Origin of the sequence: Methylobacterium organophilum (assembly GCF_022533465.1) — a bacterium.
In the GTDB taxonomy this organism is placed as follows: domain Bacteria; phylum Pseudomonadota; class Alphaproteobacteria; order Rhizobiales; family Beijerinckiaceae; genus Methylobacterium; species Methylobacterium organophilum.
This window is the reverse complement of the sequence record NZ_CP092848.1, coordinates 2,700,001-3,141,567: the sequence shown is the minus strand read 5'-3', so window position 1 is coordinate 3,141,567 and position 441,567 is coordinate 2,700,001. Positions and strand designations below refer to the sequence as shown.

Genomic DNA, 441,567 nt, shown 5'->3' with positions numbered 1-441,567 from the left:
GCGGTCCGCCGGTTCCGGCCGCGCGAAGCCGTTCGGCGCGAGCCCGCGCTCCCGGAGAACCTGCGCCAGGCGCCCGTATTTGCGCATGGGAAAGCGATGGCCCTCGGGCAGGGTGGCCCCGTAGGCCTCGTGGAAGACGATCGGCGGGGGCAAGGCTCGGCTCGAAGGGCAGAAACGGCTGCCGGACAGCGTGTCACACGCCTGAAATGCTGCGTCGGCTAGGCGGTGCCGGACATCGGCACGGAGGCGCACGGGATATGGCGGAGACGTTCGGGGACGGCACCGTCATCGCCCTCACGCTGTGCGCGCTCCTCGTCCTCGTCAACCTCGCGAGCGTCGCGGTGGCGGCGTGCCGCATCGGGCGGCAGCGCCGCGTCTCCGCCTTTCCGGCGGGCGCCCCGGTCAGCCTCGTCAGGCCGGTGCGGGGGATCGAGGCCTTCAGCGAGGAGATGCTGAGCCGCGGCTTCACCCTCGACTATCCCGATTACGAGATCATCTTCTGCGTGGCCGATGGGAGCGACCCGATCGTTCCGCTGCTGCACCGCCTCATGCAGGCGCATCCGCATGTCGCGTCCCGCTTGATCGTCGGCGACGAACGCCTCGGCGACAATCCGAAGCTCAACAATTGCGTGCGGGGCTGGGATGCGGCCCGGCACGACTGGGTGGTGCTGGCCGATTCCAACGTGATGATGCCGCCCGACTACCTGCAGCGCCTCCAGGCGGCCTGGCGGCCGGATACGGGCCTCGTCTGCTCGACGCCGGTCGGCTCGCGGCCGGACGGCTTTCCCGCCGAGATCGAGTGCGCCTTCCTCAATACGCTCCAGGCCCGCTGGCAATATGCCGGGGAGGCGCTGGGCCTCGGCTTCGCCCAGGGCAAGAGCATGCTCTGGCACAAGCCGTTCCTGGAGGCCCGGGGCGGCATCCGGGCGCTCAACGCCGAGATCGCGGAGGATGCGGCCGCGACCAAGCTGGTGCGGGCCGCGGGCAAGCGGGTCCACCTCGTCGCCGCGCCCTTCGAGCAGCCGCTCGGCCGGCGCAGCCTCGCCGAGGTCTGGGGGCGGCAGGTGCGCTGGGCGCGCCTGCGCCGGGTCACCTTCCCGCTCTTCTTCGCCCCCGAGATCGGCATCGGCGCGGCTTTGCCGCTCACCCTCGGGGCGGCCCTGGCCGGCACGTTCGAGGCGGCCGCCGGCTGCTTCGCCCTCGGCGCCCTCTGGTACGGGGCGGAATACGCGCTCGCCCGCCGCGCCGGCTGGCACCGCTCGCCCCGCCTGATCGCCGCCTTCCTCGTGCGCGACCTGATGTTGCCGGGCATCTGGGCGAGCGCTTGGCTCCAGAGCGCCGTGGTCTGGCGCGGCAATGCCATGGAGATCCGCCCGAAGGACGCCGCGCCCCGCCTGCGCCCGACGGGCTGAGGATGATTTTTCGGGGCAGCGCGTGTTCGGCTGTCCCAAATCGGCAAAGCTCTTGCCTGAGGGGAGCGCGCGTGCCTTCCTGCACGCGGGCCGCGGAGCATCTGGCATGGGCAGTCCGGAAACGAAGCTCGACAAGAGCCTCAACGCCTTCCACCTTTGGGGCATCGCCGTCGGCCTCGTCATTTCCGGCGAGTATTTCGGCTGGAGCTACGGCTGGGCGCAGGCCGGCACCCTCGGCTTCCTCATCACCACCGCCGTCGTCGCGGCGATGTACGTGGCCTTCATCTTCAGCTTCACCGAGCTCACCACCGCGATCCCGCAGGCGGGCGGCCCCTTCGCCTACGCCCTGAAGGCCTTCGGCCCGGTCGGCGGCTGCATCGCGGGTTTCGCGACGCTGATCGAATTCGTGTTCGCCCCGCCCGCCATTGCGCTCGCCATCGGCGCCTATCTGAACGTGCAGTTCCCGGCCCTGGACCCGAAGCATGCGGCGCTCGGCGCCTATCTCGTCTTCATGGGGCTCAACATCGTCGGCGTGCAGATCGCGGCGACCTTCGAGTTGTTCGTCACCCTCCTGGCGGTCGGTGAATTGCTGGTCTTCATGGGGGTCGTCGCCCCCGCCTTCAGCCTGCAGAACTTCGCCGCCGGGGGCTGGGCCGGGTCCGACACCTTCGGCTGGCCGGCGGTGGGCGGCATCTTCGCGGCGATCCCCTTCGCCATCTGGTTCTTCCTCGCCATCGAGGGGGTGGCGATGGCGGCGGAGGAGGCCAAGGATCCCAAGCGCACGATCCCCATCGCCTACATCTCCGGCGTGCTCACGCTGACGGCGCTCGCCTTCGGGGTGATGCTGTTCGCGGGCAGCGCCGGCGACTGGAAGAGCCTGTCCGACCTGAACGACCCGCTGCCCCAGGCCATGAAGCGGGTGGTAGGCGAATCGAGCGGCTGGCTGCACATGCTGGTCTGGCTCGGCCTGTTCGGCCTCGTCGCCTCCTTCCACGGCATCATCATGGGCTACGGGCGCCAGATCTTCGCCCTGGCCCGGGCCGGTTTCCTGCCCGCCCTCTTCGCCCGGCTGCATCCGCGCTTTCAGACGCCGCATTGGGCGACGCTCGCGGGCGGGGTCGTCGGCATCGCCGCGATCTACAACGACAACCTCGTCAGCATCGCCGGGCAGTCGCTCACCGCCAGCATCGTCACGATGTCGGTGTTCGGGGCACTGACGATGTACATCGTCAGCATGGCGTCCCTGTTCAAGCTGCGCAGGAGCGCGCCCGATCTGCCGCGGCCCTACCGCGCGCCGCTCTTTCCCCTGGCGCCGGGCCTCGCGCTGGGGCTCGCCTGCCTCTGCTTCGTGGCGCTCGTGATCTACAACCTGCTCATCTTCGCGCTCTTCGCGGGCGTCATGATCTTGGCGCTGATCGGCCATCGCCTGCTCGCACGGCCGGCCACCCCGGGGGCGCTTTCACAGTTCGACCCCGCTCTCTAGATCCCGGCGCGGAGCCTCCTGCTCCCGTCGCGCCGAGATCCACCCATGAAGATCGCCATCCTGGAGACGGGCCATCCGCCCAAGCGCCTTGCCGGCCGTTTCCCGAGCTACGGCCGCATGACCGCGGATCTCGTGGGCGGCGGGCACGATTACCGCCTGATCGATGTGCAGGCGGAAGGGCTGCCGGAGGATCCCGCCGCCTTCGACGGCTACATGATCACCGGCTCGCCGGCGGGGGTCTACGATCCCGATCCCTGGATCGTCGACCTGCTCGGCTTCCTGCGCGGTCTCGATCCGCGCCAGAAGCTCGTCGGCATCTGCTTCGGGCATCAGGCGCTGGCCCAGGCCTTCGGCGGCCATGTCGAGAAGAGCGACCGGGGCTGGGGCCTCGGGCTGCACAGCTACACGGTCGCCGAGCGCCTGCCCTTCATGGACGAGGCCGAGCGGATCGCCGTGCCGGTGAGCCATCAGGATCAGGTGGTGCGCCTGCCGCCGGCCGCCCGGGTGATCGCCGGCTCGGCCTTCACCCCCTACGGCGCCCTCGCCTATTCCGACCGCGCCGCTCTCTCCTTCCAGTGTCATCCGGAATTCGCGCCGGACTACGCCCGGGCGCTGACGGACGGCCACCCGGCTGCCGAACAGGACCCGGATTTCGTCCGCCGTGCCCTCACCTCCCTCGAGGCGCCGCACGATTCGCAGCGCGTCGGCGGCTGGATCCGCCAGTTCCTGGCCGAGGATTGAGCGCGAAGACGGCCCCGCACGTCGGGACCGTGACAAGGAAACGCCCGCGGGCGACAATCCCCGCGGGCGTTTCCATGACGATCAGTCGATGTCCTCGACCGCCTCGCCGCCGCCATAGACGCGTTGCGCCAGGGAGGCTTCCATGAAGGGATCGAGGTCGCCGTCGAGCACCTCGTCCGGGTCGGTCGATTGCGTGCCGGTGCGCAGGTCCTTCACCAGCTGATAGGGCTGCAGCACGTAGCTTCGGATCTGGTGGCCCCAGCCGATATCCGTCTTGGCGGCGGCCTCGGCATTGGCTTTCTCCTCGCGCTTCTTCAGCTCCAGCTCGTAGAGGCGGGCGCGCAGCATGTTCCAGGCGGTGGCCCGGTTCTTGTGCTGCGAGCGCTCCTGCTGACAGGCCACCACGATGCCGGTCGGGTTGTGCGTGATGCGCACCGCCGAGTCGGTCGTGTTGACGTGCTGGCCGCCCGCGCCCGACGACCGGTAGGTGTCGATGCGGCAGTCGGATTCCTTGATCTCGATCTCGATCCGGTCGTCGATGACGGGATAGACCCAGACGCTGGCGAAGCTGGTGTGGCGGCGCGCGTTGGAATCGTAGGGCGAGATGCGCACGAGGCGGTGCACGCCCGATTCGGTCTTGAGCCAGCCATAGGCGTTGTGGCCCTTGATCAGGAGCGTGGCGCCCTTGATCCCGGCCTCTTCGCCGTCGGTCATCTCGACGATCTCGACCTTGAACTTCCGCCGCTCAGCCCAGCGGGCATACATGCGCTGGAGCATGTTGGCCCAGTCCTGGCTCTCCGTGCCGCCGGCGCCGGCATGGACCTCGAGATAGGTGTCGAAGCCGTCGGCCTCGCCCGAGAGCAGGGTCTCGACCTGGCGGCTCGCGGCCTCCTTCTCGACGGCCCGGATGGCGGCCTCGCCCTCCGCGATGGAGGCCGCGTCGCCCTCCATCTCGCCGAGCTCGATCAGGGTGGCGGCATCCTCGAGGTCCCGCTCCAGCTTCCGGATCGCGGAGACGGATTCGTCGAGCTGCTGGCGCTCGCGCATCACCTTCTGCGCGGCCTCCGGATCGTTCCAGAGGTCGGGGTCCTCGGAGCGGGCGTTCAGCTCCGCGAGGCGTTTATCGACGGTATCCCAGTCAAAGATGCCTCCTCAGCAGCCCTATAGACTGCTTGGCGGCATCCGAGCTCTGCTCGATCTCGGCGCGCATCTGGTGTGAAACTCGATCTGTCGGTGTGGGCGGGGGTGATACCGGGCGGGGGGCGGGCTGTAAATGGCGCGCCCTTGCCCCGGGGCATCCGGCTTGCCAGAAGCGGGGCGATCTTTCCTGCCCGGAGCCGCGCATGACCCCCGAAGCCGTCCTCGAAGAATTCCGCTCCGCCGGCGCGCTGCTGCAGGGCCACTTCATCCTCAGCTCGGGCCGGCGCTCGCCGACCTTCCTGCAGAAGATGACGATCTTCTCCGATCCCGCCCGCACGGAGCGCCTGTGCAAGGCTCTCGCCGCTACGATCACGGCGCGGTTCGGCAAGATCGACATCGTGGTCTCCCCGGCCATCGGCGGCATCGTCCCGGGCTACGAGACCGCGCGCCATCTCGGGGCGAAGGCGATCTTCGTCGAGCGCGATCCCGGCGGCCCGTTCGAGTTGCGCCGGGGCTTCTCGATCCCGCAGGGCACCCGGGCGGTGATCGTCGAGGACATCGTCACCACCGGCCTCTCCGCGCGGGAATGCTTGGCCTCCCTCAAGGGACAGGGCGGTGAGATCGTGGGGGCCGCCTGCCTGATCGACCGCTCCGGCGGGCGCGGGGAGATCGGCCTGCCGCTCCTTTCCCTCGTCACCCTCGACATCCCGGACTACGCTCCCGACGCGATCCCGCCCGAACTCGCCGCGATCCCGCCCGTGAAGCCGGGAAGCCGGGCGATCCCCACCAAGTAAGGGGCCGGGCGACCCTCCCCGATCACGACTTCGAAATGCGGGAGGGGCGCCCTTGACAGGGGAGGTATCTCTCATCATGCAAATTTAAATTGATCGAGCGCGTTCGCACGTCCTCGCGCCCTCGATCGCGCTGGAGAACACCATCAAACGCATTCGGAAAAGATTTCGGTCAATGTAACTCCGATTTTCAACGAAGCAAAAACTTTCCCAGCAACGCCCGCGAGCCATACCCACCGGCGCCGACTCGGCGCCAGACAGGCGCGGTTCCTTCATTCCAGAATGGACTATTTGATGAGCGACAAGCAGCGTACTGCGATCTTTATCGACGGCGCCAATCTCTATGCCACCACCAAGGCGCTCGGCTTCGACATCGATTACAAGCGATTACTCAAGGATTTTCAGAGCCGGTACAATCTGATCCGGGCCTTCTATTATACCGCCATGATCGAGGACCAGGAATATTCCTCGATCCGCCCGCTGATCGACTGGCTCGACTACAACGGCTACCGCGTGGTCACCAAGCCGGTGAAGGAGTTCAGCGACTCCACCGGCCGGCGCAAGAAGGGCAATATGGAGATCGAGCTCGCGATCGACGCTCTGGAGTTGGCGCCGCATCTCGACGAGATCTACCTGTTCTCCGGCGACGGCGATTTCCGGTCCCTGGTGGAGGCGGTCCAGCGCAAGGGCGTGCGCGTCACCGTCGTCTCGACCATCCAGACTCAGCCCGCGATGATCGCGGACGACCTGCGGCGGCAGGCGGACGAGTTCCTGGACCTGTCCCAGCTGATCGGCCGCATCGGCCGCGACCCCGGCGAGCGCCCGGTGCGGGCCGCCTCCGACACTCCCCGTCGCGACCAGCCGCCCCGCAGCAATCCGGGCCTGGAGAGCCGCTACGGCATCCGTCCCGCCAGCGACGGCGACAGCGAAGGCTGACGGCGATCCCGCCTCGCCGGCGCGAGGCGACACTCGGACAATCCCGGCGCCGCGAGCCTTCGGAAGGCCGCGCCGCCGGGATTTTTTATGGGTGCTCGAAGAGGAGCGACGCCGGCTCAGCCTTTGTCGCGCATGAGCCTCGCCTTGTCGCGCTGCCAGTCGCGCTGCTTCACGCTCTCGCGCTTGTCGTGGAGCTGCTTGCCCTTGCCGAGGCCCAGCTCGACCTTCGCCCGGCCCTTGTCGTTGAAGTAGATCTTCAGCGGGATGACCGTGTAGCCCTGGCGCTGCGTGGCGCCGATCAGCTTGTTGATCTGGCGGCGGTGCAGCAGCAGCCGGCGCGGCCGCTTGGTGTCGTGGTTGAAGCGGTTCGCCTCCAGGTATTCCGGGATGAAGGCGTTGAACAGCATCAGGTCGTTGCCCGAGGGCCCGGCATAGGATTCGCCGATCGTCGCCTTGCCGCCGCGCAGGGACTTCACCTCGGTCCCGGTCAGGGCGATGCCCGCCTCGAAGGTGTCCTCGATGGCGTAGTGGAAGCGTGCGGAGCGATTGTCGGCGACGACGCGCCGACCGGGTTCGTTCTTCGGGGCCATGCTTTCAGTTTTCGCGTAGGGCGTTCGGCGCGGATCGCCTGATATGGGGGCTGGGAGGCCCCGGGGCGAGCTGCGCCGCTTGTTTCGGTCAGCCCTCGATAAGTCCGGCGCGCCGGAGTGCGGCGTCGACGGCGGCCTTGCAGCCTTCGGTCGGCGGCACCAGCGGCAGGCGCACCTCGGCCGACATCCGGCCGATGCGCGACAGGGCATACTTCACCGGGACCGGGTTGGACTCGTAGAACATTGCCGTGTGCAGCGGCATCAGCCGGTCCTGCACCTTTAGGGCCGTGGCGAAGTCGCCGCGCAGAGTGGCTTCCTGCAGATCGGCGCAGAGCCGGGGCGCCACGTTCGAGACTACGGAGATGCAGCCGACGCCGCCCTGGGCGTTGAAGCCGAGCGCCGTCGCATCTTCGCCCGAAAGCTGGATAAAATCTTCTCCCATGGCCTGCCGCTGGAGGCTGACCCGGTCGATCTTGGCCGTGGCGTCCTTCACCCCGGCGATGTTCTTGAGTTCGAACAGGCGCGCCATCGTCTCGACGCTCATGTCGACGATGGAACGTCCGGGAATGTTGTAGATGATGATCGGGATGCCGACGGCGTCGTTCACCGCCTTGAAGTGGGCATACAGCCCCTCCTGGGTCGGCTTGTTGTAGTAGGGCGTCACGATGAGCACGGCGTCCGCGCCGACGGCCTCCGCATGACGCGCCCGCTGCACCGCCTCGGCGGTCGAGTTCGAGCCGGCGCCGGCGATCACGGGCACGCGGCCCGCGGCCTGCTTCACGCAGGTCTCGACCACCCGGTCGTGCTCCGCATGGCTGAGGGTCGGGCTCTCGCCGGTGGTGCCGGTCGGCACGAGGGCGTGGGTGCCCTCTGCGATCTGCCAATCCACGAAGGCGCGGAAGGCCTCCTCGTCGAATTCGCCGTCGCGAAACGGCGTCGCGAGCGCCGTCATCGAGCCCCTGAGGCGCGCGTGGATGTCGGTCATGTCGGCGTTCCCGGCCTTCCTTGTTCTCATGTGCCGGGAGCCGGGCTTCGCCGCCGGCCGTTCGGCCGCGCATCCATACGGCCTCGCCCGGCCCGGCGCAAACGCTTCGCGCGGGCGGTTAATGCCTTCTTAACGCAGCCGCGGCCAAGTTAAGGCTTGGCTGCCCTCCACGGGGTGTACCGGACCATGGCGCTGCCCGCCCGCTCGCTTGCTCTGCTGCTCACCGTCGCGCTCGGTGCGAGCGCCGCTGCGGCCGATCCGGCCGAGGGCCTGCGCGGGGTTCAGCCCGCCGGCGCCCCCGCCGTCCCGGCCTCGGATGCCGCCGCTCCCTCGGCACTGGTCAAGGACGGCCAGCCTCCCGCCGATCCCGTCGCGGCCGATGCGCTGAAGGTGGAGACGACCAAGGGCGAGGCAGCCTCCGACGCTCCGCTTCCCGCCGCGGCCTCGTCCTACGCGTCGACCGACGGCGACGCGCCGGTCGCCTTCCCCCTGCCCGATGCCGCGGTCTCCCCTGCCGCACCCGTCCCCGAGCTGCCGGACCCGGCCCGCGCCGTAATGGCCGGCGACACCGATCTCGCCCAGCTGCGCCAGGCGATCGATCTCTACCGCAAGGGCAAGGTCGCCGAGGGCGACCGCATGCGGGACGGCTTCAAGGACGAGGCGGCGCGCACCCTGCTCGAATGGGTCGCGATCCGCGCGGGCGCCGGCATCGGCTTCGAGCGCGTGACCGGCTTCCTGAAGGCGCATCCGGACTGGCCGGCCGGCCCCCTGCTGCGGCGCCGGGCCGAGGAGACTCTGCTCAGCGAGAAGAAGAGCCCGGCCGTGGTGCGGGCCTATTTCGCCAGCGCCCGGCCCGTGAGCGCGCCCGGCAAGTTCGCCCTCGCCCTCGCCTTCAAGGCGGACGGGCTCGACGCGGATGCCGCCGAACTCGTGCGCGCCCTCTGGCGCGAGGACACGTTCGGCCGCGTCCTCGAGGGGAAGGTGATGGACGCCTTCCCGAACGTGCTCGGCAAGGTCGACCATCGCTACCGGATGGAACGCGCCCTTCTGAAGGAGGATTTCGCCACCGCCGGCCGCGCCGCGGATTATGCCGGCGGCTCCTATGCGAGCCTCGTGCGGGCGCGCCGCGCCGTCGAGGCCAAGAGCTCCGCCGCCCCGGCCGCACTCAACGCCGTGCCCCCTTCCCTGCGCGGCGATTCCTCGTTCCTGCTGTCGCGGGCGCAATATTACCGCCGCGCCGACAAGGCGGCGGAAGCCGCCAAGATCCTGATCTCCGCGCCTTCCAACGGCGAGGTCCTGGTCGACGGGGACGAATGGTGGGTCGAGCGCCGCATCGTGGCCCGCAAGCTCGTCGACGAGGGCGATCCGAAGACGGCGCTCGCCGTCGCCGCCGGTCACAGCGCCCGCTCGGTGGAGAAGACGATCGAGGCCGAGTTCACCGCCGGCTGGATCGCCCTGCGCTTCGCGGGCGATGCCGAGACGGCGCAGCGCCACTTCGCCAAGGCCGCCGCCGTGGCGGAGACGCCGATCTCGGTGGCGCGCACCACCTACTGGCAGGGACGGGCCGCGGAGGCCCTCGGCCAGAGCGAGACGGCCAAGGGCTTCTACGAGAAGGCCGCGCTGCTGCCGATCGCCTATTACGGTCAGCTCGCCCGGGCCCGGCTCGGCCAGAACAGCCTGCCCCTGCGGCAGGCCGCCCAGCTCGAAGGCGCGGCCCGGACCGCCTTCGAGGATCGGCCGTTCGTGCGCGCCCTGAAGCTGCTCGCCGCCGCCTCCATGCGCGAATTGGCGCTTCCCCTCTACATCGACGCCGCGACCAGGATCTCCGACGAGGCGACCCTGAACGCGCTGGGCGACGTCGCCGTGCAAGTGCGCGATGCCCGGGCCCTGGTGGCGGTCGGCAAGCTCGCCACCCAGAAGGGCCTCCCCCTCGACACCCATGCCTATCCGACGATCGGCATTCCCGATTACGAGGCCTTCGGTGCGGTGACCCCGGTGGAGCGGGCCATGGTCTTCGCCATCGCCCGCCAGGAGAGCCAGTTCGACCCGAAGGCGCAGTCCGGCGTCGGGGCGCGGGGGCTGATGCAGATGATGCCGGCCACCGCCCAGCGCACGGCCCGGCGGGTCAGCGCCGCCTACGACACGGACCGCCTGACCAGCGACCCGGCCTACAATGCCCGGCTCGGCCAGGCCCATCTCGGCGAGCTGATGGAGGATTGGCGCGGCTCCTACATCCTCGCCTTCGCCTCCTACAATGCCGGCGGCGGCAACGTGAAGAAGTGGATCGACGCCTATGGCGATCCGCGCAAGCCCGATGTCGATCCGGTCGACTGGGTCGAGCGGATCCCCTTCACCGAGACGCGCAACTACGTGCAGCGGGTGATGGAGAACCTGCAGGTCTATCGCAACCGCCTCGACGGCCGCAGCGCCCTGTTGATCGAGCGCGACATGAACCGCGGCGCGCGCAGCGCGGTGAGCGCCGAGGCCGCGCCGACGAAGCCCTGATTAGATTCTCAGCCGCGCCGGGCCAACGCGCCGGCCAGGGCGCCGACGAGGCAGCCTGCGAGATAGAAGCCGAGCAGCAGGGTGCAGCTCTCGACCACGAATTGCTCGTGGCCGGGGAGCCGGCTCGAAAGTGCGGCGAGGGCGAGCACGGCTCCGCCGGCGGCCAGGGCCGCGCCGGCGATCCGGGCGAGCCGGGTTCTCGGCCAGCCGGTCCAGGCGCCGACCACGGCGCCGAGCGCCAGCGCCGCGAGAAGTCCGGGCCAGAGCGCGGACGCGAGAACGGTCAGGGCCATGTCGGTGTTCGTTACGAGCGCAGGCCGAGGCTGACGCTCTGGCGCCCGTCCGGTGCGGCGCCGGAGGCCGCGACGAGCCGGTCGGCCGGGACCCCGGCCTTCTGCAGATAATCGAGGATGGCGAGGGCGCGCTGGCGCGGCAGATCCACCGGCGGTTCGGCCGGCTCGGGCTTCTTCTCCGCCGCCTTCTTGTTGTCCTTGACGCCCTTGGCGGCCTTGCTCCCCGGCGTCGTCTTGCCGGCTTCCGCCTTCTTGGGATCGGGCTTCGTCTCCGCCGCCTTGGCTTCCGGAAGCGGCTGCGGGCTGGGCGGCGGCGTGCCGGGGGCGTCGGGGTGACCTGCGACCTCGACGCGCTCCTCCGGGCAGGCCTTGGCGAGCTCCGCCAGGGCATCAAGGACCGGATAGAAATCCCGCTCCAGCGCGACGCTGCCGGCGGCAAAGCGCAGGGCATGGCCGGAGACGCGCTCCGTGAACAGGCGCGCGCAGGTGGCGGCATCGTAGCGCCGAGGCGCATCGGCGACGTCCACGGCGACGCTCGCCGTCCAGCCAGCGGGCAGGGCCTGCGGCAGCGTCTCGGCGATGCGTCGGGCGCTCTGCGCGTAGAGGCTGCGGCCGGACAGGCGCAGGGCGGTGTCGGAGAGGGCGAGCTCGCCCTCGGCCAGGGTCGAGAGGGGGTCGATGGCGCTCTTCAGGGTGCGCAGCAGATTCGGCGGCGCCCCCTCGGCGATGCGGCTGCGATCCACGATCGCTTCCCGGAAGAAACGGGCGCCGAGCGCATCGAGCAGCGCGGTCCGGGTCTGACCGTCCGGGAAATGTCCGCTGACGAGGACGCGCTCGGCCTCCCGGCGGATCCGGATCCGGTAGGGCGAGACCGGCTGGGCCGAGAGCCGCACGCTGCCCGCCTGCAGGCCGGCAGGGAGCCCCTCGGCTAGCCACTTTTGCACATCGCCGATAGCCTGACCGTCGATCGCGACACCTTCGACCGAGAGGCGTCCCTGGGCGAAGCTGGCTTCGCCCTGTCGCAGGAGGGTGGCGAGGTCGAACAGGGTCCGGGCCAGCGCCGTGAAATCGACGCCCTCCGGCAATCCGCGGGCGGCGCGGGTCTCGTCCGTGACCGGAGCGCCCTCCGCGACCTGGGCGGCGGTTGCCAGGAGCTCTGCGCGCGCCGCCTCCGAGACGACGTTGCCGGAGAGGCGCAGGCTTCCCTCGGCCCCGCGGGAGACCGCGAGCCGGAAATCGTCGGTGCGCGGCGGCTGGATCGCGAGCGGGCCCAGGCCGAAGCCGTTCGGCGGCGTGAGCGCGGTCGCGCGCAGGGTCTCGTAGGCCGCGCCGTCGACGGCGGCGCCCTCGATGGACAGGGTCGTGTCGCCCAGGCGGACGCGACCGCCGGGCTCCAGCTTGACGATCTGCCGGGCGGCGAACAGGGCCGCCTCGACGAAGTCGGGCGGGGCGCCCCGGGCGGCATGGGCCGCATCCTGCAGCACGGTGCCCCTGGGCAGTTCGGCGATCACCCGGTCGGCCAGCAGATGCCCGCCGATCTCGGCCGGCCGGCTGCCGCTCGCCGCGATGCGCCCATCGGCCTCGCGGGTGAGCGACCAGACGAAGGGCGAGGCTTCCTCGATCAGCCCGGTCCTATCGATCAGGCGCCGCAATCCCGGAAGGACCGCGAGCCGCGCGAGGACCGAGGCGCGCAGGGCCGCGTCGGGGGCTTCTCCGAGGGCGACAAGATCCCGCCCCTGCGGCTCCACCCGGAGCCAGGGCTCCGGTACCCCCTCCCCCGTCTCGCGCACGAGGCCGGCGGCGGCCTCGCGCAGTTCGGCGGCCACGCGCGCCTGTCCAAATCCCACGCTCGCCGCGGCGATCAGGGCGAGACCGGGCAGCCCGACGAGCCAGCCGGCCCGGCGGATTTTCTCGGTGAGGGCGGAGTCTGCGGGCACCGGCGGGACCTCGGAACTCCGGCGCGACGGGCGCACGCGGGGAGGCGAAGGAAACACGCCCATTCCGGCATCTTGAAGGCTCGGGACGCCGGAGGGATTTCACGAATAAAAAAACCCGGCCGATGGCCGGGCTTGGAGGTTTTCGAGGGGCCGCGTGCAGAACACGCGGCCCGAACCGTTCCGGGCCCTCCCAGCACGCTGGGAGGATCCTTTTCTTAGAAGTCGCGCTGAACGCGGAAGCGGGCCTGGTACACGTCCTCGCTGCTCTTCGGGTAGACCGGGAGGCCGCCGACGGTGAGGCTCTTGTCCGCGTTGGTGGTGCGACCGGCATTGACGGCCGTACGGATGTACTGGCCCTCGACGCCGATATCGAGGTCCTTCACCGGCGACCAGATCAGGCTCGCGCCCGTCACGATCTGGTTGGTGTCACGCAGCGAGGGGCTGAGCGCGTAGCCGGTGGCGTTGGTGGCGAAGGAGGGCGGAGCGTTGGCGCTGCTGGCACCGATCAGGCTCGAAGCCAGGCTCACAGCCTGGCGGGCGCCCTGCGGGAACCAGATCTCGCCGTAGCTGCCGTAGAAGGCCGAACGCCACTCCGGAGCCCAGTAGTGGAGGTAGGAGGCCACCACCGTGAAGCTGGAGGAGAGCTCGATCTTGCCGGTCAGCGGGTTGACGATCGCGTCCGACAGGTACTGGTTGAAGGGGTTGCCGGTGTAGACGGCAGCGTTGCTCAGGTAGCCCGCGGTGAAGCGGTTGATGCCGGTGTAGAACGAGGCACCCTCGCCGTAGGCACCCTGCAGGTAGAGGCCGTCGCCCGGAGCGATGAAGGGCAGGTTGAACTTCAGACCGCCCTGGACCGCCCAGCCGTACTCGGTCTGCGCGCCGGTGGAGGAGATGCCGCGAGCGGCGAGCAGCGTGGCGACCGCAGGCTGGCTGAGGACGGCGTTCGTGCCCGTGCCGGGGGTGGCGTTGAAGATACCGGAGCCGCTGATGAAGCCGCCGACGTTCACGTCCTTGACCGCACCCGAGATCTGGGCCGAACCCCACGGGGCGTCGTAGCGCAGCGAACCGACGAAGTCGGGCATGCGCGAGCGCTGCACGGCGTCGAGGAAGGCCACGGCCGTCGCGTTGCCGGCGGCGTTGGTGCCCAGGATGATCGGGGTCGGGGCCGTCGTGAAGACGTTGTTCAGGCCCGCCTGACCCGGGACGAGGGCGGTCGCGCCGACCGCGTCGGAGTAGAGCGGGTTCTTGCGGTAGTTCGGGTCTTCCATCGACAGCGTCGCGGAGAAGCCCTCACCGATCTTCTGGGTGTAGGCGAGGAGGTTCGTCGAGGGCATGTCGGAGCCGAGCGACGAGCCGATGATCTCGTAGTCGTGGGCGTAGAAGTCGAAGAAGGACGAGGCGCGACCGGCGGTGAGGCCGGCGAACTGCACGAAGGCCTTGTCGACGTTCAGGAAGTTCTGGACACGGCCGAGCTGGTCCTGGCCGGTGCCGGAGAAGGCATAGGCGCCGCGCAGGTTCGTGCCGGAGGAGAGCTTGGTGTGGCCGGTCCGGCTCGCCGCGTCGAGACGCAGGAAGGCGCGGAGCGTGCCGTAGCCGGTCTGGGTGCGGGCATCGAGGTTGAAGCGCGCGAGGCCGGTGAAGCCCGAGAGGTCGCCGCCGCCGGAAACGTTGCGGCTGTCGCTGCCGATGTAGCCGTATTCGGCGCGGGCACGGCCCGAGACGCGCAGGCAGGTGTCGGTGCCCGGGATGTAGAAGAAGCCGGCACCGTAGGCGGTGCAGACGCGGACGTACTCGATCGGCACTGCCTTCTTGACGGGAAGGTCGGCGGCCTGCGCCGCGGCAACGACGGTCAGCCCCGCCGCCGATCCCAGAAGAAGGCTCTTGACGAGCTTCATTGTTGAAACCTCCAGAAGTTTCGAGACCCATGGGATCGAACGTTGTTTTCAACCGGTGGGCGCCCCCAGCGGGCCGTCCCGGTTTTCGTTCGTGTTCCCTTGGAGGTTTGGCCCTCCCCGCACGGGCATTGGCCGAACCGCGTCGGAGCTTGGCGCTCCGTCCGCGCAGTCACCATGGGCGACCAGTTACGCTCAGGCAACAAACATCGGCGTCTTCGAAGTGTCACGAACCGGCTTCCGGACACGCTGTTGCAGCCAGGCCACGATCTTCAGACGCCCAAAGAAGACCGCACTCCGAATCCTAGAACCGGCAAAGTATTTTTCGCCGGGTGGAAGCTTGTTGGCCCGCGGCAAGCCTGCTTCCTGGCGGCGCGATGTCCATGCGCCAGCGGCCGGATGGAAGAATCGCGGGCCGAGGACGTATCCACCCGGCGTCGCTGGCGGCGTCCTTCAGCCCCCGAGCGATTCCTTCAGCAGTTCGAGGGTGAGCCAGCGCTCCTCGGCGGCCGCGAGTTCGGCTTCTGCCGCCGCGAGCAATCCGGAAGCCTTCTCGAATCTCGCCGGGTCGCGGGCATAGAGACCCGGATCGGCCAGAATCGCGCGCAGCTTCTCCGCCGTTCCTTCCAATTCGACCATGCGGCCGGGCAGCGTCTTGAGTTCGTGCTGCTCCTTGAAGCCGAGCTTGCGCGGCGCGGCGGAGGGGGCCTCCGCGGCCTTCTCCGTGCGGGCGCGGGGCTCGGACTTCTCCGGAACCGAGGTGGCGCGGGCCTCGACGCCCCGGCCGCGCTGGGCGACCATGTCGCTGTAGCCGCCGGCATACTCGACCCAGCGCCCCTCCCCTTCGCTCACCAGCACGCTGCCGACCACGCGGTCGAGGAAGTCGCGGTCGTGGCTCACCAGGATCAGCGTGCCGGCATAGTCGCCGAGCATTTCCTGCAGCAGATCCAGGGTCTCGAGGTCGAGGTCGTTGGTCGGCTCGTCGAGGACGAGCAGGTTCGAGGCCTGGGCCAGCGCCCGGGCGATCAGCAGGCGGTTGCGCTCGCCGCCGGAAAGCACGCTCACCGGCGTGCGGGCCTGCTCGGGGGCGAAGAGGAAGTCCTTGAGATAGCCGATCACGTGACGGCTGCGGCCGCCGACGATCACCGAATCGCCGCGGCCCCCGGTGAGCACGTCGGAGACGGTCATGTCGGGCGAGAGGCTGGCCCGGGCCTGGTCGAGATGGACCATGCTGAGATTCGTGCCGAGGCGGATCTCGCCCGAATCGGGCGGGAGCGCCCCGGTCAGCAGCTTGATGAGGGTGGTCTTGCCGGCGCCGTTCGGTCCGACGATGCCGAGACGGTCCCCGCGGAGCACCCGCAGGGACAGGCCGTCGACGATCCGCCGATCCCCGTAAGCCTTGGTGACGTTGCGGGCCTCCGCCACCAGCGTCCCCGAAGCCTCGCCCTCGGTCGCGGCCATGGTCACGGTGCCGACCGGGCGGCGATCCTCCTTCCGCTCCTTGCGCAGGGCGTGGAGATTGCCGAGGCGGCGCACGTTGCGCTTGCGCCGGGCGGTGACCCCGTAGCGCAGCCAATCCTCCTCCGCGGCGATCTTGCGGTCGAGCTTGTGCCGCTCCCGCTCTTCCTCCTCGAAGAAGGCGTCGCGCCAGGCTTCGAAGCTCTCGAAGCCCTGCTCGATCCGCCGGGTGACGCCGCGGTCGAGCCAGATCGTGGCCCGCGACAGCGCGGACAGGAAACGCCGGTCGTGGCTGATCAGGACGAGGGCCGAGCGAGTCCGCTTCAGCTCGGCTTCGAGCCATTCGATCGCCGGCAGGTCGAGGTGGTTGGTGGGCTCGTCGAGGAGCAGGATGTCGGGCTCCGGCGCCAGCGCCTGGGCGAGCGCCGCGCGGCGCGCCTCGCCGCCGGACAGGCGCGCCGGATCCTCGGTTCCCGACAGGCCGAGGCTCTCCAGCAGGTAGCGGGCGCGATACGGGTCGTCGCCGGGGGCGAGGCCGGCCTCCACGAAGGCGAGGCTCGAGGCGAAGCCGGAAAAGTCGGGCTCCTGGGCCAGATAGCGGACCGTGGTGCCCGGCTGCAGGAAGCGGACGCCGCGATCGGGCTCGACCAGCCCCGCGGCGATCCGCATGAGGGTGGATTTGCCCGAGCCGTTGCGCCCGACGAGGCAGGCCCGCTCCCCAGGGGCGATGCTGAGGGAGGCCTGCTCGATCAGCGGGGTGCCGCCGAAGGTGAGGGCGATGTCCTGGAGGGTGAGAAGCGGAGGGGCTGCCATGGCGGGGCTTATGGCAGCACCGGCCTCCGCGAACAAACGCTCTCCGACGCCTCAGGCCGTCGGGTTCGCGGGCCCGGTCGGCGTCGGTGGGGCCGGGGGCGACTCGGTCGGGATCTCGGGCGGCGCTTGGCCCGGGACATCGGCCGGCGCGTTCCCGGGGATCTCGGGCGCCTCCGATGGCGGCGGAACCTGCGGCGGCTCGTAGGGCGTGTCGGGGACGGGTTGCGCCGGAACGGGCTGTTCGGGGATGGGGCCCGGATTCGCCATGAGCAGGAACTCCAAACGCGTCTCGATACGTCAGCGTCGAAGTTGAACAGCCGGCGGCGGAGGCGGTTCCGGCCGGGACGCGCTTCGCCGAAGCGGCGTCCCCGCAGCGGGGGAGCTACTTCTTGGTCAGGAGCTTGGTGCCTTCCTTGCCCACGAAATCCTGGACCTTCTCGGCGAAGAGCGCGAGCAGCATCGGCAGGCGGGCCTCCAGGCGCACCCGGTCGTCCTGTACGTCGACGGAGCCGTCGACGCTCTGGCCCAGTGTCGAGACCGAATAGTCGAGCCGGTCCCCGACCCATTCCAGGGTCTTGATGGTGATGCCGCTCTTGGTGAGGAAGGCGCGGGCCTTCTCCATGCCGCCCTCGATCCGGCGGCGGGCCTCGGCACGCCCGAGCTCGTGCGGGATTTCGACCACCAGCGGCTTCGCCATCGTCACGCCTCTCCACGCGCCGCGCCACGCGGCCTGGGCGAGAGACTAGGGCATGCCGGCCGGAAGTGCATACCGCCGGAAGCGCAGGGCGGGCCGGCGGGCGATCCCGCCGGCCCCTGCCGCATCAATGCATCACGTTGAGGGAGACGTAGCTGGTCCCGCTCATTCCGATGGCCCGGGCCGAGCCGCGGGCGAGATCGATCACCCGGCCGCGCACGAACGGCCCGCGATCGTTGATCGTCACCACGACGGAGCGCCCGTTGGCGCGGTTGGTGACCCGCACCCGCGTGCCGAACGGCAGCGTCCTGTGTGCGGCGGTGAGGCCATTCGGATTGAAACGCTCCCCGCTCGCGGTGCGGTGACCGCTCGCGTACCAGGAGGCGTTGCCACCGCGAGCCTGCGCGGTCGACGTCATCGCGCCGACGGCGAACGAGGTTCCGAGGAGGGCGGCAACGGTCCAGCTGACAACCTTCATTTACGATTGCATTCCCTTGTTGTTTTGGCGGGCGGTGCAATCGAGGCTGAAGGCGGCCAAAATGCGACAGGGATTTTCGGTCGGGTTCCCTGCGCGTGGGTGGGTAATATTGTCAGGCCCGTGGTCGGTCCCGTGTCGATGTATTGATTATTTGCGAAATGCGCCGCCCGAGCTGCGCCTGAAAGTCTCAAACCTTGCGGGCAAGTATTCTGGGGTGTCGGTTCGTAGCCGGCTTTCCCTGTGGAATGACTGCTTGCCCTGCCCGGAGCGGGAACCTGCCCTGCATCGGATGCCGAGCTTGGCCGTATCGGCTCAGGGGGCGGTTCGACCTGTGGTCGATGCCCCGCCCGGCCTACGCGCGAGGAAGTGGTACCCGGCCATGCCGACGGCCATGGCCAGGGTGAAGACCGCCGGCGGCAGGGCGGCGCTCGCCAGGGCGGCGACCGCGGGGCCGGGGCAGAAGCCGGACAGCCCCCAGCCGATGCCGAACACGGCGGAGCCCGCGATCAGCCGGACGTCGATGCGCCGGTTGGTCGGAATCTGGAAGCTTTCGTCGAAGGCCGGGCGCGTCAGAAGGCGCGACAGGCGGTAGCCGAGCGTCGCGACGATGACCGCGCCGGCCAGCACGAAGATCAGGGTCGGGTCCCAGTCCCCGGTCACGTCGAGGAAGCCGCGGACCCGGGTGGGATCGAGCATGCCCGACAGAGACAGGCCGAGGCCGAAGACGAGGCCGGCGGCAAGCGCCGAGGCGAGGCGCAGGGCCGCGTTCATGGAGAGAGGATCCGAAGCAGCGCGACCGTCAGCATGCCGCTCGCGAGGAAGGTGAGGACCGCGGCGAAGGAGCGGGGCGAAAGGCGGGCGAGCCCGGCGACGCCGTGGCCGCTGGTGCAGCCCGAGCCGAGGCGGGTGCCGAAGCCGACGAGCAGGCCGGCGAGTGCCAGCACCGGGAGCGAGGCGACGAAGCGCATCTGCGGCCAGGCGCCGGTCAGGAGAGCGAAGACCGGCGGCCCTGCCACGAGGCCGGCCACGAAGGCGATGTCGGTGAGCCGGCGCTCCCCGCGATCTTCGCCGAGTCCCGCCACGATTCCGCTGATGCCGGCGATCCGACCGTTGAGAAGAAGCAGCATCGTCACCGCGAGGCCGATCAGGGCGCCGCCGGCGAGGGCGGGGAGATAGGCGCTCATCGGGGGCCGCCCACCGCGTCGTTCGCCTCCAGCCAGCGCAGGGCGCCGGAAAGGTCGTAGCCGTGCCGCGCGGCATAGGCCGGGATGTCCTCGCGGCGCAGCTTGCCGGCCAGCACTTCGCCCAGCACCCAGAGGGTGAGCGAGCGGGTGCCCCCGGCGCAATGGGCGAAGACCGGGCCGGGGGCGCCGGTCACCGCCGCGTGGAAGCGCTCGATCGCCGCGCGGGTGATCGTCTCGCGGGTCACCGGCAGATCGAGATAGGCGAGCCCCGCCCCTTCCGCGGCCGCCCGTTCCGCCGCGCCGCCGGGCTGGCCCGGCGTCTCCCCGTCCGGCCGGTTGTTGATGAGGAGCGTGACGCCCTCCCCGCCCAGAGCCGCAATCTCCGCGAGGCTCGGCTGGCCTCCCACGGAGAGTTTCTCGTCGATGATCCTGCGCGTCATGGCGTCCGTCCCGTCCGTCGGCGCGGGGTGTCCGGTCCAGCGGTGTCCCAGCGGGGTAGCGCGCCGAGCCCGGCGAAACAAGGCTTGCAAAGCGCCGTGTCCTCCATAAATATGCAGCTATAACAATGACTTAGCGAAAATTTTGCTAGGGTAGGGACACGGCACGATGGAAGTCTTCCCTCACGAAGAACGGACTTGGAAAAGACTTCCTTCCTCCTCCGGCACCCCAGGCAGGGCATCGGAGATCGGCGAGAATCATCGGGAGAACACGGTGACGGGACACGGCATGAAACCCGGCGACGCGGTGGTGTTCGCGCGGCTCGACCTGGCGGAGACCCTTGGGATCTGGCGCAACGCCAAGGGGCGGGTGGTCGGCATCCGGACGGGTTATGGCCGCGCGCCAACCGTCGACGTGAAGTTCGACGGGCACGAGACGCTGCAGGAATACCTGCCGACCGTCTTCCGCCGCGTGAATTGAGGGCGGACGAACCCATGGCCGCCGCCAAGCCCGCCGCCACAGGTTTCGAGGGCGGAGCCGGGATCCTGCCCCGGCCCCTCCGGGCGACGCATCACAGCACGGCGGAGGCCGATGTCTGGCAGGAATTGCGGTCGGAGGCCGAGGCGGCCCTGATCGAGGAGCCGCTCTATGCGGGTCTCGTCCAGGCGACGGTGCTCGACCAGCGCAGCCTCTCCGGCGCCCTCGCCTATCGTTTGGCCCACCGCCTCGGAGATGGCGACCTCTCCCGCCTCTCGATGCGCGACCTCTGCCTCTCGGCCTTCGAGGCGGATCCGCAAGCCTCCGCCCGGGCCGTCCGCGACCTGGTGGCGATCCGCGAGCGGGATCCGACCTGCCGGCGCTATCTCGATCCCTTCCTGTTCTACAAGGGCTTCGCCGCCCTCGAAGCCTACCGCGTGGCCCACTGGCTCTGGCACCAGGGCCGGGCGACCCTCGCCCTGCACGTTCAGAGCCGCATCTCCGAAGTGTTCGGCTGCGACATCCATCCGGCGGCGCGGATCGGATCGGGCGTGTTCATCGACCACGCCACCGGCGTCGTGATCGGTGAGACCACGGTGGTGGCCGACGATGTCTCGATTCTGCAATCGGTCACGCTGGGGGGCAACGGCAAGGAGAGCGGCGACCGCCATCCCAAGATCGAGCGCGGCGTGCTCCTGAGCGTCGGGGCCAAGGTGCTCGGCAACATCCGGGTCGGCGAGGGGGCGAAGGTGGCTGCCGCCGCGGTGGTCCTCCACGAGGTCCCCGCCCACACCACTGTGGCGGGCGTACCGGCGCGCGTGGTCTCGCGCCTGTCGAAGGACGAGGAACCGGCCCAGACCATGGACCAGTCCTTCGTCGGTTACGGCGAGGGCATCTGAGCTGTCCCGTATGAACCGGGCTACCGGCGGCGTCGTGGCGCTTTGGGCCGCGATCGTTCCGGAAAGGGCACGCCGCCGTTCGGCGACCACCGGCGGCAGGCTTGCTGCGCGCTTCCGCGCGCCGGAATGAGAATTCCATACCAAGTTCTCTGCGCGAACTGCGTAATTTAGAATGTAATTCTACTTCGATAATAATTATTAGAATCAAATACCTCCATTGGCCGGCAACGCAGGAGGATTTTTTACAAATCCGCTGCAATAAGAAAAAAGTTCCTATTGACCCATGTTGAGGGGCGGGCCTAGCTTCCCATCACCTCGCGAAGCCGACACAAGTCGCGGCCTCGGAGAAAAAGCATTCACAAGTTCAGGCCGGACGCGTTCGCAATAGAGCGCGGCTCCGATACGGGCATGTCGCCGTGTCGAGGGTTTCCGCATGCGTGCCGGCCATGATGACGAATCGAGATCTAAAGGGAGACGACGACAGATGAGTGGACCCGGCCTGAGCGTGAGCGCCTCCGCCGCGCGCAATCTAGCGACTGCGACCGTTACGTCGGTCCAGAACGCGGCCAATACGCCGCGCTGGCTCCTGCGGCTCCTGCCCTTCGTGGATGTCGCTGGCGGTGTGTACCGCGTCAACCGTCGGGCCGTGGTGCTGGCCAAGCCCGGCCGCGTCGATCTCGCCACCGAGGACAAGGGCCGCGCCATCCGTCCCGGCTCGCTCCGCGCCGTGCCGCTGTTCAGCCGCCTGGGCGATGCCGATCTCGCTGCGCTGGCCGGCAAGTTCACCGAGAGCAAGCACAAGGCCGGCGAGACCATCGCCGAGGAGGGCTCCACGGGCCGCAGCCTCGTGGTGGTGGCCGACGGCACCGTCGAGCTGACCCTGTCGGGCCCCTACAAGGGTCGCCTGCGCCAGGGGCTCGCCACCCGCGGCGACTATTTCGGCGACGCCGATCTCCTCGGCGAGACCGGCCCGGCCCCGGCCGTGAAGGCGCTCTCGGCGGTGACGCTGCTCACCCTCGACCGCGCCGCGATCGAGGAGGAGGGCATCCGTTCGCGCATCGGCCAGTATCGCGAGGAGCGTGATCGCCTGAAGGGGCACACCAACTCCCACGGCGAACAGGGCATCGAGCTTCTGGCGGTCCATGCCGGCGAGCCGCGCCTGCCGACCACCTTCGTCGACTACGAGACCGATCCGCGCGAGTATCACCTCTCGACGATCCAGACGATCCTCAACACCCATACCCGCGTGACCGATCTCTACTCCAACGAGATCGACCAGCTCCGCGAGCAGATCCGCCTCACGGTCGACGCCGTGAAGGAGCGGGAGGAGTGGGAGCTCCTGAACAATTCCGAGTTCGGCCTCCTGAACGAGGTCTCCGGCCGCCAGCGCATCCCGACCCGCTCGGGCCCGCCGACCCCGGACGATCTCGACGAGCTGCTGACCCTGGTCTGGAAGAAGCCCGCCTTCTTCGTGGCCCATCCCCGCGCCATCGCCGCCTTCGGCCGCGAGGCCACCCGCCGCGGCGTGCCGCCGGTCGTCGTCCACCTGTTCGGCGCGCCCTTCATCACCTGGCGCGGCGTGCCGCTGGTGCCGAGCGACAAGCTGCCGATCGACATCGATCCGGTCACCGGCGCCCAGACCACCTCGATCCTGCTGCTGCGCGTCGGCGAGGGCGAGCAGGGCGTGGTCGGCCTGCAGAAGACCGGCGTCACCGGCGAGATCGAGCCCGGCCTGTCGGTGCGCTACGCGGGCACCAACGACCACTCGATCGCCTCGCATCTGGTGACCCGCTACTTCTCGGCCGCGGTTCTGGTCGAGGACGCCATCGCCCGCCTCGATAACGTGCTGCTGGGAAACTACCATGACTACGCCTGAGGCGCCGGCGATCGGCCTTCCCACAGGCAGCGCTGGCGACCTCGCTCATGCGGATCTCGTCGGGCGTCTCGCCCGCGAGATCTACGGCCAGGGTCAGGCGGCGAGTGCGCCGTTCCAGCCCCACCTGCCGCAGACGCCTCAAGCCCCGCAGGGGCTCGAGACCCTCACCACCGGACCCGGGCAGCCTGCGCTGCCCGGCGCCAATCTCGGCACGCCCTCGGCCCCCTCGGGCGCCCTGCCGGCGGGCTACCAGCCCGACGCCTCGGCGCAGGCGGCCCGCTCCTTCGGCGCGCCGCCGGTCGGCCTGCCGGGCCTGACCGGGCCGTCCTACGCCAATCCCATCGGCGCCACCCCGGCCCCGGCGGGCGCGAATCTGCTCGACGTTTCGGCGATCCCGCCGGTGCATCCCTTTCCGGGCCAGCCGCGGCTGCCCGAGTTCTTCGTGCCGAGCCTGCCGGAGGTCGCGGCCGGGCTTCCGGGCGGTCCCGATCTGCACCGCCAGATCGCGGCCGACCATCCCCGCGCCAACGGCTTCGCCCATGCGCTGGCGCCTCATCTCGTCCCTCTCGACCCTTCGAGGGCCGGCAAGGACGAGGCGCAGGAGAGCTTCGCGCGCACCGGCCGCCTCTCGCGCGTGCCGGAGCCCGCGGGCATGGGCGATTACTACTTCCTGGGCCCGGCCTCGGCGCCGACCCGGGGCAAGAAAGCCGCGGCCCAGCCGCGGGTCGAACCCTCCCGTCATGCCGGCCCCGCCCCGCGGGTGACCTCGCACGGGTCGAGCCCGGTCGCCGCGCCCTTCGACGTCGAGCATGTCCGCAAGGACTTCCCGGCGCTCCACCAGAGCGTGAACGGCCATCGCCTCGTCTGGCTCGACAACGCGGCCACGACCCACAAGCCGCAATCGGTCATCGACGCGACGAGCGAGTTCTACGGCCGCCACAACTCGAACATCCACCGGGCCGCGCATACGCTCGCCGCGCGCTCCACGGACCTGTTCGAGGGCGGCCGCGAGAAGACCCGCCGCTTCCTCAACGCCCCGAGCAAGGACGACATCGTCTTCGTGCGCGGCACGACGGAAGGCATCAACCTCGTCGCCAATTCCTACGGGCGGGCCCATATCGGCCCGGGGGACGAGATCATCGTCTCGACGATCGAGCACCACGCCAACATCGTGCCCTGGCAGCTCCTGGCCCAGGCGACCGGCGCGACGATCCGGGTGATCCCGGTGGACGACAACGGCGACATCATCTTCGAGCAGTTCGCCGCGCTTCTCTCGGGCCGCACCAAGATCGTCTCGGTGACGCATGTCGCCAACGCGCTCGGCACGGTGAACCCGGTCCGGGAGATCATCGCCCTGGCCCATGCCTATGGCGTGCCGGTTCTGGTCGATGCCGCGCAGTCCACCCCGCATATCCCGATCGACGTGCAGGCGTTGGATGCCGACTTCGTGGTCTTCTCCGGCCACAAGGTGTTCGGGCCGACGGGCATCGGTGCGCTCTACGGCAAGAAGCACCTACTCGAGGCGATGCCGCCCTGGCAGGGCGGCGGCCACATGATCGAGGACGTGACCTTCTCCAAGACCGTCTACAAGGGCGCTCCGGAGAAGTTCGAGGCGGGCACGCCGGACATCGCCGGGGCGGTCGGCCTGGGCGCGGCCCTCGACTACCTGGAGAGCGTCGGCCTTCCCGGCATCGCGGCCTACGAGCACGATCTGCTCGAATACGCGCAAGCCGGCCTCGCCGAGATCAAGGGCCTGCGCCTCATCGGCACCGCCCGGAACAAGGCGAGCGTGATGTCCTTCGTGATCGACGGGCTCGAGAACGAGACCATCGCCCATCACCTCGACGCCCACGGCATCGCGGTGCGCTCGGGCCATCACTGTGCCCTACCGGCCCTGCGCCGCTTCGGCGTCGATCAGTCGGTGCGCGCCTCGCTCGCCTTCTACAACAACCGGGACGACGTCGACGTCTTCCTCAGGGCGCTGCAGACCCTGCCGCGGCACTGACGCCGCCGCAGCTTCGACACGGAAGGGCGCCTGCTTCGCGGGCGCCCTTTTGTCATGCGCCCTCGATCATCTCGCGGATCCGGGCGGCCAGGGCCTCCATGACGAAGGGCTTCGTCATGACCTGCATGCCGGGTTCCAGATGGCCGTTGCCCACGGCGGCGTTCTCCGCATAGCCGGTGATGAAGAGCACCTTCAGCTCCGGCCGCGTCACCCGGGCGGCGTCGGCGACCTGCCGGCCGTTCATCCCGCCGGGCAGCCCGACATCGGTGATGAGCAGGTCGATCCGCAGATCGGATTGCAGCACCTTCAGCCCGGAGGGGCCATCCGCCGCCTCAATGGCCGTGTAGCCGAGATCCTCCAGCACCTCGGTGACGAGCATGCGCACGGTCGGCTCGTCGTCGATGACGAGCACCGCCTCGCCCTGTTGGGCCCGCGGCGCGTCGGAGAGATGCGGGATCCCGTCCTCGGCGCCGACCTCGCCGTAATGGCGGGGCAGGTAGAGGCAGACCGTGGTGCCCTGCCCGAGCTCGGAATAGATCCGCACCTGGCCGCCGGACTGGCGCACGAAGCCGTGGACCATGCTCAGGCCCAGGCCGGTGCCCTGCCCGAGGGGCTTCGTGGTGAAGAACGGGTCGAAGGCCTTGGCGATCACCTCCGGCGCCATGCCGGTGCCGCTGTCGGAGACGCAGAGCGAGAGATACTGCCCGGTGGGCAGGTCGCGCTCCCGGGAGGCCCGGTCGTCGAGCCAGCGGTTGGCGGTCTCGATGGTGATGCGCCCGCCCTCCGGCATGGCGTCCCGGGCGTTGATGCAGAGGTTGAGCAGGGCGTTCTCGAGCTGCGGCGGATCGACCAGCACCGCCCAGAGACCCGGCGCGCCGACCACCTCGACCGTGATGCCCGGGCCGACGCTGCGCCGGATCAGGTCCTCCATGCCGGCCACCAGCCGGTTCACGTCGGTGGGTTTCGGGTCGAGGGTCTGGCGGCGGGAGAAAGCCAGCAGCCGATGCGTCAGCGCCGCCGCCCGCTTGGCCGCGCCCTGCGCCGCCGTCATGTAGCGGTCGATGTCCTTGAGCCGGCCTTGGCTGACGCGGGTCTGCATCAGATCTAGGGAGCCGGAGATGCCGGCGAGCAGGTTGTTGAAGTCGTGGGCGATGCCGCCGGTGAGCTGGCCCACCGCCTCCATCTTCTGCGACTGGCGCAGGGCCTCCTCGGCCTGCCGGAGCCGTTCCTGCTCCCGGATCCGCTCGGTCACGTCGTGGACGAACTGGTAGGCGGCGAGTAGCGTGCCGTCGGGCTCGCGCAGCACGCTGAACTTCATCTCGTAATGGCGCCGCTCGCGGTTCGGATCGCCGAAGCTGGCGATCTCCGTGAATTCCTCGCCCGCGAGCGCGCGGCTCCAGACCGCCTCCACGGCGTCTCGATGCTCCGGCAGGTCGGCGAGAAGGTCGAGCATCGACAGGCCGGCGCTCGGCCGAACCCCGTAGATCTCCTCGAACGCGTCCGCCGCGGCCTTGTTGACTGCGAGCCAGCGGTAATCGGGGGCGACCACCTGCACGAAGGCATCCGTGCCTTCCACGAGGTCGGCGAAGAGCTTGCGCTCGGCGAGCGCCTCCGTGACGCGCCGCTCCAGATTGTCGTTGAGCTGGTGCAGCTCGGTCTCCGCCCGCTTGCGGGCGGTCACGTCCTGGAACAGCACGGCAACCTGCCGCCGGCTCTCCGGCTCGACCCGGAAGGCGGAGAGCTCCAGGTGCCGGCCGGTGGCGACGAGCTCCCGCTCGAAGCGGATCGGCTCGCCGGTGCGCAACACCTTACCGTAGAGCTCGACCCAGCCGCCGGCCTCGTCAGGCACCATCTCCCGTACTTTCTGGCCGACCACGTCGCTGATGCCGGCATGGGCGGCATAGGCGGGGTTCGCCTCGACATGCACGTAGTCGCTCAGCGGCCCGTGCGGGCCGTCGAGGAATTCGATGATGCAGAAGCCCTGGTCGATCGAGTTGAACAGCGTGCGGTAGCGCGCCTCGCTGTCGGCCAGCGCCGAGGCGATGCGCATGGCTTCCGTGATGTCGTAGCCGCCGACGAAGATGCCGATCACGTCGCCCGCATCGTCGCGGATCGGCTCGTAGAGCAGGTCGATGTAGCGCGGGGACGCGTCGCCGCTGAGGCTGACCGGCATGCCCCGGGCCGTGTAGCGCTCGCCGCTGGCATAGACCTGGTCGAGCAGCTCGAAGAAGCCCTGCCCCTCGAGCTCGGGAAAGACCTCGCGCACGGAGCGGCCGATGAAGTCGCGCTGCCCGGCGACGGCGAGATAGGCGTCGTTGACGTAGTCGAAGACGTGGTCGGGGCCGGCGAGCAGGGCCGCGAAGCCCGGCATCTGCTGCAGGCTGAGACGCTGGCGCTCGACCTCCTTGAGCAGACGGCGCTCCGCCTGCTGACGCTCGGTCTCGTTGCGGGCGACCTTGATGAAGCCGCGCTCGCGGCCCTGCGCGTCCTGCGGTAGCGGATGGACCGAGCCCGTCACGTAGACCTGCGCGCCGGACTTCGTGACATACCAGCGCGCCGCATCCGCCTTCCCGTCCCGGGCGGCGGTGGCAAGCTCGCGCACGTCGGCGCCCTTCGCCCGATCCTCCGGCGTGAACAGGATGGCGCAGGGCTGGCCGATCGCCTCCTCCGCGCGCCAGCCGAAAGCCTCCAGCGCCCCGGCGGACCAGCTCGTGATGATGCCGCCGGGATTGGTGGTCAGGATGGCGTGGTCCTTCGCGCCTTCCACGACGAGGCGCAGGCGCTCCTCGCTCTCGCGCAGGGCCGCATCGCCGAGCACCCGGGCCGTCGTCTCATTGGTGAAGATGAACAGGCCGGCAATGGCGCCCGCGGCATCGAGGATGCGGGAATAGGAGAAGGTCCACCAGGTGTCGGCGGCGCCGCGATCGGTGTCGAGCTTCCAGGGCAGGTCGACGAAGCGCCGGCTGCGCCCGGCGAAGGCTTCGTCGATGATCGGCTTGGCCTGGTCCCAGCCATCGGCCCAGACGCGGTCGAAGCGCTCGCCCATGGCCCAGGAGATCCGCGGCCCGAGCAGCGGGATGTAGGTGTCGTTGAAGAAGAAATGCAGCTCCGGGCCCCAGGCCAGGATCATGCTCTCTGGCGAGTTGAGGACCAGGGAGAGGGCGACGCGCAGGCCCTCGGGCCAGGATTCGGGCGACCCGAGGGGATGATCGGTCCAGTCGCGCTCGCGGATCAGCCGCGCGGCCTCGCCGCCCCCGGCCAGGAAGGCAAGGGCGTCGTTCACGGAGCGTCGTGTCCCGCGGGCGGGAGGGCGGTCGCGGCGTCCTCGGTCATGGTCTCCCCATAACGACAGGGGAGCACAACCGACAAGCGAAGCGTGCGCTCGATCTACCGGTAGCCGTAGCGGGCCTTGGCGGCGGCGTGCAGGTGCAGGGCCTCCGCCGAGCGGCCGGCGGCGCAGGCCGCGGCGGCGGCGTCGAGATCGGCATCGAAGCGCTTGGCGACCGGATCGTTCAGATTGCCGGTGGCGAGGTCGCTGGCGACGATCGCCTTGGTGCGGGCGATGGTGGGCGCGCAGCCGCTCCCCTCCGGCGGAAGCGGGGGCAGCGCCGGCGTCGCGGCGGCGATGGCCGCGGGCGGCGGTGCGCTGGACTGGCAGGCACAGAGCGGCACGGCGAGCAGGACGGCGAGAAGGCCCGGGCGGAATGGCGGCACGGCGGTTTTCCCAGCGCGTTGGAGCGGTGATCGGGACAAACGGCGAAGCTTGTCTCCGGCGGCGTTCTGCGCCCGGCGGCCCGGGCCGGTCAATCGATCGTCGCCGACTTGTCACAGGCAGGGCGCGTCGGTAGATAAATCCCCGAATCCGGGTCCGCGCTTGGCGGCCCGACGAGAAGAGGACGAGCCGTGGCCTGTGCCGGCTCAGCGCTGACGACGGGAGGCGCCGCTTTCGCGGCCGCGTCCGCGTGCGCGCCTCTGACCCTCGCCCGCCTTCTCCTTAGCCGCCCCTGAGGGCCGTCCGGGCATGTGCCTGGGCTCTCAGGGGATGTCGTCTCGCAGCCACCGATCCCAAGGGTTCGGCGCCGCTCCGTGACCGTCGAGCGCGCCGTGAGAAGGAAGACGAGAGTTATGAGCAGCACCAAGGACCGCGTCGTCATCTTCGACACGACGCTGCGCGACGGCGAGCAATGCCCGGGCGCCACCATGACCCTCGACGAGAAGCTGGCCGTGGCCGAGCTGCTCGACATGATGGGCGTCGACATCATCGAGGCCGGCTTCCCCATCGCCTCGAACGGCGATTTCGAGGCCGTGGCCGAGATCGCCCGGCGCACCAAGCGCGCCACCGTGGCGGGCTTGGCCCGCGCCATCCCCGCCGACATCGCCCGCGCCGGCGAGGCCGTGCGGCAGGCCCAGCGCGGGCGCATCCACACCTTCGTCTCGACCTCGGCGATCCACCTCGCCCATCAGATGCGCAAGACGCAGGACGAGGTGATCGAGATCATCCACAAGACCGTGACCCAGGCCCGCGACCTCGTCGAGGACGTGGAATGGTCGGCCATGGACGCGACCCGCACGGATATCGACTACCTGTGCCGCTGCGTCGAGGCGGCGATCACATGCGGTGCCACCACCATCAATCTGCCCGATACGGTAGGCTACGCCACGCCGGACGAGTACCGCGCCATGTTCCGGCAGGTGCGCGAGCGCGTGCCGAACGCGGACAAGGCCGTCTTCTCGGTCCATTGCCACAACGACCTCGGCCTCGCGATCGCCAACTCTCTGGCCGGTGTCGAGGGCGGCGCCCGGCAGGTCGAGTGCACCATTAACGGCATCGGCGAGCGGGCGGGCAACGCGGCCCTGGAAGAGATCGTGATGGCGATCCGCACCCGCGCGGACGTGATGCCCTTCGAGACCGGCATCGACACCACGATGCTGACCCGCGCCTCGAAGCTCGTCTCCCACGCGACGAACTTCCCGGTGCAGTACAACAAGGCCATCGTCGGCCGGAACGCCTTCGCCCACGAGAGCGGCATCCATCAGGACGGCATGCTCAAGCATTCCGAGACCTACGAGATCATGACTCCGGCTTCGGTCGGGCTCACCAAGACCTCGCTGGTGATGGGCAAGCATTCGGGCCGGGCCGCCTTCCGCACCAAGCTGACGGAGCTGGGCCTGAACCTCGCCGATAACCAGTTCCAGGACGTGTTCGAGCGCTTCAAGGCGTTGGCCGACCGCAAGAAGCACGTCTACGACGAGGATATCGAGGCGCTGGTGGACGAGAATCTCGCCACCGCCCACGACCGCATCCGTCTGGTTTCGCTCTCGGTGATCGCCGGAACCCGCGGCCCGCAGCGCGCCACCCTGAAGATCGAGATGGACGGCCGCTTCTTCACTGAGGAGGCCGACGGCAACGGGCCGGTCGACGCGGTGTTCAACGCCATCCACGCGCTGGTGCCCCACGAGGCCAAGCTCGAACTCTATCAGGTCCACGCCGTCACCGAGGGCACCGACGCCCAGGCCGAGGTCTCCGTGCGCCTGAAGGCGGGCGAGCGCTCCATGACCGCCCGCGGCGCCGATCCGGACACCCTGGTCGCCTCGGCCAAGGCCTATCTCTCGGCGCTCAACAAGCTGTCGGCCACCAGCGTCCGCCTGCATGCCCAGCATGCGGCGGCCGAATAGCCGACGAAAATCATGCCGGCGGGGGTGGACAGCCCCCGCCGGCATTGGTATCAGCCGCCTCGTTCCGGGGCGGACTGGTGGCCACCCCGGCATCGCCGAAAAGGCGATGGGCGCATAGCTCAGTTGGTAGAGCAGCTGACTCTTAATCAGCGGGTCCTAGGTTCGAACCCTAGTGCGCCCACCAAATAACCCCCACAGAATAAACGTTTTTCCGCAAGGCGCCCCCGGGGCGCCTTTGTCGTTTCCGGGCCTTGGGCGGGGTTTGGGCGGGGACGCGCTACACCGGTGGGGCGGCCGCCCGAGGTTCAGACGCTCGGATGAATTCCCCCGTCCGGCCCCGGCATTCCCTCGCTCGTGTGAAATCAGAAGGGGCCCCGGTTCGCGCCGGGGACCCCTCTCATGCCGCGGCAAGCCCCCCGGCCGGGGCGCGGCCGCCGTGCACGGGAACCGCGCGGCCAGGGTCTCTCAAGCCGAGCGATTCGTAACCGCTTGGGCCCGTCAGGTCACCGTGTCCGGGGATGGCGCGGAGCGCCGTAGACCCACATGCCGCCCTCGTATGTGCCGATGGTGAAGAGCACCCGCTCGGCGGTCCAAGCCTGCGCGCCGAATGTCTCCATGTCGAGGTCGTCACGGTCCCCCGGCTCGCCCCCCTCCGGGTTCACCCAGTCCTCCGACGAGAGCTCGATGATGGAGAGCCGGCGCCGGGCCTCATCCTCCGAGACCGTCCGATCCCCGATCTGCCACGCCGCGATGTGGGCGCCGTCGGCGCGCGAGAGGAAGAAGTCGTACATCGAGGTCTTCATGCGTTGCGGCCCCTACGGCTTCGCGACTGGGCCGCCCGGAACGATGCGCCCCGAGATCTGGCGGCGGTAGCGCCATGCCAGGTAGGCGGCGACCTGGCACTGACGCGGGGTGAACGGGCGGCCGCTGTCGAGCCGGCGCGCCAGCTCGCGGGCTAGCTTCTTGTCCGTGCTGCCCACCGAGTAGGTCACCGCGCCTGGCGACAGGGCGGCCGCCCTCGTGCTCGCGAGGTCCTGCATCTCCCGCCAGATCCGCCGCAGGCGCTCGCGCTTGTCACGGTCGCGCTCGGCCATCACCTCCTCGCAGGAGAGGTCGAGGGAGGCGCACATGCGGGCCATGGTGGCGCGGATGCACTCCTCGTAGGTCATCTCAGCCATGGAAGGACCCCACGGCGGGAAGGTCGGCGTCGCGGGTGCGGGCCGGCGGATCCAATGGGATGACGTAGGCGGTCGGGTTGCCCTCGGCGTCGAACTGCATCCCGGACGCCGGCGGCGTGGCGGCCTCGCCGGCTGGCAGCGCGACGAGTTCGAGCGGCTCGAAGCTGGGCAGCCCCGGGATCCTCGGGCGGATGTCGCCGTCGATGAACGGGTCGTAGGGACGGGCACGGCGGGCGGCGAGCGCCCGGCAGCGGATGGGATGCGCCTTCTTCATGCCCATCAGGCTACCCTCGGCGCGGGCCGGGAACAGGGGTCCTGCCGCCGGTTGCGGTAACCATGTTGACGGCGGTGAGGGGTCTGGATGAACTCGTAAATGAGTTATCCGGGGGCCTAGGGCGCCCGACCCTAGCTATATGAGTTGCCCGGCGGCCGACGTCGGCGACCGCGTTAACCATGCGATTCCGAGAGTGGCCTCTATACGCGACATCCGGACCGCCCCATCCCCGCGATGTCGCGTATACGAACCATTCGGCCTCCGGCGTCGGCGACCGTGTTAACCATGGCCGCCTCCTCGTGGTGGTCCACTACTTTACGCTCTGGACGGTCTGATGGACATCGAGGAGATCCTGCTCTGCCCCGTCCCCGAGGATCCCCGGATCCCAGGGACACCGGTCGGCCGCGTGGGGTCGGTCGGCCTGGCGAAGCTCACCCGCCGCGTCCCCACGATGGGCGCGGTCCTCTCGTACGAGGGCAGGCAGGCCTATGTCGACGGCCGGCCGGTCGAGCATGCCGTGCTCGCCGAGGCACTGTTGCGGGCGGTCGTGGCGGCGGCGAATAGGCTGTGGGGCGACCTGTGGGTCGCGCCCCTCGTCGCCGTGACGCGGCTCGGGCAGCGCACGGCCCAGCGCGACCGGATCATCAAGTTCGGTCTGCCCACGCCCGTCTTGAAGCTGCTCGGGTCCGCCGCGTACGTCGACCACCCCCGCGCCGTCGGGTACCAGTTGCTCGCCGTCGCAACGGTATGGGACGAGATGGGCAGCGACGATGAGGAGCACCACCGGTCCGGCGTGCTCTCGCACAGCGACCGCGAGGACCTCGACCGCCGGCTCCATGGCGTCCTGCGCGCGGCCCAGGGCCTCGTCGAGGAGATCCGCGAGGAGACCGACCTGGCTCGACGTATCCGCCTCGGGCTAGAGACAAAATCTTAACGAGTCGCGCGGTATCCAAGGGGGCCTGTCACGTGCGGCCTAAGCCGGCGAGCAGGACCTCATAGCACGCCCGCGGTGATACACGGGGCGTCTCCGGAAAGGGATCCGATGACCGACGAGATCCGGCGCGCTCAGCGCGCCCGGGCGCAGCGCGACGCGTCCACGCCCCCCGACACCGTCACCTTCCCCGCCACCCTCCGCCAGCTCCTAGACGGCTGGCCCCTGTACTGGAATCACCCCGGGGCCGACCTCCTGGCGTGGTCGCGCTCGCTCCGGCGGGACGGGCTCCCCCGCGGCCTGCGCGACGCCCTGGCCGCGCTCGACGAGGGCACCGTCACCGCGCCCCTCGCCGCCGCGCTGGCAGAGGCGTTCGCCGAGGCCGCCGCCGACACCCGGCTCACGAAGGCGGTGCGCGAGGACTGCCGGGAGCATGCCTCGCGCTGCCGGCTGAGTGCCGCGTGGCTCGGTGACTATGACTGCGCCGTGCGGGCAATGCACGAGGCCGACGTCTCGCTGGGCGGCTCGTTCGACGACTGCGAGCGATGGGCTCTGATGCTTACGCGCACCGAGCTCTCGTACGTGGCGCATCAGAACCTGCTCGGCACGCACGATCCCCAGCAGCCCGTCCACCGCGCCGTCCTGCGCGAGCGAGCGGGCCAGGAGCTCCTCGCCGAGGCCGAGGTCACGCGGTTCTGGGCGGCGCTAGACCGGGGCGAGAGCCGCTCCGCCCTCCGGGGCGCGGTCCGGAGGGGCCCGGTCCGCGACGACACGGGCGCGGACCCGCGCGACCCCGATTTCGACCCCCTCGACCTGGGAGAGGCCGAGGCGGCGCCCCCGGCCGGCGTCCGGGTGGCGGGGCCGTTGACGCACCTCGCGGACACGCGGGCGGGCCCGCGGGCGGAGTTCCGTGACGTCGCCGACCGTGTCCTGCCCGTCACGCCGGCGCCGGACCCGCAGGCCGTCCACGCCGCCCTACTGCGGCGCGTGCCGTGGGCACCGGCCCTCGCCGACGCCGTCGCCGGCGATCTCGTCGGGGCGCCCTACGCCCGCGTCCGGCCGCTGCTGCTCGTCGGGCCGCCCGGCTCCGGGAAGACGTCCGCCGCGCTCGCGCTCGGCGAGATCCTGGGCCTGCCGTCGACGCTCTATGGCGCGGGCGGAGTGGCGGACGGGATGTTCGGCGGCACGTCCCGGGCCTACCACACGGGCCGCGCGAGCGTCCCGCTGCAGGCCATCCGGCGGGTGGGGCGCGCCAACGTGCTCGTGGTGATTGACGAGGGGGACAAGGCGGCGACGGGGGACCACAACGGAAGCCTCGTTTCGACGCTGCTGCCGTACCTCGAATCGACCTCAGCGCGCCGGCTATACGACGTCTACCTGGAGTGCGAGGTCGACCTGTCGCCCGTCTCGTACGTCATCACGGCGAACGAGCTCGCGCGCGTCGCCGGCCCGCTCCGGGACCGCTGCCGCATCATCCACGTGCCGCGTCCCGGCCGGGAGCACCTCGCTGCCCTCGCGCCTCAGATAGCGGAGGCGCTCTGCCGCGAGCGGGGCATGCACCCGTCCGAGGCCGTCCTCGACGCGGCCGAGATGGAGAGCCTGCGGGCATTTTGGCGCGGCGGTTCTCTCCGGGAGCTCACGGCATGCGTCGCGGTCTGCCTCGACAGCCGCGCCCATGGTCCGCGGCATTGACGGGAGGACAGGACATGCACGCTCCCGTCCTCGACTACCTGCTGTCGACCCTCCGCGCCCACCGTGCCGCGGGTACCGTCCACCCCGAGGCGGCGCAGGGCATGGAGGCCTACATGCTCCACGTCATCCGCCTCGCGGACCAGCGCGCCATCACCGGGCCCGAGGCCCTGGTGGCGGCGAACAAGGCCTTCAACGGGGCCCTCGGCCTCCCGCACCTGCAGGAGGCGCGCCGTGAGCCCCGGTGATCCCGTCGCCGCGGCGGCCGCGCGGATCAAGGCGGCGTGGGAGAGCGGGCGCATCTGCCCGCTCTCCGGCAGGGGGCTCCGCGCCCGCGTCCTGCGCGCCGGCAGGCTCGTCCGGGCCGGCATGCTGTCCCCGGCCGAGGCGGCCGCCGTCGCCGCGGAGGCGGAGAACGTGGCGATGGCGTTCGCGCCCCTGCCCGTGCCGCCCCTCGATGACTGACGTCTACCGCAACCTCCGGCGCGCGGGCGGCTGCTGGTCGGTGCGCGAGGGCGGCCGCGTCGTCGCGCACGTCCCCGAGATCGCGCTGCGGGACGTGCGGCTGGTGGTGCAGCCCGGCGGCCGGGCGGCGTGCCTGCGCACCGGCGTCCGGTCGGTCCATGCGGTCGCGCGAGGCAGCCGCACCGATTTCGCCGGCGTCCCCGAGGGCGCCGTCGAGGTCGGCTACAGCCCCTGGCACGCCGAGGTTTTCACGGTGCGCCCAGGGTTTCATCAAGTATTGGCCTGTAGACTGATCGTATTCACAAGCAACGGAACGGCCTGGGCGCTCCTCTAGCGCCGGCCGGAGGATTCCCGCCATGACCGCGCGCCTATGGGTCCTCTCGGACCTGCATCTCGACGTCTGCCCACTCGATCTCGACCCGCCGCCGCACGACGTCGCGGTCATCGCCGGGGACGTGTCCGAGAAGCTCTGCGACCGCGTCCTGCCGTGGCTGCGGGATCGTTTCCCGGGGCCCGTCGTCTACGTGCCCGGCAACCACGATTTCTGGCGCTGCACGTACCAGCGCGAGGTCGCCGAGGCGCGCGAACTGGCGGCCGCCGCCGGGATCCACCTGCTCGTCGAGGGCGAGACGGTCGTGCTCGCTGGGGTCCGGTTCGTCGGCGCGACCCTCTGGACGGATTGGGACCTGCGACCCGAGGAGCGGGCCCGCGCAACGTCTGAGGGGGCGGTTCGGGCAGGCGGGATGCGCGACGTCCGGCGGATCAAGTGGCGGCGCGGGCCGCGGGACTACAGCGCGTTCCTGCCGCGCGTCTCCGGGAGCCTGCATCGCGAGCAGCGCCGCCGCATCGAGACCGCGCTGGCGGAGCCGTACGCGGGTCCGACCGTCGTCGTCACGCACCACGCCCCGCACGAGCGGAGCCTGCGCGGCGGCGGCTGGCGGACGCCTCTCGACGCGGCCTACGCCTCCGACCTGAGCGCCATCCTGGAGGGATCGCACGCGCCGGCGCTCTGGATCCACGGCCACATCCACGAGTGCCGTGACTACGTCGTCGGCGGCACGCGGATCGTCGCGAACCCCCGCGGCTACGTCACCGAGAGCGCGGGATCCCGCCACCGGGCGCCCTCGCAGGAGATCGAGAACCCGGGCTGGGATCCGGCCCTCGTGGTGGAGATCTGAGCATGCGCGCCATCAGTCTCGTGGTCGCCCTCGTGGCGGCCGCTCCGGCAAGCGCCGGCGTCATGGATCAGGCCCTGTGGTCCGCTGGGACGGTCGAGCGCCGCGGCCCCCTCAACGTGACGACGGGGCTGGATTTTAAGCGAGCGGCGCCGGGCGAGTGGCGCGTGCGGGTACGGTGCGAGATCCGTGACACCCGGACGGGGCGGTGGTCGGCGCGCACGGCGCGAGGCGTCGCGGTGCTGTCCATGGGGATGGTGATGGTCGACGTCGGGCGCCTCGGCCGTCTGGTTCTGTTCCCGAACGGCGAGCTCGCCGCCAACACGAAGGCATGCGCCTCGGGGACCGCCGACCTCGGGACGGGCGACTAAGCGATCGTTTCGTTTCCGGGGGCGGGACGGCAGAACTAAGCGCTCGCTTAGTCCGACCTCATCCCCACTTGTGCTCGCTCAGGCCGCGCCCGGTCAGGAACATCAAGAAATCTTTCCCCAACGGTGTAAGCGCGGCCCGAGTATCATCGTCGACGGGCTGGCGTTCAACGGCCACAAGCCCACGCGTGAGCAAGTAATCGCCCCACGCCTCGAAGGTCTCAGGCTTGAATATATCAGGATTGTTGCGCACGGCGGTGAGGGCATAGATCTCTTTGGCCTGCGCGACTGTTATGGGCCCTCGGACGTTCAACTCTTTCAAGGCCGTTATCTGACTCCCGAATATTAACCTATAAGTCTGCTCGTGATCGCGCTCGACCTGCGCCGCCACCGCGATCCGGACGGCCCATGCCATCTGAACGTCCACACCGCCGGGCACGACGGTCTCGATGCGGTGGCGCAACTCGGCCTCCAGCGGTCCGTAGACGGGGCTGGGGGGCGGGAGCTCCGGGAGTCTCTCGCCGGGCTCCGGTGATGGAACGGGCAGCTTCTCGGCCTCGGGGGCGTGCCGCTGCGCCTCGATCTGGGCGGCCGCCTCGCCGCCGGTCAGGTCAGCGGAGCCTCCCGGGAACGTGAGGGCTCGCAGGTCGCCGAGTTTCTTCCTGACCTCGGGGCGGAAAAGCCCTGCGAAGGCGAGGAGGCCGGCAACGATGACGAGGGCGAGTTGGGCGTTCGGATCCATGGTTAATGAGCCTGGGACGGCCTCGCCCAAACGCAAGCGGCCCGGGAGAGTTATCCCCGGGCCGCTGCGTAGCTAACTGGTGTTCGGTTCTCTTTACTGACGCGGGTAGCCGAGGCGGAGCTCACCCTGGATCCTGGCGCGCTCGGCCTCGCGCTCCTCCACGCGGAGGTGGGCGGCCCAGCGGTGCCAGAGCCACACACCGCCAAAAAACAACATGATTTCAATGGGGGTGATCCCCCACTCAGTGCCGCATGCAACCGGCAACCGCCGGCCGTGCTGCGGTGCCGCGAGGGATTGCCCAAGATTTTTTCGAGGCTCCTGGATGCCCGTCAGGGGGTCAGGATCGCATCGCCGGTCCTTCCCCTACCGGCCGGTGCGCGCGGCATGGCGTGGCGGCGACCCACGCGGCCTGGCGGGGCGTGTTTGAGGGTCTCGCGCGGGAAGGTTTCGGGGCGTTAACCTCGGACCCTCGGGACCGAACCGCCACGCTTGTGAAAGGACGCGACGCGACCCACACTGTGCAGGTTCGCGGGTGTGGTGCCCTGCGACGCCCAGCAGAGCCCGATGCCACTCCCCCCTCGCCAGCCCTACGCCGTCCCGCCGGCCCCGTCCGTCCTCATGGACCGGCCCGACGTCGAGACGCTGCTGTGCGAGCAGGAGGAGCGCACCGCCCTCCAGGCCAAGCTCGCCCACCTCCGCACCCTCCACGCCCCCCACGCCCGCGGCAACGCCACGGTCATCGTCGACAGCAAGTTCGCCGAGGGCGTTCATCTCCGCACGCGCGAGCTCGTCAAGGACCCGGCCGCGCACGCCGCCTCCCACATCTCTCTCCAGCGCCACTACGAGAGCCGCGGCGCCCACGCCCTCGCGCGCGTGAATGCCTTGATGTGGGCGGACTGCGAGATCTCCTCGGGCTCGCCCTTCCACGGGATGCCGCCCCATGAGATCGCCGGCATCCTGCTCGCCCGCATGGATGCCGCCGGGATCCCGCGGCCCTCCTACATCCTGTTCTCGGGCCGCGGCCTGTGGTGCGTGTGGCTGTCCCGCCGCCCCCTCAAGGCCCGCGTCCAGGCCCGCGTGCGCCGCCTCATCTGCTGCCTGTGGGGCGAGGCCGTCCAGACCGGCGCTGCCAACATCGAGCGCGTGAAGGCCAAGGCCGCCGCCAACGCCGCCATCTGGGCCGGCATGGACCTCGACTGGTCCGTCGGCGACATGGCCCGCGTCCACCGCGTCGCCGGCAGCACGAACGAGAAGAGCGGCGAGCGCGTCCGCCTCCTGTGGCCCGAGAGCTGGGAGGACGTGCAGCGCCACGACCTCGACACGCTCGCGGACGCTGTGTTCCCGTTCACCCGCGCCGAGACCACGCTGTACCGCGAGGAGCGCGACGCGCGCCGGGCCGCCCGCGAGGCGCAGGCCCGGGCCGAGGGCAAGCCGGTCGCGCCGTCGCGCCTGCGCACGCATTCCCGCGGGCTGTGGGGCGCCGTCGAGGCCGAGCTCCTCCGCGTCCTGGCCATCGGTCCCGAGCGTCTCGCCCGGCTGGAGAAGCGCGACCTGCTCTGCTTCCACGTCGCCGTCGCCCGGGCGCGGACCGGCGTTGGGGGCGACGCAGATTCCTGGGCGATGGAGTTCGGCCCCTACGTCGTCGGCAACGGCCTCACGCAGGAGACCCTCCGGTCCTACCTCGGGTCGGTCGCCAAGCGCCTGCGTGCCCACGAGGCCGGCGAGGTGCGGATGCACCAGGGCAGGGCCTACAGCCCGCTCTACACCCCGAAGCTGGACAAGGTCCGGTCCGACCTGAACCTGCCCTCCGACCTGTGCGACGAACTCGGCCTGACCCTGCTCCGCCCCGACGCGCCCGTCCGCACGGCCACCGAGCGGTCCGCGGCCCGGCGCCAGCGCGAGGGGGCCACGGCCCGCGCCGAACACGCCCAGACCCTCGCCGAGGTCGCCAGGCTGGCCCGCGAGATCCAAGGGGCGACGGACCTGCCCCTGACCGAGGTCGCCCGCCTGCTCGACTGCTCGCGCGCGACGGTCTACCGCGCCCTCGATGCCCACCCGGCCGAGGCGGTGGGCGAGCCCGTCCCGTCGGAGGAGACCGTCTCGGAGGGTGTCTCAGAAACGGCACGTAATCTAAAGGGTGGCTACGCCAGCCCGCCCCGCCCCGCCCCGCCCGAGACCCTCGCACCGTCCGCCCCCGCCGCCAAGGCCCCTGAGGCCCGCCCCAGACGCCGCAAGGCCCAGGCCGCGTCACAGCCCCAGACCCCGACCTGGCTGATGCACGGCCCCCTGTCGCGCCTTCTCGCCCTGTACGAACATGCCAGGTCGTGCCGCGCCTCGAACCGCAACGGCGCCTCCTTCGGCCCCATGGGCTGCGAGTGGGAGGACATTGAGTACGCCCAGTACATGCTCAACGAGGAGGTCGGAGAGGGGCGCAAGCTCTTCCCCGGCGGCCTCAAGCCCCTGAACCGGCCCAAGGCACTCGCCCGCCTCGCCAAGGTCGGTATAGACCCCTACCGCTACCTGCCTTGTTCCTCGCCCGAGGCCCGTCTACATTGAGTCCTGGGATCGAGAGATCTCTGCTCGGGTCTACTTTGCACCACACTGTCGACCAGACCTTCGCCCGCCCGGTGACCCCGCGGCGGGCGTTGTCGTTTCAGGGGGCATGGTGCCTTGCCAAGGCCGTAGGCAAGATCCGGGGGCCATGATGCTCTCCCCTGCCATGCCCCATCCCCCCACCGTTTCCGCCCGTGCCCGGCGCGAGGCCGACCGCGACCGCAAGCGCGCCGAGCGAGCCGCCCGCAGGGAGGCAGGCGCGCCCGATCCGCGGGCTCTCGACGCCGCCCTCGTCGACGCCCTCCGGGATGCCCTGCAGGGCACGTCGGGGCATGGCGCGCTCCGCCCCTCCGTGCGGCTCGACGACATCCTCAGGCGCGCCCTGGGGCACCTGCGCGGGCGCACGAACGGGGGCGTCCCGCTGCAGCGCGAGGCCGTGCACCAGGCCCTCTCCAACCGGTTGGCACCGCCTGCCGTCTGAGACCCTGGGAGCCCGCCAGGCAGGCCCGTCCCCCGTCCCGGCCCCTCTCACCCCGTCCCCATCGAGGCCCGCCCAGCCCCCTCCAGGGGCCTTGTCGTGTGAGGCCGTGAGGCAAGGTTCGGGATCCGGATTGTCGGTTGCACGGGGGGCCGCGAGGTTGGCCGGGTGCGGCGACGCATGAGGCTTGATCCCCTCGGGGGCCGGGCAGCCCCGGTCCCCGTCCTGCCCTCCCCGGGGTCCAACAGGCCCGGAAGGGGGGTGGGGGTCACGGGTCCTACCGGGAGGGGCGAGAACTTCAAGTCCCGGCGGCAAAGGTCCCGCGCGGCGCCAGAATTCAAATCGGGGTTCGCACCCCACAGGTTCGCAGGGGCCCATGGCTGTTGATGTAGCCGTTGAGGAACAGCGCCATGACGCGCACGCTACTGGCGCATCCGAAGATCAGCGCCGTGTTGGCCTCGCTGAAGCCCATCTCGGCGATCGGCCTCAGTGCGTTGCGCTCCATCGTGTCCCCCGGTATGGCGAGCGTGAAGGCGTTCAGCACCATCATCGTCGCCATGCACCACTCGAACAGGCGGTAGGTGCTGTAGGGGCCGGCGGAGTGCATCGGCAGGAGCGGGCGGCGAGCGGCGCCGTTCGAACCGGGCATGCGCCCCTCCTGCTTATCCTCGGGCCATCCAATCCGCCTCGCGCAGCTCGTCGGCCGTCACCGTGCCGGCGCCGATCTGCAGGCAGGAGATCTCGCGCGCCCTGAAAGGCGTCCGCCGCCACCTGGCAGAGCATGCCGGCAAGCGCGCCGCCGCGGCCGACGAGGTCCGTGCCGCCGCCGCCCGCCTGGGCCTGCTCAAGGCGCTAGCCACGGCCCGGCTCGTCATCCCCCACGTCGAGCTCGTCGAGATCGTCTCGCAGCTAGACACCCCGCAGGAGGCGTGATGCGCGCCCTCTTGCGTCTCACCGTCGGCACGGCACCGGCGTGTCACGTCACCACCGGCGCCATCGCCACCATCGCGTTCGTCGCCGCTGGGTATGGGGCTCCCCTGTTCGCCGCGGCCCTGGTGACGGGAGCCTGGGGCCTCGCGTTCTGAGGCCACCTTTTCATCACGATGGTCGTGGCCACGCCGCCGACGTCCTGCAGTCAACATCCACGACTTCAACAACCTGTTAGAGGAAGCGGTCTATCGCTTCGCCCAGATCGTCCACGACGGCCGATAGCCTCAGTGATGGCGCTGTAGGTTAGCAACCGATGACCTCAGGGCACAGCATTCTCAATGCGGTTGAAGCTATCAATTTAGGTGAGTTTGATACTCATCCCTTGTGAGCAAGCGCATCTCCGTTCGGCCGCCGGTGTCTAATCATGCGTAAATTTTCAGGTCTGTCCTACGCAATCCAGAGCGGAACCTCGATGACAATCCGTCGCTGATGCTGACTTTCGAAAGTATCATAAGGATATACAGAGCTTGATGCTCAAACCCAGTGCCGAAAAATTTTTAGCCGGCGCGCTTGCTGATTTTGTTTGGCCATTTCCGTGGACTATGCCACTCCTGTTTATGGATCTAAATATTATTTAGGACAAAACCCATCAACGATCTATCGGAGGTCCAGCGTCACATGTACGAACATCTCGGAAATCCCAACCCATTTGCCAACTTAAGGTGCGTGCTTCTATCCGTTAGCGCGCATTGTATGTACAAGTCACTTCGTCATACTACCAGAAATGAACTGCAAATATTATTCAAAAGCATTGGGATGAAGGGGTTTCTTCTCGAATTCGAGCTATCAAGCCTTGCAGATCCGCATGGCACTTCAATTAGCTCTGACTATATTCGCGGCAAGGTTGACGCCTTGATCGAGGACATACGCGCCACTCGGGCCCCCTCAGATCTCGCTGATCGTCTTGAGACGGCAGCGCGGGCGGCCTGGAAATGGCTTAGCCATGCGACATCGGCCCAGCTTTCTGAGGCCCTCGCTAACTCTATTATGCAGGTTAAAGCTGATAATAGCGATTCTGTAGTAAGTAGTGATATGGCAGAATGTGCCTAAAGCACGATCCGAGCGGGTTGAATCGTCTGGGGCGCCGGTTGCGCTGTATCTCGTAGCCGGCTGTCCTCGCCTTTTCGGCCCGGTGTTCCACGGCTCGTGAGCGAGGCTTTCTAGGCGCCCTGATCGGTCCGCACCTTCGGCTGTCGTCTGCGCGCTGAAGCTCGATCTCGATGCGGAAGCCGCGCTCCAACTCGTCGACCGAGATCTCGGGCCATCGGTCGAGGATGGCGTCGACCCACACGTCGGGGCTGTCTTCCTGGCGGATGCCCTCGCCGTTGATGAGCATCTGCGCTACCGCGGCGGAGAGGTCAGCCATCGGCGTCGCCCCTCCATCCCGCCGCTCTCGCGCTCGCAGCGGCCACCGCTGCCTCGGCCGCCTCAGCAAGGCGGACTCGGGCAGCATCGCAGGTGAAGCGGATCGTCTCGTCCTTGAAGCGTGTCTTCGGCAGGAACACGGTCAGCTCCTTGCTGATGCCGTGCCGCTGAAGGCGGGCGCCGCGCACCAGGGTTGGGCCGCAGACGAAATCGAAGCGGGCTATGACGCCGGCCGAGATCGCGCCCGGCTCAAGGTTGAGGTCGATCCGAGTGATGCGCGCCTCGCTAAGCTCTCGCGGGCGACTCACGGCTTCTGCTCCCGCCCTGCGGCCTCGCGATCGGCGAGCCAAGCAGCGACGGCGCCGCGGCGGGCGCAGACGGTCTTTCCGACCTTGAAGGTCGGAAGGCCGTGCGACTCCTTCAGGTGCTCGGCCTGCCGCTGTCGCCAACCAAACGCGGCGGCGATTGCAGGCATACCATAGAGGACATCATCGGGGCTCGGGGGGCGGTCGGTCATTGCTCTCCTCGTGCGTAAAGTCATGCGTAACGGAAGTGCCCGGAAACCGCGGGGAATGACCGTAAGCTGTTGATTTCATTGGACTCGATCGGGCGCGAGCTTCACCCATAGAAAAAGCCGCCCAGAGGCGGCTAAGTCTTTGATGTTAGATGCTATATTTCCGAGACAGTGATAGCACCCCCGGGAAACTGCTTGTGCGTCAGCGTCGAGCCGGCGTCCCGAGATTTCGCGTCCCCGAACAGGTCCCGCAGCACCTTCGTGTCGCGGATCATCGGGGCGAGCCGGGAGCGATGTAGGCTGTTTGGGCGCCGACGCCGGTGATCCAGGCCTGAACCGACTTGGCGACGAACTCTGGTCCGTTGTCCGAGGCGCACACCGCGTGCGGCGGTGTTCACCGCACTTCCACCATTGGCATCTGCCAGCGGAATAGCGGCCCCTCCGGCGGCGCGGACCGAAGCACGGAAGTGGCGCATCCGCCCGAACAAGCCTGAAGCGAACTCCTGACCCAAAGCAGGCCCTCGCCACGTCCGCTTTCGGGCAGTCTGATAAGGGGCACGAGCGCTCGATAGTGGCCGAAAGCGGACCGGCAGCTGTCGGCGTCCAAGCATTGAAAGCGGACGCGTGATAGGCCGGCGTTCGCGCGCCGCGCCCATCCGTGACCGGGTTTGCGTCATGCCCCTTGCGTTGGCCTGGCCCGTAACCAAACCTTTTCCCGGGCGGCGCGGCGTGCTGCCGGGCTCGGGCGGCGGATCACCGTGATCATCTCCTACCAAACGAGGGAACAGCAGGTTCTCTGCTGTAAGATCGATGAGGGCGAGGCGACATTCGGTGCCCCCGCTGCCCAAGCGCTCGTCGCAACGATAGCCGACCTCGAAGCGTTCGAGACGGCGGAAGAGATGGTAGGTTTCTGGCCGGGCGTTAAAATCTCGGGTGACAAGTCTATCGAGGTGGAGATCGGCTCCTACTTCCGTGCGACACTCGTGCCTGCCGGGGTCAGATTCGAGCGCTCCGCCGACGGCGTGCCGAACTGGTCCACGGTCCGGTATCTTAAGCTGGTCGAGCTTGTCAGTTGTCCATGATCCACGAGCAGTCCCTCCAACGCGACTGGTTCTCCAAGCCGGGCGACTCGGTGCTCTCGCTCATGGAGCGACGCAATCTGAGCGCTGTGGACGTGTCCGCTTCGCTGGACGGCGGCATCGAGACGCTGCGTGGGCTGGTCTCGGGCAGCGTCCGGATCGACGGCAAGCTCGCGGACAAGTTGGCCTCGGTCCTCGGGGGCACCCCGGGCTTCTGGCTCAGGCGTCAATCCGGGTACGAGGAAGCGTTGGAGCGGGTCGTCAGCGCCGTCGTGTCAGGCCACTTTGTCGAGTGGCTGGAGCGCGTGCCGATCCCGGGCTCGACCGGGCGGGCGAGAATGACCGAGGGCGAGAAGCGCTCCGCCGTGCGGCAACGACTGGCGTTCTTCAACGTGAACGGGCCAGACGCTTGGGCACGGCGTTACGCCTCGACCAGCGAGACGCGCTTCAGGACGTCAAACTCCTTCTCGTCCAGCGAAGGCGCCACGACCACATGGCTGCGGCTTGGCGAGCTTGAGGCGTCGTTGATCCAAACGGGGTGCTGGGATCCCGACGCGCTGCGCACGCTCGTTCCCGAGATCCGGACCCTCACGAGCATCAGCCAGCCCGCCCGTTTCCTCCCGAGGCTCAGGGCCATGCTCGGCAGCGTCGGGGTGGCCCTGTCGGTCGTACGCGCGCCCGACGGGTGCAGGGCCAGCGGAGCAGCCCGGATGCTCTCGCCGACGAAGGCCATGGTCCTGATGAGCTTTCGGCATCGCTCGGACGACCATTTCTGGTTCACGCTCTTCCATGAGCTCGGTCACCTGCTCCTTCATGCAGGGGCCACGTTCGTCGATGGCGAGGGCACGACCGCCGACGAGCACGAACGCGAGGCGAACGAGTTCGCGCGTGATTGCATCATTCCCGCGAGCCGCCGTGCCGAGTTCGAGGTCCTGCGCCCGGACCGCACCGCAGTGCTGCGGTTCAGCGTATCGGTCGGGATCGCCGCGGGCATAATCGTCGGCCAGATGCAGCATAGCGGGATGATCCCCTACGACCGCCTGAACACCTTGAAGCGGCGTTGGAACTGGGACGACATCCGCGAGGCGCTGCCCTAGCCCTTGAAGTGGACGAACCTGTCGGGGCTCTTCTGCCAATTGCAGAGAGCGTCCTCCATAACCGCCATGCCCACGCCCAGGTCCCGGTCGAGAACGTCGAGCCGCGCCTGCAGCACGTGGAGCGGCGTCGCGCTCCGCGCCTGCCCGTCGAGGAGCAGGCGGGCTCCCATCGCTGGGCCGGTGGCGCCGTCGAGGTAGGCGGACCCGGCCGCTATGGGCGCGATCCGGTATCGACCGATCAGGGAAAGGTAGTCGAAGCGGGCGAGCCGACCGAAGGTCGGCATCGGGAGCTCGCGGTAGAGGACGTCGAAGATGGCGTGGGGGTCGTTGCCGGCCCGCCTGACGACATCGGCGAAAAAGCGGGCGTGACCCGCAGGTCCGATCCATCTCACGTAGCTGTCAACTACCGCGCTCATGGGACGGGAGGCGTTCGGGCGGAGGCTCTCGTACTTGCGGTGGTTGCCGAACTTGCCGCGGATCCCCTGCCAATTCGCAGCGAGCCACGCGTTGAAGGCCGCGGGGTTGCCGCTGACCGTCGCCCAGTCCCACCTTCCCTGTCCGAGCCGACCGTAGACGTCGCGCAAGCGCAGCCAACCGGTATCCACGGGACGCGCGAAGTGGGTCATCAGGAAGACCAGCCAGGCAGCCTCGTCGACGTCGCCGTTCTGCACGTGGTAGGCGACCGCGCGTTCGGCATCGAACCCGGGATCGTTCGGGTCGGCCCGACGGGGATGGATCGGCCCGCGCTGGACGACCTGGTAGTAGCTCTCGCGCCGCAGGCTGGCGATGAACTGCGTGGCGAGGCAGTCGAGCGCCGCGGGCGCCGCGATGCCCGGGAGAGGATGCTGGTGCCGGCTCAGGGAGTTCGCGATGCGCGTCTTCTCCCCGGCCCAGGACGGCCACGTCACTCCGGCTTCCTCCTCGCGTCGACGGGTTCGCGGGGCGACGGTTCCTTGAGCCTCGCTCCCCGGCGGCCCTCAATATAGGCACGATAAGCAGGCTCTTGAAGCTCGGCCTTCAACTCGTCGAGGCGAGCCTCGTCACCTGAGGACCAGAACACCTGCATCATCCGCAGGATGTCGGCCCAGTAAGGTTCCGGCAGGAGTTCGCCGGCGACGACCCGTTCTTTCAATCGGACCCGCCCCTCGGCGGCCACGAGAGCGTCGACATGCTCGAAGGGGTCGCCCTTCGGCATCTCAGGCATTTCGAACGTTCGCTGGTACCCTTCGTCCAGATACTCAAGGAGCGTTTCGTGGCGATCGTCGTAGAAATGCATGCTCCCGACATAGTGTAGGTACTCTCCGAGCTCGACTCCCAGGCGCCTCGCCATCATCTCCTGCAACATCGAGAAGCAGAAGACGTCGTGCGGCAATCCGAGGACGGCGTCGTTAGAGCGCATGTTGACCGACATGTGCAGCGAGCCGTCCCTAAGGTGGAACTGCAGGCTGATCGTGCACGGGGTCTCGGGGTGATGGAACGGCGTGCCGAGATCGGCAGGATAGTCGAGCGCGATGTCCTCGGCGTTGAAGAGCTGGATGACGGCGCGCTTGGACGAGGGCTTGTACCGCAGCAGGCGGATGACGCTATCGACCTGATCGATGCCGTTTCGCATGGCGAAGAGACGGGGGCCGTACCCACCAGGCACAACGCCGTCGACGGCCTCCTTCCTATAGTCGGGGATGTACGGCTCGATGAAATCGAGCCTGTTCGACTGGGTTAGGTACCAGAAGAACTCGCCGAGCGCGCTGAACGGCTTGCCTCGATTCTCGGATCGACTCAAGCGTGCCCTGGGCTTGGCGATGCGGAGCGCGACGCCCAGCATCTCGATCGTTTCGCCACGGGATCCCTTATTACGAGCGCCTTGGTCGAGCAGCCGCCGGTAGAGCTCGATCAGGATGTCGTCGAGGCCTTCGCCGCTGATTTCCACCTTCGGTCACTCCGCTCCGTGCCGGCTTAGACGTACAGGGCCGTCCCCGCTCGCCACCATATACGGGTGCACGTGGAGATGCCGGTAAGCCTCCAGGGCTCCTATCGCGCGCAGATCGTCCCTCGCACTTTCGTCCGGTCTCATTGCGCACCGGGAAATTGGATCGAGGGCAGTCGCCAAGGACACGGGTTGCGGGAAACGTCCGCTCACGGGCCACCTGCCACTCGGCGCTTGTAACGTCCAGTTTCGGAAACGACGAAATCAGCCTTAATGACCGACATGGAGCGCGAAGCCTAAGCTCCGGTTTTGGGCAGCGCGCTGATGTCGGCTTCTGGCGCGTTGCAGTCCAGACGGCGTGCGATGTCCTGACCTAGACCAGACGGCGCCGCCGTTCACGAAAATGCCGATTGGCTGCAAAGCGGAATGACTGACCAGGGTTGTAGCTGCCAGTCTGCGTTTCGCACCTAAACCGTCTCCGACCGGTACAACAGCCTTAATGAGCGGTCAGGACTGTGAGGAAGCTGCTGGCTCGCGCGGTTTCAGGCAGCGGATCGCGATAAGCCGCAAAGAGATTTTTGCTGAGTTCGATGCCTGCCACAGGCAATGCGGCCAGCACTCCGCTCCGCACTTCATCTTGAACCGAGCAAGCCATGACAATCGAGATCCCCAGTCTGGCCCGCACTGCGCGCTTCACCGCTTCCGTGCTGCCGAGCTGCCGGTCGAGGCGGAAGCCTGCACCGACCGCACCGAGGGCCTCGCGAAGAACACGTCCCGTCCCGCTTCCCGGCTCGCCTCCGAGCAGCGATGCGCCGGTCAGATCCTGTGGCGTCAGATGCGCCCGTCCAGCCCACCGATGGTCGGGATCCACGATGACAACGAGCGGTTCGCGACGCCATACGTGGGCATCCAGACCGGTTCGCGGCTCCCACCATTCCAGCAGTGCAACATCGATCTCGCCAGCTTCGAGCCGGGCGATGAGGTGAGGGTTGGTGGCAATTTCCGCGTCCGCGGTCGCGGCGTGCGTTTCCTCGTAGCGTCGCAGGATCTCCGGCATGAGGAAGGTGCCGATATTGCCTGAAGCGCCGATCGCGAGCCGGCTTCCCGCAACCGCCTCCTCCGCGCGTCGGCTGGCGCGGACCAACGCCTCTGCATGAGGGAGCAGGGCTCGTCCCTGGGGTGTCGGGCGACACCCCGCTGGATCGCGCTCGACGAGTGTCGCCCGCAGCGCCGTCTCCAGCTTGCGCACATGCTGAGAGACCGTCGGCTGGGACAGGTTGAGATACCGGCCAGCCGCGTGGAAGCTGCCCGTCGCCAGGACCGCTAGGAGCGTCTCCACGTATTGGAGGTTCAGCACCGGCGTCTTGCCACCCCCTCCGCGCTCAGTTCGCGCCATCGAACCCGCGCAGGCTATCGGGGTGGTTGATCGCGTCCGCGGGCACCAAGCCCTTTAGGGCGTCGAGAAGGTTATGGGCCGCCGCCGCCTCGATCCGGCGGCGCGTGTCGACGACACCCGAGCCGAGGTGCGGCGTGAACAGCGTTCGGTCCTCGTCCGTGAGCAGTCCGGGTGCGATGCGCCGCGGACGGTCGTCCAGTGCCCAATCCTCCATCTCGAAGACGTCGGCCGCGTAGCCCCCGAGGCGGCCTTCCGCGAGGGCCTCGGCCACGGCTGCTTCGTCCACGACCGAGCCACGACCGGCGTTGACGATCCGCAGTCCGGGGCTGGCTGCGGCGAGTGCGGCGGCATCGAGCATGTGGCGCGTGTCCGGTGTCAGGGGAAGCGCCAGGATTAACAAGTCGCTTCGACCCACCAGCGTGTCCCAGGATACGCGGCAAGCGCCGAGTTCCGCCTCAGCGGAAGCCGGAAGCGCCTGCTCATCAAAGTAGAGGAGTTCGCGTGCGCCGAAGCCCTTCAGCCTGCGCGTGATCGCCCGGCCCACCTTCCCCATTCCGGCAACGCCGACGACACTGCCGTACAGGCCGCTGCCGTACAGCCTCGGTCGCCAGCCGTCGAAGCTGGCCCGCACCGCCCGGTCGCCGGCCACCACGTTGCGGCACAGGCCGATGGCCAGGCCGACCGCCAACTCGGCCGTCGGCTCGGTCAGGAGGTCGGGAACGGCGGTGAGCCAGATGCCGGACCGTGTGCAGGCCTCTACATCGAAGTTGTCCCAACCCTTCAGCGCGCACGCAACCACCTTCAGGCGCGGGCAGGCCTCCAGGAAGCCGGCATCCACGCAGTCGGTCATGAAGGCCAGCAGGGCGTCCGCGTCCGAGCAGCGAGCGCGGACCTCTGCCACGGGCCAGGGCTCGGGGCCTGGGTTGATGTCGACGTCGCAGAGTTCCTCCAGGATCTCGCGGGTCTCAGGGAAAACGGGGTTCGTGACGACGACCTTGAAACGCATGGTGCTTCTCACTTGAGCCGGCGGCGCAGAGCCCCGCCCAGGGCGTCGACGAGCGTCACGGCAGCCAGGATGCAAAGCATGATGGCTGCGACCTGATCGTATTGGAGCAGGCGTAGGGAGGCGATGAGTTCGAAGCCGATGCCGCCCGCGCCGACGACGCCGAGCACCGTGGAGGCCCGGAAGTTGTATTCCCAGCGATAGAGTGTCGTGTCGGTGAGCTGCGGCAGGACCTGGGGCAGCACGGCATGCGTGACGACCTGAAGGGGCGAAGCGCCGGCCGCTCGTGCCGCCTCGATCGGCTTGTGGTCCACGTGCTCGATCGCTTCGGCGAAGAACTTGCCGACCATTCCGGTGGAATGCAGGCCCAGCGCCAGAACGCCCGGCAGCGCGCCGAATCCGACGGCCGCGACGAAGAAGATACCCATGATCAGTTCGGGGACCGACCGAAGCGCGTTGAGCAGCAGCCGGAACGCGCCGTAGACGAACGGGTGCGGACTCGTGTTGGGGGCAGCCAGCAGCCCGAGCGGCAGGGACAAGGTCACGGCGAGCACCGTGCCGGCCACGCTCATCGCGAGCGTGTCGACGATGGGTCCCACCCACGAGCGCCATCGCGTGAAGTCGGGCGGGGTCATCTCACCGAGAAGCTGCGCCATCGCGGGCGCGCCTTCGGCGAGGCGCCCCGGATCGAGAAGTCCCACCTTCCAGAGGCAGGCGAGGATCGCGGCGGCAGCCGGCAGGGCAACCATGAGCCGGCGGACCGACGCGCCACGGGCCCGTCCGAGAATGGCGTCATAGCCGTCGGCGGCACCGACCGCCGACGCAAGTGAGGGCGCTCGAGCCATCGCTCAGCCCTTCACCTTCGTCAAGTCGATGTTGAGGAGCTTGGCCGTCTCCCGAAGCACGTCGTAGTCCGCGTCCGTGATGGGGGCGAAGGACTCGGCCTTGAACGGCTTGAGGATCACTGGATCCCTGATCTCTAGGAAAGCGGCCTTGATCTTCTCCTTGAGGTCCGGCGCGAGGTCGCCACGCACCGTCCAGGGATAGTTCGGGATCGGTCGGCTCTCCGCCACGACCTTGATCTTGGCCGGATCGATGCTCTTCTTCTCGACGAGGGCGGTGAAGATGGGCCGGCTGAGACCGCCGGCCTGCACATGGCCTGCCTGTACGGCCCGCGCGACGGCATCATGGGTGCCGAGATGCTGAAAGCCGTAGTCCTGACCGGCTTCGAGGCCAGCGTTCTTGAGCAGGGCCCGAGGGATGAGGTGGCTTGATGTGGACGCCGTGTCACCGAAGCCGACCGTCTTGCCCTTCACGTCGTCCGCTCGCGCGATGCCTGCGGCCACGTTGGCGATCAGGTAGCTGGTGTAGGTCGGCTGCCCGCCCGACACGAGTGCCGCGAACGGTTCGATTTCCGGCGAACGGCTCTTCGCGAGGACGTAGGAGAGCGGCCCGAAATAGGCGAGGTCGATACGCTTGAAGCGCATGGCCTCGATCATGGAAGAATAGTCGGTCGTGACCACGAGTTCGATGCGCTTATTGAGCCCCTGTTCAAGGTAGCTCTTCAGGCCCTGGTTGTTCTGGATGATCGTCGATGCGCTCTCGTCGGGCAGCAGCGCGACCTTGAGCGTGTCGGGATTCGCGCCCTGAGCCAGCGACGGTCCGGCACGCAGGACGGCGCTCAGCGCCAAGCCGGCGCCGAAGGTACGTCTCGAAATCATGATGGCTTTCCTTCAGACTGTTCGGGAGGCGTAGATCGCGGCCCGCCGCGCACGAGGAGCTTCGACGATGTCGACCGAGACCTCGGCGGGCCGTGCGCCGTAGATTCGCGACAGGACGCCGTCGCAGAGACGGGCTGGCGGGCCGTCGAAGACCACCTCGCCTCCACGGACCCCGACGACCCGGTCAGCGAAGTGCCGGGCCAGATCGACTTGGTGCAGGCTCACCACGGCTGAGATGCCGTCCGTCCGACAGATGCTGCGGAGGAGATCGAGCACCCGCGTCGCCGTCGCCGGGTCGAGGCTGGCTACCGGTTCATCGGCGAGGATGAGCCGGGGCCGCTGTGCAACCGCGCGCGCGATGCCCACCCGCTGCTGCTGCCCGCCGGAGAGCAGGTCCACGCGGGTGAGGGCGCGATCGAGAAGATCTACGCGCTCTAGCGCCTCCAATCCGAAACGTTGATCGCTCCGCGACGGAGGCCAGAGCGAGCGCAGGGTGCTCTGATGGCCGAGCCGGCCCATCAGGACGTTCGCGAGCGCGGTCAGGCGGCCGATCAGATGGTGGTGCTGGAAGACCATCCCGGTCACCGCCCGGTGGCGGCGCAGCGTGGCGCGGCTCGCGGCGATGTCTCCTACTCCAGGGGCGGAAACTCGGCCGTTCGTTGGGCGGACGAGGCCGTTTAGGCAACGCAGGAGCGTCGACTTGCCGGCACCAGACGGTCCCAGCAGGACCGCGAACTCGCCTTCGCGAAAAGTCAGAGTTGTCGGTCGCAACGCCTTGATGCCACCAGGATACGCGACTTCCAAGCTTTCAAGGGCCAGCATTCCGCACCCATTCGAAAATCCAATCGAAACCCCCGATTGATTGCGAATGTGAGTAGCGGGGCGACATGAAGAACGGATGACATTGTGCGCCCCCCAACGCTACGGTGCTGCCTCGAACGAAACTCTGTGCGCTGCTCGGCCACCGAGTGTCCTGTGTGGATGGCTCCCGCATTGCAAGTGGCGAATCGAGCTTCTGGCGCGTTGGTCGGGTGCAGTCTTGTGTCCGGCCTGTTGATGCAGTCGTGCATGTTGACTGCTGGCCCTGATGGTATCCGCGAGCTGGGTCCCACTCTGCTTAGCGGGCTATGACGCCCTGGACATTCGGCGGGGTGTCCCGGCTCCCGGTCTGACCGGTTCGCCATCAACTCTCATCGTCCTCGCAACCTGGCAAAGTCTCCTCGCCGTGCTGTCAGGCGGCCATGGCCGCTGGTGCGCGGTAGGTGCCACCGCGGGTCATGATCGCCCAGGCGACCCGCGCCGTGCGATTGGCCGCCGCAACAGTCACCACGCGCACCGGCTTGCGCTGCAGCAGCGCCGGCAGCCGCGGGTCGACCGAAGTCGGCGTCGCCTTCGCGCGCCGGATCAGAGAGGTCATGCCGACCACGAGCAGGCGGCGCAGGTAACGGTCGCCCATGCGCGAGATCCGACCCAGGCGCTCCTTGCCGCCGCTGCAGTTCTGCAGCGGTGTCAGACCCAACGAGGCCGCGAACTGCCGACCGGAGCGGAAGCGCTCGGGCTCGCTCACCGAGGCGGCCAGCGCGGTCGCCGAGACGATGCCGACACCCGGGATCGTCGCCAGGCGCTGTGACAGGTCGCAGTCCCGATGCCAGGCCAGCAACTCCTTCTCCAGCCGGGTGAGCTGGATCTGCACGGCGCCGATCTGATCGGCCAGCCCATTCACTACGCGCTGGGCCAGGGGCGGCACCTCGGCCGCGTCTCCGGCTGAGAGCCGAGCTGCCAGTTCGAGCGCATGGCGCAGGCCCCGCGCCATCTCGATCCCGAACTCGGCGAGCAGACCGCGGATCATGTTCACCAGCTGCGTGCGTTGCTTGACCAGCAGGTCGCGCGTCCGGTGCAGGGCCAGCGCCGCCTGCTGCTCGGTCGACTTCACCGGCACGAAGCGCATGCTCGGGCGTGTCACCGCCTCGCAGATGGCAGCGGCATCATTCGCATCGGTTTTGCCGCGCTTGACGTACGGCTTCACGTAAGCTGGCGGCATCAGCCGCACGTCATGGCCGAGCCTCATGAGTTCCCGGGCCCAATGGTGCGCTGTGCCGCACGCCTCCATGCCGACCAGGCAGCGCGGCAGCTTGGCGAAGAACGGCACGACCTGCGCCCGCCTCAGAGCCTTGCGAACGACGACGTGCCCAGCTGCGTCGACGGCGTGAACCTGGAAGATGCTCTTGGCTAGATCGATGCCGACGGTGATGATCTCCATGGGGATGGCTCCTGCATCTGCGTGGCTGCTTCGACAGCAACCACATCCTGGCACTCAGATGCCGTCAGTCGGAGCGGGAGCCATCCACCCCATCTGCTTTGAAAGCAAAAGCGGCGGCCATCACATCAGGGTATGCCGGCCCGCCGACGCTACTGCGGAAGTGGCTAGCCGAAGCGGAATGAGGCGGCATGCATCGCGCCATCCCAGCATAGGAACGTCGCTTCCCTATACGGCTTTGCCGACGAGGTGGCCGATGCCGGCCGTGACGGCCATCGCGGCGGCGCCCCAGAAGGCCACCCGCGCGGTCGCCCGCGGGATGGCGGCGCCCCCAGCCTTGGCCCCAAGCGCGCCGAGTACCGCCAGGAACACCAGCGAAGCGGCGGATACCGAGTAGACGACGATGTTAGCCGGTGAGAGCGCGGCCACGAGCAGCGGCAGAGCCGCCCCGGCCGAGAACGTCGCCGCCGACGTCAGGGCCGCTTGGATCGGGCGCGCCGTGGTAAATTCGGAGATGCCGAGCTCGTCCCGGGCATGGGCGCCGAGCGCGTCCTTCGCCATGAGTTGGTCCGCGACCCTGAGGGCAAGGTCGTGGTCGAGACCGCGGGCGACGTAGATTCCCGCAAGTTCCTCACGCTCGGCCGCAGGGTCCTCAGCGAGCTCGCGTCGTTCCCTTGCGAGATCGGCTTGTTCGGTATCGGATTGCGAACTCACCGAGACGTACTCGCCGGCCGCCATCGACATCGCCCCGGCGACTAGACCGGCCGTCCCGGCGACGAGGATCTCCCCGGAGGCTGCGGCGGACGCGGCGACGCCGACAATGAGGCTCGCCGTCGAGACGAGGCCGTCGTTGGCGCCGAGGACGGCGGCACGCAGCCAGCCCACACGGTCGATGAGGTGGTTTTCCTTATGGGACGCACGCATCGTACTCAGGATCTCTCGTATGGGGCGGAAGAAGCGCGTCCCGGGAGGATGCGACGCAGTACGGCGTCGTGCCAGAGGTAGTGATGGCCCAGGGCGGCCGCGGCGTGGAAGGCGGCGACCGCCATCAGGACGTTGGCAGCGAGCCCGTGCCAGTGGGTCAGCGGCCGGCGCCATTCCGGGTCGCCGAGGGCCGGCAGAGCGAGCGGGCCGATCAACGTGACACCGCGCACGAAGGCATTCGCGATCCCAAGGCCCGCGATGACCAGGAGCAATAGGTAGAGCGCAAGATGGGTCGCCTTGGCGAGAACATGCAGGGGGCCTGGATCATCGACCGGAAGCTGACGCCCTTTCGTTTGCCGCCAGATCAGCAACATGACGATGACACCGGTGAACGCAAAGCCCAGGACGAAGTGGGCGGACCAGATCCCGGAACGGAGAGTGCCCTTGGGCACAAGGTCTTCCAGCAAGGTGCCGATGAGCCATAGGACCAGCACTAGGCCGCCCGTGAGCAAGTGCAGGGCGATAGTGGTTCCGTCGTAGGACGTCTCTCGTGAGCTCGTGTCGTATCCGGTCTCATACGGCGCACGCCCCAAACTTGGATGGCAGGGGCGTGTGCCCGGTGCATCAGGGCTTCGAAGGTGCCTGCGGCGCAAGGTCGATGGGCTTGTTGTCGTTGAGGTCCCAGCCCGTGTTCGGATCGGTCTTGGTGCGCTGGACCTGGGCGCGCATCTGCCACTGGTACTTGGCGATGCCGTGCTCGACCTCCTGAAGGAGGTTGGACGTCGTCGGGTCGACCTTCTCCGTGGCCTTGATGGCCGCGCTCACCTCCTCGCCGACCCTTTTGTACGCGTTCATGAACCATGACAGGATCTGGGCGTCGTCGAGGAAGCCGCCGGGAATCTCCGAAACGCCAGAGGTCTTCACGATGGTATTGGCGCGGCCGTCGGCCGACGATCCGACGGCGAGCAGGCGCTCGGCGATGGTGTCGGCGTACTTGGACAGGCCCTCGTAGTGCTCCTGCAGAAGCAGGTGCAGCGGGTAGTACAGGGTGCCGGAGGCGTTCCAATGCGCTTGCTTGGTCTGGAGCTGGAGCTGCTGCAGCTCGGTCAGGGTCTGCTGGAGGGCTGCGACATCCTTCTTGATTGCCTCGGCGTCGCCGTCGAGGCCGATAACCGGAAGCGTCGTCATCTCGTTGGTCGGGAAGGCGCCGACCGGCTGCGAGCTGGTCGTCTTGGTCTGCGAGGCGCCACGGACATCGTCGGTGCTTTTGGCGGTCTGCTGATCGGCCTGGGCAAGGTCGATCCGCGAGAGAACCTTCATCGCGCTCGGGGGCGGCGGCGCGAGGGTTGGCGTTCCGTTGGCGAGAACGGGAAGCGGCAGGGCCGTCCCGACAAGGAGCATAGCCGAGAGGAAACGGGCATTCTTCATGGGCAGTTGATCTGATCCTGGTGTGTGCACCGCCCGGGCGAGCGATGAGGACCTGGAAAACGAACGCAGTTTGGAAGCGTTCGAAAATGACATCGAATTTAGGATTTCGCCGCATGCCCCGCGGACATGAGAATGGCGGGGCATCCTACCCTGAATGCCCCGCCATTCGCTCCCCAAGTGGAGTGCGCCCCTATCGGTAGACAGGCTCAGGCGAGGGGTTTGACCCGCTGCCGGGCGTGTTGCTCCTCGAACTGCACGGGGCTCAGATAGCCGAGCGCGGAATGCAGCCGCTTGGCGTTGTAGACTTCGTCGATGAAGCGCGGAAGGTCAGCCGCGACATCGGCGAAGGTTTCGTACTCCGTCACGTACACCGCTTCGACCTTGAGCGTCTTCATGAAGCTCTCGGCCTTGGCGTTGTCATAGGGATTGCCGCGGCGTCCCATCGAGCCGACCAGTCCATGCTCGGCCAGGACCTTCCGGTAGGCAGCAGAGGCATACTGCGACCCGCGGTCGGAATGATGCACGCAGCCCTTGGGCGGCGAGCGCGCCGCCAGGGCGGCCTCCAGCGCGGCCACGGCCGTGCGCGCTTCGAGCGAGCGGCTCACGGCATAGCCGACGGCCTTGCGCGACCAAGCATCGAGGATCACGGCCAGATAGACGAAGCCGTTCGGGACGGCGATGTAGGTCAGGTCGGCGATCCAGAGCTGGTTGGGGCCGTCCGGCACCCGCTCGGCCGCCACGTTCGGGAAGACGGGCAGGTCGTGGTCGCTGTCGGTCGTTGCCTTGAACCGTCGGCGCAGGCGCGGCTGCAGGCCGTGCTCGCGCATCAGGCGGCGCAGCTTCTTGCCGTTGACGACGATCCCCTGCTGGCGCAACGCCGCTCCGACGCGTCGATAACCGTAGCCTTCGAACGCGTCGCACAGGTCCGTCAGGCGGGCCAGCAGCTCGGTTGCATCCGTGCTGATCGCCGGCTGGTCGTAGAAGGTCGAGCGCGGCAGGCCCATCAGCGTGCATCCTCGGCTGACCGAGAGACCGGCGGGCCGGCAACGACGGACATAGTCACGCTTTTCTGCGCTCGTGCGGGCTGAAGCCCCCCTTTGAGGAACTCGATCTCCAGCGTCTGCCGTCCGACCAAGCGCTCCAGCATCGCGATGCGGGCCTCGTACTCCTGCAGGAGGTCGGCAGCCTGCACGTCCTCGTCGAGGGCGCCCGCCTCGTGCTTGGCGATCCAGACCCGGATCAGATTGCGCGAAAGATCGTGACGCAGGGCGAGGCCGCGGAGCGTCTCGCCCGCGAGATACGCCTGCACGACCTGCCGCTTGAACGCGACACTGTGGGTTCGATACCGAGCCATGACTTCCATCCTCCGGAAGCCCAGCGCGGCGGGTCAATCCTCAGGTCCAGCGCCGTCCACTCCCAGGGGCGCACTCCAAAGGGATGCCTTTTTTAGCCTGAATCAATCAGGATCGGACGTCGTAGCGGTCGAGCATCATGACCTTGTCCCAGAGCTTGACGAAATCCTCTGCGAACCGGGCTTCATCGTCGCTGCCGGCATAGACCTCGGCCACAGAGCGGAGCTGGGCATTCGACCCGAACACCAGATCGCAGCGCGTCGCGGTGAACTTCGCCGCGCCGCTGGCCCGGTCGACGAGTTCGAAGGCCATGCCCGTCTCGTCGGTCTTGCGTCATTCGAGGTCAACGCTGGTCGGGTTTACGAAGAAGTCGTTCGACAGCACGCCGACCCGGTCGGTGAAGAGGCCGTGCTTCGAGCCGTCGTGGTTGGCCCCGCGGGCCCGCAGGCCGCCGACCAAGGCGACCCACTCGGGGGCGAGGGACAGGAGATACGCCTTGTCCAGGAAGAGCTCTTCCGGCGAGACGCGTCCCGACGTGATGGGCGCGTAATCGTCGGCCACGTAGTTCCGGAAGCCGTCCACGACGGACTTGAGCCACGTGAACATCTCGATGTTGGTCAGCTCCTGCCGGGTGTCGACGCGACCCGGGGTGAAGGGCACCGTCGCGGGATGGCCACCGTCGGCGAGCGCCTTCTCGACGGCGGCGCAGCCGTCGAGCACGATGAGATCGGCGAGGGACACCCTCCTGGCGCCCCCCGTCCGTTGAACGTGTCGGCGATTTGCCGGAGCGCGGCCACCACCGGCACGGTGCGCCGGTTGATCGCCCAGTCCTTCTGGGGCGCGAGCGCCAGCCGACCGCTATTGGTCATCGAGGGCCCGACGCGAAGCGGGTCATGCCGTTGGCCCCGGGAGCACCCATGGCGCCCAAGCCTTGGCCATTCCCGTCCGGAGGCCTTCAGTCCTCGCCGCCATGGCATTCCATTGCCGGCGGGGCTGTCGAGCAGTTCAACTCGCAAGTCTGGTCCGCCCTGCAATACCATTGCAGTGAACCCCGACTGATGCAGGAACCCGCACAGTGCTTGTGGGGAACACCGACCGGCTCTGAGAAGGACAATGGAGGGTCGTTTCGGACTAGGCTGGAACCCGCTGTCCCTGACGTTTGCATCGCCGTGAAGGCAAGGATCGCGCAGGCCCACTTCCGGGCCGCATAAGAATGCTTCGACATCATCCGAGCGATCTCGCACCCAAATCCAGATTGGCACAATTCTTAAAATTATATTCATTTTTCTTCGCGCGTCTTGACGGAGGGCGCCCGGTGATACGCCTCTCCCAACGCCGTGCTTGCCATTCGACGACAGACCCGACGTTCAGCCTGTCACCGACGCATGACGTTCCGCCTCCGGACATGCCATCTCGAAGCGGCATCCCCCATGGGGACTATCACCGACGCTGAGTGGAAATCGGTGCAGCTTGGCGATGGCCGCAACGAGGCCGAGGCCGAGCCCGTTGCCTTGCGTCTGCCTGGCACGTTCCGCACGATAGAACCGCTTGAAAACATGGTTACGTTCGTCGGCGGGAATGCCCGGACCCGTGTCTTCCACGGACACCACGGGAACGCCGTCGCGCCGAGCGAGGCCGATCTCGACGCGGCCTCCGGTCGGGGTGAACTTGATTGCGTTGTCGAGGAGGTTCGAGATTGCCTCGAAAATAAGGCTGCGGTCGCCCCGAACGGCGGACTCTTCCCCCTCAATGCGGATGCCGAGGGCGATTCCCTTCTCGTCGGCCAAGGGTTCGAACAACTCAGCGGCCTCACTCACCACGAGCCGTAGGTCGACCGGGCCGAAGGCGGCGCAGCGCCGTCCGTGCTCGATCTCGCCGATGCGCAGGACCGCCGTCACCATGTCGAGGGTCTGGTCGATCCAGACGAGGCCCTGGTCCACCGCCTGGCGCAGTTCCTTGATGTCGCGGGCTTGGTCCCGGCCCCGCTCAAGACGCAGCCGCAAGCGGGTGAGCGGCGTCCGAAGATCGTGCGCGACGGCGTCGCCCACCCCGCGCACCTCCTCCATGAGGCGTTCGATCTCGGCGAGCATGCCATTGACGTCACGCGCCAAGCGGTCGAATTCGTCTCCCGCCTCGCCGACCGGCAGGCGCTGGCGCAAGTCGCCCCGCATCACGCGTGCGACCGCCGCCTCCGTGGACGCCAAGCGGCGCTTGGCGCGTCCAGCGAGCAGGACGCCGCCGAGTATCGAGAAGGCCAGGGTCGGCACGAGGGCGAGGCCGAGCGCTCGGATCACGGTAGCCTTCGCGCGGTCGATCTCGTCGGTGTCGTGCGCCACGACCACGATGCTGCCGTCGTTCAAGGCCACGGCCGCCGACCAGAGTTCCTCGTTCAGGCGCCGTCCCGCGATGGCGACCTGCGCCCCGATCCGGTGGACCTCGCCATCCACCGGCAGGCTTGGCGGCCGCGCATCGAGGTTTCCTGCGTGCTTGCTACCGTCGGCCCCGAACAGGCCGGCGAAGTGGACGCTGTGCAGGTCCTCGCTGATCCATGTCTCGATGCGGTTGACCGCTTTCGCAGGCTCACGGGCGGCATAGTGCGCCTTGTGGCGCAGGACCTGGGCGAGTTCGTCCTGCATAAACGCCGCGGTCTGCCAGTACACGAAGGCGAACAGGAGTAGCGACAGCAGGGTAGACCATAGGGCGATGGCGAGCGCCCAGCGGAATGCGAAGGAATGGACGAGCCTAGACATCGGGAGACAGGGTGAAGCCCTCTCCCCGGACGTTATGGATGAGCATCGGCTCGCCTTCGGCCTCAAGCTTCTTGCGCAGGCGTCCGAGATGCACGTCGATGAGGTTTGATTTGGGAGTGAACCGGTAGTTCCACACTTCCTCGAACATCATCGCCCGGGTCACGACCTGCCCGGGCCGTCGCATGAGGTATTCGAGCAGCTTGAGCTCGCGCGGCAGGAGGTCGAGATCGCGCTGACCCCTGCGACCGGTGCCGGCTATGAGGTCGAGCTCCAGCGTCCCCACCCTGATTACCGTCTCACGGACGTCGGTCGGACGCCGTAGCAAGGCCTCGATCCTGGCCGCGAGTTCGGCGAGGACGAAGGGCTTGCCGAGATAGTCGTCGCCCCCGGCGCGCAGGCCCCGGATACGCTCGTCGACATCGCCGAGCGCGCTCAGGACAAGGGCGGGTGTGCGATCCCCGGCGCCCCGGAGGTCTCGCAGCAGGGTAAGTCCGTCCAGGCCAGGAAGCATCCGGTCGAGAATGATGGCGTTCCATCCTCCCGAACGGGCTGCGGCCGCACCGTCCGGGCCGGTGGCGGCCCAGGCAACCTCATGCCCACGCCCATGCAGGTCGCCAAGGATTTCCTCGGCCGTCGCGGCATCGTCCTCGATCAGAAGCAGCTTAGCCAACCCGGTCCACTCCCGGGCTCAACGCCCCTATCCCACTGCCTGATGTGGTCCGGAACCAGTCGCATGACCACGAGTGTGAACGCGAATTTAATGGTGCGGGTGTCGGCTCGTCCTATCTCCTAGAATGAATCTAATCTAATCGACGGACGATAGCGTGCTGCTGGAGGCGGAGACGGACGTGCTCGGGAACGGCGAGGGAGGGATCGCCGGTCATCGCCAGGCGCGTGAGCGCTCGGTCTCCGAGACATCGAGGGTGGCAGGTTCTTCCGCTGCGTCCGCCCTATCCGGTCAGCCCCCCAGGGGGATGAGGCGTTGGTCCTTGTTGGCCGTGTTCGCTTGCCTGATCGCGGTCGCACTGGCCGGCTGGTGGTATCGCGAGGCCGCCAAGCCCTACTTCGAACCCGTGCTGGGCCTCATCGGGCTTGCGGCTGCCCCCGACACTGCGCCGCACCCGAATGGGGCCGCTTCCGAACAGCCGACCGAGGACAACGTCGTCCGCCTCGATGCCGATGGGCAACGCCGCCTCGGACTGGCCTTCGAGCAATCCGAGACCCGCCGGATCATCCTGCCCGTTCGGACCCCCGGCATGGTCGCCTTCGACGAGCGCCGGGTCACCCGCCTCAAGCCTCGCACCGCGGGCCGGGTCCTGAGCCTGGCCGTGCAACCCGGCGACCGGGTGAAGGCCGGCCAGACGCTGGCCACCCTCGATGCCTCCGGCGTCCTCGACGCTCGCAACGGCCTCGCCGCGGCGCAGGCCAGCCTCGGAGAGGCCCAGGCGACGGAAAAGGTCGCCGAGACCAACCTGAAACGCGGCAGCGACCTCGTGAAGATGGGCGGGGTCGCCCAGGCCGAGGTCGACCGGCGCCAAGTCGATCTCGCGAAAGCGCATGCAGCCACCCTCTCGGCGCAAGCCCAGGTCGACCTCTACCGCGCTCAGTACGAGCGTCTCGCGCCCGCGCCTGGACAGGCCCCCGGTACCAGCGCCATCGTCTCGCCCATCGACGGGGTCGTGACGGCCGCTGGGATTACCCTGGGTGAGGTGGTCGATACGAACCGCGATGCCTTCACGGTGGCCGACCCGTCGCAGATCCAGGTGCTGGCGAACCTCTACGGAACCGACATCTCGACCGTTAAGGCGGGCGACCGAGCGACCATCGAGGCCCCTGTCACGGCGCATCCGCGCTTCGAGGGCCGTGTGCGGTCGGTCAATGCCGCCATCGACCCGATGACCAACACCGCCCCGGCCCGGATCGAGGTCGCCAATCCCGACGGGAGCCTGCGCGCCAACATGTTCGTCTCCGTGGAGATCGCCGCCGATCTCGGGCGCGAGGGCCTCACGGTGCCGTCCGCCGCGATCCAGCAGACGGAAGCTGGCCCCATCGCCTTCGTGCGCACCGGCAACGACCGTTTTGAGAAGCGGGACCTCACCCTTGGGGTGCAGCGCGCCGACTGGGTCGAGGTCAAATCCGGTGTCCAAGCGGATGAGACAGTGGCGACGCAGGGCAGCTTCGGCCTCAAGGCGATCATGCTGCGCGCCTTGCTCGGCTCGACGGATTGAGGTCGCGATGAACGCCTGGTTCGCCCTCCTCATCCGCCGCCGCTGGCTGGTCCTGGTCCTGGCCCTGGCCGGGGCCGTCGGTGGCATCGTCAACCTTGAAGGCCTGTCCATTGACGCGGTCCCGGACATCTCCCCGAAGCAGATAATGGTCCTGACCCTTTCGCCTGGCCTCGGCCCCCTGGAAGTCGAGCGGCTGGTCAGCTTTCCGGTCGAGAACGCCATGGCCGGCGCACCGGGGCTGACCGGTCTCCGCTCGACCTCGCGCTACGGCGTCTCGGCCGTCTACGTCACCTTCGACGATTCCATGTCGATCACCGAGGCTCGGTCCCAGGTGTTCCAGCGCTTGCCGCTGGCGAAGACCATGATGCCGGCCGGCGTCGGCGATCCCGAGATGGGGCCGATGGCGACGGGGCTGGGCGAGATCTACCAGTTCGAGGTCCGGGGACCGGGCTACGAGCCGATGGCGCTGAAGCGCATCCTGCAATGGACCATCGCGCCCAAGCTCAAGCTCACCCCCGGCATCGCCGACGTGAACGTCTATGGCGGCCAGATGCCGACCTACGAAGTCCGCATCGCCGCCGAGAGCCTGCACCGCTACGGCGTAACGATGGGCCAGGTCTACACGGCGCTGTCCGAGAACAATGCCGCGCGGGGCGGCGCCTACATCGAGCACAACGACCAACAGGAGGTCATCCGCGGCCTCGGCCTCGCCAAGGACACCAAGGACCTCGCCAATGTCGTCGTGACGACGGGTCCGGGCGGCGTGCCGGTGACGGTCGCAACCTTGGGCGAGGTGGTCGAGGCGCCCAAGGTCCGCCTCGGCGCCGTCACCCACGATGCGGCGGGCGAGACCGTCGTCGGCATCGCCATGATGCAGCAGGGCGAGAACGCCAGCGCGGTGGTCGAGCGCGTCAAGCAGACCATCGAGGCCCTTCGCCCGCAGCTACCGCCGGGCGTCGAGATCGTGCCCTACTACGACCGTAGCACCCTGGTGGCGCGGACCATCCGCACCGTCGAGCACAACCTCATGGAGGGGGCGGTGCTCGTCATCGTCGTCCTGCTCCTGCTGCTCGGCAACCTCCGGGCCGGCCTCGTGGTGGCGGCCGCCATTCCCCTGTCGATGCTCATGGCCTTCGCGGGCATGCGGCTGTTCGGGCTCTCCGGCAACCTGATGAGTCTGGGCGCCATCGATTTCGGCCTCATCGTCGACGGCGCCGTGGTGATGATCGAGAACGTTCTACGTGCCCGCGGCGAGCATCCCGAACGCCCGGCCGAGGAGGTCATCCGCAAGGCGACCGTAGAGGTGGCGCGTCCGATCCTGTTCGCCGTCGCCATCATCATCATGGTCTACCTGCCGATCCTCGCGCTCGAAGGGGTCGCGGGCAAGATGTTCCGGCCGATGGCGCTGACCGTCATCCTGGCGCTCACCGGCTCGCTCGTCCTGACGATGACGCTGATGCCGGCCCTGGCCGCCATCGTGCTGGCCGGCCCCGGCATCGGCGAGCGCGAGACCCGTCTCGTCCATTGGGCGCGCAGTGCCTACACGCCGGTCCTGCGCCTTGCCGAGCGCCGCACCGGTCTCACTGCCCTGGTGACGCTCGCCCTGTTCGGCGGGAGCTGCTTCCTGGCGACGCGCCTGGGCGGCGAGTTCCTGCCCAAGCTCTCGGAAGGCTCCATCGTCATCACCTCGGAGAAGCTGCCGGGCATCAACCTCGATGCTTCCCTCAAGGTCATGCATCGCATAGAGCAGACCTTAAAAAGCTTCCCAGAAGTGAAGCGGGTCGTCTCGCTCACGGGCAGCGCCGAGATCCCCACGGACCCCATGGGGGTGGAATCCACCGATAGCTTCATCACGCTGACCGACCCCTCGACTTGGACGACGGCGACCACCCAGGAGGGGCTCGTCGCCGCCCTCGACAAACGTCTGCGCGCGGAGGTGCCGGGGGTCTCCTACGCCTTCTCGCAGCCGATCCAGATGCGGATGGACGACCTGCTAGAGGGCGTGCGCGGCGACGTCGCGATCAGCCTCTACGGCGACGACCTCAAGGCGCTGAAGGACAAGGCGGACGCCATCGTCCGCGCGGTCTCCGGCGTCTCGGGGGCGGCCGACGTGAAGGCCGAGGCGCAGGCCGGCATGCCCGCGCTCTCCATCCAGGTCGACCGGGCGGCGGCCGCCCGCTACGGCGTCAACGTCAGCGACGTCCTCGACGTGGTGGAGAGCATCGGCGGCCGCACCGCCGGCATGATCTACGGTGACGACAACTCCATCACCGATATCGTGGTCCGGCTGAAGTCCGGGGACCGCAGCGACATCGAACGCATCCGCGACCTGCCGGTCGGTCGCAACGGCAAGGCACTGGTGCCGCTCTCGCTTGTGGCCTCCGTGGACGTGGCGACCGGTCCCGCCCAGATCAGCCGCGAGAAGCTCCAGCGGCGGATCTCTGTCCAGGCCAACGTGCGCGGGCGGGACGTGCAGAGCTTCGTAACTGACGCGCAAGCCGCGGTTAAAGCCCAGGTCACCCTGCCGCCGCGCTACTCGCTGCAATGGAGCGGGCAGTTCCAGAACCTGCAGGAGGCGACCGTTCGGCTTTCCGTCGTGGTCCCAGCGGCGATGGCGGCGATCCTGGTGCTTCTCGTGGTGATGTTCGGCGACGTCCGCCTCGCAGGGCTGATCTTCCTGAACGTACCCGTCGCCGCGACCGGCGGCATCGTCGCCCTGTACCTGCGCGACCTGCCGTTCTCGATCTCGGCGGCCATCGGCTTCATCGCCACCTTCGGCATCGCCATCCTGAACGGCGTGGTGCTGACGAGCTACATCCGCGACCTCGAACGGGTCGGCCTCGATGCCCGAGAGGCAGCGACCCGAGCCGCCGAGATGCGCCTGCGGCCGGTCCTGATGACGGCGCTGGTGGCGGCGCTGGGGTTCCTACCGATGGCGCTCTCGACGAGTGCCGGCGCCGAGGTGCAGCGTCCCCTGGCCACGGTGGTAATCGGCGGCCTCGTCACCGCAACCCTGCTAACCCTCGTCGTGCTTCCTGCCGTCTATTCGTACCTGGCGCATCTCCGGCTCCCCTGGCGCCGTCGCGACGACGACGAGCCATCCGGCCTGGGAGCGAAAGGCGGCCAGCGCGCGGGCGTTGATGGCTAGAGGCCTTCGGACCGGCAACGGGCCTACCGTCCTGGTGGGGGTCCTAATTCTGGCTGCTGGCGCCCGACCCGCGCCCTCCGCGGATTTCGATTGCGCCGGATTCCTTAGGATGCACGGGATGCTCCGCAAGGCGTCGGCAGCCTGCGGTTTCGCGTCCTACAATCCCGCCATCGTGGATCGGGCACGCACCTGCTTCGATGCGCTTGGTAGCCGCCGCGGCGCCGAGGCGATGCATACGGGCGCGGCCGAGTTCGAGCGCTGGAAGTCCATACGCAACCACGACGCCCTCTGCGGAACCCTGGCCGCCCGGTTTCCGATGGTCGTCAAGCCGTAAGCCGGGAGTCACAAATTCGACGGCTACCCGACTTGACCTGAGGGTGGCGTGGCGGATCTCGGATCAAGCAAGTGCATCGGTGGACGCCGCATCGCCGAGTCCGAGGACCTCAGAGAGGTAGGCGCGGGCCCGGCTGACCCGGCTCTTCACCGTGCCGACCTTGCACTTGAGCACCTCTGCGGCCTCCTCGTAGGTATAGCCCTCCGCTCCCACCATCATCAGGGCGATCCGCTGGGCCTCGGGAATGCCGGCGAGCCGATCCTGGAGGCCCCTCAAGCTCACCACCCCTTCCTGCTCGGGCGGGGCGACGAGCGTCGCGGCATGTGTGCCTGTCCGCCGTCAGCGGCCGTGAGACAGAGTGAGGCCCTTCACGAACGGAGGATGACTGGTTCATCGTAGCCCCCAAGGAGCGAAGATGAAGCAGACATCCGGGCCGGCACGGAAGCCGGCAGAGGCGGTGATCAAGGACATCCGCCGCGCCACCCGCCGCCAGTTCTCGGCCGAGGAGAAGATCCGCATCGTGCTGGAGGGCCTGCGCGGCGAGGACAGCATCGCAGAGCTGTGCCGACGCGAAGGCATTGCCACCTCGATGTACTACGGCTGGTCCAAGGAGTTCCTGGAAGCGGGCAAGAAGCGGCTGGCCGGCGACACGGCCCGCGCCGCCACCTCGGACGAGGTCAAGGACCTGCGCCGTGAGGCTCGTGCCCTCAAGGAGGTCGTGGCCGATCTCACCCTGGAAAACCGCCTGCTCAAAAAAAGTATGAGCGGAGCTGGGGAAGACGAGGCATGAGGTACTCGGCTTCTGAGAAGCTGGAGATCATCCGGCTGGTCGAGCAGTCCTCTCTGCCGGTGCGCGCCACCCTGGAGAAACTCGGCATCCCGCGCGCCACATTCTACCGCTGGTACGACGCCTACCAGCAAGGGGGACCCGAGGCCCTGGCCGACCGACCCTCTCGGCCCAGCCGGGTCTGGAACCGCCTGCCCACGGCGATCCGCGAGCAGATCGTCGCCCTCGCGCTCGAGCAGCCGGAGCTCAGCCCACGCGAGCTGGCCGTGCGCTTCACCGACGAGCAGCGCTCCTTCGTCTCGGAAGCCACGGTCTACCGCCTGCTCAAGGCGCACGACCTGATCACCAGCCCAGCCTACATCGTTGTCAAGGCAGCCGACGAGTTCCGTGACAAGACCACGGCCTCCAACCAGCTCTGGCAGACCGACTTCACCTACCTGAAGGTGGTCGGCTGGGGCTGGTACTATCTGTCGACGGTGCTCGACGACTTCTCCCGCTTCATCGTGGCCTGGAAGCTGTGCGCCACGATGCAGGCCAGCGACGTCACTGCCACGCTCGACCTGGCGCTCAGCGCCGCCGGGCTCGATCAGGTGCAGGTGGTGCACCGGCCGCGGCTGCTGACCGACAACGGATCGAGCTACGTCGCGGGTGACCTGGCCGACTGGCTCGGCAGCCGCGGCATGACCCACATCCGCGGTGCTCCCCGCCATCCCCAAACTCAGGGCAAGATCGAGCGCTGGCACCAGACGCTGAAGAACCGCATCCTGCTCGAACACGCCTATCTGCCCGGCGAGTTGGAGGCGCGGGTCGGGGCGTTCGTGGAGCACTACAACCACGTCCGAGCTCATGAGAGCCTGAACAATCTCACGCCGGCCGACGTCTACTTCGGCCGGGGCGAGGCCATCCTGCGCGAGCGGGAGCGGATCAAGCGCCAGACTCTCACCGACCGCCGCTTGCGCCACCACGCGCAGGCTGCCTAACTTCTCAACCCAGGTGGACCAGTGCCTCCGTTCCTGAGGCCCGCAGCCTGTCTCAAATCATCTGACGACGGACAATCCTCGCCGGATGGCGGCTCCTCCGGAATGCGCCGGTCCTTCGGTGGGAGCGACCTGGCGGTGGCCCGTGGGCATTCGGACATGGCTGGCTCCGGGAACAGTGCCGGGTCCGGTGCGATCCTCGGCCACTGAAAAACGAGCCTGCGGCGTCGGCCTTGATCTGGGTCAAAAGTCGGGGAGCCCCGCACTTGGCCGGCACCGAGCCTCCATTGATCTGTCTCAAGGCCCGGTGTCGCGGTTGTCTGAGGATGTCCAATCCGACGACGGCCCTAGCGGTCATGGGCCCGGCGGCCGAGATGGAGGTCACGATGACCACGTTCGACGAACGCGAGCAGGCCTTCGAGCGCCGCTTCGCGCACGACGAGGAGGTGCGCTTCCAGGTGCGCACCCGGCGCAACCTGCTCCTGGCGACCTGGGCCTGCGAGCGGATGCGGCTGGGGAAAGACGCGGCCGCGCGCTTCGTCGAGGACTTCACCGACCGGGGCGTCCTGACCGCCGACGAGCCACTGGTCGCCGAGTTCCAGGCTGACCTCAAGGCGGCGGGCGTCGAGGAGACGCTCCCAGCCCTGCGCACGGAAATGGAGCGCTGCGCCGCCATCGCCCGGGCCGAGCAGCGCGTCGGGCTTGCGCTGGATCAAGGCCGACCCGCCTAGGGCGCCCACACTCCCACCGCTGCGACCATGCCAGCCACCGGGAGAGATGCCATGACCGACAAGGACCTGCGCCGCGACGTGCTTGACGAGCTCGACTTCGACCCCAGCCTCGACGCGGCCGAGATCGGCGTCGCCGTCTCGGACGGGGTCGTCACCCTGACGGGCCACGTCGGCAGCTACGCCGAGAAGGTCGAGGCCGAGAACGCCGTGCGCCGCGTCAAGGGCGTGCGCGCCATCGCCCAGGAGATCCAAGTCCGGTACGCTGAGGCCAAGAAGATCGAGGACGACCAGATCGCCGCCCGGGCGCTCGCCATCATCGACTGGTCGGTGCACCTGCCGAAGCAGGCCATCCAGGTGAAGGTCGCCAAGGGCTGGATCACGCTCACCGGCGCGGTGCCCTGGCAGTACCAGGCAATGGGGGCCGAGGCTGCCGTGCGCAAGCTCTCCGGCGTCGTCGGCGTATCGAACCTCATCCAGGTCAAGCCCGAGGTCAGGCCCGCCTTGGTCAAGGACAAGATCCTGGAAGCGTTCAAGCGCGGCGCGATGTTCGAGGCCGATGGAATCAAGGTTCGGGTCGAGGGCGACAAGGTCACGCTGGAAGGTGCCGTGACGGCCTGGGCCGACCGCGAGGCGGCTGAGCGCGCGGCCTGGTCGGTGCCGGGCGTGCGAGCCGTCGAGGACCGCATCGTCGCCCTGAGCTGAGGAAATCCGCCATGTCTCATGGAACGCACGGCATTGATGCCATCGCTCCCCGGTTCGCGCAGCGTGCCGGCAATCCGGACGTCACGGCCAGGCTGCGCCGGGTGACCCTGACGCTGGCACGCTGCCCGGAGCATCCGGAGGGCAGCGCGGGCCGCGGCTACGACATCGTGGCCCCGCTCGGTCCCGACGGCCGCTTGGACACGGCGCTTTGGCACGAGGCCCGCGACCACTGCCGTGCCCGCCGCTTCTGGACGGGCGAGCCGGACCGGCACGGCCGGCTCGTGCACCGCGCCGGCGGCGAGGGCGGCGCCACTTGGCTGATCGACTACGAGGACTGGACGAACGAGGACGACGAGGCAGCCTACCGGCTTGGCACGCACGCCTTCGTCGAGGGCGAGTACGTCTCGATCCGCGAGGCGGGGGAGGAGGAGTACCGCACGTTCAAGGTCGTCCGCGTCGACGCGGCAGGCGTGGGAGGCCATCCATGATCCCGATGTCCCGAACCCTGCCGGCGGGATCTCCCCGCCCGGAACTGCCCTTGCCGGAGCCGGCATGGCTCGCCTTGTGGCGCGCCTTCTGGCTCGACTTGCCGGTCGCAGATACCCACAAGATTGGCCGCATGTCGTTGCGGTGCCTGCAGCCGCCGGCGGACTGGTCGAGCAAGACGGACACGCCCTGAACGTTGCCTCCGGCGTTTGGCCACGGCAGCCGTCCCTCGAAGTCCTCGACCAGCGGACCGGGGCCGTCATGTGCGGGGTCTTCCTGCCCGGCATGCCCCCTGCTGCAGGTTCGGCGGGAGGATCTCGTGGGTCACGTCCTGCCCCGTCTCGGCCTCGCGCACGCTGATCCTGACGCCCTGACGGATGAGCCGCTCGACGTCACGCGCCGACAGGTAAGCCTGGCTCTCGGGGTCGTAGAGCCTGCAACCGCTGTACCGTCTCAGGTGGCGAATGGATGAGGGCTTCCTGCGGGTCATTCTCACAAGGGCACGGACGAAGCCCCCTTCTGACAGCTTTCTTTAGTTGGAATAATTAAATTGTGCTTGCAAGTTGCGCAACGTCTTTGCCCCTTACGCGGCGGCTTGGCCGGGATCATCATCGCCCGAACGACAAGGGGTCCCGGCCGTTGTGGTTCTTAGCCAGAAAGCCGGCCATCGATAGGGCGATCTCGCGCTCCTCGTCCGCGGGCACGATCCGGACCTCGACCGCCGCCCTCTGGACTCCGATGTGTTCCTCGCAGCGGTCGTTGGCAGCCTCGTCAAGCGTCACGTTGGCGAAGGCTAGACCGCGGCAGACGGCGGCCCGAACCTGCGCCGAGTGCTCGCCGATGCCGCCAGTGAAGACGAGGGCATCGAGCCCGCCGAGCGCCGCGATGAGGGAGCCCGCCTCGCGCACGATCCTGTAGGCGAACAGGTCGAGGGCCTCGCGCGCCTCCGGAGCCCCGCTAGCCTTAAGCACCCGCACGTCGTCGCTGATGCCGGAGACGCCAAGGAGGCCCGAGCGCTCATTCAAGAGTTCGGCCACCGCGTCGGGGGTGAGGCCATGCTCCCGGATCAGGTGCAGCACCAAGCCCGGGTCGACCGCGCCGCTGCGGGTGCCCATCATCAGTCCGTCGAGCGTCGTGAAGCCCATCGTGGTGGCGACGCTGCGCCCGTCCCGGATCGCGCACAGGCTGGCCCCGTGTCCAAGATGGGCCGCCAGGACCCGGCCATGCGGAAACGTCCGGGCGACGTGGGCGTAGGACAGGCCGTGGAAGCCGAACCGCACGAGTCCCACGTCGATGAGGGCGCGCGGCAGCGGGTAGAGCTGCGCGAGCCTGTCCTGCGTCCGATGGAAGGCCGTGTCGAAGCAGGCGACCTGTGGCAGGTGCGGCCACGTCTCCGCGACCGCCCGGATGCAGGCCAGCGCCTGCGGCTGGTGCGCCGGCGCCAGCGGCACGAGCTGCTCCAGCGCCGCCATCACCTCCGCGTCGAGGCGCACCCGCGCCGCGTGGCGCAGGCCGCCATGGACGACGCGATGCGCCGCCGCGGTCGGGGCCGCGGGCAGCCGCGCGAACAGCCAGCGGGCGACGGTCGCATGGTCGTCTTCCGGGGGACGCTCGCCCTCCTGAGAGGCGCCGTCGACGGTGAGGTTCGGCTCATGCCCGATCCCGGCCACGTGCGCCCGCCAGGCCGGTGCGTCTGCCCCTGACCGGAACAGGGCACAGCGCAGGCTGGAGGAGCCGGCGTTGAGGACGAGGATCATCGCCCGGCCTCAGGCGATGATGGTCCAGTCGTCCACGGTCTCGCCCGGCCGGAGCTCCCCCGTGCCGGCTTCGGCCGGGCCGCACTGCATGATGTCGCCCTCGATGCGGCGGCGGTCGGGATGCTCGTGGGCATACCGCTCCGGCCAAGCCCAATCCCGCACCTCCGGCAGGTCGTCACCCGTCTGGCAGACGTACTCGCGGTGGCGGGCCAACGCGTCCCGGAGTGCCTGCTCGGCATGCTCGGCCCGCGTTCGCAACCCCGCGACGGCGCGCAGGGCGGCCTGCGCGAGGTGGAAGCGGTCGAGCCGGTTCAGCACGCAAATGTCGAAGGGCGTGGTGGTCGTGCCCTCCTCGATGAAGCCATGCACGTGGAAGTTGCCGTGGTTCGTGCGCTTGTAGGTCAGCCGATGGATGAGCCAGGGATAGCCGTGGTAGGCGAACACCACCGGCCGGTCGCGGGTGAACAGGCTGTCGAAGGTCGGGTCGTCGAGCCCGTGCGGGTGTGTCTCGCGCGCCGGGAGGGTCATCAGGTCGACGACGTTCACCACCCGGACACGCAGCTCCGGGACGTGGTGGCTTAGCCAGTGGACCGCCGCGAGCGTCTCTTGGGTCGGCACGTCGCCGGCACAGGCCATCACTACGTCGGGCTCGTCCTCGCCCTCGTTCGAGGCCCAGTCCCAGATCCCGGCACCGGCCGCGCAGTGCCTCGCAGCCTCGTCCAGGTTCAGCCACTGCAGCGCCGGCTGCTTGCCGGCCACGACGACGTTGATGCGGTCGTAGGTCCGCAGGCAGTGGTCCATGGCGCAGAGCAGGGTGTTCGCGTCCGGGGGCAGGTAGATCCGGGCCGTGTCGCCGCGCTTGTTCGCGACGAAGTCGATGAAGCCGGGATCCTGGTGGCTGAAGCCGTTGTGGTCCTGCCGCCAGACGTGGGACGAGAGCAGGATGTTAAGGGACGGCACCGGCCGACGCCAGGGCAGGTCGCGCGAGGACTTCAGCCACTTGGCGTGCTGGTTCACCATCGAGTCGACCACGTGCACGAAGGCCTCGTAGGTGGCGAACAGGCCGTGCCGGCCGGTTAGGACGTATCCTTCGAGCCAGCCCTCGCAGAGGTGCTCGCTCAGGATCTCCATGACGCGCCCATCCCGGGCGAGGTGGTCGTCGCCCGGCAGTACCGCCTCCTGCCACGCGCGGCCCGTCACCTCGAACACCGCGTCGAGCCGGTTCGAGGCAGTCTCGTCGGGGCCCATGATGCGGAAGTTGCGTGCCTCCGCGTTGAGGGTGAGCGTGTCCCGCAGGTACGCCCCGAGCGCGCGGGTGGCCTCGAACTTGGTGCGGCCGGGCTCTGGCACGGCGACGGCGAAGCGCCGGAGGTCCGGCAGGCGCAAGGGAGCGCTCTGGTGCGCGTTGGCGTGCGGGTTGGCCGAGAGGCGACGCTGTCCCTTCGGCGGCAGCGCGGCGAGGTCATGCACGAGCGAGCCGTCCTCCGCGAACAGTTCTTCGGGGCGGTAGGAGCGCATCCAGGCTTCCAGGATGGCGAGATGCGCCGGGTTTTCCCGCGTGGCCGCCACGGGCACCTGATGCGAGCGCCACGTCCCCTCGACCGGATTGCCGTCGACGGTCTTCGGTCCCGTCCATCCCTTGGGGCTGCGCAGCACGATCATGGGCCAGCGCGGTCGCCCGGCCTCGCTTCGGCCGGCGCGCCTCCGGATCTCTGCGACGGCGTCGAAGGCCGCGTCGAGGGCCGTGGCCATGGCTTGGTGCATCGGGGCCGGCTCGTCCCCCTCGACGAAGGTCGGCTCGTAGCCGTAGCCGACGAGAAGGCTCCGCAGCTCCTCCGGCGGCATGCGGGCGAGGACGGTCGGGTTGGCGATCTTGTAGCCGTTGAGGTGCAGGATCGGCAGGACCGTCCCGTCATGGCGGGCGTCGAGGAACTTGTTCGAGTGCCAGGCCGCCGCGAGCGGGCCCGTCTCGGCCTCGCCGTCGCCCACGACGCAGGCGACCGTCAGGCCTGGGTTGTCGAGGGCCGCACCGAAGGCGTGCGCCAGGGAATAGCCGAGTTCCCCGCCCTCGTGGATCGAGCCGGGCAGTTCGGGCGAGGCGTGGCTCGGGATGCCGCCTGGGAACGAGAACTGCCGGAACAGTCGGCCCATCCCCTCCGCGTCGCGCGCCACGTCCGGATAGATCTCGCCGTAGGTGCCCTCCAGGTACTCGTTGGCCACGAGCCCTGGCGCGCCGTGCCCGGGCCCCCAGACCGCGATCATGTCGAGGTCGCGCTGGCTGATGACCCGGTTCAGGTGGGCATAGATGAAGTTGAGGCCGGGCGTCGTGCCCCAGTGCCCGAGGAGCCTCGGCTTGACGTGCTCGGGCTTGAGCGGCTCGCGCAGCAGCGGGTTCCCCATGAGGTAGATCTGCCCGACCGACAGGTAATTCGCGGCGCGCCAGTAGGCGTCGATGCGCTTGAGGCTGTCCGGTCCGAGCGGCCCGGGCACGAACGCCGGTGCGCGTCCGTCGCCCCGACGACCGCCTTCGTGGCGCTCCCTCGTTCCAAGCGTCGCGTCCATGTCGGCCTCCCGGCGGAGCTGGTCTCGGCGTCGACCGTGCCGGCGGACGGGGCAGGCGGCGTTGAGGTGGATCAAGGCGCCCTCGGGGCGCGCCGCCAGGATGGCTCCCGTCAGAACGGCAGGAGCGAACGATGACCCTGGTGCTTCGAACCACCTACATCCAGACGGTGCGCCGCGTGCGGGTGCCGGTCAGGCTGGCGCCGCGAAACGACGCGGGCCAACGGGTGGTCGCGGACGGCTACCGCTACCGGAGCATCGGGAGCCTGCAGGCCCTGGCCCTGGCCATCGTGGCGTCGGCGGCGACGCCGGCGCTGCTTTGGCTGGTCCTCTGAGCATCACACCCAAACGAGGAGACGGGCGATGGACGACATCACCGTGCACCGGCACGTGCTCGACGAGCTGGAATACGCCCCAATGATCGACGCGGCGCAGATCGGCGTCACCGTCGAGAACGGCATCGTGACCCTGACCGGCCATGTCCGGAACTACGCGGAGAAGAGCATCGCCGAGCGCGTCGTACTCCGGGTCCGTGGCGTCCGGGGCGTGGTCGAGCGGATCGAGGTTCGTTACCCCGACAACCCCAGCATCGGCGACGAGGCCCTGGCCGAGCGCTGCGCCCGGGTGCTCGAATGGGACGTCCGCATCCCAGAGGGCTCGGTCACGCTGAAGGTCGCGAAGGGCTGCGTCACGCTCGAAGGGTGCGTGCCGTACTACCACCAGAAGGCGGCTGTCGATAAGGCCCTGCGCCGTCTCGCCGGCGTCACCGACATCGTCAACAGCATCGCCGTGAAGCCGCCGGCCCAGGCCGCCGAGGTCAAGTCCCGCATCCTCGCGGCTCTAAGGCGGAGCGCCCGGGACCCGGACACCATCCAGGTCCTGGTCGACGGCGACAGGGTGACCCTCGACGGCTGCGTCGAAGTCTGGCGCGAGCGCGAGCTCGCCGAGCGCGCCGCCTGGGCCGCGCCGGGCGTGCGCGCCGTCGAGGACCGACTGACGCTCGCCTGCTGAGGTTCGTCGATGCTGGCGATGGTGCTGCAGGGGGTCGGCGCCCCCCTGGTGCCCGAGGAGCGGCCGGCCCCGGAGCCCGGACCCGGCGAGGTCCGGATCCGGGCTCCGGGGCCTGCGCCGTCTGCCGCACGGACCTTCACGTCATCGACGGAGACCTGCCCCAGGCTGTCTACCCCATCGTCCCGGGCCATGAGGTCGTCGGCATTGTGGAAGCGGCCGGCGCGGGCGTAACGGCGCCGCTTCCTGGCAGCCGAGTCGGCGTGCCCTGGCTGGGACACACTTGCGGCCACTGCACCTACTGCAAGACCGACCGGGAGAACCTCTGCGACGCCCCCGGCTTCACCGGCTGCACGCGCGACGGCGGCTTCGCGAGCCACCTCGTGGCCGAGGCGGCCTTCATCATTCCGCTCGACCCGAGCCTGGACCCCGTCGCGACGGCACCGCTCCTCTGCGCCGGGCTGATCGGCTGGCGCACCCTGCAGATGGCCGGGGATGCCCTGAGCATCGGGCTCTACGGCTTCGGGGCGGCCGCCCACATCGTCGCCCAGGTCGGCCGCTGGCAGGGACGGCGCGTATTCGCGCTCACCCGCCCCGGCGACCGGGAGGCGCAGGAGTTCGCCCGCTCGCTCGGGGCGGTTTGGGCCGGGGGCTCGGACGAGGCGCCGCCCGAGCGGCTCGACGCCGCCCTCGTCTTCGCGCCCGACGGGAGCTTGGTGCCGGCGGCCCTCAGGGCCGTGCGCAATGACGGCTGGGTGGTCTGCGGCGGCATCCACATGAGCGACATCCCGGCCTTCCCCTACGACCTGCTCTGGGGCGAGCGGTCCGTGCGCTCGGTGGCCAACCTCACCCGCGAGGACGCCCGTACCTTCTTCGAGACCGCGCCGCAGGCAGGCATCGTCACCCGCACGCGCACCTACCGGCTCGCGCAGGCCAACGAGGCTATTGGGGCCCACCGCTCCGGAATTCTGCATGGCGCGGCCGTGCTCGTGCCCTGATGGCCGAGGTCAGCCGGGGCCCTCGCTCGCGTCCACTCCAGGAGCCTTGGACCGGCCGTGCCGGTTCGCTCAGAGTATTCGCACCAAAGGAGGCCATGGGTTTCGGTGTTGCCCGCGTTCGCGACGAGCCCTCGGGTTGAGCCACGTCAATGCGGGCGGGTCACGGACGGCCCTCCATGCCGCGGCGTTCGCCATGGAGGGTCGGCACGATGAACCCGCTGGCGCGGAAGCTGGAGCACTTCACCCGGTTGACGGCCGCAGACAAGGCGGTCCTCGACGACCTCGCGGCCCTCCCGCATCGAACCTATGCGCCGCACACGGACATCGTTCGAGAGGGCGAGCCGCCCAGGGTCATGCGCCTGATCCTCTCGGGCTGGGCCTGCCACTACAAGATGCTGGAAGACGGCCGGCGGCAGATCGTCGGGTTCGTCCTCCCCGGCGACTTGTGCGACCTGAACGTCCCGATCCTGCGTGCCATGGACCACGCGCTCGCGGCCATCACGGCCGTGAGCTTGGTGGAGGTCTCGACGGATACGCTCGGCGCCATGACGCTGAACCATCCGCGCCTGCTTCGGGGCCTCTGGTGGGAGACGCTGGTCAGGGAGGAGATCCTGCGCGAATGGACGCTGAACCTGGGGCAGCGGGACTCGCTGGAACGCACGGCCCATCTCCTCTGCGAACTTTTCGTACGCCTGGAATGCGTCGGGTTGGCTGACGGCCCGAAGTGTCCGTGGCCGCTCACCCAAACCGAGCTCGCCGACACCCTCGGCATCTCGACCGCCCACACCAACCGGGTCCTCCAGGAGCTGCGCACGCGAGGGCTGATCATCCTGAGGAACAGGACGCTGACCATCCCGGACCTCAAGGCGCTCCAGCGCGTCGCCCTGTTCAACCCGAACTACCTGCACCTAGAGCGCGAGGTCGCGTGAGGGCGCCCGAGGTTCCCGTTCGCCCTCACCGAAGGCTGGGGACCAGCCGGTAGCTCACCCTGCGCGTGTAGTCCCCGTACCCGGCAAAGTCGTTCCTCGGCGAGGCTGGCCGGGTTGCCCATCCAACCCTTAGTCCCTGCCCGGGCGAGAGCTCCACGGTCGCGCCCGAGCCGCCCCTAGGCCGGCCCAGCGACTTGATTCCCCGGCGCGGGCGGCGCCGGGTCCGTCAGCGCCTCCAGGCCAGTATGCGGCGCAGGACCGCGTCGTGCCACAGGTAATGGTGCGCCAGCGCGGCCGCGGAATGGAAGAGGGCAAGGGCCATCAGCAGGTGGGCGGCGAGGCCGTGCCAGCGCGTCAGCGGTTTCCGCCATTCCGGATCACCGAGCTTGGGCAGGTCGACGGGTCCGATCAGGTGGACGCCGCGCACGAAGGCGTTCGCGATGCCGAGGGCAACGATGAGCAGCAGCAGCAGGTACAGCGCCGCGTGGGTGCCCTTGGCCACGCGGTGCAGCGGCCCGGCATCCTCGATGGGCAGCCTGCGGCCGCCCGTTCGGCGCCACGCCATGAACGCGACGAGCACGACGGCGAGGACAAGTCCGAGGTCGAAATGCGCCGACCATACCCCCGAGCGCAAAACTCCCTTCGGCAGGAGGTCTTCCAGGAAGGTCCCGATCAACCAGAGCACGGTCACGAGGGCGGCTGTCAGCCAGTGCAGGGTGACGGTGCCACGGTCATAGCTGGGTTCTGTCGGTCGCATCGAGCGTTTGCCTTCGTCACGGGAATGGGACCGGCTCACCGGCGGAGCCAGACGGTGACGAGGCTCGCCACGAGGGCAGCGAGCCCGCAGGTCTCCCCGACGCGGCCGAACCCTGCCGCGGAAAGGGCGGCGACGGCTCCGGCCACCACGAGGACGATCCCGAGGACAAGCAGCCGGTCGATCAGCCAGTTCATGGTCATGGACCGGTTCGAGCCTCCGCGCCGCCGGCGTCCGCCGCCGCACGGGGCAGCGCCCGCTCGCCCTTGCCGCTAAGGAACCACAGGCCGGCCGTCTCGATGTCGCTCCCGCCGCGCATCCTCGGCCTGACGAGCCCCCGCGCGAGCAACGAGCGGATGGTGCGCATTTCCCAAGGGGCGAGCGAGACCAGGGGGCCGTCGCGATGCAGGCGCAGCAACATCGCCCGTTGCCCGGGGGTCAGGGCGCGCCAGCCGGCAGGTCTCCCTCGCGCTCTCATCTTGAATTAGAATTAGTGTAATCTACTCGGATTGCGCAAGTCGTTCCCCGGACAAATGGCGAGGCGGCGGGGCGGCCACCCCCGCCCGGCCGAAGGCGATGGTGGTGCTCACATGAGGGGATTTTCGGGGCTAATCCGGAGAATGCTCGGCGGGCATCCATGGCGGCCGCGCGCCTACCGCATGGTCCGCGACAGCGAGATCGAGCCCGGTGCCACTGCGGGAACCGTGGTCTACGAGCTGGCCGGATGGGATGTCGGCTGCGCGGCCGCCGATACCCAGGCGCTGGGGACGGAATGCCTCAGCGTGACGTTGAAGCCCGACGGATCGCCCCCGTTCTTCGTCGTCCCAGTACGGGACCTGTCCGCCTGCGCGAGGCCGGCGTCCCGTTGAGATGGATCAAGGCTTTGGCCGCCGCCGCGCGCAGGATCTCTCCGGCAAGCCGGTGAGCCCGGCAGCGGGAGGCGGTCATGAAGATCTCCAACGTCATGGTCTCGGTCGACCTCGGGGCCGCGGCCGCGGACCGGGTCCAGCTGGCGGCCGGCCTCGCGGAGCGGTTCGAGGCCAGGCTGATTGGGGTCGCCGCGCGCCCGGTCCTGGCCCCCATGCCGGTCGGCGACATGCTGGAGGTCGAGCGGGTCTGGGCCATCGAGGAGCGCCTGGCGGCCGAGCAGCTCGCGGAAGCCAAGGCCCTGTTCGAGCGCGAGGCCGGGGCCGCGGAGGGGACGGCCTGGCGCTCGGCGCCGGCCCAGCCCCTGGCCTACCTCGTCGGGCAGGCGCGGGCCGCCGACGTCGTGGTGGTCGGCCGGCAGGGGCCGGCAGACGGCGACCCGGGCCCGATGGGCGTCGCGGCCGGGGCGCTCCTGATGGAGGTCGGGCGGCCGGTGCTGGTCGCGCCGCCCGGCATCGAACGCCTCGCGGCAAAGCGGGTCGTGGTGGCCTGGAAGGACACGCGCGAGGCGCGCCGCGCAGTCCACGACGCGCTGCCGTTCCTGACCCGGGCCGACGAGGTCCTCGTCGCGGTGGTTGGCCCCGATGCCGACCGGGAGGGCGCCGAGGACGTGGCCGCCTATCTCTCCGACCATTCTGTGGCTGTCACCACGCACCTGCTGCGGAGCCCGGAGGTCAGCGCCGCGGACGAGATCCTCCGGTTCGCCGGTCGCGAGGAGGCGGACCTCGTCGTGATGGGAGCCTACGGGCACAGCCGCCTACGCGAGTGGATCTTCGGGGGTGCAACCCGTGACGTCCTGCAGACCACGCCCGTCTGCTGCCTGATGAGCCACTGATGCGTCCGGCAGCCCTCAACCTGATCGGCGCCCTCACGCTTCTGTCGAACCTGATGGCCGGCCCCGCCACTGCCTGGGACCGGCAGGTGAAGCAAGGCGAGACGCTCGCCCGGACCAACTGCGCCCGGTGCCACGCGGTGGGGCGCGTCGGAGGAAGTCCACTGCTCGCGGCGCCGCCCTTCCGTGAGTTGCACATGCGCTACCCCGTCGAGGATCTCGGCGAGGCGCTCGCCGAGGGCATCCGCACCGGACACCCCAGCATGCCCGAGTTCCGGTTCGACCCGGACCAGGTCGAGGCCCTGATCGCCTACCTGAAGACCCTGGAACGCTGAGCGAGGAGATCCCCGATGTTCCTGCGCTGCCTCCTCGTCCCGACCGCGCCCGGTCTCGACGCCACGCGCCGGCTCGACGCCGCCCTGCGCCTGGGCCGGCGCCTGCGGGCCCACATCGGCGTCGCCTTCATGGCGCCGGGCCCCGAGCACGTCATGGCCAGCATGGCGAGCCTCGTGCCGATGGACTGCGCGACCATCGAGGCCATCGCGCGGGGCGTGCGCGAGGCCGCGGCCGAGGGCAAGGCAGCCCTGGAAACCTGGTGCGAGCGCGAGGGTGTGGCGTTCATGCCGGAGGGCGACCGGCTCGACGCTACTTTCGTGACCTGGACCGAGCTCTCTGGCGAGGTCGAGCCTCTGCTCACCCTCGCCGGCCGGATCAACGACCTCGTCATCGTCGACCGCCCGAACCCGGATGAGCCCTTCACCGGCCGCGCGCTCGACACTGCCCTGTTCTCGGTCGGGCGCCCGACGCTCATGGTCGGTGAGAGCGTGCCCTACGACCTGCTCGACCACGTCGTGGTCGCCTGGAACGGCAGCCTGGAGGCGACGCGCCTGATCGGCCAGTCCATCACGCTGCTGCACGAGGCCGCCAGGGTCACTGTCGTGCATGCGCGCACCGATCGCTTCGAGGAGGCGCGGGCGGCCGACCTGTGCGCCTACCTGCGCTGGCACGGCATCGTGGCGGAGGCCGCCACCCTGGAGGTCGAGGATGGGACTTCGGTCGGCGCGGCCATCCTGGCCGAGGCGGGGCTGCGGAACGCCTCGATGCTGGCGCTCGGCGCCTACACCCACAGCCGCGTGCGCGAGTTCCTGCTCGGCGGCGTCACCCGCCATGTCATCGAGCACGCGCACATCCCAATGCTCATGGCCCACTGACCGACCGTGAGTGCAAGGAGGCGGAGCCGACGGACGCTCTAGCCCAGGCCTGTGCCTCCACTCGCCGCTGCAGGTCGTGGCAGTGCATATGCGGGGGCGCCGTGCCGCAGTCCAAGCTGCAGGTCTGGTGGGGCTTGCAGAACCACCGCAGGGTTCCGCTCTTCAGGCAGGAGCCGGAGCAGTGACGATGGGGCGCGTTTGCCGGCTCAACAAAGGTTCCTCTCGAATCGGGTGAGCCCGGCCTCGACTGTGCATGGATAGCCGATGCGCTCGCCATGACCGCGGCGAGGCCCAGTTGGGCAGCGCGTGCCGCGGCTGTACGCGCGACGGCGGACATCAGTGGCTCATCAGGCAACAGATAGGGGCATATGCCAGAAGGTCGCGAGTGACGCCGCCGAAGGCCCATTCGCGGAGCCGACCGTGGCCGTAGGCACCCGCGACGAGCAGGTCGGCGGCCTGCTCGGAAGCGGCGTCCACGAGGGCCTCGGAGGCTGCGGAGCCGCAAGCGTCCTTCCGGACGGACGTGGCGTAGACGTCGTGGACCTGCAGCAACCCGACGATGTCCTGCGGATCGGCCGCGCCGTCCCCGTCGTCGACGGAGATCACGACGACCTGGGACGCCCGCTTGAGGAAGGGCAGCGCGTCCCAGACCGCCCGGCGCGCCTCACGGGTGTCCTTCCAGCCCACTGCGACACGCTTGGCGTCGAGGTGGTCGACCTCGGGCGGCACCACCAGGACCGGCTGCCCGAGACGCATGACGAGGTCCCCCGGGTCGACCGAGAACAGCATGGTCCCGGGCTCGGTCTTGCGCCCGACCACGACAAGGTCGGCGGCGGCGGCCTGCGCGACGAGGAAGGGCAGCGGGAGCTCGATGTTGGAGCGCCACTCGACGCGGCTGCGATTGCCGGCCGCCTCCTCGAAGGCGGCGTGCGCCTGCCTGAGGTCATTCAGCACGGTCTCGTTCGAGGCGGTCAGCGCGTAGGCGCTCGCCGGCGTCGGTCCCACCGGCGGCACGGCGTAGGCCGGCGTTTCGGCCGCCACGCCGATCAGGCGGGCGCGGAACTCGTCGGCGAGGTGGCCGGCCAGGCGCACGCGGTCGCGCGCCTCCGTCGTCAGGTCCATCGCCACCATGATGCTGGCAAAGGTCATGGGAGGTCTCCGGCCGGCAGGCAAAGACGGGGTTGGGAATGCTTGATGGGTATGGTCCGGGACCACACCCATCCGGCGGGGCTCAGCCCAGCGTGAGGTGGTCCTCGACGGCGCGCACGCCCGGGGCCGACCACGCGGCATTCTCGGCGAGCTCGCGCTCGTACCAGGCGTTCACCTTGCCCTCCAGGACGACCTTGGCGTCCTTCACCGTCACCTTGATGGCGTCGGCCTCAAGCTCGGCGTTGCGCTTGAGCGCCGCCATGATCTTCGAGCGCACGTCGGGCACGCTCGCCTTCGGGGTCACCTCGATGGTGTTCATGATGCCGGCGACCCCTGCGAGGCGCCGGATCGCGCGGTAGGCCTCCTCCCGCTGGTACTGCCAGTCGACCTTGCCGGAGAGCGTCACCCAGCCGTTCTGGACCTTCACCTGCACGGCGCCCTTGGGCACGGTCACCGACCAGTCGAGCATCTGCACCGCGCGCTGGGCGATGTCCTCGTCGCGCGGCGGTGTCTCGCCGCCGAAGCGGACCTGGATCTCCTCCACCACCCCGCGCACGCCGCGCACCTTCTGGGCGGCCTTCTCGGCGGCGACGCGCTCGGTGTAGCTGCCGACGTGGCCGGTGAGCGTGACGATGCCGTTTTCCACGGCGACGCCGATGTGGGCGGCGTCGATGCTCGGGTCGAAGTCGAGCTCGTCGATGACGTTCTGGCGAATCAGCTTGTCGCCCATGGTCCGTCTCCTCGATGAGGCCCAGGTCGTACCTGGCCGGAGCCGACGCTAGGCGCGGCAGGCCGTCGGACATTGATCCAGCGCAAGCTCCTCTCCGGCCGCGATCCTACCCAGCATCGGGCAAGTCCGCGGGCAGCCCGGGACGGCGCAGGAGGCGGCCACGGCCGAGACCATGTCCCGGGCATCGAACAGCCGGTCGAACACGGGCACGTCCGCGAAGGCGCCCGGCACCCGGGCGTTGCCGGCGATCAGGGCGAAGGGGATGCCGCGCCGGCGCAGTGCGCAGGCGAGCGGAAAGCCAGGACCCCAGTTGAGGTCGACGCTCACCACCGCGAAGTCCGGGGGGCTTCGGTCTAGGCTCGCAGCGGCATCCTCGCAGGTGCCGTAGGGGCCGCTGACGGCGCAGCCGGCGCCAGTGAGCACGTCCTCCAGCCACATGCCCGGCAGCGCCTGAGGCTCGGCCACCAGGACGGTGGGTTGCCTCTCTCCGCCACATGCCTGCATCGCACGATTCCCGTTCCCGGTTGCGGTGCATGAAGAATGGACCGGGCGAGCCAAGCCGCCTTGCGCTGGATCAAGGGAGCGCGGCGGTGGCCAACATGGCGAGGACGGCGAGCAGCATGCAGGCCGTGGCGGTCCAGCCGAGCAGCCTGAGCGGACCGCGCACCGCGAAGGCGCCCATGATGTCGGCGCGCGCCGCCGCCAGCATCATTACGGCCATGACGGGGACCGCGATGACGCCGTTGACGACCGCACTCCAGTAGAGCGCGCGGATCGGGTCGACGGCACCCAGGCTGATGACCATGCCCACCAGCGTGGCGAGCGCCACCGTGCCGTAGAAGGCCCGCGCCTCCAGGAGGCGGCGGCCGAAGCCCACGGGCCAGCGCCGCGCCTCGCCGACCGCGTAGGCCGCCGAGCCCGCGAGCACCGGGACCGCCAGCAGCCCGGTCCCGACGATGCCGAGGGCGAAGACCGTGGCGGAGAAGGGGCCGGCCAGCGGGCGCAGCGCTTCCGCGGCCTGCGCCGAGGTCTGGATGTCGGTGATGCCGCGCGGGTGAAGAACCGCCGCGGTCGTGACCATGATGGCGAGCGCCACCAAGTTCGAGAAGGCCATGCCGACGAGGGTATCGACCTCGATGCGGTGGAGCGCGGCTCCGCCCTGCTCGGGCGCGTGCAGGAGGTCGCGCCGGCGTGGGTAGGCGTGCAGGTCCTCGGCCTCCTCGGCTGCCTGCCAGAAGAACAAGTAGGGGCTGATCGTGGTCCCGAAGAGGGCCACCAGCGTGGTCAGGCCGCCACCGCTGAGGTCGAGCTGCGGAACGGCCAGGGCCAGCCCGAGGTCCCACCAGGAGACGCGAGCGAAGATCACCACGCCCAGATAGGCGAACAGGCTCAGCGTCAGCCACTTCAGGACGGCGACGTAGCGGGTGTACTGCAGCACGAGCTGCATGAAGGCGCAGATGCCGGCGAACAGCACGACATAGAGCCAGCGCGGGCCCGGCAGCAGCAGGTTCAGGGCGTCCGCCATGGCGCCGAGGTCGGCCCCGAGGTTGAGGATGTTGGCCACCAGCAGGAGCAGGACGACGGACTGCAGCAGGCCATTCGGGTAGTGCTCGCGCAGTACGCCCGCGATGCCGTGGCCGGTGGTGCGCCCGATCCGGGCCGAGACCATCTGCACGGCCGCCATCAGCGGCAGGGTGTAGAGCATGGTCCAGCTGAGGCCGTAGCCGAGCTGGGCCCCGGCCTGGCCGTAGGTCGCGATGCCGCTGGGGTCATCGTCCGAGGCACCCGTGATCAAGCCGGGGCCGAGGACCCTCAGCAGGCGCGGCTTCGACGGCCCGACGGCGGGGCTCGGAACCTCCGGGTCGTCGGCCTTCTCGGCCGCGGGGAGGTGAGCGGTGCTCATGCGGCCGACTTCGACGGCGCAGCCTCCGCTCCGGGCCGGACCGTGCGCGCCACTCGCAGGGCGGCGGCGAGGTCGTCGCGGTCGGTGCCGTAGCGGTGGCACAGGTCTTCCAGCCACCGGGGCGGGGCGGCATCGATGTCCGGGATGTCGGAGAACGGGACGTGGTACATCCCGTCGAGGGCCTCGATCCCGTAGCCGGTGACCGCCCATTGCCGCCCCTGCCAGTGCACGGGTTCGGTGAGTTCGTGGCTCATCCCCACCTCCTCAGGCGGCGTGCTGGCTGAGTTCGACGACCTCGCAGGTGTCGGCCCGCAGTCGCCAATCGACGACGCCGTCGGCCTCGCAGAGCATCGCCTTGGCCGCGTAAGCGGCTGCGACGTCCGAGCGGGCGTGGACCACCGCCTGCCGCTGCAGGATGCGATGGTCGTGGCCGGTGTCGTCCAGGACGGTTTTATGGAAGGTGACGAGATACTCGTGCATGGTTCGCCTCCGCTTGCTGGTTGGGGCGAAACCTGGGGCCGGCCGGGGTGGCCGGCCTTGATCCAGCGCAAGGCCACCGGCGCTCAGGTGCCGGTCGCCGGCGGGAAGAGGCGCTCGCGGCCGGGCTCGCCGTCCGCCGGACGGTGGGCCTTCGCGGCGCGGTGGGCGCGTGCCTTGCCGTGCATCGGCCAGTAGCGCTCCATGGCGAGGTAGGTGAACGAGGCCGACCAGCCGATCAGGAGCAGGCCGTTTAGCGCCTCGACGCCGGTCAACAGCCGGGCATGGCCGACCGGCGCGTGGTCGCCGTAGCCGAGCGAGGAGTAGGCCACCACCGAGACGAAGAGGCAGTCCTCGAAGCTCTCGATGGGCACGCCCGAGAAGGCACCGAGCCCGAGCCGCAGGACGAGGAGCCAGTAGGCGGCGGCGTAGATCCAGACCGCCACCGTATGCCCGACGAAGGCGGCGAGCACCACGGCGACGATGCGCCAGCGCGGCGGCACGGGCAACTCGGCGAGGTGCTCCGAGGTGAGGCGGAGCGTCTCGTAAAGCACCAGGATGGTGACCGCGACGAGCACGACGCTGGCGGCCAGGACGACGAGCATGGTTCCGGTCCGAGGAAGGAGCCTGTGGTGAACCTGCCAAAGCGTCCGGGAGCCGCCTTGACCTGCCTCAAGGCCGCGGGATGCCCGCCCGTCACGCCGTGATCCAGATCAAGGCGGACCTCCATCCGATGCCGTCCCCTGCCGGCCGGCGACCCTGTCGCGCGCCCCGAGCCAGGAGGCGGTCATGGCGGACATCCACGTAGCCGAGGGTCTCTGGACCACAGGCATGCTGCCCGAGGGCGTACTGGAGCGCTGGCTTGTCGCGGACGGAACAACTGTGCGGGCCGGCGAGGCCGTGGCCGCCGTGCGCATCGGCGAGGCGTTGCACGACATCGTCTCCCCCGCCAGCGGCCGCCTGGAGGTGCTGGCGCCGGCGAGCGAGGTGGTCGACCCCGGCTGCATCATCGCCGAGGTCCACGCCTGAGTTCCCGCGGCGGGCAAGCGCCCGTCGGCGGCCGCGACGACAATGCCAATCGAACATGGTGGAGGCAGGTCATGTCCCAGGCACGTATGCGGGTCACGCCCTCTCCGGGCTGGGGCACGGACGAGATCCTCGTCGGCGCCCTCGAACACCTGGCCGGTACCGCGCTGGTGTTGGCCGCCTGGGTCCTGGTCTTCGCCGACCAAGGCCCGGCCGCCTTCTCGGCGCTGCTGCCGGGCTTGGTGATCCTCTCGCTCACGGGGATCAACCAATTTCGTTTCCGCCCGTCCTTCGAGCGCGCGGTCGCGCTCGCCGGGGCATGGACGGTCCTGGCGCCGTGGCTCCTCGGGTTCGCAGTTAACGACGCCGCGACCTGGGCGCACGTTACCGCGGGGGCCGTCGCCATAGGCGCCGCCCTGACCCGCCTCAGGATCGCGAGGGCTTCATGACCGCTCCCTCGCCACGGCGGTCCGGAACCCTCGCACTGGGCAGCCTGCTCGCTGCCTTCGTCGGCTCCCCGGTCATGGCCGGTGGGATCGAGGACCGCCGCGTTCGTGGCTGGACCATTGCCACGCAGCTCTGCAGCCAGTGCCACGTCATCGGCCGCGGGTCGCAGGCGGGCGAGTTTTCCGGCCCCGCCTTCCTGCGGGTCGCCAACATGCCTTCAACGACGGGGCCGGCCCTCGCGGTTTTCCTGCAGAGCCACCACGAACGGATGCCGAGCCTGCGCCCCGACCGCGATGAGATGGACGCGGTCATCGACTACATCCTCAGCCTGAAAGGGCCTTAGCCTCACGTCCGTGAGCCTGGGATATTTACGGAGCGGCCGTGATGAACGAGATGACGGTTCAGCCCACGGTCACGCTTCCGGCCCTGCAGGTATCCCTGGACGGCCTCGGGGCCGGGCAGGCCCTGCGCCTGACGAACGCGGATTGCGACCGCCTGTTCGGCGTCGACGACGCGCTCCTCGGCCGGGTACGGAACTTCGCGCTGGGCCACGGCTGCATCGTGGTCTGGGACGAGGAAGGTCTGACCTTCTGCCGGCAGCCTCATGCCACCTGCTGCAAGCCCCTCGGCTAGGCCACCGCGCCCATAGCGGAGACCCGTCGGCATGCTGCCCTATCCCGTGCTCCTGGCCGACATCGGCGGCACCTACGCCCGCTTCGCCATGCTCCCCGCGCCGGGAGCATGCCCCGGCCCGATCCGGAAGGTGCCGACAGCCGGCTTCCCCGGGCCCATCGCGGCCCTGCAAGCCTACCTCGACGGTCCGGGGACGCCGCGGCCGCGCTCCGCCTTCCTCGCCGTCGCGGGGCGCGTCGACGGGTACGCCACGCGCATGACCAACGCGCCCTGGCTGTTCGACCTCGGCGACATCGGCGTCGCCCTCGGGCTGGAGGCGGCGCGGCTGGTCAACGATTACGTGCCGCAGGCGGCCGCCTTGCACGTGCTCGACGAGGCGAACGCGGCCGACCTGGCGCGGATCGGGCCCGTCGCGGCCGGAAGGGGGCCCCGCCTCGTCCTCGGGGCAGGCACCGGCCTCGGCGCCGCGGCCCTGGTGCCGGCGGGCGACCGCCTCCTGGTCCAGACGACCGAGGCCGGCCATGTCGGCTTCGGCCCGTGCGAGCGCGACGAACTGCCGTGGCAGGCCCTGATGCCGGCGGAGGGGAGGCTTACCGCCGAAGCCCTGCTGTCCGGTCCCGGCCTCGCCAAGCTCGCGCGGGCGCTGGCGGCGGGGCGCGGCGTGGCCGCCTGGCAATCGCCGCCGAAGGTGCTCGAAGCGGCCAATGTCGGCGACCCGCTCGCGCGGGAGGCCGTCCGTCAGTTCGCGCGCCTGCTGGGCCGGTTCGCCGGCGACCTCGCCCTGATGTTCTCGGCGACGGGCGGGGTCTACCTGGCCGGCGGGATCGCGCCGCGTATCGTCGAGGCCCTGAAGGGGGAGGCGTTCCGGGACGCCTTCGAGGACAAGCCCCCGTTCAGCGAGGTGATGCAGGCCATCCCCCGCTTCGTGATCACGAGGCCCGAGCCGGCCATCGACGGCCTGGCGGCGCTCCTGCGCGCGGCGGACCGATTCCTGTTCCCCGGCCAGGACTGGCGGGCTTGAGGCAGATCAACGCCGACCGGCACGGGCGCTCGCATCCTGTTGTTGCCCGTTCCGGGTCGAGGGAGGCTCCCGTGTCAATTGCCAGCATCATGGTCGCGGTCGACGACGGGCGCCACGCCAGGACGCGGGTCCGTCTCGCCGCGGACCTGGCTCACCGCCTCGGCGCCCGCCTCGTCGGGGCCGCCGCCTGCATGCCCGACTACCCGCAGGGCTACGGCGAGACCGCCGTGCCCATGGGCATGGTCATCGAGGAGATCCGCCAAGCCGCCCTCGACAGGTGCGCAGCCGCCGAACAGGTCTTCCGCCATGGCTCCTGCCTGAACGACTGCGTCGAGTGGCGCTCCGACATCGCCGGTCCGGTCCCGTTCCTGGCAGGGCAGTCCCGGGCCGCGGACCTCGTCGTGGTCGGTCGCTACGCCGAGGACGAGGGCGTCAGGCCGGGCATGGCCGTCGACCTCGGCGACGCGCTCATGGGCCTGGGCCGCCCCGTCCTCGTGGTTTCGGCCGGCATCGAGCACCTGGAGGCTAGGCGCATCGTCGTCGGCTGGAAGAACACGCCGCAGACCCGCCGGGCGCTCTCGGACGCCTTGCCCCTGCTCAGGCGCGCGGAGGCGGTCCAGGTGCTTCGAATGACGGACGACGGGGACCGGGCGGAGGTGGACGACGTCGTCCGCTACCTCGCCCTGCACGACGTCAACGCCAGCGGGCATCTGGCGGCGCGCTCGGGCTGGAGCGTCGCCGAGGACCTGCAGAAGGCCGTCCGCGCGATCGACGGGGACCTTATCGTAACGGGCGGCTACGGCTACAGCCGCCTACGCGAGTGGTTCTTCGGCGGGGTCACGCGCGACCTGCTGAGCGAGACGACCGTCTGTTGCCTGATGTCCCACTGAGGAGGTCGCTACAGTCGTGACCACCCGGTCCTATAGGCGCGCGTCTGCTCTCGGTCGATGACCAGCCCTTCGAATGGCTGACGGCAAAGGTCAGCTCATGGCGCATTACTGACTGGTGCGTGTCGGGCGCACTCAGGCCGCCCGCCGCGGCGCCTCGGATTTCCGTTACAGATCCCCGAAGTAACGGGGGGGCTATCCGGCCAGGGTCGAGAAGGAGCCCGGACGCGTCCCGAGCATTCGACGCCCAGGGATCCAGTAACCCTCTCGCCAAGCGCAGCTGGACAGGGAGCCTGGACCCTGAATCTATAGGCCTCCTGAGAGAGGGAGGCGGACATGAGCCACGGGCATGCAGTGACGGGCGAGGTCGGTACCGGCCTGCTCAACGCCCTGCTCGCCGCCGACGGGGCCGCCAAGGCTGCCCTTGAGCGGGCCGCGTGGGACCGTGCCGAGGCCCGGTCGGAGGCAGCCGTCCACCGCCTCGGCCAGGCCCTCCTGGCCTCCCGCGCCCGTGAGGCCGAGCTCGCCCGCCAGCTCGCCGCCGCCCGCGCTGAGGTGGCCGGCCTGAGGATCCGGGCGTCCAAGGCGGAGGCCCGCCGGCCTGCCAGGCGCGCCTGAGAAATCGTCGGCGCCCCTCGCTTTTTCGCTTGCGGCTTTCCCGGTGCGCCTACGCGGGGCCGCAGAGAGACGCACATGGAACGCACGTCGGCCCCGCGCGGGCGCACGTCGGACAACCAAAAGGCCCGCCGGTCACCCCGGCGGGCCTCGTTGCTTTCGGGGGCTGGGGCGGCCTAGGCGACCCTGGCCTGCCTCGCCCTGACGCCCTCGACGTGCGCGAGCAGGTCGGCCATCGCGCGGTCCGCGGGCGTCCCCCGGTAGGGCCAGTGGAATGCGGGCGCGGACGCGTCCACATCGGCCGCCTGGGGATGTGTCACGGGCTCCGCGGACACGTCCGCGTCGTGGGAGCCAGGCAGCCCGGGGACGCGTCCGCGCCCGGCGGCGAGGGCCTCGGCCTGATGGGGGAGCGTCCGGGCGAGGACGGTCAGCTCGTCCGGCGAGAGGGAGTGCAGCCACGTCGCGACCGGCACCGGCAGGCCGGACAGGTCGACAGGGTCGCCGCCGGCGGTCAGGTGCCGGGCGTGCATGACGAGCGCGACGCCGACCGGGTGCGTCGCAGGGACGCCGGCGACAGTCGGCAGCCTCGGCGCGGGGACGGCCGCGGCAGCGTCGAGATATTCCTCGGCCGCGACGGCGGTGGGCAAGACGGGATCCGGCCGGACGCCCGCGACAGTCCGGAGGACCCAGCGGCCGCCCTCCCACACGAAGACCAGGGGCGCGAGGGCGACGGCGGCGAGGGCGGCGAACAGGCGGGCAAGGGAACGCATTGGAGATCTCCTGTCGGGGGCGACGCTTTGATGATCGCCTCGCCCCCGCAACCCACAATCACGCCGCCGCGGCCGCCGCGAGCAGGTCGGGCAGGTCGAGGCCGAACACCCTGAGCGCCAGCTCCGGGGGGAGCTGCTTGCGGTGCGTCCGGAGCGCCCGCAGCGCGTGCGAGGCGAGCACGGCATTCAGCGCCGGGAGGCCGGCGAGGATGTGCCCCCGGACCGTGCTGTTCCGGCCCCATCCGGACTTGTTGACGACCGAGGCCCGGTCCGCGTCGCGGGCGGTCAGGAGCCGGCAGCCCTCATGCGCCGCGGCCTGCACCTCCGGCAGGGCGGCCCGCTCGGCCTCGGGCTCGTACGGGATCTCCATCGCGCGCATCGCGCGGTCGATGTTGGCCTGCGCGCGCACGACGAGGTCGAGCAGGTGCTCGCTCTGGTAGCGCTCCAAGCCAGCCGGTCCCCTGGCGATGCGACGCTCCGCGAGCTCGACGTCGTCGCGCACGGCCCACGCCCACCCCTGCGTCCGCAGCGACTCGCGCGTGGCGGCGATGGCGCGCTCCGCGAGGGCGAGGTCCTCGGCCCTCCGGCGCTCCGCCGCGGCGGCCGCCTGGGCGCGCTCGCGAGCGACCCGCTCTCGGTGGGCGGCCAACCCCCGGGCGGCCGTGTTGAGGAGGACGGCCGCCTGCTCGCGGTCGTAGTCCGGCCCTTCCCAGAGGCAGGGCAGGCCGGACCTCATGCGATCGTGCGAGAACCCGATGGCCTTCAGGTGGCGCCCCTCGGGGCCGGCGAGCGCGTCGTCGTAGTCCTGCGACGGGGCCTCAGCCGTCCAGAGGCACTTCAGGACGCCCGACACGCGCAGCTCGCGCGGCGGCTGCCACTCCAGGCCCAGGCCCTCCGGCGGCCCCTGCCAGTCCCGCGTCGTCCTGTACAGCTCCGGCATCGCGTCCTCCCTGTGCTGTGCCGCGACTACGGCACATGACGAATGCTAGCACTCGCGGGGGCAGCCGCAAGATCTCGTTCAGTCCTGGTGTCAATTTTGGACCCCAACCGGATGCTCATTAAATGAGTAAATTCTGAGTGCTCCATGCTCATCCAGTCGTCCGCGTTAAGTTTGTGCCCTCAACTCCCCTTTCGTCATCTGACGAACGTGCTTGAATGCTTGGGCGCGGCGTCGCGCGTCGATTCGTGGAGGGGTCTATGCGGGTGTGGAGGGAGGTCGGCTCGGGCGTGACGGCGGCGCAAGTCCGCCGTGTCGTCGCGAGCACGGTGGGCGTCGGCGCCGTCGCGCGCCGGCTGGGCGTCGCGGAGTGCACGGCGCATCGCTGGGCCGGCCTGGCGGGCGTGAGCATCGTACCGCGGCCCCGAACGGAGCGCATGCCCGGGCGCCAGCTCGTGTCCGACGCCGCCGTGCGGGACGCCATGCTCGGCCCACTCTCGCTCCGCGCCGCCGTCGAGCGCGCGCCCTCCGCCGCCCGCTGGGCCCGGCGCCACGGCGTCGGACCCGGCTACCTCGCAGACGTGCTTTCGGGCCGCCGCCCGCCGGGCGCGAAGATCCTGTCGGCGCTCGGCATCGGCCGGGCCTACGTGAGGGGGCGCCCGTGACCGACCGCGACGCCGCCGTCCTGGCCGCCCTGCGCGCCGTCCCCGCGGGCGCGCTCCCGATGCACCTGGCGCCCGGCCTCGGGCTCGGGGTCAAGCAGGTCTCGACCGTCCTGCAGCGCCTGCGCATCGCCGGCCTCGTCCGGTTCGAGGCGCCCCGCTGGACCGCCATCGAGGAGCCCCGCCCGTGAGCCCTCCCCTGCTCGACGGCCTCGACGCTCTCGTCGGCGCCGCCCCGTGAGCGCCTCGTCGCCGCCCTGGCGGCCGCCCTGGCCGCCGCCGCCGGCGACCCCGCGCACCCCCTCGTCGCCCGCGTCCGCGCTGCCGGGCGAGGCGGCCGCCCCGGCGCCGCGCACCCCGATCCGCCGCGTCCCCGCACCCGCCCCGAGGTCCCATGACGACGCCCCCGCCGGACCCGCCGCGCCTGAGGCTCGTGCCGGGGCCGCCCCGGGATCCCCGCCGCCGGCGCGGCCGCGGCCCCGCCCGCCATCATCGATCCTCGGGCCGGCCTCGTGCGAGCGCCGGTGGCGGCCGGCGGACCGGCGTCCGTGGCCGGACGCGGAGCGCTGGCCGCGCTGAGGCGAACGTCGGCGGCCGCGGCGGACGGCCCGCCCGAGACGCCGGAGCGGACCGTCCCAGCGAGGCCGGGCGTCCCGCCGTCCCGCCCGCAGGCCCGTCGGCCGGTGCCGCAGCTCGCGCCGCCGCCCCCTCGCCGTCGCCCTGGCGGCCGCCGAGGCGCGCTGCCCGCCGTCCCGCCGCCGTCCCGGGCGAGATGACCGCCGAGGACATCGCGTGGCTGCACGCGCTCCCCGACTACGAGCCCCCGGCCGCCCCGGCGCCGGCGCGCCGCCCCACGGACGGCGCTTGGCTCCGCGACCTGCTCATGCAGGCGAGGTGAGCATGGCCGCCGTCACCGCCCCCGCCTTCACCCGGCCGATCCGCCGCCGCATCCGGTGGGGCTACGGCCGCACGGTCATCCGGCCGGGCCACAGCGACCTGGCCGGGCTGCGCCGGTTCCCGGTCGAGACGTGGCACCCGATGAACGTCATCCTCGCGCCGCTCCCGGACCCGTGGCGCGAGGACCTCTACCTCTCCTCGCCCCTCCGCGACGCCACGCCGGCATGGGCCGCGCGCGTCACGGACGACGAGACCGGCGACCTCGTCGGCCTGCTCGTCGAGACGCCGCCCGGCGCCTGGCCCGCCCACGCCTGGCACCGGGGCGAGCTCGCCGCCGACGGCCACGCCGCGGGAGCCGGGGGCGGCCGCTACGCCGCCGTCGACCGGGAAGCGCGCCTCATCGTCGGCGAGTGCGCGGTGAGCCTGGACTCGGCCCTCGACGCGCTGTGCCGGACCGTGCGCCGCCGGCGCGAGACCCCCGAGGACCTCGCCGCGCTGGAGGGACTGCAATGACGCCCGCCGACCTCGCCCCCGCCGGCCGCCTGCTCTCGGGCAGCGACGAAGAGTGGAAGCGCCCGCTCGCCCGGATGCTCGGCGCCATGCACCCCGACGGCCCCCGCGAGAGCCTGGATCCCCGCGGCGTCGACCGCTGGGCGTCGGGCGCCCGCGAGATCCCCGGATGGGTCGGGCCCGCCGTCGCGCGCCTGCTCACGGACCTAGCGGACAGCCTGGAATTCGAGGCGGCCGCCGCTCGCGCCGTGGCGGTTAGGGTTGCCGCGGGTTGAACGAGCCTCATCGCATTTGACGCGATTCCCGACGGGTCGATTCACGCGCGCCTGCTACGCCGTCCCCGTCGAGAGCGAGGAGGGCGGCATGCCTGAGGATTACACGGTCGAATGGCCGAAGGTGCCCGGGGCTAAGTATATGCACCTCGCCGACATCGGCTGGGGCTGGTGGCGGCCCATGCCGGTCGTGCTCGAAGAACACAGCGATCCTTGGGCGCACCGGCTCTACGCGCAGAGCCGACTGCCACAGGCAGTGCATCCCGAGCGCCGCCCACGGCAGGGCCTCCTCGTCCTCAACCCGGACCCGGCCCTCGACCAGAGGGAGCGTGAGCTCGCGCTCATCCTCCGCATGCCCCGAGACCCGCCGGGTGAAGAGCACCGGCTCCGATACCGTTGCCTGTACCTCGACGACCGCCATCCCGACCCGGGGATGCCGTGGGAGGACTGGCTCGTCGATAACCGGCGTTGGATCGCCATACGGTCGGACTGGCGGGTCGTTCGCGCGACGACGACCCGCGCCGAGGCCATCCGACATGCCCTCCAACCGCACCGGAAGTGGGTGTCATCGCCGGCCCCGGAGCGGGAGGCCGAGCCCGAGGGCGAGGACCTGGTCGAGCTCGGGATCGTCGCCGAGGCTCATCTCGGGCGGGGCTAGCCCCTGTTCCGCGCCCGGGCGACCTCCTCCGGCACGGTGTCGCTCAGGGCCATCGCATCCACGATGTTCGAGAGCGACACCGGCCGGTAGCTCCAGACGTCGACGCCTACGTCGCAGGACTGCGTCGTGCCCGGCAGCGTGCCGTGCACGTGCCCGTACAGGTGCAGGCTGCCCCGGAACGCCCGCGGCCAGCTACGCATGGGATAGTGGCACAGCACCAGGTGCCGCCCCTCGACCGAGATCTCGCGGATCCCGTCGTGCTGCTCCGCCCAGGGGAGCTTGCGCGACCGCTTGTCGTGGTTGCCAGCGACGAGGCACTTGCGCCCGTGCAGCCGGCGGAAGATGCGCTCGGCCGCCTCGGCCGGGCCCAAGGCGAAGTCGCCCACGTGGTAGACGGTGTCGGCGGGCCGGACGGTCGCGTTCCAGGCCTCGACCAGCGACGCGTCGTGCTCGGCGATGGACGAGAACGGGCGCCGGCAGGCCGGGATGACCCCGGCGTGCAGGAAATGCGTGTCGGCGGTGAACCAGGTGTCGGGCACGGAGGCCTCCAAAAATCGGAGGCCGGCGTCGCGCGCTCAGGGCCTCCGGGATGTCGGGACGGGCGGCGGGGCCCAGGGTTTTCGGGACATCGGGAAGGTCTCAGGCGGGGCAGGAATCGTGACGATCGCAGCTCGCGGCGTGGCGGTCCAGCGCGGGCTCGCGGCAGGGTGAACGAATGCCTGGCCGGGGCGGTCTGGTGGGACAAACCTAAGGCGGATCCGGGATTCTGCCTTAGGTTTGTACCGTGGGCTCCCTCCCCTTCTGCCTAGCGCGTGCAGCCAGGAACCCGGCCCGCACCTCGTCGAGGTCGAACTTCGCCTTGCCGGCGTGCTCCTCGACTAGGTCCCACCACGCCCTCATCGCGGGCCGCTTCAGGTCCATGCGGTCGTCGTCGACGTAGTGCCGCTCGGACACGTTGCCCGACGCGACGCCCTCGGCGTGGTCGATGATCATGTCCAGGACCGACGGCGCCAGGCCCAGGGCCCGGCGGCCATGCGAGCGCAGGGCGCGGCGCAGGTCGTGCGGGCTAGTGTCGACCGGGAGCGCCGCGAGCAGGTGCGTCAGCGCCGATTCGGACAGGTAGCCGACCGGCGCGCCGGCGCGGCGCGGCCGCATCCCCGGGAACAGCCACGGCCCCTCCCCGAACTGCCCCCGGACCGCCGCCCAGACCGGCGGCGGCAGCGGCACCGCGTGGTGCGCCTGCGCCCGGCCCGTCTCGCCCGTCTTGCGCCGCACGGGCGGCAGGCGCCACACGCCCCAGCCATCGCCGGCATCGGAGAACTCGTCGAGCCGGGCGGACACGATGGCGTGCCGGCGCTGGACCGTCGCGACCAGGAGCAGCACCGCGGCGGCCAGGCGAGGGTCGAGCAGGTCGGTGCGGGCGAGCGCCACGAGCAGCCCGACGCGCTCCATCGTCGGCCAGCGCACCTGCTGCCGCGGCGCCTCGCCCTCGCGCGCCTTCGGGCGCTTGGGCCGCTGCAGGTCGTCGAGGTGGCCCTTGGCGACGCCGCTGTCCCGCCTCGGCCCCGGCGTCGCAAGCCAGCCGTAGAAGTGGCGCAGCCGCACGAACAGGGCCTCGGCCTGGCGGTGGTGCGAGCGGTTCTTCGCGGCCAGCACCGTCGCCAGGTCGTCGGGCGTGACGGCCGCCACCGGCATGCCGGCGAACCGCTTGAGGACGGGGTGGCGCAGGTTCTTGCGCGCGTCTTCGTGGGCGGCCTTGCGCCACTCGGGCTCGTGGGCGGCGAGGTAGGCGGCGACGGCCTGATCGTACGTCCAGCCCCGGGGCCGCGGCGGGGGCGCGGGCGTCGGGTGGTGGTAGACGTTCTTCGGGAACACCTCCTCGATCCGCATGAGGCCGAGCTCGGCCAGGCGCCGGTTGAGCCAGAGCAGGGTCGGCCAGCCGTTGCCGGAGCGAAGCAGGTCCATGGCCTCCCCGGCGACCTGGCGGGCCTGGGCGACGGTCAGCCGCTCCACCGGCCCGAGGTCAAGGCGTACCGTCCTCTTGAGGCGCTCCGCCTTCCAGCCCCACGATATCGTCCGGGGCGAGACCCGCAGCAGCAGGCCCGGGGCGCGCAGGTCGCGGACGTCGACGGCCGGCACGCCGGGGCGCTGCTCCTCCCGGCACCGGGTGATGAATGTCCCCGTGATGTCGACCGGCCCGCGGGGCGGCCAGTCGATCCGGGCGCGGGCCGGTGCGGCCTTCTTCGCAGCGGGCTTGGCGCGGGCCATTTGGGCGGGATTCCTTGGGCGGCTTTGGGCGGGGCCGCGAAAATCACCCGGCCGGGGCCCGCCGTCGAGGGAAAACCGCCGCCGCTGGCTAAGTCCCTGTGGATGCTCGCGGAAGTTAACGCCCGTTAGCTACACGTTCCTGGCACCAGAAGCCGCCCAAAACCGGTCGGGAAGCTGACTCTTAATCAGCGGGTCCTAGGTTCGAACCCTAGTGCGCCCACCAATCATCCCAGAGATACAGAATCCATTTCGCCGTTCTTCTGATGAACGGCGTGAGGTTGCTCGCGAAATAGCCTTCGCCCCTGCGCGTGGCGGCGTATTCTTCCCGACTTTCGGACGACCCGACCGGTTTCCGGCGAACCATCGCAGGGCGGCGTCCGACGGCGCTCGACAAGCGCGCGGTGGCAGGCCAATGGACGGCGGCCAATATGGGGAGAGACAAGGTGGCGGGCGAGATACGATCCGGTTTGCCGATGCTCCGGCCGGACCCGGCCGGCGAAGTCGCGGCGCTGCGCGCCAAGCTTGCTCTCGCCCAGCAGCGCGAGGAGGCGGTGCGCATGGTGCTGCGTGCCCTCGTCGCCAGCCTGCGCCCCCTCGGGTTCAACCGGCGCAAGTTCCTGCGCTGCGTGCGCGAGGAGGGACAGGACACGCCGAACGAGGGGCCGGAGGCGATCCGGCACACGGTTCTGCTTCAGGAAGCGCGGCGCGTGATTCGCGAGGCGCCGTGACCGTCCCGCCGGTCGTGGCTTCTTCTCAGGAAGGCTGCCCTTCGCCGCGCCAGGGGCGGACCCTGCCGGCGGGACGGTTCAGGCTCGTCTGCGCGGCTCTGCTTCCCCTGGCCCTCACCTCGCCGGCTCAGGCGGCTCCCTTTGACGATCTGAAAGACGCCCTCGCCTCCTGCCTGCGCTTCGAGAGGGAGGGGGCAAGGCCGACGCGGGCCTCGCCGGCGCTCCTGCTCCGGCGTTGCGCACCGGAGGTGCAGCGCTTGGAGCGGGCGGATCCCCGTCGCCTGCGCGGCGACCGCGGGCTCAGCCCTTCGACCCGGAGCGTGATCGAGTCCGTTCTCGGACGCGGCGATCGCTCGGTTCGGGAGCGTCGTTGACAGCGCGCTCTTGAAGGCCTGGCCTCTGAATGCGCCCGGAGCGCCCGGACCGAACTATCGACCGTGCCTGGGGTTGTCGAAGTCCAAGACACAGGAGGACGACACGCCATGCGCATCACGATCCTGACGCTCGCTGCCGCATTCAGCCTCGGCCTCACGGGCAGCGCCCTCGCTCAGAGCACGACCGCCCCGGCGGGAACCGAGCACAACCTGAACAATCCCGGCAGCGTGAAGAGCAATTCCGAAAAGGGTCTTGAGCGGACGGGCGCTCCCCACGCCGGCGCTCCCGCCGGAAACCCGAGCCAGGATACGACCGGGTCCGTTGGCCACCCCAAGAGCAGCAACAGCAACGGCGCCACCTCCGCTCCGGCGGCTCGCTGATCCTGGCGGCGCGAGGGGGCTGAACCTCCGCTCCCCTCGCCTCACGCGGCAAAGCGGGGCGCTGGCGTATAGCGTCGATAATATTTGTCGTAGGTCGCAATCAAGGAATGAACAATCTCTGTATCCTGGAGTTGTTGACGGGAAACCTCTAGGGATGGAGAAGATATGCGTAACGGAACTCTTGCGCTTGCTGCTGCACTGACCTTGTCTCTTTCGGGAGCAGCCTTCGCGCAGACGGCCGCCGGGGGCGGCAGCGCCACCGGCAACATGAACAATCCCGGAAGTGTGAAGAGCAATTCCGAGAAGAGCATGGAACGCACGACCGGATCGGCGACCGGCGACGCCACGGGCTCGGTCGGCCGGGGCACCGGAACCGGTGTGAACCCCTCGGTGGGCGGTGCGGCCGGCGCCAATGCCGGCGGCAACATGGGCAATAGCGGGTCCGATGCCGGCGGTGGCGGCGCCGCGGGCCGCTGAATCATCCAAACTGTCGAAACGAGAGGGTCGGGCCATTGCCCGGCCCTTTTCGTTTGTCCCGCGGGGCTCGTCCCGCATCCGCCTGCGCCTTTCGGAGCCGCAGACCTGCAGAGACGGGAGGTGGTGTTCGAGATCCGCGTTCGGCTCTGCCTGGATCTCGACACGGTGCCGGTCGAGGACGCCTCGAAACCCTGGGACGAGGAGTGAGCCCCTACCGCACGGTGGCCCGCCTCGTCCTGCCGCCGGAGGACGGCCTCGCGGAAGCGAAGCGGACCTTCGCCGACGATGTGCTTTCGCTCCGGCCAGCCCACAGCCTCGCCGCACAGCGGCTCCCGGGTTCGCTGATGCGGGCGCGGCTGAAGACCTATCGGGCGCTCTCGCGGTTCCGGCATGCCGCGCAATCGGGTGGCCGAGGGCGAGCCCCCTTCCGTGAGCATGTGCCGGCCTGATCCGGGCCTCGGCTCGGCCCGCGATGGCGGCGATGTTCCTCGGCTGACGACCAAGCGCATCCCGCGTGACCCGGCGTGGAGCGACATGAAAAAAGAGGGGCCCTGGAGCCCCTCTTCGGTTTCGTTCGCTGTGTGTCGGCTTCAGTTGCCGCGGCCGCCCATGCTGCCGCCCTGCTTGCCGCTGCCGGCGGAGTTCGTGGAGCCGGTGGTGTCGCCGCGGCCCATCGTGCCGCCGCCGGCCTCACCGCCCATGCGACCGCTGCCGGACCGCTCGCCCGCGTTGCGCAGGCCCGCACCGCTCCCGTCGCGGGCACCGGTGTTGCGGATGTTGCCGCGATCCTCGCCGCCCTTCATGCCGGCATCGCGCACGCTGCCGCGTTCGGTCGACTCGCGGCTGCCGCGCTCGGTGGTCGTGTTCCGCTCAGCATGGGAGCGATCCTGGCGGAAGCCGCCCCGCTCGCTGACACGGGATTCGGAGCGGCTCGACACGCCGACGCCGGATCGCTCGTAACCCCCGCCGCGGCCCGATACGGTGGTGCGGCTCTCGACGGTGGTCAGGCGGCGATATTCCGGCGAGCCGTAGAGCACGCGCTGGCCGCGGATGGTGACGTAGCGCTCGCGGGAGCCGCCCGAACGCTCGGACACGACCAGCCGGCGGTATTCCGGCGAACCGTAGATCACCCGCTGGCCGCGGATGGTCACGTACCGCACCCGCGGGCCGTGCCGGTGCTCGACGATGAGGCGGCGATATTCCGGCGATCCATAGACCACCCGCTGACCGCCGATGAAGACGAAACGCCCTTCGCGGCGGAAACCACCCTCGACGCGGCTGGAGCGGTTGGTGCTGACGCTGCGGCGATCCTCGCTGAAGCGGTCCCGATGCTCGCCGCGGAACGAGTCGCGGCCTTCGCCACGACCGGTGCGGTCGGCCTGCCGATCCCTGTCGCCCATCCCGCCGTGGCGGCCCTCACGGTCCAGCCCGGCATTGCGACCCTCGTTGCCCCGGGCATCCCCGGCGGAGGAGCCGCGGCCCTCGCGGCCCATGCCCGCTTGCCGGTCGCCAGCCTCGCCGCCGGCCGCACGGCTGCCCGAACGCGACTCGGCGCCGAGGCCCTCTTGTCCGCCGGTCCTGCCGCCGGCTTCGCTGCCCCGCTGGGACGCGCCCGCCTCGGACGTCGCCCTGCCCGAGGCCCCCGCCGCGGCACCCGCACCGCCCTGCTGCTGCGCGTACACGGAGGTGCTCAGCAGAAGAGCCGCCAATCCGATCGCATACTTTTTCATGGACCCGTTCTCCGAGAAAGATTTCCAGGGTTCTGCGCCTTGGAACGCCGATCTCGGCAAAAGGGTTCGGCGGAATTTTTCGATTTTTAACGAATAACGCAACGGCAAAGCTTCGACGGAGCCTTGTCGTGCACGATTCAATGCTGTGCGAGATTGTGCTGCGCCGCGAAAACCTGTCGGCGCATGTCTCTCGGTGCATGCCTCTCGGTGCATGCCTTGGGATCGCGCCCGAGCGCGTCTCTGCAGGCCTTCCGTTCCGGCGAGCTCTCTGGTTGGCTTCGACGCGGCGCGTTAGGCGACCAGCCGTTCGTGCGAGACCACGGCGTCTCCGAACGCGACGACCAGGCTCTGCTCGATCTTGCCACGCATGCTTTCGAGGATGTGCATGGCTTCGGTGGACGACAGCGGCTTCTTGTAGGGGCGCCGCTCGATCAGGGCCGCGTAGATGTCGCAGATCGTCAGGAGGCGGATCGGATCGCTGATCGCGTTGCCGCTGAGGCTGTCGGGATAGCCCGACCCGTCGAGAAGCTCGTGGTGGTGGCGGGCGACGGCGAGGGTCACGGGATCGCAATCGCCGGAGGCCGCGAGGATGTCGTAGCCGAGGGGGGCATGGGTCTGCATCACGGCCCGTTCGTCGTCCTCGAGCTTGCCCGGTTTGTTGAGGATCTCGAGGGGGATCTTCGACTTGCCGACGTCGTGCACGAGGGCCGCCCGCGTCAGCAGCCGCTGGTCGGCTTTCGACAGGCCGAGATTGCATGCGAAGGTCGCGGTCAGGCCCGAGACGAGCAGGCAGTGCTGGAACGTGACGTCGTCATGCGCCCAGACGTCGTCGAGCCAGCGGGCCAGGCCGCCCTCCTTGATCGCGGTCAAGACGGGGTCGATGCCGCGCTCGACCGTCTCCATGGCGACGGCGCCGCGCTCCGCCCCCTTGAACAGCGCCGTCATCACCGACCCGGTGCGGGCGACCTCCCGGGTGACGATGATGTCGGCGATGGTCTTGCCGGGGCTGATCTGGTGGACCAGCGCGTTCACGACGGATTTGGGATCCGAATAGGCCGGCATGCAGGCCGTGGCGCCGAGGCTCTGAGCCTCGCGCAGGAGCGACTGGTCGTTGCCGCGGGTGAGGAAGATCACGGGCAGGGGGGGCTTGCCCCGGCGGCTCGCGGCGAGCGCGCGCAGGCAGCTCTTCGTCTGCGGGCGCGACAGTGTCACATCGGCGATGACGCCGGCGCAGTGCTCCTGGCTCCAGGAGACATCGAGCCCGACCACGCGACAATCGGCGACCATCTTCGCCACCTCGACAAGCTCATGGCTGCGGTCGAGCCTGTCTGTGAGAACGGTGACGGCGCGGTTGAGCATGGTCGGCGCAGGCCTCGTTCCCGCACAACTAGAATTTGCCGAACACACAGCTCCGCGCACGGCGGGACGGCACCTCCCCGATGTGCCACCGTACGCAAAACAGTTTCCAGCGCACGGACACCTTTAGGCCCCGCTCGTAAAAAGTTTGGAAAGACACGTGCTTAGATTCAGGATATTCGGAGCCTCTAAGTTGGTCTTTTTGCATTTGGATGGGACGCCGGCATTGCAACTTCGGCGAGAGCATCACATGCACGAACCGATAGACCAACCGATCTCTTGAACCGCACAATTTATCTCATATTGAGATCGTAGCGGAGAAAATACAACTTCAGCGGGAATTTGTGGTCGGATCAATCGCTGGTAGTTCGTTCGGTGGTAAACCGGCGGCTGTCTGGCCCGTTTGCGGTGCGTCGACGCCGCGGGCGCGGTTGGCGAGCGCCACCGTCAGCTTCTCCGCCGGTTCCGGCTGCATCACGGCCAGCACCTCGGCCATCTTGCGCGGGTTCATGGCGAGCACGATCGGCACTAGGACGTCGAGGCGGAGCCGGTCGAAGACGCGCGCCGCATCCTTCGGCTTCATCGTCTCGTACATCGTGACGATGCCCTTGAGGGCCACGCGCTCCGCTTCAAGTTTCTTCGTGCCTCCGACATCCATCTTGTCTTCGGATTGCTTGAGGTCGGCCACACCGGTCTCGAGCTTCTTCTCGGCCTCGTTGAGGAGCTGCTCGCGCAGGTCGAGACTGTCGGAGCGCTGCTTGAGCGCGTCGCGGCGGGCGCTGAGCTTCTCGAGGAGAACCTTCTCGCTGGGGGAGACTGGTTCGGGCACCTTCGGCTGGTAGACCGGCGGTTCCGCGGGCTTCTCCTCCGTCTTCTCCGGGGCGCTGCCATGCCCGACCGAGCCGGTGGTGGCGGGATCCGGCGGCTCGTAGCCGGTGCGGGGGCTGGCGAGCGCCCGGGCGAAGTCGGGCAGCGGCGCTCCGGGCGCCGGTGCGCTGGTCACCTGGAGAAGGGCGGCGAGCTTCAGCACGAGCAGCCCGCCGGCCGCCAGCGCCACGGCATCGATGAGGCGCAGCTGCAGGGGGCGCGCCGGAAGCTTGGCCAAGCGCACGAGGGGGCGGATCGGGCGGCGCGTCGGCGCGCTCATGCGGCCCTGGCCCGGAGCCGGTCGAGGGCGCGCTCGGACAGGGCCTGGGCGGCGGCGAGCGCCGCGCCGAGACGCTCGCCATTGCCGGCGGCCTCGGGCATCGGCTCGACTATGCGGGCCGGCGCCGCCTCGGCCGCGGAGGCTGCGCGGGCATTGGCGACGATCGCGCCGATGCGGGCCACGACCTGCTCCCCCGCCCGGACCTGGGCGGCGAGCTCCGCCGAGCCGCGCTCGGCGGCGGCAAGGCGCTCCGCGAGGGTGCGGTCGCAGTCGTCGAGGGTGGCGCGCAGGCCCGTGATCGCCCGCTCGGCGGTGGCCGAGGCGACCACGAGGTCGCCGATGGTCTGGCGCATGGCGGCCTCGTCCGCCTTCAGGGTGGTGATGCGCCGCGACAGCTTCAGCGAGGTGGCGATCGTCGCCACGAGAAGGATCGCCACGAGGATGTCGGCAGCGAGAGAGACGAAGAGCGTCACGGCCGCATCACCCGTCGTTGCGGTTGTTCATGGAGGCCTCGTAGGCCTGGAGCGTGGTGCGCGACTGACGCAGGGGCCGGGCGATCTGCACGGCGATGGCGTCGTCGATCCGGCCGATCCGCCCCTGGGTGAGCGCCCAGTCGCCGCAGCGCACGGCGATCAGGTCGGACGGCTTCTTGTCGAACATCAGCGTATCGCCGACCTTGAGGTTGAGCACGCGCTTCAGGGGCAGCGTCATCTCGTGGAGCACCGCCTCCATCTCGACATCCGCCTGCCAGAGCTCGGTGGCGAGGTGCCCCTCCCAGACCGGATCGCGCCCGAGCTTCTCGCCCATGAAGCTCTGCATGAGCAGATCGCGGATCGGCTCGATGGTCGCATAGGGGAAGAGGATCTGCAGGCCGCCGCCGCGGCCGTCCATGTCGAGCTTGAGGCTGATCAGGATCGCTGCGTTGGCCGGCCGGGTGATGGTGGCGAAGCGGGGGTTCGTCTCGATGCGGTCGATGCCGAAGCGCACCGGCGAGAGCGGCTGGAAGGACTGCTCCAGGTCGGTGAGGATGATCTCGATGAGGCGGCGCACCAGCGTCATCTCGATCGAGGTAAAGGGACGGCCGTCGAGGCGGGTCGAGGCGCCGCCGCGCTTGCCCCCGAGCAGCAGGTCGAGGGTCGAGTAGGCGAGCGTCTGCTCGACGGTGACGAGGCCGGAATTCTCCCAGGCATCCGCCTTGAACACCCCGAGCAGGGTGGGGAGCGGGATCGCGTTGAGGTAGTCGCCGAACCGGACCGAGGTGATGTTGTCGAGGGTCACCTCGACGTTGTCCTGGAAGAAGTTGCGCAGGGAGGTCGACAGCAACCGGATCATCCGGTCGAAGACGATCTCCAGCATCGGCAGGCGTTCGTGCTGGACGACGCCCGAATCGACGATGGCGCGCACGCCCCCCGCCCCGGAGGCGGAGAGCTCGCGCAGGGAGAAGCCCAGGACCGCATCGATTTCCTCCTGGTTGAGGATGCGGTCGTTGCCGGCGAGCTCGGGGAGGTTCTCCGTCTCCCCGTCCTCGATCATCGTCGCCCATTCGGCGGCGACATCGCCCGTGTTGTTGGTGGTGCCCTGCTCGGCGAGCGCGGCGCCCCATTCCTCGGCGAGCGAGGCATCGCCGCCCGCGCCCTGCTCCATCAGGGCGGCGGCCCAATCGTCCTCGTCCGCGCCGCCTGCGGCGCCGGACTGGAGATCGTCGTCGGGTCCGGCCATGGGTCGCTCCCGCCCCTACTGAACCGCGACGTCCTTGAAGAGCACCGCCTCGGCCTTGGCCGGGTGGATCGCGACGTTCACCCGCCGCAACAGCTCCTCGCGCAGGCGATAGAGGCCGGCCGACCCGGCGAGGTCGCTCGGACGCAATTCGCGCATGTAGGTCTGGAAGGCGTCCTCGACGCGCGGGAGCAGCGGCGACACCTCCTGCTCGACCTTGGCGTCCTTGAGTTCGAGGGCGACGCGGAGCTTGAGCAAGCCGCCTTTCTGCTGGCCCGGCTCGGGGCTCAGGTTCACGATCATGTCGCGGACGTCGAGGAAGACCGCCGGCTTCTTTTCCTCCACGGCGGCATGGGCGCCGTGCTCGCCGCCCTCCCCGCCGCCATGGCCCTTCATCATGAAGAAGCCGCCGCCTCCGAGGAGGAGCAGGCCGACCACCGCGCCGATGATGATGAGTTTCTTCTTGGACTTCGGGGCGTCCTCGCCGGCTTCGCCTTCGGCCTCCGGTGCCTTCTGCGGCTTCTTGGCCATGATCCGAGCGTCCCGGTCCTACGCGCACGTCCAGCGATGTCGGCCCCGCCGGCCCGAGCGGGCAAGGGGCGACCTTCGCCTTATCGGCCAACGTGGTTAACGTGTGATTAAGGCGGCAGATTCTGCCGGGTCGAACCTGCCGATGGACCATCGCGCCCGGCCCGGGAAAACGAAGGATTTTTCGCCTAAATATCTGAAATAATTGCGTAAAACTTTATGCCTCGCTCTGGCACGTTGCCTGCGGTGCTGTCCGCGAACGACGTCCCTTGCCCGAGGCCGCCCATGCAGAACGCGCTCTTCGTCGGAACCTCCGCCCAGGTCGCCCTGGCGCGCGAGCTCGACGTCATCGCCAACAACATGGCCAACGTCTCGACCACGGGCTTCAAGGCCCGCAGCGCCCGCTTCGAGGAATTCCTGAGCCCGACCGCCCGGGCCGACAGCTTCCCCATGCCCGACCGCCGGGTCTCTTACGTGATGGATACCGGCACGCCCCTCGACCTCTCGCAGGGGCCGATCGAGCCGGACGGCAACCCGCTGCACGTGGCGGTGAAGGGCGATGCCTTCCTGGTCGTGCAGACCAAGGACGGCACCCGCTACACCCGCAACGGCGCCCTGGAGATCGACGCCAAGGGCAACCTCGTCAATTCGGACGGCAACATCGTCCAAGGCGACAACGGCCCGATCGCCATCGGCCAGCAGGAGACGGGCATCGCCATCGCGCCGGACGGCACGATCTCGACGAATTTCGGGGTGCGCGGGCGCCTGCGCATGGTCCGCTTCCCCAACCCGCAGGCCCTGCGGAACGAAGGCGGCAACACCTATTCCTCCACGGGCCAGCCGCAGCCGGCGGGGCTCGAGGGGCGCCTGGAGACCGGCGCCCTGGAGCGCTCCAACGTGCGCCCGGTCATCGAGATGACCCGGCTCATGGACGTGAACCGCAGCTACGCGATGGTCTCGAACACGATCTCGCGCCTCGACGACCTGCGCGGCACGGCGATCCGTCGCCTCGCCGACGTCGCCTGACAAGGAGCCTGACCGATGCGCGCCCTCTACGCCGCCGCCACGGGCATGGCGGCCCAGGAACTCAACGTCCAGGTCATCTCGAACAACATCGCGAACCTGCGCACCACGGGCTACAAGCGCCAGCAGGTCCACTTCCAGGACCTGCTCTACCAGAACCTGCGCCGGTCCGGTTCCTCGACCTCCGACCAGAACACCATCCTGCCGGCGGGTCTCGCCCTCGGCTCGGGCGTGAAGACCACCTCGACCGCCCGGCAGATGTCGCAGGGGACTTTGACCTCCACGGAGAAGGACTACGACGTCGCCATCCGCGGCGAGGGCTTCTTCCGCATCACCCTCCCCGACGGACGCACCGCCTATAGCCGCGACGGCTCCTTCGATCTCGACGCGCAGGGCCGTCTCGTCACCCGCGACGGCTACCTGATCGATCCGGGCGTCACCGTCCCGAACAACGCGACCTCGGTCACGATCAGCGCCACGGGCGCGGTGCAGGCGACGCTGCCGGGCCAGACTGGCCCCGCCACCCTCGGCCAGTTCCAGCTCGCCCGCTTCGTCAACAAGGTCGGCCTCGAATCCATCGGCGACAACCTCTTCATCGAGACCGCGGCCTCGGGACCCGCCATCACCGGCTCGCCCGGCGCGGAGGGCTTCGGCAACCTGCAGCAGAGCTATCTCGAAGAGGCGAACGTGAACGCCGTCACCGAGATCTCGTCTCTGATCGCCGCGCAGCGCGCCTACGAGATGAACTCGAAGGTCGTGACCGCCGCCGACCAGATGCTGTCCACCACCTCCCAGATGTTCCGCAGCTGAAGCGGGCGCGCGCGATGTACGACCTCAAGCCGATCCGGACCGTGTCCCTCCCGAAGGCGGTGCCGCCGAGCCGGTCCGCCATCCTGCGCGCGCTGCTCCTCGTGGTGCTGCTCGCCGCCCTCTCCGTCCTTTCGGCGCCGCTCATGGCGAAGGAAGCGGCAAAGGACGCCGCGCCGCGCTTGCGCGGCGACGTCACCGCCTCGGGCGACGTGCTCAGCCTCGGGGAGCTCGTCGAAGGCGCACCCGCCGACATTGCCGGCCGGCCGCTGTTCCGTGCCCCGCCGCTGGGCGCCACGGGCACGATCCAGGCCCGGCGCATCGTCGAGGCGGCGGCCCATCTCGGCCTCGTGGTCGAGACCGGCGGCCGTGCCCAGATCAGCGTGCAGCGCGCCGCCCGCCGGGTCACCGGCCCGGAGATCGAGGCGGCTCTGAAGCGGGCCCTGGAGACCGGCTTCGGCCTCGACCCGCGGACGATCGCCGTGCGCCTCGACGGCGAGACCCCGGTCCTGCTCGCCCCCGTCGATCTCGACGGGCAGGCCAATGCCCTCGACGTGACCTACGATCCGCGCACGCGCCGGCTCGCCGGCCTGATCGTGCTCGGCGAGCGGCAGGCCTCCCTGCGCGTCTCCGGCCAGGCCCTGGAGATCCGCGAGGTGGCGGTGCTGATGCGCAGCCTCAACCGCGGCGAGACGATCGCGGCCGAGGATCTCACGATCGAGCGCCGCCCCCGCGAGGCCGTGCCGGCCGATGCCCAGGGCATCGCCGCCCCGGTGGCGGGCCAGGTCGCGCAGCGCAGCCTCTCCGCCGGGAGCATCCTGCGCTCGGGCGACGTCGCCCCGCCGGATCTCGTCGCCCGGGGCGATGCCGTCACCATCGTCTACGAGACGCCCGGCGTGGTGCTCTCCCTGCGCGGCATCGCCAACGAGGGCGGCCGTCTGGGCGCGACGATTTCCGTCGTCAACAGCGCCTCGAAGAAGGTGCTGCAGGCCGTGGTGACCGGCCCCGGCCGCGTCTCCGTCGGCCCGGCCCCGCTGCCCGGCCGCCAGGCGAGCGCCGCCCTCGGCGCCCCCGGCGTGAACTGATCCCGCTCCTCACGATCACGGCCCGTCCCATGACCGCCCGCCGCATCACCCCCGCCCGGCCCGCCGCCCTCGGCTTCGCCCTCCTCGCCTGCGCCGGCCTCGGCGCCTGCAACACGGTGGACCGCCTCTCGCAGGTCGGCGCCACACCGGCGCTCTCGGCGATCGAGGACCCGACCAGCCAGCCGGGCTACAAGCCCGTGCGGATGCCGATGCCCGACGTGCAGCCGGTCTCCTACGCACCGAATTCCCTATGGCGCACCGGCTCGCGGGCCTTCTTCAAGGACCAGCGCGCCGCCCGGATCGGCGACCTGCTCACCGTCAAGGTGAACGTCACCGACAAGGCCAACCTCAACAACGAGAGCAAGCGCTCGCGCGCCAACACCGAGTCCTTCGGCCTGCCCAATGCCTTCGGCTTCGAGAACAACGCCGCGGTCACCGCCGCCGGCATCACGCCGAAGAGCCTGCTGAACGCGACCTCGACCACCTCCAATGATGGCGCCGGCTCCGTGCAGCGGGCGGAGACGGTCTCGACCAACGTCGCCGCCGTGGTCACGCAGGTGCTGCCGAACGGCAACCTCGTGGTCGAGGGCAAGCAGGAGATCCGGATCAACTACGAGGTGCGCGAGCTGATCGTCGCCGGCGTGGTACGGCCGGAGGACATCGAGTCCGACAACACCATCGATTCCACGAAGATCGCCCAGGCCCGCATCGCCTATGGCGGACGCGGCCAGATCACCGACGTGCAGCAGCCGCGCTACGGCCAGCAGATCGTGGATATCCTGCTGCCCTTCTGAGGCGCGGCCCGCCCTGCCCTCTCCAGCGGGGGCTCGGCTCAGTGCTCGGTCCCCGGCCGGTTCGGCCGCGGCGGCCCGCCGTGGTTCTGCGTGAAGCTCGACCGCCGCGGATCGCCCTTCAGGCGGGCAACACGGCCGCGCTGCCAGATCGCGACGGCTGCGACGATGACAATCGTCGCGAGTGCGAGAACGAGGATCAAGACGTCGTTGGACATGGGCGAACCCTCCGAAAACTGCTTTCGGAGGAAGAACGTCCCGTCTCGATTGTTCCGAAACGTGAAGAGGCGCGTCCGGATCAGTCGTCGCGGTAGACCCGCTCGCGACGCTCGTGGCGCTCCTGGGCCTCGAGCGAGAGCGTGGCGATCGGGCGGGCATCGAGGCGCTTGAGGGAGATCGGCTCGCCGGTCTCCTCGCAATAGCCGTAGGAGCCGTCCTCGAGCCGCGCGAGGGCTGCGTCGATCTTGCTGGTCAGCTTGCGCTGGCGGTCGCGGGCGCGCAGTTCGATCGAACGGTCGGTTTCCGAGGAGGCGCGGTCGGCGAGATCGGGGTGGTTCTCGTTCTCGCTCTGCAACGTCGTCAGCGTATCCTGCGCTTCACGCAGGATCTCGTTCTTCCAACTCAACAGCTTGCGGCGAAAATATTCGCGCTGCCGTTCGTTCATGAAGGGCTCGTCTTCGGAGGGCACGTAGCCATCCTCGATCGTGACCTTCGCCATGCGTTGCCCCTCGCAACTCCTGCCGGTCTGCGGCGATTTCGGCAGGCGTATAATCGAGGTGGTAGTGCACCACAACGGATGGATCGCGTGCGATCTTCGGCGGGGCGACGAAGTCGCGGCGCTGCGGCAAACTCGCCACGGTCATTTCGGGAAGTTTGAGACTCAATGCTTTGAAAGAAATCGAAATTCTTTGCGATGACGAGCGCAAGCTTCGGGCAAGTCGCTCCCGAATGAAAACCCTGGCACGAAAGCTCCTGCCCGAGGCCCCTCCCCTCGCCGCGAGACCCGCCGAGGCAGGCCGGGCCCTACAAGCTATCGATCTTCCAATTCCCGCAGTGATTGTACGATCTCGTCGGTGACACGCCGGGCGAGGGTGTGCCGATAATGGGTCTGATCGAAGAACAGGGCCGGATCTTCGACGCCGGGACGCGGGCGCCGCCAATCGATCACGGCGCTGCGCGCGTGCCGCCGCGCCGCCGTGGCGATGGCGGCCTTGCAGGCGGCTTCCGCCTCGGCCCGCGCGCTGCCGGGGGGCGGGAGGGCTGCGGCATAGACCGGCGGGAAGACGAGAATCAGCGCCGTGCGCGCCGGTAGCGCCTCGACGAAGTCCCCGAAGCGCGCCGCGGCCGGGAAGGCGGGGCCGCCGCGCCCGGGGGCCGGGGTCGTGGGAGGGCGGATCTCCCGCTGCGCGTCCCAGGAGGGATTCGTGCCGAAGCCGAGATCGAGATAGTTCTGCTCGTAGTCCCACCAGCCGTCGGGCCGGGCGGTCTTGTGCCGCTTGCCGAGGAGCCAGCCGATCCGCCCGGCCACCTCCTGCGCCACGGGCCAGCGCAGGAGCCCGCGCAGATAGCTGCCGCGATCCGGTGCGAGCAACCAGAACGGGAACGGCTTCTCGTTGGTCAGCGCCGGATCGCCCGTGCACCAGTAATCGTCCGCCGCCACCACCAGCGCCCGCGGCGCGGGATGGTGCGCGAGGAACCAGCGCATCAGCGTCAGCTGCTCCAGCGGCCCGGTCGCCGGCACGGAGAGCTGGACGAAGGGGATGCCGCTGCCCTGCGCGAGACGCTCCGGCTCCACGAGCTGGATGTGGGAATTGCCGAAGACGGCTCCCGCGAAGGCGGGATCGCGTCCGCGCAGGGCGGAGGCGGTGCGGGGCCCCTGCGGCCGCACCGCGCCGGCCGAGAGCAGGGTCGAACGGCCGCTGTCGTAGGGATCGACCAGATAGGCCAGCGCCAAGTAGCCGGCGACGATCAGGACCAGGGTCGCGAGAAAGGTTCTCGCGAAGGCGGTCCAGCGTGCGGCGTCCGGCGGTGCGCTCATCGGATGCGACCGCCTCAGAACTGGAAGTAGATGAACTCGTAGTTCGCATCGTCCCCGATCTTCAGGAGCACGACGACGAACAGGAGCGCGAAGACGAGGGCGAGGCTCCGCCGGGGCGGCAACCGGTGCACGGCGGCCCAGGCGCTCGGGCCGATCAGGGCGACGGCCGCCGCGAAGGCGAGGGTGCGCCACTTGAAGCCGGCGCCCGCGGGTGCCAGTCCGAGCAGCCCCTTGTAGATCGTCACCGCCGCCTCGAAGCTCGCGGCGCGGAACAGCACCCAGGTGAAGATCACGAAGGCGGCGGTCAGCGCCCAGCCGACGAGTTGCGGCATCCGCCCGCCCGCCCGGCGCCAGAGCACGCCGGCCCCGAGGCCGAGGCCGTGGGCGGCGCCCCAGGCCACGAAGGTGAGGCCGGCCCCGTGCCAGAGGCCGCCCAGCGTCATGGTGGTGAAGAGGGCGCCGATCTGCAGGGCGAGGCCGCGCCGGTTTCCGCCGAAGGGGATGTAGAGGTAGTCGCGCAGGAAGCGCGACAGCGTCATGTGCCAGCGCCGCCAGAAATCCCGCAGGGAGGTGGCGCGGTAGGGCACGTCGAAGTTCTGCGGCAGCACCAGGCCGAACAGCAGCGCGATGCCGAGCGCCATGTCGGTGTAGCCGGAAAAGTCGAAATAGATCTGGAAGGTGAAGCCGAGCGTCGCCTGCCAGGCTTCGGCCGCGCTCACCGCCTTGCCGGCGGCCGCCGCCTGGAAGACCGGGTTCACATAGGCGGCGAGCGGGTCGCCGAGCAGCACCTTCTTGGCGAGGCCGATGGTCAGCAGCATCACGCCCCGCCCGATCCGCTCCGCCGCGTCCGGCCGCGCATAGGGGCGCTCGTCGAACTGGTGCATGATCTCGCTCCAGCGCACGAGCGGGCCGGCGAGAACCTGCGGGAAGAAGGCGATGTAGAGCGCGTATTTGGTGAGCCCGAAGCCCGGCGCACGGCCGGCCCTCAGGTCCGTCAGGTACATGATGTGGTGGAAGGTGAAGAAGGAGATGCCCAGCGGCAGGGCGAGGTCCAGCCGCGGCGCCGCCATGCCCGGGATCAGGTTCGCCAGATCGGCGAAGAAATCGAAGTACTTGAAGACTGCCAGCACCGCGAGGTTGCCGGCGATGGCCGCCGGCACGAGCCAGCCGGCGCCCGTGCGCAGGAAGGCGCGGGAGACGAGCCAGTTCACCCCGATCGAGGCGGCGAGCAGCGGCACGAAGCGCGGATCCCACCAGCCGTAGAACACGAAGGAGAGGAGGATGAGGAGCGGCAGCCGCCCCTCCGGCCGGTAGCGCTCGACGAGCGCGTGCGCGAGCAGCGCCGCGGGCAGGAAGGCCAGGAGGAAGACGAAGGAATTGAACAGCATCGACGCGTGATCGGGCCACCCGGAGCCGTCTCTCGCGCCCGGCCCTTCGCGCGGGCGCCCTTCTCGGCAATCCCGCCGCGGGCGTCAACGCCGCGGGCGCCGAGCCTCAATCCGACCGTGCGCAAACCGTAGGCGCGCACTTATCCACCGCCGGCGCGCCGCAACTGTCGCAATTCAGCAACAATCCATGGAATTGCATGGCTCCGTTGGAGGCGCCTCGAAGGAAAATCCAGTCATCGGGATTTTTAGGCAAAAGAGGCCAGGACCCTTTGCCCTGGCGCAATTATTGAATTCTCAGAATAACCGAGCCAGCGACAACCGGTGCTGGCAAAGGCGATATGCTGATCTGCCAGTCCCCGTCCGCTGACCCGTTCAAAAATAGACAATACAATCGGAGGACCGGGCAATGGCACTGCCAATCACATTCAACAACACCGTGTACCAGGCTGGGTTCTTCGGCACCGACGATGGCGGCGTGCCGACCAATGCCACGCGCAGCTTCCGGATCGACGACACCTACGACTTCCCGGTGACGCTCAACGGCACCGTGACCGACTCCAACAGCACGGTCACGCTCACCTACACCCTCCCCGGCAACACGACGCCGACGACGGAGACCCTGAAGGCAACCGGGCTCGATAACCCGAACCAGATCCTGTTCCTGGGCTCCAACGGCGTCCCCGGCAGCGCGAACGGCACCACCAACCGCTACGTCTTCTCCAACACCCAGATGTTCGGCAGTGGCAATCCGAACCGGACCACCTTCGCGGATGACGGCAACGGAACCGGCGGCGACTACGTCGTGCCCGTCTGCTTCACCACCGGCACCCTGATCCGCACCGCCCGCGGCGAGATCGCGGTCGAGGCCCTGCAGGTCGGCGACATGGCCGTGACCGCCTCCGGCGCGCTGCGTCCGATCACTTGGATCGGTCACCGTGAGCTGGGTGGCGCCGGCAAGGCCTTGTCCGACGATCAGCGGCCCGTGCGGGTGCGTGCCGACGCCTTCGGCCCCGGCCTGCCGGCCCGCGACCTCCGTCTCTCGCCCGGCCATCCTGTCCTCGTCGGCGCGGATGCCGATGGCGAAGGCGGCGTGCTCGTGCCGATCATGTGCCTGATCAACGGCACCACGATCGCCCGCATGCCCGCCGAGAGCGTGACCTACTGGCATGTCGAGCTCGACGCCCACGACATCCTCCTCGCGGAAGGGCTGCCGGCGGAGAGCTACATCGATGGTGGTGACCGCGCCTTCTTCGCGGAAGCCTCCGACCACGCGCTCCACAACCCGGACTTCGTGGCCCCGGGCTGGAACGGCCGCTGCCGCCCGGTCGCGGTGGACGGTGCGATCGTCGAGGCCGAGCGGGCACGGCTCGATCAGGTCTTTGCCCTCTCGCTGAGCCACCACGCCGCCTGGCCGACCGCCGCGCTGAGCGCCTTCTCGGCCTGATCCGTCACGCCGACCCGGCAGAACGTCTCGAGGGTGCGGAACGCGTTCCGCACCCTCTTTCGTGTCCGATGGAGGGCTGCGGCATCACTCCGCAGGAACGGCGTGACACCGCCTCAGAGCGAGCCTGGCGGACGCCGAATCGGGGCGCGCAGGGAGGGGCCTGCTCCGCTCTCGCAGAGAGAGACCGGATCAGACGCCCTGCGCCGCCTCGAGCTTGGCGAGTTCCACCGCCGCCCGCAGCTCGATCTCCGCCGTGAGCGCGTCGAGACGGGGATCGCCGCTTTCCGGGGCGCGCTCGGCCAGACGGCCGGCGATGGCCTGGAGGTCGCGCGCCGAGACGCGGCCGCCGAGCAGCGCCGCCTTGAGGCGATCGAGACCGTCGAGCAGGTCATGTCCGCGCTGGACCGAGCGGCGGCGGCGCTGTTCCGGCGTGTCGCTCTCCGCCTGGAGGGTGAGGATCGCGTCGAGCCCGGCGAGCATGCTGGGCTGGGCCGCGGCGGCCGCGGACCGGGCTTCGCCCGCCTCGGTGCCGCCTGCGAGCACGAATGTCCCGCCCGCGGTCTTGCGGCTGGCGGCCGAGCCGGCCGCGGCGATGGTGGGGCGGGTTTCGACGCGCATCAGGGATTCGGGACCGCCTCGCAGAGGGCCGGTGAAAGCCCGACCGACCATCGGCCCGCATGGTTAACCGGGCGTAAACGGCCCGGCAGGATCTGCCGCCCGCCCGGCAGGAACCGGCCCTGCCTCCCCGGCGAAACCAAGGCGACTTTCGTAAAAGTCGAGCAATCGCAGTTGCTTGGCGAAGAGGGCGGGCTGGCATGCTCCTGGCAACGCGATGGACCAGCGTTCGTCACCTCTTTTGGTTGCCATGGCTGCCTTCCGCGACGGCCCGTTTCCCCTCTCGATCCTGCGGCTCGCCGCCGGCGCGCTCCTGCTCTGGGGATTCGCCTGTGCCGATGCGTTCGCCCTGTCGCGGGTGAAGGACCTCGCCTCGATCGAGGGCGTGCGGCAGAACCAGCTCGTCGGCTACGGCATCGTCGTCGGCCTCAACGGCACCGGCGACACCCTCAACAACATCCCCTTCACCAAGCAGTCGCTCCAGGCGATGCTCGAGCGGCTCGGGGTCAATACGCGGGGCGCCACCATGCGCACGCAGAACCTCGCCGCGGTGATGGTGACGGCGAACCTTCCGCCCTTCTCCACCCAGGGCAACCGTATCGACGTCACCGTGTCCTCCCTCGGCGACGCCAAGTCGCTCCAGGGTGGCACCCTGCTGGTGACGCCCCTGCTCGGCGCCGACGGCGAGGTCTATGCCCTGGCCCAGGGCTCGGTCGCCATCGCCGGCTTCTCAGCCGAGGGCGACGCTGCCAAGATCACCCGCGGCGTGCCGACCAACGGGCGCATCTCCAACGGCGCCATGATTGAGCGCGAGGTCGCCTTCAAGCTCAACGACGCCCGTTCCCTGCGCCTGTCCCTGCGCAACCCGGATTTCACCACCTCGAAACGGATCGCGGCCGCGATCAACGACTTCATGGGCGCCGACACCGCCGAGCCGACCGACCCGGCCACCGTCACCCTGCAGATCCCGAACCGCTACCACGGCAACATGATCAAGCTGATCACGGAGGTGGAGCAGCTCAAGGTGGAGCCCGATCAGACCGCGCGCGTCGTGGTCGACGAGCGCTCCGGTATCATCGTGATGGGCCGCGACGTTCGCGTCTCCACGGTGGCGATCGCGCAGGGCAACCTCACGGTCACGATCACCGAGCAACCGCAGGTGAGTCAGCCCGCCCCGCTCTCGAACGGCCAGACCGTGGTCGTGCCGCGCACCGGCGTGAAGGTCGATACCGGCGACGGCAACAAGCTCGCCCTCGTGAAGGAGGGCGTGACCCTGCGCGAGCTCGTCGACGGGCTCAACGCGCTCGGCGTCGGCCCCCGCGACCTGATCTCGATCCTTCAGGCGATCAAGACGGCCGGGGCGCTCCAGGCCGATATCGAGCTGATGTAACGGAGGAGGAGAGACATGCTCCCGCTCGCAACCTTCGCGGCCTCGGCGGCCGTCGGCGTCGGCAAGTCCATCGTCAACGCCCTCGCCAGCGACAATTCCAAGACGCTCTCCGACGCCGCCAAGACGGCCTCCGAGACCAAGGCGCGCAAGACCGCCAACGACTTCGAATCGATGTTTCTCGAGAACAGCATGGAGGAACTGACGAAGTCCGAGGGCACCGAGGGGCCGCTGGGCGAGAACGGCACCGGCGGCGGCGTGTGGCGTTCGATGCTCAGCAAGGAATATGCGGGCTCGATCGTGAAGAGCGGCGGCGTCGGCATCGCCGACCAAGTCTATCGCGAGATCCTCAAGCTGCAGGAGGCGGGCAATGGCGGCAAGTGACGGCAGGCCGGAAACCGGGCCCCTGCGCATCCTCGACCGCGCCACCGCGGAAGCCTTCGTGGCGGATCTGACCACCACGATGCGGGAGCTCGAAGGCGTGCTCGTCCGGGAGAGCGAAGGTGTTCGCGCCGGCCGCCTGCGGGAAGCGCTGGCGGATTCCCCGCGCAAGACGATGCTCTCGGCGGCCTACATGACCGGGCTGGAGGCGGCCAAAGCCAATGCCATCGCCCTGGCCCGCTTTGCGCCGGCGAGCATCGAGGCGCTGAAGAGCGCCCATCGCCACTTCATGGAGGTGGTGGAGACCAACCAGGCGGTGCTCGCCACGGCCCGCAGCGTCTCGGAAGGGCTCGTGAAGACGCTCGCCGAGGAGATCGGCCGCACCCGCACGCCGACGCTCTACGGCAAGCCCTCCACCGCTCCCTCCCCCTACGGGCGCGGCCCCGCCCGCAACGGTCCGCTGGTGCTCTCGCGGAGCCTGTGACGCCTCACGCCCCCGCCGCCTCGAGAAAGCCCTCGACCATGCCGCGATAGCCGGCGCCGAACAGGCGCAGATGCACCAGGGCCGGCCAGAGTTTGTAGAGGGGAGCGCGCTCGGCAAAGCCCGGCTCGGCCGGGCCGTAGGCGGCGCGGAAGGCGGGTCCCGGGCGGCCGAACAGATCGAGCATGGCGAGATCGACCTCGGCATGGCCGTAAGAGCAGGCCGGATCGATCAGCCCCGAGACGCGGTCGCCGTCGAGGAGCACGTTCCCGCTCCAGAGATCCCCGTGCAGCAGCGCCGGGCGCGGCCTCTCCGGTAGACGTCCGGACAGGGAGGCGGCGAGCCGGTCGATGCGCCGGCCGAGATCCGCCGGGATGTGCGGCAGGTGGCAGAGCAGGCGGCGCTCGGCCCAGAAGGCCGGCCAATCCTCCGACCAGCCATTGGCGATGGTCACGGGGCCGAAGGCGAAATCCCGCTCCCAGCCGTAGCGCGGCCCCGTCGCCCCGTGCAGGCGCGCGACCGCCGCGCCCAGGGCCGCGTCGGCGCCACTTGCCCGACCGGTCGCCAGCACGTCGAGCACGAGCACGCTCTCGTCGACGGCGAGCACCTGCGGCGCGGGCGCGCCGCTCGCGCGGATCGCCTCCAGCATCCGGGCTTCCTCGCGGGGATCGGGGCCGCCCTTGACGATGGCTTGCCGCCCATCCTCCAGCGTGATCGCGACGAGGCACGACAGATCCCCGCCCGAGAGCGGCCGCGCCTGATGCAGCGCGCCGCCGAGCAGGGCCGCGCCGGCCTCCGCGAGGCCGCTCATCCCTTCGCGAGCCGGGCCGCCAGGGCGCGGGCGCCCGCGGTCACGTCGGCCCAGGTCGTGTCGAAGCCGGAATCCGCGCCGTAATAGGGGTCGGCCACCGCCTCGCCACGCCGGCCGGGCACGTGGTCGAGGAGCAGGGACAGCTCGGCGCCCTCGGCCGGGCGCAGGCGGCGCAGGGCGGCGAGATTGTCCGGATCGAGCGCCACCACGTGGGTGAAGCGCGCGAAATCCTCCCGGGAGGCCTGCCGCGCGCGATAGCCGGAGATGTCGACGCCGTGGCGGAGCGCCACGGCCTGCGCACGGCGGTCGGGCGGCTCGCCGACATGCCAGGCGCCGGTGCCCGCGGAATCGACCTCCACGTCGAGGCCGATGAGCCCGGCCTCCTGCCGGAAGGCCGCCTCGGCCAGGGGCGAGCGGCAGATATTGCCGAGGCAGACGAAGAGGATGGCGGGCTTGCGCGCGCTCACGCGGGCGTCCCCACCGGCCGGGTCGCCGCGTCGAGCCAGGCGCGGGTCTCGGCATCGAGATCGGGCGATAGGGCCTCGCGGACCCGCGCTTGATAGGCGTCGAGCCAGGCCGCATCCGCCGGGCCGAGCAGCGCCGGCTCGACGAGGCGCAGGTCGATCGGCGCGAGGGTCAGGGTCTCGAAGCCGAGCATCGGCCGCTCGCCCCCGGGCAGCGCGCGGGGCTCGACCAGGATCAGGTTCTCGATGCGGATGCCGTAGGCGCCGGCCTTGTAGTAGCCGGGCTCGTTCGAGAGGATCATCCCCGCCTGCAGGGCGACGGTGCCGACCTTGGCGATCCGCTGCGGCCCCTCATGCACCGAGAGGAAGGCGCCGACGCCGTGGCCCGTGCCGTGGTCGTAGTCGAACCCCGCCTCCCACAGGCTCGCCCGGGCGAAGGCATCGATCTGCGTGCCGGTCGTGCCCTTGGGGAAGACGGCCCGGGCGATGGCGATATGACCCTTCAGTACCCGGGTGAAGCGGTCGCGCATCTCGACGCTCGGCGTCCCGATCGCGACCGTGCGGGTCACGTCGGTGGTTCCGTCGAGATATTGCGCCCCGGAATCGATCAGGAAGAGCTCGCCCGGCCCCAGCCGGCGGTCGGTGGCGCGGGTGACGCGGTAATGCACGATGGCGCCGTTCGGTCCCGAGCCCGAGATCGTCGGAAAGGAGACCTCGCGCAGCAGACCGCCCTCCGCCCGGAAATCCTCCAGCGCCTCCACCGCCGCGATCTCGGTGAGGCCGTTGGCGCCTTCCCGGTCGAGCCAGGCGAGGAAGCGGGTGAGCGCCACGCCGTCCCGATGATGGGCGGCGCGGGTGCCGGCGATCTCGGCCGGGTTCTTCACCGCCTTCATCAGGGTGATCGGATCGGCGCCGAGATCGGCGACGCCGCCGGCCGCCTCGATGCGGTTCTTCAGCGCCACGGCGCCGGTCGCCGTGTCGAGCCGGACCCGGGCCGCCCCCGCGGCGAGCGCGAACAGCGCCGGTTCGAAATCTGCCCGCCCCGCCAGGGTGGCGTGGGGCGTGAGCGCCGCGCGCAGATCCGGGTCGATCTCGCGCGAGGCGAGATAGAGGCCGGCCAGCCCCTCCCGCTTCACGATGGCGTAGCCGAGCGCCAGGGGCGTGTGCGCCACGTCCGCGCCGCGCAGGTTGAAGGTCCAGGCGAGGTTGTGCGGATCGGAGATCACGAGGGCGTCGACCTCGGCCTCGGCGAGGGCCGCGCGCACCCGCGCGAGCTTGTCCGCCACGCTCTCGCCGGCGATCTCCGCCGGGTGACTCACGACGGGGCCGCCGGGCGGTTTCGGCCGGCCGGCCCAGACCGCGTCGACGAGATTCGCATCGAGGGGCTTGAGGCTGCCGCCGGCCTTGGCCGCGGCCCGTTCCAGCCGGGCCACGCCGTCCGGCGTGTGCAGCCAGGGATCGTATCCGAGCACCTGCCCCTTGCCGAGATTCTCGCCGAGCCAGGCCTCCGCCGTCTTCTCGGCGAGCGGCACCACCGTGATCACCCCGGTATCGACCTGCTCCGGCGCCTGCAGCGTGTAGCGGCCATCGACCACCAGGGCGGCCTTGTCGGCCAGGATCACCGCCGTTCCGGCCGAGCCGGTGAAGCCGGTCAGCCAGGCGAGGCGCTCGGCATGGGCGGGCACGTATTCGGATTGGTGCTCGTCCGCCCGCGGCACCACGAAGCCGTCGATGCCGGATTCCCGCAGGGCGGAGCGCAGGGCTTCGATGCGCTCGGATCCCTTGGCATGGCTCGGATCCTCGAAGGACTGGAAGCGCGGGCGTTGGCTCGTCATGGCCAGAGGGTTACGCCGCGCCCCGGGCGGCGTCTACCGGCCCATCGCCTGGCGCTGGATCGCGTTCAAACGATCGGTCGGGGCGCCGCGCCGCCCCGGCGCAGGACCAGGGTCGCCCAGCCCTCGATCAGGCCGTGGCGCACGAGGTGGAAGCCGCGGTGGCGGTAGGTGGAGAGCACGCCGGGCACGTCGCGCTCGATCAGGCCGGAGAGGATCAGCACGCCGTCATCGGCCACCACGGCGGTGAGCGAGGGCGCGAGGCGCTTCAGGGGCCGGGCCAGGATGTTGGCGAAGACGATGTCGAAGCGGCGCGGCCGGTTGGCCAGGGCGTGGCGCACCCCCGGCCCTTCGTAGAGCCGCAGGAAGGGGGTGAGCCCGTTGAGCCGGGCATTGCCCTTGGCGGTCCAGACCGCCTCCGGGTCGAGATCGCCGGCGAGCACCGGTGCGCGCAGAGCCTTGGCCGCGGCGAAAGCGAGAATGCCGGTGCCGGTGCCGACATCGAGCACATGGGCCGGCCGGCCGCGTTTCAGCTCGTCGACCAGGGCACGGAGGCAGCCGAGGGTGGTGCCGTGATGGCCGGTGCCGAAGGCGAGGGCCGCCTCGATCTCGATCGGCAGATCGTTCGGCCGGATTTTTTCCCGGTCATGGGCGCCGTGCACGAGGAAGCGGCCGGCCCGCACGGGCTTCAGCCCCTCCAGGGAGGCGCGGACCCAGTCCTGCTGGTCGATCGTCTCGAACACCGCCTCGTCCGCGGCGTCACCGACGATCGGCCGGATCAGGTCGCGGATGATCTCTTCGTCGGGCGCTTCGGAGAAATAGGCCTCCAGCCTCCAGGTCTGCCCGTCCTCCGCCTCGAAGGCGGCGACCGCCGTCTCCGTCGGGTCGAAGACCTCGCCGAGGAGGTCCGTCATCGAGCGGGCCGCGGCCTCGTGGGTGAGGAGGCGCAGCAGGTGGGTGGGGCGGTGGGGCGGCAGGCCTTCGAGCATGGCGCGGGCTTTAGCACCGGCCGGCCCGGACCGCCACGCATTCCAGAATCCGGCGCGGGAACGCCCGCCGGGCTGGCAGATTGTACAATCGCTAGGCGAAATCCCGCCGGATGGAACGAATGGCCAAGCTTCGCGTTCTGGCCGTCGCTTCCCCTTGCGGGCGACGCCGCAGAGTCCGTTGCGTGTGATGACAACAAGAAAAGATCTCAGGAAACGCAGTCCCATCGTGCTCCCTCGCGATCCCGCATCGCGGAAGGGGCGGAGGCGTCCATCCCGGTTCGACCTGACCGCGCCGGAGGCGCAGGATCCGCCGATGCCCGGCGAGATGCTGGTCCTGCTCAGCCGCCTCCACCGCTCCGAGCGCGGCTCGGGCCAGGAGGGCGGTGGGCCGCAGACCCTGTGAGGAACGCCTTTCCGCCTGGAAGCGTCGTTCCCGTTCGGCTATAACGCATCTCTCCGGAGGCGCGGGTGGTCCTGCCTTTGCGCCGCTCCGGAGCATGCGCGCGTGCGGCGGGTGCGGACGGGCGGAAGGAGAAGTCATGATCTCGACCAGACGTGGGTGGCTCGCGGGGCTGCTCGGCGCCGCCCTCCTCCTCGGCACGCCGGCCGGGATGTCGGCGGCACGGGCGGCCGATGCGCCGGTCGTGGTCTTCGCCGCCGCAAGCCTCAAGAACGCCCTCGACGAGGCTTTGGCCGCCTGGGGCAAGGAGACGGGCAAGCAGGCCCGGGTCTCCTATGCCGGCTCCAACGTGCTCGCGAAGCAGATCGAGGCGGGCGCCCCGGCCGACCTGTTCTTCTCCGCCGACATCGCCTGGATGGATTACGCCGAGAAGGCGGGCACCCTCCGCGCCGGCTCCCGCAGCGACGTGCTGCGCAACGCCCTTGTGCTCGCGGCACCGAAGGATTCGTCCGCCAAGGTGGAGATTGGCCCGGGCTTCGACCTCGCCGGCGCGCTCGGCGGCGGGCGCTTGGCCATGGCCAACGTCGAAGCGGTGCCCGCCGGCAAGTACGGCAAGGCGGCTCTGGAGAAGCTCGGCGCCTGGAACGGCGTGAAGGACAAGGTCGCCCAGGCCGACAACGTGCGGGCGGCCCTGCTCCTGGTCTCCCGCGGCGAGGCGCCCCTCGGCATCGTCTACGCGACGGATGCCGTCTCCGACCCGGCGGTGAAGATCGTCGGCACCTTCCCGGCCGACAGCCACCCGCCGATCGTCTATCCCCTGGCGGTGACCAAGGATTCCAAGAACCCCGACGCGGAGGCCCTGGTCGGCTATCTCAAGAGCCCGGCCGCCCGGCCCTTCTTCGAGCGCCAGGGCTTCACCGTGATCGGCGAAGAGAAGAAGTCCTGACGCCCCGGCGACCGGACGCCCACCTTTGGACGCTTTCGGCCTCACGCCGGACGAGTGGACGGCGGTCGCCCTAAGCCTGAGGGTGGCCGCTCTCGCGACCCTGTGCAGCCTGATCCCGGGCTTGTTCGTCGCCTGGCTGCTGGCCCGGCGGCGCTTTCCCGGCCACGGGCTCCTCGACGGGCTCGTGCATCTGCCGCTCATCCTGCCGCCGGTGGTGACGGGCTATCTTCTACTCATCGCCTTCGGGCGGAAGGGCTTCCTCGGCGCGCCCCTCTCCGAGATCGGCATCGTCTTCGCCTTCCGCTGGACCGGGGCGGCGCTCGCCTGCGCCGTGATGGGCTTCCCGCTGATGGTGCGGGCCATGCGCCTGTCGATCGAGGCGGTGGACCGGAAGATGGAACAGGCGGCGGCCACCCTCGGCGCCGGGCCGGCCGCCGTCTTCCTCACGGTGACGCTGCCGCTCAGCCTGCCGGGCATCCTCGCGGGGGCGGTGCTCGCCTTCGCCAAGGCGATGGGCGAGTTCGGCGCCACCATCACCTTCGTCTCGAACATCCCCGGCGAGACGCAGACCCTGCCCTCGGCGATCTACACCCTCACCCAGGTGCCCGGCGGCGAGGCCGGCGCCCTGCGCCTCACCCTGATCTCGGTCGCCGTCTCCATGTTCGCCCTGATGCTGTCGGAGCTCCTGGCCCGCCGCCTCGGGCGCAGGCTCTCCGCCTGATGCTACGCATAGGCGTAGGCTCCGCCCCGCTCCAGCGCGCGGGCATAGGCCGGGCGGGCATGGATGCGCGCGAGCCAGTCCGTGATGCGCGGGCCCGCGCCGGTGCCGCGGGCGGCGAAGGCTTCGAGGGGGAAGCTCATCTGGATGTCGGCGGCGGAAAAGTCCTGCCCGCAGAACCACGGCCCCTCCGCGAGCGCCTGCTCCCAGTAGGCGGCATGGCGGCGCAGGTCCGGATCGACGAAGCGGGCCAGGACGCGGTCGGCGACGCGGCGCACCAGGGGCCGCACCAGGGCCGGACTGCCCGGGGCGAGGCGGGCGAAGACGAGCTTCAGCAGCAGCGGCGGCATGGCCGAGCCCTCCGCGTAATGCAGCCAGTAGGCGTAGGCCCGCCGCGCCGCGCTGCCCGCCTCCGGCACCAGGGCGCCCCCGCAGCGCCCGGTGAGGTATTCGACGATCGCGCCCGATTCCGCGACCGTGACGTCACCGTCCGTGATCACGGGCGACTTGCCGAGGGGATGGACCGCCCGCAGCTCGGGCGGGGCCAGCATGGTCTCGGGATCGCGGGCATAGCGCTTGACCTCGTAGGCCAGGCCCAGTTCCTCCAGGAGCCAGAGCACGCGCTGGGAGCGGCTGTTCTCGAGATGATGGACGGTGATCAACGGGCGGGCTCCTGTGCATTCCCCGCCGACAACGCCGCTGCGCCGGATCGGAGCCCGCTCTCGTGACGATCGCGGTCGATGTCGCCTTGCGCCGCGGCGCCTTCGCCCTGGAAACCCGCTTCGCGGCGGGCAGCGGGCTCACGGCCCTGTTCGGCCGCTCCGGCTCGGGCAAGACCACGCTGATCGACCTGATCGCCGGCCTCTCCCGGCCGGATCGCGGGCGCATCACCCTCGACGGCCATACCCTGGTCGACACGGAGCAGGGGCTGTTCGTGCCGGTGCATCGCCGCCGGATCGCCTGCGTCTTCCAGGAGGCGCGGCTGCTGCCGCATCTCAGCGTGCGGCAGAATCTCGGCTTCGGCCGCTGGTTCGCCCGGCGCCGGGCCGAGCAGCTCGCGGAGGCCGACGTGGTCGAGCTCCTCGGCATCGGCCATCTGCTCGACCGGCGCCCGGCCGGGCTCTCCGGGGGCGAGCGCCAGCGCGTGGCGATCGGCCGGGCCCTGCTCAGCCGCCCGCGCCTCCTGCTGATGGACGAGCCGCTCTCGGCGCTGGACGAGGCGAGGAAGCGGGAGATCCTGCCCTGCCTCGAGCGGCTGCGGGACGAGGCCGGCCTGCCGATCGTCTATGTCAGCCATTCGGTGGCCGAGGTCGCCCGCCTCGCCACCACCGTGGTGATGCTGGACGGGGGCAGGGTCGCGGGCCAGGGGCCGGCCGATGCCGTCCTGCGCCGCTTCGACCTGGTGCCCGACGAGGCGGGCGCCGTGCTGACCCTGACCGTTGCGGCGCACGACGCGGCGACAGGCCTGACGCGGCTCTCGGGCGAGGCCGGGCAGCTCTCGGTGCCGCTGCTCGCCCTGCCCGCCGGCCGCTCCGTGCGCGTGCGCCTGCCGGCGCGGGACGTGCTCGTCGCGACGCGGATCCCGGAGGGGCTGAGCGCGCGCAACGTGCTGGCGGGCCGGATCGCGAGCCTCACCGAGGCGGGGTCGGGCGCCCTGGTCGAGATCGATTGCAACGGCACGCCTGTGCCCGCCCGGCTCACCGCCGCCTCGGCACGCGACCTCGGGCTCGTGGTCGGGCTGCCGGTTTACGCGGTGGTCAAGAGCGTCGCCGTCGATCCCGCCGGTCTCGGCGCCGGCGCGGCGGGGCGGATCGAGATCTGAGGCCGTTCAGAGCCGCCCGTCGAGGAAGTCCCGCAGGAGCAGATGGGCGATCGCCATCGGCTGGGGGGCGAAGATCCCCTCCGGATGCGTGCGGGCGAACAGAGTCGCGAGCTCGGCCCGGTCGACCCAGCGGGCATCGGCGAGCTCGGCCGGATCGATGATGAGATCGCGGCTCTCGGCCTCGGCCACGCAGCCGATCATCAGCGAGGAGGGGAACGGCCAGGGCTGGCAGGCATGATAGCGCACGGCGCCGATGCGGATGCCGGTCTCCTCGGCGGTCTCTCGGCGGACCGCGTCCTCGATGGTCTCGCCGGGTTCGAGGAAGCCGGCGAGGCAGGAATACATGCCCTCCGGGAAGTGGGGGCCGCGGCCGATCAGGCAGCGATCCCCGTCGCGGATCAGCATGATCACGACCGGGTCGGTGCGGGGGAAATGGTGCGTCCCGCAGTTCGGGCATTCCCGGCGGAACCCGGCGGCCCTGATCTCCGTCGGCGTCCCGCAATTGGCGCAGAAGCCGTGGCGCGCATGCCAGCTCAGCAGGGATTTCGCGGTGGCGAGCAGGCCGAGCTCGTGGGGCTCGACGCTGCCCTCGACCGCGAGCCAGCGCAGGTCGCTCGTGCGGAAATCCGGCTCCGGGAAGGAGGCGGTGGCCTCCGCCGGGAGCGAAGCGGCGAAGACCGGCCTTTCGTCGAGCGTGCCGAGGAAGACGTCGATGGCGCGTCCGGCCGCGGCCCGCCTCTGGGCGGGGCCGAGCAGGCAGGTCTCCGGTCTCCCCGCGCGCAGCAGCACGTCCCCGCCGACCAGCAGCACGTGCAGGCTGTCGGGCGCTTCGGGATCGGGGAGAGGCAGATGCTCGCGCTCCGCGGAATGGCGGATCAGGCGGCTCGTCGCGAAGCCGAGGGCGTCCCGCCCGCTCCCCGACCCGTTCATTGGGCGGCGAAGAGCCCGGCGGCGCGCTCAATCAGCTGGGCACGGGCATGGGGCTGGTAGGGCATGCGCTCGCCCATGCCCCAGACCGGGTTCGGCCAGGCGGGATCGGAATGGAAGCGGCCGATCACGTGGACATGGAGCTGCGGCACGACGTTGCCGAGGGCGGCCACGTTCACCTTGTCGGGCTTGGAGAGCAGCTTCATCACCGAGACGGCGATGCGGATCTCGGCCATGAGCGCGCCGGCATCCTCCGTCGAGAGATCGGTGATCTCGGTCACCGCCGCCCGGCGCGGCACCAGGATCAGCCAGGGAAAGCGCGCGTCGTCCCGCAGCAGGACCGAGCACAGGCTCAAATCGCCCACCGGAGTGGTCTCGGCGGCGAGGCGGAAGTCCAGATCGAAGGCATCGCTCATGGGGGAGCGATGTAGGGCAGGAACGCGGCTTCTGCGAGCCGGGACGTGAGAGCCTTCCGCAGTTGTGAAACGCCGCTTTACGGTCCACATGGGAGGTGGCGCCGCGTCTCCTGGCGCCGTTCCCGGCCGGCCTTGAACCGGCGCAGAGGACGAGGTCCATTCCCCCATGTTCATCCAGACCGAAGCCACCCCCAATCCCGCGACGCTGAAGTTCCTGCCCGGCCGCGTCGTGCTGCCCGAGGCCACCTTCGAGGCCAAGGATGCCGAGAGCGCCGAGCGCTCGCCCCTGGCCAGCGCCCTGTTCGCCATTCCCGGCGTGAGCGGCGTGTATTTCGGCCACGACTTCATCTCCGTCACCAAGGCGGACGGCGTGAGCGAGTGGCCGCAGGTGAAGCCGGCGGTGCTCGGCGCGATCATGGAGCATTTCCAGTCCGGTGCCCCGGTCCTGGCCGAGGGCGCGGTGCTCGATTCGCCCCACGGCGAGGAGTTCTACGACGAGGCGGACCACGACACGGTCGTGACCATCAAGGATCTGCTCGAAACCCGGGTGCGCCCGGCGGTGGCGAGCGATGGCGGCGACATCACCTTCCGCGGCTTCCGCGACGGCATCGTCTACCTGGAGATGAAGGGCGCCTGCTCCGGCTGCCCCTCTTCCACCGCCACCCTGCGCCAGGGCGTGCAGAACCTCTTCCGCCACTTCCTGCCGAGCGTGCGGGAAGTGCAGGCGGTGTAACCGCCGTCCGCGCGACGACCCCGCTGCTGCCGTCATCGCGAGGCGGCAGCACGTATCCAGAGGCCGGGTCAGGCGCTCCGGCGCGAAACCAGCAGTGCTGCCCCGCTCGTGAGGGCGCCGAACAGGCAGGTGCCGGCCCAGCCCCAAGCGGCGTAGGCGGCCCCGCCGATCCCGGCGCCGAGCGCGCCTCTGGCCAGCATCGTCGCCATGAACACCGTGTTGAGGCGGCTGCGCGCGCTCGGGTCGAGGGCGTAGACCCGCGCTTGGTTGGCGACCTGCGAGGACTGCACCGCGAGATCCATCACTAGAATGCCGGCGACTAGGCCGACGAGGGAGTTCCGCCAGAGCCCGAACAGGACGAAGGCGAGGAGCACGATCCCGGCGCCGGCGGAGACGACGATTGCCGGCCCCCTGCGATCCGCGAAGCCGCCGGCGAGCGGCGCGGCGAGGGCGCCGACGACGCCAACCAGCGCCAGCAGGCCGACCGCGGTTCCCCCCATGAGGTAGGGCGGCGCGATCAGCAGCAGGGCGAGGTTGGACCAGAAGGCCATGAAGGCCGCGAAGATCAGGAACTGGACGGCGACCGCCTGCCGGAGGACGCGATGCGTCCGGACCAGCGTCCAGAGCGAGCCGATCAGGCGCGGATAGCTCAGGTCGGTCGTCGGGGTTGCGCGGGGCAGCCACAGGGCGAGCGCTCCGCCGACCGCCACCATGAGCCCGGCGGCAAACCAAAGGACGCAGCGCCAGCCCCAGAGATCCGCGATCGTGCCGCTGACCGTCCGCGCCAGCAGGATGCCGATCAGGATGCCGCCGGTCACCATGCCGAGGACGCGCCCGCTTTCCGCAGCCGGGGCCAGATGCACGGCGAGCGGCACGATCTGCTGCGCGACGGTGGCGAACAATCCGATGGCAAGGCTCGCTGCCGCGAGCCAAGCGAAACCCGGCGCGAGCGCCCCGCCGATCAGTGCCGCCACCAGGGCGGCGATGGTGGCGAGGATCAGGGCGCGGCGTTCCAGCCGGTCGCCGAGGGGCGCCAGGAACAGCACGCCGAGGGCGTTGCCGCCCTGCGTCAGCACCGGGACCAGAGCGGCCGTGCCGGAGGCGAGCCCGAATTCCACGGTGAGATGACCGAGGAAGGCCTGGTTATAGTAGCTGTTGGCCACCGCCGCGCCGGCCCCCAAGGCGAGGAGGCGGATCAGGGCGGCTGACAGGATCTCGGAGCGGAGGGCGTTCGTCTGCATGCCCGGTAGACAGGCGATCCGCCGCCCATCGCGCAAACCATCCCTGGTCCCCGACGGTTTAGTTCAGCTAAACTCGGGCCATGACGTCCCCGGTCTCGTTCGGCGCCCTGCGCAGCTTCGTCGAAGTGGGGCGCCGGGGCAGCATCAAGGGCGCCGCGGAGGCGCTCAACGTGACGCCGGGCGCGGTCAGCCAGCAGATCAAGGCATTGGAGACGCGCTTCGGCGTGCTGCTTCTCGAACGCGGCCATCGCCGGGTGACGCTCTCGGCCCATGGCCGGCGCCTCCTCGGCGAGATCGCGTCGAGCTTCGAGCTGATCGACGCCGCCGTGCAGCTTTTCGAGCATCGCCGGCCGGGACCAAGCTCCCTGGTCGTCAGCACCACGCCCTCCTTCGCCGCCTGCTGGCTCACGCCACGCCTCGGCGGGTTCGCCGCCCGGCATCCGCGCATCGAGATCCGCATCGAGACCTCGGTGCAGCTGGCGGATCTCGCTGGCGACCGGGTCGACATAGCGATCCGGCACGGCTCCGGGGATTATCCCGGCCTCGACACGGCTCTGCTGGCCTCGCCGCGCCTGGTGGCGATCGGGGCTCCGGCCCTGCTGCGGGACGGATCCCTGCCGAACCTGGCCGCCTGCCTGGACTACCCGCTGCTTCAGGACCGCGACCGCGCCGACTGGTCCACATGGCTCGAAGCGCAGGGGGCAAAGCCTGGCCGCGCCGCAGCCCGAGGGCCGAGCTATGCCGACGACGCCCTGCTGATCCAGGCCGCCATCGCGGGCCAGGGCCTGGCCGTCGTGCGGGACGTCTACGCGGCCCGGGCGCTCGGAGCGGGAAGCATCCTGCGCGCCTTTCCCGCCTCCGTGGCGACGACAGTGGCCTATTACGTCGTCACCCGGCCCGACCGGACCCGGATCTCCCGCATCGCCGCCTTCCGAGACTGGATCCTGGCGGAAGCGGCGGCCGTGACTTGAAGCCACCACGCGGTCGAGTTTCCTCGACAAAGCCCTCCACCGTCATTGCGAGGCGGAGCCGAAGCAATCCAGGGCGCGATCTTTCCGGGAAAAGCCCGGCCCCTGGCTTCCTTCGCTCGCGCTCGCAAGGAAGAGACGGCCCGCGGCGTTCATCCGGAGCCAGCGCGTGCCCTGCTCAGGACGGCGCCGAGCGTCGGAAGGCGTCGCGCTGTTCCAGCACCTCGATGAGATCGAGCACCCGCACGACCTGGCCGGAGATGTTCCACCAGGGCGGGAGGCTGCGCAGGGGCGCGGGGTGCCGGGCGACCGCCTCGATCAGGTAGGCCGTCTCCGGCAGGGGCGGCGCGTCGCGGTCCGTTCCGCGCAGGGGCAGCGTGGCGCGGGCCAGCAGGGCCGCCTTGCGGGCGCCGTGGACGCGGGCGCGGGGGCCGATGCTGTCATGGCCGTTCCGTGCGATGGCGCGGCCGATCTCCGCATAGATCAGCCGGGCCGCGCGGATCGCCGGGCGGCAGGCCAGGGGCAGATCGGGGATGCCGGATTCCGCGCGGGCATAGAGGATGTCGGCCGCCGCGAGCAGGCGCGCGGTGACGGCGGCGAGCGCCGGGCTCGGCTGCGGGCGGGCGAGCAGCTCGTCCGGCGCGAGCCCCGCAGCGTCGAGCCAGTCGAGGGGTAGATAGAGGCGACCGGCCCGGGCATCCTCGCCCACGTCCCGGGCGATGTTGGTGAGCTGCATGGCCACGCCGAGATCGCAGGCCCGGGCGAGCACCTTCGGGTCCCGCGTTCCCATGATCAGGCACATCATCGCCCCGACCGCTCCCGCCACCCGCGCCGCATAGGCCGAGAGCGCCGGGAGATCGGCATAGCGGCGCCCCTCCGCGTCCCAGGCGAGGCCTTCGAGCAGGGCGGCGGGCAGCGCCTCGGGGATGGCGTGCCGGGCGACGATCGCCGTGAGCGCCCGGTCGGCCGGGTGGTTGCCGGGGCGGCCGGCATAGGCGAGGCGCAGCCGTTCGCGCAGGCGCGCCACCGCCGCGGCGCGGTTGCCCCCGGTCTCGTCCACGGCATCGTCGGAGAGCCGGCAGAAGGCGTAGAGGCCGTAGGCCGGGGCTCGCACGGCGGGCGGCAGCAGCAGGGAGGCGGCGTGGAAGCTCCTCGAGCCGGTGCGGATCATCGCGGCGCAGGCGGCGCGATCGGTCGCCGGGGACGGCTCAGGCGCGAAGGCGGGCATCCGGCACCAGGGAATCGAGGACGCGTGCCGAGGAGAGCACGCCGGGCAGGCCGGCGCCGGGATGGGTGCCGGCCCCGACGAGGAAGAGGTTTTCGACCTCCTCCGAGCGGTTATGCGGGCGGAACCAGGCCGATTGCGTGAGCACCGGCTCCAGCCCGAAGCCCGAGCCGCGATAGCTCAGGAAATCGTCGGCGAAATCCTGCGGCGTCGTCACCTTGGAGGTGACGAGGGCCGCGTCGAGGCCCGGCAGCACGGAGGCTTCGAGCATCGCCGCGATGCGGGCGCGGTAGCCTTCGGCGATCCGGCCCCAATCCTGGCCGCCGGCCAGGTTCGGCACGGGGGCGAGCACGTAGAAGGCGTCGCAGCCCTCCGGGGCGAGCAGCGGGTCGGTCGCGGTCGGCCGGTGCAGGTAGAGGCTCGCATCCTCCGCGAGGGTCTTGGTGTCGAAGATCTCGCGCAGCAGGCCGCGATAGCGCGGTCCCATCAGGATCGTGTGGTGGGCCACGCCCGGATATTTGCGGCTCGTGCCAAAATACCAGACGAACAGCCCCATCGAGGAGGCGGCCCGGGCGAGCCGCCGGTCGCTCCAGCGGCGGCGGGGCTGGTCCTTCAGGAGCTTCGCGTAGGTGACCGCCGAATCGGCGTTGGAGACGACGATATCGGCGGGGAGGGTGCTTCCGTCGGCGAGCGTCACGCCGGTGGCCACGCCGCGTTCGACCCGGATCCGTTCCACCTCCGCCCCGCAGCGGAGGCTGCCGCCCTGCCCCCGGATCAGTCCGCACATTCCTTCGACCAGGCGGCCCGTGCCGCCGAGGGCGAAATGCACGCCCCAGCGCCGCTCCAGAGAGGCGATCAGGCAGTAGATGCCGCTCGCCCGGAACGGGTTTCCGCCGATCAGCAGGGGGTGGAAGCTGAAGACGGTCCGCAGCCGCTCGTCCTTCACGAAGCGGGCGACCACGTCGTAGACCGAGCGGTGGCCGCCGAGGCGCAGCAGGTCCGGCGCGATGCGCAGCATGCGGCCGACCCGGTCGAAGGGCACGTGGCCGAGCTCCTCGAAGCCGAGGGCGCAGACCCGGCGACTGTGGGCCATGAAGCGCTCGTAGCCGGCCACGTCGTCCGGGGCGAAGCGGCGCACCTCGGCGCGCATCGCCCCCTCGTCGCCGGAATAGTCGAAGCTCGCCCCGTCGGCGAAGCGGATCCGGTAGAAGGGCTGCATCGGCACCAGGGCGACATCGTCGGCGAGGCGCTTGCCGCAGAGCCGCCACAGCTCCTCGAACAGGAAAGGCGCGGTGACGATGGTCGGCCCAGCATCGAAGGTGAAGCCGTCCTGCCGGTGGACGCGTGCGCGGCCTCCAGGCTGCCCCAGGCGCTCCAGGACCGTGACGCGGTAGCCTCGCGCGCCAAGTCTCACCGCCGCCGCGAGGCCGCCGAAGCCGGACCCGATCACCACCGCATGCGGCCGCCGATCGGTCGACGGTTCGGCGCGCGGCCTGTCGTCGAGTGTCAACATAAACTGACACTATCGTGCGAAGTTGACGCTTCGCAAGGCCTTCGTCAGGCCCGGACTGAGGTATCCGCGGGAAGCATGCCCATCGCCTCCGCTTCCGCGCGCAGGAGACCGGCGACGCGCTCCGGCGCCTCCTCGTGGGCGAGGTGGCCGAGGCCGCGGATCAGCTCGACCCGCGCCTCCGGCAAGCGGTCGCGCACGGCGAAGGCGGTGTCGGGCAGGATCGCCTTGTCCTCGCCCCCGACGATCAGGAGCGTGCGGGTGGTGAGCCGGGGCAGATCCCGGTCGAGGCCGGCGAGGTCCCAGTTCGCCATCATCCCGAGAGCCCCGGCGACATGGCCGGGGCTGGCGAAGAGGCGCTTGTAGAGGGCGATGCCCTCCGCATCGAGCTTCGAGCCGGTGCCGCCGATGAGCCGCTGCACCGCCGGGCGGTCGGCGGTCCAGGCGAAGACCCGCGGCGTGAACGGGTTGAGGAACAGGAGCCGCGCCATGGTCGGGAACAGGAAGTTCGCCGCCCCGGGAAAGGGCTTCAGCGCCCCGTTGAAGGCGACGAGCAGGCGCGGCGCGATCGCCCCGTCGAGGCAGAGCCGGACGAGGAGCGCCGCCCCCGCCGAGTGCCCCGCCACCACCACGGGGGCGAAGCCGAGCCCGTCGAGCAGGCCGGCGATGGCCTGGGCCATGCCGGGCAGCGACAGGCGGCCGGGCGGCAGCGGATCGGTGAAGCCGTGGCCCGGCAGATCGGGCACCACCACGCGGAAATCGCGGGCGAGCAGGGGCGCGAGCGCCCGGTAGGAGTGGGTGGAGGCGCCGGTCCCGTGGAGCAGCAGCAGGCCCGGCGCCTCCGCCGCGCCGAATTCCTGCACATGCCAGGTCAGGCCCGCGGCCTCCACGCGGCGGCTCGCCGCCCGGTTCGGCCAGTCGGCGCCGTCCGTCGCCCAGTCCAGGCGGTCGAAGTTCTTCTGTAGCGCCATGGCATCTCGCTGGCCCGGCGCCTTCCCGGGGGAAGGCTCGCGGAGCCGGTCAGGAAGCGGCCGCGCGCACGGCCGCGGTGAGGGCGCCGGAATCGGCGTTGGGCATGGGACAGTAGCGGGCGGCGGCGGTTTCCGCGAGGCGGCGGGCACCGTCCGGCCGCGCCCCCGTGTCGATGACGAGGAGCGGCAGGGCCTGCGCCCGCAGCCCGCGGGCCGCCGCGAGGGCGTCCTCCGAGGCCCGCGCCCGGCCGCCCTCCCCCGAGCGTGCGACATTGGCGCGCCCGTCCGTGAGCAGGACGATCACCGGATGGCCGCCGGCCCGGCGCACCGCCAGCGCCAGGCTCGTGGCCGCATCGAGCCCCGCGGCGAGCGGGGTGCCCCCGCCCCCCGGCAGGCCGGAGAGGCTGCGCTTCGCCCGCACCAGGGAGCGCGTCGGCGGCAGGACCACCTCCGCGCCGCGGCCGCGGAAGGCGACCAGGGCGACGCGGTCGCGGCGGATATAGGCTTCGGCCAGCATCAGCTCGACCGCACCCTTGGCCTCCGCCAGCCGCTCCAGGGCCGCGGAGCCGGAGGCGTCGACGCAGAAGATCGTCGTGGTCTCGCTCTTCTGGCGCAGGACGCGGATGCGCAGGTCGTCGGGCAGGACGACGATGCGCCGCGTCTCCTCCGGTCCTTTCCGCAGGCGCTGCCAGGGCGCGGCGGCCCGCAGGGTGGCGATCAGGTCGAGGGGGGCGCGCCGCGGATCCCCCTTCCGGCTGCCGACCGGCCGGCCGGAGCGGGGGGCGCTCGCCGCGGCGCCCATGCGGCCGGCCTTGGCGGAACGCAGGCGCGGCCCCTCCGCCAGGAGCTGCGCCAGGAGGTTCTTGGGGATCGCCGCCCGGGCCGCTTCGAGCACCGTCTCGGCGGCCTCGCCGACGGACTCGTCCGGGCCCGTGCCGGGATCGGCGGGGGGCGGAGGGGGCGCTTCCTCACCCGCATCGGCTTCGGAGCCTTCCGCCTCCGGCTCCGAAGCCAGACGCGTCGCCCTCGGAGCGAGGACGAGCCGCGCCGCCTCGGCGAGATCCGCCTCCACGGGCGCGTCTCCCCCGACGAGCCGGGCCACATGCAAGGCGAGCAGGGGCGCGCGCAGGGACGTGATGCCGAGGGCCAAAGCCGTCTCGCACAGGATCGCGGCCGCGTCGGCAGGCTTTTCCGCGACCGCGGGAGCAGGGGGGGAGGACAGTGCGGACGGCCCCGCCCCGCCTGATTCGGCGCGATCCCCGTCGCCTGTCGCCCCGGAGGGGCCGCCTGCCAGATCCGCGAGCCGGAGGCCGTCGAGATCGATGCGGAAGGCGAGCCGGTCGGCCAGGGCTTCGGCCACGCTCTCCTCCGCGCCGCCCTCGTCGAGGAGGATCAGGCCGATCCGGGCCGGGAGCCGGGCGCTCGAGCCCTCCCGTTCGAGGGCGACCGCCCCGGTGTCGAGGGCGGCGGCCAGCCGGGCGACGGTGCCGGCACCGAGGCGCTCGGCCATCGGCACCACGATGAGCCCGCCATCGGCCTCCGTGAGCAGCCCCGCCTGCGCCACCGGCCGGCCGGCGCGCAACGTCGCGGGGAGGTCGAGGCCGCCGATCAGGCGGTCGTCGGCGATTCCCGCCGGCATCCGCCGCCACGGCCTTTCTGGCGGAAGCCGAGCCCGGAGGGCCGCGAGCCAGCGTTCCCGCACCGGGCCGGCTCCGGCTCGCACCACCACCCCGCCGAGCCCATGCGGATCCGCCGCGACGAGGGCGGCCACGCGCAGGGCGTCGCTCCAGGCGGGGTCAGGCATCCGCTCCCCCGGGCACGAAGGGGGGTTGAGCGGCCTTCCTCACGGCCCGAACACCTCGTCCACCGCCCGTGCCACCCGGGCGGTGGAGCCCGACTCGTCCAGTGGGTTGCGGCGCAGGCGGTGGCGCAGGGCGCTGGGGGCGATGCGCTTCAGATGGGCGTCGGTGACCGTGTCGTCGCCGTCGAGGGCGGCGAGCGCCCGGGCCGTGCGCAGCAGGGTGAGTTCGCCGCGCAGGCCGTCCGTGCCGAGCGCCAGGCAGAGCCGGGCTGCCTGTTCCAGCACCGCATCGGGCACGCTCACCGCATCGAGGCGGGTGCGGGCGGCGACGAGTCGCTTGCGCAGGGCTTTCTCCGCCTTCGCATGGGCGGCGCAAAATCCCTCCGGATCGCGCTCGTAGGCGTCGCGGCGGCGCACCACCTCGATCCGGGTCGGGATGTCGGTGGGGGTCGTCACCTCGCAGGCGAGGCCGAACCGGTCGAGGAGCTGCGGGCGCAACTCCCCCTCCTCCGGGTTGCCGGAGCCGACCAGCACGAAGCGGGCGGGATGGCGCAGGGAGAGCCCCTCGCGCTCCACCGTGTTGACCCCGGAGGCGGCGACGTCGAGCAGCAGGTCGACGAGATGGTCCTCCAGCAGGTTGACCTCGTCGATATAGAGGAAGCCGCGATTGGCCCGGGCCAGCAGCCCCGGCTCGAAGGCTTTCTCGCCGAGGCTCAGGGCCCGCTCCAGGTCGAGGGCGCCGACGACCCGGTCCTCGGTTGCGCCGAGCGGCAGGTCGACCACCGGCACCGGCACCTCCACCGCCTTCTTCGGGCGCGGATGCGTGGCGCAATGGGGGCAGGCCTGCGCCGGGCTCGCCGGATCGCAGGCATAGGGGCAGCCCGGCACCGCCTGCATCGGCGGCAGCAGGGCCGCCAGGGCCCGGATCGCCGTGGACTTGCCGGTGCCCCGGTCCCCGAACACCAGCACTCCGCCCACCGACGGATCCACCGCCGCGATCAGCAGGGCCTGGCGCATCTCGTCCTGGGCGACGATGGCGGTGAAGGGGAAGGTGGGCACGGGGATGGTGCTCAAAGCGACGTTTCCGACCGTCCTGACATGTCGGGAATGAACCGCAAACCCCTCGCCCCTCCGCGGGAGAGGGTGGCCCCGTAGGGGGTTGCGTGAGGGGAGCGCCGCGTCCGGAGGGGGCTGAGCCGGCCCCTCTCCCGCCTGCTCCGCAGGCACCCTCCCCCGCGGAGGGGGGAGGGTTCGAGGGCTACTCCGCCGCTTCCTGCCTGAGGCCGATCCGCCGCCAGATCGTGCTCAGCGCGTCCACCAAGTGGTCGATGTCCTCGTCGGAATGCAGCGGCGAGGGCGTGATGCGCAGGCGCTCGGTGCCGCGGGCGACGGTAGGGTAGTTGATCGGCTGGACGTAGATGCCGAACTCGTCGAGCAGGGTGTCAGAGATCGCCTTGCAGAGCACGGGATCGCAGACCATCACCGGCACGATGTGGCTGCGGTTCGGCAGGGTCGGGATGCCGGCGGCGTCGAGGGCGGCGCGCACGCGGGACACCCGGTCGCGGTGGCGGGCGCGCTCCGCCTCGCTCTCCTTCAGGTGGCGGATGCTGGCCGCCGCGCCGGCCGCCACCGCCGGGGGCAGCGAGGTGGTGAAGATGAAGCCGGAGGCGAAGCTGCGCACGAAGTCGCAGAGCTGGGCCGAACCGGTGATGTAGCCGCCCTGCACGCCGAAGGCCTTGCCGAGCGTGCCCTCGATCACGTCGAGGCGGTGGGCGAGGCCCATCCGCTCAGAGACGCCGCCGCCCCGGGCGCCGTAGAGGCCGACCGCGTGGACCTCGTCGAGATAGGTGAGCGCGCCGTGCTTCTCGGCCACGTCGCAGATCTCGTCGATCGGGGCGATGTCCCCGTCCATCGAGTAGACCGACTCGAAGGCGACCAGCTTGGCCCGGCCGGGCTCGATCAGGGCGAGCTTGCGGTCGAGGTCCTCGGGGTCGTTGTGGCGGAAGATGTGGCGCTCGGCGCGGCTGTACCGGATGCCCTCGATCATCGAGGCGTGGTTCTCCGCATCGGAGAACACGGCGCAATGCGGCAGGCGGGCGGCGAGCGTACCGAGCCCCGCCCAGTTCGAGACGTAGCCCGAGGTGAAGAGCAGCGCGGATTCCTTGCCGTGCAGGTCGGCGAGCTCCCGCTCCAGCAGCACGTGGTAGTGGTTGGTGCCGGAGATGTTGCGGGTGCCGCCGGCGCCGGCGCCGCAGCGCTCCAGGGCCTCGTGCATGGCGGCGAGCACCTTCGGATGCTGGCCCATGCCGAGATAGTCGTTGGAGCACCAGACCGTGACCTCGCGCAGGCCGCCGGGGCTGTGATGGGTCGCCTTGGGGAAGCCGCCGCGGTGGCGCTCGAGATCGGTGAAGACCCGGTAGCGCCCCTCGCGGTGGAGGCCGGCGATCGCGTTACCGAAGAAGCCTTCATAGTCCATGGCCATCCTCCCTTGGTCGTTTGTCCCGCTGGGTGCGCTCACTCGCGTGGGCGCCCCGCGGCGTCGTTGATGTCGATCAAGCCCCCTGCCGGCTTGCCCGGCAGGCTCCAGCGCCAGAGCGCCACCGAAGGCAGGGGCAGCATCAGGAACCAGTGTTCCAGCACCGCGAGGGCGGTCAGGCTCGCGAGCAGGGTGAAGCCCACCTGCTCGTGGGGCAGCCTTCCCTCGCCGAGGGAGGCCCGCAGCATCAGCGCGGCGGCGATGGTGCCGAGGCTCACCGAGACCGGGAAGAGCAGGTTCATCGGCTTCCGGGTGAGGAAGCAGGCGAGATAGGACAGGTGCGGCGGCAGCAGCTCGGCGTTGAGGTTGCGCACCCCCAGGAACAGGTTCAGCCGGGCCGAGGCGTTCATCAGCACCAGGGTCGCGTAGGTGCACAGGGCGAAGTGGTTCGGCTGGCCCCAGGTGAGGCAGAGGATCGCGAGGCCGCCGATCAGGATCGCGAATTCGTGCCAGAGGCTGGTGGCGAGCGCCGCGAGGAAACGGTCGAGCCCCCGCAGGGACGGCGCGCAGGCGACGGGCTTCGGGCCGGAGAGGAACCCCATATAGTAGCTCATCTCCTGCCAGCCCCAGACGAGGATCGCCGCGGTGAAGGCGGTGTAGACCCCCGTCTCGGAGGGGTCGCCGGCGCTCGCGCCGATCGCCCAGAGGGCGCCCGCGAGCACCAGCGTCGCCCCCGCCATGCTGTAGGCATGGGTGTGCCGGGGCCGGTGATCCAGGAGCAGGATCACCCCGGTGGAGAACCACCAGAGCAACACCGCGTAGAGCGCCGGGGTGGCGTAGGCGCCCATGCTACCAGACCGGTTGCAGGCGGATATCGGCGGGCATGGCGTTCTCCTTCACCGGCAGGGCGTAGAGCCGGGCGAAGGTGAAAGCCGCGCGCGTACCCTGCAGGGCGAGCTTCAGCGTGCCGGTCAGACCGCCCGCCGCCCGCGCCGCCTCGATCCTGCGGGAGCAGTCGAGCAGCGTGTCGAGGCCCCGGCGGAATTTCGGGCTCTCGATGTCGAGGGTGATCGGGAAGGTCTGCTTCGAGATCTCCGAGGTGATGCGGAAGACCTTGAAGTCGTAATCGGTCGGGTCGACGCCCAGCGCCTTGTGGAAGGCCGGGCGGCAATGGTCGCGCACATACATCGTCGCGAAGACCGCGAGCAGGAAGAACCGGATCCAGTAGCGGTTCACGCCCGCGGTGAGCTTGGGATTGGCCCGCATCAGCAGGGCGAAGGCCTCGCCGTGGCGGAACTCGTCGTTGCACCACTTCTCGAACCATTTGAAGATCGGGTGGATGCGCCGCTCGGGATGGCGCTCCAGCTCGCGGAAGATGGTGATGTAGCGGGCATAGCCGATCTTCTCGGAGAGATAGGTCGCGTAGAAGATGAATTTCGGCCGGAAGAAGGTGTATTTCTTGGTCTTGGTCAGGAAGCCGAGATCGACGCCGATGCCGAAATCCTTCAGCGTGTCGTTGATGAACCCGGCATGCCGGGCCTCGTCCCGGCTCATGAAGCCGAACAGCTCCTTGATGTCCTTGTTCTTGGCGCGCTTGCGCATCTCCGCGTAGAGCACGCAGCCCGAGAACTCGGCGGTGATCGAGGAGACGAGGAAGTCGAGGAATTCCTTGCGCAGCTCCGGCTCGAGATTCGAGAGGTCGCAGTCGAATTCCTCGTTGCGGACGAAGTGGCGCTTGTTCGGGTCGGAGCGCAGTTCCTCGATCAGGATGTCCCATTCCCGGCGCACGGGCTCGACATCGGTGCGGTCGAGCTCGTCGAAATCGGTGGTGTAGAAGCGCGGCGAGAGGAAGGTCGTTTCCTGTGCAGCCTTGGTCGAGGCGTTGACGGGCGATTTCGGAATCGGATGGACATGCGCGTTCACAGCGTCCTCCTCTCGGAAAAGCTCACCTCGTAGAGCTCGGTCAGCTCCAGGTGGGCGATCAGCTTGGTCCAGGCGCGCCCCAGCGCCCCGGCGCGGGTCACGGTGGCGCGGCCGTGCAGGATCACGCGCTCGCCATAGGGGATGATCGCCGGGGCCTCGTGGACCTGCACGGCGTCGCCGGGCTCGATCTCGAAGCCGGCATCCAGGGTGACGTGGGCGTGCAGGCTCTCGGGGGTCTGCTCGATCTCGATGGTGCAGGGCACCTCGACCACGCGCTTTCGCAGGAAGTCCATCAGCGGGTCTCCGTGGAATCGGGGAGCAGGCGGGCGAAGGCGCGGGCATTGTCCGGCCCGAAGGCTTCGAGGGCGATGCTGCGCCCGGTGGCGGCGTCGGCCAGCGACAGGCGGCCGTCGTCGTAGCGGGTGAGGCGGAAGGGGGTGGCGCGGCCGAGCCCCTCGCGCTGGCGCGCCTGGGCGAGGCTGCGCAGGGTGCCGCGCACGAAGCCGTCCTCGCCGGGGCGGATCGTGGCCAGGAGCCGGGCGGTGGCCGCGTCCTTGAGCGCGATGGAACCGTCCGCCGCGTCCTCGGCCCGGAAATCCAGGCGGGCGAGCGGGGTCGCCTCGGGCAGCACCGTGCGGCCGATATCCTCGCGCCGGCCGAATCCGGCGGCGACCATGGTGAAGCCGAGGAGCCCGAGGATCCCCAAAGCCGCGAGCTTCGGAATCGGTCCCGTGTGCGTGCGATCGGGCATGGCCGCCCTCCCCTATTCCGCCGGGACCAGCCGGCCGGGCAGGGCCGGCTCGGAGGGCCGTGCGACGATGACGGGGACGACGCTCTCCGAAGCCCCGTGATGGGCCGCCAGCGCCTCGGCCAGGAGGCGGGCCACCCGCGCCGCCTCGGGCACCGAGCGCAGCATCGGCTCGGGCCGGGCCACGCGCCAGGGCCGGGCATGGGGCCAGAGATGCAGGTAGGCGATGCGCTGGCCGTCCTTCAGGCGCAGGGGCAGGTCGCCGCTGCCGTCGCGGAAGGCGTGCAGGCCCGCCGCCTCGATCTGCGCGAAGGGCAGGTTGAGGGTGATCGGCAGGGCGATGCCGACATGCAGCACCACGCGGCGGTTCGTGAGGGTGTAGACCGTCGTGCGGTGGACGAGCCAGGCGAACAGGCCGAGCAGCGCCAGGGCCAGGAGGCCGGCGAGCAGCACCGGCGCCGCCGCGGCGAGGGCTTCGAGCCGACTCGGCGCGGCGAGCGCGAAGGCGAGGGCCGCGGCCCCGAACCACAGGGCGACGAGGCGGGCGTGGAACACCCGCAGAAACACGCCGCGGGTGCCGGGCGCGCCCTGCCAGACGCGCCGCTCGCCCTCCGGCAGCGGACCGGGCAGCCCGCGCAGGGTGCCCTCGGGGAGGAAATCGGATTCGGTCACAGGATCGGCTCCGCGCGGGCGGGCGTGGCGTAGAGCGTGCCGGCGCCGAAATAGGCCATGATCTTCTCCTCCTCGAGGAGGGTCACGGAATCCGGGTCTCTGGTGCCGGGGATGTCCGCGAATTGGCGCGCGAGCAGCGCCTCGGTCTTCACCGTGTCGTCCAGCGGGCCGGTCCGGCAGAAATTGACCGGCATCAGCACCCGGCGCCCGCCGGCGCCGAGCTCGACCTCGTAGTAGCGCACGAAGGATTCGCCCCGGTCGACCCAGAGATCGACGACGGTGCCGGCGGGCTGGCGGTCGGCGCCGAACACCACCGAGCCGATCGGGTTCGGCCCGGCCTCGTGCACCACGAAATGCGTGGCGACCCGCAGGGGCACGATGCGGTTCTGCCCGTCCCAGGTCTGGTCGTGCTCGTCGTGGCGCGGCGCCCAGGAGCCCGGGCCGACCGGGGCCTGGAACGAGCGCTCCGTGCGCTCGTAGGGCGCCCCGGGCCAGGGCTCGACCTTCGCGCTCGGCACGCCGGTGGCGTAGTCGAGATTGGTGTTGGGCGCGTAGGTGGTGTGCCCGCTCGACAGCCGGAACGCCTTGGGCGTCGGGATCAGGATCGGGTTCGGGCTCTTCAGTCGGCCGGCGGCCTCGTTCTCGAGGGGATAGCCCTCCCGGCGGTCCTCCCGGCGGAGCCAGAAGACGAGGCCCGCGAAGAAGATCCAGAACGCGTAGAGCACGACCTGCGCGACGTCGATGTAACCGGTGATCTCGCCTCTGGGCATGGCGCGCCTCCCGATCAGGTGGGCTGGTTGACGAGGGTGTCTGGACGGGGCGCCCGCGCGCCCCGGCGGCGCACGAGCGGGCCGAGGGCGACGAGGGTCGCGAAGAGCAATGCGATCTCGAGGTGGTAGACGATGAGATAGCCGGTGGAGGGCAGGTTCATGCCCTTGCCCAGCGCCCCGGAGGTGGCGAGCGCCGAGCCGAGGTCGCGCAGGAGCCCGCTCGACCCGATGGCGAGGCCCGCGGCGCTGGCCTGGGCCGCGCCCCAGGCGCCGAGGGCGAGGCCCGTATCCTCCGGGCCGGCCTTCTCCATGGAGGCGGTGAGCGTGCCGTGGGCGAAGAGGCCGCCGCCGACGCCGATCAGCGTCACGCCCACCGCGAAGAGCCGGGTCGAGGCGAGCGGGGCGGCGAAGACGACCGCCGAGAAAGCGACGATGCCGATGCCGGCCCCGGCCGCGGCGACGCGGTAGGGGTCGCCCCCGCGGCCGAGCCAGCGGGCCGCCGTGACGAGGCCGAGGCCGCCGCCGGCGGCGAGCATGGCGGTCAGCGCCGTGGTCTGCGAGACGGTGAGCCCGAGGATGTGGCCGCCATAGGGTTCGAGCAGGATGTCCTGCATCGAGAAGCCGGCGGTGCCGAGCGCGATCGCGGCGAGGTGCCGGCGCGCCCGGCCGTCCCGGGCATAGGCGCGCCAGGATGGCGCGAAGGCCGGGCGCGGGGCGGCCCGGTCGGTCCGGGCGGCTCCGCGCGGCTCCTGCTTCCACAAAGCGATGCCGTTCAGGACCATGGTGGCCAGCGCGGCGCCCTGGATCACCTGGATCAGGCGGACCTGCGAGAAATTCGCCAGCAGCAGGCCGAAGATCACGGCGCTGCCCATCATGCCGGCGAGCAGCATGGCGCAGAGCAGGGCGACCACCTTCGGGCGGGACTGGGCCGGGGCGAGATCGGTGGCCAGCGCCAGGCCCACCGTCTGCGTGGTGTGCAGCCCGGCGCCGACGAGGAGGAAGGCGAGCGCAGCCGCCGCATCCCCGACCCAGAGCGGCCCGGTGGTGTCGCCGGAGAGCAGCAGCAGGGCGAAGGGCATGATGGCGAGGCCGCCGAATTGCAGCAGCGTGCCGAACCAGATGTAGGGGACTCGCCGCCAGCCGAGCACGGAGCGGTGCGTGTCCGAGCGGAAGCCGACCAGGGCCCGGAACGGCGCGACCAGTAGCGGCAGGGAGAGCATCAGCGCCACGATCCAGGCGGGCACGGCGAGCTCGACGATCATCACCCGGTTGAGCGTGCCGATCAGCAGCACCGCGGCCATGCCGACGGTGACCTGGAACAGCGACAGCCGCATCAGCCGCCCGAGCGGCAATTCCTTCGTCGCCGCATCGGCGAAGGGAAGGATGGCCGGGCCGAGGCGCAGCAGGGCGCGGGTGATGGCGAGGCCGGACTTCATGCGCCGCCCCCGAGATCCCCTCTCCCCGCCGGGAGTGAAGGGTCGTCGCGGGTCAGCGCGATGGCATTGGAAAGATAGAACCCGCTGTTCACCCGCCGCGTCCGCGCCAGGGCGAAACCGGCCAGGGCCGGCTCGCGGGCGATCCGCCGGCGCAGGGCGCCCTCGGTCACGGGCACGATGGCGGGCGCCCGGTCGGATTTCGGAAACAGCGTGCCGGCCGCATGCATCAGGGTGAGCAGGGCCGTGCGCGGCGCCACCGTGATCAGCAGGCGGCCGCCGGTGCGCGGCGCCAGCACGGCCAGCGCCCCGACGATGTCGGCGGCGCTGTAATGGATCAGCGAATCCATCGCCACGACATGGTCGAAGCGCCCCAGGTCCGGGTCGAGCATGTCGCCGACGCGGAACGTGATCCGGCCGGCGCCCGGGATCGCCGGCAGGCGCTCGCGGGCGAGCCCGACCAGGGTCGGCGAGACGTCGACCGCCACCACCTCGGCCCCCCGCCGGGCGGCCTCGACGGCGAGCGCCCCGGTGCCGCAGCCGGCGTCGAGCAGGCGCTGCCCGGAGAGATCCGTGGGCAGCCAGTCGAGCAGCGTCGCCCGCATGCGGTCGCGGCCGGCCCGCACCGTGGCGCGGATCTTCGAGACCGGGGCGTCCGAGGTCAGCCGCGACCAGGCCTCGACCGCGGTGCGGTCGAAATAGGTCTCCAGCTGGGAGCGGCGGGTGGCGTAGCTGGTGCTCATCAGTCGAACCCGAGGAATTCGAACAGGTCGCGGTCCTTCATCGGCGCGGCCTCGCAGGGATCGGCGCCGGCCCAGAGCGTCTCGGCGAGCCGCATGTACTCGTCGGTCACGGCGGTCAGCTCCGGCGACGGGTCCATCTCGAACAGCGTCGATTTCTTGAGGCGCGAGCGGCGCACCACGTCGAGATCGGGGAAATGGGCGAGCCGGCGCAGGCCCACCGCCGCGTTGAAGCGGTCGATCTCGTCGGTCTTGGCCGAGCGGTTGGCGATGACGCCGCCCAGCCGCACGCCGTAGTTCTTCGCCTTGGAATGGATCGCGGCGACGATCCGGTTCATGGCGAAGATCGAGTCGAAATCGTTGGCGGTGACGATCAGCGCCCGGTCGGCATGCTGCAGCGGCGAGGCGAAGCCGCCGCAGACCACGTCGCCCAGGACGTCGAACACCACCACGTCGGTGTCTTCGAGCAGGTGATGCTCCTTGAGGAGCTTCACGGTCTGGCCGACGACGTAGCCGCCGCAGCCGGTGCCGGCAGGGGGGCCGCCGGCCTCGACGCATTTCACGCCGTTGAAGCCCTCGACCACGAAATCCTCGGGCCGCAGCTCTTCCGAGTGGAAGTTCACGGATTCGAGAGCGTCGATCACTGTGGGCGCGAGGCGCTTGGTCAGGGTGAAGGTCGAATCGTGCTTCGGGTCGCAGCCGATCTGGAGGACGCGCTTGCCGAGCTTCGAGAAGGCGACGGAGAGGTTCGAGGAGGTGGTCGACTTGCCGATCCCCCCCTTGCCGTAGACCGCGAAGACCTTGGCCGTCTCGATGCGGTCGTTCGGGTCGAGGGCGACCTGCAGGCTGCCCTCCTCCTTGCGCGCGACCACGGGGTTCCGGATGGCGATGTTCATGCCGCGACTCCTGCGGTGACGGCGGGGATCACGCCCTCGAGGCGGTCCTCCAGTTCCTCTTCGGCGCGGTCGAGGGCGTCGCGCGTCGCCGCGTCGGGGCTCCAGAAGCCGCGCCGATGCGCCTCGATCAGGCGGCTCGCCACCCGGGCGGAGGCGGTGGGGTTGAGGCTCGCCATGCGGTCGCGCATCGCGGGATCGAGCACGAAGGTCTCGGTGATGCGCTCGTAGACCCAGGGCTGCACGGCATTGGTCGTGGCCGACCAGCCCACCGTGTTGGTGAGATGCGCCTCGATCTGGCGCACGCCCTCGTAGCCGTGACCGAGCAGGCTCTCGTACCATTTCGGGTTGAGCATGCGGGTGCGCGTCTCCAGCGCCACCTGCTCCGAGAGGGAGCGGACCTTGCCTTCTCCCCGTGTCTGGTCGCTGACATAGATCGGCACGCTGGTGCCCCGGGCGCGGGCCACCGCCCGGCCCATGCCGCCGAGCCCGTCGAAGTAGTGGTCGACGGAGGTCACCCCGACCTCGACGGAATCGAGGTTCTGGTAGGCGAGGTCGACCTGGGCGAGCACGGCCTTCATCAGCGCCTTCTGCGGCGCCGGGCGGCCGGAGCGGCCATAGGCGAAGCTCTTGCGCTTGGCGAAGGTCTCGCAGAGCTCGTCCTCGTCGTCCCAGCGGCCGGATTCGACCAAGTGGTTGACGTTGGCGCCGTAGGCCCCCTCCGCGTTGGAGAAGACGCGGAGCGCTGCCGTCTCCATGTCGCAGCCCTGCGCCGCCTGGATGGCGAGGGCGTGCTTGCGCACGAAGTTCTCGGCGACGGGCTCGTCGGCGGTCGCGGCGAGGTAGCTCGCTTCGGCGAGCAGCTTGGTCTGCAGCGGCAGCAGATCGCGGAAGATGCCCGAGAGGGTGACGACGGCGTCGATCCGCGGGCGCCCGAGGGCGTCGAGGGGGATCAGCTCCGCCCCGGCGAGCCGGCCATAGCCGTCGAAGCGGGGCCGGGCGCCGATCAGGGCCAGGGCCTGGGCGATGGGGCCGCCCTCGCTCTTCAGGTTGTCCGTGCCCCAGAGGACGAGGCCCACGCTCTCCGGCAGGCTGCCTTTGTCGGCGCGGTGGCGCTCCAGCAGGCGGGCGACCTGCCGCGCACCGTCCGCCACGGCGAAGGCCGAGGGCAGGCGGTAGGGATCGAAGCCGTGCAGGTTGCGCCCGGTGGGCAGCACGGCCGGGTTGCGCAGGAGGTCGCCGCCGGCCACGGGGGGCACGAAGCGCCCGTCCAAAGCCCGCAGCAGGGCCGGCACCTCGTGGTCCTGCGCCAGCAGGCGGTCGGTCTCGGCGAGCTGCGCGAAGGCGGCGCGATGGGTCTCGTCCCGCGGCAGGCCGGCGGCGTCGAGGGCCACGTCGAGGGCGGCGCCGGCGACCAGCCGGGCGATGCCGGCGCGCGCGGGCTTGAGCCCGTGCGAGGCCTCGGCCAGGGCGAGCAGGAGGTCGATCCGCTCCTCGGTCGGCGTGCCCTCCCCGACCACGTGCAGGCCGTGGGGGATCAGGGTCTCCTCGAGCTCGGTCAGGGCGGTGGCGAGCGCCGCGACCCGGGCCGCCAGATCGCCTTCCCAGGCGGGCTCGGCCGGCACCAGGTCGACAGCGGCGCCCTGGCTCTGGATCATCGCGGCGAGCGCCGCCCGCTCGGCCTCCGCCTCGGGTTCGAGGGCGCGCCAGCGCTCGATCGAGGCCTTGAGGTCGACGAGGCCGCGATAGAGGCCGGCGGCGGCGAGACTCGGGGTGAGGTAGCTGACCAGCGTCGCGGCGGAGCGGCGCTTGGCGAGCGTGCCCTCGGAGGGGTTGTTGGCGGCGTAGAGATAGAGGTTCGGCAGGTCGCCGATCAGCCGCTCCGGCCAGCAGCCGTCCGACAGGCCGGTCTGCTTGCCGGGCATGAATTCGAGGGCGCCGTGGGTGCCGAAATGCAGCACCGCATCGGCGCCGAAATCGTCCCTCAGCCAACGGTAGAAGGCGCAGAAGGCGTGGGTCGGGGCGAAGCCGCGCTCGAACAGCAGCCGCATCGGGTCGCCTTCGTAGCCGAAGGCCGGCTGCACCCCGACGAAGACGTTCCCGAACTGCGCGCCGAGCACCAGGATCTCGGCCCCGTTGCTCTGGTGGCGGCCGGGCGCCGGCCCCCATTGCGCCTCGATCTCGGCGAGATGCGTCTCCCGGCGGACATGCGCCTCGGCGGCGACGCGGGCATGGACATTGGCCGGGGTGCCGTAGCGGGCGGCATTGCCTTCGAGGATGCCGGCGCGCAGGGCGTCGACGCTCTCCGGCAGCGCGACCGTGTAGCCCTCGACGGCGAGGCCCTTCAGGGTGTTGAGGAGCGAGGCATAGACCGAGAGGAAGGCGGCCGAGCCGGTCGCGCCGGCATTGGGCGGGAAGTTGAACAGGACGATGGCGAGGTGCCGGTCCCGCTTGGCCTTGCGCCGCAGGGCCACCAGCCGCGCCACGCGGGCCGCGAGGCGGTCGGCCCGCTCGGGATGCACGCGCATGTCGCGGGCATTGTCCGGCCCGGAGGCCGAGGAGCGGCCGCCGAACACCATCGGCGCAGTGGCGCCGTCGAGCTCGGGGATCGCGACCATCATGGTCGCCTCGACCGGGGAGAGGCCGCGCTCGCCCGCCTCCCATTGCTCGATGGTCTGGAATTCGAGCGCCTGGGCCGCGAGATAGGGCACGTCGAGCCGGGCCAGCAGGGCCTCCGCGGCGGCGGCGTCGTTGTAGGCGGGACCGCCGACCAGGGAGAAGCCGGTGAGCGACACGAGGGCGTCGATGGCGGTGCGGCCCTCGCGCAGGAAGAAGGCCTCCACCGCCGGGCGGTTGTCGAGGCCGCTGGCGAAGGCCGGCACCACGGAGAGGCCGCGGGCCTCCAAAGCCGCGATCACCCCGTCGTAATGGGCGGTGTTCCCCGCGAGCACGTAGGAGCGCATCAGCAGGAGGCCGACCCGGCCGCGCTCCCCCGCCACCCGCGGCAGCCGCGACGGATCCTGGCCGATGCGGCCGGGAAGGCGCGGGTGGTAGAGCCCGGTCTCCGGATAGTCGAGCGGGGCGGCGGCCGAGGCGAGGTCGCGCCAGGGGCTGCGCGGGCCGGCGGCGTAGCGCTGCACCAGGAAGCGGACCAGCGCGGCCACGTTCTCGTCGGAGCCGGCGAGCCAGTATTGCAGGGTGAGGAAATAGGCCCGCACGTCCTGGGCCGAGCCGGGGATGAAGCGCAGGATCTTCGGGAGCTTGCGCACCAGGGCCATCTGGCGGGCGGCGTTGCCCTCCGCGCCGGGCTTGCCGCGCAGCTTCTTCAGGAAGTCGAGGGCGCTGCGCTTGGCGCCGCTCATGTCGAAGCGGTTGAGCTTCGTCGTCTTCACGATCTCGCCCGCCGCCAGGCAGCCGACCATCGCGTCGCAGGCCTCCCGCCGGGCCTGGAGCGCGGGCAGGATCGCCCGCACATGCTCGTCGAGGAACAGCATGGCGCAGAGCACGATGTCGGCCCGCGCGAGATCCGCTTCGCAGGCCCGGAGCGTGTCCGGATCGGTCTCCCACTCCGCGGCGGCGTGGAAGCTCAGGGCGAGCCCGGGCATCTCGGCGCCGAGGCGCAGGCGCGCCCGCTCCACCGCGCTCGCCAGATGATTGTCGAGCGTGACGATGACGACGCGGATCTCTGGCCTATCGGCCGTAATGCGCCTTGGCATCGTAAAGGGTCTCGAGGGTGATGCGCGCGAGGTTGCGCTCGCGGGCGAAGCGCTCGGTGTTGGCGCGGGCTTTTCCGCGCACGAAGAACGGGATTTTCTTGAGTTCCTTCTCGGCCTCGGGCGCCCAGGGCGCGGTCTCATCGAGGACGATGGGCGCGGCCTGGGAGGCGGCCGTGTCCGGTGCAGGCGCCGGCTTGTGCGAGGAGCCGGCCGGCGCCTGTCCCACGGCGTCTCCGGCCGCTCTCGGCGCCGCGCCGAGATGCGACGGCCCGACGCCATCGTGGAATTCGTGGTCCTCCCGGAACATGCCGAGGAGGTGTTCCTCCAGCCCCATCATCAGGGGATGGACCAGGGTGTCGAACAGGACGTTGGCGCCCTCGAAGCCCATCTGCGGGGCGTGGCGGGCCGGGAAATCCTGCACATGGACCGGCGCCGAGATCACCGCGCAGGGCAGCCCCATGCGCTTGGCGATGTGGCGCTCCATCTGCGTGCCGAGCACCAGCTCGGGCTGGGCCGCCTGGATCGCCGCTTCGACGTCGAGATAGTCGTCGGTGATCGTGGCCTCGAGGCCGTGGGCGGCGGCCTCGGCCCGGACCTCGCGGGCGAATTCCCGGGTATAGGTGCCGAGCCCGACCAGGGCGAAGCCGAGCTCCTTCGTCGCGACCCGGGCGAGGGCGAGCGCGTGGCTCGCATCCCCGAACACGAAGACGCGCTTGCCGGTGAGATAGTTGGAATCGACCGAGCGCGCGTACCAGGGCAGCCGCGAGGGCGCGCCGGCGAGCACCGGCGCGGGATCCACCCCGGCGAGCGCCGCCACCGCCTCGACGAAGCGGATGGTGGCGCCGACCCCGATCGGCACGATCTCGGTGAAGGGCTGGCGGAAGGTCTTTTCGAGGTATTGCGCGGCGCTGCGCGCGATCTCGGGATAGAGCACGACGTTGAAATCGGCCGCGCCGAGGCGCCCGAGATCGGCGGGTGTGGCGCTGAGGGGGGCGACCACGTTCACGTCGATGCCGAGGGCGTCGAGGATCTTGCGGATCTCGATCAGGTCGTCGCGGTGGCGGAAGCCCAGAGCCGTGGGGCCGAGGAGGTTGCAGGAGGCGCGCCGCCCCTCCCGCGGGGCGCGTTCCACAGCCGGACCGGCCAGCGCGCGCACCAGGCGGTAGAAGGTCTCCGAGGCGCCCCAGTTCTCCTTCTTCTGGTAGGCGGGCAGTTCCAGCGGGATCACCGGGATCGGCAGGGCGAGGGCCTTGGCGAGGCCGCCGGGATCGTCCTGGATCAGCTCCGCCGTGCAGGAGGCGCCCACGATCATCGCCTGGGGCGCGAAGCGGGCGTAGGCCTCCGCGACCGCGTCCTTGAACAGGGCGGCGGTGTCGCGGCCGAGATCCTGGGCCTGGAAGGTGGTGTAGGTGACGGGCGGGCGGGCCTCCCGCCGCTCGATCATCGTGAAGAGCAGGTCGGCATAGGTGTCGCCCTGGGGGGCGTGCAGCACGTAATGCAGGCCCCGCATCGCGGTGGCGATCCGCATCGCGCCGATATGGGGCGGCCCCTCATAGGTCCAGACGGTGAGCTGCATCGCTACACCTCCAGCCTGGCGCGCCGGTCCAGGGGCCGGGCGAACAGGGCGGCGAGGTCGCCCGCCTGCTCGTAGCCCTGGATCGGCGTGAACAGCAGCTCGATCGACCACTTGGTCGCCAGCCCCTCTGCCTCCAGCGGATTGGCGAGGCCAAGGCCGCAGACGGTCAGATCCGGCCGCGCCTGCCGGCAGCGGTCGAGCTGGTCGTCGAGGCTCTGGCCCTCCACCACCGTGGCGCCCCGGGGCAGCAGCGCGAGCTCGGCGGCGAGGTGGCCGCGATGCAGATAGGGCGTACCGATCTCGATCGGCTCGGCCCCCAGCTCCCGGGCGAGGAAGCGGGCGAGCGGGATTTCCAGCTGGGAATCGGGGAAGAAGAAGACGCGGCGGCCTTCGAGCCGCTCCCGATGAGCCGCGAGCGCCTTGCGAGCCCGCGCCCGGCCCGGCGCCGTGGCCGCCTCGAAGCGGGCCGGATCGACGCCGAAGGCCTCGGCCGCCGCTTGCAGCCAGCCGGTGGTGCCCTCCGCGCCGAGGGGGAACGGTGCCGGGATGCGGCGGGCGCCGCGCTCCTCCAGGGCCCGGGCGGTCTCGGTGAGGAAGGGCTGGGCCAGGAGGAAGCGGGTGCCGCGCCCGACCGGCGGCATCGCCCCGGCCCGGCGCGCCGGCAGGAACCGGGCGGCGAGGCCGAGTTCGGCGAAGATCCGGCTGAACTGATCCTCGACCACGTCGGCCAGCGCGCCGACGATCAGGAGATCGGCGGCGTCGCTCTCCCCCATCTCCGGCACGAGGGCGGCGAGGCAGGCATCCTCTCCTTGCGTGAAGGTCGTCTCGATGCCCGAGCCCGAATAGTTCAGCACGCGCACCGCCGGGGCGAGGCGCTGCGACAGGCGGAGCGCCGCCCGCGACAGGTCGAGTTTGATCACCTCGGAGGGGCAGGAGCCGACGAGGAACAGCAGGCGGATATCGGGGCGCCGCTCGATCAGGCGGGTGACGACCCGGTCGAGCTCCTCGTTCATGTCGGCGAGGCCGGCGAGGTCCCGCTCGTCGATGATGGCGGTGGCGAAGCGCGGCTCTGCGAAGATCATCACGCCGGCGGCCGACTGGATCAGATGCGCGCAGGTGCGCGAGCCGACGACGAGGAAGAAGGCGTCCTGGATCTTGCGGTGGAGCCAGACGATGCCGGTCAGCCCGCAAAACACCGCGCGCTGTCCGCGCTCCTGGCGGATCGCGACGTCGCAGCCACCGTTCGGGATGGGTGCGTGGGCGTTCATCGCGCGCCCTCCCCCACGAGAGCGGGCGCTTCCAGCCGGGCGGCGCGCAGCTTCAGCAGGAACTGCGCGGCGTTGACGACATAGGCCGCGTAGGCCGAGAGCGCGAGGAGCAGCAGCTGTGTCCCCGGCAGGGCGCCGGTCAGCAGCGCGGCGAGATAGGCGCTGTGTAGGGCCAGCACCAGCATGCTCACCGCGTCCTCCCAGAAGAAGGCCGGGGCGAACAGGTAGCGCCCGAACACGTCCTTCTCCCAGATCGAGCCCGTCACCATGATCGCGTAGAGCACGAGGGTCTTGGCGACGACGGAGGCATTGGCCGCCGCCAGGCCCTCCCCGGTGAACAGCGTGCGCAGGACCAGGGCGAGGCTGATCAGGAAGACGAGGAACTGCAGCGGCGCCAGGATCCCCTGGACCAGGGTCCAGCGGGACGCGTCGCGGCGGCGGCGTTCCTCGCTCGTGTAGAGCGGTCTTGCCGGCAGGGTCGTGTGGACGCCCATGCGCTCGCCTCGGTCGCTTCCGGCTCCGTCTGTCGCGGAACCTTGCTCCCGAAAGAGCCTAACCGCGCCTCATCGAGTGTCAATGGCGCTTGACGTAAAACCAGTGTGACAGTGGTGTCGGGTATTATACAATTTCGACGATTGCCAAGCCGTCAGATGAGCGTATCGTGGGCCCAACCGGATATAACAAACTATAAGAAACGGGGCTGCGCGTACGGGTCGTCCAAAAACAACCCTGGGAGGCGCCAATGGGAGACTGGAGGCATTCCGGCGAACGAATGGAGCTCGCTGCGGCGCTTCAGGAGTTCGGCCGGCCCGAATCCCCTTGCGCCCTGCCTTGCACGCCCGAGATCCTGCTGGCGCTCGATCCGCTCCGCGCTTTCGCGGAGGTGCCGGGGCCCTTCCCCGACGACCTCGCCCGTCTCGTCGAATCGGAGATCCTGCCGCGGCTGATGCTCGCCCATCGCGAGCCCGCCCCGATCGAGCGGCTGCGCGGCCGGCAGCGGCCGAGCCCGGATCAGATCGCCCGGTTCTGCACCCTGCTCCTCGCGCCCTCGGGCCAGGACGTGGCGCCCCATGTGCTCGGGCTGCTCGACGAGGGCGTCTCGGTCGAGGGCCTTCTCCTCGACCTCCTCACTCCGGCCGCCCGGCATCTCGGGACGCTGTGGGAGGAGGACGAGTGCGATTTCGTGCAGGTGACTCTGGGGCTCAACCGGCTCCAGACCGTCGCCCGCGATCTCTGCGGCCTGATGGAGCGCGACGGCCTGCCCGAGCATGGCCGGCGGGTGCTCCTCGCCGGCTGTCCCCAGGAAACGCATCTCTTCGGCCTTGCCCTGGTCGCCAGCTTCTTCCGGGATGCGGGCTGGACCGTGAGCCGGGCGGAGTCGCCCCAGGCGGTCGAGATCGCGCGGGACGAGTGGTTCGACGTGATCGGGCTCACCCTGTCCTGCGAGGTCTTCCTCCCGGCCATGGCGGAGACGATCGCCGTGCTGCGCAAGGTTTCGCGCAATCCCGGCGTTCGGATCCTTGTCGGCGGCTCATTGTTCCTCCGTCAACCGGAGCAGGTCGCACGCGTCGGCGCCGATGCGACGGCCGCCGACGGTCGACTTGCCCCAAAAGTTGCAGAGAGCTTGCTTGAAATGCGGACGCGGGCCTGCTGAAAGGTCCCGTTCGACACTTCACGACGTGGTGAACGTGACCCCCTTGGCCCGATCCGCCCCGCATCAGCCCTCCGTGGCATTGCAGCTCGCTTCCGGCGTCCTCGATGGAGAGGCGGCCGGCCTCCTGATCGCGGCCACGACGGACCTGTCCCTCGTCGTCGATGCGGAGGGCGTGATTCGGGAGACGGTGATCGGCTCCTCCGAGCTCGGCGACGAGCGAATCGAATCCTGGCTTGGCCAGCGCTTCGTCGACACGGTGACGGTGGAGAGCCGGCCGAAGATCGACGCCCTGCTGCGGGATGCCGGGTCCGGTGCGGTGACCCGGTGGCGCCAGGTCAACCATCCCTCCCCCACCGGCATCGACCTGCCCGTACGCTACGCGACGATGCGGCCGAAGAAGGACGGCCCCATCGTGGTGATCGGCCGGGAGCTGCGCGGGGTCGCCGCCCTGCAGCGGCGCTTGGCCGACGCGCAGCAGGCGCTGGAGCGCGACTACGACCGGCTGCGCGCGGCCGAGACCCGCTACAAGCTGCTCTTCCAGCTCTCCGGCGAGCCGGTTCTGGTGGTCGATGCGGGCACGCGACGCGTGACCGAGGCCAACCCCGCCGCCCTGCGCCTCCTCGGCAAGGCGGCCAAGCGCGTGGTCGGGCAGGACGTGGTCGAGCTGTTCGAGGCCGGCAGCACCCGCGAGGTGCAGGCCCTGTTCACCGGCCTGCGGGTGACGGGGCAGGATAGCGATCTCCTGGCCCGCCTCGGCCAGGGCCGGGGCGAGACCCGTATCTCCGCCTCCCTGTTCCGCGGGGAGAAGGCGACGAGCGTGCTCGTGCGGCTCTCCGCGCCGCAGGGGGCGGCGGAGACGGAGAACATCGGGGGCCAGGCCTTCGAGGTGATCCGCCGCATGCCCGAGGGCTTCGTCGTCACCGATCCGGCGCGGCGGATCCTCTCGGCCAACCCCGCTTTCGTCGAACTCGTGCAGCTCGCCACCGAGGAGCAGGTGCGCGGGCAGCCCCTGGAGCGCTGGCTCGGCCGCGAGGGCATGGAGAGCCAGGCCCTGTTCGAGACCCTGCGCGAGCACGGCTCCGTGCGCCGCTTCTCCACGGTGACCCGCGGCACCTTCGGCTCGGTGGAGGATGTGGAGATCGCCGCGGTCTCCGTGCCGGGGGGCGAGCGGGCCTGCCTCGGCTTCGCGATCCGGCCGATCCCGCGCCGGACCGTGCCCGCCGTCCATGCCGGTGCCCGCGAGGTGCCGCATTCCGTCGAGCAGATGACCGAGCTCGTCGGCCGCGTCTCGATGAAGACCCTGGTCCGCGAGACCACGGACCTCATCGAGAAGTTGTGCATCGAGGCGGCCCTCCGCATCACCCGCGACAACCGCGCCTCCGCGGCCGAGATGCTGGGGCTGAGCCGCCAGGGCCTCTACGCCAAGATGCGCCGCTATGGCATCGGCGATCTCGACGGCAGCGAGATCGAGGCCTGACCGTCGGTTTGACACCGAAGTCTGTAAATAAAACTTGACACTCCGGGGCGTCAAAAATAGCTTCGGGGCATGCAAACGCCCGCTCCGAGCGCCGTGGTCGAGCTTCTGAAGCCGATCACGTGGTTTGCGCCGATGTGGGCCTTCGCCTGCGGCGTGGTCTCGTCGGGCCATCCCGCGAGCGGGCAATGGCCGGTGATCCTGGCGGGCGTGTTGCTGGCGGGCCCCCTCGTCTGCGCCACGAGCCAGGCGGCCAATGACTGGTTCGACCGGGAGGTCGACGCCATCAACGAGCCGCAGCGGCCGATCCCCTCCGGGCGCATTCCCGGGCGCTGGGGCCTCTACCTCGCCGCCGGCTGGACCCTGCTCTCGCTCCTCGTCGCCGCCGTCCTCGGACCCTGGATCCTCGGGGCGGCGATCTTCGGCCTGGCGCTGGCCTGGATCTATTCGGCGCCCCCCTTCCGGCTGAAGCGCAACGGCTGGTGGGGCAATTCGGCGGTGGCGATCTGCTACGAGGGCCTGCCCTGGTTCACCGGCGCGGCGGTGATGGCGGCCTCGCTGCCCGATCCGCGGGTGCTTGTCGTCGCCCTGCTCTACTCGATCGGCGCCCACGGCATCATGACGCTCAACGACTTCAAGTCGCTCGAAGGCGACCGGGCCATGGGCCTGCGCTCGCTGCCCGTCCAGCTCGGCGCGGCCCGGGCGGCGCGCTTCGCCTGCCTCGTCATGGCCCTGCCGCAGATCGCGGTGATCGCCTGCCTCGCCGCCTGGGAGCGGCCCTGGCATGCGGGCCTCGTCGCCCTGCTGCTCGGCGGCCAGCTCGCCCTGATGGCGCGCTTCCTGAAAGATCCCCGCGCGCGGGCCGCCTGGTATAACGGAACCGGCACGACGCTCTACGTTCTCGGCATGCTGGCTGCGGCGTTCGCCCTGCGGCCGCTCGTGCAGGGAGCGCTCTAGAATGCCGTCCTTCTCCTGGTGGCAGATCGTCCGGCTCGGCCTGGTTCAGACGGCGCTCGGCGCCGTGGTCGTGCTGATGACCTCCACCATCAACCGCGTCATGGTGGTGGAACTCGCCCTGCCGGCGATCGTGCCGGGGGCGCTGATCGCCCTGCATTACGCCGTGCAGGTGCTGCGCCCGCGCTGGGGCTACGGCTCTGATATCGGCGGCCGGCGCACGCCCTGGATCCTCGGCGGCATGGCCGCGCTCTGCCTCGGCGGTTTCGGCGCGGCGGTCGCGACGGCGCTCGCCGCCACCAACACGGTCGCCGGGCTCGCGCTCGCCGCCCTCTCCTTCCTCACCGTCGGCATGGGCGTCGGCGCGGCCGGCACCTCGCTCCTCGCCCTGCTCGCGGGCGGCGTCGCGGCCGAGCGGCGGGGGGCGGCGGCGACCATCGTCTGGGTGATGATGATCGCGGGCTTTGCCGTGACGGCGCCGCTCGCCGGTCACTTCCTCGATCCGTTCTCGCTGACCCGCCTCGTCGCGGTCTCCGGAACCGTCTCGGCGCTGGCCTTCGTGCTGGCCGCGCTCGCGGTGACGGGCATCGAGCCCCGGAACCGGGCGGTCGCCGCCGAGAAGGCCGAGCCGAAGCGTCCCTTCTTCACGGTGCTGCGGCAGGTGCTCGCCGAGCCCGCCGCCCGGCGCTTCACGCTCTTCATCTTCGTGTCGATGCTCGCCTATTCGGCACAGGAGCTGATCCTCGAACCCTATGCCGGCCTCGTCTTCGCGATGACGCCGGGGGCGACCACCAAGCTCGCCGGCCTCCAGCATGGCGGGGTGCTCGCCGGCATGCTGCTGGTCGCGGGCATCACCGTCTTCATCGGCGGCCCGGTGCTCGGCTCCTTGAAGCTCTGGACGGCGCTCGGCTGCGCCGGCTCGGCGCTCGCCCTCTTCGCCATCGCCGCGGGCGGTCCGGTGGGGCCGGATTTCCCCCTGCGGTCTTGCGTCTTCGCCCTCGGCCTCGCCAACGGCGTCTATGCCGTCGCGGCCATCGGCTCGATGATGGGGCTGGCCGGGCGCGGGGGCGAGCGGGAGCGCGGCACCCGCATGGGCGTCTGGGGGGCGGCGCAGGGCGTCGCCTTCGGAGCGGGCGGCTTCCTCGGCACGCTCTGCGTCGACCTGATGCGCCTCGTCGTCGAGGCGCCGGTCCAGGCCTATGCGACGGTGTTCGCGGCCGAGGGCGGCCTGTTCCTGGTCGCGACCCTGATCGCCCTGCGCGTCGAACATGCGCCGCCGCGGCTGCGGGCCAATCCGCTCGCCCGCACGGCCGCCTTCCAGCTCGATCCCGGTCTCGAAGCGAGGTAGCGCCATGGCCCACCCGCCCTCTTCCGATCGCCTTGAACGCTTCGACGTGGTGGTGGTCGGCGGCGGGCCGGCGGGCGCGACGGCGGCGACCGACCTCGCCGGAGCCGGCTTCTCCGTCCTGCTCCTCGACAAACCGGGCCGGATCAAACCCTGCGGCGGCGCGATCCCGCCGCGGCTGATCCGCGACTTCGCCATCCCCGACTCGCTCCTCGTCGCCCGCATCCGCTCGGCCCGCATGGTCTCGCCGAAGGACAAGCGGGTGGACATGCCGATCGGCGACGGCTTCGTCGGCATGGTCGACCGGGAGACATTCGACCCCTGGCTGCGCGCGCGGGCGCGGCAGGCGGGGGCGGATCTGCGGGAGGCGGTGTTCGAGGAGGTCTCCCGCGAGGGCGGCGAGACCCTCGTGCGTTTCCGCTGCGGCCGGGGGGAGACGGAGCGCGAGAGCCTGGTCCGCACCCGGCTCGTCATCGGCGCGGACGGCGCGACCTCGCCCGTCGGCCGCGCGGAGATTCCGGGCCACGCCGCCATGCGGCAGGTCTTCGCCTATCACGAGATCGTCCGCCGGCCGGAGACGGGCGCCGATGTCGAGGGCACGCGCTGCGACGTCTATTACCAGGGCGCGCTCTCGCCGGATTTCTACGCCTGGATCTTTCCGCACGGGGACACGATCAGCGTCGGCACGGGCAGCGCCCGCAAGGGGTTCTCGCTGCGCTCCTCGATCCGTTCCCTCCGCCGATCGAGCGGCCTCGAAGCGGCGCAGACCCTGCGCCGGGAAGGCGCGCCGATCCCCCTGAAGCCGCTGAAGCGCTGGGACAACGGCCGCGACGTGCTGCTGGCCGGCGACGCCGCGGGGGTGGTCGCGCCCGCCTCCGGCGAGGGTATCTACTACGCCATGCTCGGCGGCCGGCTCTCGGCCGAGGCCGCCGGCGCCTTCCTGCGCACGGGCGATGCCCGCGCCCTCGGCGGGGCCCGGCGCCGCTTCATGAAGCTGCACGGGCGCGTGTTCTGGATCCTCGGGATGATGCAGTGGGTCTGGTACCGCAACGACGCCCTGCGGGAGCGCTTCGTCGCGATCTGCCGCGACCGCGACGTGCAGCAGCTCACCTGGGACGCCTACATGAACAAGGAACTGGTGCGCGCGAAGCCCGCCGCCCATGCGCGTATCTTCTTCAAGGACCTCGCTCACCTGTTCCGATGGGCCTCGACGTGACGGGGCTCACGCAGGGCGGCCTCGGCCCGCCGGTGGTGGCGGCCCTCGCCGCGCTCGTCGTGGCCGTCGCGGGCGGCCTCGCGACGGTGACCGACGCCTGGTACCGGAGCCTGCGCGTGCCCGACTGGAAGCCGCCGGACTGGGCCTTCGGGCCGATCTGGACCGTGATCCTCGCGCTGACCGCCGGCGCCGCGGTGATCGCCTGGAACGCCGATGACAGCTTCGCCGCCCGGGTCGTGCTGGTCTGGGCCTATGCCATCAACGGTGTGCTCAACATCGCCTGGAGCGTGCTGTTCTTCCGCCTGCGCCGGCCGGACTGGGCGCTGACCGAGGTCGCTTTCCTCTGGCTCTCCATCGCCGTCCTGGTGCTCGTGACCGGCCGCGCCGCGCCTGCGGCAGGAGCGATGAACCTGCCCTATCTCCTCTGGGTCGGCATCGCCGCCTGCCTGAACCTCCGGATCGTCCGGCTCAACCCGTCGCTCCGGGGAGCCTGAGCCATGGAGGGCCTGTTCGCCTCCGGCCGCATCGTCGACCTGATCCTCGTTCTCGTGGTCGCCGAGACGCTCGGCCTCGTCTGGCTGCGCCGGGTCCTCGGCCGGGGGCCCTCCCTGCCCGCCCTGCTGCCGAGCCTGCTCGCCGGGGTGGGGCTGATGCTCGCCCTGCGCGCCGCCCTGCTCGGATCGGCCTGGACGGGCATCGCGCCCTGGCTCGTCCTCTCGCTGCTGGCCCATCTCGCCGACTTGGCCCTGCGCTTCGCGCGGGAGACGGTTCGCCGCAGGCCGCAATACTGCTCACCTGGAACATCGGTTGAAAACACCGCGTTCCCGCCCGGGCGCTCGATTTAGAATTACTGTTCTTCTCGATCCGCTTCGAACCCGGAGAAGGCCCATGGACCGCAGAAAAGCCCTCGGCCTCGCATCGGGATTGGCGAGTCTTCTTGCCGTCGCGCAATCCGCCTCGGCGCAGGACGCGGACAAGGATCTGATCGAACGCGGCAAGTACCTCGCGACGGTGGGCGACTGCACCGCCTGCCACACCAAGCCCGGCGGCCAACCCTTTGCCGGCAATTACGGGCTCAACACCCCGATCGGCCTGATCAAGACGCCGAACCTGACGCCGGACGACGAGACCGGCCTCGGCAAGTGGACCTACGAGACCTTCGAGAAGGCCTTCCGCCACGGCATCGGCGACGAGGGCGAGTATCTCTACCCCGCCTTCCCCTTCGGCTGGTACACGAAGGTCTCGGACGAGGACACGCGGGCGATCTTCGCCTACCTGAAGTCGCTGCCCCCGGTGAAGGAGAAGCGGGAGGCGAGCGACATCCCGTTCCCGTTCAACGTGCGCACGGCGCTGATCACCTGGCGCACCGCCTTCTTCTCCGCGGAGCGCTTCACGCCGGACCCGAACGCCAGCGCCGAGGTGAACCGCGGCGGCTATCTCGTGGAGGGCCTCGGCCATTGCGGCATGTGCCACAACGAGCGCAAGCTCGTCGGCAACACGAGCATCGCCGGCCGGCTCGGCGGCGGCGTGATCGACGGCTGGTACGCCCCCAACATCACGCCCGACGGGCACCAGGGCATCGGCGCCTGGAGCGACGCGGAGGTGGTGGCCTATCTCAAGACCGGCACGGCGCCGGGCAACCGCCCCGGCGTCGCCGCCGGGCCGATGCGCCAGACCATCGAGGAATCCCTGTCGAAGCTGAGCGATGCCGACCTGAAGGCGATGGTCGCCTATCTGCGCACGGTGCCGGCCAAGCAGACCTACAAGGAGAAGGACCTGCAGGCCTTCAACGGCCCCGGCGCCCCGGGCGCGGAGACCTACCTGACCTATTGCTCCTCCTGCCACCGCCCGGACGGCAAGGGCGTCGAGGGTGCGATCCCCGCGCTCGCCGGCAATACCTCGGTGCAGTCGGCCGGACCGGAGACGGTGCTGCGGGTCGTCCTCGGCGGCCTGTCGGCGCAGAGCGGCTACGCGCCGATGCCGGCGATCGGCCAGGAGATGAGCGATCAGCAGATCAAGGACGTGACCGACTACATCCGCAATTCCTGGGGCAACAAGGCGCCCCCGGTCTCGGAGACCGGCATCGTCGCGGATCTGCGCGGGCGCACGCAGACCATGATGGCGGGCAACGCCGCCTGCTCGACGGTGGAGAACGAGAAGCTCAAGGCGGCGCTCGGCGAGGCCGGCCTGCCCGACGCCCTCAAGGATCTGAAGCCGAACGACTTCGTGCCGACCCTGTCCGCCCTCGTGCCGAAGCTGAAATCCGCCGGAACCGGCGCGGCCGACGACGCCCTGGTCAACGGCCTGACGAGCGCCTTCTGCACGGCCAATCGCGGTGCGGGCGACACGGCCCCGCTCGGCTGGTCGGCGACGATCGGCTCCTTCGCCAACATCGCCTACAGCCAGGTCAAGCATCCCGAGAAGCAGGCGAGCGCCGAGCCCGGCAAGCCCCCGGCCTCCGGCGACAGCCCGTCCAAGCCCTGAACGCCGGGGCGCAAACGAAAAGGCCGCCCCGAGAGGCGGCCTTTTCCGGTTCCGATCGAGATCTTTTCAGCCGAACTCAGCTCAGCGGGCCGGGGATGGCCGCCTCGGCCTTGAGGAGCAGGCGCTCCTCGTGGCGGCGCATGAACAGCCAGAGGGCGAGGCCGCCGAAGATCACGAAGGCGAGCAGGGCGAGGCCGACCGGGCCGACGATGTGCTCGATGGAGCGCCCGCAGAAATAGGCGCCGAAGCCCATGATGGAGGCCCAGGCCACGCCGCCGAGGCCGTTGAACAGCATGAAGCGGCGGGCATCGAGCTTGTTCACCCCGGCGAGCACCGCCGCATAGGCGCGCAGCATCGCGGTGAAGCGGCCGAAGAACACGATCTTCCCGCCATGCTCCCGGAACAGGTACTGCCCGAGCTTCAGACGGCCATGGTCGAGGGCGATGAGGTGGCCATGGCGCAGAAGCAGCGGCATGCCCCAGCGCCGCCCGACCCAGTAGCCGAGATTGTCGCCGAGGATGGCCGCGGCAGCGGCCGCGCTCACCACGAGCACGATGTTCAGATTGCCCGTGCTGCCGGCATAGACGGCGGAGGTGAGCAGGATCGTCTCCCCCGGCAGCGGCACGCCAGCGCTCTCCAGGGCGATGATCCCGAAGATGGCGAAATAGCCGTAATGCGCGATCAGGTCCGCGACCGGCAGGTCGTGCAGGAACGACATCTTGGAGGATCCCCCGCCCGTTTCGACGGCGCGAACCTGCCGTCAGGAACGTGGCCAGAACGGGGCGCGAAGACGGTCAGCCCGTGGCGCCCTTCGCCACCCGTCCCGAGTGCCCGGCATCCCGGTCCGCGCGTTCGCCCGCCCCGTCCCGCGGTGCTCCTTGCCGGTGCGGCCGGTCGAGGGCGTCGACCGGGAAGAGCTTGGCCAGGCCGTCCGCGATCCCGAACAGGACGGGATTGGAGCGGGGACCGGCCATGGGCGGGAGAAGGGAATGCGCGTGCAGCATCGTCGTTTGCCGGCTCGTTCCGGCGCGTTTCTGGAATGAGCGGGGACAAGTCCGTCGACGCCGATCGGTTGCATGCATTTTTCGAAAGCCGCCTCTCCCAATGCGGCAACCCCTGAATGATCTCCGCCGCACGTCCTTGAGGCCGAGCCGTGACGAGAAGGCCGTCTTGCCGGGCTCGTCCTGCGCCACTGGCGCAACTCAAAATTGAATTATTGGAATCGATTTATTTCTGCGCGAGTTGGCGCGGGAAGAAGCCATCGGATGCTTCACGGTCGCGCTCTTTAACCTCTTGCAATACTTCCGCGCGACGGACGGTCCGTGAAAAGCTCTGTCACGCCTCCGTGATTGTTCTGCGACGAGCGAATTGTCAAATTCTGCCTGTATCCGAATGCTTTAATCTTTGATCAACATTTGAGAATCAAAAATCGAAGCCTGTTCGGAGGCGATCTGTAGATCCACCATGAGTGATCGGAGAAAGGAGCCGCGCATCTGGGCGGACAATCACGCCCTGATCGTCGCGCCCACCGGCCTGGGAATCCCCTGCCGCGTCAACGACCGTTCGGAAGGCGGCGCGATGCTGCTCGTCGGCAACCAGTTCGGCATCCCGGACCGCTTCCGCCTGCAGATCGAGTCGACCGGCGAGAGCCTGCCGGCGCGGGTGGCCTGGCGGGGCGCGCGGGCGCTCGGGGTCGCCTTCGAGTGAGGCCGGCGCCATCCGGGAATGATGGACGTCGCCTCATCGAGCCCTCGCCGAAATCCCGATCCGGTCGCCGAGCCGATCGCGCGACGTCGGGATGCTGCGCTTCCCGCCGGACGGACTCGGCGGCACTTTGCAAGGAAGACACGAAGCGTTCCAGGCCACTCAATCGGAAAGGGTGCCCGATCGCTACAATTCGAACGACCCGACCGTCGAAGCCTTAAGACGCCCATGCTCACACTGGACGGCGAACGAGAAGGCGAGACACCCGGTATGGATGAGCGGCGCGCGACCCCCCGTCATCGTGTGACGGAGAACGGTCTGATCGCGATCGACGAGCATACGTCGATACCCTGTATGCTCTACGACATCTCCGAGGGTGGCGTGCGTCTGACCCTGCCGGATACCGGGCCCGTGCCCGACACCTTCGTCCTGGTCTCGCCCTGCCTCGGCGAGGTGCGCGTCTGCGCCGTCGCCTGGCGGACGGACGAGACGATCGGCGCGCAGTTCAAGACCGCCGCCTGAGGCTGTCCCGGCGGGCGCGCGTCTCAGCGCTCGAGGAGGCGCGGGTCGCCCGCGCCGGACAATCCGCCGGGCAGGCCCTGGGACATCGCCCTCGCGAGGCCGGAGGCCTGCGCCGCCGCCGCGCCCGACGCGAGGCTGCCGCCCAGCCCTCCGCCAAGGCCGCTGCTGATCGGGCTGGCGGCCACGCTGTCCGATCCGATCTTCTCGGGACAGATCTGCATGCAGATCGGCTCGACATCCGTCGGCAACGAGCAGGCGGCCCGTGACTTCCCGGCCGCGCAGACGCATTGGCAGGCCGCCGACGCGGCGCCGGGTACGAGCAGCAGCGCGCCGACCAGCAGAACCGTCCTCATGGTGCCTCCCGAGGCGTGCATCTCTGCCGGCAGCCTAGCACGTCCCATCGGACGCGGCACCGGCACACGCGGCACATGGCGGGAGAAACCGCTGGCCGCCATGAACGTATGCTTTGAAAATGTCAGGTCCGGTAAACCTGGGAATACCATCTCCCGCGACATACGTCGGAGATGGTGGGCGCGACAGGGATCGAACCTGTGACCCCTACCATGTCAAGGTAGTGCTCTCCCGCTGAGCTACGCGCCCGGCTGAGGCCTGTCGGCCCCGGCGGTGAGGGGGCTATAACCAGAGCCGACAGACGATGCAAGCGAGCTCATGCGCAACGCGCGGAAAACTCTGCGTGCCTGCAATGCGGGAGAAATTGCGCTATGGCCTCCGGACGCGGCCGAAGGCGGCCGGAGCGGGACACCCTTAGCGAGGCATGCGCTTCTTCCTCCAATCGGATTCCGGCGACCGGATCGTGGGATGGGTGGTGCCCGACAACCCGGCGGCGGTGAGCCGGGTCCACGTCTCGGTCCATGGCCGCCGCGTCGCCGAGATCGCCGCGACGGGCTTCGATGCCAACATCGTCGCCCTGGGCTGGCACTCCACGGGCCAATGCGTGTTCCAGGTCTCCGAGGAGCACGTGCCCGGGCTCGGCGCCCTCGACCGGCTCGAGATCCGCGACGCCGACACCAACATGCTGGTCTATCGCCGGGCGCCCCTCGAAGGCCTGTCCCGGAACCGCGTGGTGCTCGTGAACACGAGCGTGAACCCGGAATTGCCAATCGAGGCGGCCCTCTTCCCGCATTTCCGGCAATGCTATTTCGGCATCGGGAAATTCTCCGACGAGATCCTGCGGGTGATCTTCGACACGGCGGAGATGACCTCCTGCCTGATGTCGGGGGCGATCAACTTTCCCCGTTACGAGCCGCATTTCGTCCAGTCCGAGACGCTGTCGGCCATGCTCGTCCACGACCCCTATGTGGAGATGGCCCAGCGTCTGACCTGGCTGCGCGACCGCTCCGGGCTCGCCGCCGATCCGGTGCAGAGCTGGCGCCTGGGCAATTTCGTGGACGGCGCGCGCTACGCGGCGGAGTTCGACTTCACCGACGCCAAGAGCCTGAAGCGCCTGTTCCGGTTCATGCCGGAGGAGGTCTACCACTTCCTCTACAACCCGCTGACCCGCCAGCTCGGCACCCGCGGCTTCGACGAGCGGGTGACGCCCGGCTCCTCGATCATCGCCGTCGAGGTGCTCGCCCGGGTCGGCGTCGTCGGCCATTTCAACTACCACAGAGCCTTCCTCTCGACCCTGTTCGACCAGAACGGGATCACGGCCGAGCCGCCCGATCCGCCCCGCCTGCGCCCGGCGATCCTGGCGCTTGCGGACCTTCTGAAGACGATCAAGGTCGCCACCGACATGGTGGATTTCGACAGCGTGCTCAGCGACCTCGTCCTGCGCTCCGTCGCCAAGGGCTGGGGCGCGTGAGAGGGCGGGCGTCCGGTTTGCCGCAGGCGGCAAAGGTGTCTAAGACCGTGCGCCGCAACATGGTCGAACCGTAGGTTGTTGCGGCATGGGAAAGGCGTGACATGCGCATAGCGATGGTCGGGTCGGGATATGTGGGCCTGGTGTCCGGAGCCTGCTTCGCGGATTTCGGCCACGACGTCGTCTGCATCGACAAGGATCCGGCCAAGATCGAGGGCCTGAAGGCGGGCCGGATGCCGATCTACGAGCCGGGTCTCGAGGCCCTGGTCGCGGAGAACGTGAGGCAGAACCGGCTGTCCTTCGGGACGCAGCTGGCCGAGGCGGTGGCGGGGGCGGATGCCGTCTTCATCGCCGTGGGCACGCCCTCCCGGCGCGGGGACGGCTTCGCGGATCTCTCCTACGTCTATGCCGCCGCCAAGGAGATCGCGGCTTCCCTGAACGGCTTCACCGTGGTGGTGACGAAGTCGACGGTCCCGGTGGGCACGGGCGACGAGGTCGAGCGCATCATCCGCGAGGCGCGGCCGGAGGCCGCGTTCGCCGTGGTCTCCAATCCGGAATTCCTGCGCGAGGGCGCCGCGATCGGCGACTTCAAGCGGCCGGACCGGATCGTCATCGGGACGGAGGACGAGCGCGCCAAGGCGGTGATGAACGAGATCTACCGCCCGCTCTACCTCAACCACTCGCCGATCCTGTTCACCGGGCGGCGCACGGCGGAGCTGACCAAGTACGCGGCCAACGCCTTCCTGGCCACCAAGATCACCTTCATCAACGAGATCGCGGATCTCTGCGAGCAGGTCGGCGCGAACGTCCAGGAGGTGGCCCGCGGCATCGGCCTCGACAACCGGATCGGCCGCACCTTCCTCCATGCCGGGCCGGGCTATGGCGGCTCCTGCTTCCCCAAGGACACCCTGGCGCTGGTGAAGACCGCGCAGGATTACGGGGCGCCGATCCGTCTGGTGGAGACGGTGGTGGCGGTCAACGACCAGCGCAAGCGCGCCATGGCCCGCAAGGTGATCGCCGCCTGCGGCGGCTCGGTCCGCGGCAAGACGGTCGCGATCCTCGGCCTGACCTTCAAGCCCAACACCGACGACATGCGCGACGCGCCCTCCCTGTCGATCATCGCGGGGCTGCGCGATGCGGGCGCGGCGGTGGTCGCCTACGATCCCGAGGGCATCGAGCAGGCGCGGCCGCTGCTCGAAGGCGTGACCTATGCCGAGGACGCCTATACCTGCGCCGAGGGGGCGGATGCCCTGGTGATCGTCACGGAGTGGGACGCCTTCCGCGCCCTCGATCTCGGCCGCCTGCGCGCCTCGATGAAGGCGCCGGTGCTCGTCGATCTGCGCAACGTCTACGCCTCCGCCGATGCCGAGCGGCATGGCTTCCACTATACCGGCGTCGGCGTCGGAAGCGGGACGGCCGGACAGGGCTGAGGCCCTCCCGGTCTCCCCGGCGGTCCCGGGACCGGCTGTGGCCCTCTATCCGCACCGATCCGGATTCGGCCCCGCCGCCGGATCCGCGGCGGCCTGCGTCATCCTTTGGTCACGTTCGCAGGCGTTCTGCCGCCGCACGGATGCTTGAGGTCAGGCAGTTTGTTTCCGGATACGGTGCCCGATAGCCGCGATGGACTGCTTTTGAGCGCGTTTTTCGACTGTCGCCGGCAAGCGTCTGCTGTTTTTATCAACTCATGGTGGTGCAAGCCCATCCGTTTCGATTGATGGGCGCGTGCCACACTATCACCCAATCTTTAGGATCAAGTCCGTTTCTGCGCTGCAGCGTTGGACAGCCTTCGCGGGTGCGGCCTAAGGTCGAAACGGGTGCATGCCGGACGGCGAGAGCCGCCCGTTCTTCCACGAGCGTATGCGGATCGACGTGACTCAGCGCCAGGATATCGCCATCATCGGCCGGGCTTGCCGGCTCCCCGGTGCCCCCAGCGTCGAGGCCCTCTGGCAATTGCTCACCGAGGGGCGTTGCGCGGTCTCCGAGATCCCCGCCGACCGCTGGACGCGGGAGCGCTTCCTGCATCCGCGGGCGCAGGAGCGCGGCAAGAGCTACACCTTTGCCGCCGGCGTCCTCGACGACATCTGGGCCTTCGATCCCGGCGTGTTCGGCATCTCGCCCCGCGAGGCCGAGCAGATGGATCCGCAGCAGCGCCTGCTGCTGGAGCTGACCTGGGAGGCCCTGGAGGATGCGGGCCTGCGTCCCTCGGCGGTGGCGGGCAGCCATATCGGCGTGTTCGTCGGCGCCTCGGCCCTGGATTACGGCAACCTGCGCATCCTCGATCCGTCGAGCGCGGATGCCTACGGCGCCACGGGCAACACGCTCTCCATCGTCTCGAACCGCCTCTCCTACATCTACGACCTCAAGGGGCCGAGCTTCACCCTCGACACCGCCTGCTCCTCCTCGCTCGTCGCGCTCAACGCCGCGATCACCGCGATCGAGAACGGCCAGGTCGACACCGCCATCGTCGCGGGCGTGAACCTGCTGGCGAGCCCGTTCAGCTTCATCTCCTTCTCCAACGCGCAGATGCTCTCGCGCACGGGCCTGTGCCAGGCCTTCTCGGCGAATGCGGACGGCTATGTCCGCGCCGAGGGCGGCGTGGTGCTGGTGCTGCAATCGGCCAAGGCGGCGGCGCGGGCCGGCAGCCTGGTGCGCGGCGTCATCGCGACGAGCGGCGTGAATTCGGACGGGCGCACCACCGGCATCTCCCTGCCCTCGGGCGAGGCGCAGGCGGCCCTGCTAGAGCAGGTCTACCGCGACGCCGGCATCGCGCCGGACGCGATCGCCTTCGTGGAGGCCCACGGCACCGGCACCGCGGTCGGCGACCCGATCGAGGCCAATGCCATCGGCAGCAAGCTCGGCAAGGGCCGCAAGGCCCCGCTGCCGATCGGCTCGATCAAGACCAATATCGGCCATACCGAGCCGGTCTCGGGTCTGGCCGGCCTGCTCAAGGCGCATCTCGCCCTGGAGAACGACCTGCTGCCGGCCTCCCTGCACGCGGCCGAGCTCAATCCCGAAATCCCCTTCGACACGCTGAATCTCGCGGTGAACCGCGCCCCCCTGCCGCTGAAGCGGGGCAAGGAGCGCTTCGCCGGCGTGAATTCCTTCGGCTTCGGCGGCACCAACGCCCACGTCGTGCTGACCGACCCGGCCCCCGTGGCCGCGGCGGGCGCCGATTTCCGCGCGCCGGAGATGCTGCTCCTCTCGGCCCAGAGCCGGGCGGCCCTCTCCGAGCTGGCGCAGGACTATGCCGACCGGCTCGCGCACGCCGATGCCGCCGAGACCGCCCGCATCGCCGCCGCCGCCGCCCATCGCCGGGAGCGCCAGGCCGTGCGCCTCGCCGTCCCGCTGGACGGGCCCCTGGTCGAGACCCTGCGCGCCGTCGGCGAGGGCGAGGAGACCGAGAAGGCCGTCATCGGCACCGCCGTGGACCGCGCCGCCGAGGTCGCCTTCGTCTTCTCCGGCAATGGCAGCCAGTGGGCCGGCATGGGCCGCGAGGCCTATGCGGAGAACCCGACCTTCCGCGAGACCTTCGACCGGATCGACACGCTCTTCGCCGGCCATTCCGGCTGGTCGCTCAAGGACGCGCTGTTCGCCGAGGATCTCGACGCGCAGCTCTCCCTCACCCGCGTCTCGCAGCCGCTGATCTTCGCGATCTCCGCCGCCTCCAACGCGGCCCTGCGCGCCCGCGGCCTCAAGCCGGCGGCGGTGCTCGGCCACAGCGTCGGCGAGATCGCCGCGGCGGAAGCCGCCGGCATCCTCAGCCTGGAACAGGCGGTGCGGGTCATCTTCTACCGCAGCAAGCACCAGGAGACGACGCGCGGCCACGGCAGCATGGCCGTGCTGCTCGGCCCGGTCGAGGAGATGGAAGCCTTCCTCGCCGATTATCCGGACCTGGACATCGCCGCCTATAACAGCCCCAAGGCGATCACCGTCGCCGGCCCGGTGGACTCGATCGAGGCCGCGATGAAGGCGCTGGCCCGCAAGCGCTGCCGCGGCAAGAAGCTCGACCTGGAATACCCCTTCCACGGCCGGCTGATGGACCCGACCGAGAAGCCGCTGCTGCGCGATCTCGACGGGCTGAAGCCCTCCGCCGGCCACACGGCGATGGTCTCCACCGTCACCGGCGACGTGCTCGCCGGCACGAAGTTCGGCGCCGGCTACTGGTGGCGCAATATCCGCGAGCCGGTCCGCTTCTGCGAGGCCCTGCAGGAGGCGACCCGCCGGGGCGTGCGCGTCTTCGTCGAGGTCGGCCCGCGGGCGACGCTGCTGCCCCATATCGGCGACGCGGTCGAGCCGCTCGGCATCGAGGTCGCCTCCGTCGGCGTGCTCCACCGCAAGCCGGCCGAGGGCGATCCCATCGCCCGCGCCGTCGCCGCCGCGATCGTGGCGGGTGCCGCGGTCGACGAGGCCGCCGTGTTCGGCACCAACCCCGCCGGGATCGTGCCTCTGCCGCTCTATCCCTGGCAGCGCCGCAGCTTCCGCCTCGCGGAGACGGCGGAGGGCGCGGGCTGGGTCAACACCCGCAGCCACCACCCGCTCGCGGGCGTCCGCGCCGTGGCGGACGGGCTCGAATGGCATGGCCATCTCGATGCCGCGACCGTGCCCGAGCTCGGCGACCACGTCATCGACGGGCAGGTGCTCGTACCGGGCGCCGGCTTCGTGGAGATGGCCCTGCACGTCGCCCGCGAGGCGCTGCGCTCCGAGACGGTGACCCTCGCCGATTTCGAGATCCACTCGCCGATGATCCTCGCCGAGGATTCCCTGCGCGAGGTCGCCGTGCGGCTCTCGGGCGGCGGCAACCAGATCCAGATCCTGAGCCGGCCCCGCCTGACCCAGGCCGCCTGGCAGCTCCATGCCCAGGCCAAGATCGTCGAGGGCCAGTTCCGCGCCCCCGCGCCCCGCGTGATCGACCTGCCGGACGAGCAGGCGGTGGCGGGGGCCGATCTCTATCGCCGGGCGCTGGCCTCCGGCCTCGGCTTTGGCCCGTCCTTCCGGCAGGTGGCGGCCTCCGCCCGCCTCGACGAGGCGACCATCGTCTCCGAGCTGGTGCCGGCGGAGGCCGATGCGCGCTACGGCCTCGTGCCGGGCCGTCTGGACGCCTGCTTCCACGGCCTGATCCTGCTCTTCTCCGAGCTTCTCGGCGAGAACGCGGTGAAGGCCTATGTGCCCGTGCGCTTCGGCGAGATCCGCCTGATCCGGCCGGGCGCCGTGATCCGTCGCGCGCTGATCGAGACGCGCCGCTGCAACGAGCGCAGCATCCTGGCCGACTTCACCCTGGTCGATGCCGAGGGCGCGGTGGTCGCCACGATCCGCGAGGGCCGCTTCCAGGCCCTGCGCGCCCGCGGCGGCGACGAGCTCGCGGCCTATGCCGTGGCGCAGCGCACCGAGCTCGCCTCCGAGCCGACCGCGCTCCCGATCCTGCTGGGCCCGGCCATCGCCGAGATCGTCCGGCCGGCGGCCGAGGCCGCCAAGGGCGACGACGAGGCCAATCTCGGCCCCGGCCATCTCCTGCTCGAAGGCTGGGCCACGGCCCTGGCCTACCGCGTCGCTTCCGGCCTCGTCGGGGCGGACGGCGCCGTGTCGTTCGAGGACGCGCGGCTGCCCGCCGCCCTGCGCCCCTGGCTCGTCAACGCCCTGCATGCCCTGGAGAGCAGCGGGCTGGCCGATCTCGACGGCGCGCACTGGCGCCTGCGCAGCGACGTCACCCTGCCCGATCCGGAAGAGATCATGCGCTGGGTCGCCGCCGACCATCCCGAGCTCTCCGCCGAGCTGGTGCTGATGGCCGACGTCACGGCCCTCGCCGGCCGCCTCGTCGCCGAGGGCCTGGAGGAGGCGGTCAGCCTCAATCAGGCGGCGATCGACGCCTTCCATCTGCGCGGCGCCACCGCCCGCGCCTCGGCCGAGACCGTCGCCCGCATCGTCGAAGGCGTCCGGGCGAAGCTGCCCCAGGACCGGGCGCTGCGCGTCCTCCAGGTCGGCTTCGGGCCGCTCGCCGCCCAGGCGACCCGCTTCGCGGAGGAGGTCCAGGGCCGCCTGAGCCTGTTCGAGACCGACCGCCGCCGGGCGGAGCGGGCGCGCCTCGCCTTGCCCCACGGCGTCACCGTGATCGAGGCCGCCGCCGACCTGCCGCCGGCCGGCTTCGACCTGATCCTGGCCAGCGACACCCTCCATCGCGGCGCGCGCGACCTGCCGGCCGCCCTCTCCGCGTGCCTCGCCACCGGCGGCCTGCTGGTGGCGGTGGAGCCGGGCGTCTCCCTGTTCCGCGACCTCGTCTTCGGCCTCGACGCCGACTGGTTCGATTCGGCCCTGCCCGACATGCCGGTCAGCCGGCTCGACGATACGATCGGGTGGCAGCGCCGCCTCAGCGCCTCCGGCCTGGTGCGCGTCACCGCCGACCGCGCCGTCTCCGTCAACGGCGACGACCTGCTGCTGCTGGCCGAGGCCCCGGTCCGCCCGGCCGCCGCCCATGGCCAGAGCTTCGCCTTCGTGATCGGCTCGGACGACGAGGTCGGCGCGGAGACCGCCTCCTCGCTCGCCACCCTGCTCATCGCGAGCGGCGTGCATGTCTCGATCATCCTCGATTCCGAGCAATCCCTGAAGGAGCTGGAGCGGGAGACGCCGGACACGGTGGTCTTCCTGGCTGGCGCTTTCACCCCGGGCGGCGAGGCCGCCGCCCGCCTGCGCGACCGCTGCCTCAGCCTGAAGCGCTGCGCCGAGCATCTCGGCAGCCGCCCGACCCGCCTCTGGGTGATCGCGCCCGGCGCGACCCGCGACCGGGGCGGCCAGGTCGGCTCCGTCGAGACCGGCCTCTGGGCCTTCAGCCGGGCGCTCGCCAACGAGACCGCGAGCCTCGACCTGCGCCGGGTCGACCTGTCGCCCGCCATGGATCCGAAGGCCGCCGCCGAGCGCCTGCGCGACCTCGTCCTCTCCGGCACGCCGGAGACCGAGATCGTGCTGGACGAGGACGCGACCCGCGTCGTCCGCTTCGCCGCCGGCCGCCCGGCCCGGCGCCGGGAAGGCACCTTCGAGCCGGCCGTCGCCGCCCGCCTGGAGCGCGGCACCACCGGCGGCCTCAACGAGATGATCTGGGGCCCGGCCGAGCGCGCCGCCCCCAAGGCCGGCGAGGTCGAGATCGCGGTGGAGGCCACCGGCCTCAACTTCCGCGACGTGCTCTGGGCGCTGAACATGCTGCCCGAGGAGATCCTGGAGGACGGCTTCGCCGGCCCCCGCCTCGGCCTGGAAGTCGCCGGCCGCGTCGTCTCCGTCGGGGCGGACGTGACCGAGTTCGCCGTCGGCGACCCCGTGGTCGCCTTCGCCCAGTCGGGCTTCGCCACGCATATCGTGGTGCCGGAGGCCGTGGTGGCGCCGATGCCGGCGGGCCTCGCCCCCGCCGCGGCGGCGACCGTGCCGGTGGCCTTCCTCACCGCCTATTACGGCCTCGTCACCTGCGCTCGGCTGCGCCGCGGCGAGTGGGTGCTGGTGCATGGCGGTGCCGGCGGCGTCGGCCTCGCCGCGCTGCAGATCGCCAAGCTCAAGGGCGCCCGCGTCATCGCCACGGCGGGCTCCCGCGAGAAGCGCGCCCTGGTCCAGGCGCTCGGGGCCGAGCACGTGCTCGATTCCCGCTCCCTGGCCTTCGTCGACGATGTCCGCCGCATCACCGGCAAGGGCGTCGACGTGGTGCTCAACTCGCTCTTCGGCGAGATGATGGAGCGCACCCTCAACGTGATGGCGCCCTTCGGCCGCTTCGTGGAGCTGGGCAAGCGCGACTATGTCGCCAACACCCATATCGGCCTGCGTCCCTTCCGCCGGAACCTCTCCTATTTCGGCGTGGACCTCGATCAGGTGCTCCAGCACCAGGGCGAGGACGGGGCGCGGATGTTCCGCGAGGTGATGGCGCTCTTCGCCGAGGGCGGCCTGAAGCCCCTGCCCTACCAGCCCTTCACGGCGGACGAGACCTCCGACGCCTTCCGGCTGATGCAGCAATCGGGGCATGTCGGGAAGATCGTGATCGCGCCGCCCAAGGCCGGCAGCGTGGCCAAGCTCGCCCGCCAGCCCTTCGCGGTGTCCGACCGCAACGTCCACCTCGTCACCGGCGGCCTCGGCGGCTTCGGCATCGAGGCGGCGCGCTGGCTCGCCGACCGGGGGGCGAAGCACCTGCTGCTCGTCGGCCGCACCGGCAAACCCAACGCGGAGGGCGCGGCGGTCATCGCCGAGCTGAAGGCCCGCGGCGTCACCGTCGAGACCAAGGCCTGCGACATCACCAGCCGGCAGGCGGTGGACGATCTCGTCGACGCGATCGAGCGGCGGGGCAAGCGCCTCGCCGGCGTGATCCACGGCGCCATGGTGCTCAACGATGGCCTGATCGCCAATCTGGAGGCCGAGGCGCTGGAGGCGGTGATCCGGCCGAAGGTGATCGGCGCCCAGCATCTCGACGCGGTCACCCGCGGCCGGCAGATCGACTACTTCGTGCTGTTCTCCTCGGCCACGACCTTCATCGGCAATCCGGGTCAGGGCGCCTATGTCGCCGCCAACGGCTTCATGGAGGGCCTCGCCCGCCAGCGCCGCCGCCTCGGCCTGCCGGCCCTGGCGGTCGCCTGGGGCGCGATCGGCGATGTCGGCGTGCTCGCCCGCAACCGCGCGGTGATGGAGAGCCTGGCGGGCCGCGTCGGCGTGACGCCGATGGATGCGCGCCACTGCCTCGACCTGATGGCCCAGGCCCTGGAGACGCAGGGCGCGGAGAGCGACGACGCGGTGATCGCGATCGCCGCCATGCATTGGGGCAAGGCGCGCGAGCGCCTCGCCACCATGCGCTCGCCGAGCTATGCGGGCCTCGGCTCCGAGAACCAGGCGGAGGCCGGCGGTGTCGCGGCGATCAATATCGGCGCGCTGCTCAAGAGCCAGGACATCGACGCGGTGCGCAAGGTGGTGGCCGATGCCATCGTCGAGGACATCGCCCGCATCCTGCGCCTGCCCAAGGACGATATCGGCCGCACCCGGCCGCTCTCGGAGATCGGCCTCGATTCCCTCATGGGCGTCGAGCTCGGGGCGAGCCTGCAGGAGCGCTTCGCCCTGGAGGCGCCGCCCGCCGGCATCTCCTCCGGCCTCACCGTCAACGAGCTGTCCGAGACCCTGATCCAGTCCGTCTCGGCGCCGGTTGACGAGGCCGCGGGCGCCGTGCTCACCCTCGCCCAGAAGCATGTCGGCGCCGATGTCGATGCCGCGACGCTGGCGCCCTTCCAGAACCTCGTCGAGCAGAACAGCCAGGACATCAAAGAAATCCTATGAGTCAGGCCTCGGGATCGGATGGGGGGCGCGCGGCGCTCGCCAGCTTCGTCACCAACCGGCTCGGGCGGCACGCCGCCAAGCCGTCGGCACCGCGCAACGAAGCCAAGGCCCCGGCGAAGGAGACCGCGCAGGATTTCGCCAAGCTCACGGGCTACCGCGAGCTGAAGCTCCAGCGCTCCGCCGCCGACCTGATCGGCCTCGACAACCCGTTCTTCCGGGTGCACGAGGCCAAGGCCGGCGCGACCACGCGGATCGGTGGCAAGGCGCTCACCAACTTCTCGTCCTACGATTATCTCGGCCTCAACGGGCATCCCGAGGTGAACGCGGCGGCCAAGCGCGCCATCGAGCAGTTCGGCACCTCGGCTTCGGCGAGCCGGGTGGTGGCCGGGGAGCGCCCCGGGCATCTCTCCCTGGAAAACGCCCTGGCGCGCCATTACGGCACCGAAGCCTGCGTGGTCATGGTCAGCGGCCACGCCACCAACGTCACCGCCATCGGCGCCATCCTGGAAGAGCCGGACGTGATCTTCCACGACGCGCTGATCCACAACAGCGTGGTCACCGGCGCGCAGCTCTCCGGCGCCAAGCGTCGCTCCTTCGCCCATAACGATGCGGAATCGCTCGAGAAGCTGCTCGCGGCCACGCGCCACGAGCATCGCCGGGCGCTGATCGTGATCGAGGGCCTCTACAGCATGGACGGCGATGCGCCGGACCTCGCGGCCTTCGTCGCGCTGAAGGAGCGCTACGATTGCTGGCTGATGGTCGACGATGCCCACGGGCTCGGCGTGCTGGGCCGGACCGGCGCCGGCCTGCATGAGCATTGCGGCGTCGACCCCTCGGCGGTCGACATCTGGATGGGCACGCTTTCGAAGACGCTCTCCACCTGCGGCGGCTACATCGCCGGGCCGAGCGCCCTGGTCGAGTATCTGAAATGCACCGCGGGCGGCTTCCTCTACAGCGTCGGCCTGTCCCCGCCCCTGGCCGCCGCCGCGGAGACCGCGCTGAACCTGCTCCATGCCGAGCCGGAGCGCGTGGAACGCCTGCGCCGCAACGGCGCCCTGTTCCTCGCCAGCGCGAAGAAGCTCGGCCTCGATGTCGGCACCAGCCTCGGGCTCGCGGTGATTCCGGTGATCGTCGGCGATTCGCTGAAGGCCGTGACGCTGTCCGACCGTCTGTTCGCCCGCGGCATCAACGTGCAGCCGATCATCCACCCGGCCGTGCCCGAGCGCGCCTCGCGCCTGCGCTTCTTCATCACCTCCGAGCATACGCCGGAGCAGATCAAGGACACGGTGAACGCGGTCGCGGAAGAGCTCGCCGCCCTCCAGACCGGCGCCTCGCTGATCGAGCAACTGATGGCGCGCCGGGGGGCCTGAGCCCCCCTCAAGCCGCCCCCCGATCGCGTTACCATCGGGGGCGGCTCCAAGCCCTTGTCGTGACGCGTTCTGCGCCGAACCGGTGTCCCCTTCGGCGGAAAGCGCTCTAGCGCGAAGCCAGCCAGATCCGGTGCCGGGCGCCCCGGCGTCCGGCATGGGCGCGCACCGTCTCCTCCTGAACGGAGAAGCCCGCCTGCCGCAGGCGCCGCGTGAAGGCGTCGTCGGGATGGGCCGACCAGACCGCGAGCACGCCGCCCGGCCTCAGCGCCCCCCGCGCCGCGTGCAGGCCCGCCGCGTCGTAGAGCCGGTCGTTCTCCGGCCGCGTCAGCCCGTCCGGGCCGTTGTCCACGTCGAGCAGGATCGCGTCCCAGGCCGCCGGCCTCTCGCGGATCGCGGCGACCACGTCGGTCTCGCGCAGGCGCACGCGCGGATCGTCGAGGCTGGCCCCTGACAGCTCCGCCATCGGGCCCCGTGCCCAGGCGAGCACCGCCGGCACCAGTTCCGCCACGACGATCTCGGCCGTTGCCGGCAGGCAGCCCAGCGCGGCGCGCAGGGTGAAGCCCATGCCGTAGCCGCCGATCAGCATCCGTGGCGACCGGGCGCGGCCGATCCGCTCGGCCGCGAGCCGGGCCAGCGCTTCCTCGGACCCGCTGAGGCGGCTGTTCATCAGCTCGTTCTGGCCGAGCTGGATCGAGAATTCCTTGCCCCGCCGCATCAGCCGCAGCGTGTCGCCTTCGCCGGGGATCGAGGCGGTGTCGAGATGTTCCCAGGGAATCATGGTCGGGGGACCTCGTGCCGGGGGGACGGTCGAACGGCAGGGTCGGGGACGAAAGCAAAACGGCGCGGAGAGCCCCCGCGCCGTTCGTCAGATCGTCCGCCGCCGCGACGCGATCACATCCCGTAGGCGACCTTGCCGGTGTTGCTGCGCTTCAGGTTGCGGAAGCGGGCCATGGCCCAGAGCGGGAAGAACTTCGGGTAGCCGTGGTAGCGCAGGTAGAACACCCGCGGGAAGCCGGTGGCGGTGTAGCGCTCCTCGTTCCAGAAGCCGTCCGCGCCCTGCGTACGGGTCAGGAAGTTGACGCCGCGGGCGACGGCCGGATCGTCCACCTCGCCCGCCGCCATCAGGGCGAGGAGCGCCCAGGCCGTCTGCGAGGCGGTGGAATAGCCGGGCTCGAAGGCCGGGTTGATCTTGTAGGAAGAGGCATCCTCGCCCCAGCCGCCATCCGGGTTCTGGATCGCGATCAGCCAGGCCACGGCCTTGCGGATCTCCGGCGATTGCGGATCGACGCCGGCCGCGTTCAGGGCACACAGCACCGACCAGGTGCCGTAGATGAAGTTCATGCCCCAGCGGCCGTACCAGCTGCCGTCCTTCTCCTGGTCGTTGAGGAGATAGGTCACGCCCCGGTCGAGGGCGCGGCTCGTCGCGCGGGTCTCGCCGAGCTGGGCGAGCATCGAGACGACGCGGGCGGTCACGTCCGCGGTCGGCGGGTCGAGCAGGGCGCCGTGATCCGAGAACGGGATGTGGTTGAGGTAATGGTGGTTGTTGTCGGCGTCGAAGGCCGCCCAGCCGCCATCGGCGCTCTGCAGGCCCTCGACCCACTCGCGCGCCCGGGCGATGGACTGGCTGTAATCCGGCATGCCGCTCACCAGCCCGTGCTGGCGCTGGGCGCGGTCCATGGCCATCACCACCACGGCGGTGTCGTCGAGATCCGGGTAATGCGGGTTGGCGTACTGGAAGGCCCAGCCGCCGGGGCGCACGTCCGGCTTGGTCGCGGCCCAGTCGCCCTTGATGTCGGTGACCTGGAGCGGCTTCAGCCAGTCGAGGCCGGAGCGCGCCGCACCCTCGGCACCCTCGCCGCCCGCCTCGAGCAGGGCGTGGGCGCTCAGCGCCGTGTCCCAGACGGGGGACAGGCAGGGCTGCACATAGGCTTCGTGCTCCTTCTCGGCCACGAGCTTCTCGATCGCCTCGCAGGCGATCTTCACCTGCGGATGGTTCGAGGGATAGCCCAGCACCTCGTACATGAGCACGGAATTGACCATGGCTGGGAAGATCGCGCCGAGCCCGTCCTCGCCGTTCAGTCGCTCGCTCACCCAGGCCACGGCCTTGTCGATGGCGCGCTTGCGCGGCGTCTTCGGGAAATAGGGCTCGGTGACGCGCAGCGCCCGGTCGACGGCGCCGAAGATCGGCGTCCACGGCCAGGTCGCGTGCGGGGAGCCGGGCCAGGACATGACCGAATCGGGCGGGGTCACGAACAGCTCGCCCACCCCGATGCCGCGCGGATTCTTCGCCCGCGGCTTCTTCGCCTGCAGCACGAAGAGCGGCACCATGGTGCAGCGGGCCCAGTAGGAGACCTTGTCGAGGTGGAAGGGGAACCACTTCGGCAGGTGCATCACCTCCACCGGCATCACCGGCACCGCCGCCCAGGGCACCTCGCCGTAGAGCGCGAGCAGGAAGCGGGTGAAGACGTTGGCGTTGCTTGCGCCGCCGCGGGTCAGGATCGCCTCGCGGGCGCGGCGCATATGCGGCGCCTCGATGTCGTCGCCGATCATCTTCAGGGCGAAATACGCCTTGACGGTGCAGCTCATGTCGAACGGCCCGTCATGCACCAGCGCCCAGCCGCTATGCTGGGGCGACTGGGTGCGGCGCAGGTAATTGCCGATCTTGGCCTCGAGGCCCGGCCGCGGCTCGGTGCCCCGGAAATGATGGAACAGCACGTATTCGGAGGGGATGGTCGCATCCGCCTCCAGCTCGAAGCAGATATGGCCGTCGGACTGGGCGAGATCCGTCAGGGCGCGGGTCGCGCTCTGGATCGCGCGCTCGACCTCCTCGATGGCCACGTCACGGGTCCGGGGACGCTTGAGCGTCTCGACCTTGCCTGCTGCCTCTCGCATCGTTCTCGCCTCTGCGACCGTCTTTCGCGGCCGTTTTGTTTCACGCGGCGCTTGACGCCTGTGTCCGCCCGCACATCCCGGAACGGGTCAGTGCGTCCGCGGCCATGGTGCCCGAGCGGATCGCGCCCTCGATCGTCGAGGGCAGACCCGTCGCGGTCCAGTCGCCTGCCAGGACCAGGTTCGTGTAGGCGGTCGTCGCGCCGGCGCGCCGGGCCGCCTCGGCGGGCGTGGCCGCGAAGGTTGCCCGCTTCTCCTTGACGATCTGCCAGCTAGGCAATTCGCGTGCAAGTCCGTGAAGGTCCGCGATCTCGTCCCAGATCCGGCGGGCCAGCTCCTCGCGGGGCGTGTCGAGCAGGTGGTCGGCCCCGCTGATCGTCACGGAGAACCGGTCCGGATAGGCGAAGAGCCACTCCGTCAGGCCGCCGACCACGCCGAGCAGCAGCGGCGCGCCGGCCGGCGGAGCCCCTGCGAAATGCGCGTTAACGATGGAGCGAAATTCCTGCGGCGCCGGCAGGCCGGGCAGCAGATCGGCGGCGACCCAGGGCGGCAAGGCCAGCACGACGCCGTCCCGCGGCCCGATCTCGGTCGGGCCGTCCGCGAAGTCGAGGCCGGCGATGCGGCCCCCGGAGATCCCGAGGGCGCGCAGGCGCCGCCCGTAGCGGATCTCGCCGCCCCGGGCCGCGAGATAGCTGAGCGCCGGATCGACGAAGGCGGCCGAGAGCCCCTGGACCGCGACGAGGGGCCGGCAGGCCCGGCCGCCCGCCCCCAGGGTCTCCTTCAGGATGGTCGCGGCGAGCCCGACATCGCTCTCGCGCGGGTCGGTGTTGAGGGCGGCGAGCAGCACCGGATGCCAGAGCCGCTCGTAGAGCAGGCCCTCGCAGGCCATCTTCTCGCCGATCGTGCCGGCCCGGCCCGGCGCCTTGCCGGAGGCGGCCATCATCAGGCTCAAGGGGGCGAGGTAGTCGGAGGCGCGGCTGCCCGGCACCCGGCGCGAGGCGTCGAGCACCCACCAGGGCAGGCGGCCGGCATTGGGGCGCAGCTGCCAGCGCTCGCCGGTGCGCAGATCCGCGAAGTCGAAGGCGGCCTCGTCCGGCCCGTCGAGCACCCCCTGCGGCGCGCCGATCCGCGTCAGGAAGTCGAGGGCCGCGGTATTGCCCGAGAGCAGCAGGTGGTTGCCGTTGTCGATGGTGAGGCCGAGGGAGGGGTCGTAATAGGAGCGGCAGCGCCCCCCCGCCTGCTTGGCCGCCTCGTGCAGCACGACATGGCGGCCCATTTCCGCGAGGGAGGCGGCCGCCGAGAGGCCGGCCAGCCCGGCGCCGACGACGTGGACGGTTCCCGACATCAGAAGATCCCGTGGCGGAGCGCGACCGCGATCAGCGCGGCCTTGCTCGGCTTCACCCGCGCACGGGGCGCGGCCCAGCCGCGGCGCAGCACGGCATCGAGATAGAGGCGGTAGGCCGCGGCCATCAGCCGGGCGGCCTTGGTGGTCGAGCGCGGGTTGCGGGCGATGATCGCCCAGGTCTGGCGGTAATGCTCCTGCGCCTCGGCCGCGACGGCGTTGCAGACCTCGGCGAGGCGCGGATGGGCGAGCGCGCTGCGCGGCGTCGGATCCTTCAGCCCGACGGCGTGGAACTTCTCGAGGGGCAGGTAGAGCCGGCCGCGCTCGGCATCCTCGTCGATGTCGCGCAGGATGTTGGTGAGCTGGAGCGCCCGGCCCTGGTGCCAGGCGAGCGTGACCCCGTCCGCCTCCGGCATGCCGAAGATGCGCACGGACAGGCGTCCGACCGCGCTCGCCACCCGGTCGCAATAGAGGTCGAGCTTGGCCTCGGAGGGGGCGACGATGTCCTCCTCCGCATCCATCGCCATGCCGTCGATGACCGCCTGGAAATCCTCGCGCTTCAGCCCGTATTGCCGGATCGGATCGACCAGGGCGCGCACCCGGGCGGGCGGCTTGCCGGCATAGAGCGCATCGATATCGGCGCGCCAGCGGTCGAGCTCGGCGGCGCGCACGTCCCGGGGGCCGCCCTCGTCGGCGACGTCGTCCACGGCGCGGCAGAAGGCATAGACCGCGTACATCGCCTCGCGCCGCGCCTTCGGCAGGAGGCGCATGGCGGTGTAGAAGGACGAGCCCGCGGCCGGCAGCGCCTGCCCGGTCTCCATGGGCAGGGCTTCCGCGGTCGAAAGGGTCGTGCTCACCGGTTCGCTCCCGTCTTCCCCGTCCGGACGCGGCTGCGGAACGGCCGTCGCAGCAGCGTCGCGGCGATGCCGCCCAAAGCCGTCATGGCGAAGGCGGCCTTGCTGTGATGCACCGTCTCGGAGAGCGGATCGCGGGTCAGCAGGCCCCGGGTCAGCACCACGGCCAGCCGGTGGATCGCGGCGATCTCCAGGCTCAGGCGGAAATCGTCGATCTGTCCGGGGAGCGGTGCGCCCTCTTCGAGCAGCACCAGCGTGCGCTCGGCCAGCTCGCGGATCACGGCCTTGAGCTGCGGCGTGGCGCGGTCGAGGCCGAGCATCGACACCTCGGCGCCGTGCTTCGCCATCAGGTCGAGGGGGATGTAGACCCGGTCGAGATGGCGGAAATCCTTGCCGCAATCCTGCATGTGGTTGAGCACCTGCAGGGCGGCGCAGATCGCGTCGGAGGTCTTCCAGACCCGGGCCGGGTCCTCGCCATGCACGTCGAGCACGAAGCGCCCGACCGGCATGGCCGAGTAGCGGCAATACTGGATCAGCTCGTCCCAATCCGCGTAGCGGCTCTTGCGGGCGTCCAGGCGGAAGGCCTCGAGCAGTTCGAGGGCGTGGGTCGGCGGCAGTTTGTGGGCGGCGAGCTCGCGCTTCAGCGGTTCCACCGAGGGGTCGGAGGCCCCCTGCCCCGTCAGCGCGTCGGCGAGCGCATCGAGCAGCGCGAGCTTGCGCTCGGGCGAGAGATCCGCGTGGTCGGCGACGTCGTCCCCCGCCCGCACGTAGTTGTAGAAGGCGAGGATCGCGCCGCGGTTGCGCGGATGGATCAGGTGCGAGGCGACGGGAAAATTCTCGTCGTGCGCTCCCTTGCCCGTGCGGGCGTCGCTCGCGGTCTGCATGGCCGAGGCGGCGCTCATTTCATGTATCCCGCTGTCCGGAACCACTGGATCGCGTCGGACAGGCCCTCGCGATAGGGCCGCGCCGAATAGCCGAGCTCCGCCCGCGCCTTGGCGTCGGAGAAGAACATCCGGTACTTCGACATGCGCACGCCGTCGAGGGTGGCGAGCGGGGCCTTGCCCGTCACGCGGGCGATCTGCTCGGAGACGAACGCGATCGGGTAGATCACCGCATAGGGCAGCTTCATGGTCGGGGCTTTGCGGCCGACCATGCCGGCGATGTCGGCGAGCATCTGCGCCAGCATCACGTCCTCGCCGCCGAGGATGTAGCGCTCGCCGATGCGCCCCTTGCGCAGGGCCAGCAGATGGCCGGCGGCCACGTCGTCGACATGGGCGAGGTTCAGCCCCGTATCGACGAAGGCGGGGATCTTGCCCTGGGCGGCGTCGAGGATGATGCGGCCGGTCGGCGTCGGCTTCACGTCCCGGGGGCCGATCGGCGTCGAGGGATTGACGATCACCGCCGGCAGACGGTCGCGGGCGACCATCTCCTCGACCACGCGCTCGGCCACGACCTTGCTGCGCTTGTAGGCGCCGATGGCGGTCTCGGGCGTCAGCGGCCGGGTCTCGTCGGCGGGGGTGCCGTCGGCATGCGGTTTGATGGTCGCGACGCTCGACGTGTAGACGATGCGCTCGACGCCGGCTTTCAGCGCCTGCTCCATCAGGATGCGGGTGCCATCGCGGTTGGTGCGGACGATCTCCTCCATGTCCGGCGCCCAGAGCCGGTAATCGGCGGCGGCGTGGACGAGGTAGCTCTGGCCCTTCATCGCCGCGGCGACGGCGGTGGCGTCGCGCATGTCGGCCTCGACGATCTCGACATCGGGCCAGGTCAGGTTGGTGCGCGGCGAGGAGGCGCGCACGGTGATGCGCACGCGGAAGCCCGCCTTGCGGAACACGTCGACGAGGGCGGCGCCGAGGAAGCCGCTCGCGCCGGTGATGAGCACCGGACCTGCATCGAAGGGGCCGGTCGGGGTCGGCTCGGTCATCGCACGCCAGGATTCATCGTGGGACAGGCGCTGGCGCCGAACGGACGGCGGGCGCTTTGATTCGGCTCTGGGGAGGCCGGCTCGTACGGAACGGCCCGCGCCTCCAGAAGGCGCGGGCCTTGTCTCACCGAAAACCGGGAGCGGCAAGCGCTCCGCTTGCAGGCCCGATCAGGCGAGGCGCAGGCGCCCCGGCCGCGCATCAGCCGGCGGCATTGCGTTGAGGACGGTATTTTGGATGCCGTGTGCGTCGAGGCCGGCCTCGGCGTACATCTTCTCGGGCTTGTCGTGGTCCTGGTAGGTGTCGGGCAGGGTCATGGTGCGCACCCGGACCGTGCCCGCATCGAGGGCGCCCTTGGCCGCCAGCAGGTGCAGCACCATCGCCCCGAAGCCGCCGACCGAGCCCTCCTCCAGGGTCACCAGCACCTCGTGGCTGCCGGCCAGATCCAGGATCAGGTCCTCGTCCAGCGGCTTGGCGAAGCGCGCATCCGCCACCGTCACGGCGATGCCCTCCGCCGCCAGGGCGTCCGCCGCCTTCAGCGCCTCGGCCAGGCGCGTGCCCAGCGAGAGCAGCGCCACCCGCGCGCCCTCCGGACGCCGGATCACCCGGCCCCGGCCGATCGCCAGCACCTCGCCCCGCTCGGGCATCTCCACGCCCACGCCCTCGCCGCGGGGATAGCGCAGGGCGATCGGGCCCGAGTCGTGGGCATGGGCGGTGGCCACCATGTGCACCAGCTCCGCCTCGTCGGCCGCCGCCATCACCGTCATGTTCGGCAGGCAGCACAGATAGGCCAGATCGAAGGCCCCCGCATGGGTCGCCCCGTCCGCGCCGACCAGGCCCGCCCGGTCCAGACAGAACCGCACGGGCAGGTTCTGCAGGGCCACGTCGTGCACGACCTGGTCGTAGGCCCGCTGCAGGAAGGTCGAGTAGATCGCCACGAACGGCTTGTAGCCCTCCGTCGCCAGGCCGCCGGCAAAGGTCACCGCATGCTGCTCGGCGATGCCGACATCGAAGGTCCGGGTCGGATGCGCCTTGCCGAACAGGTCGATGCCGGTGCCCCCGGGCATGGCCGCGGTGATCGCCACCACCTTGTCGTCGGCATCGGCCGCCTTGATCAGGCTCTCGCCGAACACCCGGGTGTAGCTCGGCGCGTTCGCCTTGGCCTTGGCCTGCACGCCCGAGACCACGTCGAACTTCACCACCCCGTGGTAGCGGTCGGCCGAAGCCTCGGCCGGGGCGTAGCCCTTGCCCTTCTGCGTGACCACGTGCAGCAGGATCGGGCCCTGCTCGGTGTCGCGCACGTTCTTCAGCACCGGCAGCAGGTGGTCGAGATTGTGCCCGTCGACCGGGCCGACATAGTAGAAGCCCATCTCCTCGAACATCGTGCCCGAGCCGACCACCAGGGAGCGGGCATATTCTTCCGCCCGCACCGCCCGCTCGTAGAGCGCCTTGGGCAGGAGCTTGCCGAGCTGCTTGGCGGTCTCGCGCAGGCTCCGGTAGGTGCCCCCCGAGGCCAGCCGCGCCAGATAGGCCGACATCGCCCCCACCGGCGGGGCGATCGACATGTCGTTGTCGTTCAGGATCACGATCAGGCGCGAATGCAGCGCACCGGCATTGTTCATGGCCTCGTAGGCCATGCCCGCCGACATCGAGCCGTCCCCGATCACCGCGATCACGTTGCGACGCTTGGGCGGCTCGGCGCCCGAGGCCTTGGCCTCGGCTTCCGAGAGGTCGCGCGCCACCGCCATGCCGAGGGCGGCCGAGATCGAGGTCGAGGAATGCGCCGCGCCGAAGGGGTCGTACTCGCTCTCGCTCCGCTTGGTGAAGCCCGACAGGCCCCCGCCCTGGCGCAGCGTGCGGATCCGGTCGCGCCGACCGGTCAGGATCTTGTGCGGGTAGCACTGGTGCCCGACATCCCACACCACCCGGTCGTAGGGCGTGTCGAACACGTGATGCAGCGCCACCGTCAGCTCGACCACGCCCAGACCCGAGCCCAGATGACCCCCGGTCACCGAGACCGCGTCGATCATCTCCGCACGGACCGCATCCGCGATCCCCTGAAGCTCGCCCTCCGGAACACGCCGAAGCGCATCCGGCGTCTCAAGCCCCTCCAATATCGAGGTGTCAACGAGTGCCAATGGATGCCCCCGACCTGTCTTCGCGTTACCGTCCGTGTCCTTCCGCCGCCCCTCCGGCTCCCGCCGGGTGTCGGACGGTGCCGTCCGAGGATGCCATGATCCAGGGAAGGGATCGGATGGAACATCCCGAGATTTCGGCAGATTCCCGCACCTCATGTGCCAAGGAACGCCGCCCGGACAGCGGACGTAGATACCGCCACCTATGGAATGCCAGCGGAATGATCAATATTGTGCATGCGCATTTTCGGCGAAGCGGGCATCCGGGCAACATGAGTCCCCTCGCAAATCCCAGGCGTGGGGCATGCTGTCTCACGCTGGCCCTCGCGCTGCTTGCGCAGCCCGCCCTGGCCTCCCCCGCGGAGATCGAGGGCGAGCTCGCCGCGGGCGCCTTCACGCTCGTCTGCGACCTCGATCCGGGCTGCACCCGCGTGCCGCCGGGGCCGCCGGACCGGGACATCCACCCCTTCGAAGGGCGCCTCGGCCGGCCCTGCGGCTGGCGCGAGCGGGCCACGCCCTCCGGGACCCGTCACGTCCGCATCTGCCACTGACCGTGACCGCGCCTTCCCCGCGCCCGCGCCGCGGCATCCTGCTCGCCGCGGCGCTGCTCGTCCTCGTTCCGCGCGCGGCGGCCGCGGAGTCCTGCCCACACGTCTTCGCGAGCGGGCAGGCCCCGGTGCTGACGAACCCCAGGCTGGGCACCGGCGCGCAGGCCCTCTGCTACGCGGCCTTCGCGATTCTCTACTCCCCGCAATCGCGCACGCCCCTCTACGCGGCGGAGCGCCTGACGCGCGGCGGCGTCTTCGCCGCGCGAAAGGTCGAGCGGGCGGATTCCTTCCACGAGGAGGAGCGGCTTCCGGAGCCGGCGCGGTCCCGCCTCGACGATTACGTCCGCAGCGGCTTCGATCGCGGGCACATGGCGCCCGCCGGCGACATGCCGAGCGCCGCGGCCCAGGCCGAGTCCTTCACCCTCGCCAACATCGTGCCGCAGGACCGCGAGGCCAACCGCTCCCTCTGGGCGGCGATCGAGGAGAGCGTGCGCCGGCTGGCCCTGGAGCGCGGCGAGATCTTCGTGGTGACCGGACCGATCTTCGAAGGCAGTTCGGCACAGGCCCTCAAGGGCCGCGTCCTCGTCCCGACGCAGATCTACAAGGCGGTCTACGATCCGAGATCCGGGGAGGCCGGGGCCTATCTCGCCGCGAATGCGGGAGGTGGCGCCTGGCGCCGGATCTCCGTGGCCGAACTCGACCGTCTCGCCGGTCTCGCGGTCTTTCCCGCCCTGCCGGAGGCGGCACGCACCCGGACCATGGACCTGCCCGAGCCGCGGGAATTCTCCCGCGACGGGGGCGCCTCTGACCGCGGCGATCGGGACGGCCTCGAGGCCTGGCTGCGCCGGGAACTGCACCGCCTCCTGCGCGCCCTCTGGCGCGAGGTGATGCGGGCGATCTTCTGAAGGGGGGAGCGATGACGAAGCGCACCAAATCGGGAGCGGCCGGGCCCGGAACACCCGCGCCCGCCTTCCGGCCCTTCGCGGACGATGCCTCCGTGCAGACCTTCGGCGCGCTCACTTTCGAGAACGGCTCGAGCCGGATCGCGCTGCACGGCTCGGCGGAGATCACCCGCGATCGGGCCGGCCTCGCCCGCGCCCGCCAGCTGCGCGACCTCCTCGCCGCCATCGCCTCGGCCCTCGAAGGCGCGGATCTGCCCGAGACTGTCACCGAGACCGCCGAGGCGCCGGAAGTGGTCAGGAACCCCTTCGCCTGAAGGGGGAGAGGAGTCCGCCCGAACCGCGCGATCGCCCGGAACGGGCCCTGCCGCATTGGCGCCGTCCCCCGCCGTCCCCATATCCGGGGGCACGTGCCGTCATCGGGGCGGGCGCCTTCCTCGGTCGCGTCCTTGCCCGCTTCCGGGCGCCCTGATACTCGGGCACGAAACTCTCATATCCCGAACGTCGCCGGACCCGCGGCGCGGCCTCATCGAGCCGCGGCGGGTCGAACGGCCGGTTCGCGTCGAGACGCCGGAATCTAAGGAACCGCAATGGCCCGCGAATTCATCTACCACATGCGGGGTCTCACCAAGACCTACCAGGGTGGCAAGAAGGTCCTCGATAACGTCAACCTGTCCTTCTACCCCGATGCCAAGATCGGCGTGCTCGGCATCAACGGCGCCGGCAAGTCGACGCTGCTCAAGATCATGGCCGGCATCGACAAGGACTTCACCGGCGACGGCTGGGTCGCGCAAGGCGCCCGCGTCGGCTACCTGTCGCAGGAGCCGCAGCTCGATCCGAACAAGACGGTCCGCGAGAACGTCATGGAGGGCGTGGCCGAGAAGCAGGCGCTGCTCGACCGCTACAACGAGCTCGCCATGAATTATTCCGAGGAGACGGCGGACGAGATGACCGCCCTCCAGGACCAGATCGAGGCGCAGAACCTGTGGGAGCTGGATTCCAAGGTCGATCAGGCCATGGAAGCCCTCGGCTGTCCGAGCGACGAGCAGCCGGTCGCCACGCTCTCGGGCGGCGAGCGCCGCCGCATCGCGCTCTGCCGCCTGCTCCTGTGGGAGCCGGAGCTGCTCCTCCTCGACGAGCCGACCAACCACCTCGACGCCGAGACGGTGAACTGGCTCGAAGGTCATCTGCGCTCCTATCCGGGCGCGATCCTGATCGTGACCCACGACCGCTACTTCCTCGACAACGTGACGGGCTGGATCCTCGAGCTCGACCGCGGCAAGGGCATCCCCTACGAGGGCAACTACTCCTCCTGGCTGGTGCAGAAGCAGAAGCGCCTGGAGCAGGAGGGCCGCGAGGACATGGCCCGCCAGCGCGCCATCGCCCGCGAGCAGGAGTGGATCTCCGCCTCGCCGAAGGCCCGCCAGACCAAGTCCAAGGCGCGTATCACCCGCTACGAGGAGCTGGTCGCCAAGCAGCAGCAGAAGGTCGACGCCACCGCGCAGATCGTCATCCCGATCACCGAGCGGCTCGGCCAGAACGTCATCGAGTTCAAGAACCTCAACAAGGCCTTCGGCGACCGACTGCTGATCGAGAACCTGTCGTTCAAGCTGCCGCCGGGCGGCATCGTCGGCGTGATCGGCCCGAACGGCGCCGGCAAGACCACCCTGTTCAAGATGATCACCGGCGTCGAGAAGCCCGATGGCGGCGCCATCGAGATCGGCGAGAGCGTGCATCTCGGCTATGTCGACCAGTCCCGCGACGCGCTCGATCCGAACGCGACCGTCTGGCAGGAGATCTCCGGCGGCAACGACATCCTCTATTTCAACAAGCGCGAGATCAATTCCCGCGCCTATTGCGCGGCCTTCGCCTTCAAGGGCGGCGACCAGCAGAAGAAGGTCGGCGTGCTCTCCGGCGGTGAGCGCAACCGCGTCCACCTCGCCGCCACGCTGCGGAAGGGTGGCAACGTGCTGCTCCTCGACGAGCCGACCAACGACCTCGACATGGAGACCCTGCGGGCGCTCGAAGAGGGCCTGGAGGATTACGCGGGCTGCGCGGTCATCATCAGCCACGATCGCTGGTTCCTGAACCGCATCGCGACCCACATCCTCGCCTTCGAGGGCGACAGCCATGTCGAGTGGTTCGAGGGCAACTTCTCGGATTACGAGGAGGACAAGAAGCGCCGCCTCGGCACCGACTCGATCATCCCGAAGAAGCTGAAGTACAAGAAGTTCTCGCGCTGAGGCTTCGGGAGGAGTCTCCCGGTCGCCCCGCGTCCCCCCTCGCCCCGCTTGCGGGGAGAGGGCTTCGGCGACATCAGAATTCGGGTCGACCCGAATTCTGCTCATGGGTGCTCAAGTCGGGCAAGCCCGACTTGGGTGTCGTCGCGAAGCGAGGCGGCAGCCGAAGGTGCGGGGGTTCGAACGGAAGAGTCTCATCCGTCGACTTCCCCTCGACCCCTCATTCTATTCCTGGACGATGTGAGCGGTCGCCGCGCCTTTCCTCGCCCTCTGGGCGAGGGGAACCGCGCGTGAGCGCGGTGGAGTGGGCCTCCGCGCGAGGCCGGCAACCCCGGCCCTGTCCTCTCCGTCCGCTTCGCGGCCACCTCTCCCGAGGGGACAGGAAACACGCCCTGCGCCGGGGCGGCCGCTCAGCGGTGGAGGCGCAGCGCGTCGCGCAGGTCGCGCCCATCGACCAGTTTCAGGCCGCGTTTCCCCATCGTCTTCAGCAGCGCGCGGTCGGGAAAGCCGCAATAGGGCAGCACCGGAACCGTCCGGCCCTGCGGAACCTGGCCGGTCTGCGCGATCTCCGCGAGCACCCGGTCCAGCATCGAGCGCCCGTGATCGTGCAGGAGCCGGGCGGCGCGGGTGGCGGTGACGTCCGCCGGCAGTGGCGGCGCCTCCTGGGCCAGGATCGCGCCGGCATCGATCGCCTCGGCGAGGCGATGCACGGTGACGCCGAAGGCCCCCTCCCCCTCGGCCAGGGCGTGCAGGGTCGGCACCGGCCCGCGATGGCGCGGCAGCAGGCCCGGATGCAGGTTGAGGCCGCCGAGCGACGCCAGCGCCAGGGTCGCGCCGGAAAAGATCTGGTCGAAATGGAAGGCCACGATCAGGTCCGGGCGATGCGCGCGGAAGGCCGCCGCCACGGCCTCGCCGTTCACGTCGTCCACCGTCAGCACCGGGAGGCCGAGCCGCCGGCCGAGCCGGGCAAGCGGCGTCGCCTCGGGCGTCTCCTGCGCGCCGGACACGGCCTGCGTCAGCGGGGCCAGGGGCCGGAGCAGGTCCGGCAGGCCGAAATTCACCGCGAGATAGGGCAGGAAGCCCGGCCCCGAGCGGGCGAGGTGCCGGCGGACCTGGCCGGTCAGCCCCCCGCTCGACGGGCGTTCGGCATTGGAGAGCCCGAGGAAGGCGATGTCCTCCGCATGGTCCGCGACGAAGCGGCGGACGGCGCGGGCATTGGGCAGCGCTTCGAGGGTGAAGAGCGCGATCCGGGGGCGGCCCATGGCGTCGTCAGCGCCGCGGCTGATTCTTGAAGCGGAAGCTGTGCAGGCCGAGGCTGCGCACCGATTCCGGCACCAGCATCGCGCCGCGGGCCAAAGCCGCCAGGAGGCCGGGGAAGGCGATCACGTCCTGGTCCCGCTCCAGGCCCCGCGCGATGCGGGCGGCGGCCTCCTCCGCGCTCATCTCCAGGGGGCGCCAGCCCTTGATGACGCCGCCCATCGGCGTCTTCACGTAGCCGGGCGTGACGACGCTGAGCTTCACCCCCAGGGGCTTGAGCTTCGTGCGCAGGGCGAGGCCATGGGCGAGGAGCGCGGCCTTGGTGCCGCTATAGGCCGGGGCGTCCGGCAGCGGCGCATAGGCGGCGAGCGACGAGACCAGGGCGATCTGGCCGCTCCCGCGGGCGCTCATCCGGCTCACGCAGGGCAAGGCCACGTTGAGCGCGCCGCCGAGATTGATGTCCAGGGTCTCGAAGGCGGTCGCCTCGCTCTCCAGGCCGCCGGTCGGATGGCCACCGTTCACCCCCGCATTCACGATGACGAGATCGAGGGGCGTGTCCCGGTCGAGGTCGCGGATCCAGGCCCCGACCGCGTCGCGGTCGCGCAGGTCGAGGGGCATGGTCCGGGCCTGCGCGCCCCGGGCGCGGCACGCCTGCGCCACGGCTTCGAGGCGCCCGGCATCGCGCGCATTCAGGACGAGGGCAGTGCCCGGTGCCGCGTAGTGGCGGGCGAGCGCCGCGCCGATGCCGCTCGAGGCGCCGGTGATCAGGATGACGGGCATGGGGAACGCGTTCGGGAGGAGGTGTCGGCGCTCAATAGACCGGCGCGAGCGCGCCGCCATCCATCCCGCGCTCGCGATTGGCCCGGGCGGCGGCCAGGGCGGCGGCGGGCAGCACCGATTCCATGCGCAGGATCGAGCCGGTCACCGCCCGCTCGATCGCCGGCCGCGAGAAGTAGCCGCCGTTGATCTGGGTCCGGTGCATCACGACCCGGCTGAAATCGGTCATCAGCTCCCGATCCGGCGGCGTCGGGTTGCGCCAGAACGTGTCGATGCTGCCCTGATGGGTCAGGCCCGGCATGTTGTAGATCGCCGTGCCGGTGGCGAGCGTCGGCTTGCCCCGTTCGAGGGCGAGCATCCCCACCGTCGAGTTGACCAGCACCACGCCGCGGCTGCGGTCGATCAGCGTCGGCAGGTCGCCGCCGTCGATGAAGTCGAGCCGGTCGTTCACCCCGTGGCGCTTGGCGGCCTGACGGCCCCGCTTCCACCAGTTCATGATGCCGCTGTCGAGAGGGTGCAGCTTGATGAGGAGCCGCGCATCGGGATTCGCGTGCTTGGCGAAGGAGGCGATCACCCGGTCCATGAAGGCCTCGACCCCGAGGAAGGGCGAGTGGACGCGGATCTGGTAGTCGCTGTCGAGCTGCAGCGGCAGCAGGAAGTACTCGGCGTTGACGATGCCGTAGAGCTCGTTCACCCGCGCCGCGTGCTTCCGGGTGCGGCTCCGCCGGGAGAACTTGCGCAGCCAGCCGGCATATTCCCGGATGATGTGGTTCGGGCGGTGGCTGCGGAAGCCGGGATAGAGGTAGGGGAAGGCGACGTTGGCGACGTTGTAGGAGATGTCCCAGAAGCTGCGCCGGGTCATGTCGCCGGTGAGCGGCATCGCCCGGCCCGGCTTGGGCAGGCGGCGGGCCAGGGCCCGGATCTCCGTGGCGTCCTTGGAGAGCGAGGAATTGCCGTTGGTGCCGCCATGCTCGCAGGTGATCCAGTAGGGGCGCAGATACCCCTCCTCGAACACGTGCACGCGGATGCCTAGCGGCTTGGCGACCTTCACCGCGGCCACGTGGTAGGGCCGGCAATCGCCGAACAGCACCAGGTCGGTGATGCCGTGCGTACGGATATAGCCGAGGAGATAGGCGTCCCAGCCGGCCCGGGAGCCGCGGTAATGGTCGGAGGCGCCCCGCCAGAACAGCCAGTCGCCCGGGGCGAAGTTGATGCGGCGGACGCGATGCCCGCGCTCGCGCAGGGCGGCGCCGAGCTCCGAGAAGAACGGGGACGCGATCCCCTGCAGGAAAAGGAAGGTGGCAGCCGGTCCACGGGGCATGTCGGGCTGAGGCTGCGTCATACCAAGCGCGGTTCCCTCGATCCGGGCGACCCTGAACCGATCAGCAACGTCGCATGCCACCCGAAGCTTAACAATTTGCCAAGGCTGGGGATGGCGGCGAAACCCGTAAGCCGTTGTGAGACGGCCACATCCCGCCATCGGCGCGATCGCCGAGCTGTGGCCTGCGATTGCGGCTCCCGTGTGGTCGAACGGCGCGGCTTCCCCGACATTTGTGCGGCGCCGCTTTCCGTCGCTCGACGGAATTTCCGTCGATAACCTTCGGATTTCCGTCGCGGGCCGAACCGCACTATGAGCGGCCCTGCGCTCGTTTCGGGTTCCGATGTCCTCGCCCCTGCCCCACGCGCCGTTTCCGGTCGGCCGAACCATCCGTCAGCTGCGCGCCGAGATCGAGTCGATCCTCGGCCGCGACCTCGCGCGCGCGCCGACCCCGCTGCCGGTGCTCTGGCAGGGTTCGGCCCGGCGCCTGCCCTGGCCCGGCGCCCTCGTCGTCGCCCCGGGCCCCCTGCTCAGCCCCTATGACCGGGCCGAGACCGGCTTTGCCAGCCTGTGCCTGCGCTTCCGGGACGCCCCCTATGGCGGCGCGTCCCTCGGCCCGGATTTCGGCGCGCGCCTTGCCGCCGCGGGCCTGTCCGAGGCGGCCGCGAGCCACGGGCTCCGGGAGCGCTACGGCGCCGGCGTGCATTACTTCGATCCCTGGACCCGGGCGCCGATCGCGCCCGAGGAGGCCGTCGAACGGGTCGCCTGGCTGCGCGCGCGCTTCGCCGGGAACGCGCGGCGCGTGGTGCTGGTCGGGATCTCCGGCTGGAAGCGCCCGGCCATGGACGTCTTCGCGGACGGGCCGGCGGGCCGGCCGATCCACGCCATGACCGCGCAGGACGCGATCGCGGCCGCCCGCCGGGAGGGCGGCGAGATCCGGGCCTGGGCGACGCGCCTGCCCGAGAGCCTGCCCCGCCTCTGCGCGGAGGCCGGTATTCCCTTCCGGCGGATCGAGGACGGCTTCCTGCGTTCCGTCGGGCTCGGGGCGAGCCTCGAGCCCGGCGCCTCCATCGTGCTGGACGATCTCGGGATCTACTACGATCCCCGGGTCGAGAGCCGCCTCGCGCGCATCCTGAAGGAAACCGATTTTCCGGCCGATCTCGTCGCCCGGGCCGGGGCCCTGCGCGCGGCGATCGTGGCGCGCCGGCTCAGCAAGTACAATGTCGGCCTGCGCGATGCCGGGGCGATGGACTGGCCCCCGGGGCGCAAGGTCGTGCTGGTGCCGGGCCAGGTCGAGGACGACGCCTCCGTCACCTTCGGCTCGCCGAAGGTGCGCTCGAACCGCGACCTGTTGCGGGCGGCCCGGGCCCGCCATCCGGACGCGTTCCTGCTGTTCAAGCCGCATCCCGACGTGGAGGCGGGCTTCCGCCCGGGCAAGATCCCCGAGGCGGAGGCGCTTGCCATCGCCGACCGGATCGTGGCCGGCCTCGCCATCGTCGACCTGCTCGACCGGGTCGACCATGTCGAGACCATGACCTCCCTCGCCGGCTTCGAGGCCCTGATCCGCGGGATCCGCGTCGGCGTGCATGGCCGGCCCTTCTATTCCGGCTGGGGGCTCACGGAGGATCTGGCGCCCGGCGCCGACCGGGGCCGCCGCCTCGCCCTGGACGAGCTCGTGGCCGGCACCCTGCTCCTCTATCCCGTCTATCTCGATCCCGTGGCGATGAAGCCCTGCACGCCCGAGCAGCTGCTCGATCGGCTCTCGCAGGCGCGGGACGCGGCCGGCCCGTCCCGGCTCGCCATCGGCCGCGGCCGACAGCTCGTCATGCGGATGCGCTATGCCCTGATCAATCCGGTGCTGCGGGCGCTGCGGGCGCGCCGCGGCGTGCGGGGCGCACCGGAGGGCGAGGGATGAGAGCGCCGTGCCGGATCTCCTGACGAGCGTGTTCGCGCCCCTTCTCGTGGCGCTGCTCGGATCCTTCGCCATCGAGGCCGCCGCCTCGCCGGTGGCGGTCGGGCGGCGCCCGCGCGACCTCGCGGTGCGGCTGGCCGCCTATGCCCTCGTCATGGCCTTCTGGTTCACCTTCTCCTGGCGGCCCTGGCTTGCAGCCACCTCGTGCCTGCTGACGGTGGCGGGGTTCGAGGCGGTGAGCGCGCTCAAGCGGAAGGTCATCGGCGAGCCGCTCGCCTTCAGCGATTTCGCCCTGCTCAAGCAGGTGCCCCGCTACCCCGAGCTCTATTACGTGCCGCCGGTCTCCGATCCGCGCGTGGCGCTTCCGGCCCTGGGGGGGATCGGCCTCGTCGTCCTCTGGTACGTGCTGGAGCCCGCCCAGCTGCCCCGGGCGACCGGGGCCGCCCTCGCTGCCCTCCTGCTCTGGCCCCTGGCCCTGGCGGGCCTCCTCGCCCTCGCCCGCTCGCCCTGGGGCCGGTCCCGGCTGGCGCGCCTCTTCCCGCGGCCCGCCCTCGCCGCGGACGTCGCCCGCTACGGCCATCCCGCGACCCTGCTCGGCTATGCCCTGCGCCGGGATGCCGAGCGCGCGGCCGGTCCCGCCCCGCGGATGCCCCCCGCCGCCCCGGCGACGGGTCCGGAGGTGATCGTTGTCGTCCAGCTCGAATCCTTCCTCGATCCCGAGCGGCTCGGCGGCCCGGCCCTGCCGCTGATGCGGCGCATCCGGGAACAGGCCGAGAGCCATGGCCGCCTGAGGGTGCCGGCGCATGGCGCCTACACGATGCGCACCGAGCATGCGGTGCTCACCGGCCTGCGCCCGGAGGAGCTCGGCTTCGGCGTCTTCGATCCCTACCTGTCCGGCGGCGGGAGCGAGCCCGAGAGCCTCGCCCGCCTCGCCCGGGCCGCCGGCTACGAGACCGTCTTCGTGCATCCCTTCGATGCCGATTTCTTCGAGCGCCGCCGAATCTTCGCGCAGCTCGGCTTCGATCGCATCGTCGATCGCGATGCCTTCGCCCAGGGCGACAGGGTCGGCCCCTATATCGGCGACGCGGCCGTGGCGGCCCACCTCCTGGCAGAGGTGCGGGGGCGGACCCGCCCGCTCTTCCTGTTCTGCGTGACCATGGAGAATCACGGCCCCTGGCCGCCGGGGCGGTTGCCGGGATTTGTGGATCCGCTCGCGCAATGGTTGCATCATGCCGCGAATTCCGGCCGGGCCGCGGAGACCTTGATCGACGGGCTCGCCGGCGTGCCGGCGCTGCTCTGCCTCTACGGGGACCACGCCCCGTCCCTCCCGAACTGCCGCCCGGGTTTCGGCGATACCTGCACCGATTACGCCCTGTTCCGCTTCGGCGGCGAGGGCGGCTCGCCCACCCGCCGCGACCTCACGGCGGACGGGCTCGGCCGTCTCCTGCGCGGGCATGTGACCGGGGCCGGCGCAGGAAAACGCGATGAAAGCTTGGCCTTGTCACGGTCGTGACGCAATGTCGGCCGAGGTGTCTGCTCGCGAGGGTTGCCGTGCGGCAGCGCTTAAGCGTTCGTTATAGGGATCCAGGCCTTTTGACCGGAACCATTCATCGACCGGACCGGAGCAGTGCGCGCGTGAATTCTCAGGCGAAGTCCTCGATTCTGCGCGGCACCGCCCTCGTCGCCCTGGCGACCACCCTCCTGTCCGGTCTCGTCTCCGGGTGTTCGGTGCTCCCGGCTTCTGGGCCGACGACGAGCGCGGTCGTTGAGGGGGCGGACATTGCCACGAGCGAGGGTCTGTTTGCGCGCTACGAGATCGTGGACGTTGACGCCTCGGTGGTGGAGGCCCTGCGGGCGCGCCCGCTCGACAGCCTGCTCTCGACCTTCGGGGACAATCGCGGTGCGCCGGAGCCGCTGATCGGGGTGGGCGATTCCGTCTCGGTGCAGATCTGGGAGGCGGGCTCGGGCGGTCTGTTCTCCGGCCCGCTGGTGGCCGACCGGTTCTCGGCGGGCTCCAAGTCGGCGATGATCCCGGACCAGCCGGTGGCGCGCGACGGGACGATCTCGGTGCCCTATGCCGGGCGCATCCCGGTGGCGGGCCGGCGCGCCCAGGACGTGCAGACGCTGATCGAGAACGAGCTGTCCGGCAAGGCGATCCAGCCGCAGGTTCTGGTGAGCGTGTCGCGGCCCCTGTCGCAGAGCGTGACCGTCAACGGCGAGGTGGTGGCCGGGGCGCGCATCCCGCTCTCGCAGAAGGGCGACCGGCTGCTCGACGTGCTGGCCTCGGCCGGGGGCACCCGCGCACCGGTGCACGAGGTGTTCGTGCGCCTGTCGCGCAACGGCACCACGGTGACTGTGCCGCTCTCGGCGGTGGTGGCCAACCCGCGCGAGAACATCTACCTGCGCCCGGGCGACACGCTGACGCTGGTGCGTGATCCGCAGACGGTGCTGGCGGTGGGGGCGCTCGGCAACACCACCGAGATCGAGTTTCGGGCCGAGGGCATCTCCCTCGCCCAGGCCCTGGCCCGGGCCTCGGGGCTCTCCACCTTCGCCGCCGATCCGGAAGGCGCCTTCATCTTCCGCTTCGAGCCGGCCTCGCTGGTGCGCCGCCTCCGCCCGCGCTCGCCCCTGCTCAACGCCAAGCTCGTGCCGGTGGTCTACCGCTTCAACATGCGCGACCCCAACAGCCTGTTCCTGCAGCAGGCTTTCCGCATGCGCAACCGCGACCTGATCTACGTCTCCAACGCCCCCCTGGTCGAACTCCAGAAGGTCCTCTCCGTCTTCTCAACCGTCACATCCCCCATCGCCGCAGGCGCGGGCGTGGCCACGGCGGTGCGGTAACGGGCGCATGGGCCTCTCTCCTCCTCCCGCGGGGAGGACGTGAAGGTGGGGATGGCCAGGATGAAGCGAAGCGCGTCGAGTCGGCTCCCCCCCTCTCCCCGCACGCGGGGAGAGGCCCGCATGGACCTCGCCGTCCATGCGGGGAGCGCAGGCGAAGCCGGAGCGGCGGTGAGGGGGCTTGAACGGATGTGGCTCCTCCGTCACCGCCCCCTCACCCTCGGCTGCCGCCTCGCCGCGCCGACGACGAGGTCGTCGCGGCCCTCTCCCCGCCCGCGGGGAGAGGGGATGCGCGCGCAGCTGAGCGGACAAGCCACCAGACCGTTTCCGCGTCACCCAGAGCGGATCGAGCCGGCTCCCCCCTCTCCCCGCACGCGGGGAGAGGCCCGCATGGACCTCGTCGTCCATGCGGGAAGCGCAGGCGAAGCCGGAGCGGCGGTGAGGGGGCTTGAACGGATGCGACTCCTTCGTCACCGCCCCCTCACCCTCGGCTGCCGCCTCGCCGCGCCGACGACAAGGTCGTCGCGGCCCTCTCCCCGCGTGCGGGGAGAGGGGATGCGCGCGCAGCTGAGCGGACGAGCTACCAGACCGTTTCCGCGTCACCCAGAGCGGATCGAGCCGGCTCCCCCCTCTCCCCGCAGGCGGGGAGAGGAGATGCGCGCGCAACCGGCGCGGCGGACCGGCTCGACGTCCAAACCGTCCTTGCGAGGCGGAGCCGACGCAATCCAGCGGCACGACCTGTCCGGAAAAGGCGGCGCCCCCGGATCGCTGCGCGCGCGCTTGCAAGGGCGGAAGCCCCCCATCCACCCACCGGAACACCGATGACGACGACCCTTCGCAGCGATGTCCTCGCCCTCTGCGGGCTGGCGCGGGAGGCGCGGATCGCCGCCGGGGACGGGGTCCTGACCCTGCAGGCGGGGGGCGATCCGGCGCGCCTGCGGGCGCGGCTCGCCGAGCACCCGCCCGAGGGCCTGCGGGCGGTGGTCAGCTTCGGCATCGCGGGCGGGCTCGATCCGGCCCTGAAGCCCGGCGCCGTCGTGATCGGGACGGCGGTGCGCGGCGCGCAACGCTGGCAGGCCGATCCGAGCCTCGTCGAGGCCTGGCGCCGGCGCCTGGGGGGAAGCGGCCTCGCCCTGGTCGCCGCGGAGGTCGCGGGGGTGGAGGCGGCGGTGCTGAGCCCGCAGGCCAAGGCCGCCCTGCGGCAGGAGACCGGCGCGGCCGCCGTCGACATGGAATCGCAGGTCGCCGCCGCCTATGCGGCGCAGCACGGCCTGCCCTTCGGCATCCTGCGCGTGGTCTGCGATCCCGCAGAAAGGGCGCTGCCCGCCTTCGCGGCCAACGCCCTGAAACCGAACGGCGATCCCGACATCGCCGCCGTGCTGATGGCCCTGGCGCGCCGGCCGTCCCGGCTCGGCGCGCTCCTGAGCCTCGCCCGGGATTCGGGCGAGGCCTTCCGGGGCTTAGGCCGCGCTCGCGCGCTTCTGGGTCTCGCGCTTGGTGTCGACGCCTGAGGCGCGGATCTCCGAGAGCTTCTCGGCGACGTTGCGCGAGAACACGAACTCGGCGGGGCGCTGGTTCTCGAGGCTGATCTCCGGCGCCATGTCGCCCTCGGTCTTGATGCCGCGCAGGGCATGGACCAGCGGCTTCCAGGGCTTGCGGACGGAATCGACCACCGAGGAGGCCTCGTAGCCCGAATGGACCATGCAGTCGGCGCACTTCTCGTAGTTGCCGGTGCCGTAGGCGTCCCAGTCCGTGGTCTCCATCAGCTCCTTGAAGGTCTTCGCGTAGCCTTCGCCGAGGAGGTAGCAGGGCTTCTGCCAGCCGAACACCGTGCGGGTCGGGTTGCCCCACGGGGTGCAATGGTAGGTCTGGTTGCCGGCCAGGAAGTCGAGGAACAGGCCCGACTGCTGGAAGGTCCACTTCTCGCGGCCCTTCTCCTTGCCGTGCCGGAACACGCCGCGGAACAGCTCCTTCGTCGCCTTGCGGTTGAGGAAGTGCTGCTGGTCGGGGGCGCGCTCGTAGGCGTAGCCCGGCGAGACCGTGATGCCGTCGATGCCCATGCGGGTCACCGAGTCGAAGAAGTCGGCGATCTTGTCGGCCGAGGAATTGTTGAAGAAGGTGCAGTTGATGGTGACCCGGAAGCCCATCTCCTTGGCCTTCTTGATGGCCGCGACGGCCTTGTCGTAGACGCCGCGCTGGCACACCGACTGGTCGTGCATCTCCTTGTCGCCGTCGAGATGGATCGACCAGGTGAAGTACGGGCTCGGCTTGTACTGGGCGATCTTCTTCTCGAGCAGGAGCGCGTTCGTGCACACGATCGCGAACTTCTTCTGCGCGATGATGCCCTCGACGATCTGCGGCAGATCCTTGTGGAGAAGCGGCTCGCCGCCGGCGATCACCACCACGGGTGCACCGCACTCGCGCACGGATTCCAGCGCCTCGTCCACGGGCAGGCGCTTGTTCAGGATCTCGTCGGGGTAGTCGATCTTACCGCACCCCGCACAGGCGAGATTGCAGCGGAACAGCGGCTCCATCATCATGACGAGCGGGTACCGCTTGCGGCCGGTCAGGTGCTGCTTGAGGATGTAGCCGCCGATCTTCGCGACGTACCGAACGGGAATTCCCAAGACGCGGCTCCTTTGTTGTTGGCCCCGGATTGGGGGGCTGCTTAGCGCGAAAAGAACACGGTTTCCAGCGAACTAGGCTGAAACGACTCTGAACTGTCCCGGCGTGCCGGCCCTCCGGCGCGCCGTCTGGCGATCACGTTGCCGGAGCCGAGGCGGGCGGATGAACACCCCGATCGCCCAGCAGGAGCCGTGCCTGAACCCGCGCTCTTCCCGTTTCTTGCGGCGATTTCGAGACAGCTTGAGCCTTCGCTGCTGAGCCGGCTGCGCACAATCCTTGTGCGGTGCGATTTTGCACGCCGACCCGTCCGGGGCCACGATTCTCACGCTGCGTTGCATTCCGGTGCCAAGGACAGTACTTAGCCCGGCCGTCCGGCGGCGTCTTCCCGTGGAAAGGGGGGCGCCGCGTCTGCCGCACGGGATGGATCCGGTCTCCTCCCTTGGGCAGGATCCGCCCCGGCTCGATGCCGATTCGGGCGGCTTCCCCACTTCGGGGCCGGACGGGGCGGGATCGGGAGCCGTGTTCAGGCGCTCGCGCCCTATCTCCCTCCAACCGCAGCCCACGACCGAAGGCAGGCAGGAACCTCGTGATCGAACGTCTCGTCGCGTTTTCCGTAAAGCGCCGGTGGCTCGTCCTCGCCCTCGCGGCGCTCGTGACCGTGGCGAGCGCGGGTCTTTCGGCCAAGCTGTTCCGGATCAACACCGATGTCGAGCGGCTGATCGATTCCAAGGTCCCCTGGCGCCAGGACGAGATCGCCTTCGAGAAGGCTTTCCCGCAGCGCTCCAACCTCGTCGCGGCCGTGATCGATGGCGAGACGCCGGAACAGGCCGAGGAGGCCGCGGCCGAATTGTCGCGGGCGCTCGCCGCGCACAAGAGCGAGATCGAGACGGTCTACCGTCCGGATGGCGGTCCGTTCTTCGACCGCAACGGCCTGCTCCTGATGTCGCAGAAGGAGCTGGAGCAGACGACCGAGAAGCTGGTGGAGCAGCAGGGCCTGCTCGGACCGCTCGCCGCCGATCCCTCCCTGCGGGGCATCATGCGGGTGCTCAATCTCGGCGTGAAGGGCGTGAAGAGCGGCGACGCCAAGCTCGAGGATCTCGAGCGGCCGATGAACCAGATCGACACCACCATCCGGAAGGTGCTCGACGGTCAGCGGGCGCGGATGTCGTGGCAGGAGCTTCTCGCCGGCGGCAAGTCCACGGTCACGGACAAACGCAAGTTCGTGATGATCCAGCCGCGCCTGGACTACAACGCGCTCGAGCCCGGCCGCGAGGCGACGAAGCTGATCCGCGACGTCGCCAAGGAGCTGAAGATCACGCCCGAATACGGCATGCGCATGCGCCTGACCGGGCCGGTGGCCGTGGCTGACGACGAGTTCGCGACGCTCGCCGACGATGCCCTCCTCAACTACTCGCTGACGACGGGCGCCATCGTCCTGTTCCTCTGGCTGGCGCTGCGCTCTGCGCCGCTCGTCGTCGCCGTGCTGCTCACGACCTTCGCCGGCCTCGTCGTCACGGCGGCGCTCGGCCTCCTCATGGTGGGCGAGCTCAACCCGATCTCGGTGGCCTTCGCGGCCCTGTTCGTGGGCCTCGGGATCGATTTCGGCATCCAGTTCGCCGTTCGCTACCGGGCCGACCGCTATGTCGAGAACGGGATCGAACCCGCGATCCGGGCCGCCGCCCGGGGCGTGGGATGGTCGCTGACCCTCGCTGCCGTCTCGCTGCTCGCCGGCTTCTACGCCTTCCTGCCCACCAAGTTCCGCGGCGTCTCCGAGCTCGGCCTCATCGCCGGCTCGGGCATGATCGTCGCCTATCTCTTCTCGCTGACGGTCCTGCCGGCGCTCATCGCCCTGTTCAATCCCAAGGGTGAGAAGCAGGCGGTCGAGACCACCTGGCTCGCCGGGGTCGATCACTGGATTATCGTGCACCGGAAATGGGTGCTGATCGGCGTCGGTCTCCTGACCGTCGCCGGGATCCCGCTTCTCCTGAAGCTGCCCTTCGATTCCAACCCGATGCACCTGCGCAGCCCGAAGGTGGAGTCGATCGCGACCTATCTCGACCTGATCAAGGATCCGGGCACCAGCCCCAACACGATCGACGTGCTGGCGCCGTCGGTGGCGGACGTGCCGAAAGTGTCCGAGCGGCTGAAGAAGCTCGACTCGGTGGCCGAGCTCTACAGCATCGACACCTTCGTTCCGCGGGACCAGGACCAGAAGCTCGCGACCATCCAGGAGACGGCGCAGCTCCTCGCACCCTCTCTCAACCCGGGCCGCAAGCCTCCGCCGCCGACCGACGCGGACAACGTGAAGGCGCTCAAGGAGACCGCGACCGCGCTCAAGACGATCGCCGGGGACAAGGGGGGTGCCAAGGCCGCCGGCGATCTCTCCGAGACGCTCGACAAGCTCGCCGCGGCGCCGGTGGCGACCCGCGAGGCGGCCTCCGTCGCGCTCACCACCGATCTGAAGACGCTGATGCGGCGCCTGAGCGACCTGCTCAACCCGCAGAAGATCACGCTGGAGAACCTGCCGCCGCAGCTCAAGGCCGAGTGGGTGACCGCGGATGGGCGCGCCCGCATCGAGGTGCATCCCAAGGGCAATTCCAACGACGACGAGGTGCTGCGGCGCTTCGCCAAGCAGGTGCGCACGGTCGATTCCCATGCCACCGGCGCGCCTGTGGCGACGACCGAGTCGAGCTACACCATCCTCGGCGCCTTCATGCAGGCCGGCATCACCGCCTTCGTGCTGATCTTCATCATCCTGTCCATCGCCCTGCGCAAACCCTGGGACGTGGCGATGACGCTCGGGCCGCTGGTGCTGGCGACGCTCTGGACGCTGATGGCGCTCCACGTCATCGGCATGCCCCTGAACTTTGCCAACATCATCGCGCTGCCGCTGATGCTCGCGGTCGGCGTGGCCTTCCACATCTACTACGTGATCGCCTGGCGGGCGGGCGTGGTCGACATGCTGGCCTCCAGCCTGACGCGGGCGATCTTCTTCTCCGCGCTCACCACGGGGACGGCCTTCGGCTCGCTGATGCTGTCGAGCCATCCGGGCACGGCGAGCATGGGCAAGCTCCTCGCCCTGTCGCTGTTCTTCACCCTGATCGCCGCCTTCTTCGTGGTGCCGGCCTTCCTCGGCCCGCCCCCGGTTCATCCCGACAAGGATCGGCCGGAGGGCGAGGAAGCCGGAAAGCTGCCCGGGACCAAGCCGGGCACCAACAAGACGATGCGCGAGGCCGCAGCGGTGAAGTGAGCGATCCCTGCGTGGGGCCTTCAAGCCCCGCGCAGGGAGGCCGGCTCACAGGAAGTCGGAGAAGCCCCCGCTCCGGGCTCCCGAGCGTGCGACGGCCTCACGGGCGGCGGGGGCGATCAGCGCGTCGCGCTCCGCCGCATAGGCGTAACCCGGCGCCTCGCCGGGAAAGCCTCCCGCCGTGGCCGGGTGCGTGTAGAGTTCGGTGAGCCCGTTCGGCAGATGCGCGAGGAGGCTGGCGACCCGGCCGGGCGTCATGGCGCCGGACCAGGCGAGGCCGAGGGTTCGGTCCGGAATGAGCAGCCCCGCCTGCCGCGCCCGGGCGGCGAGCAGCGCGGCCCAGGGGGCGATGTCGAGGGCGGCCCGCGGCCGGGCGCCCGGCTCGGCGAGCCGCAGCAGCGGCCGCGGCTCCCGGGGCACCCGGATCGCCCGCATCCCATAACGGCGGCCGATCGCGAGCACGGCCCCCGCGATCAGCGGGTGGACGTGGAAATGCTTGTGGGCGTTGACGTGGTCGAGGGGCAGGCCTGTCGCCCGATAGGCCTCGAATTGCGCGGTGATCTCGGCGGCAAGCTGGCGCCGCGCGGCGGGCCGGGCCGCGAGGTCGAACCCGAGCCGCCCCATGTCCCGGCGCATCAGGCCCTGCCCGTCGACGAGATCAGGCAGTTGCGCCGGCGGCAGGGTCGGCCACGCCTCCACCAGGACGAGATGCAGGCCGACCCGCAGGGAGGGCATCCGCCGGGCGCGCGCGACCGCGTCGGCGGCGGCCGGTGCCGACACCATCAGGCTCGCCGCGGTCAGGATCCCCTCGCGATGGGCCTGCTCGACCGCCTCGTTCACCTCATCGCTGAGGCCGAAATCGTCGGCCGTCACGACCAGTCGCTTCACGCGCGTCTCTCCCGCTTGCCTCGCACCTCCCGGCGGACTGACGGGAGAGCCGGTTCCGGTCAAGAGCGGGGGAAGCCGCAAGCGCGACCGCGACGGCCGGGGCGGCAGAGTGTAGAGCGCGGGCATGCCCGCCTCCGCTCCCTCCGCCCGCCGGATCCTGATCGCCAGCTTCATCGGCACCGCGATCGAGTTCTACGATTTCTACGTCTATGCCACGGCCGTCGCGCTGGTGATCGGGCCGCTCTTCTTCCCGCCGGGCGATCAGGCCGCCCAGACGCTGAACGCCTTTGCGACCTTCGCCATCGCCTTCATCGCCCGGCCGGTGGGGGCGGCCCTGTTCGGGCATTACGGGGACCGGATCGGACGGAAGGCGACGCTCGTCGCCTCGCTGATGATCATGGGCGTCTCGACCGTCCTGATCGGCTGCCTGCCCTCCTATGCCAGCGCCGGCTGGATCGCTCCGGCTCTCCTGTGTCTGCTGCGCTTCGGCCAGGGGATCGGCTTCGGCGGGGAATGGGGCGGTGCGGCCCTGCTCGCGGTGGAGAACGCCCCGCCCGGGCGGCGGGCGCTCTACGGCATCTTCCCGCAGCTCGGCGCGCCCCTCGGCTTCGTCGCGGCCAATCTCGGCTTCCTCGGCCTCAGCGTGGCGCTCACCCCGGCGCAGTTCGAATCCTGGGGCTGGCGGCTTCCCTTCCTGGCCTCCGCCGCCCTGGTGCTGGTCGGGCTCTATGTCCGGCTGAAGCTCACCGAGACGCCGGTCTTCGCCGCGGCGCTGGCCCGGAGCCGGCCGGAGGCGGTGCCGCTGGGCCTGATCCTGACACGCCATCGCAGGGCGACGCTGCTCGGCACGGGCGCGATGATCGCCTGCTACGCCGTCTTCTACATCACCACGGTCTTCGCCCTGAGCTGGGGCGTCGGCCGCCTCGGCTATGGCCGCCCGGCCTTCCTGCTGTTCGAATGCGTCGCCGTCTGCTTCATGGCCCTGGCGATCCCGCTCTCGGGTGCGGCCGCGGACCGGTTCGGCCGCCGCCCCGTGCTGATCGCGGGCCTCCTCTGCGCCGCCGGGCTCGGCCTGCTGATCGGCCCGCTTCTGGGCAGCGGCTCGGCGGTCGCCGTGCTGGCCTTCCTCTGCCTCGGCCTGTTCGCCATGGGCTGGATCTTCGGGCCGATGGGCGCGCTCCTGCCGGAGCTGTTTCCGACGCGGGTGCGCTACACGGGCGCCTCGGTGACCTACAATCTCGGGGGCATTGTCGGGGCCTCGGCGGCGCCCTTCCTGGCGCAGGCTCTGGCCGAACGCGGCGGCATCGGCGCCGTGGGGCTTTATCTTGCCACGGCGGCCGGCATCAGCCTGTTCTGCGTGATGCGGATGCCGGAAACGGCCAAGAGCTCGGTCGCGGACTGAAACGAAAACGGCCGGGCGAGCGCCCGGCCGTTCCGCAGGATCGATGCCGTCCCGTTCAGGCAGCCTTGGCGCCGGACTGACGGTCCTTGAGGAAGTGCCAGAACTCGACGCCCTCGCGCAGGCGGCGCTTCATCATGTCCGGCGAGCGGACCATCTCGCCGACGATCGAGGCGATCTTCGGGGCGCGGAAGTAGAACTTCTTGTAGAAGTCCTCGACCGAGTTGAAGATCTCGGTATGCGAGAGATGCGGGTAGTGCAGCGGCGCGACCTGCACGCCGTTCTCGTCGACGAGCTCCGCGTTCTCCACGTCGAGCCAGCCGTTCTCCACCGCCTGCTTGTAGAGGAAGGTGCCCGGATAGGGCGCCGCCAGCGACACCTGGATCGTGTGCGGGTTGATCCGGGTCGCGTACTTGATCGTCTCCTGGATCGTCTCCTTCGTCTCGCCGGGCAGGCCGAGGATGAAGGTGCCGTGGATGGCGATGCCGAGCTCGTGGCAATCCTTGGTGAACTTCTCGGCCACCTCGACGCGCATGCCCTTCTTGATGTTGTGAAGGATCTGCTGGTTGCCGGACTCGTAGCCGACGAGCAGCAGGCGCAGGCCGTTGTCGCGGAGGATCTTCAGGGTCTCGCGCGGCACGTTGGCCTTGGCGTTGCAGGACCAGGTCACGCCGAGCTTGCCGAGCTCGCGGGCGATCTCCTCGGCGCGGGGCAGGTTGTCGGTGAAGGTGTCGTCGTCGAAGAAGAATTCCTTCGTCTGCGGGAACGCCTTCAGGCAGTACTTGATCTCCTCGATCACGTGGCCGACCGAGCGGGTGCGGTAGGTGTGGCCGCCGACCGTCTGCGGCCAGAGGCAGAAGGTGCAGCGGCTCTTGCAGCCGCGGCCGGAATAGAACGAGATGTAGGGGTGCTTCAGGTAGCCGATGAAGTAGTTCTCCATTACGAGGTCGCGCTTGTACACGCTCGTGACGAAGGGCAGCTGGTCCATGTCCGTCATGATCGGACGGTCTTCGTTATGAACGATGACGCCCGAAGAGTTACGGTAGGACAGACCCTTGATCTGGGACATGTCGACGCCGTCGGCGACGTCCTTGATCGTGAAGTCGAACTCGTTGCGGGCCACGAAATCGACGGCGGGCGCCTGGGCGAGGGAGCCGGCGGCATCGACAGCGACCTTGGCGCCGATCAGACCGGCCTTCAGATTCGGGTTCTCGGCCTTCAGCGCCTCGATGGTCTTCACGTCCGACTTGAAGGACGGGACCGAGGTGTGGAGCACCACGAGATCGAAGTCCTTGGCCTGGCCGCGGATCTCCTCGAGCTTGGTCTTGTGGGGCGGTGCGTCGATCAGCTTGGAATTCTCGACGAGGGCGGCGGGCTGGGCCAGCCAGGTCGGATACCAGAACGACTTGATCTCGCGCTTGGCCTGATAGCGGGAGCCGGCGCCCCCGTCGAAGCCATCGAAGGTGGGTGCCTGCAGGAAGAGCGTGCGCATGGGGTTCAAGGCCTCAAGCTAAGCTGTGGGGACGATCATCGTTAAATTATGAAAAACTTAGACCGAGGTGGCGCCGGTCTTCTGAGCCAGACCGTGTTCCGGGATCAGCGTACCGTCCGCAACCACACGGTAATCGTGACCTTTCCATGTCACGGCCCCGGAGACGAAGCTCCAGGTAAAGCTTGCAAAGGAGAGCATGTCGCGGATCGGCAACAGCCAGTAGGCGTGGGGTGCCAGGCCGAAGGCGCGCTCGACGCGCAGGCAGAGCAGGATCCGGCAGGCGAGCGCTAGCGCGGCGACGGCGAGCGCGCCGGTGCCGGCGCCCGGCAGCAGCGCCCCGATCAGCGCCAGCGGGAAGGCGTGGGTGACGATGGAGCCGGCATAGCCCGCGGGATCGACGTTCCGAATCGTGCGGTTCCAGCGCAGCTCGTGCCGCCACAGCCCGGAGAGCGCCGTATCCACGCAGGCATGGCCGATGGTGAAGTTCGGGATCGCGACCCGGCTCCCATCGGCGCGGAGGGCCTCGCCGATGGCGTAGTCGTCGGCGAGGTCGTTGCGGAACGCCTCGAAGCCGCCGATGCGGGCCAGGGACTTGCGCTCGAGCGCGATCGTGGAACCGAAACACGGCTTCGCGAGGCCGAGGGAGGTTCCCACGATCACGTTGGTGGCGAACTGCACGTCGATGGCCAGGGCCGCGAGCTGGGCGAAGGGCCCGCGCTCGCCCGGCACGCCATGGTAGAGGCAGGTGACGCCGCTCACCCCCGGCTGCGACAGCTCGGCGACGATGCGCTCGAGATAATCGGGGCGCACGCTCATGTCGCTGTCGGCGAGCACGATCACGTCGTTCGCGATCGCCTTCGACATGTTGATCAGGTTGGAGACCTTGCGGTTCGAGCCGTGCTGGCTCGCATCGAGCACGAGGTCGATGCGCAGGCGGGGAAAGCGCTCCTGCAGCCGCCGTACCACGCCGATCGCCGGATCGGTCGCCGTCTGCACGCCGAAGACCACCTGGACCGGGCCGGCATAGTCCTGGGCGCAGAAGCTCGCGAGATTCTTTTCGAGATCCGGCTCGTCGCCGCAGAGGGGTTTCAGGATCGTCACGGAGGGGCGCGGCGCCTCCGCGGGCAGGCGCGGCGACGGGCGACGGGCGAAGCGGCCGGCGAGGAAGGCCGCGAGCAGCACGTAGACGCAGCCCGCCAGCGCCAGCGCCAGCAGCAGCGGAGAGATCCAGGACGACAACGCGGTCAGATCCATGGGAGGCGTCGCTTGGGTCTTTCGTCGAGGGCGGAAGCCGCTGCGCGAGCGGCGCGAAAGGTCGGGGAGGCGTGGTCTAGGGCGCGGGCTTGGGAGCCAGCATGCCCGCGGTACGCTCGCGCAGATACGCCACCAGCGTCTCGGCCCCACCGGTCTTCAACGGCTCGGAGAAGCCGGCCCGCATGGAGGCGACCTCGCTGACATTGCCGTTGAGCAGAACGTCCTGGATTCGGCCCTCCGGGCTGACCACGTAGTCGACGTCGGTCTCGTCGCCGTCCTTGCTGGTCACGCGGCTGCGCACGATCCGGTTCGGGCCCTGCTCCTCGCTCTGCGGCTTGATGTCGAACTTGCCGCCGGCCGCCTGCGAGAGGCGCCGGGCATAGAGGGCGACGAAGTAGCTGCGGAACGCCTCGGCCACGGCGCCCTGCTGCTCGGGCGTGAAGCTCTTCCATTTCGGCCCGACGGCGATGCGCGCCATGGTCGCGGTGTCGAACACCTCGGCGAAGGTCGGCCCGACGGCGTCGACGCGGCTCTTCACGTCGCTGGCCCCGCTCTTCAGCGCCGATTCGACTGTGCCGTAGAGCTTGGCGACCGTGGCGATGGCCGGGTCGTCCGCGGCGAGGACCGGGGCCGTCCCGAAGAGGAAGAGAGCTGCGGCGACCGAGAGGACGCGGCGAGTCAGGCGCATTTCTTGAACTCCGGGCGCTCGATGTCGGGCGTCCTGGCCGGCGCACTCACGACATTGGCGGCGATCCCGTAGCTGCGGCCCGGTTCGAAAATGCGGCCGAAGCGTGCCCGGATCGCATCGAAGGTTTCCGGCTTCTCGGCGGCGGCCTTGCCCTCCATGGCGTGCCAGGCGATCAGGCCGGGAATGCCGATGGAGAGATCGGCGACGCGCTTGACGAGGGACAGGGCGAGGGCCGCCTCCGCGGGGATGCCGAACAGGGCGCAGAGGGCGATCAGGCCCCCCTCCTGGGCGCCGAGGGCCCCGGGAATGGCGAAGGCGGCGCCGCGCACGGCCTGGGCGAGGCTCTCGATCACCAGGGCCTCGGTGAAGCCCACCGAGAAGCCCATGGCGTTCAGGCAGACCCAGACCTCGAAGGTGCCGATGATCCAGCCGACGAAATGGAGAAGGATGGCGAGAAGGACGCGGGGGCCGTTGCCGTACATCCGGCGCAGGCTGTCGTAGAGCACGTCGACCGCGCCGAGCGCCCGCCATTCGCGGGCGGCGGCGAAGCGGGAGAGCGCCGCCTGGATCAGGCGATGCCCGCTGCGCCGCTGGATCACGTAGAAGGCGATCAGGGCCGGCACCGCCACGACGAGGCCGCCCTCGACCACATGCGCGATCGGACCGTCGCCGGTGAGCCGGATCAGCAGGGCGAGGCCGAGCACCGTGAACAGGAGCTGCGTCACGGCCTGGGTCATCAGGTCGACGAACATGCTGGCGCCGGCCATGCCGCCGGGCGTGCCCCGCTTGGTGAGGAGGCGCGCGCCGATCAGGTCGCCGCCGACCTGGGCGACGGGCAGCAGGGTGTTGATGCCCTCGCGCACGAAGCGCAGCGACACGCAATCCTTCAGGGCCGGCCGTTCACGGGACGGGAACACGACGAACCAGCCGAGGCCCGCCCAGGCCACGGCGAGGCCGCGAATGGCGACGACCGCGAGCGCGCCCCAGCCGGCGCTGACGACCGCAGCCGACACGTCCTGCAGCCCTGAGGAGAGGAACAGCCCGACCGCCGTGCACAGTCCCGCGATCAGGGCCAGTGTGGTGAGGCGCTTCATAACCCTCTTTCATCGCACGAGGCGTTCGGGGTGTTGGATTTGCGCCGCAGCTTCGAGCGTTCACTCTCGGACAAGGCGCGGAGCGTCTTCCGAAGTTGCAGCTTTGAAAGGTGGTGTCTATCACCCGATAGACACACCGTTAGGCAAACAGGCGCTTCGGCCGGCTTTCCTGCATCATTGCGCAGCGCCTTCAAGGAACAATCTCAGAGGGAATCATGGACCGCGAGATGCCTTTCCCTGCGGAGAGCGCCCTGCTCGATGCCGGCACGACGGACTCGTCCGGAGCCTTCACCGACGCTCGGCGCGATCCCGCTCCCCGCAGCCCGGTGATGGCCTGGAACGAGTGGGACCCGCTGGAGGAAGTGATCGTCGGCTCCCTCGACGGAGCGACCATCCCGACCCACCACCTCACGGTGATCTTCAACCTGCCGCGGGCGGCCCAGCCGTTCTACCGCTTCGCCTCCGGCTGGAAATATCCGAAGTTCATGAAGAAGCTTGCTCAGGCCGAGCTCGACAACTTCATCAAGATCCTCGCCGGCGAGGGCGTAAAGGTCCGCCGTCCCGATCCGGTCGACTTCTCGAAGAAGTTCAAGGCGCCGCGCTGGACCTCCCGCGGCTTCTGCGTCGCCTGCCCGCGCGATCCCTATCTCGTGATCGGCGACGAGATCATCGAGAGCCCGATGTGCTGGCGCTCGCGCTACTTCGAGGGCGATGCCTACCGCTCGCTCTTCAAGGAGTATTTCCGGGCCGGCGCCCGCTGGACCTCGGCGCCGCGTCCTCAGCTGACCGATGATCTGTACAACTACGACTACCGGGTGCCGAACCTGAAGGCCGGCGAGCCCATGCAGTTCACGGTCAACGAGTTCGAGCCGGTCTTCGACGCGGCCGACTTCGTGCGCTGCGGCCGCGACCTGTTCGTGACCCGCTCCAACGTGACCAACCTGATGGGCATCGAGTGGCTGCGCCGCCACCTCGGCCCGGGCTTCCGCATCCACGAGATCGAGAGCCGCTGCCCGCAGCCGATGCACATCGACTCGTCCTTCATGCCGCTCGCGCCGGGCAAGGTCCTGGTCAATCCCGACTACATCGACGTCGAGAAGCTGCCGGCCGTGCTCAAGAAGTGGGACGTGCTGATCGCCCCGCGCCCCGACCCGGTCTCGGGCTTCATGAGCAAGATCTCGATGTGCTCGCCCTGGACCTCGATCAACGTGCTCGCCATCGACGAGAAGAAGATCGTCGTCGACCAGAGCCAGCCGACGCTGATCAAGGCGCTCAAGGACTGGGGCTTCGATCCGATCCCGGCGCCGTTCCTGTCCTACGGCCCGTTCGGCGGCTCGTTCCACTGCGCCACCCTCGACGTGCGCCGCCGCGGAACCTTGAAGTCCTACTTCTGAGACGTTCGACACGCCATCGCCAAGGACGGTCGCCCCCGTCGGGGCGGCCGTCCTTGGCATGTCCGGTTCGTTGCGCCTTCGACACAGCGCGACTCAATCGGGATTAAACGGCCAAGCTCCCCGTGCGGCGGCGGCCCAATATGTCCATAACCGGAGGCATGGAAACAAAGCGTCCCCTCGCCCTTCCCTGCGCTGCCCTCTGCGCCGTCCTGCTTGCGGGCGGCAGCGCCGCCGCCGCCGACCTCTCCGACCGCATCGCCCCGACGCAGCCGGTCTTCACCCAGGTCGATCCCAACACCTGGATCGTCACCGTGACGGGCAACGTGGCCGCGAGCCCGCGCTATCCCGGCGCCTCGCGCTACACCGCCATCGGATATCCGTCCCTCGACATCCGCCATGCGGGCGAGCCGCGCCGCTTCTCGTCGCCCGACGACGGCTTCAGCTTCGCGCTCTACGACACCGACCTGCTGCGGCTCGGCCCGACCGCCCGCTACGTGCCGGGGCGCTATTTCGGCGACGACCAGCGCCATCTGCTCGGCTTCCGCGACGCGCGCTTCGCGATCGAGCCCGGCGTGTTCGCCGAGGTCTATCCCGTGTCGAACATCCGCGCGCGGCTGGAACTGCGCCACGGCGTCTACGGCCATCACGGCTTCGTCGGCTCGCTCGGCGCGGATTACATCCTGCCGTTCGACCGCTTCCAGTTCTCGATCGGCCCGCGCTTCAACTTCGGCGACGCGACCTATGCCCGGAAGTATTTCGGGGTCGAGCCGTTCGAGGCCGCCATCAACGGCCGCGTGACGCCCTATCGCCCGAACAGCTTCTACGCGGCGGGCGGCCTGGCCGCGCTGACCTACACGCCGAACGAGACCTGGGCCTACACGGTCTATGGCGGCTACAGCCGCATCCTCGGCGACGCCGCCGACAGCCCGCTGGTGCGCCGCCCCTTCGGCAACCCGAACCAGTTCAGCCTCGGCCTGAAGGTCGATTATTCCTTCGCGACGCCCGCCTGGTTCTGAACCGCGCGCCGATAGGTGACGTGGGCCAGGGCCAAGGCGCCGCCGATTTGCAGGAAGCCGCGCTCCCCGAGACCCTCGGGGGCGATGTGCCACTGCAGGGCGAAGCGGGTCAGCGCGTCGAGGGCGATCAGGGCGAGGCAGAAGACCGCGGCGGCGGCGAGGCTGGCGACGAAATCCGGCATGGGCGAGCGTTCCCGTGGAGCCGGCTAAATCTTAGCAATCGCCGAGCCATCTCCGCGGGCCGCCCGCGCCTCTTTCCCTGGGACGAAGTGTGATCGCGGGCAGCCTGTTGCGCCTGCGACACCGGATCTCCGCGTTCAGGCCGCCGGCGGGCGCGTCGCCTGCATCGAGGGACGCTGCGCGAAGGCGTCGTACCAGGCGGCGAGCTGCGGGCGCCCCGCGCGCCAGCCGAGATCGGAGAATCGCAGGTCGAGATAGCCGAGGGCGCAGGCGAGCGCGATCGTGCCGATGTCGAGCCGGTCGGCGAGCAGGGGGATGCGCGGCTCGAACCAGTCGAGGGTGCTCGTGATCTTGGCCTGCTGCCCGTCGATCCAGGCCTGCGAGCGCTCGTTCTCGGGGCGCGCGGTCAGCTCGTAGCGGATGAGCAGCGCCGCATCGAGCACGCCGTCGGCGGCGGATTGCTCGTTGAGGGCGCGCCAGCGGGCCGGGCCCTCCATCGGGAACAGGCGGTGTCCCGCTTGCGCGTCGAGCATCTCGCAGATGACCCGGCTGTCGGCGATGCCCTCGCCGGATTCGTCGATCAGGGTCGGCGCCTGCGCCAGGGGATGCGCCGCCAGGACGTTGCGGTCGCGGTTGAGCGGATGCACGGCGGCGGACAGCAAGTCGAGGCGGTCGGCGAGCCCGAGCTCGTGCGCGCAGACCATGACCTTCCGCACGAAGGGCGAACTGTGGGAGTGGAACAGCTTCATCGAGACGGGCCTTGGGACGGGAAGACGGGGCCGGGCGCGGGCTCAGCGCGGGCCGGCCTGGGTCGCGGGGGCGGCGCGGGGCACCTCGACGGCGAGCCGCTTGACCGGCCAGCCGTCGCTCCAGCGCTGCATGTCGCCGAAGGCGGGATCCGCCTTCAGGCTCGTGGCGTCCTTGCCGGCGAAGGCCGCCGCGGCGGCCATGTCGAAGGTCCGCCAGAAGGCGAGATAGTCGAGCGTGTCGACCCGGGCATTGTTGATCTGCGCGACGAGGGTGGTCTGCTCGCCGGTCAGGGCCATGTCCGGCGACCACTTGAAGGGGGGCGCCTTGGCGTCCTTCGGCTCCGGCGGCATCTTGATCGCGCCGCCGTCATAGGCGGCATCGACGCCCGCGGGCGCGGCCAGGGTGGCGGTGAGCGCGGGGAAGCCGTGATCGTCGGAGAGCGCGCGCACGAACAGCTTGCGGTCATGCGGCACCGTGGTCGCGCCGCGCAGGATGCGGCGGCCGGCGGCGTCGGCGGCGCGGGCGTCCTTGTCGCCGATCACCGTGACGAGGAGCGTGCCCGCCGGGATATGGGCGAGCTCCGAGAGCGGGATGCCCCGGGATTTCGGGTTGCTGGCGATGCCGCCGGGCATCGTGCCGTAGACGAGGGCCGGCGCCGGCAGCCCCGTCGCGGCGGCCTCGGCGGCGATGTTGGCGGCGAGCGGCACCCCGGCGAGATGGCCGATCACGGCGAGGCGCTTCGGATCGGGCTTGGCCTCCGCGTCGGCCGCGAGATCGTCGAAGGCCGATTTCAGCGCCCGCAGCGCGTTGGCGGTGGCGTCGGCCGGCCGGGTGCGGTTGACCTCCTGGAAGCGGGGAAACACCACGAGCCAGCCGTTGCGGGCGAGGTGGTCGATCCAGGCGCCGTAGGCCTGCGGATTCGGCGCGCCCCAGGCATGCAGGAACACCGCGACGGGGCGGCCGCCCTCCGGCGCCGCGCCCGCCTTGTAGAAGACGAAGCTCCCCGCCCCGGCGCGCCCGATCCCCACTCCGCGCTTGACGATGCTCGCCGCCTTGTCGCCGATCCCGCCCGGGCCTTCGGCCGGCTGGCCGGGCGGGGTCGCCGCCTCGGCCGTTCCGGTGAGCAGGAGCGCCGCGACCAGCAGGCTGGCCGCACGGATGAAAGGAGTGGTCAGGCGCATCCTCGGCTCGATCTGGGGCGGGCACTCACGGAAGGGGGCCTTCATAACAGATTCAATACCGCTGACGACGGCGCCCCGACCGCTGTCACCGTTGTCCCCGCTCACCCCTCGTCGTCCAGGGGGCGCTGATGGCGCGCCGCCTCCTCGAGCCAGGCCAGGATCTCGGGCGCGCGCCAGGGTTTCGGGATGAAGGTCGCCGAGACGCGCAGGTCGCTCGGCTGGTCGCCGGCCTCGCCGGAGGTCAGCAGCACGCGGACCCTCGGCCAGGTGACGCCGATGATGCGGGCGAGCTCGAAGCCGCCGATGGAGCCCGGCGTACGCACGTCCGAGAAGACCACGTCGACCTCCTCGCCGCGGTCGTTGAGGATGGCGAGCGCCCGCTCGGCGGTCTCGGCCTCGATCACGGCGAAGCCCGTCTCCTCCAGCATCTCGGCCGCGAGGAATCGTTCGTCGGGCTGATCCTCGACGACGAGGATCACCGGCTTCCTTTCCGCGTGCGGAAGGTCAGTCATGGCGCCCGTCACCCATGGCCCTGCTTCACTCTCCGACGTCCGGCGGAATCGCGCCGCTCGCCGAAGCCGCTCTCCGACGCAGTGCAACGATAGGCTCTTGCGCCGCCGCGTCTGTGTTGAAGGGGCAACTACGCGTGGAATTATCGCGGAGCCTACGCGCGGCAAGCGCTATGGCGCCGGGCATTTCAGCCGCCGTTCAGGCGACGCCGTGGGCCTTCAGGAAAGCGAGCGCCTTCGCCCAGCCATCCTCGGCCGCGGCCTTGCGGTAGCTCGGGCGGTAATCGGCGTGGAAGCCGTGCGGCGCCTCGGGATAGACCACGAGCTCCACGCTCCGGCCCGCCGCCCTGGCCTTGTCGCGGGCCTCCTCGACGGAGGCCACGGGAATGCCGCTATCGGCCCCGCCATAGAGGGCGAGCAGCGGGGCCTGGATCTCGGCGGCGACGTCCCCCGCCGTGCGGGGCTGGATCGGCGTGCGCTCTCCGCCGAGGGGGCCGTACCAGGCCACCGCCGCCTTCAGGTCGGCCCGGTGCGCGGCATAGAGCCAGGCGCCGCGCCCGCCCCGGCACCAGCCCATCGCCCCGAGCCGCGACAGGTCGCCACGGGAGGCCGAGGCGGCCCAGGCCGCGGCCGCGTCGAGATCGCCGATCCACTGGGCGTCCGGCGTCTTCGCGATCACCTCGGCCACGATCTGCTTCACGTCGGTCATGGTCGAGAGGTCGCCCTGGCGGGCATAGAGCTCCGGCGCGACGGCGCAGTAGCCGGCCTTGGCGAGGCGCCGGCAGATGTCCTTGATGTAGTCGTGGACGCCGAAGATCTCCTCGATCACGAGGATTACCGGGAAGGGCCCCTCCCCCTTCGGCACGGCGCGGTAACCCGGCATCGGGCCGTCGGCGGCCGGGATTTTCACCTCGCCGGCCTCGATCCCCTCGGCATCGGTCCGGATCACCTGCGCCTCGACGCGGGGCGTGGCCAGCGTCAGGCCGGTGATCAGGCTCGTCATCACGAAGCCCCGCCGGGAGAAGGGTTGCGGCACCAGGCCGTCCAATCCGCCGAGGTTCGGCGCCTCGTCCTCGCGCCGCACGCTGTCCTGCTGCATCGCCACACCTCCCGTTGCGGGGGATGTAGCGCGAGCCCGTCAGGCGGCGACGGCGAGGCGCTTCGTCTCTTCGGAATCCTGCACGAGCACGTCGCCGAGGGCGACGAAGCCTTCCGGCACACCGCCGCGCAGGTTCGGCCTCAGGCCGAAGCCGATGGCGAAGGAGGGGGCGAGATGCGCGTCGCGGGCGATGCCGAAATGCTGAAGCGCCTGCACGAAGGCCTCGCGGAAGAAGCGCGGCGTGCACCAGCCCTTCTCGGCGAGATGAAGCGGCCAGTTCCAGAGGCCGTTCTCCCGCCGGGCGCCCAGAACGTCACGGGCGATGAAGTAGAGCGTGCGGCGATGCTCCATCCCGTCCTCGGTCACGCGCCATTCCGCGTTCTCGAACAGCACGGCCTCGCCGGCGACGTCGTCCAGAAGCTCCGTCTCGTCCATGAGCGCCCCTCCGTGATTGCCGCGGCCTCGACCGAAGCAGATGGGAACATTCATGGAACATAGGAACGCATCGCTTGCGGGGTCAAGCGTTTGTTCACGATGCGTTCGATAATGTCGCGGGTTGGCGCCTATCGGGCGCCGAACATCCCGTGCTGCACCCGGTCGCCCGCGCGGATCCCGAGCTTGGCGGCGACCCCGGCATTCAGCTCCAGCACGCCGAGCACCGGCTCGCCCGAGGGGATGATCCTGGTCGACAGCGGCTCGGTGTCCGCGGCGACCCGCGCCACCGTCCCGTCCGCGCGGATGAACACCATGTCGAGGGGCAGATAGGTGTTCTTCATCCACATGGTCACGGGCTGCGGCCGCTCGAAGTCGAACAGCATGCCGTGATCGGCCGCCATCGAACGGCGGAACATCAGGCCGCGGGAGCGGTCGGCATCGTTGCGCATCACCTCGACGGCGAAGCGGTGCGGGCCGTTCTTGGAGACGATGGTGAGCGGCTCCGTCGCGGCCTGCCCGGCCTCCTGGGCCACGGCAGCGGGCCCGTGCAGCAGGGGCGCGGCCGCGAGTCCGGCGAGAAGGGCGAGGCAGGCCGTCCGGGCGAAGCGTCTCATGGGTGCCTTGAAGCGTCAGTGGGAAGCCGGAAGCGCCCCTTCGACGAGGCGGACTTCCGCCGCCATAGCACCCTTCGAGCCGTCGCCGTAGCGCACGAGCACCTGCTCGCCGGGCTTCAGTTCGGCGATGCCGAAGCGGCGCAAGGTCTCCATATGCACGAAGATGTCCGGCGTGCCCTCGCCGCGACTGAGGAAGCCGAAGCCGCGCAGGCGGTTGAACCACTTCACCACCGCCGTCTCCAGGCCGCTCGTCGGCGTGACGCTCACATGGGTGCGCGCCATCGGCAGCTCGGAGGGATGGATCGCCGTCGACTGGTCGAGAGAGAGGACCCGGAAGGCCTGCCAGCCGCGCGCGCGCCGTGCCGCCTCCACCACGATGCGCGCGCCCTCGCTCACGCCCTGGTGCCCGTCCCGCCGCAGGCAGGTGACGTGGAGCAGCACGTCCGGCGAGCCGTCATCCGGCACGATGAAGCCGAAGCCCTTCGAGACGTCGAACCACTTGATGCGCCCGGCCACCTCGATGAGGTCGAGGGGACGCTCGGCCTCGCCCTCCGTCTCGGCGCGGCGCGCGTCCAGGTCCGCGGACGAGCGGGAGCCGGCCGGCTCGGAACCTGGATCGTTCGACATCGACTCTACCCGTATCGAATCGCTACACGCACTTCGGAAGACAGATTAACAAAGTCCAGACTCTGCGGAAGCCCGTTTGGCCGGCAGCCTTGCCTGCCGATGTTGCTTTTCCCGAGTTGCCGGCTCTCCACGACACACGTTCGCGAGAGATCGGAGGTCGCCCCGCGGGTCCGTCGCAACCGTGCGGGCGAGATGCTACTGCCCGGGCGATGACCGAGCCGGCCCTCGCCTCCCCTCCCCGCCCCCGCATCGACGCCCTCGACGCCGCCCGCGGCGCGGCGCTCGCCGCCATGGCGCTCTACCACGCCACCTGGGATCTCGGCTTCCTGCAGCTGACGCCCGAGAATTACGCGCTGACCGGCCCGGGCCACGTCGCGGCGCATCTGATCGCCGGCAGCTTCCTGACCATCGTCGGGATCGGGCTCTGGCTCGCCAACGGGCGCGGCCTGCGCTGGCGCCCCTTCCTTGCCCGGCTCGCGCGCATCGGCGGGGCGGCCCTGGCGATCACGGCGGCGACCTGGTGGTGGTTTCCCGACGCCTACATCTTCTTCGGCGTCCTGCACTGCATCGCCGTGGCCAGCCTGCTGGCGCTGCCCTTCCTGCGCCTGCCGGCCCTGGTCACGGCGCTCGTGGCCGCGGCCGTCGTCGCGGCGCCGTTCTGGGGCCGGCACGCGCTGCTGGAGGAGCCGGTCCTGTCCTTCCTGGGGCTGCGGACGATCCCGCCGCGCACCAACGACTACGTGCCGCTCTTCCCCTGGTTCGGCCTCGTCCTCCTCGGTCTCGCCGCGGCGAAGGCGGGGGCGCCGCGCCTGCTGCGCGGGCCGCTCGGGCGCTGGCAGGCCCGGAGCGGGCTTGCGCGCGCGGCATCCTTCGCCGGGCGCCACAGCCTCGCGATCTATCTCGTCCACCAGCCGCTGCTGCTGGCGATCCTGTCCGGCATCGCCTTCCTGACCGGGCCGCATCCGCGGGCGGGGCTGCCCCAGTTCCAGCGGGACTACGCCGCCCAATGCGAGCGCACCGGCGGCAGCCCGGAATCCTGCCGGATCGCCGCCCGCTGCACCGGCGCGGCCCTGCGCCGGGAGGGCCTGTGGGGCCTCGGCGGCTTCACGCCCCTCGAACGCCAGAGGGCGCAGGCCCTGTCGCAGGACTGCTACGAGGCCGCCACCGGGAACGGCACGGCGCCCTGAATGGCGGAAACGAAAACGGCGCCCGATCCGCTGGGATCGGGCGCCGCTTCGGATCGCGACGGGAGGGCCTGCCGGCGAGGCCCCGGACCTCAGTCCTTGGCGCGCTCCACGTAGGAGCCGTCGGCGGTCATGATGACGACGCGGGTGCCGGTGGTGATGTGGGGCGGGACGCTCGTCTTCACGCCGTTCGAGAGGATCGCCGGCTTGTAGGAGGAGGAGGCCGTCTGGCCCTTGGTCACCGGCTCGGTCTCGACGATCTCGAGGGTGACGCGCTGGGGCAGCTCGATGGCGAGGGGGGTGGCGTTGTGGATCGAGAGCATCACCGCCATGCCCTCCTGCAGGTAGGGGGCGGAATCGCCGATCACGTCCTCGGGCACCGCGATCTGCTCGTAGTTCTCGGGGTTCATGAAGTGATACCCCTCGCCGTCCTGGTAGAGGAAGGTGTGCTCCCGGTCCTCGACGAAGGCGCGCTCGACCTGCTCGGTGGTGCGGTAACGCTCGGAGACCTTCACGCCGTCGGTGATGCGGCGCATGTCGAGCTGGGTGACGGGCGTGCCCTTGCCGGGGTGGATGTTCTCGGCGGTCAGGATGACGTAGAGCTTGCCGTCCTTCTCGACGACGTTCCCCTTGCGGAGCGTTGAGGCGATCACCTTCACGGGTTTGGACCTTGCTTTGACGAAAACGACGACGGCTCCCGAGGGTTCTGAGAACCGCGGAAGCGAAATTCCTGCGCAGCCCCTAACCTATCCGCGGCCTCGAGGCCAGACGGAGACCGTCCGCTCTTGAGCAGCGCCCCCTCCCCCTGGTGGTCGCCGGCCGTGCATGCCGACCGCCGCCCGCTCCTGATGGCGCGCAGCCGCATCGCGGCGCAGATCCGCGCCTGGTTCGCCGCGCGCGATTTCGTCGAGGTCGAGGCCGCGGCCCTGCAGGTCTCGCCGGGCAACGAGGCGCATCTCTCGGCCTTCGCCACGCAGGCGCTCCTGCCGGACGGCAGCAGCGACGCGCTCTACCTGCACACCTCCCCGGAATTCGCCTGCAAGAAGCTGCTCGCGGCCGGCGAGCCGCGCCTGTTCAACCTGTCCCACGTCTTCCGCAACCGCGAGCGCGGCGCCCTGCACCATCCCGAATTCACGATGCTCGAATGGTACCGGGCGGGGGAGAGCTACGACGCCCTGATGGCGGATTGCGCCGGCCTCCTCGCCCTCGCCGCGGAGGCCGCCCAGGCCGGCAAGCTGAGCTGGCGCGGGCGCGAGGCGGACCCCTTCGCGCCCTTCGAGCGCCTGACCCTGGCGGAGGCCTTCGCGCGCCATGCCGGCATCGACCTCCTGGCGACGATCGATGCGAGCGGGGCGACCGATCGGGACGCCCTCGCCGCGGCGGTCGCGGCGAGCGGCCTGCGGGTGGCGCAGGACGACACCTGGGCCGACCTGTTCTCCCGCGTCCTCGTCGGGCTGGTCGAGCCGCATCTCGGCCTCGGGCGCCCGACCATCCTGTGCGAGTATCCGGTGAGCGAGGCGGCGCTGGCCCGGCCGAGCCCGGCCGATCCGCGGGTGGCCGAGCGCTTCGAGCTCTATGCCTGCGGCGTCGAGCTCGCCAACGCCTTCGGCGAGTTGACCGACGCGGCCGAGCAGCGCCGCCGCTTCGAGGCGGAGATGGCGGAGAAGGCGCGGGTCTACGGCGAGCGCTACCCGATCGACGAGGATTTCCTGAATGCGCTCGCCGCGATGCCCGAGGCCTCCGGCATCGCGCTCGGCTTCGACCGGCTCGTCATGCTCGCCACCGGCGCCCCGCGCATCGACGACGTGATCTGGACCCCCGTCGCCCGGGGCGTGCCGGCATGACCAAGCCCCTGCGCAGCCCGGCCGATCTCGCCCGGGCCGGCCTCGTGCGGGCGGAGGACCTGCCCGGCCTCGAGGCGGTCGCCGCCCGCTACGCCGTCTCGGTCACCGCCGACATGGCCGCGCTGATCGAGCGGGACGACCCCGCCGATCCGATCGCCCGCCAGTTCCTCCCGCGGGCGGAGGAGATGGAGACGCTGGCGCAGGAGCGCGCCGACCCGATCGGCGACGACGCGCATGCGCCGCTGCCCGGCATCGTGCACCGCTATCCCGACCGCGTGCTCCTGAAGCCGCTGCATGTCTGCCCGGTCTATTGCCGGTTCTGCTTCCGCCGGGAGCGCGTCGGCCCCGCCGGGCTCGGCACCCTGAGCGAGGCGGAGCTCGCCGCCTGCTTCCGCTACGTCGCGGACCATCCCGAGATCTGGGAGGTGGTGGTGACGGGGGGCGATCCCTTCGCCCTGTCGCCCCGCCGCCTCGGCCAGATCGCGGAGGCCCTCGACGCGATCCCGCATGTGAAGGTGCTGCGCTTCCACACCCGGGTGCCGGTGGTCGATCCGGCCCTGGTCACGGCGGCGCTGGTGGCCGCGCTCCGGCGCTTCCGGGGCGCCGTCTTCGTGGCCCTGCACGCCAACCATCCGCGGGAATTCACGGAGGACGCCCGGGCCGCCTGCGCCCGGCTCGTCGATGCCGGCGTGCCGATGGTGAGCCAGAGCGTGCTGCTGCGCGGCGTCAACGACGACCCGGCGACGCTGGAGGCGCTGATGCGCGCCTTCGTCGAGAACCGGATCAAGCCCTACTACCTGCATCATGGCGACCTCGCCCCTGGCACCGGGCATCTGCGCACCGAGATCGCGGAGGGGCAGGCGCTGATGCGGGCCCTGCGCGGCCGGCTCTCCGGCCTCGCCCAGCCGACCTACGTGCTCGACATCCCCGGCGGCCACGGCAAGGTGCCGGTCGGCCCGGATTACCTGCGCCGCGAGGGGGGCGCCCTCCACGTCACCGACCCGTCCGGCCGGGAGCATCCGTATCCGCCGCCGGTCGCCGAGACCGGGTAGGCGCAACAATCGGTCCACCTCGGCCGTTCTGACGGCGCATCCCGGATCCGTGCCCCGAGACGGATGCGCCGCGAGGCTTTCCATGGCTGATGAGACAGGCCCGTCGCACGGGCGCTCCCCGCGATCCGGAAAACCGATGTTCTTCCCTCTCTCGAAGCTCGCCTTCTTCGCCTTCACCCCGTCGAACTTCCTGATTCTCCTCGGGCTCGTCGGCGCGTTGCTGCTCTTCACCGAGATCGGGCGCGGGCTCGGCCGCGTGCTCTGCCTGGCGAGCCCCCTCGCCCTGCTCTTCGCGGGGCTGGCGCCGCTCCCCAACTGGTCGATGCTGCTTCTGGAACAGCGCTTCCCGGCCTTCACGGATGACGGGAGGCCGGTGACCGGCATCATCGCCCTCGGCGGGAGCATCGAGACCACCACCTCGGCCGAGCGCGGCCAGCTCAGCCAGAACGATGCGGGCGAGCGGGAGATCGCCTTCGCCGACCTCGCCCGGCGCTATCCCAAGGCGCGGCTGCTCTTTTCCGGCGGCAGCGGCAGCCTGCATCCGGGCACGGTCACCGAGGCCGAGACGGTGAGCCGTCACGCCGACACGCTGGGCCTGCCCCGCGACCGCCTGATCCTGGAGCAGCGCTCCCGCAACACCCGCGAGAACGCGATCTACTCGGCCCAGATCCTCCAGCCGAAGCCGGGGGAGCGCTGGCTGCTCGTCACCTCCGCCTGGCACATGCCGCGGGCGGTGGGCTGCTTCCGCAAGGCCGGCTTCGACGTGACCGCCTATCCCGTCGATTACCGCACCGGCGGCCCGCAGGCGGCCTTCCGCTTCCAGACCTTCGCCTCGGACGGGCTCTACCAGTTCGACATCAGCGTGAAGGAATGGGTCGGCCTGATCGCCTACAAGCTCGCCGGCTATATCGACGACTGGATGCCGAAGCCCTGATCACGCGTCCCGCGGCAGGCCAAGCCGATAGATCCCGCGGAAGTCGTCGGGGTCCGGCACCGGCTTGCCCTTGCGCAGGATCGCGATGCGGCCCTCCTTGGTCAGCCGCACGGCGACCCGGCGCACCGGCTGCATCAGCGGTCCCCAGCCGTCCGGATGCGGGCCGCCGAGGGCGCGGGCGACCTCGGAGGGACAGACCGTCTTGTCCGCCCCCCGTTCGGTGACGAGGTGGAGCAGCGTCTCCTCGATCGCGCTGTCAGCGGGCTTCATGGGGCTCCTCCTCGGCGAGCAGTTCCCGCCGGATGCGCGAGGCGAACTGGCGGCGCCACATCACCAGCACCACGCAGGCGGTGGCGACCATCAGCACGGGCGCGCTCACGAACCAGCCGAGATAGGCGAGCGCGAAGAAGAACGCACGCTGTCCCTTGGCGAAATGGCTGCCGGCGGCGACGTTCATCGCCGCCGCTCGCCGCGCCGCCCGGTGCATCGCGTCCAGCGAGGCGCCCGAGCCCTTGGGCGGGATCGTGCCGATCAGGATCGCGCCGTAATTGAACAGGCGATAGGCCCAGGCGAATTTGAAGAAGGCGTAGACGAACACCACCGCGAGGCCGGCGACCTTGATCTCCCAGGTCGCCCGCGAGGCGACGGTGCCGAAGGGGAGCGCCCCGAACAGGGTCAGCACGTCGTCGCCCGAGCGCGACAGGGTGAGCACCGAGCCCAGTGCGATCAGCGAGGTCGAGGCGAAGAAGGCGGTGCCGTTCTGCAGCGAGGCGTTGATGGTGGTGTCGACCACCCGGTTGTCGCGGCTGACGATCTGCTCGGCCCAGAGGCGCCGCTGCCGGTTCATGAGCTGCGTCAGGCTCAGGCGCCCGCCCCTGCGCCGCTGCACGGCGACGGCGTAGCCGAACCACGACGCGATGAAGAACAGGAGCCCCGCGAGGTCGAGGAGCGAGAAGGCGTGCAGATCCCACATGGCCGATGGCGACGAAAAACAATGGGCCAGCGCCTAGCACAGGCCGCGCGCCCCGTGTCACGCTAATCCGTCACCGCGAAGCCCTGGGTGAGGACGGGCTCGGCCGGCTCCGTCGCCACGTCGGCGACGCGCGCGGCGGGCGGGCCCTCCCGGCATTCGGCCAGCATCGCCTGCACGGCCTCCTCGGGGCCGGAGAACACGGCCTCCACCGTCCCGTCCGCCTGGTTGCGCACCCAGCCGTCGAGGCCGTGGGCGAGCGCCCGTTCCCGGGTCCAGGCCCGGTAGAACAGCCCCTGGACCTTCCCGCTGACGACGACGTGGACGGCTGTCTTGCTCAAGCGGCCGTGCTCCCGGACCGGGGATCGGTCCGGGCGCATGGTCGATGCGGAGCGTGGGGTTCGTCAACGCACCGCCATCGCCGCGGAGGCGGGGCTCGCCTCGCCGCGGCTGGGGGCGGCGGCCTTCGGGCGGTAGGTCAGGTACCAGGCCAGCGAGATGAACAGCACGCCGCCGGCGAAGTTGCCCAGCGTGACCGGGATCTGGTTCCAGACCCACCATTGCTCGAAGGAGATCGGCGCGCCGAGCATCATCCCGGCCGGGATCATGAACATGTTGACCACGGCGTGCTCGAAGCCCTGGGCAAAGAACAGGAAGATCGGCAGCCAGGCGCCGAAGATCTTGCCGAAGGTCGAGGTCGACATCATCGACATGGTCACGCCGAGGCAGACCATCCAGTTGCACAGCATCGCCTTGACGAAGCAGGTGATCATCCCGGCCGTGCCGAGGTTCTGGTAGACGAGCGTCTTGGCCTGGCTGATCTCGACGATCTTCTTGGCGACCGGGTTCGCGTCGATGCCGGTGTGCCAGAAATTCGTCAGCGCGATCACGAGCAGCAGGGCATAGAGCAGGCTGCCGATCAGGTTGCCGAGGAAGCCCCAGGCGAAGTTGCGCATCATCGGCGCGACGGCGATTCGGCCCTCCATGTAGGAGAGCATCAGGATGCCGAAATTGCCGGTGCAGAGCTCGAGCCCGAGGCAGACGATCATCACGAAGCCGACGGGGAAGATGATGGCCCCGGCGAAGGGCACGCCGGTCTGCACGGCGCCGGTGACGGCGAGGCTGGTGGCGATGCCGAGCAGGGCCCCGGCCATCATGCCGCGCACCAGCATGTCGCGGATGGGGAGATCGGCGCGCACGACGCCCGAATCGCTCATGGCCTTGGCCATCTCGGCGGGTTTGACGAAATCCATGGAGGCGTCCTTCCGGTTGGTTCGTGACCGGAGGAGAGGCACGATCGGTGCCATGGATTGTGCGCGAGCGAATCTTATCCTTGCGCGCGCCGCATCCAGCTCTGCAATTCCTGAATGTAGGGCCCGGGGAGCTGCGCCGCCCGGGCCGCGGCGAGCACCGCGTCGAGATAGCCGGGCCGCGGAATGCCGGCGGCGGTGCTGCGGCCGAGATAGATTAGCGCGCGCTTGATCCCCGTCTCGGTGACGACGGGCTGCGAAGCCTTGAGGTAGAGCCCGCTCGCCACGCCCTCGTAACGGTCGAGCGCCGGCACGTCGGCCAGCGCCAGATCCCAGAGCACGCCCCAGACGGTGGAAGTCGGCGCCCGCACCACCGAGGCGTAGCCCTCCTTCATCACGATGAAGCGATGGCGGTTGAGGCGGCCGCGCCCGATCAGCCGCGAGGCCGGGCAGCGCAGGGCCATCGCGGCGGCATCCATGTTGGCGCCGTAGGCGAAGTAGAGGGGCATGGAGGGCGGTCTGTCGCCTGTTCTCCGGGCATCCTGAAAGGGCGCACGGCCGGGATCACGATGGGCGCGACGGCGATGGCGTTCATCCCCGTCGCGCGCCGAAAGCCGCGGGCCGTCCGATCAGGCGAATTCGAGGATCACCTCGTCCACGGCGAGGCTGTCGCCCTCCTTCGCGGCGATCTTGGCGACCGTGCCGTCGCGCTCGGCGCGCAGCACGTTCTCCATCTTCATCGCCTCGACGATGGCCAGGGGCTCGCCGTTCTTCACCTCCTGGCCCTCGCTGACCATGATCTGCTTCACGAGGCCGGGCATCGGGCAGAGGAGGTGCTTGCCGGAGCCGGCATTCTCCTTGACCGGCATGAGGGCGGCGAGCTGGGCCTCGCGCCGGGTGAAGACCCGGGCCTCGGCGGCGGCGCCCGCATGCTGCAGGAAGACGCCGTTGAGGAGCGGGCGCACCTGGATCGCGACATGCTTGTCGCCGACATGGCCGGACCAGACCGGCTCGCCGGGGCGCCAGTCGCTGCGCACGGTGGTCACGGTGCCGTCCTCGGCGGTGACGACGAGGTCGGTGCCGATCGTGTCGACGGTCACGTCGCTCGACTGGCCGGCCAGCACCACCACGCGCTCGCGCTCGAAGCGGAGCAGGCCGGGATCGCGCATCTGGCCCGAGATGCCGCGCTTGCGGATGTTGAGCTTGTGGTCGATGGCCGCCGCGACCGCGGCGAGCCGCCGGGCGACCTCGCCCGTGGGTTCCGGCGGCACGAAGCCCTCCGGGAACTCCTCCTTTATGAAGCCCGTGGAGAGCCGGCCCTCGCGCCAGCGCTCGTGGGACATCAGAGTGGCGAGGAAGGGGATGTTGTGGCGGATGCCGTCGATGGCGAAGGCGTCGAGGGCCTCGGCCTGGGCCTCGATCGCCGCGAGGCGCGTCGGCGCCCAGGTGACGAGCTTGGCGATCATCGGATCGTAGTGGATCGCGATCTCGCCGCCCTCCTCCACGCCCGTGTCGTTGCGCACGATCGCGTCGCCGGAGGGGCCCTCGGCCGGGGGCTGGTAGGTGGTCAGCCGGCCGATGGAGGGCAGGAAGTTGCGGGTCGGGTCCTCGGCATAGACGCGGCTCTCCACCGCCCAGCCGTTGAGCGTCACGTCCGCCTGCGCCAGCGGCAGCGTCTCGCCGGCGGCGACGCGGATCATCAGCTCGACGAGGTCGAGGCCGGTGATCATCTCGGTGACGGGATGCTCGACCTGGAGGCGGGTGTTCATCTCCAGGAAGTAGAAGGACTTGTCCTGGCCGGCGACGAACTCGACCGTGCCGGCGGAATCGTAGTTCACGGCCTTGGCCAGGGCGACCGCCTGCTCGCCCATCTTGCGGCGGGTCTCCGCGTCGAGGAGCGGCGACGGGGCCTCCTCGATCACCTTCTGGTTCCGGCGCTGGATCGAGCACTCGCGCTCGCCGAGATAGATCACGTTGCCGTGCTTGTCGCCGATCACCTGGATCTCGATGTGGCGCGGATCGGTGATGAACTTCTCGATGAAGACGCGGTCGTCGCCGAAGGAGGACGAGGCCTCGGACTTGGCGCGCTCGAAGCCTTCCTTCACCTCGCCGGCCGATTCGGCGATGCGCATGCCCTTGCCGCCGCCGCCGGCGGAGGCCTTGATCATCACCGGGTAGCCGATCTCGTCGGCGATCCGCACGGCGTGGTCGGCATCCTCGATCACGCCGAGGAAGCCCGGCACCGTCGAGACCTTGGCCGCGGCCGCCGCCTTCTTCGACTCGATCTTGTCGCCCATCGCGGCGATGGCGCCCGGGTTCGGGCCGATGAAGACGATGCCGTGCTCGGCCAGCGCCTTCGGGAAGGCCTCGCGCTCGGAGAGGAAGCCGTAGCCCGGATGCACGGCCTGGGCGCCGGTCTGCTTGCAGGCCTCGATGATCTTGTCGATCACCAGATAGGACTGCGCCGCGGCGGCCGGGCCGATATGCACGGCCTCGTCGGCCATGGCGACGTGGACGGCATCGCGATCGGCATCGGAATAGACCGCCACCGTCTTGATGCCCATCTTCCGCGCCGTCTTGATGATGCGGCAGGCGATCTCGCCCCGGTTGGCAATCAGGATCTTTTCGAACATCGCGCGCCGCACTCGTGAGGAAACGGTCTTGGGTAGCGCCCCTCCCCAGGGCGCCGGACCGGTTCCCGATAAAGCACTTGCAACGCGGACGGAAGCTGCGCCGCTTGCTTCCGGAAAATGAATACAATCCTCGCTGGTCAGGCCGCCAGCAGAAGGCGCGGACGCTCCGCCCGTTTGGGGTCGCGGGTCCAGCGATTGGCCTCGAGGGCGAAGGCGATCAGCGTCTCGTCGCTGGCCTGCGCCTCGCGCACCACCTCCATGGCGATTCGGGCGCCGGTGCGGGTCGGGCCGGAGCCGCCGCCGATCGAGCCGGCGAGCCAGGCGGCGGTGCCCTCGTCGATGTAGCCGGTCGGGCGCTCGCCCCACACGGCGAAATCGATCATCTCGGCCACCAGGAAGTCGGCGAAGGCGGGCGCCGTCTCGGAGACGGCGCGGTCGAGGGCGATCAGCAGGTCGGCTTCGTCGCGGGAGGCGAGGCCGTAGGGCATCACGTCCCGGCGCAGCAGCGCGAGGTCCTCCTCGGTGAGGCGGCCGGCCTCGACGATACGGTTACAGAAAAGTTGCAGAGAAGCGTTGAACATTTGCTGATGCCTCCCCGGCGTTTGTTTGTGCCGGTCTTTGTCCCTGTGTGTCTCCACTATGCGGGACGGCATCATCTTCAGAAGTTAACGGCCAAATCTGAACCCGCGTTCAGGTTAAAGCCTGCTCACGAATTGGCCTTTCGGGAATCTTTCGATAGTCGACGGCATCGTACGGATGCACCGGGCACGCCGCGATGGAACGCCCTCAGCGGACGATGACCTTGGAGCCGATCGGCACGCGGTCGTAGAGGTCCATCACGTCCTCGTTGAGCATGCGGATGCAGCCTGAGGACACGGCCTGCCCGATCTTCTCCGGCTCGTTGGTGCCGTGGATGCGGAACAGCGTGTCCTTGCGGTTCTGGGCGAGATAGAGGGCCCGGGCGCCGATGGGGTTGTAGGGGCCGCCCTGGGTGCGGGAGGGCAGGTCCGGCCGGCGGGCGAGCATCTCGGCGGGCGGGTTCCAGTCCGGCCATTCGAGCTTGCGGTCGACCTCCGCCGTGCCCGACCAGGACATGCCCGCCTTGCCGACCGCCACCGGATAGCGCACGGCCTTGCCGCCGGGCAGCACGTAGTAGAGCCGCCGCTCCTTGGTGGCGACGATCACGGTGCCGGGCGCCTCCGGGGTGGCGTAGTCGATGGTCGCGCGGGCGATCTTGGGGTCGACGACGGCGCTCGGGGCGAGCTTCATCCATTCCTTGTCGCGGGTCGCGCCTTCGAGCTTCTGCGGCTCCACCGCGGCCACCTTCACGGGGGGCGTGCCTTGGGCGGTCTGGGTGTTGCAGCCTGCGAGCGGCAGAGCGGCCGCGAGAACGACCAGGGAAAGGATGTGGCGCATGGCGGAAAGGTGCGGGGCAGTCCGATTTCGAGACCCGTCCAGCACATTTCGAGCGTGATGAACGGATTATTGCCGAGCTTAACCCTTGTGCGTTTCAGGACGTAGGCCGTGGACCGGAACCGTCGCGCAATTGCCGCCCTTGTTGCCGTGAGGATACAGAGAGTTGCGACACGGAGTTGAGCCCGGGTGAACCGGGCCGTGCCGGGAGGGACGATCGGTGACGACTTTGTACGTGAGCCACCCCGCGGCCCTGGACCACGCCGTGCCCGTCGGCCATCCGGAGCGGCCGGCCCGGATCAAGGCGGTCGAGCAGGCCCTGGAGGCGGAACGCTTCTCGACGCTGCTGCGCCATCTCGCCCCGAGGGCCGAGCTGAGCGTGGCGGAGCTCGCCCATCCGGCCTCCTATGTCGAGGCCATCGCCGCCGCCGTCCCGCAGGAGGGGCTGGTCCAGATCGATTCCGACACGCTGATGTCGCCCGGGTCGCTGGAGGCGACGCTGCGGGCGCTGGGCGGCGCGACCTACGCGGTCGACGCCGTGATGAGGGGCGAGAACCCGAACGCCTTCGTCGCCATGCGGCCGCCGGGCCACCATGCCGAGAAGGACCGGGCGATGGGCTTCTGCCTGTTCAACCACGCGGCGGTGGCGGTGCGCCACGCCCGCAAGGCCCACGGCGCCACCCGCGTCGCCCTGGTCGATTGGGACGTGCATCACGGCAACGGCTCGCAGGACATCTTCTGGGACGATGCGAACGTCCTCTACGCCTCGACCCATCAGATGCCGCTCTATCCCGGCACCGGATCCCGCAGCGAGCGGGGCAACCACGACACCATCGTCAACGTGCCCCTCAAGGCCTTCGACGACGGCGCGGTGTTCCGCGAGGCCTTCGAGGCGGGGATCGTGTCGCGCCTCGAAACCTTCGCCCCCGACCTGATCGTGATCTCGGCGGGGTTCGACGCCCACCACCGGGATCCGCTGGCCAATCTCCAGCTCGACGAATCCGATTTCGGCTGGGCGACCCGGAAGCTGATGGAACTCGCCGACCGCCATGCCGGCGGCCGCATCGTCTCCGTGCTGGAGGGCGGCTACGACCTCGAAGGCCTGAGCCGCTCGGTGGCGGCCCATGTGGATGCCCTGATGGGGCGGTGACCGGGCCGCGTCCCGCGGCCGCACGAAGAGCCCACCGACGCGCGCCGAACCCTCCGCCATACCGCGGCGGCGGACGCCTTTTGAGGCAGGCCCGGCGCCGTATCCCGCCTTGCTTGCATCGGATTGCCGGCTCGCAATCCTCGATGAGTTGCGCCTTCGGCCAAGAACAGCCTCGACGTGTGATTTCGAATGCGGGATTTCGTATTTCTCCCAGGCAATAGGGAAACATTGCACTCAAATTCGAACGAAGCCCCAACTGAAATTGGTAAAATTATTCAATGGACGCTTCTAAAGATTGTTAACTTGCGTCCCCTACACGTGCATCTTGGGCAGAGAAATCTGCAATATGTTTCCACGGTGTACGATGATGCTTCGGTCGATCTCCATCAAAGGCAAGCTGATCGCGTGCTTCGGCCTGATGTTTGCCCTCGTGGCGGCGCTGACGGGCCTGTCCTTCTATCAGATCCACGTCATGCACGGGGCGAGCGAGGATCTCGGCGCCAACCGGCTCCCGGCCATCCAGATGCTGAGCCGGATCCAGACCGCGGCCCTGCGCATCCGCATCAATGGCGGAAGGCTGCTGTCGTCGAAGACGCCGGAACAGCGGGCGGATGCCCTCACGTCGCTCGATCAGCGTTTCGAGGAGCTCAAGACCCAGAAGGCCGCCTATCTCGCGCTGCCGTCCACGCCTGAGGCGCGCAGCCTGTTCGCGACCTTCGAGCAGGAATGGGAGGCCTATCTGACGCTCCACAGGAACGCGCTCGCGCGGGCCGAGGCGGGCGACCTCGCGGGGGCGAGCGCCAGCTACGACACGGAGATGTCCGACGGCATCCGCAAGATCATCGCCACCCTCGGCAAGATCACCGCTCTGAACGACGCGGCGGCCGACGCGAGCCGCGATCAGGCCCGCGCGGCCAATGCGCAGGCCCAGATCCAGCTCCTCGCCTTCCTCGGCCTCGCGATGCTTCTCTCCGTGGGCGCCGCGCTGCTCCTCATCCTGGAGGTCAGCCGCCCCCTCGGGACGATGACGGGGGCGATGCATCGGCTCGCCTCCGGCGACACCGGAACCGTCGTCCCCGCCATCGGCCGGCACGACGAGATCGGCGCCATGGCCGACGCGGTGCAGGTGTTCAAGGAGAACATGATCCGTACCGACGCCCTGGAGAAGGAGGCCGCCCTGGCGCGGGCCGGCGCGGAGGCGCAGCGCAAGGCGGCGATGGCCGAGATGGCCGACGGGTTCGAGACGGCGGTCGGCGGCATCATCCACTCGGTGACGAGCGCGGCGGCCCAGCTCCACGCCACCGCTCAGACCATGACCGCGACCGCCACCCAGACGGCCAGCCAGTCCAACACCGTCGCCGCGGCGGCGGAGGAGGCCGCCTCCAATGTCGGCACCGTCGCCGCCGCGGCGGAACAGCTCGGCTCGTCGGTCCAGGAGATCGGACGCCAGGTCGAGGGCTCGAGCAACCTCGCGCAGGCCGCCGTGTCGGAAGCCGACCAGACCGCCCATCTCGTCCAGGAGCTGAGCCAGGCCGCGGCCCGCATCGGCGACGTGGTCAGCCTGATCTCGACCATCGCCGGCCAGACCAACCTGCTCGCCCTGAACGCTACCATCGAGGCGGCCCGGGCCGGCGAGGCGGGGCGCGGCTTCGCGGTGGTCGCCGCGGAGGTGAAGGAACTCGCGAGCCAGACGGCCCGGGCGACCGACGAGATCTCCGGTCAGATCGCGCGCATCCAGGGCTCCACAGGGCACGCCGTCACCGCCATCGGCGCCATCGCCGCGCGGATCCGCGAGATCAGCGGCGTCGCCACGAACATCTCCGCGGCGGTGGAGGAGCAGGGCGCCGCGACGCAGGAGATCGTGCGCAACGTCTCCCAGGCGGCGACCGGCACCGGCCAGGTGACCGCGAACATCGCCGGGGTGGCGCAGGCTGCCGACGAGACCGGCACGGCGGCCAACCAGCTCCTCGCCTCCGCGTCCGAGCTGTCGCGGCAGTCGAACCAGCTCGACCACGAGGTCAAGCGCTTCCTGGCTACCGTCCGGGCCGCGTGAGGCAAGGTCCGCCCGGCCGGTGACGGTCGGGCGCCTCGGAGCCACGGCTTCCTCGCTTCGGAGCCGTGGCCCGATCGCTCCGAAGCCGTGCGAGGCCCCTTTCAGCCCTCCAGCGGCTCGTCCCCGACGAGCTCGATGCCGAAGCCGGAGAGGCCGACATAGGAGCGGGAGGAGGTCGCCAGGTTCCGGATCGAGCTGACGCCGAGGTCGCGCAGGATCTGCGCGCCCAGGCCCACCTCGCGCCACTGGCGCACGCGCTGCGCCTCGGCGCCCTCCTCCGCATAGCGGGACAGCGGCACGCCGGCGGTGCCGTCGCGCAGATAGACCAGCACGCCGCGGCCCTCCTTGGCGAAGCGGCGCATCACGCACTCGATCTGCTTCCCGCCCTCGATCACGTCGGCGACGACGTTGGAGCGGTGCAGGCGCACCAGCACGTTGCGGCCGTCGCCGATCTGCCCGTGCACGAAGGCGAATTGCTGGATCGTCTCGAAGGGCGTGACATAGGCGTAGCCCGTCATCGCGCCGAACTCGGTCTTCACCGGGAAGCTGCCGACCCGCTCGACCAGCCGGTCGCGGGCCTGGCGATAGGCGATGAGATCGGCCACCGAGACGCGCTTCAGGTTGTGCTTGCCGGCGAAGTCCGCGATCTGCTCGCCCTTCATCACCGTGCCGTCGTCGTTGGCGAGCTCGCAGATCACCCCGACGGGCGGCAGCTCGGCCAGACGGCAGAGATCGACCGCGGCCTCGGTATGGCCGGAGCGGATCAGCACGCCGCCATCCTTGGCGATCAGCGGGAAGACGTGGCCGGGCCGCACGAAATCGCCCGCGCCCATGTTGCCGTTGGCCAGCGCCCGCACGGTGTTGCAGCGCTGCTCGGCGGAGATGCCGGTCGTCAGCCCGTGCTTCACGTCCACCGTCACGGTGAAGGCGGTGCCCAGCGGGGCGTCGTTCGAGGCGACCATCGGGTCGAGATGGAGCCGGCGCGCCTCGGCGAGGGTGATCGGCGCGCAGACGATGCCGCAGGTGTTGCGGATGATGAAGGCCATCTTCTCCGGCGTGCAGAGCGAGGCGGCGACGACGAGGTCGCCCTCGTTCTCGCGGTCGTCGTCGTCGGTGACCACGACGATCTCGCCCCGGGCGAAGGCGGCGATGGCTTCAAGGACGTTGGCGTGGGACAAGGCAGATCTCGGGTTGGGCGGCAGCGGCGACGGTCAGGCGGCGGGGCCGACCTGCCCCCGATGGCGCAGATAATGATCGGCAAGGACGCATGCCATCATGGCCTCGGCCACCGGCACGGCACGGATGCCGACGCAGGGGTCGTGGCGGCCCTTGGTGACGATGTCGACCTCGCGCCCGTCGGCGGTGATCGTGCGCCGGGGCGTGAGGATCGAGGAGGTGGGCTTCACGGCGAAGCGCACCACCACCGGCTCGCCGGACGAGATGCCGCCGAGGATGCCGCCGGCATGGTTGGCGAGGAAGCGCGGGCGCCCGTCATGGTCCGCGCGCATCTCGTCGGCATTGTCCTCGCCGCGCAGCGCGGCGGCGGCGAAGCCGTCCCCGATCTCGACGCCCTTGACCGCGTTGATCGACATCATCGCCGCGGCGAGGTCGGCGTCGAGCTTGCCGTAGAGCGGGGCGCCGAGGCCCGGCGGCACGCCCTCGGCCACGACCTCGATCACGGCGCCGACCGAGGAGCCGTCCTTGCGGATGCCGTCGAGATAGGTCTCGTAGAGCGCGGCCGCCTGCGGGTCCGGGCAGAAGAAGGGGTTGCGGGCCACCTCCTCCCAGTCCCAGCGGGCGCGGTCGATGGCGTGCGGCCCCATCTGCACCAGGGCGGCGCGGATGGTGATGCCGGGGATCACCTTGCGGGCGATCGCCCCGGCGGCGACGCGCGCGGCGGTCTCGCGGGCCGAGGAGCGGCCGCCGCCGCGATAGTCCCGGATGCCGTATTTGGCGTCGTAGGCGTAGTCGGCATGGCCCGGCCGGTAGCTGTCCCGGATCTCGGAATAGTCCTTGGAGCGCTGGTCGGTGTTCTCGATCACCAGGGCGATGGGCGTGCCCGTGGTGACCTGGCCCCCGGTGCGGTCGTCGGAGAAGACCCCCGACAGGATCTTCACTTCGTCCGGCTCGCGGCGCTGCGTGGTGAAGCGGGATTGCCCCGGCTTCCTGCGGTCGAGCTCCGCCTGGATCTCGGCCGCCTCCAGCGCCAGGCCGGGAGGGCAGCCATCGACCACGCAGCCGAGCGCGACCCCGTGGCTCTCGCCGAAGGTCGTGACGCGGAAGAGATGGCCGAACGTGTTGTGCGACATGGTGGGCGTGCTCTAGAGCGCTCGCCGCCTCGTGGGAAGCCGGCTCCGTGAATGGGAGCCGCGCGCCCGCCCCGCCTCAGCGCAGCGGGAGCGGTTCCTTGGCGAGCGTATTCACCTGATCGATCGGGATCTCGCACTCGTAGACGCCCTCGGCATAGGCGCCGACCGCGTATTGCCCGAACTCGATTCGGGCGGTCTTCTCCTTGAAGGACCAGTTGGCGAGATCCTTGACCACATCGGCGACCTGTTTGGGCAGATCGGGCTGGATGTCCTCGCCCGCCCCGCGCTCGACTTTCTCGGCCTTGACCTTGGCGAGGCAGATCTTGTCGATCGCAGCCTGGGCTTTGGCATCGAACAGGTCGGCGAAGCCGAGCAGCTTGCCCTTGCGCAGATCGATATGAATGCCCCGCCCGCTGGCCGAGCCATGGGCGCCGCCGCTGAAATCGTAGCCCGTGGACCAGATCGAGAGGAAGGTCGGCGAGGCGTAGGCGATCGCCCAGCTCTCTTCGTGGCTCCAATCGCGCTCGTCCGGCTCGTCCTTTTTGAAGGCGATGCCCTCGGCCGTCTTCTTGGCCTCGGCGTCGAGAAGGCGTTCGCCGGGCGTCGCGGGGTCGGGGAAGCTGTAGAGCTGCACCGAGACCTCGACCTTGTCGCGGCTGCCGGCCTGATTCACGAAATAGGGGAGTGGGCGCCGGGACAGGCCGGGGCCCGATTCCGGCCGCGCCGTCAGCACGCCGACCCGGGCATTGTTGGCGCTCGCGATGCAGGCGGCCGGCGCCTTCTCGTTCAGGCAGTTGCGGTTGCGCTCCTTCAGCCAGCGCCGCTGGTCGTCCAGAGCCGGCTTCTTCTGGTCCTCGGGAAGCGCCGCGCGGATGCCGGCAAAGGCCGCGTCCATGGCATCGTCGGAGGTCTTCGCGGCCGGGTCCGCGCAGATCATCTTCTCGATCGGCTGCTTGGCCTGAGCGCAATCGAAGGCCGCGGCGGGCGTCGCCACGAGGCCGCCGAAGAGGAGCAGCACCGCCACCTCCATGCCTCGACCGTACCAACGCATCGCCCGTGTCTCCGCTCTCTGGGAAGCCGTGCTTAGCCGTCGGCGCGGCGGGAGGCGAGATGGGATCTCCCGTTGTCCTCTCCTTACGGCCGCGCCAGCACGCCCCCGGAGATCGGCGCGCGCACGCCCGTGGTGCTCGGGAAGGTGATCGGCAGGCCCTTCAGCGATCGCACCGCCAGGAAGGCGAAGGCCTGGGCCTCGAGATAGGCCGAGGACCAGCCGATGGCGTCGGCGGTCGTGATCTCCGCGCGCAGATGGTAGTTCAGGAGGCGCACCAACTCGCCGTTGCGCGCGCCGCCGCCGGCCACGATCCAGCGGGTCGGGATCTCGGGGGCGTGGTCCAGGGCGCGGGCCACCGCCCGGGCAGTGAAGGCGGTGAGCGTGGCCGCCCCGTCCTCCGTCGAAAGCTGGCCCGCGAGCTTGTGCGAGAACCAGTTCCGGTCGAGCGATTTCGGCGGCTTGCGGAAGAAGAAGGGGTGGGTGAGGAGCCAAGCCAGCAATTGCTCGTCCGGCCGGCCCCGGGCGGCGGTGCGGCCGCCATCGTCGAGATTCTTGTTCTCGCGCTCCTGCATCCACTCGTCGATCAGCGAATTTCCCGGCCCGGTATCGAAGGCGATCACGCCGCCCTTCGAATCGATGAGCGTGGCGTTGGCGACGCCGCCGATATTGAGGATGCCGAAGGGGCCCTCGAAGCCGGAGGCCTCGGCCAGAGCCTTGTGGAAGATCGGCACCAAGGGCGCGCCCTGGCCGCCCGCCTCGATATCGGCCCGGCGCAGGTCGGAGACGACAGGGATGCCGAGGCGTGCGGCGAGCGCGGCGCCGTCGCCGATCTGGATCGAGAGGCGTTGGTCGGGGCGGTGGATCACGGTCTGGCCGTGGAAGCCGATCACGTCGATCTCGGCGGCCTTCAGCCCGTTCTCTTCCAGGAAGCGCTCCACGGCCTCCGCATGGGCCTGGGTCACGAAGGCCTCTGCCTCCGGCAGGCGGCCCGGCCGGTCCCCGGGATGGACGACGCTCTCGGCGTCCTTGGTGGCCGCGCGCAGCAGCGCCTTCTCCTCGTCGGCATAGCCGCGATAGCCGGTCGGCCCGAGGGGTTCGAGGAAGTTGTTATGGCCCTTCACCACGTGGACGCGCTCGCCGTCCGTCTCGATCAGCGCCACGTCCACCCCGTCCAGGGAGGTGCCGCTCATCAGGCCGATCGCCCGCATCATCGCCATCGTCTGCCCACGCCCGCGCGCGCCCCGTGCCTTTCGCCGGCTCTGCTGCTAAGAGCCGGCGCCTGTCATTTCCGACGATGTGGCTAGCACGGGGGATTCGGACTGTCCCCTCCCCCGGGGCCGCCGAACCGATCGAGACGAAAACCTGTCATGTCCTCTTCGCCCGAGCCCTTCGCCCCGAAATCCGACTTCCTGCGGATCCTGAGCGAGCGCGGCTACATTCACCAGGGCTCGGATCTTGCCGGCATCGACGCCGCGGCCCTCGAGGGCCGGCTGACCGCCTATGTCGGCTACGATTGCACGGCGGCCTCGCTGCATATCGGCCACCTGCTCTCGATCATGATGCTGCACTGGCTGCAGAAGACCGGCGGCAAGCCGATCGCGCTGATGGGCGGCGGCACCACCCGCGTTGGCGATCCCTCAGGCCGCGACGAGACCCGCAAGATCCTGACCCTCGAGCAGATCGAGGAGAACAAGGCCGGCATCCAGAAGACCTTCGCCCGCTTCCTCGATTTCGGCGAGGGCGGCAACGGCGCGCGCATGGTCGACAATGCCGAGTGGCTGACCAAGCTCAACTACATTGAGATGCTGCGCGACATCGGCCGGCACTTCTCGGTCAACCGCATGATGTCGATGGACAGCGTGCGCCTGCGCCTGGAGCGCGACCAGGAGCTGTCGTTCCTGGAGTTCAACTACATGATCCTCCAGTCCTACGACTTCGTGGAGCTGAACCGCCGCTACGGCTGCATCCTGCAGATGGGCGGCTCGGATCAGTGGGGCAACATCGTCAACGGCATCGATCTCGGCCGCCGCATGGGCACGCCGCAGCTCTACGCCCTGACTTGCCCGCTGCTCACCACCGCCTCCGGTGCCAAGATGGGCAAGACCGCCGCCGGCGCCGTCTGGCTGAACCCGGACATGCTCGCGCCCTACGATTACTGGCAGTTCTGGCGCAACACCGAGGACGCGGATGTCGGCCGCTTCCTCAAGTTGTTCACCCTGCTCCCGCTGGACGAGATCGCCCGGCTCTCCGCGCTCGCGGGTGCCGAGATCAACGAGGTCAAGAAGGTGCTCGCGACCGAGGCGACCGCGCTGATGCATGGCCGCGAGGCGGCGGAGGCCGCCGCGGAGACCGCTCGCAAGACCTTCGTGGAAGGCAGCGTCGCCCAGGATCTGCCGAGCGTCACGATCTCGCCGGACCTGCTGGAGGCGGGTCTCGGCGTGCTGACCGCCTTCGGGCCGGAATACGCCAAGCTCGTCCCCTCGACGAGCGAGGCGCGCCGCCAGATCAAGAGCGGCGGCCTGCGGGTCAACGACGTGCAAGTGAGCGACGACCGGGCCGTTCTGCGCGCCTCCGACCTCACGAGCGAGGGCGTGATCAAGCTCTCCTTCGGCCGCAAGAAGCACGTGCTGCTGCGGGCGGGCTGAAGCGCCCGCCTCTCATCGGTCCGAAGGCGGCGGCTCCGGTAGCCCGTTGGCGTAGGCGTCGCCGCCACCCGCACCGAAGAGTTTGCGCAGGAAGCCCGGTGCCACCGCCGAGAGGGGGTTCACGTTCACGTTCGGCTTGGCGATCGGCCCCGAGACGTTGAAGTTGATGGCGAACAGGCCCTCGTTGTGTCCTCCCGCCAGGAGCGGGCCGACCAGGGGCACCTGTGCCACCACGTTGTTGAGCCCGTAGAGCGGCACGAAGGTGCCGTTGATCTCGGTGCGGCCCTTGTCCGTGTCGAGCCATCCGCCCAGGGTGAAGCCCATGGCCGCATTCGAGATGGCGGCATCGGTGAAGGTCATGCGCGATCCCGAGCGGGTGAAGTTCGCCCGCATGCGGTCGAATACGACCTCGCTGCCCTGCCCCTGCACCACATGCCGGCGGCCCTTCGCATCGACATATTCGCTGGTCTCGGGTCCCTGCGCCATGATGCTGGACAGGGCCGGCTCGTTGCGCAGGGCGAAATCCTTGATCTGCACGACGCCCTGCTGCGGCCCATCGCCGAGGGCGATGTTGAGCAGCACCCGGCCGCCATACATGCGCTTGTAGATGTCGAGAAAGCGCAGGGTCGAACCGGCATCCGACGAGTCGAGGGAGAGCATCGGCACGCCGCCGGCGCCCTTGGCCACGGTGGCGGAGACGGGTGCCGCGCCGAACTTGCCGCGGAACTGGGCCGAGCGCACGTCGCTGCCCCGGGTTTTCAGCTGCAGGCTGGCATTGGTGAGGTTCTCGTTGTTGAAGCCCGCCAGCACGTTCAGGCTGACCTCGGCCTCGATGTCCTTCGGCGCGGGATCCTTGCTCCCCTTGCCGTCGGTGCTGGTCAGCGCCCGCAGGAACGGCCGCGCATCGCCGACGGCGCCCTTGACGACGACCTTGTAGCCACCGGTGATGCGGTCGAGGCTCGCCCTCATGTCGTCGCCCGGCGAGAGTTTCAGCGCGGTCAGGTCGGCCCGTTCGAAGCCGTTCTCGGTGCTCACCGTGGCGCTGCCGCGGGCGAGCGCGGGCGCGGCTTCGAGGACGATGTCGCGAAGCTCCATCGCCGAGCCGGTATCGAGCAGGGTGAGGCTGAGCCGGCCGGGCTTGCCGGCGGCCTTGCTCCAACCGGGCAGAAGCCCGTCGATCGAGGCCTTCATCAGATCGGCCTCGACCTTGATCGGCGGCTTGCCCGACCCGGCGCGCCCGATCGGCACGACGAAGCGCAACGGGATCGTTCCGGCGAGCTGCGGCGCGGAGGGCAGCCCCTTCTTGGCGCGGAAACCGTCATCGACAATCACGCCGACCACTGCCTCGCCCGGCGCGCCGGGCTTGGCCTGCTTCAGGTCGACCGTCACCGGTGCCCCGAGCATCCGCCCGTCACCCTTCAGGCTGAACCCGCTGCGGTCGTAGGACAGGGCGAAGCGGCCGTTCTCGAAACGGTCCTTGCCGACGATCCTGTCCATGGCGAAATCCGAGAGCGTGCCGGTCAGCACGATCGGGATGTCGACGAGGTCCCCGGGATTCTTCAGGTTGAGCGGGAAGTCGATGCGTAGGTCGACGCGGCCCTTGATCGTGGCGGGATCGATGTCCGTGCCGGTCAACCCGTGGAACATCTTGGTCTGGAGGAGCGCGGCAAGGGCATCGCCGCCGCCCGTGAGCCGGAATCCGATCTGGGCGGTGATGTCCTCGGGCTTCGGATCCCGGATCACGAAGGAGCCTTCGGTCAGGAACATCGTGCGGTTGTCGGCCATCCGCAGCTCGGCGGTGGCGCCCTCCACCGTCGTGCCGCGCCCGGTGATCACCCCGGCGACTTGGCCCCGCGACAGGGGCGGCGCGTCGGGGGAGATCAGAAGTCCCGCATCCGAGAGCGTGAAGGCGATGTGGATCGCTTTGTCCGGCATCGGGTCGCCGCGAGTGGCCGCGGCCAGCTCGGCGCCGCTCATGTCGACGACGATGTCGGCCGCCTCGACATGGCCGCCGCGCAGGTAATCGACCAGATAATTGCGCACCGGCGGTGCGATGTTCTCCGGCCAGAGGCGCAGGGCCGCGCGGGTGTCGGTGTCCCCCGCCTCGATATGAAGAGTCAGGCCGCCATCGTCCCGGGCCGCGCCCACGCTGCCCGAGAGCCGGCCGCTGAACAGGTCGCCCTTCAGGTTCAGCTCGTCGATGCCGACACCGCCGGCCCAACCGACCAGGCGGCCGTCGATCTCCGCGATCTTGACCGGGGCGTCCTGCTTGGCGGCGCCGCGCAGGATCGCGTCGCGCCCGGAAAAGGTGAAGGTCCAGGCCGTGGGCGAGCCCGGCGGGTTCATCGCGAAATTGCCGGTGAGATGCGCACGGTTGCCGGCGCCGAGATAGTCGAGCCCGTCGAGCTGGACCGCGCGATGGGTCTCGTCCCAGCTCATCCGCGCCGTCACGCTCTCGATCGTGACCGGGTTGAAGTCCTTCTCCTCGATCAGCAGGTTGCCGTCGCTGGTGCGGACATCGGCGGTCATCGTGTCGATGCGGCCGGCGGTGAGCGCCACGTCGGCCTCGGCCGAGAGCTTCAGGTCCGTGACGATCGGCAGCTTCGACTGGCCGGACAGCAGCAGCATGTCCATGACTGGCAGGTCGTCGAGGGTGATGGTGCCGGTACGGTGACCGTTGCTGCCCTCGTGCAGGGTGCCACCGAAGCGCCATTCCCCATGCGGGCCGTCGATGCGCAGCTCGAACAGGCGCGCGTCCTGTGCCGCGTCGCGGTGGAACAGGCCGTTGACGTGCTCGAACACGGCGCGCGTCCGGGCGTCGTCGTCGATCAGGGTCAGGCGGCCGTTGGTGATGCGGGCCCGGTCGAGGGCGCCGATCACGCCGGCGGAATCGAGCACCACACCGAAAATCGAGGCGGCGGCCGCCGAGATCGGCGAGACGGTGCCCCGGGCCGCGTCCACGCTCGGCAAGGTGTGGGGCTTGGCCGCGCCTTCCTGGCTGGGCGAGGAGGCGGCGAAGGCGATCGAGCCGTCGTTGTGGACGAGGGCCGTCATCTGGAGGTCGCGGAACTCGATGGAGCGCGGCTGCACCGAGAGGCGCAGCAGGCTCCAGGTGTCGAGGCTCACCACCGCCAGCGGCGCGCGCACCACCAGGGCGCCTTCCGGATTGTAGACGTCGAGGCCGGCCACCCGCAGGGCCAGGGAATCTTCCGCGTCGAGCTCCAGGGCGCTGTCGCGCAGCTCGACCTTCCAGTTGGGCCCGATGCTGCCGGCGATGGCGGAGGCCACTTGCGCCGACATCCCGTCGATGCGCAGGGGCCCCTGGGTCAGCCGGAGCACCGCCCAGCCGGTCCCGAGCAGGGTCAGGCAGAGCAGGAGCGTGAAGGCGAACGTGCACCATAGGACAGGCCGCCGCCGACGCCGCGACGGCTCCGGAGCGGTGGGCGTGCAGGGACCCGCGACGGCTTCCCGCAGCAGGGTCCTGGCCGTTTCCTGGTCCATCAAACCTTCGCCGTCGGATCGGATCGCCCGCCCGAGCGATCGGGCGACTTTCCACGGAATTCACGGCCTCCGGCATGGCATGATCGGACCGGTCGGCGCATCACCAAGGCACACCATCAATCGGCCGAAAGGAAGGCACGATGTCTCTGAAAGACGGCGACCAAGCCCCGGATTTCACACTTCCCGGTGCCGGAGGCGAGACCATATCCCTCGCCAACCTGAAGGGTCGCAAAGTTGTGTTGTATTTCTATCCGAAAGACGACACTAGCGGTTGCACACTTGAAGCTCAGGGCTTCAACGCGCTTACAGAAGCCTTCGAAGCGGCGGGTGCCGTCGTGATCGGCGTCTCGCCCGATTCGGTGAAGAGCCACGACAAGTTCCGCGTCAAGTACGGTCTGACCTTCCCGCTCGCCTCCGACGAGGCCAAGTCGATGCTCGAAGCCTATGGCGTATGGGTCGAGAAGAGCATGTATGGCCGCAAGTACATGGGCGTCGAGCGCACCACGATGCTGATCGATCCCGAAGGCCGCATCGCGCGAATCTGGCCGAAGGTGAAGGTGCCGGGCCATGCCGACGAGGTGCTGACCGCCGCCCGCGCCCTCTGAAGCGGACGCGCATCACCACGAACGCGAAACGGGCGGCCCGCGAAGGCCGCCCGTTTCGTTGTCCGGCAGGCAAGCGGCCCGGGGCGCGGGCCGCCGCCCTCCTCAGTAGCGGTAATGCTCGGGCTTGAACGGGCCGCTCTCCGGTACGCCGATATAGGCGGCCTGGTCGGGGCGGAGCTTGGAGAGCTTCACGCCGATCTTCTCGAGGTGCAGGGCCGCGACCTTCTCGTCGAGGGTCTTGGGCAGGGTGTAGACCTGCTTCTCGTACTTGCCCGGGTTGGTCCAGAGCTCGATCTGGGCGAGCGTCTGGTTGGTGAAGGAGGCCGACATCACGAAGGACGGGTGGCCGGTCGCGTTGCCGAGGTTCACCAAGCGGCCCTCCGACAGGAGGATGATGCGGTGGCCGTCGGCGAACTCGATCTCGTCGACCTGCGGCTTGATGTTGGTCCACTTGAGGTTCTTCAGGCCGGCGACCTGAATCTCGTTGTCGAAGTGGCCGATGTTGCACACGATGGCGCGATCCTTCATCGCCCGCATGTGCTCGATCGTGATGATGTCCTTGTTGCCGGTGGCGGTCACGAAGATGTCGGCGCGGGGGGCCGCCTCTTCCATAGTGACGACCTCGTAGCCCTCCATCGCCGCCTGCAGGGCGCAGATCGGATCGATCTCGGAGACCATGACGCGGCAACCGGCGTTGCGGAGCGAGGCGGCCGAGCCCTTGCCCACGTCGCCGAAGCCCGCGACCATGGCGACCTTGCCGGCCATCATCACGTCGGTGCCGCGGCGGATGCCGTCGACCAGCGACTCCTTGCAGCCGTAGAGGTTGTCGAACTTCGACTTGGTGACCGAGTCGTTCACGTTGATCGCCGGGAAGAGCAGCTTGCCCTCCTTGGCGAGGATGTAGAGGCGGTGCACGCCCGTGGTCGTCTCCTCGGAGACGCCCTTGATGGAATCGGCGAGGCCGGCGAACCAGCCCTTGGGCTTCTCGGCGAGCTTCTTCTTGAGGAGCGCGAAGAAGATCTCCTCCTCCTCGGAGCCCGGCTTGTCGAGGAAGGCCGTGTCGCCCTGCTCGGCGCGCAGGCCGAGATGCACGAACATGGTGGCGTCGCCGCCATCGTCGAGGATCATGTTCGGCATGGAGCCGTCATGCCAGTCGAACAGCTTGGCGGTGTAGTCCCAGTAATCCTTCAGGGTCTCGCCCTTCACGGCGAAGACCGGGATGCCCGCGGCGGCGATGGCGGCGGCGGCGTGGTCCTGGGTCGAATAGATGTTGCAGGACACCCAGCGGATATCGGCGCCGAGAGCCTTGAGCGTCTCGATCAGCACCGCGGTCTGGATGGTCATGTGCAGGGAGCCGGCGATCTTGGCGCCCTTGAGCGGCTGGCTCGCGCCGTACTCCTCGCGAACGGCCATCAGGCCGGGCATCTCGCTCTCGGCGATCGAGATCTCCTTGCGGCCGTAATCGGCCAGGCCGATGTCCTTGACGATGTAATCCTGGGCGACAGCCATGGGATGTCCTCTCTCGCGTTGCCGTTGGCGCGGCCTCTTTAGCAGGGGCCGGCCTAGCGAGCAATCAAGACATAAAGATGTCTTTATGCGAATAGGTCCAAGCAGGCGTCGCCGCTGGGGCGAGGCTCACATGTCGCGGTTGCGACGGGCCTTGCCCCTGCCGGCGGGCGCCGAGGTGCGGCGCATGCAGGCCGTGTAGATCCGCTTGCCGATCGCATAGGGGCCGAGGCCCTGCGGATCGGGGGTGCTGAACACCTTTGCCTCGGCCTCGGAGCGACAGGCTGCGTCCTGCGGGCTCTGGATCGGCGGCTGCGCCGCCGCGCCGGCGACGCTGAGGCCGAGCAGGACGGGAGCGAGGACGGGGGTACGCATCATCGGGGTTCCTCCTTGGTTTCGGACATGCGGGCACGGTCCCGGGAACCGGGTAGCTATCATGCCGGGTGGGGAGATAGGTCTCAGCCGGAGCAAGGCCCGCTTGGCCGAACCGAGGCCACTCTTCGCAGCGCTTTATGCAGCTTGAAGTTGCGAAGCTCGGCACGGGAGGCCGGATCCGCCCCTCCCTCGACGGTCGGAACAGGCGCGGCGGATCCTTTGGCAGGCGCCGGAGGAGCCTCAGGCCGTCCCGTCGCGCAACTGGCGGCGGATGATCTTGCCGGACGTGGTCAGAGGCAGGGATGCCCGGAAGATGATCTGGCGCGGATATTCATGGGCCGAGAGCCGCTTTTTCGCGAAATCCCGGATCTCCTCTGCGAGAGCCGGCGTGGGCTGGAAGCCCTCGCGCAGCACCACGAAGGCGGTGACCACTTCCGTGCGCAAGGCATCGGGCATCCCCACCGCCGCGGCCAGGGCCACGGCCGGGTGACTCGTCAGGCAGTTCTCGATCTCGGTCGGGCCGATCCGATAGGCCGCCGAGGTGATGAGGTCGTCGTCGCGGCCGACGAAGCGCACATAACCCTCCGCGTCCCGCTGCGCCCGGTCGCCGGTGAGCCACCAGCCGTCGCGGAATTTCTTCGCGGTCGCTTCCGGCTGGTTCCAGTAGCCGAGGAACATCACCGGGTCGGGGGCCTGCACGCAGATCTCGCCGATCTCCCCCGCCGCCGCCTCGGATCCGTCCTCGCGCAGGATCGCGACGCGATGGCCGGGCACCGGTTTGCCGGTGGAGCCGGGGCTCGCCACGCCGGCCGCTCGGCACGAGGCGAGCACGAGGTTGCACTCGGTCTGGCCATAGGCCTCGCCGATGGTCAGGCCGAGGGCGTCCTGCGCCCAGGCGAAGGTCTCCGGCCCGAGGGATTCCCCGGCGGAGGCGATGTTGCGCAGGGAGGAGAGATCGAAGCGCGTCCGCGGATTCTCCAGGCCGCACAGCATCCGCAACGCGGTCGGCGGCAGGAAGGCGTTGGTGATGCGCAGGCGCTCGATCAGGCCGTAGGCCGCCTCCGGCTCGAAGCGAGCGGAGGGCCGGGCCACGACCGGGACGCCGAGCTTGAGGGATGGCATCAACACGTTGAGAAGGCCCCCTGCCCAGGCCCAATCCGCGGGCGTCCACATCAGGTCCGCGCCCTTGGGCAGGAAGTCGTGCATCATCAGGAAGCCCGGCATGTGGCCGAGCAGCACGCGGTGGCCATGCAGGGCGCCCTTGGCGAGGCCGGTCGTGCCGGAGGTGTAGATCATCAGGGCCGGATCGTCCGGGCCGGTCTCCCGAGTCGCGAAGTCCGGCGAGGCCGCAGCAATGGCTTCCTCCAGCGCCTCCGCCTGCGCGGACGCACTGTCGGCGCTCAGGAACACGCTCAGTCCGGGCAGCGCCGCGCGGATCGGGGCGAGCTTGGCGAGGCCGGCGGCATCGGTGACGATCGCCCGGGCACCGGAATCCGAGAGCCGGTAGCGCAGGGCCTCCTCGCCGAACAGGCCGGCCAGCGGCAGGGCGATGGCGCCGAGGCGATAGGCGGCCAGATGCGTGACGACGACATGCGCCGATTGCGGCAGCAGAACTGCGATCCGGTCGCCGGGGGCGATGCCGCGGGCCGCAAGGGCGCCGGCCAGACGCAGCGAGCGGTCCCGCAGGTGGCCGTAGGAGACCGGGGTGACGCTCCCGTCCTGGGCCACCTGGAGCAGTGCCGTGCGCTCCGGCGCGGCCAGCGCCCAGCGGTCGCAGACATCCGCGGCGATGTTGTAGCGGTCAGGAATCTCCCAATGGAAGCCGGCGACGAGCGCGGCATAATCGGCCGCCGGCTTCAGCATGGCGCCTGCCTCAGCCCTGGCGCGGCAGGAAGCCGCCGGCCTGGACGAAGTCGCTGATCGGCCGGCGGCCGTTCGGCGTTTCCTTGACGCGCTGCTCCTCGCTCAGATCCTCGTAGGCAATGGGGCGGCCGACCGCGTAGGCAGCCTCGATCCGGTGATGCTCCGGCAGGTTCAGCTCGATCGCGGCCCGCGCCATGTCGAAGCCGGTCATTCCGTGGGCGAGCCAGCCCTGCTTCACCGCTTGCAGCGCGAACAGGGCGGAGGCCGCACCGGCATCCAGCGAGGCGCTGTAGGAGGGCTTCAGCTCGTCGCCGAGCTTCATCATGCCGTTCGAGGCCAGGATGACCAGGGCACCGGCATCCTTGGCCCATTTCTGGTTGCCCGGCACCAGCAGACCGAGGAACGTCTCCCATTCCGGCGTGTCGCGCAGGGCGTAGGCGAAACGCCAGGGCTGCGAATTGTAGGCGGAGGGCGCCCAGCGCGCCGCCTCGAACATGCGCTTGAGCTCGGCTTCCGGCACGGCCTCGCCCGTATAGGCGCGCGGCGAGCGGCGGTTCAGGAACAGCGGATCGATCTCGTGATCGGCCTGGCGCGGGTTCGGATGCGTCACGGGTGCCAAAACTCCGGTCGAAAACGCCTTCGCAGGCGCGAACGAGCCCTCCTATGGCATGGCGAAGCCCGGGGGCTCCAGTCGCCTTGCGTATGGGGGGCATCGCCACATCGTGAGGCTGCAAATCATCCACATCGGAGCGGCCGGTGCTGCGGTGCGACAGCGCGGTTCAACCTCGCCTGATCGAACCGTGATCGATGCGGATGCCGGGCGAGCGAACCCTGGGGCGGCGGAGACGTTGCGTCTGCGCCCCTCCGGGCCGCCTCATTTCCGTCATTCCGGACCTCGACCGCTTCGCGCATGCCCAGATCCGCTCCCAAGCGCCGCCGCTTCGACTTCGCCGATTCGACCCGCTGGGGAAGCCCCGCCCGCGCACCGGGCGAGCGCAAGATCGTGAGCTGGAACCTGCTGCGGCGCACCGGCGCCGCGGTGGAGTGCCTGGTGGAACTGATCGAACGGGAGACGCCGGACCTCGTGCTGATGCAGGAGGCAACGGAGGAGATCGCGGCGCTTCCCGAGAAGGTCGGCGGCGTCTTCGCCCGGGCTCCCCTGCCCGGCCGCATCCACGGACCCGCCATGTGGAGCCCGACGCCCTGGTTGCACCCGCCCGAGATCGTGGCGCTGCCCTCCGGCGTCCTCATCGACCGGGTCTGCCAGGTCCTAGATCTCGGCGCGTTCGGCGTCGCCAACGTCCATCTCTCCCACGGCCAGATGCTGAACCGGCGCCAGCTCCGCCGGATCCAGCAGCACCTACCGGAGCGGGCGGCGGTGCTCGGGGACTACAACATCGTCGGCCCGGCCCTGCTGCCGGGCTTCCGCGATGTCGGGCCGCGCCGGCCCACCCACGCCATGGCCGACATGGTGCCTCTGCGGCTCGACCGCTGCCTCGTGCGCGGCCTCGTCTGCCACGAGCGGGCCGTGCTCGCCCGCGGGCTCTCCGACCATCGGCCGATCGTGGTCAGCCTCGCCCCGGGCACGGAAGCGCAGGCCCGCTTCGCCCGGCTCAGAGGTATGGCAGAAGCAGTCGGACGCCTGCGTCGCGCAGGCGCACCGGGAGCGCGCGAGCGGCCAGATCGTCCGCTGTCAGCCGGGTCTCGCGCTTCGCCAGGATGAAATCGTCGAGCCGGGCGGCCAGGGCGGGATCGTAGACCTCGACATTCATCTCGAAATTGAGCCGGAACGAGCGCGTGTCCCAGTTGGCGCTGCCGATGAAGGACCATTCCCGGTCGACGGCCATTGCCTTGGAATGGTCGAAGGGCGGCTCGTCGAGCCAGATCCGCACCCCGGCCTCCAGCAGCGGGCCGATATGCGCCCGGGTCGCCCAGTCGACGAAGCGATGGTCGCTGCGATGGGGGATGACGACGTCGACCTCGATCCCGCGCCCTGCGGCGAGGCAGAGGGCGTTGAGGATCAGCTCGTTGGGCAGGAAATAGGGCGTCGTCAGCCGGATCGAGCGCCGGGCGCAGGCGAGGGCCTGCAGGATGACGCTGGCAATCTTCTCGATATCGGCATCGGGCCCGGAGGTGACGACGCGGGCGGTCACGTCGCCGGCCGGGGCGAGGTCCGGGAACCACGCCTCGCCCTCGAGCTCCTCGCCCGCCACGAAGGCCCAGTCCGTGGCAAACGCCTGGGCGAGCTGTTCCACCACCGGTCCCTCGATCCGGAAATGCGTGTCGCGGATCGGGAAGGCGGGGTTTCTCGCGACGCGGTTGCCGTCGGAGATGTTCACGCCTCCGGTGAAGGCGAGGCCTCCGTCGAGGAGGAGCAGCTTACGGTGGGTGCGCAAGTTCAGGAACGGCATGCGCCAGGGCAGCGCCGAGTGCATGAACAATCCAGCCGGCACCCCGGCCCCCCGCAACCGCCGCCAGACGGCGGGGAAGAAGTAGCCCGAGCCGATGCCGTCGACGATCACTCGCACGGCGACGCCCCGTGCCCTGGCCGCGATCAGCGCCTCGCAGAAGGCGCCACCGATCTCGTCGTCGCGGAAGATGTAGCTCGACAGAGCGATGCTGGTGCGCGCCTGCCCGATCGCCTCCAGCATCGCCGGATAGGCCTCGTCCCCGTTGCGCAGGAGCGCGATGCGGGTGCCGGCGACGACGGGAAGCTGCGTGATCGCCTGCACCGCCCGGTCGAGGGCGCGATAGGCCTCCGGCACGGGAGCCGGCGCCTGCGGCGTCTCGTCGGTCTGCTGCGAGGGCCGCCGCTTGAGCTTGCGTGCGCGCCGCTCGACCCGGTTGATGCCGAAGGTGAGATAGAGAAGGCTGCCGAAGAAGGGCGAGAGCCAGGCGAGCCCGATCCAGCCGATCGCCGCCCCGACCACGCGCTTGCGCAGGAGCGCGTGCACGGACACCAGCAGGGACAGGGCGAGACCGGCCAGGAACAGGAGATCCGTGCGGATCGAGGCCGTTTCCTGAAGCCAACGGGTGAGGGCGTCTTCCACGCTTGAGTCGCTGTTCGCCGAGAGGTCACGGGATCGGCGCCGGGTGGCGCTTCAAGACACCAAGCTAGAGCGGTCGCGCCGGAAGGGGACGTCGGCGTGGCGCTACTCGACCACCAGCTTGTAGCTCTGCCCCGGCCGCACGCTCGCGCCGCGCTCCATGCCATTGAGCACGAGGAAGCGCTCGCTCGCCCGGTCGGTCACCACCATGCGGCGGGCGAAGCTCTCGACGGTGTCGCCCTGCGCGGCGGTGACGACTTCGAGATGCAGCGGCTTGAGGGAGCGGGCCTCTTCCGGCGGCACGCTCGACAGGCTCTCGATCCAGCGCCGGAAGGCCGGCTCGGGATCGGTGCTGCCCTTGGCGGCCATGATCATGCGGTAGGTCGCGTCGCCCTCTCGGATGGCGGCGAGGCGGAAGGTCCAGTCCTTGCCGCGGGAGAGCGCGGTGACGGCGGCCCGGCTGCCGATCATCCGGTTCTGGATGGAGCCCGGCTCGATCGCGTCGTTCCAGGTCGCCTTGAGCATGTCCTCGAGGCTGCGGCCGCTGTTGCTCTCGACCTGATCGAACAGGAGCCGGCTCCTGCCGTCGCGGGTGGTGCCGAGCACGGCGTTGCGGGTGTTCTCGATCGCGAAGCCGTCGGGCACCTCGAAGGCGATGCCGAGGCTCTGGTGGATGAAGCGCTTCCCGCGCACCACGCCCTCACCGGGATTGTCGCCGTAGCTGAGCCCGTCGATCGCCGCCATGTAGCGGGCGCGCTCGTCGGCCCCGAGGCCGGGGGCACCGATGCGGCGGGCGGCCTGGGTGACGAGGACGACGCGCTCCGCGGTGGCCGGATGGGTCGCGAGCATGTCCGGTTCGCCCGGCGCCCCGGCCCCCGCGCCGAGGGCCATGGTACGGCTCAGGCTGGTCAGGAAGCGACTCGCGCCGAAGGGGTCGTAGCCGGCCTTCGCCAGGGTGCGCACGCCGATCGTGTCGGCCTCGAGCTCCTGCTCGCGGGAGAAGCGGGCGAGTGTCACCTTCGACTGGCTCTCGAGCTGCGCCCCGGTGACGGGATCGTTCAGCACGTCGGCGACGACGCGGCTGACGAGCTGCGACCGGAGGGCCATCTCGCTGCGCGCATTGGCGTGGCGCAGCGTCACGTGCGCGATCTCGTGCGCGAGCACCGCCGCCACCTCGGAGGTATCGGTAGCGAGCGCCAGAAGCCCGCGGGTGACGTAGAGCCGCCCGCTCGGCAAGGCGAATGCGTTGACGACGGGCGAATCGAGCAGCGTGACCGCGAAGGCCTCGTCCGGCCGATCGCTCGCCTTCACGAGCCGATTGGTCACGTCCGTGAGAAGCCGGTGCACCGTGGGTGAGCGATACTCGCCCCCGAAGGAAGCGACGAGCTTGGCGTGATCCGCGTCGTCGGACGGCCGCTCACGCCCCGTCGTGCGCGGGGCCTCGGCGGGCACCTTGATCGCAGCGGGCGTCAGAACCGCACCGGTCTGGTCGCCGGCGCAGGCGGCGACCTGCAGGGCCAAAAGAAGAGCGAGCGCGTGGCGGCAGCCTGCGCCGGGCCGGTTGGCCTGTCCCAATTCCCCGTTCATGACGTTCAGCGCCGTGGCGCCCTGTCCCCCTCGAGCACCTCGATCATGTCCGCACTGGCGATGTCGAGGATCGGGCCGCGCCAGATCTCCAGCATGCCGCGAACGCGCACGAAGCGCCCCTTCAGCGTCTCTGCAGACAAACCACGCTCGCGCATACTCCGCCAAGTGCGTTTCGTCACGGTCACGCTGAGCCCCGCCTCGCCGCGTGCAGAGAAGTTCAGATAGGTGCGCGAACGCCTCTCTCCGACGGAGCGCACGCGCCCGGCCGCGACCACGAAGCGGCCGGGCCGCGTCCCGAGTTCTTCGGCCCTGGCGGCATCGAAGACGCCTTCGCGCCACACGCCGAGGCCTGCCTTACGAGGGGCCTCCTCCAGGGCGAGCAGGGCCGGCCGGCACAATCGGTCGACCTCGCCGGCATCGGCATAGGCCAGCCCGGACGCGACGAGGCCGGCACCGAGATCGACCGGCTCCTCGCCTTCGGTCACGGCGTCCGCCGGGATGCGGCCCCAACGATCGGCCTCACCGCGGGGCGTCAGCCGCAGCAGGCTGCCGCGATGGCCAGAGAGCCAGGCGCCCGCTTCCGCGGCGGTCGCTTCGTCCTCCGGCCAGCCGATTCCGGAGAGCACGATCCGGCCGCCATCCGCGAGGACGAGTTCTCCCCGTGGGCCGAGCCCCTGAAGGCGCTCCGTCCGCGCGATGCCGCTCCGGCAGGACTCGGCCGCCTGCGCGGCGGGAGACGTCGCGAGAAGGATGCCGAAGAGCGCACGCACGCCAGAAGACATCGATCCGTGCTCCGTCGGCGGCATCCGTGCCGTGCCGCAGGATGAGTCAGGCGCGCATCGCAGAGAAGCATCGCCTTCGGCAGGAGGCGCGATCCGTGCTGCCCTGCGGCCCGCCGGCAACGCCCTGTTCTCTGGAAATCACCTGTCGTCGGCGTGGTTGGCGCGGCGGCCTGCCGATGCTATGGCAGGCGCGGTTGTCTCCGTAGCTCAGCTGGACAGAGCACAGGTTTCCTAGAGAAAATTGGGCGCCGCGACCGGGAAACCACGCGGCGGATCCGCTCAAATTCGGGGAAAGCTTACGGCGTCTCAGTGCGCCCTGCCGATCCCGAGCCAAGCCTTCGCAAGCCCCGCCAGGGTCGAGCGAAGGAAGGTGTAGAGACTAGACGGGCGGCACCTAACGGTACGGTAGGCTCCGTGCCCATGGTGAAGGGATAGTCCAGGCCACGAACGCTCTGCAACGAGCGGCGGCGAAAGCCGAAGTGGTATGAAACCTGGGGTCGCAGGTTCGAGCCCTGCCGGGGACGCCATTTTTTCATTCTTCACCTTACACTGTGCCTGCCTCAACGCATTTTTGCTTGCAGCGCTTGGCGTTTCGTTGAATCGATCCGATCAGCGGGGTGCGGCGGGGCAGACATGGCAGGGCAAAAGACCGATGAGCGAGACGTCCATCTCGGCCGGCGCATGGCCGAGCGACGCAAGCGGTCGAAGCTGACGCAACGCGAGGTCGCCGACCGTTTCGGCATGTCGGCCGCCCAGCTTCAGAAGTACGAGAAGGGCGTCAATCGGATCAGCGCGATCCACCTCGCCATTCTCAGCCGGTTGACCAACACGCCCGTCAGCGATTTCCTGGACGGCATCGCACAGGACCCGTCCATGCCGGGCTTCTCGGACCAGGGGCAGCAGATTTATGCCGCCGACGATCCGTGGAGCGGTCTGGCCCGAGTCGTGGCCCGCCACGTCTCGCAGACGTTCAGCGAGCAGAGCCGGCGCGAATTTGCGGCTGCCGTCGATTCTCTCCATCGTGAATTGAACGGCTGATTGTTCGGCAATCAAGAGCTGTATCGATCTGAGGCAGCCGTCGGCGGCGGATCGTGTTCGTTATAACGGACGATTCCGCCGTTTCGCCTTGACCGACCGTTTTATGGGTGCAAGAACCCTGCGCCGTATCGGGTCAAGCGCCGCAATCACGTCGGGCGCGCCCGCGATCGGGGTGCCCTGCATGCCGCGCTCAGACTTCCTGTTCACGAGCGAGTCCGTCTCGGAAGGCCACCCTGACAAGGTGAGCGACCGGATCTCCGACACCGTCGTCGACGCCTATCTCGGGGTCATGCCCGAGGCGCGTCTTGGCGTCGAAACGCTGACGACGACGAACCGCATCGTGATCGCAGGCGAAGTGCGCGGTCCCGATTCCGTGACCTTCAAGGACCTGGAAGAACTGACCCGCGAGGCGGTCAGGGACATCGGCTACGAGCAGGACGGCTTCCACTGGAAGCACGCCGACGTCGCCATCCATCTGCATGCCCAGTCCGCCGACATCGCCCAGGGCGTCGACGCCTCGGGCAACAAGGACGAGGGCGCGGGCGACCAGGGCATCATGTTCGGCTACGCGTCGGACGAGACCCCGGCTCTGATGCCGGCCCCGATCTACTACGCCCACAAGATCCTCAAGGACCTCGCCGACGCCCGCAAGGCCAAGCAGGGCGAGGCCGCCAAGCTCGGCCCCGACGCCAAGAGCCAGGTCACGGTGCGCTACGCGAATGGCCGGCCGGTCGAGGCGACGCAGATCGTGCTCTCCACCCAGCACCTCGACGAGTCCCTCGACTCCGCGGACGTGCGGGCCATCGTCGAGCCCTATATCCGCGCGGCCCTGCCCCAGGACTGGATCACCGAGTCGACGGTGTGGCATGTCAACCCGACCGGCAAGTTCGTGATCGGCGGCCCAGACGGCGATGCCGGCCTCACCGGCCGCAAGATCATCGTCGACACCTATGGCGGAGCGGCCCCCCATGGCGGCGGCGCCTTCTCGGGCAAGGATCCGACCAAGGTCGACCGTTCGGCGGCCTACGCGGCGCGCTATCTCGCCAAGAACGTGGTCGCCGCGGGCCTCGCCCGCCGGGCCACGATCCAGCTGTCCTACGCCATCGGTGTGGCCAAGCCCCTGTCGATCTATGTCGACCTGCACGGCACCGGCAACGTGGACGAGGCCAAGCTCGAAGCGGTCCTAATGGACGCCCTCGATCTCTCGCCCCGCGGCATCCGGACGGCGCTCGGCCTCAACAAGCCGATCTATGCCCGCACCTCGGCCTACGGCCATTTCGGCCGGGATCCCGAGGCGGATGGCGGCTTCTCCTGGGAGAAGACCGACCTTGCCGACAAGCTCAAGTCGGCGTTCTGAGGCCCGAACCGCCATGGGGAGGGATGAGAGCATCCCTCCCGAAGCGGGCGGGATCGGCGAGCCGGATCGGGCTTTCTTCGGCCGCCGCAAGGGCAAGCGGCTAAGGCCCGGTCAGGAGCAGCGCCTTGAGGCGCTGCTGCCCCAACTTCGTGTGGCCCTGCCCCCGGCAGGTGCCTTCCTCGATCCGCCGGCGCTCTTCCCGGTTCCGGTGGACGAGGTCTGGCTCGAGATCGGCTTCGGCGGTGGCGAGCATCTCGCGGCTCAGGCCGAGGGCCATCCCGGCACCGGCATCATCGGCTGCGAGCCCTTCGTCAACGGGGTCGTCAAGCTCCTGCGGGAGGTCGACGAGCGCGGGTTGCGCAACGTCCGCCTCTGGGACGAGGATGCGACCGCCGTGCTCGCGGCGCTGCCCGATGCGTCGGTTGCGCGGGTCTACCTGCTCTATCCGGATCCCTGGCCGAAGCGCCGCCAGCGCAAGCGCCGCTTCGTCGCGGACGCCTCGCTCGCCGAGATCGCCCGCGTTCTGAAGCCCGGCGGCCTGTTCCGCTTCGCGACGGACATCGACGACTATGCCGGCTGGACGCTGGTACGCGCCGCCCGTTGCCCGGGCCTGCGCTGGACAGCCGAGCGGGCGGACGATTGGCGTACGCCGTTCCCCGGCTGGCCCGGCACCCGCTACGAAGCCAAAGCCAAGGCGGCCGGGCGGCGGCCGAGCTACCTGACGTTCGAGCGGGTTCGGCCGGTTTAGCCTTGGCCGCTGCGCCGGGCCGCCACGCTCGCGAGGGCCGCGAAATCCTTGTCGCCGTCGCCGTGGCTCAGCGCGTCGATGAAGTTGTCCCGCAGCACGCTGCCGAAGCCGAGGGGTACGCCCACCGCCTCGGCGGCGGCGAGGGCCAGGCGGATGTCCTTGGCGCCGAGTCGCATCGTGAAGCCTGGCGGCTCGTAGCGCTTCTCCGCGATCAGCGCGCCGTACCCCTTGTAGACCGGGGAGGCGAAGAGGGTGTTGGTGAGCAGGTCAAGGAGGTCCGCCCCCTTGACGCCGTGGCCCTCGACCAGGGCGCAGGCCTCGCCCATGGCCTCGATCGCCGACATCAGCATGAAATTGCCCGCGAGCTTCACCGTATTGGCGCGATGCGGCTCCTCGCCGAAGCGCCAGGTCTTAACGCCCATGGCGTCGAGCAGGGGCTGAACCGTCGAGATGGCCCCGTCATCGCCAGCGGCCACGATGTTGAGCGCACCCTTCTCGGCTGCATCCGGCCGGCCGAAGACGGGGGCGCCGACATAGGCGACGCCGGCCCGAGCATGGATCGGTGCCAACTCCTGGGCGAGTGCGACGGAGATTGTCGACATCGAGACGTGCACGGCCGGGCGCTCCGGCGCGTCAAGCAGCCCACCCTCCACGATCACCGAGCGCAGGGCAGCATCGTCGGCGAGCATGGTGATGGCCGCGTCGCCGCGGAACGCCTCCGCCGCGCTCGCCACGGGAGTGGCTCCCGCAACCTGCCGCGCCGGGTCGGGCGAGCGGTTCCAGACCCGGACGTTATGCCCGGCCGCCACGAGTTGCGCCGCCATGGCGCGGCCCATGCGGCCGAGCCCGAGAAATCCGACATCCATGGCTCTCTCCGATCCCTGCGCTAATGCCCGTTGAGGAAGTCGAGGGCGAGGGCGTTGAAGCGCTCGGTGGCTTCCATGTGAACGAGGTGGCCGACGCCGTCGATCACTTCGACGCGGCCATCGGCCATCTTCCCGGCGAGCGCCCTGGCATTGCGCGCGTTCTCACCCATCCCGGCTCGCAATTCGGCCGGCGCGTAGGGCTTGCCCGGGGCGTTGTGATCGTTGCCGCCCATGATGAACAGGGTCGGCGCCTTCACGAGCGGGATCTCGTGGACCACGGGCTGCCCCCAGATCGCCTGGTAGGAATTCACGAAGGATTGCAGCCAGCGGGGATACTCGCCGGAATCCTTCACCCGCTCGCGGATCGCGACGAAGGGCTCGATGGCCGATTCCGGCAGGGACAGGGCGTAGCTCGTCATCAGCTGCCGGCGATAGGCATCGGCCGTCAGTTCGCCCTCGCGCTTGAGCAGAACGGCGTTGGAGACCGGCGGCACCGTGAAGCGGTAATCCTCGAGCCCGATCGGCGCCTCCAGAACCAGGGAATTGACCCAGTCCGGGAAGTTGCGGGCGAGGCGGAGGGCGAGCATGCCGCCCATCGAGTGCGCGACCACGTCGACGCGCTTCAACCCCAGCCGGTCCAACAGGTTAACCGTTTCCGCAGCCATGGTATCGAAGCTGAAGGCTCCGACGGGCTTCGAGGACTTCCCGAAGCCGAGCTGGTCGACGGCCACGACCCGGTAGCCCGCCGCCGACAGGGCCCGGATGACCGGCTGCCAGTAGCTCGAGGGGAAGTTGCGCCCGTGGAGCAGGAGGGCGGTGCGTCCGTTGGCGGTTCCCGAGGCCGGCACGTCCATGTAGGCGAGGCGCAGCGCCTCCCCGTCCCGCGTCACTGGGAGGTAGCGGACGGGATAGGGATAGGCGAAGCCTTCGAGGGCGATCCCCAGGGCCGGGTCGGTCGTCGCGGACGGCCCCTCCTGCGCGGGAGCGGCCTCGGGGAAGGCCAGCTGGGCGAGTCCGAGGCCGAGAAGCCCGAGGATCGCGGCGAGACGCATGGGAACTCCGGTGCGGATGCGGCGTCGCGCGCCGCTGCGGCACGGGAGATAGGGTTTTGCGCGCTCCGGCAATGGCCCACGGCGCCGCGGTCGGGAGGTTTTGCCGGATGACGCCCATGCCGAGCACCCAAGGGGACGGCCTGCCCGTCCGCGAACGGATGCTGGCGCTCACCGGGATCGCGCTGGCCATGACCCTGGCCGTGCTGGACGGGGCCATCGTCAACGTGGCCCTGCCGGTCATGGCCAAGGACCTCGCCGTCGCGCCCGCCGCCGCGATCTTCGTCGTCAACGCCTACCAGATCGCGGTGACGGCGACGCTCCTGCCCCTCGCGAGCCTCGGCGAGATCGTGGGCTATCGCCGCGTCTATCTCTGGGGGCTCGCCGTGTTCACCGCGGCCTCCCTCGCCTGCGCCCTCTCGCCGAACCTGACCGTGCTGATCGCCGCACGGATCGCGCAGGGGCTCGGCGCGGCCGGCGTGATGAGCGTGAACATCGCGCTGGTGCGCTTCATCTATCCCCACCGGATGATCGGGCGGGGCGTCGGCAACGTCGCCCTGATCGTCGCGGTGGCCTCCGCCGCGGGCCCCACGGTCGCCGCTGCGATCCTGTCGGTGGCGACCTGGCCCTGGCTGTTCCTCGTGAACATCCCGACCGGGCTTGCGGCGCTCGCCGTCGCGGCCCGCACTCTCCCGGCCAATCCCCTGAGCCAGCGGCGCTTCGACCTCGTCAGCGCCGCGCTCAACGCACTCACCTTCGGGCTGCTCATCGTCGGGGTCGACGGGCTCGGCAGCACGGAGGGGCGCGGGATCGCCCTGGCGCAGATCGGCGGCGCCGTCGTGGTGGGAGGGATCTTCGTGGCCTACCAGCTCCGGCTGCCCGCGCCGCTGCTGCCCCTCGACCTCCTGCGCATCCCGGCCTTCGCCCTGTCCATGGCGAGCTCGATCTGCGCCTTCGCCGCGCAGATGATCGCCTATGTGGCGCTGCCCTTCTACTTCCAGGACGTGCTGCATCTCTCCGAGACGCGCACCGGCCTGCTGATGACGCCCTGGCCGCTCGCCATCGCGGCGATGGCTCCGGTCTCGGGACGGCTCGCCGACCGGTTTCCGCCCGGGCTTCTCGGCGGCCTCGGCCTCCTGATGCTCGCCGCCGGCCTGACCGCCATCGCGCTCCTGCCGGATGACCCCACCACCCTCGACGTGGTCTGGCGGCTCGGCCTCAGTGGCCTCGGCTTCGGCCTGTTCCAGGCACCCAACAACAAGATCATCATCACCAGCGCGCCGCGGGAGCGGGCGGGTGGCGCCAGTGGCATGCAGTCCAGCGCGCGGCTCGTCGGGCAGTCGCTGGGCGCGGCCTATGTCGCGGTCGTCTTCGGTCTGCTCGCGGGGCGGGCCTCCTCCGCGGTCGCCGCGGCGTTGTGGAGCGCGATGCTCCTCTCTCTGGTCGGTGCCGTCACCAGCGCCCTGCGCCGGACCCGGGCCTGACCGCCTGCCGCGGCGCACCCATGCTCCCCCTCGCGCGTTGACGCGACTGAGGCGGCGCATCGCGCGTCATGCGGGAGAAACGGCCATGGACATCGACTTGAAGGGCCGCAGCGCCCTGGTGACCGGTTCGACCGGCGGCATCGGCTACGCGGTCGCCCGGGAATTGGCCCGGCTCGGCGCCTATGTCGCCGTGAACGGGCGCACCGCCGAGCGCGTCGAGGCGGCGATCGAGCGGCTGAAGGGCGAGGTCGAGGGCGGCCAGTTCATGGCCGGGATCGGTGATGTCGGCACCGCGGAGGGCGCGGCAGACCTCGTGGCGGCCCTCCCCAAGGTCGACATCCTGGTCAACAACGCCGGCATCTTCGAGCCGAAGCCCTTCTTCGAGATCCCGGATTCGGACTGGGCGCGCTTCTTCGAGGTGAACGTGATGAGCGGCGTGCGCCTGTCCCGCGCCTATGCGCCAGGCATGGTGGAACGCGGCTGGGGCCGGGTCGTCTTCGTGGCGAGCGAGTCGGGCGTGAACATCCCGACCGAGATGGTCCATTACGGGATGACCAAGACGGCGCAGCTCGCCATCGCCCGGGGCCTCGCCGAAACGGTCGGGGGCAGCGGCGTGACGGTGAACGCGGTGCTGCCCGGGCCGACCCTGACCGAAGGCGTCGCCGAATTCCTGAAGGCGATGGGCGGCGCGGGCGAGGATCTGGAGGCCCTGGGCCGCAACTTCATCGCGGAGAACCGGCCGACCTCGCTGATCCAGCGGCTGGCCCGGCCGGAGGAAGTCGCCAACCTCGTGGCCTATCTCTGCTCCCCCGCCGCCAGCGCAACCACGGGGGCCGCTTTGCGGGTCGATGGCGGGGTGCTCCGCGGCATCGTCTGAGCCCCCGGTCTCCCGGCGCGACCGGCAGATCCGGTCGCGCGCGGGGCGGTCTCTTTCGAAGAGGCCGTGATCAGGCCTTCAGATGCGCGGCGAGATGCTTGTTCATCTCGAACATCGAGCACTTGTCCTTGCCGAAGATCTTCTTGAGCTTGTCGTCGGCAACGATCTCGCGCTTGTTCTCCGGGTTCTGGAGATTGTGCTTCTTGATGTGCTCCCACACCTTGCTCACCACCTCGCCGCGGGGAAGCGGCTTGTCGCCGACGATGGCGGCGAGCTCGGCGGAGGGCTTCAGCGGCTGCTGAAGGGCGTTGGGCTTGCCCTCGCCTGCGGCGGCCTTCTTGGGGGCGGCGGCCTTCTTCTCGGTGGTCTTCGTTGCCATGGGTTCCTCCGTTACGGCGCGCCAGCGCAAACGCCTGCCGGCTCGCAGCCTGCGACGCTGAGTGCAACAACTAAGCGGTGTTACGCGTGTTCCAAGAGCGCGGCGCGGTCAACCCGGAAGCCGTCCACAGGCGGGCACCGAGAGCGGTTTTCATCCCGCATCCCCTCAAATTTGCGTCCCAACCCCTCTAGGGAGGGCAGCGGCGCCCGGCCGCCTCCCTGTTTCGCCTCCCCTTCCCCCGCGCGGCACCATGCTCGACAGCCTCTCCCCCTCGACCCTCGACAGCACGGCGCACATCATTCAGGTGGCGCTGACGCCGGTGTTCCTGCTCTCGGGGCTCGCCACGCTGCTCAACGTGTTCGCGACCCGGCTGGGGCGCGTGGCCGACCAGTTCGACGCCCTCACCAACCGCATCGTCCCCGTCGAGGACGGCGAGCGGGCCCATATCGAGCGGCGTATCGCCCGGCTGCGGGTCCGTTCGCTCCTCCTCGACCTCGCCGTCCTGCTCGGCGCCGCCGGCGGGGTCGCGATCTGCGGCGCGGTGCTGACGCTGCTCGTCGGCGCTTTGCGCGACGCGACGGTCGCCAGTCTGCTCTTCGCCCTGTTCGGCGCGGCCATCCTGTGCACGATCTGCGCGCTCGTGGCCTTCGGCGTCGAGATGCTGATCGCCAGCAAGGGCGTGCGCCTGCAGATGGCCGCCGAGGAGGCCAAGGCCGGAACCGGCGGCGACGCCCGGGATTGAAACCGGATCGTCGTGTGCACTGCGTTGGAGGCCACCATGCCGACGGATCTGCCCGGGGAAACCCGTTTGCGCCCTCCCGGCAGCCTGGAGCTCGATCCCTCCGGGGGCGAGGGCGTCGCCCTCGACGAGACGCGCCGGCTGATCGCCTCGAACAAGGTCGAGGGCACGCCGGTCTATGACGGCGAGGGCCGCCATCTCGGCACGGTCCACAATTTCATGGTCGACAAGGTGTCGGGGCAGGTCGCCTACGCGGTCCTGTCCTTCGGCGGGTTCCTCGGGCTCGGGGAGACCTATCACCCGCTGCCCTGGAACGCCCTGCGTTACGATACGACGCTGTCCGGCTACGTGGTCGACATCGATCCGCGGGATCTCAGCGGAGCGCCGACCCAGGGGCGCGACGAGGATCCCTTCGCCGAGCCGGGCTTCGGAGGCCGGCTCGACGATTATTACGGCGGCCGGAAGGCTCCGACCGCCTGAGCGCCCTCAGAAGCTGCCGCCGACGCCGACGCCACCGCTGCCGGTCAGGCTCGGCGTCAGGCCGCCGGAGCTGCCGCGCGGGCCCGTCTCCGCCCCCTCGATCTCGTCGCGGCTGATCCGGCGCGGGCCGGTCTCCGCCGTCCGCGTGGCCACGCCCGCGTTCTTCGGGATGTCGAGGCGGCGGGTCGGCGTCGTGGCGATCGGCTTGCCGTCCTCGTCGACGGAGGAGGTCCGGAACTGGCCCGGCACGGAGCCCCTCATGGAGGGCGGCGGCCCCACATCGGATTCCGGCATCACGCCGCCACCGCCGCCCAGGGCCTGGCAACCGGCCAAGCCGGCGGCAAGGAGAGCCGCGGCACCGACGCGCCTGGCATGAAAACCGACGGACGAAGCGGACCCTTTGACGGACCCCTTCGCAGACCCCTTGGGCGGCATGGCTCGATCCTCGCACGACGCGGCGCCGTTCCAGGGCGCTCGACTTTGATCTCCGGCTGCCGCTCTACGACGCGGTTACGGCGAAAACCAGACAAGGTCGTCGGCTACCATTGGCCGTTCCCCCACCGCAACGGCTGCCGCGCCCCCGACGCGGGATCGTCTCGGCGGGTCCACAACTTCGCCTTCCTTGCCGGCCAGAAGGCCATGCCCGCCGCGCGGTTGCGAAGAGGGCCGGAACCGGGTTGAACCAGGGCTGTTCTTTGCCGGTGCCGCGCATGGCCGCATGCGCGGGACGATCGAGAGGTGACGGGGTGCGCAGACTGATCCGGACGATCGCTTGCTCGACGATCGCCCTGTGGGCCGCAGCCGCTTCGGCCGGCCAGACCAACCCGCCGGCCGCGTCGGACCCGGCGCCGGCCGCCACGCCCGCCCCGGCCCCCGCCGCTGCGCCACCGCCTGCGCCGCCGGCCCAGAATCCCGGCACGCCCGCGACCGTGCTCGACACGCAGGACTACGAGACCCTGCTCGGCAAGAGCGTGCGCGCGGCCAATGGCGACGATCTCGGCCGGATCATCGACATCGTGGTCGACAAGGACGGGAAGCCCCGGGCCGCGATCATCGATTTCGGCGGCTTCCTCGGCGTCGGCTCCCGCAAGATCGCCGTCGAGTGGCGCGCCCTGAAGTTCAACGCGGACGGCAAGCTCGGCGCGCTCACGCTCCAGCTCAATCGCAACCAGGTTCGCGTCTCCCCGAATACAAGTCGGGTGAGCCCATCGTCGTGCTCGGCCCGTCGAGCCCGGGCAACGCCGCCGACGCCGATCCGGCCGCCCTCGAACGGGCCGCGCAGGAGAAGGCCGCTCAGGAGAAGGCGCTCCTGGAGCGGGCGGTGCAGGAGCGGGCCGCCCAGGAAAAGGCGGCCGCCGAGAAGGCCGCGCAGGACAAAGCCGCTCAGGAGCGGGCCAACCAGGACAAGGCGAGCCAGGAGAAGGCCGCCCAACCGGAGATCAAGCCGGAGAAATGATGGCAACCCGGCCGAAGGAGAGACGCCCGATTTCCCGCGTGAGCGCGATACGGCGCGGCCCGACCCGCGCGAGCGCGGTGCGGCCCGGCCGCTGAGGCGCGCCGCCGGCGGCCCGGCCCCGGCGCCGTCCGCGCCGAACGCGCGGTCGGGCGCCTACGGGCTCGACGCCTTCGCCTTCTTCGTCGCCAATCTCCAGACCGGCTTCGGCCCGTTCCTGGCCGTCTATTTCACCCAGCAGAAATGGACGCAGTCGGATATCGGCCTGGCGCTCACCGTGGGCAGCCTGGTCAGCCTGCTCGGCCAGGTGCCAGGGGGCGCCTTCGTGGACGCGTCCCGCTCCAAGCGCTTCGCCGCCGGCTTCTCCGCCTTCTGGGTCGGCGCCAGCGCCTTCATGCTTGCCGCCGTCCCGACCTATCTCGTGGCCCTGCTGGCCATGGCGATCCACTCCGCCGCGAGCTGCGTGCTGACGCCGGCCATCGCCGCGATCTCGATCGGCCTCGTCGGCCATGCCCGGGCCGGCGCCCGGCTTGGGCGCAACGCGAGCTTCTCGGCCATCGGCAACGCCCTCGGCGCCGCCGGGATGGGCGCCATCGGCTACTATCTCTCGAACAACGCGGTGTTCTACCTCGCCGGGGCGCTCGTCATCCCGGCGCTCTTCGCCCTCTCCTTCATCCCCGCGCGCGGGGTCGAGGAGATGCCGATGCCGAAGGCCTCCGCCGCCTCGGACGAGCCCGGAGGCCTGAAGGCGCTCCTGAAGAACCGGGCCCTGCTGTGCTTCGCCGCCTGCATGGTCCTGTTCTTCCTGGCCAACGCGGCGATGCTGCCCCTCGCCGGCTCGGTGCTGACCCTGCGGGCGAGCGAGACCGCGACCGCGCTCGTGGCCGCCTGCATCATGGTGCCCCAGGCCGTGCTGGCCGTGACGGCGCCCCTGGTGGGACGGCTCGCCCAGAGCTGGGGCCGCCGGCCGCTCCTGCTGATCGGCTTCGCGGCCCTGCCGATCCGCGGGTTCCTCTTCGCCTATGTCGACAGCCCGCACCTGCTGGTGGCGGTGCAGGTCTTCGACGGCATCTCCGCCTCGGTGCTCGGCGTGATGGTGCCCCTCGTGGTCTCGGACGCGACGCGCGCGACCGGCCGCTTCAACCTGGCGCTGGGCGCGGTCGGCACGGGCATGGGCATCGGCGCGGCCCTCTCGACGGCGCTGGCGGGGGTGGTCGCCGACGCGTTCGGCACCCATACCGCCTTCCTCGGGCTCGCCGGCATTGGCGTCCTCGCCTTCCTCCTCGTGCTGGCGATCATGCCCGAGACCCGGGCCCCGGCGGAGGCAACGCCCTAGAGGCGGCGAAAGAAAATCGTGCCGAAGCCCCGGGGCGGGTTGAGCCCGGGCGCGTGCGGCGCGACAAGGGACGCGTGCGATGCGTCTCCCCGCTCAAGCGCCGTTCAGGTTCCGCGATTTATGAATCTGGTCGCGGCCTCGCTTGAAACATAAGGCGACGCTTCGCGTTCCGACCTTTGAGGGTGAGTGCGGCCTGCCGGCGGCGCGTCGCCCTGCAGGTCTGATCAATCGGGATCGGCAGTCGCGATGGAAGATCTCTGCAGTTACGCCAACAGGCCCTGGGCCTTCGTCGGGCGCTACCTGAAGCGCCGCATCCTCCCCCATCTCGTCATCCTCGTGGCCGTCCTCGGTGCTGTCGGTTTCTCGGTCTCGACAGACTATGCCCTGAAGGGCGTGGTCGATTCCCTGAGCAAGGGGCCGCAGGCGAGCCATGTCTGGACGGCGCTCGCCGTGCTGATCGGCTTCATCGCCGCCGACAACATGCTCTGGCGCGTCGCCGCGCTGGTCGGCGCCTTCACCTTCGTCGGCGTGACGGGCGACATCCGCCGCGACCTGTTCCGGCACATGACGGGCCACGCCCCGTCCTTCTTCGCCGACCGCCAGCCGGGCACGCTCGCCTCGCGCATCACGGCGACCTCGAACGCGATCTTCACGGTCGAGAACATGTTCACGTTCAACGTGATGCCGCCCTGCGTGGCCGCGTTCCTGTCGATCCTCTACATCGGCACCGTGAACCTCACCATGGCGGCCGTGCTCGCCGGCATCTTCCTCGCCGTCGTCCTGCTGATGTTCAAGATGGCCTCGGCCGGCAAGCCGCTGCACCACGACTTCGCCGCCAAGGCGGCCTCGGTCGACGGCGAGATGGTCGACCTCGTCGGCAACATGAACCTCGTCCGGGCCTTCTCGGCCTTCAAGCGCGAGTACAAGCGCTTCGACGGCACCATCGGCACCGAGATGGGCGCCCGGCGGAGCTCGCTCCTCTACCTCGAGAAGCTGCGCATCACCCACGCTTTCCTGACCGTGATCTCGATCCTCGGCCTGCTCTACTGGGTCATCAGGATGTGGGAGGCCGGTCAGGCGACGAACGGCGAGGTGGTCCTGGTCTGCACGCTCGGCATCCGCATCCTGGCCGCCACCCGCGACCTCGCGGTGGCCCTCGTCGACGCGACGCAGCACACCGCCCGCCTCTCCGAGGCGCTGCACACCCTGCTGCAGCCGCACGAGCTCAAGGACCATCCCGAGGCTGAGAAGCTGGAGCACCAGACCGGTGCCGAGATGACCTTCGATCACGTCGCCTTCAGCTACCCCGACGGGCGCACGGTGTTCTCCGACTTCAACCTGGTGATCCCGCCGGGCCAGACGGTGGGCCTCGTCGGCAAGTCGGGCGGCGGCAAGTCGACCCTGTTCTCGCTGATCCAGCGCTTCTACGAGGTGCAGGGCGGCCGTATCCTCATCAACGGCCGCGACATCACCCGGGTGACGCAGGAATCCCTGCGCGAAGCCATCACGGTGGTGCCGCAGGACGTGTCGATGTTCCACCGCTCGCTGCGGGAGAACATCCGCTACGGCCGGCCGGACGCCACCGACGAGGAGGTCTGGCAGGCGGCGGAGGCGGCCCACTGCACCGACTTCATCAAGGCCCTGCCGGAAGGCTTCGACACCATCGTCGGCGACCGCGGCGTCAAGCTGTCGGGCGGCCAGCGCCAGCGCATCGCCATCGCCCGCGCGATCCTGAAGGACTCGCCGATCCTGCTCCTCGACGAGGCTACCTCGGCGCTGGACGCGGAATCGGAGGAAGCGATCCGCGCGGCACTGGCGAACCTGATGAAGGGCCGCACGGTGATCGCCATTGCCCACCGGCTCTCGACGCTCAAGGACTTCGACCGGATCGTGGTGCTCGAGGGCGGCCGCATCGCCCAGGACGGCTCGCCGGAGAAGCTCACCCATCTCGACGGCTTCTACCGCGAGCTGATGAAGAAGGAATCGATGTCGATGTCCCTCGCCGCGGCATAGGCGGCGGGATCGACGCCGAGACGAAAAGGGTCGCCGCGCGGAGAGCGCGGCGACCCTTTTCATGAGGGGAGGACGGTGCCCGAAGACCGTCGAGTCAAGGGCGCTTCACCGACGCGCCCTCAGGAATGCGCCGCCCCCCGGACGGGACCGCGCGTCCAGCGCCCAGGACATTGTCCAGATCGCGAGACCGCCCAGCGCGAGGGCGACGCCGACCCAGCCCGTGGCCGGCAGGCCGAAGCCGGATGCGATGGCGAGCCCCGCGAGCCACGGCCCCAGCGCGTTGGCGACATTGAAGGCGGAATGGTTCAGCGCGGCGGCGAGGGTCTGGGCATCCTCGGCGACGTCCATCAGTCGGGTCTGCAGGATGGTGGCGAGGCCGCCGCCGCAGCCGATCAGGAACACGACCGGGAGCAGCGTCCACAGGCTCGCCGTCGCCGCGGGATAGAGCGCGAGCACCACGGCACTCCAGACGAGCGTCGCCGCGGCCGAGAGCATCAGAGCCCCAGACCGGTCGGCGATCCAGGCCCAGCCGAGATTGCCCAGGGTCAGACCGGCGCCGAACACGGCCAGCGCCACCGGGATTAGCGCGGGCGAGACCTGCGTGACCGACAGCATGGTCGAAGCGAGATAGGTGTAGACCGAGAACATCCCGCCGAAGCCGACGGCGCCGATCGCGAGCGTCAGCCAGACCTGGCCGCGCTTCAGGGCGCCGAGCTCGCGCAAGGGGCTCGCCCCCTCCGTCGGCGCGCCGAGGGGCGCATAGAACCGCACGAGCGCCGCCGTGAGCAGGGCGAGCCCGGCCACGATGGCGAAGCTCCAGCGCCAACCGAAGATCTGACCGATGGCGTTGGCGAGCGGCACGCCGACCACCGTGGCGACGGTGAGGCCGGTCAGGACCTTGGCGGAGGCGCCGGCGCGCTTCTCCCGCGGCACGAGCGAGGCGGCCAGCAGCATCGCGACGCCGAAATAGGCGCCGTGGGGCAGCCCCGCGAAGAAGCGGAACGCCAGTATCGCGTGATAGCTCGGCGCGATCGCCGAGAGCAGGTTACCGAGGGCGAACATCACCATCAGGCCGACCAGCAGCGTCCGCCGGGCGATCCGCGCCGCGAGCACGGCGATGACCGGCGCGCCGACGACGACCCCGAGGGCGTAGGCGCTGATGACGTGGCCGGCGGTCGGCGCGTCGATACCGAGCGCCGGCGCGAATTCGGGCAGCAGGCTCATCGACGCGAACTCGGTCGTGCCGATGGCGAAGCCGCCGACCGCGAGGGCCAGGATCACGAGGGCGGGATGATGGGCGTCGGCGGCAACCGTCGGCGCCGCATCGGCGGCGCAATCGGCCGTCGAGGCGTGGGGCACGGGCAAACTCTTTCGATGGCGTGGTGCGCCGCAACGTAGACCTCACGGTCGAGCGGCCCACCGAAATCCGTTCATGTCCGGCATGTGCCGGGTGCAAACGCGATGTGGGCCGGGGCGGCTCATCGAACGACCATGTGCGTGGGCGCACCTGACGGGTGCGCAGGCAGGCGATCTGACATAATCAGCAACAAAGCGGAGCGTGCCGGGAGAACGATCGGATGTGGATGATCGGCAAGCTGCGTCAGGCGTTCCGCGAGAATGGCATCTCCGGGCTGCTGAGCCGCAGCCTCGGCTTCCTGTACCGGCGCCTCGTCCGCCCCCTCTCGCCCGCGCGCCGGCCCCTGCGCTGGGGCGGTGTCCCGATCTGCCATCTCCGCAAATGGACCGATCTCCTGGTGCCGGATTCCTGGCACACGGAGCGGCTCGACGATCCGATCTACGAGGCCGGGCTCGTCGGTGGCCTGAACGCGCAGGTGCGCCCCGGTGACCGGGTCGTGGTGGTGGGCGGCGGCGTGGGGGTCACGGCGGTGACGGCGGCCCTGTGCGCCGGGCCCTCGGGGCGGATCGAGTGCTACGAGGGCAGCGCCGAGAATTGCGGCCATGTCCGCGCCACCGCCGCGCTGAATGGTGTGGCGCTCGGCATCCATCACGCCGTGGTGGGCGAGCCGATCGCCGTCTACCACGACCCCGCCGGCTTCGGCGCGCCCGTCGCCCCGGCGGCCCTGCCCCCCTGCGACGTGCTCTGCCTCGATTGCGAGGGAGCGGAGGTGACGATCCTGCGCGAATTGCCCTTCCGTCCCCGCGTGCTGCTCGTCGAGACGCACGGGGTCTACAAGGCGCCCTCCGTCCTCGTCGCCGCGATGATGCGGGAGCGCGGCTACGCGGTCACGGATCTCGGCTGGGCCGAGCCGCGCTTCGCCGAATCCTGCCGCAGGGACGACATCCGCGTCCTGCTCGGGACCGCGGCCTGAGGGATCCTCAGAGGGCGCCCTCGCGGATGGCGCCGGGATCGGCGAGGGCGTGCAGCAGCCCGGCCGCGCTGTGGGCGAAGCGGAGCGTCACCGCCTTGCGCCGGGCGGGGCTGAGCGCGTGGTCCGGCGGCTCCCGCAGGATCGCCGCGCCGAAGGCATCGGCGACGATCAGCCCGCATTCCTCCGGGATGAGGCTCTCGGGCACCGTGTCGGGGATCGCGAAGAAGAAGCGGTCGCAGAAATCGCGGTAATCGGGCCATTTCCGGTCGGCCCGGAAATCGGCCACGCTCGACTTGATCTCGACGATGGTGAGCTTGCCCACCCCGCAGAGGGCGATCACGTCCGCCCGGCGGCCATTGGCGAGGGAGAATTCGGGGAGCGTGACGCAGCCCATCTCGGCGAAGAGCCGCCGCACGCCGCGCTGGACATGGAGCGCGGTCGGCGACTGGCGGCGGTCCGGCGGCAGGGTGAGGGCGACGGCGGCGGACATCGGGCTTCCTTGCGCGGCGCCGGTGCGCGGGGACGCCCCAGGCCGAATCACGAATCCGCATCCTGCCAAGGCCGGACTCGCCCTGTCACCTGCGGCGGGTTCACGCGAGCAGGCGGCGGATCGCCTCGAAGCCGTCGCCGAGCGCCGCCGGGCCCGGCTGCAGGATCAGCGGGGACTTGATCTCGTGGATGCGCCCGTTGGCGACCGCCGGGATCGCCGCCCAGCCCGGGCGCCTGGCGATGTGCTCGGGGTTCACACGCTTGCCGCACCAGGAGGCGAGGATCACGTCGGGCGCGGCAGCGATCACCATCTCCGAGGTCACGATCCGGTCCTTGGCGGCCTGGGCCTTCGCCCGGTCGGGAAACACGTCCTGCCCGCCCGCGAACCCGATCAGCTCCGAGACCCAGCCGATGCCGGAGATCATCGGCGCGTCCCATTCCTCGAAATACACCCGAGGCCGCGCCCGGCCCGCGCTGTCCGCTGCGGCCTGAGCTAACCGTGCCTCGTAGTCTCTCGCGAGATCGTCGGCCTCTGCGGACATGCCGACGAGGGCGCCGAGGGTGCGGATCATGGCGAGGCAGCCCGCCACGTCGCGCTGGTTGAACAGGTGCACGGCGATGCCGGCGCGGGCGAGATCGGCCACGATCTCCGCCTGCAGGTCGGAGAAGGCGAGGACGAGATCGGGATCGAGGGCGAGGATCTTCGGCAGGTCGGCGCTGGTGAAGGCCGAGACCCGCGGCTTCTCCTTGCGCACCCGGGCCGGGCGCACGGCATAGCCCGAGACTCCGACGATACGGTGCTCCTGGCCGAGCAGGTAGAGCGTCTCCACCGTCTCCTCGGTGAGGCAGACGATCCGCTCCGGCGGGAAACGGCGCATCAGCCCCGGAACCAGCCGAGCAGCCCCGCACCGGGGGCGAGCAGCACGAAGGCCCAGACGAAGGCCGATCCCCAATTCGCGATCTGGAACGGGATGCGCGTCACCCCGAAGCTGCCTGCGACGAGGGGCACCACGGCCCGGGCCGGGCCGAAGAAGCGGCCGATCGCCACCGCGCCCGCGCCCCAGCGGCGCAGGAAACCCTCGGCCTTCTCGGTCATCTCGGGATGGCGGCTCATCGGCCAGAGCCGCTTCACGCCGTCCTTGAAGTAATGGCCGACCTCGTAGGAGATCCAGTCGCCGAGCCCGGCGCCCACCGCCGCCCCGATCACGATCGGCCAGAACGGCAGGTCGCTTCCGCCGATCAAGGCGCCGATGCCGACCAGGATCACGGTGGCCGGCACGAGCAGAGACAGGAAGGCCACGGATTCGCAGAAGGCCAGGAGGCCGGTCACCAGGGGCGCCCAGGCCCTGTGCGCCTCGACGAAGGCGAGCGTCGACTGGCGCAGGGCATCGATATCCATTCCTGAAAGGCTCCCTCCCCCGGAGCCTGCCATGTGGCCAAGGCATCGCCCCTCGGCAAGCGGCGCCGTTCGTCAAACGGCGCCGCCACTGAGGATCCCGTGGGCGGATCAGGCCGCGCGGACCCCTTCGAGGAAGCGGTTCACCTCGTGGCCGAGATGCGTCGACTGGCGCGACAGCTCGGAGGCGGAGGCGAGCACCTGGCTCGCGGCGGCCCCCGTCTCCCCCGAGGCCTGCGCCACGCCGGCGATGTTGGTCGTCACCTCGCCGGTGCCTACCGAGGCCTGGGCGACGTTGCGGGCGATCTCCTGCGTCGCGGCGCCCTGCTGCTCGACCGCGGCGGCGATGGTGACGGCCACGGAGTCGATCTCGCGGATGCGGGTGGCGATCCCCGCGATGGCGCGCACGGCCTGTTCCGTCACGCTCTGCACCTCGGTGATCTGCTGGGAGATCTCGTCGGTGGCGCGGCCGGTCTGGTTGGCGAGCTCCTTCACCTCGGCGGCGACCACCGCGAAGCCCCGGCCCGCCTCCCCGGCCCGGGCAGCCTCGATCGTGGCGTTGAGGGCCAGCAGGTTGGTCTGGGACGCGATGGTGGAGATCAGGCCGACCATGTCGCCGATCTTGGTCGAGGTCTGGCTCAGGAGCTGGACCAGATGGGCCGTCGAATCGGCCTCGCCGACGGCGGTCTGGGCGAGCCGGGCCGAGCCGGCGACCTGGCGACCGATCTCCTCCACGGAGGTGCCGAGTTCCTCGGCCGCCGCCGCGACGGTCTGGACGTTGCCGGAGGCCTGCTGCGCCGCGGCCGCTACGCTGTTGGACTGGCTGGCGGTCTGGGTCGCGGAGGCGGTCATCGCCTGAGCGGTCGATTGGAGGTTCGACGCGGCGTCGTTGATTGTCGCGAGCGATCCCCCGACCGTCGACTCGAAGCCGCCGATCAGGCTGTCCAGAAGGATAGCGCGGCGGTTCCGGCGTTCCTGCTCGGCCGCCTGCTCCCTCTCCAGCCGCTGGCGCTCGATGGCATTGTCGCGGAACACGAGGACGGCCCGGGCCATCGCGCCGATCTCGTCGCTGCGCTTGGCCTCCTCCAGCGCTACCCCGGTCTCGCCGGTGGCCAGCACGCCCATGGCGTCGAGCAGCCGGTTGTTCGGGCGGATGATCGAGCGGATGATCAGGCCGGAAACGGCGGCGAGGGCGATCATGATCCCGACGCCGATCAGCGACAGCCGCTTGATCTGCTCCCAGATCGCCGTGTTCAGATCCCCGATATGCACGCCGGTGGCGACGTAGAGGCCCCAGGGCTTGTGGTAGCGGAACACGGCGATCTTGGTCGTCGGCTCGTTCTCTCCTGGCCGCACCCAGGCATAGGACACCTGGGCATGTCCCTCCTGGCGGGCCCGGGGAAGGACGTCCGCGACGAAGCGGAAGCCGTTGGCATCGGCCTGGTCGCTGAGATCGGTGCCGATCATCTCGGGCTTGATATGCATGCGGATTCTGCCCTTCTCGTCCATGACGAAGAAGTAGCCGTCGTGGTCGAACCGCATCGCGACGACGTTCTTCAGAGCCTCGGACTGGGCTGCGGCCGCGCTCATCTCACCCTTCTCGGCCAGGGCATGATAGCGATCGATCAGGTTCACGGCCGCTTCGGTCATCAGCTCGATGCGGTTGACCCGCTGCTGAAACATCGTTCCGAACTGGTAGTAGAGGGCTGTGCCGCCGAGAATGATCAAGCTCAGGCCGGCGAGCGCGACAAGCGCGTAGAGTTTGCGTGGAAGATTGATCCGCAGCACTTCGAGCGCTCCAAAGTTCGATCAGATGCCCGCGATCAACAATGATAAAATGCTTAACAATTAATTAAAATTATAATAAGCATCCCGAACGGTCATGATTATGACAATGATTTTGATGGGTTTTTGAAATCCTGTTCGGATTTCAAAATTTCATAATACAATCGATACCCACACGCCTCGACTGCCGCAATCGAGAATTGCAAATATTCGTCCGTTCCGCGGAACTCGAAGCGTCGTTTTCCCTGAGACGCGGGCCGAGTCACGTTCGATCGGACGCGGCCCAGCCTCGGCCGCCCCGGCCGCCCGAGGCCCGGTCGCCGTGACAGCCGCCAGGATCATGGCCGCCCCGGCCCATTGTCGGGTGCGCCCGCGTCCGGTTCCGGCTAACACGGCCTCCCCTGCCTGACTTCCAGAGGGCGCGATGAACGTCCTGTCGATCCAGTCCCACGTTGCCTACGGCCATGTCGGCAACGCCTCCGCCGTGTTTCCGATGCAGCGGCTCGGCGTCGAGGTCTGGCCGGTGCATACGGTGCAGTTCTCCAACCACACCGGATACGGCGCCTGGCGCGGGCGGGTCTTCGACGGGCCAGCGGTCGAGGAAGTGGTGCAGGGCATCGCCGAACGGGGCATGCTCGCCGCCTGCGACGCCGTCCTGTCCGGCTATATGGGCTCGGCCGAGATCGGCACGGCGATCCTGCGGGCGGTGGCGGCGGTGCGGCAGGCCAACCCGCGGGCACTCTATTGCTGCGATCCCGTCATCGGCGACACCTATGCCGGGATCTACGTGCGGCCGGGCGTCGCCGAGTTCATGCGCGACCATACCGTGCCCGCCGCCGACATCGTCACGCCCAACCAGTTCGAGCTCGATCTTCTCACCGGCCTTCCCACGGGAACGCTCGAGGGGGCCAAGGCTGCCGCCGCGGCCCTGCAGGCTTTCGGGCCGCGGGTGGTGCTCGTCACTTCCCTGACGACCGAGGAGACGCCCGCCGACGCCATCGACATGATGGCCGGCGAAGGCGGCGGGTTCTGGCGGGTGCGCACGCCGCGGCTCGATCTCAAGGCCGTCAGCGGGGCGGGCGATGCGGTCGCCGCGCTCTATCTCGTGCATTACGCTCGCACCGGATCCGCGGCCCTGGCGCTCGGCATGGCCGCCGCCTCCATCCACGGGCTGCTGCGGCGCACGGCGGAGGCCGGCGCGAGCGAGCTGCTGACGGTGGCCGCACAGGACGAGTTCGTAGCGCCGAGCGCGACCTTCCCCGTCGAGGCGGTCTGACCGCCCGGCGCCATCACGAGGACGACACCATGGCTGAGCCGACGGCCGGACGCCGCTTCGCCACCCTGGACGTGTTCACGCAGAATCCCCTCGCCGGCAATCCGCTGGCGGTGGTGCTGGATGCCGGGGGGCTCGACAAGGACGCGATGCAGGCCATCGCCGGCGAGTTCAACCTCTCCGAGACGGTGTTCGTGCTGCCGCCCGAGGATCACCGCCACCGGGCGGCCCTGCGCATCTTCACGCCCGCCCGCGAATTGCCCTTCGCCGGCCATCCGACCATCGGCACCGCCGTTCTGCTCGCCCTGCACGACAGGGCGGCAGACGGGCGGCCGGATGCGGGGATGTTCGGGCTCGAGGAGGCGGCGGGGATCGTGCCCTGCGTGGTCGAGGCGGACCCCGCCGCCCGCCGCGGCCAGGCCCGGTTCAAGGCGCCCATCCTCCCCGCCTGGCTCGGCGAGGCCGCGGAGGCGGAAGCCTATGCGGAGGCCCTGGGACTCGCCCCGAGCGAGATCGGCTTCGGCCGTCACGCGCCCAGTCGCCACGAGGGCGGCGGCCCGCGCTTCACCGCGATTCCCGTCGTCTCCATCGAAGCCCTGACACGGGCCCGTCTCGACGCCGCCGCGCTGACCCGGCTCGCCCCCGAGAGCGCGCAGGACGGCCTCTATCTCTACGCCCTCGACCCCGAGGGCTTGGGGCGGAGCTATCAGGCGCGCATGTTCGCCCCCCATCTCGGCATCGCCGAAGACCCGGCCACCGGCTCGGCGGCGGTGGCCTTCGCCGGGGTGCTGATGCAGTTCGAGCCCCTGGGCGAGGGCACGCACGACGTGGCCATCCGCCAGGGCGTGGCCATGGGCCGGCCGAGCGCGATCGCGCTTCAACTCGTGGTGGCGGAGGGCGCCCTGCGCTCCGTCGAGATCGGCGGAGCGGCGGTGGTGGTGAGCGAGGGCAGGCTCCTTGTCTGAGCCGGAAGCGCCGGTCTTCACCCGGACGTCCCTTATTACGCTCTCGGCCCGGCTCGTGCCCCATCGCTGGGCCTGGGCGGAGGCGAATGCCGCGATGATCGCCGCCAACTGGGAACGCCGCCGCGCGGCGACGCCGGGTTTGTTCGACGGGATCGTGCTGCTGGCCTCCAGCTGCACAATCTCGGGCGGCCATTGCCAGGTGGACTTCTTCGAGGCGCGCTATTCGCGCTTCATCGCGTTCCGTGACGCCGGCTCGCCGGATCCGGCCGTCGCCAACGCCTTTGCCGCGATCGTGCCCCGGACCGCGGATGGCGCGGTGCTGCTCGGCCAGATGGCGCCCGGCACCGCCAATGCCGGCCAGGTCTATTTCCCCTGCGGCACCCCCGATGCGGGCGATGTCCGGGACGGCGGCGTCGTGGATCTCGCCGGCAGCGCGGAACGGGAGTTTCGCGAGGAGACCGGCCTCACCCTGCCCGCTTCGGCCGCGCAGGCGCCGTGGACGCTGCTGCAAGGCGACGGCCAATTCGCCTTCCTGCGCCCGGTGCGCTTCGAAGCGCGGGCCGACGCCCTCAAGGCCCGCATCGCGCAGAACCATGCGGGCGAGGCCGAACCGGAACTGTCCCGGATGATCTGCGTGCGGAGGCCGGACGATATCGATCACGCCCGCATGCCGCCCTTCGTGCGGGCCTATCTCGACGGCCTGTTCGCGGCGCGCGACCTCGCGGCCGGCTGAGCCGGTTCGGCCCTAGCCTTCGCCCCGCTCGCGGCAATTGCCGCATTGCCCCTCGACTTCCAGGATCCGGCTGAACGGGGTGAAGCCGACCTGGGCCAGGGTGCGGTCGAGGGCATTCTCGACGTTGGGTGCGGTCATCTCGTCGATGCCGCCGCAGGTCCGGCAGATCAGGAAGACCAGTCCGGCCTTGTCGCCGTGCTCGTGCCCGCAGGACACGAAGGCGTTGCGGCTGGCGATGCGGTGGACCAAGCCCTGCTCGGTGAGGAAATCCAGCGCGCGGTAGACCGAGACGGCGGCGACACGGCGCCCCTCCCCGCTCAGGCGTTCGGCGATGTCGTAGGCCCCGAGTGGCCTGCCCTCCTTCGCCACCGCTTCCAGCACGTCGCGGCGCAGGCGCGTGAACTGGAGATCCCGCTCGCGGCAGAGGCGCTCGGCGCGCGCCAAGATCTCCCCAGGCCCATGCTCCGCCTCGCAGCAGCCGGCTTCCTCGCCGTGCGCGTGGTGGTGCATCCTCCGCTCCTCGCTGGCGGCCCGATTGAGTTCGGCGCCTGTTACAGTGTATCAGCCGCAGGATCATACGCGCGCACCCGGACCCCGGCAATCCGAAGGTCCCCACGCCCGCCTGTCACGCGGCGCGACCCGAAGTCGGCCGCGCCCTGGAGACCGCATGTCCCGCCCGCCCGGCCTCGCCCGAATGCCACGCCGGTCCCTGTTCCGTTCGAGCGCCTTCACGCGTCTGATCGCCGCCTTCGTGCTCTCCGGCCTGCTCTGGGCCGCGATCCTGTGGGCCCTGGCGTGACGACCGCGGAGACCGCCGCGATCCGCTTCCGCGGCCTGACCCTGGGCTACGACCGCCATCCGGCCGTGCACCATCTCCAGGGATCGGTGCCGCGGGGCGACCTGCTGGCGTTGATCGGCCCGAACGGGGCGGGCAAGTCGACCCTGCTGAAGGGCATTGCGGGGGAGTTGCGGGCGCTCGACGGCGCCATCGAGCGGCCCCGGGGGGAGGTTGTCGCCTATCTGCCCCAGGCGGCCGAGATCGACAGTTCCTTCCCCTTGAGCGTGCTCGATCTCGTCTCGATGGGCCTGTGGCGCCTGCACGGCGCCTGGCGCAGCCTGTCGGGCGAGCGCAGCCGGCTCGTCGGCGCCCTGGGGACGGTGGGCCTGTCCGGCTTCGAGGACCGGCCGATCGGAACCCTCTCCGGCGGCCAGTTCCGGCGCGCCCTGTTCGCGCGGCTGATCCTGCAGGATGCCTCGCTGATCCTGCTCGACGAGCCCTTCACCGGCATCGATGCCCGCACCACCGCCGATCTGCTGGCGCTGATCCGGGGCTGGCACCGGGAGGGGCGCACTGTCGTCGCGGCCCTGCACGATTTCGCGCAGGTGCGGACGCATTTCCCCACGACCCTGCTCATCGCCCGCGCGCCCATTGCCTGGGGGCCGACCGCGACGGTGCTGACCGAGGAGAATCTCGCCCGCGCCCGCCATCTCTCGGAGGCCTGGGACGAGAACGCCGCGATCTGCCGCCACGACGACGCGGTGGCCGACCCGTCGGATCACGACCATGACGGCCACGATCATCATGATCACAGCCATCACGGGCACGACCACGCTCGTCCCGTCCGTCACGAGGCTGCCGAGTGAGCGCCGTTCTCGATTATCTCGTCGGCCCCTTCGCCGAATTCGGCTTCATGCGCCGGGCGCTGGTGGGCTGCTTCGCCCTGTCCCTGTCGACGCCGCCCCTCGGCGTCTTCCTGATGCTGCGCCGGATGAGCCTGATGAGCGAGGCGATGAGCCACGCGATCCTGCCCGGCGCCGCGGCCGGCTTCCTGGTGGCCGGCCTGTCCCTGCCGGCGATGACGCTGGGCGGCCTCGTCGCCGGCCTCGCGGTGGCCTTGCTCGCGGGCCTCGTCACCCGCTCCACCCTGCTCAAGGAGGATGCGAGCCTCGCCGCCTTCTACCTGATCTCCCTGGCGGGCGGCGTCTTCCTCGTCTCGCTGAGGGGCTCGCAGGTCGATCTTCTGCACATCCTGTTCGGCTCGGTTCTGGCGCTGGACGACGACGCGCTCGTGCTGCTGGGGGGCATCGCCACGGTGACGCTGATGGGGCTCGCGGCCCTGTACCGCCCCCTCGTCATGGAATGCGTCGACCCGCTCTTCCTGCGCACGGTGAGCCGCGCCGGGGGGCCGGTGCATTACGCCTTCCTCGGCCTCGTGGTGATGAACCTCGTCGCCGGCTTCCAGGCGCTCGGCACCCTGCTCGCGGTCGGGCTGATGCTGCTGCCGGCCATCACCGCGCGCTTCTGGGCGCAGGACCTGTCCGGGCTGATCCCGGTCTCGATGCTGGTCGCGATGCTCGCCAGCCTGATCGGGCTGATCGGTTCCTACCATGCGGAGATCCGCCTGCCGACGGGGCCGGCGATCGTGCTCGCCGCGGGGGGGCTCTACATCCTGTCGATGCTGTTCGGCCCCCGCGGCGGCCTGATCCACCGCCTGGTGCGGCGCCGCCACCTGGAGGCGTGACGCCTGTTCAGAACAGCCGGCTGCCGTTCGGCACCGGCTGATCCGGGGCGAACAGGACCACGGCGCCCTGCGCGTCTGCGAAGCCGAGGGTCAGCACCTCGGACAGGACCTTGCCGATCTGCCGCGGGGGAAAGTTCACCACCGCCGCCACCTGCCGGCCGACCAGCGTCTCGGGCGTATAATGCTCGGTGATCTGCGCGCTCGATCGCCGGGTGCCGAGGGCCGGGCCGAAATCGATCGTGAGCTTGAGCGCCGGCTTGCGCGCCTCGGGAAAGGCCTCCGCCGCCACCACCGTCCCGACGCGGATGTCGACGGCCAGAAAGGCGTCGAAGGCGATCCGCGGCGCCGCGGGCGCGTCGAGGGCATGAGTCGCGTGCATCCGGCTTCCTCCGGCCCGGTCAGCCGGCGCCGTTCAGTGGATCAGCGCGGCGAGCCCCGGCACGAAGCCCGAGAGCCACGTCAGCGCGCTCATGACGCTCGCGAACAGCGTGTAGACGAAGCCGACGGAGATGCCGACACCGACCGCGCCGATGGCGAGGCCGCCCATGACTACGAAGCCGTCGCGCTCCACCAGCCCGAGGCCGATCAGCGAGACCGCGAGCCCGAGGGGGATCTGCCCGAAGAAGGGCGGCGCCACGATCAGCGCCAGGGCCAGCGCCAGCAGCAGCACGCCCATGCCGCGCATGCCGACCGCGCTGTCGAACAGGCTGAGGCGCGGGCGCGACCAGCGCTCCAGGCGGCGCAGGATCGGCACGGCGCGGGTCACCGCCCGCTCGACATTCTCCCGGGCGATCGACTGGCCCAGGATGCTGCGCGGCAGCCAGGGCGCCGACATGCCGGCCACGATCTGAACCGCGATCATCAGCAGCAGCAGGCCGCAGACCAGCGGGATCGGCGGCGGCATCGGCAGGCAATTGGGCAGGCCGAGCAGCACCACGAGCAGCGCGAAGGCGCGATCGCGGAGCACGGCGATGATGTCGCCGACGGTCAGGCGGTCGCTCTCCTGGCTCGCGAGCACAGTGAGGACGTCGGAAGTGCGCGCGCCGGAGGACAAAAGGCGGATGCCGTCTCTTTTCTCGTTCGGCGGCGGCTCTAGCCGATGCCGCCGCTTCCGCCAAGCGCGCCAACGCACCTGTGACGTGTCGCGATGCCCGGCGCGTCAACGTTTGCCGCCTCGCGATTCGACAGCGCTGAAGTTCAGGTCAGTGACGAGATCTGATCTGAGGTCCCCCGGTTTGTGGGTATACACAGGGAGAATCGAGTAATCGTGGACATGATTGCTAGAAGATTGATAGTATTATTCGAGTTTAATTCATCGGCTTAAACCATCCCAGGTTGCATATAGTGCTTTAGCGCGACGGCAGGCGGATGCCCGATTTGGCAAAAAATCTTTTTCCGAGGATTTTGCCCGTCATCCACACGCTCTGCCTGATGATGTCGCCGGCGATCGTCCGTGCGGAACAGGATCCCGTCCACACGATCCTGTTCGGAAGCCTCGATGCGGGGCGATCCTCTTTCACGAGCGCCGGGGCCAAGGTCGGGCTCGCGGGCCATGATCGCGAGGGAATCGCCGTCCTCGTCAGCATAGGCGGCGGGGTGCGCCGCGAGCGTAGCTCAGGCCCGGCCTCTCCGGTTTTCCTGCGCGCGACGATGCTCGGCTCTGCCCTGGCCGGTTATCAGATGGTGCGCCCCTGGGGCGTCGCCGCTTTGTTTGCCGGCCCCGAGGTCTCGGCGGAGGCGCTCGCCGGAATCGACGCGTTCCAGATGCTCAAGCCGCGTGTCGGCCTGCGCCTGCACGGCGAAGTCTGGGCGCGGCCGAGCGACGACACCCTGGTGACGCTGACGCTGATCCTCGGTTCGGCCCGCTCCGATGCCTATGGCCGGGCCTCGTTCGGGTACCGGATCTGGGGCGCCTATCTCGGGCCGGAAGCCGCCCTCTATGCCGACCGGACCGGCTACCTCAAATGGAGCGTCGGCGTTCACGCCACGGACTTCGCCCTCGGCGCCGTCAGCTTCCGCGTTTCGGCCGGACTCCAGGGCGAGACCGGCGAGGACGATCCCTGCGGCTATCTCACGCTGGCCGCCTGGACGCCGCTCTGACAGCGCCGTCACGTCTCCAGCGCGTCGAGGAAGCGCGCCGCATCGGCCACGATCGCGGCCCGCCGCTCCTCGCCCATGGCGCGCAAAGTCCGGTACGGCATCGCCATGCGCGGATTGCTACACAATCTCTGTTCGTGCGTGATAAGAAAATTCCAGTACAGATAATTAAATGGGCAGGCCTCCGAGCCCGTCTTCGCTTTCACGTCGTACCGGCATTGCGCTCCGCAATAATCGGACATCCGGTCGATATAGGCCCCCGAAGCCGCGTAGGGCTTGGAGCCGAGCAGGCCGCCATCGGCCCAGAGCACCATCCCGTGCACGTTGGGCAGCTCGACCCATTCATAGGCGTCGGCGTAGACGACGAGGTACCATTCCTCGACCTGGGCCGGTTCGATCCCCGCGAGCAGGGCGAAATTGCCCAGAACCATCAGCCGCTGGATGTGGTGGGCATAGGCATGGTCCCGGGTCTGGGCGATGCATTGCCGGAGGCAGTTCATCCCCGTCTCGCCCGACCAGTAGAACCAGGGCAGGTCACGCCGGGCCGCGAGCGCGTTGCTCTCGGCATAGGCCGGCATCCGCGCCCAGTAGAGACCCCGCACATATTCCCGCCAGCCCAGGATCTGTCGGACAAAGCCCTCCACCGCATTGAGGGGGATGCCGCCCTCGCGATAGGCGCGCTCGGCCGCCCGGCAGACCTCCTCCGCCGTGAGCAGCCCCGCGTTCAAGGCCGGGGCGATCAGCGCGTGGTAGAGGAAGGGGGCATCCGCCTTCATCGCGTCCTGGTAGTCGCCGAAACGCGGCAGGCCCTCGCGGAGGAAATGCGCGAGGCTCCTCAGCGCCTCGGCACGGGTCACCGGCCAGGCGAAGGCGTCGAGGCTGCCGAAATGGTCGCCGAATTCCCGCGCGACCAGCGCCATGGCCTCGCGGGTGATCGCGTCGGGTGGGAAGCCGATCCGCTCCGGCGGGACATGGCCCCTGGGCAGCCGCTTGCGGTTCTCGGCGTCGAAGTTCCACTGGCCGCCTTCGGGTCCGTCCTCCGTCATCAGGATCCCGGTCCGCTTGCGCATGAAGCGGTAGAAGGTCTCCATCCGCAGCGTAGTGCGGTCGCCGGCCCAGGCCTCGAAGGTCTCCCGCGAGCACAGGAAGCGGTTGTCCGCCCGGATCTCGACCGGGACGGACAGCTCCTCGCGCCAGGCCTGCATCATCTCCCAGACACGCCACTCCCCCGGCTCCGTGACGACGACGCGCTCCGGATCGTGCCGGGCAATCGCCCGCTCCAGCTCCTCCGTGAAGGACCCGGTATTGCCCTCCGCATCGAGCCGCACGTAGTCGACCCTGACGCCTTCGGCTTCCAGCTCCGCCGCGAAATGGCGCATGGCCGAGAACAGGAAGGCGATCTTCTGCTTGTGGTGGCGGACATAGGTCGCCTCGGCGCGGACCTCGACGAGAAGGACCACATCCGCCTCGGGATCGAGATCGGTAAGCGAGGCGACCCGGCGATGCAGCTGGTCGCCGAGGATGAACCGCAGCACGCCCATGGCCGCTCAGGCCCTGCCGCTCGAGAGACCGACGCGCTGCATGGGGATCCCCCGTTCCACGGCCTTCCCGTACCGCCCAAATCGACTAGCTATCGCTCCGATGCGGGCCTGGGATCCGGCAGCCGCGCGTCATGCCCTGCGCCGAAGGTCGCAGGGCCGCTCACGGATGGTCTGGACGGCCCATGAAATTCGCCTTCGCCGGCATCGATTTCCTCGGCAGCGTGTTCGACGGGCTGGTCGAGGCGGGCTGGAGCCCGCTCAAGCTGTTCACCCGCCCCTGCGACGGGATCTACGACCACAACGACGTCATCGTGGCGCAGGCGCGCCGGCACCGCATCCCGATCCAGCTCTCGCGGGTGCTGCCCGCCGATCTCGACGCCCTCAACCGGGAGCACGGCCGGGACTGGGCGCTGGTGGTGGCGGGCTATCCCTGGCTGGTGAAGGGCTGGCACGGCAAGGCCCGCTTCGCCCTCAACTTCCATCCCTCGCCCTTGCCCATCGGGCGCGGCCCCTACCCGCTCTTCCACGCCGTGCTCGATTCCTACGAGAGCTGGGGCGTCACCGCCCACACGCTCTCGGAGAATTTCGACACCGGCGACATCCTGGCCCAGGACATCTTCCCCGTCTCGCCGCTGGAGAGCCACGAGACGCTGCTCGCCAAATGCAGGATGGCCGGGCGCCGCCTCGCCGTGGGGCCGATCGCCAGGAGCCTGCCGGATCTCTGGCGCCGGGCCGAGCCGCAGGGCGACGGCTCCTACTGGCCGCGGGTGAACGATGCCGACCGCACGCTCGACTTCCGCAAGGAGGTGGCGGAGGTGCTGCGCAAGGTGCGCGCCTTCGGCACGATCGAGACCATCGCGCGGCTCGGCGAATCCCGCGTCTACGTTGCCGCCGCCGAGGGCTGGACCGAGGCGCACCGGCTGATCCCGGGCTCGGTGGTGCACCGGCATCGCCGCCACGTCGTCGTCGCGGCGCAGGACGGCTTCGTCCAGCTCACCCGCTGGAGCCCCGTGCCCCTGGCCGAGGCCGGCCAGATCGGGCGCTGAGAGGAGGCGCCCCTGCCCCCGATGCGCCGCAAGGGCGACCTCCCGCAGAAGATCTGCGCCACCTGCGGCCGGCCCTTCGCGTGGCGCAAGAAGTGGGAGCGGGTCTGGGAGGAGGTGCGCTACTGCTCCGAGCGCTGCCGCAACGCGGCACGCCGCGAGAAGACGTGACGGCTACCCGCGCGGCAGGGCCTCCGGCGTGTCGACGTCGAAGGCGACGGCCTCGTCCGTGGCGATCTCCAGTACGTCGTCCCGCGCCGCCAGGATCGCCCCTGCGCCGCGATCCCCCTGCAGAGCCGCGAGATCGCCTCCCAGGCGGTCGAGATCGAGCAGGACCGGGTTGCCGCGCCGGCCGCCGCTCACCGGCACGACCGCGCAGGTGCAGCCTTGGGCGAGCCGGTAGGCCGCGATCAACGCGTCGAGATGAGTGGCGGTGATGCGAGGCATGTCGCCGAGCATCACGATCGCGGCCCGGGTGTTCGGCGGCAGGGCGGCGAGACCCGCGCGCAGCGACCCGGACAGGCCCTCGGCATAGGCCGGATTGGGCACGCGATGCAGGTCGAGGCCGTCGAGGCTCGCGCCGACGGCTTCCTCATGGGCGCCGAGCACCGCGATCACGGGCCGGGCACGGGAGGCGAGCGCGGCCTCCGCGGCGTGGCGCACCAGCGGCTTGCCATCGAGCCGGGCCAGGAGCTTCGGCGCGGCGCCGAATCGTGTGCCCCGGCCGGCGGCGAGCAGGACGAGGCCGACCGGTACGTTCCGGTCCCCCCTCATGCCTCCTCCCCAGAGCTCGCGCCGCCCTCGCGCGGCTGAGGCCGCGAGACGATCTCCATGAGCAGCCCGCCGACGCCGAGGCGAACGATGTCCGCCCGGGTCACCGGTAGGTCGGCGAGCAGGCGGTGAAGGATCCAGTCGAAACCGTTCTCGACGGGCGAGCGGGCACAGCCCGGCGCGCCGATCACCGGCATTTCGCGTAGGGCGCCGAGCAGCAGGAGATTGCCCGGATCGACCGGCATGCCGAAATGCGCGACCTGCCCGCCGGCGGCCTCGATTCCGGCAGGGATCACATCGCGCCGGTCGGCGATGGCCGAGGCGCCGAACACCACCACGAGATCGGCCGCGGCCGCCGCCTGACCGAGGGCCTCGGCGACGGCCCGGGCCTCGTGGGGCACCCGGCTCTCCACGACGATCTCCGCCCCTGCCGGTGCCAGCCGGTTGGCCAGCACGCGCAGGGTCTTGTCGATGGTCGCGGGCTTCAGCCCGGAGAGAAGGGTCGAGATCACGGCGACCCGCCGCCGACGGTAGGGCGCGATCCGCAGAGGCGGCGCGGGCACCTGGGTAGCGGCACGGCCGAGGGCAGCGCCGGCCACGGCATAGGGAATGATTTTGACCGTCGCGACCATCTCGCCGGCCACCACCGGCTTGAAGGGGGGAAGCGTCGCGGCGGTGATCGATTCGTCGACGCCGTTCAGCGCGTCGACCGTCTCGGCCTCCACCAGGAAGACGCCCGCATGCTCCGCGAACAGGTTGCAGCGGCCGGTGAAGGGCGGCTCGATCCGCAGGCCGGGACCCGCGAGGCAGTGGGCAAGGCGCTCGGCCGCCGCATCCTCCCCGACATCGCCGGGTTCGAGAATGGCCACCACCACCTCCGCGAGCCCCGCCCGCTCCAGGGCGGCGGCGTTCTCGAGTGTGATGGTCTGACCCTTGCGCACGGCGAAGCCGTCGCCGCGGACGCCGTGCGCCGCGATCAGCCCGGCGCTCTCGCGGACCGGGATGGGACCGAACTTCATGTCGTCGCCTTGATCCGGTCCTTGCGCAGGGTCGCGACGATCTGGGCGAGGATGGAGACGGCGATCTCGGCGGGCGAGACGGCACCGAGATCGAGGCCGATCGGCGCGTGGATACGGGCGATCTGGGCCTCCGAGAATCCCGCCTGGGTCAGGCGCTCGACGCGGCGGCCATGGGTCTTCCGCGAGCCGAGGGCGCCCACATAGAAGCATTCCGCGGCGAGCGCCGCCGTGAGGGCCGGATCGTCGATCTTTGGATCGTGGGTCAGTGCCGCCACGGCCGTGTAGCGGTCGAGCGGCCCGAGAGCTTCCCAAGCCACATCCGGCCATTCCGCGATCAGCCGCACGCCGGGGAAGCGCTCCGGCGTGGCGAAGGCCGTGCGCGGGTCGATCACGGCCACGTCGAGATCGAGGCTCGCCGCCATCGGGCAGAGCGCCTGGCTAATATGCACCGCTCCGATCACCACCAGGCGGATGGGCGGCACCTGCACCGTCAGGAAAAGCGAGCGGCCCTCCGCCTCGACGAGCCCGCTGCGCCCGCTCTGCAGGCGCTCGCGCAGGGTCTCGGCTAGCGGGTCGGAGGCGAGATCGGCCTCGGTGACGAGGCGCTGGCTGCCCTCGCCCGTATCCGTGACCAGGATGGCGGCCCGGCGGGCGGCCCGCTCGGCGTTGAGGCGCTGGAGAAGATCGAGGCGCATGGCGCTCAGTCGATCCGCTCGACATAGACGCGGATCCGGCCGCCGCAGGACAGGCCTGCCCGCCAGGCGGTCTCGTCGGCCACGCCGAATTCGAGGGTGCGCGGGCGCCCGTCCTCGATCGCCTCCATCGCCTCGGTGATGACCTCGCCCTCGACGCAGCCGCCGGAGACCGATCCGAGGAAGCTGCCCTCTCCGTCGATGACGAGGTGACTGCCGACCGGGCGCGGCGCCGAGCCCCAGGTCTCGATGACGGTGGCGAGAGCGACCCTGCGCCCCTCGCGCCGCCAGCCCTCGGCCGTGCGCAGGATGTCGTCCTCGGTGGAGAGCATGTCTGAAACTCCCGGGCGCGGATCGAGAACGCCGCGCTCCGTCATCGATCCGAAGTAAGCCTTCGCGCCCGTTTCGCAATGCGGATCCATCCCCCGGGACGGGCAAGCAAACAGGCTCGCGCGACTGTTCGGGGAAGCGGGGCCGGGCTAGGGTGGCGGCGAGGTCTCACGCAAAAGGCGCGCCGCGATGCCGCTCCGGGTAAAAGCGGCTGCCGCCGCGCCGGCCCTGCTCTCCCTGACGCTGCTCACCGTGCCCGCCGCGGCGCAGGTGCGGATCGGGCTCGCCGCACCGCTGACCGGGCCGGATGCGGGCTTCGGGGGCGGGATGCGCGCCGGCGTCGAGCAGGCGGTCGCGGACATCAACAGGGCCGGCGGCATCGGCGGGCAGAAGATCCAGCTCGTCGTGCAGGACGATGCCGGCGATCCGAAACAGGCGGCGGAGGCGGCGCGCCGGCTCGCGGCGGCGGGGGTGAAGCTCGTCGTCGGGCCGCTTGATTCGGGGGCGACCGCCGCCGCCCTGCCGATCTTCGAGGAGGCGGGCCTGCTCGCCGTGACGCCGGGGGCGACTTGGGCGAGCCTCACCGCCCGCGGTGCAGGCCGCCTGTTCCGCCTGGCCGGCAACGACGCGCAGCAGGGTGCGGTGGCCGGCGCCTGGCTCGCCGAGACCTTCCAGGGGCGGCCGGTCGCGATCCTCAACGACAAGACCAGCTTCGGCCGGGCGCTCGCCGAGGACGCGGCCCGGGCCCTGCGCAGCCGCGGCGGCCGCGAGGCCTTGTTCGAGGGCATCAACCGCGGCGACAAGGATGTCTCTGGCCTGATCGGCCGCCTGCGGGCGGCGGGGGTGGAGGCCGTGTATTTCGGTGGCCTCGCGCCGGAAGCGGCGCTGCTGATTCGCGTTTTGCGCGAGGCCGGGCTGCAAGTGCCCCTCGTCGCCAGCGACGGGATCCTCGACAAGGATTTCGCCCAGCTCGCCGGGCCCGGTGCCGAGGGCACGCTGATGACGCTGGCGCCCGATTCCCCCCGCCTGCCCGAAACGAAAGGCGCGAAAGGGGCCCGCACCCCCGAGGCCGAGATGTTCGCCGCCCCGGCCTATGCCGCGATCGAGGTGATCCGCCAGGGCATCGAGGGCGCCCGCTCGACGGACCCGGCCAAGGTCGCCGCGTTCCTGCATGCCGGCCGGCCGCTGCGCACGGTGGTCGGCGAGCTGGCGTTCGACGGCAAGGGCGACCTCATCCGGCCGCCCTACCGGTTGCATGTCTGGCGCCGGACGGCGGACGGTCGCATCGACTATGCCGGAAACGTCGTCCCGCGATAGCGCCGCACCCGTTCGATGGAGAATCTCGGCGGGAATCCTGGACAATCGACAACTTTCGTTGCGGAGCTCCCGCCAATCAGGTGCCTCTTTCCTTGCGAAAAGGCGGTTGCGGCATTAGATGCACGCACACGCTGGCGTCGCTGCGCCTCCGAATGGATCGGACCCGCACCACCAAGCGTTTCGCACGACGATCTGTAAAAGGATTTGCCGGGGCTGTGTGCGGGCCGCCCGGCCAAGGACACGGTGCATGGCGAAAGAAGAATTGATGCAGTTCGAAGGGCTCGTCATCGAGATCCTTCCCGATGCGCGCTACCGCGTGCAGCTCGACCAGGGTCACGAGATCGTGGCCTACACGGCGGGCAAGATGAAGAAGAACCGCATCAAGACCTTGGCCGGCGACCGCGTCACCGTCGAGATGTCTCCCTACGATCTCGAGAAGGGCCGCCTCGTGTTCCGCCACAAGGACGAGCGCTCCTCCGGCCCGCGTCCGCCCCAGCGCGGCGGCCAGCAGTTCCGCCGCCGCTGAGCCAGCAGGCGATCTCCTCAAGAAAAAAGCCGGGCACGATGCCCGGCTTTTTCATTTTCCGAACCGCTCGAATTTCGGGAAGCTGCGGGTCATCAGCATGCCCGCCTCGGCCCGGTGCCCCATCCACTTCTCCAGAATGCCGGCATGGGCGAGCCGGCCTTCGGGGGAGCCGTCCCGCCAGGGCAGTCCCTCGGCCAGGGTGAAGACATGGGCGTGGACGAGGCTGCTGCCACGGCAGCGCTGCAGGCGCACACCCTTGCCGCGGGAGAGCTCCTGCAGCTCCGAGACCGGGAAGATCAGCAGCAGCTTGTCGGACGAGCAGACCGCGACGTGGTCGCCCTCGGCGGGGACGAGCACGGTGGCGGTCACGCCCTCGTCGACGCCGAGGATGCCCTTGCCCTTGCGGGTATTGGCCACCACCGCATCCGCGGGGGCGACGAAACCGCGTCCGTCCGAACCCGCGATCAGGAGCTTGCCCTCGGGCTGGTAGGGCAGAGCGGCGACGATCTCGGTACCGTCGTCGAGATCGACCATGAGGCGGATCGGATCGCCGAAGCCGCGGCCCCCGGGCAGCTTCGAGGCTTCCAGGGTGAAGACCTTGCCGTTCGAGGCGAGCACCAGGATCTTCGCCGTAGTCTCGCTAAAGAAAGAGACCTTGAGGGCGTCGTCGCCCTTGAAGGCGACGCCGGACAGATCAGCGACATGGCCCTTGAGGGCGCGGATCCAGCCCTTTTCCGAGACGATCACCGTGATCGGCTCGCGCTCGACCATGGCCTGGGTGAAGTCGATGCCGGCGGTGTCCGGCGGGTTCTCGAGGGTGGTGCGGCGGCGGCCGAGGGCGGTCTCCGGGCCGAAGGTCTTCTTCACCGCGCGGATCTGCTTGGTGATGTCGCTCCATTGCAGCTTCTCGGAGCCGAGCAGCGCCTCGAGGCCCTCCTTCTCCTTGGTCAGCGCGTCGAATTCGCGCTTCAGCTCCATCTCTTCCAGCTTGCGCAGGGAGCGCAGCCGGGTGTCGAGGATGGCGTTGGCCTGAACCTCGCTCAGCGCGAAGCGGGCCATGAGGGCGGGCTTGGGCTCATCCTCCTCGCGGATGATGCGGATCACCTCGTCGAGGTCGAGATAGACGATGAGCAGGCCGCCCAGGATCTCGAGGCGCCGCTCGATCTGGCCGAGGCGGAAGCGCGAGCGCCGCTGCAGCACCACCCGGCGGTGGTCGATCCACTCGCGCAGGGCCTCGACGAGCCCGATCACCCGCGGCACGAGCCCGCCGACGAGCACGTTCATGTTGAGCGGGATGCGCGCTTCGAGCTCGGTGAGCCGGAACAGCGATTCCATCAGGATGACGGGATCGACCGAGCGGGAGCGCGGCTCCAGCACGATGCGCACGTCCTCCGCGGATTCGTCGCGCACGTCGGCCAGAAGCGGCAGCTTCTTCTCCTGGAGAAGCTCGGCCATCTTCTCGATGAGCCTGCTCTTCGGCACGCCGTAGGGAATCTCGGTGACGACGATGTTCCAGGTGCCGCGGCCGAGATCCTCCTTGGCCCAGCGGGCGCGCACGCGGAAGGCGCCGCGGCCGGTGCGGTAGGCCTCGGAGATGGTCGCGGCGGAATCGATCAGGATACCGCCGGTGGGAAAGTCCGGCCCCTTCACGAAGGTGAGCAACTGCTCGGAGGTCGCCTCGCGATTCTGGATCAGGTAGAGCGCCGCGTCGCAGAGCTCGGCCGCGTTGTGCGGCGGGATCGAGGTCGCCATGCCGACCGCGATGCCCTGGCTGCCATTGGCGAGCAGGTTCGGGAAGGCGGCCGGCAGCACGACCGGCTCTTCCTTCTCACCGTTATAAGAGGGCCGGAAATCGACCGTGTCCTCGTCGATCCCGTCGAGGAGCAGGCGGGCGACCTCGGTCATCCGCGCCTCGGTGTAGCGGTAGGCCGCCGGGCCGTCGCCGTCGATGTTCCCGAAATTGCCCTGGCCGTCCACGAGCGGGTAGCGCTGGGCGAAATCCTGGCTCAGGCGCACGAGGGCGTCGTAGATCGCCTGGTCGCCGTGGGGATGGAAATCACCCATCACGTCGCCGACGATCTTCGCGCATTTCTTGAAGGTCGCGGTCGGGTCGAGGCGCAGCAGGCGCATGCCGTAGAGGATGCGGCGATGCACCGGCTTCAGGCCGTCGCGCGCGTCGGGCAGCGCACGATGCATGATCGTGGAGAGCGCGTAGGCGAGGTAGCGCTCCTCCAGGGCCGATTTCAGCTCGACGCTCTCGATGCCGTCGCCGGTCGGCGGCTCGAAGGCCTCCCCCATCACTCACTCCAGGTCAACGTCTTTGAAAAACGGAACATAACACGAACATCAAGGCCGCGTCGCGGTGCCGAGTGCGACGAATCGTGCCCGTTCCTCCGGCGGTGGCAGCCCGCGCGGTTCCCAGATGTGCTGAGTGAGGAAATACCCCGTCAAGGTAAACCCCTCGGAAACGTCCTGGGCGTCCGGAGGGCGCCAGCCGCTGCCGGGAACGGAGCGGTCGCGCAGGAAGGGCGGCAGCGACAGCAGGCGGTCGCGATAGGGTTCGCCCGCCGAGGCGCTGACGGCCCGCCCGCTCCGGGGCGAGACGTAGATCAAGGCGTCGTTCTGGCCGGTCGACGCGCAAGCCGCGAGGTCGAGGCCGAAGCCGAGTTCGGCGAGGACCGCGAGCTCGAAGCGCACCATCAGCGCCGGGGCGATGGCGGGGTCGTCGAGATGGCCCACGAGCACGCGCATCGCCTCGTAGAGGGCCGGATGCGGATCGCGCTCCGGCAGGAGCCGCAGCAGGGACGTGGCATGGCCGATGCCGTAGAGGGCGAGGCCCGAGCCCATCAGCCGCGCCGCGACCATGGCGACGGGCTCCACCGCATAGGTGCCCAGCCCCTCGTCGAGCCGGGCCCGCCAAGTGGCGCGCAGGTGGTTGCCGGGTTGGAGCATCGGCTGCATCCGGCGCGAGCGCCCGCCATGGACGAGGCCCGCATGGCGGCCGTGCATGGCGGTCATCAATTCGAGGATGACGCTCGTCTCCCCGTGCCGGCGCACTCCGATCACCAGCCCGTCGTCGGTCCATTGCATGATGCCGGGACGATACGCGTTCCGGGGACCGCGCGCATCCTGCGCAGGGACGAAACCTCGCCGCGCACCGATGCAACCGCGGGTCGCTTCCTCGGCCCCTTCCGCGCGGCTACGCTCATCCGGGCTGAGAAGCGGGGAATCGGGCGATGGACGGGCGGCCTGCGGCGCGGGGCTTCGCGTTGGGAATCGCGCTTGTCGTCTCCGCCTGCACGACGGCCACGGCCCCGCCGGCCCCCTCCCCGATCGTGCCGACGACCTTCCGCGAGCGCGTCGCGGCCCTCGCGCTCAAGCAGGTGAAGTTCGGCGCCGTGTCGCTGCTCCCGGTCCGGTTCGAGCGCAGCCGCATCGCCGGCCCCTTCGAGGACGGGGAGCGCACGCTCTACTGCGTGTCGAGCCGGATGTATGGGCGCGACTTCTTCGAGCCGGAGCGGCCGAAAGTGGTGATCCGCGAGGAGATCGGCACGGAAAAGCTCAGCATCGTCGAGGAGGACGACGAGGTCTGTTCCGGCCATCGCTATCAGCCGTTCCCGGAACTCGACGCTCTCGGCAACCGGCGCGGCGGATAAGCTTCGGGTTGCATTGCGCGGCGGAGTTTGGTCCGCTGCAACCCATGGCTTCGCGCTCGCTCGATCTCAGCCTCGCCCTCATCGCCCGCGCCCACCCCGATCCCGTCGCCGACGACGAGACGGCCCTTCATCTCCTCTCCGACACGGAACTGACGCCGGGGCTCGAGACCATCCTGGCGCATGCGCGCCGCCCGCCGGGCGACCTCTGGGTCTTCGGCTATGGCTCGCTGCTGTGGAGCCCCGAATTCGAGATCGCCGAGCAGAGGGTCGCGACCCTGCGCGGCTGGCACCGCCGGTTCTGCCTGCTGCAGCGGCGCTTCCGCGGAACGCCGGAACGGCCGGGCTTCGTCCTCGCCCTGGAGCGCGGCGGCCTGTGCAAGGGCGTAGCCTTCCGCCTTCCCGGGGACGATCCCCACGCCGTGCTGATGCCGCTCTGGCGGCGGGAGATGAAGGGCAAGGGCTACGAGGCCCGCTGGGTGGAGGTCGCGATCGCGCAGGGGCCGGTCACGGCGCTCACCTTCGTCGTCAACCGCGCGAGCGACCGCTACAGCGGACGCCTTTCGGAAGAGGCCATCGCCGACAAGATCGCCAGCGCCTGCGGCCATCTCGGCCCGAGCGCGGAATACCTGTTCCGGACGGTCGCCGCCTGCGCCGAACTCGGGATTCGCGACCGCCACCTCTGGCGCCTCCAGGCCCTCGTGGCCGCTCGGCTGCGTGACGGTGACACAGCCTCACAGAAAATTGAGATCCGCGCTTAAGCTTCCGTGAAAACAGCGATTTTTCAGAGACTCCCCGCTCGCGACCATGTGCCGCGAACACACCCCGCCAGCGTTTTCGTGCCGGGATCGTCGTCTGGTATATTGAATACCTGACGAAATTTTGCATGCTCGCGGGACGGTCGCAGGACCGAACCAAAACAAGGATTCAGGGATGGAACGCCAGGACGCCCCCTCGGCCAAATGGTGGCAGCTCGCCTTCGGCGTGCTCTGCATGGCCATGATCGCCAACCTGCAATACGGCTGGACTCTGTTCGTCGATCCGATCGACGCGAAGCACCACTGGGGGCGGGCGGCGATCCAGCTGGCCTTCACGCTGTTCGTGGCCACCGAGACTTGGCTGGTGCCGGTCGAGGCCTGGTTCGTGGACCGCTACGGCCCCAAGATCGTGGTCTGCTTCGGTGGCTTCATGATCGCCCTGTCCTGGGTGCTGAACGCCCATGCCGACTCGCTCGCCCTGCTCTACGCGGCGGCCGTGGTCGGCGGCATCGGCGCCGGCTCGGTCTACGGCACCTGCGTCGGCAACGCCCTGAAGTGGTTCCCCCATCGCCGCGGCCTCGCGGCCGGTGCGACGGCGGCGGGCTTCGGCGCCGGCGCGGCCATCACCGTGGTTCCGATCGCCAAGATGATCGAGACCAGCGGCTACCAGGACGCCTTCCTCTATTTCGGCCTCGGCCAGGGCGCCGTGGTGATCGCGCTGTCCTTCCTGCTGCGGAAGCCCTCGACCCTGGTTCCGGTCACCCGCAAGAACCTGCGCCTCCCCCAGACCACCGTCGACCGCACGCCCCGCGAGGCGGTCCGCACGCCGGTATTCTGGGTGATGTACGTGATGTTCGTGATGGTGGCCTCCGGCGGCCTGATGGCGGCGGCGCAGATCGCCCCGATCGCCCACGACTTCAAGGTCGCGGACGTGCCGGTGAGCCTGTTCGGCATGCAGATGGCGGCGCTGACCCTGGCGATCTCGCTGGACCGCATCTTCGACGGGTTCGGCCGCCCGTTCTTCGGCTTCGTGTCCGACAATATCGGCCGCGAGAACACGATGTTCATCGCCTTCAGCATCGCCGCCCTCGCGACGATCATGCTGATCGGCTACGGCCGCACGCCGATCGTCTTCGTGCTCGCCACGGCCTGCTACTTCGCGGTGTTCGGTGAGATCTACTCGCTGTTCCCGGCGACCTGTGGCGACACCTTCGGCTCCAAGTATGCAGCCAGCAACGCCGGCCTGCTCTACACCGCCAAGGGCACCGCGGCCTTCATCGTGCCCTTCGCGAGCATGCTGTCGGCTGCCTATGGCTGGACGGCGGTCTTCGCCCTGGTGATCGGCTTCAACATCACCGCGGCGGCTCTGGCCCTGTTCGTGCTGAAGCCGATGCGCCTGCGCCTTCTGGCCTCCGAGGATGCGCCCACCGCGACGCGTTCCGTCAAGCTCGCCGAGAACGCCTCGGCGTGACGCGACGTGCGGGTGCGCTCCGCCCGCACGCTTTTTCCTCCGACACTTGCGAGCCCGGCGCCCTCGGCGTCGGGCTTGCCTTTCCCGGATACGCCTCGGAGCGATCGATGAATGTCCCCGCGGCGCTTGCCCTGCAGAGCATCCCCTTCGCCGGCCTCGCCTTCCTGCGCAGCCGGAACCCGAGCCGCTTCATCCTGCTCTACGCGGTCATCCTGGGGCTCCTGCTCTCGGCCATCGCGCTGATGGGCGATCCCCGCATTGCAGAGACCTTCGAGCAGAGCATCGAGCAGGCGGAGTAGAGACGCGCGGGTGCCGCGGCCCCGGCCTCAGTTCACCTCGACCTGCACCACGCCCGGCACCGCCCGCAGGGCGCCCGCGAGCTGGGGGCTCGCCTGGTAGCGGTCCTTCAGCTTCACCTCGACCTCGCGCTCGCCGCCGTCGAGGATGAGGATCAGCGACACCTCCCCCTCCCCGCGCATGGTCAGGCGCTGCTGCACCGAGCCCAAGGCCCGGTCGTCGCGCAGGTAGATGCGCATGCCCTTCTGGTGGCGGGCCACCGCCTGGTCGAGGGGCTCCGCGGTCTGGATGCGGGCGCGCACGTCCTCGCCCTCCAGGTTCGCCTGGAGCGTCAGCACGAGCGGGCGGCCGGGCTCCAGGATGTCCCGGTAATGGCCGAGGCCCTCCGAGAAGATGATCGCCTCGAAATGGCCGGTCTGGTCCGAGAGCGTGACGATGCCGAGCTTGTTGCCGCTCTTGGTGCGCCGCTCCGCCCGGTCCAGCACGGAGGCGGCGACCCGGCCGACGCTGGCCGAGCCCGCCCGCACCGCGCGGCAGAAATCCACCCAGCTCTGGACGCGCAGCCGGTCGAGCAGGCCGGCATATTCGTCGAGGGGATGGCCCGAGAGGAAGAAGCCGATGGCCTCGTATTCCTTCTTCAGGGTCTCCGACATCGGCCAGGGCTCGTAGGGCGGCACCCGCAGACCCACCTCCGCGGCGGTGACGCCGCCGAACATGTCGACGATGCCGGTCGTCTCGGCCTCGGCCGCGCCCTGGGCCATCTTCATCATCGGCTCGACGGCGGCATAGGCGCGGGCCCGGTCCGGCTCGATGCAGTCGAGGGCGCCGCCGGCGATCAGGTTCTCGAGCGTCCGCTTGTTGACGTGGCGTGGGTTGAGGCGCCGGGCGAAGCAGGCAAGGTCCTTGAACGGCCGGTCGCCGCGCGCCTCCACGATCGATTCCACCGCCGCCCGGCCGACGCCCTTGATGGCGGCGAGCGCGTAGCGGATGCGCCCCTCGTGCACCGTGAAGACCACGCCCGAGGTGTTGATCGAGGGCGGCTCGACGGTGATCTTCAGCCGCTGCGCGTCCTGGCGGAATTCGGCGATCTTGTCGGTGTTGTCGATGTCCAGCGTCATGGCCGCGGCCAGGAACTCGACCGGGTAGTTCGCCTTCAGATAGGCCGTCTGGTAGGTCACCAGGGCATAGGCCGCCGCGTGCGACTTGTTGAAGCCGTAATCGGCGAACTTGGCGAGCAGGTCGAAGATCTCGTTGGCCTTCGCCTGCGCGATGCCGCTTTCGAGGCAGCCCTTCACGAAGCGGTCGCGCTGAGCGTCCATCTCCGCCTTGATCTTCTTGCCCATGGCGCGGCGGAGCATGTCGGCCTCGCCGAGGGTGTAGCCGGCAAGGACCTTGGCGACCTCCATCACCTGCTCTTGGTAGACGATGATGCCGAAAGTCTCCCGCAGGATCGGCTCCAGCATCGGATGCGGGTACCAGCTCGCCTCGTTGCCGGCATCGCGCCCGAGCTTGCGCTCGCAATAGACCGGGATGTTGGCCATCGGGCCCGGCCGGTAGAGCGCCACCAGGGCGATGATGTCCTCCAACCGGTCGGCCTGCATCTCGCAGAGCGCCTTGCGCATGCCCGCCGATTCCACCTGGAACACCCCGACGGTCTCGCCGCGGCCCATGGGCTCGTAGGTCGTCTTGTCGTCGAGGGGGATCTGCGCGAGATCGACCTCGATGCCGCGCTGCTTGAGCAGATCCGTGCAGCAGCGCAGCATGGTCAGGGTCTTGAGGCCCAAGAAGTCGAACTTCACCAGCCCCGCCTGCTCGACCCATTTCATGTTGAACTGGGTCACCCGCATGCCGGTCTTCGGGTCTCGATAGAGCGGCACCAGCTCCTCGAGGGGCCGATCGCCGATCACCACGCCGGCGGCGTGGGTCGAGGCGTGGCGGTGCAGGCCCTCCAGCTTCTTGGCGATCTCCATGAGGCGGGCGACGATCGGCTCCTCCTCGATCGCCTGCTGCAGCTTGGGCTCGCCCTCGATGGCCTGGACCAGGGTGACCGGGTTGGCCGGGTTCTGCGGCACGAGCTTGGTCAGCTTGTCGACCTGCCCGTAGGGCATCTCCAGCACACGGCCGACGTCGCGCAGCACGCCGCGGGCGAGCAGCGTACCGAAGGTGATGATCTGCGCCACCTGCCGTTCGCCGTAGCGGCGCTGCACGTACTGGATCACCCGCTCGCGGCCCTCGACGCAGAAGTCGATGTCGAAATCCGGCATCGAGATGCGCTCGGGGTTGAGGAAGCGCTCGAACAGCAGGCCGAAGCGGAGCGGATCGAGGTCGGTGATGAGGAGCGACCACGCCACCAGCGAGCCGGCACCCGAGCCGCGGCCCGGCCCGACCGGGATATCGTGCTCCTTGGCCCACTTGATGAAGTCCGAGACGATCAGGAAGTAGCCCGGGAACTTCATCTTGACGATGACGTCGAGCTCGAACTTCAGGCGCGCGCGGTAATCCTCTTCCGAGAAGCCGGGGGCGGTGCCGTGCTGCTTCAGGCGCAGCTCCAGCCCGGCTTCGGCCTGCCGGCACAGCTCGGTCGGCTCGTCGGCGGCCACTTCCTGCGCGACCGCCTCGGTCGCCTCGGCGATCGCTTCCGCCATGGCCGGCGTCTCGCCCGCGGCCACGGCGCCGAAATTCGGCAGGATCGGCTTGCGGGTGCGCACCCGGTAGGCACAGCGCATCGCCACCTCGACCGTGGCGCTCAGGGCGTCCGGCAGGTCGCGGAACAGCTCGACCATCTCGGCGCGGGTCTTGAAGCCGTGCCGGGGTGTCAGCCGGCGGCGGCGCTCGTCGGAGACGAGGCGCCCCTCGGCGATGGCGAGCAGCGCGTCGTGGGCGTCGTAATCGGCCTCCTTCGAGAAGAAGGGTTCGTTGGCGGCCACCATGCCGAGGCCGTGGCGCTGGCCCAGAGCCAGCAATTCGCGCTCGATGCGCGCCTCGCCCTCGGCGCCGTGGCGCTGCAATTCGAGATAGAGATTGTCCTCGCCGAAGGCCTCCTTCAGCCGGTCGAGGCGGCGGGCCACGAGATCGGCCCGGCCGGTGCGGATCGCCTGGTCGAGGGGGCCGGTCGGGCCGCCGGAGAGGGCGATCAGGCCCGCCGAGGCCTCCTTCAGGGCCTGCGCGTCCAGGCAGGGCGGCTCGCCCAGGGGGACGTCGAAATGCGCGCGGCTCGCCAGCCGCAGCAGGTTGCCGTAGCCGATCTCGTCCTGGGCAAGCAGCACGAGGTTGGCGCTGCCGAGCTGGGCGCCGCGCGCCATCGGATCGGGCGCCTCGAACCGCACGGAGAGCTGGATGCCGGGGATCGGCTGGATGCCCTTGCCCGCCGCCTTCTCGGAGAATTCCAGGGCGCCGAACAGGTTGTTGGTGTCGGTGAGCGCGAGCGCCGGCTGCCGGTCGCCATAGGCCGCCCCGATCAGGTCGCCGACCTTCAGGGCACCTTCGAGGAGCGAATAGGACGAGTGGACGTGGAGGTGGACGAAACCGACCTCCTTCAGCAACCGCGTCATGACCGACCTTCGTTGGAGGCGGGCAGGATCGGGAGAGTCGGCTCAAGAGTCGACTGCGAGCCGGCTCACGAGACGCGATATCCACCGGCCGTGCCCCCGCGGCATCATCGCCCAGGGGCGGAGGCACCCGCGGCGGGGCCTTTCCGCGATCTCCTGTGAACAACCCGTTTCCGGCGGAACACGGGCGGACCCTTCAACGCGGCCTTCACCGGATCGGCGACAGAGCTACGGCCCAGAGCACGACGGCGCTCGACAGGAGCCCGAAAGCGGTGAACTCGACCATGCCGGTGAGGATGATGCGCCTGACCATGTTCGCCTCCCGTTCTGTGTACGGGAGAAGTCTTGTTCCTGTTTTGTTCTGTGTAAAGCCTGTGCAGGACGCGTTCGGAAACTGGGGTTAACGTGCGGTAAATCAGGCCCCGATCGACAGGCGCCTCACACCACCTGCTCGATCAGTCCGTCCCGGATCGTGACACGGCGGTCCATGCGGGCGGCGAGGTCGAGGTTATGGGTGGCGATCAGCGCGGCGAGCCCCGAGGCCCGCACCAGCGCCATCAGGACGTTGAAGACGTGGTCCGCCGTGTGCGGGTCGAGATTGCCGGTGGGCTCGTCCGCCAGCAGCAGGCGCGGGCCATTGGCCACGGCGCGGGCGATGGCGACGCGCTGCTGCTCGCCGCCGGACAGCTCGGCCGGACGGTGCGGAAGCCGGGCGCCGAGGCCGAGGAAGCTCAGAAGCTCGGTGGCGCGCTTCTTCGCCTCTGCCCGGGAGAGGCCGCGGATGAGCTGGGGCATCACCACGTTCTCCAGGGCGGAGAATTCCGGCAGCAGGTGATGGAACTGGTAGACGAAGCCCATCTCCTCGCGCCGGATGCGCGTGCGCTCCACATCCGACATCGCCGCGGTCGGCCGGCCGCCGATATAGACCTCGCCACCGTCCGGGCGCTCGAGCAGGCCGGCGAGGTGCAGCAGGGTCGACTTGCCCGCGCCCGAGGGTGCGACCAGCGCCACCAGCTCGCCGGGCCAGATCGCGAGATCGGCCCCGCGCAGGATCTCGAGGGCGCCCTCCGCCTGGGCGTAGCGCCGCTCGACGCGGGCGAAGAACAGAGCCGGCACCGGCTGGCCGCCGGCTGCCTCCTTGCTGGACATGTGAGGAAACAGCTCCCGGGATCAGCCGTAGCGCAGGGCCTGCACCGGATCGAGCCGGGCGGCGCGCCAGGAGGGATAGAGGGTCGCCACCAGCGAGAGGGCGATGGAGGTGAGCACCACCGCCGTGATCTCGTTGGCGTTCATCTCCGCCGGGATCTCGGCGAGGAAGCGCACGGTCGGATCCCAGGCGGAGGGGAAGAGGATCCGCTGGATCGGCTTGATGTTGAGGGTGAACACGATCCCGAGCGCGAGCCCGCACAGGGTGCCGACGATGCCGATCAGGGCGCCGTTGAGCAGGAAGACCCGCATGATCGTGCCCGGCGTCGCCCCCATGGTGCGCAGGATCGCGATGTCGCTCGACTTGTCGCGCACGAGCAGGATCAGGCCGGAGATGATGTTGAGGGTCGCCACCACCACGATCAGGCTGAGGATGAGGAACATCACGTTCCGCTCCACCTCCAGCGCGCCGAAGAAGGTGCGGTTGCGCTGGCGCCAATCGGTGAGCACCACCGGGCGCTCCGCGGCCATCTCCAGGTCGCCGCGCAGCTCGGCCACCCCGTCGGGATTGTCGATATAGACCTCGATCAGGCTGACATCGCCGTCGCGGTTGAAGAAGGCCTGCGACTCCGTCAGCGGCATGAACACGAAGGTCTGGTCGAACTCGGTCATGCCGATCTCGAACACCGCCTTGACCGTGTAGGTCTTGGTGCGGGGCGCCACGCCGAAGGGCGTGCTGGCGCCCTTCGGCGTCGAGAGGGTGATCTGGTCGCCGGCCTGGAGGCCGAGCGTCTCGGCGAGCCGGCGGCCGATGGCGACGCCGGTGCCGTCGTCGAAGCCGGCGAGCGAGCCGCCTTTGATATTGGAGGAGATCGCCGCGATCTTGTCGAGGTCCTTGGCGCGTACGCCGCGCACCAGCACGCCGGAGCCGCCATAGGGCGAGGAGGCGAAGGCCTGCCCCTCCACGAGAGGGATCGCCGCGCGCACGCCGGCCACCTTCTCCAGGCGGTCGGAGAGGTCGGCATAGTCGGTGAACAGGCGATCGACCGGGGCGACGAAGATGTGGCCGTTCAGCCCGACGATCTTCGACAGCAATTCCGTGCGGAAGCCGTTCATCACCGAGAGCACGATGATGAGCGTGGCGACGCCGAGGGCGATGCCGAGCACCGAGAACAGGGCCACCACGGAGACGCCGCCGCCCCGCCGCCGCGCCCGGAGGTAGCGCCCGGCGATGATCCACTCGAAGGGCGCGAAGGGCGCGGTGCCGCCGCCGCCGAAGCGCGCGGCGAGGCTGCCGGCGAATGCCCGTGCCTTGATCCCGAGACCGGCCGCGCCCGCCATCGCCGCCTCAGACCAGCCGGAAGCGCGCGACGAGGTCGATCGGCGCGATGGTCTCGCGCTCGCCGGTGGCGCGGCGCTTGATCTCGACCTTGCCCTCGGCGAGCCCCTTCGGCCCGACGATGACCTGCCAGGGCAGGCCGATCAGGTCGGCGGTGGCGAACTTGGCGCCGGGGCGCTCGTCGCGGTCGTCGTAGAGCACCGACATGCCGCCGGTCTCCAGGCTCGCCTGGATCTCGGCGCAGGCCTTGTCGCAGGCGGCGTCGCCGACCTTCAGATTGATCAGGGCGACGTCGAAGGGCGCGACGGAATCCGGCCAGATGATGCCGCCCTCGTCGTGGCTCGCCTCGATGATCGCCGGCACGAGTCGGCTCGGGCCGATGCCGTAGGAGCCCATATGCACCGGCCGCTCCTGGCCGTCCGGCCCGGTGACCACGGCCTTCATCGGCGCGGAATACTTGGTGCCGAAATAGAAGATGTGCCCGACCTCGATGCCGCGGGCGGACATGCGCGCCTCCTCGGGCACCTCGGCGAAGACCGCCGCGTCGTGCATCTCGTCCGTGGCGGCGTAATGCGAGGTCCAGGCATCGACCGTGCCCTGCAGCCCGGCCACGTCGTCGAAATCGACGGTGGGCGGGGGGATGTCGAAGTCGAGATAGGCCTTGTCGCAGAAGACCTCGCTCTCGCCGGTCTGGGCGAGGATGATGAACTCATGGCTGAGATCGCCGCCGATCGGGCCGGTATCCGCCCGCATCGGGATCGCCTTGAGGCCGAGCGCCGAGAAGGTCCGCAGGTAGGCCACGAACATCTTGTTGTAGGAGTGCCGCGCACCGGCCTGATCGAGATCGAAGGAATAGGCGTCCTTCATCAGGAATTCCCGCGAGCGCATGGTGCCGAAGCGCGGCCGCACCTCGTCGCGGAACTTCCAGGAGATCTGGTAGAGGTTCTTGGGCAGGTCCTTGTAGGAGCGTGCGCTCGCCCGGAAGATCTCGGTGACGACTTCCTCGGCAGTGGGGCCGTACAGGATGTCGCGCTCGTGGCGGTCCTTGATGCGCAGCATCTCCTTGCCATAGGCCTCGTAGCGGCCCGATTCCCGCCAGAGATCGGCCGACTGGATCGTCGGCATCAGGATCTCGATGGCGCCAGCGCGGTTCTGCTCCTCGCGGATGATCTTACAGACCTTGTCCAGCACCCGCAGGCCGAGCGGCAGCCAGGCATAGATGCCCGCCGCCTCCTGACGGATCAGGCCCGCGCGCAGCATCAGCCGGTGCGAGACGATCTCGGCTTCCTTGGGCGTCTCGCGCAGGATCGGCAGGAAGTAGCGGGAGAGACGCATCGTCAGGCCTTCATGAAACCTTTTCGCACCCGTCGAGGGCGCGCTTGCGGGGCACACAACACATTGCCCCGGCAAAAGACAAGCGTTCCGGGGCGACGGTCTCCGCGCAATCGACGGAGGGGGACTTCACATCCCGGCGGCGCTGCGCCGCGCCGCGGTCCCCCCGACCGGAAGGGCATATTGCCCCGTGAAAAAAAACGCAGCAAATCTCTCTTGGGCTGATGACAAAGGGAAATCTTCTTCCTATAAGCGGCCCCGTGATGGTCGCAGCCGTCTTCCGGCAGCGAACGGTCCGGGTCTTGGGAGGAACAATCAGCCGCCGCGCCGATCAAGATGCGCGAGACAAATCGAGGCTGTTCATATCCTTTATTCAAAAGCAAGGCTTCGAGCCTTGCTTTTTGTTTTGTTGGACCCTCCCTTCCAACGCGTAAGTCTTGAAGACCCGCTCGCAGCAGAGCGGCCTCGGATGCGGCGTATCCGATTGTCTTGGACGCGCCCGATCTCCCCGGAGATCTGAACCGTCCCGCCGCTCCTCCAGCTCAGCCGGCGAAGTGTCACGCGACTTCTCGCGGTCGTCTCCCGAGATCCGGCCCGCGGCCGTGCACGCCGCTACGCGGCGACCGCGCCGGACCGCGTCGAGGCCTGGCCGAACACGTCCCGCAGGTTGGCGAAGGCATAGGCCGCGATGCAGAGGTAGCAGACCACCGGGGCGCCGAGGGATACGGCAAGCCCGAAGCCATCCGCCAGCATGCCGGTGATCACGGGCACGATCGCCCCGCCGACGATGGCGACACAGACGATCCCCGCCCCCTGCGCGGTCCGCGCGCCCAGCCCTTCGATCGCCATGGCGAAGATGGTCGGGAACATGATCGCATTGGCGAGCCCCACCGCGATCAGCGTCCAGGCCGCGAGCGGGCCGGCCGACAGGCCCGACAGGGTGGCGAGCAGGCCGGCCGTAAGCGCGCAGGCACAGAGCGCCGCCCCCGGCCGCACGAGGCGCAGCACCGCCGCGCCGACGATGCGGCCGGTGAGCGCGCCGCCCCAATAGAAGCTGAGGAGATGGGCCGCCCGTTCGGGGGTCGCCGCCAAAACCCGGGGCTGCTCCAGATAGCTGACCATCAGCGTCCCGATGGAGACTTCGGCGCCGACATAGAGAAAGATCGCCAGGGCTCCGAAGGCGAGGCGCGGCCGCCGCAGCAGGTCGAGCCCGAGGCCGCCGCGCCCGGCGGAGGCCGGCTTCTCCTCCCGCACCCGGCGGCGCAGGGACCAGAACAGGATCGCCAGGGCGCCGAGCCCCAGGGCAATCACCAGAAAGGGGGTGCGCACGACATCGGCCTCGGCCTGGCGCGCCGCGGCGAGGGCCGCTGCGTCCGTGCCCGCGGGCGCGGCCGATTGCGCCAGGATGGTGTAGGCGCCGATCACCGGCCCCACGGTGGTGCCGAGGGAATTGAAGGTCTGGGCCAGGGTGAGGCGGCTCGAGGCCTGGGCCGGGTCGCCGAGCCGGGCCACCAGGGGATTGGCCGCGACCTGAAGGATGGCGATGCCCGAGGCCATCACGAACAGGGCGAGCAGGAACATCGGGAACAGCCCGAGCCGCGCCGCCGGCGCGAAGAGCAGGCAGCCCGTGGCCATGACCAGCAGCCCGGTGACGAGGCCGCGCATGTAGCCGATCCGCGCCACCATCGCGCCGGCCGGCAGCGAAACCAGGGCATAGGCCGCGAAGAAGCAGAACTGGGTGAGCGTCGCCTCGGTGTAGCTCAGCGAGAACAGGCTCTTGAGCTTGGGCGTGACGATATCGACGAGGACGGTGGCGAGCCCCCAGGCGAAGAACAGCGCCAGCATGCAGGGAAAGAGCCAGCCCTGGCCGCCCGACCCGCCCTCGCTCCTGGCGGAGGTCGTCCCCGGGGCCGTCACCATGGCGTTCTCCCTGTCGCGCGCGGGTCAAGCCCGGCTCGCCCTTCGGCAGCTGCGCGTCCAGGGCAAAGTTGCAGAGGCAACGGCTCGGCTGTCAACAGAAAGCCGCACCGCATCCCAGGGGCTTCACAGCCGGGCCAGGGGGAAGACCAGCACCGCGATGAAGAATGCCACGGCCGCGACGAGGGTCGTGACGAGGGCCTTCTCGCGCAGGCGCGGCAGGGCGGGCGCGCCGGGATCCTGCCCCGGCACCATCCGCTGCGGATCGGCCTCCGGCGCGTTGCCAATCGGCAGGATCGCGAACAGGAAGGTCCACCACAGCACGAAATAGAGGGCGCAGGCCCCGAACACGGTCAGGTCGAACACCTTCACGGCGATCCAGGCGATCGCCGCCACGCCGGCGGCGACCACGAGGAGCGTGAGCGGCGTGGAGGCCGCGACGGATCGGAACAGGCTGCGCACGAAGGGGCTCTCTCGGAAACGTCGGAACGGCCGCAGGTCGCTCAGACCTGTTCCAGTTCCACCAGGGTGCCGAGGAAGTCCTTGGGATGCAGGAAGATCACCGGCTTGCCGTGGGCGCCGATCTTCGGCTCGCCGGTCCCGAGCACGCGGGCGCCGGCAGCCTTCATCTTGTCGCGGGCGGCGATGATGTCCTCGACCTCGTAGCAGACATGGTGGATGCCGCCGGCCGGGTTCTTGTCCACGAAGCCCTGGATGGTCGAGTTCTCGCCGAGGGGCGACATCAGCTCGACCTTGCTGTTGGGCAGCTCGACGAACACCACTGTCACGCCGTGCTCCGGCTGCGGCAGCGGCTCGGTCACCTTGGCGCCGAGGGTGTCGCGATAGACGGCCGTCGCCGCCTCGAGGTCCTTCACGGCGATGGCCACGTGGTTGAGCCGCCCGATCATTGTGTCGTCCTCCCTCGTCTCGTTCTTCGGTCACCGCGGGCGCGCGCGGCGGGTCGCCCGCCGGCGCCCGCGGTGACCGTTTCGGTCCCCGGCGCACGGGGCGCCGGGAAAGCTATCACACCTCGACCACCTGCACGTGGCAGGCGGGCTTCTTGCCCCAGGCCTCGTTGACGGCAGAGCGGACGGCCCGGTCGACCGCGTTCTCCACGGCCTCGGAATCCTTCATCTTGCCCCGCGACAGGCCGCTCAGGGTCCGGTGCACCGTGTCCACCACCGTGTCGAGCAGGGGCTCGTTCGAGCGCCCGCGGTTGGGCAGACCCATGATGTCCACCGCCGGCTCGCCGATCACCTCGCCCCGCTCGTCGATGGCGATGGCCACCGAGACGATGCCCGTCTGGGCGAGCTTGCGGCGCTCGGGGATGGCCCGGTCGTTCGCGTCGATCAGGACGTTGCCGTCCTTGAACAGGCGGCCGGCCTTGACGTGGCTGATCACCTCCGGGGCGCCCGGCGCCAGGCGCACCACGGAGCCGTTGCGCGCCTTCACCACCGTGTCGACGCCCTGCGAGCGGGCGAAGCGCGCATGCTCGTCGAGATGCAGGGCCTCGCCGTGCACCGGCACGGAGGCCTTGGGCCGCGTCCAGGAATACATCGCCACCATCTCGTCCCGGCGGGGATGGCCGGAGACGTGGACGAGTTCGGTCCGGTCGGTGATGACCTCGACGCCGGCCTCGATCAGGTCGTTGATGATGGCGCCGACATCCCGCTCGTTGCCGGGGATGGCCCGCGAGGAGAAGATCACCCGGTCGCCCGCGGTCAGCGAGATCGCCGGATGGTCGTCCCGCGACACCCGGGCCAGGGCCGCCCGAGGCTCACCCTGCGAGCCGGTGAGCAGGCAGACGACCTTGTCGCGGGGCAGGCGCGCGTAGGAATCGGCGGAGAGGAAGTCGGGCAGGCCGTCGAGATAGCCGCATTCCCGGGCGACATCGATCACCCGGTCCATGGCCCGGCCCACGGCGATCACCTGCCGGCCGCAGGCCTTGGCCGCGTCGGCCACGGCGCGGATGCGGGCGACGTTGGAGGCGAAGGTCGTCACCGCGACCCGGTGCGGCGCCTCCTCGATCAGGCGGGCCAGGGTGGCCGCCACCTCGGACTCGCTCGGGGAGCGGCCCTCGCGCACGATGTTGGTGGAATCGCAGACGAGCGCCAGCACGCCCTCGTCGCCGAGCGCCCGGAAGGCGTCGGGCGAGGTGATGTCGCCGGCCACCGGCGTGTCGTCGAGCTTCCAGTCACCCGTATGCAGCACGAGGCCGTGCTCCGTGCGGATGGCGATGGCGTTCGATTCCGGGATCGAGTGCGAGACCGGCACGAACTCGATCTCGAAGGGGCCGATCGGCACGCGCTTGCCGGGCTTGATCTCGCGCAGCTCCACCTTCGGCGCGCCGGGCTCGGAGAGCCGGCGGGTCTCCAAGAGCTGCTTGGCGAAGCGGGTCGCGTAGACCGGCGCCTTGAGCCGCGGCCACAGCTCGCTCACCGCGCCGATATGGTCCTCGTGCGCATGGGTGATGAAGATGCCCAGAAGGTCCTTCCGGCGCTCCTCGATGAAGCTGAGGTCGGGGAACATCAGGTCGATGCCGGGGAAACCCTCCTCGCCGGCAAAGCCCATTCCGCAATCGACCATGATCCATTTGCGGCTCTTCTCCGGGCCGAAGCCATAGAGGGCCGCGTTCATGCCGATCTCGCCCACGCCGCCGAGCGGCACGAAGACGAGTTCGTCCTGCCTAGTCGTCATCTTGTCCTTGGTTCCACGTTCAGGCCGCCGTCGCGGCTTCTCCGAAATGCACCTCGCCCGCCGTCACGGTTCGCCGCGTACCATCATCCGGGGCGAGGATCACGAGCCGCCCCCCCTCGTCGATATCGTCGAAGGTCCCCGCCAGCGTCTCGCTGCCGGTGCGCACCGCCACGGGCTGCTTCAGCCCCGCGGCGCGCTCCAGCCAGCGCCGGCGGATTCCTTCCGGAAATCCGCGCCCCTTGTTCCAGATCCGGGCCGCTTCCACAAATCGTTCCGACAGGAATTCGAAGAGAAGCGGCGCATTGCCCCCGCCATGATCGCGCAGGCAGGCCGCCGGAGAGGGCAATCCCTCGGGTGCGGCGGCGACATTGACGCCGAAACCGATCACCACCGCCCGCCGCCCGCCGGGCAGCTGCTCGGCCTCCAGGAGGATGCCGGCGAGCTTCCTGCCCTCCGCCAGCACGTCGTTGGGCCATTTCAGGCGGAACGCGTCCGGGGACTTGGTCACGTCGCCGAGCGCCCCCACCAGGGCCACGCCGGCCACGAAGCCCAGGGTCGCGACCAGCTCCGGCGCCACGCCCGGCACCGGCCAGAGCAGGCTGGCGGCGAGGTTGCCTTCCGGCGAGACCCAGGCATTGCCGCGCCGCCCTCGGCCCGCCTCCTGGCGCTTCGTCACCACCCAGAGCGGGCCGGCCGTCCCCTCCCGGGCGAGGCGCAGGGCCTCGCTGTTGGTCGAGGGCAGCGTGTCGTGCAGGTGCAGACGATGCCCCTCGGCCCTTGCCCCCTGGCCGAGCCGAAACGTCATCGCTCTCAGAACAGGGACTTTGCCGCCTCGCCGGCCGCCGCCACGAGGGGCGCCGGGGCGAGGAAGAACAGCAGCACCACCGCACTCGACACGCCGAGCACGATGCGCAGGCCCGGCGCCATCGGCTCGTAGGGCGCGCGGGCATCGTCGAAATACATCACCTTGACGAGGCGCAGGTAGTAGAAGGCACCGACCACGCTGGTGACGACGCCGATCACGGCCAGCGTCACGAGCCCTTCCTTGATGGCGGCGGCGAAGACGTAGAACTTCGCGAAGAAGCCGGCCAGGGGCGGGATGCCGGCCAGCGAGAACATCATCGCGGCGAGGCAGAAGGCCAGGACGGGATGCGTCCGCGACAGGCCGGACAGGTCGTTGATCGTCTCGTACATCCGGTCCTGGCGGCGCAGGCTCAGGAGCACCGCGAAGGCGCCCAGCGTCATCGCCAGGTAGATGATCATGTAGATGATGACGCCGCGCACGCCCTCCTCGGTGCCGGCGGCGAGGCCGATCAGGGCGTAGCCGACATTGCCGATGGAGGAATAGGCCATCAGGCGCTTGATGTTGCGCTGGCCGATGGCGGCGAAGGAGCCCAGCGCCATCGAGGCGATCGCCACGAACACGATGATCTGCTGCCAGATCGCCGTCACGTCCGGGAAGGCGCCGATGAAGACGCGCACGGTCATCGCCATGGCCGCCATCTTCGGGGCGGAGGCGAAGAAGGCGGTCACCGGGGTCGGCGAGCCCTCGTAGACGTCCGGCGTCCACATATGGAACGGCACGGCGGCGAGCTTGAAGGCGACGCCGGCCGCCACGAACACGATGCCGAGCACGATGCCGAAGCTGGTGGCGCCGTGCAGGGCGGTCACGATGCCCGGGAAGGAGACGGTGCCGGTGAAACCGTAGACCAGCGAGGCGCCGTAGAGCAGCATGCCGGAGGAGAGCGCGCCGAGCACGAAGTACTTCAGCCCGGCTTCCGTCGACTTCACGTCGTCGCGGTGGAAGGCGGCGATGACGTAGGCGGCGAGCGACTGCAGCTCCAGGCCGAGATAGAGCGCGATCAGGTCGTTGGCCGAGGCCATCACCATCATGCCGATGGTGCAGAGCACGACCAGCAGCGGATATTCGAACCGGTCGATCCGCTCGCGCTGGAAGTAGTCGCGCGAGAGCAGGATGGTGGCGGCCGAGCCGATCAGGATCAGGGCCTTCATCACCCGGGCGAAGTTGTCGGCGATGAAGGCGCCGTTCAGCGTCGTCACCTTGCCCTGCTGGGTCACCACCAGGAAGAAGGTGAAGATCAGGAAGGCGAGCGCGCCGAGATTGACCCCTTCCGAGGATTTCTCGCCGCGCCAGGCGCCGTAGAGCACCAGCAGCAGGGCGCCGATGCTGAGCACGATCTCCGGCAGGACCGGGAGGATCGAGGGCATCACGGAATGGATGTTGCTCATCGGGCGGCGACCTCGGACGCGGCGTCGGCCAGCTTGGGCTTCTCCGCCGTCTTGAGCTTCAGCTTCTCGGCCTCGGCGGCCTGCGTGTTGGCGAGCGCGGCGCGCATGTTCTGCATCAGCTGGTCCGTCGACGGGGCGAAGGTGTCGAGGACCGGCGCGGGATGGACGCCGTACCAGATCGTCAGGGCGACGAGGGGGGCGATGATCAGCTTCTCGCGGGTGTCCAGATCGAGAATGCCCTGGAGGCTCGGCTTCTCGAGCTTGCCGTAGATCACCCGGGCGTAGAGCCAGAGGGCGTAGGCCGCCGAGAGGATGATGCCGAAGACCGAGAAGAAGGCCACGGTCGGGTTCGTCCGGAAGGCGCCCATCATGGCCAGGAACTCGCCGACGAAGCCGGAGGTGCCGGGCAGGCCGACATTGGCCATGGTGAAGACCATCATCGCCGCCGCGTAGAGCGGCATCCGCTTCACCAGGCCGCCATAGGCCGCGATCTCGCGGGTGTGCATGCGGTCGTAGACCACGCCGACGCAGAGGAAGAGCGCGCCCGAGACGATGCCGTGGGAGATCATCAGGAACAGGGCGCCCTGGATGCCCTGCTCGTTCAGCGTGAACAGGCCGAGCGTCACGAAGCCCATATGCGCCACGGAGGAATAGGCGATCAGCTTCTTGATGTCGGTCTGCATCATCGCGGTGAGCGAGGTGAAGATGATCGCGATCACCGAGAGGGCGAAGACGAGGGGCGCGAAGTACTGGCTCGCATCCGGCAGCATCGGCAGCGAGATCCGGATGAAGCCGTAGCCGCCCATCTTCAGGAGGATGCCCGCCAGGATCACCGAGCCGGCGGTGGGCGCCTCGACGTGGGCGTCCGGCAGCCAGGTATGGACCGGCCACATCGGCATCTTCACCGCGAAGGAGGCGAAGAAGGCGAGCCAGAGCCAAGTCTGCATGCCCACCGGGAAGCGGTGCGCGAGCAGCGTCGGGATGTCGGTGGTGCCGGCCTCCCAGTACATCGCCATGATGGCGAGCAGCATCAGCACCGAGCCGAGCAGGGTGTAGAGGAAGAACTTGAAGCTCGCGTAGATGCGCCGCTTGCCGCCCCAGATGCCGATGATGAGGAACATCGGGATCAGTCCGGCCTCGAAGAACAGGTAGAACAGCACCAGGTCGAGGGCGCAGAACACGCCGATCATCGTCGTCTCGAGGACGAGGAAGGCGACGAAGTACTCCTTCACGCGGCTCTCGACCGAGAGCCACGAGGCGCCGATGCAGAACGGCATCAGGAAGGTGGTCAGCAGGATCAGCGGCATCGAGAAGCCGTCGATGCCGAGCTTGAACTTGATCGTCTCGGCGAGCCAGCCATGGGTCTCGACGAGCTGGAAGCTCGGGCTCGCCACGTCGTAGCGCGCCCAGGCGACCAAGGAGAGCAGGAAGGTGACCACCGTGGTGATCAGCGCCGCCCAGCGGGCGTTGCGCTTCACGCCCTCGGTCTCGTCGCCGAGGGTCAGGATGAAGGCCGCACCGACGAGCGGAACGATCAGCAGGCCCGAGAGGATGCCGAGACCGAGCATCAGTGCGCCCCCCCGGCCGCGCCGGTCACGAGATACCAGGTGATCAGCCCCGCGACGCCGATCAGCATCACGAAGGCGTAGTGATAGACGTAGCCGGTCTGGAGCCGGACCACGCCGCGGGTCACGTCGACCACGCGCGCGGCGATGCCGTTCGGGCCGAGGCCGTCGATGATGCGGCCGTCGCCCTCCTTCCAGAGGAACAGGCCGAAATTCTTGGCCGGTCGGACGAAGATCCGGTCGTAGATCTCATCGAAGTACCACTTGTTGAGCAGGAAGCGGTACAGGACCGGCTGGGACTCGGCGAGCCGGTGCGGCATGTCCGGCCGGCGGATATACATCCAGAAGGCGAGCAGGAAGCCGGCCACCAGCATCACGAAGGGCGAGAGCGAGACCCAGCGGGGCGCCTCGTGGATCGCGTGCATGATGTGGTTCTCGGGGCCGTGCGCCAGGGCATGGCCCCAGAAGGCCTCCATGTCGTGCCCGATGAAGCGCTCCTTGAACACGAGGCCCGAGAGCAGCGCGCCGACCGCCAGGATCGCCAGCGGGATCGTCATCACCAGCGGGCTCTCGTGCGGCGTGTGGACGTGGTCGTGATGCTCGATCGCGCTGTGCGAGGCGGGCTCCACGTCGTGGCCGTGATCGTCGTGGGCGACGCCCTCGTGGTGGCCGGGGGCTCCGTCCGCCTCATGGGCCGAAGCGCCATGGGCATGGGCGCCATGAGCGTGGGCATCGTGGCCGTGGGCGCCCTGCGCCGCCCAGCGGGCCGGGCCCTCGAAGGTCAGGAAGAACAGGCGCCAGGAATAGAAGGAGGTCATGAAGGCCGCCACCACCGTCGCCAGGAAGGCGAGCACGTGGCCCGGGCGGTCGGACATGTAGGCCGCCTCGATGATCGCGTCCTTCGAGTAGTAGCCCGCGGTGAAGGGGAAGCCGATCAGCGCGAGGGTGCCGATCGTCATCATCGCCGTGGTGAAGGGGATGTAGCGGCGCAGGGCCCCCATGTTCCGCATGTCCTGCTCGTGGTGCATCGCGTGGATGACCGAGCCGGCCCCGAGGAACAGCAGCGCCTTGAAGAAGGCGTGGGTGAAGAGGTGGAACACGCCCGCGGCATAGGCGCCGACGCCCAGCGCCACGAACATGTAGCCGAGCTGCGAGCAGGTCGAGTAGGCAATGACCCGCTTGATGTCGTTCTGCACGAGGCCGACGGTCGCCGCGAAGAAGGCGGTGATGCCGCCGATGATCGTGACCACCGAAAGCGCGGTCGGCGCCAGCTCGAAGATCGGCGACAGGCGGGCGACCATGAACACGCCCGCGGTCACCATGGTGGCGGCGTGGATGAGGGCGGAGACCGGGGTCGGGCCCTCCATCGCGTCCGGCAGCCAGGTGTGCAGCAGGAACTGCGCCGACTTGCCCATGGCGCCCATGAACAGCAGTAGGCAGGCGAGCGTCAGGGCGTGCCAGTCATGGCCCAGGAAGTGGAAATGCGCGTCCTTCAGCTCGGGCAGCTTGGCGAAGATGCCGTCGAAGGCGACCGAGCCGGTGAGCACGAAGACGAGGAAGATGCCCAGCGAGAAGCCGAAATCGCCGACGCGGTTGACGATGAAGGCCTTCATCGCCGCGGCATTGGCCGAGGGCTTCTCGTACCAGAAGCCGATCAGCAGGTAGGAGGCGAGGCCGACGCCCTCCCAGCCGAAGAACATCTGCACAAGGTTGTCGGAGGTCACCAGCATCAGCATCGCGAAGGTGAACAGCGACAGGTAGGCGAAGAAGCGCGGCCGGTGCGGATCCTCGTGCATGTAGCCGATGGAATAGAGGTGCACGAGCGTCGAGACCGAGGTGACGACGATCAGCATCACCGCGGTCAGCGTGTCGGCCTTGAAGGCCCAGTCGACCACGAGGTCGCCGGCGGAAAACCACTGCGCCACCTGCACCCGCTCGGCATGTCCCTCTCCGGTCACCAGGAAGAAGGCGCCCCAGGCGATCAGGCAGGCGAAGGCCAGGCAGCCCGTCGTCACGTACTCGCTGATCCGGGCGCCGATGACGCGGCCGAACAGGCCGGCGACGAGGGCGCCGATCAGGGGGAAGAAGACGATCGCGTGGTACATGTCGGGCAGAAGCCTCGCAGAAGGCGGAAGGAAAGGGCGGCGGCGCTCGGCGCGGTCACCCCTTCATCATGCTCACGTCCTCGACGGCGATGGAGCCGCGGTTGCGGAAGAACACCACTAGGATGGCGAGCCCGATGGCGGCCTCGGCGGCGGCGACAGTCAGCACGAACAGCGCGAAGACCTGCCCGGTGATGTCGCCGAGATGGGTCGAGAAGGCCACGAGGTTGATGTTCACGGCGAGCAGGATCAGCTCGACCGACATCAGGATCACGATGACGTTCTTGCGGTTGATGAAGATGCCGAGCACCCCGAGGGTGAACAGGATCGCGGCGACCGTCAGGTAGTGGCTCAGGCCGATCATGACGAAGACTCCTGCCTAGCCCGTTCAGACCTCGACGCCCTGGCGCGAGGGCACCTTGACGTTGGTCACGGCCATGCCCTGCGTGCGGGCGTTCTGGACGGCGATGTTCTGGCGCTTCACGCCCGGGCGGTCCCGCAGCGTCAGCACGATCGCGCCGATCATCGCCACCAGCAGGACGAGGCCGGCGATCTGGAAGAAATAGACGTAGTCCGTATAGAGGACGCGCCCGAGCTCCTGGGCGTTGGTCAGGCCCTCGGCGCCGGCGGCGCGGCCGAGGGGCGCTTGCACGAGGCCGGGATCGATCGTCCAGGATCCGACGACGAGGATGAGCTCGATGGCGAAGACCGCGCCGATCAGCGCGCCGATCGGCAGGTAGCGCTGGAAGCCCTGGCGAAGCGCGGCAAAATCCACGTCGAGCATCATCACGACGAAGAGGAACAGCACCGCCACGGCGCCGACATAGACGACCACCAGAATCATCGCCAGGAACTCGGCGCCCATCAGCACGAACAGGCCGGCCGCGTTCACGAAGGCGAGGATCAGGAACAGAACGGACGTGACCGGGTTCCTCGCCGAGATGACCATGAAGGCCGAGGCGAGGGCGACGCCCGCGAAGAGGTAGAAGAAGGCGGCGGCTGCGGTCATGCGGTCTTCAGCGTAGCCGCCCTGCGAGGGCGGCTCCTCCTGCCTTGAGAGACTCGGTCGAACCGCGGCGGGCGGCCCGTCTATAAAACCCGGTCCTGCGGCGCACAACCGGCGCGCCGCCCGGTCCAGAGCGTCAGCGATACGGCGCGTCGATCGCGATGTTGCGGGCGATCTCGCGCTCCCAGCGGTCGCCGTTCGCGAGCAGCTTCTGCTTGTCGTAGAGCAGCTCTTCCCGGGTCTCGACGGAGAACTCGAAGTTCGGCCCCTCGACGATGGCGTCCACCGGGCAGGCCTCCTGGCACATGCCGCAATAGATGCACTTCACCATGTCGATGTCGTAGCGGGTGGTGCGCCGCGTGCCGTCGTTGCGGCGCGGCCCCGCCTCGATGGTGATGGCCTGGGCCGGGCAGATCGCCTCGCAGAGCTTGCAGGCGATGCAGCGTTCCTCGCCGTTGGGATAGCGCCGCAGGGCGTGCTCCCCGCGGAAGCGGGGGCCGCGATGGCCCATCTCGAACGGGTAGTTGATGGTGGCCTTGGGCTTGAAGAAATACTTCATGGCGAGGACGAACCCCGACACGAACTCCTTGAGCAGAAGGCTGCGTGCGACCTGATCGAGCTTCACGGCGCGATCTCCGATGCGGTTGCGGTCAGGCCCCCGGCGCGAGGCCGGTGAGCTTGAGGACGAAGGCGACGACGACGACCGAGATCAGCGAGAGGGGAAGGAACACCTTCCAGCCGAGCCGCATGAGCTGGTCGTAGCGGTAGCGGGGCACCATGGCTTTCACCATGGCGATCATGAAGAACAGGAAGCTCGCCTTGAGCGCGAACCAGATCACGCCGGGCACCCAGGTGAAGGGCGCGAAGGGGATCGGCGAGAGCCAGCCGCCCAGGAACAGCACCGTGCCGAGCGCGCACATGGTCATGATCGCCACGTACTCGCCGAGCATGAACAGCAGGTACGGGGTCGAGGAATACTCGACCATGTAGCCGGCCACGAGCTCGGATTCCGCCTCCGGCAGGTCGAAGGGCGGCCGGTTCGTCTCGGCCAGCGCCGAGATGAAGAACACCACGAACATCGGGAACAGCCACAGCCAGTACCAGCCGAGGATGCCGAGCGAGGTGTCCTGCGCCATCACGATGCGCGACAGGTTGAGCGAGCCGGCGCAGAGCAGCACGCAGATGATCACGAAGCCGAGGGAGACCTCGTAGGAGATCATCTGCGCGGCCGAGCGCAGGGCGCCGAGGAAGGCGTATTTCGAGTTCGAAGCCCAGCCGCCCATGATGACGCCGTAGACGCCGAGCGACGAGATCGCGAAGATGTAGGTGATGCCGACATTGATGTCGGCGATGGCCCAGTTCTCCGCGAGCGGGATCACCGCCCAGGAGGAGAGCGCCAGCGTCGCGAAGACGAGGGGGGCCAGCAGGTAGATCGCCTTGTTGGCGCCCGCCGGGATCACCGGCTCCTTGATCACGAACTTGATCAGGTCCGCGAAGGACTGGAACAGGCCGAAGGGGCCGACCACGTTCGGGCCGCGGCGCAACTGCACTGCCGCCCAGATCTTGCGGTCGGCGAGCAGGGCATAGGCGATGAAGACCAGCAGCGCCGAGAGCAGAACCAGGCTCTTGAGCGCCACCAGCAGCACGGTGCCGATCATCTCGAGGGGCGTCATGGGCGTCTAGCTCCTCACTCGGCCGCTTCGAGCGCCCGCCCGCGGGCGAGGTTCGAGCATTCCGCGAGCACCCGCGAGGCGCGGGCGATCGGGTTCGACAGGTAGAAGTCGCTGATCGGCGAGACGAACCCGTCCCGGGCCGGGCTGCCGCCGAGGCCGCTCAGGGTCTCGACGGTGGCGGCGACGTCGCCGCCCTGGACCGCGTTGAGCGCGGCGAAGACCGGATATTCCGCGTAGAGCGCCCGGCGCAGGGCGGCGAGGGAATCGTAGGGCAGCGTGTGGCCGAGCCGCTCGGACAGGGCCCGCAGGATCGCCCAGTCCTCGCGGGCATCGCCCGGCGGGAAGCCGGCGCGCCCGGTCATCTGCACCCGGCCCTCCAGGTTCACGAAGGTGGCGCTCTTCTCGGTGTAGGTGGCGCCGGGCAGGATCACGTCGGCGCGCATGGCGCCGAGATCGCCGTGGGTGCCCTGGTAGATCACGAAGGCGCCGGGCTCGATCGCCCGCTCGTCGGCGCCGAGGTTGAACACCACGTCGAGGGCGCCCGCCGCGCAGATGCCGGCGAAGTCGAGGCCCCCCTCCCCCGGCACGAAGCCGAGATCGAGGGCGCCGGCGCGGGCCGCGGCGGTCGGCAGCACGCCGAAGCCGTTCCAGTCCGGGGTGACCGCGCCGATCGCCTTGGCATAGGCGGCCGCCGCCGCGAGCACCGCGGCGCCGTCGGGCCGGGCGACCGCGCCGGTGCCGACGATGACGAGGGGCCGCTCGGCCTTCTCCAGCACCGCGTGGAAGCTGTGCTGGCCCGCGGCGAGGTCGGCCAGGGTCTCGGGGCCGGCGCCGAGATAGGTGTGGGGATAGGTGAGGTCCACGTCCTCGCCGATCAGCCCGACCGCGAGGGGCGCCATCCGCCAGCGCTTGCGGATGCGGACATTGAGGAGCGAGGCCTCGAGGCGGGGATTGGTGCCGACGAGCAGGATCGCGTCCGCCTGCTCGATGCCGGGGATCGTCACGGGCAGGGTGTAGGCGGCCCGGCCCCAGGCCGGATCGATCGCCTCGCCGGCCTGGCGGCTGTCGCGGTTCGTCACGCCCAGCGCGGTCATGAGCTGCTTGAGCGCGAAGATCTCCTCGACGCCGGCGAGGTCGCCGACGAGCGCACCGATGCGGCTCGGATCCGTGCCCTTCACCTTGGCGGCGATGGCCGCGAAGGCCTCGCCCCAGGAGGCGGGGCGCAGGCGGCCGTTCTCACGCAGGAAGGGCCGGTCGAGGCGCTGAAGCCGCAGGCCGTCCACGACCTGGCGCGTCTTGTCGGAGATCCACTCCTCGTTGATGTCCTCGTTCAGCCGTGGGTTGATCTGCATGACCTCGCGGCCGCGGGCATCCACCCGGATCGCGGAGCCGACCGCGTCCATCACGTCGATCGACTCGGTCTTGTGCAGCTCCCAGGGGCGCACGTTGTAGCTCTGGGGCTTGGGCACGAGGGCGCCCACGGGGCAGAGATCGGCCACGTTGCCCTGCAGCTCCGAGCCCATGGCCTGCTCGAGATAGGAGGTGATCTCCATGTCCTCGCCGCGGCCGATGGCGCCGAGATCCGGCACGCCGGCCACCTCCGCCAGGAAGCGCACGCAGCGGGTGCAGTGGATGCAGCGGTTCATCGCCGTCCGCACCAGCGGGCCGATATACTTCTCCTCGACCGCCCGCTTGTTCTCCTTGTAGCGGGTCGAGTCGACGCCGTAGGCCATCGCCTGGTCCTGCAGGTCGCAATGGCCGCCCTGGTCGCAGATCGGGCAATCGAGCGGGTGGTTGATGAGCAGGAACTCCATCACCCCCTCGCGCGCCTTCTTGGTGAGCCCGGAGCGGGTCAGCACCTCGGGCGGCTCGCCGTTCGGGCCGGGGCGGCAATCCTTCACCGCGTAGGCGCAGGAGGCCACGGGCTTCGGGGCGCCCTTCAGCTCCACCAGGCACATGCGGCAATTGCCGGCGATGGACAGCCGCTCGTGGAAGCAGAAGCGCGGGATCTCCGCACCCGCGATCTCGCAGGCCTGGAGCAGGGTGTAGTCGGCCGGGACATCGACCTCGGTGCCGTCGACGAGGATCTTGGTCATCGGGTCATCTCGAAGGTGAGCTGCGGCACGGCGATCACTCCGCCGCCATCGGCACCGCATCGGAATGCGGGTTGGCGCTGTAGCGGTCGATGCGCTTCTCGATCTCGGGGCGGAAATGCCGGATCAGGCCCTGGATCGGCCAGGCCGCGGCGTCGCCGAGGGCGCAGATCGTGTGACCCTCGACCTGCTTGGTGACCTCGAGCAGCATGTCGATCTCGCGCTTCTGGGCACGGCCCTCGGCCATGCGGGTGAGCACGCGCCACATCCAGCCGGTGCCCTCGCGGCAGGGGGTGCACTGCCCGCAGCTCTCGTGCTTGTAGAAGTACGAGATGCGCGCGATCGCCGAGACGATGTCGGTCGACTTGTCGAGGACGATCACCGCCGCGGTGCCCAGGCCCGAGCCGAGATTGCGCAGGGTGTCGAAATCCATCTTGGCGTCGATGATCTGCTCGGCCGGCACCAGCGGCACCGAGGAGCCGCCGGGGATCGAGCAGAGCAGGTTGTCCCAGCCGCCGCGCATGCCGCCGCAATGCTTGTCGATCAGCTCGCGAAAGGTGATGCCGAGCTCTTCCTCGACGTTGCAGGGCTTGTTGACGTGGCCCGACACGCAGAACAGCTTCGTGCCGGTGTTGTTCTTGCCGCCGAGGCCCGCGAACCAGGCGCCGCCCCGGCGCAGGATGGTGCCGGCCACCGCGATCGACTCGACGTTGTTCACCGTCGTGGGGCAGCCGTAGAGGCCCATATTGGCCGGGAACGGCGGCTTCAGCCGCGGCATCCCCTTCTTGCCCTCGAGGCTCTCGATGAGCGCCGTCTCCTCGCCGCAGATATAGGCGCCGGCGCCGTGATGGACGTAGATGTCGAAGGGATAGTCGTGGACGTTGGACTGGCCGACGAGCCGGGCCGCATAGGCCTCGTCCACCGCCCGCTGCAGAGCGAATTTTTCCGCCACGTACTCGCCGCGGATGTAGATGTAGCAGGCATGCGCGCCCATGGCGAAGCAGGCCAGCATGCAACCCTCGATCAGGAGATGCGGGTCGTGCCGCATGATCTCCCGGTCCTTGCAGGTGCCCGGCTCCGACTCGTCGGCATTGACGACGAGGTAATGCGGGCGCCCGTCGGACTTCTTGGGCATGAAGGACCATTTCAGGCCCGTGGGGAAGCCAGCGCCGCCGCGGCCGCGCAGGCCCGAAGCCTTCATCTCGTCGATGATCCAGTCCCGGCCCATGTCGAGCAGGAACTTGGTGCCGTCCCAGGCGCCGCGCTTCTTCGCGGCGTCGAGATCCGGCGAATGCAGGCCGTAGAGGTTGGTGAAGATGCGATCCTGATCGGAGAGCATGCCGTCCTCCTCAACCCCTGGTGCCGGCGAGGCCGCGGGCCTGGCCGACCCAATCCTCGCGGTCGATCCGCCCCGGGAACGCCAGATAGGCGCCGACCCAGGCGACCTCCTGCGGGGACCAGGCGGCGACCTGATCATAATGCCAGATGCCGAGATCGTTGAGCCGGCGCTGGTTCACCGGGCCGATCCCCTTGATCTTGGTCAGGTCGTCCGGCCGGTCGTCCCGGGCGGCGGTGAGGCCCTGCGGGCGGGTGCCGGCGGCGTCGGCACGGGCCTCCGGGTTCTCGAACTCGGGCACGGCGTTGTCCGCGCCGCTGGCGACGGGCTGGGCCGGCGGCTCGGTGCGCAGCACCTTGTCCTCGGCGACCGCGCGCTCCTCCTCGGCGATCTCCGCCTTCGGAGCTTCGCCCGCCGGAGCGGCATGGGCCTGCGAGGTCTTGGGCTCGGCGGCATCCGCCTCGTCCGAGGGCTTCACCGGCGTCTCGCCGGAGGCGGCGCGCTGAGCCGGGGCGTCGACCTTGCCCTGCTCGGTCGGCCGTCCGGCCGAGGGATGCGCGGGCTTGGCCTCGGTGGCCGCGCGCTGCTCGGTGGAGGCCGCCTCGTCGGAGGTCTCCTTGGCCTTGTCGGCCTCCTCGAAGCGCTTGCGCCAGGCGCCGATCCGGGAGCCGTCGAACAGACCCGGATCGGTCAGCGTGTTGACGGCGCCCATCGGCTCGGACGCCTTGCGGCCGTTCTGCGGGCCGATCTTGACGGGGCGGCCCGCGGCGAGGTCGTCGAGGAGCGCGTTCAGGCTCTCCGGCGTCAGGTCCTCGTAGTAGTCTTGGTTGATCTGCACCATCGGCGCGTTACAGCAGGCGCCGAGGCACTCGACCTCGATCCAGGAGAAATTGCCGTCGGCGGAGACATGGCCGGGGGGGCCCAGCCGCTCGTGCAGCGCCTTCTTCAGCCCCTTCGCGCCGCAAACGTCGCAGGGGACGGTGCCGCAGAGCTGGATCCAGAACCGGCCGACCGGCTCGAGGGCGAACATCGTGTAGAAGGTCGCCACCTCCAGCACGCGGATATGCGGCATGCCGAGCTGGTCGGCGACCGCCTCGATCGCCTTCTGCGGCAGCCAGCCGCCATTCTGCTCCTGCGCCTTCCACAGGAGGGAGATCACCGCCGAGGCCTGACGCCCCTCGGGATATTTCTCGATCTGGCCGCGGGCCCACTCGGCGTTCTCGGGCGTGAACGCGAAGCTGGTCGGCTGCTCGGCGGCAGGTGCAAGTCTGCGGTTCGCCATGACGTCCGACTCGTCTCCTCAGCGGTCCACTTCGCCGAACACGATGTCGAGCGTGCCGAGCACGCAGGACACGTCGGCGAGCAGGTGGCCGCGGCACATCCAGTCCATCGCCTGTAGATGGGCGAAGCCGGGCGCGCGGATCTTGCAGCGATAGGGTTTGTTGGTGCCGTCCGAGACCAGGTAGACGCCGAACTCGCCCTTGGGGGCCTCGACCGCGGCGTAGACATCGCCGGCGGGCACGTGGAAGCCCTCGGTGTAGAGCTTGAAGTGGTGGATGAGCGCTTCCATCGAGCGCTTCATCTCCCGGCGCGGCGGCGGTGCGAACTTTCCGTCCGTCGAGGCGATCGGCCCCTGGCCGGCGGGCTCGCGCAGCTTGGCCACGCATTGCTTCATGATGCGCACGGACTGGCGCATCTCTTCCATCCGGATCACCTGGCGATCGTAGGTGTCGCCGTTCTTTCCGACGGGGACGTCGAACTCCATCTCCTCGTAGGCCTCGTAGGGCTGCGCCTTGCGCAGGTCCCACGGGATGCCGGAGCCGCGCACCATCACGCCCGAGAAGCCCCAGGCGAGGGCCTCGTCCTGCGTGACGATGCCGATATCGACGTTGCGCTGCTTGAAGATGCGGTTGGCCATGACGAGGTCGTCGAGGTCGTCCACCACCTTCAGGAAGGGGTCGCAGAAGGCCTCGATGTCGTCGATCAGCGCGGGCGGCAGGTCCTGGTGGACGCCGCCGGGGCGGAAGTAATTGGCGTGGAGGCGGGCGCCGGAGGCCCGCTCGTAGAAGATCATCAGCTTCTCGCGCTCCTCGAAGCCCCAGAGGGGCGGCGTGAGCGCGCCGACATCCATCGCCTGCGTCGTCACGTTGAGGAGGTGGGACAGGAGCCGCCCGATCTCGCAGAACAGCGTGCGGATCAGCTGCGCCCGCCGCGGCACCGGGATGCCGGCAAGCCGCTCGACCGCGAGGCAGAAGGCATGCTCCTGGTTCATCGGCGCGACATAGTCGAGCCGATCGAAATACGGCGTGGCCTGCAGATAGGTCTTGTGCTCGATCAGCTTCTCGGTGCCGCGATGGAGCAGCCCGATATGCGGGTCGACCCGCTCCACCACCTCGCCGTCGAGCTCCAGAACGAGACGGAGCACGCCATGCGCCGCCGGGTGCTGCGGCCCGAAATTGATCGAGAAGTTGCGGATGTTGTGTTCGGACATGCCCGCAGCCTTCAGCTCGACTTCTTCTCGTCCCCCGGAAGCACGTAATCCGTGCCTTCCCACGGGGAGAGGAAGTCGAAGTTCCGGAATTCCTGGGTGAGCTTCACCGGCTCGTAGACGACGCGCGCCGCGTCCTGGTCGTAGCGAACCTCGACGAAGCCGGTGAGCGGGAAGTCCTTGCGGAGCGGGTGCCCCTCGAACCCGTAATCGGTGAGCATCCGGCGCAGATCCGGATGGCCCGAGAACAGGATCCCGTAGAGGTCGTAGGTCTCGCGCTCGAACCAGTTGGCGGCGGGAAAGACCGAGATCACGGAGGGGACCGGGGTGTTCTCGTCCGTCTGCACCTTCACCCGGATGCGCAGGTTATGGCGCAGGGAGAGCAGGTGATAGACGACGTCGAAGCGCCGCTCGCGCTCGGGATAATCGACCCCGCAGATGTCGATGAAGCTGCGGAAGGCGCAGGCCGGGTCGTCGCGCAGATAGGTGAGCGCGTAGACGATGTCGGAGCCTTGGATGCCCAGGGTCAGCTCGCCATAGGCGACCTTCCACTCGGTCACGGCCGGGCCGAGGGCGCCGGCGATGCGCTCGCCGAGCGCCTTGAGGGCTTCGTCGCCCTGCGGCACCGCGATGGTGGAGCGCAGGGTGATGCCGTTGGTGGTGATGGCGTCGGTCATGCGCTCACCGCTCGATCGTGCCGGTGCGGCGGATCTTCCGCTGGAGCAGGAGCACGCCGTAGAGCAGCGCCTCCGCGGTCGGCGGGCAGCCGGGCACGTAGATGTCCACCGGGACGACCCGGTCGCAGCCGCGCACCACCGAATAGGAGTAGTGGTAGTAGCCGCCGCCATTGGCGCAGGAGCCCATGGAGATGACGTAGCGCGGCTCCGGCATCTGGTCGTAGACCTTGCGGAGGGCCGGGGCCATCTTGTTGGTCAGCGTCCCGGCCACGATCATCACGTCCGACTGGCGGGGCGAGCCGCGGGGGGCGAAGCCGAAGCGCTCGCAATCGTAGCGGGGCATCGACATCTGCATCATCTCGACGGCGCAGCAGGCGAGACCGAAGGTCATCCACATCAGCGAGCCGGTGCGGGCCCAGTTGATGAGATCGTCCGTCGTCGTCAGCAGGAAGCCGCGGTCGGCGAGCTCGCTGTTGATCGACAGGAAGGTCGGATCGTTCGCCCCGACCGGAAGACCGGTGGCGGGATCGAGGATGCCCTTCGGCTTGGGGGCGACCTCGGGCGTCCGGGAAAGCGCGGTGTTCAGAGCCATCCGAGCCTCGGTGAATAATGAATTATGGCGGATAACACGACCGTCAGTCCCATTCGAGAGCGCCTTTTCGCCACTCGTAGACGAAGCCGACGGTGAGCACGCCGAGGAAGACCATCATCGACCAGAAACCGAACCAGCCGAGCTCCCCGAAGGTGATGGCCCAGGGGAACAGGAAGGCCACTTCGAGGTCGAAGATGATGAACAGGATCGCGACGAGGTAGAATCGCACGTCGAATTTCATGCGCGCGTCATCGAACGCGTTGAAGCCGCATTCGTAGGCCGACAACTTCTCCGGATCGGGACTGTTGTAGGCCACCAGGAAGGGGGCGACGAGGAGCGCAACGGCGATGAACAGCGAGACGCCGATGAAGACGATCAGGGGAAGGTAATCCGCCAGCAGGCCTGTCATCGCGACACCTCTTCGGCTCCCTGTGCTCTGGCCCGGTTGTCCGGTGGAGTTGGAATTTATCCAATGCCAGGCTGCGTTGGCGGGAGGCTTAGACGAGCGGTCCGGGTGAAACAAGGGCATTGCGCGTCGCACAAATGGCTTCTTGTCACTGCCGAGCCGTCGCGGACCGCGCGGCGCCGGATCGGCGAATTCGGGCGGCCGGGGGCCGGGATGAAGCCTCGCCGTCGCCCGTGCGGCGACTCGACTCGGAAACGCCTTGACAGGTCGGGGCGGCGCTCATACACCGCCGGCCGTCGCCCAGAAGGCGTCACGCCACGCGGGCGTAGCTCAGTTGGTTAGAGTGCCGGCCTGTCACGCCGGAGGTCGCGGGTTCGAGCCCCGTCGCCCGCGCCACGTTCCTTGTACAATCCATCGTCGATGCCGCGAGCCCGACTCGCCGCGACGCTACTGTACCATACGGAACCATCCGGCGGGACATTGCAGGGGACATACGCCACGCGGGCGTAGCTCAGTTGGTTAGAGTGCCGGCCTGTCACGCCGGAGGTCGCGGGTTCGAGCCCCGTCGCCCGCGCCACGCATACCACGCATTCCCCAGCACCATACGGCCACGCTTGTTGCGGCGCGTCAGATCGCGCCTTCGGCTCTGTGAACCTCCCCGGCGCGCGCGGTGTTGGACCTCCATCGTCTCCAGATGGACCCTGTCGCATGCGAATTCCGATTCTCGCCGGCCTGACCAGCCTCGCGCTGCTCGTCTCGGGCGGCGCCATTGCCCAGACCAGCACCACCGGCGGCCCCACGGGCAGCAACCTCAGCAATCCCAGCCGTGCCGGCGGCGCGGGACCGCAACCCCTGAATTCCGCCGGATCGACCACGGGCTCGGTCGACCCCGGAGCCGCGCCGGCCGGCGCGCCGGCAATCGGCTCGACGCCGGGCACCAATATCGGTGGCACCCCGACCAGCGGTCCGCCCGGCACCGGGGGCGCCGCGGGCGGCCCCTCCCTCGGCGGGCGGTAGCACCGAGAGAGACCCTGACACGGCCGGGCCGGCAGCGCTCCTGCGCCGCCGGCCCGATTCCTGCGATGCCGCGCGATCGGGAACGGGAGAAGGATGGAGGCGGGATGGCGGGCTTCTTCTTTCTCTATTTCACGGCCTGTGCCGCGAATGCGCCGGATACCTGCGAGTCGCGGCGCCTCCCCCTCGACGTCCCCGATGCGCGCGCCTGCCTGCACGTGGCCCAACCCCAACTCGCCCGCTGGGTCGGAGAGCACCCGCGCTATCGCATCACCCGCTGGCGCTGCGGCGCCCCACCGAAGGAGGACGGGACGCGCATCTGACCCGAAGGCGGCGTGACCGGGGGGCCACAGGGCACCTTCTCGCACGGGCGCGGCCGCCGAGGGTGCCCGTCATCGCCTCGCTTTCGCCTCAAGCGCCCGGAATGCGGGAGTCGGATCTCACCTCTGGCTCAGCCTCCGGCCCATGTCGCGCCCCTCTTCCGTCCGTCCCGCCCTGCTCGCGGCGGCGACGCTGCTCCTGGCGGCTGTCCTCTCCGGCTGCGGCATGGGCTCCTCGGTGCTCGAAGCCGACCTGCCGGTGAGCCCCGTTATCCTCGACGAGGGCGCGGCCGCAGCGGCGATCTCCCGCTACCGGGCGCAGTACGGGCTCGGTCCCGTGGTGATCGATTCCAGCTTGATCCGGGCCGCCTCGTTCCAGGCCGGTGCCAATGCCCGGGCGGGGCGCCTCAGCCACGATCGCTTCGAGAGCCGCATGGCCGGCATCGGCCTCGGCCGCAGCTACGCCGCGGAGAATCTGAGCGCGGGTTCGGAGACCTTCGACCAAGTCTTCGCCCGCTGGAAGGCTTCGCCGGAGCACAACCGCAACATGCTGATCCCACAGCTGCGCCGGGTCGGCATCGCCCGGGTGGATGCGCCCGGCACCCGCTACAAGCGCTTCTGGGCGCTGGTGATGGCCGGCAATTGAGGGCCGTCGCCGGGTGCCTCCCGGCCCCGGCGACACTTTATCGCCGCCTCTCCCCGGCGACGCTTGCGCCGCCAAAGCAAAATGGTTTTGAAACGCTCTGAACTCGCGGTTGCGATCGCGGGAACCGCGGACCGGTCTCCGGGCCGGTCCGGTGATCGAGAACAAGGATGATGCCGCAACGGCATCCAGGGCGGAAACGATGACGAGCTACGCGCCGGCGAGCGAACAGGAGGCGGCTGCCCTGGTGGCGGAGGCGGCGGGCCGGGCGGAGCGGCTCCGCCTCGTCGGCGGCGGTACCAAGGCCGCCATCGGCCGGCCGGCCCAGGACGAGGCGACCCTGTCGGCGGCCGGCCTGACCGGCGTGACCCTCTACGAGCCGGCGGAGCTGGTCGTCTCGGCCCGGGCGGGCACGCCGCTCGCCGAGATCCAGAGCCTCCTCGCCGAACGCGGCCAGATGCTGCCCTTCGAGCCCATGGATCATCGGGTGCTGCTGGCGAGCACGGGCGTGCCGAGCTTCGGCGCGGTGGCCGCCGTCAACAATTCCGGCCCCCGCCGCATCAATGCCGGCGCCGCCCGCGACAGCCTGATCGGCGTGCGCTTCGTCAACGGGCGTGGGGAGGCGATCAAGTCCGGCGGCCGGGTGATGAAGAACGTCACCGGCCTCGATCTCGTGAAGCTCATGGCCGGCGCCTGGGGCACCCTCGGTCTTCTCACCGAGGTGACCTTCAAGGTGCTGCCCGTACAGGAGCGGGTGGCCACCCTGGTCTTCTCCGGCCTCGACGACGCCCGCGCGGTCGAGGCCCTGGCCACCGCCCTGGGTTCGCCCTTCGAGCTCACCGGCGCCGCCCATCTCCCGGCCGGAATCGGCGCCGGGGAGGCCCGGACCTGCCTGCGCTTGGAAGGCTTCTCGACCTCGATCGACTACCGCCTCGGCGAGCTGCGCCGCTTACTCAAGCGCTACGGCACGGCCGATACGCTGGAAGGCGAGGCAGGCGCGGCCCTCTGGCAGGGCATCCGCGACGTGGCGCCGCTCGCCGAGCCGCGCGACGCGGCGGTCTGGCGCATCTCCACCGCGCCGACGCGGGGACCAGCCGTGACGGCGGCCATCGCCGCGCGGCGGGCGGCCCGCTGGTTCTACGATTGGGGCGGCGGGCTGATCTGGCTCGCCACCGATGCCGCGGGCGATGCCGGGGCCGAGATCGTGCGGGCCGCCGTGAAGGCGCAGGGCGGCCACGCCACGCTGATCCGCGCCCCGGACGCAATTCGCGCCGCCGTACCGGTGTTCGAGCCGCAGCCCGAGCCGCTGATGCGCCTGACCGCCGGCATCAAGGCCGCGCACGATCCGGCGGGCATCTTCAACCCGGGCCGGATGTATGCCGGGATCTGAGGATCCCTCTGCCGGCAGACCGGCGGGCTGGACCCCGGCCTCTGCGTAGGCCCCGCCGCGCTAGGCTGACGGCGCGGACAGCGCCCGCATCGCCGTCTCCAGCTCCTCGCTCTGCGCGCGAAGCAACGCCGAGCTGTCTCCCAGGGAATGGGACGAGGCCACCGCTTCCGTCGTCGTCGCCTGCAGGGCGTCGAGCTGGCTCACGGCCTCGGCGATCGTCCTCCTGGCGCGGGAGACGCGCTCCGCCACGCCCGACGAGACCTCCTCGTAGGCGCCGCTGATGCGGCCGATATCGGAGGAAGCCCCCTGAACGGTCTCGATCTCGCCTCTCACGCGGTTCAGGGAGGCCGTCGCCTCCGCCGCGGCACGCCCCAGGCGGCCGACCTGATCGGCGATCTCGGCGGTCGCCTGGGTGACCTGGGCGGACAAGTCCTTGACCTCGGCGGCGACGACCGAGAAGCCCCGCCCGGCCTCGCCGGCTCGCGCGGCCTCGATGGTCGCATTGAGCGCCAGCAGGTTCGTCTGGCCGGCGATCACGCCGATCAGATCGCCGATATGGCCGACATCCCGGATTTTTCCCTGCAGATCCGTGAAGGTCGTCACGGCTTCGGCGAGCGCGGCCACCGTCGTGCTCGAGATGGCGTCGATCCTCTCCGCGTGGCCCCGCGCCTCGTGGGACAGCGTGACGAGCTGCTGCATGAGCGCCGTGGTGCCCTCGATCTCCTGCGAGGCCTCGGTGCTGGCCCGGTCGACATCGGCACGGCGCGCATCGACGTTCTGCGCCACGCTCAGCACCGTCCGGGATCCGATCTCGACGCTCGCCGTCGTCTCGGCGAGCCGGGCAGCGATGCTCCCCAGGGCCTGCATCAGCCCCTCGGACCGCGCCCGCTGATCATGCTCCACCAGGGTGATGGCCAGCCGCTCCGCGACATAGGCCATCAGTTCCAGAAGCTCGTCATCGAGTCGGGCGGGCTCGTGGGAGAAGAATTCGAGGACGATCTCGACTCGGCCCTCGACGATGACGGGGAAGGCGAAGCAGCCTCGCACCCCGTTGGCCTTGGCCGTCGCGGCGCGGAGGAAACCCGGCAGCACGGTCACATCCTCGCAGGAGACGGGTTTGCCGTCGGCGGCCACACGGCCGATCATGCCCTCGCCGGGGGCGAAGACGGCTCGTTCCGAGGCCGCGACGAAAGATTCCGCCGCCTGGCTGCCCTGGCCCGCCGCCAGGAACCAGACACCCATCGAGGTCATCCGCTCGTCGCCGTTGGGCTGCCGCCGATAGGCGTGGGCGATCGGCCAACCCGTGAAGCGCGCGACCGCCTCCAGGGATGCCCGGGTCGCCTCCGCGAGGCTCGGCGCCTGGGCGCAGTTGCGGGAGACCCCGTTGAGCAGGGCGAGGACGGAGGTCAGATCCCGGGTGATCGTCCGCGGCGGGGCAGGCTTGGCTACCCGTGCCTTGCCGGTCCTGAGCCACCTGATCCTGCTCATGATCTCCGCCCCGCGGGCCCCCTGACGACCCGAGGCCTCCGTGGAAACGGCACGCACGAGCGGCAAACTCTTCGTCTCTCTTCAAGAAGCGCCCATTCTATGCATCGGCTCTGTTGAAAAAAGATTTCGGAACTCGTCCGATTTCAACAGAAGTACGAGAAATTCTGCACAAATTTCAACTCGGACGCGCAGATATCCGCCAGATGGGTGCCCAAATCCTGGGCCCATATCGGCGCGGCGGGCGCGGTGCACCGGAGATGGCGGGGGGAGACGATGTCGCAGCCCGCGGGCGCGCTGCATTTCCTTGAAACCGGTCTAAAAGAGGCGGTACCGGCGACGCCACGCCCCAGAAACGCGACGAGACAAGCGTGCAAACCAATTTCAATCCCGCCCAGCTCGCCGATCCGGCCATGGCGGCTTCGGAAAAGATCCTGCGGACCTGCGTGCATTGCGGCTTCTGCACCGCGACCTGCCCCACCTACCTGCTGCTCGGCGACGAGCTCGATTCCCCCCGCGGCCGCATCTACCTGATCAAGGACATGCTCGAGGGCGGCAAGGCGGCGAGCGCCGAGGTGGTGAAGCATGTCGACCGCTGTCTCTCCTGCCTGTCCTGCATGACGACCTGCCCCTCGGGGGTGCATTACATGCATCTCGTCGACCATGCCCGCACGCATATCGAGAAGACCTATCGGCGCCCCCTCAGCGACCGGCTGATGCGCAGCGTGCTGGCCTTCGTCCTGCCCTATCCGAACCGCTTCCGGCTGGCGCTGCGCGGTGCCCGGATCGGCGCTCCCTTCCGGCCACTCCTCGCCAAGCTCCCGCGGGTCGGCAACCGGCTCTCGGCCATGCTCGACCTCGCCCCCGCCGCCCTGCCGGGCCGCAACCCGACCGACCGGCCGGGCGTCTTTCCGGCTGCAACCGCCGGGAACCGGCGCGGCCGCGTGGCGCTGCTGCGGGGCTGTGCCCAGAGCGTGCTGCGGCCGGACTTCAACGAGGCGGCGATCCGGCTCCTCACCCGCCACGGGGTCGAGGTGGTGCAGCCCAAGGGCGAGGGCTGCTGCGGCGCCCTCACCCACCACATGGGCAAGGAGGAGTCCGCCCACGCCCATGCCAAGCGCACGATCGACGCCTGGATCGCGGAGGCCGATGCCAACGGGCTCGACGCCATCCTCGTCACCGCCTCGGGCTGCGGCACGACCATCAAGGATTACGGCTTCATGTTCCGGGACGATCCGGCCTATGCCGAGAAGGCCCGGCGGGTCTCGACCCTGGCCAAGGACGTGACGGAATATGTCGCCACTCTCGGCCTGATGCCCGCCGTGGTCGAGGCGGATCTCACCGTCGCCTACCATTCCGCCTGCTCGATGCAGCACGGCCAGGGCATCCGCACCGAGCCGAAGGCGCTGCTCAAGGCGGCGGGCTTCACCGTGAAGGACGTGCCGGAGGGCCATATCTGCTGCGGCTCGGCCGGGACCTACAACATCCTCCAGCCGGAGATCGCCGGGCGCCTGCGGGCCCGCAAGGTCGCCAATATCGAGCGGATGCGCCCCGACGTGATCGCGACGGGCAATATCGGCTGCGCCACGCAGATCGGGAAGGGCACCGCCATCCCGATCCTGCACACCGTCGAGTTGCTCGACTGGGCGACCGGGGGCCCGAAGCCGGCGGCGCTGGCGGCCCTCGCACCGTCGTCACTCCAGGCGGCGGAATGAGACGCGCACATCGCCTTCTCAAACCGCCTGGCCCGTGATATCCGGCCCCTCGCGCGGGTGTAGCTCAATGGTAGAGCAGCAGCCTTCCAAGCTGAATACGTGGGTTCGATTCCCATCACCCGCTCCAGAGCGCCTTCCCGGCTCTGGCCGTCCGATCCTGCGGACGCTATGAGGCGAAAGCCGAAGGCTCATCGCTCCCGCTCCCCCATGCCGCGCGGATCCTCGATCCGCCGCATATCCCCGTGAGGCGCGAAAGCGTTCGCGCGTGAGGAAACATGGCCTCCCGGCGGGAGGCCGGGGGAGATCCATGAGCCGTTCCCTGTCGCTCGACGAGTTCCTGGCGCAGCGCGCGAAGGACCGGCGTCTCGCTCGCCTGACCCACGACGTCGTCCTTCCGGTGGCCACGGGCCTGGAATTCGGAGCGGCGGAGAATCCGGTCGCCCTGCCCGACGGCATCACCGTCGAGTACGTGGACTACGCCAAGGACGCGTGCAGCGACCGGCCGGGGGCGGTGGCCGTGGATTACGCCTGGACGGGCAGCGGCTCGCTCCAGGCCGTCGTCGGCCGCAGCGGCTACGATTTCGCCATCGCCGCGCAGGTCGCGCAATACGTTCCCAACCTGCTCGGCTGGTTCCGCGGCATCTACGAGGTCCTGCGGCCGGGCGGGGTCCTCAATCTCTCGCTGCCGGACCGGCGCTTCATGTTCGATCTGAAGCGGCATCCGAGCACCCTCGGCGAGGGCGTCGAGGCGCTGCTGCTCGATCTCGACCGGCCGAGCCCCAGGCAGATCTTCGACCACACCTACGGCACGGTCGCCCTCGATCCGACCCGCGTCTGGCGGGAGGACACCGATCCGGCCGCGCTGCCGCCCTTGAGCGGCGGCCATGCCCTAGCGCTGGCGCACAAACATGCCCGGGAGACCTTTTCGGCGGAGGGCCGCTACGTCACCTGCCATTGCTGGGTGTTCACGCCGTTCTCGTTCCTCGATCTGATCGAGGGCGCGAGCCGGCTCGGACTCTTCCCGTTCGTCGTGAGCCAGTTCTCCGCCACGGAGCCGGGCTCGTTCGAGTTCTACGTTTGCGTCCGGCGGGACGCGGAGGAGGATCCCGAGGCGCTGCTCCGGATGCAGCTCGGCGCGATCGCCTATGTGCGCGACATCGCCCGGCAGCATCAGCGCGTCGCCCGCCGCCTGGCGAGCGATTAGGCCCGACCGCCCCGGCTCTCAGCCGCCGGTGACGCTCATGTGGCGGGGCACGGCGGCGGGGCGGGCCCGCTCGATGACGAAGTCGTGCCCCTTGGGCTTGCGGGCGATCGCATCGATCACCGCCTGGGTCACGAGAGCGTCGTCGGGGGAGGCGCGCAGGGCCGCGCGCAGGTCGGCGGCGTCCTCCTGGCCGAGGCACATGTAGAGCTTGCCGGTGCAGGTCAGGCGCACCCGGTTGCAGCTCTCGCAGAAATTGTGGGTCAGCGGCGTGATGAAGCCGAGCCGGCCGCCGGTCTCCTCCACGCGCACGTAGCGGGCGGGGCCGCCGGTGCGGTCGGGCAGCGGCGTCAGGGTGTAGCGGCTCGCGAGGCGCTCGCGGGCCACGGAGAGCGGCAGGAACTGGTCCGTGCGGTCGCCCTCGATCTCGCCGAGCGGCATCACCTCGATCAGGGTCATGTCCATGTCGAGGCCGTGCGCCCAGGCGATCATGTCCGCGATCTCGTGCTCGTTGACGCCCTTCAGGGCCACGGCATTGATCTTCACCTTGATGCCGGCCCGGCGCGCCGCCTCGATGCCGGCGAGCACCGTGGATAGGTCGCCGCGCCGGGTGATCGCCCGGAACTTGTCCGCGTCGAGGGTGTCCAGCGACACGTTGACCCGCCGCACGCCGAGTTCGGCGAGCTCGGGGGCGAAGCGGGCGAGCTGCGAGCCGTTGGTGGTGAGGGTCAGCTCGTCGAGGGCCCCGCTCGTCAGGTGCCGCGAGAGGCGCCGGAACAGATGCATGATGTCCCGCCGCACCAGCGGCTCGCCGCCGGTGATGCGCAGCTTGCGCACGCCGCGGTCGATGAAGACGCCGCAGAGCCGGTCGAGCTCTTCCAGCGTCAGCAGGTCCCGCTTGGGCAGGAACTGCATGTCCTCGGCCATGCAATAGGCGCAGCGGAAATCGCAGCGGTCCGTCACCGAGATGCGCAGATAGGTGATGGCGCGCTGGAACGGGTCGATCAGCGGCGCCGGGCGCGTGGCCGGTGCAGCGGGACCGTCGTTGCGGGGACCCCACATGGGCTGCTCGTCACGCTCTGCGGATACCGAAGGAAGGGGTTTGTCGGCTGACAGATCCAACATCACCCCCCATATGAGGACTCTGGTATTTCAGGGCAAGCGCAGGGCGCGGGGATCCGATCATCGCTCCCCGCAGGGTTGTACCCACGCGATGCACAAGCCCCCCGATTCTAAGGTGTGACGATGAGCGAGCGCTGGCCGACCGAGATCCGCCTGCTAGGGGACAAGCGCATCCTGCGCGTCGCCTTCGAGGACGGGGGCCGCTTCGATCTGCCGGCGGAGTATCTGCGCGTGTCGAGCCCCTCGGCGGAGGTGCAGGGCCATTCCCCCGCCGAGCGCCGGGTGATCGGGGGCAAGCGCGACGTGGCGATTCTCGCGGTCGAGCCCATCGGCAACTACGCCGTGAAACTCGCCTTCGACGACATGCACGACACCGGCATCTATGGCTGGGAGTATCTGTACGATCTCGGCCGCGAGTACCGGAATCGCTGGGCGGATTACCTGCGCGAGCTCGAAGCCCTGGGCCTCGATCGGGATCGCGCCGCGAGCGCCCCGGTGAAGGGCGGCCATTCTCACGGCGGCGGCGGGTGCGGCAGCGGAAGCTGCGGCTGCCACTGAGAAGCAGGCTCCAACGACAAAGGGCCGGTGCGCTGCACCGGCCCTGCTCATGTCGCGGCGCTCGGCAGCGTCAGCGCTGCACGATCACCCGGGTGCCGACCTTCACGCGGGTGTAGAGGTCGCTCACGTCCTCGTTGGTCATGCGGATGCAGCCCGAGGAGACGGCGGTGCCGATCGTCTCCGGCTCGTTGGAGCCGTGGATGCGGTACATGGTGCCGCCGAGATACATGGCGCGGGCGCCGAGCGGGTTCTCGATGCCGCCCTTCATGTAGCGGGGCAGGTCCGGGCGGCGGCGCAGCATCTCCGCCGGCGGGCGCCAATCCGGCCACTCGCGCTTCATGGTGATGGTCTGCGTGCCGCCCCAGGTGAAGCCCGGACGACCGACGCCGACGCCGTAGCGCACGGCGGTGCCGTCGCCGTTGACGAGGTAGAGGCGACGCTCGGCGGTGGAGACCACGATCGTGCCCGCGCCGTAGGGACCGCTATAGGGGATGGTCTCGCGGGCGATCGCCGTCGCCTGCGGCACGGCCGCGGCGGCCGGCGCGGTCTGCTGCAGCGGATCGGCCGGCAGCGCCGCATTCGCCGTGGGCTCGGTGGCCTGCGGACGCACGCGAACCGTCAGCACCTCGGTGAGAGGCTGCCGGGTGAGCGGATCGATCTCGTAGGCATGGGCGGGAGCCGCCAGCGCCGCGGCGCAGGCGATCCCGGAAAGGGCGATGACAAGACGGCGCATCGAAGCCTCTGAGGCGGGCGGGCTGTGGATACTGGGTGGAAAACCAGCGCACGATGCCGTGGCAGTTCTCGCCAAGAGGTAAACTCCGCCGCCGTAAAGCCAAGCTTATTCCGCGCTGCGAAGCAGGTTCGCCCGACTTCGTGACCGTGTGGCAACACTGTGGCAGCGCCGCCGTAACTTGAAGGATTCCAGCCTTCTGCGCAGCCCTCACGGGAACGTTTGTTTTACCCGTCTCCAAGGCCGGAGCCTGCGCGCCTTCCCGCGCGACGCGTCAGGCGGCGTCGAGGCCGAGATCGATGATCGGCGCGCTGTGGGTGATCCAGCCGACCGAGATCAGGTCCACGCCCGAGGCGGCGACCGGGCCGACCGTCTCCAGGTTGATGCGCCCCGAAGCCTCGGCGATGGCGCGGCCGTCGATCATCCGGACCGCCTCGCGCAGGGTCTCCGGGCTCATATTGTCGAGGAGCACGGCATCGGCGCCCACGGAGAGGGCCTGTTCGAGCTGAGAGAGGGTGTCGACCTCCACCTCGATCTTCACGAGGTGGCCCGCGTTGCGGCGCGCCCGCTCGATCGCCGGTACGATGCCGCCGGCCACGGCGATGTGGTTGTCCTTGATGAGCACGGCGTCGTCGAGGCCGAAGCGGTGGTTCGAGCCGCCCCCCGCCCGCACCGCATGCTTCTCCAGGGCGCGCAGGCCCGGCGTGGTCTTGCGGGTGCACACGATCCGGGCATGGCCGTGGGGCCGGGCTGCCTCGACCAGGGAGGCGGTGGCGGTGGCGACCCCGGAGAGCCGGCAGAGCAGGTTCAGGGCGACGCGCTCGGCGGTAAGGATGGCCCGGGCGGGACCGGACAGGCGCAGCACCACGTCGCCGGAGGCGATGCGGGCGCCCTCGCCCCGCTCCACCTCGACCGAGACCGCGGGATCGATCAGCGCGAAGGCGATCAGGGCCGCATCCGTGCCGGCGATGACGCCGTTCTGGCGGGCGGCGATGACGCCGTCGAGCCGGGCGGAGGCGGGCACGATGGCGTCGGTGGTCACGTCGCCGGCCCGGCCGAGATCCTCCAGCAGCGCGGCCCGCACCAGAGGCTCGACCAGCAGGCGCGGCAGCGGGCTCAAGGGTTCGTCAGGCATCGGCGCGCTCGCGGATCGTTTGCTCCGCGCCGGTGCCGGCGAGGATCGCGGACAGGGTCGTCTCCGAGTGGCGCGGCGGCGCCTGTTCGGGATGGTCGGCCCGCCAATGGGCGCCGCGGCTCTCGCGGCGCTCACGGGCGCAGGCGGCGATCATCAGGCCGGTGAGGGCGGCCTCGCAGCCGGAAGCGGCGAGCTCCGAGAGCCGGGCGACCGCCCCTTCGAGGCCCTCCGCCTCGCGCACCACGCCGACATGGCGCTCCATGAGGGCGCGGACCTCCGCCAGGGCCGAGACGGGGGCCGCGGCCGAAGCCGAGGCGGGCCGCATCGGCGGAGCGCCGAGGGCGAGCGCGCTGCCCTCGATCGACTCGGCGATCCAGCGGCCGAAGGCCAGGGCTTCGAGGAGGGAGTTGCTGGCGAGCCGGTTGGCGCCGTGCAGGCCCGTGGAGGAGACCTCGCCGCAGGCCCAGAGGCCCGGCACGCTGGTGCGCCCGGCCGCATCCACCTTCACGCCGCCCATGTGGTAATGCGCCGCCGGCCGCACCGGGATCGGCTGCGTCGCCGGGTCGATGCCGGCCTCGGCGCAGAGCCCCGCCACGGTGGGGAAGCGCCCCGGCATGCGCCGGCCGAGATCGCCGGTCGCGTCGAGGAAGACCTGGGCGCCCCGGGCCTGGGCCTGGAAGATCGCCCGGGCGACCACATCGCGGGGCGCGAGATCGCCGCCGGCGATGCCCGCCATCACCCGCTCGCCGTGCTGGTCGATCAGGGCGGCGCCCTCGCCGCGCAGGGCCTCGGTGGCGAGCGGCATGGGATCCGCCCCGGCCGCGATGGCGGTCGGGTGGAACTGCACGAATTCGAGGTCCCGCAGCACCGCACCGGCCCGCGCCGCGATGAGCAGGCCGCGCCCGAGGGCGCCGCGGGGATTGGTGGTCGAGGCGTAGAGCGCGCCGACGCCGCCGGTGGCGAGCACCACCGCCGCGGCGGGCAGCCGGAAGGTGGCACCGTCACGGGCGCAGACGAGGCCGCGGACCCGACCCTCGCCGTCCTGCATCAGGGCGCGGGCCTCGGCTTCCAGCACCTCGATGGAGGGGCAGGCGCGCGCCGCGGCGGCCAGGGCTTCGAGCACCATGCGGCCGGTGGAATCGCCCTTCGCCCGCACGATGCGGCGGCGGCTATGAGCAGCCTCCAGCCCCAGGGCCAGGGCGCCGTCCGCCTCCCGGTCGAAGCCGGTGCGCAGGCCGACCAGCCATTCGACGAGGCGCGGCCCCGCCTCGGCCACGGCCAGCGCGATATCCGGCTCGCTGAGGCCCGCCCCGGCGGCGAGCGTGTCGTCGGCATGCAGGGCCGGCGCGTCGTCGGCGCCGATCGCGGCAGCGATGCCGCCCTGGGCCCAGCCCGTGGCGGTGCCGAGCCCGAGGGGCGCGGCGGTGACGAGGGTGACCGGGCGGGGGGCGAGGCGCAGGGCCACGCTGAGGCCGGCCACGCCCGCGCCGACCACGATCACGCGGTCGGCCGGGCTGCGCGGAAGGACACTCATCAGGCGTTCGCGACCTTGGTGACCACGGGGGTCGGCTTCACGGCGAGCATGCGCTCCACCGCCTGCCGGGCACGGTCCGCGAGCGCGGGCTCGACGGTGATCTCGTGGCTCATCGTCTCCAGCGCCCGGCGGATGTTCCTGAGCGACATCCGCTTCATATGCGGGCACAGGTTGCAGGGCTTGATGAATTCGATGTCCGGGTTCGCCACGGCGATGTTGTCCGCCATCGAGCATTCCGTCACCAGCACCACCTGCGCGGGGCGCTTCGCGGTGACGTAGTTCATCATCATCGCCGTCGAACCGGAGAAGTCCGAGGCCTCGACCACCTCCGGCGGGCATTCCGGATGTGCGATCACGGTGATGCCGGGATAGCTGTCGCGCACCTCGGCGATGTCGGCCGGGGTGAAGCGCTCGTGCACCTCGCAATGGCCGGCCCAGGTCAGGATCTCCACCTCGGGCACGAGCTGCTGGACGTTGCGGGCCAGGAATTCGTCCGGGATCATCAGTACCCGCGGCACGCCGAGGGAGCGCACCACGTCGACGGCATTGCCGGAGGTGCAGCACAGGTCCGATTCGGCCTTCACCGCGGCGGAGGTGTTGACGTAGGTCACCACCGGCACGCCGGGATACTTCGCCCGCAGCGCCCGCACATCCGCCGGCGTGATCGAATCGGCGAGCGAGCAGCCGGCGCCCATGTCGGGGATCAGCACCGTCTTCTCGGGGTTCAGGAGCTTGGCGGTCTCGGCCATGAAGTGCACGCCGGCGAGCACGATCACGTCCGCGTCCACGTTCACCGCCTCGCGGGCGAGCGCTAGGCTGTCGCCGACGATGTCCGAAACCGTGTGGAAGATCTCCGGCGCCTGGTAGTTATGGGCCAGGATCACGGCGTTCCGCTCCCGCTTCAGCCGCAGGATCGCCTCCACGTCCGGCGCGAGGGCGGGCCACTCGATAGCCGGAACGTGCCGGCTGACGCGATCGTAGATGTCGGCGAGCGGGAAGCCCTCGGCGCGGTCCACCGGGCGGGCGAGAGAGGAAAGAGCCATCGGCACCTGCCTTTATGCTCACTTTGAGCATTGTGCCGACTAAAGTAGGCGTGGCTCCGGTCGTTGTCCAGATATGCTGAGACTGAGCATATCAGTTTTGCGACGCAAATCGCCGCTGCGGTGCAGCATGGCGGAATCGGGCCTTGACCCGCGCGCCCAGCTTCCAAAAGCGGAAAACTGATTACAATTACAGATTGTGAACACTCGAACCGAGTTAACCGGTTCGATCCCGCCGCGCCGTCAAATGAAGGCCTCCGTTCCTTCACCCGCGGCGACCACGATGACGACCGCTCTTCAGAGATCGCGCAGGATTTTCGCGAACATCCGAAGGATCGACTGCCTGTCCTGCAGCAGGGGCGCCTCCGCGATCGAATTCGCGCTGATCCTGCCCGTGCTCCTGTTGATTGTGATGAACATCTTCACCTGCGCCATCTATCTCGGCGCGGCCCACAACCTGCGTCAGCTTGCGGCGGAAGCGGCCCGCGCCTCGATTGCCGGCATCAACGACGCCGAGCGCACGGCCCTCGCCCTCCAGAGCGTGAAGGCCGGCCTCGCCTCCGGCTCGCTGATCCGCCCCGGCAGCATCGACACCGCCATCGCCGACGATCCCGCCGACCCGCAACTCTATCGGGTTACGCTGACCTTCGACGCGCGCAGCCTCGGCCTCGCTTCGGTGCCGGGAATCGCCCTGGTCGCGCCCGCCGTCCTCACAAGCTCCTTCAGCGTGCGCCGTGGGGGGCTGTGACCATGCCCCTCCGCAAGCTCTTCCCGCGACGGTCCTTCACGCAGGACCGACATGGCTCGGTCGCGGTGTTCGGCGCCCTCGGCATGACCGCGATCCTCGGGGCGGCCGCGATCGGCGTCGATCTCGGCGCTCTCTACGGGGCCAAGCGCCGGGCCCAGGGGGCCGTCGACCTGGCCGCCTCGCTGGCCGCGGCCGATCCCTCCGCCGCCCTGGGGACCGCCTGCCGCTCCCTCGCCGACAACGGCTATGCCGATTGCTCCAAGGCCGTCGTCCTGCCGGGCACCTATTCCGCGGAGAGCGGGAGCAGCGCCGCGAGCCGGTTCCAGCCGGGCGGCAAGCCGCCGAACGCGGTCCGCGTCACCCTCACGGCGGCGGCGAAGACCCTGTTCGCCCCCGTGCTCGGCCTGCCCTCCAGCTTCCCCGTCACCGCCGAAGGCACCGCGGCCACGGCGCGATTCGGGGCCTTCACCATCGGATCCGGCCTGGTCTCCCTCGACGGCGGCATCGCCAATGCCCTGCTCGGTGCCCTGCTCGGCGCCAAGCTCTCCCTGAGCGCGATGGATTACGACGCCCTGCTGAACAGCCGGGTCGACACCTTCCGCTTCCTGGATGCCCTGGCGAATTCCCTGAGTCTCCAGGCGGCGAGCTACAACGACGTCATCTCCGCCAATGCCAGCGTCGGTCAGATCCTGACCGCGCTCTCGGCCAGCGTGCCGGGTGCCGGCGCCGCCGCGGCCCTGTCCCAGGTCAGGGCCGCCGCCTCGGCCTCCGCCGGGCGGATCAACGTCGCCCAGGTACTCGATCTCGGCGATGCGGGCGCCCTGGCGCCCGGGCGCGGCAGCCGCGGCCCCTCGGTCGGCACCTACGATCTGCTCTCGGCGGCGGTCGCCGCCGCCAACGGCACGCGCCAGGTCTCCGTCGATCTCGGCCTGACCATCCCGGGCCTGACCCGGACCCGCGTCACCGTCGCCGTCGGCGAGCGCCGTCAGAGTTCGGGCTGGGTGCAGCCGAACAGCCCCAGGGCGACGGTGCGCACGGCCCAAACCCGCGTGCTGATCGAAGCGGGCCTCACCGCACCCCTCGGCCTCGGCACCCTGTCGCTGCCGGTCTATGCGGAAGCGGCCTATGGCCAGGCGACCCTGCGCTCCGTCTCCTGCCCCTGGACCGAATCGAGCGCCCGCTCGATGAGCCTCGACGTGCGCCCGGGGGCCGTCGACCTCGCCATCGCCAACGTTCCCGCCTCCGCCATCGACGGGTCGGGCGCCGCGCCCAATCTCAGCCAGCCCGCGGAGTTGCTACGGCTCGCCCTGCCTCCCCTCGTCATCACCGGCCGCGCGCGCACGACGATCGGCCCCTCCAACAGCCAGACCGTGACCTTCAGCGCCGACGACATCGCTCGCAACCGCGTCCGCACCGTCTCCTCGACGGGGCTCGTCGGCTCGGCCACCGCGAGCCTGCTCGCCTCCCTGTCGCTGGAGCTGAACGGCCTCGGCGTGCTCTCCCTGCCGACGCTGAAGCCCCTGACCCTGGCCGTGCTGAACACGGCGGCCCCGGCCATCGACCTCGTGCTCGACAACACCCTGCGGGCGCTCGGCATCCGCATCGGCTCGGCCGACGTCTCCGCCGACGGCGTGCGCTGCGATCAGGCGGTGCTGGTGCAGTGAGGCCGGGATCAGTCGGGGAGAGGGGAAAGCCGATCCCGCCCGCTTCGATCGGACGCAAACCGGATGAAGCAGCCGTACGCCCGAGCCGGTGGCTCGGAGCGCGTCAGCCCGCCTTCTTCTGGAGGGCGGCCTTCACCTGCATGAGCTGGTCCCAGACCTGGCCCGGCGAGGTGCCCATGAAATCGAGCCCCGCGGTCACGCCCCAATAGATCGCGACAACGATCAGAGGCACCAGGATCCAGCCCAGGATCTCCTCGTAGCGGTGCCGGTTGCGCCGCCGCCGCCGGCGCTCCTCGCGCGCGGTCGGCTTCCGGGGCTTGGCCGGAGCGGGCGGCGCCGAGACCGGGGTGAGCGGCTCCTCCTGCGCGTCGCTGGTCATGCTCCCCTCATCTCGTTTCCGTGGCGCGATCGACCGCGCCGGTGCGCGTTGCCCGGCATATCCGGGGTTGCGGCGGCGAAGGCAACCCGGAAGCGAGAGCGGCCCGCACTTCCGTCACCGGAAGGCGGGCCGCTTCACATGCCCTGCCTCAAGGCGATCAGACCTTGAGCGGGACCTTCGGCACGGTGTTCGGCGGCTTGCGCGTGCCGCCCGACCCGCCGGCGGGCGGGGTCGGGTCGCTCTTGGCCGCCTTCTTGGCGCGGGCGGCCGAGCGCGGCTTGGAGCGACGGCGCTTGGCCGCGTTGGTCACGTCCTTCTCCGGGCGGGGCGTGACCGGACCGGCGGGATACTCGAAGCCGAGGCTCGCCTTCTCGCCGGCCTTGGTGCCTTCCGGCTGGCGCAGCACGACGCGGACGGTTCCGCCGTTCTTGAGCTGCCCGAACAGCACCTCGTCGGCCAGGGGCGTCTTGATGGTCGACTGGATCAGACGGGCCATCGGGCGCGCGCCCATGGCGTCGTCGTAGCCGTTCTCCACCAGCCAGTCGCGGGCCTCGTCCGAGAGCTCGATCGTGACGTTGCGGTCGGCGAGCTGCGCCTCGAGCTGGAGCACGAACTTGTCGACCACCTTGGCGACGACCTCCTTCGGCAGGTGGCCGAAGGAGATGATCGCGTCGAGCCGGTTGCGGAATTCCGGCGCGAACAGGCGGTTGATCGCCTCGACGTCGTCGCCGGAGCGCTTGTTCTGGGTGAAGCCGTAGGCCGACTTCGCCAGATCCGAGGCGCCCGCATTCGAGGTCATGATGATGATCACGTTGCGGAAATCGACCTGCTTGCCGTTGTGGTCGGTCAGCTTCCCGTGGTCCATCACCTGTAGGAGGATGTTGAACAGGTCCGGATGCGCCTTCTCGATCTCGTCGAGGAGCAGCACGCAATGCGGGTGCTGGTCGATGCCGTCGGTGAGCAGGCCGCCCTGATCGAAGCCGACATAGCCGGGCGGCGCGCCGATCAGGCGCGAGACCGTGTGGCGCTCCATGTATTCCGACATGTCGAAGCGCAGCATCTCGACGCCCAGCGACGCGGCGAGCTGCTTGGCGGCCTCCGTCTTGCCGACGCCGGTCGGGCCGGCGAACAGGTAGGAGCCGATCGGCTTGTCGGGATCGCGGAGGCCGGCGCGGGCCAGCTTGATCGCCGAGGTGAGCGCCTCGATGGCGTTCGACTGGCCGTAGACAACCCGCTTCAGGTTCTCGGTGAGGTTCTGAAGCACCACCGCGTCGTCCTTCGACACGGTCTTGGGCGGGATGCGGGCCATCGTGGCGATGGTCGCCTCGATCTCCTTGATGCCGATGGTGCGCTTGCGGCGCGCCTCCGGCACCAGCATCTGCGAAGCGCCGGTCTCGTCGATCACGTCGATGGCCTTGTCGGGCAGCTTGCGGTCGTTGATGTAGCGTGCCGACAGCTCGACCGCGGCCTTCACGGCCTCGTTCGTGTACTTGAGCTTGTGGAACTCCTCGAAATACGGCTTCAGGCCCTTCAGGATCTCGATCGTGTCGGGGATCGACGGCTCGTTGACGTCGATCTTCTGAAACCGGCGCACCAGGGCGCGGTCCTTCTCGAAGTACTGGCGGTACTCCTTGTAGGTGGTCGAGCCGATGCAGCGCAGGGCGCCCGAGGCCAGAGCCGGCTTGAGCAGGTTCGAGGCGTCCATCGCGCCGCCCGAGGTGGCGCCCGCACCGATCACGGTGTGGATCTCGTCGATGAACATGATCGCGTTGGGGTGCGCCTCGATTTCCTTCATCACCTGCTTGAGGCGCTCCTCGAAGTCGCCGCGATAGCGGGTGCCGGCGAGCAGCGTGCCCATGTCGAGGGAGAACACGGTGGCGTCGGCCAGGACCTCCGGCACCTCGTGCTGGATGATCTTGCGGGCGAGGCCCTCCGCGATCGCGGTCTTGCCGACGCCGGGGTCGCCCACCAGCAGCGGGTTGTTCTTCTGGCGGCGGCAGAGCACCTGGATCGTGCGCTCCACCTCGGCGTGGCGGCCGATCAGCGGATCGATCTTGCCGTCCCGGGCCTTCTTGTTGAGGTTGACGCAGTAGGCCTCCAGCGCGTCGCCCTTCTTCTTGGTGCCGCGGGCCTCCTCGTCGCCGCCGCCGGGACGCTCGGAGCTGTCCTCCTCCGCCCCGCGCACGGGCTTCGATTCCGAGGCGCCGGGGCGCTTGGCGATGCCGTGGCTGATGTAGTTGACCGCGTCGTAGCGGGTCATGTCCTGCTCCTGCAGGAAGTAGGCGGCGTGGCTCTCGCGCTCGGCGAAGATCGCCACAAGCACGTTCGCCCCGGTCACCTCCTCTCGGCCGGAGGATTGGACGTGGATCACCGCGCGCTGGATCACGCGCTGGAAGCCCGCCGTGGGCTTGGCGTCCTGCCGCCCGTCACCGATCAGGTTGGAATGCTCGGTGTCGACATATTCGACGAGATTGCGCTTGAGCACGTCGATCTCGACGTTGCAGGCGCGCATGACCGCGGCTGCGTCCTGATCGTCGACGAGGGCGAGCAGGAGATGTTCCAGCGTCGCGTATTCGTGGCGCCGCTCGCCCGCCAGGGCGAGGGCTCTGTGAAGGGCCTGTTCCAGACTGCGGGAGAAGCTTGGCAATGCTCGGGCCTTTTCTCGCGAGAGCCTATTTCTTTTCCATAACGCACTGAAGCGGGTGTTGGTGCTTCCGGGCGAAGTCCATCACCTGCGTTACCTTCGTCTCGGCGACCTCGTAGGTGTACACGCCGCACTCGCCGACGCCGTTCTGGTGAACGTGGAGCATGATCTGGTAGGCGTCCTCGTGGCTGCGGTTGAAGAACCGCTCGAGAACGTGAACCACGAACTCCATCGGCGTGTAGTCGTCGTTGAGGAGCAGCACGCGATACAGGCTCGGCCGCTTGGTGCGCGGCTTGGTGCGCGTGATGATCGCGGTGCCCGACCGGTCGTCGTCGCCCGAGCCCCGCGGACCCGCCGTGATCGCGGCCGCCCTGCCCTGCATCGGCATCCTGCCCTGCCTGGGGATGACTGACATCTGAACCGAACCGAACCCTTGACCTGGGGTGACGCGCCGGGTGACGCGCTCGCTTCGTCAAGCAATCTATAGGCCGGGAAACGACTGCGCCAGTCGGTGCGCGAACTTGTCCGTCCCCGCCTCGGACATGGCGCCCCCGATCTGTTTACGGGTTGGGCGAAAAAGCGGTTTTGCCGACGTATCGCAGCGCATTAACGGGCGCGTAACCGCCTTTGCATACCGTCACCCAACGAGAAGGTGTGGGTCCGTCGAGCGGGACCCGGACAGGCGGGGCGGGGTCTATCGTGATGCGTTGCGTTGTCGGCGGCTTGAGGACATCCCGCGCGCTGTCGGCTCTGGTGGCGGCTGTCATGGTCGTCGCCTTCAGCGCGTCCGCCGAGGCCAAGCGCGGCCGCCACCACCGGCCCTCCGCCGGCGGCTACAACCCGCCCTACGCGGCGATGGTCGTGGACGTGAAGTCCGGCAAGGTGCTGCACGCCATCAACGAGGATTCCCCGCGCCACCCCGCCTCGATCACCAAGGTGATGACGCTCTACCTGCTGTTCGAGCAGCTCGAGCGCGGCCGCTACCAGCTCGACACGCCCCTCGAGATCTCCGCCAACGCCGCCCGCCAGGCCCCGTCCAAGCTCGGCCTGCGCCCGGGCTCGACCATCGAGGTCGAGGACGCGATCAAGGCGATCGTCACCAAATCCGCCAACGACGTGGCCTGCGCCATCGGCGAGAACATCGCCGGCTCCGAGGCGCGCTTCGCCGAGATGATGACCCGCAAGGCCCAGGCGCTCGGCATGAGCCGCACGCATTACGCCAACGCCTCCGGCCTGCCCGACCCGGACCAGATCACCACCGCGCGCGACCTCACCATCCTCGCCCGCGCGATCCAGGACCGTTTCCCGCGCTACTACCGCTATTTCCAGACGCGCTCCTTCGCCTTCCGCGGGCGCGTCATCGGCAACCACAACCACCTGCTCGGCAATGTCGAGGGCGTGGACGGCATCAAGACCGGCTACACGCGCGATTCCGGCTTCAACCTGATGACCGCGGCCAAGTCGAACGACCGCCAGATCGTGGCGATCGTGCTCGGCGGCAAGTCGGGGGCGAGCCGCGACCGGATCATGGCCGATCTGGTGCGCACCCATCTGCCCCGTGCCTATGCCGGGGCCCGCCAGACCGGCCCCGTCGTCGAGGTGGCCGAGCGCGGTCGTCCGGCGGTGGTCGCCGACCAGGTCTCCGCCACCCGCACCCAGGTCGCCTCGGCCGACGACGAGGAGGAGGTCGAGACCACGAGCTCCACCAACGCCGTGCGTCCGCTGGCCGCCACCACGACCCCGGGCATGGCGCGCCGCTCCGGCGCGATCCCCGGCGCCGCCCAGGCCTATGCCGGCTCGCCCGCGCAGGCCCCCTTCCCCAGCGCCAGCGGCAAGCAGACCGCCCGCCTCCCCTCGGTCGAGGGCGCCGCCTCCCGGGTCGAGGGCCCGGCCAAGGCCGCCGATTCCAAGCCGGTGGTCCCGACCCCCTGGGTGATCCAGCTCGGCGCCATGGACGACGAGGACAAGGCGCGCTCGATGCTCTCCGAGGCCCGCGCCAAGGCCGGCGGCGCGCTCGGCAAGGCCGCCCCCTACACCGTGCGCGTCAGCCACGGCGGCGCCACCCTGTACCGTGCCCGTTTCTCGGGGTTCGCCGAGCAGTCGAGCGCCCAGGATGCCTGCACCGCGCTGAAGAAGAACGGCTTCAACTGCTTCGCCACCCGGAGCTGAAGGCCCGAGCCGATCCGTCCCGCCGCCGGCGGAGAGAGGATGCGAGGACGCCGTGACGGCTGGGTGCGTCCCGGACGCGCCCCAAGAAGAAACCCGAGACCTTCGACAACGCGCGTGGAGTTCTAGCGATGTCGGTTCGTCAGTCTGTCCCGCGCCGCGTTGACCCGCGCCGCCCCCTCGACGCTGCCCCCCTGATCCGGGTGGAGGCGTTTCATGAGCGCCCGATGCGCCGTGCGGACCTCGTCGAGGGACGCCCCGCGCTCAAGCCCCAGGATCTGATAGGCCTCCTCCTCCGTCATCGGCCCTGGCTGAAGCGGTCGGCGCGGCCCCGGGTCCGCATCGCCCTCAGCGTGTTCACGCCATCCGGGGCGCCGGCTGTCCAGATACGCTTCTAGGATCGCCGCGCCCTGCGGGTCGGCGGATCCGCAGGCGACGAGGAGCCCCACGAGCTCCGGGACGGCGAGCGAGGACAGGCGCCGGCCGCGCAGCGGGCCGGCGAGCACCCGCCCATCGCTGAGGCTGCCGTCCGGCGCCTGCACGAGGGCGATCATCCGCGTGCGAAGACCCCCTCCCCGGCGCGCGCCCGGGTGAAACATCCGCGCGAAAACCGCGCCGAGCCGGCCCCGCTCCTGCAGCAGCCAGACGCCGAGGATGGCGACGAGGGCCGCGATCTCGACCCGCCCGCGCAGGGCGAACAGCCCCGCCAGAACCAGGGCCGCGTAGCCGGAGAGCTGCCGCGGATCGGCCCGGAAGGGCAGCGGCCGCCCGGTCCGGCCGAGCCACCACAGGCCGAGAAGGGCGAGAAGACAGAGGGCGAGGAGCAAGGCCGCGACTCGAGGAGGCTGTCGGTCCGGCGCGGAACCGGCTCCGGGCCTCGGATGGGAATGGGGCGCCCTCCGCCGAAGGGGAGACCGGTTCGGCGCTGGAGGACATGGACGAACGAGATGGGCGGCGACCCTATCCGGCGGCGCCTCCCGTTGAAAGGCGTCGCCCCGAATCCGGCCGAACCCTCCGGAAGAGGCGTCAGAGCCGGCTCGACGCGATGTCGGCCGTGTCGACGCGGACCTTTCGGATGCGCCCGTCCCGCTCGACGAGGAGCGTCACCGCGCTATCGAGCCCCGCCGCCTCGACCGCGGCGTTCAGGTCGGCGAGGCGATGGACCGGCCGGTCGTTCACGCCCACGATGACGTCGCCGATCTCGCTGGTCTGGGGATCGACCCCGCGCAGGCCGGCCCGGGCGGCGGGCGAGCCCGGCAGAACCCGTAGCACCACCACCCCGTCGATGCCGAGGCGGGCCGCCGTCGCCTCCTGCCCCGCGATGATGCCGATGCCCGGGTTGCGCACCCGGCCATTGCGAATCAGGTCCGGCACCACGCGGTTCACCACGTCCACCGGCACGGCGAAGCCGATGCCCGCGCTCGCGCCGGAGGGGGAGAAGATCGCGGTGTTCACGCCGATCAGCCGCCCGGCCGAATCGAGCAGCGGGCCGCCCGAATTGCCGGGATTGATGGCCGCATCCGTCTGGATCACGCCGGAAAGCTCCCTCCCCTCCTGCGTCGGCAGGCGGCGCTGGAGGGCGGAGATCACGCCGGTCGTCAGGGTGTGGTCGAGGCCGAAGGGATTGCCGATGGCGAAGGCCGACTGGCCGACCTTGAGATCGGCCGAGGAGCCGATGGCGAGCGGCGGCGGCATCTTGGCCACGCGCCCGAGGCGCAGCACGGCGAGATCGTAGTTCGGCGCGGTGCCGACGACGCTCGCGCCGACGACCTCGCCGTTCGACAGGCGCACGGAGATGGAGCCGCCGCCCTGCGTCGCGCCCTGCACGACATGGTTGTTGGTGACGATGTGGCCCGCCGCATCCCAGACGAAGCCGGTGCCGGTCTGGGTCCCGCTGCTCTGCTGCTGCTCGCTGCCCTCCTCGTCGAGATCCATCAGGCTGCGGCCCTGCGCCGCCGCCTGCGCGAAGACGTGGACGACGGACGGGGACGCCCGGGCGAAGAGTTCCACCGTGGATTGCTCGGCGCTCGACAGGTCCCCCCGCGCGGTGACCGCCCGGGGCGCGTCCGCGGCATAGAAGAAGGCCAGGATGTAGGGCTGCGCCACGAAGGCGATCAGCAGGCCGAGGGTGAGCCCGAGGGCGATCCGAACGAAGCGATCCGGCACGGGCGAGGGATCCGGCACGAGGAAAAGACGCGTTGCTGCAGCGCAACATCCGCCGCGCCGGCTCAAGGCTAAGTGGGCCATGTTCAGCGACTGTTCAACGCATTCCCCGTTTTTAACCGGGGGAAGCACGGTGGTGCGGCAGCGCACGGCCGGCGAGCTAGGGACAGGCTAACGAAATAGTCACAACTTCCAATGCAGGCTGTTTACTAACAGACGAGAAGCAGCCGTGGCGGTCGCAAGTCGCATTCACGTCGAACAGAGTGCGGCCTGTGCGAGGAAGTGCGTCAAAACGGTGTCAGGCCTGATGGTGATTGCCCGAATTGACCGCAAAGCCGCCGCAGAGATGCTTCCATCCTCCCGGAAACTCATCTCGCATTGGTTGTCGGCCATGTTCCACCCGACGACGATGCTCCGAACGGACACGGTTCATAAGGAAGAACAAGACATGGAAACCGAGGCCCTCGAACGACCCGCCGACCTGACGATCTGGCGCAGCGCACAAAACGCGTCGCCGCTCGCGGAGCCGGAGCGCTTCGACACCCTGCGCGAGGCGCTCGCCGCCGCCAGGGGCGCCCTGACGGATCCGTCGAAGCAACCCTGGATCATCACGGAAGAGGGCGAGATCCTCTCTCCGAACTGGATCAAGACCTACCTGAACTGACCTCCTTCGCGGCGCGCCCCTCACCCAGGCGCGCCGCGAACGCTTCAGGGCAGTCGACGTGCCGGCAAGCGGGAACGAAGACCGGGCGCAGGCTTTGCGCCGCGTGGGGCGCGAGCTGCGCCGCCTCGAGGTCCTCGCCGGAAAGCGCCGCCTCCGGGTCCGGGCGATGCGGGGCCTGCGCGGCAGCCTCGGCGCCACCGCCACCTTCGGCCTCCTCCTCAAACTGCAATTCGCCGGCTCGGTCGCGCTCAAGATCGCCCTCGCCGCGCTCGTCGGCCTCGGCTTCGCCTGGCCAACCCTGGCCCTCCTCGTCTTCACCCTGCTCGGGCTTCTCTGGGCGATCGTCAGCCTGTTCGACGGCAGCGGCGGCCCGCATCCGTTCGATGGCGACGGCCCCTGCGACTGCGCGCGCCGGGAGACCCGCGCCAAGCGCCTCGGAGATCTCATCGCGCAGCGGCGGGCCTGGCTCGACGCCCCGTCAGGCCCCGCCCCGAGCCTGCGCCGGGACGGGAGCCGCGTGCCGGCCCGAATCCTCGGACTTTAGGCCGAGAGGGCCGAAATTGTATTCATTTTCATTGCGATGCTCTTGGCAGTAGCCCCGCCCCACGGCTTTCCTATAATGCGCGGCAACAAAGAGGCGGCATCCGGCCGCCGACAAGACGACAGCCCGAGACGAACGCCATGAGTCCCCGCGCCACGAGCTCCCGGATCCCCGATTTCAGCACGCTCGGCTTCGCCGCGGGCGGGTTCAAGCCGCCGCCGCCGCCCCTGTCCGAGCCGTGGATGACGCCCGAGGGCATCCCGGTGAAGGGCTTCTACGGGCCGGAGGACCGCGAGGGGCTCGAAGGCGTCGACTCCTTCCCGGGTCTGCCGCCCTATCTGCGCGGGCCCTACCCGGCGATGTACGTCACCCAGCCCTGGACGATCCGGCAATATGCCGGCTTCTCCACGGCCGAGGATTCGAACGCCTTCTACCGGCGCAACCTCGCGGCGGGGCAGAAAGGCCTCTCCGTCGCCTTCGATCTCGCCACCCACCGCGGCTACGATTCCGACCATCCCCGCGTCTCGGGCGATGTCGGCATGGCGGGCGTGGCGATCGATTCGATCTACGACATGCGCACGCTCTTCTCCGGCATCCCGCTGGACGAGATGACCGTGTCGATGACGATGAACGGCGCGGTGCTGCCGGTGCTCGCGCTCTACATCGTCGCGGCGGAGGAGCAGGGCGTGCCGCCGGAGAAACTGGCCGGCACGATCCAGAACGACATCCTCAAGGAGTTCATGGTCCGCAACACCTACATCTATCCCCCCAAGGGATCGATGCGGATCATCTCGGACATCTTCGGCTATACCTCGAAGAACATGCCGAAGTTCAACTCGATCTCGATCTCCGGCTACCACATGCAGGAGGCCGGGGCGACGCAGGACCTGGAGCTCGCCTACACGCTCGCCGACGGCGTCGAGTACATCAAGGCGGGCCTCGCCGCGGGCCTGACCATCGACCAGTTCGCCCCGCGCCTGTCCTTCTTCTGGGCGATCGGGATGAACTTCTTCATGGAGGTCGCCAAGATGCGGGCCGCGCGCCTGATCTGGGCGAAGCTCGTGAAGCAGTTCGACCCGAAGAGCGACAAGTCCCTGCCGCTACGCACCCACTCGCAGACGAGCGGCTGGTCGCTGACCGCGCAGGACGTGTTCAACAACGTCACCCGCACCTGCATCGAGGCGATGGCCGCGACCCAGGGCGGCACGCAGTCGCTGCACACCAACGCGCTCGACGAGGCCCTGGCCCTGCCGACGGACTTCTCCGCCCGCATCGCCCGCAACACCCAGCTCTTCCTGCAGCAGGAGAGCGGCACCACGCGGATCATCGATCCCTGGGGCGGCTCCTACTATGTCGAGCGGCTGACCCACGACATCGCCGCCCGCGCCTGGGAGCATATCCGCGAGGTCGAGGAACTCGGCGGCATGGCCAAGGCCATCGAGGCCGGCATCCCGAAGCTGCGCATCGAGGAGGCCGCGGCCCGCGCCCAGGCCCGCATCGATTCCGGCCGCCAGACCATCGTCGGCATCAACAAGTACAAGCCCGACGACGAGATGGCGATCGAGCTCCTGCGGGTCGACAATGCCGACGTGCGCGCCCGCCAGATCGAGAAGCTGAAGCGCCTGCGCGCCGAGCGCAACCAGGCCGATGTCGACGCGGCGCTCGCCGCGCTCACCGCCGCGGCGGACACCAACGAGAACCTGCTCGCGCTCGCCGTGAACGCGGCGCGGGCCAAGGCCACGGTCGGCGAGATTTCGGAGGCGCTGGAGAAGGCCTGGGGCCGCCACCGCGCCGAGATCCGCTCAATCTCGGGCGTCTACAAGCGGGAGGTGGGCGGCATGTCGCCGGTGGTGGAGCAGGTGCGCGGCCTCGTCGAGGCCTTCGAGGAGAACGATGGGCGCCGCCCGCGCATCCTCGTCGCCAAGATGGGCCAGGACGGGCACGACCGCGGCCAGAAGGTGATCGCCTCCGCCTTCGCCGATCTCGGCTTCGACGTGGATATCGGGCCGCTCTTCGCCACCCCTGCCGAGGCGGCCCGTCAGGCGGTGGAGAACGACGTGCACATCGTCGGCGTCTCCTCGCTGGCCGCCGGTCACCTCACCCTGGTGCCGGAGCTGAAGGCCGCGCTCACCGAGGCGGGCCGCGGGGACGTGATGATCGTCGTCGGCGGCGTGATCCCGCCGGGGGATTATCCGGCCCTCTACGCGGCCGGCGCCTCGGCGATCTTCCCGCCGGGCACGGTCATCGCGGAGGCCGCGGTGAAGCTCCTCGGCGAGCTGAACGAACGCCTCGGCTATGTCGAGCGGCAGGCGGCCGAGTAGCGGGCGGCCCTTCGGGATCCCCCGGAGCGCGGGCGAAACGCGCCCGCGCTGGCCGAGTGGAGGAGTACCGAATCGCCCCGCATCAGCCGAAAAACCGCTCGCACGGTATTGCGATGCAGCGTAACCTCCGCCGCGAGTAAAGCGGGATTTACCAAGATGTCTGATGCCGATCGCGAGCTGATCCTTCCGGTGATCCTGTGCGGTGGATCCGGGACGCGGCTGTGGCCGGCCTCCCGCGAGAGCATGCCGAAGCAGTTCACGCCCCTGGTCGAGGCGGAGCGTTCGACCTTCCAGGCGACGGCGCTGCGGGTGTCGGACAAGACCGTGTTCGGCCGCCCGAGCGTGATCGCGGCGAGCGAGTCCCGCTTCATCGTGGCCGAGCAGCTGGCGCAATGCGGCAGCGCGGCCGACATCCTCCTGGAGCCGGATCGGCGGGATTCGGCCGCGGCCGTGGCGGTGGCGGCGCTGCACGCGGCGCGGCGGTCGCCGGAATCGGTGGTGCTGATCCTGGCCGCCGACCATGTGATCAGCGATCCGGCCGCCTTCACCGAGGCCGCCCGCGTGGCGGCCCAGGGCGCGCGCGCCGGCTACATCATGACCCTGGGCATCGAGCCGACCCGGCCGGCCACGGATTACGGCTACATCCAGCTAGGCGAGAGCCTCGACGGGCTGCCGGGCCAGTACCGGGTCGGTCGCTTCGTCGAGAAGCCGGACGCGGCCGGGGCCGGGCGCCTGATCGCGGAAGGCGCCCTGTGGAACTCGGGCTACTTCCTGTTCCGGGCCGACGTGATGCTGGCCGAGCTCGAGACCCATGCGCCGGCGGTGCTGGAGGCGGCCCGCGCCGCGCTCGCCGCGGCCACGACCGACCTCGACTTCGTGCGCCTGGACGCGGCCGCCTTCGCGCAGGCGCCCAAGATCTCGATCGACTACGCGGTCATGGAGCGCACGGAGCGGGCCGGCGTGCTGCCGGTCTCCTTCCCGTGGTCGGATGTCGGCACCTGGGACGCGGTCTGGCAGGTGCTGGACCATGACGGCTCCGGCAATGCCGTGCGCGGGCGGGTCGAGCTGATCGGCACACGCAACAGCTTGGTGCACAGCGAGGGCGAGGGCCTGACCACGGTGGTGGGGCTCGAGGAGGTGGTGGTGGTGGCCACCCCGGATGCGGTGCTGGTGGCCTCCAAGGCCCGCTCCGGCCAGGTCAAGGATCTGGTCACGACGCTTCGCGCCCGGGGCCATGCCGAGGCCGACGCCCACCGGCGCATGTACCGCCCCTGGGGCTGGTACCAGCGCATCGATATCGGCGAGCGCTTCCAGGTGAAGCGGATCATGGTCACGCCGGGCGGGCGCCTGTCCCTGCAGAAGCACTTCCACCGGGCCGAGCACTGGGTGGTGGTCAAGGGCACCGCCGAGGTGACGATCAACGAGCGCGTGGTGCTCGTGCACGAGAACGAGGCGGTCTACCTGCCAATCGGCTCGATGCACCGCCTCTGCAACCCCGGGAAGATCCCCCTCGAACTGATCGAGGTCCAAGTCGGCTCCTATACCGGCGAGGACGACATCATCCGCGTCGAGGACGTCTACGGGCGCTGAGCGCCGGCTTAACCCCTATCGAGACTGGCCACCCTCACGACGCGGCCAGTCTCCCCCAGATCACGGCAGCGAGGACGAGTCCGCCGAGGCAGCGCCGCCAGGGATTGACCCCGCGCACCACCTCGTCGAGGGCCCACCAGGCCAGGCTCAGGCTCGCGAGCCAGGAGAAGGCCAGCCGCGGCGTGCTATCCTCCGGCGACAGCCACGCACCGCAGGAGGCGGCCAGGAACAGCCAGAGCGGCACGTTCGGCCATTGGCCGATGACGATGCGGCCGGTCGCCCGGTCGCGGAAGAACCAGTCCAAGACGCGTCGCACGATGCGGAGCGGGATCCGGCTCAGGTCGGCTCGGCGGGGTTGCCGGCCTTGCGAATCGGCTCGCAGATCTTCGGGCTGATCTTGTCGAGATGCGGACAGGCATTGGTCTGGTACCAGCTCCGCAGCTCCGGCTGGTTCGGCGCGATGAACATCGCAGCCAGGACGAAGCCCGCGGCCAGGATCACGATCAGGACGATGAGGCTGCGCATGGAATGCTCCGGCGGGCGCGGAGGGAACGCACGGAGCCGCCCCCGCCGGCCAGGCACCGCGCCATCGAGAAGACGCGAGACCGTATCCGCGTTCCAGAACGCCGCGGCGAAACCGGTGGAGGCCCCTCAACGCGGAGGGGCTTCGGAGGGCTTGGTCGCAGGCGGCTCCGAGGGGGCCGCGAGGGGCGCATCGAGGGGCGATTGCGGCCGCAGATGCCGGAGCGGGCCGTCGCTCCCCGGCAGGAGCCCCGAATCCTGCATCAGAATCAGGATGAGCACGGCCCCGATCATGCAGGCGACCGTCCAGAGCAGCTCGAGCTGGCGCCGTCGAACGACGATGAGAATCAGGACGCCGAGAAACGCGGCGATCAGGAGAAACACCAGCATCGATCGACCCTGCCACCGTTACCGCTTTCACGCACCCCCGGGACCGGCTGAGCGTCGCTTTGAAGCCGCGAAAGCTTAAAGAAGGGGCCGCAAGAGCCTGCACCGCCTTGCCACACCCGCTCCGCGTCTGGTATGGCGACCGCCTTTCCGCGATGCGTGATCTGCCATCGCCGGGGCGTCCTTCGCGGCACCCCGTACCCGCGACACACTGATATCACAGGCGGCCGGGCCAGGACCGCGCCGACGGAAGACCGATGAAGATTCGCAACTCGCTCAAGTCGCTGCGCGGCCGTCACCGCGACAACCAGCTCGTTCGCCGCAAGGGCCGCGTCTACGTCATCAACAAGACGCAGAAGCGCTTCAAGGCGCGCCAGGGCTGAAGCCCGGCCCCGCGTCGGCGCAGCGCGTTGACGCGGCATCGCGGGGGTGAGAGCCTGCCGGCCATGCCCGGCCTCGCCCTCCTCCTGCTCAGGCTCATGAATTCGGCTCGCCTCGGCTTGGTCCTGGGCGGGCTTTTCGCATTTCCGGCCCTCGCGGGCGAGGTGCCGCGCAAGCCTCCGCATCCGCCCATGAGCCTCGACGAGCTCTACGGCCGGCTGAAGGAGGCCGACGAGCCGGCGAGCGCCAAGGCCATCGCCGGCATGATCGAGCGGCGACTCGCCCGCTCGGGCAGCGCCACCGTCGATCTGCTCAGCGAGCGTGCCCGCCAGGCCATGGCCGGCGACGACGTTCCCCTCGCCGTCGAGCTAATGGACCGGGCCACCACCCTGGAGCCGGGCTGGGCCGAGGGCTGGAACCGCCGGGCGACCCTGTTCTTCCGCCTGTCGGACCCGCAGAGCGCCATCGCGGACCTCCAGCACGCCCTGGTGCTGGAGCCGCGCCACTTCGAGGCCTGGGCAGCCCTCGGCAAGCTCTACCTCGCCCAGGACGACAAGGCGCGCGCGCTGGAGGCCTTCCGGCGCGCCGCGGCGATCTACCCGCAATGGGACGTCCTGCAGAAGGCGATCGAGCGGCTGACGCCCGACGTCGAGGGCCGCGAGCTCTGAATCACCGGCTGGGCGATACCCCGCCTCGATCCCTCCGAGCGGCTGCGGCCGCGCGGTCCCACGCCGAGAGCTCCCCAGCGCCCTGACCGGATGCGCCCTGTGCCATCCGAGCGTTGTCGCGCGCCCGTCGCCGCACGAGCCCCGAAGACCACAACCTTGGATGGTCCTTTCGCGCCGTGCGGTGCGACACGATCGCCTTTCGAGTCCTGGGGCAGATTAAATTCGATGGTCGTCCGTGTGTTGCGACGCACCGCACAAAGCTCAAGCCTGTGCGACGGTCGATCGTGACGAAATAGTGCAGCATATTTCGGACATTAGCGCAAAATCTCAGAGATTTGACGCCGGCCGAACCTTTTGCTGCATTGCACGTTACAGCCTTTCGAAACCGCTGTGCCGCTTCGCGGCGGAGCCGAGCCTCACGATCGGGAAGGAAAAGGAGTGTCGATGAAGTTTTCCGAGTTCGTATCCTACGGTTGCGCGGTTGCCCTGGTGGGCATGCTCGTCATGACCGCTCTCGGCGTCTCCGGCGTGATGTTCGACGATATCGCCGCCCAGGCGAACGCCACCCGCTGAGGATAGCGGCCGGCACAGGTCTCCAAGGCTTCTTTGCTTCCCTTGCGGGCCAGGCCCGCAAGCGTCACGCCGCCTTCAGGACACGGATGGCGCCGAGCGTCTCGTCCCGCATCGTCAGGAAGCGCGGAAACAGGTCGTCGAGGTCGCCGCCGTCACGGCAGGCGGCCTCGATCTCGCGGCAGAGTCGCGAGATGCCGACGAAGCCGAGGGCGCCTGCGGCCGAGACCACGGCGTGGGCGTCCTCGGCGAGCTTCTTCCGGTCAGGGATTCCCACGGGAACGGGCCGCGCGGGAAAGCGCAGGGCGATATCCGTCTCGAGCAGCGTCAGCAGGATCCGCACCCGGTCGTAACCGACGGCGGCCCGGACCGAGGCATAGGCCGAGCCATCGAGAACCTGGGGGTCCGCGCCGCTTCCGCCCGAGGGTGCCTTCCGCCGCCTCGGCCCCTTCTCCAGCCAGTGATCGACCAGCGCATGCAGCTCCGCGCGCTTGAACGGCTTGCCGATGTGGTCGTCCATGCCGGCCGCGCGCAGTTCCTCTACCTGATCGGGAATCACGTTCGCCGTCATGGCGAGGATGGGCATGTCGCCGGCCGGTGACGGGAGCTGCCGGATCCGGCGCGTCGCCGTGACGCCGTCCATGCCCGGCATCTGCACGTCCATGAGGATGAGGTCGTAGGGCCTCTGCCCGGGCTCCAGGCTCGCCTGGACCTTTGCCAGCGCCTCCGCCCCGTCCTGGGCCACATCGACCTGCCAGCCGCGCAAGGTCAGCACGGCCTTGGCCAGATCCTGGTTGATCGGAACGTCCTCGGCGAGGAGCAGCCGCGCCGGGGCCACGGCCGGAGCGTCCATGGCAGATCCGGCCGCGGTCTCCGCCGCGGGGGCCGGAGCGGAGGCGGAGGGCGTCTCGGAATCGGCGAGCGCCAGGGTGAACCAGAAGGTCGAGCCCTCGCCCTCGCGGCTCTGCACCCCGATCTCGCCGCCCATCATGGTGACGAGGTGGCGGCTGATCGCGAGGCCCAGTCCCGAGCCGCCGAAACGGCGGCTGATCGAGCCGTCGACCTGGCTGAAGCGCTTGAACAGCCGGTCCTGCAGGGATTCGGGGATGCCGATGCCCGTGTCGGTGACCTCGAAGCGCATCGCGGTGGCGGCCTCGCCATCGGCCAGGCGCACGCGCCCCTCCGGCCGCACCACGAGGCTCACCGAGCCCGAGGGCGTGAACTTCACCGCGTTGTTGAGCAGGTTGAGCAGCACCTGCCGCAGGCGGTTGCCGTCGCCGACGACCCGCTTCGGCAGGCGCGGATCGAGGCGGCAGGTCACCGCGAGGCTGCTCTTGAGGGCGGCTCCCCGCACGATCGCCACCGTGTCCTCGATGAGGGGGTGCAGGGCGAAGACGACCGGATCGAGCTTGAGCTGGCCGGCCTCGACCTTCGAGAAGTCGAGCACGTCGTTCACGACGGTGAGCAGGGCGTTGCCCGATCCCTGGATCAGCTCCAGGCGGCGGCGGTCCTCCGGCGTGTGATGCGGCTCCTCGAGCAGGAGATCGGCATAGCCGAGGATGCCGTTGAGCGGCGTGCGGATCTCGTGGCTCATGGCCGCGAGGAACTCGCTCTTGGCGGCGCTCGCCCGCTCCGCCTCCAGGCGGGCCGCCTCGGCGGCGGCGGTCGCTGCCTGCAGGGCGGCCTCGGCCTTCTTCTGGCCGGTGACGTCGATATGCAGGCCGGCCATCCGGTAGGGGCGGCCCTCCTCGTCGTAGAAGGTCCGGCCGCGGGCCTGGATCCAGCGCTCGGTCGTCCCGGAAATGATGCGGAACTCGGCCTGGTAAACGGAGCGCGTGTCGACCGCCTGCTTGATCGCGTCCCAGGTCGACATGCGGTCGTCCGGATGCAGGATCTCGGTCCACTGCGCCGCGGTGAGCGTGGGCGCCGCCCCGGTCAGCCCGAACAGCTGCATGCTCTCCGGGCTGAGCACCCCGATGCCGGTGACCATGTCCCAATCCCAGGCGCCGGCGCCCGCCACCTCCTGGGCCATGCGCAGCAGGCTGTGCGCATCCTCCAGGCGCTTGCGCGCGGTGACGATCTCGTCGATGTCGATGGCCGTGCCCAGCCATTCCACGGGCTCGTCGCCGGCCCGGATGATCGGGATCATCAGGAGCTTGTGCCAGCGATAGGCCCCGTCGTGCCGCCGGAGACGCCCCTCGACGGTGAAGGGCGAGCGAGTCTCGACCGCGCGGCGCCAAGCCTCCTCCATGCGCTCCTGGTCGTCCGGATGGTTGCGGCTGATCCGTTCCACGCGCTCGGGCCCGAGGGGGCCGTAGTAGGTCTGGAAGGCGGCGTTGGCGTAGATCGCCTGACCGTCCCGCGCCCGGGTCGCCCAGACCAGGATGGGCAGCGCCTCGGCGAGGCCGCGATAGCGCGCCTCGCTCTCCGCGATCGCCGCCTCGGCGGTCTTGCGCTCGGTCACGTCCATGATGGTGCCGAACAGGCCGATCGCGCCGCCCGCCGCGTCCGTCTCCCAGACGCCCTTCACCGCGACGTGACGCACCTCCCCGCAGGGCCGGACGATCCGGGCCTCGTAGTCGTAGCTGAGCCGCCCGCGGAGCGCCCCCTCGACCAGCTCGGCCACCCGGGCGCGGTCGTCCGGATGGAAGATGGACGCGATCTCGGACAGGGGTGGCCGCGGCGTGCCCGGGTGCAGGCCGAGGACGCGGTAGAAGCCGTCCGACCAGTGCTGGCACCCGTCGGCGAAGGCGACGCGCCAATGACCGATCTCCGCGATCTCCTCGGCCAGCGTCAGGGCGCAATTCGCCCCCGCCAGGGCCTGCTCGCGCTGGATCAGGCGCGCGCTCTGGGCGGCGATGAGCTGATCGCGGGAGCGGCGCGTGGCGATCTCGCGGTCGCGCACCACGCCGGCCTCGTGCAGCCGGAGATGGGCGACCACCACCGTGGCGAAATCGGCGAGCGCCCGGGCATCCTCCTCGGAGAAGTCGCGGGGGGCGGTGTCGATCAGGCAGAAGGCGCCGACCCGGATCCCCGGCCTCAGGGTCAGGGGGGCGCCGGCATAGAACCGGATCGGCCCGGGGGGAAAGCGCGGGTCGGCGGCGACGTCCGGGAGCACCAGCACCGTGTCGCTGCGGATCGTGTGATCGCAGAAGCTGCCCTCGCGCGGGATCTCGACCGGCATCAGGCTGCAGCCGGCCTTGAACCAGAGGCGGTCGGCATCGACCAGGGAGACCAGGGCGGTGGGCACCCCGAACAGGCGCTCGGCGGTGCGGCAGACGGCGGAGAAATGCTCTTCCGTTGGGGTGTCGAGAATCGCGAGCGCGTGCAGTGCTGCGAGACGGTCCGCCTCGCTCAACGAAATGTTCATCCGAGGTGCGTCTCGTGCGAGGCGTCGAAGGTCGAACGCGACGCGGAAATTGACGAATCACGCTGCGCCGAAGAGCCGGCAGCACGCGAATTCAGATTTGGCTTCGCAGTGCAGCAAGCGTCAAGCTTCTCCTTGCCACGGGTCAGGCCGATCGACCGCCCGCGCCACTCCCAATTCAGGCGTGCGGCCTCCAGAGCCCAGATCATGCCGAGCATCATGTAGACGTGGCGCCACTTCTCGACGTCGATCTGCACCGCCTGCAGGAAGAACATCAGCAGAGCCGGCCAGACGATCTGCGCATGGCTCCGGAACGGCGTGTCCCGGGCGAGCAGGCGGAAGCCGACGAAGCCCGTGGCCAGGACGAGGCCGATGAAGAGGGCCCCGCCGAACCAGCCGCCATTGGCGAAACTGCCGATATAGGAATTGTGCGGCTCCAGCCGGAAGATCTGGCGCCAGTGCATCGGGCCCATGCCGAAGGGCAGCTCCAGCAGCATCTCCATGCCGCGGATCTGGTTGCCGAAGCGGCCGGTCTCGCCCTCGTCGTAGTCCTGGGTCACGGAGGCCCGGGCCTCGAACTGCTTGGCGACGCTGTCGACGGAGAGGAGCCCGACCATGGTGACGAGGCCGAGCGCCGCCGTCACCGCGGTGATGGTGAGGATGCGGCGGCGCAGCCGCGGCGACCGGCTCGTCACGAAGACCGAGGCGACCATCAGCCCGACCGCGACGACGGTGCCGCCCCAGGAGCCGCGGGAGAAGGACAGGAAGATGCCGGCGAGCACCACGAGGGTGGCCAGCACGCACAGGAACGGGCGCCGCGCCGTGCCCGTCAGCAGGGCGTGCATCGGGTAGAGCGCGCCGAGGGTGAGGAAGGAGCCGAACACGTTCGGGTCCTGGAAGGTGCCGGAGGCGCGGCCGTATTTCGAGAACAGGTCCTCGTTCCCGATCAGGCCGAGATAGCCGAGGATGCCGAGGCTCGCGGAGAAGACGCAGCTCGCCGTGTAGGCCCGCAGCGCGAGCTCCATGCGCCGATGGGTCTCGTCGGAGAACAGCATCGCGAAGAACAGGCAGGTGACGATGAGGTAGCCGAGCTGGATCGTCCACATCAGCGGCACCGGCTCGTCGACATAGGGCAGCAGCGCCGTCGTGATCGCGGCGAAGTAGAGGAGGAGCAGCCCGACGAGGGGCAGGATGCCGCGATGCAGCCGGATGCCGAGCATCAGCCAGAGCAGCATCGTCGGGATGGCGACGACGTCGTAGGGCGAGGTCTCGGAGAAGGCGAAGCAGGCGAAGAAGATGAAGGCCGCGAGCAGCGCCTTGGCCACGCCCTCGACGACGACCCGCACGGGCAGGCGGCTCCAGGCCCCGCGCGCGAATGGGCCGGCCTCCGGCGATGCGCTGGTGGACGACACGGGATGCCCTGAACTCCGCGGGCCCGCGACGCCGGCCCCTTCCAGCGGCCATGATGGCCCCGGAAAGGTTGAGATTTGGCTGCCCGGGCGGCGGCACCGCCCGGTTCTCAACGGGTCTCACGAAGGCCCGCTCGACCGAAGGAGCGGCGCCGGCGCCTTTCCTCGTCCCTCCGGGAGAGGTGGCCGCGCAGCGGACGGAGAGGGCGGAGCCGGTGTTGCCGGCATGGCGCTCGGCATGCCCACTCCACCGCGCTCACGCGCGGTCCCCCTCGCCCAGGGGGGCGAGGAAAGCGCGGCCACCGCTTCCCTTGGCTGGAAACGGCATCGCACCCCCGTCCCTGCAAGCGCGAGCGAAACCGCTCCCGTCCTCGCGAGGCGGAGCCGAGTCGATCCGGGGCTCGCCTTTTCCGGAGGGGTCGCGCCCTGGATTGCCTCGGCTCCGCCCCCGGAGCGTCACGCCTTGCAGGCGAGAAACTCCTCCCGGATCGCGTCGGCGTCGAGCTTGCGGCCGATGAAGACGACCCGGGAGATGCGGGGCTCGTCGTCCTTCCAGGGCCCCTGGAGGTCGCCGTCGAGGATCTGGTGGACGCCCTGGAAGACGAAGCGCTGCGGCTCGCCGGGGAAGGCGACGATGCCCTTGCAGCGCAGGATGTCCGGCCCCTGCACCTGGGTCAGGTTCGAGATCCACGGCATGAATTTTTCCGGATCCACCGGGCCGTCGATGCGCGCGGAGACCGACTGCATGTCGTCGTCGTGATGATGGTGGTGGCCCTCCTCGAGGAAGTCGGGCTCGATGTCGAGGATGCGCGAGAGATCGAAGGCGTTGCGGTCGAGCACCTGGTCGAGGGGCACCGCGCAGCGGCTGGTGCGGTGGAGCTTGGCATAGGGGTTGATCGCGCGGATCAGGCCCTCGACGCGGTCGAGATCGGCCGCCTCGACGAGGTCGGCCTTGTTGAGCAGGATCACGTCGGCGAAGGCGATCTGGTTCTTGGCCTCCGGGGCGTCCTTGAGGCGCTCGGCGAGCCATTTCGCGTCGGCCACGGTCACCACGGCGTCGAGGCGGGCGGCGCTGCCCACATCCTCGTCGATGAAGAAGGTCTGGGCGACGGGGGCCGGGTCGGCCAGCCCCGTGGTCTCCACGATGATCGCGTCGAACTTGCCGCGGCGCTTCACCAGCCCGTCCATGATGCGGATCAGGTCGCCGCGCACGGTGCAGCAGACGCAGCCGTTGTTCATCTCGAACACTTCCTCGTCCGCGCCGATGACGAGGTCGTTGTCGATGCCGATCTCGCCGAACTCGTTGACGATCACCGCGTAGCGCTTGCCGTGGTTCTCGGTGAGGATCCGGTTGAGCAGCGTGGTCTTGCCCGCGCCGAGATAGCCGGTGAGCACGGTCACAGGGATCTTGTCGGTGGAGAGGTCGGCCATGGGGGATCTTCGTGCCTGGGGACGGGGGTCGTCCCTGTCATATTGTATCAGCACGCCGCGATGAAAGTGACCGGCCGCCGGCTTTCTTCGGATGTGGCGCAGCCGCTCCCAGGGCGTGTCCCGGGGGGACGGGAGAAGCGTCGCAATATTGGCGCACGCCGTCGCTAAAGGCCGGCCCGGCGAGGCGGGCGAGCGGAATCGGCTTGCCAAGACCGGGGCGGGGCGGAACCGTCCGGCTCGTATTCCAGGAGGCACCGGGGGCGTGGTGGAGCGGGGGACAGCAGCGCACGGCCGCGGGCCGCGGGCGGATTCGGCATGGCCGTGGGGGCCCGTGTCTCGGCGGCCGGCGGCTCACGAAAAGCTGATGGGGCAATCCGACGCTTTCCCGCGCGCCCGTCGCGGTTTCGGTGCACAGGGAGCGCCGCTCCGCACGGACGGGCCATCCGGCACCGCCTTCCGCCCCATCCGACGCCGAGCCTGACCCGTCCATGGACGCCCGAAACACGACCACGCCGGACATGCGCGACCAGATCGATTCCGAGCGCGCCCATCGCCGGGGGCGCCGCTCCGCCCTGCTGCGGATCGCCCTCCTCCTGTCGCTCGTCGTCGCGGGCGTCGCCGCGATCGCCATCTGGCCGCAGCGCACGCGGGAGCTGATCGCGCAGGCGGTCGCCCTCCTCCACGACGTCAAGGAGGGCGAGACGGCGGAGAACGAGGCGGCCGAGGCCAAGCCCGCCTCGGGCCTGCGCGTGTTCAAGCCCAGCGCCGAGCAGCGCAACGCCTTCGCGATCAAGCCCGTGGAGACGATGCTGTTCCGGCCCGAGGGCTCGGCGGAGGGGCGCATCGCCCTCAACGACGACGACAACGTGCCCGTGACCTCGCCCTATGCCGGGCGCGTCAACAAGGTGCTGGTGCGGGCGGGCGACCGCGTGAAGGCCAACCAGGTCCTCCTGACCATGGAGGCCACGGACATGGTCCAGGCCCAGAACGACTACCAGGCCGCCCTCAACACCCTGCACAAGACGCAGGCCCTGCTGAAGCTCAACCAGACCATCGCCGCCCGGCAGCAGGAGCTGTTCCAGGCCCGGGCCACGGCGCTCAAGGACTATCAGTCCGCCCAGAACGACGTCATCGCCGCCCAGAGCGACCTCGGCACGGCGGAAGCCTCGCTCCAGGCGGTGAAGAACCGCCTGCGGCTCCTGGGCAAGACCGACGCCGAGATCGTGCAGTTCGAGCGGAACGGCACCCTCAGCTCCGAGACCGAGATCCGGGCGCCGATCGCCGGCACCATCGTCCAGCGCAAGGTGGGCGTCGGGCAGTACATCTCCTCCAACAGCGATCCGGTCTTCGTGATCGGCGATCTCTCCACGGTCTGGCTCATCGCCAATGTCCGCGAGAGCGAGGTGCCCCGGATCAAGATCGGCCAGGTGGTCGAGGCCCGGGTGGTCGGGCTGCCGCGCCTCACCTTCAAGGCGAAGGTTGACTACATGGCCGCGAGCCTCGACCCGGCCACGCGCCGGCTCGCGGTGCGCAGCGAGGTGGAGAATCCCGACCGCCTGCTGAAGCCCGAGATGTTCGCGAGCTTCACCATCGTCACGGGCGACGACCGGGCCTCGCCGGGCGTGCCCAGCGCCGCCGTGGTCTACGAGGGCGAGCGCGCCCATGTCTGGGTCGCCCGCCCCGATGGCGCGGTCGAGGCCCGGGACGTGAAGCTCGGGCTCACCAACGGCGACTTCGTGCAGGTCGTCGAGGGGCTGAAGCCCGGCGAATCCATCGTGACCCGCGGCGCCCTGTTCATCGACCGGGCGGCGAGCGGGGAGAAGGCGTCGTGAACGCGCTGATCGCCTTCTCCCTGCGCCAGCGGGTGCTGGTGTTCCTGCTGTTCCTGATGACCCTCGGGATCGGCTATGCCAGCTACACCCAGCTCAACATCGAGGCCTATCCCGATCCGGTGCCGCCGCTGGTCGACGTGATCACGCAGGTGCCCGGCCAGTCCGCGGACGAGATCGAGCGCTACATCACGATCCCCCTCGAGGTGCAGCTCGCCGGCATCCCCAACGCCACCGTGGTGCGCACGATCTCGCTGTTCGGCCTGTCCGACGTGAAGATCCAGTTCAACTACGAGTTCACCTATCAGGAGGCGCTCCAGCGCGTCCTCAACCGGCTGTCGCAGCTGCCCCCGCTGCCCAACGGCGCCCAGCCGCAGATCTCGCCGACGAGCCCGGTGGGCGAGATCATGCGCTACAAGCTGCTCGGGCCGGCGGGCTTCAGCTCCACGGACATGAAGACCCTGCAGGACTGGGTGCTGCAGCGCCGCTTCAAGGCGATTCCCGGCGTGGTCGACGTCACCGCCTTCGGCGGCAAGGCCAAGGAATACGAGATCTCCGTCGATCTCGCCCGGCTGCAATCCCACGGCATGACCCTGGTGCAGCTCGTCACCGCGCTGAACAACTCCTCGATCAATGTCGGCGGCCAGACGCTGAACGTCGGCGAGCAATCGGCCGTGGTGCGCGGCATCGGCCTGATCCGCGACATGGACGATATCGGCGACACCATGCTCACCCAGGTGAACGGCGTGCCGGTGCTGGTGCGCGACGTCGCCGAGGTGCGGGTGTCGAGCGCGCCGCGGCTCGGCATCGTCGGGCACGACGCGGACAGCGACGTGGTCGAGGGCATCGTCCTGATGAGCCGCGGCGGCGAGTCCCTGCCGACCCTCAAGCGCGTCGAGGCGGAGATCGACCGCATCAACGCCGGCGGCATCCTGCCCCCGGGCGTGAAGATCGAGCGGATCTACGACCGGCGGGGCCTGATCGAGACCACCACCCACACGGTCATGCACAACCTCGTCTTCGGCGTGGTGCTGGTCTTCGTGGTGCAGTGGCTGTTCCTGGGCTCCTTGCGCAGCGCCATCATCGTGGCCGCGACCATCCCCTTCGCCCTGGGCTTCGCCATCACGATCCTGGTGCTGCGCGGGGACTCGGCCAACCTGCTCTCCCTCGGCGCGATCGATTTCGGCCTGATCGTCGACGCCACCGTGATCATGGTGGAGAACATCTTCCGCCACTGCGCCGAGCCCGAGCACGGCGAGGGCCAGGCGCCGCCGCCGGGGCTCAGCGGCCGGCTCGCCACCATCGCCATCGCCGGCATGGAGGTGAACCGGGCGATCTTCTTCTCGGCCACCATCATCATCGTCGGCTTCCTGCCGCTCTTCACCCTGACCGGCGTCGAGGGCCACATCTTCGGCCCCATGGCCAAGACCTACGCCTACGCGCTGATCGGCGGCCTGCTCGCGACCTTCACCGTCTCCCCGGCCCTCTCGGCCCTGATCCTGCCGAACCACGTGGAGGAGAAGGACACGCTGATCGTGCGCCTGCTGCGCTTCGGCCACGTGCTGATCCTGCGCTTCGCCCTGCGCAACAAGCTGCTCGCCCTGCTCGGGATCTTCGCCATGCTCGGCGCCTCCGGCATCGCGGCGCGGACCCTGGGCCTCGAATTCCTGCCCAAGCTCGAGGAGGGCAACCTCTATATCCGCGGCACCATGCCGGGCTCGATCTCGCTGGAGGCGGGGGATTCCTACGTCCAGGGCATCCGCAAGCTGGTCCAGGCGGTGCCGGAGGTCGTCACCGTGATCTCGCAGCAGGGCCGGCCCAACGACGGCACCGACGCGACGGGCTTCTTCAACGTCGAGATCCTGGCCCCGCTGAAGCCGATCGGCGAGTGGCGCAAGGGCATCTCGAAGGAGGACATCATCGCCGACCTGCAGGCGAAGTTCGACGCGCAGTATCCCGGCATCGAGTTCAACTTCTCCCAGTACATCGAGGACAACGTCCAGGAAGCGGCCTCGGGCGTGAAGGGCGAGAACTCCGTCAAGATCTACGGCACCGACCTCAACGAGATCACCAAGACCGCCGAGGCGATCAAGCGCGTGCTCTCGACCATCCCCGGGATCGAGGACCTCGCCGTCTTCACCTCCCTCGGCCAGCCGACGGTGCGCATCGACATCGACCGGCGCAAGGCGGCCCGCTACGGCCTCGCACCGGGCGACGTGAACACCACGGTGCAGGCGGCGATCGGCGGCCAGACCGCGGGCGACCTCTACGAATACGGCTCGGACCGGCACTTCCCGATGCGGGTGCGCCTGGCGCCCGAATACCGGCGCTCCCTGGAGACGATCCGCAACATCACCATCGGCGCCACCGCCAGCAACGGCAGCGTCCTCCAGGTGCCCCTCTCCGAGATCGCCACCGTCGAGCTCGTCTCGGGCGCGGCCTTCATCTACCGCGAGGATCAGGAGCGCTACATCCCGGTGAAGTTCTCGGTGCGCGGGCGCGACCTCGGCAGCGCCGTGATCGAGGCGCAGCGCCGGGTCGCCGAGGAGGTCGCGCTGCCCGCCGGCTACCATCTCGAATGGGTCGGCCAGTTCACCAATCTCAAGGAAGCGGTGGCCCGCCTGAGCGTGGTGGTGCCGATCACCCTCGCCCTGATCGCCCTGCTCCTGTTCGTGAACTTCTCCTCCGTCTCCGACATGCTGCTCACCCTCTCGGTGATCCCGATGGCGATGATCGGCGGCATCTTCGCCCTGGTGCTGACGGGCACGCCGTTCTCGATCTCGGCGGCGATCGGCTTCATCGCCCTGTTCGGCATCTCGACGATGGAGGGCGTGATCCTGCTCGCCTATTACAACCAGCTCCTCGAGGAGGGGCAGAGCCGGACGGAGGCGGTCTGGAACGCCGCCAACGTGCGCATGCGGCCGGTGATGATGACCTGCGTGGCCGCCTGCGTGGGCCTGCTTCCGGCGGCGGTCTCCACCGGCATCGGCTCGCAGGTGCAGAAGCCGCTGGCCCTCGTGGTGGTGGGCGGCATCCTGCTCGCGCCGAACCTGATCCTCGTGGTGGTGCCGGTGCTGATCGGCCTGTTCTCCCGCCGCCGCCCGAATCCTGCCGCCCAGCCCGGCGCCCATGCGAGGGCCGCCGCGTGAAAGAATCCGCCGTGTTGCCCAGGCCACAGCCCCGCCGCGGCAGGCCCCATGCGGCCGGAGCCGCGTTGACAGGCGGGCCCCTCCCCCGCCTCTACGGGGCGTCGGCACGCGATCGGGGAGCGGGCGCCAGGATGCTTCAGGGACGGCCGCGCAGCCTCGCCGCCGCCGCGCTCGCGCTCTTCGCCGCGCTGGCGCAGGCGGGCTGCGCCGTGGGTCCCGACTTCGTGGCCCCGAGCGATCCGCAGGTCGCCGGCTACACGAAGGGCCCGCTCAAGGACCCGCGCGCGGCCGCGGGCGTGGCGACGAGCCAGGGCGGCTCGGCCGACCAGGATTTCGTGCATGGGGCCGACATCCCCGGCGAGTGGTGGCGCCTGTTCCGCTCCAAGGCGCTGAACCGCCTGGTCGAGGAGGCGCTCGCCAACAATCCGAGCCTCGACGCGGCCCAGGCCACCCTGCGCATGGCCCGCGAGAACATCCTGGCGCAGAAGGGCACGCTCTTCCCCACCGTCGGCTTCAACGGCCTCGCCTCGCGCCAGAAGGTGCCGGGCGGCGACCTGCAGAGCCCGCTGCAGAATCCCAACCAGCTCCTCTACAGCCTCTACACGCCGCAGGTGCAGGTCGCCTTCACGCCGGACGTGTTCGGCGGCAACCGCCGCCAGATCGAGTCGCTGGAGGCCCAGGCCGAGAACCAGCGCTTCCAGCTGGAGGCGGCCTATCTCACCCTCACCTCCAACGTGGTGCTCGCCGCGATCCAGGAGGCCTCCCTGCGGGCGCAGATCGACGCGACCAAGCGCGTGATCCAGGCGCAGACGGAGGTGCTGCAACTCTACAACAAGCAGCTCTCCCTCGGGCAGGTCGCCGGGGCCGACGTGGTGCAGCAGCAGGCCCAGCTCTCGGTCTCGCAGCAGCTCCTGCCGCCGCTGGAGAAGCAGCTCGCCCAGCAGCGCAACCTGCTCACCGCCCTGGTCGGCCGCTTCCCGAGCGAGGAGGTCACCCAGACCTTCACGCTCGCGAGCCTCAAGCTGCCGACCAAGCTCCCGGTCAGCCTGCCCTCCAGCCTCGTGCAGCAGCGGCCGGACGTGAAGGCGGCGGAGGCTGCGGTGCACCAGGCCAGCGCCGATCTCGGCGTCGCCGTGGCGAACCGGCTGCCCCAGTTCACCATCACCGCGAATGGGGGCTCCTCGGCCACCCGCATCGCCCAGCTCGCCACCTCGGCGGCGAGCTTCTACGGCATCGTCGGCACCATCGCGCAGCCGCTCTTCGACGCGGGCACGCTCTACCGGCGGCAGCGGGCCTCCGAGGAGGCGCTCAACGTGGCCCAGGCCCAGTACCGGGCGGTGGTCATCTCGGCCTTCCAGAACGTCGCCGACGTGCTGCGGGCGCTGCAATCGGATGCCGACGCGGTCGCGGCCGCGGGCGCGGCGGAGAAGGCGACCGGCGAGAGCGTCGGGCTGATCCGCAAGCAGTTCGAGGCCGGGGCCGTCAACAGCGCGACGCTGCTCATCGCGCAGCAGGCCTATCTCTCGGCGCTGGTGAATTCCGCCAGCGCCCGCGCCAACCAGTATGCCGACACTGCCGCCCTGTTCCAGGCGCTCGGCGGCGGCTGGTGGAACCGCATGGACGTCCGCTCCCCCCGCCCCGAGACGGACCCGGCGCGGTTCTTGTGAGCGGGTTGCTGGGCTGAAGACCCGGCCGGTCTCCGGTTCATCGGAGCGGCTTGAGCTGCATTCCCCCTCTCCCCGCACCGGGGAGAGGCCCGCATGGACCTCGTCGTCCATGCGGGACGCGACGGCGAAGCCGGAGCGGCGGTGAGGGGGAGTCGCCGGAGGTGGCTCCGCCGGAATCGCCCCCTCACCGCGGCCTCAACGCCTCCGTCAGGGCCCGGACGGCATTGCCGAACCCCTCCGGGCCGGCGAGCAGGCGCTCCAGCAGGAGGGCGCCCTCCAGGGTCGCCACCACCATCCGGGCCTGGGCGGGCGGGTCGAGGTCGGCGCGGAGCGTGCCGCTGGCGACGCCCTCCCCGATCACCCGCTCCAGCCAGCGGATATGCTTGTCGAAGAAGCGGGCGATGTCGCCTTTGAGCGCGGCGGGCAGCGTGTCGAGCTCCACGGCCAAAGCCGCGCAGAGGCAGCCGAGCCCCTGCTCGACGCCGAGGAGATAGAGCCGGGCATAGGCCGCGATCCGCGCCAGCCCATCTCCGGTCTCGCTCAGGATCGTGTCGAGCGCCGCGTCGTAGCGGGCGTCGTAGGCCTCGATCAGGGCGCGGGCCAGGTCTTCCTTGGTGCGGAAATGGTGATGGATGCTCGCCTTGCGGATCCCCACCGTCTCCGCGAGGTCCGCATAGCTGAAGCCGGAATAGCCACGGCCCCGCACCAGGATCTCCGCCTGGACCAGAAGCTCGGCACGGGTGTCTCTCATGGGCGTCGTCGGGGTCGTCTTCGGGTCGTCGCGCGAGGGCCGATCACGGGACAGTGACCGTGTCGGATCCCTGGAAAGCTAGGTCTCGCACTTGACGCGGCAAAAATCTACCTACTAGATGGTAGCAATATAAATCAGGAGGAAATGGTCGATGGCTGCGGGAGCGGTCGGAAACGGTGTCGCCACCGCGGAGCGTCCTCCCTTCGGGCGCGCCTCCCGGCGCGAGGCCCTGTTCGGCGGCCTTTGCCTCTGCTGCCTGCCGACCCTGGGACGGGCCGCCGAATCGTTCGCCCTCGACGAGGTGGCCCCCGGGACCTTCATCCGCCGCGGCCCCGATGCGGAGGCGACGCCGGAGAACGACGACGCCATCGCCAATATCGGCTTCATCGTCGGCAAGGACGGGGTGCTCGTCACCGAATCCGGCGGCAGCCTCGCCGATGGGCAGTGGCTGCGGGCCGAGATCGCCAAGCGCACGGACAAGCCGATCCGCTACGTGGTGCTGACCCACGTCCATCCCGACCATTGCTTCGGCGCGGCCGCCTTCGCCGCGGACAAGCCGACCTTCATCGGCCATGCGAGCCTGCGCGAGGCCCTCGATGCCCGCGGCGAGTTCTACCGCAAGCGGCTCGCCGAGATCCTCGGCGAGGACAAGGCCGGCACCGTGGTCTACCCAACCATGACGGTGAAGGATTCGGCCGAGATCGATCTCGGCGGGCGCCGGCTCAGCTTCCACGCCCACGGCGCCGCCCATACCAGCAGCGACCTCTCGATGCTCGACCACGAGAGCGGCCTCTTGTTTCCCGCCGACCTGCTCTTCGTCGGCCGCATCCCCTCCCTCGATGGCAGCCTGCTCGGCTGGTTCAAGGAGATCGAGGTGCTGAGGGCGATGGGCGCCACGCGTGCCGTGCCGGGCCACGGCCCCACCCTGGTCGATTTCGCGCCCGAGACCGCCAACCTCGCGCGTTATCTCGGTGCCCTGCGCGACGAGACCCGGAAGGCGATCTCCACCGGCCTGCCGATCGAGCAGGCGGTGGCGACGGTGGCTCAGTCCGAGCGCGGCCAATGGGCGTTGTTCGACACCTATAACGGCCGCAACGTCACGCAGGCCTATAAAGAGCTTGAGTGGGAATGAGGCGGGGCTACGTCAATTTGGAGTGGAGGTTCACGCCATGAAGAACTGGATCCTCGCCCTCGGGCTGACCCTGTCGGCCGCGGCGCTGAACACGGGCCAGGCGCGCGCCGGCGCCACCGATTCCGACGAGGAGCGCGCCGCCCGCTGGAAGGAGGTGAAGACCTCCATCTTCGGCGACCGGGCGATCGAAGCCGGCGAGAACGTCGTGAAGATCGACGCCCCCGCCCGCGCCCTCGACGCCGCCCTGGTGCCGATCACCCTGACCATGCCCGAGAAGGACAAGGTCAAGGCGCTCTCCTTCGTGATCGACGACAATCCGTCGCCCTACGCCGCCCACTTCACCTTCGGCCCGGCGGCCGACCCGGGCGAGATCAAGCTCCGGGTGCGGGTAAACAACTACACGAACGTCCACGCCGTCGTGGAGACGAAGGACGGCAAGCTCTTCGAATCCGCCAAGTTCGTGAAGGCCTCGGGCGGCTGCTCCGCGCCTATGGGCATGAGCGACGAGGAGGCCATGAAGGGCATGGGCGAGATGCGCATGAAGTTCGGCGGCGAGCCGGCCCCCGGCAAGCCGGTCGAGGCGACGCTGATGGTCCGCCACCCGAACTTTTCCGGCATGCAGATGAACCAGATCACCCGCGACTACACGCCGGCGCGCTACATCAACAAGCTCGACGTCTCCTACGGCGACAAGCTGATCTTCCACCTCGACGGCGACATCTCCATCGCCTCGAACCCGGTGATCAACTTCGCCTTCCTCCCGGAGGGCAAGGGCCCGATCAAGGTCGTCGCCTCCGACAACCAGGACGGGCACTGGGAGCAGACCTTCAATGCCCCCTCGCCGAGCAACTGAGCGGGCGGACATGATGCAGGCCTGCCTTCGCCTCGCCGCCCTTGCCGGCCTCGCCCTGCTCCTCGGAGCGGCGGGGCCGGCCAATTCGCCGGTCGACGTGCCGGAGCCGGAGGGCCTCTATACCGGGCCGCAGCGCGGCTACACCCCGCCGACGCTGAAGGGCGCCAAGGTCGTCGACCTCGCCGCGCTGGAGGCGCTCCAGGCGGAGGCCAAGCCCGTGCTGATCGACGTGGCGCTGGCCGACCGCAAGCCGGAGGGCCTGCCGCCGGACCGGCCCTGGTTCCCGGCCCACCGCTCGATCCCCGGCGCGGTCTGGTTCCCCAATGCCGGCGCAGTGCCCCTGCCGCCGGAACGGGAGGCGACCTTCCTCAAGCGCGTCGAGGACCTGACCGGCGGCGACAAGGCCCGCGCCATCGTCACCTTCTGCCATCCGGAATGCTGGGGCAGTTGGAACGCGGGCAAGCGGCTCGTGCTCGCCGGCTATACCAACGTGCACTGGTTCCCGTCGGGCATCGAGGGCTGGCAGGACGCGCACGAGACGAGCGTGCTCAAGCCGGATCCGGCCTGGGGCGCGAGCGGAGGCGCCGCGCAACGCTGAGGGTTCCATGCTCGACCGCCGATCGATTCTCCTCAGCCTCCTCGTCCTCGGAGCCGGCCTCGAAGCCGGCTTCGGAGCCGCGCTTCCCTTCGACGAAGCCGGCTTCGAAGCGGCGCAGGCCGCCGGGCGCCCGATTCTCGTCGCGATCAACGCGCCCTGGTGCCCGATCTGCAAGGCGCAGAAGCCGATTCTCGCCCGCCTCTCCGCCGAGCCCCGCTACAAGGATCTCGCCCTGTTCGAGATCGATTTCGACAGCCAGAAACCCCTGGTCCGCCGCTTCGGCGCCACCATGCAGAGCACGCTGATCGCCTTCAAAAACGGCAGGGAGGTCGGCCGCTCCGTCGGCGAGACGCAGCCGGAGTGGATCGAATCTCTTCTGGAGAAAACCCTCTGAGCCCCGTTCGCGCCGCTTTCGCCGGCAAACCGGCTCACGTCTGAAATTTCAGCAAATTCAAGTGCATCGAACCCCTGTGACCGATTGACAGGGGCCGGGTTGTGGCAGAAAAAAGGCAGGCCCGGAGGCGGTCCGAAGTCCAGGGAGGAAACGCCCGCAAAGGGCCTGGGAACGGGTCAATCGTTACCCAAATCGGTCGCAGCGGCCCCTCCGGGTCGCTCGCCTCTACCGGCGCATCGGCCCAAGGAATGGGCAACGGCCGGCAATCCGCTTATAGGCACCGCATCGTAACGCCGCTCCGTCGAGCGCCGCGAATCCGTTGCGGCACTCGCCTGTCTCGAGCGGCAGGAAGGGCGTTCCGCCATGTCGCAGCTCGTGCAATCCCGCCGCGTCAAGGCCGTCGACCTCGCGCGCCGCAAGGCCGAGGGGCGCAAGATCATCGCGCTCACCGCCTATCACGCCCACACGGCGAGCATCCTCGATGCCCATTGCGACTTCATCCTCGTCGGCGATTCGCTGGGCATGGTGATGCACGGCATGGAATCGACCCTGCCCGTCACCCTGGAGATGATGATTCTGCAGGCACAGGCGGTCATCCGCGGCACCAGCCGGGCCCTGATCGTCGTCGACATGCCCTTCGGCTCCTACGAGGCGAGCCGCGAGCAGGCCTTCATGAACGCCGCCCGCGTGCTCAAGGAGACCGGCGCCGGCGCGATCAAGATGGAGGGGGGCGCCCGCTTCGCCGAGACCGTCGAATTCCTGGTCCAGCGTGGCATCCCGGTGATGGGCCATATCGGCCTGACCCCTCAATCGGTGAACACGATGGGCGGCTTCCGCGTCCAGGGCCGCACCGCCGAGAGCGAGCGTCGCCTGATGGAAGACGCCCGCGCGATCAACGATGCGGGCGCCTTCGCCATCGTGATGGAGGGCATCGTCGAGCCGGTGGCCAAGGCCATCGCCACCTCGGCGGCCATCACCACGCCGACGATCGGCATCGGCGCCACCGCCCATTGCGACGGGCAGATCCTGGTGCTGGAGGATATGCTCGGCCTGTCCGACCGCTCTCCGAAATTCGTGAAGAGCTACGGCTCCCTGCGCTCCCATATCGAGGAGGCGGTACAGGCCTATGCGGAGGAGGTGCGCAGCGGGCGCTTCCCGGCCGAAGAGCACACCTACCCGCCGGCCTGAACGCCCCCTTCGCCTTGACGAAGAGCGGCCGATCGGGCATTCACGCCCGCGAGTTCGGCCGGGCTTCCCCGGCCCTTTTGCGTTTCGCGCGAAGCGGAATGCCCTCACCCTTGAAGCGCCGTGGCGGTCCTCTCGCGAGACCGGCCGGCGCTTGAGCACCGCTTCAGGAGCCACACATGGCCAAGGCCGTTACCGTCAAGATCCGTCTCGTCTCGACCGCCGACACAGGCTACTTCTACGTGACCAAGAAGAACTCGCGCACGCAGACCGAGAAGCTGACCATGCGCAAGTACGATCCCGTCGCCCGCAAGCACGTGGATTTCAAGGAAGCCAAGATCAAGTAAGCTCGTTCGAGTCGCGCGCAGCGACCGAACGCAAAAGAAGCCGCCCCGGGATCCGGGGCGGCTTCTTTGCTTTTAGGGTCGGCACTCAGAGCACCGGCATGGCACCGGCCACCGTCACCAGGGCACCGGAGGTGTAGCTGCTCTCCTCCACCGCCAGCATGACGTAGGCGGAGGCGAGTTCCGCCGGCTGGCCGGGGCGGCCGAAGGGCACCTGGCTGCCGAAGCTCTTCACCGACTCCTCGCGCATTCCGGAGGGGATGAACGGCGTCCAGATCGGCCCCGGCAGTACCCCGTTCACGCGGATGCCCTTCTCCGCCAGGAGCTGGGCAAGGCTGAGCACGAGGTTGCTGAGGGCGCCCTTGGTGGCGCTGTAGGCGAGGAGCGTCGGCATCGGGTGCTTGGAATTCACCGAGGAGGTGAAGATCACCGAGGCGCCCGGCTTCAGATGCGGAACCGCCGCCTTGGTGACGTAGAACGCGCCGAAGACGTTGGTCCGGAAGTGGTCCTCGAAGATCGTATCCTCGATCGCCTCGATCCCGTCATTGGGCTGCTGGAAGGCGCCGTTATTCACCAGAACGTCGAGGCGGCCGAAGCTCTCCACGGTGCGGGCAACGATCTCGCGGCCATAGGCCGGATCCTTGAGGTCGCCCGGCAGCAGCAGCACGCGCCGCCCCGCCTTCTCGACCCAGCCAGCGACCGCCTCGGCGTCCTTCTGCTCCTCGGGCAGGTAGGAGATGGCTACATCGGCGCCCTCGCGGGCATAGGCGATGGCCACCGCCCGGCCAATGCCGCTGTCGCCACCGGTGATAAGCGCCGCCAAGCCGGAGAGCTTGCCCGAACCGCGGTAACTCTCCTCGCCGTGGTCAGGCTCGGGCGTCATCTTTGCCGTCTTCCCGGGGAAACTCTGCGGCTGGCCCTCGAAGGGCGGACGGGGGTATTTCTTCAACGGATCGTTCGGCATGAGGCGGGTCTCGGAACTCCCTGAGGTTCCTCCGGCAACCGGACCGATCCCAAGCTGTTCCCGCACCTGCCTGCGCCGATCGTCGCGAGCCGCCGAGCCGTGATGCTCGCACGGGCAGGCGCGCCTCTGTATTCCACCCTCTGTCATCGAAACGTCGCGGATGCGCCGGAAAGGCTGGCATCCCCTCGCGAGGAGAACCGGGCTCAATGGATTTCCACCGCCGCTTCACCGTGCTGATGTGCGCTCCGGCCTTCGACCCGGACGATCTCGAAGGCGCGCGGGTCGCGCAGATCGTGGCGGCGGTCGAGCAGCGCGGCTTCGAGGTGGTGCGCGCCCGGCGCGTCGAGGACGCGGCCATCGCCGTGCAGACGGATGCCGCGGTGGGCTGCCTCGTGGTCGACTGGGGCAAGCGCGGCCTCGATGGCAAGGCCGCGGCGCTCATCGACATGATGCGCAAGCGCGGCCTGGAAATGCCGATCGTCATCATGGTCCGGCGCAAGCGGCTTGAGGACATCCCCGTCGAGCTGCTCGACTTCATCGACGGCTACATCTTCCTCGCTGAGGAGACCCCGGAGTTCATCGCCCGCAACCTCGTCTCCCGCGTCACCCAATATGCGGAGACCTTGAAGACGCCCTTCTTCGGCGCGCTCGTCGACTATGCCGAGGAGGGCAACCAGCTCTGGACCTGCCCGGGTCACAATGGCGGCATCTTCTACAACCGCTCGCCGATCGGCCGGATCTTCGTCGAGCATCTCGGCGAGGCGATCTTCCGCGACGACCTCGACAACTCGGTGCTCGATCTCGGCGATCTGCTGACCCACGAAGGCCCAGCCCTGAAGGCGCAGAAGGAGGCCGCCAAGATCTTCGGGGCAGAGAAGACCTACTTCGTCCTCAACGGCACCTCGGCCTCCAACAAGATCGCCCTCTCGGCGCTGGTGGCCGAGGACGACCTCGTGCTGTTCGACCGCAACAACCACAAGGCGGCCCATCACGGCGCCCTGTTCCTGGGCGGCGGCATCCCGATCTTCCTGGAGACGGACCGCAACGCCTTCGGCCTGATCGGGCCGATCTATCACGAGGCCCTCGACGAGACCCGGATCCGCGAGAAGATCCGGGACAACCCGCTGGTGAAGGACAAGGAAGCCTGGCGCCGGGAGCGCCCGTTCCGCGCCGCCGTCATCGAGCAGTGCACCTATGACGGCACGATCTACGACGCGCAGGAGATCGTCGAGAAGATCGGCCACCTCTGCGACTACATCCTGTTCGACGAGGCCTGGGCGGGCTTCATGAAGTTCCATCCGCTCTATGCCCGCCGCTTCGCCATGGGCCTGACCGGGCTCGACGAGACCTCGCCGGGCATCATCGCCACCCAATCGACCCACAAGCAGCTCGCCAGCTTCAGCCAGGCCTCGCAGATCCACACCCGCGACGGGCATATCCGCGGCCAGACGCGCCGGGTCGAGCACAAGCGGCTGAACGAGAGCTTCCTCGTCCACGCCTCCACCTCGCCGTTCTACCCGCTCTTCGCCTCCCTCGACGTGGGCGCCCAGATGATGAAGGGCCGCTCCGGCGTGGTGCTGTGGGACGACACGATCCGGCTCGGCATCGAATGGCGCAAGAAGGTGCGCGCCATCCGCAAGGAGTTCGAGGAGAACGAGGCCGATCCCAAGCGGCGCTGGTTCTTCGATCCCTTCGTGCCGGACGTGGTGACCGGCCCCGAAGGCACGGAGGTTCCCTGGGAGAGTATCGCGACCGACGCGCTGGCGAACGACGCCCGGTACTGGGAGCTGACACCCGGCGCCTCCTGGCACGGCTTCACCAAGGTGGCGCCGGGCTACGCCATCACCGATCCCAACAAGCTCACCGTTCTCACTCCCGGCTTCGACCGTAAGACCGGCGAATATGCCGAGCACGGCATCCCGGCCCCGATCGTGGCCCAATACCTGCGTGAAAACCGCATCGTCGCCGAGAAGAACGACCTGAACTCGCTGCTCTTCCTGCTCACGCCGGGCGTCGAATCCTCGAAAGCCGGCACCCTCATTTCGGGCCTCGTCGCCTTCAAGCGGCTGCACGACGACAACGTGCTGCTCGAAGAGGCGATGCCGGAATTCGTTGGCCGGCGGCCGAAGCGCTACCGGGGCGTGCGCCTGCGCGACCTCTGCGCCGACTTCCACAACTTCCACCGCGAGGCGAACACCTCCGCCCTCCAGCGCAAGCAGTTCATGCCCGAGCACCTGCCCGAGATGGTGATGGCGCCGAAGGCCGCCGCCCAGATGCTGACCCGCAACAAGGTCGATTACGTGCCGATCGCGGAAGCCGAGGGGCGCATCGCCACCACCCTGATGCTGGTCTACCCGCCGGGCATCGGCACCGTGCTGCCGGGCGAGCGGCTCGACGCGCGGGCGAAGCCCATGCTCGACTACTTCAAGATGTTCGAGGCCTCGGCGAACTTGTTCCCGGGCTTCGAGGCGGAGATCCAGGGCGTCTACCGCGAGGTCGATCCGGACGGCCGGATCCGCTTCCACACCTACGTGCTGCGCGAGGGCGCCTGATGGCGGAGGGCGCAGCGCGGTTCCTCAACGGCCAGGACATCGTGATCCGCCCCTCGTCGGACGCCGATGTCCCGGCGATGATCGCGATCTACGAGTGCCATATCCGCAGGGGCGTCGGCGACACGGGCGATTTCGAGGAGGAGCGCCTGCTGCCCGACGACCTCAAGCGGCGGCGCAAGAACATGCGCAAGAAGCGCCTGCCCCACCTCGTCGCCGAGCGGGGCGGCGCGGTGGCGGGCTACGCCTATGCCGTGCCGTTCCGCAAGCGGCCGGCCTATCGCTACACCCTGAAGCACTCGATCTACGTGCATCCCGACCACCTGCATGCGGGGATCGGGCGCCGGCTGCTGCCGGCGCTCATCGAGGCCTGCGCCGCGGGCGGATACCGGCAGATGATCGGCTATATCGATGCCCGCAACGAGGCGAGCCTGCGCCTGCACGAGGCCTGCGGCTTCACCCGAGTCGGGTACTTGCCGGCGATCGGCTACAAATACGGCCGCTGGAGCGACAGCGTGATGGTCCAGTGCCCCCTCGGCACCGGCTCCGACGACCAGCCCTCCTCCTGGCAACGGCCGGAAACCCTGGTTCCGGCCGTCGTGGAGGAAGATGCGCTTCAGCCCTGAAGCTTCGCCATCAGGGCTTCGGAGAGGGCGAAGTTGACGTAGACGTTCTGCACGTCGTCCTGATCCTCGATCACCTCGACCAGGCGGACCAGCTTCTCGCCGGTCTCGTCATCGACGTCGATCGTGTTCTGCGCCTTCCAGACGAGGCCGGTGCGGGTCGGCTCGCCGAAGCGGGCTTCGAGGGCCTTGGCGACCTCGCCATAGGAATCCTGCGCGCAGGTCACCTCGTGACCGTCCGCGTCCGAGCGCACGTCGTCGGCTCCCGCCTCGATCGCTGCCTCCAGCATCGAATCGGCATCCGCCACCGAGGCCGGGAAAGCGATGACGCCGACGCGGTCGAACATGAAGGCCACCGCTCCGGTCTCGGCGAGGCTGCCACCGGACTTGGTGAAAGCGGAGCGCACGTCCGAGGCGGTGCGGTTGCGGTTGTCGGTCTGCGCCTCGACGATCAGCGCGGCGCCGCCCGGGCCGTAGCCCTCGTAGCGGATCTCCTCGTAGTTCTCGCCGTCGGCACCGGCGGCCTTCTTGATCGCCCGCTCGATATTGTCCTTGGGCATGTTCTCGGCCCGGGCCGCGAGCACCGCGGCACGCAGGCGCGGGTTCATGGCCGGGTCCGGGGTGCCGAGCTTGGCCGCGACGGTGATCTCTCGGGCGAGCTTGCCGAAGACCTTGGAGCGGACCGCGTCCACGCGGCCCTTGCGGTGCATGATGTTCTTGAACTGTGAATGGCCGGCCATGGCGCTTTCCCCGTGCCGTGGCGGAGGGCTCGGGAGGCCCGATCCTCGACGCCCGCGGCGATGTTTCTAAGGAGGCAGCCTTATAGGCGGGGCGCCCCTTCGCTGGCAACGCAGGGCACCGCCTCGCGAAGAAAGAACCCGGGAGCATCGACTCGCCCACGGGAACGTTGTCCCGGCTCAACCATGACGGGATGGACGATGACGCGCGGGCGAACAGGTAGCGTGGTGGTGACAGGCGGAACGGCCGGGGTCGGCCGGGCGGTGGCCGAGGCCTTCGCGAGACGCGGCTGGAACGTGGCGGTGATCGCCCGCGGCGAGAAGGGCCTGCATGGCACCGTGCGCGCCATCGAGCGGCTCGGCGGCCGGGCGCTCGCCTTCTGCGCCGACGTCGCGGATGCGGATGCCATGCGCCAGGCTGCGGACGAGACGGCGGAGGTCTTCGGCGGCATCGATGTCTGGGTGAACAACGCCATGCTCACGGTCTATGCCGAGGTGCGCGACATGGGCCCGGAGGAATTCGCCAGGGTGACCGAGGTGACCTATCTCGGCCAGGTCCACGGCACCCAGGCCGCTCTGCGCCACATGCTGCCAGCGAAACGCGGCACCATCGTCTATATCGGTTCGGCCCTGGCCTACCGCTCCATCCCCCTGCAATCGGCCTATTGCGCGGCCAAGGCGGCGGTCCGCGGCTTCGTGGATTCCCTGCGCACCGAGCTCCTGCATGAGGGCAGCGCCGTGCGGCTGACCATGGTGCAATTGCCGGCGGTCAACACCCCGCAATTCGACTGGGCCCGCTCGCGCCTGCCGCGAAAGCTCGAGCCGGTGCCGCCGATCTTCCAGCCGGAGGCAGTCGCCGAACAGATCATCCGCGCCGCTTTCGAAGCGCCGCGCGAACTCTGGATCGGCGGCGCGAGCTGGAAGGCGATCCTCGGCAACATGATCGCCCCGGGCCTGATCGACCGCTATCTCGCAACCCATGGCTTTCGCGGCGAGATGACGAGCGAGGAAGCCATGAAGCAACGTCCCGACAACCTCTACGAGCCGGTCGACACCGATCCCGGCGCCCATGGCCGCTTCGACGACCGCTCCGCGAACCGGGTCGCGGCGGCCGATCCGCGCTGGTTGAAGCTCGGCCTCGCAGCGGTCCTCGGGCTGGTCGGGGGCGCGACCCTGTTCGCGACGCGGGCCGAGGGGCGCGGGCTCAGCCGCGGCGCAGGAGGCGCTTCGCCTCGGCCTTCGCCGCGTGCTCGAAACGGGCGAGCCTGACCCGGCGCTCCAGGCTCACGAGCCCGTCGCCGCCGGGCGGCACCGCGACGATCTCGGCGACGATCTCGCGTTCCCGGTAGAGGCTTTCGAGGGCCGAGCCTGGCAGGGTCGCCGAATCGAGGCGGTCGGCGAAGGCGGTCTCGTGCAGGGCGCGCACGATCTCCGCTTCGAGGAGCAATCCGGGCGCCGCTTGGCGCTCGCCCTCGTCATAGGCGGTCTTGAGCAGGGCCGCGTTGCGGCCCGCGATGAGGGCGAGGCTGATCGCCAGCGGCCGCCCGTCCAGGGCGAAGGTATCGGCACGGATGCCGATGGGGCCACCGGTCGCCGCGAACAGGCTGCGGGCAAACGCTTCGGTGCGCGGGCGCGAGCGCAGGGCTGTGCCGGCCTCCCCCTTCCAGCCCGCCGCTTCGAGGGCAAGGAAGGCTTCCACCGCCTCAGCCAGAGCTCCGCCCTCGCGCGCCGTCTCGATGGTGAGGCGCCCCGTCTCTTCCAGGCGACGCCGGCGGCGGCGCAGATCCTTCAGGCGATTCTTGTGGGGATGCCCGTCGAGGAAGGCGTCATGGTCGGGCCGGCGTTCCAGGACCGGGCGTTCGAAGCTCTCGACCTCGGCGAAGCTCCAGCCCTCGGCCCGCATGGCCGCGAGCAGGGCCGCTCCGACCCGGGCCTGCGTTGACAGGAGCGGCCAGCGCCAGGCGCGACCGCCCGAGGCCTGCGCCAGTCCCTCCGTGAGGAGCAGCATGGTCTCGGCGAATTCGGGGCCTTCGGCCACGAGGGGCGCCGTCGAGGTGACGAAAGGAGAGAGGAACGGCTTGGCGACGGCCCGGCCGAAACCGGTGATGTCGAGCCCGCGGGTGAAGGGCAGCACCGCGTCGAGGCGGTCGCCGTGGCGCACGGTGACGAGGCCGAGGTCACGCGGAGCAAGGCCGTGGGCGCGATGCGCCTCGACGACATGGCGGCTGAAATGCGGATGCGGATCGGCGGCCCGCTCGGACAAGGCGTCCCAGTCGCGGCCACCGGCAGCGAGCACTTCCGCCGTGACGATCTCGATCCGTGCGGAAGCAGGACGGGAGACGGAACCGGCGCGGAACCGGGACAGGATCGCCGTCATGGGCAGGCGGGCTTTCGCAAATGGGTGAAGGCGCTCGTGGATAGGCCATGGATGGCGCGGGCGCCGAGCGCCATGCCGGCCGCCCGCAAGACGGTCGCCGACGCCATGGCCAGGGCCACGCCCAGAAGGCCGAGCAGGGGCACGAAGGTGAGGGTCAGAAGGACGCCGAGGACGAGCGCCGCGACCGTGATGCCGGCGCAAAGGCGCTCGCCCCCGAGCATGTTCAAAAGGTCCTCCCCCGGACCGAACAGGCTGGCCCCGACGCTGCCGGCAACCAGGATCGCGACGAGCGGCAACGCCTCGCGGAATTCGGGACCGAACAGGCCGAGCAGCAGCGGAGCCGCCACCACGGTCCCGGCGGCAATGACGGCGGTCGCGAGGGAGGTCCAAAGGGCCTGGCCCCGCACCAGCGCCAGAAGCGCCGCCTCGTCGCCCCGTGCGCGGGCGGCGGCGAAGCGCTGGGCCGTAGCCGCGGAGGCGGCGTAATGCACGAAGACCGTGAATTGCTGGATGCGCGTGGCCGCGAAATAGAAGCCGACGCTCGCCGGCGGCATCAGGAAGCCGAGCACCACCACGTCGATGAAGCCGAAGGCGGCCGTGGCGAGGTCGCCCCCTGCGATCGGCAGGCAGGCGGCGAGCCAGGGCCGCCAGCGCATCCGCCTCTCTCCTTTCGGCAGCACGGTGCGCAGGCGCGCGGCGAGCAGGATGGCCTGGAGTATCGCCGACAGGCCCGTGGCGAGCAGGGTGCAGGCGACGGCGACCCAGGCCTCGGCCGGGGCTCCGCCGAGCACCGCGGCGATCATGAAGGCCATGATCAGGCCTTGGCGCAGCAGGTAGGGCGGCGCGATCGCGAGCACCGCCCAGTTCTGGCTGCGCGCCACGCCTTCGAGATAATCCTGCAGGGCGAAGAGCGGGAGCGCCAGCGCCCCAAGCAGGATCGGTGTGCCGTAGGGGTCCGCGAGAAGCCCGCCTTCCAGGCACAGGCAGAGCCATCCGAGACCGGCAAGGGCGAGGCCGCCGAGGACGCTGGCGGCGGCACCTCCGGCCAGGAAGCCGCGCATCTCGTCGAGGCGCCCCGTCTCCTGGGCCGCCGGCAGGAAGCGGCAAGCCCCCTGCGACAGGCCGAGGGTGGCGGTATGACCGAGGATGGCGACCCAGACCCAAACGGTCGCGAAGATGCCGTACTCGGTGCTGCCCATCATTCGGGCCATCAGCACCTGGGCGACATAGGCGAAGCCCGCCGCGGCGATGCGCACGGCGAAGACCCCCAAAGCCGAGGCACCGGCGCCGGAGCGGGCCGCCTTCAGCCGGCCGAGGGCCGCATCGAGGGACGAACCGGCCGCCATCGGGGTTCCGCCTGCCGCGGGCGGAAGCGCGCCGCGACCCTCAGGTTACGCGGCGCGCGTTTCGGCAAGGTTAAATCGGCTCAGTTGCCCGAGGAGGTCGCCTTACCCGGAGGCAGCGCGCCCTGCGGGGCCGTCCCGGCGGTGCCGGTCGCGGCCGGATCGGATTTGAGAAGCGACAGGGTGATTGCCCGGGTCACGTGTTCGGCCATGCAGCGGAAGCCGAGATCGCTCAGCCGGAATTGCGGCCCGAGCATGTGGGTCTCGTAGCGGCCGCCGGTGGTGGAGAGGTAGCGCATCGCCTCGTAGCGATGCACCAGCGGCACCGCCTCGCGGCTCGCGATCTCGCGAACCTTGGCGACCATGTCGTTGTAATAGGCGTCCTCGGCGAGGCTCTGGGTGAAGAGCGGGTCGATCAGCACGATGTCGATGTGGTGCGACTTGATCCACTTCACGGTGTCGTCGAGCGCCTCGCCGAAGGCGTCGAGATCGACCCGAGCGAGGGCGTCGTTGGTGCCCACCTGCCAGACCACGAGGTCGGGCTCGGTCTCGGCCACGATGGAGCGCAAGCGCTCCCCGGCTCCGCTGGTGATCTCCCCTGAGAGCCCGCGGGAATCGACCTCGATGTCCACATCTGGCAACGAGCGCTCCAGCGCCGTCTCCAGCCTCACCGGATAGGTCGCCGCCGCGCCCATGCCGGCGGAGGAGGAGCCGATGGAGAGGACGCTGATCGGCCGCTTCTGCTTCAGGGCCACCTTCACCGCGGAAAGCTTGGCGAGGGTGTAGAGCTTCGAGCCAGGCACCCGGCATTCCGGCGACAGGCTCGGATCGACCGCCTCGACGCTGGATCCCGGCGCGGCGGGGACGGGCTGGGGCGGCGAGACCACCGCCGGCGCCGTCTCCGCCGCCAGCGGCGCGGCGACGAGGAGAAGCAGGCCGGCGAGGGCGGACGGGCGCAGCCGGCCCCTCATGGCGCCGGGGCCACCTTCGGCTTTCGGGAACGCCACTCGACGAACCATGAGGTGAAACCCAGACCGAACAGGCCGAACCCGACCACGCATACATCGACCAGGAAGCCGCCCCCCGTCTGGAACCGGACGAACTGCGCTCCCAGGCTGAAGAGCGAGCCCATCGAGAACACGGCGAGCGAGTTGCGCCCCAACCCCGAGAGGAACCGCGCCAGCGGCCCGATCCAGGGAAGGATCCAAGCATACACCGCCTGGAAGCAGAGGAGTACTCCGCAGAAATGAACGAGGCGTGCCGGGGTCAGATAGGTCTTGTCGAACACGAAGAGCAGGCGCGGCTCGGGCACGAGCAGGGGGTCCGGCCGGAGCTCGTAGACCGAGAGCACGACTCCGATCGCCACGATGACGGCGCCGAGCGGCATCAGCCGGCGGAACCACAGGCGCAGCCGGGCCGAGCGCCGGGTCGCGTCCTGCAGAAAGAAGCCGAGCACCAGCAGCAATTGCCAGCAGAGCGGATCGAAGAACCAGGCCCCCTCCCCCGGCCAGGAGGGCAGGTTCCAGTCGAAGATCAGACTCGTCAGGTAAAGGGCGAAGGACAGGCCCAGCACCGCCCAGCGGCTGAAACGCGACATGATCACCATGCCCGGCGACATGGCGAGCAGCACCACGTAGAGGGGCAGGATGTTGAAGAAACCGAGCTGGTGCGTCAGCAGCACCACGCCGACGATGGTCTGAATCGGGTCGGCGAACAGCACACCGGCATTGTGCCATTCGAGGATCAGCGGGTTGTCGAGGGCAAGCGCCGCGCCCGCGATCATGGCGAGCCCGAGGGTGATGATGGTGATCTGCGCCCGGTAGACCTCGATGGTGCGCGAGAGCATGCGCAACACGCTGCGCATCGCCGGCTCGGGCGTGCCGTCGCGCCCCCGCGTGGCCAGGCCGATCGACCAGCCAGCCAGGAACACGAACAGCTCCGCGGCATCCGAGATGCCGTATTGCGAGAAGGTGTAGTGCTGGAAGGTGTTGCCGGGAATGTGGTTGATGAAGATCGTGATCAGCGCGAAGCCGCGCCAGAAATCGATCGCGTTCGGTTCCCGCATCGGGCTCCCGTCTCCGGCGTGAAGGCGTCGCGGCGCGCTCCCGGCAAGCGCCCGTTGCGGAAAGCTGTGCCCTGATAGAGGGGCGGGCCGTCCTTGCAAAGCCGCCGCGCCGGACGCGAAACCCGGGTCGCGCAGCCGATCCCTGGAATTTGAAGAGCCGGATCGCTATAGCCTCAATCCGAACAACCGTTCCCTCGCGGCCTCGAACCGGCGCGGCAGGCGCCGCCCATTCATCGATGAACTCCCTCGATCTCCCGAAGCCCCCGCACGAGACGCGCGTCGTCGTCGCCATGTCCGGCGGCGTCGATTCTTCCGTCGTGGCCGGGCTCCTGAAGCGCGAGGGCTATGACGTCATCGGCATCACGCTGCAGCTCTACGACCACGGCGCCGCCACGCACCGGAAGGGTGCCTGCTGCGCCGGCCGCGACATCCACGACGCCAAGCGCGTGGCGGAGACGCTGGGCATCCCGCATTACGTGCTCGATTACGAGGACCGTTTCCGGGAATCGGTGATAGACCGCTTCGCCGAGAGCTACCTCGCCGGGGAGACGCCGATCCCCTGCGTCGAGTGCAACCGCTCCGTGAAGTTCCGCGACCTGCTCGGCATGGCCCGCGACCTCGGGGCCGAGGCCCTCGCCACCGGCCATTACGTGGCGAGCCGGCCCGGGCCGAACGGGCGGCGCGCGCTCTACCGCGCCCTCGATCCCGGCCGCGACCAGAGCTACTTCCTCTATGCCACGACGCCGGAGCAGCTCGACTACCTGCGCTTCCCCTTGGGCGAACTGCCCAAGGACGAGACACGCCGGCTCGCGCGCGACCTCGGCCTCGCCGTGGCCGAGAAGCCGGACAGCCAGGACATCTGCTTCGTGCCACAGGGGCGCTACGCCGACGTGATCGCCAAGCTGCGCCCGGAGGCGACCCGGGCGGGGGAGATCGTCGATCTCGACGGGCGTGCGCTCGGCACCCACGAGGGCATCGTGCACTATACGGTCGGTCAGCGGCGCGGACTGCGGCTCTCGGTCGGCGAGCCGCTCTACGTGGTGCGGCTCGAGCCCGAAAGCGCCCGCGTCGTGGTCGGCCCCCGCTCGGCTCTGGCCACGAGCCGGATCCGCCTGGACGACGTGAACTGGCTCGGCGCCGGCCCGCTCCAGGACCTCGACGGCCTGCCGGTCGCCGTCCGCGTGCGCTCCACCCGCGAGCCGCGACCCGCCCATCTGAGCTGGAACGCGCAGCGGGGATATGCGGAAGTCACACTGGTGACGCCTGAAGATGGTGTGTCTCCCGGTCAGGCCTGCGTGATCTACGCCGACGAGGATTCGCGCGCCCAGGTTCTGGGCGGCGGTACCATCCGGCGGGTGGACAGCGTGCCGGCGGGCACGGCCCAGGCCGCCTGACGCGTTGAGACCCGAACCCTTTCGACATTCCAGACGAGGACCGACGACGCGATGCTGAGCGAGCCGATGCGGGAGGCGGGGCCGAGCACGGCGCTGATGCGCAAGGCCTACGCCCGTTGGGCGCCGGTCTACGACGTGGTCTACGACAAGCTGACGGAGCCCGCGGCCCGCGCCGCGGTGAACGCCGCCGTGGCCCACGGGCCGCGCGTGCTGGAGGCCGGCGTCGGCACCGGCCTGTCGCTCGGCTACTACCCCAAGGGCAGCTTCGTCTGCGGGGTCGATCTCTCGGAGGACATGCTGAAGCGCGCCCGCGCCAAGGTGCGCCGCCGCGGGCTCTCCCATGTCCACGGCCTGCAGGTGATGGATGTCTGCCGCCTCGGCTATGCCGACAACACCTTCGACGCGGTGGTGGCGCAGTTCCTGATCACCCTCGTGCCCGATCCCGAGGCGGCCCTGTCCGAGTTCCTGCGTGTGGTACGGCCGGGCGGAGGCATCGTGCTCGCCAACCATTTCGGGCAGACCGACGGGCCGGTGGCCCGGGTCGAGGAGATCGTCGCCCCACTCTGTACGAAGATCGGCTGGTCCTCCGCCTTCAAGTCGACGCGGATCGAGGCCTGGGCCCGGGCGAACGGCGTCGAATTCGTCGGTGTGGCACCGACCTTCCCCGGCGGCTTTTTCAAGATCCTGCGGATGCGCAAGCCGGGGTGACCCCCCCTCCCACCATGCCGGCACCCCGCGGCGGCCTCTGGCTGCGGATCCTGCCCTTCGCCGCCCTCGTCTGCCTGACGCTGGTGGTGCTCGTCTCCGGGATCTGGCGCGAGATCAGCCTCGACAGGCTGCTCGCCTCCCGGGACTGGCTCCACGACAGCGTGGCGCAGAACCGGCCGCGCGCGCTCGCCGTCGCCGTGCTGGTCTACGTCTCCGCCGTCATCGTCTCGGTGCCGGCGAGCCTCGTGCTGACGATGATCTACGGCTTCCTGTTCGGGACCCTGACGGGCGCGCTCACGGCCGTCTGCTCGGCCACCACGGGTGCCATGATCGTCTTCTCGATCGGCCGCTACGCCGCCCGGGACCTGATCCTGCGCCGGGCCGGCTCCTGGCTGGGCCGTTTCGCCGAGGGCTTCCGGCGGGATGCCTTCGGCTACGTCGCCTTCCTTCGGCTCCTGCCGATCTTCCCGTTCTGGATGACGAATCTGGTGCCGGCGGCCTTCGGTGTGCGCCTGCGCACCTTCGTCCTCGCCACCTTCCTGGGGTTGCTCCCCGGCGCCTTCATCTATGCCAGCCTCGGCGCGGGCGTGAACGACCTCGCCGCCGCTCATGCCCACGCCAAGGCGCTCTGCCTCGCCACCAACGGCACGAATTGCGAGGAGGCGATCGATCTGCACGGGCTGATCACGCCGACCACGATCGCTTCGCTGGTCGGCCTCGCGCTTCTCGCTCTCTTTTCGGTCGGAATCAGGCGGCAGCTTGAGCGACGGACGCGACCGGATTAACGATTGCGCGCAATGATGCTGCCAGCCGACGCGGCGTCGGAATCTGGCGTCGGCAAGAGAAGCAAGAGAAGACGGCATTCGCCCATGAACGGCCGTCCCGGGGAACGAGCGGGGGAAACGCAAAGCGGAACCATGGAGATGGCAGGCAGCCAGACGGTTGCGTCGGCAAGCGACACGACCAAACGGCCCACGCCCGGGAAACGCCTGTCGGCGTTCTTCGGGCGCCAACTCGGGCTGTCCGGTCGCCTGTTCCTGCTCACCGTCGCCTTCGTCGCCATCGCCGAAATCCTGATCTACGTGCCGGCGGTGGCCAATTACCGCCGCTCCTGGCTCTCCGACCGGATCGCCGCCGCCCAGGTTGCCGCCCTGGTGCTCGACGCGGCGCCGGACGGCCATGTCACCGAGGATCTCGCCCGACGCCTGCTGACCGGCGTGAACGCCCGCGCCATCGCCGTGCGCGACAAGGAAACCCGCCAGCTCGTCACCCTGGAGACCGTCCCCGACGAAGTCGCGGACATGGTCGACCTGCGCCACTACGACTGGATCGAGGCGATCCGCGGGGCTTGGCGCACCTTCGTCGCGCCGTCCGACGCGCCGATCCGGGTGGTGGGCAAAGGGCGCGACGGCTTCGACCTCGTCGAGATCCTGCTCGACGAGGCGCCCCTGCGGGAGGCGATGATCGACTTCTCGATCCGGCTGCTTCTCTCCTCTCTCGTCATCGCCGCGGCCGCCGCCGGCCTCGTCTTCGTGACGCTGCAATTCTTCATCGTGCGGCCGGTACGGCGCCTCGTACGCAACATCACCGAGTTCGCCGACGATCCCGAGAGCGCGGAGAAAGTGATCCGGCCGACGCGGCGCACGGACGAGATCGGCCATGCCGAGACGGCACTCGCGCGGATGGAGACGGCGCTCTCGGACGAGCTGCGCCAGAAGCGGCGGCTCGCCGAACTCGGCCTCTCGGTGAGCAAGATCAATCACGAGCTGCGCAACCTGCTCACCACCGCGCAGCTTCTGGGGGACCGCCTGGAAGGCGTGGCCGATCCGATCGTGCAGCGCGTGGCGCCCCGGCTCGTCGCCACCCTCGACCGGGCGATCCGCTTCTGCGAGGCGACCCTGGCCTATGGGCGGGCGACGGAAGCGAACGCCCAGCGCCGTCTGGTGAAGCTCAAGCCGATCCTCACGGAGCTCACGGACCTGTCCGAGCTTGCCCCGGGCACCCGCACCCATGTGCGCGTGCAGGCTTCGAGCGATCTCGAGATCGATGCGGATCCGGAGCAGCTCCAGCGCGCCCTGACCAATCTCGTGCGCAACGCGGTGCAGGCCCTGGCGACCTGCCCGGACGCCGCCGTCGAACCGATGGTGCGGATCGACGCCCACCGGGAAGGCCCCTGCGGGCTCGGCCGGGTGACGATCCTCGTGACGGACAACGGCCCCGGCCTGCCCGAGCGCGCCAAGGCGCATCTCTTCGCCCCGTTCCAGGGCTCGGTCCGGGCCGGCGGAACCGGGCTCGGCCTCGCCATCGCCGCGGAGCTGGTGCGCCTCAACGGCGGCACGCTCGGCCTCGACGAGACCCGCTCGGGCGCCCGCTTCCGGATCGTGATCCCGGACCGCAGCGCCCGCGCCGAGGCGGCCTGAGGCGGGCTATTCCGCCGCCTTGAACTCGCCCTCGAGCCGCAGGGCGACCTCGTCGCCGAGCACCGGCAGGTAGGCGCTCACGCCGAAATCCGAGCGCTTGATCACCGCGCGGCCGTCGAAGCCCACGGTGTATTTCTTGTCCACCGGATGCGCGCCGGCCTGGTTGAAAGTGGCGTCGAAGGAGACCGGCTTCGTGACGCCCTTCAGGGTCAGGTCGCCGATGACGCGGGCCGTGGTCGGCCCGGTCGGCTCGACCGCGCGGGCGACGAAGCGCGCCTCCGGGAAAGTTTCGACATCGAGGAATTCCGGCTTCTTCAGGTGCTCGTCGAGCTGCGCGTTCAGGGTGCCGACGCTCCCCGTACCGATCCGCACGGAGAGGGTGCTCTTGGCCGGATCCTTCGGATCGAGGCTCGCCTCGCCGGACACGTCCGAGAAGGCGCCGTAATAGGTCGAGAAGCCGAGATGGCTGATCGACCAGGTGATCTTGGCATGGTCGGGATCGAGCAGGTAGCGCCCCGGCCGCACCTGAGTGGGGTCCGTCGAGACGCCTGGGGCCGGCGGCGCGCTCTTGGCCGCGGGCTCCTGGGCGGCGGCCGTGCCCGGCCAGGCCGTCCCCGTCGCGAGAAGGAGTGCCAGGACGGTCGCGCGATTCATACGTTCACCTTGTCGGTTCGGGTCGTCTCGGGGATATGGCACTCGGGCCGGCGAACCAAGCCCGGCGCCAGTACGGATCCCGCATGATCGGCAAGCTCAAGGGCGTGGTGGATTCCTTCGGGGAGGATTTCGTGATCCTCGACGTGCAGGGGGTCGGCTATCTGGTCCACTGCTCGGCGCGCACCCTGCAACGGATGAATGCCGGGGAGGCAGCGACCCTCTCGATCGAGACCCATGTCCGGGAGGACATGATCCGCCTCTACGGCTTCCGCGCAGATGCCGAGCGGGAATGGTTCCGGCTGCTCCAGACCGTGCAGGGGGTCGGCTCCAAGGTGGCGCTCGGCGTCCTCTCGGTGCTGGAGCCCGACGCGCTCTCCCAGGCCATCGGGACCGGCGACCGCACGGCCATTGCCCGGGCGCCCGGCGTCGGGCCGCGGCTCGCCGCCCGCCTCGTGGCGGAGCTGAAGGACAAGGCGCCTGCCTTCGCTCCCGCCGACCCCACGCTCGCCGCCCTGCGCGGGCCGGAGACCGGTGGCGGTCTGCCGCAGCCGGTCGCGGATGCGATCTCCGCTCTGGTCAATCTTGGCTACGCCGAGGCGCAGGCTTCGTCAGCCATCGCCGCCGCCCTCAAAGCCGCCGGCGAGACGCCGGAGACGAAGACCTTGATCCGGCTGGGCTTGCGGGAGCTCGCCCGCTGAGGTCCCTCCCACCAAACCCATCCCAGATAGCAGAAACGGGATCAGATCCCGCCCTCGTCGAAGGGCGGTGGCTGGAGTCGGGCCCAGGCGGCAGCGACACGCTCCGGCTTGAGGCCGAGGTCGCGGGCGCAGGCAAGCAGCATCGGCTCGTCGCGCATCACATGGTCGAGGACCGCACCGAGGAAACCCGGCTCCCCCGCGGCGGCCCGCAGGGCATCGGGCGTTAGCCCGCTCTCGGCCATGAAGACATGCAGGCGCTCGGGATGCTGCGCGAGCCAGCCCAAAACCTCTAATCCGAGGCGTTCGGCCGCGTCATCTCCATGATCAAATTTGCGTTTCATCAAGGAGTACCACTTAAAAGGAATTTGGTCAGCGTGCGAGGAGAGCGAGGTCACTTATGTCCCGGAACCTTGGGTCATGACAAAGACGGTTCTCATCGTCGAGGATAACGAGCTGAACATGAAGCTCTTCAACGATCTGTTGGAGGCTCACGGCTACGCGACCCTCAAGACCGCCAACGGCATCGAGGCGATCGAGCTGGCCCGGACGCATCGTCCGGACCTGATCCTCATGGACATCCAACTCCCGGAAGTCTCCGGCCTCGAAGTCACCAAGTGGCTCAAGGACGACGACGAATTGCGGGGGATCCCCGTCATCGCCATCACCGCCTTCGCGATGAAAGGTGACGAAGAGCGCATCCGAGAGGGCGGCTGCGAGGCATATCTGTCGAAGCCGATCTCCGTGGCGAAGTTCCTGTCGACCGTGCGCAGCTTCCTGGAAGACGGCGTGAAGCGCTGAGCCCTGCCCGAGGCGGCCAGGGTGTGAGGGATCGGATATGTCTGCCCGCGTCCTGATCGTCGACGACCTCTTTCCGAACGTGAAGCTGCTCGAGACGAAGCTCGCCCTCGAATATTTCGAAACGCTCGCCGCGATGAACGGCCCGGATGCCCTCGCGATCTGCGAGAAGGGCCTGTGCGACATCGTCCTGCTCGACGTCATGATGCCCGGCATGGACGGCTTCGAGGTCTGCCGCCGGCTCAAGGCGAACCCGGCCACCGCGCATCTGCCCGTGGTCATCGTCACCGCCCTCGACCAGCCCTCCGACCGCCTCCGCGGGCTCGAGGCAGGCGCCGACGACTTCCTCACCAAACCGATCGACGACACCGCCCTCTTCACCCGGGTCCGCAGCCTGGTGCGGCTGAAGGCGGTGACCGACGAACTGCGCAGCCGTGCACTGGCCTCGCGCGCGGTGGGCATGGCCGACCCCCTCGCCCTCGCCGCCGCTGAGGACGGCCAGAACGCCCGCATCCTGCTCGTCGAGGACCGGCCGAGCGCGGCCTCCCGCCTGTCCGAGGCGCTGTCGCGCCAGCACCACGTCGTGATCGAGCCCGATCCGGGCAAGGCGCTCGCCCTCGCCACGGAAGGCGATTTCGAACTCGCCCTGGTCAGCCTGGATCTCGCGGGGTTCGACGGCCTTCGCCTGTGCGGCCAGCTCCGCTCCCTCGACCACACGCGCAACATGCCGCTGATCATGCTGGCGGAGGAGCACGAGCGGGCGCGGGTCATCCGCGGCCTCGAATTCGGCGTGAACGACTTCTTACTTCGACCGATCGACCGCAACGAGCTGATCGCGCGAGTCCGCACCCAGGTGCGCCGCCGTCGCTTCTCCGAAACCCTGCGCGTCGCCCTCACCGCCTCCCTGGAACTCGCGGTGACCGACGATCTGACCGGGCTTCACAACCGCCGCTATCTCGACGGCCGTCTCGGCCCGGTCTTCGGCGACGCGGCGGCGCGCAAGCGCGGGCTCGCCTGCCTCCTCCTCGACATCGACCGCTTCAAGGCGATCAACGATACCTACGGCCACGATGCCGGCGACGAGGTGCTCCGCGCCTTTGCCGGCCGCGTCCGCGCCCTCACCCGCGAGGTCGACATCGTCGCGCGCTACGGCGGCGAGGAGGTGGTCATCATCCTGCCCGGCACCGAGATCGCGGAAGCCCGCGCCGTTGCCGAACGGATCCGCCTGCGGATCGAGCGGGAGCCCTTCGCCATCGAACGCGGCGCGAAGGCGATCGCCGTCACAGTCTCCATCGGCGTCGCCGAGCGTGAGGCGCGCGATCAGGGTCCCTCCGACATGCTGAAGCGCGCGGACACGGCGCTCTATCGAGCCAAGGAAGCCGGCCGCAACCGGGTCGAGGCCTCGGCGGCCGCCTGACTCCCCCGGGCGATCAACCGGCGCCGGGATCGGCCTCCTCCCCCTGCCCCGGATGCCCCGGCTTCCCGTCGGTCTTCTCGTTCGGATCCTTGACGGCATCGGGCGCGATGTTGCGCCGTGCGCCGCCCCCCTCGTCCGAAGCGGGAGGCTCTGTCCCGTCACGGTCTCTGTCTTTGTCTCTGTCAGCCTGAAGCATCGCATCTCTCTCGGATGGTATCCGCCAGTCTCGTCGCCTTCACCCTGGCGCTCGCGGTTCTCCACTACCTGACCGCGACCCTCGCCCTCCCCTTCGCGGACGAGATGCTGGCCCGGGTCGAAGCGGCCCTCGGATTCGACTGGGTTGCCCACATCGCCTTCCTCGCGGCGCATCCCTCGCTCTCGTGGTGGCTCGCGCTGGCCTACCATTCCAGCGGTCCCCAGATCGCCGTCGTGGTGATCGTCCTGAGCGCATGCTCCCGGCTGGGACGCTCTGGACGTTCGTGCGGCTCTACGCAGCGCTGATGCTGTGTTCGGTCGTGATGGCGGCAATCGTTCCGGCCATCGGCCCCTATGCCCATTTCAAGCCGGGTATCGTGCCTGCCGACCAGTTCGAGAGGGGAGCCTTAACCCACTCCCTCACAACGGCTTTCGGTGCCCCCCTTCAGGCGCCTACGAGCTCGTTGACCTTCGACAGGTCCACACCTTCGCGGAGGACGCCCAGGGCGGCCAAGACCTTCAGGACGGAGCAATGTCCGCGGTAGGCGCTGCGACCGGCTGAGGGGTCGCCTCAAGGGCCGCAATGGCGCTGTCAAGGCTGGACCCGTTCAGGTGGATGTACCGCTGCGACACTGAGAGTGAGGAGTGGCCCGCAAGGACCATGATCTCCATGGCCGAACGGCCGCGGTCCGCGAGACGAGAGCAGAACTCGTGACGCATGATGTGCGGGACGAACTGCTTGTCGTGCTCCAGATTGAGGGTCTCGGAGAGGCGCTCCCATTGGTGGCGGACCGCCCACTCGTTGAGGTTCGGGAACACGATGTCCCGCCCTTCCTTGCCCTCACCGCGCCGCATCAGGATCTCCGCAGCGCGCTTCGTGAGGGGCACCGTACGGGACTTGCTGCTCTTCGCGTGGGTCCCGAAGACCTGGACCCGACCGTCCACCACGTTGTGGAAGCGGAGGCCCAGCACCTCGCCGCGCCGAAGGCCCGTATCGAGGGACAGGGCCACGTAGTCCTGCATGTCCTGGTTGCTCCGCTGCTCGAAGTAGCGAAGCGTGGTCGCCTCCTCTTGCGGCGTGAACCGGCGGATGCGGTGCTGGGCTTCCTTGAAGCGCTCCATCACAGGCACCACGGCGATGATGCCCAGGGACCGCGCGACGGACAGCATCTTGGACAGGGCCGCCACCTTCCGGTTGACGGTGGCCTTGGCGTTGCCGCTCTCCAGGAGCTTCGAGCGGGCCTTGTCGATGGCGTGCGAGGTGATCTTGTGGATGGGCATCGAGGGGCCAATCTCGGCCGCCATCAGGCGGGCGTTGACGAGGGCCTTCTCGCCCCCTGCCATGGGCTTCCAGTGGGTCTCGAAGACGTACTCCACGAGCTGCCCGAGGGTGTGCGGGAGACCATCCAGCTTGCGGGCCCCCTCGCCGGTATCCATGGGGTCTCCGCGGAGGAGCGCCGCCTTGCTCTCGGCCTCCCACACCTGGGCGGCCTTCTTCGTGGGGAACTGGCGCCTGTACCGCTGGCCCTTATGGGTCACGGCGGCCTGGAACGCGTCCCCGCGCGGGGTCACGGGCATAGTGCCTCCTCCTCCATGTGTGATAAACACGCTTCCGGGAGCCCGCGTGCCGAAATTGGTAGCCGGACCCGACTTAAAATCGGGGGCCTAAGGGCGTGCGGGTTCGAGTCCCGCCGCGGGCACCAAGAGAGCGCCGAAGGTGGCCTCTAGGTAGGGGACTCATACAACCAATTGCTTTCTCTTGCGTTTTCTTCCTGGGTATGGGGCTTCCTGCGTAGGAGGATCGCAATGGCACGGCTGTTCTGGCTCTCGGACGAAGCCTGGGCGCGGATCGAACCGCAGTTGCCTCACGGTCAACCGGGCAAGCCGCGGGTCGATGACCGGCGGGTGATCAGCGGCATCCTACATGTGCTGAAGGTCGGCTGCCGCTGGCAGGACACGCCCTCTGCCTACGGCCCGCACACGACGATCTACAACCGCTACAACAGGTGGTCTCAGCGCGGTGTCTGGCAGCGGCTTTTTGCCAGGCTCGCTGCCGCAGGTCCTGTCCCCGAGGAGCTGATGCTCGATGCCTCTCACGTGAAGGCACACCGCTCGGCATCCGGCGGAAAAGGGGGGCCTGGATCCAAGCCATCGGCCGCTCGCGCGGCGGCTTCACGAGCAAAATCCATTGCTTGGCCGATGGTCGTGGCCGACCGATTGCGTTCACCCTGACACCGGGCAACGTGGCCGACATCAGTATGGCGTTGCCTCTGTTACAGGCCGTCGTACCACCCAAGCGCCTGATTGCCGACAAGGCCTACGACGCACAGAGCCTGAGGGATTGGTTGAAGAGCCGCAAGGTGATCGCCACCATCCCGTCCACGGCCTCCCGGACGGTCCCCTACAAGCACAGCCGGATCGCCTACCGGCGGCGCAACCGGATCGAGCGCCTGTTCGGCCATCTCAAAAACTGGCGGCGCGTCGCGACCCGATATGACCGTTTGTCTTGCAACTATCTGGCCGCCGTCGCGCTCGTTTCCTGTGTCGTCGCATGGACCTGAATGAGTCCACGACCTAGCTCCCTACGTACCGTGCCCCCTGAGACCGCCTGAAGCCTGAGGTCCCTGTAGGAGGCCACCAGTCCGGTGTGACACGTGTGACAGCCACCTGAGCCATAGGATGGGCTAGGAGAGTCTTGATACGTGATTGCTCTGACCGGCTGCTTCGCTTCTTCGGTATGACCTGGGCTTCATAGCGCCTTAGGAGATCACCGAGAGTCACACCCTTAGCGGCCCGATTGCCTGCCCGGAGATGGCCACAGTCGATGTTGTGTTCCTGCTCTCGGCCCCAGGAGATGGCCTCAGCCTTAGAATTAGGGACAAAACCGTCTGGCCTGAGCTTGGCAGATGAGGGCGCAAGCGAGTGTGGTGAAGGCGAGATGGAGATCGGCCCGGCGCTCGTAGCGGATGGTGAGCCGGCGGAAGCGGGCGAGCCAGGCCAGCGTGCGCTCCACACTCCAGCGATAGCGCCCCAGCCGTTGATTGCTCTCGATGCCGCGCCGGGCAATCCGAGGCGTGATGCTGCGGGCTCGGCACTCGCGCCGGCAGCGGCGATGGTCGTAGCCCTTGTCGGCATGCAGCTTGTCGGGTCTGCGCCGCGGGCGACCACGCCGGCCGGTGCGCACGCCCGGCACCGCATCGAGCGTGGCGGCCAGCATGCGGCTATCGTGGCAGTTGGCGCCGCTCAGTCTCAGGCCGAGCGGCGTGCCGTTGGCGTCCACGACGAGGTGGCGCTTCGTGCCCGGCTTGCCCCGGTCCGTCGGGTTCGGCCCCGTCGCGGAGCCCCTTTTTTCGCAGGTAGGCTGGCGCTGTCGAGGGCGGCCCGCGACCAGTCGAGCGCGTCGGCGTCCTGAAGCCGCTCCAGCATCGCGCGATGGAGTGCGGCCCAGACGCCGGCCGCCTGCCACGCTCCCAGCCGCCGCCAACTCGTCTTGCCGCTGCAGCCGACTTCGGAACGCGGCAGGTGCTTCCACTGCATGCCGGTCCGCAGCACAAGGATGATGCCCGCCAGCGCCGCCCGGTCCGAGGCTGGCGGGCGACCGCCTTTCGGCTTCTCACGCTCAGGCGGCAGAAGCGGCGCGATCACCGCCCACAGATCGTCGGGGACAAGGGTCTCCATGCCCTTCCAACTCGCTCACACAGGTTTCGTCCCACGCTCTTAGGATGCCGGATTGCCCTGCGACACGGTTCCGCGGAAGATGGCGTTACCGTTGCCGTCAATGGAGGCGATCAAGACTTGCGTGGCTTCATTCAGGAAGTAGATTTTCGCACCATCAGAGTACATCGAGAACGGCCCGATGGTGATCTTCTGGTTAGCCCCCACCAGGATCACGTGCGGCAGGTTGGCATTGACGGTATGGACGGCCGCAACGCTATGACTACCTTCCACCTTGAGAACGCTCTTCGAACCGTCGTTCAGTTGGATCGAATAATCGGTAACGGTCCCCTGGAGCTTGATACCGGCCGGAGCCACGCCGCTGGTCCAAATGAAGCTGTCCAGCTTGGCCCCGGAAATGGAAACACTGTACTTGCCGTTGGAGCGGTCAACGAATACCCCGTCCGTGTGCGTGCGCCCCTCATTGGCGCAGAATACCACGCGAGAGTTCGTATCGTCCAGGAATGTATAGCTGTTGATGAGCTTCGTAGATCCCTCTTGGTAGAACGTCCCGACGTCGAAGAAGGCGGGGCGGACTGTCCGCACGTACCGGTGATCCAGTGTGCGGCGACGGACATGAACTCGGAGATGCCGTTCTGGAACAGTCCGACAACGTTGCCCCGACCAGTTCCGATGCCGGCATTGAAAGCATTGTTGTTGAGGTCGATCTCATTCGCCTCAACGAACGTCCCGGTGTACCCAGGCATGAGGGTGGTTGTACCAGCAATACCCCACATTTGCCCACCGCCGGGGTAACCCGCGACCGCGTATCCGAAGCAGGTCTTCCCGTCGTTCATGTGCCCGGAAGCGCCTGAATGGGCCCCGGTTACGTTGTGAAGCTCCACATGGAGTCCCACCTCTTGGCAGTCATTGTCGCGCTTGGTCTCGAAGACCATTACCGCGCCAGACCGTAGGCGTCCGCAGGGCACGCGTCCGTGTGGTCGCATGCGATCCCGGAGTTTCCCTTCGGCACGGTGCTGCCGTTCACGAGAGGGTTCGTTAGATGGGCGAAGGTCAGGTTCACCTTCTTAGTCAGCTCATTGGTGACGCCGAGCAATTCGCGGGCTCGGGCCGCAGAAATCGGATTAAGTTCGTCGGCCATGCAAAAGCTTTCGGCCCGTACAGGAGTCGAACCTGCACAAGCGGGGAAATAAAAAAGGCCCCCTAAGCGTGCTCAGAGGGCCCCAGCGATTTTCGGATTTTGGAGCGGATGCGGTTGACGACGGACCGCGTGTGCGGGTAACGGACAGAGTCAAGCGGCGCTTGCCCCTAGGTCTTGAATGATTGGTCTTGTTCTCGTGACCTACGCCAACGACCCGGCGAAGCTGATTGCCAGTGTCGAGGAGGCGGGCTTAGAGGTGGTCTGGTACGTCCACCATCACGGGTCCGAGCCGACCTTCGCGGCGCAGATAGAGGCCCTCTCGGGCCGCCCGAATTTCCGTGTGGTCATGCATCGAGAGAACCGCGGACTGTCGCGGAGCTGGAACGAAGGGCTTCGGCAAGCTTACGACGACGGCGCGGAGCTGGCCCTTCTGGTCAATGACGATCTCCACTTCGTAGACGACGGCTTCCGAAAGTTCGTGGAGTTCGCCAGGACCCAGGAAGACTACGGGCTGGCCTTTCTCCACGGCCTTGAGACGGGCGGGAGCCCCTACGCTGGTGAGGTGAAGGTACAGGGTTTCGCGTGCTGTGTGGTGACGCCCCAGGCCATCGAGCGCATTGGGTGGTTCGATGAGAACTTCCAGCCGGCCTACTACGAGGATTTCGACTACTACCGCAGACGGCACCTCGTAGGCGTCCGCGACGTCATCGCCAGTGGTGTCATGGCTGAGCATGAACGCTCCAAGACCACCAGGGAGAACCCTGAGGTTTCCGCTGGGGATCCCGGAGCGCGCAACCTCGCATACTACACGGAGAAGTGGGGTAAGCCTGGAGAGGAGTGTCACCAAACGCCGTTCGGCGAGGCTGCCTACTCGAACCGCATCTCCTGGGAGGAACGTGGGGATCCCTATCCCGGCCGTTCGCCAATCACCTAGGCGTCGTATTCGATCTCCACGAAGCAATTCCACTGCCCGTATGCGGTGTTGTTCGTGAGGATGGATATCTTCGTGTCATCGAAGCTGACGAACTGGTCCATAACCACGGAGTTTCCTGTGTTGTCGGCTGCGCGGATGCGGGTCTTCACCCAGGCATTTCGCGCGCTCGCAAGCCCTGAGATGCCGTGATTGTATTCGGTGTTCCCTGCGCTGTTCATGAGCGTGACGTACCGCCGATACAGCTTGCGCACCGCGACTATGCCGGTGGTGGCCTGCGTCGGCGAGGTGATGCCTATGTTCGGTCCGTAGGTCCCGAGGCTGGCGTTCGCGGGCAGCTCCAGGGCCCAGCTCAGGAAGCTGTTCGCGGCAACGATATGCTGCCCGTCCGTGGTGATCTTCACGAAGGTCCCGGTGGCGCTGGACCCCTTATCCGCCGGTTGGCATCCGGTCATGATGAGCCGGCCGGTTCCCGACTGGAGCACCTTGGGCTGGGTGATGGAGTTGGTCGTGTCGTTCCCGGCGAACTGGAAGTTATGCACCTCCAGGGTACCGCCCGAGACGGTCGCGGCGATGGACAGACGGTCGCTGTAGCTTTCGCCGCTGTTCACGACGCAGCGCCCGCCCGTGACCACGATGAGCCCGGTGTGTGCCGAGGCGTTGCTATCGACGGTCGCGGCTCCGAACATGACCGACCCACCGGACACCCGGATCTTCGCGTCCGAGGCGCTGTTCGTGGTGCCGTAGAACGTGGCGATCTCAGCCCGCCCGGAGTTGTGCTCCCAGCGCGCATTGCTGTCGTCCGCCCCCACCTTACCGAACAGTGCGGGGATGCCCCGGTCCTGCCCGTTATACACCACGCGGCAACGGAAGCCGGCGATGCTGTCCACCATCAGTTCGTCACAGCGACCGAACCGACAGGTGATCGTATTGCCGTCCGAGAAGATGGCCGTGAGGTTGGTCGAGGGTGACGAGCCGTAGAGCCACGTATCCCAGAACCGGACGTTGACCGCGTGCAGCGGGCCGTCCATGTCCAGGCCGATATTGAACGACCCGTCAATCACGTGGTGGACGAGGCCGCCGCCGCAGTTCCCCAGCGCCTTGACGCCGTTGTAGGAGCGGAACAGGCCTACCCGTCCGAGGTAGAAGCCCGGTGCGGTGGAGACGTCGATGGCCCACGGGTAGACCACCAGATCGGACCGTAGGCCGGACGCGGCGGCAGCCGTCTGGGCGAACTCGAAGGCCACCTTATCGAGGCGGCAGCGGGTCCGCAGCTTGACGTAGCTGTCGAAGCCGAAGCTGGTTCCCTTGGCGGCCGAGATGACGAACACGGTTCCGAACAGGCCCGCCGCGTCATCCCCCTGATAGGGGCTCTCCCCGAACAGCTCCTGCCCGTTACGGGCGTAGTTAAGCTGCCCAGACAGGGGGTAGCGGCCGGCGGGTGCGAAGACGTTCCGCCCCGTGGCGAGCGCGGCATTCACGAAGCTGGTCACGTCGGTGGTGTTCGTGCCTGCCCGGATCGCATCCACCACGATGATGGGCATGTAATCGAACGCGGATACGGCCCCGTCCCAGATCTCCGCGCGCCGCCACCGGACGGAGGTGATGAACACCGTGGAGTTGGCAATGCGGTTGATGAGGCGCAGGAACAGCCGCCCCGGTCCGACCCACACTCACGAGGGTCGCCTCGGACTTGTTGAACATGACCTGGAAGTGGCCTTGGAGAACGTGCTGAGGATCCACCTCGTACACCTTCAGGACCCCGCCCAACTCGTTCATCGCCGCGCGGATGGCTTCGCTATCGAACCAGCGGAGAAGCTGCGCCTCATCCTGGAAGGCGCAGTGGTAAGCCGCACGGTCCGGGTGATCCTCCCAGCCTAGGATATCGACGTGCGGGCGCGGATGGCGAAACGGACTCGGCTCCGTCAGCTTACGAAGATCCTTCAAAGCGCGCGCGTTGGCTACCTTCTTCACCGCGGCCAGGACCAATTCCGGGCCCTGCGGGCCACCGAAAAAGCACCCATTCCCGTTCTGATCTTCGATCCTCAAGACGCGCATGACTTTCCTCGCTGGAGCGGTGGGCTTCTCGGGTGGCGGGTAATCGCCACATCAGGGGCGTGTGGCAGACGGCGTGTGGCACGCTCTGCGAAATAGTACCGCAAGAGGGACGATGTAGACGCACGTATCCCGCTTGATGGAGAGGCTAAATTGTAGGTGAGAAGGTGGAACGTCCCGCTAGGGGGAATGAGCCGCCGGACATTTTAAGTCTCGTGCGTCTACCGGTTCCGCCACGTCCGCGCCGGGCGACGGCGTAGCGGTCGCCCGGCGCCAGATCAAGCCGTCGCGTCGGTCAGGCGCCTTCGGGATTCCAGCCGTAGAGCCAAGCGTAGCGCCCGCTCATGCCGGTGGGGCCGAGGCGGCGCATCACCAGGTTGCGGACGGCTCCCTTGAAGGCGCCGGCATGGTACGCTCGGCCATTGGCCCGGGCCGCCTTCTGTACGCGCCGCACCCGCGCGTAGCGGGCGCGGGAATAGGCCGCGAGGGCGGCGGGCACGTCTGGGTCGCTCGCGAGGCAGCGGGCGAGGATGGCCGCGTCCTCGATCGCGAGAGCGGCGCCCTGTGCCAGGAAGGGCAGCACCGGATGGGCCGCATCCCCCAGGAGCGCCAGGCGCCCCCGCGCCAGCGGTCGTCCGGCCGGGCGGTCGACGAGGGACCAGACCACCCAGGTATCGGGCAGACCGAGCAGGTCGGCCAGGGGTGAAGCCGCATCCTCGAAATGGGCGCGCAGGACCGCCGGCTCGCCGAGGCGGCCCCAATCCTCGTCGCCCTCCCGCTCCGGCACAATGGCAACGACGTTGAGCCGCTGGCCGCCCATGATCGGGTAATGCACCACGTGCCGGCGCGGGCCGAGCCACAGCCCGGTCTGCTCGCCGGCTAGGGCTTCGGGCACGGCCTCCCGCGGCACCGTCGCCCGCCAGGCGGCCTGCCGGTGGGTCACGAGCGGGCGCGGGTCGAGCCCGTGCCGCAGGCGCGAGCGCACCCCGTCGGCCGCGACGACGAGATCGACCTCCAGGCTGTCCCGACGCCCGCCATCGACACTCTCGAGCGCCAGCGTCGCGGAGCGTGCCGCTTCCTGCAGTCTCGTCACCTCGCGTCCCACCATCAGGCGGATGCCCGTCCGCGCGCGGACGGCGTCGAGCAGCAGTGTCTGCAGGTCGGCCCGGTGGATGACGTAGTAAGGCGAGCCGTAGCGCTCGCGCAGGGGCGACCCGAGGGCGACGCCGCCGATCCGCCGCCCGCTCGTCAGGGAACGGATATCGACGCCCGGCGGCTCGTTGGCCGCCCGGCGCAGGGCCGCGCCGAGGCCGAGCCCGATCAAGACGCGGCTCGCATTGGGCGAGATCTGGAGTCCCGCACCGACCTCCGAGAAGCCGGTGCGGCGTTCGATGAGGGTGACGTCGTGACCGGCCGCATTCAGCGCGAGCGCAGCCGTCAAGCCGCCGATGCCGGCCCCGACGATGGCGATCGAGAGCGTACTCAAGGCCGGATCAGGCGGCGTCCTTGGCTCCGGGCTCGTCGCTCCAGAGGCAAGCCGCCGGCTCCGCGGTGCCGGGCCGCAGCTTCGGGTCGTAGCGGAACAGCGTCGAGCAGTACTGGCAGATGATCTCGTCGTCCCGCCCCATGTCGAGGAAGACATGCGGATGGTCGAAGGGCGGCAGCGCGCCGATGCACATGAACTCCTTGGAGCCGACATGCACCACCGCCACGCCGGGCTGGTTGTGGAAGTGCGGAACCGCCTTGTCTGCCATCGCGCCGTCCTGTGCCGGTGCCCGCGACAGCGCCGCGGACCGATCCTCGAATGCCGAAGGCTTGAGGGTCTAGCCCGTCGCGGCGGCGAAGCCTAGAGCCCGGGCGGCCCGACAGGGTTGGCGCTCGCCGCCGCGAAGCGTAAACACATCAGGAATCCGACCGAGCGCGTTAAAAATACCGTCATGAGCCGAGACCAAACCGCCGTTGCCGAGGGATCCCGGCGCGCGCCCGAGCCGCCGATCCACGGGCCGGAGGGATTCGAGGGGATGCGCCGCGCCGGCCGCCTGACCGCCGAGGCTCTCGACCTTCTCATGGAGGCGGCGCAGCCCGGCGTGACCACCGAGCATCTCGACCGTCTCGCCTTCGAGTTCGGCATGGATCACGGCGCTTATCCGGCCTCGCTGCATTACCGCGGCTACCGGAAGTCGATCTGCACCTCGATCAACCACGTCGTCTGCCACGGCATCCCCAACGACAAGCCCCTGCGCGAGGGCGATATCGTCAATCTCGATATCTGTCTGATCCTCGACGGGTGGCACGGCGATTCGAGCCGCATGGCCTATATCGGCGAGGTACCGCGCAAGGCGCAGCGCCTGTGCGAGATCACCTACGAGGCGCTGATGCGCGGCATCCAGGCCGTGAAGCCCGGCGGCTCCACCAACGACATCGGTCGCGCGATCCAGGCTTACGCCGAATCCGAGCGCTGCTCGGTGGTGCGCGACTTCTGCGGCCACGGGCTCGGCCGGGTCTATCACGATGCCCCGACCATCCTGCACTACGTCGAACCGAGCTACGACGTGCCGCTCAAGCCGGGCCAGTTCTTCACCGTCGAGCCGATGATCAATCTCGGCCGGCCGGCGGTGAAGGTTCTCGGTGACGGCTGGACCGCCGTGACCCGCGACCGCTCGCTCTCGGCCCAGTTCGAGCACACGATCGCAGTGACGGAAGACGGCTACGAGATTTTCACCCTCTCGCCCAAGGGCCTCGACCAGCCCAAGCCGCAAGGCTGAGCCGCGGATGTCGCGCAGGCTGCCGGACCCGTCCGCGGCGCCCGGCCTGCTCGATTCGATCGCCGACGTGACGCCCGCCCCGGCGCAGGCGGAGGTTCCCCATTACCACGGCCACCGGGAGCGGCTGCGTGCCCGCTTCGCGGAAGCCGGGGCCGATGCGCTCGCCGATTACGAACTGCTCGAGCTCGCCCTGTTCCGGGCGATCCCCCGGCGGGACGTGAAGCCGCTCGCCAAGGCACTGATCAAGCGGTTCGGCTCCTTCGCCGAAGTGGTGAGCGCGGAGCCCGGCCGGCTCGCCGAGGTCGAGGGCGTCTCGACCGGGGTGATCGCCGATCTCAAGCTGATCCAGGCCGCCGGCCACCGCCTCGCCCGCGGCGCCGTCGCCGCCCGGCCGCTGCTCTCCTCCTGGAGCGCGCTCCTCGAATACCTGCGCGCCACCATGGCCTTCTCGCCCCGGGAGGAGTTCCGGGTGCTGTTCCTCGACAAGCGCAACCACCTGATCGCCGACGAGGTGCAGGGCCGCGGCACCGTCGACCACACGCCGGTCTACCCCCGCGAGGTGGCCCGCCGCGCGCTCGAACTCTCGGCCACGGCGATCATCCTCGCCCACAACCACCCCTCGGGCGACCCGACGCCCTCCGGCGCCGACGTGCGCATGACTCGGGAGATCGTGTCCGTTCTCGATCCCCTCGGCATCGTGGTGCACGACCACGTCGTCCTCGGACGGGAGGGACATGCCAGCTTGAAGGGTTTGAAACTGATCTGACCTGGGGATGGCCCCGCACGCGGGTTCCCCTGGCCTGCCTCTTGCCTAGTTTGAGTCGAAGAAACGGGAGAGGTGGATGGCGCTCAAGGCCTTCGACGAGATGCGCGGTCCGGGGGATGCGGCGGCGGATTCGCCCGCCGTGCGCGCGGCCTATGACAGCCTGAAAACCTGGCTCGATCAGACCCCGCCGGAGCATTTCAACACGCGCCGCAGCCAGGCCGAGATGCTGTTCCGGCGCATCGGAATCACCTTCGCCGTCTACGGCGCCAACGAATCGACCGAGCGGCTGATCCCGTTCGACATCATCCCGCGGGTGCTCACCAAGCCGGAATGGGGTTTCCTGGAGCGGGGCCTGAAACAGCGGGTGACGGCGCTCAACGCCTTCATCAACGACATCTACGGCGCCGAGGAATGCATCAAGGCCGGCGTGATCCCGGCCGACCTCGTCTACCGCAACCCCCATTACCGCATGGAGATGCGGGCCTTCGACGTGCCGCACGATCTCTACGTGCACATCGCCGGCATCGACATCGTGCGCACCGGCGAAGACGAGTTCTTCGTTCTGGAGGACAATGCCCGCACCCCGTCCGGCGTGTCCTACATGCTGGAGAATCGGGAGGTGATGCTGCGGCTCTTCCCGGAGCTGTTCTCCCGGCACCGGGTCGCACCGGTCGAGAACTATCCCGATGCCCTGCTCGCCACCCTGCGCAGCCTCGCGCCCCAGTCCGCAACGCGGGACCCGACGGTCGTGCTGCTCACCCCCGGCCGCTACAACTCGGCCTTCTACGAGCACTCGTTCCTGGCGGACAAGCTCGGCGTCGAATTGGTGGAGGCGGGCGACCTCTTCACCAAGGACGACGTCGTCTACATGCGCACCACCGAGGGGCCGCGCCGGGTCGACGTGATCTATCGCCGCCTCGACGACGACTTCCTCGATCCCCTAGTGTTCCGGCCGGATTCGGTGCTTGGCGTGCCGGGCCTGATGAACGCCTACGAGCGCGGCAACGTCACCCTGTCGAACGCGGTCGGCACCGGCATCGCCGACGACAAGGCGGTCTACAGCTACATGCCGGAGATCGTGAAGTTCTTCACCGGCGAGGAGCCGATCCTGCACAACGTGCCGACCTGGCGCTGCCGGGAGAAGGAGGCCTTCTCCTACGTCATGGACAACCTGAAGGACCTCGTCGTGAAGGAGGTCAATGGATCCGGCGGCTACGGCATGCTCGTCGGCCCGCATGCGACCAAGCGCGAGATCGAGGATTTCGCCAAGAAGCTGCGCCACGCGCCGGACAACTTCATCGCCCAGCCGACCCTGTCGCTCTCGACCTGCCCGACCTTCGTCGCCTCCGGCGTCGCGCCCCGGCACGTCGATCTGCGCCCCTTCGTGCTCGCCGGCGCCGACGAGATCCGCATCGTGCCCGGCGGCCTGACCCGCGTGGCGCTGAAGGAGGGCTCCCTGGTCGTCAATTCGAGCCAGGGCGGTGGCACCAAGGACACCTGGGTGCTCGATGCATGAGCAATCCGGCGCACCGACGGGCACACTCGCCCCGTGCGCCGTTCCTTATTGCCGGCGGATGGAGCAGCTGCGCAAACAAGATGCAGCGTCCCCGCTTCTCCTTCCTTTCCGGCTCCGGCCGGGCGTGCCTATGACGTGAAGCCATGCTGTCCCGCACCGCCGACAATCTCTATTGGCTCTCGCGCTATGTGGAGCGCGCCGAGTTCGTGGCGCGCATCCTCGATGCCGCTCACCGGCTCGCGGCCCTGCCCTCGAACTACGGCGGCGGCGAGAGCAACGAATGGGCCTCCGCCCTCTCCTCCGCGGGCGACCCGGAGGTGTTCAAGACGCTCTACGACACGGTCGACGAGCACACGGTCTGCAACTTCCTCGCCTTCTCGCCCCACAATCCGTCCTCGATCCGCTCCTGCATCGCCACCGCCCGCGAGAACGCCCGATCGATCCGGACGGCGCTGACCACGGAGATGTGGGAGGCGATCAACGGCGCCTATCTGGAGCTGCGCAACTACGAGGGCCGGGAGCTCAACCGGGAGGAGTTCTCGCTCTTCCTCGACTGGGTGAAGCGCACCTCTCTGGCCTTCGACGGCTCGGCCTACCGGACGATGCTGCGCAACGACGCCTACTGGTTCACCCGCCTCGGCACGGCGATCGAGCGCGCGGACAACACCGCCCGCATCCTCGACGTGAAGTACCAGATCCTGCTGCCGGCCTCGGAGCGCGTCGGCGGCAGCCTCGACTACTTCCAGTGGACCACGATCCTGCGCGAGGTCTCGGCCTTCAACGCCTATCACTGGGTCTATCGCGAGAGCATCAAGCCGTTGCTGGTCGCCGACCTCCTGATCCTCAATCGGGAGATGCCCCGCTCCCTGGCGAGCTGCTACCGCATGCTGGTGGAGCATCTCGACCTGATCGCGGATGCCTATGGCCGGCGCGGCGAGAGCCAGCGGCTCGCGAGCAACCTGCGGGCCCGGCTTCATGGGGCCGATATCGAGCGCATCTTCGCCTCGGGGCTCCACGAGTTCATCGAAGGCTTCATCGCCGACAACAACAAGATCGGCGCGGCGATCAGCGAGCAGTATCTGGTCTGAGCAAGGTCGCGCGAGAAGAGTTCACGCCGGGAAGGCAAGGCATGCGAATCCGCGTCGTTCACGACACGATCTACACCTACGAACAGGCGGCACGGGGGCTGATCCAAGTGCTGCGGCTGACGCCACGGGATCATGACGGCCAGCATGTGCGCGAATGGCGCATCGAGCCTTCGGTGAACGGGCGCCTCACCGCCCGCGAGGACGGGTTCGGCAACATCGTCCACTGGTTCTCCGCGGACGAGGCGGCGGAGGAGCTGACCATCCGCGTGACCGGCGAGGTCGAGACCTTCGAGACCCACGGCATCGTGCGCGGCGCGGTCGAGCGCCTGCCCGACCTGTTCTACCTGCGCGACACGAACCTGACGGAACCCAGCGCCGAACTCGTCGCCTTCGCGGACGAGGTCGCGGCCCGGGCCGAGGCCACGCCCCTCGCCCTGTGCCACGCCCTGCTCGAGGCGATCCACGACCGGGTCACCTTCGAGCCCGGCCCGACCAGCGCGAGCACGACGGCGGCGCAATCCTTCGAGGTGGGCAAGGGCGTGTGCCAGGACCTCACCCACATCTTCCTCTCGGCCGCCCGCCACCTCGAGATCCCGACCCGCTACGTCTCCGGCTATTTCCACCGCAACGACGGGACCGACGACCAGAAGGCCGGACACGCCTGGGCCGAGGCGCTGGTGCCGGATCTGGGCTGGGTCGGATTCGATGCCGCCAACGGCATCTCGGCGACAGAGGCCCATATCCGTGTGGCGAGCGGCCTCGACTATCTCGGCGCGGCGCCGATCCGCGGCAGCCGCATGGGCGGCGGCATCGAGACCCTCGAAGTGGCCCTGCGCGTCGAGCAGGTGCAGGCGCAGAGCCAGCAGAGCCAAAGCCAGTCGCAGGGCTGAGGCCGCCCCGCGACGTCGCGATCAAGGACTGGGGCCGCAATCGGAGACCTTCGGTCTCATGGGGCGTACCAGCACCCCTGAATTTGCGATACCGGCCGCTAGATGTCCGAACCGATCCCTCGCGGTCGCGCGCGGAGGTATAAATGGGACGTCGTCCGCGAGCATAAAAATAGAATAATTCTACTGTGTTTTGCCTGCGCAACACCGCGTGCAATACATAATTCGCTTGCGCACTTCTCATTGACGCGCCAGCGATCCGTCCGCATCCCTGTGTGCAACTTCTCGCACCCGGATGAGATCGTGTTTCCCGTCTTCCTTGTCAGCCGCGGACGCGAGTCTGAGTCGCGGTCTCCCATCGACGCTCGCCGCACCCCGTCCACGGCCGGCACCGGGCCGGGCACGGATTTCGCCGTGGCGTCGCTCCCCGGCCGCCACCGTCATGCGGCCCTGGCCGGCGGCCTCTCGCTGATCGCCCTCGGCGTCGCGGCCCCCGCGCAGGTCCTCGCCCAGACGACGACCCGCCTCGAAGAGATCAGCGTGCAGGGGAGTCGGCCGGTGGATGCGGCCGGCGCGGGCACGTCCCGTGCAGTGGTGCCCGATTCCGCGGCCGCGCCCAACACCGCTGCGAATGGCGGCCTCAACGGGCCGGCCGGCGCCATCGGCACGCCGCCCGGCCAGGAGAGCCCGGTCGGCCCAATCCGGGGCTATGTCGCGACCCGCTCGGCGACGGCGACCAAGACGAACACGCCGCTGATCGAAACCCCGCAATCCATCACCGTGATTGGCCAGACGCAGATCGCCGAACAGGGCGCGACCACGCTGACCCAGGCGACGCAATACACGGCCGGCATCTATTCCGGGACCTTCGGCGCGGACGAGCGCGTCGACTACTTCACCCTGCGCGGGTTCGTCGCCAGCGATTACGGCATCTACAAAGACAGCCTGCAGCTTCTCAATTACGGCTTCGGCACGTTCAAGCAGGAGATCTTCGGCCTCGAACGCATCGAGGTCCTGCGCGGTCCCTCCGCCGTGCTGTTCGGCGCCGGGAACCCGGGCGGTCTCGTCAACCAGATCACCAAGCGCCCGACCGAGCAGCCCTTCGGCTATGTCGAGGCGGGGGGCGGCTCGTTCGGCCAGAAGTACCTTGCCTTCGACATCGGCGGTCCGGTCGATGGTTCCGGCCACTGGTTCTACCGCCTGACCGGCATCGGACGGCAGGGTGGGACGCAGATCGACGGGGCGGATTCGGACCGCGTCTACATCGCCCCGTCCTTCACCTACCGGCCGGATGCGGGCACCTCCTTCACGGTGCTGACGAGCTACCAGCGCGACTGGTCGGCCGTGACCGCGAACTTCCTGCCCTATTACGGCACGGTGCGGCCCAATGCGAGCGGCCTGCGCATCGACCGTTCCCTGAATGTCGGCGACCCCAACATCAACAACTTCCAGCGCGAGCAAGCTTTCGCCGGATACGAATTCGCGCACATCGTCGACGAGACCTGGACGGTCCGGCAGAGTTTCCGCTACTCGTTCAGCGACGGCACCCAGAACTCGTATATCGGCCAGCTCGGCTATGCGGATCCGGCCACCCAGACTCAGCTGGCCCGCTATCAGTTCAATTACAGCGACCGCGTGAACCTGTTCCAGATCGACAATCAGGCCGAGGCACGCTTCTCCGATGGCCTATTCCTGCACGACGTGATTTTCGGCGTCGATTACAAAAACTATACGCTCTACGATAATCAGGGCACCAACTTCGCGGCCAATCCGTTCTATGCCGCTCCGTCTCTGAACCTCCTGGCCCCGAATTTCGGCCCTCCCCTCGGGCGCCCGGGGCCTTATCAGGTCAACATCAACAGCTTCTCGCAGATCGGCCTCTACGCGCAGGACCAGATCAAGCTGACGGACCAGCTGACCCTGATCAGCGGCCTGCGCCAGGACTTCGCCGCGAGCGACGTCACCGACAAGCTCTTCAACGGCGCGAACAGCACCCGGCGTGACGACCAGGCGCTGACGGGCCGCATCGCGCTCCTCTACAATTTCGATCCCGGGATCGCGCCCTACGTCGCGTACTCAACCTCGTTCCAGCCCCAGATCGGACCGGACGCGATCACCGGTGCAGCGCTCAAACCCGATCGGGGCGAGCAGGTCGAAGTCGGCCTCAAGCTGCAGCCGGTGGGCGCGCCCTACTTCCTGACGGTGGCGGCTTTCGACCTCGTCCGCGACAATCCGCCGATCCCCGTTCCGTCGGGCGTGGGCTTCGGCACCACGCAGCTCGGAAGCGTGCGCTCCCGCGGCGTCGAGGCGCAGTTCGTCGCCACCCTGGCGGAGGGCCTGAACGTCGTCGCCGCCTATACCCACTACGACCTGGATTACATCAGGCTCGAGGATCCGCGCCTTCAGGGGCTGATCGGCAAGACACCGACCAATGTGCCCCAGACCTTCGCCTCCCTGTTCGCGGATTACACGATCCCGGTGGGGGAGCTGCGCGGCTTCGGTTTCGGTGGCGGCGTGCGCTATGTCGGGCATTCCTACGCGGATTCCTACAACACCTTGAAGGTGCCGGAATACGTGCTCTTCGACGCGACGGTCCATTACGCCTGGGACAATGGCTGGCGCGCGGCGGTCACCGCCGCCAACATCGGCGACAAGCGCTTCGTCTCCTCCTGCCAATCCGAGAATTCCTGCTTCTACGGCGAGGCGCGACGGGTGATCGGCAGCCTGAGCTACAAGTGGTGAGGGACTGAAAGCCGCCCGGCCCACGGGATCCGGGCGGCGGCCCGTGCAGGGCCGCCCGCCGAAAAGAGGATCTTGCGAGGCCTTGAGCGCCGTGCGATCCGAGCCGCGTTCACCTCTCGAAACACCCGGGCGGGCACTCTCATGACCTACTGCGTCGGACTGCTCGTCGAGGACGGGCTCGTGATGATCGCAGACACCCGCACCAATGCGGGCATCGACGACATCTCCACCTATCGCAAGCTGCACATGTTCAACGTGCCCGGCGAGCGCGTGATGATGCTCGCCTCGGCCGGCAACCTCTCGGTGACGCAATCCGTCATCAGCATGCTCGGCGAGGGCGTGGAGAACGAGGAGGGCGGCCCGCCCCAGAAGCTCGTCGAAGCGCCGACCATGTTCAAGGCGGCGCAGCTTGTCGGCAAGGCGATCAAGCGCGTGCACGCCATCGAGCGCGAGGGCTTCGAGCAGGCCCGGATCCGCTTCGAGGTGTCCTTCCTGTTCGGCGGCCAGATCGCGGGCGAAGGCATGCGCCTGTTCATGATCTACTCGGCCGGCAACTTCATCGAGTGCGGCAAGGACGCGCCGTTCCTGCAGATCGGCGAGCACAAATACGGGAAGCCGATCCTCGACCGGGCGGTGACCTTCGAAACCGACGTCTACGACGCCCTCAAGGTCGGCCTCGTCTCGATGGATTCGACCATGCGCTCGAATCTCGGCGTCGGCCTGCCGATCGACATCGCCGTGGCCCGCCGCGACGCCCTCGACCTCGAGGTGAACTACCGGATCGAGGCCGGGGAGAGCTACTTCCACGACCTGCGCGAGCGCTGGTCGGCGGCCCTGCGCGCAGCGCACCGGGCGATCCCGCGGCCGCCCTACGCGCCTCAGGGCTGATCGCTCAGGCGGGGACGGTCTCCCGCACCAGCGCCAGCAGGCCGTAGTAATCCTCCAGGATCCGCGGGTAATGCGCGGAGCGGTAAGGCTTGCGCCGCACCCAGAGCGCATCGATGGGCAGCGCCAGCAGGGCGTCGTTGAGGCCCTGCGGATCCTCGATCAGCCGTGAATCGAGGATGTGCCCCTCCCCGAGCGCCCTCAGGCGCTCGGCCTGGGCGCCGAGATCGAACACCACGGGCGGAACGCCGGCGGCGAGCGCCATGGACAGGGTGTAGCAATAGGTCTCCGGCCAGATCGACGGCAGGAAGACGAGGTCGGGATCGAGCTTCTTCAGGGCCGCGAAGGCCTCCGCGTCGCTGGCATAGCGTCCGGTCTCGCGCACGCCGACGCCGTGCAGGGTCTTCTTGACGTTGGAATAGCCGACGATGGTGAAGCTGACCGGCAGCGCGCGGAACTGCGCGTCGAGGGCCAGATTATAGAGCACGTCCGCCCCCTTGTGGGTGCCGAACGCGCCGAGCAGGGCGATACGCAGGGGCCGGTCGCCGCGGACGTACCGCGGCAATTCGGTCGCCGGCCAGTCCTCCTCGTGCGGTCGGATCACGAGATTGGGGAGCCCGAGGGCCGGCCCAAGGCGCCCGGCGATGTCGTCGGAGGGCGCGTAGACCCGCCGCGCGCCGGCCAGGAACTCCGCGAACACCGCGCGCCGTTCCGCGGGGTCCGGCACACCGTCCGCCTTGGCATCGAGCCGGATGCAGTCGCGGCAGACCTCCGGCTCCGGCATGCGGCAATACACGCCCTCGGGCCGGACCAGATGGTTGCGATGGCAGGCGGCGGAATAGTCGTGCAGCGTGCAATCATAGGCCGGCAGGCGCCGGATCAGCGCCATCAGGTCCCGGGCCGAACTCCAGCTCAGCTCTGCCAGCGAATGCACATGCACCAGGGACGGCTTCAGCCAATCCAGGAACTCGGCGAGCAGGCCGGCTTCCTTGGTGAGGGAGATCGGGTCGAGGGAGCCGGCGGCGAAGTCGATGCCCGTATCCTCCGGCAGGCCGAGCTTGACCGTGTCCGGCCCGGCCGTGCGCAGATAGACCACCTCCATCCCCTCGGCCCGCAGTCTTCGCGCCATCGCCTCGGTATGGGTCTCGATCCCCCCGCTCCAGTCGTGGGTGACGAACAGGGCGACGCCCTCCCCCGCCCGGCGGGCGAAGCGGAAGACATCGAGCCGGTGCCGGGCGAATTGCGCCGGGTCGACCTTGATGTGGGTCTCGACCCGCAGGCGGTAATCGGGGTGCTTGCGCAGCACCGTGTTGAAGATCTCTTCGCCCTTGGTCGCGATCAGCGAACCGAAGGAGACGCTTCCCGAATGGAAGACGTAGACGTCGTGGGCGAGCAGGTTCTGAAAGCCGGCCTTCGACGCCCGCAGGCAGAAGTCGTTCTCCTCGCCATAGCCCTTGCCGAAGGTCTCCGCGTCCAGGGAGCCGACCGCGTCGATGACCGCGCGGCGCATGTAGAAGCAGAAGCCGACGCCGGTCGGGACCGGCGAGTGCGAGCGGGCGTTGCAGAGCGCGGCATAGGCGTCGATCTCGTGCGGCTCGATCTCCAGGCGGTTCTGGTTGTCGGCGTTGAAGACCGGGTAGCTGCAGATGGTGGCGTTGTTGGAAAACGGCGTCACGGTCGCGACCCACGCGTCCTGCTGCGCATGCCAGAGCAGCCGGTCGAGCCAGTCGCCGAACACCACGATGTCGGCATTGAGCAGGACCACGTCCTTGCCGGCGGCGATGTCCAGGCCGCGGTTGCAGGTGGCCACGAAGCCGAGATTGGCCTCGTTGGTGCGGTAGGCGAACAGGCCCTGCGCGGCGAGGTCATCCAGCGCGGCGGTCAGGCGCGCGTCGGGGCCGGCATCGTTGATGACGAGCAGGGCGAAGCGCGTGCGCGGCCGGCTGGCCAGCACGGAATGGATCGCCCGGAGAGTGTCGTCGTAGCCCTTGTAGACGGGCATGATCAGGACGACCTCGGCCACCTCCAGATCGGCGGCGGGCGTCACCGCCTGCCAGGCCGTAGGCTCCGGCGCGACCTGGGGCGGCCAGTTGCCCCGTCCGTGCGGATTGGGGCTGTAGCCCCGGGCCCGCCCCACCGCGAGATAATGGAAGAACGGATTGACCCCGGCCGCGATCTCGTCGCCGTACCGCCCCCGGTAGTAATGCATCGAGAAATGCTTGTTCGGGTCGCGGTTCTCCCGGACGCCGAATTCGAGGAAGTGGCGCACCGGGTCGATGCCGGAAGCGCGCACGTCGCCCTGGCGGCTGAGATAGAACTCGGCGTCGAACTCACCCCGGACGGTCTCGTAGACCTGCACGTCGGAGGCCGTCGCCAGATCCCGCGGCAGGCGGTCCGTGCCGAGATCCGCGTTCGCCCCCGGCAGCTCCGCCCCGTCATGCAGGAGCGGGTAGGTCGAGACGTAATGGTAGAACGGGCTCACCCCGAGCCGGCGCACATGGCCGTGCAGGTGGAGGTAGGTCTCGCCCGAGAAGCCTTCGGAGGGGTCCAGGCCCTGCTTCCAGCCCCGGGTCAGGTAATGGGCGATGGGATCCTCGTCGTCGTCGAGCGCGGCGGCGACGGCATAGCCCGGCGCATCGAAATAGGGGGCGATCAGGCCCGCCTGGATCTCGATGAATTCCGGCCCCGGCAGCGTCGGCGAGCGCAGGCGCTCCTCGGGCGAGAGCCGGGCGTAATGCAGGAGCGGGTTCACGGCTTCGGCCAGGCCCCGAAGGTAGCGGTCCCGGTAGTAGAGCGTCGAGAACACGGCCGAGGGATTGCGGCCCTCGCGCCAGCCATGATCGAGATAGTGGATCAGGGGATCGATCGTGTCCCGGCCGACATCGGGATACTCGGCACAGTAGAAGCGGGCGTCGAAGAACGGCTGGATCGCGTTGGCCTCGCGGCTCCGCCGGCGGAGGCGCCTCGACAATCTGAACACGACCAAGTCTTTCCCGAAATTAACGAATTCTGCCGCAATCGCGGCAGCGGTAGGCGGCTTCCTCGAATCGGTCAAGGTGGCGCGGGGCGGCTCGCAAAGGTTTGCTCCGGCGGTTCCGATGCCTAGTGGTACGCTCCCTTCGCGCCTTGCACGTGAAGTGTGGCACATGCCGGGCAGCCTCGGCGTTGCGAAGGCGGGACGGGCATGCGACAGCCCGTTTTCCCACGGGGCGGCACGAGGCCCCGGATCACGGGAGGAGCGAGCGATGGCGACGAGAGGCTTCACGGGGCGTCCCCCCGCCGCCGAGATCCGCGAGCGCCTGCCGCCCGGCCAGTATCTCACCGACGACTTCCCCGTGCTGCAACTCGGGCCGACGCCGCGGGTGTCCCTCGACACCTGGCGCTTCACCCTGCGCGAGGGCGCCCGCCCGATCGCGAGCTGGAACTGGGAGGAGTTCAACGCCCTCCCCCGCACGCGCTGGAAGGGCGACATCCACTGCGTGACCAAGTGGTCGAAATTCGACACGGCCTGGGAGGGCGTGAGCCTCGACGACATCCTCGCCGCCGCCGGCATCGCGGCGCCGACGCCCTACGTCCTGGCCGAGGGGCACGACGACTACACCACCAACGTTCCGGTCGCCGACCTTCTCGGCGGTAAGGCGATGGTCGCCACCACCTATGACGGCGCGCCGATCGAACCCGACCACGGGGGCCCGGCCCGGCTCTTCGTGCCGCATCTCTATTTCTGGAAGAGCGCGAAGTGGGTGAAGGGCCTGCGCTTCACCCAGAAGGACGAGGCCGGCTTCTGGGAGCTGCGCGGCTATCACATGTACGGCGATCCCTGGCGCGAGCAGCGCTTCACCGGGGATTGAGGCCCGTGTCCGACCGCCCTCCCCTCCCCTGGACGACCGCCACGATCGCCGCCATCGGGCAGGCGACGACACGGGTGAAGAGCTTCCGCTTCGACGGCCTCGGCGCCCGGCACCGGGCCGGGCAGTATGTCGAGGTCCGGCTCACGGCCGAGAATGGCTACCAGGCCCAGCGGAGCTACTCCATCGCCTCCGCGCCGGGCGATCCCGCCGGGATCGAGCTGATGATCGAGGCGCTCGACAACGGCGAGGTCTCCTCCTTCTTCGACACCGTCGCCGAGGTCGGCGACGCGATCGAGCTGCGCGGGCCCATCGGCGGCTCCTTCGTCTGGTCGCCGGAGGATGGCGGGCCGGTGCTGCTCATCGGCGGCGGCTCGGGGGTGGTCCCCCTGCTGTCCATGGTCCGGGCGCGGGCGCAGAGCGGGTCCGAGGCGCCGATGCTGCTCCTCTACTCGGCGCGCAACGCCGCCGAGGCCATCGGACGCTCGGAACTGCTGGCGCGCTCCCGCGACGAGACCGGATTCGACCTGACCCTGCTCCTGACGCGGGAAGGCCCGACCGCCGGGCGCCGGATCGACCGGGTGATGATCGACACGGCGATCGAATGCCTCGGCCTGCCGCGCCATGTCTTCGTCTGCGGCGGCAACGCCTTCGTCAGCCATGTGAGCAATCTGCTGCTCGATGCCGGTCTGAAGCCCGGCACCATCCGCACCGAGCGTTTCGGCGGCTGAGGCCCCGTCTCCCTCGAGATGTCTCGAACCCTTGGCACCGCGGCGGCGAGCGGCTACCGCGCATGCCTCCATCGATCGTCGGGAGCGCACAGGATCATGAAGCTCGTGGTGGCGGGCGCCGAGGGGCGCATGGGGCGGATGCTGATCCGCGCGGTGGCCGAGACCGAGGGCTGCATCCTGGCGGGCGTCCTCGACCGCGAGGGCTCCGCCGTCCTCGGCCAGGATGCCGGCCTGCTCGCGGGCATCGGCGAGACCGGTGTGAAAGTCAGCGACGACCCGCTGCCGCTGCTGGCCGCGGCCGAGGGCCTCCTCGACTTCACCGCCCCCGCCGCGACCGTGGCCTATGCGGCGCTGGCCGCCCAGGCCCGCATCGTCCACGTGATCGGCACCACGGGCCTCTCCGCGGAGGACCTGCGCAAGATCGAAGCGGCCTCCTACCACGCCCGCATCGTGCGCTCGGGCAATATGTCCCTCGGCGTGAATCTGCTCGCGGGCCTCGCTCGCAAGGTCGCCGCCACCCTCGGCGAGGAATTCGACATCGAGGTGCTGGAGATGCACCACCGCATGAAGGTGGACGCCCCCTCGGGCACCGCCCTGCTGCTCGGCGAGGCGGCGGCGGAGGGGCGAGGCGTCGCCCTCGACGAGCGCCGGGTCTCGACCCGCGACGGCCATACCGGGGCGCGGCGCTCCGGCGACATCGGCTTCGCCACCCTGCGCGGCGGCAGCGTGATCGGTGACCACAGCGTGATCTTCGCCGGCCCCTCCGAGCGCATCACCCTCTCGCACCACGCCGAGGACCGGGCGATCTTCGCCCGCGGCGCCGTGCGGGCCGCGCGCTGGGCCTTCGACAAGCCGCCGGGCCTCTACGGCATGGACGACGTGCTCGGGCTCGCCTGAGGATTGGACGAAAGTTCGGCTGACGATTTCCACGTGTCGTCAGCCCTTCGCTTCTGCGAAAGGACCGCCTCTGCTACAGCGGCCCCATGCTCAAGGCGATGGCGCCGCCGCGCCCGCCCGTCCCGGAGACCGATTGCCCATGGAGCGCATGCTCGTCCTCGCTCGCCACGGCCAGAGCGAGTGGAACCTCAAGAAGCTCTTCACCGGCTGGCGCGACCCCGAGCTGACCGAACTCGGCGTGGAGGAGGCCCGCAATGCCGGCCGCTGGCTCAAGGCGCAGGGCAGCCAGTTCGACGTCGCCTTCACCTCGAACCTGCGCCGCGCCCAACGCACCTGCGCGCTGATCCTGGAGGAGATGGGCCAGGCCGGCCTGGAGACGATCCGCTCCGAGGCGCTGAACGAGCGCGACTACGGCGACCTTTCCGGCCTCAACAAGGACGATGCCCGCGAGCGCTGGGGCGACGCCCAGGTGCATGAATGGCGCCGCTCCTACGACGTGCCGCCCCCCGGCGGCGAGAGCCTGAAGGACACCGCCGCCCGCGTGCTGCCCTATTACATCCAGACCATCCTGCCGCGGGTGATGGCCGGCGAGCGGGTTCTGGTGGCCGCCCACGGCAACTCCCTGCGGGCGCTGGTAATGGTGCTCGACGGCATGACCACGAAGACGATCGCGAGCCTCGAGATCGCCACGGGCATCCCGCTCGTCTATCATCTCAAGGCCGACACGACGGTGGAATCCAAGCTGATCCTCGACAAGGACATCGACCAAGATCTCTGAGCAGCATGCGCCCGTCGCCCTGGCGCCGGGCCTGATCCACCATCCCCGCTTCCTCGACGCGGCCGGGCAGGACCGGCTCGCCGAGGAGTTGTGTGCCGTCTTCGCGCAGGCACCGCCCTACCGCCCCACCATGCCGCGCACGGGCAAGCCCTTCTCCGTGCGCATGACCAATGCCGGCCCCCTCGGGTGGGTCTCGGACCGCGACGGCTACCGCTACCAGCCCCGGCATCCCGAGACCGGCCGGCCCTGGCCCGCGATCCCGCCGACGGCTTTGGCCGTGTGGGAGGCCCTCGCCGGATGGCCGGCCGGCCCGGAGGCCTGCCTAGTCAATCTCTACGATCCGCAGGCGCGGATGGGCCTGCACCAGGATCGCGACGAGGCCGAGCTCGATGCCCCCGTGCTCTCGCTCTCCCTGGGCGCCCCTGCCCTGTTCCGCTTCGGCGGCACGCGCCGCGAGGGGCCGACCCGCTCCGTGCGGCTCGAGGCCGGTGACGCCCTGGTGATCGGCGGCGCCTCCCGCCTGATCTTCCACGGGATCGACCGGGTCCTGCCCGAGGATCCGGACCTGTTCGCGCCGCGGCCGGAATCACGCTTCGGCGATCTGCTGCCTCCGGGCGGCCGCTGCAACCTCACGCTGCGCCGCGTAACGCGTTCGGACGCGTCCCCAACCGCTTGACTCGGCTCGGGCGGCGGTCGACCCATCGTAGGCGCGGCGGCGGCATGCCCCTGCCGGCCCGGCGGAGAAACGGTTCGATGTCCCTGCGTCCCAAAGCCCTCCTGCTCGCCCTCCTGGCTGTCCTGTCCGCGCCCCTCGCCCCCGCCGGGCTGCGGGCCGAGGAGGTGATCTACCCCTCCTCCTCCCGCTTCGGCCTGGAGCCGCCCGCGGACATGATCGCCTCCAAGCGCTTCCTGGGCTTCGAGCGTCCCGAAGGCGGCGCGACGGTGCAGATCGTCGAGCTGGCCCCCTCCGCCTTCGCCGAGATGGTCCAGACCTTCACCGACGAGAATCTGCGGGGCCAGGGCTTCAATGTAGAGAAGCGCGAGCGGCTGAAGGTCAGCGGCGACGCCGACGCCCTGCTCTTCACCGGGGACCAGCCCGCCAACGAGGCCCAGGGCACGCCGGCGATCCGCAAATGGATCCTGCTGGTCGGCGCCGCCGACGTCACCGGCGTCTTCGTGGTGCAGCTCGCGCCCGGGGCCGAGACCGAGGAGGCGATACGCGCCATGCTGACCGGCGTGAAGATCCGCCCGCCGCTGAGCCTGGAGCAGCAGGTCGAGGTGCTGCCCTTCCGGATCACCGATCTCGCGGGCTTCCACCCGGTGCGCGTGCTCGCCGGCAACTCGGTCCTGCTGACCAAGGGGCCGAAGGACCAGTTGATGAACCTCGATCAGCCGATCCTCGTCCTCGCCCAGGCCGTGCAGCAGCCTCCGGCCCAGGAGCAGCGCGACGGCTTCGCCCGGGCGGCGCTCTACTCGAACCAGACCATGAAGGACTTCTTCATCGAGCGTTCGCAGAGCTACCGCTCCAACGGCGTCGACTGGCACGAGATCGTGGCGCGGGCGACCGACGTGCCCTCGAACTCGCCCGTCGTCGTCTCGCAGACGATCCGCTTCAATCCGGATGGCTATGTCCGCGCCGTCGGCATCGCCCGCGCCGAGCAGCGTGTGGAGGCCCTGCCGCTGTTCCGGCAGGTGGTCGACAGCGTCGTGGTCCGATGAAAAAAGGCGCGCCGGATGTACCGGTGCGCCTGGAGGAGTTGGAAGAACCCCGCGCGATGCTATCGGGCCGCGAGGTCTTCTGAATACAGCCTGAGCTGCTCAGCCTGAAGTGCCAGTGTTTCCCGGGCGTTGTGCCGCTCACGCCCGGGCGGCGGTCACCGCGAGCTCGGGCTTGTGGTTCAGGGTCTGGAAGACGACGCAGTAGCGCTCGGTGAGCTTGAGGAGCTGATCGAGCTTTTCCTGTGGAGCGTCGGTGTCGAGGGCGAAGCTGAGGCGGATCGCCCGGAAGCCGACCGGAGCGGTCTTGTCCACGCCGAGGGTGCCGCGGAAATCGAGATCGCCCTCGGCGCTGACCGTGCCGGCCCGCAGGGGAATCTCAAGGGCGGTGGCGACCGCCTTCACGGTCACGCCGGCGCAGGCGACCAGGGCCTCGAGCAGCATGTCGCCCGAGCACAGCTCGGCGCCGGAGCCGCCGGTGGCCGGATGAAGCCCCGCTACGGCGAGCGCACGGCCCGTCTCGACCTTGCAGGCGATGCTGGTGTCGTCGAGCGAGCCCTTGGCCTTGAGGGTGATGACCGCGGCTTCGGGGTCGTCCCGGTAACGGCTCTTGATAGGGGCCTGCAGGGCGCGCAGGGCTTCGGCGTCCATGGGTGTTTCCTCTAATTCTTCGACGGAACCGGCTTAGGCGCTCACGCCGGCAGCCACAACCTGCTCTAGAACGAGCCGCCCCCGGCCAAGGCGGGCGTCTGCGGGCGCGGGCCGGAGGGCGGCTTCAGGGATCGATCGAGGGCCGCGAGCACGGCCCGCGTCGCATCCTCGCTCCGCCGGGAAGCCGGATCGCGCGGACGGGGCAGGTCGAGGATCACCGTCTCGTCGAGGCGACCGGGCTTGGGCCGCATCACCACCGCCCGGTCGGCGAGCGCCACCGCCTCGTTCACGTCGTGCGTGACGATCAGCACGGTCGGGCGCACCTCGTCCCAGAGGGCGAGCAGGTGCCCGTGCAGATCCTTGCGGGTGAAAGCATCGAGGGCCGAGAAGGGCTCGTCGAGGAGCAGCACCCGGGGATTGGCCACGAAGGCGCGGGCGATCGAAACCCGCTGCTGCTGCCCACCAGACAATTCCCGCGGCCAGCGTCCGGCATGTTCCGCGAGGCCGACCCTCTCCAGGGCATGCGCGACCCGCTCCTGCCGTTCCGCCTTCGGCAGATCCGCGAGGCCGAAACCGACATTCTCGGCCACCGACAGCCAGGGAAGCAGCCGCGGCTCCTGGAAGACGAGCCCGACGCCAGGATGCGGTTTCTCGATCGCCTCCCCGTCGAGGGTGACGCGGCCGACCGTGCCTCTGTCGAGACCGGCGATCAGACGCAGCAGCGTGGTCTTGCCGCAGCCCGAGCCGCCGATCAGCGCGACGATCTCCGCCTGGGACACGTCGAGCACGACGTCGTCGAGCGCCCGCGTGCCGTCGGCATAGGTCTTCGAGAGATTCTGGATGGAAAGCATCGGATCCCGGGCTTGCGGGGAAACGCCCCTGTCACACGAACGGCATAGCGGCTTCGGAGGGTCGGGTGCTACAGTTGGCTCCGGCTTCTCACGGGGACCGCTGCCGTGATCCCGATCCTCCGCTCCCTCGCGCTTCTCGGCGCCCTCCTCGCCGGACCGGCGCTCGGCGCCGACCTGCACGGCGCGACCCCCGCCACCGGGCGCTTCCTCGCGACCTGCGAGGATCTCGGCCAGCTCTGCTTCGCCGATGCCTGTGGCCGCAACCAGATCGACGCCGCCCTGACCTGCCGCGCAGCCTGCCCCAGCTCCGTCACCCTGCGCGTCGAGCCGGCGCGCTGCCCTTTGCCGGAGGGCAAGGTGACGGTGGTGCTGCGGCGGAAGGGATGAGCCGCGGCCTCAGGTCTCAAAGCGTCTCCCGCGCCGTGTCCTGCCAGCGCACGAGCGGGCTCGTCAGCGCGACGAGCAGAGCGTCGGCGAGCTTGCCGACCACGGCGAAAGCGATGATTGCCGCCAGGATCTGCTCCGGCTTGCTGAATTGTTGCCCGTCCACGAGCAGGTAGCCCAGGCCCTCGGAGGCGCCCATCAGCTCCGCCGCGACCACGAACAGGAAGCCGAGGCCGAGCCCGGTGCGCAGCGCCACCAGCGTCGCCGGCAACACGGCGGGCAGCAGGATCCGCCGGGCGAGCGCCAGCTTCGACAGGCGGAAGATCCGGCCGACTTCCACGAGCTTGCGGTCGACGGAGGCGATGGCACCGGCCACGCCGACATAGACCGGGAAGAACACGCCCACCGCGATCAGCGCGACCTTCGGCGTCTCCAAGATGCCGAACCACAGGATGAAGAGGGGGACCCAGGCGAGGGAGGGCACGGCCCGGAGCGCCTGGAACGTCGGGTCGAGGAGCCAGCGCAGCGGCGCCAGCGTCGCCGTCAGCGTGCCGACGAGAATCCCCGCCCCGGCCCCGAAGGCGAAGCCGAGGGCGACGCGCAGGAGCGTCGCCTCGACATGCATCCGCAAATCCCCCGAAACGGCCAATCCCCATAGGGTCGCTCCGATCCGGCTCGGCGGCGGCATCAGCCGGCCCTGGGCGAGCCCGGCATCGACCGCGACCTCCCAGCCCGCCGCCAACAGCAGCGGAAGGAGGAGGCCGAGGAGGAGCCGCCCCCCGCCAAGCGCCAACGGTCCCCGCAGCCGGGCGGCCGGGGCCAGGGGGCCGGATGACACCGCGGAACCGCTCATGCGGCGAGAATCCGGAGAGAAGGCTGCATGGCACGAGGAACGCAGGGGCTAAGGGCAGGTCGGAGGGTCGAAGGAGGACCGTATCGCCGGGCCCCGGGAGCGCGCCTCAGCGCGCGGCCGGGGGATTGAACTGCGGGTCGATCAGCCCGTCCACCGCGGCCCCGACATCGGTCCCCGCCGGAATGACACCGGCCTGCTGCAGGGCGAGCCCCGCGGCCTTGATGCTCTCGGCCTGCACCGGGCCGACGGTCGGATGGCTCAGCTCGGTGCGCTCCAGCTGGCGGGCGATCACCGGCTCGGGCAGCTTGGTGGCGGCAACAAGCGCGCTCCTCAGCGCCTCGGGATGCGCGAGAGCATAGGCCCGCGCCTGCTCATAGGCCGCGATCACGGTCTTCACGAGCTCGGGCTGCTCCTTGAGGAAGGACTCGCGCACGTCGAGCACGCCCCAGGTGTTGGCGGCGGCGTCGCGGTGGAACAGCACGTCGCCGTTCTCGATCTCGGCCGCGGCCATCATCGGGTCTAGGCCGGCCCAGGCATCTACGTCGCCGCGGTCGAGGGCCGTGCGCCCGTCCGCGTGCTGGAGCAGGACGAGCTTGGCGTCCTTCTCGGTGAGCCCCGCCCCCTGCAGGGCGCGGATCAGGAAGATGTGCGGGTCGGTGCCCCGGGTGACGGCGATGCGCTTGCCCTTGAGGTCGGCCACCTTGGCGATGCCGGCATCCTTCCGGGTCACCAGGGCCGTCCATTCGGGCCGGGAATAGGCGTAGACCACCTTCACCGGATTGCCGTTGATGCGCGCGAGCAGGGCGGCCGCGCCGGCGGAGGAGCCGATATCGATGGCCCCGCCATTGAGGAACTCGAGCGCCTTGTTGGAGCCGAGCGACTGCGTCCAGCGCACCTTGATGCCCTTGGGCTTCAGGGCCTCCTCAAGAAACCCCTTCTCCTTCAGCACGAGGCTGACCGGATTGTAGGTCGCCCAGTCGAGGCGGATCTCGCTCACCTCGGCCGCCCGGGCGGGGACGGCGGCGAGCCCGGCGAGACCGGCGAGGAACGAGAGGAAGGCGCGGCGGACAAACGGCATCGAACGTCACTCCGTCGGGCGGAGGTTTTGCCCGGCGCGCCATCGCTAGGACCGGTTTGTTCGTTTCGTCAAACGAAAATTCCCCCTGAGAGAACGATCTTCTCCAGGTCGCCGGTATGGGAGGAGCAACGATATCCTGAAGCGGGTTCAACGCATTCCCCGCACGCACACGCTGTTTGCCGCAGGTTTACATGCTAACGGGGTCGGCATGTTCGACGCCGCCGCCAGTCTCGAAAAAGTCCTGGAATCCCTCGATCGCGACGCCCGCGAGCCGACCCGCCTGCGCGCGGTTCTGGTGCCGGAGCTGCGCAAGGTCATCGAGGCGGGCCACCGGGATGCGGAAAGGCTCCTCCTGAAGGAACGCGACGGCGTCGCCTGCGCGCAGCGCCTGAGCGCGCTCACCGATGCGGTGGTTCGGGCGATCTACGACGCGGTGGTCTGGCGCCTCTACCCCAACGACAACCCCTCCACGGGCGAGCAGCTCGCCGTCGTCGCCACCGGCGGCTACGGCCGGGGCACCATGGCGCCGGGCTCGGACATCGATCTCCTGTTCCTGCTTCCCTACAAGCAGACGGCTTGGTCGGAGAGCGTCGTCGAGGCGATGCTCTACGTGCTGTGGGACCTCAAGCTGAAGGTCGGCCACGCCACCCGCTCCGTCGAGGAATGCCTGCGGGAAGGTCGGGCGGACATGACGATCCGCACGGCGCTCCTGGAGGCCCGGTTCCTGTTCGGCTCGCGCACGCTGTTCGAGGAGATGGTGACCCGTTTCGATTCCGAGCTCGTCATCGGTTCGGCCGCCGAATTCGTCGATGCCAAGCTGCGCGAGCGCGACGGGCGCGTGGCCAAGGCCGGCGCCTCCCGCTACCTCGTCGAGCCCAATGTCAAGGACGGCAAGGGCGGCCTGCGCGACCTCAACACGCTGTTCTGGATCGCGAAGTACACCTATCGCGTGCGTGATCAGGTCGAGCTGGTCCATGCCGGGCTGTTCACCCCCGAGGAATACCGGCTGTTCGAGCGCTGCGAGGAGTTCCTGTGGCGGGTGCGCTGCCACCTGCACTTCGTCACCCGGCGCGCGGAGGAGCGGCTGTCCTTCGGGCTCCAGTCCAAGATCGCCGAGCGGCTCGGCTTCGGCGCCCGGGGCGGCCTCTCCGGCGTCGAGCGCTTCATGAAGGCCTATTTCCTGATTGCCAAGGACGTGGGCGACCTCACGGCCATCGTCTGCGCGGAGCTCGAAGCGCGCCACGCCAAGCGCACGCCGGTGCTCGACCGCTGGATCGGCAAGTTCCGTGACCGGTTCAGGGCCACCGCCATCGAGGCGGAGGATTTCTGGATCGACAACGGCCGGGTGAACGTGCGCACCGACGATACCTTCGAGCGCGACCCCATCAACCTGATCCGTCTGTTCTGGCTCGCCGACCGGCACAACCTCCCGGTCCATCCGGACGCCGCCCGCCTCGCCAACCGCTCCCTGCGGCTCATCACCCAGGCCGTGCGGTCGGATACGGAGGCCAACAAGCTGTTCCTCGACATCCTGACGTCGAAGAATGCGCCGGAAACGACCCTGCGCCAGATGAACGAGGCCGGCCTGCTCGGCCGGTTCATCCCGGACTTCCGGCGCATCGTCGCGATGATGCAGTTCAACATGTACCACCACTACACGGTGGACGAGCACCTGCTGCGCTCGATCGGCGTGCTCTCAGCGATCGATTCCGGCCGCGCAGCGGAGGATCAGCCCCTCGCCTCCCGGTTGATCGACACGATCCACAACCGGCGCGCGCTCTACGTGGCGGTGCTGTTGCACGACATCGCCAAGGGCCGGCCCGAGGACCACTCGATCGCCGGGGCCGCCATCGCCCGGAAGCTCGGGCCGCGCTTCGGCCTGACCCAGGCCGAGACGAACACGGTAGCCTGGCTGGTCGAACATCACCTGCTGATGTCGATGACCGCCCAGAGCCGCGATCTCTCGGATCCGAAGACGATCGAGAAATTCGCCGCGGTGGTGCAGAGCCTGGAGCGGCTGAAGCTGCTCGCCATCCTCACCGTCGCCGACATCAAGGCGGTCGGCCCGGGTGTCTGGACGGCGTGGAAGGGTACGCTGCTGCGCACCCTCTACGACGAGACCGAGGTGCTGCTCTCCGGCGGCCATTCGGAGATCGCCCGCACCGACCGGGTGCGCCTCATCCAGATGGCCCTGCGCGAGCGGTTGCCCGACTGGTCCTCGGAGGAGTTCGACGCCTATGCCGCCCGCCACAACCAAGCCTATTGGCTGAAGGTGGACGGCACGCGCCACTTCAAGAACGCCACCTTCATCCGCCAGGTCGTCGCGGAAGGGCGCACCAGCGCCACCGCCTACGAGACCGATCCCATCCGCGGCGTCACCGAATTGACGGTCTACTCGCCGGATCACCCGCGCCTGCTCGCGATCATCACCGGGGCCTGCTCGACCACGGGGGGCAACATCGTCGACGCGCAGATCTTCACCACGAGCGATGGCTTCGCCCTCGATTCGATCTTCATCTCCCGCGCCTTCGAGCGGGACGAGGACGAGATGCGCCGCGCCCAGCGGATCGCCGTGGCGATCGAGCGGGCGCTGAAGGGCGAAATCAAGATCGCGGAGCTCGTCGCCGACAAGCACCAAGGCAAGGAGCGCCAGAAGACCTTCCTGGTGCCGCCGGACATCACCATCGACAACGCCCTGTCGAGCCGCGAGACCGTGGTCGAGATCACCGGCCTCGACCGGCCCGGGCTGCTCTACGAGCTCACCACCGCCATCAACCGCCTGCAGCTCAACATCACCTCGGCCCATATCGCCACCTTCGGCGAGCGGGCGGTGGACGTGTTCTACGTGACCGACCTCACCGGCACGCGGGTGGTGCAGCCGGACCGGATCGCCGCGATCCGCGCCGCGGTGATGGAGGTGTTCGCGGTCGACGTTGCGGCCCTCCGGGCGGAGGGGCTCGACGCGCTCGTCGAGTCGCCGCCGCCGCGGGAGGCGTGAGACGGGGAAGCCCCGGCAGCGAAACTTGATTTCGTTCCGGCCGCGCCTGATATCAGCGCCGTCCGGACGCCTCTCGCGGGCGCTCCGCCAGGAATCCGGCGCAACAAGCAATCCGACTCAAGACGAACGGCGATGATGGCAGATTCCATGCAGCACGACGACCGGCGCGAGGGAGCGGAAGAGGTGGCGCCCGAGGCGGCGCAGGCCGCTCCCGAGGCCACCGCGAAACCCGATGCGGACGCGCTCGCGGCCGCACTCTCCGAGCGCGACGAGATGAAGGACCGGCTGCTCCGCACGCTCGCGGAGATGGAGAATCTCCGCCGACGCACCGAGCGCGAGGTGGCCGACGCCCGCACCTATGCCGTGACCAACTTCGCCCGCGACGTCCTCAACGTCGCCGACAACATCCGCCGCGCCCTTGAGAGCGTGCCGGCAGAGGACCGCAATGGCGCCGAGGGCGCGCTGAAGGGCCTGATCGAAGGCATCGACCTGACCGAGCGCGACCTCTCCAAGACGCTGGAGCGGCATGGCGTGAAGGTCGTCGAGCCGAAGGGTCAGCGCTTCGACCCGAACCGCCACCAGGCGATGTTCGAGGTGCCAGACGCCACGGTTCCGAACGGCACCGTCGTGCAGGTCGTCCAGACCGGCTACGTCATCGGAGAGCGCACCCTGCGCCCGGCCCTGGTCGGCGTGTCGAAGGGCGGTCCGAAGCCCGAGACCAAGAGCGACGGCAAGCCGGCCGACGCGGCCTGAGGAAGCGGGGTTCGGTCGCGCGATCGCCTCGGCCGAACCTCTTCTTTTCGTCTTCCGAGGTGCAGCGAAGGGCGTCCTCGGCATCCTCCCGCCTCCCTGCCGCGACCGGCGGGGAACCGGGGTCTTACCGGAGGCAGCGCCGTCCCGTCGAGGGCGCGGGGATCGTCCTTCCGATCCCGGGGCCTGCCGCCGCGTCGCTCGGGGGCGGCAGGCCGCTCTATTCCGCCGCCTGCCGCGTCGTCTCGCGGAAGGGATGGGCCGGATAGGTGCCGATGATCTTCAGCTCCCGGGAAAAGTAGCGCAGCTCCTCCAGGGCCCGGGCGAGCGCCGGCTCGTCCGGATGGCCGTCGACCTCGGCATAGAACTGGGTCGCGGTGAACTGGCCCTCGACCATGTAGCTCTCGAGCTTGGTCATGTTGACGCCGTTGGTCGCGAAGCCGCCGAGCGCCTTGTAGAGGGCCGCCGGCAGGTTGCGCACATGGAAGACGAAGCTCGTCACCATGGGTTCGCCGCCCGCTTCCACCTGTCCGGGTTCCGGCGAGAATACCACGAAGCGCGTGGTGTTATGCGCCTCGTCCTCGACGTCCCGCTCCAGGATCTCCAGGCCATAGACCTCCGCAGCCATGGCCGGCGCGAGGGCGGCGCGGGTCGGGTCGCCGATCTCGGCCACCTCGCGTGCGGCCCCCGCCGTGTCGCCCGCCACGACCGCCTTGACGCCGAGGCGGCGGATGATGCGGCGGCACTGGCCAAGCGCGTGGACGTGGCTGTGCACGGTCTTGATGTCGGCGAGCTTCGTGCCCGGCAACACCATCAGCTGGAAATGGATCGGCAGGAAGTGCTCGGCGACGATGTGCAGCGTCGCCGTCGGGATCAGGTGGTGGATGTCGGCCACGCGCCCGGCGATCGAGTTCTCGATCGGGATCATGGCGAGCGCGGCACGCCCCTCGTTCACGGCGGCGAAGCAATCCTCGAAGGTGGCGCAGGGCAGCGGCGTCCAGTCGGGATAGGCTTTGGCGCAGATGATGTGCGAGTTGGCGCCGGGCTCGCCCTGGTAGGCGATGGTTCGGTTCGAAGCGGTCATCGTGGGCATCAGTTCAGGCGACGGCCGGCAAGGATGGCACGGGCGCGCTCCAGGTCCGCGGGGGTGTCGACGCCGAGCGGCAAGTCGTCGACGATCATGGCGTCGATGCGCATGCCGGCCTCCAGCGCGCGCAGCTGCTCCAATTTCTCGCGCCGCTCCAGCTCGCCCTGCGGCAGAGCGACGAAGCGGGTCAGTGCCTTCCGGCGATAGGCGTAGAGGCCGATATGGTGGAAGAGCGGCCCGTCCCCCCAGGGGGCGCGGGCGCGGCTGAAATAGAGGGCGCGCAGGCGTGCCGGCCCGGCGCCGTGGCCGATGAGCTTGACCACGTTCGAGTCCTCCGCCTCCTCGGCTCGCGTGATCTCCGCACAGAGCGTCGCGATGTCCACGGCGGGGTCGGCCAGGGGCAGGATGGATGCGCCGATGATCGCGGGATCGATGGTCGGCAAGTCGCCCTGCACGTTGACGACGACGTCGTGCTCGCCGTTGGGATCCACGGTGGCGAGGGCCTCGGCGAGACGATCCGAGCCCGAGGGGTGGTCGGCCTTCGTCATCACGGCGAGGCCGCCGGCCGCCTCCACCGCCCGCGCGATCTCCGCCGTATCCGTGGCCACGACCACGGGGCCGATCCCCGCCTCCGTGGCCCGGCGCCAGACATGCACGATCATCGGCTCGCCGGCGATCTCGGCGAGCGGCTTGTTCGGCAGCCGGGTGGCGGCGAGGCGCGCGGGGATGAGGACGAGGGGATCGGACATCGGCTCGGCAGCAGAGGCGCGGCAAGGGCAGCGGATGGCCGGCTGCTTACCAGGGCGGTTCTGCCTTGTCATGGCGGAGCCACGGCTGCGCCCTCGCACGGAACGGGACGAGAGGGGTCCCGCGCGGAGTCGCCGCGCCCACGACCTGCATTTTCCTGCTACATGTAGCCACGCTTGGCATACCAGCCCATTGTCAAGATCGGGCCGGAGCGGCTAATCACCCTCGAACCCTTCCAGGGTCCGGCCTCTTTCGCCGGACGCACTTCCTCCAGACCGTGATCCCGCTGCCGGAGCTTGTCGAGGATGGATTCTTTTGAGCTGAACAAGGTCGCGGGCGCCGTCCTCGGGACCCTGCTCTTTGCTATTGGATCGGGATTCGTCGCGGAGCTGATCTATCATCCCAAACCCGCCGGAAGCGCTGGCTACGCCCTGCCCGAGCCGGAGCCTGCCAAGGGCGGCGGCGAGGCCGCGGCGCCGAAGGCGGAGCCGATCGCGGTGCGCCTCGCCAGCGCCGATGCCGAGAAGGGCAAGGGCGGCACCAAGGCCTGCCAAGCCTGCCACAGCTTCGAGAAGGGCGGCCCCAACAAGGTCGGCCCCGACCTGTGGGACGTGGTGGAGCGCCAGAAGGCCCACCACGAGGGCTTCGACTATTCCGCCGGCCTCAAGGAGAAAGGCGGCAACTGGAGCTACGAGGATCTCGACCACTTCATCGAAAACCCGAAGGCCTATGTGAAGGGCACCAAGATGGCCTTTGCCGGCATCTCCTCGCCCACCGAGCGCGCCAACGTCATCGCCTATCTGCGCATGCTCTCCGACAGCCCGAAGCCCCTCCCCGCCGCCGAGAAGAAGGACGAGGCCAAGCCCGCGGAAGTCAAGCCTGCTGAAGCCAAGCCCGGCGCCCCGCCGGAGCCGCCGGCCACCGAGGCTCCCGCCAAAGCCAATCCCAACGCCGAGCAGAAGGCCAAGGATGGCGAAGTCACCAAGGACAAGCCCACGCAGCAGTGAGCGGGCTGCCAAGCACAGAATCGACAGGCCGGGCCGAGCGCCCGGCCTTTTTTCGTTTCCGGAGGACGCGGACGCCCCTGCGCGGAGGTGACGGCTTGGCGGGTGCGCCCGCGCCGTCCTAGAACGGCGCCCCAGCATCGAGAGATCGGGAGACAGCGCCACCGTGACAGGACAGCCCGCCATCGGCCGCCGCAGCTTCCTTACCGGAGCGATCGCCGCCGCAGCCCTGACGGCACCCGCCCGCGCCGCGGAGAAGGAGGGAGCTGATGCAGCGCCTGGCAGCCCCTCGGCGCAGGAAGCACCGGGCAGCTGGCGACACGCCCTGACCCTGCTCGGCGCCCCGAAATACGGCCCCGACTTCACCCATTTCGACTACGCCAACCCGGACGCGCCAGTGGGCGGTCTCGTGCGCCTCGGGGCGCAGGGTGGGTTCGACAACCTCAACTACATCGTCAACGGCCTGAAGGGCGACCTAGAGGGCGGCATCCTCCAGATCTACGACACACTGATGGAGAATGCTGGCGACGAGCCGTTCTCGTCCTACGGCCTCCTAGCCGAGAGCGTGCGGGTGGCCGATGACGGCGGTTCGGTCACGTATCGTCTGCGCGAGGGCGCCCGCTGGCACGACGGCAAGCCGGTGACCGCCGAGGACGTGGCCTGGTCCTTCGACACCCTGAAGGCCAACAGCCCCTTCCACGCCTCCTACTACCACAACGTCACCGCCGCCGAGCCGAACGGCGCCCGCGAGATCACCTTCCGCTTCTCGGAGAAGGGCAACCGGGAACTGCCGCAGATCGTTGGCGAGATGCAGGTGATGCCCAAGCACTGGTGGACCGGCACCACCAAGGACGGCAAGGTCCGCAACCCGGCCGAGACGACCCTGGAAATCCCCCTCGGCTCGGGCCCTTATAAGCTCGTCAGGATCGATCCCGGCCGCTCGGCCACCTACGAGCGCGTCGCCGATTACTGGGGCAAGGACCTGCCGGTGAATCGGGGGCGCAATAATTTCGGCACCCTGCGCTTCGAGTATTTCCGCGACGGCAGCGTGCTCCTGGAGGCGTTGAAGGGCGACCTCTACGATTTCCGTTCGGAGAACATCGCCCGCAACTGGGCGACCGCCTATGACGACTTCCCCGCGGTGAAGGAGGGACGGCTCGTCAAGGAGGAGTTCCCGAGCCGCGGCACTGGCATCATGCAGGCCTTCGCCTTCAACCTGCGCCGAGACATGTTCAAGGACGAGCGGGTGAGGCGCGCTTTCAATCTCGCCCTGAACTTCGAGGAAATGAACCGGCAGCTCTTCTACGGGCTCTACAAGCGGATCGACTCCTACTATTTCGGCTCGGACCTCGCCTCCTCCGGCCTGCCTCAGGGCAAGGAGCTGGAGATCCTGCAAGGCCTCAAGGACAAGGTGCCGGCGAGCGTCTTTACCGAGCCCTACACCAACCCCGTGAACGCGAGCCCCGAGCAGGTGCGCGCCAATCTGCGCGAGGCGGTGAAGCTCCTGCGCGAGGCCGGCTACGAACTGAAGAGCAGCCAGATGGTGCATGCCGCCAGCGGCAAGCCGCTCACGGTCGAGTTCCTGGAATTTCAGAACGTGTTCGAGCGGGTGATCCTGCCCTACCAAGCCCAGCTCAAGCTCATCGGCATCGGCTCCTCGATCCGAGTGATCGACCAGGCACAGTACCAGAACCGGATGCGCAGCTTCGACTTCGACATCACCACAACGAACTGGCCGGAATCGCTCTCGCCCGGCAACGAGCAGCGGGAATACTGGGGCTCGAAGGCCGCAGACCAGCCGGGCTCGCGCAACATCCTTGGCATCAAGGATGCGGCCATCGACGCCCTGATCGAGCAGGTGATCTTCGCCAAGGACCGCGAGACCCAGCTCGCCGCGACCCACGCCCTGGACCGGGTGCTGCTCGCCCACCACTTCGTGGTGCCGCAATGGGCCTCCGGCGTGACTCGGACGATCCGATGGAACCGCTTCGCCCGTCCCGAGATCCTGCCGAGATACGGCAGTTCGGGATTTCCCACGACGTGGTGGTACGACGACAAGCTCGCAGCCAAGACCGGGGCACCGCGTTGAGCGGCCGGACGACGCGCCGGACCCTGCTGGCCGGCGCAGCTTCCCTCTCCACGCTCCCCCTCCTGCCGAGGGGGACGAGGGCTGAGGCTGCCCGGACCGTGCATGGCCTGTCGAGCTTCGGCGAGCTGAACTACGCGCCCGACTTCAAGGCCTTCGACTACGTGAACCCGGAGGCGCCCCGGGGCGGGAACTTCGCGGCCCAGCTCACGCAGACCTTCGGCAATCAGGCCTTCGACACCTTCGATACGCTTAACCCCTATGTCTTCCGCGGCAACGGGGCGGCGGGCATCAACCTGACCTTCGACAGCCTGATGGCGCGGGCGCTGGACGAGCCGGACGCGGTCTACGGCCTCGTCGCCCGCGCCGTGGAGGTGAGCGCGGACGGGCTCGCCTACCGCTTTCTCCTGCGGCCGCAGGCCTGCTTCCACGACGGCACCAAGCTGACGGCGAAGGACGTCGCCTTCTCCCTCGCGATTCTGAAGGAGAAAGGCCACCCGACCATCTCCCAGGTGATCCGCGACATGGCGGAAGCGAAGGCGGAGGACGACACTACCCTGCTCGTGCGCTTCGAGGCCGGCCGCAGCCGCGACCTGCCCCTGATCGTAGCACAGCTGCCGATCTTCTCGGCGGCGAGCTTCGAGGGCCGCGATTTCGAGGCGCCGACCCTCAAGGCGCTGCTCAGCTCCGGCCCCTACCAGGTCGGGCGCATGGATATCGGCCGCTTCATCGAGTTGGAGCGGGTGCCCGATTACTGGGCCGCCGACCTGCCGGTGAGGATCGGCCAGAACAATTTCGACCGAGTACGCTACGAGTATTTCCGCGACCGGCAGGTGGCCTTCGAGGCCTTCAAGGGCGGCGCCTTCAGCTATCGCCAGGAATTCACCGCCCGGATCTGGGCCACGGGCTACGATTTCCCCGCCGTGCGCGAGGGACGGGTGAAGCGCGAGACGGTGGAGGACGAATCGCCCGCCAACATCCAGGGCTGGTTCTTCAACACGCGGCGGCCAGTCTTCAAGGATCCGCGGGTGCGCGAGGCGATCGGCCTGTGCTTCGACTTCGCCTGGACGAACCGCACGGCGATGTTCGGCGCCTATGCGCGCACGAGCTCCTTCTTCGAGAAAACCGACATGATGGCCAAGGGGCCGCCCTCGGATCTCGAACGCGCCCTGCTCGAATCCCTCCGCGGCCAGGTGCCCGACGAGGTCTTCGGCGAGCCCTGGACGCCTCTGGTCTCGGACGGCTCGGGGCAGGACCGGAGGCTCCTCGCTCGGGCCAACGCCCTCCTTAAGGAAGCCGGCTGCGTGCGCGAGGGCAGCCTTCTCAAGCTGCCGGGCGGTAAGCCGCTGGAATTCGAGTTCCTCGACACCGATCCGGTCTGGGAGCCGATCGTCCAGCCCTTCATCCGCAACCTGTCGCTGCTCGGCATCAAGGCCGTGCAGCGCACAGTGGACGCCTCGCAGTATCAGGCGCGGGTGCGCGACTTCGATTTCGACGTGACCTCCAGGGCGAGTTCCGGCGACGCCACGCCCGGGCCGGAGTTGCGCGAGGCCTACGGCTCCCGCTCGGCGACGATCCCCGGCTCGAACAACCTGATCGGCGTTGCCGACCCGGCAGTGGACGCGCTCCTCGACAAGATCGCCGGCGCGACATCGCGGGCGGACCTCACCATCGCCTGCCGGGCGCTCGACCGGGTCCTGCGGGCCGGTCGCTACTGGATCCCGATGTGGTACTCAGCAAACTACAGGCTGGCGGTCTGGGACGTGTTCGGCCGCCCGGCCAAGGCGCCAAAATACGCGCTGGGCGTGCCGAGCCTGTGGTGGTTCGACACCGACAAGGCCCGGCGGATCGGGCGGGAGTGAAGGCGGACCCATGCTCGGCTATATCCTGCGCCGCCTCGCCCTGATGGTGCCGACTATCTTCGGCATCATGCTGGTCACCTTCGCGATTATCCAGTTCGCCCCCGGCGGCCCGGTGGAGCGGGTGCTGGCCCAGCTCCAGGGCCAGCAGGAGGGCTCGCTCTCGCGCATCACCGGCGGACAGGGCGATCTCGGCGGCGGCGCGGCCCGGGGCGGCGGTGGCTCCGAGAATTCCCGCTACCGCGGCGCGCAGGGCCTCGACCCGGCCTTCATCAAGAAGCTCGAGACGCAGTTCGGCTTCGACAAGCCGGCCCCCGAGCGCTTCGCCAAGATGCTCTGGGACTACCTGCGCTTCGATTTCGGCAAGAGCTATTTCCGCGACGTCTCGGTGCTGCAGCTGATCCGCGAGAAGCTGCCCGTGTCGGTCTCGCTCGGCCTATGGATGACGCTGATCTCCTACGCGATCTCGATCCCCCTCGGCATCCGCAAGGCGGTGAAGGACGGCTCGCGCTTCGACATCTGGACCTCCAGCGTGGTCATCATCGGCTACGCGATCCCGAGCTTCCTGTTCGGCATCCTGCTGATCATCCTGTTCGCCGGCGGTTCCTTCGTGCAGATCTTCCCGATCCGCGGCCTCACCTCGGAGAACTTCGCCACCCTGAGCCTGTGGGGGAAGCTGGTGGACTACGCTTGGCACCTGACGCTGCCGCTGGCCGCCCTGGTGCTCGGAGCCTTCGCGACCTCGACCCTGCTCACCAAGAACTCGTTCCTCGACGAAATCCGCAAGCAATACGTGCTCACCGCCCGGATGAAGGGCCTTTCCGAGAGCCGAGTGCTCTACGGGCACGTCTTCCGCAACGCCATGCTGATCGTGATCGCGGGCTTCCCCGGCGCCTTCATCACGGCCTTCTTCACCGGCTCCCTGCTGATCGAGACGATCTTCTCCCTAGACGGGCTCGGGCTGCTGTCCTTCTCCTCGATCGTCGGCCGGGACTACCCGGTGGTCTTCGCGACCCTCTACATCTTCTCCCTGCTCGGTCTCGCGGTGAACCTGCTCTCCGACTTGATCTACACCTGGATCGACCCGCGCATCGATTTCTCGGCCAGGGCGGCGTGAGCAGCGGGACGGGGTGATGGACATACGCTCCGGTGATGAACCGGTGACGTCTGCCACCTCCCCGTTTGCCGCGGCACGGCGCGGCTGCTATCGGCGCGCGACCTGATTGCCGTAGCGCCCGCCGTGACCGCCCTTCCCCTGCTCATCCGGCCCGAGACGCCCGACGACGCGCCCGCCATCGAGCGGCTGCATGCCCGCGCCTTCGGCCCCGGCCGCTTCGCCCGCACGGCCTATCGCCTGCGGGAGGGCGTGGGGCCGCTGTCGGAGCTCTGCTTCACGGCCCTGGTCGGCACCTATCTGGTCGGCTCCGTACGGGTCGGCCCGGCGGAGGCGGCGGGGCGGCCACTCCTGGTACTCGGGCCGCTCACCGTCGACCCGGCTTTCGGCGACCGCGGCATCGGCTCGGCCCTGATGCACAGGAGCCTCGAGGCGGCCAAGGAGGCCGGCCACGGCCTCGTCGTACTGGTGGGCGACGCGCCCTATTATCGGCGCTTCGGCTTCAGCCCCGTGCCTCCGGGCCGACTCGTGCTGCCCGGTCCGGTCGATCCGGCCCGTTTCCTTTGGATGGAACTCGCCGAAGGCGCCTGCGGCATGGTCTCCGGAAACGTAAGCGTCCCCCGCGCTCGTTGACCCGCCGCATTCAGGCGGAGAGACGACCCGGCATGACCTGCATCCGCTGGGGCATCTGCGGCCCGGTCTTCCCCTATGCCTGGACTGACCGCCTCGACGAGACCTTCGCCGATCTCGACCTCGCCCCCTTTCAAGGGCCTCGGCCACTTCTCCCAACGGGAAGACCCCGACCCAGGGCCGCAGCCGAAATTAGGGGGTTCGTCGAAGGGCGGTGAGGGCGCGCCAATTCGAAATTGATCAGAGCGGTCGAGTTAGCACCCTCTTTCCTCTCAACAAGCACGAGCTCGGTCCTCGGACAAAACGAAAGCCCGCGGCGCTCTCGCGCGGCGGGCTTTTCGTGTTTCGATACCGAGAACCTGACGGCGCCTAGAAATCCAGCGCGTTCTTGGCCTCGCGCAGCTGCGCGATGTGGCCGTTGAGCTCCTCGCGCTTTGCGAAGTCCTCGGTGGCGTCGCGGGCCATCTCGGTCGCCTCGATCTCCTGATCGATCATGGCCGGGTTGATCTCCTCGATCGGAGCGGCGCGCTCGGCCAGCACCGTCACGGCGGCGGGGCCGATATCGGCGAAGCCGCCCTGCACGTAGATGCGCTTGCCGCTGCCGGCCCGCTCGGTGACGGTGATGACGCCGACCTTGAGCGAGGTCAGGACCGGAGCATGTCCCGGCAGCACGGTCATGTCGCCCTCGGTGCCGGGCAGCTGCACGGCCTCGACCTCGCCGGAATACAGCGTCCGCTCGGGGCCGACGAAATCGAACTGGAAGGTGGCCATCTTTAGAAGGTCCCGAGTGTTGAACTCAACGCCGGCCCCGGTCGGCCAGGAAGCCGGCCCCGAAGCCGACGATGGCGCCGATCACGGCGTAGATCCCGACATGCTGGAGCTGGCCGGTGGTCAGCTCGCCGCCTCGAGCGTCAGCCGTCGAGTCCCTGTCCTGGACCTCGACGCTGAGCGGCCCGAGCTTGATCTCCGTCGCCTGGGGGCGGGTCAGGAAGCCGACGAGGCCCCCGACCACGAGCCCGACCAGGAGAAGGACGACCTTGGCGTTCACGTGCCGGCGCCCTTAGGCGGCGAGCAGCTTCTTGGCCTTCTCCTGCGCCTCCTCAATGGAGCCGACCATGTAGAAGGCGGCCTCGGGGAGGTCGTCGTACTTGCCCTCGACTAGGCCCTTGAAGCCCTTGATCGTGTCTTCGAGCGCGACGAGCTTGCCCGGCGAACCGGTGAAGACCTCAGCCACGTGGAACGGCTGCGAGAGGAAGCGCTCGATCTTGCGGGCGCGGGCCACGGTCAGCTTGTCCTCTTCCGACAGCTCGTCCATGCCCAGGATCGCGATGATGTCCTGAAGGGACTTGTAACGCTGCAGGGTCTGCTGGACGCGGCGGGCCACATCGTAATGCTCCTCGCCGAGAATCGCCGGCGAGAGCATGCGCGAGGTGGAGTCGAGCGGGTCCACGGCCGGGTAGATGCCCTTTTCGGCGATCGAGCGCGAGAGCACTGTCGTGGCGTCGAGGTGGGCGAAGGAGGTGGCCGGGGCCGGGTCGGTCAGGTCATCCGCCGGCACGTAGATCGCCTGCACCGAGGTGATCGAGCCCTTGGTGGTGGTGGTGATGCGCTCCTGCAGAGCGCCCATGTCGGTGGCCAGCGTCGGCTGGTAGCCCACCGCCGAGGGAATGCGGCCGAGAAGCGCCGACACCTCGGAGCCCGCCTGCGTGAAGCGGAAGATGTTGTCGACGAAGAAGAGCACGTCCTGGCCCTCGTCGCGGAACTGCTCGGCGATGGTCAGGCCGGTCAGGGCGACGCGGGAGCGGGCGCCGGGGGACTCGTTCATCTGGCCGTAGACCAGTGCGCACTTGGAGCCCTCGACCGAACCGCCGTGCTCCTTCGGGTCGGTGTTCACCTTGGACTCGATCATCTCGTGGTAGAGATCATTGCCCTCGCGGGTGCGCTCACCCACGCCTGCGAAGACCGAATAACCCGAGTGAGCCTTGGCGATGTTGTTGATCAGTTCCATGATCAGCACGGTCTTGCCGACGCCGGCGCCGCCGAACAGACCGATCTTGCCGCCCTTAGCGTAGGGGGCGAGCAGGTCCACCACCTTGATGCCGGTGACCAGGATCTGCGCCTCGGTCGACTGCTCGTCGTAGGGAGGGGCCGGCTGGTGGATCGCGCGGAAGGTGTCGGCCTGAATCGGGCCGAGTTCGTCGATCGGCTCGCCGATGACGTTCATGATGCGGCCCAGCGTGTTGTGGCCGACCGGCACCTTAATCGGCGCGCCGGTATCCTCGACCTCTTGGCCGCGGACGAGACCCTCGGAGGTGTCCATGGCGATGCAGCGCACAGTGTTTTCACCGAGCTGCTGAGCCACTTCGAGGACGAGGCGGCCGCCTTGGTTGGTGGTCTCCAGAGCGTTCAGGATCTCCGGCAGGTGCCCCTCGAACTGCACGTCGATGACGGGGCCGATGACCTGCGTGATCTTGCCCTTGGCGTTGGTGGGGGAAGCGGTGTTCGCCATTGCGATGATTCCTCTTAAGCGGCGGTCAGAGCGCTTCCGCGCCCGAAATGATCTCGATGAGTTCCTTGGTGATCATGGCCTGACGCGTGCGGTTGTAGACCAGCGTCTGCTTCTTGATCATCTCGCCCGCGTTGCGGGTCGCGGAATCCATGGCGCTCATACGCGCGCCCTGCTCGGAGGCGGCGTTTTCCAGGAGCGCCCGGAAGACCTGAACGGTGAGGTTCTTCGGCAGCAGCGTCTCGAGGATGGTCTCCTCGCTCGGCTCGAACTCCATCGCCGCGTCCGATCCCGCGGCATTCGCAGCCTCCACCTGCGGCAGCTCTGCCGGGATCAGCTTCTGCGCCGTCGGGATCTGCGAGATCACCGAGCGGAACTCGGAGTAGAACAGGGTCGCGACGTCGAACTCGCCAGCCTCGAAGCGGGCCAGGATGTCGTCGGCGATCTCGGCTGCGAAGGGGTAATCAACCGGCTTATTGCCGCGGATGTCACGGGAGGCGACAATCTGGTCGCGGAACTGACGGCGCAGGATGTCGAGACCCTTCTTGCCCACCGTCATGATCTTGACGGTCTTGCCCTCGGCCATCAGCCGGTTGGCGTGGTCGCGGGCCAGACGCGCGATCGAGGAGTTGAAGGCGCCAGCGAGGCCACGGTCGCCGGTGCAAACCACGAGCAGGTGCACTTGGTCCTTGCCGGTGCCGGAGAGCAGGCGCGGAGCGCCGACGCCGCCGATCAGGTTGCCGGCGAGATTGCCGAGCACCTGCGCCATCTTCTCGGCGTAGGGACGCCCGTTCTCGGCAGCATTCTGGGCGCGCCGCAGCTTGGCGGCCGCGACCATCTGCATCGCCTTGGTGATCTTCTGCGTCGCCTTCACCGAGGTGATTCGGTTGCGCAGGTCCTTCAAGCTGGCCATCGGTGGCGTCCGGGTCCGTTCAAGAGAGCCTCTCCTCCCCCCTTGCGGAGAGGAGCCGGAGGTGAGGGTGGTTCAAGGCACGGCAGAGCTCATCCGGCACCACTCCCACCCGAACCCCTCCCCGCCAGGGGGAGGGGACGGTGCCTTTAGTCGAACGACTTGGCGGTGCTCTCGACGACGGCCTTCAGCTTGTTGGCGCTCTCGTCGGAGAGATCCTTCGAGGTGGCGATCGTGTCGAGCAGGTCCTGGTGCTTCGAGCGCAGGGTGCCGAGGAGCTGGTCCTCGAAGGCGCGCACCTTGTTGACCGGGAGCTTGTCGAGGTAGCCGTTCACGCCAGCATAGATCACCGCGACCTGCTCCTCCATCTTCAGCGGCGAGAACTGCGGCTGCTTCAGGAGCTCGGTGAGGCGCGAGCCGCGGTTCAGCAGGCGCTGGGTCGAGGCGTCGAGATCGGAACCGAACTGGGCGAAGGCCGCCATCTCGCGGTACTGGGCTAGCTCGCCCTTGATCTTGCCGGCGACCTTCTTCATCGCCTTGGTCTGGGCCGAGGAGCCCACCCGCGACACCGAGAGGCCGACATTCACCGCCGGGCGGATGCCCTGGTAGAACAGGTCGGTCTCAAGGAAGATCTGGCCGTCGGTGATCGAGATCACGTTGGTCGGGATGTAGGCCGACACGTCGTTGGCCTGGGTCTCGATCACCGGCAGCGCAGTGAGCGAGCCCTTGCCGGCGGCGTCGCCCATCTTGGCGGCGCGCTCGAGCAGGCGGCTGTGGAGGTAGAACACGTCACCCGGGTAAGCCTCGCGGCCCGGCGGGCGGCGCAGCAGCAGGGACATCTGACGGTAGGCAACGGCCTGCTTGGAAAGGTCGTCATACACGATCACGGCGTGCATGCCGTTGTCGCGGAAATACTCGCCCATGGCGCAGCCGGCGAACGGCGCAATGAACTGCATCGGCGCAGCGTCGGAGGCGGTGGCAGCGATGACGATGGAGTATTCGAGGGCGCCCTGGTCCTCCAGCACCTTCACGAACTGGGCGACGGTGGAGCGCTTCTGGCCGATGGCGACGTAGACGCAGTAGAGCTTGGCGTTCTCGTCGGTGCCCGAATGGGCCGGCTTCTGGTTGAGGATGGTGTCGAGGGCGATGGCGGTCTTGCCGGTCTGGCGATCGCCGATGATCAGCTCGCGCTGGCCGCGGCCGACCGGGATCAGGGCGTCGATGGCCTTGAGGCCGGTCGACATCGGCTCGTGCACCGACTTGCGCGGAATGATGCCCGGGGCCTTCACGTCGACGCGGCGACGCTCGGTCGACTGGATCGGGCCCTTGCCGTCGATCGGGTTGCCGAGGCCGTCGACCACGCGGCCGAGCAGGCCCTTACCGACCGGCACGTCGACGATGGCGCCGGTGCGCTTGACGGTCTGGCCTTCCTTGATCTCGCGGTCGGAGCCGAAGATCACGACGCCGACATTGTCCTGCTCGAGGTTGAGGGCCATGCCGCGCACGCCCGACTCGAACTCGACCATCTCGCCGGCCTGGACGTTGTCGAGGCCGTAGACGCGGGCGATGCCGTCGCCGACCGCGAGCACCTGCCCGACCTCGGTGACCTCGGCCTCCTCGCCGAAGTTCTTGATCTGCTCTTTCAGGATCGCGGAGATCTCGGCGGCGCGGATGTCCATCGTCGGGCCTCTTTAAGGTCTTAGGCGGTCTGTTCGGGTGTCGGTCGGCTCACGCGAGGTCTTAAAGAACCTCAGCGGGCCTCCCGCATGGCAAGACGGATGCTGTTGAGCTTGGTGCGAAGCGAGGCGTCGACCATGCGCGAGCTGATCTTCACGACGAGACCGCCGATCAAAGACGGATCGACGTGAAGATCGAGATCAACCTCGGCGCCGGCGACCTCGCGGAGCGCGATCTTGATCTCCTCGATCAGCGCGTCGGACGGCTTCTCGGCGACGCGGATCTCGGCCCGCACCACGCCCTTCGATTCGCGCACCTTCTCGCGGAAGGCGCGGATCATGTCCGGCAGGGCGAACAGGCGGCGGTTCGAGGCGGAGAGCTTGATGAAGTTGGCAGCGAGCCCCGAGATGCCGGCCTTGGCCAGCACGGCGGTAACGGCGGCGGTCTGCTCCTCGGCGGAGAAGGCCGGGCTCTTCACCAGGCGGCGGAGATCCGCGCTTTCCTTCAGAAGGTAATCGAAACGGTCGAGATCTGCGGCGACGGAATCGACCTGCCTCTCGTCCCGGGCGAGCTCGAAGAGCGCGAGCGCGTAACGGCCTGCCACGCCCGCAACCAGGGGACCTTCGGAACCGTTCTGCGCCACCCGTCGCTCTCTCTTATCCTTGTCCGCCGGTCTCGGCCCGGTGCGCGCCTGAAGGCGGCGGCTCGGAGAACCGTTGGAATTGGGAAAGCGCCGGGCCCGACGGGATCAAGCGACCCCCCCTCTCACGGCGCGGCTGTCGCCTAGCATGGGTTCGCGTCGCTGCGCAAGGCGACGTTTCTCCGGCGAATTCGCGGTTTTTTGCTGGCGAAAGGCGCCCGCGCCAGACGCAGCCGCTCCGTCCCTCCATGGGAGAATGCCCGTGCCGCGTGTGCTCCGATTGTGTCAGACCGGGTTCGCCTTTTCAGACGAAGTCCGCCAGCGCGTCTGGAAAGCTGCCGCCGCGCTTCAGCACCGCGACGGGGGCGGAGACCCGGCGGGCGATCGCGTCGGCGACCGTCTGGGGCGGGGTCGGCGCGCCCTCGCTCTCACTCACGATCACGGCCATCATCGCAATCCCGTGGAAGCGGAGCGTCTCGGCCGCGGTGAGCGCATGGCTGATCGCGCCGAGATAGGAGCCGGAGACGAGGAGCACCGGCAGGCCCAGCGCCTTCGCCCAGTCGAGCCCGGTGGCCTCGGGGGCGATTGGGCTCATCAGCCCACCCACTCCCTCGATGACGAGGTCGCCGCCCGATGTCGCGATCCGGTCGCGGCACCAGGCGACCAGGTCGCGCCAGTCGAGGGAGCGCCCTTCCCACGCGGCGGCGAGATCCGGCGCCAGGGGTGCACGGAAGCGCCAGGGCGAGCAGGCATCCACAGTTTCCGGCGTCACCGCCTGGCCGAGGGCGGCCAGCAGCCGGGCGGTGTCGCTCTCGGCGAAGGCGGGATCATCAAGCAGCGGCACGCCGCTCGCCAGGGGCTTGAGGGCGGTCACCGCTCGCCCCCGCGCCCGCAGGAAGCGGACCAGGGCGGCCGTGACGTAGGTCTTGCCAATCTCGGTGCCAGCGCCCGCGACGAATAGGGCGCTCATCGCGACTTCACTTTTCGACGAAGGCCTTTTCGATGACGAAATGGCCAGCCTCGCCGTGATTGCCCTCTTCGTAGCCGCCGGTCACCAGCAACTCGCGGGTGTCCTTGATCATCTCGGGCGAGCCGCAGAGCATGAAGCGGTCGTTCTCGATCGAGATGTCGGGCAGTCCGATATCCTCGAATAGCTTGCCCGACAGCATCAGGTCGGTGATCCGGCCCCGGTTGCGGAACGGCTCGCGCGTCACCGTCGGGTAATAGACCAGCTGGCTAGAGATCACCTCGCCCAGGAACTCGTGGTTGGGCAGGGTCTGGGTGATCGTCTCGCCATAGGCGAGCTCCTGCACGTGCCGGCAGCCATGCACCAGCACCACCTTCTCGAAGCGCTCGTAGGTTTCCGGATCCTTGATGATCGACATGAACGGCGCCAGCCCCGTGCCGGTGCCGAGCAGGTAGAGGTGCTTACCCGGAAGCAGGTTGTCGAGCACCAGCGTGCCGGTCGGCTTCTTGCCGATCATGATCGGATCGCCGACCTTCAGATGCTGCAGCTTGCTCGTCAGCGGACCATTGGGCACCTTGATCGAGAAGAATTCCAACTCCTCCTCGTAATTGGCCGAGACCACCGAATAGGCCCGCAAAAGCGGACGCCCCTCCACCTCGATCCCGATCATCGTGAACTCCCCGTTGCGGAAACGGAACGAGGGGTCGCGCGTCGTGCGGAAGGAGAACAGCGTGTCGGTCCAGTGATGCACCGACAGAACCCGCTCCTCGTTGTACTTGCTCATCGTTCTAAAGAGCCCGGTTTACGGAAATGTTCAGGGTGCTCATCTCGCAAGTGCGGGAGCCCCGTCAAGCCAGCGACACCGCGCAGCCGGTCTGATGACAATGCATCGTTCCCCAACGGCAACGGTGCATCGAACGGGCGCCGCGGCCCCGCCGGGACGCGGATTCAATCCTCGCTGCCGGCTGCTTGATTTTCTGAAATAATTCTATTTATAGTTTCATTTCAAAATCGCGATTCGTTTATTAGTCAGGCGCCTGTCTTTCCCCATCGAAATCGGTCTGGGGGGCTGCAATGGCAATCGATTTGACGAAGCCGCTTTCATGGAAGAAGGCGAACGATCAAGAATTAGCGGCTCTCCAGAGCCTGCAGGGAAACATCTTGAAGGGTCACGGCCGGAAATTCACTGGCAATATATTTTTCAAGCTCGATCCCAATCGATCTCTCGAAGCGCGGCGAATGCTTCGCGACCTCGCCAATTTCCATATCGTCAGCGCCTATCGGCAGCTGATCGACGCGGAGGCTTTCAAGAAAGCCGGCAAGAAGCACGATGGAGGCCGCGGCGGCGGCCCCTTCGTCCATGTGGCACTGTCGGCGCAGGGCTACAAGGCGATCGGAAAAGGTGGAGTTTGCCCGTCCGACCCCGAATTCCTGCGCGGCATGGGCGATGACGGGAGCATCGGTGACCTCAAGGACCCGCCCCTCGCGCAATGGGAGCCGGAATTCCGCACCCGCAGCCACGGCCTGGCGATCGTCGGACACGAGACCGCGAGCGAGACGGCGCTGCTGATCGGACAGATCCGGGACCTGATCGAGGAGGCCGGCGGCATCGTGTTCGTCCAGCACGGCGCGGCCCTCTTCAACGCGGCCAACGAGGGCATCGAGCATTTCGGCTACGTCGATGGGCGCAGCCAGCCGCTGGTGTTGGTGGAGGACATCGCCGAGGAGCGGAAAACGGCCGGAACGAGCCGCTGGGACCCCGCCTTCCCCATCGGGATCGCCCTGGTTCCCGATCCCGGCGTGCCGGGCGACGACACCGCCTTCGGCAGCTATCTCGTCTTCCGCAAGCTCGAGCAGCATGTCCGCGACTTCAAGACCCGCGAGCAGGTCATCGCCGACACGCTGAAGTTCAAGGGTGTGGACCAGCGCGAGCTGGCCGGCGCCCTCATCGTCGGGCGCTTCGAGGACGGCACGCCGGTGACCCTGTCGAAGGAAGCGCGCGGCGCGAAGCCACCCAACGATTTCGACTATACCGGGGATGGCGGCATCCGCTGTCCCTTCCACGCCCATATCCGCAAGACCAACCCACGCGGCTCCGCCGGGGACGAACAGGCGGAACGCACGCATCTGATGCCGCGGCGGGGCATTCCCTACGAGGACGCCCAGCGGGAGGTGCATCCCTCCGAGCTGCCGGAGGCGGACAGCCTCCGGGAGTTCCGCGAGAAGGTGGCCGACAAGCTGCCGAAGAAGGGGGTCGGGCTGCTCTTCATGGCCTACAACGCGGAGATCGGCCGGCAATTCAAGTTCACGCAAGCGGCCTGGGCGAACAACCCCGGCTTCCCCCCGGGCCCGCCCCAACCGCACGGGATCGATCCGGTGATCGGCCAGGGCCCCCTTACGCCCGGGCAGCAGAAGCTCCCGAAGGTCTGGGACGACCCAGGCGCCGGCGTGATCGGCAACGTCGATTTCGGCGGGTTCGTCCACATGAAGGGCGGCGAATACTTCTTCTCGCCGAGCCTGACCTTCTTGCGCAATCTCTGACGGCAAAGCCGGCCCCCGAAGCCGGCCTACCGACCTCACAGCGGCTTCAACCCCGCCTCGATCTCGGCGCGCCGCCCCTCCAGAAAAGGCGGCAAGGCGAGGCGCTCGCCCAGGCTCTCCAGGGGTTCGTCGGCGGTGAAGCCGGGGCCGTCGGTGGCAATCTCAAACAGGATGCCGTTCGGCTCGCGGAAATAAAGGCTACGGAAGTAGTAGCGGTCGACCGGGCCGCTCGACGGCATCCGATGGGCGCGCAGGCGCTCGGCCCAGGCATCGTAATCCGCATCCGGGATGCGGAAGGCGACATGGTGCACGCCGCCGGCGCCCTGGCCTGCGGGTGCGCCGCGATCCTCGAGCAGATGCAGCTCCGCGCTCGCGCCGCCCGGCCCCATGGCGAAGACTCGGACCTCGCCCTCCGGCAGCTCATAGGTCCGCTCGAAGTGCATGCCCATCAGCTCGGTGAGCACGATCTCCGTTCGGTCCGACCGCGGCACGGTGAGGCGAATCGGGCCGAGCCCCCGGATCTGCCGCTCCACCGGCACCGGGCTCTCCGCCCAGGAATGGGCCTCCCCCGCCCCGCCGTCGTCGACGAGGCTGAAGCGCTGGCCCTCCGGATCCTCGAAATCGAGGGTCTGGCGCCCGTCGCGCGCGATCACGGGGTGATGGCTCACCCCCTGCCGGGCGAGATGCTCGCGCCACCAGTCAAGGCTGCCCTCCCCCGCCACGCGCAGGCCCGTGCGGCTGATGCTCGACGTGCCCCGGCGCTCTCGAGGAGCCGGCCAGTCAAAGAAGGTCAGGTCGCTGCCCGGCGAGGCGAGCCCGTCGGCATAGAACAGATGATAGGCCGAAACGTCGTCCTGGTTCACCGTCTTCTTGACGAGCCGGAGCCCCAGCACCCGCGTGTAGAAGGCGAAGTTGTCGGCGGCCTGAGCCGTGATCGCGGTGAGATGGTGGATGCCGGTGAGCTGCATCGGGCGCCTCGATAGGAACGGATCGCGCCCGGAAGATGGGGAGGCGCGGCGCGAAGCCCAAATGCGAATCCCGCGCCGCCCCGCGGCGGGGGACGGCGCTTGAAGGCCGTGAGGCTCAGGCGGCTAGGCCGCGCTTCCTCAGGAGCGGATCGATGCTCGGCAGGCGACCGCGGAAGGCGGTGTAGGCGTCCCGCGGATCGCGCAGGTTGCCGGCGCCATAGACGAAGTGGCGCAGGCGCGCCGCGGTCTCGGGATCGAAGATGTCGCCGGCCTCGCGGAAGGCGTCAAAGGCATCCGCGTCCAGCACCTCCGACCAGAGATAGCTGTAATAGCCGGCGGCATAGCCGTCCCCGGAGAAGATATGCGCGAAATGCGGGCTGCGGTGCCGCATGGCGATCTCCGCTGGCATAGCGATGCGCTTGAGCGCATCCGCCTCGAAGGCAAGCACGTCGAGTCCCTCCTCTCCAGCCGAGGAGAGATGCAAAGTCATGTCGACGATGGCAGAAGCGGTGTATTCCACCGTAGCAAAGCCCTGGTTGAAGGTCCGCGCGGCGAGCAGGCGCTTCAGCAGGTCCTCCGGCATGGGCTCACCCGTGCGGTGATGGCGGGCATGGGCCCGCAGCACCTCCGGCTGCTCCAGCCAATGCTCGTAGAGCTGTGAGGGCAGCTCTACGAAATCGCCGGAAACGGCCGTGCCGGCCAACAGCGGATAGGTCACATCCGAGAGAAGCCCGTGCAGGGCGTGGCCAAATTCGTGGAAGAGCGTGCGGGCGTCGTCGAAGGAGAGCAGGGTCGCCTCGCCCTGCGGTGCGCGGGCGAAGTTCATCACGTTGACGATAATCGGCTTGATCTCGTCGGAAAGCCGCTCCTGCGTCCGGAAGGCGCTCATCCAGGCACCGCTACGCTTCGAGGGCCGCGCGAAATAATCGCCCAGGAACAGCCCGATCTCCGAGCCGTCGCGGTCGCGCACCAGCCAAGTGCGGACATCCGGATGGTAGCGCGGCGTGCCCGACAGTTCCTCGAAGCTCAGGCCGAAGAGCCGGTGCGCGGTGTCGAAGGATGCCGCGATCACGCCGTCGAGGGGCAGGTACGGCTTGATCTCCGTCTCGTCGAGGGAATGCTCGGCCTGACGCAGCTTCTCCGCATAGTGACGCCAGTCATGGGCCTGCAGGTCGAAATTCTGCCCCTCTGCCTGGATCAGTGCCTGGAGGCGTTCACGCTCGGAGAAGGCCCGCTGTAGGGCCGGCGTCCAGACATTGCGCAGGAGCTCCATGGCCGCATCGGGCGAGCCGGCCATGGTGTCATCGAGCTTGAGATGCGCAAAGCTGTCGAAGCCGAGAAGCCGGGCGCGCTCCGCCCGCAGCTTCACGATCTCGGCGATGATTACTTGGTTGTCGGTCTCACCACCACTCTCGCCACGGCGGATCCAGGCTTGGTAAGCGCGCTCGCGCAGGTCGCGTCGGGTAGAGAAGACTAGGAAGGGCTCGATCAAGGAGCGCGACAGGGTGATGACGTGGCGATGTGTGCCGCCGCGCTCGGCCGCGGCGGAGGCAGCAGCATCCCGCAGGAAGGGCGGCAGGCCGGCGAGTTCCTCCTCCCCGGCGAGCGGCAGCACGAAGCTGCTCTCGTCGGCGAGAAGGTTCTGCCCGAACCGGGTGCCGAGCTCGGCGAGCCGGGTCGCGATCTCGGCGATGCGGGCCTTGGTCTCGGGGTCGAGGTCGGCGCCGGAGCGCTTGAAGCGGATCCGGTAGCGCTCGAGCACCCGGCGCTCTTCCTCGCCGAGCGCCTCCGTCTCGGCGTCGATGGCCGAGATCCGCGCCCAGAGATCGGCGTTCAGGTAGATCGCGCTGGAATGGCGGGCGAGCCGGGGGGCGATCTGCCGCTCGGCGGCCTGGAGTTCCGGATTAGTGTGGCTGCCGGTCAGGTTGAAGAAGATTGCGGCGACGCGCCGGAGATCCCGGCCCGAGCCTTCCATCACCGCGATGGTGTTGGCGAAGCTCGCGGGCTCCGGGTTGCTGGCGATCCGGTCGATCTCCGCCTTGTGGCTCGCGA

421 protein-coding genes, 6 tRNA genes and 7 pseudogenes (2 of these 434 cut by a window edge) are annotated in these 441,567 nt (G+C 69.6%); 197 read left to right on the top strand and 237 right to left on the bottom strand.

Annotated elements, in window-relative coordinates; translation table 11 throughout:
- A protein-coding gene (locus MMB17_RS14685) for a histone deacetylase family protein (protein ID WP_241102200.1) crosses the window boundary here: on the bottom strand, window positions 1-87 show its 5' portion. The gene continues 747 nt to the left of window position 1, outside the view; the window shows 87 of its 834 coding nt (coding positions 1-87); it begins with the start codon at window positions 85-87; its stop codon lies beyond the left edge, outside the window.
- A gap of 170 nt (window positions 88-257) precedes the next feature.
- On the opposite strand from MMB17_RS14685, the gene MMB17_RS14680 reads away from it, so the two are divergent.
- From MMB17_RS14680 to MMB17_RS14670, 3 genes are all read left to right on the top strand, one after another.
- Complete coding sequence (locus tag MMB17_RS14680; protein ID WP_241099244.1) at window positions 258-1,412, top strand: ceramide glucosyltransferase; 1,155 nt, start codon at window positions 258-260, stop codon at window positions 1,410-1,412.
- Window positions 1,413-1,518: 106 nt separating this feature from the next.
- A complete protein-coding gene (gene eat / locus MMB17_RS14675) occupies window positions 1,519-2,895 on the top strand; it encodes an ethanolamine permease (protein WP_241099243.1) in 1,377 nt (458 codons plus the stop codon).
- Window positions 2,896-2,940: 45 nt separating this feature from the next.
- A complete protein-coding gene (locus tag MMB17_RS14670; RefSeq protein ID WP_241099241.1) occupies window positions 2,941-3,636 on the top strand; it encodes a glutamine amidotransferase-related protein in 696 nt (231 codons plus the stop codon).
- An 81-nt stretch (window positions 3,637-3,717) separates the two neighbouring features.
- Here the strand turns inward: MMB17_RS14670 and prfB are convergent.
- A protein-coding gene (prfB, locus tag MMB17_RS14665; protein ID WP_238312433.1) for a peptide chain release factor 2 occupies window positions 3,718-4,846 on the bottom strand; the annotation gives its coding sequence in 2 pieces (ribosomal slippage) (window positions 3,718-4,776 and window positions 4,778-4,846; 1,128 coding nt in all).
- A 133-nt stretch (window positions 4,847-4,979) separates the two neighbouring features.
- On the opposite strand from prfB, the gene pyrE reads away from it, so the two are divergent.
- Together pyrE and MMB17_RS14655 are read left to right on the top strand one after the other, a co-directional pair.
- Window positions 4,980-5,570 (top strand): orotate phosphoribosyltransferase, encoded by a 591-nt coding sequence (gene pyrE / locus MMB17_RS14660; RefSeq protein WP_241099239.1) that lies wholly within the window; start codon window positions 4,980-4,982, stop codon window positions 5,568-5,570.
- 291 nt (window positions 5,571-5,861) lie between these two features.
- A complete protein-coding gene (locus MMB17_RS14655) occupies window positions 5,862-6,503 on the top strand; it encodes a LabA-like NYN domain-containing protein (RefSeq protein WP_238312435.1) in 642 nt (213 codons plus the stop codon).
- A 116-nt stretch (window positions 6,504-6,619) separates the two neighbouring features.
- On the opposite strand, the gene smpB is transcribed toward MMB17_RS14655, so the two are convergent.
- Window positions 6,620-7,093 carry an SsrA-binding protein SmpB gene (gene smpB, locus MMB17_RS14650; protein ID WP_238312436.1) on the bottom strand — a complete coding sequence of 158 codons (474 nt, stop codon included), beginning with the start codon at window positions 7,091-7,093 and terminating at the stop codon, window positions 6,620-6,622.
- An 88-nt stretch (window positions 7,094-7,181) separates the two neighbouring features.
- Window positions 7,182-8,078, bottom strand: coding sequence for a 4-hydroxy-tetrahydrodipicolinate synthase (gene dapA / locus MMB17_RS14645; protein WP_238312437.1), 897 nt, complete (start codon window positions 8,076-8,078; stop codon window positions 7,182-7,184).
- A gap of 186 nt (window positions 8,079-8,264) precedes the next feature.
- Between dapA and MMB17_RS14640 the strand changes: the two genes are divergently transcribed.
- Window positions 8,265-10,583, top strand: a complete 2,319-nt coding sequence (locus MMB17_RS14640; RefSeq protein ID WP_241102199.1) for a lytic transglycosylase domain-containing protein — start codon at window positions 8,265-8,267, stop codon at window positions 10,581-10,583.
- A gap of 8 nt (window positions 10,584-10,591) precedes the next feature.
- Here MMB17_RS14640 and MMB17_RS14635 read toward each other — a convergent pair whose 3' ends face one another.
- From MMB17_RS14635 to MMB17_RS14595, 9 genes are all read right to left on the bottom strand, one after another.
- Window positions 10,592-10,876 (bottom strand): hypothetical protein, encoded by a 285-nt coding sequence (locus tag MMB17_RS14635; protein ID WP_241099238.1) that lies wholly within the window; start codon window positions 10,874-10,876, stop codon window positions 10,592-10,594.
- A gap of 11 nt (window positions 10,877-10,887) precedes the next feature.
- Window positions 10,888-12,813 (bottom strand): OmpA family protein, encoded by a 1,926-nt coding sequence (locus tag MMB17_RS14630; protein WP_241099236.1) that lies wholly within the window; start codon window positions 12,811-12,813, stop codon window positions 10,888-10,890.
- Between the two features lie 215 nt (window positions 12,814-13,028).
- Window positions 13,029-14,708 (bottom strand): porin, encoded by a 1,680-nt coding sequence (locus tag MMB17_RS14625; RefSeq protein WP_238312440.1) that lies wholly within the window; start codon window positions 14,706-14,708, stop codon window positions 13,029-13,031.
- Between the two features lie 450 nt (window positions 14,709-15,158).
- The gene (locus tag MMB17_RS14620) at window positions 15,159-16,976 is read right to left on the bottom strand and encodes an ABC-F family ATP-binding cassette domain-containing protein (RefSeq protein WP_241099235.1); all 1,818 of its coding nucleotides are present in this window, start codon (window positions 16,974-16,976) and stop codon (window positions 15,159-15,161) included.
- 382 nt (window positions 16,977-17,358) lie between these two features.
- On the bottom strand, window positions 17,359-17,673 hold the full coding sequence (locus tag MMB17_RS14615; protein ID WP_241099234.1) for a polyhydroxyalkanoic acid system family protein: 315 nt from the start codon (window positions 17,671-17,673) through the stop codon (window positions 17,359-17,361).
- A gap of 124 nt (window positions 17,674-17,797) precedes the next feature.
- Window positions 17,798-18,148, bottom strand: coding sequence for a septal ring lytic transglycosylase RlpA family protein (locus MMB17_RS14610; protein WP_241099233.1), 351 nt, complete (start codon window positions 18,146-18,148; stop codon window positions 17,798-17,800).
- A gap of 312 nt (window positions 18,149-18,460) precedes the next feature.
- Entirely contained in the window at window positions 18,461-18,919 is a 459-nt protein-coding gene (locus MMB17_RS14605; RefSeq protein ID WP_241099232.1) for a DUF6691 family protein, read from the bottom strand.
- Window positions 18,916-19,332 (bottom strand): YeeE/YedE family protein, encoded by a 417-nt coding sequence (locus MMB17_RS14600; protein ID WP_238312445.1) that lies wholly within the window; start codon window positions 19,330-19,332, stop codon window positions 18,916-18,918. The genes MMB17_RS14605 and MMB17_RS14600 overlap by 4 nt, the downstream gene beginning before the upstream one ends.
- A complete protein-coding gene (locus MMB17_RS14595) occupies window positions 19,329-19,772 on the bottom strand; it encodes a protein tyrosine phosphatase family protein (protein ID WP_241099231.1) in 444 nt (147 codons plus the stop codon). The genes MMB17_RS14600 and MMB17_RS14595 overlap by 4 nt, the downstream gene beginning before the upstream one ends.
- A 166-nt stretch (window positions 19,773-19,938) precedes the next feature.
- On the opposite strand from MMB17_RS14595, the gene MMB17_RS25415 reads away from it, so the two are divergent.
- From MMB17_RS25415 to MMB17_RS14570, 4 genes are all read left to right on the top strand, one after another.
- Window positions 19,939-20,250, top strand: a complete 312-nt coding sequence (locus MMB17_RS25415; RefSeq protein ID WP_420847270.1) for a hypothetical protein — start codon at window positions 19,939-19,941, stop codon at window positions 20,248-20,250.
- A gap of 14 nt (window positions 20,251-20,264) precedes the next feature.
- The gene (gene cysE, locus MMB17_RS14585) at window positions 20,265-21,146 is read left to right on the top strand and encodes a serine O-acetyltransferase (RefSeq protein ID WP_238312447.1); all 882 of its coding nucleotides are present in this window, start codon (window positions 20,265-20,267) and stop codon (window positions 21,144-21,146) included.
- A gap of 484 nt (window positions 21,147-21,630) precedes the next feature.
- Window positions 21,631-23,022 (top strand): family 2B encapsulin nanocompartment shell protein, encoded by a 1,392-nt coding sequence (locus MMB17_RS25270; RefSeq protein ID WP_276518033.1) that lies wholly within the window; start codon window positions 21,631-21,633, stop codon window positions 23,020-23,022.
- Window positions 23,009-25,027, top strand: a complete 2,019-nt coding sequence (locus tag MMB17_RS14570; protein WP_241099230.1) for a family 2A encapsulin nanocompartment cargo protein cysteine desulfurase — start codon at window positions 23,009-23,011, stop codon at window positions 25,025-25,027. The genes MMB17_RS25270 and MMB17_RS14570 overlap by 14 nt, the downstream gene beginning before the upstream one ends.
- Window positions 25,028-25,079: 52 nt before the next feature.
- On the opposite strand, the gene MMB17_RS14565 is transcribed toward MMB17_RS14570, so the two are convergent.
- Both MMB17_RS14565 and MMB17_RS14560 read right to left on the bottom strand, forming a co-directional pair.
- The gene (locus MMB17_RS14565; protein ID WP_241099229.1) at window positions 25,080-28,310 is read right to left on the bottom strand and encodes a PAS domain-containing protein; all 3,231 of its coding nucleotides are present in this window, start codon (window positions 28,308-28,310) and stop codon (window positions 25,080-25,082) included.
- 104 nt (window positions 28,311-28,414) lie between these two features.
- Complete coding sequence (locus MMB17_RS14560; RefSeq protein WP_241099228.1) at window positions 28,415-28,741, bottom strand: hypothetical protein; 327 nt, start codon at window positions 28,739-28,741, stop codon at window positions 28,415-28,417.
- 411 nt (window positions 28,742-29,152) lie between these two features.
- Here MMB17_RS14560 and MMB17_RS14555 point away from each other — a divergent pair, with 411 nt between their 5' ends.
- Both MMB17_RS14555 and MMB17_RS14550 read left to right on the top strand, forming a co-directional pair.
- Window positions 29,153-30,703: a 2-isopropylmalate synthase gene (locus tag MMB17_RS14555; protein WP_241099226.1), complete on the top strand. Its 1,551-nt coding sequence runs from the start codon at window positions 29,153-29,155 to the stop codon at window positions 30,701-30,703.
- A gap of 108 nt (window positions 30,704-30,811) precedes the next feature.
- Window positions 30,812-30,887, top strand: a tRNA-Lys gene (locus tag MMB17_RS14550).
- A 319-nt stretch (window positions 30,888-31,206) separates the two neighbouring features.
- Here MMB17_RS14550 and MMB17_RS14545 read toward each other — a convergent pair.
- The 3 genes from MMB17_RS14545 to MMB17_RS14535 are packed head-to-tail and all read right to left on the bottom strand — an operon-like array spanning window position 31,207 to window position 32,161.
- On the bottom strand, window positions 31,207-31,506 hold the full coding sequence (locus tag MMB17_RS14545; protein WP_003601498.1) for a hypothetical protein: 300 nt from the start codon (window positions 31,504-31,506) through the stop codon (window positions 31,207-31,209).
- A gap of 12 nt (window positions 31,507-31,518) precedes the next feature.
- Entirely contained in the window at window positions 31,519-31,881 is a 363-nt protein-coding gene (locus MMB17_RS14540; protein ID WP_003601496.1) for a hypothetical protein, read from the bottom strand.
- A complete protein-coding gene (locus MMB17_RS14535) occupies window positions 31,874-32,161 on the bottom strand; it encodes a hypothetical protein (protein ID WP_003601495.1) in 288 nt (95 codons plus the stop codon). Before MMB17_RS14535 ends, MMB17_RS14540 begins: the two co-directional genes overlap by 8 nt.
- A gap of 328 nt (window positions 32,162-32,489) precedes the next feature.
- Here MMB17_RS14535 and MMB17_RS14530 point away from each other — a divergent pair, with 328 nt between their 5' ends.
- The 7 genes from MMB17_RS14530 to MMB17_RS14500 all read left to right on the top strand — a co-directional run bounded on the left by MMB17_RS14530 (window position 32,490) and on the right by MMB17_RS14500 (window position 36,786).
- On the top strand, window positions 32,490-33,089 hold the full coding sequence (locus MMB17_RS14530) for a hypothetical protein (RefSeq protein ID WP_003601494.1): 600 nt from the start codon (window positions 32,490-32,492) through the stop codon (window positions 33,087-33,089).
- 108 nt (window positions 33,090-33,197) lie between these two features.
- Window positions 33,198-34,778 (top strand): AAA family ATPase, encoded by a 1,581-nt coding sequence (locus MMB17_RS14525; protein WP_017483164.1) that lies wholly within the window; start codon window positions 33,198-33,200, stop codon window positions 34,776-34,778.
- 14 nt (window positions 34,779-34,792) lie between these two features.
- Window positions 34,793-35,023, top strand: coding sequence for a hypothetical protein (locus MMB17_RS14520; protein ID WP_017483163.1), 231 nt, complete (start codon window positions 34,793-34,795; stop codon window positions 35,021-35,023).
- Window positions 35,010-35,240: a hypothetical protein gene (locus tag MMB17_RS14515; RefSeq protein WP_017483162.1), complete on the top strand. Its 231-nt coding sequence runs from the start codon at window positions 35,010-35,012 to the stop codon at window positions 35,238-35,240. Before MMB17_RS14520 ends, MMB17_RS14515 begins: the two co-directional genes overlap by 14 nt.
- Window positions 35,233-35,574 (top strand): hypothetical protein, encoded by a 342-nt coding sequence (locus MMB17_RS14510; protein ID WP_017483161.1) that lies wholly within the window; start codon window positions 35,233-35,235, stop codon window positions 35,572-35,574. The genes MMB17_RS14515 and MMB17_RS14510 overlap by 8 nt, the downstream gene beginning before the upstream one ends.
- A 22-nt stretch (window positions 35,575-35,596) precedes the next feature.
- Window positions 35,597-36,418, top strand: a complete 822-nt coding sequence (locus tag MMB17_RS14505; RefSeq protein WP_017483160.1) for a metallophosphoesterase — start codon at window positions 35,597-35,599, stop codon at window positions 36,416-36,418.
- Between the two features lie 2 nt (window positions 36,419-36,420).
- A complete protein-coding gene (locus MMB17_RS14500; protein ID WP_017483159.1) occupies window positions 36,421-36,786 on the top strand; it encodes a hypothetical protein in 366 nt (121 codons plus the stop codon).
- A 58-nt stretch (window positions 36,787-36,844) separates the two neighbouring features.
- On the opposite strand, the gene MMB17_RS14495 is transcribed toward MMB17_RS14500, so the two are convergent.
- A complete protein-coding gene (locus MMB17_RS14495; protein WP_017483158.1) occupies window positions 36,845-37,525 on the bottom strand; it encodes a hypothetical protein in 681 nt (226 codons plus the stop codon).
- Between the two features lie 564 nt (window positions 37,526-38,089).
- Here MMB17_RS14495 and MMB17_RS14490 point away from each other — a divergent pair.
- Entirely contained in the window at window positions 38,090-40,081 is a 1,992-nt protein-coding gene (locus MMB17_RS14490; protein WP_198580456.1) for a nucleotide exchange factor GrpE, read from the top strand.
- A 145-nt stretch (window positions 40,082-40,226) separates the two neighbouring features.
- Window positions 40,227-40,559, top strand: coding sequence for a hypothetical protein (locus MMB17_RS14485; protein WP_198580455.1), 333 nt, complete (start codon window positions 40,227-40,229; stop codon window positions 40,557-40,559).
- 334 nt (window positions 40,560-40,893) lie between these two features.
- On the opposite strand, the gene MMB17_RS14480 is transcribed toward MMB17_RS14485, so the two are convergent.
- On the bottom strand, window positions 40,894-41,205 hold the full coding sequence (locus MMB17_RS14480) for a hypothetical protein (RefSeq protein ID WP_238257893.1): 312 nt from the start codon (window positions 41,203-41,205) through the stop codon (window positions 40,894-40,896).
- A 62-nt stretch (window positions 41,206-41,267) separates the two neighbouring features.
- Between MMB17_RS14480 and MMB17_RS14475 the strand changes: the two genes are divergently transcribed.
- From MMB17_RS14475 to MMB17_RS14465, 3 genes and pseudogenes are all read left to right on the top strand, one after another.
- The gene (locus MMB17_RS14475) at window positions 41,268-41,489 is read left to right on the top strand and encodes a hypothetical protein (protein ID WP_198580454.1); all 222 of its coding nucleotides are present in this window, start codon (window positions 41,268-41,270) and stop codon (window positions 41,487-41,489) included.
- On the top strand, window positions 41,489-41,641 hold the full coding sequence (locus MMB17_RS14470) for a hypothetical protein (protein WP_198580453.1): 153 nt from the start codon (window positions 41,489-41,491) through the stop codon (window positions 41,639-41,641). Before MMB17_RS14475 ends, MMB17_RS14470 begins: the two co-directional genes overlap by 1 nt.
- A gap of 28 nt (window positions 41,642-41,669) precedes the next feature.
- A pseudogene (locus MMB17_RS14465) lies at window positions 41,670-41,759 on the top strand (alpha/beta hydrolase); the annotation flags it as partial.
- A 781-nt stretch (window positions 41,760-42,540) separates the two neighbouring features.
- Here the strand turns inward: MMB17_RS14465 and MMB17_RS14460 are convergent.
- Genes MMB17_RS14460 through MMB17_RS14450 form a run of 3 tightly spaced genes read right to left on the bottom strand, consistent with a single transcriptional unit; the run spans window position 42,541 to window position 43,428 of the window.
- Window positions 42,541-42,912 (bottom strand): hypothetical protein, encoded by a 372-nt coding sequence (locus tag MMB17_RS14460; protein ID WP_198580452.1) that lies wholly within the window; start codon window positions 42,910-42,912, stop codon window positions 42,541-42,543.
- Window positions 42,905-43,219 carry a hypothetical protein gene (locus tag MMB17_RS14455; protein WP_017483150.1) on the bottom strand — a complete coding sequence of 105 codons (315 nt, stop codon included), beginning with the start codon at window positions 43,217-43,219 and terminating at the stop codon, window positions 42,905-42,907. Before MMB17_RS14455 ends, MMB17_RS14460 begins: the two co-directional genes overlap by 8 nt.
- Window positions 43,216-43,428 (bottom strand): hypothetical protein, encoded by a 213-nt coding sequence (locus MMB17_RS14450; RefSeq protein ID WP_017483149.1) that lies wholly within the window; start codon window positions 43,426-43,428, stop codon window positions 43,216-43,218. Before MMB17_RS14450 ends, MMB17_RS14455 begins: the two co-directional genes overlap by 4 nt.
- A gap of 755 nt (window positions 43,429-44,183) precedes the next feature.
- On the opposite strand from MMB17_RS14450, the gene MMB17_RS14445 reads away from it, so the two are divergent.
- Both MMB17_RS14445 and MMB17_RS14440 read left to right on the top strand, forming a co-directional pair.
- Complete coding sequence (locus MMB17_RS14445; RefSeq protein ID WP_017483147.1) at window positions 44,184-44,507, top strand: hypothetical protein; 324 nt, start codon at window positions 44,184-44,186, stop codon at window positions 44,505-44,507.
- Window positions 44,504-45,601, top strand: a complete 1,098-nt coding sequence (locus MMB17_RS14440) for an ImmA/IrrE family metallo-endopeptidase (protein ID WP_017483146.1) — start codon at window positions 44,504-44,506, stop codon at window positions 45,599-45,601. Before MMB17_RS14445 ends, MMB17_RS14440 begins: the two co-directional genes overlap by 4 nt.
- On the opposite strand, the gene MMB17_RS14435 is transcribed toward MMB17_RS14440, so the two are convergent.
- The 16 genes and pseudogenes from MMB17_RS14435 to MMB17_RS14355 form a co-directional block, all read right to left on the bottom strand.
- A complete protein-coding gene (locus MMB17_RS14435) occupies window positions 45,598-46,509 on the bottom strand; it encodes an alpha-glutamyl/putrescinyl thymine pyrophosphorylase clade 3 protein (RefSeq protein ID WP_017483145.1) in 912 nt (303 codons plus the stop codon). The two genes, MMB17_RS14440 and MMB17_RS14435, sit on opposite strands and share 4 nt — an antisense overlap.
- Entirely contained in the window at window positions 46,506-47,528 is a 1,023-nt protein-coding gene (locus MMB17_RS14430; RefSeq protein WP_017483144.1) for a thymidylate synthase, read from the bottom strand. Before MMB17_RS14430 ends, MMB17_RS14435 begins: the two co-directional genes overlap by 4 nt.
- 493 nt (window positions 47,529-48,021) lie before the next feature.
- On the bottom strand, window positions 48,022-48,882 hold the full coding sequence (locus tag MMB17_RS14425) for a LysR family transcriptional regulator (RefSeq protein ID WP_043376518.1): 861 nt from the start codon (window positions 48,880-48,882) through the stop codon (window positions 48,022-48,024).
- 25 nt (window positions 48,883-48,907) lie between these two features.
- Window positions 48,908-49,927 carry a phosphonate dehydrogenase gene (locus MMB17_RS14420; RefSeq protein WP_183669216.1) on the bottom strand — a complete coding sequence of 340 codons (1,020 nt, stop codon included), beginning with the start codon at window positions 49,925-49,927 and terminating at the stop codon, window positions 48,908-48,910.
- An 8-nt stretch (window positions 49,928-49,935) separates the two neighbouring features.
- Window positions 49,936-50,769, bottom strand: a complete 834-nt coding sequence (phnE, locus tag MMB17_RS14415; protein ID WP_017483141.1) for a phosphonate ABC transporter, permease protein PhnE — start codon at window positions 50,767-50,769, stop codon at window positions 49,936-49,938.
- Window positions 50,770-50,772: 3 nt separating this feature from the next.
- On the bottom strand, window positions 50,773-51,645 hold the full coding sequence (gene phnD / locus MMB17_RS14410; protein WP_017483140.1) for a phosphate/phosphite/phosphonate ABC transporter substrate-binding protein: 873 nt from the start codon (window positions 51,643-51,645) through the stop codon (window positions 50,773-50,775).
- A 12-nt stretch (window positions 51,646-51,657) separates the two neighbouring features.
- Window positions 51,658-52,467: a phosphonate ABC transporter ATP-binding protein gene (gene phnC / locus MMB17_RS14405; RefSeq protein ID WP_026105332.1), complete on the bottom strand. Its 810-nt coding sequence runs from the start codon at window positions 52,465-52,467 to the stop codon at window positions 51,658-51,660.
- Window positions 52,468-52,876: 409 nt separating this feature from the next.
- Window positions 52,877-53,905, bottom strand: coding sequence for an IS110-like element ISMmg2 family transposase (locus tag MMB17_RS14400; RefSeq protein ID WP_009867220.1), 1,029 nt, complete (start codon window positions 53,903-53,905; stop codon window positions 52,877-52,879).
- 225 nt (window positions 53,906-54,130) lie between these two features.
- Window positions 54,131-54,826 (bottom strand): VIT1/CCC1 transporter family protein, encoded by a 696-nt coding sequence (locus MMB17_RS14395; RefSeq protein ID WP_017483138.1) that lies wholly within the window; start codon window positions 54,824-54,826, stop codon window positions 54,131-54,133.
- Window positions 54,827-54,831: 5 nt separating this feature from the next.
- Window positions 54,832-55,320 (bottom strand): cytochrome b, encoded by a 489-nt coding sequence (locus tag MMB17_RS14390; protein ID WP_420847268.1) that lies wholly within the window; start codon window positions 55,318-55,320, stop codon window positions 54,832-54,834.
- Window positions 55,321-55,450: 130 nt separating this feature from the next.
- Window positions 55,451-56,254 (bottom strand): Dps family protein, encoded by an 804-nt coding sequence (locus MMB17_RS14385; RefSeq protein WP_017483136.1) that lies wholly within the window; start codon window positions 56,252-56,254, stop codon window positions 55,451-55,453.
- Window positions 56,255-56,460: 206 nt separating this feature from the next.
- Window positions 56,461-57,270: pseudogene (locus MMB17_RS14380) on the bottom strand (IS3 family transposase); the annotation flags it as partial.
- Entirely contained in the window at window positions 57,258-57,608 is a 351-nt protein-coding gene (locus MMB17_RS14375; protein WP_017482586.1) for a transposase, read from the bottom strand. The pseudogene MMB17_RS14380 and the gene MMB17_RS14375, both read right to left, overlap by 13 nt.
- 106 nt (window positions 57,609-57,714) lie before the next feature.
- Window positions 57,715-58,469, bottom strand: a pseudogene (locus MMB17_RS25350) (peroxidase family protein); the annotation flags it as partial.
- A gap of 504 nt (window positions 58,470-58,973) precedes the next feature.
- Window positions 58,974-60,356, bottom strand: coding sequence for a sensor histidine kinase (locus MMB17_RS14360; RefSeq protein ID WP_017483132.1), 1,383 nt, complete (start codon window positions 60,354-60,356; stop codon window positions 58,974-58,976).
- Entirely contained in the window at window positions 60,349-61,026 is a 678-nt protein-coding gene (locus tag MMB17_RS14355) for a response regulator transcription factor (protein WP_017483131.1), read from the bottom strand. The genes MMB17_RS14360 and MMB17_RS14355 overlap by 8 nt, the downstream gene beginning before the upstream one ends.
- A 322-nt stretch (window positions 61,027-61,348) precedes the next feature.
- Here MMB17_RS14355 and MMB17_RS14350 point away from each other — a divergent pair, with 322 nt between their 5' ends.
- From MMB17_RS14350 to MMB17_RS14340, 3 genes are all read left to right on the top strand, one after another.
- Entirely contained in the window at window positions 61,349-62,584 is a 1,236-nt protein-coding gene (locus tag MMB17_RS14350) for an efflux RND transporter periplasmic adaptor subunit (protein ID WP_017483130.1), read from the top strand.
- Between the two features lie 7 nt (window positions 62,585-62,591).
- A complete protein-coding gene (locus MMB17_RS14345; protein ID WP_017483129.1) occupies window positions 62,592-65,732 on the top strand; it encodes an efflux RND transporter permease subunit in 3,141 nt (1,046 codons plus the stop codon).
- Window positions 65,733-65,850: 118 nt separating this feature from the next.
- Window positions 65,851-66,066, top strand: coding sequence for a hypothetical protein (locus MMB17_RS14340; RefSeq protein WP_017483128.1), 216 nt, complete (start codon window positions 65,851-65,853; stop codon window positions 66,064-66,066).
- 63 nt (window positions 66,067-66,129) lie between these two features.
- Here MMB17_RS14340 and MMB17_RS14335 read toward each other — a convergent pair whose 3' ends face one another.
- Window positions 66,130-66,348, bottom strand: a complete 219-nt coding sequence (locus tag MMB17_RS14335; RefSeq protein ID WP_238256089.1) for a sigma factor-like helix-turn-helix DNA-binding protein — start codon at window positions 66,346-66,348, stop codon at window positions 66,130-66,132.
- A gap of 133 nt (window positions 66,349-66,481) precedes the next feature.
- On the opposite strand from MMB17_RS14335, the gene MMB17_RS14330 reads away from it, so the two are divergent.
- The 5 genes from MMB17_RS14330 to MMB17_RS14310 all read left to right on the top strand — a co-directional run bounded on the left by MMB17_RS14330 (window position 66,482) and on the right by MMB17_RS14310 (window position 69,942).
- Window positions 66,482-67,833, top strand: a protein-coding gene (locus tag MMB17_RS14330) for an IS3 family transposase (protein WP_085987083.1) whose coding sequence is annotated in 2 segments (ribosomal slippage) — window positions 66,482-66,818 and window positions 66,818-67,833 — 1,353 coding nt in all. Because the reading frame shifts where the segments join, the coding sequence is not laid out codon by codon here.
- Window positions 67,834-68,216: 383 nt separating this feature from the next.
- Window positions 68,217-68,561: a DUF1476 domain-containing protein gene (locus MMB17_RS14325; protein ID WP_026105329.1), complete on the top strand. Its 345-nt coding sequence runs from the start codon at window positions 68,217-68,219 to the stop codon at window positions 68,559-68,561.
- A 51-nt stretch (window positions 68,562-68,612) separates the two neighbouring features.
- Complete coding sequence (locus MMB17_RS14320) at window positions 68,613-69,263, top strand: BON domain-containing protein (protein WP_183666367.1); 651 nt, start codon at window positions 68,613-68,615, stop codon at window positions 69,261-69,263.
- An 11-nt stretch (window positions 69,264-69,274) separates the two neighbouring features.
- Complete coding sequence (locus MMB17_RS14315) at window positions 69,275-69,751, top strand: hypothetical protein (protein ID WP_017483122.1); 477 nt, start codon at window positions 69,275-69,277, stop codon at window positions 69,749-69,751.
- On the top strand, window positions 69,748-69,942 hold the full coding sequence (locus MMB17_RS14310; protein WP_043376513.1) for a hypothetical protein: 195 nt from the start codon (window positions 69,748-69,750) through the stop codon (window positions 69,940-69,942). The genes MMB17_RS14315 and MMB17_RS14310 overlap by 4 nt, the downstream gene beginning before the upstream one ends.
- 66 nt (window positions 69,943-70,008) lie before the next feature.
- Here the strand turns inward: MMB17_RS14310 and MMB17_RS14305 are convergent, their stop codons facing one another.
- From MMB17_RS14305 to MMB17_RS14295, 3 genes are all read right to left on the bottom strand, one after another.
- Window positions 70,009-70,239 carry a polyhydroxyalkanoate synthesis regulator DNA-binding domain-containing protein gene (locus tag MMB17_RS14305; RefSeq protein WP_017483120.1) on the bottom strand — a complete coding sequence of 77 codons (231 nt, stop codon included), beginning with the start codon at window positions 70,237-70,239 and terminating at the stop codon, window positions 70,009-70,011.
- 118 nt (window positions 70,240-70,357) lie between these two features.
- Entirely contained in the window at window positions 70,358-71,506 is a 1,149-nt protein-coding gene (locus tag MMB17_RS14300; protein ID WP_183666366.1) for an acetate/propionate family kinase, read from the bottom strand.
- A gap of 9 nt (window positions 71,507-71,515) precedes the next feature.
- Window positions 71,516-74,068, bottom strand: a complete 2,553-nt coding sequence (locus MMB17_RS14295) for a phosphoketolase family protein (RefSeq protein WP_017483118.1) — start codon at window positions 74,066-74,068, stop codon at window positions 71,516-71,518.
- Window positions 74,069-74,199: 131 nt separating this feature from the next.
- On the opposite strand from MMB17_RS14295, the gene MMB17_RS14290 reads away from it, so the two are divergent.
- The 4 genes and pseudogenes from MMB17_RS14290 (at window position 74,200) to MMB17_RS14275 (ending at window position 77,000) form a co-directional block, all read left to right on the top strand.
- On the top strand, window positions 74,200-74,400 hold the full coding sequence (locus tag MMB17_RS14290; RefSeq protein ID WP_017483117.1) for a hypothetical protein: 201 nt from the start codon (window positions 74,200-74,202) through the stop codon (window positions 74,398-74,400).
- Window positions 74,401-74,428: 28 nt separating this feature from the next.
- A complete protein-coding gene (locus MMB17_RS14285) occupies window positions 74,429-75,076 on the top strand; it encodes a BON domain-containing protein (protein WP_017483116.1) in 648 nt (215 codons plus the stop codon).
- A gap of 9 nt (window positions 75,077-75,085) precedes the next feature.
- A pseudogene (locus MMB17_RS14280) lies at window positions 75,086-76,071 on the top strand (zinc-dependent alcohol dehydrogenase family protein).
- Window positions 76,072-76,280: 209 nt separating this feature from the next.
- Entirely contained in the window at window positions 76,281-77,000 is a 720-nt protein-coding gene (locus tag MMB17_RS14275) for a Crp/Fnr family transcriptional regulator (RefSeq protein WP_017483115.1), read from the top strand.
- Between the two features lie 226 nt (window positions 77,001-77,226).
- Here MMB17_RS14275 and MMB17_RS14270 read toward each other — a convergent pair whose 3' ends face one another.
- Genes MMB17_RS14270 through MMB17_RS14260 form a run of 3 tightly spaced genes read right to left on the bottom strand, consistent with a single transcriptional unit; the run spans window position 77,227 to window position 78,175 of the window.
- Window positions 77,227-77,757, bottom strand: coding sequence for a cytochrome b (locus MMB17_RS14270; RefSeq protein WP_017483114.1), 531 nt, complete (start codon window positions 77,755-77,757; stop codon window positions 77,227-77,229).
- 35 nt (window positions 77,758-77,792) lie between these two features.
- The gene (locus MMB17_RS14265) at window positions 77,793-77,957 is read right to left on the bottom strand and encodes a hypothetical protein (RefSeq protein WP_017483113.1); all 165 of its coding nucleotides are present in this window, start codon (window positions 77,955-77,957) and stop codon (window positions 77,793-77,795) included.
- Complete coding sequence (locus tag MMB17_RS14260) at window positions 77,954-78,175, bottom strand: hypothetical protein (RefSeq protein ID WP_017483112.1); 222 nt, start codon at window positions 78,173-78,175, stop codon at window positions 77,954-77,956. The genes MMB17_RS14265 and MMB17_RS14260 overlap by 4 nt, the downstream gene beginning before the upstream one ends.
- 525 nt (window positions 78,176-78,700) lie before the next feature.
- Here MMB17_RS14260 and MMB17_RS14255 point away from each other — a divergent pair.
- From MMB17_RS14255 to MMB17_RS14245, 3 genes are read left to right on the top strand one after another with little or no spacing between them, the layout of a single operon-like run.
- Window positions 78,701-79,516, top strand: coding sequence for a universal stress protein (locus MMB17_RS14255; RefSeq protein ID WP_017483110.1), 816 nt, complete (start codon window positions 78,701-78,703; stop codon window positions 79,514-79,516).
- The gene (locus MMB17_RS14250; protein WP_017483109.1) at window positions 79,516-79,848 is read left to right on the top strand and encodes a c-type cytochrome; all 333 of its coding nucleotides are present in this window, start codon (window positions 79,516-79,518) and stop codon (window positions 79,846-79,848) included. The genes MMB17_RS14255 and MMB17_RS14250 overlap by 1 nt, the downstream gene beginning before the upstream one ends.
- 15 nt (window positions 79,849-79,863) lie before the next feature.
- Window positions 79,864-80,724 carry a universal stress protein gene (locus tag MMB17_RS14245; RefSeq protein ID WP_017483108.1) on the top strand — a complete coding sequence of 287 codons (861 nt, stop codon included), beginning with the start codon at window positions 79,864-79,866 and terminating at the stop codon, window positions 80,722-80,724.
- 336 nt (window positions 80,725-81,060) lie between these two features.
- On the opposite strand, the gene MMB17_RS14235 is transcribed toward MMB17_RS14245, so the two are convergent.
- From MMB17_RS14235 to MMB17_RS14205, 7 genes are all read right to left on the bottom strand, one after another.
- Window positions 81,061-81,873: a universal stress protein gene (locus MMB17_RS14235; protein ID WP_017483107.1), complete on the bottom strand. Its 813-nt coding sequence runs from the start codon at window positions 81,871-81,873 to the stop codon at window positions 81,061-81,063.
- Window positions 81,874-81,955: 82 nt separating this feature from the next.
- A complete protein-coding gene (locus tag MMB17_RS14230) occupies window positions 81,956-82,603 on the bottom strand; it encodes a BON domain-containing protein (RefSeq protein WP_017483106.1) in 648 nt (215 codons plus the stop codon).
- A gap of 48 nt (window positions 82,604-82,651) precedes the next feature.
- Window positions 82,652-83,107 carry a response regulator gene (locus tag MMB17_RS14225; RefSeq protein WP_026105328.1) on the bottom strand — a complete coding sequence of 152 codons (456 nt, stop codon included), beginning with the start codon at window positions 83,105-83,107 and terminating at the stop codon, window positions 82,652-82,654.
- Between the two features lie 70 nt (window positions 83,108-83,177).
- Window positions 83,178-84,506: an NRAMP family divalent metal transporter gene (locus tag MMB17_RS14220; RefSeq protein WP_183666364.1), complete on the bottom strand. Its 1,329-nt coding sequence runs from the start codon at window positions 84,504-84,506 to the stop codon at window positions 83,178-83,180.
- Window positions 84,503-84,760: a hypothetical protein gene (locus MMB17_RS14215; protein ID WP_017483103.1), complete on the bottom strand. Its 258-nt coding sequence runs from the start codon at window positions 84,758-84,760 to the stop codon at window positions 84,503-84,505. Before MMB17_RS14215 ends, MMB17_RS14220 begins: the two co-directional genes overlap by 4 nt.
- A gap of 10 nt (window positions 84,761-84,770) precedes the next feature.
- Window positions 84,771-84,986: a hypothetical protein gene (locus tag MMB17_RS14210; RefSeq protein ID WP_017483102.1), complete on the bottom strand. Its 216-nt coding sequence runs from the start codon at window positions 84,984-84,986 to the stop codon at window positions 84,771-84,773.
- An 83-nt stretch (window positions 84,987-85,069) separates the two neighbouring features.
- Window positions 85,070-85,588, bottom strand: coding sequence for an ion channel (locus MMB17_RS14205; RefSeq protein ID WP_017483101.1), 519 nt, complete (start codon window positions 85,586-85,588; stop codon window positions 85,070-85,072).
- A 184-nt stretch (window positions 85,589-85,772) separates the two neighbouring features.
- Between MMB17_RS14205 and MMB17_RS14200 the strand changes: the two genes are divergently transcribed.
- From MMB17_RS14200 to MMB17_RS14170, 7 genes are all read left to right on the top strand, one after another.
- Window positions 85,773-86,012, top strand: coding sequence for a biotin/lipoyl-containing protein (locus MMB17_RS14200; RefSeq protein ID WP_017483100.1), 240 nt, complete (start codon window positions 85,773-85,775; stop codon window positions 86,010-86,012).
- A 71-nt stretch (window positions 86,013-86,083) separates the two neighbouring features.
- Window positions 86,084-86,458, top strand: coding sequence for an SPW repeat protein (locus tag MMB17_RS14195; protein ID WP_017483099.1), 375 nt, complete (start codon window positions 86,084-86,086; stop codon window positions 86,456-86,458).
- Window positions 86,455-86,799 carry a c-type cytochrome gene (locus MMB17_RS14190; protein WP_017483098.1) on the top strand — a complete coding sequence of 115 codons (345 nt, stop codon included), beginning with the start codon at window positions 86,455-86,457 and terminating at the stop codon, window positions 86,797-86,799. The genes MMB17_RS14195 and MMB17_RS14190 overlap by 4 nt, the downstream gene beginning before the upstream one ends.
- Window positions 86,800-86,840: 41 nt before the next feature.
- The gene (locus tag MMB17_RS14185) at window positions 86,841-87,089 is read left to right on the top strand and encodes a hypothetical protein (protein ID WP_017483097.1); all 249 of its coding nucleotides are present in this window, start codon (window positions 86,841-86,843) and stop codon (window positions 87,087-87,089) included.
- 31 nt (window positions 87,090-87,120) lie between these two features.
- Complete coding sequence (locus tag MMB17_RS14180) at window positions 87,121-88,110, top strand: glucokinase (RefSeq protein WP_017483096.1); 990 nt, start codon at window positions 87,121-87,123, stop codon at window positions 88,108-88,110.
- Between the two features lie 71 nt (window positions 88,111-88,181).
- Window positions 88,182-89,000, top strand: coding sequence for a universal stress protein (locus MMB17_RS14175; protein ID WP_026105327.1), 819 nt, complete (start codon window positions 88,182-88,184; stop codon window positions 88,998-89,000).
- 333 nt (window positions 89,001-89,333) lie between these two features.
- Window positions 89,334-89,615, top strand: coding sequence for a hypothetical protein (locus MMB17_RS14170; RefSeq protein ID WP_017483094.1), 282 nt, complete (start codon window positions 89,334-89,336; stop codon window positions 89,613-89,615).
- A gap of 173 nt (window positions 89,616-89,788) precedes the next feature.
- On the opposite strand, the gene MMB17_RS14165 is transcribed toward MMB17_RS14170, so the two are convergent.
- Together MMB17_RS14165 and MMB17_RS14160 are read right to left on the bottom strand one after the other, a co-directional pair.
- The gene (locus MMB17_RS14165) at window positions 89,789-90,382 is read right to left on the bottom strand and encodes a hypothetical protein (protein ID WP_017483093.1); all 594 of its coding nucleotides are present in this window, start codon (window positions 90,380-90,382) and stop codon (window positions 89,789-89,791) included.
- Window positions 90,383-90,440: 58 nt separating this feature from the next.
- Window positions 90,441-91,322, bottom strand: coding sequence for a hypothetical protein (locus tag MMB17_RS14160; protein ID WP_017483092.1), 882 nt, complete (start codon window positions 91,320-91,322; stop codon window positions 90,441-90,443).
- A 257-nt stretch (window positions 91,323-91,579) separates the two neighbouring features.
- On the opposite strand from MMB17_RS14160, the gene MMB17_RS14155 reads away from it, so the two are divergent.
- From MMB17_RS14155 to MMB17_RS14135, 5 genes are all read left to right on the top strand, one after another.
- On the top strand, window positions 91,580-91,984 hold the full coding sequence (locus tag MMB17_RS14155; RefSeq protein ID WP_017483091.1) for a hypothetical protein: 405 nt from the start codon (window positions 91,580-91,582) through the stop codon (window positions 91,982-91,984).
- Window positions 91,981-92,172, top strand: coding sequence for a hypothetical protein (locus tag MMB17_RS14150; RefSeq protein WP_017483090.1), 192 nt, complete (start codon window positions 91,981-91,983; stop codon window positions 92,170-92,172). The genes MMB17_RS14155 and MMB17_RS14150 overlap by 4 nt, the downstream gene beginning before the upstream one ends.
- A gap of 709 nt (window positions 92,173-92,881) precedes the next feature.
- Window positions 92,882-93,391, top strand: a complete 510-nt coding sequence (locus tag MMB17_RS14145) for a hypothetical protein (protein ID WP_017483087.1) — start codon at window positions 92,882-92,884, stop codon at window positions 93,389-93,391.
- Window positions 93,388-93,663, top strand: coding sequence for a hypothetical protein (locus MMB17_RS14140; RefSeq protein ID WP_017483086.1), 276 nt, complete (start codon window positions 93,388-93,390; stop codon window positions 93,661-93,663). Before MMB17_RS14145 ends, MMB17_RS14140 begins: the two co-directional genes overlap by 4 nt.
- A gap of 88 nt (window positions 93,664-93,751) precedes the next feature.
- Window positions 93,752-94,318: a hypothetical protein gene (locus MMB17_RS14135; RefSeq protein ID WP_157228086.1), complete on the top strand. Its 567-nt coding sequence runs from the start codon at window positions 93,752-93,754 to the stop codon at window positions 94,316-94,318.
- Here the strand turns inward: MMB17_RS14135 and MMB17_RS14130 are convergent.
- Entirely contained in the window at window positions 94,315-94,857 is a 543-nt protein-coding gene (locus tag MMB17_RS14130; RefSeq protein ID WP_238254715.1) for a metallophosphoesterase family protein, read from the bottom strand. The genes MMB17_RS14135 and MMB17_RS14130 overlap by 4 nt on opposite strands.
- A gap of 232 nt (window positions 94,858-95,089) precedes the next feature.
- Window positions 95,090-96,586 (bottom strand): tyrosine-type recombinase/integrase, encoded by a 1,497-nt coding sequence (locus tag MMB17_RS14125; RefSeq protein WP_017483083.1) that lies wholly within the window; start codon window positions 96,584-96,586, stop codon window positions 95,090-95,092.
- Between the two features lie 473 nt (window positions 96,587-97,059).
- Here MMB17_RS14125 and MMB17_RS14120 point away from each other — a divergent pair, with 473 nt between their 5' ends.
- The 4 genes from MMB17_RS14120 (at window position 97,060) to MMB17_RS14105 (ending at window position 98,995) form a co-directional block, all read left to right on the top strand.
- Complete coding sequence (locus MMB17_RS14120; protein WP_241099224.1) at window positions 97,060-97,314, top strand: hypothetical protein; 255 nt, start codon at window positions 97,060-97,062, stop codon at window positions 97,312-97,314.
- 482 nt (window positions 97,315-97,796) lie between these two features.
- A complete protein-coding gene (locus MMB17_RS14115; protein WP_241099222.1) occupies window positions 97,797-98,069 on the top strand; it encodes a hypothetical protein in 273 nt (90 codons plus the stop codon).
- 309 nt (window positions 98,070-98,378) lie between these two features.
- Window positions 98,379-98,546 carry a hypothetical protein gene (locus tag MMB17_RS14110; RefSeq protein WP_241099220.1) on the top strand — a complete coding sequence of 56 codons (168 nt, stop codon included), beginning with the start codon at window positions 98,379-98,381 and terminating at the stop codon, window positions 98,544-98,546.
- 203 nt (window positions 98,547-98,749) lie between these two features.
- Complete coding sequence (locus MMB17_RS14105; protein ID WP_241099218.1) at window positions 98,750-98,995, top strand: catalase family protein; 246 nt, start codon at window positions 98,750-98,752, stop codon at window positions 98,993-98,995.
- A 141-nt stretch (window positions 98,996-99,136) separates the two neighbouring features.
- Here the strand turns inward: MMB17_RS14105 and MMB17_RS14100 are convergent, their stop codons facing one another.
- From MMB17_RS14100 to fliL, 6 genes are all read right to left on the bottom strand, one after another.
- Complete coding sequence (locus MMB17_RS14100) at window positions 99,137-100,276, bottom strand: hypothetical protein (RefSeq protein WP_241099217.1); 1,140 nt, start codon at window positions 100,274-100,276, stop codon at window positions 99,137-99,139.
- Window positions 100,277-100,567: 291 nt separating this feature from the next.
- Window positions 100,568-101,635, bottom strand: a complete 1,068-nt coding sequence (locus MMB17_RS14095) for an HD-GYP domain-containing protein (RefSeq protein WP_241099215.1) — start codon at window positions 101,633-101,635, stop codon at window positions 100,568-100,570.
- Window positions 101,636-101,963: 328 nt separating this feature from the next.
- Window positions 101,964-102,779: a MotE family protein gene (locus tag MMB17_RS14090; RefSeq protein WP_241099213.1), complete on the bottom strand. Its 816-nt coding sequence runs from the start codon at window positions 102,777-102,779 to the stop codon at window positions 101,964-101,966.
- A complete protein-coding gene (locus tag MMB17_RS14085) occupies window positions 102,776-103,252 on the bottom strand; it encodes a DUF6468 domain-containing protein (protein ID WP_241099211.1) in 477 nt (158 codons plus the stop codon). The genes MMB17_RS14090 and MMB17_RS14085 overlap by 4 nt, the downstream gene beginning before the upstream one ends.
- A gap of 7 nt (window positions 103,253-103,259) precedes the next feature.
- Complete coding sequence (fliM, locus tag MMB17_RS14080) at window positions 103,260-104,498, bottom strand: flagellar motor switch protein FliM (protein ID WP_241099209.1); 1,239 nt, start codon at window positions 104,496-104,498, stop codon at window positions 103,260-103,262.
- Between the two features lie 15 nt (window positions 104,499-104,513).
- Complete coding sequence (gene fliL / locus MMB17_RS14075) at window positions 104,514-105,026, bottom strand: flagellar basal body-associated protein FliL (protein ID WP_241099207.1); 513 nt, start codon at window positions 105,024-105,026, stop codon at window positions 104,514-104,516.
- Between the two features lie 282 nt (window positions 105,027-105,308).
- Between fliL and flgF the strand changes: the two genes are divergently transcribed.
- From flgF to flgH, 4 genes are read left to right on the top strand one after another with little or no spacing between them, the layout of a single operon-like run.
- Window positions 105,309-106,049, top strand: coding sequence for a flagellar basal-body rod protein FlgF (flgF, locus tag MMB17_RS14070; protein ID WP_241099205.1), 741 nt, complete (start codon window positions 105,309-105,311; stop codon window positions 106,047-106,049).
- Between the two features lie 15 nt (window positions 106,050-106,064).
- Entirely contained in the window at window positions 106,065-106,856 is a 792-nt protein-coding gene (gene flgG, locus MMB17_RS14065) for a flagellar basal-body rod protein FlgG (RefSeq protein WP_238312463.1), read from the top strand.
- 14 nt (window positions 106,857-106,870) lie between these two features.
- The gene (flgA, locus tag MMB17_RS14060) at window positions 106,871-107,938 is read left to right on the top strand and encodes a flagellar basal body P-ring formation chaperone FlgA (protein WP_241099204.1); all 1,068 of its coding nucleotides are present in this window, start codon (window positions 106,871-106,873) and stop codon (window positions 107,936-107,938) included.
- A 29-nt stretch (window positions 107,939-107,967) separates the two neighbouring features.
- Window positions 107,968-108,732, top strand: coding sequence for a flagellar basal body L-ring protein FlgH (gene flgH / locus MMB17_RS14055; protein WP_241099202.1), 765 nt, complete (start codon window positions 107,968-107,970; stop codon window positions 108,730-108,732).
- 38 nt (window positions 108,733-108,770) lie between these two features.
- Here flgH and MMB17_RS14050 read toward each other — a convergent pair whose 3' ends face one another.
- The 4 genes from MMB17_RS14050 to MMB17_RS14035 all read right to left on the bottom strand — a co-directional run bounded on the left by MMB17_RS14050 (window position 108,771) and on the right by MMB17_RS14035 (window position 112,155).
- Window positions 108,771-108,947 (bottom strand): hypothetical protein, encoded by a 177-nt coding sequence (locus tag MMB17_RS14050; protein ID WP_241099201.1) that lies wholly within the window; start codon window positions 108,945-108,947, stop codon window positions 108,771-108,773.
- Window positions 108,948-109,027: 80 nt separating this feature from the next.
- Complete coding sequence (gene dksA, locus MMB17_RS14045) at window positions 109,028-109,447, bottom strand: RNA polymerase-binding protein DksA (RefSeq protein ID WP_238312467.1); 420 nt, start codon at window positions 109,445-109,447, stop codon at window positions 109,028-109,030.
- Between the two features lie 312 nt (window positions 109,448-109,759).
- Window positions 109,760-110,767, bottom strand: a complete 1,008-nt coding sequence (locus MMB17_RS14040; RefSeq protein WP_241099199.1) for a hypothetical protein — start codon at window positions 110,765-110,767, stop codon at window positions 109,760-109,762.
- 14 nt (window positions 110,768-110,781) lie between these two features.
- Complete coding sequence (locus MMB17_RS14035) at window positions 110,782-112,155, bottom strand: MBOAT family O-acyltransferase (protein WP_241099198.1); 1,374 nt, start codon at window positions 112,153-112,155, stop codon at window positions 110,782-110,784.
- Between the two features lie 406 nt (window positions 112,156-112,561).
- Between MMB17_RS14035 and MMB17_RS14030 the strand changes: the two genes are divergently transcribed.
- Entirely contained in the window at window positions 112,562-113,599 is a 1,038-nt protein-coding gene (locus tag MMB17_RS14030; RefSeq protein ID WP_238312470.1) for a Hint domain-containing protein, read from the top strand.
- A gap of 189 nt (window positions 113,600-113,788) precedes the next feature.
- Here MMB17_RS14030 and MMB17_RS14025 read toward each other — a convergent pair whose 3' ends face one another.
- Window positions 113,789-114,217, bottom strand: coding sequence for a flagellar assembly protein FliX (locus tag MMB17_RS14025; RefSeq protein ID WP_241099197.1), 429 nt, complete (start codon window positions 114,215-114,217; stop codon window positions 113,789-113,791).
- Between the two features lie 247 nt (window positions 114,218-114,464).
- On the opposite strand from MMB17_RS14025, the gene MMB17_RS14020 reads away from it, so the two are divergent.
- Genes MMB17_RS14020 through MMB17_RS14010 form a run of 3 tightly spaced genes read left to right on the top strand, consistent with a single transcriptional unit; the run spans window position 114,465 to window position 116,466 of the window.
- Entirely contained in the window at window positions 114,465-115,604 is a 1,140-nt protein-coding gene (locus tag MMB17_RS14020) for a flagellar basal body P-ring protein FlgI (protein WP_238312472.1), read from the top strand.
- A gap of 15 nt (window positions 115,605-115,619) precedes the next feature.
- Window positions 115,620-115,985 carry a rod-binding protein gene (locus tag MMB17_RS14015; protein ID WP_238312473.1) on the top strand — a complete coding sequence of 122 codons (366 nt, stop codon included), beginning with the start codon at window positions 115,620-115,622 and terminating at the stop codon, window positions 115,983-115,985.
- Window positions 115,972-116,466 carry a hypothetical protein gene (locus MMB17_RS14010; protein ID WP_241099196.1) on the top strand — a complete coding sequence of 165 codons (495 nt, stop codon included), beginning with the start codon at window positions 115,972-115,974 and terminating at the stop codon, window positions 116,464-116,466. The genes MMB17_RS14015 and MMB17_RS14010 overlap by 14 nt, the downstream gene beginning before the upstream one ends.
- A gap of 4 nt (window positions 116,467-116,470) precedes the next feature.
- Here the strand turns inward: MMB17_RS14010 and MMB17_RS14005 are convergent, their stop codons facing one another.
- The 4 genes from MMB17_RS14005 to MMB17_RS13990 all read right to left on the bottom strand — a co-directional run bounded on the left by MMB17_RS14005 (window position 116,471) and on the right by MMB17_RS13990 (window position 120,559).
- On the bottom strand, window positions 116,471-117,274 hold the full coding sequence (locus MMB17_RS14005) for a fructosamine kinase family protein (protein ID WP_241099195.1): 804 nt from the start codon (window positions 117,272-117,274) through the stop codon (window positions 116,471-116,473).
- A complete protein-coding gene (locus MMB17_RS14000) occupies window positions 117,271-117,741 on the bottom strand; it encodes a low molecular weight protein-tyrosine-phosphatase (RefSeq protein WP_241099194.1) in 471 nt (156 codons plus the stop codon). The genes MMB17_RS14005 and MMB17_RS14000 overlap by 4 nt, the downstream gene beginning before the upstream one ends.
- Window positions 117,738-119,573 (bottom strand): aminopeptidase P family protein, encoded by a 1,836-nt coding sequence (locus tag MMB17_RS13995; protein WP_241099193.1) that lies wholly within the window; start codon window positions 119,571-119,573, stop codon window positions 117,738-117,740. The genes MMB17_RS14000 and MMB17_RS13995 overlap by 4 nt, the downstream gene beginning before the upstream one ends.
- A gap of 65 nt (window positions 119,574-119,638) precedes the next feature.
- Window positions 119,639-120,559, bottom strand: coding sequence for a 50S ribosomal protein L11 methyltransferase (locus MMB17_RS13990; protein ID WP_238312478.1), 921 nt, complete (start codon window positions 120,557-120,559; stop codon window positions 119,639-119,641).
- Window positions 120,560-121,098: 539 nt separating this feature from the next.
- Between MMB17_RS13990 and modA the strand changes: the two genes are divergently transcribed.
- Together modA and modB are read left to right on the top strand one after the other, a co-directional pair.
- The gene (gene modA, locus MMB17_RS13985; protein WP_241099192.1) at window positions 121,099-121,905 is read left to right on the top strand and encodes a molybdate ABC transporter substrate-binding protein; all 807 of its coding nucleotides are present in this window, start codon (window positions 121,099-121,101) and stop codon (window positions 121,903-121,905) included.
- Window positions 121,906-121,930: 25 nt separating this feature from the next.
- A complete protein-coding gene (modB, locus tag MMB17_RS13980; protein WP_241099191.1) occupies window positions 121,931-122,626 on the top strand; it encodes a molybdate ABC transporter permease subunit in 696 nt (231 codons plus the stop codon).
- A gap of 2 nt (window positions 122,627-122,628) precedes the next feature.
- Here modB and MMB17_RS13975 read toward each other — a convergent pair whose 3' ends face one another.
- On the bottom strand, window positions 122,629-123,285 hold the full coding sequence (locus MMB17_RS13975; RefSeq protein ID WP_241099190.1) for a glutathione S-transferase: 657 nt from the start codon (window positions 123,283-123,285) through the stop codon (window positions 122,629-122,631).
- A gap of 62 nt (window positions 123,286-123,347) precedes the next feature.
- Here MMB17_RS13975 and modC point away from each other — a divergent pair, with 62 nt between their 5' ends.
- A complete protein-coding gene (gene modC / locus MMB17_RS13970) occupies window positions 123,348-124,445 on the top strand; it encodes a molybdenum ABC transporter ATP-binding protein (protein ID WP_241099188.1) in 1,098 nt (365 codons plus the stop codon).
- 6 nt (window positions 124,446-124,451) lie between these two features.
- Here the strand turns inward: modC and nudC are convergent, their stop codons facing one another.
- Window positions 124,452-125,375, bottom strand: coding sequence for an NAD(+) diphosphatase (gene nudC, locus MMB17_RS13965; protein ID WP_241099187.1), 924 nt, complete (start codon window positions 125,373-125,375; stop codon window positions 124,452-124,454).
- Window positions 125,372-125,788 (bottom strand): HIT domain-containing protein, encoded by a 417-nt coding sequence (locus MMB17_RS13960; protein ID WP_241099186.1) that lies wholly within the window; start codon window positions 125,786-125,788, stop codon window positions 125,372-125,374. Before MMB17_RS13960 ends, nudC begins: the two co-directional genes overlap by 4 nt.
- Window positions 125,789-125,954: 166 nt before the next feature.
- Here MMB17_RS13960 and MMB17_RS13955 point away from each other — a divergent pair, with 166 nt between their 5' ends.
- A complete protein-coding gene (locus tag MMB17_RS13955) occupies window positions 125,955-126,521 on the top strand; it encodes a NifU family protein (RefSeq protein ID WP_238312485.1) in 567 nt (188 codons plus the stop codon).
- Between the two features lie 68 nt (window positions 126,522-126,589).
- On the opposite strand, the gene MMB17_RS13950 is transcribed toward MMB17_RS13955, so the two are convergent.
- Window positions 126,590-127,762, bottom strand: a complete 1,173-nt coding sequence (locus MMB17_RS13950; protein WP_241099185.1) for an MFS transporter — start codon at window positions 127,760-127,762, stop codon at window positions 126,590-126,592.
- An 80-nt stretch (window positions 127,763-127,842) separates the two neighbouring features.
- Here MMB17_RS13950 and MMB17_RS13945 point away from each other — a divergent pair, with 80 nt between their 5' ends.
- The gene (locus tag MMB17_RS13945; RefSeq protein ID WP_238312487.1) at window positions 127,843-128,733 is read left to right on the top strand and encodes a LysR substrate-binding domain-containing protein; all 891 of its coding nucleotides are present in this window, start codon (window positions 127,843-127,845) and stop codon (window positions 128,731-128,733) included.
- Window positions 128,734-128,908: 175 nt separating this feature from the next.
- Here the strand turns inward: MMB17_RS13945 and MMB17_RS13940 are convergent, their stop codons facing one another.
- From MMB17_RS13940 to bchF, 19 genes are all read right to left on the bottom strand, one after another.
- On the bottom strand, window positions 128,909-129,958 hold the full coding sequence (locus MMB17_RS13940; protein WP_241099184.1) for a phytoene/squalene synthase family protein: 1,050 nt from the start codon (window positions 129,956-129,958) through the stop codon (window positions 128,909-128,911).
- The gene (locus MMB17_RS13935) at window positions 129,939-131,468 is read right to left on the bottom strand and encodes a phytoene desaturase (RefSeq protein ID WP_241099183.1); all 1,530 of its coding nucleotides are present in this window, start codon (window positions 131,466-131,468) and stop codon (window positions 129,939-129,941) included. Before MMB17_RS13935 ends, MMB17_RS13940 begins: the two co-directional genes overlap by 20 nt.
- 44 nt (window positions 131,469-131,512) lie before the next feature.
- Complete coding sequence (bchO, locus tag MMB17_RS13930) at window positions 131,513-132,436, bottom strand: alpha/beta fold hydrolase BchO (protein WP_241099182.1); 924 nt, start codon at window positions 132,434-132,436, stop codon at window positions 131,513-131,515.
- A gap of 49 nt (window positions 132,437-132,485) precedes the next feature.
- Entirely contained in the window at window positions 132,486-134,240 is a 1,755-nt protein-coding gene (locus tag MMB17_RS13925) for a magnesium chelatase subunit D (protein WP_241099181.1), read from the bottom strand.
- A gap of 39 nt (window positions 134,241-134,279) precedes the next feature.
- On the bottom strand, window positions 134,280-135,296 hold the full coding sequence (gene bchI / locus MMB17_RS13920) for a magnesium chelatase ATPase subunit I (RefSeq protein WP_241102197.1): 1,017 nt from the start codon (window positions 135,294-135,296) through the stop codon (window positions 134,280-134,282).
- 199 nt (window positions 135,297-135,495) lie between these two features.
- Window positions 135,496-136,713 carry a 5-aminolevulinate synthase gene (gene hemA, locus MMB17_RS13915; protein WP_241099180.1) on the bottom strand — a complete coding sequence of 406 codons (1,218 nt, stop codon included), beginning with the start codon at window positions 136,711-136,713 and terminating at the stop codon, window positions 135,496-135,498.
- Between the two features lie 38 nt (window positions 136,714-136,751).
- Entirely contained in the window at window positions 136,752-137,561 is an 810-nt protein-coding gene (puhE, locus tag MMB17_RS13910) for a putative photosynthetic complex assembly protein PuhE (protein WP_241099179.1), read from the bottom strand.
- A gap of 1 nt (window position 137,562) precedes the next feature.
- On the bottom strand, window positions 137,563-138,615 hold the full coding sequence (gene acsF / locus MMB17_RS13905) for a magnesium-protoporphyrin IX monomethyl ester (oxidative) cyclase (RefSeq protein WP_241102196.1): 1,053 nt from the start codon (window positions 138,613-138,615) through the stop codon (window positions 137,563-137,565).
- A 17-nt stretch (window positions 138,616-138,632) separates the two neighbouring features.
- Entirely contained in the window at window positions 138,633-138,929 is a 297-nt protein-coding gene (locus tag MMB17_RS13900) for a hypothetical protein (protein ID WP_241099177.1), read from the bottom strand.
- On the bottom strand, window positions 138,929-139,387 hold the full coding sequence (gene puhC, locus MMB17_RS13895) for a photosynthetic complex assembly protein PuhC (protein ID WP_238312495.1): 459 nt from the start codon (window positions 139,385-139,387) through the stop codon (window positions 138,929-138,931). The genes MMB17_RS13900 and puhC overlap by 1 nt, the downstream gene beginning before the upstream one ends.
- Before the next feature lie 12 nt (window positions 139,388-139,399).
- Window positions 139,400-140,056, bottom strand: coding sequence for a photosynthetic complex putative assembly protein PuhB (puhB, locus tag MMB17_RS13890; protein ID WP_241099175.1), 657 nt, complete (start codon window positions 140,054-140,056; stop codon window positions 139,400-139,402).
- Window positions 140,053-140,826, bottom strand: coding sequence for a photosynthetic reaction center subunit H (gene puhA, locus MMB17_RS13885; RefSeq protein WP_241099173.1), 774 nt, complete (start codon window positions 140,824-140,826; stop codon window positions 140,053-140,055). The genes puhB and puhA overlap by 4 nt, the downstream gene beginning before the upstream one ends.
- A 14-nt stretch (window positions 140,827-140,840) precedes the next feature.
- Entirely contained in the window at window positions 140,841-142,262 is a 1,422-nt protein-coding gene (locus MMB17_RS13880) for a BCD family MFS transporter (RefSeq protein ID WP_241099172.1), read from the bottom strand.
- On the bottom strand, window positions 142,259-143,002 hold the full coding sequence (gene bchM / locus MMB17_RS13875) for a magnesium protoporphyrin IX methyltransferase (RefSeq protein WP_241099171.1): 744 nt from the start codon (window positions 143,000-143,002) through the stop codon (window positions 142,259-142,261). Before bchM ends, MMB17_RS13880 begins: the two co-directional genes overlap by 4 nt.
- Window positions 143,002-143,895 (bottom strand): ferredoxin:protochlorophyllide reductase (ATP-dependent) iron-sulfur ATP-binding protein, encoded by an 894-nt coding sequence (gene bchL, locus MMB17_RS13870; protein ID WP_238312500.1) that lies wholly within the window; start codon window positions 143,893-143,895, stop codon window positions 143,002-143,004. Before bchL ends, bchM begins: the two co-directional genes overlap by 1 nt.
- A complete protein-coding gene (locus MMB17_RS13865; protein WP_241099169.1) occupies window positions 143,892-147,608 on the bottom strand; it encodes a magnesium chelatase subunit H in 3,717 nt (1,238 codons plus the stop codon). The genes bchL and MMB17_RS13865 overlap by 4 nt, the downstream gene beginning before the upstream one ends.
- The gene (bchB, locus tag MMB17_RS13860; RefSeq protein ID WP_241099168.1) at window positions 147,583-149,184 is read right to left on the bottom strand and encodes a ferredoxin:protochlorophyllide reductase (ATP-dependent) subunit B; all 1,602 of its coding nucleotides are present in this window, start codon (window positions 149,182-149,184) and stop codon (window positions 147,583-147,585) included. The genes MMB17_RS13865 and bchB overlap by 26 nt, the downstream gene beginning before the upstream one ends.
- Before the next feature lie 2 nt (window positions 149,185-149,186).
- Complete coding sequence (locus MMB17_RS13855) at window positions 149,187-150,452, bottom strand: ferredoxin:protochlorophyllide reductase (ATP-dependent) subunit N (protein ID WP_241099167.1); 1,266 nt, start codon at window positions 150,450-150,452, stop codon at window positions 149,187-149,189.
- Window positions 150,449-150,946: a 2-vinyl bacteriochlorophyllide hydratase gene (gene bchF, locus MMB17_RS13850; protein ID WP_241099166.1), complete on the bottom strand. Its 498-nt coding sequence runs from the start codon at window positions 150,944-150,946 to the stop codon at window positions 150,449-150,451. The genes MMB17_RS13855 and bchF overlap by 4 nt, the downstream gene beginning before the upstream one ends.
- A gap of 278 nt (window positions 150,947-151,224) precedes the next feature.
- Here bchF and MMB17_RS13845 point away from each other — a divergent pair, with 278 nt between their 5' ends.
- The 8 genes from MMB17_RS13845 (at window position 151,225) to MMB17_RS13810 (ending at window position 159,579) form a co-directional block, all read left to right on the top strand.
- Window positions 151,225-152,106 carry a cobalamin B12-binding domain-containing protein gene (locus MMB17_RS13845; protein ID WP_338041743.1) on the top strand — a complete coding sequence of 294 codons (882 nt, stop codon included), beginning with the start codon at window positions 151,225-151,227 and terminating at the stop codon, window positions 152,104-152,106.
- Window positions 152,107-152,131: 25 nt separating this feature from the next.
- Entirely contained in the window at window positions 152,132-153,583 is a 1,452-nt protein-coding gene (gene ppsR / locus MMB17_RS13840; protein ID WP_241099164.1) for a transcriptional regulator PpsR, read from the top strand.
- A gap of 69 nt (window positions 153,584-153,652) precedes the next feature.
- Window positions 153,653-154,537 carry a chlorophyll synthase ChlG gene (chlG, locus tag MMB17_RS13835; RefSeq protein ID WP_241099163.1) on the top strand — a complete coding sequence of 295 codons (885 nt, stop codon included), beginning with the start codon at window positions 153,653-153,655 and terminating at the stop codon, window positions 154,535-154,537.
- 1 nt (window position 154,538) lies between these two features.
- The gene (locus MMB17_RS13830; RefSeq protein WP_241099162.1) at window positions 154,539-155,882 is read left to right on the top strand and encodes a BCD family MFS transporter; all 1,344 of its coding nucleotides are present in this window, start codon (window positions 154,539-154,541) and stop codon (window positions 155,880-155,882) included.
- Between the two features lie 4 nt (window positions 155,883-155,886).
- Window positions 155,887-157,095 carry a geranylgeranyl diphosphate reductase gene (locus MMB17_RS13825; protein ID WP_241099160.1) on the top strand — a complete coding sequence of 403 codons (1,209 nt, stop codon included), beginning with the start codon at window positions 155,887-155,889 and terminating at the stop codon, window positions 157,093-157,095.
- On the top strand, window positions 157,092-157,589 hold the full coding sequence (locus tag MMB17_RS13820; protein ID WP_238312510.1) for a TspO/MBR family protein: 498 nt from the start codon (window positions 157,092-157,094) through the stop codon (window positions 157,587-157,589). Before MMB17_RS13825 ends, MMB17_RS13820 begins: the two co-directional genes overlap by 4 nt.
- A gap of 3 nt (window positions 157,590-157,592) precedes the next feature.
- Entirely contained in the window at window positions 157,593-157,940 is a 348-nt protein-coding gene (locus MMB17_RS13815) for a hypothetical protein (RefSeq protein ID WP_241099158.1), read from the top strand.
- 43 nt (window positions 157,941-157,983) lie between these two features.
- Entirely contained in the window at window positions 157,984-159,579 is a 1,596-nt protein-coding gene (locus MMB17_RS13810) for a cytochrome c (RefSeq protein WP_241099156.1), read from the top strand.
- 76 nt (window positions 159,580-159,655) lie between these two features.
- Here the strand turns inward: MMB17_RS13810 and MMB17_RS13805 are convergent, their stop codons facing one another.
- Together MMB17_RS13805 and MMB17_RS13800 are read right to left on the bottom strand one after the other, a co-directional pair.
- Window positions 159,656-160,297 (bottom strand): DedA family protein, encoded by a 642-nt coding sequence (locus MMB17_RS13805; protein ID WP_241099154.1) that lies wholly within the window; start codon window positions 160,295-160,297, stop codon window positions 159,656-159,658.
- Window positions 160,298-160,373: 76 nt separating this feature from the next.
- Entirely contained in the window at window positions 160,374-160,583 is a 210-nt protein-coding gene (locus MMB17_RS13800; RefSeq protein ID WP_241099153.1) for a hypothetical protein, read from the bottom strand.
- A 460-nt stretch (window positions 160,584-161,043) separates the two neighbouring features.
- On the opposite strand from MMB17_RS13800, the gene MMB17_RS13795 reads away from it, so the two are divergent.
- Both MMB17_RS13795 and MMB17_RS13790 read left to right on the top strand, forming a co-directional pair.
- Window positions 161,044-161,286, top strand: coding sequence for a PilZ domain-containing protein (locus MMB17_RS13795; RefSeq protein ID WP_241099151.1), 243 nt, complete (start codon window positions 161,044-161,046; stop codon window positions 161,284-161,286).
- 267 nt (window positions 161,287-161,553) lie between these two features.
- The gene (locus MMB17_RS13790) at window positions 161,554-161,805 is read left to right on the top strand and encodes a PilZ domain-containing protein (RefSeq protein ID WP_338041790.1); all 252 of its coding nucleotides are present in this window, start codon (window positions 161,554-161,556) and stop codon (window positions 161,803-161,805) included.
- A gap of 23 nt (window positions 161,806-161,828) precedes the next feature.
- Here MMB17_RS13790 and MMB17_RS13785 read toward each other — a convergent pair whose 3' ends face one another.
- Window positions 161,829-162,158 (bottom strand): hypothetical protein, encoded by a 330-nt coding sequence (locus tag MMB17_RS13785; RefSeq protein ID WP_238312517.1) that lies wholly within the window; start codon window positions 162,156-162,158, stop codon window positions 161,829-161,831.
- Window positions 162,159-162,330: 172 nt separating this feature from the next.
- Window positions 162,331-162,405, bottom strand: a tRNA-Val gene (locus MMB17_RS13780).
- 175 nt (window positions 162,406-162,580) lie between these two features.
- Between MMB17_RS13780 and MMB17_RS13775 the strand changes: the two genes are divergently transcribed.
- The 4 genes from MMB17_RS13775 to MMB17_RS13760 all read left to right on the top strand — a co-directional run bounded on the left by MMB17_RS13775 (window position 162,581) and on the right by MMB17_RS13760 (window position 174,279).
- Entirely contained in the window at window positions 162,581-163,627 is a 1,047-nt protein-coding gene (locus tag MMB17_RS13775; RefSeq protein WP_241099150.1) for a hypothetical protein, read from the top strand.
- Between the two features lie 101 nt (window positions 163,628-163,728).
- Window positions 163,729-165,054 (top strand): UDP-glucose dehydrogenase family protein, encoded by a 1,326-nt coding sequence (locus MMB17_RS13770; RefSeq protein ID WP_241099148.1) that lies wholly within the window; start codon window positions 163,729-163,731, stop codon window positions 165,052-165,054.
- Window positions 165,055-165,493: 439 nt separating this feature from the next.
- Complete coding sequence (locus MMB17_RS13765) at window positions 165,494-172,909, top strand: type I polyketide synthase (protein ID WP_241102195.1); 7,416 nt, start codon at window positions 165,494-165,496, stop codon at window positions 172,907-172,909.
- Window positions 172,906-174,279 carry an aminotransferase class I/II-fold pyridoxal phosphate-dependent enzyme gene (locus MMB17_RS13760; protein ID WP_241099146.1) on the top strand — a complete coding sequence of 458 codons (1,374 nt, stop codon included), beginning with the start codon at window positions 172,906-172,908 and terminating at the stop codon, window positions 174,277-174,279. Before MMB17_RS13765 ends, MMB17_RS13760 begins: the two co-directional genes overlap by 4 nt.
- A gap of 106 nt (window positions 174,280-174,385) precedes the next feature.
- On the opposite strand, the gene MMB17_RS13755 is transcribed toward MMB17_RS13760, so the two are convergent.
- The 7 genes from MMB17_RS13755 to dxs form a co-directional block, all read right to left on the bottom strand.
- Window positions 174,386-175,057, bottom strand: a complete 672-nt coding sequence (locus tag MMB17_RS13755; protein WP_238312531.1) for a spermidine synthase — start codon at window positions 175,055-175,057, stop codon at window positions 174,386-174,388.
- 113 nt (window positions 175,058-175,170) lie between these two features.
- On the bottom strand, window positions 175,171-177,171 hold the full coding sequence (shc, locus tag MMB17_RS13750; RefSeq protein ID WP_241099144.1) for a squalene--hopene cyclase: 2,001 nt from the start codon (window positions 177,169-177,171) through the stop codon (window positions 175,171-175,173).
- Between the two features lie 40 nt (window positions 177,172-177,211).
- Window positions 177,212-178,513 carry a hydroxysqualene dehydroxylase HpnE gene (hpnE, locus tag MMB17_RS13745; protein ID WP_241099142.1) on the bottom strand — a complete coding sequence of 434 codons (1,302 nt, stop codon included), beginning with the start codon at window positions 178,511-178,513 and terminating at the stop codon, window positions 177,212-177,214.
- Entirely contained in the window at window positions 178,513-179,331 is an 819-nt protein-coding gene (gene hpnD, locus MMB17_RS13740; RefSeq protein ID WP_241102194.1) for a presqualene diphosphate synthase HpnD, read from the bottom strand. The genes hpnE and hpnD overlap by 1 nt, the downstream gene beginning before the upstream one ends.
- Before the next feature lie 32 nt (window positions 179,332-179,363).
- Window positions 179,364-180,266: a squalene synthase HpnC gene (gene hpnC / locus MMB17_RS13735; RefSeq protein ID WP_241099141.1), complete on the bottom strand. Its 903-nt coding sequence runs from the start codon at window positions 180,264-180,266 to the stop codon at window positions 179,364-179,366.
- Window positions 180,263-181,288 carry a hopanoid-associated sugar epimerase gene (hpnA, locus tag MMB17_RS13730; protein ID WP_241099139.1) on the bottom strand — a complete coding sequence of 342 codons (1,026 nt, stop codon included), beginning with the start codon at window positions 181,286-181,288 and terminating at the stop codon, window positions 180,263-180,265. The genes hpnC and hpnA overlap by 4 nt, the downstream gene beginning before the upstream one ends.
- Window positions 181,289-181,456: 168 nt before the next feature.
- The gene (gene dxs / locus MMB17_RS13725) at window positions 181,457-183,424 is read right to left on the bottom strand and encodes a 1-deoxy-D-xylulose-5-phosphate synthase (protein WP_241099137.1); all 1,968 of its coding nucleotides are present in this window, start codon (window positions 183,422-183,424) and stop codon (window positions 181,457-181,459) included.
- A 269-nt stretch (window positions 183,425-183,693) separates the two neighbouring features.
- Between dxs and MMB17_RS13720 the strand changes: the two genes are divergently transcribed.
- The 4 genes from MMB17_RS13720 to ettA all read left to right on the top strand — a co-directional run bounded on the left by MMB17_RS13720 (window position 183,694) and on the right by ettA (window position 187,111).
- Complete coding sequence (locus MMB17_RS13720) at window positions 183,694-183,972, top strand: hypothetical protein (protein ID WP_241099135.1); 279 nt, start codon at window positions 183,694-183,696, stop codon at window positions 183,970-183,972.
- Between the two features lie 2 nt (window positions 183,973-183,974).
- Window positions 183,975-184,874 carry a DNA/RNA non-specific endonuclease gene (locus MMB17_RS13715; protein WP_241099130.1) on the top strand — a complete coding sequence of 300 codons (900 nt, stop codon included), beginning with the start codon at window positions 183,975-183,977 and terminating at the stop codon, window positions 184,872-184,874.
- 11 nt (window positions 184,875-184,885) lie between these two features.
- Complete coding sequence (locus MMB17_RS13710) at window positions 184,886-185,185, top strand: hypothetical protein (protein WP_241099129.1); 300 nt, start codon at window positions 184,886-184,888, stop codon at window positions 185,183-185,185.
- A 273-nt stretch (window positions 185,186-185,458) separates the two neighbouring features.
- Entirely contained in the window at window positions 185,459-187,111 is a 1,653-nt protein-coding gene (ettA, locus tag MMB17_RS13705) for an energy-dependent translational throttle protein EttA (protein ID WP_238311999.1), read from the top strand.
- A 407-nt stretch (window positions 187,112-187,518) separates the two neighbouring features.
- Here ettA and MMB17_RS13700 read toward each other — a convergent pair whose 3' ends face one another.
- The 3 genes from MMB17_RS13700 to MMB17_RS13690 are packed head-to-tail and all read right to left on the bottom strand — an operon-like array spanning window position 187,519 to window position 190,484.
- Window positions 187,519-188,370 carry a formyltransferase family protein gene (locus tag MMB17_RS13700; protein WP_241099128.1) on the bottom strand — a complete coding sequence of 284 codons (852 nt, stop codon included), beginning with the start codon at window positions 188,368-188,370 and terminating at the stop codon, window positions 187,519-187,521.
- Between the two features lie 7 nt (window positions 188,371-188,377).
- Window positions 188,378-189,145 (bottom strand): SDR family NAD(P)-dependent oxidoreductase, encoded by a 768-nt coding sequence (locus tag MMB17_RS13695; RefSeq protein ID WP_241099127.1) that lies wholly within the window; start codon window positions 189,143-189,145, stop codon window positions 188,378-188,380.
- 31 nt (window positions 189,146-189,176) lie between these two features.
- Complete coding sequence (locus MMB17_RS13690) at window positions 189,177-190,484, bottom strand: capsule biosynthesis protein (RefSeq protein WP_241099126.1); 1,308 nt, start codon at window positions 190,482-190,484, stop codon at window positions 189,177-189,179.
- Window positions 190,485-190,803: 319 nt separating this feature from the next.
- On the opposite strand from MMB17_RS13690, the gene MMB17_RS13685 reads away from it, so the two are divergent.
- The 4 genes from MMB17_RS13685 (at window position 190,804) to MMB17_RS13670 (ending at window position 196,721) form a co-directional block, all read left to right on the top strand.
- Window positions 190,804-192,375: a capsular polysaccharide export protein, LipB/KpsS family gene (locus MMB17_RS13685; RefSeq protein ID WP_241099125.1), complete on the top strand. Its 1,572-nt coding sequence runs from the start codon at window positions 190,804-190,806 to the stop codon at window positions 192,373-192,375.
- 7 nt (window positions 192,376-192,382) lie between these two features.
- A complete protein-coding gene (locus MMB17_RS13680) occupies window positions 192,383-193,885 on the top strand; it encodes an LTA synthase family protein (RefSeq protein ID WP_241099124.1) in 1,503 nt (500 codons plus the stop codon).
- Between the two features lie 146 nt (window positions 193,886-194,031).
- Window positions 194,032-195,213 carry a polysaccharide biosynthesis/export family protein gene (locus MMB17_RS13675; protein ID WP_241102193.1) on the top strand — a complete coding sequence of 394 codons (1,182 nt, stop codon included), beginning with the start codon at window positions 194,032-194,034 and terminating at the stop codon, window positions 195,211-195,213.
- Window positions 195,214-196,031: 818 nt separating this feature from the next.
- Window positions 196,032-196,721 (top strand): phosphorylase, encoded by a 690-nt coding sequence (locus tag MMB17_RS13670; RefSeq protein ID WP_241099123.1) that lies wholly within the window; start codon window positions 196,032-196,034, stop codon window positions 196,719-196,721.
- Here the strand turns inward: MMB17_RS13670 and hpnH are convergent.
- The gene (gene hpnH / locus MMB17_RS13665) at window positions 196,671-197,837 is read right to left on the bottom strand and encodes an adenosyl-hopene transferase HpnH (RefSeq protein WP_238312013.1); all 1,167 of its coding nucleotides are present in this window, start codon (window positions 197,835-197,837) and stop codon (window positions 196,671-196,673) included. The two genes, MMB17_RS13670 and hpnH, sit on opposite strands and share 51 nt — an antisense overlap.
- Window positions 197,838-198,421: 584 nt before the next feature.
- Here hpnH and hpnN point away from each other — a divergent pair.
- Window positions 198,422-201,085: a hopanoid transporter HpnN gene (gene hpnN, locus MMB17_RS13660; protein ID WP_241099122.1), complete on the top strand. Its 2,664-nt coding sequence runs from the start codon at window positions 198,422-198,424 to the stop codon at window positions 201,083-201,085.
- 45 nt (window positions 201,086-201,130) lie between these two features.
- On the opposite strand, the gene hpnK is transcribed toward hpnN, so the two are convergent.
- On the bottom strand, window positions 201,131-201,970 hold the full coding sequence (gene hpnK / locus MMB17_RS13655; protein WP_241099121.1) for a hopanoid biosynthesis-associated protein HpnK: 840 nt from the start codon (window positions 201,968-201,970) through the stop codon (window positions 201,131-201,133).
- 124 nt (window positions 201,971-202,094) lie between these two features.
- On the opposite strand from hpnK, the gene MMB17_RS13650 reads away from it, so the two are divergent.
- Complete coding sequence (locus MMB17_RS13650; RefSeq protein WP_241099120.1) at window positions 202,095-203,372, top strand: MFS transporter; 1,278 nt, start codon at window positions 202,095-202,097, stop codon at window positions 203,370-203,372.
- Window positions 203,373-203,427: 55 nt separating this feature from the next.
- Here MMB17_RS13650 and hpnJ read toward each other — a convergent pair whose 3' ends face one another.
- The 4 genes from hpnJ to MMB17_RS13630 form a co-directional block, all read right to left on the bottom strand.
- Window positions 203,428-204,861: a hopanoid biosynthesis associated radical SAM protein HpnJ gene (gene hpnJ / locus MMB17_RS13645; RefSeq protein WP_238312018.1), complete on the bottom strand. Its 1,434-nt coding sequence runs from the start codon at window positions 204,859-204,861 to the stop codon at window positions 203,428-203,430.
- A 57-nt stretch (window positions 204,862-204,918) separates the two neighbouring features.
- Window positions 204,919-206,115 (bottom strand): bacteriohopanetetrol glucosamine biosynthesis glycosyltransferase HpnI, encoded by a 1,197-nt coding sequence (hpnI, locus tag MMB17_RS13640; protein ID WP_241099119.1) that lies wholly within the window; start codon window positions 206,113-206,115, stop codon window positions 204,919-204,921.
- A gap of 76 nt (window positions 206,116-206,191) precedes the next feature.
- A complete protein-coding gene (locus tag MMB17_RS13635; RefSeq protein WP_241099118.1) occupies window positions 206,192-206,803 on the bottom strand; it encodes an MlaC/ttg2D family ABC transporter substrate-binding protein in 612 nt (203 codons plus the stop codon).
- Window positions 206,794-207,897: an HpnL family protein gene (locus MMB17_RS13630; RefSeq protein WP_241099117.1), complete on the bottom strand. Its 1,104-nt coding sequence runs from the start codon at window positions 207,895-207,897 to the stop codon at window positions 206,794-206,796. The genes MMB17_RS13635 and MMB17_RS13630 overlap by 10 nt, the downstream gene beginning before the upstream one ends.
- Window positions 207,898-208,112: 215 nt before the next feature.
- Here MMB17_RS13630 and MMB17_RS13625 point away from each other — a divergent pair, with 215 nt between their 5' ends.
- Together MMB17_RS13625 and MMB17_RS13620 are read left to right on the top strand one after the other, a co-directional pair.
- Window positions 208,113-209,291 carry an amidinotransferase gene (locus MMB17_RS13625; RefSeq protein WP_241099116.1) on the top strand — a complete coding sequence of 393 codons (1,179 nt, stop codon included), beginning with the start codon at window positions 208,113-208,115 and terminating at the stop codon, window positions 209,289-209,291.
- 158 nt (window positions 209,292-209,449) lie between these two features.
- Window positions 209,450-210,307 (top strand): MipA/OmpV family protein, encoded by an 858-nt coding sequence (locus MMB17_RS13620; protein WP_238312027.1) that lies wholly within the window; start codon window positions 209,450-209,452, stop codon window positions 210,305-210,307.
- On the opposite strand, the gene MMB17_RS13615 is transcribed toward MMB17_RS13620, so the two are convergent.
- The 8 genes from MMB17_RS13615 to MMB17_RS13580 form a co-directional block, all read right to left on the bottom strand.
- Complete coding sequence (locus MMB17_RS13615) at window positions 210,277-210,489, bottom strand: hypothetical protein (protein ID WP_238312028.1); 213 nt, start codon at window positions 210,487-210,489, stop codon at window positions 210,277-210,279. The two genes, MMB17_RS13620 and MMB17_RS13615, sit on opposite strands and share 31 nt — an antisense overlap.
- Before the next feature lie 135 nt (window positions 210,490-210,624).
- Complete coding sequence (locus tag MMB17_RS13610; RefSeq protein ID WP_241099115.1) at window positions 210,625-211,236, bottom strand: glutathione S-transferase family protein; 612 nt, start codon at window positions 211,234-211,236, stop codon at window positions 210,625-210,627.
- A 42-nt stretch (window positions 211,237-211,278) separates the two neighbouring features.
- Window positions 211,279-212,418 (bottom strand): alpha/beta hydrolase family protein, encoded by a 1,140-nt coding sequence (locus MMB17_RS13605; RefSeq protein WP_241099114.1) that lies wholly within the window; start codon window positions 212,416-212,418, stop codon window positions 211,279-211,281.
- Window positions 212,419-212,519: 101 nt separating this feature from the next.
- Window positions 212,520-212,930 (bottom strand): response regulator, encoded by a 411-nt coding sequence (locus MMB17_RS13600; protein ID WP_238312034.1) that lies wholly within the window; start codon window positions 212,928-212,930, stop codon window positions 212,520-212,522.
- Window positions 212,931-213,126: 196 nt separating this feature from the next.
- Window positions 213,127-214,026, bottom strand: coding sequence for a dienelactone hydrolase family protein (locus MMB17_RS13595; protein ID WP_241099113.1), 900 nt, complete (start codon window positions 214,024-214,026; stop codon window positions 213,127-213,129).
- A 39-nt stretch (window positions 214,027-214,065) separates the two neighbouring features.
- Window positions 214,066-214,461 carry a hypothetical protein gene (locus tag MMB17_RS13590; protein WP_238312038.1) on the bottom strand — a complete coding sequence of 132 codons (396 nt, stop codon included), beginning with the start codon at window positions 214,459-214,461 and terminating at the stop codon, window positions 214,066-214,068.
- Window positions 214,462-214,589: 128 nt separating this feature from the next.
- The gene (locus MMB17_RS13585; RefSeq protein ID WP_241099112.1) at window positions 214,590-215,075 is read right to left on the bottom strand and encodes a DUF192 domain-containing protein; all 486 of its coding nucleotides are present in this window, start codon (window positions 215,073-215,075) and stop codon (window positions 214,590-214,592) included.
- Window positions 215,076-215,090: 15 nt separating this feature from the next.
- Window positions 215,091-215,702: a cold-shock protein gene (locus MMB17_RS13580; RefSeq protein WP_238312041.1), complete on the bottom strand. Its 612-nt coding sequence runs from the start codon at window positions 215,700-215,702 to the stop codon at window positions 215,091-215,093.
- Window positions 215,703-215,911: 209 nt separating this feature from the next.
- Here MMB17_RS13580 and MMB17_RS13575 point away from each other — a divergent pair, with 209 nt between their 5' ends.
- Entirely contained in the window at window positions 215,912-216,889 is a 978-nt protein-coding gene (locus tag MMB17_RS13575; RefSeq protein WP_241099111.1) for a heparan-alpha-glucosaminide N-acetyltransferase, read from the top strand.
- A gap of 89 nt (window positions 216,890-216,978) precedes the next feature.
- Here MMB17_RS13575 and efp read toward each other — a convergent pair whose 3' ends face one another.
- On the bottom strand, window positions 216,979-217,545 hold the full coding sequence (efp, locus tag MMB17_RS13570) for an elongation factor P (RefSeq protein ID WP_241099110.1): 567 nt from the start codon (window positions 217,543-217,545) through the stop codon (window positions 216,979-216,981).
- A gap of 126 nt (window positions 217,546-217,671) precedes the next feature.
- Between efp and epmA the strand changes: the two genes are divergently transcribed.
- The 3 genes from epmA (at window position 217,672) to MMB17_RS13555 (ending at window position 220,716) form a co-directional block, all read left to right on the top strand.
- Window positions 217,672-218,730, top strand: a complete 1,059-nt coding sequence (epmA, locus tag MMB17_RS13565) for an EF-P lysine aminoacylase EpmA (protein ID WP_241099109.1) — start codon at window positions 217,672-217,674, stop codon at window positions 218,728-218,730.
- On the top strand, window positions 218,727-219,782 hold the full coding sequence (locus MMB17_RS13560) for a lysine-2,3-aminomutase-like protein (protein WP_238312048.1): 1,056 nt from the start codon (window positions 218,727-218,729) through the stop codon (window positions 219,780-219,782). The genes epmA and MMB17_RS13560 overlap by 4 nt, the downstream gene beginning before the upstream one ends.
- A 136-nt stretch (window positions 219,783-219,918) precedes the next feature.
- A complete protein-coding gene (locus MMB17_RS13555) occupies window positions 219,919-220,716 on the top strand; it encodes a YdcF family protein (protein WP_238312050.1) in 798 nt (265 codons plus the stop codon).
- Here MMB17_RS13555 and MMB17_RS13550 read toward each other — a convergent pair whose 3' ends face one another.
- From MMB17_RS13550 to MMB17_RS13515, 8 genes are all read right to left on the bottom strand, one after another.
- Entirely contained in the window at window positions 220,717-220,986 is a 270-nt protein-coding gene (locus MMB17_RS13550; protein ID WP_238312051.1) for a DUF3253 domain-containing protein, read from the bottom strand.
- Entirely contained in the window at window positions 220,973-221,689 is a 717-nt protein-coding gene (locus MMB17_RS13545; RefSeq protein ID WP_238312053.1) for a DUF599 domain-containing protein, read from the bottom strand. The genes MMB17_RS13550 and MMB17_RS13545 overlap by 14 nt, the downstream gene beginning before the upstream one ends.
- A 62-nt stretch (window positions 221,690-221,751) precedes the next feature.
- Window positions 221,752-222,027, bottom strand: coding sequence for an acylphosphatase (locus MMB17_RS13540; RefSeq protein WP_241099108.1), 276 nt, complete (start codon window positions 222,025-222,027; stop codon window positions 221,752-221,754).
- Window positions 222,028-222,090: 63 nt separating this feature from the next.
- A complete protein-coding gene (locus MMB17_RS13535) occupies window positions 222,091-222,939 on the bottom strand; it encodes a formate/nitrite transporter family protein (RefSeq protein ID WP_241099107.1) in 849 nt (282 codons plus the stop codon).
- 74 nt (window positions 222,940-223,013) lie between these two features.
- Entirely contained in the window at window positions 223,014-223,445 is a 432-nt protein-coding gene (locus tag MMB17_RS13530) for a gamma-glutamylcyclotransferase family protein (protein WP_241099106.1), read from the bottom strand.
- 120 nt (window positions 223,446-223,565) lie between these two features.
- Entirely contained in the window at window positions 223,566-225,569 is a 2,004-nt protein-coding gene (locus MMB17_RS13525) for an acetyl-CoA carboxylase biotin carboxylase subunit (RefSeq protein ID WP_241099105.1), read from the bottom strand.
- Window positions 225,570-225,706: 137 nt separating this feature from the next.
- Window positions 225,707-226,150, bottom strand: a complete 444-nt coding sequence (locus tag MMB17_RS13520) for a hypothetical protein (RefSeq protein ID WP_238312060.1) — start codon at window positions 226,148-226,150, stop codon at window positions 225,707-225,709.
- A gap of 205 nt (window positions 226,151-226,355) precedes the next feature.
- Window positions 226,356-226,985, bottom strand: coding sequence for a L,D-transpeptidase (locus MMB17_RS13515; RefSeq protein ID WP_241099104.1), 630 nt, complete (start codon window positions 226,983-226,985; stop codon window positions 226,356-226,358).
- Window positions 226,986-227,202: 217 nt separating this feature from the next.
- On the opposite strand from MMB17_RS13515, the gene MMB17_RS13510 reads away from it, so the two are divergent.
- Window positions 227,203-228,132: a histone deacetylase family protein gene (locus MMB17_RS13510; RefSeq protein ID WP_241099103.1), complete on the top strand. Its 930-nt coding sequence runs from the start codon at window positions 227,203-227,205 to the stop codon at window positions 228,130-228,132.
- A 367-nt stretch (window positions 228,133-228,499) separates the two neighbouring features.
- The gene (locus MMB17_RS13505; RefSeq protein WP_241102192.1) at window positions 228,500-230,185 is read left to right on the top strand and encodes a methyl-accepting chemotaxis protein; all 1,686 of its coding nucleotides are present in this window, start codon (window positions 228,500-228,502) and stop codon (window positions 230,183-230,185) included.
- Between the two features lie 101 nt (window positions 230,186-230,286).
- Here MMB17_RS13505 and ribB read toward each other — a convergent pair whose 3' ends face one another.
- From ribB to MMB17_RS13485, 4 genes are all read right to left on the bottom strand, one after another.
- Window positions 230,287-231,363 (bottom strand): 3,4-dihydroxy-2-butanone-4-phosphate synthase, encoded by a 1,077-nt coding sequence (gene ribB, locus MMB17_RS13500; RefSeq protein ID WP_241099102.1) that lies wholly within the window; start codon window positions 231,361-231,363, stop codon window positions 230,287-230,289.
- A gap of 33 nt (window positions 231,364-231,396) precedes the next feature.
- Window positions 231,397-232,494 (bottom strand): chorismate synthase, encoded by a 1,098-nt coding sequence (gene aroC / locus MMB17_RS13495; RefSeq protein WP_241099101.1) that lies wholly within the window; start codon window positions 232,492-232,494, stop codon window positions 231,397-231,399.
- 76 nt (window positions 232,495-232,570) lie between these two features.
- A complete protein-coding gene (locus MMB17_RS13490; RefSeq protein WP_241099100.1) occupies window positions 232,571-233,545 on the bottom strand; it encodes a PdaC/SigV domain-containing protein in 975 nt (324 codons plus the stop codon).
- Between the two features lie 83 nt (window positions 233,546-233,628).
- Window positions 233,629-234,762 (bottom strand): anhydro-N-acetylmuramic acid kinase, encoded by a 1,134-nt coding sequence (locus MMB17_RS13485; protein ID WP_241099099.1) that lies wholly within the window; start codon window positions 234,760-234,762, stop codon window positions 233,629-233,631.
- Between the two features lie 150 nt (window positions 234,763-234,912).
- Here MMB17_RS13485 and tyrS point away from each other — a divergent pair, with 150 nt between their 5' ends.
- Complete coding sequence (tyrS, locus tag MMB17_RS13480; RefSeq protein WP_241099098.1) at window positions 234,913-236,190, top strand: tyrosine--tRNA ligase; 1,278 nt, start codon at window positions 234,913-234,915, stop codon at window positions 236,188-236,190.
- A 12-nt stretch (window positions 236,191-236,202) separates the two neighbouring features.
- Here the strand turns inward: tyrS and MMB17_RS13475 are convergent, their stop codons facing one another.
- On the bottom strand, window positions 236,203-239,691 hold the full coding sequence (locus MMB17_RS13475) for a YhdP family protein (RefSeq protein WP_241099097.1): 3,489 nt from the start codon (window positions 239,689-239,691) through the stop codon (window positions 236,203-236,205).
- 140 nt (window positions 239,692-239,831) lie between these two features.
- Between MMB17_RS13475 and MMB17_RS13470 the strand changes: the two genes are divergently transcribed.
- Window positions 239,832-240,296, top strand: coding sequence for a peroxiredoxin (locus MMB17_RS13470; protein WP_241099096.1), 465 nt, complete (start codon window positions 239,832-239,834; stop codon window positions 240,294-240,296).
- 102 nt (window positions 240,297-240,398) lie between these two features.
- Here the strand turns inward: MMB17_RS13470 and ahcY are convergent, their stop codons facing one another.
- From ahcY to MMB17_RS13450, 4 genes are all read right to left on the bottom strand, one after another.
- Window positions 240,399-241,805 carry an adenosylhomocysteinase gene (gene ahcY, locus MMB17_RS13465; protein WP_238312077.1) on the bottom strand — a complete coding sequence of 469 codons (1,407 nt, stop codon included), beginning with the start codon at window positions 241,803-241,805 and terminating at the stop codon, window positions 240,399-240,401.
- 126 nt (window positions 241,806-241,931) lie between these two features.
- Window positions 241,932-242,180, bottom strand: coding sequence for a hypothetical protein (locus tag MMB17_RS13460; RefSeq protein WP_238312079.1), 249 nt, complete (start codon window positions 242,178-242,180; stop codon window positions 241,932-241,934).
- 237 nt (window positions 242,181-242,417) lie between these two features.
- Window positions 242,418-244,040 carry an AMP-binding protein gene (locus MMB17_RS13455; protein WP_241099095.1) on the bottom strand — a complete coding sequence of 541 codons (1,623 nt, stop codon included), beginning with the start codon at window positions 244,038-244,040 and terminating at the stop codon, window positions 242,418-242,420.
- Between the two features lie 10 nt (window positions 244,041-244,050).
- The gene (locus tag MMB17_RS13450; protein ID WP_241099094.1) at window positions 244,051-244,650 is read right to left on the bottom strand and encodes a nitroreductase family protein; all 600 of its coding nucleotides are present in this window, start codon (window positions 244,648-244,650) and stop codon (window positions 244,051-244,053) included.
- Window positions 244,651-244,950: 300 nt separating this feature from the next.
- Here MMB17_RS13450 and MMB17_RS13445 point away from each other — a divergent pair, with 300 nt between their 5' ends.
- On the top strand, window positions 244,951-245,763 hold the full coding sequence (locus MMB17_RS13445; RefSeq protein WP_241099093.1) for an endonuclease/exonuclease/phosphatase family protein: 813 nt from the start codon (window positions 244,951-244,953) through the stop codon (window positions 245,761-245,763).
- Here MMB17_RS13445 and cls read toward each other — a convergent pair.
- The 3 genes from cls to MMB17_RS13430 form a co-directional block, all read right to left on the bottom strand.
- A complete protein-coding gene (gene cls / locus MMB17_RS13440; protein WP_238312086.1) occupies window positions 245,654-247,090 on the bottom strand; it encodes a cardiolipin synthase in 1,437 nt (478 codons plus the stop codon). The genes MMB17_RS13445 and cls overlap by 110 nt on opposite strands.
- Window positions 247,091-247,192: 102 nt before the next feature.
- On the bottom strand, window positions 247,193-248,674 hold the full coding sequence (locus MMB17_RS13435; RefSeq protein WP_241099092.1) for a M48 family metalloprotease: 1,482 nt from the start codon (window positions 248,672-248,674) through the stop codon (window positions 247,193-247,195).
- A gap of 5 nt (window positions 248,675-248,679) precedes the next feature.
- A complete protein-coding gene (locus MMB17_RS13430; RefSeq protein WP_241099091.1) occupies window positions 248,680-249,456 on the bottom strand; it encodes a thermonuclease family protein in 777 nt (258 codons plus the stop codon).
- 633 nt (window positions 249,457-250,089) lie between these two features.
- On the opposite strand from MMB17_RS13430, the gene MMB17_RS13425 reads away from it, so the two are divergent.
- From MMB17_RS13425 to trmB, 3 genes are all read left to right on the top strand, one after another.
- Window positions 250,090-250,494: a helix-turn-helix domain-containing protein gene (locus tag MMB17_RS13425; RefSeq protein WP_238312092.1), complete on the top strand. Its 405-nt coding sequence runs from the start codon at window positions 250,090-250,092 to the stop codon at window positions 250,492-250,494.
- Between the two features lie 181 nt (window positions 250,495-250,675).
- Window positions 250,676-251,851 (top strand): methionine adenosyltransferase, encoded by a 1,176-nt coding sequence (gene metK / locus MMB17_RS13420; protein ID WP_241099090.1) that lies wholly within the window; start codon window positions 250,676-250,678, stop codon window positions 251,849-251,851.
- A gap of 13 nt (window positions 251,852-251,864) precedes the next feature.
- Window positions 251,865-252,599 carry a tRNA (guanine(46)-N(7))-methyltransferase TrmB gene (gene trmB / locus MMB17_RS13415; protein ID WP_241099089.1) on the top strand — a complete coding sequence of 245 codons (735 nt, stop codon included), beginning with the start codon at window positions 251,865-251,867 and terminating at the stop codon, window positions 252,597-252,599.
- On the opposite strand, the gene MMB17_RS13410 is transcribed toward trmB, so the two are convergent.
- Complete coding sequence (locus tag MMB17_RS13410; protein WP_241099088.1) at window positions 252,596-253,465, bottom strand: NAD(P)-dependent oxidoreductase; 870 nt, start codon at window positions 253,463-253,465, stop codon at window positions 252,596-252,598. The two genes, trmB and MMB17_RS13410, sit on opposite strands and share 4 nt — an antisense overlap.
- A 20-nt stretch (window positions 253,466-253,485) precedes the next feature.
- A complete protein-coding gene (locus tag MMB17_RS13405; RefSeq protein WP_241099087.1) occupies window positions 253,486-254,517 on the bottom strand; it encodes an alpha/beta fold hydrolase in 1,032 nt (343 codons plus the stop codon).
- A 107-nt stretch (window positions 254,518-254,624) separates the two neighbouring features.
- On the opposite strand from MMB17_RS13405, the gene MMB17_RS13400 reads away from it, so the two are divergent.
- Window positions 254,625-255,998, top strand: a complete 1,374-nt coding sequence (locus tag MMB17_RS13400) for an MFS transporter (protein WP_241099086.1) — start codon at window positions 254,625-254,627, stop codon at window positions 255,996-255,998.
- Between the two features lie 85 nt (window positions 255,999-256,083).
- Window positions 256,084-256,875 (top strand): SDR family NAD(P)-dependent oxidoreductase, encoded by a 792-nt coding sequence (locus tag MMB17_RS13395; RefSeq protein WP_241099085.1) that lies wholly within the window; start codon window positions 256,084-256,086, stop codon window positions 256,873-256,875.
- A gap of 70 nt (window positions 256,876-256,945) precedes the next feature.
- Here MMB17_RS13395 and MMB17_RS13390 read toward each other — a convergent pair whose 3' ends face one another.
- Window positions 256,946-257,254: an SWIB/MDM2 domain-containing protein gene (locus MMB17_RS13390; RefSeq protein WP_238312103.1), complete on the bottom strand. Its 309-nt coding sequence runs from the start codon at window positions 257,252-257,254 to the stop codon at window positions 256,946-256,948.
- Window positions 257,255-257,504: 250 nt separating this feature from the next.
- On the opposite strand from MMB17_RS13390, the gene MMB17_RS13385 reads away from it, so the two are divergent.
- Together MMB17_RS13385 and MMB17_RS13380 are read left to right on the top strand one after the other, a co-directional pair.
- Window positions 257,505-257,996: a DUF2721 domain-containing protein gene (locus tag MMB17_RS13385; protein WP_241099084.1), complete on the top strand. Its 492-nt coding sequence runs from the start codon at window positions 257,505-257,507 to the stop codon at window positions 257,994-257,996.
- 36 nt (window positions 257,997-258,032) lie between these two features.
- Complete coding sequence (locus tag MMB17_RS13380; RefSeq protein ID WP_238312106.1) at window positions 258,033-258,473, top strand: PRC-barrel domain-containing protein; 441 nt, start codon at window positions 258,033-258,035, stop codon at window positions 258,471-258,473.
- A gap of 6 nt (window positions 258,474-258,479) precedes the next feature.
- On the opposite strand, the gene MMB17_RS13375 is transcribed toward MMB17_RS13380, so the two are convergent.
- Window positions 258,480-258,806 (bottom strand): hypothetical protein, encoded by a 327-nt coding sequence (locus MMB17_RS13375; protein WP_241099083.1) that lies wholly within the window; start codon window positions 258,804-258,806, stop codon window positions 258,480-258,482.
- Between the two features lie 377 nt (window positions 258,807-259,183).
- Between MMB17_RS13375 and MMB17_RS13370 the strand changes: the two are divergent.
- From MMB17_RS13370 to MMB17_RS13360, 3 genes and pseudogenes are all read left to right on the top strand, one after another.
- Window positions 259,184-259,540 (top strand): annotated as a pseudogene (locus MMB17_RS13370) (PRC-barrel domain-containing protein); the annotation flags it as partial.
- Between the two features lie 480 nt (window positions 259,541-260,020).
- Entirely contained in the window at window positions 260,021-261,262 is a 1,242-nt protein-coding gene (locus MMB17_RS13365) for an MFS transporter (protein ID WP_241102191.1), read from the top strand.
- 246 nt (window positions 261,263-261,508) lie between these two features.
- Window positions 261,509-263,275, top strand: a complete 1,767-nt coding sequence (locus MMB17_RS13360; RefSeq protein WP_238312113.1) for an ABC transporter ATP-binding protein — start codon at window positions 261,509-261,511, stop codon at window positions 263,273-263,275.
- Window positions 263,276-263,380: 105 nt separating this feature from the next.
- Here MMB17_RS13360 and MMB17_RS13355 read toward each other — a convergent pair whose 3' ends face one another.
- Window positions 263,381-264,634, bottom strand: a complete 1,254-nt coding sequence (locus tag MMB17_RS13355) for an MFS transporter (protein ID WP_420847266.1) — start codon at window positions 264,632-264,634, stop codon at window positions 263,381-263,383.
- Between the two features lie 224 nt (window positions 264,635-264,858).
- Between MMB17_RS13355 and MMB17_RS13350 the strand changes: the two genes are divergently transcribed.
- The gene (locus MMB17_RS13350; RefSeq protein ID WP_241099082.1) at window positions 264,859-265,605 is read left to right on the top strand and encodes a hypothetical protein; all 747 of its coding nucleotides are present in this window, start codon (window positions 264,859-264,861) and stop codon (window positions 265,603-265,605) included.
- Between the two features lie 7 nt (window positions 265,606-265,612).
- Here MMB17_RS13350 and MMB17_RS13345 read toward each other — a convergent pair whose 3' ends face one another.
- The 4 genes from MMB17_RS13345 to MMB17_RS13330 form a co-directional block, all read right to left on the bottom strand.
- A complete protein-coding gene (locus MMB17_RS13345) occupies window positions 265,613-266,095 on the bottom strand; it encodes an MmcB family DNA repair protein (protein ID WP_238312116.1) in 483 nt (160 codons plus the stop codon).
- Window positions 266,096-266,195: 100 nt separating this feature from the next.
- Complete coding sequence (locus MMB17_RS13340) at window positions 266,196-266,972, bottom strand: cobalamin-binding protein (protein ID WP_241099081.1); 777 nt, start codon at window positions 266,970-266,972, stop codon at window positions 266,196-266,198.
- Window positions 266,972-267,493 carry a DedA family protein gene (locus MMB17_RS13335; protein ID WP_238312120.1) on the bottom strand — a complete coding sequence of 174 codons (522 nt, stop codon included), beginning with the start codon at window positions 267,491-267,493 and terminating at the stop codon, window positions 266,972-266,974. Before MMB17_RS13335 ends, MMB17_RS13340 begins: the two co-directional genes overlap by 1 nt.
- Before the next feature lie 108 nt (window positions 267,494-267,601).
- The gene (locus MMB17_RS13330) at window positions 267,602-269,278 is read right to left on the bottom strand and encodes a methyl-accepting chemotaxis protein (protein ID WP_241099080.1); all 1,677 of its coding nucleotides are present in this window, start codon (window positions 269,276-269,278) and stop codon (window positions 267,602-267,604) included.
- 421 nt (window positions 269,279-269,699) lie between these two features.
- Between MMB17_RS13330 and pdxY the strand changes: the two genes are divergently transcribed.
- Genes pdxY through MMB17_RS13315 form a run of 3 tightly spaced genes read left to right on the top strand, consistent with a single transcriptional unit; the run spans window position 269,700 to window position 272,246 of the window.
- The gene (gene pdxY / locus MMB17_RS13325) at window positions 269,700-270,551 is read left to right on the top strand and encodes a pyridoxal kinase PdxY (RefSeq protein ID WP_241099079.1); all 852 of its coding nucleotides are present in this window, start codon (window positions 269,700-269,702) and stop codon (window positions 270,549-270,551) included.
- 29 nt (window positions 270,552-270,580) lie between these two features.
- On the top strand, window positions 270,581-271,513 hold the full coding sequence (locus MMB17_RS13320; protein WP_241099078.1) for a PhzF family phenazine biosynthesis protein: 933 nt from the start codon (window positions 270,581-270,583) through the stop codon (window positions 271,511-271,513).
- A complete protein-coding gene (locus MMB17_RS13315; RefSeq protein WP_241099077.1) occupies window positions 271,506-272,246 on the top strand; it encodes an NUDIX hydrolase in 741 nt (246 codons plus the stop codon). The genes MMB17_RS13320 and MMB17_RS13315 overlap by 8 nt, the downstream gene beginning before the upstream one ends.
- Before the next feature lie 12 nt (window positions 272,247-272,258).
- Here MMB17_RS13315 and MMB17_RS13310 read toward each other — a convergent pair whose 3' ends face one another.
- Entirely contained in the window at window positions 272,259-272,756 is a 498-nt protein-coding gene (locus MMB17_RS13310; RefSeq protein ID WP_241099076.1) for a Fur family transcriptional regulator, read from the bottom strand.
- A gap of 157 nt (window positions 272,757-272,913) precedes the next feature.
- Between MMB17_RS13310 and MMB17_RS25265 the strand changes: the two genes are divergently transcribed.
- The 3 genes from MMB17_RS25265 to MMB17_RS13300 are packed head-to-tail and all read left to right on the top strand — an operon-like array spanning window position 272,914 to window position 274,768.
- Window positions 272,914-273,045: a hypothetical protein gene (locus tag MMB17_RS25265; RefSeq protein WP_276518028.1), complete on the top strand. Its 132-nt coding sequence runs from the start codon at window positions 272,914-272,916 to the stop codon at window positions 273,043-273,045.
- Window positions 273,042-273,890 (top strand): metal ABC transporter ATP-binding protein, encoded by an 849-nt coding sequence (locus tag MMB17_RS13305; protein WP_241099075.1) that lies wholly within the window; start codon window positions 273,042-273,044, stop codon window positions 273,888-273,890. The genes MMB17_RS25265 and MMB17_RS13305 overlap by 4 nt, the downstream gene beginning before the upstream one ends.
- Before the next feature lie 47 nt (window positions 273,891-273,937).
- Entirely contained in the window at window positions 273,938-274,768 is an 831-nt protein-coding gene (locus MMB17_RS13300) for a metal ABC transporter permease (protein ID WP_238312343.1), read from the top strand.
- Window positions 274,769-274,775: 7 nt separating this feature from the next.
- Here the strand turns inward: MMB17_RS13300 and MMB17_RS13295 are convergent, their stop codons facing one another.
- Together MMB17_RS13295 and MMB17_RS13290 are read right to left on the bottom strand one after the other, a co-directional pair.
- Entirely contained in the window at window positions 274,776-275,147 is a 372-nt protein-coding gene (locus tag MMB17_RS13295) for a tRNA-binding protein (protein ID WP_241099074.1), read from the bottom strand.
- Window positions 275,148-275,180: 33 nt separating this feature from the next.
- Window positions 275,181-275,786, bottom strand: a complete 606-nt coding sequence (locus MMB17_RS13290; protein ID WP_238312135.1) for an exopolysaccharide biosynthesis protein — start codon at window positions 275,784-275,786, stop codon at window positions 275,181-275,183.
- A 386-nt stretch (window positions 275,787-276,172) separates the two neighbouring features.
- Here MMB17_RS13290 and bcsS point away from each other — a divergent pair, with 386 nt between their 5' ends.
- Window positions 276,173-276,868, top strand: a complete 696-nt coding sequence (bcsS, locus tag MMB17_RS13285) for a cellulose biosynthesis protein BcsS (RefSeq protein WP_241099073.1) — start codon at window positions 276,173-276,175, stop codon at window positions 276,866-276,868.
- 8 nt (window positions 276,869-276,876) lie between these two features.
- Here the strand turns inward: bcsS and MMB17_RS13280 are convergent, their stop codons facing one another.
- Complete coding sequence (locus MMB17_RS13280; RefSeq protein ID WP_241099072.1) at window positions 276,877-278,406, bottom strand: cryptochrome/photolyase family protein; 1,530 nt, start codon at window positions 278,404-278,406, stop codon at window positions 276,877-276,879.
- Window positions 278,407-278,588: 182 nt separating this feature from the next.
- On the opposite strand from MMB17_RS13280, the gene MMB17_RS13275 reads away from it, so the two are divergent.
- Entirely contained in the window at window positions 278,589-279,452 is an 864-nt protein-coding gene (locus tag MMB17_RS13275) for a formyltransferase family protein (RefSeq protein WP_241099071.1), read from the top strand.
- 12 nt (window positions 279,453-279,464) lie between these two features.
- Window positions 279,465-279,620 carry a DUF2256 domain-containing protein gene (locus MMB17_RS13270; protein ID WP_238312344.1) on the top strand — a complete coding sequence of 52 codons (156 nt, stop codon included), beginning with the start codon at window positions 279,465-279,467 and terminating at the stop codon, window positions 279,618-279,620.
- Between the two features lie 3 nt (window positions 279,621-279,623).
- Here the strand turns inward: MMB17_RS13270 and MMB17_RS13265 are convergent, their stop codons facing one another.
- The 4 genes from MMB17_RS13265 to MMB17_RS13250 are packed head-to-tail and all read right to left on the bottom strand — an operon-like array spanning window position 279,624 to window position 282,263.
- A complete protein-coding gene (locus MMB17_RS13265; RefSeq protein ID WP_241099070.1) occupies window positions 279,624-280,223 on the bottom strand; it encodes a nucleotidyltransferase family protein in 600 nt (199 codons plus the stop codon).
- On the bottom strand, window positions 280,220-281,239 hold the full coding sequence (locus MMB17_RS13260; protein ID WP_241099069.1) for a molybdopterin-binding protein: 1,020 nt from the start codon (window positions 281,237-281,239) through the stop codon (window positions 280,220-280,222). The genes MMB17_RS13265 and MMB17_RS13260 overlap by 4 nt, the downstream gene beginning before the upstream one ends.
- A complete protein-coding gene (locus MMB17_RS13255; RefSeq protein WP_241099068.1) occupies window positions 281,236-281,934 on the bottom strand; it encodes an XdhC family protein in 699 nt (232 codons plus the stop codon). The genes MMB17_RS13260 and MMB17_RS13255 overlap by 4 nt, the downstream gene beginning before the upstream one ends.
- A gap of 5 nt (window positions 281,935-281,939) precedes the next feature.
- Window positions 281,940-282,263: an XdhC family protein gene (locus MMB17_RS13250; protein ID WP_238312147.1), complete on the bottom strand. Its 324-nt coding sequence runs from the start codon at window positions 282,261-282,263 to the stop codon at window positions 281,940-281,942.
- A 187-nt stretch (window positions 282,264-282,450) separates the two neighbouring features.
- On the opposite strand from MMB17_RS13250, the gene MMB17_RS13245 reads away from it, so the two are divergent.
- Window positions 282,451-283,578 carry a branched-chain amino acid ABC transporter substrate-binding protein gene (locus MMB17_RS13245; RefSeq protein WP_241099067.1) on the top strand — a complete coding sequence of 376 codons (1,128 nt, stop codon included), beginning with the start codon at window positions 282,451-282,453 and terminating at the stop codon, window positions 283,576-283,578.
- Window positions 283,579-283,825: 247 nt separating this feature from the next.
- Window positions 283,826-284,104 (top strand): translation initiation factor IF-1, encoded by a 279-nt coding sequence (infA, locus tag MMB17_RS13240; protein ID WP_238312149.1) that lies wholly within the window; start codon window positions 283,826-283,828, stop codon window positions 284,102-284,104.
- 51 nt (window positions 284,105-284,155) lie between these two features.
- Here the strand turns inward: infA and parC are convergent, their stop codons facing one another.
- Window positions 284,156-286,402 carry a DNA topoisomerase IV subunit A gene (gene parC / locus MMB17_RS13235; protein ID WP_241099066.1) on the bottom strand — a complete coding sequence of 749 codons (2,247 nt, stop codon included), beginning with the start codon at window positions 286,400-286,402 and terminating at the stop codon, window positions 284,156-284,158.
- 48 nt (window positions 286,403-286,450) lie between these two features.
- Complete coding sequence (gene recO, locus MMB17_RS13230; RefSeq protein ID WP_241099065.1) at window positions 286,451-287,194, bottom strand: DNA repair protein RecO; 744 nt, start codon at window positions 287,192-287,194, stop codon at window positions 286,451-286,453.
- 146 nt (window positions 287,195-287,340) lie between these two features.
- On the opposite strand from recO, the gene MMB17_RS13225 reads away from it, so the two are divergent.
- From MMB17_RS13225 to MMB17_RS13210, 4 genes are all read left to right on the top strand, one after another.
- Window positions 287,341-287,760 (top strand): hypothetical protein, encoded by a 420-nt coding sequence (locus MMB17_RS13225; RefSeq protein ID WP_241099064.1) that lies wholly within the window; start codon window positions 287,341-287,343, stop codon window positions 287,758-287,760.
- A 44-nt stretch (window positions 287,761-287,804) separates the two neighbouring features.
- On the top strand, window positions 287,805-288,518 hold the full coding sequence (locus MMB17_RS13220) for a gamma-glutamylcyclotransferase (RefSeq protein WP_241099063.1): 714 nt from the start codon (window positions 287,805-287,807) through the stop codon (window positions 288,516-288,518).
- Between the two features lie 172 nt (window positions 288,519-288,690).
- The gene (gene oxlT / locus MMB17_RS13215; protein ID WP_238312158.1) at window positions 288,691-289,986 is read left to right on the top strand and encodes an oxalate/formate MFS antiporter; all 1,296 of its coding nucleotides are present in this window, start codon (window positions 288,691-288,693) and stop codon (window positions 289,984-289,986) included.
- Window positions 289,987-290,093: 107 nt separating this feature from the next.
- Window positions 290,094-290,285 (top strand): hypothetical protein, encoded by a 192-nt coding sequence (locus MMB17_RS13210; protein WP_238312160.1) that lies wholly within the window; start codon window positions 290,094-290,096, stop codon window positions 290,283-290,285.
- A 27-nt stretch (window positions 290,286-290,312) separates the two neighbouring features.
- On the opposite strand, the gene dnaE is transcribed toward MMB17_RS13210, so the two are convergent.
- The 23 genes from dnaE to MMB17_RS13095 all read right to left on the bottom strand — a co-directional run bounded on the left by dnaE (window position 290,313) and on the right by MMB17_RS13095 (window position 318,453).
- Window positions 290,313-293,834: a DNA polymerase III subunit alpha gene (gene dnaE, locus MMB17_RS13205; RefSeq protein WP_241099062.1), complete on the bottom strand. Its 3,522-nt coding sequence runs from the start codon at window positions 293,832-293,834 to the stop codon at window positions 290,313-290,315.
- A 435-nt stretch (window positions 293,835-294,269) separates the two neighbouring features.
- Entirely contained in the window at window positions 294,270-294,980 is a 711-nt protein-coding gene (locus MMB17_RS13200; protein WP_238312164.1) for an ABC transporter ATP-binding protein, read from the bottom strand.
- A 21-nt stretch (window positions 294,981-295,001) separates the two neighbouring features.
- Entirely contained in the window at window positions 295,002-296,318 is a 1,317-nt protein-coding gene (locus MMB17_RS13195; RefSeq protein ID WP_238312166.1) for a lipoprotein-releasing ABC transporter permease subunit, read from the bottom strand.
- A gap of 7 nt (window positions 296,319-296,325) precedes the next feature.
- The gene (gene proS, locus MMB17_RS13190) at window positions 296,326-297,651 is read right to left on the bottom strand and encodes a proline--tRNA ligase (protein WP_238312168.1); all 1,326 of its coding nucleotides are present in this window, start codon (window positions 297,649-297,651) and stop codon (window positions 296,326-296,328) included.
- Between the two features lie 609 nt (window positions 297,652-298,260).
- Entirely contained in the window at window positions 298,261-299,568 is a 1,308-nt protein-coding gene (locus tag MMB17_RS13185; RefSeq protein ID WP_241099061.1) for a sugar MFS transporter, read from the bottom strand.
- Between the two features lie 123 nt (window positions 299,569-299,691).
- Window positions 299,692-300,018, bottom strand: coding sequence for a DUF1467 family protein (locus tag MMB17_RS13180; RefSeq protein WP_241102189.1), 327 nt, complete (start codon window positions 300,016-300,018; stop codon window positions 299,692-299,694).
- A 50-nt stretch (window positions 300,019-300,068) separates the two neighbouring features.
- Window positions 300,069-300,473: a methylmalonyl-CoA epimerase gene (gene mce / locus MMB17_RS13175; RefSeq protein WP_238312172.1), complete on the bottom strand. Its 405-nt coding sequence runs from the start codon at window positions 300,471-300,473 to the stop codon at window positions 300,069-300,071.
- Between the two features lie 115 nt (window positions 300,474-300,588).
- A complete protein-coding gene (locus MMB17_RS13170) occupies window positions 300,589-302,262 on the bottom strand; it encodes a ribonuclease J (protein ID WP_241099060.1) in 1,674 nt (557 codons plus the stop codon).
- Window positions 302,263-302,281: 19 nt separating this feature from the next.
- Complete coding sequence (locus MMB17_RS13165) at window positions 302,282-303,067, bottom strand: biotin--[acetyl-CoA-carboxylase] ligase (RefSeq protein ID WP_238312175.1); 786 nt, start codon at window positions 303,065-303,067, stop codon at window positions 302,282-302,284.
- Between the two features lie 5 nt (window positions 303,068-303,072).
- Complete coding sequence (gene nuoN / locus MMB17_RS13160) at window positions 303,073-304,512, bottom strand: NADH-quinone oxidoreductase subunit NuoN (RefSeq protein WP_241099059.1); 1,440 nt, start codon at window positions 304,510-304,512, stop codon at window positions 303,073-303,075.
- Window positions 304,509-306,080: an NADH-quinone oxidoreductase subunit M gene (locus tag MMB17_RS13155; protein ID WP_241099058.1), complete on the bottom strand. Its 1,572-nt coding sequence runs from the start codon at window positions 306,078-306,080 to the stop codon at window positions 304,509-304,511. The genes nuoN and MMB17_RS13155 overlap by 4 nt, the downstream gene beginning before the upstream one ends.
- Complete coding sequence (gene nuoL / locus MMB17_RS13150; RefSeq protein ID WP_241099057.1) at window positions 306,080-308,182, bottom strand: NADH-quinone oxidoreductase subunit L; 2,103 nt, start codon at window positions 308,180-308,182, stop codon at window positions 306,080-306,082. The genes MMB17_RS13155 and nuoL overlap by 1 nt, the downstream gene beginning before the upstream one ends.
- Window positions 308,183-308,237: 55 nt before the next feature.
- Window positions 308,238-308,543, bottom strand: a complete 306-nt coding sequence (nuoK, locus tag MMB17_RS13145) for an NADH-quinone oxidoreductase subunit NuoK (RefSeq protein ID WP_238312181.1) — start codon at window positions 308,541-308,543, stop codon at window positions 308,238-308,240.
- Between the two features lie 24 nt (window positions 308,544-308,567).
- Entirely contained in the window at window positions 308,568-309,188 is a 621-nt protein-coding gene (locus tag MMB17_RS13140) for an NADH-quinone oxidoreductase subunit J (protein WP_238312183.1), read from the bottom strand.
- A gap of 133 nt (window positions 309,189-309,321) precedes the next feature.
- Entirely contained in the window at window positions 309,322-309,810 is a 489-nt protein-coding gene (gene nuoI / locus MMB17_RS13135; RefSeq protein WP_238312185.1) for an NADH-quinone oxidoreductase subunit NuoI, read from the bottom strand.
- Window positions 309,811-309,835: 25 nt separating this feature from the next.
- Entirely contained in the window at window positions 309,836-310,858 is a 1,023-nt protein-coding gene (nuoH, locus tag MMB17_RS13130) for an NADH-quinone oxidoreductase subunit NuoH (protein ID WP_238312187.1), read from the bottom strand.
- 14 nt (window positions 310,859-310,872) lie between these two features.
- Entirely contained in the window at window positions 310,873-312,954 is a 2,082-nt protein-coding gene (gene nuoG, locus MMB17_RS13125; RefSeq protein ID WP_238312188.1) for an NADH-quinone oxidoreductase subunit NuoG, read from the bottom strand.
- A 34-nt stretch (window positions 312,955-312,988) separates the two neighbouring features.
- Window positions 312,989-314,290, bottom strand: coding sequence for an NADH-quinone oxidoreductase subunit NuoF (gene nuoF / locus MMB17_RS13120; protein ID WP_238312190.1), 1,302 nt, complete (start codon window positions 314,288-314,290; stop codon window positions 312,989-312,991).
- Window positions 314,291-314,300: 10 nt separating this feature from the next.
- Window positions 314,301-315,569: an NADH-quinone oxidoreductase subunit NuoE gene (nuoE, locus tag MMB17_RS13115; protein WP_241099056.1), complete on the bottom strand. Its 1,269-nt coding sequence runs from the start codon at window positions 315,567-315,569 to the stop codon at window positions 314,301-314,303.
- 18 nt (window positions 315,570-315,587) lie between these two features.
- Entirely contained in the window at window positions 315,588-316,778 is a 1,191-nt protein-coding gene (locus MMB17_RS13110) for an NADH-quinone oxidoreductase subunit D (RefSeq protein WP_238312193.1), read from the bottom strand.
- Between the two features lie 11 nt (window positions 316,779-316,789).
- Window positions 316,790-317,452 carry an NADH-quinone oxidoreductase subunit C gene (locus MMB17_RS13105; RefSeq protein ID WP_241099055.1) on the bottom strand — a complete coding sequence of 221 codons (663 nt, stop codon included), beginning with the start codon at window positions 317,450-317,452 and terminating at the stop codon, window positions 316,790-316,792.
- Between the two features lie 4 nt (window positions 317,453-317,456).
- Complete coding sequence (locus MMB17_RS13100) at window positions 317,457-318,044, bottom strand: NuoB/complex I 20 kDa subunit family protein (RefSeq protein ID WP_241099054.1); 588 nt, start codon at window positions 318,042-318,044, stop codon at window positions 317,457-317,459.
- A gap of 43 nt (window positions 318,045-318,087) precedes the next feature.
- Entirely contained in the window at window positions 318,088-318,453 is a 366-nt protein-coding gene (locus MMB17_RS13095) for an NADH-quinone oxidoreductase subunit A (protein WP_238312199.1), read from the bottom strand.
- A gap of 316 nt (window positions 318,454-318,769) precedes the next feature.
- Here MMB17_RS13095 and MMB17_RS13090 point away from each other — a divergent pair.
- The 6 genes from MMB17_RS13090 (at window position 318,770) to MMB17_RS13065 (ending at window position 321,817) form a co-directional block, all read left to right on the top strand.
- Window positions 318,770-318,846: transfer RNA gene (locus MMB17_RS13090), tRNA-Asp, on the top strand.
- A 104-nt stretch (window positions 318,847-318,950) separates the two neighbouring features.
- Window positions 318,951-319,027 (top strand) — tRNA-Asp (locus MMB17_RS13085).
- 131 nt (window positions 319,028-319,158) lie between these two features.
- Window positions 319,159-319,467, top strand: coding sequence for a hypothetical protein (locus MMB17_RS13080; protein ID WP_241099053.1), 309 nt, complete (start codon window positions 319,159-319,161; stop codon window positions 319,465-319,467).
- A gap of 104 nt (window positions 319,468-319,571) precedes the next feature.
- Complete coding sequence (locus MMB17_RS13075; RefSeq protein ID WP_238312202.1) at window positions 319,572-319,787, top strand: hypothetical protein; 216 nt, start codon at window positions 319,572-319,574, stop codon at window positions 319,785-319,787.
- A gap of 142 nt (window positions 319,788-319,929) precedes the next feature.
- Window positions 319,930-320,430 (top strand): CAP domain-containing protein, encoded by a 501-nt coding sequence (locus MMB17_RS13070; protein WP_241099052.1) that lies wholly within the window; start codon window positions 319,930-319,932, stop codon window positions 320,428-320,430.
- 199 nt (window positions 320,431-320,629) lie between these two features.
- Complete coding sequence (locus tag MMB17_RS13065) at window positions 320,630-321,817, top strand: FAD-binding protein (RefSeq protein WP_241099051.1); 1,188 nt, start codon at window positions 320,630-320,632, stop codon at window positions 321,815-321,817.
- 60 nt (window positions 321,818-321,877) lie between these two features.
- Here the strand turns inward: MMB17_RS13065 and MMB17_RS13060 are convergent, their stop codons facing one another.
- Complete coding sequence (locus MMB17_RS13060) at window positions 321,878-323,305, bottom strand: methyl-accepting chemotaxis protein (protein WP_241099050.1); 1,428 nt, start codon at window positions 323,303-323,305, stop codon at window positions 321,878-321,880.
- A 368-nt stretch (window positions 323,306-323,673) separates the two neighbouring features.
- On the opposite strand from MMB17_RS13060, the gene glcF reads away from it, so the two are divergent.
- The 3 genes from glcF (at window position 323,674) to MMB17_RS13045 (ending at window position 326,221) form a co-directional block, all read left to right on the top strand.
- Window positions 323,674-325,017 carry a glycolate oxidase subunit GlcF gene (gene glcF, locus MMB17_RS13055; protein ID WP_241099049.1) on the top strand — a complete coding sequence of 448 codons (1,344 nt, stop codon included), beginning with the start codon at window positions 323,674-323,676 and terminating at the stop codon, window positions 325,015-325,017.
- 53 nt (window positions 325,018-325,070) lie between these two features.
- A tRNA-Gly gene (locus tag MMB17_RS13050) sits at window positions 325,071-325,144 on the top strand.
- Window positions 325,145-325,324: 180 nt separating this feature from the next.
- Entirely contained in the window at window positions 325,325-326,221 is an 897-nt protein-coding gene (locus MMB17_RS13045; RefSeq protein ID WP_241099048.1) for a class I SAM-dependent methyltransferase, read from the top strand.
- Window positions 326,222-326,239: 18 nt separating this feature from the next.
- Here MMB17_RS13045 and moaA read toward each other — a convergent pair whose 3' ends face one another.
- Window positions 326,240-327,280: a GTP 3',8-cyclase MoaA gene (gene moaA / locus MMB17_RS13040; protein ID WP_241099047.1), complete on the bottom strand. Its 1,041-nt coding sequence runs from the start codon at window positions 327,278-327,280 to the stop codon at window positions 326,240-326,242.
- A gap of 183 nt (window positions 327,281-327,463) precedes the next feature.
- On the opposite strand from moaA, the gene MMB17_RS13035 reads away from it, so the two are divergent.
- A complete protein-coding gene (locus tag MMB17_RS13035; RefSeq protein WP_238312215.1) occupies window positions 327,464-327,898 on the top strand; it encodes a gamma-butyrobetaine hydroxylase family protein in 435 nt (144 codons plus the stop codon).
- 70 nt (window positions 327,899-327,968) lie between these two features.
- On the opposite strand, the gene MMB17_RS13030 is transcribed toward MMB17_RS13035, so the two are convergent.
- The 4 genes from MMB17_RS13030 to nadA form a co-directional block, all read right to left on the bottom strand.
- Window positions 327,969-328,631, bottom strand: coding sequence for a L,D-transpeptidase (locus tag MMB17_RS13030; protein WP_238312217.1), 663 nt, complete (start codon window positions 328,629-328,631; stop codon window positions 327,969-327,971).
- 271 nt (window positions 328,632-328,902) lie between these two features.
- The gene (gene nadC / locus MMB17_RS13025) at window positions 328,903-329,763 is read right to left on the bottom strand and encodes a carboxylating nicotinate-nucleotide diphosphorylase (RefSeq protein ID WP_241099046.1); all 861 of its coding nucleotides are present in this window, start codon (window positions 329,761-329,763) and stop codon (window positions 328,903-328,905) included.
- Window positions 329,756-331,297, bottom strand: a complete 1,542-nt coding sequence (locus MMB17_RS13020; RefSeq protein ID WP_241099045.1) for an L-aspartate oxidase — start codon at window positions 331,295-331,297, stop codon at window positions 329,756-329,758. The genes nadC and MMB17_RS13020 overlap by 8 nt, the downstream gene beginning before the upstream one ends.
- Window positions 331,297-332,340 (bottom strand): quinolinate synthase NadA, encoded by a 1,044-nt coding sequence (gene nadA, locus MMB17_RS13015; protein ID WP_238312223.1) that lies wholly within the window; start codon window positions 332,338-332,340, stop codon window positions 331,297-331,299. Before nadA ends, MMB17_RS13020 begins: the two co-directional genes overlap by 1 nt.
- 391 nt (window positions 332,341-332,731) lie before the next feature.
- Between nadA and MMB17_RS13010 the strand changes: the two genes are divergently transcribed.
- Together MMB17_RS13010 and MMB17_RS13005 are read left to right on the top strand one after the other, a co-directional pair.
- Window positions 332,732-333,085, top strand: coding sequence for a pilus assembly protein (locus MMB17_RS13010; protein WP_241099044.1), 354 nt, complete (start codon window positions 332,732-332,734; stop codon window positions 333,083-333,085).
- A gap of 2 nt (window positions 333,086-333,087) precedes the next feature.
- Window positions 333,088-334,749 carry a TadG family pilus assembly protein gene (locus MMB17_RS13005; protein ID WP_241099043.1) on the top strand — a complete coding sequence of 554 codons (1,662 nt, stop codon included), beginning with the start codon at window positions 333,088-333,090 and terminating at the stop codon, window positions 334,747-334,749.
- 103 nt (window positions 334,750-334,852) lie between these two features.
- Here the strand turns inward: MMB17_RS13005 and MMB17_RS13000 are convergent, their stop codons facing one another.
- The 3 genes from MMB17_RS13000 to clpS all read right to left on the bottom strand — a co-directional run bounded on the left by MMB17_RS13000 (window position 334,853) and on the right by clpS (window position 338,160).
- On the bottom strand, window positions 334,853-335,128 hold the full coding sequence (locus MMB17_RS13000; RefSeq protein WP_238312228.1) for a hypothetical protein: 276 nt from the start codon (window positions 335,126-335,128) through the stop codon (window positions 334,853-334,855).
- 157 nt (window positions 335,129-335,285) lie between these two features.
- Window positions 335,286-337,775, bottom strand: a complete 2,490-nt coding sequence (clpA, locus tag MMB17_RS12995) for an ATP-dependent Clp protease ATP-binding subunit ClpA (protein ID WP_241099042.1) — start codon at window positions 337,773-337,775, stop codon at window positions 335,286-335,288.
- 25 nt (window positions 337,776-337,800) lie between these two features.
- Window positions 337,801-338,160, bottom strand: a complete 360-nt coding sequence (gene clpS, locus MMB17_RS12990; protein ID WP_373325033.1) for an ATP-dependent Clp protease adapter ClpS — start codon at window positions 338,158-338,160, stop codon at window positions 337,801-337,803.
- 314 nt (window positions 338,161-338,474) lie between these two features.
- On the opposite strand from clpS, the gene MMB17_RS12985 reads away from it, so the two are divergent.
- On the top strand, window positions 338,475-339,941 hold the full coding sequence (locus tag MMB17_RS12985) for a D-alanyl-D-alanine carboxypeptidase (protein WP_241102188.1): 1,467 nt from the start codon (window positions 338,475-338,477) through the stop codon (window positions 339,939-339,941).
- Between the two features lie 122 nt (window positions 339,942-340,063).
- Here the strand turns inward: MMB17_RS12985 and MMB17_RS12980 are convergent, their stop codons facing one another.
- Both MMB17_RS12980 and MMB17_RS12975 read right to left on the bottom strand, forming a co-directional pair.
- Window positions 340,064-340,765: a J domain-containing protein gene (locus MMB17_RS12980; RefSeq protein ID WP_241099041.1), complete on the bottom strand. Its 702-nt coding sequence runs from the start codon at window positions 340,763-340,765 to the stop codon at window positions 340,064-340,066.
- Between the two features lie 199 nt (window positions 340,766-340,964).
- A complete protein-coding gene (locus MMB17_RS12975; RefSeq protein WP_241099040.1) occupies window positions 340,965-342,104 on the bottom strand; it encodes a S1C family serine protease in 1,140 nt (379 codons plus the stop codon).
- Window positions 342,105-342,549: 445 nt separating this feature from the next.
- On the opposite strand from MMB17_RS12975, the gene MMB17_RS12970 reads away from it, so the two are divergent.
- From MMB17_RS12970 to MMB17_RS12955, 4 genes are all read left to right on the top strand, one after another.
- Window positions 342,550-342,765, top strand: a complete 216-nt coding sequence (locus MMB17_RS12970; protein ID WP_241102187.1) for a hypothetical protein — start codon at window positions 342,550-342,552, stop codon at window positions 342,763-342,765.
- 103 nt (window positions 342,766-342,868) lie between these two features.
- Entirely contained in the window at window positions 342,869-343,309 is a 441-nt protein-coding gene (locus MMB17_RS12965) for a hypothetical protein (RefSeq protein ID WP_241099039.1), read from the top strand.
- A 137-nt stretch (window positions 343,310-343,446) separates the two neighbouring features.
- Window positions 343,447-345,627, top strand: a complete 2,181-nt coding sequence (scpA, locus tag MMB17_RS12960) for a methylmalonyl-CoA mutase (RefSeq protein ID WP_241099038.1) — start codon at window positions 343,447-343,449, stop codon at window positions 345,625-345,627.
- Between the two features lie 156 nt (window positions 345,628-345,783).
- Window positions 345,784-347,217: a mannose-1-phosphate guanylyltransferase/mannose-6-phosphate isomerase gene (locus tag MMB17_RS12955; protein ID WP_241099037.1), complete on the top strand. Its 1,434-nt coding sequence runs from the start codon at window positions 345,784-345,786 to the stop codon at window positions 347,215-347,217.
- A gap of 34 nt (window positions 347,218-347,251) precedes the next feature.
- Here the strand turns inward: MMB17_RS12955 and MMB17_RS12950 are convergent, their stop codons facing one another.
- The 3 genes from MMB17_RS12950 to MMB17_RS12940 form a co-directional block, all read right to left on the bottom strand.
- Entirely contained in the window at window positions 347,252-347,533 is a 282-nt protein-coding gene (locus tag MMB17_RS12950; protein ID WP_241099036.1) for a hypothetical protein, read from the bottom strand.
- Between the two features lie 20 nt (window positions 347,534-347,553).
- The gene (locus MMB17_RS12945; RefSeq protein ID WP_241099035.1) at window positions 347,554-347,742 is read right to left on the bottom strand and encodes a hypothetical protein; all 189 of its coding nucleotides are present in this window, start codon (window positions 347,740-347,742) and stop codon (window positions 347,554-347,556) included.
- 126 nt (window positions 347,743-347,868) lie between these two features.
- Window positions 347,869-348,129, bottom strand: a complete 261-nt coding sequence (locus MMB17_RS12940; protein WP_241099034.1) for a hypothetical protein — start codon at window positions 348,127-348,129, stop codon at window positions 347,869-347,871.
- A gap of 254 nt (window positions 348,130-348,383) precedes the next feature.
- Here MMB17_RS12940 and ykgO point away from each other — a divergent pair, with 254 nt between their 5' ends.
- From ykgO to MMB17_RS25260, 3 genes are all read left to right on the top strand, one after another.
- On the top strand, window positions 348,384-348,509 hold the full coding sequence (gene ykgO / locus MMB17_RS12935) for a type B 50S ribosomal protein L36 (protein ID WP_003601867.1): 126 nt from the start codon (window positions 348,384-348,386) through the stop codon (window positions 348,507-348,509).
- A gap of 63 nt (window positions 348,510-348,572) precedes the next feature.
- Window positions 348,573-349,175 (top strand): tetratricopeptide repeat protein, encoded by a 603-nt coding sequence (locus tag MMB17_RS12930; protein WP_241099033.1) that lies wholly within the window; start codon window positions 348,573-348,575, stop codon window positions 349,173-349,175.
- Between the two features lie 444 nt (window positions 349,176-349,619).
- The gene (locus tag MMB17_RS25260) at window positions 349,620-349,748 is read left to right on the top strand and encodes a hypothetical protein (RefSeq protein ID WP_276518025.1); all 129 of its coding nucleotides are present in this window, start codon (window positions 349,620-349,622) and stop codon (window positions 349,746-349,748) included.
- 64 nt (window positions 349,749-349,812) lie between these two features.
- On the opposite strand, the gene MMB17_RS12925 is transcribed toward MMB17_RS25260, so the two are convergent.
- The 3 genes from MMB17_RS12925 to MMB17_RS12915 all read right to left on the bottom strand — a co-directional run bounded on the left by MMB17_RS12925 (window position 349,813) and on the right by MMB17_RS12915 (window position 355,952).
- Window positions 349,813-353,115: a PAS domain-containing protein gene (locus MMB17_RS12925; protein WP_241099032.1), complete on the bottom strand. Its 3,303-nt coding sequence runs from the start codon at window positions 353,113-353,115 to the stop codon at window positions 349,813-349,815.
- Window positions 353,112-354,524, bottom strand: a complete 1,413-nt coding sequence (locus MMB17_RS12920) for an O-antigen ligase family protein (RefSeq protein ID WP_241099031.1) — start codon at window positions 354,522-354,524, stop codon at window positions 353,112-353,114. Before MMB17_RS12920 ends, MMB17_RS12925 begins: the two co-directional genes overlap by 4 nt.
- Window positions 354,525-354,977: 453 nt before the next feature.
- Complete coding sequence (locus tag MMB17_RS12915; protein ID WP_238312251.1) at window positions 354,978-355,952, bottom strand: CobW family GTP-binding protein; 975 nt, start codon at window positions 355,950-355,952, stop codon at window positions 354,978-354,980.
- A 488-nt stretch (window positions 355,953-356,440) separates the two neighbouring features.
- On the opposite strand from MMB17_RS12915, the gene MMB17_RS12910 reads away from it, so the two are divergent.
- From MMB17_RS12910 to MMB17_RS12900, 3 genes are all read left to right on the top strand, one after another.
- Entirely contained in the window at window positions 356,441-357,784 is a 1,344-nt protein-coding gene (locus MMB17_RS12910) for an efflux RND transporter periplasmic adaptor subunit (RefSeq protein WP_241099030.1), read from the top strand.
- Window positions 357,781-360,930: an efflux RND transporter permease subunit gene (locus MMB17_RS12905; RefSeq protein WP_241099029.1), complete on the top strand. Its 3,150-nt coding sequence runs from the start codon at window positions 357,781-357,783 to the stop codon at window positions 360,928-360,930. The genes MMB17_RS12910 and MMB17_RS12905 overlap by 4 nt, the downstream gene beginning before the upstream one ends.
- Before the next feature lie 131 nt (window positions 360,931-361,061).
- Window positions 361,062-362,597, top strand: a complete 1,536-nt coding sequence (locus MMB17_RS12900; protein ID WP_241099028.1) for an efflux transporter outer membrane subunit — start codon at window positions 361,062-361,064, stop codon at window positions 362,595-362,597.
- Between the two features lie 184 nt (window positions 362,598-362,781).
- On the opposite strand, the gene MMB17_RS12895 is transcribed toward MMB17_RS12900, so the two are convergent.
- On the bottom strand, window positions 362,782-363,348 hold the full coding sequence (locus MMB17_RS12895) for a TetR/AcrR family transcriptional regulator (protein ID WP_241099027.1): 567 nt from the start codon (window positions 363,346-363,348) through the stop codon (window positions 362,782-362,784).
- Window positions 363,349-363,499: 151 nt separating this feature from the next.
- On the opposite strand from MMB17_RS12895, the gene MMB17_RS12890 reads away from it, so the two are divergent.
- From MMB17_RS12890 to rpmG, 6 genes are all read left to right on the top strand, one after another.
- Entirely contained in the window at window positions 363,500-364,480 is a 981-nt protein-coding gene (locus MMB17_RS12890) for a quinoprotein relay system zinc metallohydrolase 2 (RefSeq protein ID WP_241099026.1), read from the top strand.
- Between the two features lie 37 nt (window positions 364,481-364,517).
- Window positions 364,518-365,333, top strand: coding sequence for a quinoprotein dehydrogenase-associated SoxYZ-like carrier (locus tag MMB17_RS12885; protein ID WP_241099025.1), 816 nt, complete (start codon window positions 364,518-364,520; stop codon window positions 365,331-365,333).
- Window positions 365,334-365,346: 13 nt separating this feature from the next.
- Window positions 365,347-365,931 carry a rhodanese-like domain-containing protein gene (locus MMB17_RS12880; RefSeq protein WP_238312266.1) on the top strand — a complete coding sequence of 195 codons (585 nt, stop codon included), beginning with the start codon at window positions 365,347-365,349 and terminating at the stop codon, window positions 365,929-365,931.
- Between the two features lie 7 nt (window positions 365,932-365,938).
- Window positions 365,939-366,325 (top strand): thioredoxin family protein, encoded by a 387-nt coding sequence (locus MMB17_RS12875; RefSeq protein ID WP_241099024.1) that lies wholly within the window; start codon window positions 365,939-365,941, stop codon window positions 366,323-366,325.
- Window positions 366,326-366,688: 363 nt separating this feature from the next.
- On the top strand, window positions 366,689-367,513 hold the full coding sequence (gene panB / locus MMB17_RS12870) for a 3-methyl-2-oxobutanoate hydroxymethyltransferase (RefSeq protein ID WP_241099023.1): 825 nt from the start codon (window positions 366,689-366,691) through the stop codon (window positions 367,511-367,513).
- A 176-nt stretch (window positions 367,514-367,689) separates the two neighbouring features.
- Window positions 367,690-367,857: a 50S ribosomal protein L33 gene (gene rpmG / locus MMB17_RS12865; RefSeq protein ID WP_238312271.1), complete on the top strand. Its 168-nt coding sequence runs from the start codon at window positions 367,690-367,692 to the stop codon at window positions 367,855-367,857.
- 85 nt (window positions 367,858-367,942) lie between these two features.
- Here the strand turns inward: rpmG and MMB17_RS12860 are convergent, their stop codons facing one another.
- The gene (locus tag MMB17_RS12860) at window positions 367,943-368,818 is read right to left on the bottom strand and encodes an SDR family oxidoreductase (protein WP_241099022.1); all 876 of its coding nucleotides are present in this window, start codon (window positions 368,816-368,818) and stop codon (window positions 367,943-367,945) included.
- A gap of 206 nt (window positions 368,819-369,024) precedes the next feature.
- Between MMB17_RS12860 and MMB17_RS12855 the strand changes: the two genes are divergently transcribed.
- Together MMB17_RS12855 and MMB17_RS12850 are read left to right on the top strand one after the other, a co-directional pair.
- Window positions 369,025-371,370 carry an Orn/Lys/Arg family decarboxylase gene (locus tag MMB17_RS12855; RefSeq protein ID WP_241099021.1) on the top strand — a complete coding sequence of 782 codons (2,346 nt, stop codon included), beginning with the start codon at window positions 369,025-369,027 and terminating at the stop codon, window positions 371,368-371,370.
- The gene (locus tag MMB17_RS12850; RefSeq protein ID WP_241099020.1) at window positions 371,370-371,993 is read left to right on the top strand and encodes a GNAT family N-acetyltransferase; all 624 of its coding nucleotides are present in this window, start codon (window positions 371,370-371,372) and stop codon (window positions 371,991-371,993) included. Before MMB17_RS12855 ends, MMB17_RS12850 begins: the two co-directional genes overlap by 1 nt.
- Here MMB17_RS12850 and MMB17_RS12845 read toward each other — a convergent pair.
- On the bottom strand, window positions 371,984-372,730 hold the full coding sequence (locus tag MMB17_RS12845) for a YebC/PmpR family DNA-binding transcriptional regulator (RefSeq protein WP_238312277.1): 747 nt from the start codon (window positions 372,728-372,730) through the stop codon (window positions 371,984-371,986). The genes MMB17_RS12850 and MMB17_RS12845 overlap by 10 nt on opposite strands.
- Before the next feature lie 198 nt (window positions 372,731-372,928).
- On the opposite strand from MMB17_RS12845, the gene MMB17_RS12840 reads away from it, so the two are divergent.
- Complete coding sequence (locus tag MMB17_RS12840) at window positions 372,929-373,996, top strand: SDR family oxidoreductase (RefSeq protein ID WP_241099019.1); 1,068 nt, start codon at window positions 372,929-372,931, stop codon at window positions 373,994-373,996.
- Here MMB17_RS12840 and MMB17_RS12835 read toward each other — a convergent pair.
- The 4 genes from MMB17_RS12835 to MMB17_RS12820 all read right to left on the bottom strand — a co-directional run bounded on the left by MMB17_RS12835 (window position 373,932) and on the right by MMB17_RS12820 (window position 378,512).
- Window positions 373,932-375,104 carry a GNAT family N-acetyltransferase gene (locus tag MMB17_RS12835; RefSeq protein WP_241099018.1) on the bottom strand — a complete coding sequence of 391 codons (1,173 nt, stop codon included), beginning with the start codon at window positions 375,102-375,104 and terminating at the stop codon, window positions 373,932-373,934. The two genes, MMB17_RS12840 and MMB17_RS12835, sit on opposite strands and share 65 nt — an antisense overlap.
- The gene (locus MMB17_RS12830; RefSeq protein WP_241099017.1) at window positions 375,101-376,450 is read right to left on the bottom strand and encodes a lipopolysaccharide biosynthesis protein; all 1,350 of its coding nucleotides are present in this window, start codon (window positions 376,448-376,450) and stop codon (window positions 375,101-375,103) included. The genes MMB17_RS12835 and MMB17_RS12830 overlap by 4 nt, the downstream gene beginning before the upstream one ends.
- 80 nt (window positions 376,451-376,530) lie before the next feature.
- Window positions 376,531-377,454 (bottom strand): SGNH/GDSL hydrolase family protein, encoded by a 924-nt coding sequence (locus MMB17_RS12825; protein ID WP_420847263.1) that lies wholly within the window; start codon window positions 377,452-377,454, stop codon window positions 376,531-376,533.
- On the bottom strand, window positions 377,415-378,512 hold the full coding sequence (locus MMB17_RS12820; protein ID WP_241099015.1) for an OpgC family protein: 1,098 nt from the start codon (window positions 378,510-378,512) through the stop codon (window positions 377,415-377,417). The genes MMB17_RS12825 and MMB17_RS12820 overlap by 40 nt, the downstream gene beginning before the upstream one ends.
- A 236-nt stretch (window positions 378,513-378,748) precedes the next feature.
- Here MMB17_RS12820 and mnmA point away from each other — a divergent pair, with 236 nt between their 5' ends.
- The 4 genes from mnmA to MMB17_RS12800 all read left to right on the top strand — a co-directional run bounded on the left by mnmA (window position 378,749) and on the right by MMB17_RS12800 (window position 383,034).
- On the top strand, window positions 378,749-379,906 hold the full coding sequence (mnmA, locus tag MMB17_RS12815) for a tRNA 2-thiouridine(34) synthase MnmA (RefSeq protein ID WP_241099014.1): 1,158 nt from the start codon (window positions 378,749-378,751) through the stop codon (window positions 379,904-379,906).
- A 51-nt stretch (window positions 379,907-379,957) separates the two neighbouring features.
- Entirely contained in the window at window positions 379,958-380,614 is a 657-nt protein-coding gene (locus tag MMB17_RS12810; RefSeq protein ID WP_238312289.1) for a methyltransferase domain-containing protein, read from the top strand.
- Window positions 380,615-380,628: 14 nt separating this feature from the next.
- Entirely contained in the window at window positions 380,629-381,399 is a 771-nt protein-coding gene (locus tag MMB17_RS12805; RefSeq protein ID WP_241102186.1) for a TVP38/TMEM64 family protein, read from the top strand.
- 138 nt (window positions 381,400-381,537) lie between these two features.
- The gene (locus tag MMB17_RS12800; protein WP_241099013.1) at window positions 381,538-383,034 is read left to right on the top strand and encodes a sensor histidine kinase; all 1,497 of its coding nucleotides are present in this window, start codon (window positions 381,538-381,540) and stop codon (window positions 383,032-383,034) included.
- A 6-nt stretch (window positions 383,035-383,040) separates the two neighbouring features.
- Here MMB17_RS12800 and MMB17_RS12795 read toward each other — a convergent pair whose 3' ends face one another.
- Window positions 383,041-383,688 (bottom strand): YceI family protein, encoded by a 648-nt coding sequence (locus MMB17_RS12795; RefSeq protein ID WP_241099012.1) that lies wholly within the window; start codon window positions 383,686-383,688, stop codon window positions 383,041-383,043.
- An 83-nt stretch (window positions 383,689-383,771) separates the two neighbouring features.
- Here MMB17_RS12795 and ruvA point away from each other — a divergent pair, with 83 nt between their 5' ends.
- Window positions 383,772-384,386 (top strand): Holliday junction branch migration protein RuvA, encoded by a 615-nt coding sequence (gene ruvA / locus MMB17_RS12790; RefSeq protein ID WP_241099011.1) that lies wholly within the window; start codon window positions 383,772-383,774, stop codon window positions 384,384-384,386.
- A 41-nt stretch (window positions 384,387-384,427) separates the two neighbouring features.
- Here ruvA and MMB17_RS12785 read toward each other — a convergent pair whose 3' ends face one another.
- Entirely contained in the window at window positions 384,428-384,670 is a 243-nt protein-coding gene (locus tag MMB17_RS12785; protein WP_420847262.1) for a DUF3572 domain-containing protein, read from the bottom strand.
- 133 nt (window positions 384,671-384,803) lie between these two features.
- On the opposite strand from MMB17_RS12785, the gene MMB17_RS12780 reads away from it, so the two are divergent.
- Window positions 384,804-385,184: a response regulator gene (locus MMB17_RS12780; RefSeq protein ID WP_238312295.1), complete on the top strand. Its 381-nt coding sequence runs from the start codon at window positions 384,804-384,806 to the stop codon at window positions 385,182-385,184.
- Between the two features lie 37 nt (window positions 385,185-385,221).
- Window positions 385,222-386,598, top strand: coding sequence for a PleD family two-component system response regulator (locus MMB17_RS12775; protein ID WP_241099010.1), 1,377 nt, complete (start codon window positions 385,222-385,224; stop codon window positions 386,596-386,598).
- A 13-nt stretch (window positions 386,599-386,611) separates the two neighbouring features.
- Here MMB17_RS12775 and MMB17_RS25410 read toward each other — a convergent pair whose 3' ends face one another.
- Window positions 386,612-386,794, bottom strand: coding sequence for a hypothetical protein (locus MMB17_RS25410; protein WP_420847261.1), 183 nt, complete (start codon window positions 386,792-386,794; stop codon window positions 386,612-386,614).
- Between the two features lie 14 nt (window positions 386,795-386,808).
- On the opposite strand from MMB17_RS25410, the gene MMB17_RS12770 reads away from it, so the two are divergent.
- Complete coding sequence (locus tag MMB17_RS12770; RefSeq protein ID WP_338041739.1) at window positions 386,809-387,099, top strand: phosphatase PAP2 family protein; 291 nt, start codon at window positions 386,809-386,811, stop codon at window positions 387,097-387,099.
- 213 nt (window positions 387,100-387,312) lie between these two features.
- Here MMB17_RS12770 and MMB17_RS12765 read toward each other — a convergent pair whose 3' ends face one another.
- The gene (locus MMB17_RS12765; RefSeq protein WP_241099009.1) at window positions 387,313-388,371 is read right to left on the bottom strand and encodes a tyrosine-type recombinase/integrase; all 1,059 of its coding nucleotides are present in this window, start codon (window positions 388,369-388,371) and stop codon (window positions 387,313-387,315) included.
- A gap of 40 nt (window positions 388,372-388,411) precedes the next feature.
- On the opposite strand from MMB17_RS12765, the gene MMB17_RS12760 reads away from it, so the two are divergent.
- Window positions 388,412-388,496 (top strand) — tRNA-Leu (locus MMB17_RS12760).
- 103 nt (window positions 388,497-388,599) lie between these two features.
- Window positions 388,600-389,354 (top strand): annotated as a pseudogene (locus MMB17_RS12755) (IS5 family transposase).
- A gap of 311 nt (window positions 389,355-389,665) precedes the next feature.
- Here MMB17_RS12755 and MMB17_RS12750 read toward each other — a convergent pair.
- The 3 genes from MMB17_RS12750 to MMB17_RS12740 all read right to left on the bottom strand — a co-directional run bounded on the left by MMB17_RS12750 (window position 389,666) and on the right by MMB17_RS12740 (window position 391,609).
- Window positions 389,666-390,471 (bottom strand): IS5 family transposase gene (locus MMB17_RS12750; RefSeq protein WP_241099007.1). Its coding sequence is split into 2 segments (ribosomal slippage): window positions 389,666-390,144 and window positions 390,144-390,471, totalling 807 coding nucleotides; the frame shifts between segments, so codons are not numbered across the junction.
- A gap of 39 nt (window positions 390,472-390,510) precedes the next feature.
- Window positions 390,511-391,053 carry a hypothetical protein gene (locus MMB17_RS12745; RefSeq protein WP_241099006.1) on the bottom strand — a complete coding sequence of 181 codons (543 nt, stop codon included), beginning with the start codon at window positions 391,051-391,053 and terminating at the stop codon, window positions 390,511-390,513.
- Window positions 391,054-391,402: 349 nt separating this feature from the next.
- Window positions 391,403-391,609, bottom strand: a complete 207-nt coding sequence (locus MMB17_RS12740; protein ID WP_241099005.1) for a hypothetical protein — start codon at window positions 391,607-391,609, stop codon at window positions 391,403-391,405.
- A gap of 196 nt (window positions 391,610-391,805) precedes the next feature.
- On the opposite strand from MMB17_RS12740, the gene MMB17_RS12735 reads away from it, so the two are divergent.
- Window positions 391,806-392,543: a glycosyltransferase family 2 protein gene (locus MMB17_RS12735; RefSeq protein WP_241099004.1), complete on the top strand. Its 738-nt coding sequence runs from the start codon at window positions 391,806-391,808 to the stop codon at window positions 392,541-392,543.
- Here the strand turns inward: MMB17_RS12735 and MMB17_RS12730 are convergent.
- The 3 genes from MMB17_RS12730 to MMB17_RS12720 form a co-directional block, all read right to left on the bottom strand.
- Window positions 392,540-394,213, bottom strand: a complete 1,674-nt coding sequence (locus MMB17_RS12730; protein WP_241099003.1) for a hypothetical protein — start codon at window positions 394,211-394,213, stop codon at window positions 392,540-392,542. The genes MMB17_RS12735 and MMB17_RS12730 overlap by 4 nt on opposite strands.
- 677 nt (window positions 394,214-394,890) lie before the next feature.
- On the bottom strand, window positions 394,891-396,081 hold the full coding sequence (locus MMB17_RS12725; RefSeq protein ID WP_241099002.1) for an FAD-dependent monooxygenase: 1,191 nt from the start codon (window positions 396,079-396,081) through the stop codon (window positions 394,891-394,893).
- 7 nt (window positions 396,082-396,088) lie between these two features.
- On the bottom strand, window positions 396,089-396,349 hold the full coding sequence (locus MMB17_RS12720; protein ID WP_238312300.1) for a zinc-finger domain-containing protein: 261 nt from the start codon (window positions 396,347-396,349) through the stop codon (window positions 396,089-396,091).
- 183 nt (window positions 396,350-396,532) lie between these two features.
- Here MMB17_RS12720 and map point away from each other — a divergent pair, with 183 nt between their 5' ends.
- The 7 genes from map to MMB17_RS12685 all read left to right on the top strand — a co-directional run bounded on the left by map (window position 396,533) and on the right by MMB17_RS12685 (window position 405,247).
- Window positions 396,533-397,360: a type I methionyl aminopeptidase gene (gene map, locus MMB17_RS12715; RefSeq protein ID WP_241099001.1), complete on the top strand. Its 828-nt coding sequence runs from the start codon at window positions 396,533-396,535 to the stop codon at window positions 397,358-397,360.
- A 7-nt stretch (window positions 397,361-397,367) separates the two neighbouring features.
- Entirely contained in the window at window positions 397,368-398,126 is a 759-nt protein-coding gene (radC, locus tag MMB17_RS12710; protein ID WP_238312302.1) for a RadC family protein, read from the top strand.
- Window positions 398,127-398,202: 76 nt separating this feature from the next.
- Window positions 398,203-399,642, top strand: coding sequence for a circularly permuted type 2 ATP-grasp protein (locus tag MMB17_RS12705; RefSeq protein ID WP_238312303.1), 1,440 nt, complete (start codon window positions 398,203-398,205; stop codon window positions 399,640-399,642).
- Between the two features lie 143 nt (window positions 399,643-399,785).
- Window positions 399,786-400,730 (top strand): alpha-E domain-containing protein, encoded by a 945-nt coding sequence (locus MMB17_RS12700; RefSeq protein WP_238312304.1) that lies wholly within the window; start codon window positions 399,786-399,788, stop codon window positions 400,728-400,730.
- A 41-nt stretch (window positions 400,731-400,771) separates the two neighbouring features.
- Entirely contained in the window at window positions 400,772-401,620 is an 849-nt protein-coding gene (locus tag MMB17_RS12695) for a transglutaminase family protein (protein WP_238312305.1), read from the top strand.
- A 411-nt stretch (window positions 401,621-402,031) separates the two neighbouring features.
- Window positions 402,032-404,359 carry a TonB-dependent siderophore receptor gene (locus MMB17_RS12690; protein ID WP_241099000.1) on the top strand — a complete coding sequence of 776 codons (2,328 nt, stop codon included), beginning with the start codon at window positions 402,032-402,034 and terminating at the stop codon, window positions 404,357-404,359.
- Window positions 404,360-404,500: 141 nt separating this feature from the next.
- Window positions 404,501-405,247: a proteasome-type protease gene (locus MMB17_RS12685; protein ID WP_238312307.1), complete on the top strand. Its 747-nt coding sequence runs from the start codon at window positions 404,501-404,503 to the stop codon at window positions 405,245-405,247.
- A gap of 4 nt (window positions 405,248-405,251) precedes the next feature.
- Here the strand turns inward: MMB17_RS12685 and MMB17_RS12680 are convergent, their stop codons facing one another.
- Window positions 405,252-408,224 (bottom strand): glycosyltransferase, encoded by a 2,973-nt coding sequence (locus tag MMB17_RS12680; RefSeq protein WP_241098999.1) that lies wholly within the window; start codon window positions 408,222-408,224, stop codon window positions 405,252-405,254.
- 265 nt (window positions 408,225-408,489) lie between these two features.
- On the opposite strand from MMB17_RS12680, the gene MMB17_RS12675 reads away from it, so the two are divergent.
- From MMB17_RS12675 to MMB17_RS12650, 6 genes are all read left to right on the top strand, one after another.
- Window positions 408,490-409,095, top strand: a complete 606-nt coding sequence (locus MMB17_RS12675) for a sulfite oxidase-like oxidoreductase (RefSeq protein ID WP_238312309.1) — start codon at window positions 408,490-408,492, stop codon at window positions 409,093-409,095.
- 5 nt (window positions 409,096-409,100) lie between these two features.
- Entirely contained in the window at window positions 409,101-409,823 is a 723-nt protein-coding gene (locus MMB17_RS12670) for a ferredoxin reductase (protein WP_238312310.1), read from the top strand.
- A 96-nt stretch (window positions 409,824-409,919) separates the two neighbouring features.
- Window positions 409,920-410,720, top strand: coding sequence for a 4-hydroxy-tetrahydrodipicolinate reductase (gene dapB / locus MMB17_RS12665; protein ID WP_241098998.1), 801 nt, complete (start codon window positions 409,920-409,922; stop codon window positions 410,718-410,720).
- Between the two features lie 139 nt (window positions 410,721-410,859).
- Window positions 410,860-411,498: a 2,3-bisphosphoglycerate-dependent phosphoglycerate mutase gene (locus tag MMB17_RS12660; protein WP_238312312.1), complete on the top strand. Its 639-nt coding sequence runs from the start codon at window positions 410,860-410,862 to the stop codon at window positions 411,496-411,498.
- Complete coding sequence (locus MMB17_RS12655) at window positions 411,491-412,174, top strand: alpha-ketoglutarate-dependent dioxygenase AlkB family protein (RefSeq protein WP_373325036.1); 684 nt, start codon at window positions 411,491-411,493, stop codon at window positions 412,172-412,174. Before MMB17_RS12660 ends, MMB17_RS12655 begins: the two co-directional genes overlap by 8 nt.
- A 77-nt stretch (window positions 412,175-412,251) precedes the next feature.
- The gene (locus MMB17_RS12650; RefSeq protein WP_241098997.1) at window positions 412,252-413,217 is read left to right on the top strand and encodes a hypothetical protein; all 966 of its coding nucleotides are present in this window, start codon (window positions 412,252-412,254) and stop codon (window positions 413,215-413,217) included.
- Between the two features lie 138 nt (window positions 413,218-413,355).
- On the opposite strand, the gene MMB17_RS12645 is transcribed toward MMB17_RS12650, so the two are convergent.
- Together MMB17_RS12645 and MMB17_RS12640 are read right to left on the bottom strand one after the other, a co-directional pair.
- Window positions 413,356-413,865, bottom strand: a complete 510-nt coding sequence (locus tag MMB17_RS12645) for an OsmC family protein (protein ID WP_241098996.1) — start codon at window positions 413,863-413,865, stop codon at window positions 413,356-413,358.
- A 65-nt stretch (window positions 413,866-413,930) separates the two neighbouring features.
- Entirely contained in the window at window positions 413,931-414,716 is a 786-nt protein-coding gene (locus MMB17_RS12640) for an ABC transporter ATP-binding protein (RefSeq protein WP_241098995.1), read from the bottom strand.
- Between the two features lie 105 nt (window positions 414,717-414,821).
- On the opposite strand from MMB17_RS12640, the gene MMB17_RS12635 reads away from it, so the two are divergent.
- Window positions 414,822-415,103, top strand: coding sequence for a hypothetical protein (locus MMB17_RS12635; RefSeq protein ID WP_241098994.1), 282 nt, complete (start codon window positions 414,822-414,824; stop codon window positions 415,101-415,103).
- A 16-nt stretch (window positions 415,104-415,119) separates the two neighbouring features.
- Here MMB17_RS12635 and MMB17_RS12630 read toward each other — a convergent pair whose 3' ends face one another.
- Together MMB17_RS12630 and MMB17_RS12625 are read right to left on the bottom strand one after the other, a co-directional pair.
- Window positions 415,120-415,953, bottom strand: a complete 834-nt coding sequence (locus tag MMB17_RS12630) for an ABC transporter permease (RefSeq protein WP_241098993.1) — start codon at window positions 415,951-415,953, stop codon at window positions 415,120-415,122.
- Between the two features lie 106 nt (window positions 415,954-416,059).
- On the bottom strand, window positions 416,060-417,031 hold the full coding sequence (locus MMB17_RS12625) for an aliphatic sulfonate ABC transporter substrate-binding protein (RefSeq protein ID WP_241098992.1): 972 nt from the start codon (window positions 417,029-417,031) through the stop codon (window positions 416,060-416,062).
- A gap of 208 nt (window positions 417,032-417,239) precedes the next feature.
- On the opposite strand from MMB17_RS12625, the gene MMB17_RS12620 reads away from it, so the two are divergent.
- Both MMB17_RS12620 and grpE read left to right on the top strand, forming a co-directional pair.
- Window positions 417,240-420,029, top strand: coding sequence for a [protein-PII] uridylyltransferase (locus tag MMB17_RS12620; protein ID WP_241098991.1), 2,790 nt, complete (start codon window positions 417,240-417,242; stop codon window positions 420,027-420,029).
- 132 nt (window positions 420,030-420,161) lie between these two features.
- On the top strand, window positions 420,162-420,782 hold the full coding sequence (grpE, locus tag MMB17_RS12615; RefSeq protein WP_241098990.1) for a nucleotide exchange factor GrpE: 621 nt from the start codon (window positions 420,162-420,164) through the stop codon (window positions 420,780-420,782).
- Between the two features lie 217 nt (window positions 420,783-420,999).
- Here the strand turns inward: grpE and MMB17_RS12610 are convergent, their stop codons facing one another.
- Both MMB17_RS12610 and MMB17_RS12605 read right to left on the bottom strand, forming a co-directional pair.
- The gene (locus MMB17_RS12610; RefSeq protein WP_241098989.1) at window positions 421,000-421,863 is read right to left on the bottom strand and encodes a prephenate dehydratase; all 864 of its coding nucleotides are present in this window, start codon (window positions 421,861-421,863) and stop codon (window positions 421,000-421,002) included.
- An 8-nt stretch (window positions 421,864-421,871) separates the two neighbouring features.
- Window positions 421,872-422,615: a 3-deoxy-manno-octulosonate cytidylyltransferase gene (locus tag MMB17_RS12605; protein ID WP_241098988.1), complete on the bottom strand. Its 744-nt coding sequence runs from the start codon at window positions 422,613-422,615 to the stop codon at window positions 421,872-421,874.
- Between the two features lie 303 nt (window positions 422,616-422,918).
- On the opposite strand from MMB17_RS12605, the gene MMB17_RS12600 reads away from it, so the two are divergent.
- The 6 genes and pseudogenes from MMB17_RS12600 to MMB17_RS25405 all read left to right on the top strand — a co-directional run.
- Window positions 422,919-423,620, top strand: coding sequence for a c-type cytochrome (locus MMB17_RS12600; protein WP_241098987.1), 702 nt, complete (start codon window positions 422,919-422,921; stop codon window positions 423,618-423,620).
- Window positions 423,621-423,783: 163 nt separating this feature from the next.
- Window positions 423,784-425,706, top strand: a complete 1,923-nt coding sequence (locus tag MMB17_RS12595; RefSeq protein ID WP_241098986.1) for an extracellular solute-binding protein — start codon at window positions 423,784-423,786, stop codon at window positions 425,704-425,706.
- A complete protein-coding gene (locus MMB17_RS12590) occupies window positions 425,703-427,565 on the top strand; it encodes an extracellular solute-binding protein (RefSeq protein ID WP_241098985.1) in 1,863 nt (620 codons plus the stop codon). Before MMB17_RS12595 ends, MMB17_RS12590 begins: the two co-directional genes overlap by 4 nt.
- A gap of 10 nt (window positions 427,566-427,575) precedes the next feature.
- Window positions 427,576-428,679, top strand: a complete 1,104-nt coding sequence (locus MMB17_RS12585) for a microcin C ABC transporter permease YejB (protein ID WP_241098984.1) — start codon at window positions 427,576-427,578, stop codon at window positions 428,677-428,679.
- Window positions 428,680-428,802: 123 nt separating this feature from the next.
- On the top strand, window positions 428,803-429,309 hold the full coding sequence (locus MMB17_RS12580) for a GNAT family N-acetyltransferase (RefSeq protein WP_241098983.1): 507 nt from the start codon (window positions 428,803-428,805) through the stop codon (window positions 429,307-429,309).
- A gap of 35 nt (window positions 429,310-429,344) precedes the next feature.
- Window positions 429,345-429,524 (top strand): annotated as a pseudogene (locus tag MMB17_RS25405) (alpha/beta fold hydrolase); the annotation flags it as partial.
- A gap of 151 nt (window positions 429,525-429,675) precedes the next feature.
- On the opposite strand, the gene MMB17_RS12575 reads toward MMB17_RS25405, so the two are convergent.
- From MMB17_RS12575 to MMB17_RS12540, 8 genes are all read right to left on the bottom strand, one after another.
- Window positions 429,676-430,077, bottom strand: coding sequence for a F0F1 ATP synthase subunit epsilon (locus MMB17_RS12575; protein ID WP_241098982.1), 402 nt, complete (start codon window positions 430,075-430,077; stop codon window positions 429,676-429,678).
- A 25-nt stretch (window positions 430,078-430,102) separates the two neighbouring features.
- Window positions 430,103-430,354, bottom strand: coding sequence for a hypothetical protein (locus MMB17_RS12570; protein WP_241098981.1), 252 nt, complete (start codon window positions 430,352-430,354; stop codon window positions 430,103-430,105).
- Between the two features lie 12 nt (window positions 430,355-430,366).
- Window positions 430,367-431,815, bottom strand: a complete 1,449-nt coding sequence (gene atpD / locus MMB17_RS12565; protein WP_238312329.1) for a F0F1 ATP synthase subunit beta — start codon at window positions 431,813-431,815, stop codon at window positions 430,367-430,369.
- Window positions 431,816-431,840: 25 nt separating this feature from the next.
- Entirely contained in the window at window positions 431,841-432,725 is an 885-nt protein-coding gene (locus tag MMB17_RS12560) for a F0F1 ATP synthase subunit gamma (RefSeq protein WP_238312330.1), read from the bottom strand.
- Between the two features lie 146 nt (window positions 432,726-432,871).
- On the bottom strand, window positions 432,872-434,401 hold the full coding sequence (atpA, locus tag MMB17_RS12555) for a F0F1 ATP synthase subunit alpha (RefSeq protein ID WP_241098980.1): 1,530 nt from the start codon (window positions 434,399-434,401) through the stop codon (window positions 432,872-432,874).
- Between the two features lie 71 nt (window positions 434,402-434,472).
- Window positions 434,473-435,042 carry a F0F1 ATP synthase subunit delta gene (locus tag MMB17_RS12550; RefSeq protein WP_241098979.1) on the bottom strand — a complete coding sequence of 190 codons (570 nt, stop codon included), beginning with the start codon at window positions 435,040-435,042 and terminating at the stop codon, window positions 434,473-434,475.
- Between the two features lie 301 nt (window positions 435,043-435,343).
- Window positions 435,344-436,009 (bottom strand): dethiobiotin synthase, encoded by a 666-nt coding sequence (gene bioD / locus MMB17_RS12545; RefSeq protein WP_241098978.1) that lies wholly within the window; start codon window positions 436,007-436,009, stop codon window positions 435,344-435,346.
- A 7-nt stretch (window positions 436,010-436,016) separates the two neighbouring features.
- Window positions 436,017-436,790 carry a ferredoxin--NADP reductase gene (locus MMB17_RS12540; protein WP_241098977.1) on the bottom strand — a complete coding sequence of 258 codons (774 nt, stop codon included), beginning with the start codon at window positions 436,788-436,790 and terminating at the stop codon, window positions 436,017-436,019.
- 290 nt (window positions 436,791-437,080) lie between these two features.
- Here MMB17_RS12540 and MMB17_RS12535 point away from each other — a divergent pair, with 290 nt between their 5' ends.
- The gene (locus MMB17_RS12535; protein WP_241098976.1) at window positions 437,081-438,547 is read left to right on the top strand and encodes a Dyp-type peroxidase; all 1,467 of its coding nucleotides are present in this window, start codon (window positions 437,081-437,083) and stop codon (window positions 438,545-438,547) included.
- Window positions 438,548-438,582: 35 nt separating this feature from the next.
- Here MMB17_RS12535 and MMB17_RS12530 read toward each other — a convergent pair whose 3' ends face one another.
- Both MMB17_RS12530 and MMB17_RS12525 read right to left on the bottom strand, forming a co-directional pair.
- Window positions 438,583-439,515 (bottom strand): ring-cleaving dioxygenase, encoded by a 933-nt coding sequence (locus tag MMB17_RS12530; RefSeq protein ID WP_241098975.1) that lies wholly within the window; start codon window positions 439,513-439,515, stop codon window positions 438,583-438,585.
- 115 nt (window positions 439,516-439,630) lie between these two features.
- Window positions 439,631-441,567, bottom strand: partial view of a M3 family metallopeptidase gene (locus tag MMB17_RS12525; RefSeq protein ID WP_241098974.1) — the 3' portion only. Its footprint extends 121 nt past the window's final position; the window shows 1,937 of its 2,058 coding nt (coding positions 122-2,058); its start codon lies off the right edge, out of view — the gene reads right to left on this strand; its stop codon occupies window positions 439,631-439,633.

What these genes read in the sequence shown, in the direction of transcription:
- MMB17_RS14680 (WP_241099244.1), top strand. Translation starts at nt 258, where the DNA reads ATGGCGGAGACGTTCGGGGACGGCACCGTCATCGCCCTCACGCTGTGC.
- eat (WP_241099243.1), top strand. Translation starts at nt 1,519, where the DNA reads ATGGGCAGTCCGGAAACGAAGCTCGACAAGAGCCTCAACGCCTTCCAC.
- MMB17_RS14670 (WP_241099241.1), top strand. Translation starts at nt 2,941, where the DNA reads ATGAAGATCGCCATCCTGGAGACGGGCCATCCGCCCAAGCGCCTTGCC.
- pyrE (WP_241099239.1), top strand. Translation starts at nt 4,980, where the DNA reads ATGACCCCCGAAGCCGTCCTCGAAGAATTCCGCTCCGCCGGCGCGCTG.
- MMB17_RS14655 (WP_238312435.1), top strand. Translation starts at nt 5,862, where the DNA reads ATGAGCGACAAGCAGCGTACTGCGATCTTTATCGACGGCGCCAATCTC.
- smpB (WP_238312436.1), bottom strand. Translation starts at nt 7,093, where the DNA reads ATGGCCCCGAAGAACGAACCCGGTCGGCGCGTCGTCGCCGACAATCGC.
- dapA (WP_238312437.1), bottom strand. Translation starts at nt 8,078, where the DNA reads ATGACCGACATCCACGCGCGCCTCAGGGGCTCGATGACGGCGCTCGCG.
- MMB17_RS14640 (WP_241102199.1), top strand. Translation starts at nt 8,265, where the DNA reads ATGGCGCTGCCCGCCCGCTCGCTTGCTCTGCTGCTCACCGTCGCGCTC.
- MMB17_RS14635 (WP_241099238.1), bottom strand. Translation starts at nt 10,876, where the DNA reads ATGGCCCTGACCGTTCTCGCGTCCGCGCTCTGGCCCGGACTTCTCGCG.
- MMB17_RS14625 (WP_238312440.1), bottom strand. Translation starts at nt 14,708, where the DNA reads ATGAAGCTCGTCAAGAGCCTTCTTCTGGGATCGGCGGCGGGGCTGACC.
- MMB17_RS14620 (WP_241099235.1), bottom strand. Translation starts at nt 16,976, where the DNA reads ATGGCAGCCCCTCCGCTTCTCACCCTCCAGGACATCGCCCTCACCTTC.
- MMB17_RS14615 (WP_241099234.1), bottom strand. Translation starts at nt 17,673, where the DNA reads ATGGCGAAGCCGCTGGTGGTCGAAATCCCGCACGAGCTCGGGCGTGCC.
- MMB17_RS14610 (WP_241099233.1), bottom strand. Translation starts at nt 18,148, where the DNA reads ATGAAGGTTGTCAGCTGGACCGTTGCCGCCCTCCTCGGAACCTCGTTC.
- MMB17_RS14605 (WP_241099232.1), bottom strand. Translation starts at nt 18,919, where the DNA reads ATGAACGCGGCCCTGCGCCTCGCCTCGGCGCTTGCCGCCGGCCTCGTC.
- MMB17_RS14600 (WP_238312445.1), bottom strand. Translation starts at nt 19,332, where the DNA reads ATGAGCGCCTATCTCCCCGCCCTCGCCGGCGGCGCCCTGATCGGCCTC.
- MMB17_RS14595 (WP_241099231.1), bottom strand. Translation starts at nt 19,772, where the DNA reads ATGACGCGCAGGATCATCGACGAGAAACTCTCCGTGGGAGGCCAGCCG.
- MMB17_RS25415 (WP_420847270.1), top strand. Translation starts at nt 19,939, where the DNA reads ATGGAAGTCTTCCCTCACGAAGAACGGACTTGGAAAAGACTTCCTTCC.
- cysE (WP_238312447.1), top strand. Translation starts at nt 20,265, where the DNA reads ATGGCCGCCGCCAAGCCCGCCGCCACAGGTTTCGAGGGCGGAGCCGGG.
- MMB17_RS25270 (WP_276518033.1), top strand. Translation starts at nt 21,631, where the DNA reads ATGAGTGGACCCGGCCTGAGCGTGAGCGCCTCCGCCGCGCGCAATCTA.
- MMB17_RS14570 (WP_241099230.1), top strand. Translation starts at nt 23,009, where the DNA reads ATGACTACGCCTGAGGCGCCGGCGATCGGCCTTCCCACAGGCAGCGCT.
- MMB17_RS14555 (WP_241099226.1), top strand. Translation starts at nt 29,153, where the DNA reads ATGAGCAGCACCAAGGACCGCGTCGTCATCTTCGACACGACGCTGCGC.
- MMB17_RS14545 (WP_003601498.1), bottom strand. Translation starts at nt 31,506, where the DNA reads ATGAAGACCTCGATGTACGACTTCTTCCTCTCGCGCGCCGACGGCGCC.
- MMB17_RS14540 (WP_003601496.1), bottom strand. Translation starts at nt 31,881, where the DNA reads ATGGCTGAGATGACCTACGAGGAGTGCATCCGCGCCACCATGGCCCGC.
- MMB17_RS14535 (WP_003601495.1), bottom strand. Translation starts at nt 32,161, where the DNA reads ATGGGCATGAAGAAGGCGCATCCCATCCGCTGCCGGGCGCTCGCCGCC.
- MMB17_RS14530 (WP_003601494.1), top strand. Translation starts at nt 32,490, where the DNA reads ATGGACATCGAGGAGATCCTGCTCTGCCCCGTCCCCGAGGATCCCCGG.
- MMB17_RS14525 (WP_017483164.1), top strand. Translation starts at nt 33,198, where the DNA reads ATGACCGACGAGATCCGGCGCGCTCAGCGCGCCCGGGCGCAGCGCGAC.
- MMB17_RS14520 (WP_017483163.1), top strand. Translation starts at nt 34,793, where the DNA reads ATGCACGCTCCCGTCCTCGACTACCTGCTGTCGACCCTCCGCGCCCAC.
- MMB17_RS14510 (WP_017483161.1), top strand. Translation starts at nt 35,233, where the DNA reads ATGACTGACGTCTACCGCAACCTCCGGCGCGCGGGCGGCTGCTGGTCG.
- MMB17_RS14505 (WP_017483160.1), top strand. Translation starts at nt 35,597, where the DNA reads ATGACCGCGCGCCTATGGGTCCTCTCGGACCTGCATCTCGACGTCTGC.
- MMB17_RS14500 (WP_017483159.1), top strand. Translation starts at nt 36,421, where the DNA reads ATGCGCGCCATCAGTCTCGTGGTCGCCCTCGTGGCGGCCGCTCCGGCA.
- MMB17_RS14495 (WP_017483158.1), bottom strand. Translation starts at nt 37,525, where the DNA reads ATGGATCCGAACGCCCAACTCGCCCTCGTCATCGTTGCCGGCCTCCTC.
- MMB17_RS14490 (WP_198580456.1), top strand. Translation starts at nt 38,090, where the DNA reads ATGCCACTCCCCCCTCGCCAGCCCTACGCCGTCCCGCCGGCCCCGTCC.
- MMB17_RS14485 (WP_198580455.1), top strand. Translation starts at nt 40,227, where the DNA reads ATGATGCTCTCCCCTGCCATGCCCCATCCCCCCACCGTTTCCGCCCGT.
- MMB17_RS14480 (WP_238257893.1), bottom strand. Translation starts at nt 41,205, where the DNA reads ATGCCCGGTTCGAACGGCGCCGCTCGCCGCCCGCTCCTGCCGATGCAC.
- MMB17_RS14470 (WP_198580453.1), top strand. Translation starts at nt 41,489, where the DNA reads ATGCGCGCCCTCTTGCGTCTCACCGTCGGCACGGCACCGGCGTGTCAC.
- MMB17_RS14460 (WP_198580452.1), bottom strand. Translation starts at nt 42,912, where the DNA reads ATGGCTGACCTCTCCGCCGCGGTAGCGCAGATGCTCATCAACGGCGAG.
- MMB17_RS14450 (WP_017483149.1), bottom strand. Translation starts at nt 43,428, where the DNA reads ATGACCGACCGCCCCCCGAGCCCCGATGATGTCCTCTATGGTATGCCT.
- MMB17_RS14440 (WP_017483146.1), top strand. Translation starts at nt 44,504, where the DNA reads ATGATCCACGAGCAGTCCCTCCAACGCGACTGGTTCTCCAAGCCGGGC.
- MMB17_RS14420 (WP_183669216.1), bottom strand. Translation starts at nt 49,927, where the DNA reads ATGCGTTTCAAGGTCGTCGTCACGAACCCCGTTTTCCCTGAGACCCGC.
- phnE (WP_017483141.1), bottom strand. Translation starts at nt 50,769, where the DNA reads ATGGCTCGAGCGCCCTCACTTGCGTCGGCGGTCGGTGCCGCCGACGGC.
- phnD (WP_017483140.1), bottom strand. Translation starts at nt 51,645, where the DNA reads ATGATTTCGAGACGTACCTTCGGCGCCGGCTTGGCGCTGAGCGCCGTC.
- phnC (WP_026105332.1), bottom strand. Translation starts at nt 52,467, where the DNA reads ATGCTGGCCCTTGAAAGCTTGGAAGTCGCGTATCCTGGTGGCATCAAG.
- MMB17_RS14400 (WP_009867220.1), bottom strand. Translation starts at nt 53,905, where the DNA reads ATGGAGATCATCACCGTCGGCATCGATCTAGCCAAGAGCATCTTCCAG.
- MMB17_RS14395 (WP_017483138.1), bottom strand. Translation starts at nt 54,826, where the DNA reads ATGCGTGCGTCCCATAAGGAAAACCACCTCATCGACCGTGTGGGCTGG.
- MMB17_RS14385 (WP_017483136.1), bottom strand. Translation starts at nt 56,254, where the DNA reads ATGAAGAATGCCCGTTTCCTCTCGGCTATGCTCCTTGTCGGGACGGCC.
- MMB17_RS14375 (WP_017482586.1), bottom strand. Translation starts at nt 57,608, where the DNA reads ATGGCTCGGTATCGAACCCACAGTGTCGCGTTCAAGCGGCAGGTCGTG.
- MMB17_RS14360 (WP_017483132.1), bottom strand. Translation starts at nt 60,356, where the DNA reads ATGTCTAGGCTCGTCCATTCCTTCGCATTCCGCTGGGCGCTCGCCATC.
- MMB17_RS14345 (WP_017483129.1), top strand. Translation starts at nt 62,592, where the DNA reads ATGAACGCCTGGTTCGCCCTCCTCATCCGCCGCCGCTGGCTGGTCCTG.
- MMB17_RS14340 (WP_017483128.1), top strand. Translation starts at nt 65,851, where the DNA reads ATGCTCCGCAAGGCGTCGGCAGCCTGCGGTTTCGCGTCCTACAATCCC.
- MMB17_RS14325 (WP_026105329.1), top strand. Translation starts at nt 68,217, where the DNA reads ATGACCACGTTCGACGAACGCGAGCAGGCCTTCGAGCGCCGCTTCGCG.
- MMB17_RS14320 (WP_183666367.1), top strand. Translation starts at nt 68,613, where the DNA reads ATGACCGACAAGGACCTGCGCCGCGACGTGCTTGACGAGCTCGACTTC.
- MMB17_RS14315 (WP_017483122.1), top strand. Translation starts at nt 69,275, where the DNA reads ATGTCTCATGGAACGCACGGCATTGATGCCATCGCTCCCCGGTTCGCG.
- MMB17_RS14310 (WP_043376513.1), top strand. Translation starts at nt 69,748, where the DNA reads ATGATCCCGATGTCCCGAACCCTGCCGGCGGGATCTCCCCGCCCGGAA.
- MMB17_RS14305 (WP_017483120.1), bottom strand. Translation starts at nt 70,239, where the DNA reads ATGACCCGCAGGAAGCCCTCATCCATTCGCCACCTGAGACGGTACAGC.
- MMB17_RS14300 (WP_183666366.1), bottom strand. Translation starts at nt 71,506, where the DNA reads ATGATCCTCGTCCTCAACGCCGGCTCCTCCAGCCTGCGCTGTGCCCTG.
- MMB17_RS14295 (WP_017483118.1), bottom strand. Translation starts at nt 74,068, where the DNA reads ATGGACGCGACGCTTGGAACGAGGGAGCGCCACGAAGGCGGTCGTCGG.
- MMB17_RS14290 (WP_017483117.1), top strand. Translation starts at nt 74,200, where the DNA reads ATGACCCTGGTGCTTCGAACCACCTACATCCAGACGGTGCGCCGCGTG.
- MMB17_RS14285 (WP_017483116.1), top strand. Translation starts at nt 74,429, where the DNA reads ATGGACGACATCACCGTGCACCGGCACGTGCTCGACGAGCTGGAATAC.
- MMB17_RS14275 (WP_017483115.1), top strand. Translation starts at nt 76,281, where the DNA reads ATGAACCCGCTGGCGCGGAAGCTGGAGCACTTCACCCGGTTGACGGCC.
- MMB17_RS14270 (WP_017483114.1), bottom strand. Translation starts at nt 77,757, where the DNA reads ATGCGACCGACAGAACCCAGCTATGACCGTGGCACCGTCACCCTGCAC.
- MMB17_RS14265 (WP_017483113.1), bottom strand. Translation starts at nt 77,957, where the DNA reads ATGACCATGAACTGGCTGATCGACCGGCTGCTTGTCCTCGGGATCGTC.
- MMB17_RS14260 (WP_017483112.1), bottom strand. Translation starts at nt 78,175, where the DNA reads ATGTTGCTGCGCCTGCATCGCGACGGCCCCCTGGTCTCGCTCGCCCCT.
- MMB17_RS14255 (WP_017483110.1), top strand. Translation starts at nt 78,701, where the DNA reads ATGAAGATCTCCAACGTCATGGTCTCGGTCGACCTCGGGGCCGCGGCC.
- MMB17_RS14250 (WP_017483109.1), top strand. Translation starts at nt 79,516, where the DNA reads ATGCGTCCGGCAGCCCTCAACCTGATCGGCGCCCTCACGCTTCTGTCG.
- MMB17_RS14245 (WP_017483108.1), top strand. Translation starts at nt 79,864, where the DNA reads ATGTTCCTGCGCTGCCTCCTCGTCCCGACCGCGCCCGGTCTCGACGCC.
- MMB17_RS14235 (WP_017483107.1), bottom strand. Translation starts at nt 81,873, where the DNA reads ATGACCTTTGCCAGCATCATGGTGGCGATGGACCTGACGACGGAGGCG.
- MMB17_RS14230 (WP_017483106.1), bottom strand. Translation starts at nt 82,603, where the DNA reads ATGGGCGACAAGCTGATTCGCCAGAACGTCATCGACGAGCTCGACTTC.
- MMB17_RS14225 (WP_026105328.1), bottom strand. Translation starts at nt 83,107, where the DNA reads ATGCAGGCATGTGGCGGAGAGAGGCAACCCACCGTCCTGGTGGCCGAG.
- MMB17_RS14220 (WP_183666364.1), bottom strand. Translation starts at nt 84,506, where the DNA reads ATGAGCACCGCTCACCTCCCCGCGGCCGAGAAGGCCGACGACCCGGAG.
- MMB17_RS14215 (WP_017483103.1), bottom strand. Translation starts at nt 84,760, where the DNA reads ATGAGCCACGAACTCACCGAACCCGTGCACTGGCAGGGGCGGCAATGG.
- MMB17_RS14210 (WP_017483102.1), bottom strand. Translation starts at nt 84,986, where the DNA reads ATGCACGAGTATCTCGTCACCTTCCATAAAACCGTCCTGGACGACACC.
- MMB17_RS14205 (WP_017483101.1), bottom strand. Translation starts at nt 85,588, where the DNA reads ATGCTCGTCGTCCTGGCCGCCAGCGTCGTGCTCGTCGCGGTCACCATC.
- MMB17_RS14200 (WP_017483100.1), top strand. Translation starts at nt 85,773, where the DNA reads ATGGCGGACATCCACGTAGCCGAGGGTCTCTGGACCACAGGCATGCTG.
- MMB17_RS14195 (WP_017483099.1), top strand. Translation starts at nt 86,084, where the DNA reads ATGTCCCAGGCACGTATGCGGGTCACGCCCTCTCCGGGCTGGGGCACG.
- MMB17_RS14190 (WP_017483098.1), top strand. Translation starts at nt 86,455, where the DNA reads ATGACCGCTCCCTCGCCACGGCGGTCCGGAACCCTCGCACTGGGCAGC.
- MMB17_RS14185 (WP_017483097.1), top strand. Translation starts at nt 86,841, where the DNA reads ATGAACGAGATGACGGTTCAGCCCACGGTCACGCTTCCGGCCCTGCAG.
- MMB17_RS14180 (WP_017483096.1), top strand. Translation starts at nt 87,121, where the DNA reads ATGCTGCCCTATCCCGTGCTCCTGGCCGACATCGGCGGCACCTACGCC.
- MMB17_RS14170 (WP_017483094.1), top strand. Translation starts at nt 89,334, where the DNA reads ATGAGCCACGGGCATGCAGTGACGGGCGAGGTCGGTACCGGCCTGCTC.
- MMB17_RS14165 (WP_017483093.1), bottom strand. Translation starts at nt 90,382, where the DNA reads ATGCGTTCCCTTGCCCGCCTGTTCGCCGCCCTCGCCGCCGTCGCCCTC.
- MMB17_RS14160 (WP_017483092.1), bottom strand. Translation starts at nt 91,322, where the DNA reads ATGCCGGAGCTGTACAGGACGACGCGGGACTGGCAGGGGCCGCCGGAG.
- MMB17_RS14155 (WP_017483091.1), top strand. Translation starts at nt 91,580, where the DNA reads ATGCGGGTGTGGAGGGAGGTCGGCTCGGGCGTGACGGCGGCGCAAGTC.
- MMB17_RS14145 (WP_017483087.1), top strand. Translation starts at nt 92,882, where the DNA reads ATGGCCGCCGTCACCGCCCCCGCCTTCACCCGGCCGATCCGCCGCCGC.
- MMB17_RS14140 (WP_017483086.1), top strand. Translation starts at nt 93,388, where the DNA reads ATGACGCCCGCCGACCTCGCCCCCGCCGGCCGCCTGCTCTCGGGCAGC.
- MMB17_RS14135 (WP_157228086.1), top strand. Translation starts at nt 93,752, where the DNA reads ATGCCTGAGGATTACACGGTCGAATGGCCGAAGGTGCCCGGGGCTAAG.
- MMB17_RS14125 (WP_017483083.1), bottom strand. Translation starts at nt 96,586, where the DNA reads ATGGCCCGCGCCAAGCCCGCTGCGAAGAAGGCCGCACCGGCCCGCGCC.
- MMB17_RS14120 (WP_241099224.1), top strand. Translation starts at nt 97,060, where the DNA reads ATGCTCCGGCCGGACCCGGCCGGCGAAGTCGCGGCGCTGCGCGCCAAG.
- MMB17_RS14115 (WP_241099222.1), top strand. Translation starts at nt 97,797, where the DNA reads ATGCGCATCACGATCCTGACGCTCGCTGCCGCATTCAGCCTCGGCCTC.
- MMB17_RS14110 (WP_241099220.1), top strand. Translation starts at nt 98,379, where the DNA reads ATGGAACGCACGACCGGATCGGCGACCGGCGACGCCACGGGCTCGGTC.
- MMB17_RS14100 (WP_241099217.1), bottom strand. Translation starts at nt 100,276, where the DNA reads ATGAAAAAGTATGCGATCGGATTGGCGGCTCTTCTGCTGAGCACCTCC.
- MMB17_RS14095 (WP_241099215.1), bottom strand. Translation starts at nt 101,635, where the DNA reads ATGCTCAACCGCGCCGTCACCGTTCTCACAGACAGGCTCGACCGCAGC.
- MMB17_RS14090 (WP_241099213.1), bottom strand. Translation starts at nt 102,779, where the DNA reads ATGAGCGCGCCGACGCGCCGCCCGATCCGCCCCCTCGTGCGCTTGGCC.
- fliM (WP_241099209.1), bottom strand. Translation starts at nt 104,498, where the DNA reads ATGGCCGGACCCGACGACGATCTCCAGTCCGGCGCCGCAGGCGGCGCG.
- fliL (WP_241099207.1), bottom strand. Translation starts at nt 105,026, where the DNA reads ATGGCCAAGAAGCCGCAGAAGGCACCGGAGGCCGAAGGCGAAGCCGGC.
- flgF (WP_241099205.1), top strand. Translation starts at nt 105,309, where the DNA reads ATGCAGAACGCGCTCTTCGTCGGAACCTCCGCCCAGGTCGCCCTGGCG.
- flgG (WP_238312463.1), top strand. Translation starts at nt 106,065, where the DNA reads ATGCGCGCCCTCTACGCCGCCGCCACGGGCATGGCGGCCCAGGAACTC.
- flgA (WP_241099204.1), top strand. Translation starts at nt 106,871, where the DNA reads ATGTACGACCTCAAGCCGATCCGGACCGTGTCCCTCCCGAAGGCGGTG.
- flgH (WP_241099202.1), top strand. Translation starts at nt 107,968, where the DNA reads ATGACCGCCCGCCGCATCACCCCCGCCCGGCCCGCCGCCCTCGGCTTC.
- MMB17_RS14050 (WP_241099201.1), bottom strand. Translation starts at nt 108,947, where the DNA reads ATGTCCAACGACGTCTTGATCCTCGTTCTCGCACTCGCGACGATTGTC.
- dksA (WP_238312467.1), bottom strand. Translation starts at nt 109,447, where the DNA reads ATGGCGAAGGTCACGATCGAGGATGGCTACGTGCCCTCCGAAGACGAG.
- MMB17_RS14040 (WP_241099199.1), bottom strand. Translation starts at nt 110,767, where the DNA reads ATGAGCGCACCGCCGGACGCCGCACGCTGGACCGCCTTCGCGAGAACC.
- MMB17_RS14035 (WP_241099198.1), bottom strand. Translation starts at nt 112,155, where the DNA reads ATGCTGTTCAATTCCTTCGTCTTCCTCCTGGCCTTCCTGCCCGCGGCG.
- MMB17_RS14030 (WP_238312470.1), top strand. Translation starts at nt 112,562, where the DNA reads ATGGCACTGCCAATCACATTCAACAACACCGTGTACCAGGCTGGGTTC.
- MMB17_RS14025 (WP_241099197.1), bottom strand. Translation starts at nt 114,217, where the DNA reads ATGCGCGTCGAAACCCGCCCCACCATCGCCGCGGCCGGCTCGGCCGCC.
- MMB17_RS14020 (WP_238312472.1), top strand. Translation starts at nt 114,465, where the DNA reads ATGGCTGCCTTCCGCGACGGCCCGTTTCCCCTCTCGATCCTGCGGCTC.
- MMB17_RS14015 (WP_238312473.1), top strand. Translation starts at nt 115,620, where the DNA reads ATGCTCCCGCTCGCAACCTTCGCGGCCTCGGCGGCCGTCGGCGTCGGC.
- MMB17_RS14010 (WP_241099196.1), top strand. Translation starts at nt 115,972, where the DNA reads ATGGCGGCAAGTGACGGCAGGCCGGAAACCGGGCCCCTGCGCATCCTC.
- MMB17_RS14005 (WP_241099195.1), bottom strand. Translation starts at nt 117,274, where the DNA reads ATGAGCGGCCTCGCGGAGGCCGGCGCGGCCCTGCTCGGCGGCGCGCTG.
- MMB17_RS13995 (WP_241099193.1), bottom strand. Translation starts at nt 119,573, where the DNA reads ATGACGAGCCAACGCCCGCGCTTCCAGTCCTTCGAGGATCCGAGCCAT.
- MMB17_RS13990 (WP_238312478.1), bottom strand. Translation starts at nt 120,559, where the DNA reads ATGCTCGAAGGCCTGCCGCCCCACCGCCCCACCCACCTGCTGCGCCTC.
- modA (WP_241099192.1), top strand. Translation starts at nt 121,099, where the DNA reads ATGATCTCGACCAGACGTGGGTGGCTCGCGGGGCTGCTCGGCGCCGCC.
- nudC (WP_241099187.1), bottom strand. Translation starts at nt 125,375, where the DNA reads ATGAACGGGTCGGGGAGCGGGCGGGACGCCCTCGGCTTCGCGACGAGC.
- MMB17_RS13960 (WP_241099186.1), bottom strand. Translation starts at nt 125,788, where the DNA reads ATGAGCGATGCCTTCGATCTGGACTTCCGCCTCGCCGCCGAGACCACT.
- MMB17_RS13955 (WP_238312485.1), top strand. Translation starts at nt 125,955, where the DNA reads ATGTTCATCCAGACCGAAGCCACCCCCAATCCCGCGACGCTGAAGTTC.
- MMB17_RS13950 (WP_241099185.1), bottom strand. Translation starts at nt 127,762, where the DNA reads ATGCAGACGAACGCCCTCCGCTCCGAGATCCTGTCAGCCGCCCTGATC.
- MMB17_RS13945 (WP_238312487.1), top strand. Translation starts at nt 127,843, where the DNA reads ATGACGTCCCCGGTCTCGTTCGGCGCCCTGCGCAGCTTCGTCGAAGTG.
- MMB17_RS13940 (WP_241099184.1), bottom strand. Translation starts at nt 129,958, where the DNA reads ATGCCCGCCTTCGCGCCTGAGCCGTCCCCGGCGACCGATCGCGCCGCC.
- MMB17_RS13935 (WP_241099183.1), bottom strand. Translation starts at nt 131,468, where the DNA reads ATGTTGACACTCGACGACAGGCCGCGCGCCGAACCGTCGACCGATCGG.
- bchO (WP_241099182.1), bottom strand. Translation starts at nt 132,436, where the DNA reads ATGGCGCTACAGAAGAACTTCGACCGCCTGGACTGGGCGACGGACGGC.
- MMB17_RS13925 (WP_241099181.1), bottom strand. Translation starts at nt 134,240, where the DNA reads ATGCCTGACCCCGCCTGGAGCGACGCCCTGCGCGTGGCCGCCCTCGTC.
- hemA (WP_241099180.1), bottom strand. Translation starts at nt 136,713, where the DNA reads ATGGACTATGAAGGCTTCTTCGGTAACGCGATCGCCGGCCTCCACCGC.
- puhE (WP_241099179.1), bottom strand. Translation starts at nt 137,561, where the DNA reads ATGGGCGCCTACGCCACCCCGGCGCTCTACGCGGTGTTGCTCTGGTGG.
- MMB17_RS13900 (WP_241099177.1), bottom strand. Translation starts at nt 138,929, where the DNA reads ATGGACTTCCTGCGAAAGCGCGTGGTCGAGGTGCCCTGCACCATCGAG.
- puhC (WP_238312495.1), bottom strand. Translation starts at nt 139,387, where the DNA reads ATGCCCGATCGCACGCACACGGGACCGATTCCGAAGCTCGCGGCTTTG.
- puhA (WP_241099173.1), bottom strand. Translation starts at nt 140,826, where the DNA reads ATGCCCAGAGGCGAGATCACCGGTTACATCGACGTCGCGCAGGTCGTG.
- MMB17_RS13880 (WP_241099172.1), bottom strand. Translation starts at nt 142,262, where the DNA reads ATGAAGTCCGGCCTCGCCATCACCCGCGCCCTGCTGCGCCTCGGCCCG.
- bchM (WP_241099171.1), bottom strand. Translation starts at nt 143,002, where the DNA reads ATGAGCACCAGCTACGCCACCCGCCGCTCCCAGCTGGAGACCTATTTC.
- bchL (WP_238312500.1), bottom strand. Translation starts at nt 143,895, where the DNA reads ATGAACATCGCCATCCGGAACCCCGTGGTCGCGCGCAAGGAGGAGGGC.
- MMB17_RS13865 (WP_241099169.1), bottom strand. Translation starts at nt 147,608, where the DNA reads ATGCCAAGGCGCATTACGGCCGATAGGCCAGAGATCCGCGTCGTCATC.
- bchB (WP_241099168.1), bottom strand. Translation starts at nt 149,184, where the DNA reads ATGCAGCTCACCGTCTGGACCTATGAGGGGCCGCCCCATATCGGCGCG.
- MMB17_RS13855 (WP_241099167.1), bottom strand. Translation starts at nt 150,452, where the DNA reads ATGAACGCCCACGCACCCATCCCGAACGGTGGCTGCGACGTCGCGATC.
- bchF (WP_241099166.1), bottom strand. Translation starts at nt 150,946, where the DNA reads ATGGGCGTCCACACGACCCTGCCGGCAAGACCGCTCTACACGAGCGAG.
- MMB17_RS13845 (WP_338041743.1), top strand. Translation starts at nt 151,225, where the DNA reads ATGGAGCTCGCTGCGGCGCTTCAGGAGTTCGGCCGGCCCGAATCCCCT.
- chlG (WP_241099163.1), top strand. Translation starts at nt 153,653, where the DNA reads ATGCAAACGCCCGCTCCGAGCGCCGTGGTCGAGCTTCTGAAGCCGATC.
- MMB17_RS13830 (WP_241099162.1), top strand. Translation starts at nt 154,539, where the DNA reads ATGCCGTCCTTCTCCTGGTGGCAGATCGTCCGGCTCGGCCTGGTTCAG.
- MMB17_RS13825 (WP_241099160.1), top strand. Translation starts at nt 155,887, where the DNA reads ATGGCCCACCCGCCCTCTTCCGATCGCCTTGAACGCTTCGACGTGGTG.
- MMB17_RS13815 (WP_241099158.1), top strand. Translation starts at nt 157,593, where the DNA reads ATGGAGGGCCTGTTCGCCTCCGGCCGCATCGTCGACCTGATCCTCGTT.
- MMB17_RS13810 (WP_241099156.1), top strand. Translation starts at nt 157,984, where the DNA reads ATGGACCGCAGAAAAGCCCTCGGCCTCGCATCGGGATTGGCGAGTCTT.
- MMB17_RS13805 (WP_241099154.1), bottom strand. Translation starts at nt 160,297, where the DNA reads ATGTCGTTCCTGCACGACCTGCCGGTCGCGGACCTGATCGCGCATTAC.
- MMB17_RS13800 (WP_241099153.1), bottom strand. Translation starts at nt 160,583, where the DNA reads ATGCTGCACGCGCATTCCCTTCTCCCGCCCATGGCCGGTCCCCGCTCC.
- MMB17_RS13795 (WP_241099151.1), top strand. Translation starts at nt 161,044, where the DNA reads ATGAGTGATCGGAGAAAGGAGCCGCGCATCTGGGCGGACAATCACGCC.
- MMB17_RS13790 (WP_338041790.1), top strand. Translation starts at nt 161,554, where the DNA reads ATGGATGAGCGGCGCGCGACCCCCCGTCATCGTGTGACGGAGAACGGT.
- MMB17_RS13785 (WP_238312517.1), bottom strand. Translation starts at nt 162,158, where the DNA reads ATGAGGACGGTTCTGCTGGTCGGCGCGCTGCTGCTCGTACCCGGCGCC.
- MMB17_RS13775 (WP_241099150.1), top strand. Translation starts at nt 162,581, where the DNA reads ATGCGCTTCTTCCTCCAATCGGATTCCGGCGACCGGATCGTGGGATGG.
- MMB17_RS13770 (WP_241099148.1), top strand. Translation starts at nt 163,729, where the DNA reads ATGCGCATAGCGATGGTCGGGTCGGGATATGTGGGCCTGGTGTCCGGA.
- MMB17_RS13760 (WP_241099146.1), top strand. Translation starts at nt 172,906, where the DNA reads ATGAGTCAGGCCTCGGGATCGGATGGGGGGCGCGCGGCGCTCGCCAGC.
- MMB17_RS13755 (WP_238312531.1), bottom strand. Translation starts at nt 175,057, where the DNA reads ATGATTCCCTGGGAACATCTCGACACCGCCTCGATCCCCGGCGAAGGC.
- shc (WP_241099144.1), bottom strand. Translation starts at nt 177,171, where the DNA reads ATGCGAGAGGCAGCAGGCAAGGTCGAGACGCTCAAGCGTCCCCGGACC.
- hpnE (WP_241099142.1), bottom strand. Translation starts at nt 178,513, where the DNA reads ATGTCGGGAACCGTCCACGTCGTCGGCGCCGGGCTGGCCGGCCTCTCG.
- hpnD (WP_241102194.1), bottom strand. Translation starts at nt 179,331, where the DNA reads ATGGAGACCGGGCAGGCGCTGCCGGCCGCGGGCTCGTCCTTCTACACC.
- hpnC (WP_241099141.1), bottom strand. Translation starts at nt 180,266, where the DNA reads ATGAGCGCCGCCTCGGCCATGCAGACCGCGAGCGACGCCCGCACGGGC.
- hpnA (WP_241099139.1), bottom strand. Translation starts at nt 181,288, where the DNA reads ATGACCGAGCCGACCCCGACCGGCCCCTTCGATGCAGGTCCGGTGCTC.
- MMB17_RS13720 (WP_241099135.1), top strand. Translation starts at nt 183,694, where the DNA reads ATGAGTCCCCTCGCAAATCCCAGGCGTGGGGCATGCTGTCTCACGCTG.
- MMB17_RS13710 (WP_241099129.1), top strand. Translation starts at nt 184,886, where the DNA reads ATGACGAAGCGCACCAAATCGGGAGCGGCCGGGCCCGGAACACCCGCG.
- ettA (WP_238311999.1), top strand. Translation starts at nt 185,459, where the DNA reads ATGGCCCGCGAATTCATCTACCACATGCGGGGTCTCACCAAGACCTAC.
- MMB17_RS13700 (WP_241099128.1), bottom strand. Translation starts at nt 188,370, where the DNA reads ATGGGCCGCCCCCGGATCGCGCTCTTCACCCTCGAAGCGCTGCCCAAT.
- MMB17_RS13695 (WP_241099127.1), bottom strand. Translation starts at nt 189,145, where the DNA reads ATGCCCGTCATCCTGATCACCGGCGCCTCGAGCGGCATCGGCGCGGCG.
- MMB17_RS13690 (WP_241099126.1), bottom strand. Translation starts at nt 190,484, where the DNA reads ATGACGCAGCCTCAGCCCGACATGCCCCGTGGACCGGCTGCCACCTTC.
- MMB17_RS13685 (WP_241099125.1), top strand. Translation starts at nt 190,804, where the DNA reads ATGTCCTCGCCCCTGCCCCACGCGCCGTTTCCGGTCGGCCGAACCATC.
- MMB17_RS13670 (WP_241099123.1), top strand. Translation starts at nt 196,032, where the DNA reads ATGACGACGACCCTTCGCAGCGATGTCCTCGCCCTCTGCGGGCTGGCG.
- MMB17_RS13650 (WP_241099120.1), top strand. Translation starts at nt 202,095, where the DNA reads ATGCCCGCCTCCGCTCCCTCCGCCCGCCGGATCCTGATCGCCAGCTTC.
- hpnJ (WP_238312018.1), bottom strand. Translation starts at nt 204,861, where the DNA reads ATGCGCACGCTCTTCCTGCAGGCACCCACCTTCGATGGCTTCGACGGG.
- hpnI (WP_241099119.1), bottom strand. Translation starts at nt 206,115, where the DNA reads ATGGATCTGACCGCGTTGTCGTCCTGGATCTCTCCGCTGCTGCTGGCG.
- MMB17_RS13635 (WP_241099118.1), bottom strand. Translation starts at nt 206,803, where the DNA reads ATGCGCCTGACTCGCCGCGTCCTCTCGGTCGCCGCAGCTCTCTTCCTC.
- MMB17_RS13630 (WP_241099117.1), bottom strand. Translation starts at nt 207,897, where the DNA reads ATGAAGCGCCTCACCACACTGGCCCTGATCGCGGGACTGTGCACGGCG.
- MMB17_RS13625 (WP_241099116.1), top strand. Translation starts at nt 208,113, where the DNA reads ATGGACCGCGAGATGCCTTTCCCTGCGGAGAGCGCCCTGCTCGATGCC.
- MMB17_RS13620 (WP_238312027.1), top strand. Translation starts at nt 209,450, where the DNA reads ATGGAAACAAAGCGTCCCCTCGCCCTTCCCTGCGCTGCCCTCTGCGCC.
- MMB17_RS13615 (WP_238312028.1), bottom strand. Translation starts at nt 210,489, where the DNA reads ATGCCGGATTTCGTCGCCAGCCTCGCCGCCGCCGCGGTCTTCTGCCTC.
- MMB17_RS13610 (WP_241099115.1), bottom strand. Translation starts at nt 211,236, where the DNA reads ATGAAGCTGTTCCACTCCCACAGTTCGCCCTTCGTGCGGAAGGTCATG.
- MMB17_RS13605 (WP_241099114.1), bottom strand. Translation starts at nt 212,418, where the DNA reads ATGCGCCTGACCACTCCTTTCATCCGTGCGGCCAGCCTGCTGGTCGCG.
- MMB17_RS13600 (WP_238312034.1), bottom strand. Translation starts at nt 212,930, where the DNA reads ATGACTGACCTTCCGCACGCGGAAAGGAAGCCGGTGATCCTCGTCGTC.
- MMB17_RS13595 (WP_241099113.1), bottom strand. Translation starts at nt 214,026, where the DNA reads ATGCAGCAGGACAGCGTGCGGCGCGAGGACGAGGCGCCGAACCTCGGC.
- MMB17_RS13590 (WP_238312038.1), bottom strand. Translation starts at nt 214,461, where the DNA reads ATGGACGAGACGGAGCTTCTGGACGACGTCGCCGGCGAGGCCGTGCTG.
- MMB17_RS13585 (WP_241099112.1), bottom strand. Translation starts at nt 215,075, where the DNA reads ATGAGACGCTTCGCCCGGACGGCCTGCCTCGCCCTTCTCGCCGGACTC.
- MMB17_RS13580 (WP_238312041.1), bottom strand. Translation starts at nt 215,702, where the DNA reads ATGTCGAACGATCCAGGTTCCGAGCCGGCCGGCTCCCGCTCGTCCGCG.
- MMB17_RS13575 (WP_241099111.1), top strand. Translation starts at nt 215,912, where the DNA reads ATGACCGAGCCGGCCCTCGCCTCCCCTCCCCGCCCCCGCATCGACGCC.
- MMB17_RS13560 (WP_238312048.1), top strand. Translation starts at nt 218,727, where the DNA reads ATGACCAAGCCCCTGCGCAGCCCGGCCGATCTCGCCCGGGCCGGCCTC.
- MMB17_RS13555 (WP_238312050.1), top strand. Translation starts at nt 219,919, where the DNA reads ATGTTCTTCCCTCTCTCGAAGCTCGCCTTCTTCGCCTTCACCCCGTCG.
- MMB17_RS13550 (WP_238312051.1), bottom strand. Translation starts at nt 220,986, where the DNA reads ATGAAGCCCGCTGACAGCGCGATCGAGGAGACGCTGCTCCACCTCGTC.
- MMB17_RS13545 (WP_238312053.1), bottom strand. Translation starts at nt 221,689, where the DNA reads ATGTGGGATCTGCACGCCTTCTCGCTCCTCGACCTCGCGGGGCTCCTG.
- MMB17_RS13535 (WP_241099107.1), bottom strand. Translation starts at nt 222,939, where the DNA reads ATGGATTTCGTCAAACCCGCCGAGATGGCCAAGGCCATGAGCGATTCG.
- MMB17_RS13530 (WP_241099106.1), bottom strand. Translation starts at nt 223,445, where the DNA reads ATGCCCCTCTACTTCGCCTACGGCGCCAACATGGATGCCGCCGCGATG.
- MMB17_RS13525 (WP_241099105.1), bottom strand. Translation starts at nt 225,569, where the DNA reads ATGTTCGAAAAGATCCTGATTGCCAACCGGGGCGAGATCGCCTGCCGC.
- MMB17_RS13520 (WP_238312060.1), bottom strand. Translation starts at nt 226,150, where the DNA reads ATGTTCAACGCTTCTCTGCAACTTTTCTGTAACCGTATCGTCGAGGCC.
- MMB17_RS13515 (WP_241099104.1), bottom strand. Translation starts at nt 226,985, where the DNA reads ATGCGCCACATCCTTTCCCTGGTCGTTCTCGCGGCCGCTCTGCCGCTC.
- MMB17_RS13505 (WP_241102192.1), top strand. Translation starts at nt 228,500, where the DNA reads ATGCTTCGGTCGATCTCCATCAAAGGCAAGCTGATCGCGTGCTTCGGC.
- aroC (WP_241099101.1), bottom strand. Translation starts at nt 232,494, where the DNA reads ATGTCGCACAACACGTTCGGCCATCTCTTCCGCGTCACGACCTTCGGC.
- MMB17_RS13490 (WP_241099100.1), bottom strand. Translation starts at nt 233,545, where the DNA reads ATGCGTTGGTACGGTCGAGGCATGGAGGTGGCGGTGCTGCTCCTCTTC.
- MMB17_RS13485 (WP_241099099.1), bottom strand. Translation starts at nt 234,762, where the DNA reads ATGGCGATGATGCGGGCGATCGGCCTGATGAGCGGCACCTCCCTGGAC.
- tyrS (WP_241099098.1), top strand. Translation starts at nt 234,913, where the DNA reads ATGTCCTCTTCGCCCGAGCCCTTCGCCCCGAAATCCGACTTCCTGCGG.
- MMB17_RS13475 (WP_241099097.1), bottom strand. Translation starts at nt 239,691, where the DNA reads ATGGACCAGGAAACGGCCAGGACCCTGCTGCGGGAAGCCGTCGCGGGT.
- MMB17_RS13470 (WP_241099096.1), top strand. Translation starts at nt 239,832, where the DNA reads ATGTCTCTGAAAGACGGCGACCAAGCCCCGGATTTCACACTTCCCGGT.
- ahcY (WP_238312077.1), bottom strand. Translation starts at nt 241,805, where the DNA reads ATGGCTGTCGCCCAGGATTACATCGTCAAGGACATCGGCCTGGCCGAT.
- MMB17_RS13460 (WP_238312079.1), bottom strand. Translation starts at nt 242,180, where the DNA reads ATGATGCGTACCCCCGTCCTCGCTCCCGTCCTGCTCGGCCTCAGCGTC.
- MMB17_RS13455 (WP_241099095.1), bottom strand. Translation starts at nt 244,040, where the DNA reads ATGCTGAAGCCGGCGGCCGATTATGCCGCGCTCGTCGCCGGCTTCCAT.
- MMB17_RS13445 (WP_241099093.1), top strand. Translation starts at nt 244,951, where the DNA reads ATGCCCAGATCCGCTCCCAAGCGCCGCCGCTTCGACTTCGCCGATTCG.
- MMB17_RS13435 (WP_241099092.1), bottom strand. Translation starts at nt 248,674, where the DNA reads ATGAACGGGGAATTGGGACAGGCCAACCGGCCCGGCGCAGGCTGCCGC.
- MMB17_RS13430 (WP_241099091.1), bottom strand. Translation starts at nt 249,456, where the DNA reads ATGTCTTCTGGCGTGCGTGCGCTCTTCGGCATCCTTCTCGCGACGTCT.
- MMB17_RS13425 (WP_238312092.1), top strand. Translation starts at nt 250,090, where the DNA reads ATGGCAGGGCAAAAGACCGATGAGCGAGACGTCCATCTCGGCCGGCGC.
- metK (WP_241099090.1), top strand. Translation starts at nt 250,676, where the DNA reads ATGCCGCGCTCAGACTTCCTGTTCACGAGCGAGTCCGTCTCGGAAGGC.
- trmB (WP_241099089.1), top strand. Translation starts at nt 251,865, where the DNA reads ATGGGGAGGGATGAGAGCATCCCTCCCGAAGCGGGCGGGATCGGCGAG.
- MMB17_RS13410 (WP_241099088.1), bottom strand. Translation starts at nt 253,465, where the DNA reads ATGGATGTCGGATTTCTCGGGCTCGGCCGCATGGGCCGCGCCATGGCG.
- MMB17_RS13405 (WP_241099087.1), bottom strand. Translation starts at nt 254,517, where the DNA reads ATGCGTCTCGCCGCGATCCTCGGGCTTCTCGGCCTCGGACTCGCCCAG.
- MMB17_RS13400 (WP_241099086.1), top strand. Translation starts at nt 254,625, where the DNA reads ATGACGCCCATGCCGAGCACCCAAGGGGACGGCCTGCCCGTCCGCGAA.
- MMB17_RS13395 (WP_241099085.1), top strand. Translation starts at nt 256,084, where the DNA reads ATGGACATCGACTTGAAGGGCCGCAGCGCCCTGGTGACCGGTTCGACC.
- MMB17_RS13390 (WP_238312103.1), bottom strand. Translation starts at nt 257,254, where the DNA reads ATGGCAACGAAGACCACCGAGAAGAAGGCCGCCGCCCCCAAGAAGGCC.
- MMB17_RS13385 (WP_241099084.1), top strand. Translation starts at nt 257,505, where the DNA reads ATGCTCGACAGCCTCTCCCCCTCGACCCTCGACAGCACGGCGCACATC.
- MMB17_RS13380 (WP_238312106.1), top strand. Translation starts at nt 258,033, where the DNA reads ATGCCGACGGATCTGCCCGGGGAAACCCGTTTGCGCCCTCCCGGCAGC.
- MMB17_RS13360 (WP_238312113.1), top strand. Translation starts at nt 261,509, where the DNA reads ATGGAAGATCTCTGCAGTTACGCCAACAGGCCCTGGGCCTTCGTCGGG.
- MMB17_RS13350 (WP_241099082.1), top strand. Translation starts at nt 264,859, where the DNA reads ATGATCGGCAAGCTGCGTCAGGCGTTCCGCGAGAATGGCATCTCCGGG.
- MMB17_RS13345 (WP_238312116.1), bottom strand. Translation starts at nt 266,095, where the DNA reads ATGTCCGCCGCCGTCGCCCTCACCCTGCCGCCGGACCGCCGCCAGTCG.
- MMB17_RS13340 (WP_241099081.1), bottom strand. Translation starts at nt 266,972, where the DNA reads ATGCGCCGTTTCCCGCCGGAGCGGATCGTCTGCCTCACCGAGGAGACG.
- MMB17_RS13335 (WP_238312120.1), bottom strand. Translation starts at nt 267,493, where the DNA reads ATGGATATCGATGCCCTGCGCCAGTCGACGCTCGCCTTCGTCGAGGCG.
- pdxY (WP_241099079.1), top strand. Translation starts at nt 269,700, where the DNA reads ATGAACGTCCTGTCGATCCAGTCCCACGTTGCCTACGGCCATGTCGGC.
- MMB17_RS13320 (WP_241099078.1), top strand. Translation starts at nt 270,581, where the DNA reads ATGGCTGAGCCGACGGCCGGACGCCGCTTCGCCACCCTGGACGTGTTC.
- MMB17_RS13310 (WP_241099076.1), bottom strand. Translation starts at nt 272,756, where the DNA reads ATGCACCACCACGCGCACGGCGAGGAAGCCGGCTGCTGCGAGGCGGAG.
- MMB17_RS25265 (WP_276518028.1), top strand. Translation starts at nt 272,914, where the DNA reads ATGTCCCGCCCGCCCGGCCTCGCCCGAATGCCACGCCGGTCCCTGTTC.
- MMB17_RS13300 (WP_238312343.1), top strand. Translation starts at nt 273,938, where the DNA reads ATGCGCCGGGCGCTGGTGGGCTGCTTCGCCCTGTCCCTGTCGACGCCG.
- MMB17_RS13295 (WP_241099074.1), bottom strand. Translation starts at nt 275,147, where the DNA reads ATGCACGCGACTCATGCCCTCGACGCGCCCGCGGCGCCGCGGATCGCC.
- MMB17_RS13280 (WP_241099072.1), bottom strand. Translation starts at nt 278,406, where the DNA reads ATGGGCGTGCTGCGGTTCATCCTCGGCGACCAGCTGCATCGCCGGGTC.
- MMB17_RS13275 (WP_241099071.1), top strand. Translation starts at nt 278,589, where the DNA reads ATGAAATTCGCCTTCGCCGGCATCGATTTCCTCGGCAGCGTGTTCGAC.
- MMB17_RS13265 (WP_241099070.1), bottom strand. Translation starts at nt 280,223, where the DNA reads ATGAGGGGGGACCGGAACGTACCGGTCGGCCTCGTCCTGCTCGCCGCC.
- MMB17_RS13260 (WP_241099069.1), bottom strand. Translation starts at nt 281,239, where the DNA reads ATGAAGTTCGGTCCCATCCCGGTCCGCGAGAGCGCCGGGCTGATCGCG.
- MMB17_RS13255 (WP_241099068.1), bottom strand. Translation starts at nt 281,934, where the DNA reads ATGCGCCTCGATCTTCTCCAGCGCCTCAACGCCGAGCGGGCCGCCCGC.
- MMB17_RS13250 (WP_238312147.1), bottom strand. Translation starts at nt 282,263, where the DNA reads ATGCTCTCCACCGAGGACGACATCCTGCGCACGGCCGAGGGCTGGCGG.
- MMB17_RS13245 (WP_241099067.1), top strand. Translation starts at nt 282,451, where the DNA reads ATGCCGCTCCGGGTAAAAGCGGCTGCCGCCGCGCCGGCCCTGCTCTCC.
- infA (WP_238312149.1), top strand. Translation starts at nt 283,826, where the DNA reads ATGGCGAAAGAAGAATTGATGCAGTTCGAAGGGCTCGTCATCGAGATC.
- parC (WP_241099066.1), bottom strand. Translation starts at nt 286,402, where the DNA reads ATGGGGGAGGCCTTCGAGCCGCCGACCGGCGACGGCATCGAGAGCGTC.
- recO (WP_241099065.1), bottom strand. Translation starts at nt 287,194, where the DNA reads ATGCAATGGACCGACGACGGGCTGGTGATCGGAGTGCGCCGGCACGGG.
- MMB17_RS13225 (WP_241099064.1), top strand. Translation starts at nt 287,341, where the DNA reads ATGGACGGGCGGCCTGCGGCGCGGGGCTTCGCGTTGGGAATCGCGCTT.
- MMB17_RS13220 (WP_241099063.1), top strand. Translation starts at nt 287,805, where the DNA reads ATGGCTTCGCGCTCGCTCGATCTCAGCCTCGCCCTCATCGCCCGCGCC.
- oxlT (WP_238312158.1), top strand. Translation starts at nt 288,691, where the DNA reads ATGGAACGCCAGGACGCCCCCTCGGCCAAATGGTGGCAGCTCGCCTTC.
- MMB17_RS13210 (WP_238312160.1), top strand. Translation starts at nt 290,094, where the DNA reads ATGAATGTCCCCGCGGCGCTTGCCCTGCAGAGCATCCCCTTCGCCGGC.
- dnaE (WP_241099062.1), bottom strand. Translation starts at nt 293,834, where the DNA reads ATGACGCGGTTGCTGAAGGAGGTCGGTTTCGTCCACCTCCACGTCCAC.
- MMB17_RS13200 (WP_238312164.1), bottom strand. Translation starts at nt 294,980, where the DNA reads ATGTCCAGCAAGGAGGCAGCCGGCGGCCAGCCGGTGCCGGCTCTGTTC.
- MMB17_RS13195 (WP_238312166.1), bottom strand. Translation starts at nt 296,318, where the DNA reads ATGGCGGGCGCGGCCGGTCTCGGGATCAAGGCACGGGCATTCGCCGGC.
- proS (WP_238312168.1), bottom strand. Translation starts at nt 297,651, where the DNA reads ATGCGTCTCTCCCGCTACTTCCTGCCGATCCTGCGCGAGACGCCCAAG.
- MMB17_RS13185 (WP_241099061.1), bottom strand. Translation starts at nt 299,568, where the DNA reads ATGGTGACGGCCCCGGGGACGACCTCCGCCAGGAGCGAGGGCGGGTCG.
- mce (WP_238312172.1), bottom strand. Translation starts at nt 300,473, where the DNA reads ATGATCGGGCGGCTCAACCACGTGGCCATCGCCGTGAAGGACCTCGAG.
- MMB17_RS13170 (WP_241099060.1), bottom strand. Translation starts at nt 302,262, where the DNA reads ATGACGACTAGGCAGGACGAACTCGTCTTCGTGCCGCTCGGCGGCGTG.
- MMB17_RS13165 (WP_238312175.1), bottom strand. Translation starts at nt 303,067, where the DNA reads ATGACGTTTCGGCTCGGCCAGGGGGCAAGGGCCGAGGGGCATCGTCTG.
- nuoN (WP_241099059.1), bottom strand. Translation starts at nt 304,512, where the DNA reads ATGAGCAACATCCATTCCGTGATGCCCTCGATCCTCCCGGTCCTGCCG.
- MMB17_RS13155 (WP_241099058.1), bottom strand. Translation starts at nt 306,080, where the DNA reads ATGCTCGGTCTCGGCATCCTCTCGGGCCTGCTGATCGTTCCGCTCGTC.
- nuoL (WP_241099057.1), bottom strand. Translation starts at nt 308,182, where the DNA reads ATGTACCACGCGATCGTCTTCTTCCCCCTGATCGGCGCCCTCGTCGCC.
- nuoK (WP_238312181.1), bottom strand. Translation starts at nt 308,543, where the DNA reads ATGATCGGCCTGAGCCACTACCTGACGGTCGCCGCGATCCTGTTCACC.
- MMB17_RS13140 (WP_238312183.1), bottom strand. Translation starts at nt 309,188, where the DNA reads ATGACCGCAGCCGCCGCCTTCTTCTACCTCTTCGCGGGCGTCGCCCTC.
- nuoH (WP_238312187.1), bottom strand. Translation starts at nt 310,858, where the DNA reads ATGACGCCCCTCGAGATGATCGGCACCGTGCTGCTGGTGGCGCTCAAG.
- nuoG (WP_238312188.1), bottom strand. Translation starts at nt 312,954, where the DNA reads ATGACCAAGATCCTCGTCGACGGCACCGAGGTCGATGTCCCGGCCGAC.
- nuoF (WP_238312190.1), bottom strand. Translation starts at nt 314,290, where the DNA reads ATGCTCTCCGATCAGGATCGCATCTTCACCAACCTCTACGGCCTGCAT.
- nuoE (WP_241099056.1), bottom strand. Translation starts at nt 315,569, where the DNA reads ATGGCGAACCGCAGACTTGCACCTGCCGCCGAGCAGCCGACCAGCTTC.
- MMB17_RS13110 (WP_238312193.1), bottom strand. Translation starts at nt 316,778, where the DNA reads ATGTCCGAACACAACATCCGCAACTTCTCGATCAATTTCGGGCCGCAG.
- MMB17_RS13105 (WP_241099055.1), bottom strand. Translation starts at nt 317,452, where the DNA reads ATGACCGACGCCATCACCACCAACGGCATCACCCTGCGCTCCACCATC.
- MMB17_RS13100 (WP_241099054.1), bottom strand. Translation starts at nt 318,044, where the DNA reads ATGGCTCTGAACACCGCGCTTTCCCGGACGCCCGAGGTCGCCCCCAAG.
- MMB17_RS13095 (WP_238312199.1), bottom strand. Translation starts at nt 318,453, where the DNA reads ATGACAGGCCTGCTGGCGGATTACCTTCCCCTGATCGTCTTCATCGGC.
- MMB17_RS13080 (WP_241099053.1), top strand. Translation starts at nt 319,159, where the DNA reads ATGCGAATTCCGATTCTCGCCGGCCTGACCAGCCTCGCGCTGCTCGTC.
- MMB17_RS13075 (WP_238312202.1), top strand. Translation starts at nt 319,572, where the DNA reads ATGGCGGGCTTCTTCTTTCTCTATTTCACGGCCTGTGCCGCGAATGCG.
- MMB17_RS13070 (WP_241099052.1), top strand. Translation starts at nt 319,930, where the DNA reads ATGTCGCGCCCCTCTTCCGTCCGTCCCGCCCTGCTCGCGGCGGCGACG.
- MMB17_RS13065 (WP_241099051.1), top strand. Translation starts at nt 320,630, where the DNA reads ATGACGAGCTACGCGCCGGCGAGCGAACAGGAGGCGGCTGCCCTGGTG.
- MMB17_RS13060 (WP_241099050.1), bottom strand. Translation starts at nt 323,305, where the DNA reads ATGAGCAGGATCAGGTGGCTCAGGACCGGCAAGGCACGGGTAGCCAAG.
- MMB17_RS13045 (WP_241099048.1), top strand. Translation starts at nt 325,325, where the DNA reads ATGAGCCGTTCCCTGTCGCTCGACGAGTTCCTGGCGCAGCGCGCGAAG.
- moaA (WP_241099047.1), bottom strand. Translation starts at nt 327,280, where the DNA reads ATGTGGGGTCCCCGCAACGACGGTCCCGCTGCACCGGCCACGCGCCCG.
- MMB17_RS13035 (WP_238312215.1), top strand. Translation starts at nt 327,464, where the DNA reads ATGAGCGAGCGCTGGCCGACCGAGATCCGCCTGCTAGGGGACAAGCGC.
- MMB17_RS13030 (WP_238312217.1), bottom strand. Translation starts at nt 328,631, where the DNA reads ATGCGCCGTCTTGTCATCGCCCTTTCCGGGATCGCCTGCGCCGCGGCG.
- nadC (WP_241099046.1), bottom strand. Translation starts at nt 329,763, where the DNA reads ATGCCTGACGAACCCTTGAGCCCGCTGCCGCGCCTGCTGGTCGAGCCT.
- MMB17_RS13020 (WP_241099045.1), bottom strand. Translation starts at nt 331,297, where the DNA reads ATGAGTGTCCTTCCGCGCAGCCCGGCCGACCGCGTGATCGTGGTCGGC.
- nadA (WP_238312223.1), bottom strand. Translation starts at nt 332,340, where the DNA reads ATGGCTCTTTCCTCTCTCGCCCGCCCGGTGGACCGCGCCGAGGGCTTC.
- MMB17_RS13005 (WP_241099043.1), top strand. Translation starts at nt 333,088, where the DNA reads ATGCCCCTCCGCAAGCTCTTCCCGCGACGGTCCTTCACGCAGGACCGA.
- MMB17_RS13000 (WP_238312228.1), bottom strand. Translation starts at nt 335,128, where the DNA reads ATGACCAGCGACGCGCAGGAGGAGCCGCTCACCCCGGTCTCGGCGCCG.
- clpS (WP_373325033.1), bottom strand. Translation starts at nt 338,160, where the DNA reads ATGCCGATGCAGGGCAGGGCGGCCGCGATCACGGCGGGTCCGCGGGGC.
- MMB17_RS12985 (WP_241102188.1), top strand. Translation starts at nt 338,475, where the DNA reads ATGCGTTGCGTTGTCGGCGGCTTGAGGACATCCCGCGCGCTGTCGGCT.
- MMB17_RS12970 (WP_241102187.1), top strand. Translation starts at nt 342,550, where the DNA reads ATGGAAACCGAGGCCCTCGAACGACCCGCCGACCTGACGATCTGGCGC.
- scpA (WP_241099038.1), top strand. Translation starts at nt 343,447, where the DNA reads ATGAGTCCCCGCGCCACGAGCTCCCGGATCCCCGATTTCAGCACGCTC.
- MMB17_RS12955 (WP_241099037.1), top strand. Translation starts at nt 345,784, where the DNA reads ATGTCTGATGCCGATCGCGAGCTGATCCTTCCGGTGATCCTGTGCGGT.
- MMB17_RS12945 (WP_241099035.1), bottom strand. Translation starts at nt 347,742, where the DNA reads ATGCGCAGCCTCATCGTCCTGATCGTGATCCTGGCCGCGGGCTTCGTC.
- MMB17_RS12940 (WP_241099034.1), bottom strand. Translation starts at nt 348,129, where the DNA reads ATGCTGGTGTTTCTCCTGATCGCCGCGTTTCTCGGCGTCCTGATTCTC.
- ykgO (WP_003601867.1), top strand. Translation starts at nt 348,384, where the DNA reads ATGAAGATTCGCAACTCGCTCAAGTCGCTGCGCGGCCGTCACCGCGAC.
- MMB17_RS12930 (WP_241099033.1), top strand. Translation starts at nt 348,573, where the DNA reads ATGCCCGGCCTCGCCCTCCTCCTGCTCAGGCTCATGAATTCGGCTCGC.
- MMB17_RS25260 (WP_276518025.1), top strand. Translation starts at nt 349,620, where the DNA reads ATGAAGTTTTCCGAGTTCGTATCCTACGGTTGCGCGGTTGCCCTGGTG.
- MMB17_RS12925 (WP_241099032.1), bottom strand. Translation starts at nt 353,115, where the DNA reads ATGAACATTTCGTTGAGCGAGGCGGACCGTCTCGCAGCACTGCACGCG.
- MMB17_RS12915 (WP_238312251.1), bottom strand. Translation starts at nt 355,952, where the DNA reads ATGGCCGACCTCTCCACCGACAAGATCCCTGTGACCGTGCTCACCGGC.
- MMB17_RS12910 (WP_241099030.1), top strand. Translation starts at nt 356,441, where the DNA reads ATGGACGCCCGAAACACGACCACGCCGGACATGCGCGACCAGATCGAT.
- MMB17_RS12900 (WP_241099028.1), top strand. Translation starts at nt 361,062, where the DNA reads ATGCTTCAGGGACGGCCGCGCAGCCTCGCCGCCGCCGCGCTCGCGCTC.
- MMB17_RS12895 (WP_241099027.1), bottom strand. Translation starts at nt 363,348, where the DNA reads ATGAGAGACACCCGTGCCGAGCTTCTGGTCCAGGCGGAGATCCTGGTG.
- MMB17_RS12890 (WP_241099026.1), top strand. Translation starts at nt 363,500, where the DNA reads ATGGCTGCGGGAGCGGTCGGAAACGGTGTCGCCACCGCGGAGCGTCCT.
- MMB17_RS12885 (WP_241099025.1), top strand. Translation starts at nt 364,518, where the DNA reads ATGAAGAACTGGATCCTCGCCCTCGGGCTGACCCTGTCGGCCGCGGCG.
- MMB17_RS12880 (WP_238312266.1), top strand. Translation starts at nt 365,347, where the DNA reads ATGCAGGCCTGCCTTCGCCTCGCCGCCCTTGCCGGCCTCGCCCTGCTC.
- MMB17_RS12875 (WP_241099024.1), top strand. Translation starts at nt 365,939, where the DNA reads ATGCTCGACCGCCGATCGATTCTCCTCAGCCTCCTCGTCCTCGGAGCC.
- panB (WP_241099023.1), top strand. Translation starts at nt 366,689, where the DNA reads ATGTCGCAGCTCGTGCAATCCCGCCGCGTCAAGGCCGTCGACCTCGCG.
- rpmG (WP_238312271.1), top strand. Translation starts at nt 367,690, where the DNA reads ATGGCCAAGGCCGTTACCGTCAAGATCCGTCTCGTCTCGACCGCCGAC.
- MMB17_RS12860 (WP_241099022.1), bottom strand. Translation starts at nt 368,818, where the DNA reads ATGCCGAACGATCCGTTGAAGAAATACCCCCGTCCGCCCTTCGAGGGC.
- MMB17_RS12855 (WP_241099021.1), top strand. Translation starts at nt 369,025, where the DNA reads ATGGATTTCCACCGCCGCTTCACCGTGCTGATGTGCGCTCCGGCCTTC.
- MMB17_RS12850 (WP_241099020.1), top strand. Translation starts at nt 371,370, where the DNA reads ATGGCGGAGGGCGCAGCGCGGTTCCTCAACGGCCAGGACATCGTGATC.
- MMB17_RS12845 (WP_238312277.1), bottom strand. Translation starts at nt 372,730, where the DNA reads ATGGCCGGCCATTCACAGTTCAAGAACATCATGCACCGCAAGGGCCGC.
- MMB17_RS12840 (WP_241099019.1), top strand. Translation starts at nt 372,929, where the DNA reads ATGACGCGCGGGCGAACAGGTAGCGTGGTGGTGACAGGCGGAACGGCC.
- MMB17_RS12835 (WP_241099018.1), bottom strand. Translation starts at nt 375,104, where the DNA reads ATGACGGCGATCCTGTCCCGGTTCCGCGCCGGTTCCGTCTCCCGTCCT.
- MMB17_RS12830 (WP_241099017.1), bottom strand. Translation starts at nt 376,450, where the DNA reads ATGGCGGCCGGTTCGTCCCTCGATGCGGCCCTCGGCCGGCTGAAGGCG.
- MMB17_RS12820 (WP_241099015.1), bottom strand. Translation starts at nt 378,512, where the DNA reads ATGCGGGAACCGAACGCGATCGATTTCTGGCGCGGCTTCGCGCTGATC.
- mnmA (WP_241099014.1), top strand. Translation starts at nt 378,749, where the DNA reads ATGAACTCCCTCGATCTCCCGAAGCCCCCGCACGAGACGCGCGTCGTC.
- MMB17_RS12810 (WP_238312289.1), top strand. Translation starts at nt 379,958, where the DNA reads ATGCTGAGCGAGCCGATGCGGGAGGCGGGGCCGAGCACGGCGCTGATG.
- MMB17_RS12805 (WP_241102186.1), top strand. Translation starts at nt 380,629, where the DNA reads ATGCCGGCACCCCGCGGCGGCCTCTGGCTGCGGATCCTGCCCTTCGCC.
- MMB17_RS12800 (WP_241099013.1), top strand. Translation starts at nt 381,538, where the DNA reads ATGGCAGGCAGCCAGACGGTTGCGTCGGCAAGCGACACGACCAAACGG.
- MMB17_RS12795 (WP_241099012.1), bottom strand. Translation starts at nt 383,688, where the DNA reads ATGAATCGCGCGACCGTCCTGGCACTCCTTCTCGCGACGGGGACGGCC.
- ruvA (WP_241099011.1), top strand. Translation starts at nt 383,772, where the DNA reads ATGATCGGCAAGCTCAAGGGCGTGGTGGATTCCTTCGGGGAGGATTTC.
- MMB17_RS12780 (WP_238312295.1), top strand. Translation starts at nt 384,804, where the DNA reads ATGACAAAGACGGTTCTCATCGTCGAGGATAACGAGCTGAACATGAAG.
- MMB17_RS12775 (WP_241099010.1), top strand. Translation starts at nt 385,222, where the DNA reads ATGTCTGCCCGCGTCCTGATCGTCGACGACCTCTTTCCGAACGTGAAG.
- MMB17_RS25410 (WP_420847261.1), bottom strand. Translation starts at nt 386,794, where the DNA reads ATGCTTCAGGCTGACAGAGACAAAGACAGAGACCGTGACGGGACAGAG.
- MMB17_RS12770 (WP_338041739.1), top strand. Translation starts at nt 386,809, where the DNA reads ATGGTATCCGCCAGTCTCGTCGCCTTCACCCTGGCGCTCGCGGTTCTC.
- MMB17_RS12765 (WP_241099009.1), bottom strand. Translation starts at nt 388,371, where the DNA reads ATGCCCGTGACCCCGCGCGGGGACGCGTTCCAGGCCGCCGTGACCCAT.
- MMB17_RS12740 (WP_241099005.1), bottom strand. Translation starts at nt 391,609, where the DNA reads ATGGCCGACGAACTTAATCCGATTTCTGCGGCCCGAGCCCGCGAATTG.
- MMB17_RS12720 (WP_238312300.1), bottom strand. Translation starts at nt 396,349, where the DNA reads ATGGCAGACAAGGCGGTTCCGCACTTCCACAACCAGCCCGGCGTGGCG.
- map (WP_241099001.1), top strand. Translation starts at nt 396,533, where the DNA reads ATGAGCCGAGACCAAACCGCCGTTGCCGAGGGATCCCGGCGCGCGCCC.
- radC (WP_238312302.1), top strand. Translation starts at nt 397,368, where the DNA reads ATGTCGCGCAGGCTGCCGGACCCGTCCGCGGCGCCCGGCCTGCTCGAT.
- MMB17_RS12705 (WP_238312303.1), top strand. Translation starts at nt 398,203, where the DNA reads ATGGCGCTCAAGGCCTTCGACGAGATGCGCGGTCCGGGGGATGCGGCG.
- MMB17_RS12700 (WP_238312304.1), top strand. Translation starts at nt 399,786, where the DNA reads ATGCTGTCCCGCACCGCCGACAATCTCTATTGGCTCTCGCGCTATGTG.
- MMB17_RS12695 (WP_238312305.1), top strand. Translation starts at nt 400,772, where the DNA reads ATGCGAATCCGCGTCGTTCACGACACGATCTACACCTACGAACAGGCG.
- MMB17_RS12685 (WP_238312307.1), top strand. Translation starts at nt 404,501, where the DNA reads ATGACCTACTGCGTCGGACTGCTCGTCGAGGACGGGCTCGTGATGATC.
- MMB17_RS12675 (WP_238312309.1), top strand. Translation starts at nt 408,490, where the DNA reads ATGGCGACGAGAGGCTTCACGGGGCGTCCCCCCGCCGCCGAGATCCGC.
- dapB (WP_241098998.1), top strand. Translation starts at nt 409,920, where the DNA reads ATGAAGCTCGTGGTGGCGGGCGCCGAGGGGCGCATGGGGCGGATGCTG.
- MMB17_RS12660 (WP_238312312.1), top strand. Translation starts at nt 410,860, where the DNA reads ATGGAGCGCATGCTCGTCCTCGCTCGCCACGGCCAGAGCGAGTGGAAC.
- MMB17_RS12650 (WP_241098997.1), top strand. Translation starts at nt 412,252, where the DNA reads ATGTCCCTGCGTCCCAAAGCCCTCCTGCTCGCCCTCCTGGCTGTCCTG.
- MMB17_RS12645 (WP_241098996.1), bottom strand. Translation starts at nt 413,865, where the DNA reads ATGGACGCCGAAGCCCTGCGCGCCCTGCAGGCCCCTATCAAGAGCCGT.
- MMB17_RS12640 (WP_241098995.1), bottom strand. Translation starts at nt 414,716, where the DNA reads ATGCTTTCCATCCAGAATCTCTCGAAGACCTATGCCGACGGCACGCGG.
- MMB17_RS12630 (WP_241098993.1), bottom strand. Translation starts at nt 415,953, where the DNA reads ATGAGCGGTTCCGCGGTGTCATCCGGCCCCCTGGCCCCGGCCGCCCGG.
- MMB17_RS12625 (WP_241098992.1), bottom strand. Translation starts at nt 417,031, where the DNA reads ATGCCGTTTGTCCGCCGCGCCTTCCTCTCGTTCCTCGCCGGTCTCGCC.
- MMB17_RS12620 (WP_241098991.1), top strand. Translation starts at nt 417,240, where the DNA reads ATGTTCGACGCCGCCGCCAGTCTCGAAAAAGTCCTGGAATCCCTCGAT.
- grpE (WP_241098990.1), top strand. Translation starts at nt 420,162, where the DNA reads ATGATGGCAGATTCCATGCAGCACGACGACCGGCGCGAGGGAGCGGAA.
- MMB17_RS12610 (WP_241098989.1), bottom strand. Translation starts at nt 421,863, where the DNA reads ATGACCGCTTCGAACCGAACCATCGCCTACCAGGGCGAGCCCGGCGCC.
- MMB17_RS12605 (WP_241098988.1), bottom strand. Translation starts at nt 422,615, where the DNA reads ATGTCCGATCCCCTCGTCCTCATCCCCGCGCGCCTCGCCGCCACCCGG.
- MMB17_RS12600 (WP_241098987.1), top strand. Translation starts at nt 422,919, where the DNA reads ATGGATTCTTTTGAGCTGAACAAGGTCGCGGGCGCCGTCCTCGGGACC.
- MMB17_RS12585 (WP_241098984.1), top strand. Translation starts at nt 427,576, where the DNA reads ATGCTCGGCTATATCCTGCGCCGCCTCGCCCTGATGGTGCCGACTATC.
- MMB17_RS12575 (WP_241098982.1), bottom strand. Translation starts at nt 430,077, where the DNA reads ATGGCCACCTTCCAGTTCGATTTCGTCGGCCCCGAGCGGACGCTGTAT.
- atpD (WP_238312329.1), bottom strand. Translation starts at nt 431,815, where the DNA reads ATGGCGAACACCGCTTCCCCCACCAACGCCAAGGGCAAGATCACGCAG.
- MMB17_RS12560 (WP_238312330.1), bottom strand. Translation starts at nt 432,725, where the DNA reads ATGGCCAGCTTGAAGGACCTGCGCAACCGAATCACCTCGGTGAAGGCG.
- atpA (WP_241098980.1), bottom strand. Translation starts at nt 434,401, where the DNA reads ATGGACATCCGCGCCGCCGAGATCTCCGCGATCCTGAAAGAGCAGATC.
- bioD (WP_241098978.1), bottom strand. Translation starts at nt 436,009, where the DNA reads ATGAGCGCCCTATTCGTCGCGGGCGCTGGCACCGAGATTGGCAAGACC.
- MMB17_RS12540 (WP_241098977.1), bottom strand. Translation starts at nt 436,790, where the DNA reads ATGAGCAAGTACAACGAGGAGCGGGTTCTGTCGGTGCATCACTGGACC.
- MMB17_RS12535 (WP_241098976.1), top strand. Translation starts at nt 437,081, where the DNA reads ATGGCAATCGATTTGACGAAGCCGCTTTCATGGAAGAAGGCGAACGAT.
- MMB17_RS12530 (WP_241098975.1), bottom strand. Translation starts at nt 439,515, where the DNA reads ATGCAGCTCACCGGCATCCACCATCTCACCGCGATCACGGCTCAGGCC.